General features: G+C 66.8%; 404 protein-coding genes and 15 pseudogenes (1 of these 419 only partly in view). 140 read left to right on the top strand and 279 right to left on the bottom strand.

Features of this window, described 5'->3' with window-relative positions; genetic code table 11:
* The 6 genes from KVT39_RS13010 to KVT39_RS12985 form a co-directional block, all read right to left on the bottom strand.
* Positions 1-716, bottom strand: the 5' portion of a protein-coding gene (locus KVT39_RS13010; protein ID WP_347814855.1) for a CoA transferase. Its footprint begins 523 nt before the window's first position; 716 of the gene's 1,239 nt are visible here — the first part of the coding sequence; it begins with the start codon at positions 714-716; the stop codon falls past the left edge of the window.
* Between the two features lie 102 nt (positions 717-818).
* Entirely contained in the window at positions 819-1,982 is a 1,164-nt protein-coding gene (locus KVT39_RS13005; RefSeq protein WP_217589243.1) for a zinc-binding alcohol dehydrogenase family protein, read from the bottom strand.
* Positions 1,983-2,039: 57 nt separating this feature from the next.
* Positions 2,040-2,627, bottom strand: a complete 588-nt coding sequence (locus KVT39_RS13000) for a hydrolase (protein ID WP_034184348.1) — start codon at positions 2,625-2,627, stop codon at positions 2,040-2,042.
* A 9-nt stretch (positions 2,628-2,636) separates the two neighbouring features.
* Positions 2,637-4,121: an MFS transporter gene (locus tag KVT39_RS12995; protein ID WP_217589241.1), complete on the bottom strand. Its 1,485-nt coding sequence runs from the start codon at positions 4,119-4,121 to the stop codon at positions 2,637-2,639.
* Between the two features lie 461 nt (positions 4,122-4,582).
* Positions 4,583-5,632: a lipase secretion chaperone gene (locus KVT39_RS12990; protein ID WP_217589240.1), complete on the bottom strand. Its 1,050-nt coding sequence runs from the start codon at positions 5,630-5,632 to the stop codon at positions 4,583-4,585.
* Between the two features lie 3 nt (positions 5,633-5,635).
* Positions 5,636-6,727, bottom strand: a complete 1,092-nt coding sequence (locus KVT39_RS12985; protein ID WP_217589239.1) for a triacylglycerol lipase — start codon at positions 6,725-6,727, stop codon at positions 5,636-5,638.
* Between the two features lie 504 nt (positions 6,728-7,231).
* On the opposite strand from KVT39_RS12985, the pseudogene KVT39_RS38660 reads away from it, so the two are divergent.
* Positions 7,232-7,348: pseudogene (locus KVT39_RS38660) on the top strand (integrase core domain-containing protein); the annotation flags it as partial.
* 10 nt (positions 7,349-7,358) lie between these two features.
* Here KVT39_RS38660 and hutC read toward each other — a convergent pair.
* From hutC to KVT39_RS12925, 11 genes and pseudogenes are all read right to left on the bottom strand, one after another.
* A complete protein-coding gene (hutC, locus tag KVT39_RS12975) occupies positions 7,359-8,123 on the bottom strand; it encodes a histidine utilization repressor (protein ID WP_217589238.1) in 765 nt (254 codons plus the stop codon).
* Positions 8,124-8,193: 70 nt separating this feature from the next.
* Positions 8,194-9,687, bottom strand: a complete 1,494-nt coding sequence (hutH, locus tag KVT39_RS12970; RefSeq protein ID WP_034184352.1) for a histidine ammonia-lyase — start codon at positions 9,685-9,687, stop codon at positions 8,194-8,196.
* A gap of 7 nt (positions 9,688-9,694) precedes the next feature.
* Positions 9,695-10,486 carry an ABC transporter ATP-binding protein gene (locus KVT39_RS12965; protein ID WP_034184353.1) on the bottom strand — a complete coding sequence of 264 codons (792 nt, stop codon included), beginning with the start codon at positions 10,484-10,486 and terminating at the stop codon, positions 9,695-9,697.
* Positions 10,487-10,513: 27 nt separating this feature from the next.
* Entirely contained in the window at positions 10,514-11,260 is a 747-nt protein-coding gene (locus tag KVT39_RS12960) for an ABC transporter permease (RefSeq protein ID WP_175747814.1), read from the bottom strand.
* A gap of 12 nt (positions 11,261-11,272) precedes the next feature.
* The gene (locus tag KVT39_RS12955) at positions 11,273-11,995 is read right to left on the bottom strand and encodes an ABC transporter permease (protein WP_105392458.1); all 723 of its coding nucleotides are present in this window, start codon (positions 11,993-11,995) and stop codon (positions 11,273-11,275) included.
* Between the two features lie 107 nt (positions 11,996-12,102).
* Complete coding sequence (locus KVT39_RS12950; protein ID WP_131945674.1) at positions 12,103-12,963, bottom strand: transporter substrate-binding domain-containing protein; 861 nt, start codon at positions 12,961-12,963, stop codon at positions 12,103-12,105.
* Between the two features lie 473 nt (positions 12,964-13,436).
* A pseudogene (locus tag KVT39_RS12945) lies at positions 13,437-13,732 on the bottom strand (glyoxalase); the annotation flags it as partial.
* Positions 13,733-13,804: 72 nt separating this feature from the next.
* Positions 13,805-14,251, bottom strand: a complete 447-nt coding sequence (locus KVT39_RS12940) for a DoxX family protein (protein WP_175747818.1) — start codon at positions 14,249-14,251, stop codon at positions 13,805-13,807.
* A 1-nt stretch (position 14,252) separates the two neighbouring features.
* A complete protein-coding gene (locus KVT39_RS12935; RefSeq protein WP_105392455.1) occupies positions 14,253-16,142 on the bottom strand; it encodes an amidohydrolase in 1,890 nt (629 codons plus the stop codon).
* 19 nt (positions 16,143-16,161) lie between these two features.
* Positions 16,162-16,329, bottom strand: coding sequence for a DUF1427 family protein (locus KVT39_RS12930; protein WP_175747820.1), 168 nt, complete (start codon positions 16,327-16,329; stop codon positions 16,162-16,164).
* Between the two features lie 169 nt (positions 16,330-16,498).
* Entirely contained in the window at positions 16,499-17,185 is a 687-nt protein-coding gene (locus KVT39_RS12925; RefSeq protein WP_034183344.1) for a hydrolase, read from the bottom strand.
* A 310-nt stretch (positions 17,186-17,495) separates the two neighbouring features.
* On the opposite strand from KVT39_RS12925, the gene KVT39_RS12920 reads away from it, so the two are divergent.
* Positions 17,496-17,762, top strand: a complete 267-nt coding sequence (locus KVT39_RS12920; protein WP_034184359.1) for a XapX domain-containing protein — start codon at positions 17,496-17,498, stop codon at positions 17,760-17,762.
* Between the two features lie 331 nt (positions 17,763-18,093).
* Complete coding sequence (locus tag KVT39_RS12915; RefSeq protein ID WP_105392453.1) at positions 18,094-19,002, top strand: LysR family transcriptional regulator; 909 nt, start codon at positions 18,094-18,096, stop codon at positions 19,000-19,002.
* A gap of 64 nt (positions 19,003-19,066) precedes the next feature.
* On the opposite strand, the gene KVT39_RS12910 is transcribed toward KVT39_RS12915, so the two are convergent.
* Together KVT39_RS12910 and KVT39_RS12905 are read right to left on the bottom strand one after the other, a co-directional pair.
* Positions 19,067-20,530 (bottom strand): mechanosensitive ion channel family protein, encoded by a 1,464-nt coding sequence (locus KVT39_RS12910; protein ID WP_034184361.1) that lies wholly within the window; start codon positions 20,528-20,530, stop codon positions 19,067-19,069.
* 359 nt (positions 20,531-20,889) lie between these two features.
* Positions 20,890-22,683, bottom strand: a complete 1,794-nt coding sequence (locus tag KVT39_RS12905; protein WP_217589237.1) for a winged helix-turn-helix domain-containing protein — start codon at positions 22,681-22,683, stop codon at positions 20,890-20,892.
* A 505-nt stretch (positions 22,684-23,188) separates the two neighbouring features.
* Between KVT39_RS12905 and KVT39_RS12900 the strand changes: the two genes are divergently transcribed.
* Complete coding sequence (locus KVT39_RS12900) at positions 23,189-23,830, top strand: HD domain-containing protein (protein WP_034184363.1); 642 nt, start codon at positions 23,189-23,191, stop codon at positions 23,828-23,830.
* Between the two features lie 49 nt (positions 23,831-23,879).
* Here the strand turns inward: KVT39_RS12900 and KVT39_RS12895 are convergent, their stop codons facing one another.
* On the bottom strand, positions 23,880-24,701 hold the full coding sequence (locus tag KVT39_RS12895) for an alpha/beta fold hydrolase (RefSeq protein ID WP_105392450.1): 822 nt from the start codon (positions 24,699-24,701) through the stop codon (positions 23,880-23,882).
* Positions 24,702-24,772: 71 nt separating this feature from the next.
* Positions 24,773-25,198, bottom strand: coding sequence for a DUF3331 domain-containing protein (locus tag KVT39_RS12890; protein WP_217589236.1), 426 nt, complete (start codon positions 25,196-25,198; stop codon positions 24,773-24,775).
* A gap of 555 nt (positions 25,199-25,753) precedes the next feature.
* On the opposite strand from KVT39_RS12890, the gene KVT39_RS12885 reads away from it, so the two are divergent.
* On the top strand, positions 25,754-26,575 hold the full coding sequence (locus tag KVT39_RS12885) for an alpha/beta fold hydrolase (RefSeq protein WP_034184366.1): 822 nt from the start codon (positions 25,754-25,756) through the stop codon (positions 26,573-26,575).
* Between the two features lie 153 nt (positions 26,576-26,728).
* On the opposite strand, the gene KVT39_RS12880 is transcribed toward KVT39_RS12885, so the two are convergent.
* Complete coding sequence (locus tag KVT39_RS12880; protein ID WP_217589235.1) at positions 26,729-28,309, bottom strand: MFS transporter; 1,581 nt, start codon at positions 28,307-28,309, stop codon at positions 26,729-26,731.
* Between the two features lie 44 nt (positions 28,310-28,353).
* On the opposite strand from KVT39_RS12880, the gene KVT39_RS12875 reads away from it, so the two are divergent.
* Positions 28,354-29,421 (top strand): HlyD family secretion protein, encoded by a 1,068-nt coding sequence (locus KVT39_RS12875; protein WP_051983843.1) that lies wholly within the window; start codon positions 28,354-28,356, stop codon positions 29,419-29,421.
* Entirely contained in the window at positions 29,418-30,842 is a 1,425-nt protein-coding gene (locus tag KVT39_RS12870; RefSeq protein ID WP_217589233.1) for an efflux transporter outer membrane subunit, read from the top strand. The genes KVT39_RS12875 and KVT39_RS12870 overlap by 4 nt, the downstream gene beginning before the upstream one ends.
* 258 nt (positions 30,843-31,100) lie before the next feature.
* Here the strand turns inward: KVT39_RS12870 and KVT39_RS12865 are convergent, their stop codons facing one another.
* From KVT39_RS12865 to KVT39_RS12855, 3 genes are all read right to left on the bottom strand, one after another.
* Positions 31,101-31,757 carry a response regulator transcription factor gene (locus tag KVT39_RS12865; RefSeq protein WP_235212562.1) on the bottom strand — a complete coding sequence of 219 codons (657 nt, stop codon included), beginning with the start codon at positions 31,755-31,757 and terminating at the stop codon, positions 31,101-31,103.
* A 124-nt stretch (positions 31,758-31,881) separates the two neighbouring features.
* Positions 31,882-32,337 carry a response regulator transcription factor gene (locus KVT39_RS12860; protein WP_235212563.1) on the bottom strand — a complete coding sequence of 152 codons (456 nt, stop codon included), beginning with the start codon at positions 32,335-32,337 and terminating at the stop codon, positions 31,882-31,884.
* Positions 32,338-32,356: 19 nt separating this feature from the next.
* Entirely contained in the window at positions 32,357-33,826 is a 1,470-nt protein-coding gene (locus KVT39_RS12855; RefSeq protein WP_175747828.1) for a winged helix-turn-helix domain-containing protein, read from the bottom strand.
* Positions 33,827-34,179: 353 nt separating this feature from the next.
* On the opposite strand from KVT39_RS12855, the gene KVT39_RS12850 reads away from it, so the two are divergent.
* The gene (locus KVT39_RS12850; protein ID WP_217589229.1) at positions 34,180-39,264 is read left to right on the top strand and encodes an AAA family ATPase; all 5,085 of its coding nucleotides are present in this window, start codon (positions 34,180-34,182) and stop codon (positions 39,262-39,264) included.
* A 43-nt stretch (positions 39,265-39,307) separates the two neighbouring features.
* On the opposite strand, the gene KVT39_RS12845 is transcribed toward KVT39_RS12850, so the two are convergent.
* Positions 39,308-40,579 carry an NAD(P)/FAD-dependent oxidoreductase gene (locus KVT39_RS12845; protein WP_217589228.1) on the bottom strand — a complete coding sequence of 424 codons (1,272 nt, stop codon included), beginning with the start codon at positions 40,577-40,579 and terminating at the stop codon, positions 39,308-39,310.
* A gap of 217 nt (positions 40,580-40,796) precedes the next feature.
* Between KVT39_RS12845 and KVT39_RS12840 the strand changes: the two genes are divergently transcribed.
* The 13 genes from KVT39_RS12840 (at position 40,797) to KVT39_RS12780 (ending at position 56,083) form a co-directional block, all read left to right on the top strand.
* Positions 40,797-41,069 carry a ubiquitin carboxyl-terminal hydrolase 14 gene (locus KVT39_RS12840; protein ID WP_034184373.1) on the top strand — a complete coding sequence of 91 codons (273 nt, stop codon included), beginning with the start codon at positions 40,797-40,799 and terminating at the stop codon, positions 41,067-41,069.
* 199 nt (positions 41,070-41,268) lie between these two features.
* Positions 41,269-41,748, top strand: coding sequence for a VOC family protein (locus KVT39_RS12835; RefSeq protein ID WP_034184374.1), 480 nt, complete (start codon positions 41,269-41,271; stop codon positions 41,746-41,748).
* Position 41,749: 1 nt separating this feature from the next.
* The gene (locus tag KVT39_RS12830) at positions 41,750-42,976 is read left to right on the top strand and encodes an FAD binding domain-containing protein (protein WP_217589227.1); all 1,227 of its coding nucleotides are present in this window, start codon (positions 41,750-41,752) and stop codon (positions 42,974-42,976) included.
* A gap of 70 nt (positions 42,977-43,046) precedes the next feature.
* Entirely contained in the window at positions 43,047-43,406 is a 360-nt protein-coding gene (locus tag KVT39_RS12825; protein WP_217589226.1) for a DUF485 domain-containing protein, read from the top strand.
* Complete coding sequence (locus KVT39_RS12820; protein WP_217589225.1) at positions 43,403-45,037, top strand: cation acetate symporter; 1,635 nt, start codon at positions 43,403-43,405, stop codon at positions 45,035-45,037. The genes KVT39_RS12825 and KVT39_RS12820 overlap by 4 nt, the downstream gene beginning before the upstream one ends.
* A gap of 40 nt (positions 45,038-45,077) precedes the next feature.
* Positions 45,078-46,211 (top strand): amidohydrolase family protein, encoded by a 1,134-nt coding sequence (locus tag KVT39_RS12815; RefSeq protein ID WP_217589224.1) that lies wholly within the window; start codon positions 45,078-45,080, stop codon positions 46,209-46,211.
* 166 nt (positions 46,212-46,377) lie between these two features.
* A complete protein-coding gene (locus KVT39_RS12810; protein ID WP_217589223.1) occupies positions 46,378-47,502 on the top strand; it encodes an FAD-dependent monooxygenase in 1,125 nt (374 codons plus the stop codon).
* Between the two features lie 412 nt (positions 47,503-47,914).
* Positions 47,915-49,195, top strand: a complete 1,281-nt coding sequence (locus tag KVT39_RS12805; protein WP_217589222.1) for a cytochrome c — start codon at positions 47,915-47,917, stop codon at positions 49,193-49,195.
* Complete coding sequence (locus KVT39_RS12800) at positions 49,192-49,692, top strand: (2Fe-2S)-binding protein (RefSeq protein ID WP_105392436.1); 501 nt, start codon at positions 49,192-49,194, stop codon at positions 49,690-49,692. Before KVT39_RS12805 ends, KVT39_RS12800 begins: the two co-directional genes overlap by 4 nt.
* Entirely contained in the window at positions 49,692-51,953 is a 2,262-nt protein-coding gene (locus tag KVT39_RS12795) for a molybdopterin cofactor-binding domain-containing protein (protein WP_217589220.1), read from the top strand. Before KVT39_RS12800 ends, KVT39_RS12795 begins: the two co-directional genes overlap by 1 nt.
* A 70-nt stretch (positions 51,954-52,023) precedes the next feature.
* Complete coding sequence (locus KVT39_RS12790) at positions 52,024-52,941, top strand: LysR family transcriptional regulator (RefSeq protein WP_034184382.1); 918 nt, start codon at positions 52,024-52,026, stop codon at positions 52,939-52,941.
* 630 nt (positions 52,942-53,571) lie between these two features.
* Positions 53,572-54,789 (top strand): MFS transporter, encoded by a 1,218-nt coding sequence (locus KVT39_RS12785; RefSeq protein WP_217589219.1) that lies wholly within the window; start codon positions 53,572-53,574, stop codon positions 54,787-54,789.
* Between the two features lie 181 nt (positions 54,790-54,970).
* Positions 54,971-56,083: an alkene reductase gene (locus KVT39_RS12780; RefSeq protein WP_131949554.1), complete on the top strand. Its 1,113-nt coding sequence runs from the start codon at positions 54,971-54,973 to the stop codon at positions 56,081-56,083.
* Between the two features lie 78 nt (positions 56,084-56,161).
* On the opposite strand, the gene KVT39_RS12775 is transcribed toward KVT39_RS12780, so the two are convergent.
* From KVT39_RS12775 to KVT39_RS12765, 3 genes are all read right to left on the bottom strand, one after another.
* Positions 56,162-56,833: a phosphohydrolase gene (locus tag KVT39_RS12775; protein ID WP_131949555.1), complete on the bottom strand. Its 672-nt coding sequence runs from the start codon at positions 56,831-56,833 to the stop codon at positions 56,162-56,164.
* Between the two features lie 97 nt (positions 56,834-56,930).
* A complete protein-coding gene (locus tag KVT39_RS12770; protein ID WP_243566936.1) occupies positions 56,931-58,820 on the bottom strand; it encodes an amidohydrolase in 1,890 nt (629 codons plus the stop codon).
* Between the two features lie 164 nt (positions 58,821-58,984).
* Positions 58,985-61,882, bottom strand: a complete 2,898-nt coding sequence (locus KVT39_RS12765; RefSeq protein WP_217589217.1) for a winged helix-turn-helix domain-containing protein — start codon at positions 61,880-61,882, stop codon at positions 58,985-58,987.
* Positions 61,883-62,279: 397 nt separating this feature from the next.
* Here KVT39_RS12765 and KVT39_RS12760 point away from each other — a divergent pair, with 397 nt between their 5' ends.
* Positions 62,280-63,188 carry an AraC family transcriptional regulator gene (locus KVT39_RS12760; RefSeq protein WP_105392464.1) on the top strand — a complete coding sequence of 303 codons (909 nt, stop codon included), beginning with the start codon at positions 62,280-62,282 and terminating at the stop codon, positions 63,186-63,188.
* Between the two features lie 28 nt (positions 63,189-63,216).
* Here the strand turns inward: KVT39_RS12760 and KVT39_RS12755 are convergent, their stop codons facing one another.
* A complete protein-coding gene (locus tag KVT39_RS12755; RefSeq protein ID WP_254640460.1) occupies positions 63,217-64,203 on the bottom strand; it encodes an MBL fold metallo-hydrolase in 987 nt (328 codons plus the stop codon).
* A gap of 156 nt (positions 64,204-64,359) precedes the next feature.
* Positions 64,360-65,010: a DsbA family oxidoreductase gene (locus tag KVT39_RS12750; protein WP_217589215.1), complete on the bottom strand. Its 651-nt coding sequence runs from the start codon at positions 65,008-65,010 to the stop codon at positions 64,360-64,362.
* Between the two features lie 132 nt (positions 65,011-65,142).
* Here KVT39_RS12750 and KVT39_RS12745 point away from each other — a divergent pair, with 132 nt between their 5' ends.
* Entirely contained in the window at positions 65,143-66,048 is a 906-nt protein-coding gene (locus KVT39_RS12745; protein WP_217589213.1) for a LysR family transcriptional regulator, read from the top strand.
* Positions 66,049-66,071: 23 nt separating this feature from the next.
* Here the strand turns inward: KVT39_RS12745 and KVT39_RS12740 are convergent, their stop codons facing one another.
* From KVT39_RS12740 to KVT39_RS12730, 3 genes are read right to left on the bottom strand one after another with little or no spacing between them, the layout of a single operon-like run.
* On the bottom strand, positions 66,072-67,529 hold the full coding sequence (locus KVT39_RS12740) for an alginate export family protein (protein WP_243566939.1): 1,458 nt from the start codon (positions 67,527-67,529) through the stop codon (positions 66,072-66,074).
* A 14-nt stretch (positions 67,530-67,543) separates the two neighbouring features.
* Complete coding sequence (locus tag KVT39_RS12735; RefSeq protein ID WP_034184659.1) at positions 67,544-68,485, bottom strand: hypothetical protein; 942 nt, start codon at positions 68,483-68,485, stop codon at positions 67,544-67,546.
* Between the two features lie 48 nt (positions 68,486-68,533).
* Positions 68,534-69,274, bottom strand: a complete 741-nt coding sequence (locus KVT39_RS12730) for a YoaK family protein (RefSeq protein WP_105392429.1) — start codon at positions 69,272-69,274, stop codon at positions 68,534-68,536.
* 351 nt (positions 69,275-69,625) lie between these two features.
* Between KVT39_RS12730 and KVT39_RS12725 the strand changes: the two genes are divergently transcribed.
* The 3 genes from KVT39_RS12725 to KVT39_RS12715 all read left to right on the top strand — a co-directional run bounded on the left by KVT39_RS12725 (position 69,626) and on the right by KVT39_RS12715 (position 72,747).
* Positions 69,626-70,345: a TetR/AcrR family transcriptional regulator gene (locus KVT39_RS12725; protein ID WP_034184391.1), complete on the top strand. Its 720-nt coding sequence runs from the start codon at positions 69,626-69,628 to the stop codon at positions 70,343-70,345.
* 344 nt (positions 70,346-70,689) lie between these two features.
* Positions 70,690-71,565, top strand: coding sequence for an alpha/beta fold hydrolase (locus KVT39_RS12720; RefSeq protein WP_217589211.1), 876 nt, complete (start codon positions 70,690-70,692; stop codon positions 71,563-71,565).
* A gap of 39 nt (positions 71,566-71,604) precedes the next feature.
* Positions 71,605-72,747: an FAD binding domain-containing protein gene (locus KVT39_RS12715; protein WP_217589209.1), complete on the top strand. Its 1,143-nt coding sequence runs from the start codon at positions 71,605-71,607 to the stop codon at positions 72,745-72,747.
* A 230-nt stretch (positions 72,748-72,977) separates the two neighbouring features.
* Here KVT39_RS12715 and KVT39_RS12710 read toward each other — a convergent pair whose 3' ends face one another.
* Positions 72,978-73,985, bottom strand: a complete 1,008-nt coding sequence (locus KVT39_RS12710) for an ABC transporter substrate-binding protein (RefSeq protein WP_034184394.1) — start codon at positions 73,983-73,985, stop codon at positions 72,978-72,980.
* Between the two features lie 53 nt (positions 73,986-74,038).
* Entirely contained in the window at positions 74,039-74,383 is a 345-nt protein-coding gene (locus KVT39_RS12705; RefSeq protein ID WP_105392424.1) for a DUF3088 domain-containing protein, read from the bottom strand.
* Between the two features lie 487 nt (positions 74,384-74,870).
* Here KVT39_RS12705 and KVT39_RS12700 point away from each other — a divergent pair, with 487 nt between their 5' ends.
* The 4 genes from KVT39_RS12700 (at position 74,871) to KVT39_RS12685 (ending at position 79,282) form a co-directional block, all read left to right on the top strand.
* Positions 74,871-76,055 (top strand): porin, encoded by a 1,185-nt coding sequence (locus KVT39_RS12700; RefSeq protein ID WP_034184660.1) that lies wholly within the window; start codon positions 74,871-74,873, stop codon positions 76,053-76,055.
* Positions 76,056-76,187: 132 nt separating this feature from the next.
* A complete protein-coding gene (gene soxC, locus KVT39_RS12695) occupies positions 76,188-77,462 on the top strand; it encodes a sulfite dehydrogenase (protein WP_034184397.1) in 1,275 nt (424 codons plus the stop codon).
* Complete coding sequence (locus KVT39_RS12690) at positions 77,455-77,979, top strand: c-type cytochrome (RefSeq protein ID WP_034184398.1); 525 nt, start codon at positions 77,455-77,457, stop codon at positions 77,977-77,979. Before soxC ends, KVT39_RS12690 begins: the two co-directional genes overlap by 8 nt.
* A gap of 115 nt (positions 77,980-78,094) precedes the next feature.
* The gene (locus KVT39_RS12685) at positions 78,095-79,282 is read left to right on the top strand and encodes an LLM class flavin-dependent oxidoreductase (protein WP_217589208.1); all 1,188 of its coding nucleotides are present in this window, start codon (positions 78,095-78,097) and stop codon (positions 79,280-79,282) included.
* A gap of 33 nt (positions 79,283-79,315) precedes the next feature.
* On the opposite strand, the pseudogene KVT39_RS37990 reads toward KVT39_RS12685, so the two are convergent.
* From KVT39_RS37990 to KVT39_RS12655, 7 genes and pseudogenes are all read right to left on the bottom strand, one after another.
* A pseudogene (locus KVT39_RS37990) lies at positions 79,316-79,547 on the bottom strand (nitrilotriacetate monooxygenase); the annotation flags it as partial.
* Positions 79,548-79,554: 7 nt separating this feature from the next.
* Positions 79,555-80,772 (bottom strand): acyl-CoA dehydrogenase family protein, encoded by a 1,218-nt coding sequence (locus tag KVT39_RS12680; protein WP_034184400.1) that lies wholly within the window; start codon positions 80,770-80,772, stop codon positions 79,555-79,557.
* A gap of 172 nt (positions 80,773-80,944) precedes the next feature.
* Positions 80,945-81,832 carry an ABC transporter permease gene (locus tag KVT39_RS12675; protein ID WP_217589207.1) on the bottom strand — a complete coding sequence of 296 codons (888 nt, stop codon included), beginning with the start codon at positions 81,830-81,832 and terminating at the stop codon, positions 80,945-80,947.
* The gene (locus tag KVT39_RS12670; protein ID WP_217589206.1) at positions 81,829-82,806 is read right to left on the bottom strand and encodes an ABC transporter ATP-binding protein; all 978 of its coding nucleotides are present in this window, start codon (positions 82,804-82,806) and stop codon (positions 81,829-81,831) included. Before KVT39_RS12670 ends, KVT39_RS12675 begins: the two co-directional genes overlap by 4 nt.
* A 67-nt stretch (positions 82,807-82,873) precedes the next feature.
* Positions 82,874-83,905: an ABC transporter substrate-binding protein gene (locus KVT39_RS12665; RefSeq protein WP_131949569.1), complete on the bottom strand. Its 1,032-nt coding sequence runs from the start codon at positions 83,903-83,905 to the stop codon at positions 82,874-82,876.
* A gap of 46 nt (positions 83,906-83,951) precedes the next feature.
* Entirely contained in the window at positions 83,952-84,881 is a 930-nt protein-coding gene (locus tag KVT39_RS12660; RefSeq protein ID WP_175747863.1) for a TauD/TfdA family dioxygenase, read from the bottom strand.
* Positions 84,882-85,048: 167 nt separating this feature from the next.
* Positions 85,049-86,284, bottom strand: a complete 1,236-nt coding sequence (locus KVT39_RS12655; RefSeq protein ID WP_217589205.1) for a DKNYY domain-containing protein — start codon at positions 86,282-86,284, stop codon at positions 85,049-85,051.
* Between the two features lie 422 nt (positions 86,285-86,706).
* Between KVT39_RS12655 and KVT39_RS12650 the strand changes: the two genes are divergently transcribed.
* Together KVT39_RS12650 and KVT39_RS12645 are read left to right on the top strand one after the other, a co-directional pair.
* The gene (locus tag KVT39_RS12650; protein WP_217589204.1) at positions 86,707-86,991 is read left to right on the top strand and encodes a helix-turn-helix domain-containing protein; all 285 of its coding nucleotides are present in this window, start codon (positions 86,707-86,709) and stop codon (positions 86,989-86,991) included.
* Positions 86,981-88,285: a HipA domain-containing protein gene (locus KVT39_RS12645; RefSeq protein ID WP_217589203.1), complete on the top strand. Its 1,305-nt coding sequence runs from the start codon at positions 86,981-86,983 to the stop codon at positions 88,283-88,285. The genes KVT39_RS12650 and KVT39_RS12645 overlap by 11 nt, the downstream gene beginning before the upstream one ends.
* 119 nt (positions 88,286-88,404) lie before the next feature.
* Here the strand turns inward: KVT39_RS12645 and KVT39_RS12640 are convergent, their stop codons facing one another.
* The 3 genes from KVT39_RS12640 to KVT39_RS12630 form a co-directional block, all read right to left on the bottom strand.
* Complete coding sequence (locus KVT39_RS12640) at positions 88,405-90,336, bottom strand: serine hydrolase (RefSeq protein WP_254640483.1); 1,932 nt, start codon at positions 90,334-90,336, stop codon at positions 88,405-88,407.
* 118 nt (positions 90,337-90,454) lie between these two features.
* Positions 90,455-91,336 (bottom strand): sterol desaturase family protein, encoded by an 882-nt coding sequence (locus KVT39_RS12635; protein ID WP_034184407.1) that lies wholly within the window; start codon positions 91,334-91,336, stop codon positions 90,455-90,457.
* A 480-nt stretch (positions 91,337-91,816) separates the two neighbouring features.
* Positions 91,817-93,757, bottom strand: a complete 1,941-nt coding sequence (locus KVT39_RS12630) for a hybrid sensor histidine kinase/response regulator (protein ID WP_368858921.1) — start codon at positions 93,755-93,757, stop codon at positions 91,817-91,819.
* Here KVT39_RS12630 and KVT39_RS12625 point away from each other — a divergent pair.
* Positions 93,728-94,390 carry a response regulator transcription factor gene (locus tag KVT39_RS12625; protein ID WP_175747871.1) on the top strand — a complete coding sequence of 221 codons (663 nt, stop codon included), beginning with the start codon at positions 93,728-93,730 and terminating at the stop codon, positions 94,388-94,390. The two genes, KVT39_RS12630 and KVT39_RS12625, sit on opposite strands and share 30 nt — an antisense overlap.
* A gap of 247 nt (positions 94,391-94,637) precedes the next feature.
* Here the strand turns inward: KVT39_RS12625 and KVT39_RS12620 are convergent, their stop codons facing one another.
* The 8 genes from KVT39_RS12620 to hyfB all read right to left on the bottom strand — a co-directional run bounded on the left by KVT39_RS12620 (position 94,638) and on the right by hyfB (position 102,523).
* Entirely contained in the window at positions 94,638-94,850 is a 213-nt protein-coding gene (locus tag KVT39_RS12620) for a twin transmembrane helix small protein (RefSeq protein WP_006489184.1), read from the bottom strand.
* The gene (locus KVT39_RS12615; RefSeq protein WP_034184410.1) at positions 94,847-95,197 is read right to left on the bottom strand and encodes a hypothetical protein; all 351 of its coding nucleotides are present in this window, start codon (positions 95,195-95,197) and stop codon (positions 94,847-94,849) included. The genes KVT39_RS12620 and KVT39_RS12615 overlap by 4 nt, the downstream gene beginning before the upstream one ends.
* Before the next feature lie 181 nt (positions 95,198-95,378).
* Positions 95,379-95,894 (bottom strand): NADH-quinone oxidoreductase subunit B family protein, encoded by a 516-nt coding sequence (locus tag KVT39_RS12610; protein ID WP_217589202.1) that lies wholly within the window; start codon positions 95,892-95,894, stop codon positions 95,379-95,381.
* Positions 95,894-97,456, bottom strand: coding sequence for an NADH-quinone oxidoreductase subunit C (locus tag KVT39_RS12605; RefSeq protein ID WP_217589200.1), 1,563 nt, complete (start codon positions 97,454-97,456; stop codon positions 95,894-95,896). Before KVT39_RS12605 ends, KVT39_RS12610 begins: the two co-directional genes overlap by 1 nt.
* Before the next feature lie 3 nt (positions 97,457-97,459).
* Complete coding sequence (locus KVT39_RS12600) at positions 97,460-98,923, bottom strand: hydrogenase 4 subunit F (protein WP_175747875.1); 1,464 nt, start codon at positions 98,921-98,923, stop codon at positions 97,460-97,462.
* Positions 98,916-99,575: a formate hydrogenlyase gene (locus tag KVT39_RS12595; protein ID WP_034184414.1), complete on the bottom strand. Its 660-nt coding sequence runs from the start codon at positions 99,573-99,575 to the stop codon at positions 98,916-98,918. The genes KVT39_RS12600 and KVT39_RS12595 overlap by 8 nt, the downstream gene beginning before the upstream one ends.
* Entirely contained in the window at positions 99,576-100,526 is a 951-nt protein-coding gene (locus KVT39_RS12590; protein ID WP_034184415.1) for a respiratory chain complex I subunit 1 family protein, read from the bottom strand.
* Positions 100,520-102,523 (bottom strand): hydrogenase 4 subunit B, encoded by a 2,004-nt coding sequence (hyfB, locus tag KVT39_RS12585; protein ID WP_217589199.1) that lies wholly within the window; start codon positions 102,521-102,523, stop codon positions 100,520-100,522. The genes KVT39_RS12590 and hyfB overlap by 7 nt, the downstream gene beginning before the upstream one ends.
* 240 nt (positions 102,524-102,763) lie before the next feature.
* On the opposite strand from hyfB, the gene KVT39_RS12580 reads away from it, so the two are divergent.
* A complete protein-coding gene (locus KVT39_RS12580; protein ID WP_034184417.1) occupies positions 102,764-103,531 on the top strand; it encodes a YoaK family protein in 768 nt (255 codons plus the stop codon).
* Between the two features lie 163 nt (positions 103,532-103,694).
* Positions 103,695-103,880 carry a ribbon-helix-helix protein, CopG family gene (locus tag KVT39_RS12575; RefSeq protein ID WP_034184418.1) on the top strand — a complete coding sequence of 62 codons (186 nt, stop codon included), beginning with the start codon at positions 103,695-103,697 and terminating at the stop codon, positions 103,878-103,880.
* Between the two features lie 7 nt (positions 103,881-103,887).
* Here the strand turns inward: KVT39_RS12575 and KVT39_RS12570 are convergent, their stop codons facing one another.
* On the bottom strand, positions 103,888-104,721 hold the full coding sequence (locus KVT39_RS12570; RefSeq protein ID WP_217589198.1) for a fused MFS/spermidine synthase: 834 nt from the start codon (positions 104,719-104,721) through the stop codon (positions 103,888-103,890).
* 97 nt (positions 104,722-104,818) lie between these two features.
* Entirely contained in the window at positions 104,819-105,163 is a 345-nt protein-coding gene (locus KVT39_RS12565; protein ID WP_034184663.1) for a zinc ribbon domain-containing protein YjdM, read from the bottom strand.
* A gap of 162 nt (positions 105,164-105,325) precedes the next feature.
* Between KVT39_RS12565 and KVT39_RS12560 the strand changes: the two genes are divergently transcribed.
* From KVT39_RS12560 to KVT39_RS12545, 4 genes are all read left to right on the top strand, one after another.
* The gene (locus tag KVT39_RS12560) at positions 105,326-105,802 is read left to right on the top strand and encodes a hypothetical protein (protein WP_034184420.1); all 477 of its coding nucleotides are present in this window, start codon (positions 105,326-105,328) and stop codon (positions 105,800-105,802) included.
* Positions 105,803-105,807: 5 nt separating this feature from the next.
* Positions 105,808-106,071, top strand: coding sequence for an HPr family phosphocarrier protein (locus tag KVT39_RS12555; RefSeq protein ID WP_034184421.1), 264 nt, complete (start codon positions 105,808-105,810; stop codon positions 106,069-106,071).
* Positions 106,072-106,224: 153 nt separating this feature from the next.
* The gene (locus tag KVT39_RS12550; protein ID WP_034184422.1) at positions 106,225-106,446 is read left to right on the top strand and encodes a hypothetical protein; all 222 of its coding nucleotides are present in this window, start codon (positions 106,225-106,227) and stop codon (positions 106,444-106,446) included.
* 90 nt (positions 106,447-106,536) lie between these two features.
* Positions 106,537-107,091: a GNAT family N-acetyltransferase gene (locus tag KVT39_RS12545; RefSeq protein ID WP_235212566.1), complete on the top strand. Its 555-nt coding sequence runs from the start codon at positions 106,537-106,539 to the stop codon at positions 107,089-107,091.
* Positions 107,092-107,145: 54 nt separating this feature from the next.
* Here the strand turns inward: KVT39_RS12545 and KVT39_RS12540 are convergent, their stop codons facing one another.
* From KVT39_RS12540 to KVT39_RS12500, 9 genes are all read right to left on the bottom strand, one after another.
* Complete coding sequence (locus KVT39_RS12540; RefSeq protein WP_217589194.1) at positions 107,146-107,628, bottom strand: DUF1641 domain-containing protein; 483 nt, start codon at positions 107,626-107,628, stop codon at positions 107,146-107,148.
* A gap of 232 nt (positions 107,629-107,860) precedes the next feature.
* On the bottom strand, positions 107,861-108,385 hold the full coding sequence (locus KVT39_RS12535) for a low affinity iron permease family protein (RefSeq protein ID WP_131949581.1): 525 nt from the start codon (positions 108,383-108,385) through the stop codon (positions 107,861-107,863).
* Positions 108,386-108,813: 428 nt separating this feature from the next.
* Positions 108,814-109,212 carry a RidA family protein gene (locus tag KVT39_RS12530; protein ID WP_034184426.1) on the bottom strand — a complete coding sequence of 133 codons (399 nt, stop codon included), beginning with the start codon at positions 109,210-109,212 and terminating at the stop codon, positions 108,814-108,816.
* 84 nt (positions 109,213-109,296) lie between these two features.
* Positions 109,297-110,073: a benzoate diol dehydrogenase BenD gene (benD, locus tag KVT39_RS12525; protein ID WP_034184427.1), complete on the bottom strand. Its 777-nt coding sequence runs from the start codon at positions 110,071-110,073 to the stop codon at positions 109,297-109,299.
* The gene (gene benC, locus KVT39_RS12520; RefSeq protein WP_034184428.1) at positions 110,070-111,092 is read right to left on the bottom strand and encodes a benzoate 1,2-dioxygenase electron transfer component BenC; all 1,023 of its coding nucleotides are present in this window, start codon (positions 111,090-111,092) and stop codon (positions 110,070-110,072) included. The genes benD and benC overlap by 4 nt, the downstream gene beginning before the upstream one ends.
* A gap of 39 nt (positions 111,093-111,131) precedes the next feature.
* Entirely contained in the window at positions 111,132-111,620 is a 489-nt protein-coding gene (benB, locus tag KVT39_RS12515; protein WP_034184429.1) for a benzoate 1,2-dioxygenase small subunit, read from the bottom strand.
* The gene (locus KVT39_RS12510) at positions 111,617-112,975 is read right to left on the bottom strand and encodes a Rieske 2Fe-2S domain-containing protein (protein ID WP_034184430.1); all 1,359 of its coding nucleotides are present in this window, start codon (positions 112,973-112,975) and stop codon (positions 111,617-111,619) included. Before KVT39_RS12510 ends, benB begins: the two co-directional genes overlap by 4 nt.
* A gap of 114 nt (positions 112,976-113,089) precedes the next feature.
* Entirely contained in the window at positions 113,090-114,025 is a 936-nt protein-coding gene (catA, locus tag KVT39_RS12505; protein ID WP_034184431.1) for a catechol 1,2-dioxygenase, read from the bottom strand.
* A gap of 51 nt (positions 114,026-114,076) precedes the next feature.
* A complete protein-coding gene (locus KVT39_RS12500; protein ID WP_034184432.1) occupies positions 114,077-115,213 on the bottom strand; it encodes a muconate/chloromuconate family cycloisomerase in 1,137 nt (378 codons plus the stop codon).
* Between the two features lie 659 nt (positions 115,214-115,872).
* Between KVT39_RS12500 and KVT39_RS12495 the strand changes: the two genes are divergently transcribed.
* The 3 genes from KVT39_RS12495 (at position 115,873) to KVT39_RS12485 (ending at position 119,816) form a co-directional block, all read left to right on the top strand.
* Complete coding sequence (locus tag KVT39_RS12495; protein WP_034184433.1) at positions 115,873-117,345, top strand: benzaldehyde dehydrogenase; 1,473 nt, start codon at positions 115,873-115,875, stop codon at positions 117,343-117,345.
* A gap of 14 nt (positions 117,346-117,359) precedes the next feature.
* Positions 117,360-118,487 carry an NAD(P)-dependent alcohol dehydrogenase gene (locus KVT39_RS12490; RefSeq protein ID WP_105391535.1) on the top strand — a complete coding sequence of 376 codons (1,128 nt, stop codon included), beginning with the start codon at positions 117,360-117,362 and terminating at the stop codon, positions 118,485-118,487.
* Between the two features lie 159 nt (positions 118,488-118,646).
* Entirely contained in the window at positions 118,647-119,816 is a 1,170-nt protein-coding gene (locus KVT39_RS12485; protein WP_235212567.1) for a helix-turn-helix domain-containing protein, read from the top strand.
* Positions 119,817-119,921: 105 nt separating this feature from the next.
* On the opposite strand, the gene KVT39_RS12480 is transcribed toward KVT39_RS12485, so the two are convergent.
* A complete protein-coding gene (locus tag KVT39_RS12480; RefSeq protein ID WP_034184436.1) occupies positions 119,922-120,326 on the bottom strand; it encodes a hypothetical protein in 405 nt (134 codons plus the stop codon).
* 221 nt (positions 120,327-120,547) lie between these two features.
* Positions 120,548-121,450 carry a LysR family transcriptional regulator gene (locus KVT39_RS12475; RefSeq protein WP_034184437.1) on the bottom strand — a complete coding sequence of 301 codons (903 nt, stop codon included), beginning with the start codon at positions 121,448-121,450 and terminating at the stop codon, positions 120,548-120,550.
* Between the two features lie 158 nt (positions 121,451-121,608).
* Here KVT39_RS12475 and KVT39_RS12470 point away from each other — a divergent pair, with 158 nt between their 5' ends.
* Complete coding sequence (locus KVT39_RS12470) at positions 121,609-122,385, top strand: SDR family NAD(P)-dependent oxidoreductase (protein ID WP_175747895.1); 777 nt, start codon at positions 121,609-121,611, stop codon at positions 122,383-122,385.
* Between the two features lie 140 nt (positions 122,386-122,525).
* Here the strand turns inward: KVT39_RS12470 and KVT39_RS12465 are convergent, their stop codons facing one another.
* Positions 122,526-123,737 carry a sugar transporter gene (locus tag KVT39_RS12465; RefSeq protein ID WP_217589193.1) on the bottom strand — a complete coding sequence of 404 codons (1,212 nt, stop codon included), beginning with the start codon at positions 123,735-123,737 and terminating at the stop codon, positions 122,526-122,528.
* A gap of 219 nt (positions 123,738-123,956) precedes the next feature.
* Between KVT39_RS12465 and KVT39_RS12460 the strand changes: the two genes are divergently transcribed.
* Positions 123,957-124,631 carry an HAD family hydrolase gene (locus tag KVT39_RS12460; RefSeq protein ID WP_047904178.1) on the top strand — a complete coding sequence of 225 codons (675 nt, stop codon included), beginning with the start codon at positions 123,957-123,959 and terminating at the stop codon, positions 124,629-124,631.
* A gap of 53 nt (positions 124,632-124,684) precedes the next feature.
* On the opposite strand, the gene KVT39_RS12455 is transcribed toward KVT39_RS12460, so the two are convergent.
* Together KVT39_RS12455 and KVT39_RS12450 are read right to left on the bottom strand one after the other, a co-directional pair.
* On the bottom strand, positions 124,685-124,831 hold the full coding sequence (locus KVT39_RS12455) for a hypothetical protein (protein WP_165948176.1): 147 nt from the start codon (positions 124,829-124,831) through the stop codon (positions 124,685-124,687).
* Positions 124,828-125,070: a DUF6566 family protein gene (locus KVT39_RS12450; RefSeq protein WP_034184441.1), complete on the bottom strand. Its 243-nt coding sequence runs from the start codon at positions 125,068-125,070 to the stop codon at positions 124,828-124,830. Before KVT39_RS12450 ends, KVT39_RS12455 begins: the two co-directional genes overlap by 4 nt.
* Positions 125,071-125,338: 268 nt before the next feature.
* Here KVT39_RS12450 and KVT39_RS12445 point away from each other — a divergent pair.
* The 10 genes and pseudogenes from KVT39_RS12445 to treY all read left to right on the top strand — a co-directional run.
* A pseudogene (locus tag KVT39_RS12445) lies at positions 125,339-125,622 on the top strand (MgtC/SapB family protein); the annotation flags it as partial.
* Positions 125,619-125,954: a hypothetical protein gene (locus KVT39_RS12440; protein ID WP_034184442.1), complete on the top strand. Its 336-nt coding sequence runs from the start codon at positions 125,619-125,621 to the stop codon at positions 125,952-125,954. The pseudogene KVT39_RS12445 and the gene KVT39_RS12440, both read left to right, overlap by 4 nt.
* The gene (locus KVT39_RS12435) at positions 125,951-126,094 is read left to right on the top strand and encodes a hypothetical protein (protein ID WP_175747899.1); all 144 of its coding nucleotides are present in this window, start codon (positions 125,951-125,953) and stop codon (positions 126,092-126,094) included. Before KVT39_RS12440 ends, KVT39_RS12435 begins: the two co-directional genes overlap by 4 nt.
* 151 nt (positions 126,095-126,245) lie before the next feature.
* Positions 126,246-129,638 (top strand): maltotransferase domain-containing protein, encoded by a 3,393-nt coding sequence (locus tag KVT39_RS12430; RefSeq protein ID WP_217589192.1) that lies wholly within the window; start codon positions 126,246-126,248, stop codon positions 129,636-129,638.
* Positions 129,638-133,057, top strand: a complete 3,420-nt coding sequence (gene treS / locus KVT39_RS12425; protein WP_217589306.1) for a maltose alpha-D-glucosyltransferase — start codon at positions 129,638-129,640, stop codon at positions 133,055-133,057. The genes KVT39_RS12430 and treS overlap by 1 nt, the downstream gene beginning before the upstream one ends.
* The gene (glgB, locus tag KVT39_RS12420; RefSeq protein ID WP_217589191.1) at positions 133,054-135,261 is read left to right on the top strand and encodes a 1,4-alpha-glucan branching protein GlgB; all 2,208 of its coding nucleotides are present in this window, start codon (positions 133,054-133,056) and stop codon (positions 135,259-135,261) included. Before treS ends, glgB begins: the two co-directional genes overlap by 4 nt.
* 34 nt (positions 135,262-135,295) lie before the next feature.
* On the top strand, positions 135,296-137,410 hold the full coding sequence (gene glgX, locus KVT39_RS12415) for a glycogen debranching protein GlgX (protein ID WP_131949596.1): 2,115 nt from the start codon (positions 135,296-135,298) through the stop codon (positions 137,408-137,410).
* Positions 137,411-137,418: 8 nt separating this feature from the next.
* Entirely contained in the window at positions 137,419-139,290 is a 1,872-nt protein-coding gene (gene treZ / locus KVT39_RS12410) for a malto-oligosyltrehalose trehalohydrolase (RefSeq protein WP_217589190.1), read from the top strand.
* The gene (gene malQ, locus KVT39_RS12405) at positions 139,287-141,494 is read left to right on the top strand and encodes a 4-alpha-glucanotransferase (RefSeq protein WP_217589189.1); all 2,208 of its coding nucleotides are present in this window, start codon (positions 139,287-139,289) and stop codon (positions 141,492-141,494) included. Before treZ ends, malQ begins: the two co-directional genes overlap by 4 nt.
* Positions 141,491-144,271, top strand: a complete 2,781-nt coding sequence (treY, locus tag KVT39_RS12400; protein WP_217589187.1) for a malto-oligosyltrehalose synthase — start codon at positions 141,491-141,493, stop codon at positions 144,269-144,271. The genes malQ and treY overlap by 4 nt, the downstream gene beginning before the upstream one ends.
* A gap of 300 nt (positions 144,272-144,571) precedes the next feature.
* Here the strand turns inward: treY and KVT39_RS12395 are convergent, their stop codons facing one another.
* Entirely contained in the window at positions 144,572-144,814 is a 243-nt protein-coding gene (locus KVT39_RS12395) for a hypothetical protein (protein ID WP_105391546.1), read from the bottom strand.
* 119 nt (positions 144,815-144,933) lie between these two features.
* Here KVT39_RS12395 and KVT39_RS12390 point away from each other — a divergent pair, with 119 nt between their 5' ends.
* Entirely contained in the window at positions 144,934-146,184 is a 1,251-nt protein-coding gene (locus KVT39_RS12390; protein ID WP_217589184.1) for a phosphatidylserine decarboxylase family protein, read from the top strand.
* 29 nt (positions 146,185-146,213) lie between these two features.
* On the opposite strand, the gene KVT39_RS12385 is transcribed toward KVT39_RS12390, so the two are convergent.
* The 4 genes from KVT39_RS12385 to KVT39_RS12370 form a co-directional block, all read right to left on the bottom strand.
* Positions 146,214-146,441: a hypothetical protein gene (locus tag KVT39_RS12385; protein ID WP_217589183.1), complete on the bottom strand. Its 228-nt coding sequence runs from the start codon at positions 146,439-146,441 to the stop codon at positions 146,214-146,216.
* Between the two features lie 265 nt (positions 146,442-146,706).
* Entirely contained in the window at positions 146,707-147,048 is a 342-nt protein-coding gene (locus KVT39_RS12380) for a DUF1488 domain-containing protein (protein WP_105391547.1), read from the bottom strand.
* 4 nt (positions 147,049-147,052) lie between these two features.
* The gene (locus KVT39_RS12375) at positions 147,053-147,601 is read right to left on the bottom strand and encodes a type 1 glutamine amidotransferase domain-containing protein (protein ID WP_034184452.1); all 549 of its coding nucleotides are present in this window, start codon (positions 147,599-147,601) and stop codon (positions 147,053-147,055) included.
* Positions 147,602-147,777: 176 nt separating this feature from the next.
* Positions 147,778-148,146: a hypothetical protein gene (locus KVT39_RS12370; protein ID WP_034184453.1), complete on the bottom strand. Its 369-nt coding sequence runs from the start codon at positions 148,144-148,146 to the stop codon at positions 147,778-147,780.
* A gap of 236 nt (positions 148,147-148,382) precedes the next feature.
* Here KVT39_RS12370 and KVT39_RS12365 point away from each other — a divergent pair, with 236 nt between their 5' ends.
* Both KVT39_RS12365 and KVT39_RS12360 read left to right on the top strand, forming a co-directional pair.
* Entirely contained in the window at positions 148,383-148,739 is a 357-nt protein-coding gene (locus tag KVT39_RS12365) for a DUF3175 domain-containing protein (RefSeq protein WP_131949602.1), read from the top strand.
* Between the two features lie 43 nt (positions 148,740-148,782).
* Positions 148,783-149,106, top strand: a pseudogene (locus KVT39_RS12360) (cation transporter); the annotation flags it as partial.
* Positions 149,107-149,110: 4 nt separating this feature from the next.
* Here KVT39_RS12360 and ligD read toward each other — a convergent pair.
* The 13 genes from ligD to KVT39_RS12295 all read right to left on the bottom strand — a co-directional run bounded on the left by ligD (position 149,111) and on the right by KVT39_RS12295 (position 157,979).
* The gene (gene ligD, locus KVT39_RS12355; RefSeq protein WP_217589182.1) at positions 149,111-151,942 is read right to left on the bottom strand and encodes a DNA ligase D; all 2,832 of its coding nucleotides are present in this window, start codon (positions 151,940-151,942) and stop codon (positions 149,111-149,113) included.
* A 24-nt stretch (positions 151,943-151,966) separates the two neighbouring features.
* On the bottom strand, positions 151,967-152,956 hold the full coding sequence (locus tag KVT39_RS12350) for a Ku protein (RefSeq protein WP_217589181.1): 990 nt from the start codon (positions 152,954-152,956) through the stop codon (positions 151,967-151,969).
* A 53-nt stretch (positions 152,957-153,009) separates the two neighbouring features.
* Positions 153,010-153,513, bottom strand: coding sequence for a DUF421 domain-containing protein (locus KVT39_RS12345; RefSeq protein ID WP_034184458.1), 504 nt, complete (start codon positions 153,511-153,513; stop codon positions 153,010-153,012).
* 13 nt (positions 153,514-153,526) lie between these two features.
* Positions 153,527-153,775: a hypothetical protein gene (locus KVT39_RS12340; RefSeq protein ID WP_034184459.1), complete on the bottom strand. Its 249-nt coding sequence runs from the start codon at positions 153,773-153,775 to the stop codon at positions 153,527-153,529.
* Positions 153,776-153,847: 72 nt separating this feature from the next.
* Positions 153,848-154,234, bottom strand: a complete 387-nt coding sequence (locus KVT39_RS12335; protein ID WP_175747923.1) for a DUF3022 domain-containing protein — start codon at positions 154,232-154,234, stop codon at positions 153,848-153,850.
* Complete coding sequence (locus KVT39_RS12330) at positions 154,231-154,392, bottom strand: DUF1328 domain-containing protein (protein ID WP_034184461.1); 162 nt, start codon at positions 154,390-154,392, stop codon at positions 154,231-154,233. The genes KVT39_RS12335 and KVT39_RS12330 overlap by 4 nt, the downstream gene beginning before the upstream one ends.
* A 46-nt stretch (positions 154,393-154,438) precedes the next feature.
* On the bottom strand, positions 154,439-154,627 hold the full coding sequence (locus tag KVT39_RS12325; RefSeq protein ID WP_217589180.1) for a DUF3008 family protein: 189 nt from the start codon (positions 154,625-154,627) through the stop codon (positions 154,439-154,441).
* Positions 154,628-154,712: 85 nt separating this feature from the next.
* Positions 154,713-156,152 carry an RNA polymerase factor sigma-54 gene (locus KVT39_RS12320; RefSeq protein WP_034184463.1) on the bottom strand — a complete coding sequence of 480 codons (1,440 nt, stop codon included), beginning with the start codon at positions 156,150-156,152 and terminating at the stop codon, positions 154,713-154,715.
* Positions 156,153-156,264: 112 nt separating this feature from the next.
* A complete protein-coding gene (locus KVT39_RS12315; RefSeq protein ID WP_217589312.1) occupies positions 156,265-156,459 on the bottom strand; it encodes a hypothetical protein in 195 nt (64 codons plus the stop codon).
* A 158-nt stretch (positions 156,460-156,617) separates the two neighbouring features.
* Positions 156,618-156,926: a hypothetical protein gene (locus KVT39_RS12310; RefSeq protein WP_034184465.1), complete on the bottom strand. Its 309-nt coding sequence runs from the start codon at positions 156,924-156,926 to the stop codon at positions 156,618-156,620.
* Positions 156,927-156,951: 25 nt separating this feature from the next.
* Complete coding sequence (locus KVT39_RS12305) at positions 156,952-157,263, bottom strand: hypothetical protein (protein ID WP_034184466.1); 312 nt, start codon at positions 157,261-157,263, stop codon at positions 156,952-156,954.
* The gene (locus KVT39_RS12300) at positions 157,260-157,502 is read right to left on the bottom strand and encodes a hypothetical protein (RefSeq protein WP_131949607.1); all 243 of its coding nucleotides are present in this window, start codon (positions 157,500-157,502) and stop codon (positions 157,260-157,262) included. The genes KVT39_RS12305 and KVT39_RS12300 overlap by 4 nt, the downstream gene beginning before the upstream one ends.
* Before the next feature lie 174 nt (positions 157,503-157,676).
* Positions 157,677-157,979 (bottom strand): hypothetical protein, encoded by a 303-nt coding sequence (locus tag KVT39_RS12295; protein ID WP_217589305.1) that lies wholly within the window; start codon positions 157,977-157,979, stop codon positions 157,677-157,679.
* 182 nt (positions 157,980-158,161) lie between these two features.
* On the opposite strand from KVT39_RS12295, the gene KVT39_RS12290 reads away from it, so the two are divergent.
* From KVT39_RS12290 to KVT39_RS12270, 5 genes are all read left to right on the top strand, one after another.
* Positions 158,162-158,413 (top strand): hypothetical protein, encoded by a 252-nt coding sequence (locus KVT39_RS12290; RefSeq protein WP_217589179.1) that lies wholly within the window; start codon positions 158,162-158,164, stop codon positions 158,411-158,413.
* A gap of 99 nt (positions 158,414-158,512) precedes the next feature.
* On the top strand, positions 158,513-158,944 hold the full coding sequence (locus KVT39_RS12285) for a CBS domain-containing protein (protein ID WP_034184469.1): 432 nt from the start codon (positions 158,513-158,515) through the stop codon (positions 158,942-158,944).
* A gap of 95 nt (positions 158,945-159,039) precedes the next feature.
* Positions 159,040-159,522, top strand: a complete 483-nt coding sequence (locus tag KVT39_RS12280; protein WP_034184470.1) for a PRC-barrel domain-containing protein — start codon at positions 159,040-159,042, stop codon at positions 159,520-159,522.
* Between the two features lie 194 nt (positions 159,523-159,716).
* On the top strand, positions 159,717-161,012 hold the full coding sequence (locus tag KVT39_RS12275) for an MFS transporter (protein ID WP_034184471.1): 1,296 nt from the start codon (positions 159,717-159,719) through the stop codon (positions 161,010-161,012).
* A gap of 45 nt (positions 161,013-161,057) precedes the next feature.
* The gene (locus KVT39_RS12270; protein WP_034184472.1) at positions 161,058-161,840 is read left to right on the top strand and encodes a substrate-binding domain-containing protein; all 783 of its coding nucleotides are present in this window, start codon (positions 161,058-161,060) and stop codon (positions 161,838-161,840) included.
* A 24-nt stretch (positions 161,841-161,864) separates the two neighbouring features.
* On the opposite strand, the gene dctA is transcribed toward KVT39_RS12270, so the two are convergent.
* From dctA to KVT39_RS12255, 3 genes are all read right to left on the bottom strand, one after another.
* Positions 161,865-163,187, bottom strand: coding sequence for a C4-dicarboxylate transporter DctA (gene dctA, locus KVT39_RS12265; RefSeq protein ID WP_034184668.1), 1,323 nt, complete (start codon positions 163,185-163,187; stop codon positions 161,865-161,867).
* Positions 163,188-163,230: 43 nt separating this feature from the next.
* A complete protein-coding gene (locus KVT39_RS12260; protein WP_034184669.1) occupies positions 163,231-164,154 on the bottom strand; it encodes a LysR family transcriptional regulator in 924 nt (307 codons plus the stop codon).
* An 88-nt stretch (positions 164,155-164,242) separates the two neighbouring features.
* Complete coding sequence (locus KVT39_RS12255) at positions 164,243-165,136, bottom strand: LysR family transcriptional regulator (protein ID WP_217589178.1); 894 nt, start codon at positions 165,134-165,136, stop codon at positions 164,243-164,245.
* 221 nt (positions 165,137-165,357) lie between these two features.
* Here KVT39_RS12255 and KVT39_RS12250 point away from each other — a divergent pair, with 221 nt between their 5' ends.
* Entirely contained in the window at positions 165,358-165,618 is a 261-nt protein-coding gene (locus KVT39_RS12250; protein WP_105391560.1) for a DUF4148 domain-containing protein, read from the top strand.
* Positions 165,619-165,664: 46 nt separating this feature from the next.
* Positions 165,665-166,873, top strand: coding sequence for an MFS transporter (locus KVT39_RS12245; protein ID WP_217589177.1), 1,209 nt, complete (start codon positions 165,665-165,667; stop codon positions 166,871-166,873).
* Positions 166,874-167,111: 238 nt separating this feature from the next.
* Here KVT39_RS12245 and KVT39_RS12240 read toward each other — a convergent pair whose 3' ends face one another.
* The 8 genes from KVT39_RS12240 to KVT39_RS12205 all read right to left on the bottom strand — a co-directional run bounded on the left by KVT39_RS12240 (position 167,112) and on the right by KVT39_RS12205 (position 174,984).
* Positions 167,112-167,720 carry a DUF892 family protein gene (locus KVT39_RS12240; protein ID WP_105391561.1) on the bottom strand — a complete coding sequence of 203 codons (609 nt, stop codon included), beginning with the start codon at positions 167,718-167,720 and terminating at the stop codon, positions 167,112-167,114.
* Positions 167,721-167,773: 53 nt separating this feature from the next.
* Positions 167,774-168,346, bottom strand: a complete 573-nt coding sequence (locus KVT39_RS12235; RefSeq protein WP_217589174.1) for a DUF4142 domain-containing protein — start codon at positions 168,344-168,346, stop codon at positions 167,774-167,776.
* Positions 168,347-168,479: 133 nt separating this feature from the next.
* Positions 168,480-169,049 carry a hypothetical protein gene (locus tag KVT39_RS12230; RefSeq protein ID WP_217589173.1) on the bottom strand — a complete coding sequence of 190 codons (570 nt, stop codon included), beginning with the start codon at positions 169,047-169,049 and terminating at the stop codon, positions 168,480-168,482.
* A gap of 51 nt (positions 169,050-169,100) precedes the next feature.
* Positions 169,101-169,400 (bottom strand): DUF2795 domain-containing protein, encoded by a 300-nt coding sequence (locus tag KVT39_RS12225; protein ID WP_034184478.1) that lies wholly within the window; start codon positions 169,398-169,400, stop codon positions 169,101-169,103.
* 34 nt (positions 169,401-169,434) lie between these two features.
* Entirely contained in the window at positions 169,435-170,460 is a 1,026-nt protein-coding gene (locus tag KVT39_RS12220; RefSeq protein WP_034184479.1) for an SDR family oxidoreductase, read from the bottom strand.
* A gap of 27 nt (positions 170,461-170,487) precedes the next feature.
* A complete protein-coding gene (locus tag KVT39_RS12215) occupies positions 170,488-170,880 on the bottom strand; it encodes a BON domain-containing protein (RefSeq protein WP_217589171.1) in 393 nt (130 codons plus the stop codon).
* A 353-nt stretch (positions 170,881-171,233) separates the two neighbouring features.
* A complete protein-coding gene (locus KVT39_RS12210) occupies positions 171,234-173,540 on the bottom strand; it encodes an ATP-binding protein (RefSeq protein WP_217589169.1) in 2,307 nt (768 codons plus the stop codon).
* Positions 173,541-173,616: 76 nt separating this feature from the next.
* A complete protein-coding gene (locus KVT39_RS12205) occupies positions 173,617-174,984 on the bottom strand; it encodes a sigma-54 dependent transcriptional regulator (RefSeq protein WP_034184482.1) in 1,368 nt (455 codons plus the stop codon).
* Between the two features lie 350 nt (positions 174,985-175,334).
* On the opposite strand from KVT39_RS12205, the gene KVT39_RS12200 reads away from it, so the two are divergent.
* Entirely contained in the window at positions 175,335-176,381 is a 1,047-nt protein-coding gene (locus KVT39_RS12200) for a sigma-54-dependent Fis family transcriptional regulator (protein ID WP_217589168.1), read from the top strand.
* 52 nt (positions 176,382-176,433) lie between these two features.
* Here KVT39_RS12200 and KVT39_RS12195 read toward each other — a convergent pair whose 3' ends face one another.
* The 3 genes from KVT39_RS12195 to KVT39_RS12180 all read right to left on the bottom strand — a co-directional run bounded on the left by KVT39_RS12195 (position 176,434) and on the right by KVT39_RS12180 (position 178,747).
* Complete coding sequence (locus KVT39_RS12195; protein WP_105391569.1) at positions 176,434-176,757, bottom strand: four-helix bundle copper-binding protein; 324 nt, start codon at positions 176,755-176,757, stop codon at positions 176,434-176,436.
* Positions 176,758-176,787: 30 nt separating this feature from the next.
* The gene (locus tag KVT39_RS37985; protein ID WP_254640459.1) at positions 176,788-176,925 is read right to left on the bottom strand and encodes a hypothetical protein; all 138 of its coding nucleotides are present in this window, start codon (positions 176,923-176,925) and stop codon (positions 176,788-176,790) included.
* Positions 176,926-177,214: 289 nt separating this feature from the next.
* The gene (locus tag KVT39_RS12180) at positions 177,215-178,747 is read right to left on the bottom strand and encodes an FAD-dependent oxidoreductase (RefSeq protein WP_217589167.1); all 1,533 of its coding nucleotides are present in this window, start codon (positions 178,745-178,747) and stop codon (positions 177,215-177,217) included.
* A gap of 252 nt (positions 178,748-178,999) precedes the next feature.
* Between KVT39_RS12180 and KVT39_RS12175 the strand changes: the two genes are divergently transcribed.
* Positions 179,000-180,160, top strand: coding sequence for an NAD-dependent formate dehydrogenase (locus tag KVT39_RS12175; protein WP_217589166.1), 1,161 nt, complete (start codon positions 179,000-179,002; stop codon positions 180,158-180,160).
* Positions 180,161-180,206: 46 nt separating this feature from the next.
* Here the strand turns inward: KVT39_RS12175 and KVT39_RS12170 are convergent.
* From KVT39_RS12170 to KVT39_RS12145, 6 genes and pseudogenes are all read right to left on the bottom strand, one after another.
* A pseudogene (locus KVT39_RS12170) lies at positions 180,207-181,631 on the bottom strand (PLP-dependent aminotransferase family protein).
* Positions 181,632-181,990: 359 nt separating this feature from the next.
* The gene (locus tag KVT39_RS12165) at positions 181,991-182,239 is read right to left on the bottom strand and encodes a hypothetical protein (RefSeq protein ID WP_105391572.1); all 249 of its coding nucleotides are present in this window, start codon (positions 182,237-182,239) and stop codon (positions 181,991-181,993) included.
* A 32-nt stretch (positions 182,240-182,271) separates the two neighbouring features.
* Entirely contained in the window at positions 182,272-182,727 is a 456-nt protein-coding gene (locus KVT39_RS12160; RefSeq protein ID WP_034184486.1) for a DUF1269 domain-containing protein, read from the bottom strand.
* Between the two features lie 104 nt (positions 182,728-182,831).
* Positions 182,832-183,029, bottom strand: a complete 198-nt coding sequence (locus KVT39_RS12155) for a hypothetical protein (RefSeq protein ID WP_034184487.1) — start codon at positions 183,027-183,029, stop codon at positions 182,832-182,834.
* Between the two features lie 42 nt (positions 183,030-183,071).
* Entirely contained in the window at positions 183,072-183,521 is a 450-nt protein-coding gene (locus tag KVT39_RS12150) for a phosphate-starvation-inducible protein PsiE (RefSeq protein WP_034184488.1), read from the bottom strand.
* Complete coding sequence (locus KVT39_RS12145; RefSeq protein WP_217589165.1) at positions 183,518-183,886, bottom strand: LysR family transcriptional regulator; 369 nt, start codon at positions 183,884-183,886, stop codon at positions 183,518-183,520. The genes KVT39_RS12150 and KVT39_RS12145 overlap by 4 nt, the downstream gene beginning before the upstream one ends.
* A 384-nt stretch (positions 183,887-184,270) precedes the next feature.
* Between KVT39_RS12145 and KVT39_RS12140 the strand changes: the two genes are divergently transcribed.
* From KVT39_RS12140 to KVT39_RS12120, 5 genes are all read left to right on the top strand, one after another.
* Positions 184,271-185,338, top strand: coding sequence for a Dyp-type peroxidase (locus KVT39_RS12140; protein WP_217589164.1), 1,068 nt, complete (start codon positions 184,271-184,273; stop codon positions 185,336-185,338).
* Complete coding sequence (locus KVT39_RS12135; protein WP_217589163.1) at positions 185,331-186,146, top strand: family 1 encapsulin nanocompartment shell protein; 816 nt, start codon at positions 185,331-185,333, stop codon at positions 186,144-186,146. The genes KVT39_RS12140 and KVT39_RS12135 overlap by 8 nt, the downstream gene beginning before the upstream one ends.
* A gap of 106 nt (positions 186,147-186,252) precedes the next feature.
* Positions 186,253-186,522 carry a hypothetical protein gene (locus tag KVT39_RS12130; RefSeq protein ID WP_034184672.1) on the top strand — a complete coding sequence of 90 codons (270 nt, stop codon included), beginning with the start codon at positions 186,253-186,255 and terminating at the stop codon, positions 186,520-186,522.
* Positions 186,523-187,158: 636 nt separating this feature from the next.
* Complete coding sequence (locus tag KVT39_RS12125; protein WP_217589161.1) at positions 187,159-190,005, top strand: ATP-dependent Clp protease ATP-binding subunit; 2,847 nt, start codon at positions 187,159-187,161, stop codon at positions 190,003-190,005.
* Positions 190,006-190,130: 125 nt separating this feature from the next.
* Entirely contained in the window at positions 190,131-192,410 is a 2,280-nt protein-coding gene (locus KVT39_RS12120; protein ID WP_217589159.1) for an FdhF/YdeP family oxidoreductase, read from the top strand.
* 132 nt (positions 192,411-192,542) lie between these two features.
* Here the strand turns inward: KVT39_RS12120 and KVT39_RS12115 are convergent, their stop codons facing one another.
* Positions 192,543-193,964 (bottom strand): cytosine permease, encoded by a 1,422-nt coding sequence (locus tag KVT39_RS12115; RefSeq protein WP_217589157.1) that lies wholly within the window; start codon positions 193,962-193,964, stop codon positions 192,543-192,545.
* 388 nt (positions 193,965-194,352) lie between these two features.
* Between KVT39_RS12115 and KVT39_RS12110 the strand changes: the two genes are divergently transcribed.
* Positions 194,353-195,276, top strand: coding sequence for a LysR substrate-binding domain-containing protein (locus KVT39_RS12110; protein ID WP_034184673.1), 924 nt, complete (start codon positions 194,353-194,355; stop codon positions 195,274-195,276).
* 61 nt (positions 195,277-195,337) lie between these two features.
* Here KVT39_RS12110 and argE read toward each other — a convergent pair whose 3' ends face one another.
* The 8 genes from argE to KVT39_RS12070 all read right to left on the bottom strand — a co-directional run bounded on the left by argE (position 195,338) and on the right by KVT39_RS12070 (position 201,516).
* Complete coding sequence (argE, locus tag KVT39_RS12105) at positions 195,338-196,501, bottom strand: acetylornithine deacetylase (RefSeq protein ID WP_217589156.1); 1,164 nt, start codon at positions 196,499-196,501, stop codon at positions 195,338-195,340.
* On the bottom strand, positions 196,494-197,171 hold the full coding sequence (locus tag KVT39_RS12100; RefSeq protein WP_217589155.1) for a DUF1028 domain-containing protein: 678 nt from the start codon (positions 197,169-197,171) through the stop codon (positions 196,494-196,496). The genes argE and KVT39_RS12100 overlap by 8 nt, the downstream gene beginning before the upstream one ends.
* Positions 197,168-197,617 (bottom strand): RidA family protein, encoded by a 450-nt coding sequence (locus KVT39_RS12095; protein ID WP_105391581.1) that lies wholly within the window; start codon positions 197,615-197,617, stop codon positions 197,168-197,170. The genes KVT39_RS12100 and KVT39_RS12095 overlap by 4 nt, the downstream gene beginning before the upstream one ends.
* A 76-nt stretch (positions 197,618-197,693) precedes the next feature.
* The gene (locus KVT39_RS12090; RefSeq protein ID WP_217589154.1) at positions 197,694-199,016 is read right to left on the bottom strand and encodes an NAD(P)/FAD-dependent oxidoreductase; all 1,323 of its coding nucleotides are present in this window, start codon (positions 199,014-199,016) and stop codon (positions 197,694-197,696) included.
* A 227-nt stretch (positions 199,017-199,243) separates the two neighbouring features.
* Entirely contained in the window at positions 199,244-199,690 is a 447-nt protein-coding gene (locus KVT39_RS12085; RefSeq protein ID WP_034184499.1) for a hypothetical protein, read from the bottom strand.
* Between the two features lie 157 nt (positions 199,691-199,847).
* Entirely contained in the window at positions 199,848-200,516 is a 669-nt protein-coding gene (locus tag KVT39_RS12080; protein ID WP_254640458.1) for a hypothetical protein, read from the bottom strand.
* Between the two features lie 35 nt (positions 200,517-200,551).
* The gene (locus tag KVT39_RS12075; RefSeq protein WP_105391584.1) at positions 200,552-200,845 is read right to left on the bottom strand and encodes a RebB family R body protein; all 294 of its coding nucleotides are present in this window, start codon (positions 200,843-200,845) and stop codon (positions 200,552-200,554) included.
* 113 nt (positions 200,846-200,958) lie between these two features.
* A complete protein-coding gene (locus KVT39_RS12070) occupies positions 200,959-201,516 on the bottom strand; it encodes an RNA polymerase sigma factor (RefSeq protein ID WP_217589152.1) in 558 nt (185 codons plus the stop codon).
* A gap of 273 nt (positions 201,517-201,789) precedes the next feature.
* On the opposite strand from KVT39_RS12070, the gene KVT39_RS12065 reads away from it, so the two are divergent.
* Positions 201,790-202,599 carry a Crp/Fnr family transcriptional regulator gene (locus tag KVT39_RS12065; RefSeq protein ID WP_243712491.1) on the top strand — a complete coding sequence of 270 codons (810 nt, stop codon included), beginning with the start codon at positions 201,790-201,792 and terminating at the stop codon, positions 202,597-202,599.
* Positions 202,600-202,680: 81 nt separating this feature from the next.
* On the opposite strand, the gene KVT39_RS12060 is transcribed toward KVT39_RS12065, so the two are convergent.
* From KVT39_RS12060 to KVT39_RS12045, 4 genes are all read right to left on the bottom strand, one after another.
* Positions 202,681-203,004: a RebB family R body protein gene (locus KVT39_RS12060; protein WP_034184504.1), complete on the bottom strand. Its 324-nt coding sequence runs from the start codon at positions 203,002-203,004 to the stop codon at positions 202,681-202,683.
* 196 nt (positions 203,005-203,200) lie between these two features.
* The gene (locus KVT39_RS12055) at positions 203,201-203,596 is read right to left on the bottom strand and encodes a RebB family R body protein (protein ID WP_217589151.1); all 396 of its coding nucleotides are present in this window, start codon (positions 203,594-203,596) and stop codon (positions 203,201-203,203) included.
* Between the two features lie 190 nt (positions 203,597-203,786).
* On the bottom strand, positions 203,787-204,122 hold the full coding sequence (locus KVT39_RS12050; protein WP_034184505.1) for a RebB family R body protein: 336 nt from the start codon (positions 204,120-204,122) through the stop codon (positions 203,787-203,789).
* 94 nt (positions 204,123-204,216) lie between these two features.
* The gene (locus KVT39_RS12045) at positions 204,217-204,867 is read right to left on the bottom strand and encodes a hypothetical protein (RefSeq protein WP_217589150.1); all 651 of its coding nucleotides are present in this window, start codon (positions 204,865-204,867) and stop codon (positions 204,217-204,219) included.
* 233 nt (positions 204,868-205,100) lie between these two features.
* On the opposite strand from KVT39_RS12045, the pseudogene KVT39_RS37980 reads away from it, so the two are divergent.
* Positions 205,101-205,331: pseudogene (locus tag KVT39_RS37980) on the top strand (HipA N-terminal domain-containing protein); the annotation flags it as partial.
* A gap of 48 nt (positions 205,332-205,379) precedes the next feature.
* On the opposite strand, the gene KVT39_RS37975 reads toward KVT39_RS37980, so the two are convergent.
* From KVT39_RS37975 to KVT39_RS12030, 3 genes are all read right to left on the bottom strand, one after another.
* Positions 205,380-205,757 (bottom strand): hypothetical protein, encoded by a 378-nt coding sequence (locus tag KVT39_RS37975; protein ID WP_254640489.1) that lies wholly within the window; start codon positions 205,755-205,757, stop codon positions 205,380-205,382.
* A gap of 43 nt (positions 205,758-205,800) precedes the next feature.
* Positions 205,801-206,901: a DUF6396 domain-containing protein gene (locus KVT39_RS12035; RefSeq protein ID WP_254640457.1), complete on the bottom strand. Its 1,101-nt coding sequence runs from the start codon at positions 206,899-206,901 to the stop codon at positions 205,801-205,803.
* 107 nt (positions 206,902-207,008) lie between these two features.
* Entirely contained in the window at positions 207,009-207,398 is a 390-nt protein-coding gene (locus KVT39_RS12030) for a hypothetical protein (RefSeq protein WP_217589148.1), read from the bottom strand.
* Between the two features lie 330 nt (positions 207,399-207,728).
* Here KVT39_RS12030 and KVT39_RS12025 point away from each other — a divergent pair, with 330 nt between their 5' ends.
* Together KVT39_RS12025 and trpS are read left to right on the top strand one after the other, a co-directional pair.
* On the top strand, positions 207,729-207,884 hold the full coding sequence (locus KVT39_RS12025) for a hypothetical protein (protein ID WP_165948094.1): 156 nt from the start codon (positions 207,729-207,731) through the stop codon (positions 207,882-207,884).
* A 208-nt stretch (positions 207,885-208,092) separates the two neighbouring features.
* The gene (gene trpS, locus KVT39_RS12020; protein ID WP_034184508.1) at positions 208,093-209,106 is read left to right on the top strand and encodes a tryptophan--tRNA ligase; all 1,014 of its coding nucleotides are present in this window, start codon (positions 208,093-208,095) and stop codon (positions 209,104-209,106) included.
* Between the two features lie 117 nt (positions 209,107-209,223).
* Here trpS and KVT39_RS12015 read toward each other — a convergent pair whose 3' ends face one another.
* Positions 209,224-209,637: a VOC family protein gene (locus KVT39_RS12015; RefSeq protein WP_217589147.1), complete on the bottom strand. Its 414-nt coding sequence runs from the start codon at positions 209,635-209,637 to the stop codon at positions 209,224-209,226.
* A 214-nt stretch (positions 209,638-209,851) separates the two neighbouring features.
* On the opposite strand from KVT39_RS12015, the gene KVT39_RS12010 reads away from it, so the two are divergent.
* The gene (locus KVT39_RS12010; protein WP_217589145.1) at positions 209,852-210,190 is read left to right on the top strand and encodes a nuclear transport factor 2 family protein; all 339 of its coding nucleotides are present in this window, start codon (positions 209,852-209,854) and stop codon (positions 210,188-210,190) included.
* A gap of 120 nt (positions 210,191-210,310) precedes the next feature.
* Here KVT39_RS12010 and KVT39_RS12005 read toward each other — a convergent pair whose 3' ends face one another.
* From KVT39_RS12005 to KVT39_RS11985, 5 genes are all read right to left on the bottom strand, one after another.
* The gene (locus KVT39_RS12005; protein ID WP_034184511.1) at positions 210,311-210,697 is read right to left on the bottom strand and encodes a VOC family protein; all 387 of its coding nucleotides are present in this window, start codon (positions 210,695-210,697) and stop codon (positions 210,311-210,313) included.
* Between the two features lie 83 nt (positions 210,698-210,780).
* Positions 210,781-211,374: an SMI1/KNR4 family protein gene (locus KVT39_RS12000; RefSeq protein ID WP_034184512.1), complete on the bottom strand. Its 594-nt coding sequence runs from the start codon at positions 211,372-211,374 to the stop codon at positions 210,781-210,783.
* Positions 211,375-211,468: 94 nt separating this feature from the next.
* On the bottom strand, positions 211,469-212,389 hold the full coding sequence (locus tag KVT39_RS11995; RefSeq protein ID WP_131947248.1) for a bestrophin family protein: 921 nt from the start codon (positions 212,387-212,389) through the stop codon (positions 211,469-211,471).
* 163 nt (positions 212,390-212,552) lie between these two features.
* A complete protein-coding gene (gene cydB, locus KVT39_RS11990; RefSeq protein ID WP_034184514.1) occupies positions 212,553-213,560 on the bottom strand; it encodes a cytochrome d ubiquinol oxidase subunit II in 1,008 nt (335 codons plus the stop codon).
* A 3-nt stretch (positions 213,561-213,563) separates the two neighbouring features.
* Complete coding sequence (locus KVT39_RS11985; RefSeq protein WP_217589143.1) at positions 213,564-214,964, bottom strand: cytochrome ubiquinol oxidase subunit I; 1,401 nt, start codon at positions 214,962-214,964, stop codon at positions 213,564-213,566.
* Between the two features lie 422 nt (positions 214,965-215,386).
* Between KVT39_RS11985 and fdhD the strand changes: the two genes are divergently transcribed.
* The 5 genes from fdhD (at position 215,387) to moaD (ending at position 219,738) form a co-directional block, all read left to right on the top strand.
* Positions 215,387-216,259 carry a formate dehydrogenase accessory sulfurtransferase FdhD gene (gene fdhD / locus KVT39_RS11980; protein WP_175747990.1) on the top strand — a complete coding sequence of 291 codons (873 nt, stop codon included), beginning with the start codon at positions 215,387-215,389 and terminating at the stop codon, positions 216,257-216,259.
* On the top strand, positions 216,256-217,470 hold the full coding sequence (gene glp / locus KVT39_RS11975; protein WP_217589142.1) for a gephyrin-like molybdotransferase Glp: 1,215 nt from the start codon (positions 216,256-216,258) through the stop codon (positions 217,468-217,470). The genes fdhD and glp overlap by 4 nt, the downstream gene beginning before the upstream one ends.
* Before the next feature lie 199 nt (positions 217,471-217,669).
* Entirely contained in the window at positions 217,670-218,794 is a 1,125-nt protein-coding gene (gene moaA, locus KVT39_RS11970; protein WP_217589141.1) for a GTP 3',8-cyclase MoaA, read from the top strand.
* Positions 218,795-218,840: 46 nt separating this feature from the next.
* A complete protein-coding gene (locus tag KVT39_RS11965; RefSeq protein ID WP_217589140.1) occupies positions 218,841-219,413 on the top strand; it encodes a molybdenum cofactor biosynthesis protein MoaE in 573 nt (190 codons plus the stop codon).
* A 67-nt stretch (positions 219,414-219,480) separates the two neighbouring features.
* Positions 219,481-219,738, top strand: a complete 258-nt coding sequence (gene moaD / locus KVT39_RS11960; protein ID WP_217589139.1) for a molybdopterin converting factor subunit 1 — start codon at positions 219,481-219,483, stop codon at positions 219,736-219,738.
* 70 nt (positions 219,739-219,808) lie between these two features.
* Here the strand turns inward: moaD and KVT39_RS11955 are convergent, their stop codons facing one another.
* Positions 219,809-220,726 (bottom strand): LysR family transcriptional regulator, encoded by a 918-nt coding sequence (locus KVT39_RS11955; protein WP_217589138.1) that lies wholly within the window; start codon positions 220,724-220,726, stop codon positions 219,809-219,811.
* A 138-nt stretch (positions 220,727-220,864) separates the two neighbouring features.
* On the opposite strand from KVT39_RS11955, the gene KVT39_RS11950 reads away from it, so the two are divergent.
* The 3 genes from KVT39_RS11950 to KVT39_RS11940 all read left to right on the top strand — a co-directional run bounded on the left by KVT39_RS11950 (position 220,865) and on the right by KVT39_RS11940 (position 224,551).
* A complete protein-coding gene (locus KVT39_RS11950; RefSeq protein ID WP_217589136.1) occupies positions 220,865-221,806 on the top strand; it encodes a hydroxymethylglutaryl-CoA lyase in 942 nt (313 codons plus the stop codon).
* A gap of 7 nt (positions 221,807-221,813) precedes the next feature.
* Positions 221,814-222,965, top strand: coding sequence for a CaiB/BaiF CoA-transferase family protein (locus KVT39_RS11945; RefSeq protein WP_217589135.1), 1,152 nt, complete (start codon positions 221,814-221,816; stop codon positions 222,963-222,965).
* Between the two features lie 146 nt (positions 222,966-223,111).
* Positions 223,112-224,551: an MFS transporter gene (locus tag KVT39_RS11940; protein ID WP_217589134.1), complete on the top strand. Its 1,440-nt coding sequence runs from the start codon at positions 223,112-223,114 to the stop codon at positions 224,549-224,551.
* A 250-nt stretch (positions 224,552-224,801) separates the two neighbouring features.
* Here the strand turns inward: KVT39_RS11940 and KVT39_RS11935 are convergent, their stop codons facing one another.
* Genes KVT39_RS11935 through KVT39_RS11925 form a run of 3 tightly spaced genes read right to left on the bottom strand, consistent with a single transcriptional unit; the run spans position 224,802 to position 226,940 of the window.
* Positions 224,802-225,398 (bottom strand): NADPH-dependent F420 reductase, encoded by a 597-nt coding sequence (locus KVT39_RS11935; RefSeq protein WP_217589133.1) that lies wholly within the window; start codon positions 225,396-225,398, stop codon positions 224,802-224,804.
* Between the two features lie 27 nt (positions 225,399-225,425).
* Entirely contained in the window at positions 225,426-226,193 is a 768-nt protein-coding gene (locus tag KVT39_RS11930; protein ID WP_034184523.1) for an SDR family NAD(P)-dependent oxidoreductase, read from the bottom strand.
* Between the two features lie 12 nt (positions 226,194-226,205).
* Positions 226,206-226,940: an SDR family NAD(P)-dependent oxidoreductase gene (locus KVT39_RS11925; protein WP_217589132.1), complete on the bottom strand. Its 735-nt coding sequence runs from the start codon at positions 226,938-226,940 to the stop codon at positions 226,206-226,208.
* Between the two features lie 109 nt (positions 226,941-227,049).
* Here KVT39_RS11925 and KVT39_RS11920 point away from each other — a divergent pair, with 109 nt between their 5' ends.
* The 4 genes from KVT39_RS11920 (at position 227,050) to KVT39_RS37970 (ending at position 230,132) form a co-directional block, all read left to right on the top strand.
* Positions 227,050-228,063 carry a LysR family transcriptional regulator gene (locus KVT39_RS11920; RefSeq protein ID WP_217589131.1) on the top strand — a complete coding sequence of 338 codons (1,014 nt, stop codon included), beginning with the start codon at positions 227,050-227,052 and terminating at the stop codon, positions 228,061-228,063.
* A gap of 364 nt (positions 228,064-228,427) precedes the next feature.
* Positions 228,428-228,937, top strand: a complete 510-nt coding sequence (locus KVT39_RS11915; protein ID WP_217589130.1) for a hypothetical protein — start codon at positions 228,428-228,430, stop codon at positions 228,935-228,937.
* Entirely contained in the window at positions 228,934-229,503 is a 570-nt protein-coding gene (locus tag KVT39_RS11910) for a hypothetical protein (RefSeq protein WP_217589129.1), read from the top strand. Before KVT39_RS11915 ends, KVT39_RS11910 begins: the two co-directional genes overlap by 4 nt.
* 254 nt (positions 229,504-229,757) lie before the next feature.
* On the top strand, positions 229,758-230,132 hold the full coding sequence (locus KVT39_RS37970) for a hypothetical protein (RefSeq protein ID WP_243567003.1): 375 nt from the start codon (positions 229,758-229,760) through the stop codon (positions 230,130-230,132).
* A 198-nt stretch (positions 230,133-230,330) separates the two neighbouring features.
* On the opposite strand, the gene KVT39_RS11900 is transcribed toward KVT39_RS37970, so the two are convergent.
* On the bottom strand, positions 230,331-231,755 hold the full coding sequence (locus KVT39_RS11900; protein ID WP_034184677.1) for a PLP-dependent aminotransferase family protein: 1,425 nt from the start codon (positions 231,753-231,755) through the stop codon (positions 230,331-230,333).
* A gap of 538 nt (positions 231,756-232,293) precedes the next feature.
* Between KVT39_RS11900 and KVT39_RS11895 the strand changes: the two genes are divergently transcribed.
* Positions 232,294-232,743: a hypothetical protein gene (locus KVT39_RS11895; protein WP_254640456.1), complete on the top strand. Its 450-nt coding sequence runs from the start codon at positions 232,294-232,296 to the stop codon at positions 232,741-232,743.
* Between the two features lie 10 nt (positions 232,744-232,753).
* Here the strand turns inward: KVT39_RS11895 and KVT39_RS11890 are convergent, their stop codons facing one another.
* Positions 232,754-234,166, bottom strand: coding sequence for a PLP-dependent aminotransferase family protein (locus KVT39_RS11890; RefSeq protein ID WP_034184528.1), 1,413 nt, complete (start codon positions 234,164-234,166; stop codon positions 232,754-232,756).
* Positions 234,167-234,397: 231 nt separating this feature from the next.
* Here KVT39_RS11890 and KVT39_RS11885 point away from each other — a divergent pair, with 231 nt between their 5' ends.
* Positions 234,398-235,627 (top strand): FAD-binding oxidoreductase, encoded by a 1,230-nt coding sequence (locus KVT39_RS11885; protein ID WP_034184529.1) that lies wholly within the window; start codon positions 234,398-234,400, stop codon positions 235,625-235,627.
* Here the strand turns inward: KVT39_RS11885 and KVT39_RS38655 are convergent.
* Positions 235,599-235,859, bottom strand: a complete 261-nt coding sequence (locus KVT39_RS38655; RefSeq protein WP_368858917.1) for a hypothetical protein — start codon at positions 235,857-235,859, stop codon at positions 235,599-235,601. The two genes, KVT39_RS11885 and KVT39_RS38655, sit on opposite strands and share 29 nt — an antisense overlap.
* Here KVT39_RS38655 and KVT39_RS11880 point away from each other — a divergent pair.
* Positions 235,755-236,819, top strand: a complete 1,065-nt coding sequence (locus KVT39_RS11880) for a branched-chain amino acid ABC transporter substrate-binding protein (protein ID WP_368858922.1) — start codon at positions 235,755-235,757, stop codon at positions 236,817-236,819. The genes KVT39_RS38655 and KVT39_RS11880 overlap by 105 nt on opposite strands.
* A 25-nt stretch (positions 236,820-236,844) precedes the next feature.
* Here the strand turns inward: KVT39_RS11880 and KVT39_RS11875 are convergent, their stop codons facing one another.
* The 9 genes from KVT39_RS11875 to KVT39_RS11835 all read right to left on the bottom strand — a co-directional run bounded on the left by KVT39_RS11875 (position 236,845) and on the right by KVT39_RS11835 (position 248,956).
* Positions 236,845-237,765, bottom strand: a complete 921-nt coding sequence (locus KVT39_RS11875) for a hypothetical protein (RefSeq protein WP_034184531.1) — start codon at positions 237,763-237,765, stop codon at positions 236,845-236,847.
* Positions 237,766-237,856: 91 nt separating this feature from the next.
* Positions 237,857-238,180, bottom strand: coding sequence for a TfoX/Sxy family protein (locus KVT39_RS11870; RefSeq protein ID WP_034184532.1), 324 nt, complete (start codon positions 238,178-238,180; stop codon positions 237,857-237,859).
* 164 nt (positions 238,181-238,344) lie between these two features.
* Complete coding sequence (locus KVT39_RS11865; RefSeq protein WP_034184533.1) at positions 238,345-240,066, bottom strand: site-specific integrase; 1,722 nt, start codon at positions 240,064-240,066, stop codon at positions 238,345-238,347.
* A 122-nt stretch (positions 240,067-240,188) separates the two neighbouring features.
* A complete protein-coding gene (locus KVT39_RS11860) occupies positions 240,189-241,454 on the bottom strand; it encodes a nitrate/nitrite transporter (RefSeq protein WP_034184534.1) in 1,266 nt (421 codons plus the stop codon).
* 13 nt (positions 241,455-241,467) lie between these two features.
* The gene (locus KVT39_RS11855; protein WP_034184535.1) at positions 241,468-242,253 is read right to left on the bottom strand and encodes a peptidylprolyl isomerase; all 786 of its coding nucleotides are present in this window, start codon (positions 242,251-242,253) and stop codon (positions 241,468-241,470) included.
* Between the two features lie 9 nt (positions 242,254-242,262).
* Positions 242,263-242,946, bottom strand: coding sequence for a respiratory nitrate reductase subunit gamma (gene narI / locus KVT39_RS11850; RefSeq protein WP_034184536.1), 684 nt, complete (start codon positions 242,944-242,946; stop codon positions 242,263-242,265).
* Positions 242,947-242,970: 24 nt separating this feature from the next.
* Positions 242,971-243,666: a nitrate reductase molybdenum cofactor assembly chaperone gene (narJ, locus tag KVT39_RS11845; protein WP_034184537.1), complete on the bottom strand. Its 696-nt coding sequence runs from the start codon at positions 243,664-243,666 to the stop codon at positions 242,971-242,973.
* The gene (narH, locus tag KVT39_RS11840; protein WP_034184538.1) at positions 243,663-245,192 is read right to left on the bottom strand and encodes a nitrate reductase subunit beta; all 1,530 of its coding nucleotides are present in this window, start codon (positions 245,190-245,192) and stop codon (positions 243,663-243,665) included. Before narH ends, narJ begins: the two co-directional genes overlap by 4 nt.
* Positions 245,189-248,956: a nitrate reductase subunit alpha gene (locus KVT39_RS11835; protein ID WP_034184539.1), complete on the bottom strand. Its 3,768-nt coding sequence runs from the start codon at positions 248,954-248,956 to the stop codon at positions 245,189-245,191. The genes narH and KVT39_RS11835 overlap by 4 nt, the downstream gene beginning before the upstream one ends.
* A gap of 420 nt (positions 248,957-249,376) precedes the next feature.
* Here KVT39_RS11835 and KVT39_RS11830 point away from each other — a divergent pair, with 420 nt between their 5' ends.
* Complete coding sequence (locus KVT39_RS11830; RefSeq protein WP_034184540.1) at positions 249,377-250,567, top strand: tetratricopeptide repeat protein; 1,191 nt, start codon at positions 249,377-249,379, stop codon at positions 250,565-250,567.
* A gap of 127 nt (positions 250,568-250,694) precedes the next feature.
* On the opposite strand, the gene KVT39_RS11825 is transcribed toward KVT39_RS11830, so the two are convergent.
* Together KVT39_RS11825 and KVT39_RS11820 are read right to left on the bottom strand one after the other, a co-directional pair.
* A complete protein-coding gene (locus KVT39_RS11825) occupies positions 250,695-250,886 on the bottom strand; it encodes a DUF2964 family protein (protein WP_034184541.1) in 192 nt (63 codons plus the stop codon).
* Between the two features lie 15 nt (positions 250,887-250,901).
* On the bottom strand, positions 250,902-251,378 hold the full coding sequence (locus KVT39_RS11820) for a universal stress protein (protein WP_034184678.1): 477 nt from the start codon (positions 251,376-251,378) through the stop codon (positions 250,902-250,904).
* A gap of 426 nt (positions 251,379-251,804) precedes the next feature.
* On the opposite strand from KVT39_RS11820, the gene KVT39_RS11815 reads away from it, so the two are divergent.
* The 4 genes from KVT39_RS11815 (at position 251,805) to KVT39_RS11800 (ending at position 257,330) form a co-directional block, all read left to right on the top strand.
* Complete coding sequence (locus tag KVT39_RS11815; RefSeq protein ID WP_034184542.1) at positions 251,805-252,566, top strand: 2-keto-4-pentenoate hydratase; 762 nt, start codon at positions 251,805-251,807, stop codon at positions 252,564-252,566.
* Between the two features lie 99 nt (positions 252,567-252,665).
* Positions 252,666-254,078, top strand: a complete 1,413-nt coding sequence (locus tag KVT39_RS11810) for a hypothetical protein (protein WP_034184543.1) — start codon at positions 252,666-252,668, stop codon at positions 254,076-254,078.
* Between the two features lie 365 nt (positions 254,079-254,443).
* A complete protein-coding gene (locus tag KVT39_RS11805) occupies positions 254,444-256,615 on the top strand; it encodes a hypothetical protein (protein WP_034184544.1) in 2,172 nt (723 codons plus the stop codon).
* Between the two features lie 7 nt (positions 256,616-256,622).
* A complete protein-coding gene (locus KVT39_RS11800; RefSeq protein WP_034184545.1) occupies positions 256,623-257,330 on the top strand; it encodes a DUF3142 domain-containing protein in 708 nt (235 codons plus the stop codon).
* A 35-nt stretch (positions 257,331-257,365) separates the two neighbouring features.
* On the opposite strand, the gene KVT39_RS11795 is transcribed toward KVT39_RS11800, so the two are convergent.
* From KVT39_RS11795 to KVT39_RS11750, 10 genes are all read right to left on the bottom strand, one after another.
* The gene (locus tag KVT39_RS11795) at positions 257,366-258,259 is read right to left on the bottom strand and encodes an amidohydrolase (RefSeq protein ID WP_034184546.1); all 894 of its coding nucleotides are present in this window, start codon (positions 258,257-258,259) and stop codon (positions 257,366-257,368) included.
* Between the two features lie 15 nt (positions 258,260-258,274).
* A complete protein-coding gene (gene rhaM / locus KVT39_RS11790) occupies positions 258,275-258,589 on the bottom strand; it encodes an L-rhamnose mutarotase (RefSeq protein WP_034184679.1) in 315 nt (104 codons plus the stop codon).
* A gap of 11 nt (positions 258,590-258,600) precedes the next feature.
* Positions 258,601-259,386 (bottom strand): SDR family NAD(P)-dependent oxidoreductase, encoded by a 786-nt coding sequence (locus KVT39_RS11785; protein WP_034184547.1) that lies wholly within the window; start codon positions 259,384-259,386, stop codon positions 258,601-258,603.
* Between the two features lie 9 nt (positions 259,387-259,395).
* Complete coding sequence (rhmD, locus tag KVT39_RS11780) at positions 259,396-260,574, bottom strand: L-rhamnonate dehydratase (RefSeq protein WP_006756437.1); 1,179 nt, start codon at positions 260,572-260,574, stop codon at positions 259,396-259,398.
* A gap of 41 nt (positions 260,575-260,615) precedes the next feature.
* Positions 260,616-261,539, bottom strand: a complete 924-nt coding sequence (locus tag KVT39_RS11775) for a dihydrodipicolinate synthase family protein (protein ID WP_254640455.1) — start codon at positions 261,537-261,539, stop codon at positions 260,616-260,618.
* Between the two features lie 82 nt (positions 261,540-261,621).
* Entirely contained in the window at positions 261,622-262,506 is an 885-nt protein-coding gene (locus KVT39_RS11770) for a glycosyltransferase family 2 protein (RefSeq protein ID WP_034184549.1), read from the bottom strand.
* 122 nt (positions 262,507-262,628) lie between these two features.
* Positions 262,629-263,333: a GntR family transcriptional regulator gene (locus KVT39_RS11765; RefSeq protein ID WP_034184550.1), complete on the bottom strand. Its 705-nt coding sequence runs from the start codon at positions 263,331-263,333 to the stop codon at positions 262,629-262,631.
* 77 nt (positions 263,334-263,410) lie between these two features.
* Positions 263,411-264,202 carry an aspartate/glutamate racemase family protein gene (locus KVT39_RS11760; RefSeq protein ID WP_105392799.1) on the bottom strand — a complete coding sequence of 264 codons (792 nt, stop codon included), beginning with the start codon at positions 264,200-264,202 and terminating at the stop codon, positions 263,411-263,413.
* On the bottom strand, positions 264,199-265,443 hold the full coding sequence (locus KVT39_RS11755) for a D-amino acid dehydrogenase (RefSeq protein ID WP_034184552.1): 1,245 nt from the start codon (positions 265,441-265,443) through the stop codon (positions 264,199-264,201). Before KVT39_RS11755 ends, KVT39_RS11760 begins: the two co-directional genes overlap by 4 nt.
* A gap of 12 nt (positions 265,444-265,455) precedes the next feature.
* On the bottom strand, positions 265,456-265,803 hold the full coding sequence (locus KVT39_RS11750; RefSeq protein ID WP_217589125.1) for a RidA family protein: 348 nt from the start codon (positions 265,801-265,803) through the stop codon (positions 265,456-265,458).
* Between the two features lie 306 nt (positions 265,804-266,109).
* On the opposite strand from KVT39_RS11750, the gene KVT39_RS11745 reads away from it, so the two are divergent.
* From KVT39_RS11745 to rfbB, 10 genes are read left to right on the top strand one after another with little or no spacing between them, the layout of a single operon-like run.
* Positions 266,110-267,204 carry an ABC transporter substrate-binding protein gene (locus KVT39_RS11745; protein ID WP_131947217.1) on the top strand — a complete coding sequence of 365 codons (1,095 nt, stop codon included), beginning with the start codon at positions 266,110-266,112 and terminating at the stop codon, positions 267,202-267,204.
* Positions 267,205-267,221: 17 nt separating this feature from the next.
* Positions 267,222-268,115 carry a branched-chain amino acid ABC transporter permease gene (locus KVT39_RS11740; protein ID WP_034184555.1) on the top strand — a complete coding sequence of 298 codons (894 nt, stop codon included), beginning with the start codon at positions 267,222-267,224 and terminating at the stop codon, positions 268,113-268,115.
* Positions 268,108-268,995: a branched-chain amino acid ABC transporter permease gene (locus KVT39_RS11735; protein WP_034184556.1), complete on the top strand. Its 888-nt coding sequence runs from the start codon at positions 268,108-268,110 to the stop codon at positions 268,993-268,995. The genes KVT39_RS11740 and KVT39_RS11735 overlap by 8 nt, the downstream gene beginning before the upstream one ends.
* Positions 268,992-269,774 (top strand): ABC transporter ATP-binding protein, encoded by a 783-nt coding sequence (locus tag KVT39_RS11730; protein WP_175748025.1) that lies wholly within the window; start codon positions 268,992-268,994, stop codon positions 269,772-269,774. Before KVT39_RS11735 ends, KVT39_RS11730 begins: the two co-directional genes overlap by 4 nt.
* Positions 269,771-270,490 carry an ABC transporter ATP-binding protein gene (locus KVT39_RS11725; protein ID WP_131947214.1) on the top strand — a complete coding sequence of 240 codons (720 nt, stop codon included), beginning with the start codon at positions 269,771-269,773 and terminating at the stop codon, positions 270,488-270,490. The genes KVT39_RS11730 and KVT39_RS11725 overlap by 4 nt, the downstream gene beginning before the upstream one ends.
* Positions 270,487-271,866, top strand: a complete 1,380-nt coding sequence (locus KVT39_RS11720) for an MFS transporter (protein WP_254640454.1) — start codon at positions 270,487-270,489, stop codon at positions 271,864-271,866. Before KVT39_RS11725 ends, KVT39_RS11720 begins: the two co-directional genes overlap by 4 nt.
* Positions 271,867-271,907: 41 nt before the next feature.
* Positions 271,908-272,804, top strand: a complete 897-nt coding sequence (gene rfbA, locus KVT39_RS11715; RefSeq protein WP_034184560.1) for a glucose-1-phosphate thymidylyltransferase RfbA — start codon at positions 271,908-271,910, stop codon at positions 272,802-272,804.
* Positions 272,801-273,373: a dTDP-4-dehydrorhamnose 3,5-epimerase gene (rfbC, locus tag KVT39_RS11710; RefSeq protein ID WP_105392793.1), complete on the top strand. Its 573-nt coding sequence runs from the start codon at positions 272,801-272,803 to the stop codon at positions 273,371-273,373. Before rfbA ends, rfbC begins: the two co-directional genes overlap by 4 nt.
* The gene (gene rfbD / locus KVT39_RS11705) at positions 273,370-274,254 is read left to right on the top strand and encodes a dTDP-4-dehydrorhamnose reductase (protein WP_105392792.1); all 885 of its coding nucleotides are present in this window, start codon (positions 273,370-273,372) and stop codon (positions 274,252-274,254) included. Before rfbC ends, rfbD begins: the two co-directional genes overlap by 4 nt.
* On the top strand, positions 274,251-275,255 hold the full coding sequence (gene rfbB, locus KVT39_RS11700; RefSeq protein ID WP_034184563.1) for a dTDP-glucose 4,6-dehydratase: 1,005 nt from the start codon (positions 274,251-274,253) through the stop codon (positions 275,253-275,255). The genes rfbD and rfbB overlap by 4 nt, the downstream gene beginning before the upstream one ends.
* Before the next feature lie 91 nt (positions 275,256-275,346).
* Here the strand turns inward: rfbB and KVT39_RS11695 are convergent, their stop codons facing one another.
* Entirely contained in the window at positions 275,347-276,495 is a 1,149-nt protein-coding gene (locus tag KVT39_RS11695) for a porin (RefSeq protein WP_217589124.1), read from the bottom strand.
* Positions 276,496-276,689: 194 nt separating this feature from the next.
* On the opposite strand from KVT39_RS11695, the pseudogene KVT39_RS11690 reads away from it, so the two are divergent.
* The 3 genes and pseudogenes from KVT39_RS11690 to KVT39_RS11680 all read left to right on the top strand — a co-directional run.
* A pseudogene (locus KVT39_RS11690) lies at positions 276,690-276,875 on the top strand (aminotransferase class IV); the annotation flags it as partial.
* A 138-nt stretch (positions 276,876-277,013) separates the two neighbouring features.
* Complete coding sequence (locus KVT39_RS11685) at positions 277,014-277,667, top strand: YitT family protein (RefSeq protein WP_105392788.1); 654 nt, start codon at positions 277,014-277,016, stop codon at positions 277,665-277,667.
* A gap of 587 nt (positions 277,668-278,254) precedes the next feature.
* A complete protein-coding gene (locus KVT39_RS11680; protein ID WP_105391501.1) occupies positions 278,255-278,527 on the top strand; it encodes a hypothetical protein in 273 nt (90 codons plus the stop codon).
* 300 nt (positions 278,528-278,827) lie between these two features.
* On the opposite strand, the gene KVT39_RS11675 is transcribed toward KVT39_RS11680, so the two are convergent.
* Together KVT39_RS11675 and KVT39_RS11670 are read right to left on the bottom strand one after the other, a co-directional pair.
* Positions 278,828-279,664 (bottom strand): alpha/beta fold hydrolase, encoded by an 837-nt coding sequence (locus KVT39_RS11675; RefSeq protein WP_217589122.1) that lies wholly within the window; start codon positions 279,662-279,664, stop codon positions 278,828-278,830.
* Positions 279,665-279,824: 160 nt separating this feature from the next.
* Positions 279,825-280,658, bottom strand: a complete 834-nt coding sequence (locus tag KVT39_RS11670; protein WP_034184567.1) for an oxidoreductase — start codon at positions 280,656-280,658, stop codon at positions 279,825-279,827.
* A 94-nt stretch (positions 280,659-280,752) separates the two neighbouring features.
* Between KVT39_RS11670 and KVT39_RS11665 the strand changes: the two genes are divergently transcribed.
* A complete protein-coding gene (locus KVT39_RS11665) occupies positions 280,753-281,730 on the top strand; it encodes an AraC family transcriptional regulator (protein WP_175748034.1) in 978 nt (325 codons plus the stop codon).
* Between the two features lie 301 nt (positions 281,731-282,031).
* On the opposite strand, the gene KVT39_RS11660 is transcribed toward KVT39_RS11665, so the two are convergent.
* The 5 genes from KVT39_RS11660 to KVT39_RS11640 all read right to left on the bottom strand — a co-directional run bounded on the left by KVT39_RS11660 (position 282,032) and on the right by KVT39_RS11640 (position 285,110).
* Positions 282,032-282,781 carry an amino acid ABC transporter ATP-binding protein gene (locus KVT39_RS11660; protein WP_034184578.1) on the bottom strand — a complete coding sequence of 250 codons (750 nt, stop codon included), beginning with the start codon at positions 282,779-282,781 and terminating at the stop codon, positions 282,032-282,034.
* On the bottom strand, positions 282,768-283,418 hold the full coding sequence (locus KVT39_RS11655; protein ID WP_034184579.1) for an amino acid ABC transporter permease: 651 nt from the start codon (positions 283,416-283,418) through the stop codon (positions 282,768-282,770). Before KVT39_RS11655 ends, KVT39_RS11660 begins: the two co-directional genes overlap by 14 nt.
* A complete protein-coding gene (locus tag KVT39_RS11650; RefSeq protein ID WP_034184580.1) occupies positions 283,415-284,101 on the bottom strand; it encodes an amino acid ABC transporter permease in 687 nt (228 codons plus the stop codon). Before KVT39_RS11650 ends, KVT39_RS11655 begins: the two co-directional genes overlap by 4 nt.
* Before the next feature lie 65 nt (positions 284,102-284,166).
* Positions 284,167-284,973, bottom strand: coding sequence for a transporter substrate-binding domain-containing protein (locus tag KVT39_RS11645; protein ID WP_105391434.1), 807 nt, complete (start codon positions 284,971-284,973; stop codon positions 284,167-284,169).
* A complete protein-coding gene (locus tag KVT39_RS11640) occupies positions 284,970-285,110 on the bottom strand; it encodes a hypothetical protein (RefSeq protein WP_165948022.1) in 141 nt (46 codons plus the stop codon). The genes KVT39_RS11645 and KVT39_RS11640 overlap by 4 nt, the downstream gene beginning before the upstream one ends.
* 286 nt (positions 285,111-285,396) lie before the next feature.
* Between KVT39_RS11640 and rbsK the strand changes: the two genes are divergently transcribed.
* The 3 genes from rbsK to KVT39_RS11625 are packed head-to-tail and all read left to right on the top strand — an operon-like array spanning position 285,397 to position 288,793.
* Positions 285,397-286,323: a ribokinase gene (rbsK, locus tag KVT39_RS11635; protein WP_217589120.1), complete on the top strand. Its 927-nt coding sequence runs from the start codon at positions 285,397-285,399 to the stop codon at positions 286,321-286,323.
* Positions 286,324-286,364: 41 nt separating this feature from the next.
* Positions 286,365-287,738, top strand: a complete 1,374-nt coding sequence (gene fucP, locus KVT39_RS11630; RefSeq protein WP_217589118.1) for an L-fucose:H+ symporter permease — start codon at positions 286,365-286,367, stop codon at positions 287,736-287,738.
* A gap of 2 nt (positions 287,739-287,740) precedes the next feature.
* Positions 287,741-288,793, top strand: coding sequence for an aldose 1-epimerase family protein (locus KVT39_RS11625; protein WP_217589116.1), 1,053 nt, complete (start codon positions 287,741-287,743; stop codon positions 288,791-288,793).
* Between the two features lie 22 nt (positions 288,794-288,815).
* On the opposite strand, the gene deoR is transcribed toward KVT39_RS11625, so the two are convergent.
* Positions 288,816-289,586 (bottom strand): DNA-binding transcriptional repressor DeoR, encoded by a 771-nt coding sequence (deoR, locus tag KVT39_RS11620; RefSeq protein WP_034184585.1) that lies wholly within the window; start codon positions 289,584-289,586, stop codon positions 288,816-288,818.
* A gap of 146 nt (positions 289,587-289,732) precedes the next feature.
* Between deoR and deoC the strand changes: the two genes are divergently transcribed.
* Positions 289,733-290,413: a deoxyribose-phosphate aldolase gene (gene deoC / locus KVT39_RS11615; RefSeq protein ID WP_217589114.1), complete on the top strand. Its 681-nt coding sequence runs from the start codon at positions 289,733-289,735 to the stop codon at positions 290,411-290,413.
* Between the two features lie 248 nt (positions 290,414-290,661).
* On the opposite strand, the gene KVT39_RS11610 is transcribed toward deoC, so the two are convergent.
* Positions 290,662-291,900 carry an SfnB family sulfur acquisition oxidoreductase gene (locus tag KVT39_RS11610; RefSeq protein WP_217589112.1) on the bottom strand — a complete coding sequence of 413 codons (1,239 nt, stop codon included), beginning with the start codon at positions 291,898-291,900 and terminating at the stop codon, positions 290,662-290,664.
* Between the two features lie 291 nt (positions 291,901-292,191).
* On the opposite strand from KVT39_RS11610, the gene KVT39_RS11605 reads away from it, so the two are divergent.
* Positions 292,192-293,451, top strand: coding sequence for a monooxygenase (locus tag KVT39_RS11605; RefSeq protein ID WP_217589111.1), 1,260 nt, complete (start codon positions 292,192-292,194; stop codon positions 293,449-293,451).
* Positions 293,448-294,848: an LLM class flavin-dependent oxidoreductase gene (locus tag KVT39_RS11600; protein WP_105391440.1), complete on the top strand. Its 1,401-nt coding sequence runs from the start codon at positions 293,448-293,450 to the stop codon at positions 294,846-294,848. Before KVT39_RS11605 ends, KVT39_RS11600 begins: the two co-directional genes overlap by 4 nt.
* A gap of 121 nt (positions 294,849-294,969) precedes the next feature.
* Here the strand turns inward: KVT39_RS11600 and KVT39_RS11595 are convergent, their stop codons facing one another.
* Complete coding sequence (locus tag KVT39_RS11595; RefSeq protein ID WP_217589110.1) at positions 294,970-296,397, bottom strand: MFS transporter; 1,428 nt, start codon at positions 296,395-296,397, stop codon at positions 294,970-294,972.
* A 344-nt stretch (positions 296,398-296,741) separates the two neighbouring features.
* On the opposite strand from KVT39_RS11595, the gene KVT39_RS11590 reads away from it, so the two are divergent.
* From KVT39_RS11590 to KVT39_RS37965, 4 genes and pseudogenes are all read left to right on the top strand, one after another.
* Positions 296,742-297,734, top strand: coding sequence for an aliphatic sulfonate ABC transporter substrate-binding protein (locus KVT39_RS11590; RefSeq protein ID WP_217589109.1), 993 nt, complete (start codon positions 296,742-296,744; stop codon positions 297,732-297,734).
* A gap of 10 nt (positions 297,735-297,744) precedes the next feature.
* A complete protein-coding gene (locus KVT39_RS11585) occupies positions 297,745-298,599 on the top strand; it encodes an ABC transporter permease (RefSeq protein ID WP_217589108.1) in 855 nt (284 codons plus the stop codon).
* The gene (locus KVT39_RS11580; protein WP_217589107.1) at positions 298,596-299,432 is read left to right on the top strand and encodes an ABC transporter ATP-binding protein; all 837 of its coding nucleotides are present in this window, start codon (positions 298,596-298,598) and stop codon (positions 299,430-299,432) included. The genes KVT39_RS11585 and KVT39_RS11580 overlap by 4 nt, the downstream gene beginning before the upstream one ends.
* A gap of 193 nt (positions 299,433-299,625) precedes the next feature.
* Positions 299,626-299,868 (top strand): annotated as a pseudogene (locus tag KVT39_RS37965) (methyl-accepting chemotaxis protein); the annotation flags it as partial.
* Between the two features lie 43 nt (positions 299,869-299,911).
* On the opposite strand, the gene KVT39_RS11575 reads toward KVT39_RS37965, so the two are convergent.
* The 10 genes from KVT39_RS11575 to KVT39_RS11530 all read right to left on the bottom strand — a co-directional run bounded on the left by KVT39_RS11575 (position 299,912) and on the right by KVT39_RS11530 (position 315,137).
* A complete protein-coding gene (locus KVT39_RS11575) occupies positions 299,912-300,868 on the bottom strand; it encodes an endo alpha-1,4 polygalactosaminidase (RefSeq protein ID WP_175748057.1) in 957 nt (318 codons plus the stop codon).
* 45 nt (positions 300,869-300,913) lie between these two features.
* Positions 300,914-302,287 carry an exopolysaccharide Pel transporter PelG gene (gene pelG / locus KVT39_RS11570; RefSeq protein ID WP_217589105.1) on the bottom strand — a complete coding sequence of 458 codons (1,374 nt, stop codon included), beginning with the start codon at positions 302,285-302,287 and terminating at the stop codon, positions 300,914-300,916.
* Positions 302,287-303,933 carry a GT4 family glycosyltransferase PelF gene (gene pelF, locus KVT39_RS11565; protein WP_105391447.1) on the bottom strand — a complete coding sequence of 549 codons (1,647 nt, stop codon included), beginning with the start codon at positions 303,931-303,933 and terminating at the stop codon, positions 302,287-302,289. The genes pelG and pelF overlap by 1 nt, the downstream gene beginning before the upstream one ends.
* Complete coding sequence (locus KVT39_RS11560; RefSeq protein WP_244099549.1) at positions 303,930-305,030, bottom strand: hypothetical protein; 1,101 nt, start codon at positions 305,028-305,030, stop codon at positions 303,930-303,932. The genes pelF and KVT39_RS11560 overlap by 4 nt, the downstream gene beginning before the upstream one ends.
* Complete coding sequence (locus tag KVT39_RS11555) at positions 305,023-306,477, bottom strand: PelD GGDEF domain-containing protein (protein WP_105391449.1); 1,455 nt, start codon at positions 306,475-306,477, stop codon at positions 305,023-305,025. The genes KVT39_RS11560 and KVT39_RS11555 overlap by 8 nt, the downstream gene beginning before the upstream one ends.
* Before the next feature lie 32 nt (positions 306,478-306,509).
* Positions 306,510-307,088: a penicillin-binding protein activator LpoB gene (locus KVT39_RS11550; RefSeq protein WP_105391502.1), complete on the bottom strand. Its 579-nt coding sequence runs from the start codon at positions 307,086-307,088 to the stop codon at positions 306,510-306,512.
* A gap of 94 nt (positions 307,089-307,182) precedes the next feature.
* Positions 307,183-311,316, bottom strand: coding sequence for a tetratricopeptide repeat protein (locus KVT39_RS11545; protein WP_217589103.1), 4,134 nt, complete (start codon positions 311,314-311,316; stop codon positions 307,183-307,185).
* Entirely contained in the window at positions 311,306-314,005 is a 2,700-nt protein-coding gene (locus KVT39_RS11540) for a sugar ABC transporter (RefSeq protein WP_254640470.1), read from the bottom strand. The genes KVT39_RS11545 and KVT39_RS11540 overlap by 11 nt, the downstream gene beginning before the upstream one ends.
* Positions 314,006-314,167: 162 nt before the next feature.
* Positions 314,168-314,458, bottom strand: coding sequence for a hypothetical protein (locus KVT39_RS11535; protein ID WP_146120847.1), 291 nt, complete (start codon positions 314,456-314,458; stop codon positions 314,168-314,170).
* A 499-nt stretch (positions 314,459-314,957) separates the two neighbouring features.
* The gene (locus tag KVT39_RS11530; protein WP_105391452.1) at positions 314,958-315,137 is read right to left on the bottom strand and encodes a hypothetical protein; all 180 of its coding nucleotides are present in this window, start codon (positions 315,135-315,137) and stop codon (positions 314,958-314,960) included.
* A 235-nt stretch (positions 315,138-315,372) separates the two neighbouring features.
* Here KVT39_RS11530 and KVT39_RS11525 point away from each other — a divergent pair, with 235 nt between their 5' ends.
* A complete protein-coding gene (locus tag KVT39_RS11525) occupies positions 315,373-315,828 on the top strand; it encodes a hypothetical protein (protein WP_217589102.1) in 456 nt (151 codons plus the stop codon).
* A gap of 37 nt (positions 315,829-315,865) precedes the next feature.
* On the opposite strand, the gene KVT39_RS11520 is transcribed toward KVT39_RS11525, so the two are convergent.
* The 13 genes from KVT39_RS11520 to KVT39_RS11460 all read right to left on the bottom strand — a co-directional run bounded on the left by KVT39_RS11520 (position 315,866) and on the right by KVT39_RS11460 (position 329,597).
* The gene (locus KVT39_RS11520; RefSeq protein WP_217589101.1) at positions 315,866-316,450 is read right to left on the bottom strand and encodes a DUF1016 N-terminal domain-containing protein; all 585 of its coding nucleotides are present in this window, start codon (positions 316,448-316,450) and stop codon (positions 315,866-315,868) included.
* Between the two features lie 203 nt (positions 316,451-316,653).
* The gene (locus KVT39_RS11515) at positions 316,654-317,184 is read right to left on the bottom strand and encodes an OsmC family protein (RefSeq protein WP_034184613.1); all 531 of its coding nucleotides are present in this window, start codon (positions 317,182-317,184) and stop codon (positions 316,654-316,656) included.
* Positions 317,185-317,256: 72 nt separating this feature from the next.
* On the bottom strand, positions 317,257-318,333 hold the full coding sequence (locus tag KVT39_RS11510) for a substrate-binding domain-containing protein (protein WP_034184614.1): 1,077 nt from the start codon (positions 318,331-318,333) through the stop codon (positions 317,257-317,259).
* Between the two features lie 264 nt (positions 318,334-318,597).
* The gene (locus tag KVT39_RS11505) at positions 318,598-319,656 is read right to left on the bottom strand and encodes an ABC transporter permease (protein ID WP_175748066.1); all 1,059 of its coding nucleotides are present in this window, start codon (positions 319,654-319,656) and stop codon (positions 318,598-318,600) included.
* 15 nt (positions 319,657-319,671) lie between these two features.
* The gene (locus KVT39_RS11500) at positions 319,672-321,180 is read right to left on the bottom strand and encodes a sugar ABC transporter ATP-binding protein (protein ID WP_217589100.1); all 1,509 of its coding nucleotides are present in this window, start codon (positions 321,178-321,180) and stop codon (positions 319,672-319,674) included.
* Between the two features lie 351 nt (positions 321,181-321,531).
* Positions 321,532-322,914, bottom strand: a complete 1,383-nt coding sequence (locus KVT39_RS11495; RefSeq protein ID WP_217589099.1) for an LLM class flavin-dependent oxidoreductase — start codon at positions 322,912-322,914, stop codon at positions 321,532-321,534.
* A 27-nt stretch (positions 322,915-322,941) separates the two neighbouring features.
* The gene (locus tag KVT39_RS11490) at positions 322,942-323,709 is read right to left on the bottom strand and encodes an ABC transporter permease subunit (RefSeq protein WP_217589098.1); all 768 of its coding nucleotides are present in this window, start codon (positions 323,707-323,709) and stop codon (positions 322,942-322,944) included.
* On the bottom strand, positions 323,706-324,440 hold the full coding sequence (locus tag KVT39_RS11485; protein ID WP_034184621.1) for an ABC transporter permease: 735 nt from the start codon (positions 324,438-324,440) through the stop codon (positions 323,706-323,708). The genes KVT39_RS11490 and KVT39_RS11485 overlap by 4 nt, the downstream gene beginning before the upstream one ends.
* A gap of 4 nt (positions 324,441-324,444) precedes the next feature.
* The gene (locus KVT39_RS11480) at positions 324,445-325,248 is read right to left on the bottom strand and encodes a transporter substrate-binding domain-containing protein (RefSeq protein ID WP_105391458.1); all 804 of its coding nucleotides are present in this window, start codon (positions 325,246-325,248) and stop codon (positions 324,445-324,447) included.
* A 323-nt stretch (positions 325,249-325,571) separates the two neighbouring features.
* On the bottom strand, positions 325,572-326,489 hold the full coding sequence (locus tag KVT39_RS11475) for an AEC family transporter (protein ID WP_034184623.1): 918 nt from the start codon (positions 326,487-326,489) through the stop codon (positions 325,572-325,574).
* Positions 326,490-326,503: 14 nt separating this feature from the next.
* Complete coding sequence (locus tag KVT39_RS11470; RefSeq protein ID WP_217589097.1) at positions 326,504-327,244, bottom strand: TSUP family transporter; 741 nt, start codon at positions 327,242-327,244, stop codon at positions 326,504-326,506.
* A 1-nt stretch (position 327,245) separates the two neighbouring features.
* Positions 327,246-328,679, bottom strand: coding sequence for a pyruvate kinase (gene pyk, locus KVT39_RS11465; RefSeq protein ID WP_217589095.1), 1,434 nt, complete (start codon positions 328,677-328,679; stop codon positions 327,246-327,248).
* Positions 328,680-328,856: 177 nt separating this feature from the next.
* Complete coding sequence (locus KVT39_RS11460) at positions 328,857-329,597, bottom strand: GntR family transcriptional regulator (RefSeq protein WP_217589093.1); 741 nt, start codon at positions 329,595-329,597, stop codon at positions 328,857-328,859.
* A 156-nt stretch (positions 329,598-329,753) separates the two neighbouring features.
* On the opposite strand from KVT39_RS11460, the gene KVT39_RS11455 reads away from it, so the two are divergent.
* Together KVT39_RS11455 and KVT39_RS11450 are read left to right on the top strand one after the other, a co-directional pair.
* Positions 329,754-331,316, top strand: coding sequence for a DASS family sodium-coupled anion symporter (locus tag KVT39_RS11455; protein ID WP_368858916.1), 1,563 nt, complete (start codon positions 329,754-329,756; stop codon positions 331,314-331,316).
* Positions 331,317-331,354: 38 nt separating this feature from the next.
* The gene (locus KVT39_RS11450; RefSeq protein ID WP_217589091.1) at positions 331,355-333,781 is read left to right on the top strand and encodes a hypothetical protein; all 2,427 of its coding nucleotides are present in this window, start codon (positions 331,355-331,357) and stop codon (positions 333,779-333,781) included.
* A 70-nt stretch (positions 333,782-333,851) separates the two neighbouring features.
* Here KVT39_RS11450 and KVT39_RS11445 read toward each other — a convergent pair whose 3' ends face one another.
* The 3 genes from KVT39_RS11445 to KVT39_RS11435 form a co-directional block, all read right to left on the bottom strand.
* The gene (locus tag KVT39_RS11445) at positions 333,852-334,466 is read right to left on the bottom strand and encodes a hypothetical protein (protein ID WP_368858915.1); all 615 of its coding nucleotides are present in this window, start codon (positions 334,464-334,466) and stop codon (positions 333,852-333,854) included.
* Between the two features lie 63 nt (positions 334,467-334,529).
* The gene (locus tag KVT39_RS11440; protein WP_034184635.1) at positions 334,530-335,579 is read right to left on the bottom strand and encodes a patatin-like phospholipase family protein; all 1,050 of its coding nucleotides are present in this window, start codon (positions 335,577-335,579) and stop codon (positions 334,530-334,532) included.
* A gap of 92 nt (positions 335,580-335,671) precedes the next feature.
* Positions 335,672-339,127, bottom strand: a complete 3,456-nt coding sequence (locus KVT39_RS11435; protein WP_217589089.1) for an adenylate/guanylate cyclase domain-containing protein — start codon at positions 339,125-339,127, stop codon at positions 335,672-335,674.
* A gap of 557 nt (positions 339,128-339,684) precedes the next feature.
* On the opposite strand from KVT39_RS11435, the gene KVT39_RS11430 reads away from it, so the two are divergent.
* Both KVT39_RS11430 and KVT39_RS11425 read left to right on the top strand, forming a co-directional pair.
* On the top strand, positions 339,685-340,275 hold the full coding sequence (locus KVT39_RS11430; protein WP_217589296.1) for a dimethylsulfoniopropionate lyase: 591 nt from the start codon (positions 339,685-339,687) through the stop codon (positions 340,273-340,275).
* 280 nt (positions 340,276-340,555) lie between these two features.
* Positions 340,556-340,888 carry a hypothetical protein gene (locus tag KVT39_RS11425; RefSeq protein WP_254640453.1) on the top strand — a complete coding sequence of 111 codons (333 nt, stop codon included), beginning with the start codon at positions 340,556-340,558 and terminating at the stop codon, positions 340,886-340,888.
* Positions 340,889-341,172: 284 nt separating this feature from the next.
* Here the strand turns inward: KVT39_RS11425 and KVT39_RS11420 are convergent, their stop codons facing one another.
* Together KVT39_RS11420 and KVT39_RS11415 are read right to left on the bottom strand one after the other, a co-directional pair.
* Positions 341,173-341,658, bottom strand: coding sequence for an anthrone oxygenase family protein (locus KVT39_RS11420; RefSeq protein ID WP_217589088.1), 486 nt, complete (start codon positions 341,656-341,658; stop codon positions 341,173-341,175).
* Positions 341,659-341,660: 2 nt separating this feature from the next.
* Positions 341,661-342,485, bottom strand: a complete 825-nt coding sequence (locus tag KVT39_RS11415) for an NmrA family transcriptional regulator (protein ID WP_217589087.1) — start codon at positions 342,483-342,485, stop codon at positions 341,661-341,663.
* Between the two features lie 97 nt (positions 342,486-342,582).
* Between KVT39_RS11415 and KVT39_RS11410 the strand changes: the two genes are divergently transcribed.
* Entirely contained in the window at positions 342,583-343,248 is a 666-nt protein-coding gene (locus KVT39_RS11410; protein WP_217589086.1) for a TetR/AcrR family transcriptional regulator, read from the top strand.
* A gap of 115 nt (positions 343,249-343,363) precedes the next feature.
* Here KVT39_RS11410 and KVT39_RS11405 read toward each other — a convergent pair whose 3' ends face one another.
* From KVT39_RS11405 to KVT39_RS11330, 16 genes are all read right to left on the bottom strand, one after another.
* Positions 343,364-343,666, bottom strand: a complete 303-nt coding sequence (locus tag KVT39_RS11405) for a hypothetical protein (protein WP_217589085.1) — start codon at positions 343,664-343,666, stop codon at positions 343,364-343,366.
* A 61-nt stretch (positions 343,667-343,727) separates the two neighbouring features.
* On the bottom strand, positions 343,728-343,985 hold the full coding sequence (locus tag KVT39_RS11400; protein ID WP_217589084.1) for a hypothetical protein: 258 nt from the start codon (positions 343,983-343,985) through the stop codon (positions 343,728-343,730).
* Between the two features lie 27 nt (positions 343,986-344,012).
* Positions 344,013-345,143: a hypothetical protein gene (locus tag KVT39_RS11395; protein ID WP_217589082.1), complete on the bottom strand. Its 1,131-nt coding sequence runs from the start codon at positions 345,141-345,143 to the stop codon at positions 344,013-344,015.
* 53 nt (positions 345,144-345,196) lie between these two features.
* Positions 345,197-346,039: a peptidyl-prolyl cis-trans isomerase gene (locus KVT39_RS11390; RefSeq protein ID WP_217589080.1), complete on the bottom strand. Its 843-nt coding sequence runs from the start codon at positions 346,037-346,039 to the stop codon at positions 345,197-345,199.
* An 84-nt stretch (positions 346,040-346,123) separates the two neighbouring features.
* Entirely contained in the window at positions 346,124-347,923 is a 1,800-nt protein-coding gene (locus KVT39_RS11385; RefSeq protein WP_254640452.1) for a ShlB/FhaC/HecB family hemolysin secretion/activation protein, read from the bottom strand.
* Positions 347,924-348,063: 140 nt separating this feature from the next.
* Positions 348,064-350,100 carry a filamentous hemagglutinin N-terminal domain-containing protein gene (locus KVT39_RS11380; RefSeq protein WP_217589079.1) on the bottom strand — a complete coding sequence of 679 codons (2,037 nt, stop codon included), beginning with the start codon at positions 350,098-350,100 and terminating at the stop codon, positions 348,064-348,066.
* 51 nt (positions 350,101-350,151) lie between these two features.
* On the bottom strand, positions 350,152-350,670 hold the full coding sequence (locus KVT39_RS11375) for a hypothetical protein (RefSeq protein ID WP_217589078.1): 519 nt from the start codon (positions 350,668-350,670) through the stop codon (positions 350,152-350,154).
* A 71-nt stretch (positions 350,671-350,741) separates the two neighbouring features.
* On the bottom strand, positions 350,742-350,972 hold the full coding sequence (locus KVT39_RS11370; protein ID WP_217589077.1) for a hypothetical protein: 231 nt from the start codon (positions 350,970-350,972) through the stop codon (positions 350,742-350,744).
* Between the two features lie 5 nt (positions 350,973-350,977).
* Positions 350,978-359,317, bottom strand: a complete 8,340-nt coding sequence (locus tag KVT39_RS11365) for a filamentous hemagglutinin N-terminal domain-containing protein (protein ID WP_254640451.1) — start codon at positions 359,315-359,317, stop codon at positions 350,978-350,980.
* 142 nt (positions 359,318-359,459) lie between these two features.
* Complete coding sequence (locus KVT39_RS11360) at positions 359,460-360,299, bottom strand: filamentous hemagglutinin N-terminal domain-containing protein (protein WP_217589076.1); 840 nt, start codon at positions 360,297-360,299, stop codon at positions 359,460-359,462.
* A 471-nt stretch (positions 360,300-360,770) separates the two neighbouring features.
* The gene (locus tag KVT39_RS11355) at positions 360,771-361,622 is read right to left on the bottom strand and encodes a 3-hydroxybutyryl-CoA dehydrogenase (RefSeq protein WP_217589075.1); all 852 of its coding nucleotides are present in this window, start codon (positions 361,620-361,622) and stop codon (positions 360,771-360,773) included.
* 38 nt (positions 361,623-361,660) lie between these two features.
* Positions 361,661-362,854, bottom strand: coding sequence for a beta-ketothiolase BktB (gene bktB / locus KVT39_RS11350; protein ID WP_131946853.1), 1,194 nt, complete (start codon positions 362,852-362,854; stop codon positions 361,661-361,663).
* A gap of 42 nt (positions 362,855-362,896) precedes the next feature.
* Positions 362,897-364,570: an electron transfer flavoprotein-ubiquinone oxidoreductase gene (locus tag KVT39_RS11345; protein WP_217589074.1), complete on the bottom strand. Its 1,674-nt coding sequence runs from the start codon at positions 364,568-364,570 to the stop codon at positions 362,897-362,899.
* A 36-nt stretch (positions 364,571-364,606) separates the two neighbouring features.
* A complete protein-coding gene (locus KVT39_RS11340; protein WP_217589073.1) occupies positions 364,607-366,397 on the bottom strand; it encodes an acyl-CoA dehydrogenase in 1,791 nt (596 codons plus the stop codon).
* A 371-nt stretch (positions 366,398-366,768) separates the two neighbouring features.
* Positions 366,769-367,929, bottom strand: a complete 1,161-nt coding sequence (locus KVT39_RS11335; protein ID WP_034185041.1) for an AraC family transcriptional regulator — start codon at positions 367,927-367,929, stop codon at positions 366,769-366,771.
* Complete coding sequence (locus KVT39_RS11330; RefSeq protein ID WP_217589072.1) at positions 367,929-369,563, bottom strand: AMP-binding protein; 1,635 nt, start codon at positions 369,561-369,563, stop codon at positions 367,929-367,931. The genes KVT39_RS11335 and KVT39_RS11330 overlap by 1 nt, the downstream gene beginning before the upstream one ends.
* Positions 369,564-369,907: 344 nt before the next feature.
* Here KVT39_RS11330 and KVT39_RS11325 point away from each other — a divergent pair, with 344 nt between their 5' ends.
* Entirely contained in the window at positions 369,908-371,008 is a 1,101-nt protein-coding gene (locus tag KVT39_RS11325; protein WP_105391470.1) for an AraC family transcriptional regulator, read from the top strand.
* Positions 371,009-371,033: 25 nt separating this feature from the next.
* On the opposite strand, the gene KVT39_RS11320 is transcribed toward KVT39_RS11325, so the two are convergent.
* Positions 371,034-372,527 (bottom strand): HAMP domain-containing sensor histidine kinase, encoded by a 1,494-nt coding sequence (locus tag KVT39_RS11320; protein WP_217589071.1) that lies wholly within the window; start codon positions 372,525-372,527, stop codon positions 371,034-371,036.
* Positions 372,524-373,246, bottom strand: coding sequence for a response regulator transcription factor (locus KVT39_RS11315; protein WP_034185037.1), 723 nt, complete (start codon positions 373,244-373,246; stop codon positions 372,524-372,526). The genes KVT39_RS11320 and KVT39_RS11315 overlap by 4 nt, the downstream gene beginning before the upstream one ends.
* A 216-nt stretch (positions 373,247-373,462) precedes the next feature.
* Between KVT39_RS11315 and KVT39_RS11310 the strand changes: the two are divergent.
* Both KVT39_RS11310 and KVT39_RS11305 read left to right on the top strand, forming a co-directional pair.
* Positions 373,463-373,714 (top strand): annotated as a pseudogene (locus KVT39_RS11310) (integrase core domain-containing protein); the annotation flags it as partial.
* Positions 373,715-374,003: 289 nt separating this feature from the next.
* Complete coding sequence (locus KVT39_RS11305) at positions 374,004-374,900, top strand: oxidoreductase (RefSeq protein ID WP_105391472.1); 897 nt, start codon at positions 374,004-374,006, stop codon at positions 374,898-374,900.
* Positions 374,901-375,627: 727 nt separating this feature from the next.
* Here KVT39_RS11305 and KVT39_RS11300 read toward each other — a convergent pair.
* The 29 genes from KVT39_RS11300 to KVT39_RS11165 form a co-directional block, all read right to left on the bottom strand.
* The gene (locus tag KVT39_RS11300) at positions 375,628-376,629 is read right to left on the bottom strand and encodes a hypothetical protein (RefSeq protein ID WP_217589294.1); all 1,002 of its coding nucleotides are present in this window, start codon (positions 376,627-376,629) and stop codon (positions 375,628-375,630) included.
* A gap of 422 nt (positions 376,630-377,051) precedes the next feature.
* Positions 377,052-377,330: a hypothetical protein gene (locus KVT39_RS11295; RefSeq protein WP_034185034.1), complete on the bottom strand. Its 279-nt coding sequence runs from the start codon at positions 377,328-377,330 to the stop codon at positions 377,052-377,054.
* A gap of 422 nt (positions 377,331-377,752) precedes the next feature.
* On the bottom strand, positions 377,753-379,213 hold the full coding sequence (locus KVT39_RS11290) for a hypothetical protein (RefSeq protein WP_217589070.1): 1,461 nt from the start codon (positions 379,211-379,213) through the stop codon (positions 377,753-377,755).
* 134 nt (positions 379,214-379,347) lie between these two features.
* Positions 379,348-380,343: a hypothetical protein gene (locus tag KVT39_RS11285; protein WP_217589069.1), complete on the bottom strand. Its 996-nt coding sequence runs from the start codon at positions 380,341-380,343 to the stop codon at positions 379,348-379,350.
* A 3-nt stretch (positions 380,344-380,346) separates the two neighbouring features.
* Positions 380,347-381,648 carry a hypothetical protein gene (locus tag KVT39_RS11280; RefSeq protein ID WP_217589068.1) on the bottom strand — a complete coding sequence of 434 codons (1,302 nt, stop codon included), beginning with the start codon at positions 381,646-381,648 and terminating at the stop codon, positions 380,347-380,349.
* 3 nt (positions 381,649-381,651) lie between these two features.
* Positions 381,652-383,037: a hypothetical protein gene (locus tag KVT39_RS11275; protein WP_254640450.1), complete on the bottom strand. Its 1,386-nt coding sequence runs from the start codon at positions 383,035-383,037 to the stop codon at positions 381,652-381,654.
* A 39-nt stretch (positions 383,038-383,076) separates the two neighbouring features.
* A complete protein-coding gene (locus tag KVT39_RS11270) occupies positions 383,077-384,129 on the bottom strand; it encodes a hypothetical protein (RefSeq protein WP_217589066.1) in 1,053 nt (350 codons plus the stop codon).
* 50 nt (positions 384,130-384,179) lie between these two features.
* Entirely contained in the window at positions 384,180-385,979 is a 1,800-nt protein-coding gene (locus KVT39_RS11265; RefSeq protein ID WP_175748111.1) for a hypothetical protein, read from the bottom strand.
* A 58-nt stretch (positions 385,980-386,037) separates the two neighbouring features.
* Entirely contained in the window at positions 386,038-387,510 is a 1,473-nt protein-coding gene (locus tag KVT39_RS11260; protein WP_217589064.1) for a S8 family serine peptidase, read from the bottom strand.
* Positions 387,507-388,328 carry a hypothetical protein gene (locus KVT39_RS11255; RefSeq protein WP_105391479.1) on the bottom strand — a complete coding sequence of 274 codons (822 nt, stop codon included), beginning with the start codon at positions 388,326-388,328 and terminating at the stop codon, positions 387,507-387,509. The genes KVT39_RS11260 and KVT39_RS11255 overlap by 4 nt, the downstream gene beginning before the upstream one ends.
* On the bottom strand, positions 388,325-388,588 hold the full coding sequence (locus KVT39_RS11250; RefSeq protein ID WP_105391480.1) for a hypothetical protein: 264 nt from the start codon (positions 388,586-388,588) through the stop codon (positions 388,325-388,327). Before KVT39_RS11250 ends, KVT39_RS11255 begins: the two co-directional genes overlap by 4 nt.
* The gene (locus KVT39_RS11245; protein ID WP_217589062.1) at positions 388,585-389,670 is read right to left on the bottom strand and encodes a hypothetical protein; all 1,086 of its coding nucleotides are present in this window, start codon (positions 389,668-389,670) and stop codon (positions 388,585-388,587) included. Before KVT39_RS11245 ends, KVT39_RS11250 begins: the two co-directional genes overlap by 4 nt.
* Positions 389,671-389,740: 70 nt before the next feature.
* Positions 389,741-393,505, bottom strand: coding sequence for an N-acetylmuramoyl-L-alanine amidase (locus KVT39_RS11240; protein WP_254640449.1), 3,765 nt, complete (start codon positions 393,503-393,505; stop codon positions 389,741-389,743).
* A 9-nt stretch (positions 393,506-393,514) separates the two neighbouring features.
* On the bottom strand, positions 393,515-393,922 hold the full coding sequence (locus KVT39_RS11235; protein ID WP_034185053.1) for a DUF3467 domain-containing protein: 408 nt from the start codon (positions 393,920-393,922) through the stop codon (positions 393,515-393,517).
* A 160-nt stretch (positions 393,923-394,082) separates the two neighbouring features.
* Positions 394,083-395,045 (bottom strand): sigma-54-dependent Fis family transcriptional regulator, encoded by a 963-nt coding sequence (locus tag KVT39_RS11230; RefSeq protein ID WP_034185026.1) that lies wholly within the window; start codon positions 395,043-395,045, stop codon positions 394,083-394,085.
* 432 nt (positions 395,046-395,477) lie between these two features.
* Complete coding sequence (locus KVT39_RS11225) at positions 395,478-396,350, bottom strand: IclR family transcriptional regulator (RefSeq protein WP_217589060.1); 873 nt, start codon at positions 396,348-396,350, stop codon at positions 395,478-395,480.
* Between the two features lie 104 nt (positions 396,351-396,454).
* Positions 396,455-397,750 carry a polysaccharide pyruvyl transferase family protein gene (locus KVT39_RS37960; protein WP_254640448.1) on the bottom strand — a complete coding sequence of 432 codons (1,296 nt, stop codon included), beginning with the start codon at positions 397,748-397,750 and terminating at the stop codon, positions 396,455-396,457.
* A 45-nt stretch (positions 397,751-397,795) separates the two neighbouring features.
* Positions 397,796-399,016 carry a glycosyltransferase family 4 protein gene (locus tag KVT39_RS37955; RefSeq protein ID WP_034185024.1) on the bottom strand — a complete coding sequence of 407 codons (1,221 nt, stop codon included), beginning with the start codon at positions 399,014-399,016 and terminating at the stop codon, positions 397,796-397,798.
* Entirely contained in the window at positions 399,013-401,343 is a 2,331-nt protein-coding gene (locus KVT39_RS11215) for a DUF4838 domain-containing protein (protein ID WP_217589058.1), read from the bottom strand. The genes KVT39_RS37955 and KVT39_RS11215 overlap by 4 nt, the downstream gene beginning before the upstream one ends.
* A gap of 59 nt (positions 401,344-401,402) precedes the next feature.
* Complete coding sequence (locus tag KVT39_RS11210; protein WP_034185023.1) at positions 401,403-402,230, bottom strand: glycosyltransferase family 2 protein; 828 nt, start codon at positions 402,228-402,230, stop codon at positions 401,403-401,405.
* Between the two features lie 67 nt (positions 402,231-402,297).
* The gene (locus KVT39_RS11205; protein ID WP_105391485.1) at positions 402,298-403,368 is read right to left on the bottom strand and encodes a glycosyltransferase family 1 protein; all 1,071 of its coding nucleotides are present in this window, start codon (positions 403,366-403,368) and stop codon (positions 402,298-402,300) included.
* Between the two features lie 3 nt (positions 403,369-403,371).
* Entirely contained in the window at positions 403,372-404,208 is an 837-nt protein-coding gene (locus tag KVT39_RS11200; protein ID WP_217589056.1) for a glycosyltransferase family 2 protein, read from the bottom strand.
* Positions 404,205-405,431: a hypothetical protein gene (locus tag KVT39_RS11195; RefSeq protein ID WP_254640447.1), complete on the bottom strand. Its 1,227-nt coding sequence runs from the start codon at positions 405,429-405,431 to the stop codon at positions 404,205-404,207. Before KVT39_RS11195 ends, KVT39_RS11200 begins: the two co-directional genes overlap by 4 nt.
* Positions 405,428-406,957, bottom strand: a complete 1,530-nt coding sequence (locus tag KVT39_RS11190) for an oligosaccharide flippase family protein (protein WP_217589055.1) — start codon at positions 406,955-406,957, stop codon at positions 405,428-405,430. The genes KVT39_RS11195 and KVT39_RS11190 overlap by 4 nt, the downstream gene beginning before the upstream one ends.
* Entirely contained in the window at positions 406,941-409,172 is a 2,232-nt protein-coding gene (locus KVT39_RS11185; RefSeq protein WP_217589053.1) for a polysaccharide biosynthesis tyrosine autokinase, read from the bottom strand. The genes KVT39_RS11190 and KVT39_RS11185 overlap by 17 nt, the downstream gene beginning before the upstream one ends.
* A gap of 32 nt (positions 409,173-409,204) precedes the next feature.
* A complete protein-coding gene (locus tag KVT39_RS11180) occupies positions 409,205-410,365 on the bottom strand; it encodes a polysaccharide biosynthesis/export family protein (protein WP_217589051.1) in 1,161 nt (386 codons plus the stop codon).
* Between the two features lie 119 nt (positions 410,366-410,484).
* Entirely contained in the window at positions 410,485-410,850 is a 366-nt protein-coding gene (locus tag KVT39_RS11175; protein ID WP_254640446.1) for a hypothetical protein, read from the bottom strand.
* A 26-nt stretch (positions 410,851-410,876) separates the two neighbouring features.
* Positions 410,877-411,329, bottom strand: a complete 453-nt coding sequence (locus tag KVT39_RS11170; protein WP_105391490.1) for a protein tyrosine phosphatase — start codon at positions 411,327-411,329, stop codon at positions 410,877-410,879.
* An 8-nt stretch (positions 411,330-411,337) separates the two neighbouring features.
* A complete protein-coding gene (locus tag KVT39_RS11165; RefSeq protein ID WP_175748129.1) occupies positions 411,338-412,708 on the bottom strand; it encodes an undecaprenyl-phosphate glucose phosphotransferase in 1,371 nt (456 codons plus the stop codon).
* Between KVT39_RS11165 and KVT39_RS11160 the strand changes: the two genes are divergently transcribed.
* Positions 412,707-413,108: a hypothetical protein gene (locus tag KVT39_RS11160; RefSeq protein ID WP_217589048.1), complete on the top strand. Its 402-nt coding sequence runs from the start codon at positions 412,707-412,709 to the stop codon at positions 413,106-413,108. The two genes, KVT39_RS11165 and KVT39_RS11160, sit on opposite strands and share 2 nt — an antisense overlap.
* Positions 413,109-413,927: 819 nt before the next feature.
* Here KVT39_RS11160 and KVT39_RS11155 read toward each other — a convergent pair.
* The 7 genes from KVT39_RS11155 to argH all read right to left on the bottom strand — a co-directional run bounded on the left by KVT39_RS11155 (position 413,928) and on the right by argH (position 421,141).
* Complete coding sequence (locus tag KVT39_RS11155; protein WP_217589047.1) at positions 413,928-415,322, bottom strand: MmgE/PrpD family protein; 1,395 nt, start codon at positions 415,320-415,322, stop codon at positions 413,928-413,930.
* Complete coding sequence (locus tag KVT39_RS11150; RefSeq protein ID WP_217589046.1) at positions 415,319-416,227, bottom strand: polysaccharide deacetylase; 909 nt, start codon at positions 416,225-416,227, stop codon at positions 415,319-415,321. Before KVT39_RS11150 ends, KVT39_RS11155 begins: the two co-directional genes overlap by 4 nt.
* A complete protein-coding gene (locus KVT39_RS11145) occupies positions 416,224-417,096 on the bottom strand; it encodes a polysaccharide deacetylase (protein WP_217589045.1) in 873 nt (290 codons plus the stop codon). Before KVT39_RS11145 ends, KVT39_RS11150 begins: the two co-directional genes overlap by 4 nt.
* A 7-nt stretch (positions 417,097-417,103) precedes the next feature.
* Complete coding sequence (locus tag KVT39_RS11140; RefSeq protein WP_105391494.1) at positions 417,104-417,937, bottom strand: ABC transporter substrate-binding protein; 834 nt, start codon at positions 417,935-417,937, stop codon at positions 417,104-417,106.
* A gap of 83 nt (positions 417,938-418,020) precedes the next feature.
* The gene (locus tag KVT39_RS11135; RefSeq protein ID WP_105391495.1) at positions 418,021-418,824 is read right to left on the bottom strand and encodes an amino acid ABC transporter ATP-binding protein; all 804 of its coding nucleotides are present in this window, start codon (positions 418,822-418,824) and stop codon (positions 418,021-418,023) included.
* Positions 418,821-419,714: an amino acid ABC transporter permease gene (locus KVT39_RS11130; RefSeq protein WP_217589044.1), complete on the bottom strand. Its 894-nt coding sequence runs from the start codon at positions 419,712-419,714 to the stop codon at positions 418,821-418,823. The genes KVT39_RS11135 and KVT39_RS11130 overlap by 4 nt, the downstream gene beginning before the upstream one ends.
* Complete coding sequence (gene argH, locus KVT39_RS11125) at positions 419,708-421,141, bottom strand: argininosuccinate lyase (RefSeq protein WP_217589042.1); 1,434 nt, start codon at positions 421,139-421,141, stop codon at positions 419,708-419,710. The genes KVT39_RS11130 and argH overlap by 7 nt, the downstream gene beginning before the upstream one ends.
* Positions 421,142-421,267: 126 nt before the next feature.
* Here argH and KVT39_RS11120 point away from each other — a divergent pair, with 126 nt between their 5' ends.
* Positions 421,268-422,146 carry a LysR substrate-binding domain-containing protein gene (locus KVT39_RS11120; RefSeq protein WP_105391498.1) on the top strand — a complete coding sequence of 293 codons (879 nt, stop codon included), beginning with the start codon at positions 421,268-421,270 and terminating at the stop codon, positions 422,144-422,146.
* A 30-nt stretch (positions 422,147-422,176) separates the two neighbouring features.
* On the opposite strand, the gene KVT39_RS11115 is transcribed toward KVT39_RS11120, so the two are convergent.
* The 3 genes from KVT39_RS11115 to KVT39_RS11105 form a co-directional block, all read right to left on the bottom strand.
* Positions 422,177-422,824: an N-acetyltransferase family protein gene (locus tag KVT39_RS11115; RefSeq protein ID WP_368858914.1), complete on the bottom strand. Its 648-nt coding sequence runs from the start codon at positions 422,822-422,824 to the stop codon at positions 422,177-422,179.
* Between the two features lie 70 nt (positions 422,825-422,894).
* Positions 422,895-424,004: a DNA alkylation repair protein gene (locus tag KVT39_RS11110; RefSeq protein WP_254640445.1), complete on the bottom strand. Its 1,110-nt coding sequence runs from the start codon at positions 424,002-424,004 to the stop codon at positions 422,895-422,897.
* Positions 424,005-424,166: 162 nt separating this feature from the next.
* Entirely contained in the window at positions 424,167-425,177 is a 1,011-nt protein-coding gene (locus KVT39_RS11105; RefSeq protein WP_306795579.1) for a hypothetical protein, read from the bottom strand.
* Between the two features lie 177 nt (positions 425,178-425,354).
* On the opposite strand from KVT39_RS11105, the gene KVT39_RS38465 reads away from it, so the two are divergent.
* The gene (locus tag KVT39_RS38465; protein ID WP_258170546.1) at positions 425,355-425,483 is read left to right on the top strand and encodes a hypothetical protein; all 129 of its coding nucleotides are present in this window, start codon (positions 425,355-425,357) and stop codon (positions 425,481-425,483) included.
* Between the two features lie 174 nt (positions 425,484-425,657).
* Here the strand turns inward: KVT39_RS38465 and KVT39_RS11100 are convergent.
* The 8 genes and pseudogenes from KVT39_RS11100 to KVT39_RS11065 form a co-directional block, all read right to left on the bottom strand.
* Positions 425,658-425,897, bottom strand: a pseudogene (locus KVT39_RS11100) (integrase core domain-containing protein); the annotation flags it as partial.
* Between the two features lie 3 nt (positions 425,898-425,900).
* Positions 425,901-426,899 (bottom strand): transketolase family protein, encoded by a 999-nt coding sequence (locus KVT39_RS11095; RefSeq protein WP_217589040.1) that lies wholly within the window; start codon positions 426,897-426,899, stop codon positions 425,901-425,903.
* Positions 426,896-427,741, bottom strand: coding sequence for a transketolase (locus KVT39_RS11090; RefSeq protein ID WP_217589038.1), 846 nt, complete (start codon positions 427,739-427,741; stop codon positions 426,896-426,898). The genes KVT39_RS11095 and KVT39_RS11090 overlap by 4 nt, the downstream gene beginning before the upstream one ends.
* A gap of 40 nt (positions 427,742-427,781) precedes the next feature.
* Positions 427,782-429,107 (bottom strand): MFS transporter, encoded by a 1,326-nt coding sequence (locus tag KVT39_RS11085; protein WP_217589037.1) that lies wholly within the window; start codon positions 429,105-429,107, stop codon positions 427,782-427,784.
* A gap of 73 nt (positions 429,108-429,180) precedes the next feature.
* A complete protein-coding gene (locus KVT39_RS11080; protein ID WP_217589036.1) occupies positions 429,181-429,930 on the bottom strand; it encodes an SDR family NAD(P)-dependent oxidoreductase in 750 nt (249 codons plus the stop codon).
* A gap of 163 nt (positions 429,931-430,093) precedes the next feature.
* Positions 430,094-430,993 carry a LysR substrate-binding domain-containing protein gene (locus KVT39_RS11075; RefSeq protein ID WP_217589035.1) on the bottom strand — a complete coding sequence of 300 codons (900 nt, stop codon included), beginning with the start codon at positions 430,991-430,993 and terminating at the stop codon, positions 430,094-430,096.
* Between the two features lie 771 nt (positions 430,994-431,764).
* Positions 431,765-431,962: a hypothetical protein gene (locus KVT39_RS11070; protein ID WP_034185045.1), complete on the bottom strand. Its 198-nt coding sequence runs from the start codon at positions 431,960-431,962 to the stop codon at positions 431,765-431,767.
* A 355-nt stretch (positions 431,963-432,317) separates the two neighbouring features.
* On the bottom strand, positions 432,318-432,878 hold the full coding sequence (locus tag KVT39_RS11065) for a hypothetical protein (protein ID WP_131947611.1): 561 nt from the start codon (positions 432,876-432,878) through the stop codon (positions 432,318-432,320).
* A 404-nt stretch (positions 432,879-433,282) separates the two neighbouring features.
* Here KVT39_RS11065 and KVT39_RS11060 point away from each other — a divergent pair, with 404 nt between their 5' ends.
* Both KVT39_RS11060 and KVT39_RS11055 read left to right on the top strand, forming a co-directional pair.
* Positions 433,283-435,727, top strand: a complete 2,445-nt coding sequence (locus tag KVT39_RS11060; RefSeq protein WP_217589034.1) for an AsmA family protein — start codon at positions 433,283-433,285, stop codon at positions 435,725-435,727.
* Positions 435,728-435,875: 148 nt separating this feature from the next.
* On the top strand, positions 435,876-436,079 hold the full coding sequence (locus tag KVT39_RS11055; protein WP_034185001.1) for a hypothetical protein: 204 nt from the start codon (positions 435,876-435,878) through the stop codon (positions 436,077-436,079).
* 420 nt (positions 436,080-436,499) lie between these two features.
* On the opposite strand, the gene KVT39_RS11050 is transcribed toward KVT39_RS11055, so the two are convergent.
* The 4 genes and pseudogenes from KVT39_RS11050 to KVT39_RS11035 all read right to left on the bottom strand — a co-directional run.
* Positions 436,500-436,751, bottom strand: coding sequence for a PAAR domain-containing protein (locus KVT39_RS11050; RefSeq protein ID WP_217589033.1), 252 nt, complete (start codon positions 436,749-436,751; stop codon positions 436,500-436,502).
* A 33-nt stretch (positions 436,752-436,784) separates the two neighbouring features.
* A complete protein-coding gene (locus tag KVT39_RS11045; protein ID WP_217589032.1) occupies positions 436,785-437,360 on the bottom strand; it encodes a lysozyme inhibitor LprI family protein in 576 nt (191 codons plus the stop codon).
* 72 nt (positions 437,361-437,432) lie between these two features.
* A complete protein-coding gene (locus KVT39_RS11040) occupies positions 437,433-438,155 on the bottom strand; it encodes an IS6 family transposase (protein WP_181152319.1) in 723 nt (240 codons plus the stop codon).
* A 58-nt stretch (positions 438,156-438,213) separates the two neighbouring features.
* Positions 438,214-439,107, bottom strand: a pseudogene (locus KVT39_RS11035) (IS3 family transposase); the annotation flags it as partial.
* Positions 439,108-439,210: 103 nt separating this feature from the next.
* Here KVT39_RS11035 and KVT39_RS11030 point away from each other — a divergent pair.
* Positions 439,211-439,513, top strand: coding sequence for an H-NS family nucleoid-associated regulatory protein (locus KVT39_RS11030; RefSeq protein ID WP_217589031.1), 303 nt, complete (start codon positions 439,211-439,213; stop codon positions 439,511-439,513).
* A 108-nt stretch (positions 439,514-439,621) separates the two neighbouring features.
* On the opposite strand, the gene KVT39_RS11025 is transcribed toward KVT39_RS11030, so the two are convergent.
* Genes KVT39_RS11025 through KVT39_RS10995 form a run of 7 tightly spaced genes read right to left on the bottom strand, consistent with a single transcriptional unit; the run spans position 439,622 to position 447,627 of the window.
* Positions 439,622-440,608 (bottom strand): type VI immunity family protein, encoded by a 987-nt coding sequence (locus KVT39_RS11025; protein ID WP_217589029.1) that lies wholly within the window; start codon positions 440,606-440,608, stop codon positions 439,622-439,624.
* Between the two features lie 44 nt (positions 440,609-440,652).
* Positions 440,653-441,702: a DUF4150 domain-containing protein gene (locus tag KVT39_RS11020; RefSeq protein WP_217589028.1), complete on the bottom strand. Its 1,050-nt coding sequence runs from the start codon at positions 441,700-441,702 to the stop codon at positions 440,653-440,655.
* Positions 441,672-442,796 carry a beta-ketoacyl synthase gene (locus tag KVT39_RS11015; RefSeq protein WP_217589027.1) on the bottom strand — a complete coding sequence of 375 codons (1,125 nt, stop codon included), beginning with the start codon at positions 442,794-442,796 and terminating at the stop codon, positions 441,672-441,674. Before KVT39_RS11015 ends, KVT39_RS11020 begins: the two co-directional genes overlap by 31 nt.
* Positions 442,793-443,881 (bottom strand): DUF2169 domain-containing protein, encoded by a 1,089-nt coding sequence (locus KVT39_RS11010; RefSeq protein WP_217589026.1) that lies wholly within the window; start codon positions 443,879-443,881, stop codon positions 442,793-442,795. The genes KVT39_RS11015 and KVT39_RS11010 overlap by 4 nt, the downstream gene beginning before the upstream one ends.
* Before the next feature lie 4 nt (positions 443,882-443,885).
* Positions 443,886-444,137 carry a hypothetical protein gene (locus KVT39_RS11005; protein WP_217589025.1) on the bottom strand — a complete coding sequence of 84 codons (252 nt, stop codon included), beginning with the start codon at positions 444,135-444,137 and terminating at the stop codon, positions 443,886-443,888.
* Positions 444,134-445,504 carry a hypothetical protein gene (locus KVT39_RS11000; protein ID WP_254640465.1) on the bottom strand — a complete coding sequence of 457 codons (1,371 nt, stop codon included), beginning with the start codon at positions 445,502-445,504 and terminating at the stop codon, positions 444,134-444,136. The genes KVT39_RS11005 and KVT39_RS11000 overlap by 4 nt, the downstream gene beginning before the upstream one ends.
* A gap of 11 nt (positions 445,505-445,515) precedes the next feature.
* The gene (locus KVT39_RS10995) at positions 445,516-447,627 is read right to left on the bottom strand and encodes a type VI secretion system Vgr family protein (protein ID WP_217589024.1); all 2,112 of its coding nucleotides are present in this window, start codon (positions 447,625-447,627) and stop codon (positions 445,516-445,518) included.
* 133 nt (positions 447,628-447,760) lie between these two features.
* On the opposite strand from KVT39_RS10995, the gene tssF reads away from it, so the two are divergent.
* A complete protein-coding gene (gene tssF, locus KVT39_RS10990) occupies positions 447,761-449,638 on the top strand; it encodes a type VI secretion system baseplate subunit TssF (RefSeq protein ID WP_217589022.1) in 1,878 nt (625 codons plus the stop codon).
* Here the strand turns inward: tssF and KVT39_RS10985 are convergent, their stop codons facing one another.
* The 4 genes from KVT39_RS10985 to KVT39_RS10970 all read right to left on the bottom strand — a co-directional run bounded on the left by KVT39_RS10985 (position 449,639) and on the right by KVT39_RS10970 (position 451,790).
* Positions 449,639-450,211, bottom strand: a complete 573-nt coding sequence (locus tag KVT39_RS10985) for a hypothetical protein (RefSeq protein WP_217589019.1) — start codon at positions 450,209-450,211, stop codon at positions 449,639-449,641.
* A gap of 21 nt (positions 450,212-450,232) precedes the next feature.
* Positions 450,233-450,610, bottom strand: a complete 378-nt coding sequence (locus KVT39_RS10980; RefSeq protein ID WP_217589017.1) for a DUF3592 domain-containing protein — start codon at positions 450,608-450,610, stop codon at positions 450,233-450,235.
* Positions 450,611-450,754: 144 nt separating this feature from the next.
* The gene (locus tag KVT39_RS10975; protein ID WP_254640443.1) at positions 450,755-451,567 is read right to left on the bottom strand and encodes a hypothetical protein; all 813 of its coding nucleotides are present in this window, start codon (positions 451,565-451,567) and stop codon (positions 450,755-450,757) included.
* A 55-nt stretch (positions 451,568-451,622) separates the two neighbouring features.
* Positions 451,623-451,790, bottom strand: a complete 168-nt coding sequence (locus tag KVT39_RS10970) for a hypothetical protein (RefSeq protein ID WP_217589015.1) — start codon at positions 451,788-451,790, stop codon at positions 451,623-451,625.
* An 854-nt stretch (positions 451,791-452,644) separates the two neighbouring features.
* On the opposite strand from KVT39_RS10970, the gene KVT39_RS10965 reads away from it, so the two are divergent.
* Together KVT39_RS10965 and KVT39_RS10960 are read left to right on the top strand one after the other, a co-directional pair.
* The gene (locus tag KVT39_RS10965; protein ID WP_217589013.1) at positions 452,645-453,967 is read left to right on the top strand and encodes a hypothetical protein; all 1,323 of its coding nucleotides are present in this window, start codon (positions 452,645-452,647) and stop codon (positions 453,965-453,967) included.
* A 182-nt stretch (positions 453,968-454,149) separates the two neighbouring features.
* Entirely contained in the window at positions 454,150-460,152 is a 6,003-nt protein-coding gene (locus tag KVT39_RS10960) for an RHS repeat-associated core domain-containing protein (RefSeq protein WP_217589011.1), read from the top strand.
* Between the two features lie 15 nt (positions 460,153-460,167).
* Here KVT39_RS10960 and KVT39_RS10955 read toward each other — a convergent pair.
* Together KVT39_RS10955 and KVT39_RS10950 are read right to left on the bottom strand one after the other, a co-directional pair.
* Positions 460,168-460,272, bottom strand: a pseudogene (locus KVT39_RS10955) (IS5/IS1182 family transposase); the annotation flags it as partial.
* Between the two features lie 154 nt (positions 460,273-460,426).
* Positions 460,427-460,600, bottom strand: a pseudogene (locus KVT39_RS10950) (transposase); the annotation flags it as partial.
* 25 nt (positions 460,601-460,625) lie between these two features.
* On the opposite strand from KVT39_RS10950, the pseudogene KVT39_RS10945 reads away from it, so the two are divergent.
* Positions 460,626-461,198, top strand: a pseudogene (locus KVT39_RS10945) (transposase); the annotation flags it as partial.
* Between the last annotated feature and the right edge of the window lie 175 nt (positions 461,199-461,373).

Here is a 461,373-nt window from a genome sequence, read left to right as displayed (position 1 = left end):
TCGGGCACCCGGCCCGTCTGGTCGTAGCTTGCGACCTGCGCGCCCATCGCCGCGAGCATCGTCTCGATGATCGCGAGATCGACGACCTGGCCGCGCCCGGTGCGCTCGCGCGCCTTCAGCGCGGTCATGATCGCAAACGCGGCGGTCAGCCCCGCGACAGTGTCGGCGAGCGGGAACGACGGCAGCAGCGGCGGCCCGTCCGCGTCGCCGGTGATCGACGCGAGCCCGCTCATCGCCTCGGCCAGCGTGCCGAAGCCCGGGCGGCTCGCATACGGGCCGAACTGGCCGAAGCCCGTCACCCGCACGAGCACGAGCCGCGGGTTGAGCGCGGACAGCACGTCGTAGCCGAGCCCCCAGCGTTCGAGCGTGCCGGGCCGGAAATTCTCGACGACCACGTCCGCCTGCGCCGCCAGCTCGCGGAAGATCCGCTGGCCGTCGGCCGTGCCGAGATTCAGCGTGACCGCCCGCTTGTTGCGCGCGAGCACCTTCCACCACAACGGCACATCGTCGCGGCGCGCGCCGTACTTGCGCGCCGGATCGCCGTCCGGATGCTCGACCTTGATCACGTCGGCGCCGTAGTCCGCGAGCATCGTCGCCGCGAGCGGGCCCGCGAACAGCGTCGCGGCGTCGATCACGCGAATGCCGTCGAGCGGCGCCGGTTTGGACGCGTCCGGCGCCGCGCCGGCGTCGACGTCTCCGATTTCCACAGTGGCCATGCCGTTCTCCAGTCAGATGGATTGCACGGCGCGCCGCGCACCGACATCGTCTGCATGACTAAGCGTCGTGCAGCGATGCGGGCGCGGCGCGCGACCTGCCGCTCAGACGGCGTTGATCCGGTAGATCGGGAAATACGTCTGGATCTTCCCGTTCAGGTAGTCGGACGCGAGCTTCGGCACCTCGTCGAAATCGAAGATCTCGGTCGGCTCCTGGCCGATCCAGCCGCTCGTTTCCTGGAAGTCGCGGATCGTGATGCTGTCGTCATAGCGCCACGCATGCGTGTGGATGTGCAGGCGGCGGTTGATGCATTCCGTCGCGCGCAGGTTCCACAGGCGCATCCCCGTCTTCCAGCCGACCGTCGTGACGATGCCGGTGCGGCCGACCACGCGCATCGTCGCGCGATACAGTGCGCCGCCGAGGTTGTCGAGGAAGATCGCGACGCCGCGGCCGCCGCTCAGTTCCGCGATCGTCTCCGCGAACACGCGCTCCGACTCGCGATAGCTCGCCTGGTACTCGGGATCGGTCTTGTAGCGCTCGTCGTCATACGCGAGATTCGGGAACTTGCGGCGATCGACCGGCGTGATGCCGAGCTTCGCGAGTTCCTCGAGGCGCCGGTCGTTGCTCGCCGTCATCGCGACGCGAAAACCCTCGCGCTTCGCGAGTTGCAGTTCGGCGAGCGTCGTGCCGCCGCCCCAGCCGAACACCAGGTAGTCGGCCGGATCGACGTCCGGCAGCTGCGAGCGCCAGCACGCCGACGCCACCTTCCAGTTGTCCCACGCGGTGAAGTAGCGGCCGTACGTCGCCCATTGCAGCAGCGAATGCCGGCTGTCCGTCGGCACCGCCACGAGGTTGTCGGCGCGCATCTTGGTCCGCTGCGCCATCACGCCGATCGTGCCCGGCGCGTCGTACGCATAGACGAGCTCGGCGAATCCGTATTCGTCGCGCTTGCCGAACGGCATCACCATGCAGATCTCGCCTTCCTTCAGCGTCTTCACGCCGCTGCCGCGCTCGACTATGCGCACCAGCGCACCGTTGCCGAGCACGATCTTGTCCTCGCGGCGCTGCCGGCAGATGTCGACCGGATTGCGCGACAGCGCGTGGTCGAGGTTCGCTTCCCACGATCCGTACAGCGGCTCGACCAGCACCTCGTCGGCCTCCAGATCGGAGAATTCGAAGGTTTCGCGACGCAGCTCGCCCGCCACGGGCGCCTGCTTCCTGTTCGGTTCCGGTCCTGCGTAGAGAACCCATGCATCGGTCTTGATCATCGTCATGCCTCGTTAAATGACTCTGTATGAATGTGCACGCCGAACCCGCCGCCTCGTTCAGCGCGAATACGCCTGCTCCAGTGCCGCCTCCACGTCGGCCGTCGCGGCGACCTGCCCGAGCTTCGGGAAGATCTGCGTCAGCGCGAAGTGCTGCGCGTCGGCGGACGATGTGCTGACCGCGTCGCTGACGACGACGACGTTGTAGTTGTTCTCGTATGCCTGGCGCGCCGTCGATTCGACGCCGATGTTGGTCGCGATTCCGGTCAGCACGATGTCCGTGATGCCGCGCCGGCGCAGCTGCACGTCGAGATCGGTGCCGGTGAACGCGCCCCACTGGTGCTTCGTCACGACGAGGTCCGACGGCCCCACGCCGAGCGCCGGCGCGAACGCGCTCCATTCCGGATCGAGATTCGGCGGCGCCGACGGCGCATCCGTCCTGACCTTCAGCGCCACGCCGCCGTCCGGCTGGTAGCTCGTGTGCACGTAGATGACGGGCAGCTGCAGCGCGCGGAACGCGGTCGCGAGCTCGGCCGTCTTCGCCACGACCTGCGCGCCGGTGTAGGGCACGACCGGCAGCGACACGATGCCGTTCTGCAGATCGATCGCGACCAGCGCGACCGTGCGATTGAGCGTCGGAATGGACATGTAGAAACCTCACTTCTGTTGGGAGATGGAAGAAGCGGCGGCATCCAGGTGCCGGCTCGATGCCGCGTTGAGCAGCAGCAGCACGCTGACGACCGCCAGGACGATGGCCAGCTCGCGCAGGCCGCGATCGCTCGCCGGATGACCGAGCGCCAGCCCAACGAGCGCAAACGACAGGCTGCCGCCGACGTACTGCGCGGTGCGGTACAGCCCCGAGGCCGTGCCGATCCGGTCGTGCGGCGCGCTCTGGTAGAGCGCCGCCTGGTTGCCGAGATTGTTGAAGCCGTTCGGCACGCCGAACACGATCGACAGCAGCACGATCGACCAGACCGGCATCGCGCTGGTGAGCATGCTCATCACGACGCTGCCGATGCACAGCATCGCGGAGCCGATGATCAGCACCGGCCGCGAGCCGTGACGGTGCGCGACGCGGGTCGCAAGCATCGTCGCCACCGTGCCGACCGCGGCGATCGGCAGCATCACGAGGCCGGCGTCGGCGGCGGACAGGCGCTTGGCCTCCTGCAGCCATATCGGCAGCGCATAGAAGATCGCGTAGAACACCGCGTAGGTGCCGACGCAGCGCAGGTACGTGCTCGTGAGCGCACGGTTGTCGCTCAGCATGCGGATGTCGATCAGCGGCGTTGCGGCCAGCCGCTCGCGCCGGACCAGCAACGGGCACAGCACCAGCGTCGCGACGAGCAGCAGCCAGTCGGGCTCGCGCGACACCGATTGCAGGAACAGCAGCAGGCTCGTGAGCGTCAGGATGAACAGCGCGACGCCCGGCAGGTCCAGCTCCATCAGCGTGCCCCGCAGCGTGCGGCGTTGCTGCGCGCCGCGCGGAACGACGTCGGCCGGAATCCACAGCCACGCGAGCACGAAGGCCAGCAGCACGATCGGCACGTTGATCCAGAAGATCGCACGCCAGCCGGCGAACTGCACGAGCGCGCCGCCGAGCGGCGGCCCGAACGCGACGGCCACCTGCGCCGCGACCGAGATCGCGCCGAGGCCGCCCGTCGGCGTCGCGCCGTTCGCATGCCGCTGCGACCACGTGCGGATCATCGCCATGCCGGCAGGATACGCGGCGGACGTGCCGATGCCGAGCGCGATGCGTGACGCGATCAACCACCCGAGCGACGGCGCGAACGGCGCGAGCGCGGACGCGATCAAGACGATCGTGAGGCCGATGCAGAAGATCCGCTTCGCGCCGAACCGGTCGGCGAGCCGCCCCATCGTCGGCTGGCCGACGGCTGTCGCGAGATAAAGGCCCGACACGAGCCACATCGTGTCGATGCGTTCATGCGCGGCGCCCTGCGGGTTGAACGCCTGCTGGATGCTGACGAGCGCGACCGCGATCATCGACGAGTTCAGCGCGTTGAGTAGCGTGCCGAGCACGATCGGGCCCACCAGCCTGCCCGGCAGGCGCAGGCCCGTCGCGCGCGCATTGCCGCCGGGGGACGAAGGTGTTGCTTGCGCAGGTCGATCGTGGTTCGTCTTCATGGCATCGTCACGTGGTGAATTCGCATCGCCCGATCAAATTCGAACGTGCGTTCACCTTACCGTTACGATTGCCGTGAATGAAATGGATTGTTGCGATGCACACATTCGTCGCTTGAATGCAGATCGCGAGCCGGATGCGCGAAAGCGGCCCCGGCAAACCTGGAATGACATCGGCAAACAAACCGCGTCCCTTGCCGGACGGGCGCATCCCGGGAGCGCGGCGGATCTTGCGGAGTGCCTACGAAATTATTTGCGCCGTATGCCTCAACCGGCCGACGGCTGTTTTATGCGGCGGTGCAATGGGGATTCAGAGCGAGGGCTCTAGACCGGCATGACGGTTCTGCATTGCAGCTCGTCCTGACCGCGCTGAAGCACCGATCAACCACGCGCTGTCGACCGTTATCGGCGACGCGTTGCGGAAATCGCGCGATACACGACGATCCGCTCGATCGCGCCTGGATCTATTGCGTGCGCGTCGACGCGCTGCCGCGATCGAGCGACGCCGCACGCAGCGCCTCCCCCGGCTCCGTAAAGTAGCGCTGCCGCAGCTGCTCGATCTGCGCATCGCGATCCTGTGTCGACAGGTTCTGCGCATCGATCTGCGCGCGCTGTGCCGCATATTCGCTGTACTTCGCATGCCACGCGTTGTCCGCCTGCTGCATCTTCGCGGCTCGCTCGGCAGCCTCCGGCCCGAGCGTTTGCGCGAGCTGCGCGCGCATTTCATCGGGCGTCGCGTTTGATTTCTGCACTTTGTCGATCTGCGCGATCGCGTTGTTCTGCTCCTTTTGTTGCTCCAGCTCGGCGCGCCGATCGGGCGGCAGTTGCTGATCGAGCGCGGCAAGACCCGCCGCCTTCTGGTCTTCGGTCAGCGACGGATCGCGGATGATCTTCAATCGCGCGAGATCGTCACGCTGCAACTGCTGCTCCGCGCCGAAGAACGGCTCGCTCCAGTCGCCAAGCGTGCGGCTCGCGATCGTCGCGCGCCGGTCGAGTGCGAGCTGCAATGCCGGGAGGTCGAGCTTGTCGTCCACCGCGCCGCCGCCCGGCAGCTTCGCGAGTTCGGCGAAATACGCGCGGTAGCGCTGCCAGACCTCGAGCGCCTCGCGTTGCGCAACCGTACCGTCGAGCTGCGCGGCAATCACGCGCGCGACGAGCGCATCGAGTTCCGCGGCGCGCACCTGGTTTTGCGCGGTCAGGAAATAGTCGAAGAAGCCGCGCACGGCCACGACCTTTGCGAGATGGCCGTGCGCATCGAGCGGCAGGCGCGGCGCAGTCGATCCGGCGAGTGCCGGGGGCAGCCCGCTTGCGCCGAAACCGGGCACGGGGCTCGCCGCCGTGCCGCCTGCCGCCGCGGACGCGGACAACATGGCCCCGGCAGGCGCGACACCGGACACGCCGGCGTCGCGCGTCTTCCGAGCGTCGATCCCGTACCAGGCTGCGCCGGCCGCAACGACGCCCGCTACCCCGTAAAGCACGATGCGTCGCGCAATGCCGCTCTTGCTACCTGTCATCGATTACACGCCTTGCGTTTTCAGCCGGTTCGCGTGCGTGCGGATCGCCGCCACCGGATCCTCCACATTCGCGCCGTGCACGCCGAGAATCTGGTTGATCGCATCGGTGTGATTCCAGTGATACGTACCAAGCACCTGGCCAAACAGCGCGCTGCATTGCGACACGACGCCGTCGTTCGGACCGGAGCCGCGATTGATCATCACCGTGCCGCTGCCGAGCAGCGCCAGCGTTGCCGGATTGAGCACGTTCGCCGGATCGGTGGCCCCGCTCACGCTCGTATCGACGGCACCCGTCACGCCGGCCACCGTCGTCGTCGGCTGGATCGCCGTGCCGCCCCACGAATAAAGCAGGTGCGTATTGCCGCTGACCGTCTCGGTCGACGCGCCCGCACGACACGAGCCCGGCGCACCGAGACCCGCGCTCGGAAATTTCTGGTTGTATTCGGCGGCCTTCGCCGTCGTCAGCACCGACAGCGCCTGGATCGCATTCTGGTTCGTATTGAAGTTGCTGCTCGTCAACGTGCCGAGCGCATTCGCGAACGCGCTGAGCACGGCGGACGACAAGCCGGTCGGGTCCGCCTGCAACAGCTGCTGGACGAAGTCCGCGAATTGCGAACCCCAGTGCGGCGTGCTGATCGTCGTCACCGATGCGACCAGCTCCGGCGCGACGGATGCAACGTAGCGCGACGACAAGCCGCCCTGGCTATGGCCGATCAGATTCACTTTCTGCGCGCCCGTCGCCGCCAGCACCTGCTTCACGTATGCAAGCAATTGCTCGCCGCGCCCGTTCGGACCATCGTCGCTCTGATAGCCGGACAGATTCGCAACGTACACCTTCGCGCCATGCGCCTGCAGGTCCGCCGGAACGTGATACCAGTACTCGACGAGGCCGCCGTACTTGTCGGTGCCGGTCAGCCCGTGCACGAGAATGATCGGGTACCTGGTCGCCGCATAATCGTCGACGGCGGTCGTCGCGGCGGAAGCGGCCTGCGCGCCGGCCAGCGACAGAAAGGTTCCAACACTAGCGGCGGGTGCCGCGCTCATTGCGAATGCGACCACGGCCGCCGCTGTCTTCGCTCGTATCGATCTGCTCATCTTGCTCTCCATTTTTACGTGCATGTCAGTTGCTTGAGGATGAGGACGCGAGAATCGCTGATGCAGCGACGCTTCCGGCACTGCAGCGTCGCCCGCGCGCGGGATGTCGGCCGTACCGGCCTCGACGGCTTGGCACGACACACACCGATGCCCGAAAACGAATAAAAACGAACACAAACGAACGTTTTCGCACCAGCAGGCGAAGTGAATCACGTTCGACAAGACTGCGCAGACGGTTAGACAGGGCCCTCCAGTCAGTTGACAACGGGTGCGTCAACCGCTAAATCCGGCGTTCTTCCTCGATGTCTTGCGATCCCGGCCGTTGCGGCTTTGCGCGGACGCGCACGAAATCAATCGCGCCCGGGTGACTTGCGCTGGAATGTTCGGAACTGGCGGCAGCATGTCGGCGGCCTGGCGGCGGCCGGCGTCAAGCGGCTCGAGCAACTCGGGCAACTCGGGCAACTCGAGCAGAAGAACGCGCGGCGGAAGAGGATGCTGGCGGAGCGTGCGCTGAAGCGGGCCGCGCACAACGGCGTGGAGATGGCGCTCGACGAGCCCGGCAAGCCCTGGCAGAACGGCGCCGACGCAGAAGAAAGCTTCAACGGCAAGTTCCGGGATGAATCAAGCCCCCCTACACCCGCCCCGCCAGATGAAACCGCGACGCCGGATGCCACAACCGCACCGACGTCGCGATGTGCTCGCCGACCCACGTGCGGCGGCTCAACAACAGACACGGCTCGCCGATTTCCATCACGAGATGCCGGCGCACCTGCGCATTGGGTTTTTCCGCGTAGATCCGGAACTCCGCGCGCTGGATCGGCGCGAGCCGCACCATGTAGTGATTCGGCGTCTCGACCGTGAAGTCCTGTTCCAGATACGCGGGAAACAGCGCCGGATTGACGTAGCGATCCTCGAACTGAATCGGCTCGCCTTCCTCGTAATGCACGATGTGCGAATGGAACACGGGCCCCGAACGCAGCCCGAGCGCTTCGACCGCCTCCTGATCGTCGCTGCTTTCGAGCAGCAATACGCGCGCGCTGTGCCGATGGCCGCGCTCCGCGATCTCGTCCGCGATGTTGCGGATTTCCAGCACCGTCGATTCGTAATGCCGCCGTTCGACGAACGTGCCGGCGCCCTGGATGCGCGTCAGCACCCGCTCGGCGGTCAGCTCGCGCAGTGCGCGCGACACCGTCATCCGCGCGACGCCGAATTCCTTGACCAGTTCGGCCTCGGTCGGAATCGCGCCGCCGGGCTTCCAGTCGCCGTTCGCGATCCGCTCGACGACGTAGCGCTTGATCTGCTGGTAGGCCGGCAATGCGCGCGCCGGCACGTCGCCACCCGGTGCGCCCGGTGCGCCCCCCATCCGGCCGGCAAGTTGTCGTTGCGTTTCGTTCATGCGCCCTCGATCGAATGAATGATGGATCGTCCGCCGTCCGTCGCGTCGCTCGGCGGCCGGCCTCCGGCCGTTACATCACGGGCGGCGGCACGCTCGCGACGATGCCGGCGGCGATCGCGATGTCGTCCGCGAGCGGCCGGTCGTCCCGGTACACCGGCACGCGTTCGCGCACATGCCGCCACAGCGCGTCGGTGGGTGCGGCCCGCGATGCGCCGTCCGCCTGCAGATCGTAGGCCTGTGCGGCGGCCAGCAGTTCGATCGCCAGCACGCGCGTCGTGTTCTCGATGATGTCGAGCGCTTTCAGCGCCGCCGGCGTCGCATGGCACAGATGATCTTCCTGCAGGCCCGACGTGATGCCGCCGTCGAGGCTCGCCGGCGCCGCGAGCCGCTGGTTCTGCGCGACGAGCGCGACCGCCGTGTACTGCGCGATCATGAAGCCCGAACAGGTGCCGCCCGGCGTGGCGAGAAACGCCGGCAGCCCGCTCACGAGCGGATTGACGAGCCGGTCGAGACGCCGTTCGGCGATTGCCGCGACCTGGGCCATCGCCGCCGCGAGGCTGTCCATCGCCAGCGCGATGCCCGCGCCGACCGCATGCGCCTGCGAATGGACGGTCGGCGCGTCGCGCGTGCCGGCCACGATCGGATTGTCGGTCACCGACGCCAGTTCGCGATCGACCACCTCCGCCGTCACGTCGAACACGTCGCGCGCCGCGCCGTGCACGTGCGGAATCGTGCGCAGGCTGAGCGGATCCTGCGTATGCCGGCCGCTTGCCGCGGCGAGCATCCCGCTGTCGGCGAGCAGCGCACGCAACCGCGCGCCGACGTGCCCGATGCCGGGCGAAATCCGCAACGCAAGCGACGCCGGATCGAAGGCGGCGAGCTGCCCGCCGAGGTTCTCGAAGCTCGTCGCCGCCACCCAGTCGGCCCAGTCGAGCAGCCGCTCCGCGCGCGCGAGCGCGAGCGCGGCCAGCCCCGTCACGCACGGCGTGCCGTTGACGAGACTCAGCCCTTCCTTCGCGCCGAGCACGAGCGGCTCGCGGCCGATGCGGCGCAACGCCTCGTCGCCGCGAATCCGCTCGCCGCGGTGGCGCGCATGGCCATGACCGATGCAGACGAGCGCGACGTGCGCCATATGGGTCAGATAACCGACCGAGCCGTGCGCCGGCACCTCAGGCAGGCAATCGTGTTCCAGCAACGCGACGAGCTGGTCGACGACGTCGGCACGCACGCCCGAATGCCCGTGCGCGTAGTTGTTGATCGCCGCCGCGACGATCGCGCGCGTTTCCGCCGCACCGAGCGGTGCGCCCACGCCGACGGCGTGGCTCATCAGGATGTTGCGCGACAGCGTGCTCTGCTGCGCCGGCGACACGATCACGTCGCACAGCGCGCCGACGCCCGTATTGACGCCATACGCGCGGATGCCGCGCGCGACGATTTCGTCGACGAGCTCACGGGCCGCGACGACGCGTACGCGCGCGTCGTCGGCCAGCGCGAGCGGCTCGCCGGCTGCCACTGCCGCGACCTGCCGCCAGTCGAGCGGTTTTGCCGAACGGAATACGGTCATGGCAGCCTCAGTTCGCGGAACGGTCGTGATGGCTCGACACGAACTGCCGGAAGCGCTCCGAGCACTGGCCGCCGAACAGATCGCCGGGCGTGCCGTCCGAATCGACTTCGCCCTGATGCAGGAACATCACGCGGTTCGACACGTGCCGTGCAAAACCCATCTCGTGCGTGACGACCAGCATCGTGCGCCCTTCCTCCGCGAGCGAGCGCATCACGCGCAGCACCTCGCCGACCAGTTCCGGATCGAGCGCCGACGTCGGTTCGTCGAACAGCATCACCTTCGGATGCATCGCGAGCGCACGGGCGATCGCGACGCGCTGCTGCTGGCCGCCCGACAGGTGCGCCGGATAATAGCCGCGCTTGTCCGCGAGGCCGACGCGCGCGAGCAGCGCCTCGGCTTCCTCGACCGCTTCCGCGCGGCTGCGCTTCTGCACGCGCAACGGGCCTTCGACGAGGTTGTCGAGCACCGTCATGTGCGACCACAGGTTGAAGTTCTGGAACACCATGCCGAGCTGCGAACGGATCCGGTCGACCTGACGCCGGTCGCCCGGATGCAGCTTGCCGTCGCGCGTGCGCTTCATCTTCAGTTCCTCGCCGGCGAGCGCGACGGTGCCGTCGTCGGGCGTCTCGAGCAGGTTCAGGCAGCGCAGGAACGTGCTCTTGCCCGAGCCGCTGGCGCCGAGGATCGAGATGACGTCGCCCTCGTGCGCATCGAGCGAAATGCCCTTCAGCACATGGTGATCGCCGAACGACTTGTGGATGTTCCTGACCGACAGGGCAACGGGAGCAGCGGTGTTCATCGGATTCTCCGGGAAGGATGGATACGCTCAGGGCGCGACGCGCCGGGCATTGCGTGCCGCCGCGGCGGGCACGCCGGCCGGCTTCGGCGCGCGCAGGTGGGCCGACAGCCGCCATTCGAGCGCGCCTAGCACGCGTACGACGATGAAGTTCAGGCCGAGGTAGATGAGGGCCGCGCACACGAACACCTCGGTCGTGCGGTAGGTCTGCTGGATGATCTGCTGCGCGACGCCCGTCACTTCCCACACCGTGACGAGGCTGGCCAGCGCGGTCGACTTGACGAGCAGCACGGCTTCGGTCGAATACGCGGGCAGGCACTGGCGCAGCGCAATCGGGCCGATCACGCGCCGCAGCAGCGCGAAGCCCGACAGGCCGATCGAATAACCGGCCTCGATCTGCCCGACCGGCACGGCCATCAGCCCGCCGCGCACGATCTCGGCCGTATAGCCGGCCGTGCACAACGCCAGCGACAGCACCGCGCACACATACGGTTCGCGCAGCAGCGGCCACACGAAGCTCTCGCGAATCACGCCGAACTGGCCGAGCCCGTAGTACACGAGGAACATCTGGATCAGCAGCGGCGAACCGCGAAACACCAGGATGTACGCGCGCGCGAAGCGGTTCGGCAGCCAGCGCGGCGACACGCGCATCGTGACGATCACGAGCGACAGCAGGCCGCCGAGCACGAGCGACGCGAAGAACAGGCCGAGCGTGGTCGGCACGGCCGCGAGCAGCTGGCGCAGCGTGTCGATGAGGAAGTCGAAATCGATGGACATGCGTGCCCTCCGTCAGTTGCGCGCGAAATTGCGGCGGAACGAGCGGCCGACGATCGCTTCCGCCCGGTTGAACACGCGGTTCGACAGGCCCGTCATCACGAGGTACAGCGCGCCGCCCGCGACGAAGAACACGAAGTACTGGTGCGTCGAGTTCGCGGCGATCTGGCTCGTGCGCAGCAGCTCGGCGAGCCCGGTGACCGAGATCAATGCGGAGTCCTTCAGGCTCAGTTGCCACACGTTGCCGATGCCGGGCAGCGCGAAGCGCAGCACCTGCGGAATCAGGATGCGGCGCAGCACCATGCCGCTCGACATGCCGACCGAGCGCGCCGCTTCGAGCTCGCCCTTCGACACGGCCAGCACGGCCGCGCGGTAGACCTCCGCCTGATACGCGCCCGAGATCATCCCGACCGCCAGCGCGCCGATCACGAACGGCGGCACGCCGATGAAGCCTTCCGCGCCGAACCACTGGCCGATGGTCGTGACGAGCGTCGAGCCGCCGAAATAGAACAGGTAGATGACGAGCAGTTCGGGCACGCCGCGAAACACCGTCGTGTAGAGATCGCCGAGCAGGCGTGCGCTGCGGTGGCGCGACAGTTTCGCGGCCGCGATCGCGGCGCCGATCACCGCGCCGACCGCGAGCGCGGCGAGCGTCAGCGCGACCGTCATCAGTGCGGCAAGCAGCAGCACGCCGCCCCAGCCTTCGGTTCCGAAGCCGAGCATTTCAAGAATCGCCATGCGTGTCTCCCGGCATGCGTTGAGTGAATCTGCAGGATGCGCGCCGCCGCGCGTCGCCGTGTCGTTGCGTCGTGACGTCAACTACGCGGCGGCGGCCGAACGCGCGCTTACGGCGTGACGTCGGTCTTGAACCACTTGTCGGCAAGCTTCTTCACGGTGCCGTCCGCGAGCGCAGCACCGATCGCCGCATCGAACTTGGTCTTCAGGTCGGCATCCTGCTTGCGGAACGCGAGACCTTCGCCCGGCCCCCAGATCGGCCCGCCGAGCTTCGGGCCCGCGAGCACGATCGACGCGTTTTCCTTCTTCTCGATGTTCGCCGCGTAGTACGTGACGTCGTCGAACGACGCATCGATGCGCCCGGCGACGAGGTCGAGATCGCGCTCGGGCGAGGTCTTGTACACGCGGATCGACGCGATGTCCTTGAAGCTGTCGTTGATGAATTTCGTATAGACGGTGCCCGACTGGATGCCGATCGTCTTGCCCTTCAACTGCTTGCGCAGCGCGTCGACGGTCGGCTTGTCGGCGTTCGCGTCGCCGGTCAGCTTGACGGCCGGCGCGCCGGCCGCGGCCTTCGGCAGGATCTTCGTGTCGGTGACGGCGAACGTCGCCGGCGTGGCCGCATAGGGGCGCGAGAACAGCAGGATCTTCTCGCGCTCCGGCGTGATCGAGATCGCATCCATCAGGACATCGAACTTGCCGGCCTGCAGGCCGGGAATCATCCCGTCCCAGTCCTGCGCGACCATGTTGCACTGGACCTTGATCCGGCCGCACACGTTGGCGAGCAGTTCCGGTTCGAAGCCGCCGAGCTTGCCGCCCGGCAGCGTGAGGTTCCACGGTGCGTAGCCGCCTTCGAGCGCCACCGTCACCGTCTTCCATTCCTTTGCCTGAACCGGCGCGGCAAGCGTTGCCGCTGCAGCCGCGATGACGCCGATCGTCCTGATTGCCCACTTGATGCGCTTGCCGTTCACGAGATTTCTCCTTGCGTTGAAGTTCGACATCCCCTCGGTCATGCAAGTCGCCTCAGGAATTTGTCTATACAAGCATGCAAGAATAAAAACCACGGGACAAGCGCTGATCAAAAAAAACCGCGTAAACGCGGGAAATCCCCTAAATACAGGGCTCCAGCGCGCCTCATTGCGGGGAATCCGGGCACGGATTTGGTGCAACGGACTTGGACAAATCCCAAGGATGACTAGACAAATTTTGAATTCGATCGCCTGGATGCCGACCATTCGACACGCGGAGACAGGCAGGTCGGACTGACCGGCATAAGGTCTGCGGATTGGATTTACCGGCGAGGCTCGATCGAGTATTCCGGGTCATGCTTCGACATCGCGCGCGCCTGGCATGGCCGCGCGTTCGCGTTCTCAGGAAGTCGACGCGAGCGCGACCGATCGGATCGGGGAACATGTCGACGATCGTCCGTGCGTGCCGCTGCGGGCGGCCAGCGGATCGGTGTCTTGAAGCAGAACGAGGAAATCGCGCCGGACGGCGTAAGGACGAGCTGAGACAGGGGCCGACCGGGTGTCGGCGTCACCTGGAAGACACCTGCTTCGACTTGCTGCCGCCAGACCTCGCGACAAAGCTGTCGGTGAAACGGTTGAAATCGCCGGGGGCGACGGACACGAGCGTCGTGTCGTATTGCAGACCTGCCGCGAGCGCACGTGCAAGCGTAGCGGCGGGTCCGGGAGGCGTTGCGAACGGATCTGGAGCGGCAATGAAGCCGTCCGCCAGCATCAGCCAAGCAATGCTGCGCGAACGGGCCCCAAGATTGAATTTTCTTCCTGCTTCAATACGCCGAAAAAAAGATCAGGCGCGACCGTCCCCTTCCCCGCGTTGAACATCGCCAAGCATGGTGACGAGGACGAGCGCGGCGATCAGCCCCAGGTGCTCGAAGAAGCTGTTGAGCGCCATGAAGCGCGCCACGCCCGCCTTGTTCCAGAAGTCGTTCGCCACCAGCATCGCGACGACGGTCAGCACGCCGAGTCCACCCGCGCCAATCCAGGTGAACCGGCGAAATACCACGCACAGCGAACCGCCGATCTCGACCACAACCGCCAGTGCAGCCCAGAACGCGGGCGGGTGCAGGCCGAAATGCGCCTGCTCCGCGATCGCATCGTCGAAGTGCAGCGCCTTGTCGACGCCTCCGATCAGAAAGGCGGAAACCAGCGCAAGTCGCACCAGCGCGCCGACCCACGGCTGCGCCAGCAGGACGCGAATCCACCCGGGGCTGTACCGGCCGGTTGTCGTCGACATGTCAGATCGCCCAGCAGGAACAACCGAACGCGCCCCAGAAGCCCTTCGCGTCCGACGTCGGCAATGCACTGCCCCACGCGCTCGCGTGCGCATGCGCGTGCACGTTGCATGCACTCGCGCAGCCGCACATCGCAGCGGCCGCCGCACGCTGCAGCGGTGCGCCGTTGCGCTGCGTCGCGCCCCAGCCGCCGTAGCCGCCGTACTCGCGCACCGGCGACCAGTCCGGCATCGCGGGCGGAATCGGCGCATCGTGCGACGCGAACGGCCCCGCGCCCCATACGATCTTGCCGCCGACCACCGTCAGCAACGCAGTCGTGCCCGCGATATCGTCCTCCGCGCATGCGAAGAAATCGCGATCCGGGACCACCAGGTCGGCGAGCTGCCCGACCGCTACACGCCCTTTCTTCCCTTCCTCGTTCGAGAACCAGGTCACGTACTCGGTCCACATGCGAAGCGCGGTTTCGCGATCGAGCAGGTTGCGCTGCGGATACATCCGCAAGCCGCCGACCGTCTTGCCCGTCACGAGCCATGCAAGCGACACCCACGGGTTATACGAGGCAACACGCGTCGCGTCGGTGCCGGCCGACACCTTGATGCCCTTCGAGAGCATCTTCGCGACGGGCGGCGTCGCCTCGGCTGCTTGTGCGCCATAACGCTCGACGAAGTATTCGCCCTGGTACGCCATCCGGTGCTGCACCGCGATGCCGCCGCCCAGCGCCGCGATTCGATCCATCGATTTTTCGGTAATGGTTTCCGCGTGATCGAAGAACCAGTTCAGGCCGTCGAGCGGAATGTCCTTGTTGACCTTCTCGAACACGTCGAGCGCGCGGCTGATCGTTTCGTCGTAGGTCGCATGCATGCGCCACGGCCAGCGATTCTGTGCGAGCACGCGCACGACGCCTTCGAGATCGTCTTCCATCTGCGCCGGCAGGTCCGGGCGTGCAACGCGGAAGTCCTCGAAATCCGCTGCCGAAAACACCAGCATCTCGCCCGCGCCGTTGTTGCGGAAATAGTCGGTGCCGTCGTGATACTTGACGCTCTTGGTCCAGTTCACGAAGTCTTCCTTCTCGGCGTTCGGCTTCTGCGTGAACAGGTTGTACGCGATCCGGATCGTCATCTCGCCCGCGTCGTGCAGCTTGCGGATCACTTCGTAATCGTCGGGATAATTCTGCGAACCGCCGCCCGCATCGATCACGCCTGTCACGCCGAGACGGTTCAGTTCGCGCATGAAGTGGCGCGTCGAGTTGTACTGGTATTCGAACGGCAGCTTCGGCCCCTTCGCGAGCGTCGCGTAGAGAATCGTCGCGTTCGGGTTCGCGAGCAGCAGCCCGGTCGGGTTGCCCGCGGCGTCGCGCAGGATCGTGCCGCCCGGCGGCTCCGGCGTGTCCTTCGTGTAGCCGACCACGCGCAGCGCGGCCGCGTTCAGCAGCGCACGGTCGTACAGGTGCAGGATGAACACCGGCGTGTCGGGCGCGGCGGCGTTGAGCTCGTCGATCGTCGGCAGGCGCTTCTCGGCAAACTGGTGCTCGGTGAAGCCGCCGACCACGCGCACCCATTGCGGCGCGGGCGTGATCGCGACCTGCCGCTTGAGCATGTCCATCGCGACTGCGAGCGACGGCACACCGTCCCAGCGCAGTTCCATGTTGTAGTTCAGGCCACCGCGAATCACGTGGCAGTGGTTGTCGATCAGGCCCGGCAGCACGGCGCGGCCTTCGAGGTCGACGACCTTCGTCGCGCGCCCGGCGAGCCGCATGACATCCGCTTCATTGCCGACCGCAACGAAGCGGCCGGCGGCTATCGCCACCGCCGTCGCGGTGGGGTTTGCGCGGTCGAGGGTCGTGAACCTTCCGTTGTGAAGGATCAGATCCGGTTGGGACTCGGTTGCGGTCATATACGTCACCTCGTTTCGATCAGAAGCCAAAAAGCTGTTTGACGGTGGGGATGGCCTGCACGCCGATCAACATGCCGAGCAACCCGACAAGCGCAATCAGCGGCGGTGCCGGCGAGCGCACCTTGATTGCGCTGTAAATGACACCGATCAGCAAGCCCGCACCAAGGGAAACCAGATAAGGTTCCATACGATCAATTTCTCGGACAGGTTGGAATGCAGGTCGTACGTCCTGGCAAACACGCTGCGGGCGGCATCCGTGAATCGACCACGTACGCCGCCCGCGATTTCATATTGCCGATGCCGCGTGTTCGCACGAAACACGCCGCATCAGCATCGACAGTCGCGACTGCCTGCGGTTACTTCGCCGGCACGGGCGGGATCGACTCGTGCGGCGTCAGCGTACGCTCTGCCGCCTTGTGGACCATCGTGTACGCGTAATCGACGCCCATCCCGTACGCGCCCGAGTGCTCCTTCGCGATCGCCATCACCGCGTCGTAGCTCTCGCGGCGCGCCCAGTCGCGCTGCCACTCGAGCAGCACCTGCTGCCACGTGACCGGCACCACGCCCGCCTGCACCATCCGCTGCATCGCGAAGTCGTGCGCAGCCTGCGACGTGCCGCCCGATGCGTCGGCGACCATGTAGATTTCGTAGTCGCCTTCGAGCATCGCGCACAGCGCGAACGTCGTATTGCAGACCTCCGTCCACAGGCCCGACACGACCACCTTCTTGCGGCCGTTCGCGGCCAGCGCGTCGCGCACCTTCTGGTCGTCCCACGAGTTCATCGACGTGCGTTCGAGCGTCTTCTGGTTCGGGAACACGTCGAGCAGCTCGGGATAGGTGTGGCCCGAGAAGCTGTCGGATTCCACCGTCGTGATCGTGGTCGGGATGTTGAACACCTTCGCGGCCTTCGCGAGCCCGACGACGTTGTTCTTCAGCGCCTGACGATCGATCGACTGCACGCCGAACGCCATCTGCGGCTGCTGGTCGATGAAGATCAGCTGGCTGTTCTGCGGAGTCAGTACTTCAAGTTTCGGATTGCTCATGGCGGTCATGTCCTTTGACGCGGAGAAAAAAGAGGGTCTGCCTCGCCGGCAAGCCGGGGGCGCCCAATACGCTGTGCCGGCAGGTTCACCTGCCAGCCGGTGTCATTCAACACGCGATTTCATGGTAACGCCACTTAATCAAATTGATTAATAAAATCCCTAAAACCAGGCCTTAAAAGATCTTAAAACCACCGAATTGAATGATCACATCAAAAAAGACCTGCTACGCTATCGAATAAATACAGGATCGTCCGCGGATCAGTAGTTATCCGTATTTTTCACACGGTTGTCATTCACTTATAGCCGAATCATGAAGCCGTATATTTCATCGCTGCTTGCCGGGATTCTCGCCGGCGTTGTCTACTTCCTGATCGGCGTGCAATCGCCCGCTCCGCCGACGATCGCACTGGCCGGCCTGCTGGGCATCCTTGCCGGCGAACAGATCCTGCCGATCGCACGGCGGATGCTGGCCGGGATTCATCTGAGAACCGCGTGGAGCGAGGCGAAGTGCAGCCAGCACATGTTCGGCTCCCTGCCCGGCGCCCAGGCATCCGATGCTGCCGCGAAGAAACGTTAATCGACGCCGTCGTGATACGCGTTGATTGACCAGGTTCGGGGATGCCGATCGGCGGGTCAGCCAATCTCCCGACGCCCGCGGCACGCGAGCAAGCCGGAACGCGAAACGCCCGCGAAACCCGGGCCCAGCCGGCACGACTTCCCCGTGCGCTGACGCTCCGGAAACGGCGCACATCGCCAATACCGATCGGACGCTGCAATCGCGCGACGCAATCTTGCCCGGAACAGGATGGCGCTCCGGCTCCGGCCTCCGGATAATTTGTTCCGGTTCGTATTGGACTCTGCAGCGCTTGGCGATAACATGACAGCCCGACGCACGCGTGGAATTCACTATGAAGCTGTCATTCGAAGCGCTCGAAGCACTGGACGCGATCGATCGCACCGGCACGTTCGCCGAAGCCGCGGAGCTCCTGCACCGCGTACCGTCTGCGCTGACCTATCTCGTACAAAAGCTCGAAAGCGACCTCGACGTCGCACTGTTCGACCGCAGCGGGCGCCGTGCGAAGCTCACGCACGCGGGCCGCGTGGTCGTCGAAGAGGGCCGCCGGCTGCTGCATGCCGCCCAACAGCTCGAACTCAAGGCACTGCGTGCACAGCAAGGCTGGGAAACCGAGGTTCGCATCTGTATCGACGAGATCCTGCCGTTCGACGCGTTGTGGCCGTACGTGCATACGTTCTACGGACTCGAGATGAACACGCGGCTGCGCCTGTCCACTGAAGTGCTCGGCGGCACCTGGGATGCGCTGATTTCGCGCCGCGCGGATCTCGTCGTCGGCGCGGTGGGCGAGCCGCCGGAGCTGCCGAACATCGTCGCGCGGCCGATCGGCACGCTCAGGCACGTGTTCGCCGTTGCCCCCACCCATCCGCTCGCGGCGCTGCCCGAACCGCTGTCGATGGCGTCGGTCGTCGAGTATCGCGGCGCCGTCATCAGCGATACCTCGCGCGAACTGCAGCCGCGCTCGGTCAACGTCGATGCCGGGCAGCCGTATCTCGCGGTCCCCACGCTCGCCGCAAAACTGGCCGCGCAGTGCGAAGGACTCGCGGTGGGCACGCTGCCGGATTGCGTCGCGGCACGCGCGATCGCGCAGGGCAAGCTCGTCGCACGCCAGGTGACCGGCATGCGCGACACGACACAGTGCTATATCGCGTGGCGCGGCGACGAAGCCGGACGCGCGCTGCACTGGTGGGTCGAGCAGCTCGACCACCCCGATCTCGTCGACCGGTTCACCGCGCTCGCCTGATTCCGCCGCACGCCGGCCGCACCGCTCGATCGGCCTGTTCCCGCGATCTCCCGCCACCGGCGCGTCAGCCGAACGAATCGTGAAGGCGCTTCATCTCCTTCTCGAGCCATTCGATCAGGTTGAACGACGCATGCGCGGTTGCGGCCGGCGGGATCATCATCCTCTCCTCGGTCGCGATGTGTTCGTTGAGGGATTCGCACATCAACCGTCCGAGTTCGGGTTTCCTCGCGAGCAGCGGCGACAGGTCGCGGCTGCTCAACTGATAGGCCGTCACGGCCGTCACTGCGTAGACACTGGCATGAAGTTGCGTGCCGGCGAGCACGACGGACTGGCCGATCGCATCGCCGGGCACCATCCGCCTGACCTCGATGTCGCCGGTCGCGCCCGGCACGAACACCGACGCGACACCGGACCCGACGATCGTCAGCAGGCGCGTATCGGAATTCGACGCGTAGATCACGTCCCCTTTGTGGAACACGCGCGATGCCAGCGCATCGGCCAGCACCGCCAGATCCTCGTCGTCGAGTTGCCTGAAGAGTTCGACCGCGCGCAGCAGCCGTTGACCGCTCGAAGCCGGCCGGTGCGCCGCGGCCGTCCCGCCGAGCGGGCGCAGCGCGATGTCCGCGGCGGCGAGATGCCGGTGCGCCAGATCGTAGAGCCGGTTACGCACCGCCACCTTTTTTTGCAGCGCGTCGACGTAGCAGACGAGTTCGTATTCGACGGAATTGGTCCTGAAGGCCTTGACGACCGAGATCGGCGCGGGACTGGCCAGCACATCCAGCGAACTGGCCGCAGCGCGGTCGAGCGCATCGACGACGACGGCCGGCCGCACTGCCGGATCGATCTCGATCGTCAATGTCACGCCGTGCACGCTCGCGGGTTCGCTCAGGTTGACGATCGTCGCCTTCGCCGCCGTGCTGTTCGGCACGACGACCAGGTTGCCGAGGCTGTTGATCATCTTTGTCGCGCGCCAGTTGCTTTCGACTATCCGCCCTTCCAGTTCGCCGATGGCCACCGTATCGCCCAGGCGAAACGGCTGGGTGGTATTCAGCACGAGGCCCGAGAACACGTCGTTCAGCGTGTTCTGGACGGCCAGGCCGAGGATCACGGCCACGGCGCCCGAGGTCGCGACCAGGCCGCTCAGCGGCAGGCCCAGTACGTAGCCCAGCGCAGCTACCGCGGCCGCACCGAACACGGCGCCCGCGGCGATGTCGTGAAACAGCCGCTGGTTGCGCCACGCGCGCGGCAGCAGCAAATGGTCGAGCATCAGGCTGAACACCAGCGCGCACTGCAGCCACCATGCGACGCCGATCGCCTGGATCGCAAGCCGGTCGAACCGGTCGGGCGACGGTGGCACCGCGAGCGGGCTCACGCCGGTGGCGAACAACACATAGGTCAGCGCGGCGAACGACGCGCAGCGCCAGACCGCTTTCGCCGTCGAACGGCCAGGCCCGAGCAACCGCCACGCAACGAGGTCGGCAACGACGATCGGCGCGCCGTAGGCGACCGTGACGGACAGGTTCAGCATGCTGGAATGGGCCGCGTGCGCGCGTTGCGATTGGCGGGGAACCCGTGCGATCGCATGGCTCGCGCTACCCGATCCGGCGAGCGGCCGCCGGCAGCGAATCGTGGCGTGAAAGGTCGGACGGGACAGGTTTCATGCGGTAGTCGTTCGATGACGCGCGAAGTCGCCGCGGCACGACACGTGCCGACGCCGCCCCACGCTGGCATTCAGTGGCGTCGGGATATCGACGAGCGGCGGTGCGAGCCGGTCTGCTGCCCGCCCGCGAATCGCCGACGGTCTCCATGCATGCAATGTAGACGCACCGGCCGGCCAAGTCCTGAGTTCAGGCTGAAACGTTCTGAATTCGGCAGCGGCGCGCGCCGTTACGGTTCGCGCGCCGGCAACCCGGCCTCGTCCGCGTCGACCCCGAGCGCGTGCAGTTCGGACCAGGCGTCGTGCACGACCTGCGTCGCCCCCGACGTATGGGCGAGCGCGGCGGCATAGGCGGCCAGCAGGCGCACGCGCGCATCCTCGCGCGCCCGGGTCTCGTCCATATTCCGCATGGCATCGAGCGCCGCGCGCGCCCGTTCGCGACATTCGTCCACCAGCGACAGGTCGAACAGGCACGGGACCGCGACAGCCGCCAGCGCGATGCCGACCTCCGCATCGCCGTTCGGCGAAAACGCCCAGTCGAGCGCCGCGCGCAGATTGCCGAGTTCGCGCCGGATCACGTCGAGCCGCGATTCGGCCCGCGGCCCGTCGTCGCCACCGGGCGCAAGCCTGAACAACCGATGGAAGTAGTTCGCATGCGCGAGTGCCGCGGCCGCGCATTCGCCGTTGTTCGCGAGCTGCTGCAGCGCATACGCGCGCGTCGTGGTCAGCAGCCGGTAGCGCGGCGCGCCGTGCGCGCTCTCGAGGCTCAGCAGCGACTTCGACACGAGGCCGGCGATCGTGTCGAGCAGGTCCGCATCGGCCAGCCCCTTCGGGCCGACGATCTCCCGCACCGCGTCGATCGAGAAGCTGTCGCGGAACACGCCGAGCCACCGCAACAACAGGCGCTCCGCGTCCCCGAGCAGGCGGTAGCTCCAGTCGTACATCGCCTGCAGCGTCTGATGACGCGGCAAGGCCGTCCGAAAACCGCCGGTCAGCAACCTGAAATGATCGTCGAGATGCGCGGCCAGCATATCGATGCCGAGCACGGCCGCTCGCGCCGCTGCCAGTTCGATCGCGAGCGGGAGACCGTCGAGGCGCCGGCACACCGACGCCATCAGCGACACACTGCGTCCGTCGAGCGGAAAGCGGGGATCGGAGGCGCACACGCGCGCCGAGAACAGTTGCACCGCGCTTGCGCGCAGGATCTCGGCATCGTCGGCGCCTTCGCCGGGCACATCGAGCGGCGGAACCGGACACAGCCGCTCGCCCTGGATACGCAGCGCCTCGCGGCTGGTCGCGAGGACGCACAATCCGGTGTCCGACTCGGTCAATGCAGTCGCGATCTGCGCGGCGGCGTCGAGCAGATGTTCGCAATTGTCGAGCACCAGCAGCATCCGGCGGTTCGCCACGCTGGCCAGCACCGCTTCGAGCGTCAGCGACCCGGCCGGCTGCACAATGCCGAACGCACCGGCCAGCGCGGCGGGCACGAATTGCGGACACGCAACCGTGGCCAGCGACACGAACGCGGCACCATCCGGAAAGCTCGCCTCGGCCCGCATGGCCGCTTCGAGCGCGACCCGCGTCTTGCCGATGCCGCCTGCCCCGACCAGCGTCACGACGCGCGCGGTGTCGAGCGCCGCGAGGACGTCGGCGACGGTCTGCTCGCGGCCGATGAGCGCGGTCGGCGCGGCGGTCAGCCGCGACGCCGCGGGACGCACGGACGCCACGCCTTCGGCCTGGGCGCCGACCAGCCGATAGCCGCGCCCCGGCACCGTGACGATCAGGTTCCGGTCGCCGGCCAGCGCCTTGCGCAGCGCGGCAATATGCACCTGCAGGTTGTTTTCCTCCACGATCGTGTGCGGCCACACGCGCTGCATGATCTCGTCTTTCGACACCAATGCGCCGTTCGCCCGAATCAGGAGTTCGAGAATTTCGAATGCGCGGCTGCCGATGCGCAGCAGTTTGCCGTTCGAGCGAATTTCACGCTTGTCGAGAAAAACGTGAAGCGTTCCAATCCTGATCATGGGAATTCTTAATCGATTTCTTTCATTGATGCCCTGTCAGAAATGACACCGGTTCGACGCCATGCTACGGCATTTGCGTCGCGAAATGATTCAAATTATCAGAACAGGAAGAGCAAAATTTTTGAATCGACGAGAACCACGATCGCCGCGACGCCCCGGCATGCGCCGTGTCCCGCCCGGCGCGACGCACCACGGCATCCTGCATTTTCAATGTGTGAAACATTCGTTCACCCGTGAACCAGTTTCGCAGGATAAAACGGCCGATATGCCGAAATCAATTTCGTGATCCCGTTAATTGAAATCGCAGTTCGCATGACTTGCGAAAAAAACCAGGTAAAAGCGACGTGCGAAGCGCAGCAAAATCGATTCCGGGCGTGAGAACCGGTCGGATTTTCCGTTCAGAACGATTCAGGCGCCGCTCAGGACATTCAGCGGCGCGGCGCGCGACGATGGTTCGATGGCGCCAGCGTCGAGCGACCGCCGTCACGCCGCGAGGAACACGACCATGGGCAACCGTATCGCCGGCATCCGGATTCCCGACGGCCCGATCGCACGGGAGGCCGCCGCGACCGTGCGCGCCGGCGCACCGGAACTCCTGTTCCGGCACGCGATGCGCGTGTTCGCGTTTGCGTCGATCATCGGCCTGCGTCGCGGCATCGCGTTCGACGCCGAGCTGCTGTACGTCGCCGCGCTGTTCCATCACTTCGGGCTGACGGAGCGCTACCGGCATTCGCGCCGGCGCTTCGAAATCGACGGCGCGAATGCCGCACACGCGTTCCTCGGCGGATACGGCGTCGCCGCCGACGATGCGGAGGAGGTCTGGCGTGCGATCGCGCTGCACACGGCCTTCGGCATTCAACCGTACATGACGCCGTTGACGGCGTTGCTCGGCGCGGGTATCGAGACGGATCTCTTTGCGCGTCATTTCGACGACGTGTGCCGATCCGAACGCGACGAGATCCTGAACGCGTGGCCGCGCGGCCCGGGTTTCAAGGAGCTGTTCCTCGAGGCACTCGCCGCGGGCACCGCGCATCGCCCTGCCACTGCGTTCGGCAACGTCGGCGCCGACGTGCTCGAGCGTTGCGACCCGGACTATCGTCGTACGAATTTCTGCGGCCTGGTGCTCGGGTCGAAATGGACGGAGTGAGCCGTCCGGTCGGCCAGGCCCGCTCCGCCACGTCATGGCCGCGGCCGTGTCATGCGCGGGCGAACGCCAGCAGTTCGTCGTTCAATCGTTGCGCATGCGTCAGATACAGCGCGTGCGGCCCGCCCTCGTAGACGCTCAGCGTCGCGTGCGGCATGCGCTTTGCCGTGGCCGCGCCCGTGAGCGCGAGCGGCACCGTCTGGTCGTCGTCGCCGTGAATCACGAGCGTCGGCACGTCGAACTTGTCGAGATCCGCCCTGAAATCGGTTTCGGAGAACGCGCCGACGCAATCGAGCGTGCCCTTCAATCCGGCCTGCAGCGCCATGAACGAGGTCCAGTCGAGCGCGGCGCGCGAGATCGTCGAAGCGGCCCGGTTCGAACCGGTGAACAGCGGCCAGAATTGCTCGAAGAATGCCGCGCGGTCGGCCACGATGCCCGCGCGAATACCGTCGAACACGGCCACGTCGACGCCGTCCGGATGGTCGTCGCGTCGCGCGACCAGCGGCGTCACCGACCCCATCAGCACGGCCTTCGCGATGTGTCGCGTGCCGTGCCGGCCGATGTAGCGCGCCACTTCGCCGCCGCCCATCGAAAAACCGACGAGCGTCACGTCGCGCAGCGCGAGCGTCTCGATCAGCGTCGCGAGATCGTCCGCCAGCGTGTCGTAGTCGTACCCCGTCCACGGCTGGCCGGATCGGCCGAAGCCGCGCCGGTCGTAGGCGATGCAGCGAAAACCGTGCGATGCGAGATGATGCATCTGGACGTCCCACATGTCCGCATTCAACGGCCAGCCGTGAATGAACACGACCGGGCGCCCTGCGCCCCAGTCCTTGTAGTGGATCGAAACGCCGTCGCGTGTCGTGAACGTGCTCATGAAGTTTTCCTTAGCGGTGAAAATGCAGCGGCCGCCAGCGATGGCCGACGGACTGCGCGCACCGTCCCGTGTCATGAACGGGACAGCCTGACGATGAACCGCTCCAGTTCGGACGCGAGGATCACCTCGCGGTAGTTTGCGGGTCGCTTCGCTCCGCGCCATTGCGGCTTGTAGATCGCATCGCCGGTATGAATCGTGATGCCGGTCAGCGCGCAGCGGCCGAGGGCGCGGGACTTCGCGCTGATCCAGCGCTGCTCGTCGTAGCGGCAGCGCGTCGGATCGCTCCACGATATCAGCACCGACGAATCGGTCTGCCGCTCGGCGGCGACGATCGCGCAACGGCGGCGCACGCCGCCGCTCGACGCGGGCCACGCATCGTCGCGATGGCGGCAGCGCGCGGCGTCCGGGTCGCGAAGATGCGACGGCGCACAGCGGCTCGCGGCCGGCGACGGGTCGAGCAGCGTCATCACGTGCTCCCAGCGATTGAATTCGTCCATGGCGGCGTACCCAGGCAAGTGGCAACGGGGCGCGGATGGTTCGCACCCGCCCGCATTGCGGTCGTCATCCGCCGGCACGAACTGGCAAGATCCGCGACGGGATGACCTGATGCTGACGATAACGAGCCGCCGCTGAAGAGTCTTGATTCCGCGCTTAATTTTTCTGGCCGGTCGCGGCGCGCGGCGTGCGCCGCGACCGCCTTCATGAAAATTCAGCGCGATTTCAGTACAGGTTGCATGACCCCGCGATAGGCTCCTGTCGGCGTTGGTTCGCAGCCTTCGCGCGCCTGCCGGCCCGCGACCGCGAACGCACGCCGGCTGCCGGCGCGATTGCCGCATGCGGGCAGGTCCGAACCATCCATCCAACGCGGCATCGTTCCACCGCACGTTCAAGGAGTCCCAATGCGTTCAGCAGACATCGACGCCGTTCCCTCGGCGCGTCGCCGAGACATGCTGCTTGCCGGCGCGACCGCCGTTGCAGCCGCCGCGCTGCCGGCGGCCGCCGCAGCTGCCGCCCCCAAACACGCCGCTTCCGCCCATCAAGGAGCTCATCCGATGAACACGATCACCACCAAAGACGGTACGCAGATTTACTTCAAGGACTGGGGCAGCGGCCGCCCGGTCGTCTTCTCGCACGGCTGGCCGCTGTGCGCCGACGCGTGGGACCCGCAGATGCTGTTCCTGGTGCAGCACGGCTATCGCGTGATTGCGCACGATCGCCGCGGTCACGGCCGCTCGAGCCAGCCGTCGCACGGCAACGACATGGACACGTATGCCGACGATCTGGCGGCGCTGATGGATGCGCTCGACCTGCGCGAAGCCACGCTCGTCGGCCATTCCACCGGCGGCGGCGAAGTCGCGCACTACATCGGGCGCCACGGCACGAAGCGCGTGTCGAAGGCCGTGCTGATCGGCGCCGTGCCGCCGCAGATGGTGAAATCGGCGTCCAATCCCGGCGGCCTGCCGATGGACGTATTCGACGGGATCCGCAAGAACGTCGCCGAGAACCGTTCGCAGTTCTACAAGGATCTCGCCGTGCCGTTCTTCGGCTTCAACCGTCCGGATGCCAAGGTGTCGCAGGGCACGATCGACGCGTTCTGGGCGCAGGGCATGATGGGCGGCGTCTATGGCCAGTATCTGTGCGTCAAGGAATTCTCCGAGGTCGACTACACCGAGGACCTGAAGAAGATCGACGTCCCGACGCTGATCCTGCACGGCGACGACGACCAGATCGTGCCGATCGACGATTCGGCCCGCCTGTCCGCGAAGATCGTGAAGCACGCGCAACTCAAGGTGATCCCCGGCGGCGCGCACGGGATGTGCGTCGTCAACGCCGACCGGATCAATGCCGAACTGCTCGCGTTCCTGAAGGCGTAAGCATTGCGGCACGGCGCGCCCGGCCTGAAGGCCTTCAGGCCGGCGCGCCCTTCAGCACGTTTCAGGATTTTTCAGGTCGCCGCCATTGCGTTGCGGCGGGCGCGATCGCCAGCATCGTCGATGCGGCATATCCGCCGATCCGGCGTCGGGCACTCACGGCGCACGCGCCGGCCTGAGCAGCAAGCCGATCAACACCCCCGCGACCGCGAAAGCCGTCGCGACACGAAAATTGTCGGCCAGCGCGAGCGTGGTCGCCTGGATGCGGACCGCCCGGTCGAGCAGCGCATAAGCCGCCTGGTCGCCGGTCGCAAAGGTCGCGCCGTGCGATACGAGCGACGCCGCGCCGGCCCGCAGGCGCTCCAGCGTTTGCGGATCCGACAGCGTGACATGCAGACCGACGAGATTCGAATGGGTAGCCTCCATGATGCGCTGGACCACCGCAATCGACGTCGTGCCGAGCTGCCCGCTCAGCAGGCGCGTCGTCTGCACGACGGCGCCGAACGTCAGTACATGCTCGGCCGTCGCGTGCTTGCCGAAAAAGAACACGACCGACGTGAGCGCCATCGTCTGACCCAACGCCTGCAGCAGCTGCGACGGGATGAAGTCGGGTTCGGCCCAGACGGGCGTGAGGCGCGCGCCGAGCGCGAACGCGACCGCCACCATCGCGAAGCCGGCCACGATCAGCCGGCGTGGATCGACGCGTTGCAGCAGCCACGCCACGCACGGCGCGAACAGCAGCTGCGGCATCGCGATCCAGCGCAGCGTATCGCCGATCTGCAGCGGGCGAAGCCCGTAGGTGCTCGCGAGAAACGCCGACGGAATGAAGCTCGTGTTGAGCACGGTAAAGCGCACGAGGCCGACGAGCAGGATCAGCAGCGCGACGTTGGGCAGCGCGAGGTAGCCGAGATCGAGCCCGGCCCGTCGCGACGTCAGTTCGTGGATCAGGAACGCGGCCACCATCACGATGCCGATGCACAGCAGCGCGACGATCAGCGGCGACTGGAACCAGAACAGCCGCTCGCCCTGATCGAGCGCGATGCACAGGCACGCGAACCCGCCGGCGCCGAGCAGCATGCCGCGCGTATCGATACCGGACGCGATGCGCTTGATCGGCTCGGTGGACAGCGACAGCATCAGGCAGACGATGAACGGCACGGTCAGCAATGCGTTCTGCCAGAACAGCCAGCGCCAGCTCAGGTGTTCGCTGTACCACCCTTCGAGCGTCGCCGACAGGTTGAGCGACATCTCGAGGTTCATCGCATATGCGGCGATGCCGAACGGAATCAGCCGCGGCGGCAGCGTGCGGACGACGAACCCGACGGTCAGCGGCACGAACACGCCGGACGCGAAACCGGCCAGGCTCTGGAACACGATGAACGTGCCGAAGTTCGTGCACAGCGGCAGCACGCTTTCGACGACCAGAAATACCGCGGCGCCCGCCAGCAGCACGCGACGCGTGCCGAACACGAAGGCCGCCGCGATCGCGAGCGGCCCGACGAACATCTGCGACGCGATGAACGCGGTGTTGATCCATGCGCCCTCGTCGAACCCGACGCCGAGCGCACCGCGTATGTCGGCGAGCCCGAGCGACGTGATGCGCGACGTCAAGGTCGCGATGATCGCGCCGAGCAGCACGGCCGCGATCGCGGCGATCGAACGAAACGTCGGTATGTCGGAGGCCGGCGCTGCGGCCGGCCCCGGTGTCGCGCCACCGGGGGCGAACGTGGTGTTCATCGTCGAGCGGCTCCCGCACAAAAAGCTCGCGCAAGCATAGCGCGATGCGACAAACCCTGTTTTTTCGATGGAGTATCCCGATCGTGAGCACGAACTCGCCGGACACGCCGCCCACTTCCGCCGCGCGCTCGCGCAAATGGCCGATCGTATCGATCGCCGGATGCGCGCTGTTGCTCGTCGCGCTGCTGGTCTATGAATTCGACGCGCATGATCGCGGCACCGACGACGCGTACGTGACGGGCCACCTGCACGTGATCTCGCCACGCGTGGCCGGCACGGTCGAGCGCGTGCTGGTGAACGACAACCAGTTCGTGCACGCGGGCGCCCCGCTCGTGCGGCTCGACCCGCGCGATTTCGACGTGCGCGTCGCGCTGCAGCGGGCCCGCGTCGCGCAGGCGCGCTCCGATGCGAGCCGCGCGAAGGCGCTGGTCGAGCAAGCGGAAGCGACGCTCGTGTCGGCGCATGCCGACGCCGAGAAGGCCGAGCTCGACTACGCACGGGCACGCGAACTGACCCGCGAAACCCCGCGCGGGCTGTCGCAGCAGGAATTCGATGCCGCCAACGCGGCGCGCAAGTCCGCCCGCGCACGCATCGAGGCGGCCGAAGCGCAGCGGCGCAGCGCGCAGGCCGCGCAGCAGGCCGCCGATGCCGTGTCGAACCAGAACGACGCCGAGCTGCGCGATGCGGAGCTTCAGCGCCAGTACACGACCGTCGTGGCGCCGTCGGACGGCTACGTCGGCAAGAAGACCGTCGAGACCGGCGAGCATGTCGCGCCCGGCCAGGCCCTGCTCACGCTCGTCGAACCGCACCCGTGGGTGGTCGCGAACTTCCGCGAAACCCAGCTCCGGCACGTTCGCGCCGGCGACGTCGTGCAGTTGCGCTTCGACGCGCTGCCGGACCGGACCTTCAGCGGGCACGTCGACAGCCTGTCGCCCGCGACGGGCGGGCAATTCTCGCTGTTGCCGCCCGACAACGCGACCGGCAATTTCACGAAAGTGACGCAGCGGGTGCCGGTCAAGATCCTGCTGGACGGCCCGGCCTCGGCCGAACCGCGCATTCGGCCCGGCCTGTCGGTCGTCGTCTCGCTGCAACGCGGCCGCACGCAGCCATGACCCGCATCGCCGCCCTGCTCGCCGCCGGCCTGCTGAGCGCGTGCACGATCGCGCCGCAGCCGCTCGCCCCCGTCGCGGTCGGAGCCGACCGGTTCCGTCATGCTGATGCGCCCGACGAACCCGCACCGTCGCTCGTCGAATGGCCCGCATCGTTCGGCGACCCGCCGCTCGTCGCGCTCGTCGATGCCGCGCTCGCCGGCAACCACGACATCCGCGCCGCCGCGGCGCGCGTCGACCAGGCGCAGGCGCTGCTCGGCGTGCGCGAAGCCGCGCTGGCGCCGACCGTCGGCGTCGATCCGTCGTTCAGCCGCTCGCGCGTATCCGGCACGGTCGACAACGCGTTGCCGAAACGCACGATGCACAACTGGTCGGTGCCGTTCAACGCCGGCTATGAAGTCGATCTGTGGGGGCGCCTGCGCGGCAATGCGGAGATCGGCCGGCAGAACGTGCTGCAGGCAGACGCGGATCGCGCGGCCGTTCGCCTGCGCGTCGCGACCGACGTTGCAAGCGACTATCTAACGCTCCATTTCGTCGAGCAGGATCTCGCGACGCTCGCCCGCGCGATCGAACTGCGACGCACCGCACTCGACGTGATCGCCGCACGCGTGCGGGCCGGCGCGGCAAGCGATCTCGATGCGCTGCGCGCGGCGGCCGATCTCGATACGGCTCGCGCCGATCTCGCGGACAGCCGGCGGCTGCGCGAAAACCTCGCCGACGCGCTCGCCGTGCTGACCGGCGTCTCGCCGACCGCGTTCTCGGTCGCGCCGACCGCGTCCGCCATCCGCGTGCCGGCGGTGCCGCCCGGCCTGCCGTCCGCGCTGCTCGCGCAACGGCCGGACGTCTATGCGGCGGCGCGCCGCGTCGACGCGGCATCGCTCGAAATCGGCGTCGCCCGCACCGCGTGGCTTCCGACCTTGACGCTGACCGCCCAGGGCGGGTTCGCCAGCCGCGACCTCGGCACGTTTCTCGATCGCAACAGTTCGTTGTGGGGCCTCGGCGCGAGCGTGGCCGAAACGGTATTCGACGGCGGCAAGCGCGAGGCCGCGGTGGCCGCCGCGAAGGCAGGCGCGGAACTCGCCGACGCGAACTATCGCGCGACCGCGCTGGGCGCGCTGCGCGAGGTTCAGGACGCACTCAACGACATCGCCGCGCAGAAAGAGCGGATCGTGCGCTACGACAGCGCGGCGCGCGCCACCGAAGCGGCGGCGCGGTTGTCGCTGAGCCGTTACGGGCACGGCTACGTCAGTTATCTCGAGGTCATCGACGCGGACCGGGACGCGCTGAATGCGCGACGCCAGCTGATTCATAGCCGCCAGGCACTCGCGATCGCGACGGTCAATCTCGTGCGTGCGCTGGGCGGCGGGTGGGCGCCGCCTGCGTCGACACCGGCGAGCGACGCGAAACACGCTGATCGATTCTGAAAAAACGCGCCGTCCGTTTCCGCTCGAACGGCCTCGCGTATCTTCATATCTATCGTGAGCTTACCTAACGTTTTTTGCGTTGCCCGGTGCCGGAGTGTCGTATGGACTGGTCGTGCCAGAATCCACCGAAGCGAGACCTGTCATGGATCGCCTGAAAACGGCGCGTCGGGCGCATCCCGCTGGGCGTTTACGCGAGCCCGCGATATCGCGCCGAAGCCGCAGCCGGCGCCGTTACGTCGAACAACCCGGCACGCTCGCTCAGTCGCGTGCGCCGGCCGGGCGCACGCCCAGCGCTTCGGCTTGCCGCACGAGATCCGGCAGCGTGCGGACCTGCATCTTCTTCATCACCTGGGCCCGGTGCACCTTCACCGTGATTTCCTGCAGGCCTAGATTCGCCGCGATCTGCTTGTTCATCAGGCCCGCGACCACCTGGCTCATCACTTCGCGTTCGCGCGGCGTCAACGACGCGTAGGCCTGGCGCACCGCGTCCAGCACGCGCTCGCGCGCGCGGCGCTCGCCGTCGCGGGCCAGTGCGCGGCCGACGGCATCGAGCATCGCTTCGTCGTCGAACGGCTTCGTCAGGAAGTCGAGCGCGCCGCCCTTCATCGCCTTGACCGTCGTGGCCACGTCGCCGTAACCGGTCATGAACAGGATCGGCACGTTCAGGCCCGCACGCACCGCTTCCTCCTGAAGGGCCAGCCCGCTCTCGTCGACAAGACGCACGTCGAGGATCAGGCAGCACGGCACGTCGGGCCGCTCGAACGCGAGAAACGCCCGCGACGACGCGAACGTCTCGACGCGAAACCCCGCCGAGCGCAACAGTGCGCTCAACGCGCGCCGCAGCGTTTCGTCGTCGTCGACCACATAGACGATCGGCGCGGGATCGCCCGCGCCCCGGTTACCGGTCGACGTCATTTCCGGCGTGCTCGCCATTGCATTCCCTGTGTACGCATCCGCTTCATTATCGAATGATAAACTAAGAAAAAGCCGAGCGGAACCGCCACGCCTCACACGGCGCGGCCGATCGACGGGCCGCCGCTCACGCGGGCGGCGCGCCGGATGCGATCTGATCGATCAGATCGAGCATATCGTCGGATGGAAACGGCTTGCGCAGGAACGCGACCGCGCCTTGCTCGAGCGCGCGGCGCACCGACTCGCCGTCGCCGTGCGCCGACATGACGATGACCGGAATCGTCGCGTTGCGCTGAGCCAGCAGGCGCTGAACGTCGAGACCGCTCATACCCTTCATCTTCAGATCGACCAGCACGCAAGCCGCGCCGTCCAGCGGGCCGGCCGCGAGGAATTCCTCGCCCGACGCGAACGGCAATGCGGTATGCCCGGCCGATTTCAGCAAGCTGGCAAGACTCTTACGGACCGACGCATCGTCATCGATGATGCACACAATGGCCATGAAATGAGAACCCGAGAATTTTGTCAATCCAGAACATCGCGACCCGGCTTGCGCTGCGCCGACGGGCATCGCCGCTTCGCGCAACGCCCGCGCAACCGGTGTTTCAGGCCCACGGCCCCGCGGCCAGCACCGGTTGGGCGGGCGCGGCCGGTGCCGGCTGCGCTTCGGTAGCAAAGGACGCACACCGGGCATGGAGGCGCCCGGCTTCGCCCGACTCCGCCAGTTTCTCGAGCGCATACGCGCGCACGACCTCGAGGAACGAGTAACGCTTCGAGAGTCCGACCGAATGAACGACCAGCAGCGATTTCGACGCAAGGCCGACCAGGCAGTCGAGCACCTCTTCGGCACCCAGTTCGTCGCACGCGGCAAGCGCGCAGGCCGCGTCGAGCCGGAATGCATCCGGAAACACCGCGAGGCGGCACAGCACGGTGCGCTCCGTGTCGTCGAGCAGCCGGTAGCTCCAGTCGATGGTGGCCCTGAGGGTCTGCTGGCGGGGATGCGCGGTGCGCAGGCCGCCGGACAGCGACAGGACGGACTTGTCGAGATCGGCCGCCAGCCCCTGGATGCCGAGCGACGCGACCCGGGCCGCGCCGAGTTCGAGCGCGAGCGGCAGGCCGCTCAGGCGGCGGCAGATGGTCGCGATCGCGTTCAGCGTGTTCGTGTCCGCCGGAATGTCGGTGCCCATCGCGCGAGCCCGCGCCAGAAACATGCGGACGGCACCGCTCGCGACGATCTCGCCGTCGTTCGCGCCGGCCGGCGGCACCGGCAGCGGGCCGACGCGATAAACGCGTTCGCCGGCGACACGCAAAGGTTCGCGGCTCGTCACGACGAGTGTCGCGCCGGCATTCGCGTCCGCGATCGCTTCGCAGAGGTCCGCCAGATCGTCGACGTGCTGCTCGGCATTGTCGAGCACCAGCATCACGCGCTGCTCGCCGATCGCGCGCACGACATCGGCAGGTTCGGCGGCAGGGCTGCCCGGCAGGTCGAGCGCGTCCAGCACCGCCGATTCCAGCGTCGCGTCGCGCTGCCAGCCGGCCAGATCGATCCGGACCATCTCGATGCCGCGCACCGCCGCCCAGGTCGTGGCGACCTCCAGCGCGAGATGCGTCTTGCCGACGCCGCCGGGGCCGACCAGCGTGACGAGCGCCTCGCGCTCGAGCAGCGCGTGCAGTTCGGCCGCCTCCTGCTCCCGGCCGATCAGCGGACATTTGCGCGGCACCGCGCCCGCGCGGACGCCGCCAGCCGGCTCGAACCCGGCCGGCAGGCGGTCGGCGTGGTCCGGGTCGACCGGCGGAGCGAGACGATAACCGCGGCCCGATTCGGTCCGTATCCAGCCGTGCTTGCCGCCGAACAGCTTGCGCAGCGTCGAGATGTGCACCTGGATGTTGTTCTCGACCACGATCGTGTCAGGCCACACGGCCTGCATGATCTCGTCCTTCGACACGAGCCTGCCGGCCGCCTTCACCAGCAGCTCGAGAATCTCGAATGCCCGGGCGCCGATATACCGGGGCTGCCCGTCGACGCAGACTTCGCGGCATTCAAGGGAAACCGTCACCCGCCCGAACGTGTACATGATCCGCACTCGCTTATGCTGCTCCTCACCTTGCGCCGCCTCGCGAGGCGACGCCCTCTGTTCCGCCCGTCCGGCCGCATCGATGCATGCTGGGAGGCTTGAACGCATCGTAGGGCGCGACAGGCGCGCCGACCACTATCCATAGGTTTAGTCCGGCGCCGGCCGGCCCGGTCGCCGGGGGCTGAAGGGGGTACTGCAAATTCCCGCAGGCTGGCGGACAATGCACGAGCCGCCGCCCGAGCCTGCGCAACCCAGCCCGGCCGGCCCCGTTTTACGAACCGTTTTCGCCCTGCTCCACCCAGCCTGCCCCGACCGTGAACCAACCCTTGCACGCCCCCGACGACACGAAGCGAATGAATGCCGACTGGCTGGCGCGCGCCCGCGTATCGAATGCGGTCCGCTCGGGCGACGTGCTGTGGTTCGACCTGACCGACACCATGACGGGGCGCGTGTGGTCCGCATGCCAGACCGGGTGGGAATCCGACCAGCGCTGCCGGCACTTCGAGCACGAATACGCATTGAACGAAGCGCTGGAACCGGCGTGGGCGCTCATGCCGGTTGCGCTGATCCGCGCCGCGGACGGCCCGGTGCTCGTCTATCCTCGCCCGGACGTGCGAGGGTTCGACACGCTGGCGGACGGACGGCTGCCGCTCGGCGCCTTTCTCGACGCCGCGATCCAGGCCACGCGCACGCTCGGGGAGCTTCATCGGCGCGGCTGGCTGCATGGCGATCTGCAACCGGCCAGTTTCGCCATCGCGCCGGACGGTACGGTCATGCTCCGCTCGTTCGCCCATGCGTGGAACCGTCGGACGGAACGCGCCGCGGCGGGCACGATGCGCACGGAATTCGCCGCGTACGCGGCGCCCGAAGTATCGGAAGGCGCATGCGTCGACGAGCGCGCCGACCTGTACGCGTTCGGCATCACGCTGTTCCGCCTGCTGACGGGCGCGATGCCCTACAAGGCCACGTCGACGCCCGAATGGGTCCACGCGCACGTGGCAATGCAGCCGGCGCCGGCCACGGCCTTTCGCGACGACCTGCCTGCCATCCTGAACGACCTGATCCTGAAACTGATCGCCAAGGAGCCCGCCGATCGCTACCCGTCCTGCGAAGCGGTGCAGCACGATCTCGAACGGATCCGGCGCGACTGGCTGGCGGCAGGCCGCGTCGAGCCATTCGCGCTCGGCGGCCGCGATCCGCTCGCCGGGTTGCACGCGCCCGACCTGCTGGTGGGCCGCGAAGCCGAATCCCGCGGGCTCGAGGAGGTGCTGGCGGCCGTATCGCAAACCGGCGAGACGGCCATCGTGCTGATCGACGGGCCGGCCGGCGTCGGCAAGACCGCGCTGGCCGAGCACTTCATGCGCGATGCGCGAGCGGCGTCGCGCACGGCCTGGTGCACGTCGGCCAAGATCGATCAGTTCCAGCCCGCACGGCCCTACGCGCCCGTGCTGCAGGCGTTGCGCACGCTGTTCGGCAGCGCGCTGGCCAGGCGCGACGACGAAATCGCGGCGATCGCCGCGCGGCTGCGCGACTGCGTGGGCCGTCAGGCCAACCTGCTGTCCGGCATCTTCCCGGAGATCGCGTGGCTGCTCGATGTCGAGCCCGTCGCGTTCGACCATACCGATGCGATTCCGGAATTTCATCTATGCCAGATCGTCGTGAATGCGTTCCGTGCGTTCGCGACGCCGGCCGAACCGCTCGTCATCGCGCTGGACGACATCCAGTGGGCCGACGACGCGACACTCGCGTTGCTCGCGTCGATCGCGGCCGATCCACCGGCCAATATCTGCGTCGTTGCCGGTTATCGAAGCGGGCCGCAGCACGACCACCCGCCGGCATTCCGCCGCTTCCTGCGGCAGCTCGACCCCACCCGTCTGTCGACCCTGACGCTGGCGCCGCTCGCCGCACCCGACGTGACGCGCATGCTGGCCGGCATGCTCGGGGAGCCGCCGGACCGGCTGTCCGGGCTCGGCGACATCGTGCACCGCAGGACCGGCGGCAACCCGTTCCATATCCAGCAGTTGCTGCGCACGCTGATCGACGAGCGGCTCCTCGGCTATGACCCGGCGCGACAAACGTGGCAATGGGATGCGGCCGGCATCGACGCGCGCCGCCCGACCGAGAATGTCGTGAGCCTGCTCGAGATCCGGATGCAGCGGCTGCCGCATGAATCGAGAACGCTGCTGTCGCTGCTGGCCTGTGTCGGCAGCGATGCCGACGATGCGCTGTTGTGCGCCGCCGCCGGCAAGACCTGGGCCGAACTCCGCTTCTGGCTTGACCCCGCGCGCCAGGCGGGCCTCGTATCGCTCTCCGGAAACCGCTGGCGCTTCGTTCACGACCGCATCCTCGAGGCCGTCTACGCGGTCACCGGGCCGGCGGAGCGCGCGCTGCGCCACGCGCGGATCGCCGCCGCGATGCTCACGCGCGCGGACGCGCGATCGACCGAATCCCTGCTGGAACTCGCCGCCCAGATCGAGCAGGCGAAAACCGCGCCGCTCGACGACGCGCTCGCACTCGAATTCGCGGATGCGCTGGCCGCGGCGGCCGAGGCCGCGGCGATCGTCGCCGCGCGCGATCGCGCGTTGTCGTTTCTCGCGACCGCGCAAGCGCTGCTCGGCCCCCACGCATGGTCGCAACACTACGATCTCGCGAGCCGGATCGGCATCCTGCGCAGCGGCCTGCTGCTCGCGACCGGCGAAACCGCGCAAGCATCCGACGCGATCGACGAGCTCATGGCGCGGACGCGCACGCCGGCCGATCGCGCCGAGGCCCACCGGCTGAAGGCCGCACAGCTCACGGTGGAGTCGCACTACCGGCAGGCCGTCGACGTCGCGCTGGCCGGGCTGGCGCTGCTCGGCGTGGAACTGCCGGCCGAGCCGGCCGAGGCCGATCTCGCGGCGGCCTGCGACGCCGTGCGCGATGCGCTCGATGGCCGCGCCATCCGCGACCTCGTCGACCTGCCCGTGATGACCGACACGCGCGTCGAAGCCGCGATGGCGCTGCTGACCGCGCTCGAGGCCGCGATGTTCTATCCGAGCGGCGGGCTGATGTTGCTGCACCTCGCGACGATGGTCCGGCTGACACTGCGCCACGGCGTCACCGCCGCGTCGGTGCAGGGGCTCGCGTGGTACGGCGTCAGCATTGCCGAGCATCACGACGCGTATGAGGACGGCCTCGAATTCGCGAAGGTCGCGCTCGCGCTGGTCGATCGCCACGGCTTCGAGCGCTACCGCTCCGCGGCGCTGATCGCGCTCGACCAGGTGAGCGTCTGGACCCAGCCGCTGTCGTACGCGCTCGAGCGCGCGCGCGATGCGAAAGCGGCGGGCAATGCGAGCGCCGAGCTGCGCTGGATGTGCTACAGCTGCAACCACATCGTCAGCGATCTGCTCGCGATGGGCGAAGCGCTGCCGACGATCCGCGACGAAATCGATCCGCTGCTGCAGATCGCACGCGGTGCACGCTACGACGACATCGTCGACCTCGTTTCCACCCAGTCGGAATTCGTCGACGCGCTGCAGTTCGGCTGCCACCGGCCGGTCGGCACCTGGCGTGCCCGTGCGTCGACGAAAACGCCGATGTCGGTGCTGCAGTTCTGGACCGACGTGCTCGCCGGCCAGGCGGCCTTCATTTTCGGCGACGCGGACGCGGCGCGTGCGTCGCTCGATGCAGCCGCATCGAGCGCGTGGTCCACTCCCGCGCACATCATGCTGTCCGACTTCCACCTGTTCGGCGTGCTGGCCGGCATCGCGAGCGACCGCGGTGCCACGCCGCCCGAGCGGCTGCTCGAACGCCATGCGCCGCAACGCGCCCGCTTCGCCGCGTGGAGCAAACGCAATCCGGGCACGTTCCGCAACAAGCTCGCGCTGATCGATGCCGAATTCGCGCGCGTACGCGGCGAACATATCGTCGCGATGCAGCAGTACGAGGCCTCGGCCAGCCTCGCGGCGGAACACGGTTTCGTGCACGAACAGGCGCTCGCGCACGAACTGGCCGCGCATCACGCCACGTCGCTCGGGCTCGCCGGCTCCGCCCGCCATCAGCTGCGGCTCGCCCATGCGTGCTACCGACGCTGGGGCGCGGCCGGCAAGACCCAGGCGCTGGAAGCGCAGCATCCGTTCCTCGTGATGGACCCGTCGCCGGGCGGCCCGCCCATGCCCGCGCGCGAAGATCTCGATTTCTCGCTGGCGATGCGCGCGGCCCATTCGCTGTCCGAGGAAATCGTGCTGGAGCGCCTGATCCAGACGCTGATGCGCAACATGATCGTGTATGCCGGCGCGCGTTATGGCCTGCTGCTGCTCGCCCGGCACGACCGGCTGACGATCGAGGCAGCCGCGCGGACCGTCGGCAGCGACGTGATCGTCGATATTGCCCGCAGCGAACCGACCGAGCAGGATGTCCCGCTGTCGATCCTGAACACCGTCGCCCGGACCCGCAAGCCGGTCGTGCTCGCGAACGCGCAGCGCGAAGGCGTGCCCGACCACGCCGACAGCCTGCGCGCGCACCCGACGCGCTCGCTGTTCTGCCTGCCGCTGTTGAAGCAGGGTGTGCTGATCGGCGTGCTGTATCTCGAGAATGCCTTGTCCAACGGCGTGTTTTCGCCGCGGCGCATCGCGATGCTGGAAGTGCTCGCGCCGCAGGCGGCCAATGCGCTCGAATCCGCGCGGCTCTACGCGGAACTGATCGACGAGAACACGCGCCGGCTCGAGACCGAGGCCGCGCTGCGGCACGCACGGACCGAGCTCGCGCGCACCGCGCACATGACGGTGATGGGAGAGCTGGCCGCGTCGATCGCGCATGAGATCAATCAGCCGCTGACGAGCATCGTATCGAGCGTCGGTGCGTGCATGCGCTGGCTGCGCGGCGCGCAACCCGATCTCGGCGAAGCGCTCGCGAGCCTCGAAGACATCCGTGCGTCCGGCGTGCGTGCCGCCGACATCGTCCGCGCGCTGCGATCGCTCGCGCGCCAGGCCCCGCCCGCGCTGGCGCCGCTCGCGATCGACGACCTGATTCGCGACATGCTGCATCTCACCGCGACCGAAATCGACGCGAAGCAGGTCGCGCTGCGCGTCGACCTCCATTGCGGCAACATCCGCGTGATGGCGGATCGCACGCAGATCCAGCAGGTGATCCTGAACCTGGTCACCAACGCGCTCGACGCGATGGACGGACTGGCCACGTCGCGCGAACTCGAGATCGCGTCGCAGGTCGGCGACGCTTACGCGGTCGTCTCCGTTGCCGACCGCGGCGCCGGCATCGATGCCGACATCGCGAACCGGATCTTCGATCCGTTCTTCACGACGAAATCGCACGGCATGGGGATGGGCCTGGCGATCTGCCGCTCGATCGTCGAAGCGCATGGCGGCACGCTCGACGCCGCGCCGCGCGACGACAGCGGCACCGTGCTGACGTTCCGGCTGCCGATTTCGACGACAAGTTGACCCGTGGGGCAAGCACGGCGCGCAACCCGCTTCTCGCTGCGGCTCAGGTGCCGCCCGACCGATGCGCGTCTTCGCCGAGGAACCGGTGCACGAACGTCACGGCCATCGCCCCTTCGCCGACCGCCGACGCCACCCGCTTGACCGAACCCGACCGGACATCGCCCGCCGCGAACGAGCCGGGCACGCTCGTTTCCAGATAGTACGGCCGGCGCTCGAGCGGCCACACGCGCTCGAATGCCGGGCAGTCGTACAGGTCGCTGCCGGTCACCAGATAGCCGCCCGGATTGCGGATGATGTTCGTATCCCGGGCCCATTCGGTGTTCGGCGCACCGCCGATGCAGACGAACAGGTGCGTGGCCGGCAGCACGTCGCGCGCGCCGTCTTCCGAACGCAGCACGATCGCTTCGAGCCGGCCGTCGCCGTGCAGCGCGTCGACGGTCGAGCCGTACCGCACCGTCACGTTCGGCGTGCGCTCGATCCGGTCGATCAGGTAGCGCGACAGCGTCGCCGCCAGCGACGCGCCCCTGACGATCATCGTGACTTCGCGCGCGTGCCGCGCGAAGTTCATCGCGGCCTGGCCCGCCGAATTGCCGCCGCCGACGATGAACACGTGCTTGCCTTCGCACATCGGCGCTTCGCTCGACCCCGCGCCGTAGAACAGGCCGGCGTTGAGGAACTTCCGTTCGTCGGGCAGGCCGAGACTGCGGTATTCGATCCCGGTCGCGCAGATGTTCGAGTGCGCGGTCAGGATCGAGCCGTCGGCCAGGTCGACGCGAATCTTGCCGTCGACGAACGTCGCGTGCACGCCCTCGCGCATCATCAGCAGCTCGACGCCGAACTTCACCGCCTGCTGGCGCGCGCGCTCGGCCAGCTCGGCGCCCGGAATGCCGTCCGGAAACCCCATGTAATTCTCGATCAGCGAACTCGTTCCCGCCTGCCCGCCGATCGCATCGCGTTCGATCACGACGGCGCGCAGCCCTTCCGACGCGGCGTAGACGGCCGCCGACAGGCCGGCGGGACCGGCGCCGTAAATCGATACGTCGTATTCGATGAAGCGCGGCCGAGCGACCCAGCCGAGCTTCGCGGCGATCTCCGGCAGCGTCGGCTGGTAGATGCGCGAGCCGTCCGGGAAGATGACGACCGGCAGCCGGATATCGCGCAGCGGCGCGATGCCCAGCTCGCGCGCGCAATCGGTGTCGGACGTCAGCTCGCACCATTCGTACTCGATCACGCCGCGCTTCAGGAAGTCGCGGATTGCATAGGCCTCCTTGCTGTTCGGCAAACCGATTACCTTGACATGCTGCGGCTGAGTCATGAGCGCCTCCCGGTGACCGTCGTGTCGGATCTCGCCCGGACCTCGCGCCGGGCGCACTTGCGACTGTACGTCCCCCTGCCGCCCGGGGTGACATGCTTAATAAGAATTAAGGTCCGCGCGCGACACGACCGTCCACAATGCAGCGTATCCAACCCCGCTTGCAGCTTCGCGCCGGCCGCGCTGCGAGCGATCTCCGGCGCCGGCATCGGAGCGGAAGATGACCACGACCTGCACCCATCTCGGCGAAGCACGCATCCTGACCACCGACAAGGACTACTGCGAGGAATGCGTGAAGTCCGGCAGCCAGTGGGTGCATTTGCGCCTGTGCCTGACATGCGGGCACGTCGGCTGTTGCGACTCGTCGCCGAATCGTCACGCAAGCCGGCATTTTCACGAAACCGGCCACCCGCTCGCGCGTTCGATCGAACCCGGCGAGCGCTGGGTCTGGTGCTATGCGGACGACGTGATGGCCGGCGAGATCGCGTCGTAACGCGCCGCGCGCCGGGATCCGGCGCTCGCGCGTGCCCGTGTCCCACGCCGGGACGCCCGTCGCCCCCACTTGTCGACATCGATCCGGCACCTTTCCGGACCGCGGGTTAACACCGTTCGATCGCGGCTTTGTCATGCCGATCTTTTCGGCTATAGTTTATCGAACGATAACTTATCTATCGATAAACAAGGAGTCTCCCATGCCCGTATCCAGACTCGCGCACTACTCGATCCGCACACTCGATCTCGAGAAATCGTGCCGCTTCTACGAACGTGTGCTCGGCTTCAAGCGCGGCTATCGCCCGCCGTTCGACTTTCCCGGCGCGTGGCTCTACAAGGGCGGCGACGAAGCCGATTACGGCACGGTCCACATCATCGGCGTCGATCCGGCCAACCCCGACGGGCTCGCGGCCTATCTCGGCGACAAGGACCTGCCCGCAACGGGCACCGGCACCGTCGACCACATCGCGTTCCTCGCGACCGGCGTCGAAGCGATGTGGAACACGCTGCGCGCGGAAGGCATCGCGTGGCGCGACCGCACGGTGCCGAGCCTCGGGCTGCACCAGGTCTTCATCGAGGATCCGTCCGGCGTGACGATCGAGCTCAACTACCCTGCCGCCGAGGTCGCCGGCCTGGAACTACCCGCCGCGGCCTCGGCCGGCGACACCCACGGAGACTGACATGAACGACAGCACTTCGACGAACCGCAAGGCCGCCATCATCGGCGGCTCGCTGGGCGGCCTGTTCGCCGCGAATCTCCTGCTGCGCAACGGCTGGGACGTGGACGTGTTCGAACGCGTGCCCGAGGCGCTCTCGGGCCGCGGCGCCGGCATCGTCACGCACCCGGAACTGTTCGACGTGATGCTCGCCGCGGGCGTGCGCATCGACGAATCGATCGGCGTGAAGGTCGAATCGCGCATCACGCTGGCCAGGGACGGCAGCGTGGCGTCGGAACGCGGGCTGCCGCAGACGCTGACCGCGTGGAGCAAGATGTACCACGTGCTGCGCGCGGCACTGCCCGACCAGCATTACCACTCGGGCGCCGTCGTCGCCGATGTCGCGGACGGGCCGGATCGCGCATCGGTCACGTTGTCCGACGGCTCGGTCGTGCACGCGGATCTCGTGATCGCGGCCGACGGATTCCGCTCCGCGATCCGCGAAAAATTCCTGCCGGATGCGCGGTTGCAGTACGCGGGCTACGTCGCGTGGCGCGGGCTGGTCGACGAAGCCGGCCTGTCGGACGCGACCCACGCGACGCTGTTCGATAAATTCGCGTTCGGCCTGCCGCCGCACGAGCAGATCCTCGGCTATCCGGTCGCCGGCCAGGGCAACAGTACGAAACCCGGCGAGCGCCGCTACAACTTCGTCTGGTATCGCGCGACCCGCGAAGACACCGACCTGCCGAACCTGCTGACCGACGAGACCGGCAAGCTGTGGGCGGGCGGCATTCCGCCGACGCTGATCCGCCGCGACGTCCTCGACGACATGGAAGACGCGGCTCATGCATTGCTTGCGCCACAGTTCGCCGAGGTGGTGGCGCGTGCGACGCAGCCGCTGTTCCAGCCGATCTACGACCTCGAAGTGCCGAACATGGCGTTCGGCCGGATCGCGCTGCTCGGCGACGCCGCGTTCGTCGCGCGGCCGCATTGCGGGATGGGCGTCACGAAAGCTGCCGGCGATGCGCTCGCGCTCGTCACCGCACTCGCCACGCGCACCGACACGCTCGACGCATTGTGCGAATACAGCGAAACGCGTACGGCCTTCGGTGCCGCGATCGTGCAGCATGCGCGCCACCTCGGCGCCTACATGCAGGCGCAACTGAAAAACGACACCGAGCGCGCAATGGCCGAGCGCTATCGCACGCCGGAAGTCGTGATGCGGGAAACCGCCGTTCCGCCGCATTTCTGAGCGCGGGCGGGCGCCGCGTGCGAGACGCGCCGCGCCCGCTGCCCGGATACCCAAACCAGAAGGAGACACCGTGAACCACCCGATTCCGGCTGCCGCCGGCACCGCGCCCGACCTGGACGCGCCGGCACAGGCCACGCACCCGCTGCTGCGCGATGCCCGCTTTCGCGATCTCGTCAGGCGCAGAAGGCTGTTCGCCTGGTCGCTGACGCTCGTCATGCTCACCCTCTATTTCGCGTTCATCCTGATGCTCGCGTTTTCGCCGACGCTGCTCGGACAGCCGATCGTGCCGGGCCGGCCGACCCCGTGGGGCATCCCGGTCGGGTTCGGCATGTTCGTCGTCACGTTCGCGCTGGTCGCGCTTTACGTGTATCGGGCCAATTCGGTGTACGACACGATCGTCGCATCCATTCGTCACGGAGGCGATCAATGAAACGCCTGCTCATCGCATCGATCGCCACCATCGGCTCGGCACCTGCGTTCGCGGCCGGCCCCACAACGCTCGCGCACGGGCACAATCCGGTCGCGATCGGCATGTTCCTGCTGTTCGTCGCTTCGACGCTTTTCATCACGCGCTGGGCCGCGCGCAAGAACCACAGCGTGGCCGACCACTACGCCGCGGGCGGCAAGATCACCGCGTTCCAGAACGGCTGGGCGATCGCCGGCGACTACATGTCGGCGGCGTCGCTGCTCGGCATCTCCGCGCTGGTTTTCACGAGCGGCTACGACGGCCTGATCTATTCGGTCGGCTTCCTCGCGAGCTGGCCGATCATCCTGTTCCTGATCGCCGAGCCGCTGCGCAATCTCGGCAAGTACACGCTCGCCGACGTCGTGTCCTATCGCCTCCGGCAACGGCCGATCCGCGCATTCGCGGCGTCGAGCTCGATCGTCATCGTGCTGCTGTACCTCGTGTCGCAGATGGTCGGCGCGGGCAAGCTGGTCGAGCTGCTGTTCGGCCTGAACTACACGGTCGCGGTGCTGATCGTCGGCGTGCTGATGGTCGTCTACGTGTTCTTCGGCGGCATGCTGGCGACGACCTGGATCCAGATCATCAAGGCCGTGCTGCTGCTCGCCGGTGCGGCCTTCATGGCGATCATGGTGCTGAGCCGTTTCGGCTTCAGCCTCGATGCGCTGTTCGCGCAGGCGATTCTCGTGCATCCGAAACATGCGGCGATCATGCGCCCCGGCGGCCTGGTATCCGATCCGGTCTCGGCCGTGTCGCTCGGCCTCGCGCTGATCTTCGGCACGGCCGGCCTGCCGCACATCCTGATGCGCTTCTTCACGGTCGGCGACGTCAACGCGGCCCGCAAGAGCATCCTCTATGCGACCGGCATCGTCGGCGCCGGCTATGTGCTGATCGTCATCATCGGCTTCGGCACCATCGCGCTCGTCGCGTCGGACCCGCAGTACCGCGACGCATCCGGCGCGATCGCGGGCGGCGCGAACATGGTGGCGATCCACCTCGCGCATGCGGTCGGCGGCGACGTGTTCCTCGGCTTCATCTGCGCGGTCGCATTCTCGACCATCCTGGCCGTGGTCGCCGGACTGACGCTCGCGGGTTCGTCGGCGATCTCGCACGACCTGTATGCGAACGTGCTGCGTCGCGGCCGCGCTTCGGATCAAGAGGAAATGCGCGTGGCGCGCGGGACGACCCTGGTGCTCGGCGTGCTCGCGATCCTGCTCGGCATCGCATTCGAAAAGCAGAACATCGCGTTCATCGTCAGCCTCACGTTCTCGATCGCGGCAAGCTCGAACTTTCCCGTGCTGCTGCTCTCGATCTACTGGCGCGGCCTGACGACGCGCGGCGCGGTACTGGGCGGCCTGACCGGGCTCGCCACCGCCGTGACGCTCACCGTGCTGAGCCCGACCGTCTGGGTGCAGGTGCTCGGTCATGCGCATGCGGTCTATCCGTACGAATATCCGGCGCTGTTCTCGATGGCGGCGGCATTCGCCGGCGTCGTCCTGTTCTCCGTCACCGACCGCTCAGCCCGTGCGCAACGAGAACGCGAGCAGTTCGACACGCAGCTCGTCGCCTGCGAAATGGGCATGACGCAACGCGGCTGAGCCGCACGCCCCGAAAAAACGATATCCCGTGGGAGACACCATGTTGAATTGCACCTGCTGCATGTCGCCGGCACGGCGCCGCCTGCTCGGCGCGCTGGCCGCGCTCGCCGGCACGGCCGTCGCCGGACGCACCGCATCCGCAGCCGACACCGCGAGCGCACCGGTCGCCTCGACCGCCGTGCCGCGGCATCGGCCGCGCTCGATCGACATCCACGCGCACTACTACCCTGAAAGCTTTTGCGATCTGGTCGGCGGCGAAGGCAAGCGCTTTGGCGGCTCGTTCGCGTGCGACGATGCGTCGTTCACGTTCCGGACGCCCGCCGGCGGCCTCGGGCCGCTGCCGATGAAGTTCATCGACGTCGACGCGCGGCTCAAGGACATGGATGCGTCCGGCGTCGACGTCCAGGCGCTGTCGCTCAGCGTGCCGATGGCGTACTGGGGCGACCGGCCGTTCAACGCGAAGCTCGCGCGCGACTGGAATTCGGCCGCATCGCGCGTCTACCGGCGGCACCCGACGCGGTTCGTCGTACTCGCGACGCTGCCGATGCTGAACGCGACCGATGCGATCGACGAACTCGAGCGCGCGGCGCAGTTGCCCGGCGTGCGCGGCGTGTACATGGGCACCAACATCGACAACCGCGATCTCGACGATCCGCTGTTCGCGCCGGTGTTCGCGCGCATCGAGCAACTGGGCCTGCCCGTGTTCCTGCATCCGCAGCAAACGGTCGGCGGCGCCAGGCTCGGCGATTTCTACCTGAGCAACCTGCTCGGCAATCCGTTCGATACGGCGATCGCGGGCTCGCACCTGATCCTGGGCGGCGTGCTCGACCGCCACCCGAACCTGCACGTCACGTTGCCGCATGCGGGCGGCGCGCTGCCGATCCTCGTCGGGCGCCTCGACGCGGGCTGGACCGCCCGCCCCGAAACGCGCCGGCTCGCGCAAAAGCCCAGCAGCTATCTGCGGCGCTTCAGCTACGACACGGTGTCCCATTCGGGGCCCGTGCTGAACTTCCTGATCGAGAACGTCGGGGCGGACCGGCTCGTACTCGGCAGCGACTACTGCTTCGACATGGGCTACGAGCAGCCGGTCCGCTTTCTCGACCGCCTCGACCTGACGGCGGAACAGCGTTCGATGATCCTCGGCGGCAATGCGGGCAAGCTGCTCGGGATCTAGCGGGCAAGCAGGCATATGAAAATTTTCGACCCATTGCACCGTCGGCGCAGGCCGTTGCCGCACATGGCATCATCCGGCCAGCCGGTGAGGGCCGGCATGCAACGCCACGCATCACGACGGCCGGCCGGCAACGCACGCCGCCGGCCGAACACGGGAATCACGCACGATGAAGATAGTCATTGCAGGCGGATCGATCGCGGGTCTCGCGGCCGCGCTGACGCTCGATTGCATCGGACACGACGTCATGGTCTGCGAGCGCTCGCCGACGCCGCTGCGCGGCCGGGGCGGCGGCGTGGCCGTGCTGCGGCGCATGATGGCGTTTCTCGAACGGCATGGCCGGCATTGCCGCCAGACGATCAGCGTGCCGACGCACCGGCGGCGCTGGATCGATCGCGACGGCGTCGTCACGCGCGACGAACCCGAAATGCTGCCGTTTTCGTCATGGGATGCCGTCTACCGCTCGCTGTGCGAGACGCTGCCGCGCGGGCGCATCCATTACGGCCGCACGGTCACCGGCTTCGCCCAGGACGTGGACGGCGTCGACGTATACCTCGCAGACGAACGCATCCGCGCGGATGTGCTGATTGCCGCCGACGGCTCCGGCTCGAACCTGCGCGCGCACCTCTTCCCCGGCTATGCGCCGTCGTTTGCCGGTTATCTCGCATGGCGCGGCATCGTCGACGAAGCCGAATTCGACGCCGCATCGATCGCATCGCTGGTCGAGAACATGACGCTTCACAAGGCGCCCGGCGAACTGTTCATGGCGTTCCTGATTCCCGCGCTCGACGGCTCGCTCGCGCCGGGCACGCGCCGCTTCAACTGGCTGTGGTATCGCAACGAAGCCGATCCGGATGCGCTGCGCCGGCACCTGACGGATCGGGACGGCCACGTTCACCATGCGTCCGTGCATCCGGGGCAGCTTGCCGACGACACCGTCGCGACGCTGCGGCAACTCGCCGGCGAACGCTTGCCTGCTTCCCTGTCGCAACTGGTGCTCGCGACGCGCGCGCCGTTCAACCAGGCGATTTTCGATGCGTTGAGCCCCGCTTTCGTCGACGGCCGTGTCGCGCTGATCGGCGACGCGGCCTGCACCGTGCGCCCTCATACGGCATCCGGCACGTCGAAGGCGGCGAGCGATGCCGTATCGCTCGCCGAAGCGCTGCCGGCGGACGCGACCGATGTCGTCGAGCGCCTGGCGTCATGGTCGGCCCGGCGGCGGGAGGAAGTGACCTCGTTGCTCGACAAGGGTCCGCAACTTGCCGCGTCGTTCGGCCTCGGCACGCCGCGCTGACGCATGTGCGCGGGCGCCGGAATGCAGCATGCGGGTGTTCAGAACGTTTCAGCGCAGCTTCAGGAAATAGCGTCGGCGCCCGCGTAGACTGCCCCCCATCATCCGCCGCGCAGGCAAATCGTCCGCGCGCAGTCATCCCCTGGAGTAACGACATGATCTCCACCGCGAATCGCTGCCGCCGGACAGGCTTGTCATCGCCGAATCGATCGGCGGTGCCGTGCCGCCATCCGGCGCCGACCGGAACGTCCGTCGCGAGCACGCGCAAGCCGGGCCGCACCGGCCGGTCCGCCTGTCGCGCCAACCTGATCCGCGGTGCCGCGCGCGATCGTCATGCGAACGCGCGCGTCCGACACGCCGTCTACTGCCCCGCCAATCGAATGACGCCGGGCGAACCGGTTCACGTGGAGCGCGCATGAAGCACAAACGACTCTGGTTCGGTGCGGCAGGCATCGCGATCGCCGGCCTGGCGGTCGCGATCGGCATCATGGTTCGGCCGTCGATCGCGCCGATCGATCCGCCTGCCCGCGCATCGTTCGATCCGCAACTGATCAAGGCCGGCGCGCGCGTGGTCGCGCTCGGCGATTGCGTCGTCTGCCACACCGCGAAGGACGGCAAGCCGTTCGCGGGCGGGCTGCCGCTCGCGACGCCGTTCGGCACGATCTACGCGACCAACATCACGCCGGATGCCGACACCGGCATCGGCCGCTGGTCGCGTGACGCGTTCGCGCGTGCGCTGCGCAGCGGCATCGCCCGCGATGGCCATCCGCTCTACCCGGCCTTTCCGTACATTCACTTCACGCGGATGTCCGACGACGACATCGCAGCTGCGTACGCGTACCTGATGACCCGCGAGCCGGTTCGAACGAAGACGCCGGCGAACGACCTGATCTTCCCGCTCAACTTCCGGCCGCTGGTCGCGTTCTGGAACGTGCTGTTCCTGCGCGAAGGCGCGTACCGGCCGGACCCGTCGCAATCCGCGCAATGGAATCGCGGCAAGCTGCTCGTCGACGGCCTCGGCCACTGCGCGTCCTGCCATTCGCCGTTGAATGCGATCGGCGGCGAACAGTCGGGCAAGGCATTCGACGGCGGCATCGTCGACGGCTGGGAAGCGCCGCCGCTCAATACGCTCGGCAACGCGGTGCGGCCGTGGACGCAGGCGCAACTCGTCACGTACCTGCGCACCGGCCGCGCGAGCGAGCACGGCGCGGCCGCCGGACCGATGCTCCCCGTCACACGCGATCTCGCGACGGTGCCGGTCGAGGATGTCGAAGCCATCGCGGCCTACATACTGTCGATCCAGAAGCCGGCCGCCGCACGGCCTGCGACGACCGCCGCCGAACGCCATGCGACGACGCCGGCCGGCCAACGCGGCGCGGTGCTGTTCCAGGCGTCGTGCGCGCAGTGCCACGGGCCTGCATCGCCGATGCAGTCGATCGGCGAACGGCCGACGCTCGCATTCAGCACGGCGGTCGCCGCCGACACGCCGCGCAACGCGATCCAGATGATGCTCAACGGGATCGGCTGGCACGGCGAGGACACGCTGAACTACATGCCGTCTTACCTCGACCAGTACGACGACGCGCAGATCGCGGACCTCGCCGCCTACCTCCGCGAAACGTACACCGATCGCCCCGCATGGAGCGGCATCGACACCCTGGCCGCGAAACTCAGAAAGGAGGACAGCGCGCGATGATCACCCTCACCGTGAATGGCGTGCGGCACACGCTCGACATCGATCCGTCCACGCCGCTCCTTTACGCGCTGCGCAACGACCTGCACCTGCACGGCGCGAAGTTCGGCTGCGGCCTCGGGCAATGCGGCGCGTGCACCGTGATCGTCGACGACAAGCCGATGTTCTCGTGCCTGATCCCGGTCGCCGCGGTCGGCGAGCGCCGCGTCAGGACCCTCGAGAGCCTCGGCACCGCCGAGCATCCGGGCAAGCTTCAGCAAGCGTTCATCGAGCATCAGGCGGCGCAGTGCGGTTATTGCATCGCGGGCATGATCATGCGCGCGCAAGCGCTGCTGGAACGCAAGCCGAAACCCACCGAACACGAGCTGCGCACGCACATGGAACCGAATCTGTGCCGTTGCGGCACCCACATGCGGATCCTGGCGGCCGTGCGCCAGGTCGCGGGCCTGCCGGACCCGGAACCGGCCGCCGCTCCCGTCACGATCAGCAAGGGACTCTGATGAACCCACCCGACGATATCGACGAAGGCCGCCGGCACTTCATGGTTTCCGGCGCGCTGTTCGTCGCGTTCAGCCTCGCACCGGCCGCGCGCGCCGCCGCCGAGGTCGTGATCGCGGACGAAGGCGCCGCCGTCCACGTGGCCAAGGCTACCGAAACGCTGGCCGGCAGCCTGAAGACCAATCCGCTGCTGGACGCGTGGATCAAGATCGCGCCCGACGGCAAGGTCACCGTGTTCACGGGCAAGGTCGAGCTCGGCACCGGCGTGCGCACCGCGTTGCTGCAGGTGGCCGCCGAGGAGCTGAACATGAAGCCCTCGCTGATCACGTTCCTGACCGCCGACACCGGCGCGTCGCCGGACGAGGGATTGACGGCCGGCAGCCACACGATGGCGGACAGCGGCTCCGCGCTGCTGAACGCCGCCGCGCAGGTGCGCGGGCTGCTGGTCGACGGCGCCGCGAAGCAGTTCGGCGTCGAGGCGCGCCTGCTCACCGTCGCCGACGCGGTCATCAAGGCGCCGGACGGCCGCACGATGCGCTACGGCGATGCGGTCCGCACCGTCGACCTGCATCGCAACGCGACGCCGACGTCGCCGCTGAAGAGTCCCGCGACGTTCGCCGTGATCGGCACGTCGCTGCCGCGCGTCGACATTCCGAACAAGGTCACGGGCGGCGTCAGCTACGTGCAGGACATGACGCTGCCCGGCATGCTGCATGCGCGCGTCGTGATGCCGCCGGTGTACGATGCGAAGCTGCTGTCGTTCGACGAAGCCGCGATCCTGAAGATGCCGGGTGTCGTGCGGATCGTGCGCAACGGCAGCATGCTTGCGGTGGTCGCGCAGGGCGAATGGCAGGCGGTCGTCGCGCAGCGCGCGCTGGCCGCCGGCTGCCGCTGGTCGCCCGGCCGGGCGCTGCCCGATCGCAACACGGTTCACGAGGACCTGAAACGAATCTCGACGCAGCGCATCGAGATCGCCAATACGCATGCGCAAACCGCGCCGGCGACGAAAACGCTGTCCGCCACGTTCCTGAAGAACTACCTGCTGCACGGCTCGATCGGGCCGTCCTGCTCGGTCGCGCATCTCGAGAACGGCACGCTGACCGTGTGGACCCACTCGCAAGGCGTCTACCCGCTGCGCGACGCGCTCGCCGAGATGCTGTCGATGCCGAAGGCGAGCGTGCGCTGCATCCATACCGAGGGCTCCGGCTGCTACGGGCACAACGGCGCGGACGACGTGGCCGCGCATGCGGCGCTGATCGCGGCCGCGATGCCCGGCAAGCCGATCCGCGTCCAGTGGATGCGCGAACAGGAGCATACGTGGGACCACTTCACGCCGGCGATGGTCACCGAGCTCAACGCGTCGCTCGACGCGAGCGGCCGCATCGTCGACTGGAACTACGCGCTGTGGAGCAGTTCGCACAACGAGCGGATCGTCAACGCCGGCCGGCTGCTGCCCGCGCGCATGCTCGAACCGCCGTTCGTGCCCGCGCCGTCGACGCCGATGCTGCAGCCCGAGGGCGGCGGCGACCGCAACGCGATCCCGCTGTATGCGCTGCCGAACATGCACATCGTCAACAACTTCTCGCCGACGATGCCGCTGCAGACGTCGGCGATGCGCTCGCTCGGCGCGCACACGAACGTCTGGGCGATCGAAAGCTTCATGGACGAGCTCGCGCACGCGGCCGGCGTCGATCCTGTCGAATTCCGGCTGCGTCACATGCAGGATCACCGCGCGAGCCAGGTGATCAAGCTCGCCGCGACGAAATTCGGCTGGCCGCGGCCGCCGCGCGAACGCAACCGCGGCGTCGGCTTCGCCTTCGGCAAATACAAGAACCTGATGGCCTACGTCGCGATTGCGGTCGAGGTGTCGGTCGTGCCGGAAACCGGCCAGGTGACGCTCGAACGTGCGGAAGCGGCCGTCGACGCTGGCCAGATCGTGTCGCCGGACGGCATTCGCAACCAGATCGAGGGCGGTATCATCCAGTCCGCGAGCTGGACGCTGTACGAGGCGCTGAAATACGATACGCAGCGCGTGCGCAGCTTCGACTGGAGCAGCTATCCGATCCTGCGCTTCTCGGCCGCGCCGCAAAGCGTGCGGGTCAATCTGATCAATCGTCCCGGCGCGCCGTTCCTCGGCGCGGCCGAGGCGTCGATGGGACCGACCGCCGGCGCGCTCGCCAACGCGATCTTCGACGCGACCGGCCAGCGCCTGCGCGAGATGCCGTTTGCGGGCGACGCGCTCAGGAAACGCATCGACGCATAGCGGCATCACACGACACATCGCGCCGGCATGAACCGGCGCGGGCAATAAACAGGCTGGAGATTTCGGAACGATGGATACCTTGCTTTCAATGCGCGTGTTTACGCGCATCGTCGAGACAGGCAGCTTCACGCGCGCGTCCGACACGACTGGCCTGACGACGCCGCGCGTGTCCGCTCTGCTGAGCGCGCTCGAACAGCATCTCGGCTGCCGGCTGCTGAACCGCACCACGCGCCGGATCTCGCTCACCGAGGACGGGCAGGCGTACTACGAACGCTCGGTCGCGGTGCTGCGCGAGATCGACGACATGGAGGCATCGGTATCGCAAGCGCGCAACGTGCCGCGCGGCCGCCTGAAGGTGAACCTGCCGCCGGCCATGGCAAAGCAGATCATGGTGCCCGCGCTGCCCGAATTTCTCGCCGCCCATCCGGGCATCATGGTCGAGCTCGGCGTGACCGATCGCCAGATCGACCTCGTCGGCGAAGGCGTCGACTGCGTGGTGCGGATCGGCGCGCTCGACGATTCGGGGCTGGTCGCGAAGCGGATCGGCAGCCTGACCACCTGCACCTGCGCGTCCCCCACGTATCTCGAACGATGCGGCGCACCCGAAACGGTGGACGATCTCGCGCAGCACATCGCGGTCAGCCACATCTCGGCCGATACGGGCCGCCCGCGGCCGTGGGACTATGTCGTCGACGGCGAAGCGCGCATCGTGCAGATGTGCGGCACGGTCGCGGTCAACGACGCCGACACCTACATCGAGTGCGGCGTCGCGGGGATCGGCCTGATCAAGACCTCGCTGTACCTGGTCGAGCCGTATCTGAAATCGGGGCGCCTGCGCGAGGTGCTGACCGATTTCAACCCGCCGCCCCGGCCGATCTCGATCCTGTATCCGCCCAATCGGCATACGCCCGTCAAGCTCAAGGTCTTCGTCGACTGGCTCGCGGGGCTGTTCGCGGAGATTCCGACGCTGCAGGGCAAGCGCTGTTGATACTCGTCGTTGAAGCCCGCCGTTGAATCCCGCTTTTGAATCCGATCCTCCTCGCCACCGCGCGCGCCGCATGAATCACGTGATTTAAGACGGCGTTCAGGACTATTCAGCGCTGTCGATCCAGACTGGTCTCATCGGGCTTCGCGATCCGCGATATCCGCGCCGGGAGCCCGTTTCGAGAGGCGCATCATGAAGATCGCGACCGCCGCAGCGTCCGTCCAGGCCGTCTTCGAAGTCCTCGGCCCGGCGTTGCCGGCGGCCGCATCGCGCTCCCCGGCAACGCGGCCTGCACGCCGTGGGCCCCTATCGCATCCGACATACCGAAGCCCCTCGCCGACACGGTCACCCTCGCGCAGGCGCGGCCGCCCCGTGCGCACGATGTCACGTCACGAACCGCGTTGCGAACCCCGTCACGGGCGGCCGCATGCCGCGTCGCGTCGGCCGGCCTCCGCGCCCGGTCCGACCCCTTTGCGTGGCGCGCAATGCTCGATTGCGCCCCGGACGTATTCCCTTGTTATCGATCGATCAATAATCTTGACGGCAATGCGGCGGCTTCCGTTTCGCCGCGACGGCAATCGCAACGCCCGCCCGACGCACGGGCACCCGATATCTCTTTCCAAGGAGTCGACCATGTCAGCAGAATCCACCCCGCTCGCGCCCCACGGGCACGCGGCCAAGCTCACGCAGGGCCTCATCCTGCTGTTCGCGTTCAGTTGCGGCGCGATCGTCGCGAACCTGTACTACGCGCAACCGATCACCGAACTCATCGCGCCGAGCCTGCACATGTCCGGCGAAACCGCGAGCCTCATCGTGTCGCTGACGCAGATCGGCTATGCGCTCGGCCTGTTCTTCATCGTGCCGCTCGGCGACCTGCTCGAGAACCGCAAGCTGATGATCGTCACGGCCGTCGTGTCGATCGCGAGCCTCGCGGCGGCCGCGGTCGTCCAGACGCCCGGGCTGTTCCTCGCGATTTCGCTGCTGGTCGGCTTCAGTTCCGTCGCCGTGCAGATCCTGGTGCCGCTCGCCGCGCACCTCGCGCCGGATCATTCGCGCGGCCGCGTGGTCGGCACGATCATGAGCGGGCTGCTGCTCGGCATCCTGCTCGCGCGCCCGCTGTCGAGCGTCGTGGCCGACGCATTCGGCTGGCGCTTCGTGTTCGCGGCCGCCGCCGTGCTGATGACGCTCGTGACGGCCGTGCTCGCGCTGACGATCCCGTCGCGCCAGCCCGATCATCGCGCGACCTATTTCGAGCTGATCGGCTCGCTGCTGCATCTGGTCCGCACGATGCCGGTGCTGCGCCATCGCGCGTTCTACCAGGGCCTGATGTTCGCGTCGTTCAGCCTGTTCTGGACCGCCGTGCCGGTCGAGCTGACGCGTCACTACGGGCTGTCGCAATCGGCCATCGGCCTGTTCGCGCTCGTCGGCGCGATCGGCGCGACGTCGGCGCCGGTCGCGGGCCGCCTCGCGGATGCCGGCCATACCGTGCGGGCGACGCTGATCGCGCTGGTCGCCGGCGCACTGTCGTACGCGGTCGCGCTGATCCATGGCGCCGGCCTGTATGGCCTGGTCGTCACGGGCATCGTGCTCGATTTCGCGGTGCAGATGAACATGGTGCTCGGCCAGCGCGAGATCTACGCGCTGCACGCGGCGAGCCGCAACCGCCTGAACGCGCTGTACATGACGAGCATCTTCGTCGGCGGCGCCATCGGCTCCGCACTCGCGAGCCCGCTGTACGAGCATGGCGGCTGGCCGCTCGTCGCCGCGGTCGCCGGCGCGTTCCCGATCGTTGCGCTCGCACACTACCTCGTGATCGGCCGTCCGCACGCGGAACGCCACGCTCAGTCCTGAACCGGCGCCGGCACCGGTTCACGCGCGAATCCCGACCTGGCTATTTGCGCGCCGGAACGCTGCCGGCACGTCACCCGCGTCACTCCCGAACTTTCCGCAGGGCCCGCCGTTGCGCCGGTTACAACCGGACGCTATCGCACGATAAGCGGCGCCGCCGTGCTCCACGCAAAAGGAATCCATCATGTCTTCCCTGCTCAGCCACTACGATCTGCGCGGCCTGCCGCTTCCCAACCGTGTCGTGATGGGGCCGATGACGCGTTCGCGCGCGCCGTCGCGCGGCCAGCCGACCGAACTCATGGCCGAGTACTACGCGCAGCGCGCATCCGCCGGCCTGATCGTGACCGAAGCGACCAACGTCAGCCCGGCCTCCGCATCGTTCGAACTGACGCCGGGGCTCGTCACCGACGAACAGGCGGCCGGCTGGAAGCAGATCACGGACGCGGTCCACGCGAACGGCGGCCGCATCTTCGCGCAGCTGTGGCACGGCGGCCGGGTCAGCTCGCTGACGCTGCTCGGCGGCGATGCGCCGCTGTCGCCGTCGGGCGTCAACGACGATCTCGAGCAGCTGCAGGTGTGGGCGCAGTTGCAGAACGGCTATTACACGAAGATTCACGCGACGCCGTCGCGTGCGATGACGACGGACGAAGTCGCCGGGACGGTCGACGAATTCCGCCAGGCGGCCATCCGCGCGATGGCGGCCGGCTTCGACGGCGTCGAGATCCACGCGGCCAACGGCTACCTGCCGCACCAGTTCCTGTCGTCGACGCTGAACCGCCGCGACGACCGTTACGGCGGCTCGATCGCGAACCGCGCGCGCTTCCTCGAGGAAATCGTCGACGCGGTCGGCGGCGTGATGCCGCTCGACCGCGTGGGCGTGCGCATCTCGCCGTACGCGAAGTACAACAACGTGCGCGACGCGGATCCGGACGCGACGTACGCGTACGTCGGCCGCATGCTCGACGAAGCCGGCGTCGCCTATCTGCACGCGGCCGACACCAACGGCTGGAGCGGCGAGCCCGACCTGCCGCGCATCATCGAGAACACGCGCAAGACCTTCGGCGGCACGCTGATCGTCAACGGCGGCATTGCGCCGGAGGCCGCGAACGCTCTGATCGATGCCGGCGACGCCGATCTCGTCGCGTTTGCGCGCGCGTACATCGCGAACCCCGACCTCGTCGAGCGCATTGCGGCGAATGCGCCGCTCGCCGCGCCGAAGCCGGTCGGCTGGTATGGCGGCGACCGCGCGGGATACGTCGACTATGCGCGTCACGACGCGGCCAGCCGGGCGGCCTGAGCCCCGCTCCGGCGGCGGCCCGATGCGGTCTCGCTCAGGCCGTCGCCGACCTCGGTCGAACCCGTCGTGCCGACCCGCTCACGCGTCGTTCCAGCGCGCGCCCAGCACGCGTCCGCAGAAGTTCGGCCGGTGAAAATCCGGATCGGCGCGCTCGAGCACGTCGGCGCTCCACGTGCCGAACGTCGACGCCGGCCGGTGCGCGACCCCGCGTGCGATCGCGTCGAGGAACGCGCCGCCGAACCCGTCGCCGCGCGGGTACGCGGCGAGCAGCGCCCGCCGCTCGTCGGCCGAATACGCGTCGACGCCGGTTGCCATCAGGTCGGTCGATACGGCGGACGCCAGCACGCGCGCGAGCGGCGACACGCGTGCGGCCACACCGGGCGACGTATGCAGCGCGATCGCGTGCCACACGTCGTCGCGCATGCGCTGCGACGTCTGATGGCGCAGCAGGAACGCCTGCGCGGCATCGGCGCTGTCGAGCTCGTAGCGCTCGGTCGAACGGCCATACGCGGTGCTCAAGCCCATGTTCGCGTACATCGCGGCCACGTACAGCGTATCGGCATCGCAGGTCTCGCTGGCACGTCGCGCGGCAAGCGACGCGAGAACGAACACCCGGCACGCGTGGTCGGTGATCACCTGCGGCAGCGACGCGCATGCCGCTTCGGCGGCTTCGATCGCCATCGGCGTCCGGGGAATGCGGACGCCGGCGACTTCGTCATGGGCCGATGCGCACGTGTGCGCAGAATTCATCTCGTCTCCTTCTGCCCCGCGCCGGGGGCGGGAAATTATCCATTCATCGCGCGGCACGCGCCGGGGTCGCCCGGCCTGCCCGCTGAGCGACGCCATCCTAAAAGACGACACCGGGTTGACCGAATGCTTCGCACTGCTTGACGGACTCTGTCGCGGCCGCATGCAGGCACTGCGCGAAACGACGCCCGTAACCGCGCACGGAACCGGCATCCGGGCCGGCGTCGGCCGCCGCACGCGGCTGTGCCGGCGCGGCCGGACGACGCTGGCCGAATCCGCCGACACCGCCGAATTCGGCCACCGGCGACCACGCGGGGCGGACCGCCAGCGGCGGCGGCGCAAGCGGCGCGAACTCGTCGTCCGCATGCACGACCTTGCCGCCGACGACCGTCAGCACCGACGACAAGGATTTGATCTGCGCGTCGTCGATCGTGAAGTAGTCGTCCGTCAGCACCGCAAAATCCGCATACTGGCCGGGCACCAGCGCGCCCTTGCGGTCGTCCTCGTTCGAGAACCATGCGCTGCCGACCGTATAGCGACGCAGCGCTTCCATCCGGCTGAGCCGGTTGCGTTCGGGGTAGAGCGCCGTGCCGCCGACGGTGCGCCCGGACACCATCCAGTACAGCGACACGAACGGGTTGTAGCTCGCGATGCGCGTCGCATCGGTGCCCGCGCCGACCGGCAGCCCGGCCGCCAGCATCGCGCGGATCGGCGGCGTGCGCGCGGCCGCTTCGGCGCCGTAGCGCGCAATGAAGTACTCGCCCTGGAACGCCATCCGGTGCTGGACCGTCACGCCGCCGCCGAGCGCGGCGATGCGCGCGATGTTCGCATCCGAAATCGTCTCGCAGTGATCGAAGAACCAGCGCAGCCCGTCGAACGGGATGTCGCGGTTCACGGCTTCGAGCACATTGAGGAAGCGGCCGATCGATTCGTCGTAGGTCGCGTGCAGCCGGAACGGCCAGCGGTGCCGCACCAGCAGCCGCACCACCGCGGCCAGCTCAGCCTCGAGCGCGGCGGGCAGATCGGGGCGCGGTTCGAGGAAATTCCCGAAATCGGCTGCCGAATACACCAGCAGTTCGCCGGCGCCGTTCATCCGCAGGAACCCGTCGCCGTCGCCGGGCTGCGCCAGCGTCACCCATCGCGCGTAATCGTCGAGTTCCTGTCCGGCATGCTGCACGAACAGGCTGTAGGCGATGCGCACCGTCAGTTCGCCGCGCTTCGCGAGCGCCATGATCGCGCCATAGTCGTCCGGATAGGCCTGGAAATCGCCGCCCGCGTCGATCGCGCTCGTCACGCCGAGGCGGTTCAGTTCACGCAGGAAGTGCCGCATCGAATTCATCTGCTCGTCGTAGCCGAGCTTCGGGCCCTTCTCGAGCGCCGCATGCAGGATGCCCAGGTCCGGGCGCGCGATCAGCATGCCGGTCGGCCTGCCGAGGCGATCGCGCTGGATTTCGCCGCCGGGCGGATCGGACGTATCGCGGCCATAGCCGATCGCGCGCAGCGCGGCTGCGTTCAGCAGCGCGCTGTCGCCCAGGTGCATGATGAAGACCGGCGTGTCGGGCGCGATCGCGTTGAGCTCGGCCGCCGTCGGCCCGCGCTTTTCCGCGAACTGGAATTCGGTCCAGCCGCCGACGACGCGCACCCACTGCGGCGCAGGCGTGCGCAGCACCTGGCGACGCAGCATGCAGAGCGCATCGGCGAGCGTCGGCACGCCGTCCCAGCGCAGTTCCAGGTTGAAGTTCAGGCCGCCGCGGATCACGTGCAGGTGCGAATCGTTCAGCCCCGGGATCACGGTGCGGCCGTTCAGGTCGATGCGCAGCGTGTCGGCGCGCGCATGGCGCATCACCTCGTGCCCGCTGCCGGTCGCGAGGATCCGGCCGTCCTTCACCGCGAGCGCGGTCACGAACGACTGCCGGTCGTCCTGCGTCGCGATCTTGCCGTTGCATACGATGAGGTCCGCCGTTGCGGCGGATTCCGTCGCCTTAAGCACCGTCCGGCCTCCTGTTTGCGCCGAAAGCCGGCATACGGCCGCACGCGGCATGCACCCGGATTGACGATACACGGACCATCCACTTCCCCTTGAACGTTGATCGATCGGACCGACAGGCTGCGGCGCGATGGCGCGGCTGCGTCCTGCGCGGGCCGGGCGCGCCGTCACGCCACCTGCTGCATCGCATCCGCCGCCTCATGCCGCATCCGCGTACGGCCCGTCGACGGCGTCGTGTCCGGCCGGACGAAGTTCTGCACGCGCGCCAGCCGGCGCACGTCGAACGCACGCGATTGCGGATCGAAATACCCTGACAGACTGGCCAGCAGCGACGAAGCCTGCCCGGTCCGCCCGCGCTCGATCAGGTGATCGGCGAGATCGAGCGTGCCGCGCAGCGCCCACATCGCGGCCCCTTGCCCGTTCGCGGTATGGATCCCCATCAGCAGATGACGATGCCCGTCGGCTTCGCAGGCGATCGCGAGGTCCGCATCGGCGCTGCGTGCCTGTTCGAGCATCGCGAGCCCCCTGGCGCGCAGCAGCTCGGGCACGAACAGGTGCTCGCCGTGCGTGCGGCAGCGCGCGAGCGTCGCGTCGAGCTTCGTGCATGCCTCGGCCGCGCGGCCCGTGCGCGTCAGCCCTTCCGCGTACGCGACGATCAGCGGCGCGAGCGTGCGCTGAAAGCCGCTCGCCTCGATGCGCCGCAGCGCGGGCTCGAGCCGCGCGAGACCGGCACCGGGGTGCCCGGTCTGCATGTCGAACTGCCCGGCAAGACATTCCGCGTGGCCGAGCCAGACGTCGAACCCGTTCGCCTCTGCGGTCGATCGCAGCGTCCCGAGATAATCGGAGATCACGTCGTGATCGCCATAGCGCAATGCAATCGGCACGGCCGCGGCGCCGAGCACCACGCACAACGCCGGCGCCGAATCGCTGCGGCGCGCGCATTCGACCGCCTGCGCCGCCAGTCGCATCGCATATTCCGGGTCGCCCTGCATCCACACGAGCCGCGTCAGCATCGTCCGGCCGAGCGTCGCGACGTCGATCCCGAGCGCCGCCTCTGCACAGGACGGTTCGCCGACCTCGGCCAGTTCGGCCATCGCCGCCTCCAGCCGCTCGCGCGCCTGCGCATGCTCGCCGAAGTAATGCAGCGAGGTCGCAACCATCGCGGTCGCCAGCAGCCGCTGCGACCGGTCGCCCCGCCGCTCCGCGGCGCGCTCGAAGCGCGTCGCGTAGCGCAGCGATTCGTGGATGTCGGAGCGCGTCAGCATCGTGTTCCACAGCCCGACCAGCGCACGCGCGTCGAACGCCTCGTCGCCGATCCGGCCCGCGAGACCGAGCGTCCGGTCCCACATCGCCGCGGCCGTGTGCGTATCGCCGTCGGTATGTAGCAGCGCCGCCGCATAGGCCGCGCGCAGGCGCATTTCGCGCGCCGCATCGATGCCCCCGGCCGCCCCGGCCTCGATTGCGTCGAGCGCTCGCCTCGCCGATATCGAACATTCGCGCATCCGCGCCGGCTCCCGCAACGCGAGCGCCAGCGCGTCCGCTTCCAGCGCGTACGGCTCGGCCGCCGCGGGCTCGCCCGGTGCCGGCGCCGGCTCGCCCGCGGCGAGACGCAGGCTCGCGAGGTCCGCGGCTTGCGCCTGCGTCAGCATCCGCGCTTCCCCCTGCTCGCGTTCGTAGCGCGCATGACGCTCGGCGACGGCTTCGAATTCGCCCTCGTTGTGCAGCTTCTCGAGCGCATACGCGCGCGTCGATTCCGTCAACCGGTAGCGCGCCTGCGCGCCGTCGAACTCGACGGTCACCAGCGACTTCGCGACCAGCTCGCCGAGCACCGCGATCATCCCGGCGGCCGACATGCCGGGGTCCATCGCCACCTCGCGGGCCGCATCGAACGTAAACGGGCCGATGAAGCACGCCATGCGACGAAACAGCGACCGCGCGGCCGCATCCAGCAGCACATAGCTCCAGTCGAACGTCGCCCGCAGCGTCTGGTGGCGCGGCAGCGCCGAGCGCAGCCCGCCCGTCAGCAGGTTCAGCCGGTCGTCGAGACGCGACGCGACCACCTCGAGCCCGAGCGTCGCGACGCGCGCGGCGGCCAGTTCGATCGCCAGCGGCAGCCCGTCGAGGCGCCGGCAGATGTCGCCGATCAGCCTGACGCCGGCCGCGTCGACCTCGCAATCGGGCGTGGCGGCACGAATCCGCGCCAGAAACAGTTCGACGGCCGAATGGCGCACGATCTCGTCGACGGACGCGCTGCCGTCCGGCACCGCCAGCGGGGCCACGCGAAACACGGCTTCGACCGAGATATGAAGCGGCTCGCGGCTCGTCACGAGCACGCGCAGCGGCGCGGCGCGCGACGTCAGCGTTTCGACGAGGTCGGCCACCAGGTCGACGACGTGCTCCGCGTTGTCGAGCACGAGCAGGCCGCGCGAAGCGGCGAATGCGTCGCCGATGCGGTCGGCGGCAGGCACGCCGTCCGTCTCGAGCCCCAGTTCCGCGGCAATCGCGAGCAGCACGTCGTCGCGCGTCGCGGCACTGGCCAGCTCCACGAACAGGCCACGCTCGCCGGATCGGCTGCGCAGCTCGTGCACGACGCGGTTGGCCAGGCTCGTCTTGCCGATGCCGCCCGCACCGACCAGCGTGACGACCGGCGCACGTCCGATCATGTCGACGATCTGCTCGATCTCGGCCTGACGTCCGACCAGCGGAACCGGATGAAAGGCAGCGGCAACCTCGGGCGGACAGTCGGCCGCGCGCGGCGCCGCCGAGTGCGCGACCGGCGGCTGCGCGATCAGCAGGTAGCCGCGGCCCGGCACCGTCTTGATCAGGTCGCGGTTCGCGCCCAGTGCCTTGCGCAACGTCGCGACATGGACCTGCAGCCGGTTTTCCTCGACGATCAGGCCCGGCCAGACGGCATCCATGATGTCGTCCTTCGACACGACGGAACCGTTCGCGCGATGCAGTACTTCAAGGATGTCGAGCGCGCGTGCGCCGATCCGCAGCGACGCGCCGTGATGGCGAATGTCGCGCTGCTCGAAATCCACCGACAAATGCCCGATCTGGATCATGGCCGCCTCCAGGTTCCCCACGATGACCGCCATGTGAACGCACGGTTCACCGGGGCGGGAGTCCGCACCCGGCCAGCCCTGCAGGCCGGGCGCAAAGTCTCAAAAAGTGGGCCGAGTGTAAACGCGGGTTAAACAAAAATCTTGAAGGAAAATGCGCTGGCGCCGTGCAGAAAGGTATGCCGCCAAACCCGCGGCGCGCGATTGCAAATGGGGCAGCATCGATCGGAATCGCGCCTTCGCTGGCCGGCCGGGCCTGGCGCGGCATGGATCGACCGCCTCAAGCATTCCGTCAGCCAGCGGACATTTATTCAAGTTATCTTGGGCCTGTCGGCCGTGCTATACACTGCACGCAACCAGGATGCTCGCGCACCGCACCCCATCGAAGGATCGTTCCACCATGCCAGCCCCCCTCGCCGCGCCACCGGCGCCCACGCCGAAAGACACGCTCGGATGCATCTCGACCCTGTTGTCCAAGGATATTGAAAGGTCGGTCGGCGGCCTGACGCTGCACCGCAAATGCATGCGCGACGAGCAATTCGAGCGCATCGAGATGGCGGCCAGCGACCGCGGCTTCCTGATCGGCGTGTCGCTGAATGGCGGGCACCGGCGCACGATCTACGGCGGGGCCGGCAAATCCGAGCGGCGGTTTCAAAACAACTCGATCTACATTCGCGACTTTTCCCGGAATTTCCGCGCCGACCTGTACGGCAAGTTCGACTTCCTGCTCGTCGAGCTGTCGCGCAGCTACCTCGACCGTCTCGGCCGCGAGCACGACGGAACGGAAATCGGCGGCCTGACTTGCGCGCCCGACACGCAGGACGCGGTGCTGGGCCATCTCGCGCACGCCGTCGCCCACAGCCTCGACGCGCCGGGCGCGCTGAACACGCTGTTCGTCGAGCAGATGGGGCTCGCGATCGGCACGCATCTCGCATGCCGCTACGGCAATGCGCACGCGCGCGACCTGCAGCGCAAGGGCCTGCTGTCGCCGGCCAAGGCCGCGCTCGCGAAGGAACTGCTGATGGAAAAGGCCAACCTCGGCGTATCGATCGAGGAAGTGGCCAACGAATGCGATCTGTCGCGCGGCTATTTCATCCGGGCGTTCTCGCGCACGACGGGCCGCACGCCGCATCAATGGCTGCTCGAACAGCGCGTGATCCGCGCCCGGCAACTGATCGAGACGACCGACATGACGCTCGCGGAAATCGCGGCCGCCTGCGGCTTCGCGGACCAGAGCCACCTGAACCGCGTGTTCGCGCGCATCGTCGGCCATCCGCCCGGCGCATGGCGGCGCGAACTGTCGCGCTGAAGCAGCCGCCACGCGCGCGCCATGCGCGTCATTGAAGCGGCGTCGCGTCGTAATTGACCGGCACCCAGTCGTACTGCTCCCCGTCCCTGCGCAGATGCCCGAGCCCGGGAAACGCGATGTGCGCGGCACCGACCAGATAACGCTTGTCCGCGACGCGCTTCAGCGTAGCGCGCCGGGTGCGGCGCGCCGCATCGGCATCGCTGTCGTACTGGACGGTCGCGTCCGGATCCTGCAACTGGATCGCCGCGACGTGCACGATGTCGCCCCACGCGAGCAGCCCCGCGTTGCCGCTCTCGATCAGATAGGCCGTATGGCCCGGCGTATGGCCGGGCATCGGCACCGCGCGAATGCCGGGGGCGAGCGTCGCTTCGCCGCGAAAGGTCTTGAAGCGTCCGGCCGCGACGTACGGCGCGACCGACGCGGCCGCCGCATCGAAAAACGACGCGAGGAACGCCGGCGCCTGTGCCTTGTTGTCCGGATCGAGCCAGTAATTCGCTTCGATCTCGTTCACGCGAACGACCGCATTCGGAAAGGTCATCCTGCCGTTCGACGCAATGCCGCCGACATGATCCTTGTGCAGGTGCGTGAGCAACACTTCGTCGATCTGCTCCGGCGCATAGCCGGCCGCGCGCAGGTTCGCGAGCAGCTTGCCGCAGCAGTCGCCATACAGCACGCCGGCGCCCGCATCGACGAGAATCCGCTTCGATCCCGTATCGACCAGGAACGCGTTGATCGACCCCTGTACCGGCGGCTCGAGAAACTCCCGATCGAGATCGCGCCGGATGTCGTCTTTCGACACATCGCGGAAGACCGTATCGACCGGAAACGGATGCGTGCCGTCGGACAGCGCGACGATCCGGAGGTCGCCGAGCTTCTGCCGATAGAAACCGGGGGCCTGGTTGCCGCCGCCCGGCTCGCCCGCGAACGCGACCGATGCGAGGATGCCGGTGCACCACGCGATGAGCAGCATGCGGCCCGAGCGCGCCGCGCGCATGCGCCAGTTCAGGTTCTTCATGTCCGTTTCCCGGGTTGCGTATCGACGTTGCGCGCCGCCCGGCCGGCCCGGCCGGCGAGATGCACGCGACACCGAGCTTACCGGCCGGATTCTCAATAATCCTGAGCGGGACATGAATCGTTCTGAAGGCCGGGCCCCGGCGGCGCCGGCCCGGATTCAGGCGGCCCGGTCACGCGCGTGCTGCGCGGCAATCAATGCATCGCGAAAGACGGCAGCCGGCTGCGCGCCGCTGACGACCGACAGCCCGATGCGCGTCGACGGCACCGACGCGACGCCTTCGCGCACCGCCTGCGCTTCGAGCGCGACCACCGCGTCGAGCCCTTCGCCGGACGCCAGGAACGCACGCACCGCGTCGCCCGGCAAACCGGCGCCGGCCGCAATCTCGACCAGCACGTCCGCGTCGCCGATATCGCGGCCGTCGCGAAAATACGCGGCAAACAACGCGTCGACGAGCGCGACCGCGCTGCCGCGTTGCTGGGCGAACAAGACGAGCCGGTGTGCAAGCCGCGTGTTCGGCGTGCGTGCGATCCGCGCATGATCGAACACGAGGCCGGCCGCCCGGCCGGCCTCGGCCACATGCGCGTCGAGTGCCTGCGAACGCGCCCAGCTGCCGAACTTCGCGCTCCGGTACGCCTTGCGGTCCATGCCGCCGGCCGGCATCGACGGGTTCAGTTCGAACGGCACGAACCGGACGCTCACGTGGCCGGCCAGGCCGGCTTCGTCGATCGCCTCCGCGAGCCGGTGCTCCGCGATCCAGCACCACGGGCAGATGAGGTCGTAGATCACCGTTACTTCGAGGGGTTTCATCGCAGGCTCCTTCCTGTACATTGCAGTCCGGAAGATAGCGCGTGCGGGCCGACGATAGAATGCGAACGGCACGCAATGCATCGTTGCGGCGCGCACAAAGGCACAAAGACACGAAGTCACAAAGGCGACGACATGGACAAATTCTCCGCGCTGCGCGCGTTCGTGGAAGTAGCGGAAGCCGGCGGCTTCTCGAGCGCGGGACGGCGCCTCGAGCTCGCGGCGTCGTCGGTGGTGCGCGCGGTGGATGCGCTCGAGGCGTCGCTCGGCACCGTGCTGCTGAACCGCACGACGCGACAGGTCACGCTGTCCGATGCCGGCTCCGTGTACTACGCCCGCGCGAAGCGGCTGCTCGAGGAACTCGCGGAAGCCGACGCACTGGTTTCCGATCGCGGCGACGAGCCGTCCGGACCGCTGCGCGTGTCGGTGCCGGTCGCGTACGGCGTGCGCCGCATCGCGCCGCACGTCGCGGCCTTCCTCGCACGCTATCCGAAGCTCGACCTCGACCTGCAGCTCACCGACGAACGCGTCGATCTCGTCGCCGGTCGGATCGACGTCGCGATCCGGCTCGGCGAAGCGGCGCCGTCCGCGGAAGTCGTCGCGCGGCCGCTCGGCACGTTCCAGCGCTATGTGGTCGCGAGCCACGACTACCTCGATGCGCACGGCACGCCATCGGCGCCGGGCGAGCTGGTCGATCACGGGTGTCTGCGCTTTCACTTCGGCGGCGACCAGCAGGCGTGGACGTTTGCCGATGCGCACGGCACGACGAAAGTGCTCGTCGCCGGGCGCCTGAAGTCGAATCACAGCGAGGTGTTGCGCGATGCCGTGCTCGACGGCGCCGGCATCGCGCTGCTGCCTGACTGGCTGGTCGATGCCGACGTGCAATCGGGCCGCCTGCGCAGGCTCTTCGAACAGTACGACGTCACGCCCGATGCGGCGCGCTCGGTCGTCACCGCGCTCTACCTGCCGAATCAGCGCGGCTCGAAGCGCGTGACGGCGTTCATCGATTTTGTCGAAGCGCTGGCGCGCGCGCAGCACTGAGCCGCGCGGCGCGGCGCGCCGCATTACCAGCCGAACTTCGCTTCCATGCCGACATAGTCGGCATTGCGCGCACCGAGCGCGCGAATCGAGTTGGCGATCTGGAAGTGCACCGCCTCGACGGCTAGCGCCACGTTCGCATTGACGAGCCAGTCCACGCGGGCCTGCGCATACATGCCCGTCCACGAACCGCCCTTGCCGGCCGTGCCCGGCACCGCCGACATCCCTTGCCCGTAGATCGCGTCGGCTGTCGACTCGCGCCACTGGAAACCGACCGCGGTCAGCACCGTCACGTTGCTGGCCGGCTTGAACGTCAGCGAAGGCTTCACGTGAATCAGGTTGCTGTAGCCGGTGTAGCCGGCCAGCGTGAAGTAATAGCCGTTCGGGAACAGCGGGTTGAAGGTGCCCATGCGCCCGTCGCCGGGATGCTTGTCGCCCGACGCGCCGTCGACCTGGATGCCGATGCGCGGCGTGCCCGCCGTCTTCGTGAACGTATAGCCCCCCAGCGCGCCGAACGCCCACGCACCGATCGTGTCCTGCCCGATGTGCCCCGTCTGGAGCATCGCCTCGACGTCCCAGTCGAGCCGGCCGGATTTGCCCGCGTAGCGCATGTCGAACACGTCGCGCCGCTCGGTGCCGGCCCCCGCGAGATAACGCGCGTTGTCGCGCGTATAGCGCGACCAGTAGGCCGACAGGTCGCCGGGGCCCGTGCCGCTGCGCTCGACGCGCACGCCGTCGAATCGCAGGTGCCGGTTCGACACGTCGTCGAACACCGCGTCGTTGCGATATTGCACCGGGCGCGTCACATAGCCGATCAGCCGCCATTTGCCGATTTCGTAGTTCGCCCACAGCGCGTCGAACGCCTGGCGCACGTTCGGCCCGTCGCGCACCGACACGAACCGCTGCAAGTCGAACGCCATCTCCTGCCGGCCGATGCGGGCCTTGAGCGTGCCGCCGCCAATTTGATCGACATACGCGACGAACGCCTGCTCGATATCGAGCTGATCCTTGTCGACGGGCCCGACCGTATCCTTGCCGAACGGCCGCGCATCGACGAACTGGACGAACGCCTGGAAATGCCCGGCATAACGCAGATCCGCATGCACCGTCGCACGCTGGATCACGTAATTGTCGTCATGCGCGGCGCCGAGCCCGAACAGCGGCGCGTTGTTCAGCTCGAAGCGCTCGCGCAGGTTCGCGCCGAGCGACAGGTAGGTCGACGGGTCGGCGCCCAGCGGGATGTACTTCAGCGCATCGAGCGGCTTGCGCGGCACGCACGGATCCGCGAGTGCCGACCAGTCTTCCTGCCAACGGTTGAACAGCACGGTCGGCCGCTTGGCCGTACACGTCGCGCCGGCGGTCGAGGCCGGCGCCGCGGCATCGGCCGCCGCGGCTTCCTCGGCGCCGGCCGCCGTCCCGGCGCACGTCGCGACGCCGCCCGCCAGCACGGCGGCCGGCAGCACGCGCCGCCACGCCCGTCTCATCGGCCGGCGGCCCATCATTTCGACCGCGCGTGGATCTCGGCGACGTAGCCGCCCGGGAACTGCACGAGCGCCGCATCGCGCCCGTCCGACGTGAACGTCGGCACCAGCACGGTCACGCCCGCGGCCTGCGCCTGCTTCAGCGTCGCGGCCAGATCCTGCACTTCATAGCCGGTCATCTCGCGGCCGAACGGGTAAGGCAGATGGCCGTCAGTAGCCAGCACGGTCATCTTGCCGAAGCCCGACTCGATGCGGATGCGGCGATACGTGTCGTTCGGCCGGCCGATCTCGATGCCCGGCGCCTTGCGCACGTCGGACACGACCTTGCCGCGCGAGAACGCGACGAAGTCGTGCACCAGCTTGCTCGCGCTTTCCGGCGACACGTACACGCGGTTTTCCGGCACCGTCTGCAGCGGGTCATACTTCGGCGCCTGGGTGTGCCAGTAGAGTTGCATGTTCACGCCGCCCGGCCAGCGGACGATCGCGTCGCGGCCGATCGGATCGGGGAACGTGTCGACGATCACGTCCGCGCCGTGCGCGCGCGCCGACTTCACCGCGACGTCCATGTCGGTGACGAGATAGCCGGTGCGCTCCTCGCAGAACGGATACGGAATCGGCGTCTTGAAGCCGAACACCGAGACCGTGCCGACCGGCGTCAGCACCAGCTGCGACATCGTCTGGCTCGGCGTCGGCGTGACCTGGAACACGCCCTGCTTCGACTTCTTGCCGCCGAACGTCGCGACGAAGCTGTCGGTGAAGCGGTCGAAATCCTCCGGTGCGACGCACACGTGCGTCGTGTCGTATTGCGGGCCGACCGCGACGGCCGGCACCTTCGCGGACGAGGTCTCCAGCAGGCGCGTCTCGTCGGCATGAGCCGGTGCGGTCGCCAGCAAAGCGCCGAGCACGGCCGTCGACGCGGCCGTCATCCGCAATACTTGTCGCAACTTCAGTGCAAACATCGAATTCTCCTTGAAAGTGGCAAGCGCAGCCGTATGCTGCGCGCGCATTCAGCGTGACGTCGGCCGCGTGTCGGGCCGACCGGATTGATAGGCGAGGAAGCACAGCGCGGCGAGCGGCAGCGCCAGTGCCCAGAAGGCGGCGAACACATAGGCCGCCGCCCCCGCGCCCGCCCCGAGCGCAAAGCCCGCGACCGGCGGCAGCGTGCGCCGCAGCCGCACCCGCGCGGCGTCCCGTTCGGCTGGCGCTGCGAGCGGCACGAGCCAGTCGAACGCATCGATCACTGCCTGCGTGACATTGCCCGTCATCACCGTGTTGGCGACGACCGAGCGGGCCGTCAGCCGGCCGTGCGCGTTCTGGACACCCATCGCCGCGGCGCCGAGCAGGCCGCACAGGATCGTCCTCGGCGCGTCGGCGTCGGCGATCGGCGATGCCATCACGCCGGCCAGCATGAACCCGGCCAGCAGCACGGCCTGCAGCGCATACAGCGAACGTGCGCGCACGCCATGGCCCAGCACGCGCATCCGATGGTCCAGCACGCGCGCGCCGACGATGCCGGCGATGAAGGCCGGAAACGCGAGCCACTTGATCACGAGCCCTTGCCCGACGCCCGCCAGCCCCGAACCGATCAGGATGAAGTTGCCGGTGACGTGCGCGGTGAACAGGCCGAACAGCGCGACGAAGCCGAGCGTGTCGACATAACCGGCGATCGACGCGAGAAACACGTCCTCGCCGCGCACGTGATCGGGCGCGGCGGCGGCGGCGCCCGCGGTTACTTGCTGCGAAGGCATGAGCCGGTTTCCTGGAATGTGTCGACTGCGTCGGCGCCCGACGAGATCAGATAAAGCATGTTCCGCTCCGGTTTCACCGACCGGTCCGGCTTGCCGACTGGCATCCGGCCCATGCGGCGGTTCGGAAGCTAGAGTAGTGAAGGCCGGCCTGAATGTCTTGGCGGCGGCCTGAAATTTTCTGAATCCGCCTGCTCGCGCGCAGGACGGAGGCGCCGGTCCGGTTCGACGCAGGGCGATCCCGCAAGGAATTCAGCGCCGCAACAAAAGCCGCGCTGCAAACCGTATTCGCGGCCCCGATCGTGTTATTTTTCGATCGATAGTTTAGGCATGCGCGCCATCAGGAGCCGACGAATGACCGAAAGAAAACGCAGCACGCCGGCCCGCGAGCCCGGGACCGACACCGACGGCAACGCCGTCACGCCGGGCCGCCGGCTCGCGCCGGAAGCGCGCGAGCGTCAGATCGTCGAGAAGGCGATCGAGCACTTCGCGACGCACGGCTTTTCCGGCAGCACGCGCGAGCTCGCGCGGCAGATCGGCGTCACCCAGCCGCTGCTGTACCGGTACTTTCCGAGCAAGGAAGCGCTGATCGATCGTGTCTACGACGAGATCTATACGTGGGATCCCGACTGGGAAAAGCTGATCGCCGATCGCGCGGTCCCGCTGCAGGAGCGGCTCGTCGCGTTCTACCGCGCGTACGCGCAAACCATCCTGCGGCGTGAATGGATCCGCACCTTCATCTTCGCAGGGCTCAGCCGCGAGGGGTTCAACACGCGCTACCTGTCGCGGCTGCGCGAACGCGTATTCCTGCCGGTGCTGCGCGAGCTACGGTACGAATACGACATCGCCACGCCGGCGACGGAGGCCCAGCGCAATGCGGAAATCGAACTGGTCTGGAGCCTGCACGCGAGCATCTTCTATTTCGGCGTCCGCAAATGGGTCTACGGCCTGCCGGTGCCCGACGATCTCGATACCGAAATCGAACGGCTGATCGACGCATTCCTGCACGGCACGCCCGCTACGCTGAAGCAGCTCGCGTCGGGCGCGACCGGCCGGCGCCGCCGGCGCGCGTGACGCGGCGGCGGCCGGCGATCGCGCGCGGATCGCGTGCAACTGCGGCGCGACGCTCGATGACGGTCGAATCGGCATCCGGCATTTTCGCACTCGGGCTCCTTGGTCGGTCGCGCCGACCGTCGGACCGCCGCTTGCGGCGCGATTCACGCGATTCACGCGACGATCAAGGGGCACCGGCCACCAGGCAACAACGTGATCGTGATGCAGCGGTCGACGCCCGGCCGCGCGCGCTACCAGACGAATTCAGAACAATTTATCCGGCACGCCGCGCGCTTCGCCTATCCTCGACAAGTATTCGCGCCCGCGCCTGCCGTGCGCGGGACGAACCGGACAGGGACCGTCACATGACCATCGCCACGCCTTCGATCACCCATCACACCGTCACCGCGAACGGCATCCGCCAGCATTACATCGATGCCGGCAGCGGGCCCGTCGTCGTGCTGCTGCACGGTTTCCCGGAAACCAGCTTCGCATGGCGCTTCCAGATCCCCGCGCTGGCGCAGCGCTACCGCGTGATCGCGCCCGACCTGCGCGGCTACGGCGAAACCGACAAGCCGGCCGCCGGCTACGACAAACGCAACATGGCGCGCGACCTCGCCGAACTGCTCGACACGCTCGGCATCGGCCGCATCGCGCTCGTCGGGCACGACCGCGGCGCACGCGTCGCAACGCGTTTCTCGAAAGACTTCCCCGAACGCGTCGACCGGCTCGTCGTGATGGACAACGTGCCGACGCGCATCGTCGCGCAGAACATGACCGCGCAAACGGCGCGCGCGTACTGGTTCTTCCTGTTCCACCAGGTGCCGGACCTTCCCGAGGCGTTGATCGCCGGCAAGGAAGCCGAATGGCTGAGTTATTTCTTTTCCGACTGGTGCTACAACCCGCACGCGATCTCCGGCGACGCGTTCGACACGTACGTGCGCGCGTATCGACGCCCGGGCGCCGTGCGCGGCGCACTGGCCGACTATCGCGCGAACGCGGAAGACGTGAAGCAGGATCTCGTCGATGCGGACGTCCGGATCGCATGCCCGACCATGGCCATCTGGGGCGAGGATTTTTATGCGGTCGGCAAGATGTTCGACATGAAATCCGTGTGGGAAAGCATGGCGACGAACCTGCGTGCCGAGCCGATCGCGCAGTGCGGCCACCTGCCGCAAGAGGAGCAGCCGGAGCGCGTGAACGCGCTGCTGCTCGACTTCCTGCAGCACTGGGAAGGCTGAACCGCCGCGCGCGCGAAGGATCATCGGGAGAAAGCAATCATGAGCGACGTTTCGGGCCCGCTGGCGGTCGTCATCGGCGGATCGGTGGGCGGGCTTTTCACGGCCACCGCGCTGCGGGCGGCCGGATGGCGCGTCAAGGTCTTCGAGCAATCGCCGAACGACCTCGACAGCCGCGGCGGCGGCATCGTGCTGCAAGCGCCGATCGAACGCGCATTCACGTTCGGCGGCGTGCCCGTGCCGCGCGATGCGGGCGTCGATTCGGTCGACCGGATCTATCTCGACGAACACGACCGGATCGTGCAACGCCTGTACATGCCGCAAACGCAGACCGCGTGGAACGTGATCTACACGGCCCTGAAGCGCGCGCTGCCCGCCGGCGTCGTGCACGCCGGCGTATCGTTCGAGCGGTTCGCGCAGGAAGGCGACCGCGTGATCGCGCATTTCGCGGACGGCCGCGTCGAGCAGGCCGACCTGCTGGTCGGCGCCGACGGCGGCCGCTCGAACGTCCGCGCGCAACTGCTTCCCGACACGCGGCCCGCGTACGCGGGTTATGTCGCGTGGCGCGGGCTCGTCGACGAGCATCTGCTTCCCGAAACGGCACTGCGGGTGCTGCGCGACCGCTTCACGTTTCAGCAAGGCGACGCGCATCTGTTCCTGACCTATCTGGTGCCCGGCCGCGACGGCGCGATCGAACCGGGCAAACGACGCGTGAACTGGGTCTGGTACCGGCGGCTCGCAGCGGATCGCCTGCCGTCGCTGTTCCTCGCGCAGGACGGCACGCAGCGCGACGGGTCGCTGCCGCCCGGCGCGATGCGGGACGACAACCGGCTCGAACTCGTGGATGCCGGCCGCCGGATGCTTGCGCCGACGCTCGCCGCGCTCGTCGATGCAACGCAGGCACCGTTCGCGCAGGCGATCCTGGATCTCGCGGTCGAGCGCATGGCGTTCGGCCGCGCGGTGTTGCTCGGCGACGCGGCCTGCCTCGTCCGGCCGCACACGGCCGCCGGCGTCGCGAAAGCGGCGGAGAATGCGGTCGGTCTCGCCGACGCGCTGCGCGGCGTCGTGCGCGGCCCTGCGTTCGATGCGGCGCTGTCGGGCTGGGAGGCCCGTCAGCTTGCCGCCAATGCGTCGCTGTCCGAACTCGGCATCTCGCTCGGCAACCGGATCATGGGGCGCGCGTGACCGGCGATCGGACGCGCGGTGCATCGTTCGATCATGCGATGGTCTTCGACATACCGCCGTCGACCTGCAACGCGGTGACGAACCTCTTATTTTTCAGATGCTCGAACCGGGCGCCGATTTCATTCGAACGCGACGACGTTCTCCTGATCCGGTCGCGCCGGGTCGCCCGACGAGGCCCACGTCGGGCTTGAAACCGTGAAGCCACACGGGCGTCTTACCGCTGCACCGCCTCAACCCGCCGCAACCAACGAATTAAACGACGTATCCCAGAACGGCGCGACATTCGCCGGTCCGTCCAGCACGCCGATACGAGCGAACACATCCGCGACCTGCTGATGCTGCGCCACCACGTCGGGCGTCACCGGCAGCAGCGCATAGTCGTCGCTGCGCTGCTCGAACATCGCGACGAGATCGGCAACCGGCACGCGCGTCTCGCGGTTCTGCACGAGCGCATAGTCGCGGAAATGCCCGTTCGCCCACGCATACGCACGTCGGAACCGCAGCAGCAGATCGCCCGTCGCTGCTCGACGGCGCGCATCGTCGAGCGTGCGCGGGTTCGCGTAGACCGGAAAATTGCCCGACAGATAACCCTTCCCCGTCTTCAGCACGCGCGCGCCGTAGCGATTGCGCGCGAGCTGGCCGTTGTAGCCGTAGATCGCCCACGCGTCGATGTCGCCGCGATCGTAAGCGGACAACCCATCCGTCGGCGACAGGTTGATCGGCTGGATGTCGTCGAAGCTCAAGCCGGCCTCCGCCAGCTGGCGATACAGGAAATAGTGCGACGTCGTCGCGCGCACGTAGCCGACGCGCTTGCCCTTCAGTTCCGCGATGCCGCGGATCGGCGTGTCCTTGCGCGCGAGCGTGACCTGGTTGTTCAGGTCTTCGCGTGCGCGGGAGATGAACCGCACATTGGCCTTCTGGCGCGCCGCGAACACCGCCGGAATTTCGCTACCCGAACCGATATCGAGCGCATCCGCATTGAGCGCCTCGATATGCAGCACGCCGTTGTTCAGCTCGCGCCATTCGATCCGGTACGGTGTGTCGCCGAGGCCGGCCGCCTGCAGCAGCGCGCGCCAGCCGCCCTTGTAGGTCGCGACGCGCAAGGTCGTGCCGGCGAGATCGGCATTGACGGCCGGCGCAGCGAACGCGGCCCTTGCGGAAAACGGGGCCAACGGGGCCGACACGACCGCGGCACCGGCGAGCAGCAGGCGGCGGCGCGCCGCCGAAATTGACGACATCGGATGCTCCTGTCAGTCGGATAGGAATCGGATAAGAAGTGAAAACCGTCGTATCAATGAAGCACCGGAAATCCGTGGCGTTCGGCCAGCAGTTCGAGGATGCGCCGCGCGTCGGTGACGAAGCGCACGTCGCCGAGCGTCTGCGCGTCGTCCGGCGCCGGCTGGTCGCGGCCGAGCACGAGCACCGGCAGGCCCTGGTGCGCGTCGTCGAGCGCGTCGATCACCGCATGCCGCGGCCGCTCGAAACCGATGCGCTTCACGTCGATGCGGCCGGCATGGTCGGGCGCGCTCGCCAGCAGCCCTTCGATCGACAGTCCATGCGGACAGACGAAGCGTCGGCCCGGATGCTTCGGATCGCTAAAGCCCGGTTCCAGCAAAAACAGTACATCGCGACTCATGTCAAACGGCTCCCGTGTTCGTTGTACGACCGGGACGAACGCGCACGTCGGCGCCCTCGTGTTCCCGGAGCATGCCGGCCCGCGACCGGATGCCCGACTCTACCGTCACGCATCGCACTGCCCTACCAACGTTTTGCGAAATCGATATGCGGCCTCGCATAGCGCATCGGCCGTTCGCCGCACAAGAGTCCGTTGCATAAAAGCATCGCGAGCCGAACCGCATGCATTGCGGATATCGAACGATTTCATCGATCGATATGACCGCAGCCGCGTGTTTCCGGCGCTCGACGTTCGCCGTCGGGGCGATGCGTTCGCCGCAGCATGCGCGCCGGACGCGATCGCGACGCACATGTCGAGCGTGCGGCAACGCACATTGCAAATCCGCCGCGCCGCGATTTACAAACCACGGATCGACCGTTCAGCGCAGCGCCCGTCGTCAATAGCATCGTGATCCTCGCAGACGTAGTCATAAAAACAGAGGATGGTCATGATCAAAAAATCGGTAGTCCTGGGTTTGGTTTCGATCGGTTCGGCCGGCGCGCATGCGCAGAGTTCGGTCACGTTGTACGGCGTCGTCGATGCCGGTATCGCCTATACGAACAACCAGGGCGGCGCGAGCAACATCCAGCAGACGAGCGGCAAGCTGAGCGGCAGCCGCTGGGGCCTGAAAGGCGCGGAGGATCTCGGCAGCGGCCTGCAGGCGGTCTTCACGCTCGAAAGCGGATTCCGGCCGAGCGACGGCGGGCTCGGCCAGGGCGGCCGCCTGTTCGGCCGCTCCGCGTACGTGGGCCTCGCGAAGAAGGGGCTCGGCACGCTGACGTTCGGCCGCCAGTACGAGCCGATCACCGATCTCGTCGCGCAGTACTCGGGGTCCGGCTTCTGGTCGCCGGCCACGCACGTCGGCGACAACGACAACCTGAACCAGAGCTTCCGGCTGAACAACGCGGTGAAGTTCCGCAGCGACACGATCGCCGGCTTCACGGCCGACCTGCTTTATGCGTTCAGCAACCAGGCGAACGGCGGCGCGGGCACCGGTTTCTCGAACAACAACGCGTGGGGCGTGTCGGCGAACTACGTGAACGGCCCGCTGTCGGTCGGCGGCGGCTACGTGCGGCTCAATCATCCGAACGCGACGTCGAATACCAGCGGCGCGGTGGGCGGCGCGACCTCGACCACCGGCAACGACTACAGCGGCGCGTTCTTCTACGGGCTGAACGGCGGCGTGCTCAAGCAGCAGATCGGCGCCGTGGGCGCGAACTACGCGCTCGGCCGCGCGACGCTCGGCTTCGCATGGAGCCACACGCAGCTCGACTATGTCGACGGCTCGTCGCGCAAGTTCAACAACTACGACGTGAACGCGCGTTACCAGATCACGCCGGCGGCCACGCTGATCGGCGTCTATACGTTCACCGACGGACGCGCGAGCAGCCTGCCGGGCACCGGCGGCCAGACGTTGAAGCCGCGCTGGCACCAGTTCACGCTCGGGTTCGACTACGCGTTGTCGAAGCGCACCGATCTCTACCTGTCCGGTATCTACCAGCTCGCGGCCGGCGATCCGAGCACGGCAACGTCGGGCGGCTATCGCAAGGTCGCGGCGATCTCGAACATCGGCAGCGCGTCGTCGACGAACCGCCAGGTCGCGATCGTCAGCGGGCTGCGCGTGAAGTTCTGACGGCACGCGCAGCGGGCGCCGCGCGATAAGCACGATAAGCAAAGCGGGAATCGTTGTTTGCCGCGTCGCGCCCGGTTGCCGAAAATGTCCGTTTCCCCGCGTGCGGCCGCCGCACGCGATACGCGTTCGACCATGACCGATTCCCGTTTTCCTTCCCGCCCGCCGCGCACCGGCCGGCGCGCGGCGCTGCGCCAGCTCGCGGGCGGATGGGCCGCCGCGCTGCTGCCTGCCGGCGGCGCGCTCGCGAGCCAGCCGCTCGCTCCGCTCTCCCCGCTGGACGTGCCGGCGTGGACGCATTCGCCGGGCGCGCCGCTGCTGTCGCCGCCGTACGGCGTGCCGGGCCCGCACGAACGCGACGTGATCCGCCGCAGCGCCCGCACGCCTGCGCTGCCCGGCTCCGGCTCGTCGATGACGCCGCTCGCGGACCTGTTCGGCGACCTCACGCCGAACGGCCTCGTGTACGAGCGTCATCACGCCGGGGTGCCCGAGATCGATGCGCAGCGCCATCGCGTCGTCGTGCACGGCCTCGTGCGCGAGCCGCGCGTGTTCACGATCGACGACCTGCTGCGCTTCCCGTCCGAATCGCGGATCCACTTCCTCGAATGCTCGGGCAACACCGGCAGCGAATGGAACGGCCCGAGCGGGCTGCCCGTCCAGTTCACGCACGGGCTGCTGTCATGCTGCGAATGGACCGGCGTCCGGCTGTCGACGCTGCTCGACGAAACCGGCGTCGATCCGTCCGCGCGCTGGCTGCTCGCCGAAGGCGCCGATGGCGCCGCGATGACGCGCAGCCTGCCGCTCGACCGGATCCTCGAGCGCGCGCTCGTCGTCTATGCGCAGAACGGCGAACGGCTGCGCCCCGAGAACGGCTACCCGGTGCGGCTGATCGTGCCGGGCTTCGAAGGCAACACGAACATCAAGTGGCTGCGGCGGCTGAAGCTGGTTCGCGCACCGGAGATGACGCGCGAGGAAACGTCGAAATACACGAACCTGCTGCCCGATGGCTGCGCGCGCCAGTTCGTGTTCGAGATGGACGCGAAGTCGGTGATCACGCGGCCGTCGGCCGGCCATCGTCTCGCTGCGCACGGCTATCACCCGATCGGCGGCTATGCGTGGTCGGGCCGCGGCCGGATTCGCGCGGTCGACGTATCGACCGACGGCGGCCGCACGTGGCGACCCGCACGGCTCGCGGGCGACGTGCGCGATCGCGCATTGACGCGCTTCGAGGCCGACTGGGTCTGGAACGGCGAGCCGGCCGACCTGCAAAGCCGCGCAACCGACGACACGGGCTACGTGCAGCCGACCCGCGACGCGCTCGTCGCCGCGCGCGGGCTCAATTCGCAGTACCACTACAACGGCATCCAGAACTGGCGCGTCGGCACGGACGGCGAGGTGCGCAATGCGTAAGCTGCTCGCCTTTCTCGTCGCCACATCCACGGTCGTATCAAGCGCGTTCGGCGCAGGCTTCGGCCTCGGGCAGCCTGTTGATCGCGCTGCGCTCGCCGCGTGGGACATCGACGTCGCACCCGACGGCAGCGGCCTGCCGCCCGGCGCGGGCACGGTCGCGCGCGGCGGCCATGTGTTCGCGGACAAATGTGCGATGTGCCACGGCGCCGGCGGCGAAGGTGGCGTCGGCGATCCGCTCGTCGGCGGCATCGGCTCGCTCGCGGGTGCAAAACCAAAAAAGACCGTCGGCAGCTATTGGCCCTACGCGACGACGCTGTTCGACTACATCCGCCGTGCGATGCCGTACAACGCGCCGCAATCGCTGAGCGCGGACGACGTCTACGCGGTCACCGCATACGTACTGCACCTGAACGGCATCGTGCCCGATGACGCGCGGCTCGACGCACGCACGCTGCCGCGCGTGAAGATGCCGAACCGCGACGGTTTCGTGCCCGATCCGAGGCCGGGCCGGTTATGACGCGACGCGATCCGCTCGCCATGCAATCCGCAATCGTTCCCGCGCGAACCGCCGCAGCGCGTGCGCCTCGTCTTCGTTCGGCTTCAGCGTGCACACTCCTCGCAAGGAACCCGTCATGAGCGAAACCACCCTCGCCGCCCCCGTCGCATCGTCGCCGTTCGTCGACGTTCGCTCGCCGGCGGATTTCCCCGACAGCCCGGTGTCGCGCGTGCTCGCGCAACCGCTGATGCTCGGGCTGTTCCTGCCGATCCAGGCCGGCGGATGGAGCGCATCGACGCTGCCGCGCTCGACCGACTGGACCTTCGACTACAACGCCGACCTGGTCGCGCGCGCCGAAGCGCTCGGCTTCGATCTCGTGTTCGCACTGTCGCAGTGGCTGCCGAAAGGCGGCTACGGCGGCGTGTTCGACGGCCAGGCACTCGACTCGTTCATGACGCTGGCCGCGCTGACCGCGCGCACCGAGCGGATCATCCTCGTCGCGACGAGCCATGTGCTCTACGGGCCGTGGCATCCGCTGCATTTCGCGAAATTCACCGCGACGCTCGATCACATCTCGCGCGGGCGCTGGGGCATCAACGTCGTGACCGGCCATCGCGCGATCGAGCACGAGATGTTCGGCTGGAACCGGATCGAGCACGACCGGCGCTACGAGATGGCCGCCGAATTCCTCGACGCGGTCCAGCAGCTGTGGGCGCAACCGGACAATTTCAGCTACGCGCCCGCACTGTCGAGCTGGCGCCTGGGCGGCGCATTCGTGACACCGAAGCCGCGCTACGGCCGCCCGCTGCTGATCAACGCGACCGGCTCCGACGCGGGCATCGATTTCGCGGCGCGCTATTCGGACATCGTATTCGTCACGAGCCCGGCCGGCCCCGACGTCGACCTCGCGCTCGACGCGCTGCCCGCGCATACCGCACGCGTGAAGGCGGCCGCCGCGGCACGCGGCCGGACGATCCGCACGCTGCTCAATCCGCTCGTGATCTGCCGCGAGACGGCGGCCGAAGCGCGCGCGTACCGCGACGCGATCGTCGCGCATGCGGACGAAGGCAGCTTCCATCGCTTCGACAGCGACGCGCATGCGTGGCGCGGCGGCTTCGAACAGCGCTCGCAGGCTGCCGCACGCGCAATCGGCGGCAATATCTCGATCACGGGCTCGCCCGACCAAGTCGCCGACACCATCGTGCGACTGCACCGCGCGGGCATCGACGGGATCCAGTTGAGCTTCTACGACTTCAAGCCCGATCTCGACTTCTTCGGCGAGCGCGTGCTGCCGCTGCTGCGCGACGCCGGGTTGCGGCGCTGAAGTCAGGCGGCCGATGCGTCGCGCGCCGCGGCGCACGGGCCGCTGCAACCCGAGGTGGTCGCGCAGCGTGCGGCCCGCATAGTCGCTGCGAAACAACCCGCGGCGGCGCAGGCTCGGGCAGCACCAGCGCGATGAAATCGTCGAGCCCGCCGGGCAGCGTCGGCGCCATCACGCTGTAGCCGTCGGCGCCGTAGCGCACGAACCGCTCCTCGAGCGGGTCGACGATCTGCTCCGCCGTACCGACGAGTTGCGCATGGCCGCGCGCGGCCGGATCAGAACACGCGCCCTTCGGTCAGGTGCGTCGTCACGCCGTTCAACTCGTAGTCGCCGATCACGCGCGCCTTGTGCAGCAACGGGTTGTGGCTGAAGATCGTGCGCAGGTTGCGCCAGTGCCGGTCGAGGTTGTGTTCGCGCGCCGTCGCCGACGCGCCGCCGACTTCGAACAACCGCTCGGCCGCATGCAACGCGAGCTTGCTGACGATCAACTGCGTGCGCGCGGTCGCGAGCGCGCTGTCGAGCACGAGCGCATGCGCATCGGCGTCGCCGGCCTCGATCGCGTCGGCGGAGCGGTCGAGCGCCCGCGCGTTTTCGCGCACGAGCCCGTCGATCGCGTGACTGTGCGCGGACAGTTCGCCGACGATCTGCTGGATGAAATGATCGTCGCGCGCGGTCGGCGCCGGGCTGTGCAGCGCCGGGCGGCCGTGCGCGAGCACATAGCGGCGCGCATCGGCGACCACGTTGCGCACGATTCCCGCGCCCGTCGCGACCAGATGAAGCTGCCGCAGCGCACCGCAATGGCGGCCGACGAGCGACGAACCGTCGCGCGCGGCCACTTCGTCCGCGAACACCTGCACGTCGTCGAGCAGCAGGCTGCCGCTCGCGGTCATGCGCTGCCCCATCCCGTCCCAGTCGTCGAGCACCTGCACGCCGTCGCGCGCGACCGGAATGATCACGGCAAGCGCGTCGCCCTGCTCGTTCTCCACGTTGATGCGCGCAAAATCGGCAAACGCGGTGCCCGTCGAATAGTATTTGCGGCCCGTCACGCGATGATGAGCGCCGTCCCGGCGCAGCACGGTCGTGTTCTCGCCGGGCCGCGACGTGCCGCGCTCGGTCGACGCACCGCCGAAGATCGCGCCGGCCAGCGCACGTTCGAGCTGCACGTCGTTGAACGGCGTGCGCGGCGACAGCCTCAGCGTCTCGGTCATGTCGTAGTGGATGCGCAGCGCGTGCGCGAGATTCGAATCGGCCGCGGCCAGCGTCGCGATCGTGTCGAACAGATCGACCAGCGTGCCGCCGAGGCCGCCGCGCGCCACCGGAATCCGCAGCACGCCCAGCGCCGAGCGCCGGAAGATCGCGAAGCCTTCGAACGGCAGCTCGCGACGCGCTTCGCGTTGCGCGGCATCCTGCCCGATCGCGTTCGCGAGATCGGGCAGCGCGGCGAGCGCGTCGCGCAACGCGTCGCGCGGGTCGACGGCATCACGGGCAGTCATTCGGCGGTTCCTTATGCGAGAAGATCGGGAGCGTCGCTGCGTGGCGTGGTCGAGGCATTCGCGACACGGCGCACGCGCGGCACCGCAAAGTATAGGGATGCACCCGCCGCGCGCGAAAAACCGATTTCAGCTTTTGTTATGCGTGCGCCGGGAATGGCGGCGCACCATCGCATCAGTGCTGAATGCCCCAGCGCCGCACGGTCGCGCGTTCGAGCGTGTCGAACACGAGGTTCTCGACGAGCAGGCCGATCACGATGACGGCCGCGAGACCCGCGAACACGCGGTCGGTATACAGCTCGTTGCGGTTCTGGAAGATGTACCAGCCGAGCCCGCCCTGCCCCGCGCTCGCGCCGAACACGAGCTCGGCCGCGATCAGCGTGCGCCACGCGAACGCCCAGCCGACGCGCAGGCCCGACAGGATCGACGGCAGCGCGGCCGGCACGAGGATCAGCGCGATCTGGCGCAGGCCCGTGAGGCCGTAGTTGCGCCCGGCCATCCTCAGCGTGGCCGGCACACCGGCGAAGCCCGTGTACATGCTGAGCGCGAGCGGCCACAGCACCGCGTGCACGAGCACGAACAGCAGGCTGCCGGTGCCGAGCCCGAACCACAAGAGCGCGATCGGCAGCAACGCGATCGACGGCAGCGGATTGAACATCGACGTGAGCATCGTCAGCAGGTCGCGGCCGATGCGCGTCGAAACCGCGAGCGACGTCAGCGCGAACGCGAAGAACACGCCCAGCGCGTAGCCGCGCAGCAGCACCGACATCGAGATGCCCGTCTTCACGAGCAGTTCGCCCGACTCGATGCCCTGCACGAACGCGGCCAGCGTCGCGCAGAAGGTCGGCACGAGCAGATCGTTCGCGACGATCCGCGCGACGATCTCCCATACGGCGATCAGCACGAGCGCGATGACGCTGCGGCGGAACCAGCCCGCGCCGGCGATGCGGCGCAACAGCGGGGCCGGCGCCGCGCGTTCGGCGTCGGGCAGCGTGTCGAGCGTGCGTTCGTATTCGGCGCGCACGGGCGGCAGCGGCGGCAGGACCGGATCGATCGTGCTCATGATGCGGCTTCCTCCGTCGTCGGCGCGCCCGTTGCATCGGTATCGAACAGCAGGCGATGGATCCGCGCGACGTTGTCGCGGAAGTCGCCGGTGTCGACGCTGTCGAGCGAGTGCTCGTGACTGTTGAGTTCCGCGCGCACGCGCCCCGGATGCGGCGACAGCAGCAGGATCCGGTTGCCGACGACGAGCGCTTCCTCGATCGAATGCGTGACGAACAGCAGCGTGAAGCGAAACTCGTCCCACAGCCGCAGCAGTTCCTGCTGCATCTTGCGGCGCGTGAGCGCGTCGAGCGCGGCGAACGGTTCGTCCATCAGCAGCACGCGCGGCTGCATCGCCAGTGCGCGCGCGATCGCGACGCGCTGCTTCATGCCGCCCGACAGCGTGTGCGGATACGCATCGGCGAATGCGCTCAGCCCGACCTTGTCGAGATAGTGCAGCGCGCGTTCGCGTGCTTCGGCACGCGACAGCTTCGCGGCGGCGCGCAACGGAAACGCGACGTTCTCGACGACCGTCTTCCACGGCGGCAACTGGTCGAACTCCTGGAACACCACGATGCGGTCGGGCCCCGGCCCGCGCACCGGCAGGCCATCGAGCGCGATCGAACCCGACACGGGCTCGATGAAGCCGGCAATCGCCTTCAGCAGCGTCGACTTCCCGCAACCCGACGGGCCGAGCAGCACGAAGCGATCGCTGCCGTACACGTCGAAGCTCACGTCGTGCGTCGCGCGAACGATCCGCGCGCCGCTGCGGTATTCGAGATTCACGCGGTCGATGGCGAGCAGGCGTTCGCTGTGCGCGCCGGCCTGCGCGGGCCGGATCGCCGCGCGCGCATCGGGCGCGGCCTGGGCGGCGGCCGACGCGCCGCCGCGCGCCGCATACGGCGGCAGCCAGGTTCGGGGAGAAGTGGCGTTCACGATCGGATCTCTTGCGGGTAAAGCGTCAACATACGGCCGGGCATCGCGCGGACCAACCAACGATTGCGCATATCGAAACCGTGCCGACGCATAAGCGTCGATCGCGGCGTCGAAGCGGCGGCACCGCTCAACTGCCGCCGGCGGTCGCCGGATCGTCGAAGAAGTAGTCGCGCCACGACTTCGGCTCGTTGCGGATCGCGCCGGTGCGATGCATGAATTGCGCGAGCGGCAGCGTATTCTGCGGCGCGGTCTTGAACTGCACCTGCGGATTGCGCAGGATCTTCAACAGCAGCGCACGATCGATCTTCGATGCGTTCACGCGGATATAGGTATCGGCCGCGCGCTCGGGGTCGGCCGCGATCTGCCGCGCGGCGTCCGCCAGCGCGGCGACGAACGCGCGGTAGGTCTTCGGGTTGTCGTCGCGGAATTTCTCGGTGGCGTACAGCACGGTCGCCGAGCTCGGGCCGCCGAGCACGTCGTACGAATTCAGCACGATATGCGCATTCGGGTTGCCGGCAAGCTCCTGCTCCTGGAACGGCGGATTGCCGAAGTGGCCGGTGATCACGCTGCTGTTCGCGAGGATCGCGGCCGTCGCATCGGGATGCGGAATCGCCTGCGTGAGCGCGTCGAGCTTGTCGAACTGCTTGTCGCCCCACTGCTTCGCGGCCGCGTACTGCAGCACGCGCGACTGTACCGACACGCCGACCGCCGGCACCGCGATGCGGTCCTTCGCGCCGAGGTCGGCGATCGTCTTCACGTTCGGGTTGCTGCTGACGAGGTAGTACGGGAAATTGCCGAGCGACGCGACACCCTTCACGTTCTGCCGGCCGCGTGTGCGGTCCCACACGGTCAGCAGCGGCCCGACGCCCGCGCCCGCGATATCGACCGCGCCGGACAGCAGCGCGTCGTTCACGGCCGCGCCGCCCGACAGCCGCACCCAGTCGACCTTGATGTCGAGGCCGGCCTTGCGCCCTTCCTTTTCGATCAGTTGCTGGTCGCGCGCGACGTTCAGCATCAGGTAGACGACGCCGAACTGCTCGGCGATGCGGATGCGGCCTTCCGCATGCGCGGCGTGCGGTGCGAGCGTGCCCGCAAACGCGAGCGCGGCGGTGAGCGTGGCCGCCAGCGCGCGGCGCGCCGGCAAAAACGAAAACGACATCGGAACTCCGGTCAGGATGGGGCGGAAGAATGACGCGGCACGCGGCTCAGAACGGCGCGTCGCCTTCGATCGTCGTGCGGTACAGCTTGCGGCGCAGATGGTCGGGCGTGCCGGCGGCGAGATGCATCAGCGAACGGTTGTCCCAGAACACGAGATCGTGCTCGCGCCACCGGTGCCGGTACAGGTGTTCGGCGCGCACGCTGTGCGCGAACAGTTCGTCGAGCAGCGCGCGGCTTTCGTCGTCGGGCAGGCCGACGATGCGCGTCGTGAAATGCTCGCTGACGAACAGCGCTTTGCGGCCCGTTTCCGGATGCGTGCGCACGACCGGATGGACGACCGCATCGACCTGCGCGATCTGCTCGGGCGACAGGTTCGGCCGCCACGGGCTGCGCGCCTGCAGTTCCGCATAACGCGCGAGATACGTATGCTCGGCGCGCCGCCCGTCGACCGCGCGGCGCAGGTGGGCCGGCAGCGTGTCCCACGCGAGATGCATGTTCGCGAACAGCGTATCGCCGCCCTCCGCCGGCAATTCCTGCGCGTGCAGCAGCGAACCGAGGCTCGGCTTCTCCTTGTACGACAGGTCGGAATGCCAGAAATGGCCTGCGTCGCCGAGCCCGATCGGCTTGCCGTGCTCGACGATGTTCGACACGATCAGCACCTCCGGGTGGCCGGCAAGCGCGAACTGGTGCAACACGTGGATCTGCAGCGGGCCGAAGCGGCGACTGAATGCGATGTGCTCGTCCGGCGTGATGCGCTGGTCGCGAAACACCAGCACGTGATGGTCGAGATGCGCGCGATGGATGCGCGCGAAACCTTCGGCGTCGAGCGGCCGCGACAGGTCGAGGCCGACCACTTCGGCGCCGAGCGGCGCGTCGAACGGAACGATGTCGAAGCGTTGCGCCGCACCGCCCGGCCAAGATGCGGGCGGATGCCCGGCGGAAAGCGTTGCAGCGTCGCGGATGGCGGTAGTCGTCACGGCACGGCCCCTGATTCGGTCAAAACGCGAATCTACGAGTGCGTGCCGGACTGCGTCAACGAAGCGATTCGGATACGTTTATCTGCTGCGGTCATAAAGATCGCTGCTCGGGCATACGGGCGGCAACGGGCGGTTGCGCCGCGCACGAAACCGTCCGATCGGGACCTTCAGGATTGCGTCGATGAATCCGGCACGCGCACGACGCCATCCGGATACCCAAGGCCGATCAACCCGTGTTTGTCGCGGATGCTCATCGACGACACGACCTCCACGCTCGCGCGATCGACGCCGTCGCAAACGGCCAGGTTCGTGTTGGTCCGGTAGTAGACGCGATGGTCGTCGACCGCATAGAACCGCGTCAGAAAGCGCAGGCTTTTCGCGTCGATCCCCGGCAACGGCTTGCGATAGCTCTGCCCCCACAGCACGTGGCCGTCATCGTCGACCAGCACGTCGTGAAAGACGGCGCGCGCCGTCTCGACGTCGATGCCCCCCGGCTTGGTCACGATCTTGCCGTCGTAAAGAATCTGCGCGCCGAGCCGTGCATACCGGTAACCGAGGCTGACCACGCGGGCCGGATCGGCGATGCCGCGCTTGCGCACGCCGGCACAGAACAGGTGCTTCGCATCCCGCGCGTACGCGCCGCCGATATGGGTCAGGCTGGCGACGTCCGCGTTGACCGCGGTCAGATGCCATTCGCCGCGATCGTAGATATCGGGGCCGAAATAGTAGGCCTGCCGTGCATCGCGGTACCAGTCGCCGCCCAGCGATTGCAGCGTCGCGGCATCGCCGTCGGCGATCAGCCCTTCGCCTTCGTCGTCGTAGCCGAACGCGGCGCCGCTCGCGTAGTAGCGCAGCCCCGACGCATCGACGGCAAAGTTGTCGACCAGATGCCGAAAGCTGCCGAGATCGAAATTGTTGAGCGCACGATACCGATGCTCGCTGCCGATGCGGGCCCATACGCGTTCGCCATCGGTATGGAACGGCCCGCCGAGCGGCGCAAGCGGCTCGGTCCGCGTGTCGCGCCGGCGCCGGGCTTCGGCCTCCTGCTGTCGCTGCGCCTCCTCGGCGTCGTAGCTCGCCTGCTGCTCCGGCGTGACCGCCGATGCGTCCAGATGCCGCTGCATGTGGAGCGCATGCAGCGACTGCACGGTCGCGATGCAGGACACCGCATGCGGGATCGAGCGCAGATACAGTGCCCAGTCCTCGTCGTCGCATCGGTAGAACCAGTGCACCGCCTCGCCGTCCCATCCGGCCGGGTCCGTGCGCGCGAGCAGCGCCGCCTTGACGTCCTTGACCTTGCCGGGCACGACGAAAGAGAGGCTGTAGCCGGTCTCGCCGAAGACTTCGAGACTGTCGTCGTCGAACAGGCTTCGCATCAGTTTTTCGAGTTCTTGTACGGTCATGGGTTCATGTCGATCGGGTGACGGGTCACGGAATGGGCCGCTGTGCCGCGGTCATTCTAACGATGTCGACGCGCGCTGCCGGCCGCTGCACAGCGGCGTTGACGCGCGCCGTACGATCGTCGGACGGACGTGCACGCTCATGTCGGTCCGGACGAGCACAACGTAGCGTCAGCGTCGATGCGCGCCGTCCCGTGCCCGGGTTGCACGCGCGGCCGGCTCCGTCCTGCGCGCCAATCACGTATCCGCCCGGATACGGAAATGCCGTTGCCTGCGATTCGATGCCATCCGGTTCCCGCTCGGGAACGAAACGATCATCCAGTCACCTGTGGAGCACTTTCGCTTCCGAACGGATACGAATCAATGCCCGAACCCGCAAGTTGTGCAATACTGTTCCCGCTCAGATACGAAGCACGGAGAACGTCATGCCGGAGACTCGGTCCGTCAACACGATCGGCGCCCTCGCCAACCTCATTCGCTCCGTGCGGCTCCAGCAGGGGTTCACGCGGGACGAACTCGCGAACGCCACGGGGCTCTCGCCGAAATTCATCAGCCAGGTGGAGGCCGGGAAGCCGACCGCGCAAATCGGCAAGGTGCTGCTGCTGCTCGGCGAACTGGGCGTAAGCCTGTTCGCGCAGTCGTCGATCGAGATTTCGGCGGAAAACGCGCTCAAGGCGGCTCGACGCCGCAGGAGCAGCCATGGCGGCTAGAACGTTGATCGCGTCCGCGAACGGGCTGCGCATGGGCACGCTGACCGACGACAAAGGCATCTGGTCGTTCACGTACGACGCGCAGTGGCTCGCGTCGCCGCACGCGTACCCGCTGTCGCCCGCGTTCGCGCTGCGCGCCGGCACCTTCACCGACAGCTCGACCGATCGCCCGGTCCAGTGGTTCTTCGACAACCTGCTGCCCGAAGAAGGCATGCGGACGTCGCTCGCGCGCGAGGCGAAGGTCGATGCCGCCGACGCGTGGGGCCTGCTCGCCTACTTCGGGCGCGAATCGGCCGGCGCGCTCACGCTGCTGGCCGAAGGCGAGCAGGAAGCGGCCGGCAGCATGCAGCCGCTTGCGCTCGACGAGCTCGAGCGCCGCATCCAGGCGATGCCCGAGCACGCGCTGACGGCCACCGCGCCCAAGCGCATGTCCGCGGCCGGCGCGCAGCAGAAGCTGCTGCTGATCCTGCGCGGCGACGCGCCGGACTATGCGCTGTTCGAACCGGTCGGCAGCGAGCCGTCGATGCATCTGCTGAAGCCGGACATGCGCGCCGCCGGCTATCCGCATTCGGCGATCAACGAGTTCTTCTGCATGAAGCTTGCGAAGCGGATGGGCCTCGACGTTCCTGACGTGCATTTTCTTCGCGCACCGTCCGCGTGCTACGTGATCGACCGCTTCGACCGCGACACCGCATCGCAGCCGGCCGGACGCCTGCACACGATCGATGCGATGCAGCTGCTGAACTACGATCGCGGCTTCAAGTACCAGCGCGCGAACGCGGAGGAGCTCGCCCGCGCGATCGGGCAGACCAGCACGCGCGCCCTCGCGCGCCTGTCGGTGTTCCGCTGGACGATCTTCAACGTGGTGGTCGGCAACGGCGACGCGCACCTGAAAAACCTGTCGTTCTTCGTCGACGCGCGCGGCTACCGGCTTGCGCCGTTCTACGACATCGTCAGCACGGTCGTCTATCACACGCCCACGCACCGGCCCGACCATCGCGGCGACCACTGGCCGCACTGCGAACTGACGATGCCGCTCGGCACGGCGACGCGGTTCTCCGACATCGACATGGGCGCGCTGATCGCATTCGGCAACGCGCTCGGGCTCAAGGAGAAGGCGGCCGAAAGCGAGCTCCGGCGCTTTCTCGAACCGCTCGATCGCAGCGTCGCGCAGACGCTCGACGAAGTGCGCGAGATCGCCCGCCCCGATGCCGGGGAAATCCGCCTGCTGAATTCGATTGCGTCGATGCCGATCGCGGAGATGGGTCGCGCGCTTCGTCAGGCGCGCGGATGAGCGGATGAGCGCGGATATCGATTTCGCAGCGGCACAAACGCCGTTCGCCGGCCAGGTATCGCCGACGCCATGATTCCGATCGGGACGAACGTCGATCATCGAACCCTTCACCTTGGTTCTCAAGCCCGCTGGCACAGCCATCCGGAAGCGGCCATCGTCTCGACGTCGTTCACGTTCGTCAGGCTGATTTCGAACAGGTCGCGGCCAAGCATGACCGGCACCGTGACGGACATGCCGCAGCGATCGTCGGCCAGCGGCTTCAATAGCTGGTAGCTCGTGTGGGCCCCGCCGTCGGCGCTGTAACCGAACACCACATAGCCCCGCAACGCGTCCAGGCTGCCGAGCGACACGCGCAGCTTGCCGGGCGGGGACACCGACTGCGCCGACTCGTTGATCACGTTCCATGACGAATTCACGCGCGCCTGCCACGCGGGGTCGAGCGCCGCCAGTGCCTGCAGTTGCTGCGCATACGGCGCGACGCGAAACACATAACCCGAGTGGTCGATGACACGCTTGGTCAGGTACCGGTTGCTCACCGCATTGCCCGCGTCGTCCGTGCCCGGCAGGATATCGAACCGGTACGACGTGGTATCGCCGTCGCTCCACCACCAGCCGTCGCTGCGATACCGGTAGGGTGTGGCGTCGGGGCCGAGCTGCGCCCACCCGGTGCCGCTCCATTTCGTCAACGCCAGACTGCCGTCCGCGTTCACGGCGACTTGCACCGGCGTCGATTCGTTACCGTAAACGCCATTGACCGCGGAAACGTCCGGCGACGGCGCCGCCGACGGCGCACTCGTATTCACGCGTGCGGGCGCGGCGGCGATGCTGCCGTCTTCCTGCAACGCCTGCAGCAGGATCGCAGGCGCGATGCTGCCCGCGTCGTAGCCCATGCTGCCCGTGATCATCAGCGCCATCCGCGCGGCCGGCAGCACGTAGAAATGGCTGGAAAAGAACTGCGTGCCGCCGCTCTTGTACGCCGCCGCGGCACCGGCGGCGCGCAGCACCGGATCGTCGACGTCGTCCCAGCCGAGACCGAACGCGTACGCATAGCCGAGCCGGGTCGACTTGATCTGCCACCGGTCGGTCTGGTCCGTCAGCATGTCGGCAATCCCCGCCGCCGACGCGATCCGCTGCCCCTGGAACAGGCCGTTGCCGATGAACATCTGCGCGAGGTTCATCATGTCGAGCGGCGTCGTCGCCAGGCCGCCCGTTGCATACGCGTTCGTGATTTCCTGCCCGTACTGGGTTCCGTTCGCGTACCCGAGCGCGAATTCGCCGCGGGTCGGCACGCTGGTCAGAAAGCCGGAATTCGTCATGTTCAGCGGCGAGAGGATATTGCGCTGAACGAAATCCGTGAAGCTTTGCCCGGTGACGGCCGCGACCACCAGTTCGAATATCGTGAAGCCGTCGTTGCAGTACACCGCGAACTGGCCCGGCAGGTGATTCAGGTGCTCGTTGGCGAGCACCTTCTGCGCCGCCGCCGCGTAGCCGGGGATCGGCACATACGAAAACATGTCGTTCACATTCTGGCCGGGCAGGCCCGACGAATGCGACAGCAGATGACGCGACGTGATCTGCGCGTACTGCGGCGACAACATCGAGAACGACGGCACGTAGCGCACGATCGGCGCGTCCAGGTCGATCAGCCCGCGATCCTGCAGGATCACGCCGGCCAGCGCCGCGATGACCTTGGTGACCGAGCCGATGTTGTAGCGCGTCGTCGGCGTGGCGGCGGCGGCCGGGCTGACCACGGCATTGCCGAAAGCCTCGGCCCACACCACCTGGTTGTCCTTCAGCAAGGCAACCGAGATGCTCGCGACGTTCTGCCGGTCGGCGTCGAGCGCGGCCTGAATGGTTTGCCGCCCCACGGCAATGGTTGCGCCATACGTCGGCTGCTTCTGAATGCTGTCCGACCCGCCGCAACCTGGCAGCACCGCGGACAGCAATCCCGCGCCGGCATACTCGAGAAACTGCCGGCGACCGGTGCTGGCCGGGACGGCGCCTGAATGCGGATCATGCGAATCGCGTGTATTCGGCATAGGTGTTTTCATTGTTCTCACTCCGATGTCATTCGGTATCCCGGACCTCGATTCCCGGTCACTCCCGGCCCCCGCGCGGACACGACATGGCGCCCGGCATCGCAGCGCGGTGGGTCGGCGTATCCGTTGCTCAAGAAACCTGCTGTGTCGCGCGCCGCGCGTCACGCGTCGTCAGGGAACTGCCGTCAGGGCTCCAGCCCGGCGGCCGGATCAGGTAATTGATCGCAGTGCGCAGGTCCCCGGCCTTCGCGAGATCGCGCGCGATGTTGCCCCACTCGTAGAACGCGATCCTGAACGGATTGTCGGTGCCGATGCTCGACGTCAAACCGTAGTGCGGCGTGAATCGCTCCGGCGTGTACGACCCGAACAGCCGGTCCCAGATCATCGTGGTGCCGGCGTAGTTCGTATCCAGATAGTCGAAATCGCTGCCGTGATGGACGCGATGCTGCGACGGCGTGTTCAGCAGCGCCTCGAACCAGCGCGGCATCTTGTCGATCGCTTCCGTGTGAATCCAGAACTGGTAAATCAGGCTCACCGACTGCATGAACAGGATCATCTTCGGATGGAACCCGAGCAACGGCATCCACGCCCAGAACAGGAACGATCCGCTGATCGTGCCCGTCCAGGTCTGGCGCAGCGACACCGACAGGTTGTATTGCTCCGACGAATGGTGCACCGAATGCGAGGCCCAGAACCAGCGCACCTCGTGACTCAGGCGATGGAACCAGTAATAGCTGAAATCGTCCGCGAAGAAACACAGCACCCACGCCCACCAGACGTTCATCGGGATCGTGAAAAGCCGGTGCGCGTACACCCAGCTCAGCACCGTCAGCACCAGCCCGCCGGTCAGGACGCTGGCGACGAACGCGCCTGCTGCAAGCGCGAGATTCGCCAGCGTATCGCGGGTCCGGTACAGCCGCCTCCCGAGCATCGCGGCGAGCACGACCTCGACCGCGATCAGCACCGCGAAAGCCGGCAACGCGGCCACCATGATATCGGGCAGGTTTTGCATGACCGTTGCGCTCCAGGCCGGTGGGCGATGGCACCAAGGCCATTGCCGTTCAAGAATTCGACCGCGATCCGCCGGTCGGCTCATGCGCAAGGTGAACGCGATTCAGGGTGCAGGCACGGCCCCCTGTCGCGATGCTTTCAGAAAGTACTGCGCCCGGACAAATCGGCCGCGGCCGGTCCGACCGGCTCTTCCGCCACATCGGGCCGTGCCGGCGACGTGCCGATCCGATCGGACGTGCGGCCCGGCCGCCGTCGCGATCGGGCCGGCCAACTGCCCGCCGGCCCGAACGACAGGTTGGTCTCCCCGGCTATCCAGGCTTTCTTCGATACCCCGCGCTGCTGTTTTTTTACGATTGCCAGCAGGTGCGAAGGTACTGCACGCGATTCGCTTGGGTAAATACCGCATATGCAGTATTCGCCGCACCGGCCGACGCGTCGAATGCCTCACGCCCGTGCGCCGGCACGGGCGTGAACGAGGCCGTCAGGCCGATCCGTCGATCAGCGCCTGCATTTCCTGCGGATCGAGCGGCTTGTGCATCACGCTGAAGCCGCTCGCCGAAGCGGCATGGATGCCCTCGGGCGACGTATCGCCGGTAATGATGATTGCCGGGATCTCGCGTTCGATGACCCGAAACACCGCGTGGACGACATCCGCGCCGGTCACGTGCCCGGCCAGCCTGAAATCGGTCACGATCATGTCCAGCTCGGCACGACGGGACGCGGCCAGCTCGATTGCGCGCTCCAGCGATTGCGCGGCGACCACGGTGTGGCCCCAGGTTTGAAGCAGGGTTTGCATGCCGGCCAGCACGTCGCGATCGTCGTCGACGACAAGAAAGGTTTTCCGCGTTCGCCCGCGTGCGGATTCCGGGCCCCTGCTCCGCAGATCCATCGCGGCCTCGCGCAACTGCGCTTGCCGGATCGCGGCAAGCCGCACGGAGAACAGCGAGCCGCGGCCCGCTGCCGAGCGCACCTGGACGCCGGCCCCGATCAGCACGGCCGTGCGCTGCACGATGGCCAGCCCGAGGCCCAGCCCCTGTTCCCGGTCGCGCGCCACATTGCCGATCTGGTAAAACTCCCGAAAAATGTTCGGCAACTGATCGGCTTCGATGCCGATGCCGGTATCGAAGACCTGGATTTCGACGTCCGTGCCGCGCGGGCGGCAGCCCACCAGAATGCCGCCGCTGCGCGTATAGCGCACCGCGTTCGACAACACGTTCGACAGGATGGTATGCAGCAGCACCGCATCGGTTTCCAGCCAGATCGACGTCGGCCGGATCCTGAGCGTCAATCCTTTCGCCAACGCGGCCTGACGAAACTGATTGTCCAGTGCATCGAGTTCCTGCTGCAGCGGAAAGCGGCGCGGCTCGGCATCGATCACGCCCGCATCGAGCCGGGAAATGTCCAGCAACACGTTCAGCAATTGCGACATGCCTTTCAACGCGGCCCGAAGCCGTTCGGCAATATCGTCGAGCGCGGTTCCGTCGACGGTCGGCGCCCGGGCCATTGCACGCAGCGTCGCGATGTAGAGGCCCAGCGCATGCGTCGGCTGACGCAGGTCGTGGCTGGCGGCAGCCAGGAATTGCGACTTGCTTCGATTCGCGAGTTCGGCGCGCTCCTTCTCCGCAGTCAGCTGCCGGATCAGGTCGACGTTCTCGAAGCGCAGCGATACCGCGTCCCGCACGGTACGCTGCAGCGTGCGGCTGAACGCGAGATTGACCGCGAGCAGGAACAGCGACAGCAATCCGAGCACCGAAAACAGCGCATTGCCATACTCGAACGACCGAATCGCGAACGGCAGCACGGTCGGCAATGCGTAAGCGACATAGGTCGGCCACCACGATGAAAGCGACGCCACCGAGCCGCCGGTCATGCCGGCCAGCACGATGCAGATCAAGGCTGTCACGATCGTGTTGTGCGGCGAGAAAAACAGGACGCCCATGGCGCCCCACAGGCAGCCGGACAATCCCGCTAACAACACGTATCGCCGCGCGCGGCCGCTGGCCGTCTCGACGGGATGCTCGCCCGCGCGGCGATCGCGCCAGACCATCACGGCGCGGATCGCGGTCAGCACGCAGATCGCCGCGGCCCATCCGAGCAGCGTGCGTCGCGACACCTCGTTCCACAGCAGGAAGGTCGTCAGGCTGACCACGGCGATGTTGCCGAACAGGATGGGCGGCGACTGGCGGTACAGCGTATTGACCAGTTCCAGCCGCACGTTGGCACGATATTCTTGCGCTATGCTTTTTGCCATTTCAAAGTCGCGTAGCAAATCCGGCGTTAAACTGGCCTGGTGTCGATCGGGTCCGCCGCGTGACGCACCGGCAACGGGGATCGCGTCGTATTGTCGCAAAGGAATGCACTTCCGGGTGATCCGGGAGAAGGCGAAAGAAAAATGAAAAGCATCGTGCTTGCCGAAGACCACGCCATTATTCGCGACGGGTTGAAGTTGTTGCTGCAAACGCGCGCCAACTGGCAGGTCGTGGGGGAAACCGGAGACGGACAGATCGCCGCTCGATTGGTGCGCGACACGCAGGCGGATTTACTGCTGCTGGATCTGGATCTACCGGGCTACCCCGGCATCGAACTGGCGAAGCAAATCAAGACGCAATCGCCGCAGACCCGGATCCTGGTGGTCACGGGCAATCAGAACCCCGTCACGGTGCGCGCGGCTGTGGCGATCGGCGTCGACGGGTACATGCTCAAGCACGAAGACGGCGACGAACTGCTGCATGCCATTTCCCTGGTGCTGTCGGGTATCCGCTATATCAGCGACGCGCTCGCCCATGTGCTGGAGAACGCCGGCGGCGGTGCCGCACCACCACCGGTCACCGCGCGGGAGAAGGAAATCCTCGTGCTGATCGCCAACGGACACTCCAGCAAAGAGATTGCCACCCGGCTGAACCTGAGCGTGTTGACGGTACGCAAGCATCGTCAGAATCTGATGACGAAACTGTCGTTGCATAACGTGGCCGAAGTGACCGCGTATGCGATACGCGACGGCCTCGCCGAATTACCGCTTCCCGGCAACCTTCGCGCCGAGGAATTGCTGCGCTGAAGGTCCGTCGGCCGAAGGCGACACGCTTCGCGCCGACCACGAATACCGCCATGCAAGCCCCCGTGCCCTCGAGCGCGATCAGACGGCACGCGATCGTCCGATAAACGGGGGGATCTACCCGACTCGCCGCACGTTCATCGGCATCCGACCAGTACCATCGGGATAAGTATTCTTATCACAACACCTCGATTACCGAATCAAACTTGCATTCACGAAAACGCCCCGCATGCCGCGGGGCGTGCCCCGCTCAACGCCCGATCGGCAATCCGGTCGGTTCGATCCAGCCGAGCTTGTACGCGATCAGCAGCGACAGAAACAGCGTGACCGACAGCCCGACGCGTGCCGCGAGCGACCACGCCATCCGCTTGGACTTGCCGCGATCGTGATTCATGAAATACAGCGCGAAAATCAGGCTCGCGATGATCATCGCGAATGCCACGGAGACCAGCAGGGTTTTCATGGGTGTTGCCTTTGAAGATCCGAATCGGCCTGAATCAGTTCGGCCAGTTTTTGTCGTTCGTCCGCGATGTCGCCGACGCCTGATGCCGGCCAGTCCAGCGCGACGCCGTTGCCCAGCGAATCGCGCACGAGTGCCTGGTAGTGCCGGTCGTTGATCCGGCCGTGGTCCATCGCTTCCGAGATCTCGTGCCGGAACGGCAGCGGGAAACTTGCATACGAACGCGACAGCGCCGCATATTGTCTCGCATCGATCTCTTTCGACGATGGTATGACGGTCCAGATCACCACGGCCACGATGGCCGTGAAAGGGATCGCCGTGTAGCGAAGAATGAATTTGACAGGTGTCATGAAGCAGGAGTCGAAGTCATGGCGAACGAGCCGGATATCCGGCTCGCCAGCCGATAAAAGCGGGGATGAAAACAGGATTCTGCCGCGTTCCCCGCGCCCGTCGCGTCGCACGCCCTGTCGCGGCACGATGATCGCAGGATCCTCGAACGAACGCGCTGAAAATCGCCACGTCCCCGCCTCGTCAAGCGCCGCGCGCCCGGCAGGCCGCCAGGATCCCGCGCAGCAAATCGCGAGGCGGCGGCGGGCAGCCGGGAATCGTCACGTCGACCGGCAGGATCGACGCAACCGGGCCGCACACCGCATAGCTGTCGGCAAAGATGCCGCCCGTGCACGCGCACTCGCCGGCCGCGACGACGAGCTTCGGCGCCGGCGTCGCGTCGTATGCGGCGAGCACGGCCGCCCGCATGTTCAGCGTCACGGGCCCGGTCACGAGCAGCAGGTCCGCGTGGCGGGGACTCGCGACGAACTTGATGCCAAGCCCCTCGATGTTGTAGTACGCGTTGTCCAGCGCATGGATCTCCAGCTCGCAGCCGTTGCAGGATCCCGCGTCGATCTGCCGGATGCAGAGCGCCCGCCCGAGCAGATCGAGAATGTCCTGCCGGATGCGCCCCTCCTCGCGACGCCACGCGTCCTCCGCGGCCGGCACGGGCTCGTCGGGAAAATCGGTGCGCGCGAATTGCCGGATAAGCTGCCACATCAGAGGTCGTGCCCCGCGTAATTCAGGTTGAACGATTTGTTGATCAACGGAAAATCGGCAACGATATTGCCGATGATCGCATGTTCGAGCGCCGGCCAGTTCTGCCACGACGGGTCATGGCAATGGCACCGCGCGATCGCGTCGCCCGCTTCCGTCTCGAGCGCGACGAATATATCGCCGCGCCATCCCTCGACCCAGCCGATCCCGCGGGCAGGCGCCGCGGCGGGCGCCACGTCGACGGCGACCGGGCCCGCCGGCAGATTCTCCAGCAGCACGCGCATCACGCGCATCGATTCGTCGATCTCGGCGAACCGCACGGCCACGCGCGCGGCAACATCGCCGCGCGGATCGCTCGCCGCGTTGACGGCGACCTCGTCGTACGGCACGGACCGCATCGCCGCGCGCACGTCGAACGCATGAGCGCTGGCGCGGGCGGCCAGGCCGCGCACGCCGAAGTGCGCGACGACCTCGGCGGTCAATCGGCCGGTGCCCACGAACCGGTCCTGCAGCCCCGAATGGTCGTCGTAGATTTTCCGCATGACACGCACTTCATGTTCGATGCGTTCGCACGCGTCCGACAGGCTCGCGACGCTGTCGGGCCCGACGTCGACCGCCACACCGCCGGGCACGATCCGGTCCATCAGGTATCGATGCCCGAACGCGCGATCGTTCATCCGGACCCAGTCCTCCTTGAGCCGGGAAAACTGCGCGAGACCGAACCCGAACCCGGCGTCGTTGCCGAGCGCGCCGAGGTCGCCCAGGTGGTTCGCCACGCGTTCGCGTTCGAGCAGGAGCGCGCGCAGATACAGCGCGCGCTTCGGCACTGCGGTGCGGCGCGCGTGCTCGAGCGCCATGCAATAGGCCCACGAGAACGCGACGGTCGAATCGCCGGCGATCCGGCCCGCGACCCGATGGCCGTTCGACGCGGCCGTCCGCTCGAACAGTCGCTCGACGCCGCGATGCACGTAGCCGAGACGCTCTTCGAGGCGCAGCACCTTCTCCCCGACGACCGAGAACCGGAAATGTCCCGGCTCGATGACGCCGGCGTGGATGGGCCCGACCGCGATCTCGTGCACGCCGTCGCCGGCCACCGGCACGAACCGGTAGTTCGCCTCGTTCGATTCGAACGTTTCGACGCCGGTCGCCGATCGTTGCAGCGGGAAATAGTCGTCGGGCCAGTTGCCGTGATTGAGCCACGGCCGCGTGTCCTGCGCGCCGCGCGCGCTCAGGCCGGTCAGGTCGAAGATCGCACGCTGCATCCGGGCGGCGGACGGAAACAGCGGCGCCAGATCGGGAAAATCCCCGCCGGCGTCGGGCTGCCGCCCGGTCGCGAGACGCACCCACAGGATGCCGTCGTCGCATTCGTACGCGGCGTTCACCGCGAAACCCGCGTCGCGCGCGTCGCCGCCCCACATCGCGACGAGCCGGCTCCGCTCCGATCGCGCGACGCGCGCCGTCTCGAGCCACCCCGCCGGGTCGACTTCCATCAGCGCCGCGCGAACCTGGCCCGCCCGGCATTCGAGCGGGACCGCGGCCTCCCTGGGTATCGATTCGAGTCGCATGCGTCACCCCGCCAGCATCGTCGCGGCCTGGCGATACCAGGTCGCCAGATAAGGCGGCACGTACAGGCCGAGCATCAGGCCGAGCGCCAGATGGACGAACACCGGCAACAGCGCCGGCCGGTGTCCGAGCGGTTTCGCCGTCGTCGTGCCGCCGAACACCATCCGCTGCACGCGCGCGAAGATCGCCGCGAAGGCGACGGCGAGCCCGAGCAGCAGCAGCGGCGCGGTCCACGGCAGCGTGTTCATCGCGGTCGTCAGGATCAGGAATTCGCTCGCGAACACGCCGAACGGCGGCAGGCCGAGAATCGCGAGCGTGCCGAGCATCATCCCCCAGCCGACGGTCGGACTGACCTGCAGCAGCCCGCGGATGCCGTCGATCGCCTGCGTGCCGGCCTTCTGCGCCGCATGGCCGACCGCGAAGAAGATCGCCGACTTGACGAGCGAGTGCACCGTCATGTGCAGCAATCCGGCGAAGGTCGCGACCGGGCCGCCGAGGCCGAAGGCGAACGTCACCAGCCCCATGTGCTCGATCGACGAATACGAGAACAGCCGCTTCACGTCCTTCTGCCGGAACAGCGAGAACGACGCGACCAGCACCGACACGAGCCCGAACCCGACCAGCAGCCGCCCCGGCAGCCCGTTGCCGAGCGCGCCGTCGGCCAGCACCTTGCAGCGCAGTACCGCATACAGCGCGACGTTCAGCAGCAGGCCGGACAGCACCGCCGAAATCGGCGTCGGACCTTCGGCATGCGCGTCCGGCAGCCAGCTGTGCATCGGCACGAGGCCGACCTTCGTGCCATAGCCGACCAGCAGGAACACGAAGGCGATCGACACGATGGTCGGGTCGAGGTGCGCCTTGACCGCGACGAGGCTCGTCCACAGCAGCGCATCCCCGCCGGCCAGCTGCCGGCTTGCGGCGAGGTACAGCAGGATCGTGCCGAACAGCGCCTGCGCGATGCCGACGCCGCACAGAATGAAATACTTCCACGCGGCCTCGAGGCTCGCGGCGGTCCGGTAGACGCTGACGAGCAGCACGGTCGCCAGCGTCGCCGCCTCCATCGCGACCCACAGCACGCCGAGGTTGTTGGTCAGCAGCGCGAGCAGCATCGCGAACATGAAGAGCTGATACATCGTGTGATAGAGCCGCATCCGCGCGGCCGTCATCCGGCCGCGATCCTCCTCGACCTGCATGTACGGACGCGAGAACAACGACGTCGTCCAGCCGACGAACGCGGTCAGCGCGACCAGGTAGACGTTGAGCGGATCGACGAAGAACGCGCCGTCGAACACGCTCGACGGGCCGTTTTCGACGGTGTGCGCGGCGAGCGCGAGCGTCGCCGCGAACGTCGCGAAACTGAAGCCGGCGTTCAGGTTGCGCGCGACGCGGCTGGACCGCACGCACGCGAGCGTCGCGGCGGCCGCGAGCGGCAGGCCGAGCACGGCGAGCACGACATGGGCCTCATTCATCTTTGAGCGTCTCGAGGTGATGGATGTCCAGGCTGTCGAACTGCTCGCGGATCTGGAACATGAACACGCCCAGGATCAGGATGCCGACCAGCACGTCGAGCCCGATGCCGAGTTCGACGATCATCGGCATCCCGTTGGTCGCGGCCGTCGCCGCGAAAAACAGCCCGTTCTCCATCGACAGGAAGCCGATCACCTGCGGAATCGCCTTGGCGCGCGTGATCATCGCCATGAACGACAGCAGCACGCAGGCGAGCGCGATGCCGAGCGCGCCGCGCGCGACCGAGGTCGCGAGCTGGCTGATCGGCGATGCGACGTTGAACGCGACGATCACGAGCACGATGCCGATCAGTTGCGTGGTCGGGATGTTGATCAGCGGTTCGACGTCGGCGCGCACGTCGAGCCGGCGCACGAGCCGATACAGGAGCCACGGGATCACGCCGACCTTCAGCACGAGCGTCAGCCCGGCGGACACGAACAGGTTCGCATCGCCCGTCAGCACGCCGAGAATCAGGTTGGCCGACACGAGCGCGACGCCCTGCAGCGTATAGAGATGGATCAGCGACAGCGTGCGTCGCTGGCTCAGCATCGCGAACGACAGGATCAGCAGCAGCGCTGCCAGGAAGTTGATCAGTTGCGTCGCGTAGCCGTGCATTCACGCCCCCAGCAGGATGTGCACGAGCATGCCGATCACCGCGAGCAGGAACGCGGTGGCGAGAAACTCGGGCACCCTGAACAGCCGCATCTTCGCATTGACGGTCTCGACCGCGGCGAGCGCCGCGCCGCCCGCCATCAGCTTGACGAACAGCACCGGCACCGCCAGCAGCAGCGCGAGCGGGTTACCGGCCTCGGCGATGCCCCACGGGACGAACAGCGCGAGGCCGATGCACGAATAGGCGAACAGCTTGAGACTCGCCGCCCATTCCATCAGCGCGAGATGCCGCCCCGAGTATTCGAGCATCAGCGCCTCGTGGATCATCGTCAGTTCGAGGTGGGTGGCCGGATTGTCGACGGGCAGCCGTGCGTTTTCGGCGAGCGACACCAGCGTGAACGCGATGCCGGCAAACGCCAGGCTCGGATAGAGCGTGAGCTCGCCGCGCCCGAGCGTGCCGACGATACTCGTCAGCAGCGTCGACTGCGTGATCAGCGACGCGGACAGCAGGACCATCAGCAGCGCCGGCTCCGCGAGGAAGCCGATCAGCATCTCGCGCCGGGCGCCGAGCGTGCCGAATGCCGTGCCGATGTCCATCGCGGCGAGCGACAGCGCGACGCGCGCGAGCGCGAACAGGCCGACGAGCGCGATCGCGTCCGCGGCGGGCGACAGCGGCAGCTCCGTCGACAGCGTCGGCACGATCGCGCACGCGAGCGTCATCGCTGCCCAGACGACGTAGGGCGCGCCGCGGAACACCGCGCTCGCACCGTGCGCGACGACCGATTCCTTGTTGAACAGCTTGTGGAGCATCCGGTACGGCTGCCAGACCGACGGCGCGCGCCGGTTCTGCAGCCACGCGCGGCACTGGTTGATCCAGCCGGACAGCAGCGGCGCGGCGGCGAGCGCCACCACGATCTCGAGAATCTGCGATACCACGCCGGAGACGGTCACCATCTTCTCACCAGCATCAGGAGCAGGATCAGCACCGCGAAGCTGTAGGTCAGGTAGACGGCGATCCTGCCCGTCTGCAGCCGGCCCGCCCATTCGGCCGCGCGCAGCGTGATCGCGGCGATGCGCTCGTAGAGCAGCCACGTGCGATCGGCAACCGACACCCGGTACGCGGGCTGCGCGTCGAACGGCGACGGCACCTGCCGCTCGATGCGCAGCAGCGGCGCGAAGATCTCGCGGATCGGCTGCCCGAACCCCTCGGCCGTGTCCTGCATCCGCGTGGTCGGAAACGGGAAGCCGCAACCCCACGGCGCGGCGCGGCGCAGCCGGCCGTGGTAGAAGCGCCGCACCAGCAGCCACGCGAGCCCGCAGCACGCGACGAAAAACAGCATGAACACGGCCGGCATGTAGCTCGCGCGCGCGGTCGACACCGGCACGAACAGCAGCCAGCCGTGATTGTCCGCGCCGACACCGGCGCCGACGAGCCCGCGCGTGACCGGATCCAGCAGCTTGACGAACTGCGCGGGCATCAGCCCGAGCAGCACGCTGACCGCCGCGAACCAGCAGAACGCGAGCCGCTCCCACGCATTCGCGTCGCGGGCGCGGCTCAGCTTGGCTTCCCTCGGCTGCCCGAGAAACACGATGCCGAAGAACTTGACCATCGTGTAGCCGGCGAGCGCGGCCGACATCGCGACCAGCGCGGCCGCGATCGGCACCGTCATCGCCAGCACCGAATCCGGCAGGCCGGGCGTGAACAGGAACGCCTGCAGCAACAGCCACTCCGCGACGAAACCGCTCAGCGGCGGCAGGCCCGCGCTCGCCGCGACGCCCACGAGCACGGCCCAGGCCGTCCACGGCATGAAACGGATCAACCCGCCGAGCTTGCCGAGATTGCGTTCTCCGGTGGCGTGCAGCACGGCGCCGGTCCCCAGGAACAGCAGGCTCTTGTATGCCGCATGCGCGACGACCTGATAGAGCATCGCGGTCAGCGCGAGCGCCGCCAGGGTCGTCATGCCGAACGCGCGAAACAGCACCGCGAGCCCGAGCGACACGAACATCAGGCCGATGTTGTCGATCGACGAATAGGCGAGCAGGCGCTTCATGTCGACCTGGATCGTGCTGAAGACCACGCCAAGCAGCGCGGTGCCGCCGCCGAGCACGAGCAGCAGCACGCCCCACCACGCGATCTGCACGTGCAGCAGGTCGAACACGGTGCGCAGCAGCCCGTAGAGCCCCACCTTCAGCACGAACCCGCTCAGGAGCGCCGACACGGGGGACGGTGCGGCCGGATGCGCATCGGGCAGCCACACATGCAGCGGAAATACGCCCGCCTTCGCGCCGAAGCCGACGAGCGCGAACAGGAACGCGAGCGACGCCCAGGTTGCATCGAGCGACTGGGTGCGCATGTTCGCGAACGTGTAATCGCCGGTGCGCGCCTGCAGGATGCCGAAGCACAGCAGCAGCGCGAGCGCGCCGACATGCGAAATCAGGAAATACAGGTAGCCCGCACGGCGGATTTCGCCGATCCGGTGATTGGACATCACGAGGAAGGTCGCGGACAGCGTCAGCGTTTCCCACGCGACCATGAACACGTACGCGTCGTCGGCAACGAGCACGAGCGCGATGCTCGCGACGCACACGTGATATTCGCAGCAGATGAGCCCCGGCGCGGCGCCCTCGCCCTTGCGGAAGTAGCCGGCGGAAAACGCGCCGATCCCGGCACTGACGAGGCCGAGCACGAACAGGAAATAGCCGGACAGGCGGTCGAGCCGCAGATGGAACGGCAGGTCAGGAAGCCCGATCGGCAGCACCGCGACGGACGGCTCGGCAAACACGCCCGCGAACCCCGCGGCCGCCAGCAGCAGCCCGCCCAGCGCACCGAGCGGAAACAATCCGTGCGCGACGACCCGCGTGCGATGCAGCGCCCCGAGCCCCAGCGCGCCGATCGCGAGCCAGGCGGCCACGACCAGCAGCACGAAATGGACGACCGGCACGGATGCCATCCGGATTGTCTCCAGTACGCTCGGGTTGAACGGGGGCATGGAACGGCGACGGCAGGCGCGCCGGCTCCACATGCATTATTGCATCGAAAGCCAAATCTGGCTAACAGGATATGATAATGGCATTATCATACAAGCCACATGATTCGAGGAAGCCGGCGCCTTCGCGGGCCACCCGTTCGGCCCGCAGAGCGCCGTCCGGCACGTCCGCGCCCGCGAACCCGGCGATTGAGCGAAACCCTTATGCCAGCGCAGTACTTTCGAAGCCTGACGGGTAAACACCGCAGCGCAACCGCGAACCGCCAGCTCGGCTTTTCGCTCGCGTTCGTCGCCGGCGCGACCAACGCGGGCGGCTTCCTTGCGGTCAGGCAATACACGTCGCACATGAGCGGCATCGTGTCGGCGATCGCCGACCAGGCGGCGCTCGGCGACATTCCGCTCGCGCTGGCCGGCATCAGTTCGCTGGCGTCGTTTCTCGTCGGTGCCGGCTGCTCGGCGGTGCTCGTCAACTGGGGGCGCCGCCGCGGCCTGCAGAGCCAGTACGTGCTGCCGCTGCTGGTCGAGGCCGTGCTGCTCCTGCTGTTCGGGCTGCTCGGCAGCCACCTCGCGCTGTGGGAGGCGTTCTTCGTGCCCGTGACCGTGATCCTGCTGTGCTTCATCATGGGGCTGCAAAACGCGATGATCACGAAGCTGTCGGGCGCGGAGATCCGCACGACGCACATGACCGGCATCGTGACCGACCTCGGCATCGAGCTGGGCAAGCTGTTTTACTGGAACCGCTCGGCCGTCGACGTGGACATGCATGCGGTCGTCGCCAACCGCGCGAAGCTGAGGATTCACGCCACGATGCTGGCGTCGTTCTTCGTCGGCGGCCTGGCCGGTGCGATCGGCTTCAAGTACGTCGGCTACGTGTCGACGGTACCGCTCGCCGGCATGCTCGTCATGCTCGCGATCGTGCCCGTGGCCGACGACGTGCTGACCTGGTTCTGCCGGCTCGATCGTCGGCCCTGAGCCGGCGCGCAACCCGACCCGTGCGCGAGCATTCCGGCGGGCCGTCCGGATGGATGGCCGGACCGCACGGTGGATTCAACCGGCCGGACAACCCGTTTCGGCCGTGATGCCGAAAGCAGATGTATTATAATTTGATTAACATATCCGCCGACCTGTCCGCGCAATGGAAACGAAGACCGCCCGCCTGACCGTCCTGATCGATCCCGCCAAGAAGGAAGCATTCGAGATGCTCTGCGCGGCGCAGGATCTCACGCCGTCGCAAGTCGTCCGTCAGTTGATCCGCGAGTATCTCGAGCATCACGGCGTGACCTACAAGACCAAGAGCCCGCTCGGCAAGCGCATGAAGTAACCGCGGGTCAAGCCCCGATTTCCCAGCGCCCGGCTTGCTCGCGCCAGGCCAGCCGCGCCGGATCGATGCCCGCGCCGCCCTTCAGCCGCCGGGCCGTGGAGGCCAGCTTCAGCTCGCCGGCAACGGCGAACTGAAGCGCGCGCTCGAGCAGGATGCGCAACGACGGCAATCGTTCGCCGCCCTTCCATGCGAACGCGATGAAGTTGTTGTCGTCACCGCACGGGACCAGCGCATACGACGTACCGAACACGTCGCGCAGCCGCTCGAGGTACAGCGGCAGCGCCGGATCGTCGTCGGTGAAGTTGATCGCGAGCACGCCGGCCTCGTTCAGCCGCTCGCGGCACGCCGCGAAGAAGCCGGCACTCGCGCACCGGCCCGGCATGCCTTCGGCGACGAACGCGTCGTGCAGGATCACGTCCGTGCGCACGTCCGTCTCCATCATGTAGTCCGCGCCGTCGGCACACACTACCCTGAAGCGCGCATCATCCGCAGGAATCCTGAACACGTCGCGCAGCGCGATCACCTCGGGATTGATCTCGACCGCATCGATCGCCGTATCGGGCAGATGCCGGCGACAGTATTTCGCCAGCGAGCCGCCACCGAGCCCGAGCATGCAGATGCGCACGGGCGCGGGCTGCAGCAGCAGGAAGCCCATCATCACGCGCGTGTAGCCGAGCACGAGCGCGGCCGGATTCTTCAGCGACATGAAGCTCTGCGTGGCGAGATGATCGAAGTGCAGCGACACCGCATCGCGCGTCTCCAGCACGAACGGCCGGCCATCGTGCAACGGCGTCGACAGGAATCTGACGAACGCATCGTAGGAGGTTCGATCCTCTGCCATGCTGGTTATGCCCGGGTAGTCAAACAGTCGAAGCCGCTCGAAGCACGGGCGGCCGGCCACGCGAACGAAGCGCCGCCGCGGCGGCGCACGCGCGCAATCACACCTTCTTCAAGAAACAGGCCTTCAGCATGAAGCCGCCGGCGTCCGTCTTGCAGTCGACTTCGTGATCGCCGCCGACGATCCGGATGCTCTTGACCTTGGTGCCCATCTTCAGCGTGATCGACGAGCCCTTCACGCGCAGGTCCTTGATCAGCACGACCGAATCGCCGTCCGACAGCACGTTGCCGTTCGCGTCCCTGACGACGTCGCCGGCCGCTTCATCGCCGGCTTCGGCGCCGGCCGTCGCCGACCATTCGTGACCGCAGTCCGGGCACACGTAGAGCGTGCCGTCCGGGTAGGTGTTTTCCATCGCGCATTGCGGGCAGGCAGGGGCGGCGTTCATTGCAGCATCCATCGGGTAAGGTTCGAGTCGAAAAAACGGGGGCGTGCAGCATCTGGTGCACACGGCATTATAATACAATACACATGTTTTCCAGCGCTGTACTATAATCCTCGCTTTCCGCCGTTCATCGGACTTGCAGGCGGTTTCGCTGAGGATGTCGACATGTTCGAGCTGGATGGTGCACTGCTGCGGCCCGATCGGCGCCCCGTTACCCTTCGGGAACTCACGGAAAACCGGCCGCTCGTCGTCGTGGGCGTCGGGCGCGGCGTCGAACGCGGCTTCCAGCTGATTCATCGCTTCCACGACGTCGGCGCACAGCTGGCGGCGGCCGAGATCCACCTGGCTTTCGTGTATCCGGCGGAATCGGCCCGGCATGTGACGGATCCGATCTCGGTCGCCTGCGTGCGGTTCCGGCGCCATCCTCACCTGCTGCTCGATGCCGACGACCATTGCTTCGCGCGCGGCGTGCCGCCTCGATCGCTGCGCGCCGTGTTCGTCAGCCCGGAAATGGAACGACTCGCCGGCATCGACATCGACTTGCGCGACGCCGCGTGGGAAACCGCGTTTCGCGCGTTTCTCGCGCACTGCGGGCTCGGCGCCGCGCACGGCCCCCGACGACTCAACCAGAGGCTTTCGTAGAAAACGTGGCAACCGTCGTCTACCTACAAATCGGCGCCGCGTGGAACCGGACCCGCGCAGGCGCGGCCAGGGACGCCGTCGTCGCAGTTGCACGTCGCTTCGAAAGCGACATCGTGCTGATCGTGAACGGGTGCCGCGGCAACGCGAAAAACGGCGACGCGATCGCGTCGCTGGAGTTGCGCGGCGGCACGTCCGCCCAGGTGCTGGCCGCCGGGCCCGATGAGGAGGCGGCGCTTCAGGCGCTGCTGCCGTTGCTGCAGGAGGGTTGACCCGCGTGCCGCCCTCCGCCCCGTCGCGCGTCGACCCGCTGCTGTCGATGCGCGCACGCCGCGAGACACGCGCCCGATGACGGAATGCCTGCCGCCGCAGTCCGCACCCGCGCTGCCGCGATCCACACCGTATACCCATTCCCGGAGGAAGTCATGAGCGACCAAGACACGTCAAACGCCCCCAACCTGTCGGCGTCCGCCGTCTGGGCACTCGAACGCCTCGCCGACGTTCGCTACGGCCGGGATGCGCCGGCGCTCGGCTGGTCGATCGCGCGGGAACTCGTCGGCGCAGGTTTCGCCAGCCATCCGCCGCACGGCCGTTCCGGCATTTCGATCACGTCCGCAGGACGGTCCTTCCTGAAAAGCCTGAAGTAGCGGCCGCGCGGGCGGATTCCGCGGTATCGTACCGGCACGTTCCGCGCGGCCGGTCCGCGTGCCTCCCCCTTCCTGCCCATGGAATGCCCGATGACGTCGAATGTCCCGCCGCCCGTCGCCTCCCCGCCCGTTCTCGACACGCCGCGCCTCGTCCTCGAAGGCCATCCGCTCGGCGACTTCGACGCGCTCGCCGCGATGTGGACCGAGCCGGACGTCGTCGCGCACATCTTCAACGGCGAGCCGTCCGCGCCGCGCGATTCGTGGATGCGCCTGCTCGCGTATCGCGGGCTGTGGCCGCTGCTCGGCTACGGCTACTGGGCGATTCGCGAGAAGGCGTCGGGCCGTTATGTCGGCGATCTCGGCTTCGCCGATTTCCACCGGCTCGTCGAGCCGTCGATTCGCGGCGTGCCGGAAGCCGGCTGGGCGCTGGCGACGTGGGCGCACGGCAAGGGCTATGCGACCGAGGCGCTCGCGGCCGCGCTCGCATGGCTCGATGCGCAGCAGCGGTTCGAACGCAGCGTGTGTTTGATCGCGCCGACCAACGTCGCGTCGATCCGCGTCGCGGAGAAAGCCGGTTATGGCGATCCGGTGCGCATCCGCTTCAACGACACCGATTCGTTGCTGTTTTCACGCGCGAGCCGGTAAGCGGAAGGCCGCGCACTCGCGCGCGGCCGATACCCGATATGCAACGCGGCGCCGTCACTTGCCCGCTGTCTTCTCGCCGAACGCGGTAACGGCCTGTTCCGGATCGCGCGCAAGCCCTTGCGCGAACACCTTCAGGCCTTCGAGCAGCGGCGTCAACGCATCCCACAGCGCGTCGTCGTGCAGCAGCCGGTACGCGCCGCGCACGCCGGGCGCGACGTGCTCGTGCTGCGCCGGCTGCCACGCGCTCACGTGATGCAGCGCGTCGGCCGCCGCGAACACGGCCTTGGCGAACCGTTCGGGCGGAATGCGCGACAGCGCCATCAGCAGCGCCGCGAGATTCTGCATGCCGCTCTGCATGCCGGGCTTGTCGAACGCATCGACGAACGTGTCGGCCAGCCGCGCGTTCGCGCTGACGACCTCGTTCGCGAAATGCAGGAAACCATGCCGGTGCAGGCTGCCAAGCAGGTGTTCGAGCGCATCGTGCGCACTGGGCTCCGCGTGCGGAGGCGTGATGTCGGGGGGCTGGCGTTCGGTCATCGGCTCGTCTCCGGATGGGGCGCCGCGTTGCCGCCGGGGCGGCGGTCATGCGCGCGCCGACTTCGTCTCGTTCATCCTCCACTGCGAGGCGGCACCGCTCGCGACGGCCCGGTACCCGGCTTCTTCGACCTGCGTTGTCGGACACATATGTCCGTACCCGACGGTCACGAAATGACAAGCATTTGAAAAATCCGGATGCTCGGCCCGATAGCGAAGCATGCGTGCGCACCCGTCACGATTCCCGCCGGGTTCCTGGCTGATCGTCGGCCGTTCCGCGATCGTCGCCGGTGCCCGGCGTGCCCTCGCTCGCGGCGGCCCGCTTCGCCAGTTCGAGATAGTTCCGGGCAAGCTCGCGCAACTTGTCTTCCGACGCATCCTCGATCCCGATCAGTTGATCGTTCGCCGCGCGCGTCACGGCGACGAGCTCGTCGAGCTTCAGGTGCAGCGCAACGCTGTCGCGGTTCTGGTTGTGCTGCAGCAGGAACACCATCAGGAACGTGACGATCGTCGTCCCGGTATTGATCACGAGCTGCCACGCATCCGAATAATGGAACAGCGGCCCGCTGACGAGCCACACGACGATAACGGCGACCGCGCTGCCGAACGCGACCGGCGAACCGGCCCAGACGGTCACGTGCGACGCCAGGCGTTCGAATGCACGCGTAACGGGATGCCTGGCCGGCACAAACCGTGGATCGGCCGCCGCTCCGCCGCCCGCGCGTGGACGGCCGCGGGATGAATCGTTCGATTCGCGCATGGTGCCTCCCGGATGAGACTGTCGGTCGCGGCGCGTGCGGCACGGGGTTCGGCCCGTATGCGGGCGCCGTCGACGAACGAGTATTTCGACGAGCATTTCGCGTGCCCGGCGGGCTCGAACCGCGGCCTCCGGTCATAAAGCGCAAATCAACGCGCGCCAAACCATCTTCTGCAATTCACCCGCCGTGCTTGCATAGCCTGCCCGGTCCCGGCTGTTCGGGAATGCGTCGAATGCGGTTCGCCGAGGGTTCCACGCGTCCGGGCTGCCCACGCTCCGTTACTTCGTACACGAAACCGACTTCGACCGTCCCGCCCCGTCAACCGAATGAAAGCAACCGACCGGCGGACTGATTGAACATGGCCTCGTACGCAACCTGCGAACTGGAGCCTCCGCGGGATCGACAGGTTGAAGCCCGCTCCTGCAACGCGTCACTCCGGCAGCACCGCCACCGCCTTGATCTCGACGATGTAACCGGGCGACCCGCCCAGCATGTGCGCGCCGACCGCCGTCCACGCCGGCTTCGGATGCGCATCGACGTAACGGTCGCGAACCTGCATGAACAGCGGCAGGTCGCGCATGTCGGTATGGAACGTCGTCAGGTCGACCACGTCGTCGAACGATGCGCCGGCCGCCTCCAGCACGCGTTTCAGGTTCTCGAACGCCTGCACGATCTGCGCTTCGCGGCCTTCGACCAGTTGCATCGCCGCATCGCGGCCGATCTGGCCGGACACGTAAAGCGTGTCGCCGACCTGCAGGCCCGGCGCGTAGCCGATTTTTTCGTACACCGCTTCCATTCCCGCCGGAACGATGGCTTTGCGATCACCCATGAATGTCTCCGTGGCCGGCGTCTCGGCGCCGGCCGGCTAGTTGGTTATCGATGAACACCTGCAAGCAGCTTCACCGCGCACCGCTCAGCCCGTATCGCCGCCCGCGACCGGCAGCACCGTGCCGGTGATGTAGCTCGCTTCGTCGGATGCCAGGAACAGGATCGGTGCGATCTGCTCGTCGAGGCTGCCGTAACGCTTGAAAAACGTCGAATCGGTCACCTGCCGCACGGCTTCGCTCATCCACGCCCGTTCCTGCTCGCTGTCGCCGGCCGCATTGCGCGGCACGCGGCGCGGCGGCGCGCTGGTGCCGCCCGGCGCGGTCGCGACGACGCGGATGTTGTGCTCCGCGTATTCCATCGCGAGCGCGTGCGTCAGCGCATTGACGCCGCCTTTCGCCGCCGAATACGGCACGCGGCGGATGCCCCGCGTCGCGTTCGACGAGATGTTGACGATCGTGCCGCCGCCGCGCGCGAGCAGGTGCGGCAGCGCCGCGTGGCACGTATAGAGCGTCGGCATCAGCGAGCGGCGGATTTCCGCGTCGATCTGCGCCGGCTCGAATTCGGCGAACGGGCGCATCCGAATCGCGCCGCCGACGCCGTTGATCAGGATGTCGATGCCGCCGAACGTCTGCACCGCACACGCGATCGCCGCGTGCGCGCCTTCGTAGGTTTCGAGATCCGCGACGAATCCGGCCGTCTCGCCGCCCATCGCTTCGGCCGCCACCTCGGCGACGAAATCCGCGCGATCGACGAACAGCACCTTGCCGCCTTCGGCCGCCGCGCGCAGCGCGACGCCGCGGCCGATGCCCTGCGCCGCGCCGGTAACGACGACGACCTTGCCCGAGAATCGTTGCATGATCATGCCGCCTTTGCCGTGACGTTGGGGGTGAACTTCTCGTAGTGGAAGCTGTTCGGCTTCACGCCTTCGTCGTCGAAGTATGTGCGCACCGCGTCGACCATCGGCGGCGGCCCGCACAGGTACACGTCGACGTCGCCGTCGTTCAGCGCATCGGCCGGAATGTGCTGCGTGACCCAACCCTTGCGCGGATGGCTCGACCCGGCGTCCGCGACGACGGTCGCAAAGCTGAAGTTCGGCAATTTCGCCGCATACGCTTCGATCGCGTCGACCAGCACGAGATCGAGATCGCGCGTCACGCCGTAGATCAGGTGCACCTTCTGCTGCGAACCGGTACGCGCCAGCACCTCGAGCATCGACAGGAACGGCGCGAGGCCCGTGCCGCCCGCGAGGAACAGCAGCGGCCGCTGCACGTCGCGCAGGTAGAAGCTGCCGAGCGGCCCGTGCAGGTCCAGCTTGTCGCCCGGCCGCGCCGATTCGAGCCACGTGCTCATCACGCCGCCGGGAATCTTCTTGATCAGGAAGCTGACCTTCGCGTCGGCCGGCGCCGACGAGAAGGAATACGAACGGTGCTGGCCGCTCGCGGGCACGTCGATGTTCACGTACTGGCCCGGCAGGAACACGGGCGCGGCCGCGCCGACGTCGAGTTCGAGCACGACGGCCGCATCGTTGTGCTGCTCGACCTTGGTCACCGTCGCGGCGAACCCGCTGTGGCCGGTCTTGCATGCGACCGACGACGTCGGCACCGCGATCACGCAATCGCCTTGCGGCACCATCTGGCAGGTCAGCACGAGGCCGCTGTCCTTTTCGTCTTCGGTGAGCGCGTCGTCGATGTAGTCGTCGCCGAGGTCGTAGCTGCCGCTTTCGGCGCGGCACTTGCAGGTGCCGCACACGCCGTCGGAACAGTCCATCGGCAGGTTGATCTTCGCGCGGAAGGCCGCGTCGAGGACTTTCTCGCCGGCCTTGCAGTCGATGAAGCGGGTCACCCCGTCCTCGAAATTCAGTGCAATCTTGTAGCTGGACATGGAATCACCTCCACTTCCCTTCATGACAAAACAACGGCGTCAGACGTGATAGACGTCGAGCACCTGCCGGATGTAGTCGTTCTTCAGCACGATCTTCTTGTACGAGATCAGCCATGCGTCGCCCACCTTGCGCAACGTGACGAACATCGTGCCGAAGAAGTGATCGGTCACGCGGTAACGATGGTTCAGCGTATGAAAGTTGTAGCGCAAGTCGACCTCGTCGCCGCGTTCGGCCAGCACCTCGACGTTCGTCACGTTGTGGCTGGTACGCGGCTCGGGCGTCGACGCGCCGCTGCGCTCGGTCTTGATCCGGAACACGCGATCCTCGAGGCCGCCGCGATCCGGGTAGTACATCAGCGAGATCTGGCTCTGGTGGTCGTCGGTCGGCCGATCGTCGTCGTCCCACGCGGGCATCCAGTACGTGACGTCTTCCGCGTAACAGGTCAGCCACTCGTCCCACTGGCGATCGTCGAGCAGGCGCGCTTCGCGATACAGCGCGGCGCAGATGGTTCGGTAATCGAAGTTCATGCCGCCACCTCCCCGCGTTCCTTCTTCAGCGCATCGCGCATCACCTGCACCCAGTGTTCGTGCTGGCACACGAACAGCCCTTCGTCCTCGCTGCGCTCGCCCGAGATGCGCGGGTTCATTCCCATCTTCCTCGCGTTCTCGTCCGGGCCGTCGACCCACAGCGGCGCACCGCGCGACAGGTCGTTCCACATCGCCGTAATGCCCGCATAGCCGGCCTGGCATGCACGGAACTCCTCGAGATCGTCGGCGGTGCCCATGCCGGTCACGTTGAAGAAATCCTCGTACTGGCGAATGCGGAGCGTGCGGTCGGCTTCGCTCTCGCCCTTCGGCGCGAAACAGAAGATCGTGACTTCGGTCTTGTCGACGCCGAGCGGCCGCACGACGCGGATCTGCGTGCTGAACTGGTCCATCAGGAACACGTTCGGGTACACGCACAGGTTGCGCGTCTGGTTGACGATGAAATCGGCCTGCACGTCGCCGACGCGCGCCTTGATCTCTTCACGGTGCTGGTACACGGGCCGCACTTCCGGGTTCATCGTTTTCGTCCACAGCAGGATGTGGCCGTTGTCGAAGCCGTACACACCCGCGACCGACTTGCTCCAGCTGTTCGCGTCGACGGCCTTGGTGCCGTCTTCCTTGCGGCGGCCCATCGTCGCCGCGTAGTTCCAGTGCACGGTGCTGACGTGGTAGCCGTCGCAACCATTCTCCATCTGCATCTTCCAGTTGCCTTCGTAGATGTAGGACGAGTTGCCGCGCAGCACTTCGAGCCCGTTCGGCGCCTGGTCGACGATCTGGTCGATGATCACGCGCGTTTCGCCGAGGTAGTCCTCGAGCGGCAGCACGTCGGCGCTGAGGCTGCCGAACAGGAAGCCGCGATAGTTCGCGAAGCGCGCGACCTTCTTCAGGTCGTGCGACCCGTTCGTGTTGAACTGCACCGGATACTCGGTCGTCTTCTCGTCCTTCACCTTCAGCAGCTTGCCGGTGTTCGAGAACGTCCAGCCGTGGAACGGGCACGTGAAGCTGCCCTTGTTGCCGTGCTTGCGGCGGCACAGCATCGCGCCCTTGTGGGCGCACGCATTGATCACCGCATGCAGCTCGCCGGTCTTGTCGCGCGTGACGACCACCGGCTGGCGGCCGATCCACGTCGTGTAGTAGTCGTTGTTGTCCGGGATCTGGCTTTCGTGCGCCAGATACACCCAGTTGCTCTCGAAGATGTGCTTCATCTCGAGTTCGTACAGCTCGGCATTGGTGAAGATGTCGCGGCGGCAGCGGAATACGCCGGCCTCCTTGTCATCCTGCACGGCGGTGGCGAGCAGGTGATCCAGTTCGTTGGCTTGGTCGAGGGTGGCGGACATGTTGGCTCCTCCCATGCGCGTGCCGCGTCCTGCAACGCACGCTCGCATCGGTATCGGTTGAATCTCGAGGGGACCTGGCCGGCGTCGGCGCATCCGCGCCGCGCCGGCGGGCGGTCAGGCCGTCGCGGCTGCGCGCAGGCGGTGGACGATCTGGTTGTCCTTGCCCTGTACCAGCGGCGTCAGCACGAAGTTGAACTCGATGTCCTGGTACGCATCGGCCTTCATGCCGAGCGCCGTGCCGCCGGTCTTGTCGACCACCGGCGGGATCAGTTCCTCGCGCGTCGCGTACGCGAAGTCGTCCCAGATCAGCGGATCGCCGGCGATGTTGAACTGCGTCGTCAGCTTGCGGTGGTCGTTGCTGTCGACGAAGAAGTGCACGTGCGCCGGGCGGTTGCCGTGGCGGCCGAGGCCGTTCAGCAGCTGCTGGGTCGCGCCCTGCGGCGGGCAACCGTAGCCGACCGGCATCAGCGTGCGGAATTCGTACTTGCCGTCGGCGCCCGTCCTCACCGCGCCGCGCAGGTTGAATTCGGTCTGCGCGCCGGTCGGGTCGAAGTGCGAGTAGAAGCCCTTCGAGTTCGCGTGCCAGCATTCGACCACCGCGCCCGCTACCGGCTTGCCGTCGAGGCCGGTCACCGTGCCGTGGATCACGAGCGGGCCCGCGCCTTCGTCCGCGTCGAGGTCGATCTTCGATACGCCGTCGCGCACCGGCGCGCCCGCCACATACAGCGGCCCTTCGATCGTGCGCGGCGTGCCGCCGTCGAGGCCGACCGCCTTGTCCTCGGCGTCCATCCGGATGTCGAGATACTTCTCGAGGCCGAGGCCGGCCGCGAGCAGCGCTGCTTCGCCATCCTGACCAAGCTTGTTCAGGTAGTTGACGCCGGCCCACACTTCGTCGGGCGTGATGTCGAGATCGTCGATCGCCTTGAACAGGTCGCCGAGCAGGCGCAGCACGATCTGCTGGGTACGTGCGTTGCCGCCGTTGCCGCCGGCGTTCGACGCGGCCTTCAGCAGATCCTGCACTTCCCGGCTATCGAAAACTTTGACGCTCATGATGATGTCTCCATGTGTATTTGGGGGAATGACGGCTTTGCGTAACTCGGGTTACCGCGCGGCTTTCGTCAGCCCGTCGCGGGTGAAACGCCTGACCTTGTCCTCGTCGAGTTCGATGCCGAGACCGGGGCCGTCCGGCACGGTCAGTTCGAAATCGCTGTAATCCAGCGGCTGCGTCAGGATCTCTTCGGTGATCAGCAGCGGCCCGAACAGTTCGGTGCCCCACTGCAGGTTCGCGAAACTCGCGAACAGGTGCGCGGAAGCGACCGTGCCGAACGCGCCTTCGAGCATCGTGCCGCCGTACAGCTCGATGCCGGCCGCGTCCGCGATCGCGGCCACACGTTGTGCTGCGAAGAGCCCGCCGCTCTGCTCGATCTTGATCGCGAACACGTCCGCGCCGTGATGCTTCGCGATGTCGAATGCGCTGTCGGGGCCCTGCAGGATTTCATCGGCCATCAGCGCGACCGGGAAGCGGCGCATCAGGCGTGCGAGCGCCGCGGCCGACGCGACCGGCTGCTCGACCAGTTCGCAGCCGGCGTCTGCCAGCGCCGGAATCGCGCGCGCGGCCTGCGTTTCGCTCCACGCCATATTCACGTCGACGCGCACCGACGCGCGATCGCCGACGGCCTTCTTGATCTCGGCCACGTGCCGGATATCCGCGTCCGGCGACTTCGCGCCGATCTTCAGCTTGAACACGTTGTGGCGGCGCAGGTCGAGCATCCGTTCGGCTTCGGCGATGTCGGTGGCCGTGTCGCCGGAAGCGAGCGTCCATGCGACCGGCAGGCGGTCGCGCCGGCGCCCGCCGAGCAGCTCGCCGACCGACACGCCGAGCCGCTTGCCGTGCGCGTCGAGCAGCGCGGTCTCGAGCGCGCTCTTCGCGAAGTGGTTGACCTTCGCGAGCTTGCCGACGAATGCCATCAGCGTCTGGATGCGGGTCGCGTCCTTGCCGACGATCGCCGGTGCAAGGTACGTGTCGATCGCGAGCTTCATCGCCTCGGGGCTTTCCGGGCCGTAGGCCATCCCGGCGATCGTCGTGCCTTCGCCGATGCCCGTCGCGCCGTCGCTGCAGAACACCTTCACGAGCATCAGCGTCTGGCCGTGCATCGTCGCGACCGACAGCTTGTGCGGGCGGATCGTCGGCAGGTCGACGAGACGGGTTTCGATGCGTTCGATGGTGACGGTGGACATGGGGCGCGCTGCGTGTGGGGAGTTCATGGAACGGATTTATACGCGCCGGGCAAATTCACCGTCCAATACTTTTAGGCGTGTTTTTCGATACCTTACAGGTATTGAAACAGGACTGGATACGCGAAATATTGCGATGTGCCATACCTTGTGTGGATAGGTATATGGGCCGGAAGGCTTGATGGCGCGGGTTGCGCGCGCTCGAGCCACTGCTTGCGCGAGGACGTGACGCGGCGGCGCTCCGAGCCGGGGAATCCTGCCGAAATCCGCGTCCCGCCGGGACGGGATCAGGGTTTTCCTGAGCGAACAACGGCGTGGTTGGCCTTCCGGATTGCGACTTCGACTTCGGTGAACGATCGGCAGGAAATCGGTACGCGGATACCGACGTGCTCGCCGATTCGTGCGGCGACACCCGCTGTTTCGCTCGACGGCGCGCGTCCCTGCCGCCGTGACGGCGGAAACGACACGCCGTTCGCACGGCGGTATCGGAGTGTTCAGTTTCCGCACACGTCGACGCGTGCCCCCACCGGCCGGCGCGGGCGCGGCGGGTGGGAACAAACCCGGATGGCTCCGCTTCCTCTCGGCCGCCTACCCTCGCGCGCATGCCGGTCGGCGCAATGCAAGGCCCGATCCGGCGGGTCGGAATTTCCTCAGGAGCGTACATGGATAGCAGCAGCAACACGGCACTGTTCGACGCCGGCGTCTGGCACGGCAAGACTTTCAACGGGCGCTGGCACGCCAGCCCGCACGCGGTCGACGTAATCGAACCCGCGACCGGCAACACGCTCGGCCGCGTCGGCCTCGCGGACGGCGCGGCGGTGGCCGATGCGGCAGCCGCCGCGCATCGCGCGCAGCCCGCGTGGTTCGGCCTGCCGTACGACGAACGCGCGGCCGTCCTGCGCCGCGCGGCGGCCGTCGCGGAAACGCACTTCGATTCGATCGTCGACTGGCTCGTGCGCGAAAGCGGATCGACGCGCGCGAAGGCGTCGTTCGAAACGTCCGTCACGATCAAGGCGCTGCACGAGGCGGCGGGGTTGCCGTCGCGCGCGGCCGGCGAAGTCCTGCCGTCGGCGGCTGGCCGGCTGTCGCTCGCGCGGCGCCGCCCGCGCGGCGTCGTCGGCGTGATCTCGCCGTTCAATTTCCCGCTGTACCTGGCGATACGCGCGGTCGCGCCGGCGCTTGCGCTGGGCAACGCGGTCGTGCTGAAGCCCGATCCGCGTACCGCCGTGTGCGGCGGCGTCGCGATTGCCCGCGTGTTCGAGCTCGCCGGCCTGCCGGAAGGCGTACTGCACGTCCTTCCCGGCGACGGCGCGGCCGGCGCCGCGCTGGTCGCCGATCCGAACATCGCGATGATCCAGTTCACCGGCTCCACCGCGGCGGGGCGCAAGGTCGGCGAGGCGGCCGGCCGCCACCTGAAGAAGGTCTCGCTCGAGCTCGGCGGCAAGAACTCGCTGATCGTGCTCGACGACGCCGACCTCGACCGCGCCGTCGCCAATACCGCATGGGGCGCGTATCTGCATCAAGGCCAGATCTGCATGGCGACCGGCCGCGTGCTCGTGCAGCGCGGCATTCACGACCGCTTCGTCGCGAAGCTCGTCGAGAAGGCCCGAAGCCTGCGCGTCGGCAATCCCGCGACCGCGGACGTCGGCCTCGGGCCGCTGATCAATGCCGCGCAGCTCGATCATGCGGCGAGCCTGGTGGACGCGGCCCGTCGCGCGGGCGCGCATGTCGAGACGGGGGGCGGCCATCGCGACCTGTTCTTCGAGCCGACCGTGCTGAGCGGCGTCGCGCCGGGCAACCCGGCGTTCGACGAGGAGATTTTCGGGCCGGTCGCGGTCGTCGTGCCGTTCGATACGGACGAGGACGCCATCGCGCTCGCGAACCGCAGCGAATACGGGCTGTCGATGGCGATCCTGTCCGCCGACGTGGGCCGGGCGCTGAGGATCGGCGAGCGCCTGAACACCGGGCTGCTGCACATCAACGACCAGACGGTCAATGACGAAGTGATCAACCCGTTCGGCGGCGTCGGCGCATCGGGCAACGGCTCGAGCATCGGCGGTGCCGCGAACTGGGAGGAGTTCACGCAGTGGCAGTGGCTGACGATCAAGGGTGAAGCGCCGCCGTATCCGATTTGACAAGGAGACCGAACATGTACACGGAAAACGATTCACGCGTCGTCACCGCAGCCGTCGCGCGCGCGGCCGGCGCGCCCTTCTCGATCGAAACCGCCCGCCTGCGCGCGCCGCGCGACGACGAGGTGCGGGTGCGCGTCGTCGCGACGGGCCTGTGCCACACCGACCTGATCGTGCGCGACCAGTACTACCCGGTGCCGCTGCCGGCCGTGCTCGGTCACGAGGGCGCCGGCGTGGTCGAAGCGGTCGGCCCGAACGTGACGACGCTCGCCGCGGGCGATCACGTCGTGCTCACCTACGGCGCGTGCGGTCACTGCCCGTCCTGTGTCGGCGGTCACGGCGCGTACTGCCGGCACTTCTTCGGGCTGAATTTCGGCGGCGCCGACGCCGACGGGCAGACCGCGATCCGCGACGAACACGGGCAGCCGCTGCACGATCATTTCTTCGCGCAGTCGTCGTTCGCCAGCTACGCGCTCGCGCGCGAGAACAACGCGATCAAGGTGCCGCCGGAAGCGCCGCTCGAACTGCTCGGGCCGCTCGGCTGCGGGATCCAGACCGGCGCCGGCGCGGTGATCCACTCGCTCGCGGTGCGCCCGGGCAGCAGCTTCGCGAGTTTCGGCGCGGGTGCGGTCGGCATGAGCGCCGTGATGGCCGCACGCGTCGCCGGCGCAACCACCATCATCGCCGTCGACATCGTGCCGTCGCGGCTCGCGCTGGCGCTGGAGCTCGGCGCGACGCACACGATCAACAGCAAGGAAGTCGACGTCGTCGACGCGATCCGCACGATCACCGGCGGCGGCGTCGACTTCGCGCTCGAATCGACCGGGCTGCCCGCCGTGCTGTCGCAAGGGATCGAAGCGCTCGGCTCGCGCGGCACGATGGGCGTGGTCGGCGCGCCGAAGCTCGGCACGAAAGCGGAATTCGACGTCAACAACCTGCTGCTCGGCGGCCGCTCGATCCGCGGCATCGTCGAAGGTGACAGCGTGCCGCAGACGTTCATCCCGCAGCTCGTCCAGCTCCATCTGCAAGGGCGGTTTCCGTTCGACCGGCTGGTGAAGTTCTATCCGCTCGACCAGATCAACCAGGCCGCGGAGGACAGCAGCAACGGCATCACGCTCAAGCCGATCCTCCGTTTGCCGCATTGAGCGCGGGGCGCCGCCCGCTGCCGGGGCCACTCGGCGGCACGCGGCGGCGGCCCCTTTCGGGAAAATACGCCGCTTCGGGCGCCGGGCTATATTACGCATTCGCGCGACACGCCGCGCCGGCACGCCCGGCCCGGACCTTCGACCCTCATGGAGCGCAGCGTGAAGACGGCACCCGAATCCCCCTCGCGGCCGGTCGACCTCGACCGGCTCCGCGCCCGCTTCGCGGCGGGCGAACCGCTGCCGGAAACGGCGTTGCCGGCCAGCGTCGCGCGCTCGTGGCTGCGCTCGCGCGACGCCGGGCTCCGGCCGTGGCAAACCGCCCGCTATGAAATGCAGCGCGAGCTCGACGAATCGCGCGCGGACCGGCGGCTGTACCGCTGCGTCGCGCAGGAAATCGAGCCGCTGTGGGCCGCGTTCGGCGGCAGCGACTGGACGATCTTCTGCGTCAATCCGCGCGGCACGATCATCCATGCGCGGCGCAGCCCGCATTGCGACGACGCGCTGCTCACGCCGATCATCGCCGGACGCCGGATCGTCGAGCCGAACATCGGCACGACCGCGCCGAGCTGTGTGATTCACGACGGCACCGAGGCGGTCGTCGCGGGCGCCCAGCACTATCTCGACGAATTGTCGCGCGTGTTCTGTCTCGCGGTGCCGCTGGTCGGTTTCGACGGGGAAGTGATCGGCGCGCTGGACATCACCGGCGTCGGCCGGCGCAATGTCGTGCAGTTGCGCGAGCAGTTCCGGCATGCGGCGCTGTCCGCCGAGCAGCGGCTGTATGCGATGCTGCGCGACTGCCATCTGCTGCAGGTACAGCACGATCCGCGCTGGCTCGGCACACCGCTCGCGGGCGTCGTCGCACTCGACGAGGCGGGCCGCGTGCGCGCGGCGAGCCGGCTCGCTCGGCAGATGCTCGACCTTGCGCCTGCCGGGCCGATCGAACCGCGCGATCTCCGGCAACTCTTCCCCGGCGCGACGCCCGCGCAGCAGCGTCGTTTGCTGACACCCGCGCGTACGCCGCAGCGAATCGCGCGCGACGACGGCAGTCACGTCTGGGTTCGGGCCGTGCGCGCGCCGCTCGATCGTGCGACGATGCGGCGTCAATCCGATGCGCTCGAAGACGCCGTCGACGTGTGCGGCACCGCGCCGGCCGCCAGCCCGCAGGCAAGCCTGCACGAGCAGTCGCTCGACGCGATCCGCCGTGCGCTCGACGAGCACGACGGCAATGTGTCGGCCGCTGCGCGACAACTCGGCATCTCGCGCACCACGCTGTACGCGAAGCTCAGGCAGCTCGATGCAACGGGAATCACGAACGACGGGCCGCATTGACACTGCGTGCGGCGATGGTGCCTACGCCGCCGCCCGCCTCTCATGCAGCCGCCACGCGAGCCAGGCGATCTCGACCACGAACGCGCCGACCACGCCACCGAAGGGTCAGCGGCCAGCCGCTGCGACCGACGCCTGCCATTGCGCGGCCACGCCGGCGTAATCCCTGATCTTGAAAGCCGAGCCGTCCTGGACATGGACCCAGCCCAGCGTCCGGTCTGCCAGCGGCTTGTCGTGCTCGTCCGTCGCGATCTTGACGATCGCATGCGCACGGATATGCACGAGACCGTCCGGATAGTCTGACGACGGGTTCGCCAGCGTCACCGTCACGAACGGGCCGAGGTCCTGCAGAAGTCGAGCGGCCGGCGGATGGTCGGCCATCAGCAAACTGCCGCCCTTGACGCGATCGTCCACGCGGATGGCCATGCTGTCCGGCCGCCGGTGCGCGGCAGTCGGCAGCGACATCCAGAGCACGTGATCCGGGTTCACATGGACGACATCGGGATCGCCCATGGCGTCGCGCGTTTCAATCCGGGGTATCGGCATGCAGGTCTCCAGTCGATCGTTGGGCACCCGGGCGCGGGTGCGTCGGCCCCATGATGATGCCGCAATATGTCGGCTTTCCACGTGCCCTCCGACGCGGGGCGGCGAACCTCGTCAGGTCCCCATCCGGAGCATGGCGCGGCAACCTTTACCGGCCGGTCGGTGGCGCCGACTCAACCCGGCGCCACCGACTACCCTCGCCACGTTGCCTGCGCCAGCTTCGCCACCAGTTCGTCGTACACCACCCGGATACGACGGGGTATCGGGCCGCGCCGCGGCCGATAGACGTGCAACTTCCACGGTTCGGGTTCGAGGCTGGACAACAGCCGCACCAGGCGCCCCTTCTTGATGTACGGCCGCACGAGATACTCCGAGCACTGGCCGAATCCCAGCCCTGCGCACACGGCGTCGATCTCAGCCTCGGCGTCGTCCGTCAGATAGGCCGGCGACGCGGGCTTGAATTGCTGCTCCGCGCGAAAAATCCACGGCCACGCCCGACCGCTCGCGCGGTCGATCAGGCACGTCACCGGCATCGATTCGAGTGCCTTGAGGTTTTTCGGCTCGCCCAGCCGTTTGATCAGCGACGGAGCGCCAACGACCCACATCGGCAACGGCCCGACCATTCGCGCGACGAAGCGGTTGTCTCCGATCGCCCCGACCCGCACGCCGATGTCGATCTGTTCGTCGACCACCGGCGAGGGCACATCCGACAGCCGCAGGTCGGGCACGAGACCCGGATACCGCTGCATGAGATCGGTCAGGACCGGCTGGACGTAATGACGCCCCATGCCTGACGGGGCCGTGATCCTGACGACGCCGACCGGCTCGTCGACCTGACCGTTCGCGGCGCCGAACAGCCCGTCGACGGCAGAAAGCGCCGCCTGCGCTTCAAGCGCAAACGACTGCCCGAAGGCGGTAATCCGGATACTGCGGGTCGTCCGGTGGAACAGGGTTTCGCCCAGCATCTCTTCCAGTTCGCGCACCGCGCGCGTCACGACCTGCGGCGACACACCGAGCCGCGCGGCCGCCTCGCGGAACGTGGGCGCCGTGGCCGCCGCGGAAAAGATCTTCAGGATGTCGAGCCGGTTGAGCATGAGGAACCCTTTTGACGCTCGCGAAGAAGCGGTTTCAATTCCCGAAACGGGAATTCTGAATGCGCCATTGTTCCATTTTTTTGCGACCGACGAACGACCACAATGAGCATCAGACGTCGCTTCGACGTGAATGGTCAACCACTTTGGGGAATCTCATCATGAACGCAAGCACACATCCGGCTCAACTCGCGGGCCGCATCGCACTGGTGACGGGTGCCAGTTCCGGCATTGGCCGCGCATCCGCGATCGAACTCGCGCGGCGCGGCGCGAAGGTCGTCGTTTCCGCACGGCGCAAGACCGAACTGGATCGACTGGTCGACGAAATCACGGCCGCCGGCGGCGAAGCGAAGGCTTTCGCCGCGGACGTCGCGAACGAAGACGAGCTCCGCAAGCTGTTCGATTTCACGGTATCGACCTACGGACGCCTCGACATCGCATTCAACAATGCCGGCACGGAAGGCGTGTTCGCGCCGCTGCTCGAGCAGGATGCCGAACGATTCGACATGGTGTTCGAACCGAACGTGCGCGGCGTGTTCAATTCGATGAAGTACGCGGCCGAAATCATGCTGCGTCAGGGCTCGGGCAGCATCATCAACAACGCGTCGATGGGCGGGCTCATCGGCTTCGAGAATGCGTCGGTCTATATCGCGAGCAAGCACGCGGTGATCGGGATGACGAAGACGGCTTCGATCGAGTGGTTCAAGCGCGGCGTCCGCGTCAACGCACTGTGCCCCGGGCTGATCGAAACGCCGTTCCATCATCGCGGCATCTGGCCGTCGGACGATGCGCGGCAGGGCTTTGCCGCAGCGACACCGGCAGGACGGTGGGGGTCCGCCGAGGAGATGGCGACGATCGTCGCGTTCCTCGCATCGGACGATTCCAGCTATGTGTCCGGGCATGCGCTCGTGGCCGACGGCGGCTATTCGATTGCATGACGCCTGAAGCGCGAACCTAGATGCCGTGGCGGCTCATCGTCGCGTAACCGGACCGACAGCGCGAAATGGCAGCGCGCGGTCGGTTCGCGCATCCCGGTTCGCACGGGAAGCGAATGCATCGGGCCGCTGCCGCCTTCATTTCACTGCACGCCGGAGGCCGGTGTCGGCTCCGCCACCGCCCGTTTCGCGTGCAGGCGCAACGCGAGCCACGCGATCCCGACCGCGAACGCGCCGACCACGCCGCCGAAGGTGCCGACCCACGGCAACCCGAAGTCGCCCGCGATATGGTTGCCGAGCAGCGCACCGGCGCCGATGCCGACGTTGTACAGGCCCGAGAAGATCGACACGGCCAGGTCGGTCCCCTCCGGCGCCAGCTTCAGCACCCACGCCTGCATCGCGAGGCCGAAACAGACGATCGCCCCGCCCCAGACCAGCGTATGCACGGACAGCGTGACGATGTTCAGCGCGCACGGGAACAGGATCAACAGGCAGCCCGACAACGCGACGATCGACGCCAGCAGGAACTTGTCCGGCTGGTGCGGATAGACGCGGTTGAAGCAGACCGCGGCCGGCATGCCGGCGATGCCGAACAGGATCAGCACATACGTGATCCGGCTGTTGCTCGCGTGGTTGACGCTCTGGACGAAGGGCTCGATGTACGTGTACGACGTGAAATGCGCGGACACGACGAGCACGGTGATCGCGTACAGCGCCACCAGCGCCGGCTTGCGCAGAAATACGCCGATGCTGCCGACTGATCCGGCGCCCTGGCTCGGGAGTTCCGGCAGCGTCGCGCGCAGCAGCAGCAACGCGATGCCCGCCGCGCCCGCGATGATCAGGAACGTGACGCGCCAGCCGAACGCCTCGCCGATCACGCGCCCGAGCGGAATGCCGGCGACCATCGCGATCGACGTGCCCATCGCCAGCATGCTGAGCGCGCGGCTTTTCCGGTCGCTCGGCGCGAGCCGCACGGCCAGCGGGACGGAAATCGACCAGAACACCGCATGCGCGCACGCGATGCCCAGCCGGCCGACCATCAGCACCGCGAAATTCCACGCGACACCGGTGACGATATGGCTGACGATGAACGCCGCCAGTGCCCAGACCAGCAGCCTGCGGCGCTCGACATGGCGCGTGACCAGCGTCAGCGGCAGCGACACGACGGCGACGGCCCACGCATAGATCGTCAGCATCAGGCCGACGTCGGTCGGCTGCATGTGCAGGCTGTCGCCGATCGCGCTGAGCAGCGCGACGGGGACGAACTCGGTGGTATTGAAGATGAAGGCGGTGAGTGCCAGGGCCCATACGCCCCACCACGATTGACTGGAACTGACGGCGTCCGGTGTTGCCATACCTGGAATCGACGAGGGTTGGGGGCGCGTACGGCGCGGAAAAGTCCGGCCCGGGCCCGGCCCGGCGCATCGCCGCGATTGTACCAGCGGCGCCTGACTCGTCGCGGCACGGCACGTTGGGGCCACGGGACATCGCCATGACATGGCCGCGCGCCGATAATGTGTCGGCAGGATTTTCATCGACGATTCGCTCGAACCCTATCGAGCCAGGAGATTCACATGCGCATTGAAACGTCTTTTCTGTTCGATCTCGACGGCACGCTCGTCGACAGCGTCTATCAGCACGTGCTCGCGTGGAAGGAAGCGCTCGATGCCGAGGGCATCGAACTGTCGGTGTGGCGCATCCACCGCAAGATCGGGATGAGCGGCGGCCTGTTCCTGAACCAGCTGCTGCGCGAGACGGCGGGCGACATCGACGCCGAGCGCGTCGAACGGCTCGCCCGGCTGCATGCGGCCGCGTACCAGCGGCTGCGCGCGCAGGTTCGGCCGCTGCCGGGCGCGCGCGAGCTGCTTGCCGCACTGTCGAGCGCGGGCATCCGCTGGGCGATCGCCACCAGCGGGCGGATGGAAACGGCCGCCATCAATCTCGAGGCGCTCGGCGTCGATCCGGCAAAGAACGTCGTGGTCACGCGCGACCAGGTGAAATATGCGAAACCGGACCCCGACCTGTTCCTGACCGCGGCCGCGCAGCTGAACGTGCCGATCGAACACACGGTGGTCGTCGGCGACAGCATCTGGGACATGCTCGCCGCCAGCCGCTGCCGCGCGCTCGGCGTCGGGCTGCTGTCGGGCGGCTACGGCAGCGACGAACTGGAACGCGCGGGCGCGCTGCGCGTGTACGACGATCCGGCGGATCTGCTGTGGCATCTGGATGAAATCGCCGCGCGGCCGTAGACCGTCCGCCGCACCGGGGTCGCCTGCGCCGGATTGAGCCCCCTGCGCGCACTTCACGCGGCCGGCACGGCGAACAGCATGCGGCCGGCCGGGTTCACGTCGATTTCGTAGCGGCTGCAGCCAAGGCCGCGCGTCGCGGCCGGGGTCGTACCGGCAGGCGGCGCGGGTGCGCGGATCGTGCGTCGATGCGTCCCGGTCAATCGTCGTCGACGCGCTTGTCGATCAGGTAGCGACCGCGCTCGACACCCGCGCGCAATGCTTCGTTCTCGGTCAGCCATTCGGGGCCGGCGGCCGCCGGCTCGACCAGCTCGATGCGCTCGCCGCCGACATACACCTGCACCTCGTCGCGCCATGCGCCGCTATCGTTGCGCCGCGCCCATACGAGGATCTCGTGGCCGCGATACGGGTCTCGAACCTGTGCATCCTGTTGATGTTGCACGATGGCCTCCTGTGCTTATCTGCGATAACGATGCAAAAAATGCGCGCCGCCCGAGCGCCGCGCGCGCCGGCCGCCCTGCTCGCACGCAGCGTGCCCGGCCGGCACGCGCCTTGCGCCTCCTTACGTCCCCTTACAGCCCCATTGCGCGTCGAACCGCTACCGGTAAGCGTTTGGGCGAAACGGAAGGAATGCACATCATGATCGGGCACCTCGAACGCGTCGGCCCCCTGCTGCCGGCCGCGCTGCCCGGCACTCGTGATGCTCGCGGCTCGAATGCCGCGTCATCGCGCAGCGTCAACCGCGCACGCTGCGCTCGTCGTCGAGCATAGCGATCTCACGCTCGGCACGCTGCACGATACACCCGGCGCGCGACGCGTGCGCGTGAAGCGGTTCATCGTCCGGCAGTCGGACGACGATCCGGACACCGACGACATCCCGGCCCCGTTCTCGCGCACGAGCGGACCGGAATTTGCAACGCTAGGCAAGACGCTGCAAAACATCGCCGGCGTGCGGACCTGCCGCCCCGACACTTCGTCAAGGAGCTTCGTGTGACCCAGACCGACCTGCTCTCCTATCTCGTGACGAGCGAACTGGCCGCCCGCATGCGGTTCGGCGGATGGCTCACCATCAGCCAGCGCGTCGGTGCGCTGCGCGCGTGGCTCGCGTGCCATCACGCCGAATGCAGCTGGCTCGACCGGATCAGGATCGCGAGCGCAGCCGCGACGATCGCGCAGGAGATCTACGAGATCGCGGTCACGCACGGCCTCGAAAACGGCGAACGCGTACGGCTCGACGCCCGTTCGCCGGAGCTGCAGGCGCTGCGCGCCCGCTGCGACGTGCTGCTGCAGCGCATCGACGGCGACCGGGACGTCGACGCACGATGATCGCGCCGGACCGCAGGAGCGTGCGGCTCGCCGCCATCGCAACGGCAGGCCCGGACGATGCAGCGGCCGCCGCGCTGCCGCCGGACGACGATTGCGCCGCGGGCGACAGCACGGACATCCGCTCCATCCCGTGCATGTAAGTGCAAGCGGCAGTACAGCGGTCATGTAAAAACGACAGCCCGCCGGCGCCGGCATCCCGCCTGACCATTGCCGCACCGGACTCCACGCGGCAGGCACACGCGTTGCGGCAACCCGGCGTTATCGACCGCCGCCGCCCGCACGCCCCGCGCCATGGACTCCACGCCGACCTTCGCTCCGCATATCTACTTCTGCGACGCCCGCCTCGTCGGGCCGCTCGACGCGTGGGGGCAGACCTTCGCGCATATCGCCGGAATGGGTTTCGATCACGTGCTGGTCGGGTCGTTCTGGGCCGCGAGCGTCGCCGGCTTCCCGCGCCACGTGGCCGATTTCCATCGCCCGGCCCACACGTTCACGACGCGCGCGAGCGCGCTCGAAACGTTCTCGCGGCTCGCGCAGCTCGCGCACGGCCACGGGCTGCGCGTGCTGCTCGAAGTCGTGCCGGACCGCATCGCGCGCGAGAACCCGCTGCGCGCCGCGCATCCGGACTGGTACGTCGAACGCACGCACGACGATGCGCTGATCGACCCGCGCGGTACCGCGCACGCGCTGGATGTCGTGCACGCGAACCTCGGCGACGACGCGGCACGCGACGCGCTGTCGGCGTGGTGGTGCGCGCATCTGGCCGCCTTTGCGGACGCGGGCGCGGCCGGCTTCCTGGTCGACGCGCCGCATCATCTGCCGGCCGACTGGTGGCCCGGCTGGCGCGCGGCGCTGCGCCGCGCGCGCCCGGACGCAGCGGTGCTCGCCGGCGTGCCCGGCCATGCGCGCGACGCGCTCGCGCAGCTCGAAGCGGCCGGGTTCGATGCGGTGTTCTCGTCGGTGCGCTGGTGGGATCTGCACGCACCGTGGTTCGCCGACGAACACCGGCTGCTGCGGCGCATCGGCTCGCCGATCGCGTTTCCCGATGCGTTCGACGGCCCGCGCCTCGCCGACGACTGGCCCGACGCACCGGACGACACCGTCGCACGCGCATATCGCCGCGCACTGTGGACGGCCGCGGCCGTCGGCACCGGCTGGCTCGCGCCGATGGGCTTCGAGCGCGGCGTCACGCTGCCGCTGATGTCGCGCGACGCGGATGCCGATCGCTACCGCGCCGCGTTCGAGCGTGCGCGCTTCGACCTGTCGGGTGCGATCGCCGAAGCGAACGCGTGGAGGCGCGCGACGCCCGTGGCGGCCGCGCGCGGCGAGATCGCGCAGTTGAGCGCGCCCGGCGCAACCGCGACGGTGCTGCTGCGCGGCACGGGGCCGTCGCTCGAACACGACGAAGCGGCACTGCTGATCGCGTTGAATCCCGATCTCGACACGGCGGCAACCGTCGATCCCGCCGCGATCCTGCCCGGCGTGCCGGGCAGCTTCACGCGCGTCGTGACGCAGGACGGCGCGCCAACCCACCCGCCTGCCGCGCTCGAAGCCTTCACGCTCGGGCCCGGTGCGCACGCGCTGCTGGATGCCCGGCGCGCGCCGCCCGTCACGACGCGCGCCGACGCCGCGCGCGAACGCACGATGCTGTCGGCCGCGCTCGCGGCCGACCGGATCGCGATCGAGCGCGTCGAGCCGTCGGTCGACGGCGGCCGCTTCGCGGTCAAGCGCGTGATCGGCGAACCGCTCGTCGTGCATGCATCGATCTTCTCCGACGGGCACGCGCATCTCGCGGCCGTGCTCCAGTGGCGCGCGGAAGGCGACGACGACTGGCGCGAAGTGCCGTTCGAAGCCGAGCCGAACGACCGCTGGCACGCACGCATCATGCTCGACCGGGTCGGCCGCCACGTATTTCGCGTGATCGCGTGGCGCGACGACTGGGCGTCGCTCGCCGACGACGTCGCGAAGAAACACGCGGCCGGCCAGGACGTGACGCTCGAACTGCGCGAAGCCCAGCTGCTGCTCGCGACCGCGCTCAAGCTCGCCGATCCGGCCGATGCGCGCGCGGTCCCGCACATGGAGCGCCTCGTCGCCGAGTTCAGGGACGCGCCGCCCGCCGAACGGCTCGCGCTGCTCGGCGCGCCGCCGCTGGCCGACGCGTTCGCCGCGCTGCGCTACCGGCCGTTCGTCACGCACGACGAAACCACCTATCGGGTCGACGTCGAGCGTCGCGCGGCGCGCTTCTCGAGCTGGTACGAGATGTTCCCGCGCTCGGCGAGCGACGATCCGCATCGGCACGGCACGTTCGACGACGTGATCGCGCACCTGCCGCGCATTCGCGACCTGGGTTTCGACGTGCTGTATTTCCCGCCGATCCACCCGATCGGCACCACCGCGCGCAAGGGCCGCAACAACAGCCTGAAAGCCGGCCCCGACGACGTCGGCAGCCCGTATGCGATCGGCTCGCCCGACGGCGGCCACACGGCCGTGCACCCGCAGCTCGGCACGCTCGAATCGTTCCGCGCGCTGGTCGAGGCCGCGCGCGTTCACGGGCTCGAGATCGCGCTGGATTTCGCGATCCAGTGCTCGCCCGACCATCCGTGGCTCGCCGCGCATCCGGGCTGGTTCGCGTGGCGGCCCGACGGCTCGCTGCGCTTCGCGGAAAACCCGCCGAAGCGCTACCAGGACATCGTGAACCCCGATTTCTACGCGCCGGACGCGCTGCCCGGCCTGTGGCTCGCGCTGCGCGACGCCGTGCTGTTCTGGGTCGACGCGGGCGTGCGGATCTTCCGCGTCGACAATCCGCACACGAAGCCGCTGCCGTTCTGGGCGTGGATGATCGACGACGTGCGCGGCCGCCATCCGGACGTCGTGTTCCTGTCCGAAGCGTTCACGCGGCCGGCGATGATGTACCGGCTCGCGAAGGTCGGCTTCTCGCAGTCGTACACGTACTTCACGTGGCGCGAGACGAAGCGCGAGTTCATCGACTACCTGACCGAGCTGACGGCCGGGCCCGCACGCGACTTCTTCCGGCCGAACTTCTTCGTCAACACGCCCGACATCAACCCGCGCCATCTGCAGAACGCGCCGCGCACGCAGTTCGTGATCCGCGCGGCGCTCGCGGCGACGCTGGCCGGTTCATGGGGCATGTACTCGGGTTTCGAGCTCGGCGAATCGGCGCCGCTGCCGGACAGCGAGGAATACGCGAACGCGGAGAAGTACGAGCTGCGCGCGCGCGACTGGAGCCGCGCCGCGCACATCGGCGCCGAAGTCGCGCGGCTGAACCGCGCACGGCGCGATCACCCGGCGCTGCAGACGCATCTCGGCCTGACCTTCGCCGACGCGGACAACGACGCCGTGCTCGTGTTCGTCAAGGCGACGCCGGCGTTCGACAGCGTCGTCGTCGTCGCGATCAGCCTCGACCCATGGCATCCGCAGGCCGCGAACTTCACGCTCGACGCCGCGCTGTGGTGCGGTTTCGGGCTCGCCGACGGCGAACCGCTCGACGCGCTCGAACTGGATGCCGCGCACGCGCAGACGTGGCGCGGCCATCGCCAGTACGTGTCGCTCGATCCGCACGTGCGGCCGTATGCGATCTGGCGGCTCGCGCCGTCTCCGGGCGCCGCGCGGGCGGCCGCGCCCGGACCGGACGACGCCCGACGACCTTCGGGAGCCCACGGATGATGAAACGCGAAGATTCCCTCGACGACGTGCGCCGCGCGCAGTTCCCGTCGCTCGCGCCGGCCGGCACGCCGCGCCGGCGCCGTGCGCGCCGCCGCGCGCCCGCGCTCTGTGCGGACGATCCGCTGTGGTACAAGGACGCGATCATCTACCAGGTGCACGTGAAGTCGTTCTACGACTCGAACAACGACGGCATCGGCGATTTCCCCGGCCTGATCGCGAAGCTCGACTACATCGCCGAACTCGGCGTCGACACGATCTGGCTGCTGCCGTTCTACCCGTCGCCGCGCCGCGACGACGGCTACGACATCGCCGACTACCGCGACGTGCATCCCGACTACGGCACGCTCGCCGACGTGCGGCGCTTCATCCGCGAAGCGCATGCGCGCGGCATCCGCGTGATCACCGAGCTGGTGATCAACCACACGTCGGACCAGCATCCGTGGTTCCAGCGCGCGCGGCGCGCGAAGCCGGGCTCGATGCATCGCGACTACTACGTGTGGTCCGACACCGACACGAAATACGCGGGCACGCGGATCATCTTTCTCGATACCGAAACATCGAACTGGACGCACGACCCGGTCGCCGGCCAGTACTACTGGCACCGCTTCTATTCGCACCAGCCGGACCTGAACTTCGACAACCCGGCCGTCGTGCGCGAGGTGATCCAGGTGATGCGCTTCTGGCTCGATCTCGGCATCGACGGGCTGCGGCTCGACGCGGTGCCCTATCTCGTCGAGCGCGAAGGCACGAACAACGAGAACCTGCCGGAAACGCACGCGATCCTGAAACGGATCCGCGCGACGATCGACGCCGAGTACCCGAACCGGATGCTGCTCGCGGAAGCGAACCAGTGGCCGGAAGACGTGCAGGAATATTTCGGCGACGAGAACGAATGCCACATGGCGTTCCACTTCCCGCTGATGCCGCGCATCTACATGTCGATCGCGAGCGAGGACCGCTTCCCGATCGTCGACATCATGCGGCAGACGCCCGCGCTCGCGCCGAGCAACCAGTGGGCCGTGTTCCTGCGCAACCACGACGAACTGACGCTCGAGATGGTGACCGATTCGGAGCGCGACCTGCTGTGGCAGACCTATGCGAGCGACCGGCGCGCGCGGCTGAACCTCGGCATCCGGCGCCGGCTCGCGCCGCTGATGGAGCGCGACCGGCGCCGCATCGAGCTGATCAATTCGCTGCTGCTGTCGATGCCCGGCACGCCCGTGATCTACTACGGCGACGAGATCGGGATGGGCGACAACATCCACCTCGGCGACCGCGACGGCGTGCGCACGCCGATGCAGTGGTCGTCGGACCGCAACGGCGGCTTCTCGCGCGCCGACCCCGAACTGCTGGTGCTGCCGCCGGTGATGGGCTCGCTGTACGGCTATGACGCGATCAACGTCGAGGCGCAGACGCGCGACCCGCATTCGCTGCTGAACTGGACGCGCCGCATCCTGTCGACGCGCCGTGCGTCGCAGGCGTTCGGGCGCGGCACGATCCGTTTCCTGCGCCCGGAGAACCGCAAGGTGCTCGCGTACCTGCGCGAGCTGGACGGCCACGATCCGGTGCTGTGCGTCGCGAACCTGTCGCGCGCGTCGCAGGCGGTCGAGCTCGACCTGTCGGAATTCGCGGGCCGCGTGCCGATCGAGATGACGTCGGATTCGCCGTTTCCGCCGATCGGCCAGCTCCCGTATCTCCTCACCTTTCCGCCGTACGGGTTCCTGTGGTTCGAGCTGTCCGGGCACGGCCGCGAGCCGTCGTGGCGGCAGCCGCATGCGGAGCCGCTGCCCGAATACGTGACGCTCGTGATGCGGCGCGGCGATACGCGGCCGGACGTCGGGCAGCTGCACGCGCTCGCGCACGACGCGCTCGCGTCGTGGCTCGCGCGGCGGCGCTGGTTCGCGTCGAAGGATCGCGCGATCGGCGATGCATGGCTGAACGTCGTCACGCCGGTGCCGGGCGAAACGTTCCAGTATGCGGAGGCGTGGGTCTGCGCCAGCGACGGCGGCGTCGAGCGCTATATCGTGCCGCTCGCGGCGGCCTGGGGCGGCGAGACGTCCCAGCCGCTGTTCGCGCAGCTCGCGCTCGCGCGCGTGCGGCGCGGCCATACGGTCGGCTACCTGACCGACGCGTTCGCGCTGCCGTCGTTCGCGCGCGGGATGCTGCGCAAGCTGCGCGACGGCGCAACGGTGCCGACCTCCGACGGCGGCCGGCTCGCGTTCCTGCCGGAGAGCGCGCTCGCAGCGCTCGACCCCGGCGACGACGCCGAAGTGCGCTGGCTCGCGGCCGAGCAAAGCAACAGCTCGCTCGTGATCGGCGACGCGATCGTGCTGAAGCTGGTGCGCAAGGTCGCGCACGGCGTGCATCCGGAAGCGGAAATGAGCCGGCACCTGACGCGCATCGGCTATGCGAACACCGCGACGCTCGCGGGCGAGGTCGTGCACGTCGATCCGGACGGCACGCCGCACACGGTCGCGATCCTGCAGCGCTACGTCGACAACCAGGGTGACGCATGGACGCGTTCGTTCGACTTCCTGCGGCGCGCGGTCGACGAGCTCGCGCTGCCGGCCGCCGACGAAGACGAAGCGGCCGAGGAAGACGAGGAACCCGAGGCGCTGCTCGGTTATGCGGCGTTCGCGGGCATCGTCGGCACGCGGCTCGGCCAGTTGCACGTCGCACTCGCGCAGCCGTCCGACGATCCCGCGTTCGCGCCGGAACGCGCGACACCCGATCACGTCGACGGCTGGTGCGTGGACGCGATCGCGTCGTTCGAGCGCGCGCTCGACGTGCTGCGCACGCGGCTCGATGCGCTCGATACGCTCGATCCCGCGATGCGCGCATCGGCCGACGCGCTGCTCGCATCGCGCGACGCCGCCGTGCGCGCGCTCGGGGAACTCGTGCCGCGCACGCTCGACGCGCAATGCACGCGGATTCACGGCGATTTCCACCTCGGCCAGGTGCTCGACGTGCAGGGCGACGCGCTGCTGATCGACTTCGAAGGCGAACCGGCGCGCCCGCTCGAACGGCGCCGCGCGAAATCGCATCCGCTGCGCGACGTGGCCGGCTTCCTGCGCTCGCTGTCGTATGTGAGCGCGACCGCGCAATTCGCGATCGAGAAAGCGCCGCCGCAGGCTGCCGGCCGCAAGCGCGCGCTGTTCGACCGCTTCGGGCAGGCCGCCGCCGACCGCTTCGTCGAATGCTATCGCGCGGCCACCGCGCTCGCGCCCGCACGCTTCGTCGACCCGCGTTATGCCGATCGCCTGCTCGCGCTGTTCCTGATCGACAAGGCGTCGTACGAGCTGTGCTACGAGGCCGCGAACCGGCCCGACTGGCTGAGCGTGCCGGTCGGCGGGCTCGCGGCGCTCGTCGAGCGCCTGCTCGACGACGGCAGCGCGCCCGAACCCGGAGGAACGCGATGACCGACACGCTGTTCGAACAGGCCGACATCGATGCGCTGCTCGCCGGCCGCCATCCCGATCCGTTCGCGTGTCTCGGCCCGCACGGGCAGGCCGACCGGATCGTCGTGCGCGCACTCTTGCCCGGCGCCGAGCGCGTGCGCGCGCTGTCGCCGGACGGCGACGAACTCGGCGCGCTCGCGTGCGTCGACCGCGCCGGCTGCTTCGCCGGCACGATCGCGCACGACGGCGAGGTTCCCCATTACCTGCTCGCGATCGACTGGCCTGACGCGCGGCAGGTGACCGACGACGCGTATGCGTTCGGCACGCTGCTCGACGACGCCGCGCTCGCGCGCTTCTCGTCCGGCGATCCGGCCGCCGTGCTCGACTGCCTGGGCGCGACGCCCGTGCGCATCGACGACACCGACGGCGTGCGCTTCGCGGTATGGGCGCCGAACGCGCAGCGCGTGTCGGTGGTCGGCGATTTCAACGGATGGGACGGCCGCCGCCATCCGATGCGGCTGCGGCGGCCGTCGGGTGTGTGGGAGCTGTTCGTGCCGGGCATCGGCGCGGGCGAGCGCTACAAGTACGAGCTGCGCGCGGCCGACGGGCGCGTGCTGCCGCACAAGGCCGATCCGTGCGCGCGCGCGACGGAAGCGCCGCCGCGCACGGCGTCCGTCGTCGCCGACGTCGCGGCGCTCGACGCGTTCGCGTGGCACGACGACGGCTGGATGCATGCGCGGCCGCACGCCGACCGCTACCGCGTGCCGTGGTCGATCTACGAAGTGCATGCGGAATCGTGGTTGCGCGTGCCCGAGGAGATGGACCGCAGCGCGACGTGGGACGAGCTGGCCGAGCGGCTGATTCCGTACGTGCACGGGATGGGCTTCACGCACGTCGAGTTCATGCCGATCGCCGAATACCCGTTCGGCGGCTCGTGGGGCTACCAGCCGCTCGCGCAGTTCGCGCCGTCCGCGCGCTTCGGGCCGGTCGACGGCTTCGCGCGGTTCGTCGACCGCGCGCATGCGGCCGGCATCGGCGTGATCGTCGACTGGGTGCCCGCGCATTTCCCCGACGATCCGCACGGCCTCGCGCAGTTCGACGGCACCGCGCTGTACGAGCATGCCGACCCGCGCGAGGGCCTGCATCCCGACTGGCACACGTGCGTGTTCAACGTCGGGCGCACCGAGGTCGGCGCGTTCCTCGTCGCATCGGCGCTCGCGTGGGCGCGCCGCTATCACGTCGACGGCATTCGCGTCGACGCGGTCGCGTCGATGCTGTACCGCGACTATTCGCGCAATGAAGGCGAATGGGTGCCGAACGTGTACGGCGGGCGCGAGAACCTCGAATCGGTCGCATTCCTGCGCATGCTGAACGACACGCTGCACGGTGCGGCCGCGCCGCCCGGCGTCGTCACCGTCGCAGAGGAATCGACCGCGTGGCCCGGCGTCACCGCGCCGACCGGCGACGGCGGGCTCGGCTTCGACTTCAAGTGGAACATGGGGTGGATGCACGACACGCTCGCGTATCTGCGCGAGGACCCGATCCACCGCCGCTATCACCACGACCGGATGACGTTCGGGCTCGTCTACGCGTTCTCCGAGCGCTTCGTGCTGCCGCTGTCGCACGACGAGGTCGTGCACGGCAAGGGCTCGCTCGTCGCGAAGATGCCGGGCGACGCGTGGCAGCGGCTCGCGACGCTGCGCGCGTACTTCGGCTTCATGTGGGCGCACCCCGGCAAGAAGCTGCTGTTCATGGGCAGCGAGTTCGCGCAATGGGCCGAGTTCGCGCACGACTCGACGCCGCACTGGGACCTGCTCGACGCGCCCGCGCATCGCGGCGTGCAGCGGCTCGTGCGCGACCTGAACCGCGCGTATGCGGCCGAACCCGCGCTGCATGCGCTCGACTGCCACGCGGCCGGCTTCGCCTGGCTGATCGGCGACGATCGCAACAACAGCGTGTTCGCGTTCGCGCGCCGCGACGATGCGGGGAACCTGGTGGTCGCGGTCTGCAACTTCACGCCGGTGCCGCGCAGCGGCTACCGCGTCGGGCTGCCGGCGCCCGGCCACTGGCGCGAACGGATGAACACCGATGCCGCATCGTACGGCGGCACCAACGCCGGCAACGACGGTGCCGTGTGGGCCGAGGCCGTGCCCGCGCACGGCGAGGCGTGGTCGGCAGCGCTGCGCCTGCCGCCGCTCGCGACGCTGTGGCTGAGCCCCGCCTGATTCCCCGCCCCTTCGACACGGAGATATCCGCCCCATGCCGAGTGCCCTGCCCGCTCGCCTCGAATCCGGCCGCCGCTATCCGCTCGGCGCGACCTGGGACGGCCTCGGGACCAACTTCGCGGTGTTTTCCGCGCACGCGCAGCGCATCCAGCTGTGCGTGTTCGATCCGACCGGCCGCAGGGAACTCGCGCGCCTCGATCTGCCCGAATGCACCGACGAGGTGTGGCACGGCTACTTGCCCAACGCGCATCCGGGCACCGTGTACGGGTTTCGCGCGGACGGCCCGTACCAGCCGCAGCACGGCCATCGCTTCAATCCGACCAAGCTGCTGCTCGACCCGTACGCGCGCAAGCTGGTCGGCCATTTCCGCTGGTCGGACGCGCTGTTCGGCTATCGCGTGCATTCGAACCGCGCGGACCTGTCGATGGACCGGCGCGACTCGGCGCCCGCGATGCCGAAATGCGTGGTGGTCGACGAGGCGTTCGACTGGAGCACCGACCGGCGCCCGCGCGTGCCGTGGCGCAGCACGGTGATCTACGAGGCGCACGTGCGCGGCGTGTCGATGCGCCGCGCCGGGCTGCGCGCGCCCGAACGCGGCACGTTCTCGGCGTTGGCGCATCCGGCTTTCATCGATCACCTGCTGTCGATCGGCGTGACGACGGTCGAGCTGCTGCCCGTCCACGCGTTCCTGCAACAGCGCGAACTCGTGAAACGCGGGCTGCGCAACTACTGGGGCTACGACACGGCCGCTTTCTTCGCGCCGGAACCCGCGTATCTCGCGACGCGGCGGCTCGACGAGATGCGCATCGCGATCCGCCAGCTGCATGCGGCCGGCATCGAGGTCGTGCTCGACGTCGTCTACAACCATACTTGCGAAGGCAACGAGCTCGGCCCGACGCTGTCGTGGCGCGGCCTCGACAACGCGAGCTACTACCGGCTCCTGCCGGGCGACCATCGTTTCCACGTCGACGAGACGGGCTGCGGCAACACGCTGAACCTGTCGCACCCGCGCGTCGTGCAGATGGTGATGGATTCGCTGCGCTACTGGGCCACCGCGTTCAACGTCGACGGCTTCCGCTTCGATCTCGGCGTGACGCTCGGCCGCGAGGATCACGGCTTCGATCCCGGCGCGGGATTTTTCGATGCGCTGCGGCAGGACCCGGTGCTCGCGCAGCGCAAGCTGATCACCGAGCCGTGGGATCTCGGCCCCGGCGGCTACCAGCTCGGCCGCCACCCGCCGGGCTTCGCCGAATGGAACGACCGCTTTCGCGACACCGTGCGGCGCTTCTGGCGCGGCGACGCGGGCCAGCGGCCGGAACTCGCCGCGCGGCTCGCGGGGTCGGCCGACCTGTTCAACCACCAGCGGCGCCATACGTGGGCGTCGGTCAATTTCGTCACCGCGCACGACGGTTTCACGCTCGCCGATCTCGTGTCGTATGCGGACAAGCACAACGACGCGAACGGCGAGGACAACCGCGACGGCCGCGACGACAACTGCAGCGCGAACTGGGGCGTCGAAGGGCCGAGCGCCGACGCGGCGATCCGCGACGTGCGCGCGCGCGTCGCGCGCTCGATGCTCGCGACGCTGTTCACCGCGCTCGGCACGCCGATGCTCGTCGCCGGCGACGAGTTCGGCCGCACCCAGCACGGCAACAACAACGCGTACTGCCAGGACAACGAGCTGTCCTGGCTCGACTGGGACCTGGCACGCAGCGACGAAGCCGTGAAGCTGATGCGCTTCGTATCGCGGCTCGCCGCGCTGCGGCGCATGTACCCGCTGATGTCGGCGCCGCGCTATCCGTCGGGCGATCACGACGGCGCGCCGGGCATGGCCGAGATCGACTGGTTCGACGAACGCGGCGACGCGCTGACCGTGCCCGCGTGGCACGACCGCGAGCGCCGCGCGCTGACGATGCGGCGCGTCGGCGCGGGCCGCACCGGGCGCACCGAGTCGCTGCTCGTGATGCTGAACGCGTCGTCCGAGACGATCACGTTCGCGCCGCCCGCGCCCGTGCTCAACTATCGCGTGCTGGTCGACACCGCCGCGCCGGACGCCGGCCCGCGCGCATGGCCGGCCGACGGCCTCGACGTCGCCGCGCATGCGGCCGCGGTCGCCGTCGCGGCCGTGCCGCCCGACCCGCCTTCGTGAGGACCGCCATGACGTCACGTTCCGCTCATCCGCCCGGCACGCATGCGTTCGCGTCGTCGTTCGGCGCGACCTGCATCGATGCGGGCCATACGCGCTTCCGGCTGTGGGCGCCCGCGAGCCGCACCGCGGCCGTCGAGCTGCACGACCCGAGCGACCGCACGATCGCGATGACGCCGGCCGGCGACGGCTGGTTCGAAGCGCTCGCGCCGTGCGGGCCCGGCACGCTGTATCGCTACCGGCTCGACGGCGCACTCACGGTGCCCGATCCCGCGTCGCGCTTCCAGCCGTACGACGTACACGGCCCGAGCCAGGTCGTCGATCCGGCCGCGTATCGCTGGCGTCACGACGCATGGCGCGGCCGCCCGTGGCACGAGACGGTGCTGTACGAACTGCACGTCGGCGCATGCGGCGGCTACGCGAGCGTCGAGCGGCGCCTGCCGGCCATCGCCGCGCTCGGCGTGACGGCGATCGAGCTGATGCCCGTCAATGCGTTCCCCGGCACGCGCAACTGGGGTTACGACGGCGTACTGCCGTTCGCGCCCGATGCATCGTACGGGCGGCCCGACGAGTTGAAGGCGCTCGTCGACGCCGCGCACGGGCTCGGGCTGCAGATGTTCCTGGACGTCGTCTACAACCACTTCGGCCCCGACGGCAACCTGCTGCCGCGCTACGCGCCCGCGTTCTTCCGCGCGGACCGGCAAACGGCGTGGGGCCCCGCGATCGACTTCGCGCGTGCGCAGACGAGCGCGTTCTTCATCGACAACGCGCTCTACTGGCTCGACGAATACCGCTTCGACGGGCTGCGCATCGACGCCGCGCATGCGATCGACGACGATGCGTGGCTGCGCGAGCTCGCGCGCCGCGTGCGCGCGCATGCGGGCGACGCACGCCACGTGCATCTCGTGCTCGAGAACGAACGCAATGCGGCGAGCCTGCTCGGGCCCGGCCGTTTCGATGCGCAATGGAACGACGATTTCCACAACAGCGCGCACGTGCTGCTGACCGGCGAGCGCGACGGCTATTACCGCGCGTACGCCGACGCGCCGCTGCGCCATTTCGCGCGCACGCTCGGCGAAGGCTTCGCGTACCAGGGCGAGCCGTCGCCGCTGCATGACGGCGCCGCGCGCGGCGAGCCGAGCGCGCACCTGCCGCCGACCGCGTTCGTCGCGTTCCTGCAGAACCACGACCAGATCGGCAACCGCGCGTTCGGCGAACGGCTGCGCACGCTCGCGAACGACGATGCGCTCCGCGCGGCCACCGCGCTGATGCTGCTCGCGCCGCAGATTCCGCTGCTGTTCATGGGCGAGGAGGAAGGCAGCACGCAGCCGTTCCAGTTCTTCACCGACTATCGCGGCGCGCTCGCCGACGCCGTGCGCGAAGGCCGGCGCCGCGAATTCGCGGCGTTTCCCGCGTTCGCCGATCCCGCGCATCGCGACGCGATTCCCGATCCGAACGACATCGCGACGTTCGTGCGCTCGTTGTCGAAACACCCGGCCGACGAAGCATGGCCCGACGCCGACGCATGGCGGCGCTTCTACCGCAGCGCGCTGGCCGTGCGCGCGGCGCTCGTGACGCCGCACCTGACGGGCGCGCGCGCGCTCGGCGTCGACCTGCTCGCGGGCGACGGCGAACCGCAGGCGCTCGCCGCACGCTGGCGGCTCGGCAACGGCAGCACGCTGACGATCGCGCTGAACCTCGGCTCGCACGACGCGGTGCTGCCCGCGCTGCCGGTCGGCAAGATCGTGTTCGAGACGCCGCCGCGCGCGCGCGACCGGCTGCGCGACCTGCGCCTGCCGCCACGTGCGTGCATCGCGTGGCGCGACGGCGCGGTCAACGACGATGCGCTGAGTCACCGCCCGAACGGGCGAGGCCCATCATGACGACCGACGTATCGATCGCGGCACTCGCCCGTTCGGCCGGACTGGAAATCGACTGGACCGACGCGGGCGGCGTCGCGCGGCGGGTGGGCGACGATGCGCTCGCCGCGCTCGTCGACGCGCTCGGCTGGCCGTGCGGCACGGCGCTCCAGCGCGTCGACAGCGCGGCGGCGCTCGCCGATGCGAACGCGGCGCCGCCGCGCATCGTCACCGGCGATGCCGGCCTGCCGCTGACGCTGCCGCATACGATCGCGCTGCCGGGCGCACACTTCCGAATCGCGCTCGAAACCGGCGGCTACGTCGACGGGCGCGTGGCCGGTGCGGGCGAGCACGGCACGCTGCCGCCGCTCGCGATGCCCGGTTATCACGCGCTCGACATCGGCGAGCAGCGCATCGGGCTCGCGATCGCGCCGCTGCGCGCGCGCCCGTTCGACGCGTTCGCGCGTGCGCCTGACGCAGGCCGCCGCTGGGGGGTCGCGGCCCAGCTGTACAGCCTGCGCCGTATCGGCGACGAAGGCGCGGGCGACTACACCGCGCTCGCGCGGCTCGCCGCGCACGCGGCGCGGCACGGCGCGCAGGCGGTGGCGATCAGCCCGACGCACGCCGGTTATCCCGCGCTGCCCGCGCACGACAGCCCGTATTCGCCGTCGTCGCGGCGCTGGCACAACGTCGCGTATCTCGACTGCGACGCGGTGCCGGGGGCCGAGGCTGCGCTTCACGCGCGCGACGATGCAGTCGATGCGCCGCTGATCGACTGGCCGCGCGTGCTGCCGCAGAAGCTGCGCCGCCTGCGCGCATGCTTCGATGCATGGCGTGCCAACGGCACGCCGTCGCGCGACGCGTACCAGCGCTTTCGCGCGGCCGGCGGCGCGGCGCTCGACGCGCATGCGCGCTTCGACGCGCTGCAGGCGTTCTGCATCGAACACGGGATCGGCGCGGACTGGCGGCAATGGCCGGCGCCGTGGCGCATGCCGTCATCGGCGGAAGTCGATGCGTTCGCGCACGCGCATGCCGACACGATCGCTTTCCACACGTTCCTGCAATGGTGCGCATCGCGCGCGCTCGGCGACGCGCAGCATGTGGCGCGCGGCGCGGGCATGGCGACCGGGCTGATCGCCGATCTCGCGGTCGGCTCCGACCGCGCGGGCAGCGACGCATGGGCGCACGGCACGACGCTGCTGCGCGGCGTGTCGCTCGGCGCGCCGCCCGACCTGTTCAATGCGGCCGGCCAGGCGTGGGGCGTGACGACGTGGACGCCCGCCGCGCTGCGCGCCGACCGTTTCGTCCCGTTCATCGAATTGTTGCGCGCGGCGTTCGCGCATGCGGGCGGCATCCGCATCGACCACGTGCTCGGCTTCGCGCGGATGTGGATCGTGCCGGACGGCGGCACGCCGCGCGACGGCGCCTACCTGCGCTATCCGGTCGACGATCTCGTGCGGCTCGTCGCGCTCGAGGCGGCACGCCATCGCGCGATCGCGATCGGCGAGGATCTCGGCACGGTGCCGGGCGGTTTGCGCGAGCGGCTCGGCGCACAGGGAATCGCGGGGATGCGCGTGCTGTGGTTCGAGCGCGATGCGACCGGCGCGTTCCGGCCGCCGTCCGCGTGGGATCGCGATGCGATCGCGATGACGTCGACGCACGACTTGCCGACCGTGGCCGGCTGGTGGCGCGGAGTCGATCTGGGGTGGCGGCGGGTGGCGGCCGACAGCGGGAAGCCGCAAAACGGCGCGGCCGACAGCACGCCGGGCGATGCGAGTGCGCAAGACCCGAACGAAATCGTGCAATGCGCCGACGTCGGGCATGACACCGTGCCCCGCCCCGAAGCAGGCCGCGCCACGCCTCCGCCTGCGTCCGATCCCGACCTGATCGCCGCCCAGGCGGAACGCGCAACCGAACGCGCGGCGCTGTGGCACGCGCTGCAGCAAGCAGGTTGCGCGCCCGCCAACAGCGCCGTCCCGCCGGCCGGCGCGCCGCCCGTGAGCGCGATACTCGCGTACGTCGCGCTCAGCCCGTCGCCGCTCGCGATCGTGCCGCTCGAGGATCTGCTCGGGCTGGACGAGCAGCCGAACTTGCCGGGGCCACCATGCGGCCATCCGAACTGGCTGCGGCGCCTGCCGCGCACCGTCGACACGCTGTTCGACGCCGACGCGCGCAAGCGCATCGCGGCCGTCGAGCACGCGCGCCGCTCGCGGGAGCGCGACCCATGACGCCGCGCGCGACGCTGCGGCTGCAGCTGCATGCGGGTTTCACGTTCGACGATGCGGCCACGCATGCCGACTACTTCGCGCGCGTCGGCGTGAGCCATCTGTACCTGTCGCCGGTCACGACGGCCGAGCCCGGTTCGCTGCATGGCTACGACACCGTCGACTACGGCTCGGTCAGCGCCGAACTCGGCGGCGAAGCCGGCCTGCTCCGGCTCGTCGGCGCGCTGCGCGCACGCGGCATCGGCGTGATCGTCGACATCGTGCCGAACCACATGGGCGTCGGCGGCGCGTCGAACGGCTGGTGGAACGACGTGCTCGAATGGGGGCCGGCGAGCCCGTACGCACACTGCTTCGACATCGACTGGCATCCGCCCGACGCGGCACTCGACGGCAAGGTGCTGCTGCCCTGCCTCGGCACGCCGTACGGCGACGCGCTCGCGGCCGGCGACATCGCGCTCGGCGCCGATCCGTCGACCGGCCGCTTCTTCGTTGCGTGCCCGGGGCGACAGCTGCCCGTGTCCGCCGCCACCTATGCGGACATCCTGCGCATCGCGAACCGCTCGGACCTGAACACGCTCGCCGAACGCTTCGGTGCCGTGCCGGCGCGCGACAGCGCCCGGTTAGCCGCCGCGCATGAGGCGTTGCGCGATTACGCGGCCGCGCACGGCCCGCATGCGTTCGACGCCGTGCTGCGCGGCGCCGATCCGCGCAACGCACGCTCGCGCGCGTGGCTGCACCGGCTGCTCGAACGCCAGCACTACCGGCTCGCGTGGTGGCGCACGGCCTCGGACGAACTGAACTGGCGGCGCTTCTTCGACATCGCGACGCTCGCGGGCATCCGCAGCGACGACGATGCGGTGTTCGACGCCGTCCATGCGCTGCCGTTGCGCCTCTACGCGGCCGGATATATCGATGGCGTGCGCGTCGATCACGTCGACGGGCTCGCCGATCCGCGCGCGTACCTCCGTCGGCTGCATGCGCAACTTGCGGCGCTGCGCGACGAGCAGCCGTACGTCGTCGTCGAAAAAATCCTGGCGCCTGGCGAGGCGCTGCGCGACGACTGGGCCGTCGACGGCACGACCGGCTACGACTTCATGAACGACGTCGGCGCGCTACTGCACGATCCGGCCGGCGCCGCGCCGCTGGCCGCCCACTGGGCGGCGGTGTCCGGTTCGTCGCGCACGTTCGCGCAGGAGGCGCTCGACGGCAAGCGGCGCGTGCTGATGCGCCATCTCGCCGCCGAGCATGCGCGCGTCGCGCGAGCGCTGCACGGCATTGCGCGCGCGTCGCCCGCGACGCGCGACGTCAGTCTGGTCGCGATCCAGCGCGTGCTGGGCGAACTCGCGGTGCGGCTGCCGGTGTACCGGATGTATCCGGCGCAGGAAGACCCGCCCGCCGACACCGACCGCCGGGTGCTCGCGCAGGCGTACGAAGGGGCATGCGCGGCGGTCGCCCCGGCTGACCGCTACGCGCTCGACCGCGTCGCCGCGTGGCTCGGGTTGCCGGTCGTGCGCGTGCCGCGCGCGGGCGCCGCCGCGCTGCACGCGGCCCGCGTCGCGTTCGCGCAGCTCACCGCGCCGCTGGCCGCGAAGGGGGTCGAGGATACGGCCTGCTATCGCTACGGCCGGCTGCTGTCGCGCAACGAGGTCGGCGCCGACGCGAGCGACTTCAGCCTGTCGCGCGGCGCGTTCCATGCGCGCAACCGGCGCCGTGCCCGAATCGTGCCGCATACGCTCGTCGCGACGGCCACGCACGATCACAAGCGCGGCGAGGACGCGCGCGCGCGGCTCGCGGTGCTCAGCGAGATGCCCGACGCCTGGCGCGCGGTATCGCTCGACTGGTCCGCGCTCAACCTGCCCCGGCGCGGCGGCGCGCATCGCGACCTGGCGTGGGCGCCGGGGCCGGCCGCCGAGGCGATGCTGTACCAGACGCTGGTCGGCTGCTGGCCGCCGTCGCTGATGCCCGACGACGACGCGGGGCTCGCGGCGCTCGCCGAACGCGTGGTGCGCTGGCAGACGAAGGCGCTGCGCGAAGCGAAGCGGCATACGGACTGGCTCGCGCCGGAGACGGACTACGAGCGCGCTTGCGAAGCGTTCGTCCGCGCGATCCTGACGCCGCGCGGCGCAGGCGATTTCGCGCACCGGCTGCATGCGTTCGTGGCGCGGATCGCGCCGGCCGGCATCGTCAATAGCCTGACGCAGACGGCACTGCGGATCGCGTCCCCCGGCGTGCCCGATCTGTATCAAGGTACCGAGCGATGGGATCACTCGCTCGTCGATCCGGACAACCGGCGCGACGTGCCGTTCGCGGCGCTGGCGGCCGAGCGCGTCGACGGGCCGGTCGCGTCGTACCTGCCGACCTGGCCGGATGCGCGCGTGAAACGGGCGCTGGTCGAACGGATGCTCGCGCTGCGCGCGCGGTGGCCGGCGACGTTCGCCGACGGTGCGTATGTGCCGCTGCGCGTGCGCGGCACGCTCGGGCGTCACACGGTTGCGTTCGCGCGGTGCGGCGATGCGGCGACCGTGGTGGTCGTAGCAACGCGGCTTGCGTCCCGGCTGTTCGGCGACAGGCCCGGCTTGCCGCGCGTGGAGCCCGCGTTATGGGGCGATACGGCGGTCGTGTTGCCGCGTGGTGTCAAAGGGCCCTGGACGGACTGGCTGAATGCGCGGGACGGAATCGACGCGCCGGATGGCTTGATCAGGCTCGATCGCTGTCTGGCTGCGCTGCCTGTTGCCGTGCTCGTCGCGGTTCACCCAACCCCAGCGGATCGGAATCCCTGAATCGCCCGGTCGTAATCGAATTTATGCAAAACGGTCCGCGTGTAATCGATTTTGTACGCCCAAAATCGATTTGTGCCCGGAACGGGCGTTCATAGTCGATTTTGCGCGGCGGCTGGCCCGACTGACAGCAGGAAGCATTCATATGATCGAACTACCCGACGATCCAATCGGGAGCCGCGTGACTAAGCGCGAACCGTGATGTCTCAGTATCCCTGGCCTTTCGCGACGGGGAATCGAGCGATCGCGCGATAGTCGGTCGTTACCGGCCAGAACGACCGGCGGGACAGTAAGCGCCCGACATCACGACCACTCGTCCGGCGGCATCGTCCCGCCGTCGTCCTCCCACAGCGGCGCGCCCGCGTTGTCGCCATGGCCAGCGGTCACGGTCCCTTTCGCATCGCGCTCCCTCGACCGTCGCGTCTCGCCGCGCTTCGCCGCACGAACCCGCGTGCGCGTCGGCGTCACGGTGCGCTGCCCGCCGCCCCGGCGCTCGTCGGCCGATGCCGTGCCTTTTGTCTGCCGCACATTCGAACCCGCATTCATCGTTTCTCTCCTGCGTCACTGAAAAACCGAAAAACCGGTGAAAACGCCGCAATTTCGATGCCGCCCCCGGGCAAGCGTCTTGCTACGTGTTCGTACCGAATCAGCCGCAGGAGCCGACGATGCCGACCGAACCCCGCACGCCGCCTGCCACGCGCCGCCGGCTCGGCGAATGGCTGACCCACGAGGAAGCGCACATGGCCGCGTTCCGCGAAAAGATCGCGGCCGACGCGCGCGCGCATGCCGGCGAACGACTGCGCACGCCGGCCGTGCAGGCACTCGCGCGGCTGTTCGACGACTGCCCCGTGCTGCGCATGGGCCTGACCCGCGGGATTGACGAGGCGGTCGAATCCGGCCGCCGGCTCGGCTACACGTCGATCGGCGAACTGATGACCGTGATCGATCACCTGATGACCTACACGCCGCCGTTCAGCGAATCGAGCCTGATCGTGTGCCCGCTGAACGCGTTCCTCGACTGGCCGATGTGCATGCCGTCGGGCCACGCGGTGTTTCGCGACCCATCCGTCAACGCGCACCTGAAACGGGTACTGAACGTATGGTGCGACTTCCTCGGCGGCCCGCATTCATGCGAGCATCTCGACGCGTCGGCGCCCGACGGCTGGTTCTGCGACGAAGCGAGCAAGCGCATCGGGCTGTCGCAATTTCGCTATCGCGACGATCAACCGCACCTCGGCTTCGATTCGTGGAACGACTTCTTCACGCGACGCTTTCGGGAAGGCGCGCGGCCCGTCGACGCGCCGGACGATCCGCACGTGATCGTCAGCGCGTGCGAGGCCGCGCCGTACCACACCGAAACGAACGTGAAGCTGCGCGACACGTTCTGGATCAAGGCACAGCCGTATTCGCTGCACGACATCTTCACGCGCGCGGGGCGACCGCTCGCCGAGCGCTTCGTCGGCGGCGATCTCTACCAGGCCTATCTCAGCGCGTACAACTACCATCGCTGGCATGCGCCGGTGCGCGGCACCGTCACGCATGCGTACCGGATCGACGGCACCTACTACTCCGTCGCCGAAGCCGAAGGCCCGGACCCGGCCGGGCTCAACGACTCGCAGGGCTACATGACGGCGGTCGCCGCGCGCGCGATCGTCGCGATCGAGAGCGACGACCCGGGTATCGGCACCGTGGCCACGGTATTCGTCGGGATGGGCGACGTGTCGTCGTGCGTGATCGAGGTCTTGCCGGGCCAGCGCGTCGACAAGGGCGACGAGATCGGCCGCTTCCAGTTCGGCGGCTCGACGTACTGCCTGCTGTTCGAGGCCGGCGTGATCGAGCGCTTCCTGTACGCGCCGCCGTTCGACGGCGACACGCCCGTCGTGCAGGTGAACGCGTCCGTCGCGATCGCGCGGTGAGCGGCGCGCCCGCGCGTCATCGTCACGCGTCACGCATCGGTGCCGTCCGGTTCGTACCCGTCGTGCCGCTGCACGCACCGCAGCACCGACATGCCGTCGGCCGTCAGCGCGGGCCGGCGCTCGCCCGACGCGTCGTCGCCCTGCATCACGATCAGGTTCCGTTCGACCAGCGCGGCGACGTCCTCGCGATCGATCTGGATCTGTTCCGGTGCGCGATACACCAGGAACAGCGCGGCAAATTCATGGGCGGTCAGCATGCTCGTTCCCCGTTGACGGCTTCACGCGATGCGACGACGGCGTCGCATCGGCATGCGGCGCGACACGCGCGCAGGCGACCGTCGATGCGTGCACGGACCATGCCAATCCGCGCGAAGCGGCGCTCGTCCGAGCCGTGGGCGCGCGGCCCGATATGGCACCGCGCGACGCCCGGCCGCCCGTGCAAAGTTTTCAACGACGTGTAATGCCGGATGCGAGCGGGCCGAACGCGAACGCGGGTCAAACGCGTCGGCCGCGGCGCCTCGATCAGGAGCGCCGCGAACGGGACATGCCGGCCTTCACGCTGCCTGCCGCCGCACGGCCGTGCGCGCGGAAATAGCCGCTGTGCAGTACCACGCCGCCCTTGCCGTCCGCCAGCACCTCCGCGCACGCAGCTTCGATCCGCGCGCGGCCGCGCTCGAACGCGTCGCGCAGGTCGGCTTCCAGCGCCGACGGCGCGCCGAAATGATCCTCGAGCGCCTCGACCGTGATCGCGCAGTGTTCCGGCTGACCGTCGACGTCGACGGTGAAGCACAGTTGCAGCGCCGCGCCGTCGAACTCGGGCGGCGCATCGGCCAGTGTCACGCGGCGGGGGGAATCGGTCGGCATCGGATCACGCGCTCCGCGACGCGAGGCTTTCGACCAGCGCGCCGCTGAATGCCGGCAGGTCGGCGGGCTTGCGGCTCGTGATCAGGTTGCCGTCGCGCACGACTTCCTCGTCGACCCACTTGCCGCCCGCATGGCGGATATCGTCCTGCAGGCTCGGCCAGCTCGTCATCGTGCGCCCTTCCACGAGCCCGGACGACACGAGCAGCCAGCCGCCGTGGCAGATCGCGGCGATCGGCTTGCCGGCGCCGACGGCCGCCGTCACGAACTCGCGCGCGGCCGGGATCATCCGGATCGCGTCGCCGTTGACGACGCCGCCGGGCAGCACGACCGCGTCGTAGTCGCCCTCGCGCGCGTCGTCGAACGTGCGGTCGACCTTTACGCGCGCGCCCTTGTCGACGTGCCTGAACCCCTGGATTTCGCCGCGTTTCTGCGAAATCACGTCGACCTGCGCACCTTCGGCCGCCAGCGCGCGTTGCGGTTCGACAAGCTCGGCCTCCTCGAAGCCGTCGACCGCGAGGATCGCTACCTTGCAATGGTCCAGTCTGCCGCTCATGGAAACCTCCGTGGATGCCGCGGCACCCTTTATGCCGTCCCGGTCACGGAGCAATTGCCGTGCCGCGTGCGACCGACCGGACGACGGCGACAAGAGACCGGCCGAAACCGGCCCATGCCGCGCCGCCGCGCAAGGGCTGAAAAGATTTCAACGGCGTGTAACCCGACCCGGCACGATTACTGCAGGCGGGTTGCCGCATCGAGCATCGCGTCGGTCAGTTCGACCGTCAGCGTCAGATCGTCGTCGTCGTTGTCGGGGAGCCGATCGAGCATGTCCCGCACGGCCTCGTGCAGCATCGTGTGCACGCGCATCCGGGCGCCGTCGTCGAGGCCCGCGTAGCGTTCCATCGTGTCGCAGTCGAGCACCAGCACGACCGAATGCCGCCCCGTATCGGGTGGCGCATCGGCCTCCATCGACCACGCCGCATGAAACGTGACCGTGCCTGTCTCGACGTCGAGACGGACCGTCGTATCGAGATCGCCGGCGTCGGCCGTGTCGGCGTCCGTTGCATCGTCTTCCAGACTGATCCGGGAGTTCGATCGCATGGTGTCCTCCTGCGTGGCGGCCGCGCGCGCTCGCTTCAAACGGCGCCGGCCATTCGGTTCGTATGCGGATGTAATGCGGATGTCACGAGGTTTTCGTGCTGAACGAAGAGCGCGGAATGGCACGCCTGCGCGGACTTTGCAGCAAGGGCCATACCTCCGGCGGCAGGGCGCCGCGCGGCACGCGAATTGCGGCGCCGTTGCCCGTACGTCCCTGCGACGCCATCCGGAGCCCTGCAATGCCTTCCGCTTCCGCTTCCCGCGCGCACGGCAAACGCCCGACGCGCCGCCCCGGCCGGGCCCGCAGCGCCGATCCGCAACATCGCAAGCGCTGGTCCGCCGAAGTCACGCAAAAAAGCGACGTGCTCGACATCGAGCCCGACATCTTCAAGTCCGACGATCCGGGCGCGATCGCCGCTTCGCTGAAGCGCTCGGCCGAACGGAGCCGCCGCCGCAAGTCTTCGCCGTTCCAGTCGGCGATGTCGATGCTGAACTTCTATGTGAACCGCGCGGGCCGCAACCTGCCGAAAACGCGCCGCGCGACGCTCGAACGCGCGAAGCGGAAACTGCGCGAAGCCTTCGGCCGCAAGCCGTGACGGCGGCCGGCCACCGCCGCATCGCCCCGCCCGAATCGCGCGCATGCACGAAACGCCGTGGTACCTGATCGTCGGCGCGGTGCTGATGGGCATGGGCATCGCGACATCCGCGCTGCGCCACCTGCCGTGCAGCACCACGATGATCTATCTCGTGCTCGGCATCGCGCTCGGCCCGGCCGGCACCGGGTTGCTGCGTCTCGACCTCGAACGGGACGCGCCGCTGCTGCGCTCGATCGTCGAGATTGCGCTGCTCGTGTCGCTGTTCGCGATCGGGCTGCGGCTGCGCGCGCCGCTGTCCGACCGGCTGTGGCGCGTCCCGTGCCGCGTCGGCCTGCTCGCGATGAGCGTCACCGTGCCGCTGCTCGCGATGCTCACGATGCGCCGAGCCGTGCGCGCATCTTCGCGGTGATCCGCTGGCGCGCCTCCGCATAACCTTCCCACGGATCGCGCTTCAGCCCGTCGAGACGCGCGTGCAGCGTGTCGATCGTCCACTGCGCGCCGCCCGTCGTATCGGGCACCTCGTCCCAGCCGAGCGGCACCGACACGCCCATGCCCGGCCGCGCGCGCGCCGAATACGCGGCGATCGTGCTCGCGCCGCGGCCGTTGCGCAGATAGTCGACGAAGATCTTGCCGCGCCGGTGGCGCGGCCCCATCGTCGCGGTGAAGCGCTCGGGCAGCGCACCCGCCACGTGCTGCGCGACCGCGCGCGCGAAGTCTTTCACTTCGTCCCATCCCGCGTGCCGCGCGATCGGCACGACGACATGCAGCCCCTTGCCGCCGCTCGTCTTGCAGAACGACGCGAGCCCCAGCTCGTCGAGCAGCCCGCGCACGAGTTGCGCGGCGTCGATCATCGCGCGCCACGGCAGCGCCGGATCGGGATCGAGGTCGAACACGATGCGGTCCGGCCGCTCGATACTGGATGCGTGCGCATTCCACGTATGCAGCTCGATCGTGCCCATCTGCGCGGCGCCGAGCAGCGCGTCGACGCTGTCGATCGACAGCAGCGGCCCGTGGCCGGGATCCAGCCCTTCGTGCTGCGTGACGAACGGAATCTCGAGGCGCTCCGCATGTTTCTGGAAGAACAGCTCGCCCGTGATGTCGCCCGGCGCGCGCACGAGCGACACGGGCCGGCCCTTCAGGTCGGGCAGCAGCCACGGCGCGACCCATTGCCAGTAATGCGCGAGGTCGATCTTGCGCGTGCCGTGCTGCGGATCGAGCACGCGATCGGGATGCGTGATGCGCACGCGGCCGACTTGGTCGGCGCCGGATTCGCCGCGCGCGTCGCCGGACGATGCGTGCGATGTCGCGCGACGCTGGCGGCCGCTCCCGGCATCCGTGTGCCGTGCGCGTTCGTGCTTGTCGTGCTTGTCGTGCGCTGCATCGCGTTCGTCCATCGTCGTCTCCGTTTCGGTGTGGCGCGGCATCTCGCGGACGATCTGCGCCGCCGGCTTGTCTTCCCGCAGCGCGACGAACGCCGCCTGCCGCACGATGCCGTCGCCCGTCCATTCCGCGAATTCGCATTCGGCAACGAGCGTCGGATCGATCCAGCGCACGCGCGTGCGCGACCGTTCGCGCGGCGGCGGGTCGAACGGCGTCGTATCGCGTTCGTGCCTGCGCAGCATCGCGGCGAGCCGGTCGAGCATGCGCGCATCGAACCCGGTGCCGACCCGGCCGACATAGCGCAACGGCGGCGTGCCGCGCCGCCGCTTGCCGCCCGATTCAGGCTCGTACACACCGAGCAGCAGCGCGCCGAAGCCGTGCCGGCTGCCCGACGGCTCCGTATAGCCGCCGATCACGAACTCCTGCCGCCGCCGGCATTTGAGCTTGATCCATGCGGCCGAGCGGCCGGCGCGATAGCGTGAATCCGCGCGCTTGCCGATCAAGCCTTCGAGGCCGGTGTCGCACGCGCTCGCGATCAGCGACGCGACGTCGCCGCCGAGATCCGGCGAATAGCGCAGCCGCGCGGCGTCGCTGCCCGCCAGCAGCGGTTCGAGCAACGCGCGGCGCGCGGCGAGCGGCACCTCGCGCAGATCCCGGCCATTCAGATAGGGCAGATCGAACACGAACAGCGTGACCGCGTCGGAACGGCCCGCGCCGAGCGCGTTCTGCAGCGCCTGGAAGTCGGGCAGGCCGCTGTCGCCGAGCACGACGGCCTCGCCGTCGAACCACGCGTTTTCGATCTCGAGCGCCGCGAGCGCATCGCGCTGCGCACGCAGCTTCGCGGTCCAGTCGCGGCCCTCGCGCGTCATCAGCGCGACGTGCCGCCGCGCACCGCGGCCCGACACGCGCGCGAGAATCCGGTAGCCGTCGAACTTCACTTCGTAGCGCCAGTCGCCTTGCGCGGGCGGAGCATCGACCAGCGTCGCGAGCTGCGGCGCGACGCGCTCGGGCAGCGGTGCGCGGACAGCGCCTTCGACGTGCGACAGGTCGGCGTCGACGTCGGCTGGCGGCTTGCGATCCTTGCGGTCGCGCGGCGTGCCGCGTGTACGGGGCGCATCGTCGCGGCTGCGTCGTGACGAGCGTGCGGACGTGCGTGCGGACGGTGATGCATCGGCGGGCGCCGCGCGCGCGGCCCGCGCACTGCGGTCATGCACGCTGCCCGGCTGCTGCGCGACGACATCGAATTCGTCCGCATCGCGTGCGTCGTCGTCGCGCTCCTTGATCAGCAGCCATTGCGGCTGGCGGCCCTGCTGCCGCCCGCTGCGCACGAGCGCCCAGCCGCCGTGCAGCTTTTCGCCATCGAGCCGGAACGTCAGCTTGCCCGCGCGATAGCCGTCGCGCGCCTGCGCGACGCCGCCGTCGGGCGTCCACGTCCCTTCGTCCCATACGACGACCGTGCCCGCGCCGTAATGTCCGGGCGGAATCTCGCCTTCGAACGATGCATATTCGAGCGGATGGTCCTCGACCTGCACGGCCAGACGCTTCACCGACGGATCAACGCTCGGCCCCTTCGGCACGGCCCACGATTTGAGCGTGCCGTCGAGTTCAAGACGGAAGTCGTAATGGAGCCGCGTCGCGTGATGTTCCTGGATCACGAAACGCAACGGATGGCGCGCCCGGGCAGCCGTGCGCGCCGGCTTCGTCTGCTTGGTCTGCTTCGACTCGGCGCCCGGCTTTGCGCGACGCTTCCCGTGCGCGCCTTCCGGCTCCGGCGTCGCGTCGAAGCGGCGTTTTCGACGATAGGGATCGAGCTTGCCGGCCATCGCGTCACCTCCTGTCGCGCGGTGTCATGCGGCGTGCTTCCGGCGCGCGGCGATCTTCTTCGCCGCATGCGCGCCCGTCGCGCCCTGCTTCGCGGCCGGCCGTTTCGCGGTTGCTTTCGCGGCGCCCCGGGCGGAAGCCTTCGCGGCCGGCTTGCGTCGCCCGCTCGCGGTGCGCGGCGCGGACGCGCCGGTGTCGTCGTCCTCGCGCGCGGTACGCGCGCCGCCGCCCTTCAGGCTGCGCTTCAACAGCTCGGTCAGGTCGACGACGTTGGTCGCCGTGCGCGCCGTTTGCGCCGGCCGATCCTCGATCTCCTCGACGCTGCCCGCGCGCACCTTGCGCTCGACCAGTTCGAGGATGTCGTCGCGGAACGTGTCGCGATACTCGTCGGGCGTCCACGTGCCCGACATGTCGTCGATCAGCTTCTTCGCCATCGCGAGCTCGCGCGCGCTGACGCCCGCGCGCTTCGCGTCGCCGGCCGGCACCGGCAGCTCGTCGAGCGGGCGCAGTTCCTCCTGCCAGCGCAGCGTATCGAGCGCGAGCAGCGGCCCGACCGGGATCAGCGCGCCGAGATGCTGGCGATCGTGCATCACGACGTGCGCGATGCCGATCTTGCCGCTGTCCTGCAGCGCGTCGCGCAGCAGCGCATAGACCTTCTCGCCCTTGCGGTCCGGCACCAGGTAGTACGGTGTGTCGAGATACAGGAACGACACGGCGTCCGCGTCGACGAACGTGACGATATCGACGGTCTGCGTCGATTCGGGGTTCGCCGCGCGAATCTCGTCGTCGGTCAGCACGACATAGCGCTCCTTCTCGTACTCGTAGCCGCGCACGATGTCCTCGCGTGCGACCTCCTTGCCGGTGCGCTTGTTGATCTGCCGATAGCCGACCGGGTCCATCGAACGCTTGTCGAGCAGCCGGAACGACGGCTTCACGGTGCGCGTCGCCGGGAACAGCTGCACGGGCACGTGAACGAGCCCGAAGCTGATCGCGCCTTTCCAGATCATCCGTGCCATGGGTGTCCTCCTTGCGGCATCGTTGCGCCGGACGCCTTCGTCCGCGGCCGATGCTACGGCCGGCGGCCGCGGCTGCGCCGCACGATGCTCACGTGTCCGTTGCGCTCCAGGATCGCCGCGTCGACGTCGGACAGGTCGGTCGCGCCGGTCGCCTGCCGCACGCTTTCGCGCACGTCGGTCGGCGTAAGCAGCGCGGCGCGCATCTGTGCGTCGTCGAAGCGGCCGTTGCGATACACCTCGCGCTCGGCGCCTACCAGCATCCGCTCGAGCCGGCGCGAGCGCACGCATGCCCAGCCGATCGCACGATGCAGCAGCACGATCGCGAGCGACGCCGCGACGGTCGCGACGAACGGAGACGCGCCGACCACCGCGCGGCTCAGGATCGCGCCGAGCAGAATGCCGACCACGTAGTCGAACGGCGAACGCTGCCCGAACGCGCGCCGCCCGGCGATGCGAATCAGCACCAGCGCGATCACGAACACGACGATCGCACGCAACGCCATCTGGCCGGGGCCGAGCATCCGGCCCTGCCCGAACAGCGCGACGACGACGTCCATGATCGCAGCGCTGCTACGCGGGCAGGTCGACCGCCTGCTGCTTGCGCGCCCGGATCCGGTGGCGGCCGAGGTCGTCCGGGAACGTGTGCGTTACCGCGTCGGGATCGACCGCCACGCGTTGTGCCGAGTCCGGCGGATACGCGGCGATCGTCAATAGCCGTCCTCCACCGACGGCCGCGACCGGCTTCAGGTGCCTGAACGCCTCGCGCACGTCTCGCTGCGCGGACGGCGGCGTCTTGCCGGCTGGTGGGGGATTCGTCATCGAGGTGTCCTCGTGGAATTCGATGGCCGTCCGCCGCGCTCGCGGCCGCGCGGGCGGCGGTCGGCGTCGGCGTCAGGGCGCGCGCAACGCCGCGTCGAGTTCGGCATCCGTAATATCGAGCGCCACGTTGCATTCGATCGCGTCGTCCTCGACGCGCGGCTTGCGTTCGTCCACCGCGCGTCGCGCGCCATCGCACAGATACGTGCGCACGCGCAGCCGGTCGTCCTCGCCGAGCCACGCATAACGCTCGACCACGTGCGGATCGAACCGCAGGTCGACCGTGCAACGCCATTCGCGCGCACTTTCGTCGACCGGCACGCGCACCCACGACACCTGGATCGTCAACCGCCCGGATGCGTCGTCCGCATGCACGACGACGGTCGACTCCGACGGGAAGCCGTTCGCGAGCGCGTGCTCGAGTTCCGCGACGCGCTGCGAGCGGTCGGGCGCGCCGGTCATCGTCGCACGACGCCCAGCAGCAGCGTGACCAGGAAGATCACCACGAAGATGTAGAACAGGATCTTCGCGATCTCGGCCGCGCCGGCCGCGATGCCGCCGAAGCCGAGCACGGCCGCGACGAGCGCGATGATGAAGAAAATGATGGCGTATCGAAGCATGGAGCCCTCCTGAATGACAGCGGTCGCGAACACACGTCGTCGTCGATCACGCATCGTGCTTGTGCCTGGGTTTGCCGCGGACCGGCGTGGAAGCCATTTTCTCGAGTTCCTTCTCGCTCATCGACCTGGCCATCGACTTCGCCGGCGGCTTGAGGTCCTTCATCTTCGTGTCGCCGCGCTTGGCCGACAGCGCGGCCCCGGCAGCACGCTGCTGGGCCTGGGATTTTGCTGGCATGGTTGCGCTCCTCTCGTTGGCGCGCGCGCTACGACGCAATGTTGGTGCACCAGGCGGCACGCGCGCGGTTGGGTCGCCCGGGTCGTCATGCGGCGTCGCGGCGCCGCAGGTCGGCCGGCGGGATCTTCATCGCCTGGCGATACTTCGTCACCGTGCGGCGCGCAAGAAGAATGCCGCGCCCCGCGAGGTTCTGCGCGAGCGTGACGTCGGACAGCGGATCGGTTTGACGCTCGGCCGCGATCATGTCGCGGATCAGCACCTTGGCGGCCGCTGCCGAGCACACGCCCTTGCCCGCCGCCTCGAGCTTGCGCGGGAAGAAGTGCTTGAATTCGAACGTACCGTGCGGCGTGGCCATGTACTTGTTGCCCGTCGCGCGCGACACGGTCGATTCGTGCAGCTCGAGCTCATCCGCGATGTCGCGCAGCACGAGCGGCTTCATCGCGATCTCGCCGTAGCGGAAGAAATCGCGCTGCCGCGCGACGATGCATTCGCCGACGCGCTGGATCGTCTCGAAGCGCTTCTGCACGTTGCGGATCAGCCAGCGCGCTTCCTGCAACTGCTGGCCGAGCGGCGAATCGCGCTCGCCGCTCGACTGCGCGAACAGCGTCGCATAGCGCTCGTGCAGGCGCGCGCGCGGCAGCACGGCCGGGTTGATCGTCACGATCCATTCGTCGCGCACCTGGCGCACGATCACGTCGGGCACCACGTAGTCGCCGCGCGTGCTGCCGTAGTGATTGCCGGGGCGCGGATCGAGCCCGCGCACGAGCGCGCATGCGGCGTGCAGCGTCTGCGGGTTGCAGCCGATGCGCCGCTGGATCTCGGCCGTCTCGCGGCGCGCGAGCCGTTCGAGATGCTCGCGCGCGATCGCCTTCGCTTCCGCGAGCGCCGGCGTGCCCGCCGGGATCGCGTCGAGCTGCAGTACCAGGCATTCGGACAGCGAGCGCGCGGCGATGCCCGGGCGGTCGAGCATCTGCACGAGCCGCAGCGCGACCGCGAGATCCTGTTGCGACAGCAGCAGCGCCGGATCGGCCGCGACCAGCAGGTCGGGCAGCTCCTGGCGCAGGTAGCCGTCGTCGTCGAGCGCATCGATCACGATGCGCGCAGCTTCGCGGTCGCGTTTGTTCAGCGGGTAGAGCCGCAGCATATCGTGCAGCTGCTGATGCAGCGACGGCTCGGCGGCCATCCATTCGCCGGGCGACAGACCGTCGGCGTCGTCGCCCTGGCGGCCCGTACCGCGCGGCGCGGGCGCGGCCGTATACGACACCTCGCCGTCCGGCGGACGCACGTCGTCGGGTTCGGGCGACGCTTCGGGCGCGGCGGCTTCGGCCGCCTGCTCGGGCGTTCCGGCGGCGGCTTCCTCTTCGCCGTCGCCCTGGCCGTCTTCGAGAAACGGGTTCATGTCGAGCGCCTGCCGCAATTCCTGTTGAAACTCGAGCGAGGACAACTGCAGCAGCCGCAGCGACTGCTGAAGCCTCGGCGTAAGTGCGAGATGCTGTCGCATCTGCAGCGCAAGCGAGACGGACATCGAAAGCCTCCTGACGGTTCGGTTCGCGGTATTTCGTCGACAGGGTTTACGCAGCTTTCGTGCCAATCCGTCCACGCGCGCCGTGCCGGGGCTTTCGCGGGTTCATGCCCCATCACGCAACCTGGCGGGGCCGCTTTTTTACAAGCCGGCGGCAAGTTTGGGGCACGCATTTCGCGCGGCAAGAAGTGCGCCCGGTCGCCCGCGTCGTTGTCGCTTCGTCGTGCCTCGCATCGATGCGATCGACGGCCGAGCGATCGGGAAATACCGTCGTCAGCTCCGGCAGGTGACGCAGCAGCCACGCGGCCATGTCGCGCTCCTGCTGCACGATCCGCTCGCAGCACGCCGCGGGTTTCATCTTCGCCATCACGTTCCTTCACCGCATCACGAATGCGGCATGCCGCGCGGCGCGATGCGCGGCGCGCATGCCGTTCCGCAACACGCATGCCGTGCGACACACGCAATGCGTCAGTACTGCATCGGCGGCGGCGTGCCCGGCAGCGTCTGGCCGCCCTGCACGCCGTTCGGGCCCGGCGGCGGGACGTCGGCCGGATCGCCGCCGGTCGCGCCCTGCGGCATCGTGTTGCCCGGCGACGGACGCGTCTCGTAGCGCGTATTGGCATCAGGCATCGTCGCGCTCGGCGGCGTCGCATGGCCGTCGGGCGGTGCGGGCGGCGCCGCGCGCGTGCCGTAGGTGGTGCCCTGCGTGCATGCGCCCAGCGCACATGCGGCGGCGAACGCGCATGCACCCGCGCGTATCGTCTGGATCGTGTTCATCGAAATCCTCCGTCGGATCGACGGCTCAGAGCCGGTTGAAACGAAAATCCCCCGCATACGCGGTGGGTGCGCGGCGCGCCATCATCACGTCGAATTCGGCCGCGACGCGCGTGAGCGTGCCGCGTTGCCGCGCGATATCCGCCTGCTCGAGCGCGGCGAACGCGTCGGCATCGAAAGTCACGGTCAGCGACGCCGGACGGCCGTCGACGCGAAAACCGATATGCAATGCGCCGGCCGGCTGCTCCTCGACATGGAACGGCATCGCGCGCGCCTCGAAATGGCGGCCGAGCGTCTCGGCGATGTCGCGCAGCATGCCGGGTTTGATACGGATGCTCATTGCATGCCCTCCATTCGCGTTCGCGGCAGCGCGCCCGCCGGCGGTGCGCGCACGGGCGGATCGCGCAAAGGGGGTTCGCGTTCCGGCGGCGCATGCCCGGGCGGGTCGCCTTCGGGATGGCGGTACGGTTCCGGCATGTCGGGCGGCACGTCGTCGGGATCGGGCGGCTCGGGGTCCGGCTCCACGTCGGGCATCGGCGGGTCAGGCCGGTGCAGCCACTGATCGCGGTCGTGATTCATCGGCACTCCATAGCGCGCATCGTTGCGTGGTCTGACGGATGTGGCCAGGGTCCGCAATCCGCGTGCCGTCCGTTCGCGGCGCCCGCACGCCGGCGCTGCCGCGCATACGCGCGCGCTCGCGGCGCGCGCCGTGCATTCGCTACACCGTTCGCTGCAATTCTTGCAAGCGCGCCGCTACGCGTCGTACGCAGCCATCACGAGCCATAGCTCGCGGCCGTCGTCTCGCACCCTCGCCGCCAGCGCATACGGATCGGCCGGCTCGCATGCGCGCTGCAGCGCGAAGCGCGCCGGCTCGGTCGAGCCGAACGTCTCGTCGCCGAGCGGCCGCACGTCGGCCTTGCCCTCGAACATCCGGCACTCGGGCCGGTAGATCAGCGGTTCGTGTTTCCACGTATCGAAATGGCTCTTCACCGAATCGAATCCGCCGCCGCATACGTTGATCTCGTAGCGTACGCCTGGTCGTCGTTTCGGAATCATCGTCGTGTCTCCGCTTGATGCGCGCACCGCAGGCACCGGGTGCGCGCGCGTTGCTGCAATGGACGTATTCATCGTCGTCGTCTTCGTCTTCGCCGCCGACGTGGCAAATCGCGTGCCGCGTGCGATCCGGGAACGGCCGTTGCGGGAAATCCGCGTCATCGTTACCGATACGGAGCTTCGCCATGAAGGATTCGACCCGGTCCGGCCACACGCCGGAGCGCAAGCAGCGACCCTCCCCATCGCAGCCGCTGAAGCCTGAGGACCGTACGCACACGCGCCATTCGGAACGCCATATCGACAAGCAGCTCGAGGACACGTTTCCGGCCAGCGACCCGCCCGCGACCGGCGGCATCACGCGCATCGAGCCCGACACGCCGCCCGGCACGCACGACGACGGGCCGTGGCAGGACAAGCGCGAACGCCGCGACAAATGACGGCGACGAACGACAGGCCGCGCGCGCCGCACGGCATGCGGTTTGCTGAATGGAATGTGCTGGAACATCGCCCCCCCCCAACCTGCAAGGAGGACTTTCATGCATCGCGTCAACGAAATCATGTCGCAGGACGTCGTGTGCATCGCGCCGACCGACTCGATCCGCCATGCCGCGCAACTGATGGAGCGCTACGACATCGGCGCGCTGCCCGTGTGCGACAACAACCGGCTGATCGGGATGGTGACGGACCGCGATCTCGCAGTGCGCGCGATCTCGGCCGGCAAGCCGCCGGAGACGCGAATTCACGAAGTCGCGTCGGGCCCGATCGAATGGTGCTTCGACGACGATTCGCTGGAAGAGATCCAGCACTACATGGCAGACGCGCAGTTGCGCCGCCTGCCCGTCGTCGATCACGACAAGCGGCTGGTCGGCATGCTGTCGCTCGCGGACATCGCGACGCGCTCGGCCGGCCCGACGCACGACGACGTCGCGAACACGCTCGAAGGCGTGTCGCAGCCGAGGCAGACGTGACGGGTCGAGCCTGCGCTTCGCCCCGTCCCGACCACCCGCGCGACCCGCGGCCCGCCCGGGCACGATCGCGCACCACGCAGCCTGGAGGAAACACCATGCAGACTTCCAATCAAGGTCAGACCCGCATCATCGGCAAGGGCGCCGCAACGGCGGCCGGTCCCGGCCCCGACGTCATGGCGGCCAATACGCTGGAAGGCGACAAGGTCTACACGACCGACGGCGACGACGTCGGCAAGATCAAGGACATCATGCTCGACGTGCGTTCGGGCCGCATCGCGTACGCGGTGCTGTCGAGTGGCGGCCTGCTCGGCATCGGCGACAAGTTGCTCGCGATCCCGTGGAGCGCGCTGACGCTCGACACCGAGCGCAAGTGCTTCCTGCTGTCGGTGTCGTCGGAGCGGATCAAGAACGCCCCCGGCTTCGACAAGGACCACTGGCCGGCGATGGCCGATCCGCAATGGGCCGAGCCGCTGCACGAGTACTACGGCAGTGCGCCGTACTGGAGCCCCGGCGACGAGCTCGGGCTGACCGATCCGACCGAGGAACTGAACAATCCGCGCACCCGCGACCCTCATTGATCGTTCGCGACCGGCCGACACGCCCCGCGCATGCGGGGCTTTTTTTCGTCTGCCGGCCGACCCCATTGATAACCATACGACATCAATCCATCCAAAAATCGCACTTATCGTTTCTCCGTCTCCGGGCGAACATTGCCAAAACGACAATCGATCGCCTTCCGCGCGTTGCCTGAATTTTTCTGGAGACACCCCCGATGCACCCCTCGCCCAGCCTTCCGACCGGACGTTCGAAGGCCGCCGCGGTATTCCGCGTCACGGCCGGCAACTTCCTCGAGCAGTTCGACTTCTTCCTGTTCGGCTTCTATGCGACGCAGATCGCCGCCGTGTTCTTTCCCGCCGCGAGCGAGTTCGCTTCGCTGATGATGACGTTCGCCGTGTTCGGCGCCGGCTTCCTGATGCGGCCGCTGGGCGCGATCGTGCTGGGCGCGTACATCGACGACGTCGGCCGCCGCAAGGGCCTCATCGTCACGCTGGCCATCATGGCAAGCGGCACCATCCTGATCGCGTTCGTACCGGGCTACGCGACGATCGGCCTGCTCGCACCCGCGCTCGTGCTGATCGGGCGACTGCTGCAGGGCTTTTCGGCAGGTGCCGAGCTGGGCGGCGTGTCGGTCTATCTTGCCGAGATGGCCACGCCCGGCCGCAAGGGCTTCTACACGAGCTGGCAGTCGGCCAGCCAGCAGGTCGCGATCGTCGTCGCGGCGGGCCTCGGCTTCGCGCTCAATCAATGGCTCAGCGCATCGGCCATCGCCGCATGGGGATGGCGCGTGCCGTTCTTCGTCGGCTGCACGATCGTGCCGTTCATTTTCATGCTGCGTCGCAACCTGGAGGAAACGCAGGAATTCAAGGCGCGCCGGCATCGTCCCGGCATGAAGGAAGTGTTCGGAACGCTGGTCCAGAACTGGGGCGTGGTTCTCGCAGGCATGATGCTGGTCGCGATGACGACCACGAGCTTCTACCTGATCACGGTCTACGCGCCGACCTTCGGCAAGACGGTTCTGCACCTGAGCACCGCGGACAGCCTGCTCGTGACGCTGTGCGTCGGCGTGTCGAACTTCGTGTGGCTTCCGATCGGCGGTGCGCTGTCGGACAGGATCGGCCGCCGGCCGCTGCTCGTCGGCATGACGGTGCTCGCGATCGCGACCGCCTATCCTGCACTGTCGCTGCTCGCTCATGCGCCGTCGTTCGTCAACATGCTGCTCGTCCTTCTGTGGCTGTCGTTCATGTACGGGATCTATAACGGCGCGATGATCGTCGCGCTGACGGAAGTGATGCCGGTGGAGGTGCGCGTGGCAGGCTTCTCGCTCGCCTACAGCCTCGCGACGGCCGTATTCGGCGGCTTCACGCCCGCCATCTCGACGGCGCTGATTCACATGACCGGCGACAAGGCTGCACCGGGCTACTGGATGAGCCTCGCCGCGGTGTGCGCGCTGCTGGCGACGTTCGCCCTCTATCGCCGCCGGACGCCGACGCTGACGCCCGCGCACTGAAGCCCCAAACCGAGCAACCTGCCCCGACTCCGCACGACGACAACCATGAAAAACCCGCTCCTGAAACTGTGCGCGACCGCGCTCGTCGCCACCGCCGCAGTCACCGCGAATGTACAGGCCGCCGAGCTGCACGTAATGAGCTCGGGCGGCTTCACCGCGGCCTACAAGCTCCTTGGCCCGCAGTTCGCGTCCCGCACGGGCAACACGCTCGACACCGCGCTCGGCCCGTCGATGGGCAAGGCGCCCGAAGCGATTCCGAACCGGCTCGCGCGCGGTGAGCCTGCCGACGCGGTGATCATGGTCGGCTACGCGCTCGACGACCTGATCAAGCAAGGCAAGGTAATCCCCGGATCGCGCGTCGAGCTGGCCGATTCCCGCATCGGCATGGTCGTGCGCGACGGCGCGGCGAAACCCGACATCAGCTCGGCCGAAGGCCTGAAGCAAGCGCTGCTGCATGCAAAGTCGGTCGCCTACTCGGATAGCGCGAGCGGCGTCTACATCGAGCGGGAGTTGTTCAGGAAGCTCGGCATCGACGACCAGATGAAATCGAAGGCGAAGATGATCCCGCGGATTCCGGTCGCGTCCGTGGTCGCGAACGGCGACTACGAAATCGGCTTCCAGCAGGTGAGCGAACTGCTGCCCGTTCAGGGCGCGACCTTCGTCGGCAAGATTCCCGAATCGCTGCAGTCCGTCACACGCTTCGCCGCCGGCATCCCCGTCGGCGCGCAACATCCAAAGGAAGCGAAGGCACTCCTCGACTATCTCGCATCGCCCGACGTGCAGGCGCAAGTAAAGTCGACCGGACTGGATTCCGTCTCCGCCCCTTGAGCACGAACCACGGGAAGGCGTGCGTCAGACAGCCTTCCCGTCGCGCCCGGCGTTGTCCGCGGCATCATCGGCGCAGTCGAGGTTCGCTGGCTCGGCCGCGCTCAGTACCCGCGCGAGCCGCGCACGATCGCACTCCCCTTCCCACGACGAAACGAAGATCACCGCGCACGCATTGCTGATCACGCTCGTCAGCGCGCGCGCCTCGGACATGAAGCGATCGATGCCGACCAGCAGCGCGACCCCGGCAACCGGCAGGTCGGGCATCACGGCGAGCGTCGCGACGAGCGCGACGAGCCCGCTGCCGGACACGCCGGCCGCCCCCTTCGACGTGAGCAGCATGACGGCGAGCATCGCCGCGATTTGCGGCGCGGAAAGCGGCACGTCGCACGCCTGCGCGATGAACAATGCCGCGAGCGTCAGGTAGATCGCGGTGCCGTCCAGGTTGAACGAATAGCCGGCCGGCAGCACGAGCCCCACGACGCCCTTGTCGCACCCCAGCGACTCCAGCTTGACGATCAGCCGCGGCAACACCGGCTCCGTGGACGAGGTCGCGAGGACGATGAGCAATTCCTCGCGCAGGTAGCGCAACAGCCGCCACAACGCGAAACCGTGCAGTCGTGCGAGCGGCGCAAGCACCAGCGCAACGAACAGCACGCAGGCAACGTAGAACGACGCCATCAGCCTCGCGAGCGAGCCGACCGAGCCGATGCCGAAGCGGCCCACCGTGAACGCCATCGCGCCGAATGCGCCGAGCGGAGCGAGCCGCATGATCATCGCGAGCACGCGAAAGACGATCTGCGCGACGCCGTCGATCAGCGCCAGCACGGGCCGACCGGCCTGCGGATACGCGTTCAGCGAAAAACCGAACAGCAGCGACAGCAGCAGCACCGGCAGCACCTCGCCCGTGCGGAACGCGCCGAGCATCGTGTCCGGGATCACGCTCAGCGCGAACTCGACGAGCCCGTGCGGTTGCGCATGCCGTACATATTGCGCGAGGATGCTCGAATCGAGATGGCGCACGTCGACGTGCATGCCGGCGCCGGGCCGCAGCACGAACGCGGTGACGAGCCCGAATGCGAGTGCGGCGGCGGTCAGCAGATAGAACAGCACCAGCGCGCGCACGATCGTGCGCCCGATGGCCTTGCCGTTCGCCAGCGACGTGATGCCGGAGACGATCGTGCAAAACACGATCGGCGCGATCATCATCCGCACGAGGCCGACGAATGCATCGCTGAGCGGCTTGAGCAGCGCGCCCGCCGACGGCCAGAAGTGGCCGACGCTCACGCCGAGCACCATCGCCAGCAGAACCTGCACGTAGAGCGAACGAAGCGGTCTTGCCAGCCTCACGATGCGGTGCTCCCCGATGTTCCGGCCGTAGGCCCGATCGTCGTCATCGGGATGCGTCGCCGCTTGCCGCACCGGCGCGTTTCGCGTCGACGATCGCCCGGTGAAACTCCTCCGCGGCCGGCGTCAGCGCGCGGCCGCGCCGTTTCACGATGCCCACCCGGCGCTTGACCACCGGTTCGACCAGGGGCACGCTCGTGAGCACGGGATGGTCGTGTCCGGGCATCGCCATCGACGGTACCGCGGCGACGCCGAGCCCGGCTTCGATCAATCCGAGCAGGGTCGTCACGTGGCGCGTCTCGCACACGCTCGGCGCCCGCGGCGCGACGGTCGTCAATGCCTGGTCGAGCAGCAGGCGGTTGCCGGAAGTCTTGTCCACCGACACATACTCGTACTCGTAAAGCTCGTTCCAGGTCACGCGCTTCTTGCGCGCGAGCGGATGATCGCGCCGGCACGCGGCAACAAACCGTTCCTGCAGCAGCAGTTTGAACTCGATCTCCGGCTCCTGGCTGCCCATGAAACTCACGCCGAAATCGGCCTCGCCGCTGATGACCGCGCCCAGCACGTCGTTCGCGCTCGCATCCAGCAGCTTGACCCTGATGCGCGGAAAGCGGCGATGATAGCTCGCGATCACGTTCGGCAGGAAGTAGTAGGCCACCGACGGCACGCATGCGATCGTCACATGACCGAGGCGGCTCGACGAAACGTCGCGGATGCCGAGCAGCGCGACGTCGAGATCGTCCAGCAGTTGCTCGGCGCTCGGCGCGAACACGCGCCCGACGGTGGTCAGCGTGACGCTGCGGGTGGTGCGCTCGAACAACCGCACGCCGAGCGCTTCCTCGAGTTTGTCGATCCGGCGACTCAGCGCGGGCTGCGAAATGCTGATCGCGTCGGCGGCCTTTCGGAAGCTTCCCAGCTCCACCACCGCGCGAAACGCCTGCAAATCGGTCAAATCGAAGTTGATTCCCACGGACCACGTCTCCACATTTCAGATGCCGGGTATTTTGCATGATTCGGGCAAGCTCACCCAGCCGGGAGATGCCCGGCTCCGACGCCTGCTACGCGCGGTGCCGCAGCGCATCGATCACGACGGAGAACGCGCGCGATGCCTGGCGGCGGCTCGGATAATACGCGTGATAGCCGGGAAAGACCGGGCACCAGTCCGGCATCACGATGCGCAGCGTGCCGCTGCGCACGTGTTCGAGCACGATGTCTTCGGTGACGAACGCGATCCCGAACCCGTCGAGCGCGGCCTGCACCATGTGCGGCTGCGTATTGCAGGTGATCCGTCCGTTCACGCGCGCCTGGATCTCGTTCCTGCCCTTCTTCAGCTCCCACGCATAGATGCCCTTCGCGGTCGCGAGCCGCAGCGTCACGCAGTCGTGGTCGAGCAGGTCCTGCGGCGATTTCGGCGGCTTGCGACCGTCGAGATAGGCGGGCGACGCGACCATCGCCATCCGGATGTCCGGGCTGATGCGCACCGCGATCATGTCCTTCGCGACCTGGTCGCCGTAACGCACGCCGATGTCGTAGCGTTCCTCGACGATGTTCGACAGCCCGTAGTCGACCGACAGCTCGACGCGGATGTCCGGGTAATCGGGCAGCACTTTCCTGAGCTTCGGCCACACGATCGTGTCGATCGGATGCTCGGTGGCAGTGATGCGCACGACACCGGCCGGCTTGTCGCGGAAATCGGACACGGCGGCGAGCTTCATTTCGATTTCGTCGATGCGCGGCGCGACGGCCTGAAACAGTTCTTCCCCTGCTTCGGTCGTCGACACGCTGCGTGTCGTGCGCGTCAGCAGCCGCACGCCGAGCCGCGTTTCGAGATCGCGCACCGTCTGGCTCAGCGCCGATTGCGACACGCCGAGCCGGGCCGCCGCGCGCGTGAAGCTCCGGTCGCGCGCCACCGCGAGAAACACGAGCAGATCGTTGAGGTTTTCGCGCGGCATGTCGGGCGGCTCCTGTCGAAACGGACGCCCATCCTAGCACCGACACCGCCCGGGACCGCCCGGCGCGACTTCCGCCGATTCATCGGCGCAGCTTATAAGTCCAAGCGCGCCGTGCTACTTAATCGATCGGATTCGAGCCGATAGACTGCGAAGCCTTCCGGTTCCCGCTCAGCCACCGCACGCGTCGGGACCGTCCACGCATTCTTTCCCGGAGCCCGCTCGTGAAACCTCTTCTTCGCTTTTTCGCAGTCGCGCTTGCCGCCTCCAGCCCGTTGCTCGCTCATGCGCTGGGGCTGACGCGCGAGCAGGTGCGCGAGGACATGATTCGCTACGAAGCCGCCGGTTTCAATCCGGCGCGCGCCAATCCGCGCACGTGGGTCGACGACGCACAGGCCGCGGCTGCAAGCGTAGCCGGCGCGCGCGATGCCGGCGGCCGCACCCGCGTGGCCGATCGCAGCACGGCCGGCGCCCGCTGCGACTGATGCGCGTTTGCGCCGCGATTCCACCCGACCCGAGCCGATGTCGACGATGCAAGCCGCTTCCACCTCCGATCGCGACGATGCGACCGTTCGCCCCGCCGCATGGGGCGCCGTCCTCGCGATGGCGCTTGGCGCGTTCGCGCTCGTCGCGTCCGAATTCATGCCGGTCAGCCTGCTGACGCCGATCGCGAGCGACCTGCATATCAGCGAAGGCCTGGCGGGCCAGGCGATTTCCGTGTCCGGCGCATTCGCGCTCGCGACGAGCCTGTTGATCGCGTCGCTGGCCGGAAGGCGCGACCGCAAGCGGCTGCTGCTCGTGCTGACGCTGCTGACGATCGTGTCCGGCACGGTCGTCGCACTCGCGCCGAACTACCCCGCCTTCATCGCGGGGCGCGCGCTGATCGGCATCGCGATCGGCGGCTTCTGGTCGATGTCGGCCGCGACCGCGATGCGCCTGGTGCCCGATGCGCAGGTGTCGCGCGCGCTCGCGATCGTCAACGGCGGCAATGCGCTCGCGACCGTCGTCGCCGCGCCGCTCGGCAGCTTTCTCGGCGGCATCGTCGGCTGGCGCTGGGCGTTCTTTTGCGTCGTGCCGATCGCGGCGATCGCGTTCGGCTGGAAGCTCGTCAGCCTGCCGCCGATGAAAACCGCGTCACGCGCGGCGCCGGCCAATGCGCTGAAGCTGCTCGCCCGTCGGCCGGTCGCGCTCGGCATGGCGGCCGTCAACCTGCTGTTCATGGGGCAGTTTGCGCTGTTCACGTACCTGCGCCCCTTCCTCGAAACGGAGACGCACGTCGGCCATACCGCGCTGTCGCTGATGCTCCTCGTCATCGGCGTGGCCGGTGTCGCGGGGACGATCCTGATCGGTGCGTTCCTGAAGAACGCGCTCTACCGGACGCTCGTCGTCACCCCGCTGCTGATGGCGGCGATCGCCGTCGCGCTCGCATGGTGCGGCGCGTCGACGGCGGCCACCGCGGGCCTGCTTGCCTTGTGGGGGCTGACCGGAACGGCCGCGCCCGTCGGCTGGTGGACGTGGCTCGCGCGCACGCTGCCGCACGATGCCGAAGCCGGCGGCGGGCTGATGGTCGCGGTCGTGCAGCTCGCGATCGCGCTCGGCGCAACGACGGGCGGCCTGCTGTACGACGCGCACGGCTATCGCGCGACGTTCGCGACGAGCGCGGCGCTGCTCGTCTTCGCCGGCGTGCTGGCGTGCGCCGCCGGACGCGCCGCCGTGCCGCACGCCGCCGCGAAGCCGTGATACCGGCGGCTCGGCCCGGGCCTGCTCGCGGGCGCATCCGACGCCGACCCGAGCAACGTCGCCGTCTACGCGCAGGTGGGCAGCCAGTTCGGCTTCAACACGCTGTGGATGGTCGTCGACATGCTGACGCGATCCGGCTCGGTCGAATCGTTGCGCCCACAACGTGATGGCACGTGATGGCAGCCGGGCCGCCGGCAATCCGCCGCTGCCCGGCTGGCGCGCCCGTCACATCAGCCCGTCACATCATCTTGCCGCGCGAACGTTCGGCGCGTGCCGCATCGGCCGCCGACTCGACCTTCTTCACTTCCTCCGGCGGCGGCAGCACGGCCTTGAAGCCCATCGACTCGATCCACATCTCGCGTGCCCAGCCGCGCGTGTGGTACAGGTGGTGATCCTCGTCTGCCTCGACCTCGTCGTGCGCGCCCTTCAGCACCTTCGCGGCATCGCCCGACAACTGGTCGGCCGCATAGCCGATCAGTTCCCAGTTCAGGTGGTCCTTGGTCTCGGCGAGCACCACGCATTCGGCCGCGACGACCTGCGCGACGGCCGGATCGGCCTGCTTGCGCGCCTGCTCGATCACGTGGACGAGCGACTTCCCGGTGGCCGCCACCGCACTGCGTCCGGGCGACTGCGCGTCGGGGTCCATGCCGAGCGCGTCGAACACCTTGCGCAGCACCTCCTGATGATGGAGCGTCTCGCGGTGGTACTTCTCCCATTCCTTGTGCAAATCCTCGTCGGTCGCGCACTGCAGCGCAGCCTCGTAGATCTTCGCGCCGCCAAGCTCGGTTTCATACGCCTGACAAAGCAGTTCGCGGATGCCTTCGTGCTTCTGTTGCCGGTGTGCCATGAATGTCTCCAGGATACGGCCGCGCATGCGGCCCGGGGTTGAACGGGCACGCGTTATTGCGTACCCACCTTGCGTTCGAGCGCCTGTGCCATGCTCAGGTGATGCCTGAGCGTCGGCAGCGCGGCGCTCGCGAACGCGCGCAGTTCGGCGTCCCTGCCGTCGCGCGCCTCGCCTTCGAACAGCGCGACGGCCTTGCGGTGCGCATCGGGGCCGGCCGCCGCGACGTATGCGACATCGAAATCGCGGCCGCTCTTGCCGCGCAGCGCCTCGACGTCCGGGTCCGCGATCTGATCGGCCTGCGGCTTCATGCCCTTGCGCGCGGCAATCTCGTTCAGCCGCGCGTTCGCCTTGCCGTGATCGGCCACCATGCGCTGCGCGAACGCGCGCACGTCCGGCGACTGCGCCTGCTTCAGCGCAAGCTGGCTCGCCTGCACCTCGGCCTTGCCGGCGATCGCGGCCTTGTCGATGAATTCCGCGTCGCCGCCTTGCGGCGCCTTCACGATGCGCGCGTCGCCAGCGCCCGACGACGGGTCGATCACGCCGCCCGGCATCTGCGCATGCGCGAGGCCCGGGACAGCGAGCGCGAGCGCGGCGAGTGCCGCGATCGTCCAGTTGAACGGCTTCATCCGTCTTCTCCTTGCTTGGGGGCGGCCGGGACGGACAACCGCCCGCCGCTGCCGATCGAACCGCCGTTCGGGCGCGATGTCCGGCCCGTCCCGCCGCTCGCGAAATCGGACACGAGCGGCACGTTGCAGCCGATCAGTTCGTCCTGCTCCCCGGCGCGGCGTCGTCCGGCCGGCGCACCGGATCGAAGTCGCGCCATTCGCCGTCCTGCCAGTCGCCTTCGACGCGCTCGATCGACATCGCGCCGCTCGCGCGCAGCACGCCCTCCGCCGTGTTCGCGGTATCGGACGTCACGCGCGCGGCCAGGATCACGCCGGTGTCGCTGTGCGCGAGCGCGCCCTTGCCTTCGGCGCGCTCGCCGCGCATCCGGCCGAGCGCGCCGCCGAACGCGCCGAGATACGCGCCGGCCAGCACGCCGGCGGCCGGTACGAACCACTCGCGCACGCCGAGTGCGTAAACGGCCAGCCCCGCGACGGCGCCGATCAGCAACCCGCGCATCGCGCCGATCATCGCGCCGCGGCCGCCCGGCTTAGCCGCCGAGTCGGCATATACGTCGCCGCCGATCGGAAAGCGCGCATGCTGGCCGCCCGGGTTCAGGAAGAAGATCGACACGTCGTCCGGGCCGAACGCGCGTTCGTACAGATAGCGCGCCCCGCCTTCCGCTTCATCGAACGTCGTGAAGCGGCCTGCGACGATCATCGCCATGTTCGTCTCCTCGTAACGGTGCGCCGGGCGTACGGCGCGGCACGGCGGCGCTCACATCAGCCGCCCGAGTTCCTTCGACACGGACGCCGGCGTGCCGTATTCGCGATCGGGAATGCGCGTGAGCAGGTCGATCACGCCGCGGTCCGCATGCGCGCGCTCCGCGCACTGGACGACGTCCGCCTTGCTCGCCGGATAGTCGAGCCCCTTCAGCGTCTTCCGGATGTCGACCGGGCCCGGCGCCTTGCCGTGCCCTGCCTGGTGGCCGCCCTTGTCGCGGTCCTGCACCGCGCGCTCGCCTTCGTGCGAACGCGAGCGACTGAGTTCGTGGCCCGTATGCAATCGGGATGTCATCGAAGCCTCCTTCGGAAAAAATGCCGGGCTCGGCTCACGTGGAAGCGCGTCGCGAACGCGCGAGCGCGGCGACCACGAGCGCCGCGCCCAGCGCGACCGCACCCGCGACCTTCGGCCGCTGCACCACCGTGTTGTACGCGCAACCGCGCAGCACCGGCCCGTCCATGCCTTCGCGCTCGTGCAGCGCGTGGCGCGACTCATACAGCGCGTTGTCGTCGCGCGGCCGCGCGGGCCGCACCGTGCGCTGGCCGCGCGAGAACAGCGTGGCCGCGACGCGATCGAACAGGTGCGGCGCGTGGTACGCGCTCGCCGACGCGAATTTCGCGGCGCCGCCGACGAACAGCGTGCGGCGCGCGTGCGCGGCCGCGAACAGGATCGCGTCGGCGACGAGGGTGGGGTCGTAGATCGGCGGCGGCAGCTTCGCCTCGACGTTCATGTAGTTCTTCGCGTGCATCACGAACATCGTGTCGATCGCTGCCGGCTTGATCAGCGTGACGGATACGGGCAGGTGGTCCGCTTCCATTTCGAGCCGCAGCGAATCGGTGAAGCCCTTCACCGCATGTTTCGACGCGACGTAGGCGCTTTGCAGCGGCACCGGCGCGTCGGACGCCTCGCTGCCCATGTTGATGATCGCGCCGCCGTGGAAATCGCTCTTGCGCCGGAAATGGTCGGACGCGACGAGCGACCCGTGCACGACGCCCCAGTAGTTGGTATCGAACAGCCGCCGCTGATCCTCGAGCGGCACGGCGGCCGCCGTGCCGAAGATCGACACGCCCGCGTTGTTGATCCACGTGTCGAAACCACCATATGTATCGACCGCGGTCGCGGCCGCGCGCTGCAGATCCTCGATGTTGCCGACGTCGCCGGCGACCGGCACCGCGAGACCGCCGTGCTGGCGGATTTCGTCGCACAGCGTGTTCAGCGCCTCCTGGTTGCGTGCGAACAGCACGAGCTTCGCGCCGCGCCGTGCCGCCTTGCGCGCGGTGACGAGGCCGATGCCGCTGGTCGCGCCGGTAATCACGATCGTCTGCTCGCCGACCGGTTTGAGCATGCAGTTCATGACTGGACTCCTGTTACGGCGCCGACGTCACTTGGGCCGGATGGTCAGCTGATCGCGCACGCTCCGTACGCCGTCGAGCTGCTTCACGACGCCGACGGCCTGCGTACGCTGCTGCTCGTCGGGCACGCTGCCGGTGAGCGTCACGATGCCGCGCCGCGTCTTCACATGGATGTCGCCGGCCGTCAGGCCGCTCGTGCCGATGAGTTCGGCCTTCGCCTTGGTCGTGATCGTCGCGTCGCGGATCTTCGTGCCGGTCGTCGAATGCGACGACGACGCGGCGCTGTCGTCGCCGGCGGCGAGTACGTTCGGCGCGACCATTGCGCATGCCGTGGCCGCGGCAATCGCGACGGCCATGCCGATGCGCTTCGCGGGGTGACTGCCCGATCGCGCGGAACGGGCTTGCAGCGGGAATATCCTCATCGTGACCTCCTTTCGTCGGGCCGGCATGGCCGGCGGGCACGTGTCACCCGCGCAAGGCGCGTGCCGCGGCGCCGGCGCCGCATGCACGCGCGTGGCGCCTTGTGGAGGTGCTTTCATCCAATGCGTTGTAATTTTTTCGGCGTGTATCTGCCGGGCATGACGATTGCCCGGCGATGGGTAACGGGCGGGTAACAGGCGTGTATTGGGTGGGCAACGGGCGCGCGTCGACGCGCCCGCCTGCATCGGCGGCGACATCATGCAGGGAATCGCATCGATCGGCGAACGCGCGCCGGCGCGGGAAAGATATGCCTGTGGAATCCTCGGCGCGACGGCGCGCTACCGCATGCGCGGCGTCAACCGTTGCGCTTCGTTATCTGCGCAATCTTGCGTGCCAGTTCGCGCACGTCGACGGGCTTGCACAGATAACCTTCGAACCCGGCTTCGAGCGCGCGGCGTTCGTCGGCGAGGCCCGCGTGCGCGGTCACGGCCAGCACGCGCAGGTCGGTCAGCGCACCGTCGCCGTTCATCGCGCTGCGCCGCAGCGCGTCGAGCAACCAGAAGCCGTCGCCGTCCGGCATCGCGAGATCGGACAGCACGACGGTCGGCCGCATGTCGGCGGCCACCGCGAGCGCTTCCCGGCCCGACGACGCGATCGCGACGGTCGCGCCGAACGTGGTCAGCGCGGCGGTCAGGCTCGCGCGCGTCGTTGCATCGTCGTCGACGATCAGGATGCGCTGCGTATCCAGCACGAGCGGCTCGTGACGGCCATCCGCCTGCGCGATCCCCCAGGCCATCGCGCCCATCGGCTGCCAGCCGGCCGGCAGCGTCACCGTAAACGTCGCGCCGCGATTGCGGCCCGCGCTCTGGACGGCCACGCTGCCGCCGTGCAGTTCCGCGATATGCCGCACGATCGACAGGCCGAGCCCGAGGCCGCGCCGCGACGACGCGGGCGAATCGTCCGCACGGCGGAACATGTCGAACACGAACGGCGCGAACTCCGCCGCGATACCCTGCCCGGTGTCGGACACGGTCAGCACCACGCGCGTATCGACACGCGCCAGCGCGACCGTCACGGCGCCGCCGCTCGGCGTGAACTTGAGCGCGTTCGACACGAGATTCGACAGCATCTGCCGCAGCCGCTCGGCATCGCCCGACACGATGCAGGTGGCCGCCGTGCATTCGAACTCGAGCACGATACCGGCCGACGACGCGGCCGTCTGGAACGCGCCGACCGAGTCGGAGAACAGCCGCACGACATCCACCGGCATCGCGTCGAGCTGCAGCTTGCCGGTCGCGAGCGACGATGCGTCGAGGATGTCGCCGACCATCCGCGTGAGCGAGCGCGCGCTGCGGTCGATCGCGTCGATCGCCTGCTGCTGCAGCGCGTCGTCGCCCGAGTTGCGCAACACCTCGACCCAGCCGTAGATCACGTTCAGCGGCGTGCGCAATTCATGCGACACCGTCGCAAGCAATTCGTCCTTCAGACGGTTCGACGTATCGGCCTGGTCTCGTGCATGGCGCGCGCGCTGCAGCGAGCGCAGCGTGCGCAGGTCGCGCAGGCGCTGCGCGCCGGTTTCGCGCAATGTCAGCGACAGCGCGACGCACGCACGCGCGTCGCCGCTCACCGGGCCCGCCGCCGCCGTCGCACGAAAGCGCCGGCCATCGCGTCGCACGCACAGCAGGTCGATCGGCCCGACCGGTTCGCGCATATCGTCGAACGATTCGGCGAACGGCCTGCGTTTCAGCCAGCGCATCGCGACCAGCGATTCGAACGCGCGACCGAGCGCATCGCCTTCGTCATAGCCGAACAGGCGCTGCGCGGCCGGGTTCCAGCTGACGATGCGGCCGTCGGCATCGACGCCGACGATCGCGTCCGGCGATGCGTCGACCACCGCGCGCTGCAGCCGCGACGCGTCGACGCGCGAACGGTCCGCGCCGGCATCGCGCAACAGCAGCACCGCGCCGTCGATGTTGCCGTCGGTATCGGCGATCGGCGACGCGACCTCGACGATCGGCACCGGCTCGCGGCCGTCCGCATGCAGCCAGTGCTGGTCGGACACGACGCCCGCGCCGCCGAGCGCGCGATCGAGCGGCGTCGCCGGCACGCGGCGGCCGGCGCGATCGAACACCCGCAGCACGTCGCGCGCGGCGCGGCCCGTCGCATCGCCCGGCGCGCAGCCGACGAGTGCGGCCGCGGCCGCGTTCATGTACGTGAGCCGTCCGTTCGTATCGGTTGCGATCACACCATGCGGTAGCGCCTGCAACATGGCTGCGAGCCGCCGATGCGCGGCCGCTTCGCGCCGGCGCGCGTGTTCGTTCGTGAGTCGCGCGTGCCGCAGCATCGACGCAATCGCGCAGACGAGCGCGCCGACCAGCACGAGCATCCCGAGCCGGACGAGCCGCTCGGGCAACGGCTCCGTATAGGCAGCCGGATCGGACAGGAACAGCGTCCACACGAGCATGCCGCTGATCACGGTCGCCACCATCCCGAACAGGAACGAAGTGGCCCACGCGGCGCCCGCGAGCAACGGATAGTAGAGGACGAACGGCAGGTTCACGCCGCCGAATCGGATCGCGAGCGCCTGCAGCACGGTCGCGATCGCGACCAGCATCACGGCCGTTGCGTAATTCCCGGCGCGCATTCGCGAGAAGTCGATCATCGGATACGCTCCTGCCGCGCGACGACGATGCGCGACGCCACGCGGGAACGGGTGCACGGGCGCGGGCGCGGCGGCATCAGGAATCCGGCTTGTCCGCTTCGTCTTCCAGTTGCGCGAGCCGGTTGTAGATCGTCTTCAGGCTGACGTCGAGCACTTCGGCCGCCTGCGCCTTCACGCCGCCGCATTGCGCGATCGTGCCGAGGATCAGCCGCCGGTCGACTTCCTCGAGCGGCGTGCCGAACGGCACCGTCACGCGATCCTCGTGCGAATCGACCATGTTCGACAGCTCTTCCATGATCGGCGGCGGCAGCGTCTCGATCACGTCCGCATCGCTGAAGATGCTCGCGCGCTGCACGAAGTTGCGCAGTTCCCGCACGTTGCCGGGCCATTCGTGGGTCTTCAGCGCTTCGCGCGCGGCCGGCGCGAAGCGCAGATGCCGGCCGCTCTCTTCGTTGAAATGCTGCAGGAACGCGTCGGCGAGCATCGGGATGTCGTCGCCGCGCTCGCGCAGCGGCGGCAACGGAATCGGAAACACGTTGATCCGGTGAAACAGGTCGGGCCGCAGCTTGCCGTCCGCCATCGCGGCTTCCGGATCACGGTTCGTCGCGGCGACGATGCGCACGTCGACGTCGATCTCGCGCGTCGAGCCGAGCCGCGTGAGCCGCCCCGTCTCCAGCACGCGCAGCAGCTTGACCTGCGATTCGACCGGCATCTCGGTGATCTCGTCGAGAAACAGCGTGCCGCCGTCCGCGCGTTCGAAGAAGCCCTTGTGCTGGCGCTCGGCGCCCGTGAAGCTGCCGCGGTCATGGCCGAACATCTCGCTCTCGACCAGGTTCGCGGCGATCGCGCCGCAGTTCACCGCGAGAAACGGGCCGCGGCGGCGCAGGCTCAGGTCGTGCACCGTCTGCGCGGCGAGTTCCTTGCCGGTGCCCGATTCGCCCGTCAGCAGCACCGACGCCTCGGTGCGCGCAACGCGGCCGATCGCATCGTAGACGGTCTGCATCGCGGGCGAGCTGCCGAGCATGCGGCCGAAGCGCCCGAGGCGCTTCAGCTCCGAGCGCAGCTCGGCAATCTCTTCGTGCAGCGCGGTCGTGCGCGGCACGCGCGCGAAGATGCTGTTCAGCCGCTGCATGTTCAGCGGCTTCACGAGATAGTCGGTCGCGCCGCGCCGCAGTGCGTCGATCGCGGTTTCGAGGCTCGCGTGGCCGGTGGTCAACACCATTTCGCAGTGCGATCGTTTCGGCAATGCATCGAACAGATCCATGCCGTTGCCGTCCGGCAACACGAGATCGCACAGCACGAGATCGGGGGTATGCGTCGTGACGAGCGTGCGCGCTTCTTCGAGCGTCGCGGCCGTATCGCATGCGAGCTGCTGCGTGCGAGCGAGCGTCGCGAGCATCGTGCGCGTATCGGCATCGTCTTCGACGATCAGGACATAGGGCATCGAGGCTTCCTGGTGAGAGGCGGCCCGGCGCGGGCGCTGGCCGGTACCGCGACGGATATGCGGCGCAGCACGCGCGGCCGGCACATAGCGACGCCTTCCGCTCTGCACACCAATGAGCGGATCGGCCGTCCTGCAATGAAAAATGCTGCTTGGAAGTATAGGAGACCGCGGTCGCGCATTCATCGCCCATCGAATAAATCTATCTGTCGCGGTGGCCCGCATTGCCAGATTCAATGTCGCGCCGTTGGTATAAAAGGTAAGCTCCCTACAGGAAATCGACGCATGCCACGTCGATTTTTCATCAGACCTCCACAATATTCGGTCAAATCTTCCTGATTCGATATCGCGCCATGGCGAAAACCGGCGATGACGGCGCGCGGCTCTTCGGTCGCTCGCGTACGATCCAGGCCCTTTTACTGAAGGTGTCGCGCGTCGCGACCACGCACGCCAGCGTGCTGATCGTCGGGGAAAGCGGTGCGGGCAAGGACATCGTCGCGCGCCTGCTGCACGACCTGAGCCCGCGGCGGCGCGGGCCGTTCGTCCCCGTCAACTGCGGCGCGATCGCGCCCGACATCGCGGAATCGCACCTGTTCGGTCACGAAAAAGGCAGCTTCACCGGCGCGGTCGCGCAGCATGTGGGCATGTTCGAAGCCGCGTGCGGCGGCACGCTGTTCCTCGACGAGATCGCGGAAATGCCGGGCGAGCTGCAGGTCAAGCTGCTGCGCACGCTCGAATCGAACACGATCGTGCGCGTCGGCGGCCACGAATCGATTCCGCTCGACGTGCGGATCGTCGCGGCCACGCATCACGATCCCGTCGAGGCCGTGCGCAGCGGCCGGCTGCGCGAAGACCTGTTCTACCGGATCGCGATGATCGCGCTGCATGTGCCCCCGCTCAGGCAGCGCGAGGACGACGTCGGCGATATCGCTCTCCAGATCGTCGAGCGGCTGAACGCGCGGCACCGCACGAGAAAGCGCCTGTCGATGCAGGCGATGAAGGCGCTGCGCGCGTATACGTGGCCCGGCAACGTGCGCGAACTGCGCAATGCGCTCGAGCGTGCGTTCATCCTCGCGGACGAGCAGATCGACCTGCAACTGCCGCGCCGCCAGCCGCCGCACGAGGAAGTGCGCCACAACGCGATGACGCTGCATATCGGCACGACGCTCGCGCACACGCAGCAGCGCTTCATCGCCGCATCGCTGCGGCATTTCAACGGCGACAAACCGCGCACCGCGAAGGCGCTCGGCATCAGCCTGAAGACGCTGTACAACCGTCTCGCGCTGCTGCCCGAGCACGAGCGCAGCGCGGCGAACGGCGCGGCGGCGCCGAACCCCGGTGACGCCATCGCCACCACCAGCGCGAGCGCAGCCCCGCCGCCGGGCGCACTGAATCAGTGAGCACGGCAGCGCATCGCGCACCGGGTTCAGCGCGCCCCGTGACCGCGCATGCTCACGCCATCGCGCGGCACATCGCCGCGCACGTTTCGCACGCGAGCGCGCAATTGCGGCAATGATCGTGTGCGTGCAGCAGGCATTCGGTCGCGCACAGGTCGCACGCCTGCGCACACAGCGCGCACACGCTCGGCACGAGCACACTGCGGCGCGCCATCGCGCCCGACGCGAAGCGGCACAGCTGCGCGCATTCGATATCGAGCGCGATGCAGGCCGCCAGCGCATGCCCGTCGGGTTCCGCGAGGCATGCGGCCATACACGTATCGCACGCGTGCGCACACGCGTCGCACGCAGCCATGCAGTTGTCGTATCGATCGTCCATCGCATCGCTCCTCGTTCCGGTTCGCATTCGTCAGGGTTCGAGCTGCACCTTCATCCGGCCCGGTTCGCGTGCGACCGCATCGGCCATATCGGCCATATCGGCGATATCCGGGTCGGGCACCGTATCGATGCGAATGTCGCCGATGCCGTGAAATATGACGGCTTTCATGTGCGGCCCTCGTTGTCGAAAGCGGGACGGCGAACGTGACCGTCGAACTGATCGAGCAAGGCGCGCGCCCGGGCAACGGCGCTGGCGTCGGGTCAAACTGCGGCGGGTTTGCGACGAGTCGGGCGGCGCCTTCAACGCGGCAGCGCGAACGCGGCCTTCAGGCTCGCGACGATCATCTGCATCGCGATCGCCGCGAGAATCATCCCCATCAGGCGCTGCGTGACGGCCGTCACGCGGACGCACGACTGCGTGTCATACGGCGCGCAGCACCGCCGGATTCGGGCCGCTGTCACGCGGCTGCGATCTGCCGCTCCAATGCCGCTTCCGCCTTCAGGCTGTCGAGATCGCGGCCGATCGTCACGACCGCGAGCCGCGTGTCGCCGCGCCAGTACGCGATCGTGCAGTCGTGCGCGCCGAGGTCGCCGTCGATCTCGACGCGATCCCATTGCTCCGCATGCCCGACGTAGTTGATCGTCATGTCGTAATGCTGACTCCAGAAAAATGGCACCGCGTCGAACGGCTGCTGCTGCCCGAGCATGTTGCGCGCCGCGACGATGCCCTGCCGCTCGGCGACGACCCAGTGCTCGACGCGAATGCGCTGGCCCGTCAGCGGATCGGGCCAGCGTGCGATGTCGCCGGCCGCGTAGATGCCGGGCGCGCTCGTCTGCAGGAAACGGTCGACCGTCACGCCGCGCTCGACCGCCAGCCCCGCGTCCTGTGCGAGCGCAACGTTCGGATGAACGCCGATGCCGACCACCACGACATCGGCCGGCAGCACGTCGCCGGTCGACAGCGTCACGCTGTCCGGTGAGATTTGCGCGGGCGTCGCGCCGAGATGGAACACGACACCATGCGATTCGTGCAGCGCCTTGATCGTGCCGCCGAGCGCTTCGCCGAGCACGTGTGCCATCGGTTGCGCATCGGGTGCGACGACATGCACGTCGAGCCCGCGCGTGCGCAACGCAGCGGCCGCTTCGAGCCCGATGAAGCTCGCGCCGACCACGACGCAACGGCACGCCGTTTTCAGCTTGCCGATCAGCGCGTCGCAGTCGGCGAGCGAGCGAAGCACGCACACGTGCGGCAGATCGGCACCGGGCACGGTCAGGCGGTTCGGTTCGGCGCCCGTTGCAAGCAGCAGCGCGCCGTATCCGACGCGGCTGCCGTCGGCCAGCTCGACCGCATGCTGCGCGGGATCGATTCGTTCAACACGCGTGCCGCACCGCACGTCGATTCGATGGTCGGCGTAGAACGACGGCGCGCGCAGCGGCAGCCAGTCGGCGTCGGCCGTGCCCGCGAGATAGTCCTTCGACAAATTGGGCCGATCGTACGGCGGATCGCGATCGGCACTCAGCAGCGTGACGGGATGCGGATAACCTTCCTGCCGCAGCGTCACGGCGGCTGCGATCGCAGCGGCGCCGCCGCCGACGATCACCACCGATGCGGGCAACCCGGCCGCGTTCAGCGCAGGCGGCGCGGCGGCCGGCCGCGCATCGAGCACGACGGCGCGGCCATCGCGGCGTTCGACGCGCCAGCACGGCAGCCCGTCGAGCGCCGGCGCGCGCAGCCGCGCGCCGGTGCGCAGGCAGAACGCCGCGTGGTGCCACGGGCAGCGGATCGTGTCGCCGACCAGCAGGCCATCGGCCAGCGGCGCGCCGTAGTGCGTGCATTGCGCGCCCACCGCAAACAGTTCGTCGGCGCGGCGCACGAGCAGCACCGCTGCGTCGCCGACGTGGCCCTCAATCATCGCGCCGTCGGCGATGTCGTCGAGCGCGATGCCCTGCGCGAGATCGGGGTGTGAAGACGAGGAATCGCTTCCGGACATGACATCGCTCCCGCAGAGCCAGGTAACGATCCCATTATCGGCGTCCTTCATGAAAAGAACAGGTACAGACGCCCCGCAGCGCACGCAAACACGGACTGTAGCTTGTACGCGATCCATGACCGGCGTAGAACGTCATCGACGTTGCGGCGCAACACGCGGCCGCCGTGTAATCGTAGTTCCGCGCGTACTCCCGCGCGGCCCGCGCAATCCGCGTGCCGCCCCGCCTTCATTCCGTTACCAGGAGCGCTTCCGATGGCCACCGTCCTGTGCGTGCTCTACCCCGATCCCGTCGAAGGCTATCCGCCGCGCTACGTGCGCGACGCGATTCCGGTCGTCGCGCAATACGCGGACGGACAAACCGCGCCGACGCCGGCCGCCCCCGTCGGCTTCCGGCCCGGCGAACTCGTCGGCTCGGTATCCGGCGCGCTCGGGTTGCGCGACTATCTGGAAGCGCACGGTCACACGCTGATCGTGACGAGCGACAAGGATGGCCCCGGCTCCGAATTCGAGCGCCGGCTGCCCGAAGCGGACGTGGTGATTTCGCAGCCGTTCTGGCCCGCGTACCTGACGGCCGAACGGATCGCCCGCGCGCCGAAGCTGAAGCTCGCGCTGACGGCCGGCATCGGCTCGGATCACGTCGATCTCGACGCCGCGGCGCGCGCGCACATCACCGTCGCCGAAGTCACCGGCTCGAACAGCATCAGCGTGGCCGAACACGTGGTGATGACGACGCTCGCGCTGGTGCGCAACTACCTGCCGTCGCATGCGATCGCGCAGCAAGGCGGCTGGAACATCGCCGATTGCGTGTCGCGCAGCTACGACGTCGAAGGCATGCATTTCGGCACGGTCGGCGCGGGGCGCATCGGTCTCGCGGTGCTGCGCCGGCTGAAGCCGTTCGGCCTGCATCTGCACTACACGCAGCGGCACCGGCTCGACACCGCGATCGAGCAGGAGCTCGCGCTCACGTATCACGCCGATGCAGCGTCGCTCGCCGGCGCCGTCGATATCGTCAACCTGCAGATCCCGCTGTACCCGTCGACCGAGCACCTGTTCGACGCGGCGATGATCGCGCGGATGAAGCGCGGCGCATACCTGATCAACACCGCACGCGCGAAGCTGGTCGACCGCGACGAGGTCGTGCGCGCCGTCACGTCCGGGCATCTCGCGGGCTATGGCGGCGACGTGTGGTTTCCGCAGCCTGCGCCGGCCGACCATCCGTGGCGCACGATGCCGTTCAACGGGATGACACCGCACATCTCGGGCACGTCGCTGTCCGCGCAGGCGCGCTATGCGGCCGGCACGCTGGAGATCCTGCAATGCTGGTTCGACGGCAAGCCGATCCGGAACGATTACCTGATCGTCGACGGCGGCACGCTGGCGGGAACGGGCGCGCAATCGTACCGGCTGACCTGACGTAACACAACGCGCGGGTTGCGTGTCGTGGCACGCGCCCGCGCGGTCAGCCGATGCAGGACGCGGCGAGCTTGCCGACCGCGATCACCGCCTGCTCGATCTCCGGCGACCACGGGCTGCTGTAGTTCAGCCGGATGAAGTTCCGATAGCTATCCGTAATCGAGAACATGTAGCCCGGCCCGATCGTGATCCCCTGTTCCAGCGCAAGCTGATACAGCCGCATCGCATCGACCTGCGCAGGCAGTTCGACCCACAGCACATACCCGCCGGCCGGGCTCGAGATGCGCGTGCCCTCCGGAAAGAACCGCGACACCATCGCGCGCATCAGGTTCGCCTGCTGCGCGTACGCCTTGCGGATCCGCCTCAGGTGATGCTCGTAGCCGTCACGTTCGAGAAACTCCGCGATCGCCAGTTGCGGCAGCGACGGCGTCGCGAGCGTGTTCAGGAATTTCAGCTTCTCGACCTGTTCGCGATAACGACCCGGCAGCGCCCAGCCGATCCGATATGCAGCCGTCAGGCTCTTCGAGAACGACGAGCAATGCAGCACGATGTCGTTGCGGTCGAACGACTTCAGCGTGCTCGGATGCATGTTGCCGAAGTACAGTTCGTTGTACACGCCGTTCTCGATGATCGGCAGGTCCGCTTTCGTTGCGAACTCAACCAGCTCGCGCTTGCGCTCGTCGGGCATCTGGAAGCCCAACGGGTTCTGAAAGTTCGGCATCACCATGCATGCGGCGATCGGCTGCGACTTCGCGATCGCGGCCAACGCGGCGATGTCGATCCCGTATTCCGGATGCGTCGCGACCTCGATCGCCTTCATCCCCATCCGCTCGATCGCGTGCAGCATCGCGTAGAACGTCGGCGACTCCACCGCGATCGTGTCGCCCGGCTTCGCGACCGCCTGCAGGCACAGGTTGATCGCCTCCGTCGCGCCGACCGTCACGATGATCTCGTTCGGGTCCACCGACATCCCGTTTTCCAGGTAGCGGCGCGCGATCTGCCGGATCAGCCGCGGATGGCCGGGCGGCAGCCCGTCCGTCACGCCCCACAGCGACTTGTCGCGGCCGGCCGCATACGCATAGCGGTTCAGCTTCTCGAACGGGAACAGGCTCGGGTCCGGATACGGCGAGCCGAGCGGCACCGCGTCGTCGGTGCCGATGGAGCGCAGCGTCGACAGCACGAGTCGGCTCACATCCACCGACGACGAGATCGCGATCGGCTTCGACGGCCGCAGTTCGCGCACCGGCGCATGACCGTCGTCGCGACGCAGGTTCACGAAATAGCCCGATTGCGGCCGGCTTTCCAGCAGCCCGCGGCTTTCGAGCAGCAGGTATGCATGCAGCACGGTCGTGATGCTGATCCGGTGCTGCTGGCTCGCCTGCCGCACCGACGGCACACGATCGCCGTGTCAATACACGCGTTGCCGGATGAGTCTCTCTATGTCGTTCGCAAATTTCTCGTAGAGCTTCATCCGCCTCGCCCCGCCAGCGGTGAACCGGCCCGGGACGCGTGCGCGACCCGGCCGCGCCGATGCACGAAGCCGGATAGCCGTGCCTGGCCGCGGGCGTCCCGGTTCGAGCCTCGTCCGTTACCGAAATTGAAGGCGGATAGCAATGCGGATCCCATCAAGACAAGGATCGGCATCCTACTGCGTCATTTCGACGAATGTAAGTGACAGTTTGGCGATCAAACGCCAAATCCGGTTGGCGTGGTGAACAGATTCAAACGCCCGGTGCGGCACCGCGCTGTGCCAGCACAAGTCGTCTTGCATTTCCGATTGCCGTCAGCCGGCGACGACTCGATGCGCGTATAGCGTGGCGACGCGCGAACTCACGCGTCGTCGACGTTGTCCGCGTAGTGGTCGATCGCGACCTTGCACTCGTCGAACACCACCGTCAGCTGCTCAACGTCGTTCGACTCGACCCACTTGCGGATCTGCAGGAAATAGCCGGTGCCGAGATCGGCGATGCGGGCCGGATCGTCGGTCGTCACGTCGACGGTCGCGATCGCGCGGTTGCCCGGCAGCGGCGACAGCGTCGCCGCGATGTCGAAGCGACGGTACGATTGATCGATGCGCATGCTGTTCTCCAGAAGCGGTTGGAACGCGGCGCTCAGCCGAGCGCCTGGCGGAAGACCTTGCCGCCGAATCCCGTCACGACGTTGTCGACCGAGAATGGCGTGGCCTCCTTCGCCTCGAGAATGATCGCGACGCTGCCGGGCACGAGCCGCGCGGCCACCGTCTCGACGAACGTGCCGTCGAGCAGCGCGTTGCCGGCTGCGTCCGCGAGGATGCCGGCGCCCGCGCCTGCCGCCATGCCGGTGACCACGCCGAGCGGCCCGGCGAGGATCCCGAGCAGGCCGCCCGCGATCGCACCGATCACGCCGCCCTTGAACGGCCGCGATTCGGCGGCGAGCACCGCGAGCTTGCCGGCCGCGTCCTTTTCGACGATGACGCCGTTTTCGATGTGGAATCCTTCATTCTTCTCCGACAGCGCCTCGAAATCGTTCGCGGCCTGACGGGCCGTGTCGACGCTGCCGAACACGGCGACGATCAATTGCTGGGTCATTCGACACCTCTCTCGTATAGATGGGCATGCGCGGCCGCTGCACATCGCGCAGCGCGACGATCCGGGGCCGCACACGCGCGGTGCGCCGGCAACCCGGCGTTCATTCAGATGCCTGTTGCTTCGACACGCGCGCGGACTGCCTCGACATACGCATGCGCGGCCGCCCGCTGCATCGCGACGACGAACGGCGCACGTGCGCGCGCCGGATCGGCGTCACGCGCGTCGCGTGCCTGCCGGTACGCGTCCGACGACGCGTGCTGCAATTCGTTCGCCTGCTTCGTTGCGACGGAATCCGTGCTCATCCGGCACCCTCCTGCAGAGACATCATGCATACCGTTCTCGCGTCACCGGCCCACATGCGCATCCTCCTCGACATCGTCGACGTCGGCCGGAAAGCGATGCTGACCGAAGCTCAGGATCAGCACGCCCACCGCGAGCAGCACGATCCCGAAGGTCGTCATCAGCATCCGCTCGGGGCTGTCGGTCGCGCCGCGCAGGATCAGGTCGCGCGCGAGCGACGTCATCGCGATGAACAGCGGAAACCGCACGGGCAGCCGGCCGAGCCGCAGGTAGCGCACGTTCATCGCGAGCACTTCCAGATACAGGAACATCAGCAGCAGGTCGGTCAGCGACACCTCGCCCGCGAGCACAACCTTCCATGCCTCCTGCGTCATCGCGAACGCGGTCGCGAGACCGATCACGATCAGCCCGGCCAGTTCGGCCGCGTGAAGGAAGTGGCCGAAGCGGCGACGGATGCGCTCGGACGGCGAACAGGAAACGGTAGACGTATTCAAGGTGACGGTCGGTATGAAGATGCGTGAGCGGTACCGGACGGCGGGAAATCCATGCAATGCGCAGTGCAATGCGCGGCATCGAACGCATCCGGCGCCGGCGCGCGGGCCGCACCGGCCGCGCCGGTCGCCTGCTCGACCGCGGACAGCGTCCGCCGGCAGCACGCGTAAAACGCGACACCGGCGTCGGTGCATGCCACGTCGCCATGCTCGCGGCACAGCAGCAGCCGGCAGCCGAGATACCGTTCGAGACGGTCGATCCGGTCGCTCACCTGCGCGTCGCCGAGCTTCAGTGCGGACGCGGCGCCGGACAGGTCGCCATGCTCGACCACCGCGACATAAACACGCATTGCTTCCAGCAGGTTCATGGTGACGCTCCTCGTCGGCGGCGCAGCGGGACCTAATCTACTGCACGCGGCACGCACGCTCAAGAGCACAGCGCCGTGCATGCCAGGAGTACAGCTGCGCGGCCAGCGCGCAAAATCCGGCCCCGTTTGACACATTCGAATGACAGATTACCGCTACCAGTGCAAAGCCCCGCCGAAGCTGCTAGATTGCATGCTCGACGACGTTACGCGGTGCGCGCAGGTCACGCGCCGGGCGGCCGGCCGCTACTGCGGCGGCGGCCCGTAGCGCGATGCGCGCGCAACGTCCTTCATCCGCATGTCACAAAGAGAACAGTCGCATGACACAGTCCAACCGAACGCCATCGCGCGCCGCGGCAGCGGCAGCCGCGGCCCGTCCGTCCCGACATGACTGACCGGCAAGCCGCGATGCAGACACCTCCCCCGCTCTCCCAGGCCGTTCACAGCCCGATCACGCGCAGCGCGATCTTCCTCGTGGCGACGATCAATCCCGGTGCCGATCACGCCGACACGATCCGTTCATGGTGCGGCGACATCGCCGCGCTCGTGCGCTCGGTCGCCAAGCGCGTGCCCGGCGGCAACCTGACCTGCGTGTGCGGCTTCGGCGCCGACGCGTGGGATACGCTGTTCGGCGCCCCGCGCCCCGCGTCGCTGCATTCGTTCCGCGAATTCGGCGCCGGGCAGCGCGTCGCGGTCGCGACGCCCGGCGACATCCTGCTGCACATCCGCGCCGAAGCGATGGACCTGTGCTTCGAACTCGCGACGCAACTGCTCGGCGCGCTCGGCAGCGCCGTCACGGTCGTCGACGAGGTGCACGGCTTCCGCAATTTCGACCAGCGCGCGATGATCGGCTTCGTCGACGGCACCGAGAACCCGGAAGGCCGCGAAGCGGTCGACTTCACGGTGATCGGCAATGAAGATGCGGAATTCGCGGGCGGCAGCTACGTGATCGTGCAGAAGTACCTGCACGACATGGCCGGCTGGAACGCGCTCGCGGTCGAGACGCAGGAGCGCATCATCGGCCGCACCAAGCTGTCCGACATCGAGCTCGCGCCGGACGTGAAGCCGTCGTGTTCGCACAGTTCGCTGACCACGCTCGACGAGAACGGCCAGGAAGTGAAGATCCTGCGCGACAACATGCCGTTCGGGCGTCCGGGCGCCGGCGAATTCGGCACCTATTTCATCGGCTATGCGCGCTCGCCGGCGCCGATCGAGCAGATGCTCGAGAACATGTTCGTCGGCCGCCCGCCCGGCAACTACGACCGCCTGCTCGACTACAGCCGCGCGGTCACCGGCTCGCTGTTCTTCGTGCCGTCGGCCGACCTGCTCGAAGCGCTCGCCGATCGCGCGGCGCCGGCCGCCGACGCCGCGCAACCTGAATCCTCGCCGTCCGCGCCGCAGCGCGACGGCTCGCTGAAAATCGGCTCGCTGAAAGGAACCCAAGCCTATGAATAACCTGCACCGCGAACTCGCCCCGATCTCGTCGTCCGCCTGGGAACAAATCGAGGAGGAAGTGGCGCGCACCTTCAAACGATCGGTGGCCGGCCGCCGCGTCGTCGACGTCGACGGCCCCGCGGGCCCCGAGCTGTCGGCCGTCGGCACCGGACACCTGGTGGAGGTCACCGCGCCGCGCGAGCAGGTGAACGCGCGGCTGCGCGAAGTCCGCACGATCGTCGAGCTGACGGTGCCGTTCGAGCTGAGCCGCGATGCGATCGACAGCGTCGAGCGCGGCGCGCGCGACGCCGACTGGCAACCGGCGAAGGACGCCGCGCAGCGGCTCGCGTTCGCCGAGGACAACGCGATTTTCGACGGCTACCCGGCCGCCGGCATCGTCGGCATCCGCGAAGGCACGTCGAACCGCAAGCTCACGCTGCCGGCGGACGTCAGCGCGTACCCGGACGCGATCAGCGACGCGCTCGAGGCGCTGCGGCTCGCGGGCGTCGACGGCCCGTACTCGGTGGTGCTCGGCTCGGACGCGTATACCGCGCTCAGCGAGGCGCGCGACCAGGGTTATCCGGTTCTCGGCCACATCAAGCGGATCGTCAGCGGCGAGATCATCTGGGCGCCGGCGCTCAGCGGCGGCTGCGTGCTGTCGATGCGCGGCGGCGATTACGAGTTGCACCTCGGGGAAGACGTATCGATCGGCTACACGAGCCATAACGACAAGGCCGTCCGCCTGTACCTGCGCGAGACGTTCACGTTCCTGATGCTGACGAGCGAGGCATCGGTGGCCGTGGCGCCGCAGGGCAATCCGGCGGCCTGACAGCGGTTGCCTGCGCCCGATGCCCGCCCGCCGGGCGTCGCGCGGCCGGCCGCGGCGCCGGCCGCATGTTCGTCGCCGATCGAGCCCATCTTGCATGGAGGATGTCATGAGCGATACGAATGATGCACTGCAGGCGCTGCAAGCGTCGGTCGACAGCCTGAAGAAGACGGTCGACGCGAACGCGGGCAGCGAGGCCGCCGACACCGCCGTATTGTTTACCGTCGTGTCGCTGATGCTGGCCGAGTTGCCGCCCGACACGCGCAACCTGATCGAGGATTCGTTCTCCGTCTGGGCCAATGGTCTGCCGAATGCGGCACTGTCGACGGACGTGAAGCAGATCGCCCGGCAGCGGCTCGCAATGAAACTGTCCGACTGATCGCGGTTCGCCACGGTTGGCGCCATGTCCGGCTCGCACCGTGCAACCCGACCTCTCCTTCGGCTGCCACGTACGCATCGGCTGCGGTGCGCGCGTGGCCGGACACGACCGGTTCGCGTACGCCACCGGCGTGCGCGCTCGCACTGCGGCGCTTCTGCCGCGCTTACCCACCCGCAACGCCGTCCGTTTGCCGGCAACCGGCGCCCTGCGCGCCGATGTCGCACCGCGCTCCGTTCGCGTTCCGCTCCTTCCTGCCTCCAGTCACCGCGCGCAGCGCATGCCGCGCACGCCCGTGCCGCCGCGTGCGCGCCCGTCTGTACTCCTTGCCCCCCGTGTGCGCGCGCATGTGAGGGTGCAATTCGCGGTTGGTCCGGTGTGGAACTGTGTCTTGGATGGCCCCCGCCGATTCGCTATTTTGAACGCAGTCGAAGCGATGCCGTGGGCTCCTCGCAGCACTCGCGCTTCCCGCCCCGACCGCGACCGTGTGACACGCCGGCACGCGCTGCGCGACAGCGTGGGCGCGGCACGCGCACCGCCGCGCCACGCGTCGTGTGTTCGCGGTCGGGACGCGCGCGCGCCGCACCGCATCGGGACTTCACTCTTCGACCCACCTTCACCGACAGGAGCCAGACCACCATGCCCGCACTTTGCGATATCTGCCACGCCCGGCCGGCCGTTGCGCGCGCAACCGTGATGCAGGACGGCGAGCGCAAGACGATCTCGATCTGCGACTACCATTTCCGTCAGCTGATGCGGCATCAGAGCATGTTGAACCCGTTCGATGCGCTGCTGGGCGGCGGTGGCTCGTCGTCGCTGTTCGGCGGGCTCGGCGACGAATCGCCGCTCGCCGCCGAGGTGCCGCGCGAATCGGTCGACCCGACCGACGCGTTCAGCGAACAGACGCTCGAACTGCTGCAGCGCGCGGCCGAGAAGGCGCACGAACTGCGCCGCAGCGAGCTCGACTCCGAACACCTGCTCTACGCGCTCGCGGACACCGACGTGTGCGCCGCGCTGCTGAAGGAACTGAAGCTGTCGCCGCAGGACATCAAGTCGTATATCGACGAGCATGCGCACACCGGCACGGCCGCCCCCGATGCACCGCTCGACAAGCTGTCGATCTCGCCGCGCGTGAAGAAGGCCGTGCAATATGCGTTCCAGGCGTCGCGCGATCTCGGCCACTCGTATATCGGCCCCGAGCACCTGCTGATCGGTCTCGCATCGGTGCCGGACAGCATCGCAGGCACGCTGCTGAAGAAATACGGCGTGACGCCCGAGGCGCTGCGCCAGAAAGTCGTGAAGGTGGTCGGCAAGGGCGCCGAGGACGGCCGCGTCGATGCGCCGACCGGCACGCCGAACCTCGACAAGTTCGGCCGCGACCTCACCGCGATCGCGCGCCAGGGCAAGCTCGACCCCGTGCTTGGCCGTGCGCAGGAAATCGAGAGCACGATCGAAGTGCTCGCGCGCCGCAAGAAGAACAACCCGGTGCTGATCGGCGAGCCGGGCGTCGGCAAGACGGCGATCGTCGAAGGGCTCGCGCAACGGATCGTCAACGGCGACGTGCCCGAGGTGCTGCGCAACAAGCGGCTCGTCGAGGTCAACATCAACTCGATGGTCGCCGGCGCCAAGTATCGCGGCGAGTTCGAGGAGCGCGCGAAGCAGCTGATCGACGAAGTGACTGCAAAGCAGGACGAACTGATCCTGTTCATCGACGAACTGCATACGATCGTCGGCGCGGGCCAGGGCGGCGGCGAAGGCGGCCTCGACATCGCGAACGTGCTGAAGCCCGCGCTCGCGCGCGGCGAGCTGAGCCTGATCGGCGCGACGACGCTCAACGAATACCAGAAGTACATCGAGAAGGACGCGGCGCTCGAACGGCGCTTCCAGCCGGTGTTCGTGCCGGAGCCGAGCGTCGAGCAGACGATCGTGATCCTGCGCGGGCTGCGCGACAGCCTCGAGGCGCACCACCAGGTGACGTTCGCGGACGACGCGTTCGTCGCGGCTGCCGAGTTCGCCGACCGCTACATCACGTCGCGCTTCCTGCCCGACAAGGCGATCGACCTGATCGACCAGGCCGCCGCGCGCGTGCGGATCGGCGCGACGTCGCGCCCCGTCGACATCCAGGAAGGCGAAGCGCAGATCGCGCAGCTGAAGCGCGAGCAGGACTACGCGACGTCGCGCAAACGCTTCGACGAAGCGAAGCAGTTCGAGGAGCAGATCAACGCGAAGCAGAAGACGCTCGATGAAAAAATGGAGGCGTGGCAGCGCAAGACCGGCTCCGAAACGCTCGAGGTGACGGTCGAGTCGGTTGCCGAAGTCGTGTCGCGGCTGACCGGCATCCCCGTGTCCGAACTCACGCAGGAAGAGCGCCAGAAGCTGCTGAAGATGGAGGAGCAGCTGCGCGAGCGCGTGGTCGGCCAGAGCGACGCGGTGGTGGCCGTCAGCGACGCCGTGCGGCTGTCGCGCGCGGGGCTCGGCCAGACGCACCGGCCGATCGCGACGTTCCTGTTCCTCGGGCCGACGGGCGTCGGCAAGACCGAGCTCGCGAAGGCGCTCGCCGAGACCGTGTTCGGCGACGAGCAGGCGATCATCCGCATCGACATGTCCGAGTACATGGAACGGCATGCGGTCGCGAGGCTGATCGGCGCGCCACCCGGCTACGTCGGCTACGACGAAGGCGGCCAGCTCACCGAGCGTGTGCGGCGCCGCCCGTACAGCGTGATCCTGCTCGACGAGATCGAGAAGGCGCACCCGGACGTCTACAACGTGCTGCTGCAGGTGTTCGACGACGGCCGCCTGACCGATGGCAAGGGCCGCGTGGTCGACTTCAGCAACACGATCATCATCGCGACGAGCAACCTCGGCGCCGCGATCATCATGGATAACCTGACGCAGCCGGAAGCCGCGCGCAAGACCGACAAGGCGATCCGCGGCGAACTGATGCAGGTGCTGAAGGGCCATTTCCGCCCCGAGTTCCTGAACCGGATCGACGAGGTGATCGTCTTCCACGCGCTGTCGAAGGAGAACATCCGCGCGATCGTGCAGATCCAGCTCGACCGCGTGGTGCGCACGGCCGCCGCGCAGGACATCACGCTCGCGATGGGCGATGCGCTCGTCGAGCACCTGACCGAAGCCGGCTACCAGCCGGAGTTCGGCGCGCGCGAGCTGAAGCGCCAGATCCGCCAGACCATCGAGACCAGGCTCGCGAAGGAGATCCTCGCCGACCGGCTGAAGTCGGGCGACCGCGTCGAGGTCGATTACGACGAGGACAGCGGCGAAGTGAAGTTCGACAAGCTCGCCGAGCCTGAAGCGAAGGACACGAAGGACGCGAAGAAAGACGCCGACGGCAAGACGAAACCGAACGGCAAGGCGGCCGCTAACGCATCCGGCGAAGCGAAGGACGGCGATGCGCCCGCCGACGTGCCGCCACCCACCGCGAAATCTTTGGCCAAGAAGTCGTCCGGCGCGAAGAAGGACGCGCACTGAAACCCCGCCTGCCCTGTACCCCGGGGCAAGCATGACCGGCTCCGTCCGACGGACGGAGCCGCACCACGCCGCGACACGGCGCAACCCGAGCCGCCCGCACCGGGCCCGGCTCATGGAGATTCACAATGACAAATCGACGCGAAGTGCCAGGCATCAGGAAGTACGATGGGCCCGCCGGCGGTTGGGGCGCGCTTCGCGCGACAGCCGATGCCGTGCGCACGCAGATGGAAACCATCGAGGCGCCGATCGTGCTGATGCGGACCAACCAGCCCGACGGTTTCGACTGCCCCGGCTGCGCATGGCCCGACAAGGAGCACAAGTCGACGTTCCAGTTCTGCGAGAACGGCGCGAAGGCCGTCACGTGGGAAGCGACGACCAAGCGCGTGACGCCCGAGTTCTTCGCGGCGAACACGGTGTCGTCGCTGCTGCGCATGTCGGACTACGAACTGGAGAACATGGGCCGGCTCACGCATCCGCTCGTCTACGATCGCGCGACCGACACGTTCCGCGCGATCGAATGGGACGACGCATTCGCGCGCATCGGTGAGGTGCTGCGCGCGCTGCCGCCCGAGCAGGTCGAGTTCTATACGTCGGGCCGCGCGTCGAACGAAGCCGCGTACCTGTATCAGCTGTTCGCGCGCGAACTCGGCACCAACAACTTCCCCGACTGCTCGAACATGTGCCACGAGCCGACCAGCGTCGGCCTGCCGCAGTCGATCGGCATCGGCAAGGGCACCGTGTCGCTGGAGGATTTCGACCACTGCGAGCTGATCATCTCGATCGGCCACAACCCCGGCACGAACCACCCGCGGATGATGGGCACGCTGCACGAATGCTCGCGGCGCAACGTGCCGATCATCGTGTTCAATCCGCTGCGCGAGCGCGCGCTCGAACGCTTCGCGGATCCGCAGGACATGATCGAGATGGCGTCGTTCGGCTCGACGCGGATCGCGTCGACGTACTACCAGCTCGACGCAGGCGGCGACGCAGCCGCGCTGAAGGGCATCATGAAGGCGCTGCTGCAGCTCGACGCCGAGCGCGGCGACGTGCTCGACCGCGACTTCATCGCGCAGCACACCAACGGCTTCGACGCGTTCTCGGCCGATCTGCAGGTCACGTCGTGGGACGACATCGAGCGCGCGAGCGGCCTCAGCCAGGCGCAGCTCGAACAGGTCGCGCTCGCGTACGCGAAGTCGAACGCGACGATCGTCACGTACGGGATGGGCGTCACGCAGCACAACAAGGGCACGGCAACCGTGCGCCTGATCGCCGACCTGCTGCTGATGCGCGGCAACATCGGCAAGCCCGGCGCCGGCATCTGCCCGCTGCGCGGCCATTCGAACGTGCAAGGCAACCGCACCGTCGGCATCACCGAGAAACCGTCGGCCGAGTTCCTGAAGAAGATCGAGGACGTGTGCGGCTTCACGCCGCCCGCGCATCACGGGCACGACGCCGTGCAGGCCATGCAGGCGATGGTCGACGGCAGCGCGAAGGCGCTGCTGTGCCTCGGCGGCAACTTCGCGGTCGCGCTGCCCGATCCCGAGCTGTCGTTCCCGGCGATGGCGAAGCTCGACCTGAGCGTGCACCTGGGCACGAAGCTGAACCGCACGCACCTGCTGGTCGGGAAGGAAACCTTCATCCTGCCCGTGCTCGGCCGCACCGAGCTCGACATGCAGGCGAGCGGCCGGCAATCGATCACGGTCGAGGATTCGATGTCGATGGTCCACGCATCGGCCGGCAAGCTCAAGCCGGCGTCGGACCAGTTGCGCTCGGAGCCCGCGATCGTCGCGGGCATCGCGCATGCGACGCTGCCGGACAGCAAGGTCGCGTGGCTCGACCTGATCGCCGACTACGATCGCATCCGCGACCTGATCGACCGCACGGTGTCCGGCTTCGAGGCGTTCAACGAGCGCATCCGCACGCCGGGCGGCTTCCGCCTGCCGCTGCCGCCTACCGAGCGCGTGTGGCCCACGGCGACCGGCAAGGCGATGTTCTCGGTGTACAAGGGCGTCGCGGAAGACGCGGAAGTGCTCGGCGGCGAGAATGTGCTGCGGCTGATCACGCTGCGCAGCCACGATCAGTACAACACGACGATCTACGGGCTCGACGACCGCTATCGCGGCGTGTTCGGGCGGCGCGACGTGCTGTTCATGAACCCGGCGGATCTCGCGAAGTACGGGCTCGAACACGGCGACCTCGTCGACATCGAGACGATCACCGCGTCGGGCCGCACGCTGCGTCTCGAGAAGATCACCGCGATCGAGTACGACATCGCGCCGGGTTCGGTCGGCGCGTACTACCCGGAAGCGAACGTGCTCGTGCCGCTCGACTACATCGACAAGGAAAGCGGCACGCCGTCGTACAAGTCGGTGCCGGTGCGCGTCGCGCGCTCGGCGGTCGTCTGATGCACGCGCAGGCTTGCGGCGCGTCACCCGCCGCGGGCCTGCCTTCGTCATGTCGAGACGCTGCCACGGGCCACCGCATCTCGACCGATGCGGTGGCCCCCTCTTCCTGCTCCGCGTCGAAAGGCGCCCCGCTTACTGCGCTGCAGTCGGCGGCAGATGCGCACCGCCCTGCCGGCGCCGGTACGCGCTGTCGCGCGTCGCGAGCCAGTAGTACAGCGGCGACGTCAGCACCAGCCCCACGAGCCACGACAGGTCCGCGCCGCCGAGATGCGCGGGAATCGGGCCCGCATACATCGGCGTGTTCATGAACGGAATCTGCACGAGAATGCCGATCGCATACGCGAGCAGCGCCTGCGGATTGAAGCGGCCGTAGTTCCCGCCATCCGCCATGAAGATCGACTGGATGTCGTACTTGCCCTTGTGGATCACGTAGAAGTCGATCAGGTTGATCGCCGTCCACGGCACGAGCACGACGAGCAGTGCGAGCACGAGATCGACGAGGTTGCCGACGAAGTTCGTCGATGCGCCGATCGCCGCGTAACAGCACGCAACGAAGATCACGACCGACACCGCCGCACGGGTCTTTGCGGTCGGAATCCATTTGTATGCGAACGTCTGCACCGACGTGATCACCGCGAGCACCGCGCCGTACAGGTTCAGCGCGTTGTGGCTGATCACGCTCAGCAGGAACAGCACCAGCATCAGCGGTCCGAGCGGGCCGGTCGCCTGCTTGACCGCATCCATCGTGTCCGCGCCGGCCGGCACCGCGAGCACCGCGACCGCGCCGAAGATGAACGCGAGCGTCGAGCCGATCGTGCAGCCGAGGTAGGTCGCCCAGAACGTCGACGCGACGCCGACGTCCTCCGGCAGATAACGCGAATAGTCCGATACGTACGGCGCGAACGCGATCTGCCACAACGCCGACAGCGATACCGTCGCGAGCCAGCCCGCGAAGTCGAAGCCGCCGCGCGTCAGGAAATCGTCGGTCGTCACGTGCGTGAGGATCATCCAGAAGCCGACCAGGATCCCGATGCCGAGCACCCACGTGCCGATGCGGTTCAGGATATGGATGAAGCGGTAGCCGACGATGCCGATCAGCCCCGATCCCACCGCGCCGATCACGATGCCGACGGGCACCGGCACCGACGCCGCGATGCCGTGCACCGACTTGCCGGCGAGCACGATGTTCGACGCGAAGAAGCCGACGTACATCACGGCCGCGATCACGGTAACGAGCAGCGCGCCCCACGAACCGAACTGCGCACGGCTCTGGATCATCTGCGGGATGCCCATCTGCGGCCCTTGCGCGGAATGCAGCGCCATCAACACGCCGCCGACCGCCTGGCCGACGACGATCGCGACGATGCCCCACATCAGGTTCAGGTGAAAGAGCTGCACGCCGAGTGCGCCGGTCACGATCGGCAGCGGCGCGATGTTGCCGCCGAACCAGAGCGTGAACAGGTCGCGCACCTTGCCGTGGCGCTCCGCGGGCGGCACGTAGCCGATCGTGTGTTTCTCTATCATCGGGGACGCGTTGCGGTCCACGTTCGTCATGGTGAAGTCTCCTGTCCTGCGCGGCGATGCGCGCGTGCCGTTTCAGCCGACGCGCGTTGGGGTGCGCGCCTGCAATCGGGTCCGGATACGCGAGCGACGACGCGCCGCGTGCACGCGCGGCGGTGTCGGCCGAAGCGGACCATGCGCGGCATGCGGGGACGGATGACATGTCCCGCCGGCACGTGTGCAGCCTCGTTGCGATCCGGATTGGAGACGATGGTGCGCCACCGATGCAGCGACGGAGAAATACTAAAAATATTTCCGGGACATACGAAAAAGCTCTGTAGCGGAAATTTCGGCTTCGGGCTTCTTCAGGTAAGGTGCTACGCGAAACCATGGACAGAATTCGCCCTCGGCGGCATGCCGGGGCCGGGCATCAGAGGTGCTTGTGGCTCACTACACTTTGCGGCAACTGAAATACTTCGTGACGACGGTCGAATCCGGCAGCGTCGCCGAGGCGTCGCGCCAGCTTTTCATCGCGCAGCCGTCGATCTCCAGCGCGATCAAGGGGCTCGAGGAAAGCTTCGGCGTGAAGCTGTTCATCCGCCATCACGCGCAGGGCGTGTCGCTGACGCCGAGCGGCACGCGCTTCTACCGGAAAGCGCAGGAGTTGCTGCGCATCGCGCACGAATTCGAACAGAACGCGCTCGCCGACAACGACGTGATTACCGGGCAGATCGACATCGGCTGCTTCGAAACGGTCGCACCGCTCTATCTTCCTCAGCTCATCGCCGGGTTTCGCGAGCGCTACCCGGGCGTCAACATCCGGCTGCGCGACGGCGACCAGCAGGAACTCGTGCAGGGCCTGACGTCCGGCACGTTCGATCTCGCGCTGATGTACGACCACGATCTCGACGGCACGATCGAAACCGAGCCGCTGATGCCGCCGCAGCAGCCGTACGTGCTGCTGCCGGAGAACCACCGGTTCGCGGGCCAGCCGCACGTGTCGCTGCGCGACCTCTGTGTCGAGCCGATGATCCTGCTCGACGTGCAGCCGAGCCGCACGTATTTCGTCAGCCTGTTTCATGAGCTCGGGCTGACGCCGAACATCGTGTTCGGCTCGCCGTCGATCGAGATGGTGCGCGGGATGGTCGGCCAAGGGTTCGGCTTCTCGCTGCTCGTCACGCGCCCGTATTCGGAATACACGTACGACGGCCGGCGCGTCGTGACGATCGGCCTCAGCGAAACGGTGAGCCCGTCCGGGCTCGTGAGCGCGCGGCTGAAACGCGGGCAGCTCACCAAGCAGGCACAGTCGTTCGTCGATTTCTGCCGCGAGCGGCTCGCGCAGATCGTCGCGGAATCGGCGCAATAACACTGAGCACTGAAGAAAACGCACGTGCCGCAGGACGGGCGCGTGCGTGTCGGCAACCCGTTCAGGCAGCCGCGGAAAGATGCGCGACCAGACGGCCCAGCATCGCGTCGCATCCGTGCAGCTGTTCGAGCGTGACGAACTCGTCGGGCTTGTGCCCCTGGTCCATGCTGCCGGGCCCGCATACCACGGTCGGAATGCCGGCCTGCCCGAACAGCCCGCCCTCGGTGCCGAACGCGACCGTACCGAACGCATCGGACCCGCTGAGCATCGCGAGCAGGCGCGCGGCCTCGCTGTCGGGCGCGGTCGCGAGCCCCGGGTACGCACCCAGCGGCTGCAACTGGATGTCGGTATCGGGCTGCACCGCACGCATCCTCGGCAACAGTTCGGATTCCGCATAGTCCTGCAGCTTCCGCGGCACGTCGTGCGCATCGAAATCCGGCAGCGCACGCACCTCGAAATCGAACTCGCATTCGGCCGGCACGATGTTCAGCGCGCGGCCGCCCTTGATCAACCCCGTCTGCACGGTCGAGAACGGCGGATCGAAGCGGCTGTCGTGCCGTTCGGGCCGCGCGAGCGCCGCGCCGATCTCGCCGAGCCGGCCGATCAGCTTCGCCGCATAGTCGATCGCGTTGACGCCCGACGGCGCATACGCCGAGTGGCACGCGGCGCCCTTCACGCGGCAGCGCATCGCGAGCTTGCCCTTGTGACCGAGCACCGGCTTCAGTTCGGTCGGCTCGCCGATCAGGCACAGGCGCGGCCGGTGCTCGCGCGCGGCGAGTTCCGCGAGCATCGGCCGCACGCCGAGACAGCCGACTTCCTCGTCGTACGAGAACGCGAGATGCACGGGCACGCCCAGCGGCCGCGCGACGAACTTCGGTACGGCCGCGAGCACCGACGCGATGAAGCCCTTCATGTCGGCCGTGCCGCGGCCGTACAGGCGGCCGTCGCGCTCGGTCAGCCGGAACGGCTCGACCGTCCACGCCTGCCCGTCTGCCGGCACCACGTCGGTGTGGCCCGACAGCGCGATGCCGCCGCGATCGCGCGGCCCGATCGTCGCGTACAGGCTCGCCTTCGTGCGTTCCGAGTTGTAGAACAGTTCGCTCGATACGCCGAAGCCCGCGAGATAGTCGCGGATGAACTCGATCATCTCGAGATTCGAATCGCGGCTGACCGTCGCGAACGCGATCAGCCGTTCGAGCAGCACGCGGCTCGATGCGTCACTCATCGCCCGGCACTCCGTAGCTCGGCGCGGCGGTCGGGTTCAGCGCGCGGGTCTGGTAATCCTGCATCTGCGGCCGATATGCGCGCCACAGCACATCGAGCTGCCCGATCGGGTCGGCATCGGCCCAGTCGACGCGCAGATCGACGATCGGCCAGGTCACGTCGCCGGCCACCTTCAGCGCGGCCGAATGCACCGGCCCCGCCTCGCCGCCGGCTGCGAGCGCCGCATGCATCGCGGCCAGCAGGCGATCGGCGAGCAGGCCGGGCGCCTGTTCGAATGCGCCGGCCATCGCGTCGATCACGCCCTGCGCGGCCAGCAGGTTGCCGGCCGCCACGCATTGCTCGCCCTTCACCGCGTGATGCGTGCCGAGCGCTTCCTTGCCGGTGAAGCACGCCGTCTGCCCCTGGCCGTCGATCACCGTGACCTGCCGGTACTGGCTCCAGCCGTTCGCGCTGAGCGCGCGGTCGAGCGCCGCGGCGGGCGCGAGCTGTTCGTGCTCGATCAGGTCGAGAATCTGCGGGCCGAGCGCCGGCAGCGTGATGTTCTGCGTCGCGACCGCGCCCACGCCCGCACGCACCCACGGGCAGCGCGCACCCACCGCGATGCTCGACGAGCTGATCGCGATGCCGAGCTGGCCCGTCTCCGGGCAGCGCCCGACGATGGAGAAAGTCATCTCGCCTCCGGTGCGCGGTTCGGCTGCCAGTTGTCCGGGATCACCGCGATCACGTCGATTTCCATCAGCCACTGCGGCTGGCCGAGCGCGGACACGACGAGCCCCGTCGAGATCGGATACACGCCCTTCAGCCACTTGCCGACTTCCTGGTACACCGGCTCGCGATAACGCGGGTCGATCAGGTAGGTCGTCGTCTTCACGATGTGCGTGAGGTCGCTGCCGGCTTCCTCCAGCAATTGCTTGACGTTCTTCATCGCCTGCCCGGCCTGCGCGCGCGCGTCGCCGAGGCCGATCAGGTTGCCGTCGAAATCGGTGCCGACCTGGCCGCGCACGTAGACGGTGTTGCCGGCCCGCACGGCCTGGCACAGGTCGTTGTCGAGCGTCTGGTTCGGGTAGGTATCCTTCGTGTTGAACATACGGATACGCGTATGGGTAGGTTGGCTCATCGAGGTCCTTCGATCGTCGGTGGAAACACCCACCGCGCCGGCAGCAGACGCGGCGCGGCGGGTTCGTGTCTGCTCGTCAGTTCGCCGCTTCGGCAAGCGGGCGCGCGTCGGCCTGCGCCGCTTGCGCGGCCGCGCGGTGTTGCGACGCGTCGTGGTAGTCGAGGTACTTGCGCTGCGTGACGATGTGATCGGCGATGTGCTTCGCGTCATGCCACACGCCCCAGATGAAGCTGGAACCGCGCCGCGACAGCCACGGCAGCCCGAGGAAATAGATGCCGGGCTCCTTCGACACGCCGCGCTGGTGCTGCGGCCTGCCGTTCGCCGCGAACGCGTCGACGTTCAGCCAGCCGTAGTCGACCGCATAGCCGGTCGCCCAGACGATCGACGTGACGCCGGCGCCGGCGAGGTCGAGCGCAAGGATCGGATGCGCGACGCATTCGGGGTCCGGCAGGATGCGGCGCGCGTCCGGCTCTTCCGGCAGGTCGAGGCCGTTGCGCACCGCATACGCGTCGGCCGCGTCGAGCAGCGACAGGTAGTTCTCGTCGCCGCGCGCGAGATTGAGCGCGAGGTCGCGTTCGAACACGGCCACGCCGCCGTCGAACGACTTCGTCAGCCCGACCAGCGTCACGCCCTGGTTCGCGAGCGCGCGGAAATCGACCGTATGGCCGCCGCGTGCGCCGCTCACCGCGATCGTCACGTGTTCGCGGCCGGGCGTGGCGACTTCCTTGTCCCATTCGCCGAGCACGCCGAGCCACCAGCAGAAATCGCGGCCGCGATACGCGCGCGGCGGACGATCGTGCGGCCCGACCGACAGGTACACCTGCCGGCCCGCGCGTTGCAGCTCGTCGGCGATCTGCACGCCCGACGAACCCGCGCCGACCACCAGCACCGCACCTTCCGGAAGCTGGCCCGGGTTGCGATAGTCGGCGGAATGGATCTGCACGAGACGTGCGTCGTCCGGCGCGATCGGCGGAATCACCGGGCGCTGGAACGGCCCCGTCGCGACCACCACGCGGTTCGCCTCGATCGTGCCGTCGGACGTCTCGACGACGAAGCCCGGCTTGCCTGCGTTGCGCACGACGTTCTTCACGTCGACGCCGGTGCGGATCGGCGCGTTGAATTTCCGCGCATACGCTTCGAAGTAGTCCGCGACCTGGTCTTTCGATGCGAACGCATCGGGTTCGAGGCCGTCGAATTCGAGCCCCGGGAAGCGGTCGTGCCACGCGGGGCCGTTCGCGACCAGCGAATCCCAGCGCCCGGTGCGCCAGCGTTCGGCGATGCGGCTGCGCTCCAGCACGAGATGGGGCACGCCCAGCTTGCCCAGGTGCTCGCTCATGGCCACGCCGGCCTGCCCGGCGCCGACGACGAGCGTATCGATTGAGGTTGTTTCGACTGCCACGGCTGTCTCCTTCTGAAGTGCGGCTCGATGCGACGTTCTTGCTGTCGCACGAGTTGGAATGGAGACATTCTGCTGACACACCGCCGGAGGCGAAATGATGATTTTTGTTGGTGTTGACGAGCAAAAAGCTGGGTGTGGCGCGGGCGGCGAGCTGCGCAGGACGACGCGCCCGTACTGCACCGGCGCCCACCCGGATGGCGGGCGCCGGTTTCAACGGGTCGCGCCGGCTACGCGTTGGTCCATGGACCGGTGCCCTTCTGATACTGGATCACGCCGCCGTTGATCCGCACCCGCAGGTTGCCGTCCGGCACCTGCACCCAGTTTTGCATGTCGAGGCTCAGCATCAGCGCGGCGAAGAAATCCTGCAGCTGTTGCTGCTGGCTGGCCTGCCAGAGATCGATGCGCCCGAGGCAGGTACGCAGGTCGCCGCTCTGCTGCATGATCGTCTCGACCTGCCCGGCCACGTTCGCCGACGGATCGTAAACCTTCGTGCCGTCGCCGCTGACGATCGACAGATGGATGGCGCGCACCGACGTCGGCTGGCCCGGCGTCTGCTCGACGAGCGCGATGCAGCTCGTCATCGCGCCGAAATCGATTTCCGCCGCATCTCCCCAGATGCGCTCGCCAACCGCCAGCGGCGCGGGACCTTGTACATTGTGAATGTCGTAGGGCATGGGTTCCTCATTTGACTCGATGGGACTGCCGGTGACGGGGCCGCGACGTGTCCGGGAACACGGGCGCGCATCGGTCCCGCCGCTCACATCCCGCATCCGGCCTGATGGCCCGGCGGGTCGTGTCGGTTGATTCCTTGCCACTGCGCGCGGTCGCGCTCTACGTACCCTTCTTGTCCAGCAGCGCCTGATACTTCTGCAGGCTCTCGTCGATCTTGTCGAGCGCGACGCTCGCGGCCTCCCCTTCGATCGCCTCCGCGGCACCCGCGACGATCGCCGCGGTCGCGACGAACAGGTCCGTCAACAGCAGGCCCACCGCATCCATCGCCATCCCGCGCACGTTCTCGTCGATGGTCTTCTGCGCCAGATCCTTCATCAGCACGCTCTTGCCCGCGATCGCCAGCGACGTCGACGCCTCGAAGTAGTTCGCCGCCGCCTGCGCGACCATGCCGCCCGCCTGCGTGATCATCATGTTCGGGCCGACGGCGATCTGCGTCGTCGCGTAGGACGCGGCTTCCGCGTTGATCGCCTGCACGGTCTGCAGCGCCGAACCGCCTGACCCGGCCGTATCGGCGATCTGGTTCGGCGCCTTCAGCGCATCGGTGAGCCTGCGCAGCCGGTTGACCGGCCACGTACGCGCGCCGGCCTTCGACGCCGCGGTGTGCGGCGCGACATCGGCCGGCGTCGGTGCTTCGGCTGCGGCGTCTGCGACATCGCGCGGTGTCTGCGGTGTCTGCGGTGTCTGCGGTGTCTGCGGTGTCTGCGGTGTCTGCGGTGTCTGCGACGTCGGCGGCGGGCCGTCGCCGCGCCCGCCCAAAATGCCTTTCATGTTCATGGTTCAGGTATCCCGAGAGTCAGCGCGTCCTAATGCGTGGAACCCGTCTGCGGCCCGGCCGTCGGCGCATGCGCCGCGCCGCCCGAGGCGGGCTTAGGCGACGCTTCGACGGACAGGATCATGGCCACCGCCTTCGACACGACGGCGTTCGAAATCTGGTTCAGCGCCGCCTGCTGCTGCGTCATGTTCTGCGCCGAGATGCCGACGGCCTGGCTGAACATCTGGTAAAGCGTGCCCAGCGCCTGGGCCGGCGATCCCGCGACGACGCTGACATTGGTCTGCGTCAGCGCGTCGGTAACCTGCTCATTGACTTTGTCTGCCACGAGGCCTCCTCGGATCTCGGCTCCGGCATGCGATTGAAGGAACGGCGGGCCGGCAGGCCATCGACGCCGCGCATGCCGTTAGGAACGCTGCGTGCCCGCGTTCGTGAACGTGCTCACGCGAGTTCCTCGCGCAACTTCTTGCGCAACAGCTCGACGCGCTTTCTGGCAAGCGGCTCGTTGATCCCGAGCGTCGCCGCGATGTTCAGATAGGGCCGGTCCTCCTCGAACTTCAGCGTGAACAGCATCTGCTGCTGCTGCGGGAGCGTGGACAGCGCCTGCTCGAGACGCAGCAGCAGCTGCCGCAGCAGCAGTTGCTGCTCCATCGACGGCGCGTGGCCGGCCAGCTCGACGGTGTGATCGTCGTCCCAGTCCGGGTCGAATTCGAGCCTGCCGCTTTCGCGGAGACGGCGGCGCGCGCCATCGAGGAACGCATGGTTCAGCGCCAGAAACAGAAAGCCGGCCAGGTTCTGAACGCGCTCGGGCGAACGCTGCAGGTAAATATGGACCTTGAGTGCGGTATCGGAGAGCAGTTCGTCGGCACGGTAGATATCGCCCTTGCACAACAGGCGCGCGCGGCGCCGCAATTTCCCCTGCATTTCCCGCCATGTGCGATCGAGCTGCTGCGCCGGTGACTCGGGCGGCGGGGCAGCGTGCTGGTTCGAGGTTGTCATCCCGTGCCTTCCTTTTTTATGGAAAACACAGAATCGATTCGATGCCGCGAATGGCGCTGTTACCCGCGTAACACCGTTATCAAGATAATCGGCTTCGGTAAATTTTCTTGATTATTATGAACGGAAATTTAAATCCCCCGGCATAGCTCCCATCCGTCGTTTCAGGCGCGCCGCCGGGCGTGAATAACGGCATTGCGATGAAAAAGAACGACTGCCGCCGCGACGCGTTCGCGAGCCGGCACGCTGCTATCCGCGTCGATCGACCAAGCGTCCTTGCCGCCGAAGTGCCGCCATATCCGGACTGCTTGCCGATTATCTGGCTATCTCCATTGTTCATTTTTCACGCAGTGCCAAAGGCAGCGTTTTTCGCTAGGTGGCCGCATCGTCAAACAACCTTGCACGGAAAACATGCCTGCCCTTGCTAACGTTCAAACGCTGCGCAATATACCGATACTCACCGATCTGCCGGAAAGCCTGCTGGCTCATATCGAGCGGCATGTCACGCCGTGGCCCGAACACGGCAATCGCCTGTTGTTCTTCAAGGGCGATCCGGGAGATTTCGTCGCCTTCGTGCACCGCGGCCGCGTCTACATGACGCTGCACGAACCCGGCGGACGCGAAATCATTCTCGGCCACTCGGTGCCGGGCGAACTCATCGGCGAAAGCACGCTGATTCGCGCACACCGGCGCAGCTTCACCGCCCAGTTGAGCCCCGACTGCCGCATTTCGCTGCTGCATCGCCAGTACTTCGCGCCGCTGCTGGCCAACGCGGATTTCATGGAGCGCATCCACGAGCAGCTGTGCCGGCACATCCATCAGTTGAGCGACTTCGTCGAGTCGGCGTGCCTGTACCGGCTCGAGGCAAGGCTCGCGCGCCATCTGCTGAACCGCATGCAAGGGAACGATCTCGAGGTGCCGCTGCCGGAGAACCAGAGCATCCTCGCAGCGATGCTCAACGTCAGCCGGCCGCGGCTGAACAGCAGCCTGCAGAGGATGCAGCGCGACGGCCTGATCCGGCTTCACGAGCACGGCGTGACGATCGAAAAACCGGAGCAGCTCCGGTACATCGCCGACGCCAATTGACGCCCCGGCAAGCACGTGCGTCGTGCCGCGACGCGGTGCGGGAAGGTTGCGCGCGCCGGGTTGCGCGGCGCGCGGTGAAGGTCAGCCGCGCCAGTGGCTGATGGCGTTCATCAACTGCGCGATGGCGGCCAGCTGCGACGCAAAGTTGTCGTTTGCCGAGCGCGCCGCGGCTGCGGCCGCCACCGGCGAGCCGGCATAGAGCTGCATGATGCCGACGGTCGTGGCGGCGAGGTTGGACGCCGCCTGGTTCGCCTGCATCTGCACCGCGTTGTGAAGCAGGATCGCGGACGCATGGCTGTTCGACTGCATGAGCGTGCCCAAGGCCACGGCCGGGGATTCGCCCACCACCTTGACGTTGGCTTGCGTGACTGCATCGGTAATCGCGGCGGAAACCTGTTCCGTCATGTCGTTACTCCTGGTTTGCTCGCCGCTGCGGCGCAGTCACGGCGAAAGCATGAGTGGGCCGGTCGGCGATGCTCACCGCACGGTGCCGTCGATGCGCCGCGCGCGCTCGCCGTCGCGGGCGTCGACACGGGGTCGGGTGCCGGGCGGCAGCCACGGGGATCGAGGCTGCCGCCCGGCGTCGACGCCCGGTTACGCGTCAGGCGAGCGCCTTGCCGAGCGCGAGCACGTCAGCCAGTACGGAAAGCACGCCGCTCGAGCCGATTTCCGTCGCGGCGGCGCCGGCGCTCGCCGGCCCGAGCGTATAGAGCTGCATCGTGCCCACGTTCGTCGAGGTCGGCAGCTGGACCGCGGCCTGCGACTGCTGCTGCACGGCGTTCTCGAACAGCACGCTGAGCGAATGGCTCTGGGCCTGGTACAGCGAGCCCGTCGCCATCGCGGGCGCTTCGCCCACCACCTTGACGTTGGTCTGCGTGACCGCGTCGGTGATCGCGGCGTTGACCGTGCATGTCTTGCAGTTGCAGGGGTCCTTCGGATCCTTCGGGTCATTCGGGACCCTCGGGTCTTCGGCGTTCGCGTTTGCGTCATTTGCCATCGTGTTTCTCCTGGTTTGCGAACGGGCGCCGCATCGAATCGGCTCGGCCCGTTCTGTCGGTTGCTCCGGAACACCGCGCGGCACCGCTGTTCAAGCGCCGGCGGCCGTGCCGCGGATCCGCGGCAGGGCGGCGGCATGGGCGGCTCGTGCCGCTTGCGCCGCCGCTCGACCACGGCGTTGCGACGGTGCCTTAGGTGTGGGCCACCGCCTTCCCGATCGCGATCACGTCGGCCAGCAGGGAGATGATCCCGTTCGAGCCGATTTCCGTGGCGGCCGCACCCGCGCTTTCCGGCCCGATCGTGTAGAGCTGCATCGTCCCCACGTTCGTCGACGTCTGCGACTGGATCGCGGCCTGCGACTGCTGCTGCACCGCGTTCTCGAACAGGATGCTGAGCGAATGGCTCTGGGCCTGGTACAGCGAGCCCATCGCCATTGCCGGCGCCTCGGCGACCACCTTGACGTTGACCTGCGTGACGGCATCGGTAATCGCAGGATTGACCTGGCACACTTGACACTTATCACCCATTTTTTGCTCCTTGATTCACGTAGTTGAGAGATCGCACATCGGGGCCGGCCAGTTTCGCGTTCCGCCGCTCGACTTCAGCCGCATGACCCGCGTGCTACTCCATGGACGCTGGGCCGGGCGTATCGTGAACGGCAGCGGTGGCGGCAGCACCCGGCGCGGTCGGTTCGGACAGTTCGGTCGGACCGGCGCCGACGCTTTGCAGCCGGCCGTCTATCGCGTCGAGCCGTACGGCGAGCCGGTCGGCGAGCGAATCGACGTATTGCCGGAAGCAGGCTTCGATTTCCTGCCGGATAAGGCCCGTCAGCTGTTCGCCGATCATCGCCAGCGCCTGGCGGGTGCTGTCCTGGATATCCGCCGTGCCGGAAGCCTGCGCGTCGCCCGGCGGCTCGTGCGCGTCGAGTACGCCGGACACTTTCTGCTGTTCCGACGCCAGCATGCCGAGGGTCGTCTCGTTCTGCGCGTCGATCGTCTGCAGGATGCCGCGCATCTTCTCGTACGCTTTCTGCTGGTTGAGCTGCAGAAAATGCTTGACCTGCTCGCGCGCCTCCTGCCGGGTTTTCAACCGCGGTAATGGCGGGTTCGCGGCGCTCGCCTGCGTGGCCGTGCCGGCGGCCGGCGCCGGCGGGTTCCCGTGCCTGCCCGGCAGCCGCTCCAGCAGCGCCTGTTCTTCGCCCGGCTCGAGCGGCCGTCCCAAGCGCTTCTCCGCAAACTGCCGCAGCAGGGGGTCGAGTGCTTCGCTGCTCATGGCTCACACCTCCTCGATGTCCGCCCGCGGCGCCGGTGCGTGCGGTTCGGGTTCGGATGGACGCGGCGCCGACGCGCGTTGGTCGGCGTGCTGCAATGGATATCGCATGGTGTTCTCCGGGAAATGGATGCGCGACGGCCTTGCCGGAAATTTCGGCAGGACTGCTGCAGGGACGAAGGGTGCGACGGGTCTGTGAAGTCGGTCGCCGGCGCGCGGCGGCTGCGTGTGTCGGGTACCGGATGTCGCCGACGTTCGGGCTGCGCGTGGAAGCGTGCATCGATACGTCGACCGATCGCCCGGTCCAGCGGTTCTTGGACAATCTGCTGCCGGAGGAAGGGACGCGCATGTCGCTCGCGCGCGACGCTAAAGGCGACACAGGCGACGCCTGGGGCCTGCTCGCATACTTCGGACGCGAATCGGCCGGCGCGCTCACGCTGCTCGCCGAAGGCGAGCGGGAAGCGGCGGCAGCACTCGGAGGTATCCGGAATTCCGTGTGCGAGGCGGGTTAGGACTCAGATTCCGATGTTGAATCGCTCTGGGTAAAGCAGCGCAAACTGCGTCATCGCGCTTTTCCGATCGCTGACCTGAGGCAGCTTCGCGAACCCGAAGCGATTGGCCTCGTTCCACCACGTCCACGTCACGTCCGCCGGCGATACGTCCAGATGCATGGCCCGCGGATCGGGGAACGTGTCCCCCCGCATGACGCAGGCCTGGCGATACCACTGATTGAACGTGGCCGCCCGACGATGATCGTCCGTCGCGCTGGCCTGCCAGACGCCCGTCACCGGACACGCGCGCGTGCCTCGACACTGAACGGCAGATCGGGAAATTCGGTGGCGCGCAATGCCTTGCGCTACGCGGGAATGCGATTCCGCCTGTTGCGCGGGCATGGGAATCGCGTCGCCGACGTAATGGAAGAAGATGCGACCGTCCTCAGAAATGACGTTCGGCGGTCGGATACGTCAGTTGTGCGAGCCAGTAGCCGCCGACAGGGGCGGCGGTCGTTTCTGCCTGCGGAGGCACGCCCGCGGGAGGCGTCGCGGGCAGCATGTAACCATCGGGCACGTGTGCTCGACCGGTACCTAGCGAGACCGGATGCACCGCGACCTTGGAAGGTGTTGCCGGCACCGACATCACCACCTTCGCCGCATTGATCAACGTCTCCTTGTTGCCGTCCCACTTGGGCAATTTGGCCGGCGGCAGCGGCACCACCTTGTCCAGATTCGGCAGACGCAGGTCGGGATCTCGCTCAAGGCGATCGGCAAGAACTCCGTAGCGTTCGGCGCGTGCTTCATCCTTGACATGACCGACCAGCGCATCTCCCTTACCGAACGACGCACTTAACCATCCGGCACTCTCTGCACTGCCGAATTTCACGCCCGCGTGCAAAGTCTTGAGTGCGCGTTCGTTGTTCTCGCTCAACTCGGCTCGATCGCCCGCAATTGTCGTCCCCAACTCATATGCCGCCCGCCCATTTCCTTGTGCGACGGCACATTCAAGCATTTGGAGTGCGATCTTGCGGTTGCCCCAGAAGCCTGCCTTCGGATCGTCATAGAGCGCGTCCATCTTGCCGCCCAAATAAGCCATCGCACTCGGGCTGCCCTTGTCCGCAGCAAGTTGCCAGAATGCATATGCCCGGCTGGCATCCTGCTTTACTCCAACTCCGTTCATATAGTACGTGCCCATCAGATCGTAGGCCGCAGGTATGCCCAGCTTCATTCCCTGCTCGGTGATCTGCACCGCACGCTCGGTATTGCGATCGACCCCCAGTCCTTGAGCGTACGCATTCGCAAGATTCAGCATTGCCTTCCAGTGCTTGCGCTCGGCAGCCTTGCTCCATAGCGCGACGGCACCAGCATAGTCGCGCTGGTTCGGCCACAATAGTGCGCTTGTCATCTTCATCGCCTGCTGATTCCAGCGATCCGCCTCTGGATCCACGGCTGGAACGACAGCGGCTTCGTGCACGCAATCAAACGTCTCGCGATGCGGGTTGAAAGCGTCGAGCGACATATTTCGCGGAAGGGAATCCTTCATCGAGCAAGCGGTACAAGCCAAGAACAGGGAGACGGAAAACACGCCCGCCAGGCGCAATCGTTTAGACGTTGTAGAACTCATCGGAACCCGCATGATCTGAAAGTGCGCTAGGCCAGCCGAACGCTGGACGTACGATCGTCTTGAAATGCCATCAGGAAGCCCGCCGGCTCTAGACCGCGCTTCCGTCGTCTGGCATTCGAATCCATGAGTTTTTGCCACTTCATGAACGTTTCCGTGATGACGACGGGACTGCCGTCGCTGCCATCATGTTTGCCACCGGTATGCAGATTCCAAACGCGCCTCCGCAGATCGGTACTCTTGGCACGATCATCGCTGCCCACGTTGATCTCGGCATCAACCGCCATGCTCCGCAAATTCAGGTTGGCACTGCCCAACGTGAAGAAGCCGTCGTCGATCGGCGGCAGTTTACTGTGGATGTAGATTTCCCTGTACCGAGCCGCGATCGACTCCGTCGGCAACGGTAGCATCGGCGCCATGTCCGGGTCGGGCAATTTTTATTGAAACTTTTAATATTTCAGATACCCGACGGAAAACGTCCCGCGTCCGACCGCGCTTTAACCCGGCCATTGCCCGACAATTCTTGACGGTTCATGAACCGCCAAACTGATAGCATGCGCGTCGCCTCGCAATATGTGACGCGCAGCATGCGTTCCGGAACCCGAGCGGACCATCTGATCATCCCCTTTTTTACGTCGCGCAGCCGCCCACGCCACTGTGCACCGCCCGTTTCCCCGCAACACCCCGGCGTCGCCCCCACCCGACCCGTTGCAGCAACCGTTGGAGTGGCGCATCGCGCGCCTGCAAGCATGAAGAAACCGAATCAACCCATCCGCCCCCCGCGCAACAAAGACCGCACGCCGCTGGTGCGCGCGGGCGCGCTGCTGCTGATGGCCGGCCTGCTGTACCTGCTGTGGCCGTCCGCCGAAACCGCGTACCTCGCGATGGAATCGGTGTTGCGCTGACGCGCATGGCCGTCCCCGCGCTGCGCTATACTTTCGCGATGGAAACCAAACCTGCCCTGCCGAACCTGCATTGCTGGTGGCGCGCCTGACCCAGGCGGCCCGTTTCCTTTTGCATGTCCCAAACGTGATGCCGCCAGCCATGGCGGCATTTGCGTTTCTGCGCCGACATCATGGCTGGCGGCTTCGACAACCCGGAGCCAACGACACCATGACCCACCCGAACCGCCCGACCATCCTTACCGGCGACCGCACGACCGGCCCGCTGCATCTCGGCCACTACATCGGCTCGCTGCGCGCACGCGTGCAGATGCAGCATGAAGCACGGCAATTCCTGCTGCTCGCCGATACGCAGGCGCTGACCGACAACATGGGCCGCCGCCAGCGCGTCACCGAGAACGTGATCGAGGTCGCGCTCGACTATCTCGCCGTCGGCATCGATCCGGCGATCTCGACGATCGTCGTGCAGTCCCAGGTGCCCGAGCTCGCCGAGCTGTCGCAATACCTGCTCAATCTCGTCACGGTCGCGCGCCTCGAACGCAATCCGACCATCAAGGAAGAGATCCGCCTGCGCGGCTTCGAGCGCGACATCCCGGCCGGCTTCCTGACCTACCCTGTGAGCCAGGCGGCCGACATCACTGCTTTCAAGGCGACGCACGTACCCGTCGGCGACGATCAGTTGCCGATGATCGAGCAGACCAACGAACTCGTGCGCCGCTTCAACGCGACCGTCGACCAGCCGGTGCTGGTCGAATGCGAGGCCGTGCTGTCGTCGGTCACGCGGCTGCCGGGCATCGACGGCAAGGCGAAAATGAGCAAGTCGCTCGGCAATGCAATCACGCTCGGCGCGACGCCGGACGAGATCGCGCAGGCCGTGAAGGACATGTATACGGATCCGAACCACCTGCGCGTGAGCGACCCCGGCCAGGTCGAGGGCAATGTCGTGTTCACGTTCCTCGATGCGTTCGAGCCGGATGTGCAGAAGGTCGATGAGCTGAAGGCGCACTATCGGCGCGGCGGGCTCGGCGACAGCGTCGTCAAGCGCGTGCTGAACGAACGGCTGCAGTCGTTGATCGAGCCGATCCGTGCGCGCCGCCGAGAGTTCGAGGCCGACAAGGGCGAGGTGATGGCGATCCTGAAGCGCGGCACGATGCACGCGCGGGAAGTCGCGGGTGCGACGCTCGCGGAGGTGAAGGGGGCGCTGGGGCTCACGTATTTCGATTGAGCGGCGTGGGCGGCAAACGCGACCCGGTGACGATGCGCGGCGGAATTTCGAAGCGGCTTGTCAGGCCCCGATCGGCACAAGGCCATTCCACAGGCGGTCAGTCACCGATCGGCGCCGTCACGCCCGCTCGGTCTCCGACGGAGCAGCGTGACACACTGCCTCGATCCGGTTGCCGGCAGGGTCGATCAGAAAGGCCGCGTAGTAGTCGGCATGGTAGTGCGGCCTCAATCCCGGGTCGCCGTCGGACTGGCCGCCGGCAGACAGGCCGGCCTCGAAAAATGCGTGCACCTGCTCGCGGGTAGCGGCCTTGAAGCACCAGTGTCGCTTGCTCGTCCCGACTTCAGCGGGATCCAGATAAACCGCCAGAAAGGTCGATGCGGTGTCGTTGGCATTGCAACGTTCGCCGTAACCGAGTGCGGCGCCCCGGTCATAGACCTTGCATGCACCGAGCGCGGCCATGACGGCATCGTAGAAGGGGCGTGCCTGCTCGATATCCGGAACGCCGATGGACACGTGATCGAGAAGTTGCATGGTGTTTGCTCCGTTGAACGAGCATGAGTCTACACAAGCGTGGCGTATCACACCAAAGTCCCCGCCCGCTAACGGACGAACGGCGATCGTGCTGACACAGACCGCCGCCAACCGCTCCCGCCAATTGCGGACAGGCCCTTAGTCCACTCCGCCGATGCCACACCCACGCGCACCCGCTATCGTTTCCCCGTCATCCACGCCCACCCACGACACCATGACGCCGCAGGAAGCGATCGACCGGCTGGAGATCCAGGATCTGCTGACGCACTATTGCCACGCGGTCGACCTCCAGGACTGGCGCGAATTCGAGCGGCTGTTCGCAGCCAACGCGATGCTCGACTACACAGCATTCGGCGGCCCGGTCGGCAACCGCGCGGAAATCGCGGCCTATCCGAAGCAGGCGACATCGACGATGCGCGCCACGCAGCACACGATCTCGACGGCGCTGCTGATCGTCGACGGCGACGCCGCGACCGCGCGCACCGCCGGCCAGGTGATGATGATCTCGGCCGACGAAGCGGACGACGATCGCGTGTGCTTCGTCGGCCTGTGACATCGCGATCCGCTGATGCGGACCGAATGCGGGTGGCGCATCCGGAGCCGCTTGCAGGAACGCAGCTGGACGCACGACGCGCCGCCGGTCGCAGCGCTCTGAGCGAGCCCGCGCGACGCGCTACTTCATCTGCATCAGTTGAATGAGGTTGCCGCACGTATCGTCGATCACGGCAACGCGCACGGGCCCCGCATCCATCGGCTCCAGCGTGAACCGCACGCCGTGCGCGGTAAGCCGCGCGAATTCGCCATCGAGATCGTCGACCTGGAACGAAGCCGCCGGGATACCGTCCTCGTAAAGCGCCTGTTTGTAAGGCCCCACCGCACGATGGCTGCTCGGCTCGAGCAGCAGCTCGGTGCCGTCCGGCTGGTCCTTCGACACGACGGTCAGCCAGCGATAGTCGCCCACCGGGATATTGTTCTTCAGCCTGAACCCGAGCTTGTCGGTATAGAACGTCAACGCCTTGTCCTGATCGTCGACAAAAATACTCGTCACGTAGATTCGCATGTCAGTCTCTCCTGAAGCGGCAACCGGCAATCGCCGTGCGCCCGGTCACGCCGCATCGTCGATAACAGGCAACGCCCCCGCCGCTATTCTTCGTCGAAATCGATGACAAACGCATAACCGCCGTCGATCAGCTGGCGCAGGTAGCCGTCGAAGTCGTCGGCGATCACCGCGTAGCTGTCGGGGTCGTGCAGGAAGCGCACGACCTGCCCCACCTTGCCGCCGGGCGCGGGATCGAAATCGATGTAGAGCTGCGACGTGCCGCCGTTGTTCATGCAATGCGAGAAACACAGACGTCGGCTCATCGGCAATGCGATGTCGATGCGCGGATCGACGAGTTCGCCGTCGTCGTTCGCGTCGTCGCCGTAGATGTCCGCGATGCTGTCGCGGTACTTCGCGGCTTCGTCGAGCATCTGCTCGGCCGACAGCAGGTAGTACGGATATTCGTAGACGTCGGAGCCCAGCACCAGCACGTTGATCGTCGTGCCGCCGTAGTCGCGCCAGTACGTGCCGTCGAGTTTGCCGAGCAGTTCGAGCAGGCTGGCCGGGCATTGCGGATACGCGGCGCGCAGCGCGTCGAGTTGCGCGGGCATCGCGCCGGTGGCGGCGGCGAGCGCCGCGTTGTCGGCGTCGGGCAGCGCGGCGCGCAGGCCGGCCAGATAGGTGTCGACGAGGGTCATCGCGTCAGGTCCGGGTTCGTGAAACGGGCAAGCGCCATTCTAGCGCCCGCCGCAGCCCGCTTTGCCGACCGGATAACCGATCCGTTGCGCCCGCCTACGTGATCTGGTACGTCGACGCCGGCTCGAATTCCTCCGGCATCGCGCGGTCGCCCAGTTCGAGCACCGACCGCTCGATCGTGCGCGTCATCGCATCGAGCGCGAGCGCATTCGGCGCGAGGCCGAACGGTTCGGCGACCTCGTTCGCGATCGCTTCGAGTGCGATCAGCGTGTACGAGATGAACACGCAGATCAGCGGCGTGAAGAACTCCGTCGAATCGACGAGGCCGAACGGCAGCAGCACGCAGTACGCATACACGGTGCGATGCAGCAGCACGCTGTACGAGAACGGGATCGGCGTCGACAGGATGCGTTCGCAACCACCCACCGACTTGCCCAGTTCGTCGAGCTGCGTGTCGAACATCCAGCACGTCGCATCGCTGCCGGGCACGCGGCCCAGCGCGCGGACGATGCCGCCGCGCAGCTCGTCGAGGATCGCGACCGGCTTGAAGCATTTGCGTGCGAGCGCGCCGGCGCGCTCCGCGCCGAGGATGCGCTGCAGGTCTTCGGTCGGATCGGTATGGCGCAGCTGATGCTTCAGCGCATACGTGAACGCGATCAGCAGATCGGCGAGCCGGTTGCGCTCGGCATCGCCGACGCTGTCGGGCAGGTAGCGATTCAGTTGCGACGTCACGTTGCGCGCCGCGATCAGCAGGTTGCCCCACAGATGCCGCGCCTCCTTGAAGCGCTCGAAGCTCGCGTTGTTGCGAAACGCGAGGAAGATCGCGAGCGCGAGCCCGAACAGCGTGAACGGCGCGGTGTTGAGCGGAATCTTCTCGCCGAAGATGCGCCCGTTCGTGAAGACCGCCAGCGTGCTGACGATCGCCATGAACACCAGTTGCGGAATGATCGATTGCAGCACGGAGCCGTTCCAGACGAACAGCATCCTGAGCCAGTTTTGTCTTGGTCTGACGATCATGATTGTTTCTCGACTGACAAAGGAATACGCAACACGGAACGCCCGCACCCGATGCGCAACGGCCCGCGCGTGGCGGGCCGCTTTCGGGCAGGGGCCGTGCCGGGGCCGCGTTGCGCGCGATGATACGCCCGCGCACACTGCGCCCCGTCACATCGCGCGCCGCTCAGTGATAGCCGATGTCGCCCTCGCGCACCTTGCCGCGGAACACGCGGTACTGCATCGCGTTGTACACGAGGATGATCGGCAGCACGATCACCGTGCCGACGAGCGCGAACAGCTGGCTCGAATGACTCGACGACGCATCCCAGATCGTCAGCGACGGCGGCACGATGTTCGGCCAGATGCTGATCACGAGCCCCGTGTAGCCGAGGAACACGAGCGCGAGCGTCAGCAGGAACGGCGTGGCCTCGTGCTGGCGCTTCACCGTGTGGAAGATGCCCCACACGCACGCGACGACGAGGACCGGCACCGGCAGGAACCAGCCGAGGTTGCCGCTGCCGAACCAGCGGTGCGCGACGGCCGGCAGCCCGATCACGGTCCACAGGCTGACGACGGCCATCACGCCGAGCAGCACGCCCGCGAGCGGCTTCATCAGCAGTCGCATCTTGCGCTGCAGTTCGCCGTCGACCTTCAGGATCAGCCAGCCGCAGCCGAGCGTCGCATACGTGACGAGCACGCCGATCCCGCACAGCAGGCTGAACGGCGACAGCCAGTCGAACGGACCGCCCGCGAACTGGTTGTTCTCGATCTTGATGCCCTGCAGCAGCGAACCGAGCACGATCCCCTGGCAGAACGCCGCGAGCGCGGAGCCGCCGATGAACGCAAGATCCCACATGTGTTGCGTGCGGGTCGCCTTCGCGCGCAGTTCGAACGCCGCGCCGCGGAAGATCAGCCCCACCAGCATCAGCACCAGCGGCAGGTAATTCGCGGGCAGCAGCGTCGAATACACGACCGGGAACGCGCCGTAGAGCCCCGCGCCGCCGAGCACCAGGAACGTCTCGTTGCCGTCCCACACCGGCGCGACGGTGTCGAGCATCACTTGCCGCTCGGCCTTCGCATCGAAGAACGGGAACAGCAGGCCGATGCCGAGATCGAAGCCGTCCAGCATCACGTAGATGAACACGCCGAGGCCGATGATCGCGGCCCACACGACAGGAAGATCGATTTGCATGGCTTACTCCGCTTCGGTGACGTTCAGCGGCGTGGACAGCGCGCTCTTGCGCAGCCCCGGATGCCGGTGCAGCTCGATGTACCCGGCTTGGGCAGCCGGCCCGCGCTTCATCAGTTTCATCATGTAGTAGATACCCGTTCCGAATACCAGGAAATACACGACCACGAAGATCAGCAGCGACACGCCGACCTGCTGCGCGCTGAGCGGCGCGACCGAATCGACGGTGCGCAGCACGCCGTACACGGTCCACGGCTGCCGCCCGACCTCGGTCGTGATCCAGCCGGCCAGCAGCGCGACGATGCCCGACGGCCCCATGCCCACCACGAACCACTGGAACCAGCGCGTTTCATACAGGCGCCCGCCCTTTCTCAGCAGCAGCCCGAGCAGCGCGGTCAGCAGCATCAGCATCCCGAGGCCGGCCATGATCCGGAACGTCCAGAACACGATCGGCGAATACGGACGGTCCTGCGGCGAGAATTCCTTCAGCCCGCGGATTTCGCCGCTCCAGCTGTGCGTGAGGATCAGGCTGCCGAGGTGCGGCACCTGGATCGCATAGCGCGTGGTTTCGGCCTGCATGTCGGGCAGCCCGACGAGGTTCAGCGCAGTGCCGCCCTTCTCGGTTTCCCACAGCCCCTCGATCGCCGCGATCTTCGCCGGCTGGTATTCGCGTGTATTCAGCCCGTGCGCGTCGCCAACGACGATCTGGATCGGCGCGAGCAGCAGCAGCATCCACAGCGCCATCGAGAAGCTGCGCTTCACCGGCTCGTCGCGGCGCCCCTTCAGCAGGTGCCACGCACCGCACGCGGCGACGATGAAGCCCGCGACGATGAACGCCGCGATCGTCATGTGCACGAGGCGATACGGGAACGACGGATTGAAGATGACCTTGAACCAGTCCACCGGCACGACGAGACCGTTCTCGATCTTGTAGCCCTGCGGCGTCTGCATGAAGCTGTTCGATGCAAGAATCCAGAACGTCGAGATCAGCGTGCCGACCGCGACCATCAGCGTCGCGAAGAAGTGCGCGCGTGGGCTCACGCGCTGCCAGCCGAACAGCATCACGCCGAGGAAGCCGGCTTCGAGGAAGAACGCCGTCAGCACTTCATACGTGAGCAGCGGCCCCGTGATGTTGCCGGCGACGCGCGAGAAGCCGGCCCAGTTCGTGCCGAACTCGTAGGCCATTACGACGCCGGACACCACCCCCATCCCGAAGCCGATCGCGAAGATCTTCGACCAGAACTGGAACATGGATTTGTAAGCGGCGTCGCCGGTGACGAGATAACGCCATTCCAGCACCGCCAGGAAGCTCGCCATGCCGATGCTGATCGCGGGAAACACGATGTGGAACGACACCGTGAACGCGAATTGCAATCGTGCGAGATGGAACGCATCGAAGATTTCCATGACCGTAATTTGCTCGTGATTGTGAGAACGTCCGCCCGAAGCAGGAAATCGCGCGACGGCTTGGCGACAACACATGCGAACACAAACGATCATTCGCATGGCATCGAAGCGTGAATGACGATATCGCGTTTGCCACGATACTCGCAATCACTCGAACGTGCGCTGAAACTGTGATGGTTCCGTCGGCGAGGATGTGTGCACGGAAAACACATTTCGCGCCTGCGGCGTGGTCAGCTGTACTGCTTTCCGCGTTGCGACGCTGTGCCTGCGGCGCGCTGTTCACCGCCCTTACCATGTGATGCAACGCCTGCCCGCGGCGACGGCGCGCCCCTCGGCGCCCGCCCGGCGGCATCGATTCCCGTCGCCCGGCGTACGCGCCGGGCCCGGCCGGCACACCGGCCGATCCGCCTGGAGAAAACCGCATGGAGCCCTGCACCCGCCGCGACGATCCGACCGGCAGCACCGCGTGTCTTGTGACGCGTCATCGTGCCGGCGAAACGCGCGACACCGTCGATCGCGTCGTCGACGAAACGCCGGTTGCACTCGTGTTCAACGGCATCTCGCACACGGTCATGATGGCGACGCCGATCGACCTCGACGCGTTCGGGCTCGGCTTCGCGCTGAGCGAAGGCATCGTCGAGCGCGCGTCCGACGTGTTCGACATCGAGAGCGAATGCCGGCCCGGCAGCGCCGAAGTGCGGCTCACCGTGTCGCAGCAGGCGTTCATGGCACTGAAGGCGCACCGCCGCGCGCTGGCCGGCCGCACGGGCTGCGGCGTATGCGGGATCGAAAGCATCGCGCAGCTCGACCTGCATCCGCCGCGCATCGATGCCGCCGGCGCGGCCGCCGGCATCGGCGCCGACGCGATCGCACGCGCCGCGCGCGCGTTGCCGGCCCGCCAGACGCTGATGCGCGAGACGGGCGGCATCCACGCGGCCGCATGGTGCGACCGCGATGGCGCCGTGCTCGACGTGTTCGAGGACGTCGGCCGCCACAACGCGCTCGACAAGCTGATCGGCCGCCTCGCGCGGCGCCGCGCCGACCTGCGCGCGGGTTTCGTGTTCCTGTCGAGCCGCGCGAGCTACGAACTGGTGCGCAAGGCCGCGCGGGTCGGGATCCCGATGATCGCGACGATCTCCGCGCCGACGTCGCTGGCGATCGACGTCGCTCGCGAAGCCGGCGTGCGGCTGCTCGGCTTCTGCCGCAACGACGGCTTCGTCGAATACGTGTCGCCCGACGCCGCCCATCCCGACCAACCGGCGCTTTCGCAAGCGCATCCGGCTCTCTCGTCATGAAACAACTGATCGATTTCGACACCGCGCAGCAGCATTTCGCCGGCGCGTTCGCACCGCTTGCTGCGGCCACCTCTGTTCCGGTGACAGACGCGGCCGGCCACGTGCTGGCCGCGCCGCTGACCGCCTTGCTCGACCAGCCGCCGGCCGACCAGAGCGCGATGGACGGCTACGCCGTGCGTCACGCGGATCTCGCGCACGGCGAGCCGCTGCGCGTCGCGCAGCGCTGCTATGCGGGCGACACGCCCGCGCCGCTGGCCGCGCGCACGGCCGCACGCATCTTCACCGGCAGCCTGATTCCGGCCGGCGCCGATACAGTCGTAATGCAGGAGCATGCGCACGAACAGGACGGCTGGGTCGCATTCGACGCGCCGCAGCGCAGCGGCTCGCACATCCGCCGCCGGGGCGAGGAAGTGCGTGCCGGCGACCTGCTCGTGCCGGCCGGCGTGCGGATGGGCGCGATGCACGTCGGCGTGGCCGCCGCGCAAGGTTTCGCGCGCATCGACGTGCGCCCGGCGCTGCGCGTCGGCATCCTGACGACCGGCGACGAACTCGTCGCGTGCGGGCAGCCGCGTGCGCCGCAGCAGATCTACAACAGCAATGCGCCGATGCTCGCCGCGCTGGTATCGGGAACCGGTGCCGGCGTTGCAATGAGCCTGCACGCGGCCGATACGGCGCCCGCCGTCGATCGCGCGCTGCGCGACCTGCACGCGTGTTGCGATCTGGTGATCTGCGTCGGCGGCGCGTCGGTCGGCGACAAGGACCTGCTGCGCCCCGCGCTGACCGCGCTCGGCGCATCGTTCGTCGTCGGCGGCGTGCGCATGAAACCCGGCAAGCCGGTCGCGCTCGCGCGGCTCGACGCGCGGCCCGTCGTGCTGCTGCCCGGCAATCCGGGCGCCGCGATGACCGCGTTCGCGCTGTTCGTCGCGCCGCTGATCCGCTGCCTGCAGAGGCGCGACGCGTGCATGCCGACCGTGCCGTCGCTGCCGATCGACATCGACTTCGAGCCGGATGCGCAGCGCGAGCGCTTCGTGCGCGTGCGTTGCACCATCGGCGCCGACGGCTCGGCCGTGCTCGACACGCTGCGGCAGCAAGGCGCCGGCACGCTGCAATCGCTCGTGCAGGCGAGCGGGCTCGCGCGGCTGCCGGCCGGGAAGCGCATCGCGCGCGGCGACGCGGTACCGTACTACGAATTCGCGCACTGGCTAGCATGATCGCGACGCCTGATAGCCGCCCGATACTGAGCATTCGCCGCGCACCCCGCACGGCGAACTGTATTCCTGCAATTCGGGCACGATTGTGTCCCTGCCGGAAAAGTCCGGCGGACTATGCTCACGATGAGGCTCGCCACGACCTGTGCGCCGATACGTCGGCACGCACGCGGCCGATCGGCGACGCCCCTCCGCTTACTTCATGCAGGCCGACGAACCGATCGTGAATGCCATCGTTTCCGCCGCGCCGGCCGCCGCCGCTTGCTCCGGCGGCGCATCGCCCGGCGCCTTCCCCCGCACGACCGACACGCTCGGCCGCCCGCTGCGCGACCTGCGCCTGTCCGTGATCGACCAGTGCAATTTCCGCTGCGGCTACTGCATGCCGCGCGAAAGCTTCGGCGCCGGCTACGCATTCATGCCGTCGTCCGAGCGGCTGTCGTTCGCGCAACTGGAAAAGATCGCACGCGCGTTCACGTCGCTCGGTGTCGAGAAAATCCGCATCACCGGCGGCGAGCCGCTGCTGCGCCGCAATCTCGAAGCGCTGATCGAACGGCTGGCCGCACTGACGACCGTCGACGGCAAGCCCATCGAAATCGCGCTGACGACCAACGGTTCGCTGCTCGCCGCGAAAGCACGCGCGCTGCGCGACGCGGGGCTGTCGCGCGTGACCGTCAGCCTCGATGCGCTCGACGACGCGGTATTCCGCCGGATGAGCGACGCCGACGTGCCCGTGTCGCGCGTGCTGGCCGGCATCGAAGCCGCGCATGCGGCCGGGCTCGCGCCGGTCAAGGTCAACGCGGTGATCGAACGCGGCGCGAACGACGACCAGATCCTGCCGCTCGTGCGTCACTTCCGGCATACCGGCGTGGCCGTGCGCTTCATCGAGTACATGGACGTCGGCGGCGCGAGCTTCTGGTCCGGCGACAAGGTCGTGCCGGCCGCGCGCATGCGCGAGCTGATCGACGAGCACTATCCGCTCGTGCTCGTCGGCGAACCGGGGCACGACGCGACCGCAATCCGTTGCGCGCACATCGATGGTGCCGGCGAGGTCGGCTTCATCGCGAGCGTGTCGCATCCGTTCTGCGGCACCTGCTCGCGCGCACGCGTGTCGGCCGACGGCAAGCTTTATACGTGCTTGTTCGCGACCCAGGGCACCGACCTGCGGCCGTGGCTCGACGATGCGGCGCCGGTCGACACCCTCGCCGCCGCCGTGCGCGATCGCTGGACGCGGCGCGACGACCGCTATTCCGAGCGCCGGGCCGCACGGCCGGCCCGCGCGCCGGGCAAGACCTATCCGACCGTGCGCATGTCGCTCGTCGGCGGCTGATGGGCCGCCGCGCGATACAGGACGCACCGCCTACAGGAGAACCGTGATGACGAGCTTCACCGAATCCCGCGCCGGGCTGCCGGACGATCCGCTGCGCGCCGGCAGTCATTCCCATTCCGCCGACACGACCGAACCGCACACCGAGCCGCCGCCGGCAATTTCTGCCGGCTTCGAAGTGCGCGTGCAGTACGCTGCGATCGACGCAGGTGCCGAGCTAGCACCGATCGTTCGCAATCCGAATGTCGGCGCGGTCGTGAATTTCCTCGGTGTCGTGCGCAACGAAGGCGACGTCGACGACGTCGTCGCGCTCGAGGTCGAGCACTACCCGACGATGACCGAACAGGCCCTGTGGAGCATCGTCGAGGAAGCCAGCGCGCGCTGGCGGCTCGAAGCGGTCAGGATCGTGCACCGCGTCGGGCGCATCCCGCTCGGCCAGGCGGTCGTGCTGGTCGCGGTGGCTGCCGCGCATCGCGGGTCCGCGTTCGATGCGTGCGAATTCCTGATGGACTTCCTGAAGACCCACGCGCCGTTCTGGAAGAAGGAGATCCGGCACGACGGCGAATCGGGCTGGGTCGAGGCGAAGGTGCACGACGATCAGGCGATGCGGCGCTGGGGATGACCGCGCGCGCCTCACGTTTTCCGATTCCGCCGATTCCGCCGATTCCGATTCCACTCAAGACATCGCGATGAAACTGACGATCAAATACTTTGCAAGCATTCGCGAGCAACTCGAAACCGACGAGGAAATCGTCGAGATCGATGCGCGCGAACTTACTGTCGACGCGCTGCGCAGTACGCTGGCCGCGCGCGACGTTCGTAGCGCGGAAGCGTTGCGGGTGGACCGGCCGGTGCGGGCAGCCGTGAATCTCGAGATGGTGACGGGCGGTTTCGTCGTGCGGGAAGATAGCGAAGTGGCGTTTTTTCCGCCGGTGACGGGCGGGTGACATGACGATGGGCCGCAATTCGTCATGACATCGGTCGCCCCGTGCAGCACACGCCCGCGGGAGTTGATAATCACGGCCGGGCGGTCGACGTCGCGGCCCGGCTCGCAAGATAGTCGACCATCCGTTGCGCAGCCGGCTGCAGCGCGTCGAAGCTCCTGAAACAGACGACGAACCGGCGCTTCGCCCACGCATCGACGAGCGGGATCACCTTGATGCCGAACACCGGCCGATAGGTCTCCGCAACTTCCACCGGCACGACACTGATCCCGAGCCCCGCGGCGACGACGCGAAACGCCGCATCGAAGCTCGACACGATCACGCGATACGACACGGGCGTGCCAGCATCGGCAGCCGCGCGCTGAAGCATCGTGTGGACGGCGGTCGACGGCAACAGCCCGACGTGTTCGTAGCCTAACGTCTGCTCGAAGCGCAGCGACGGTTCGTTCGCGAGCGGATGATCGCGATGCACGGCAAGCGCGAGCCGGTCCTGCCGATACGGCCGGTGCTGCAAGCCCTGCAGGTCGACGTTGTCCCAGCACACGCCCACGCTCGCCGCGCCCTCGCGCAACTGCCGAACAAGCTCGGACGACAGGCGCTCTTCCACGTCGACCCGGATGTTCTCGTTGGCCGGTTCGCGCATGAACGACGAAATGTCGTCGAGCAGCGCCTCCGCGATCGCCGACGCCGACGCACAGATGCTGACGCGCCCCTTCAGCCCGCCGCCGAATGCGGCGACATCGCTCGCGATGCGCTCCATCGTGAAGAGCACGCTGCGCGCGTGCTCGAGCAATGCACTGCCCGCGGCAGTCGGCTCGACGCCGCGCCGCGAGCGCGTGAGCAGCGGCACGCCCAGATCGCTTTCGAGTTGCGCGATGCGCTTGCTGATCGCCGACGGCTCGATATGGGCCGCCTCCGCCGCCCGCGCCATGTTGCGGTGATCGCACACGGCAACCAGCAGCCGCAGCGTTTTCAGATCGATGTCGCGCATCCGCCGTCTCCACGCATTCAGACATTCCGGTTCGGAAACATGACGGTTCCGAAATATCGCCTCAATGTCTATCAGGAATGTCTAAAGTTAGCACAACGCCGGCGATCGACACTGGCGAAGACAACGGAGACAAGCGACATGCGGTCGTTCCCCCAGCATGCGGTCATACGCGAAGTCGGCTTGCGCGACGGGCTGCAAAGCATCCAGCGGATTCTTCCGATGGAACGCAAGATCGAGTGGATCGGCGACGCGTACGCTGCCGGTCAGCGTGAAATCGAGGTCGGGTCGTTCGTACCGGCGCGGCTGCTGCCGCAACTGGCCGATACGGCCGAACTGGTGTCGTATGCGAAGACGCTGCCCGGCCTGCACGTATCGGTGCTGGTGCCGAATCTCAAGGGCGCGGAGCGCGCGATCGACACGGGCGCCGACCTGCTGCTGGTGCCGCTGTCGGCGAGCCGCGCGCATAGCGTCGCGAACCTCCGCAAGACACCCGACGAAGTCGTCGCCGAGGTGGCGCGCATCCGCGCCGCGCGCGACGCGGCCGGCGCGAAGACGCTGATCGAAGGCGGCATCGGCACTGCGTTCGGCTGCACGATCCAGGGCCGCGTCGAGCAGTCGGACGTGCTGCACTACCTGCACGCGCTGCTCGACGCGGGCGCCGATCGCGTGAGCATCGCCGATACGGTCGGCTATGCGGGGCCGGCCGCCGTACGCACGCTGTTCGAGAAGGCGCGCGCCATCGCCGGCGAGCGCTTCTGGTGCGGCCACTTTCACGACACCCGCGGCCTCGCGCTCGCGAACGTCTATGCGGCGCTCGAAACGGGCGTCGCCCGCTTCGATGCGACGCTTGCCGGCATCGGCGGCTGTCCGCATGCACCAGGCGCAAGCGGCAACGCATCGAGCGAAGACCTCGCGTTCATGCTCGCCGACATGGGCATCGATACCGGCATCGACATTGCCGCGCTGCTGATGCTGCGCGCGAAGGTCGCGCGCTGGCTGGACGGCGAAACGCTGCACGGTGCGCTATGGCGCGCCGGCCTGCCCGCCACCCACGCCGCCGCGCCCGCCACCACCGACTGAGATCGTCATGAACCACGACACCCGACTTCCGCTCGACGGCGTTCGCGTCATCGAATTCACGCACATGGTCATGGGGCCGACGTGCGGGATGATCCTCGCCGATCTCGGCGCCGAAGTGATCAAGATCGAGCCGCCCGGCGGCGACAAGACGCGCAACCTGCCCGGCCTCGGCATCGGCTTCTTCCGTTCGTTCAACCGCAACAAGAAGAGCGTCGTACTCGATCTCCATACACCCGAAGGCAAGGAAGCCGCGATCGAACTGATCGGCACCTGCGACGTGATGCTCGAAAATTTTCGCCCCGGCCTGATGACGACGCTCGGCCTCGACTACGACACGCTGTCGAAACGCTATCCGGCGCTCGTCTACGTATCGCACAAGGGTTTTTTGCCAGGCCCGTACGACCGGCGCCTCGCGCTCGACGAAGTCGTGCAGATGATGGGCGGGCTGTCGTACATGACGGGGCCGGTCGGCCGGCCGCTGCGCGCCGGCACGTCGGTCAACGACATCATGGGCGGCATGTTCGGCGCGATCGGCGTGCTCGCGGCGCTGCGCGAACGCGAGCGCACCGGTCGCGGGCAGGAAGTGCAAAGCGCGCTGTTCGAAAACTGCGTGTTTCTGTGCGCGCAGCACATGCAGCAATATGCGATGACGCACGAACCGCCGCCGCCGATGCCCGCGCGCGTGTCGGCGTGGAGCGTCTACGACGTGTTCACGCTCGCCGACGGCGAGCAACTGTTCATCGGTGCGGTAAGCGACCGGCAGTTCGTCACGCTGTGCGATGTGCTCGCATGCCCCGACCTCGCCGCCGAACCCGAGTTCGCCACCAACGCGTTGCGGGTAGCCGTGCGGCCGCGGCTGCTCGAACGGCTCGGCGCCATCCTGAAAGACCATCGCGCCGCCGACCTGGCGCCGAAGCTCGAAGCGGCCGGCATCCCCTATGCGCCGATCGTCCGTCCCGAGCAACTGCTCGACGATCCGCACCTGAAAGCGAGCGGCGGCCTGGTGCCGATGCAGACCGACGACGGCGGCACGACCGATGTCGTCCTGCTGCCGATCACGATGGGCGGACGGCGGCCCGGCGTGCGCCAGGCGCTCGCGTGCATCGGCGAGCATACGCAGGAAGTGCTCGCACGGCTGAAGCGCAGCGCGGCCGCATGAGCGGTTGTCTGCGCCCGCCGCGCACGGGCTTGGCGACAGTCGTCCGGAATCCGGTGCCTCATACGCGCCGCGCACGCCTATAACCCTTTATCAAGGCAGGCATCTCGGAGAAGCATGCCGCCGGTCGGAAAAGTCAGGAGACAGACATGCATCAGACCGTCACCGCGGGCAGTGCCCCGCTCGATACGCCGCAGGTACGTGCCGGCATCCACACCGGCGCGGACGTCTCCACGCGCATGGACCGGTTGCCGGTCACCCGGCATCTGTGGATGCTCGTGCTGCTGATTTCGCTTGGCGGCTTTTTCGAAATCTACGACCTGATCTTCACCGGTTATATCGCCCCGGGAATGGCGAAGAGCGGCCTGCTGCAGACCACCACGCAAGCGTTCTTCGGCTTCACCGGCATCGCCGCCTTCATCGCGGCAACCTTCGCGGGGCTGTTCGTCGGCACGTTCGGCTTAGGCTGGATGCCGGACCGCTACGGACGCCGCGCCGTGTTCACGTACTCGCTGCTGTGGTACTCGATCGGCTCGGCCATCATGGCGTTCCAGACGACGCCCGAGGGCGTGCTGCTGTGGCGCTTCATCACCGGCATCGGCGTCGGGCTGGAGATCGTCACGATCGACACCTACGTGACCGAACTGGTGCCGCAGCGGATGCGCGGCCGTGCGATCGCGTTCAACCAGGTGGTGATGTTCGCCGCCGCCCCTGTCGCGGCGATCCTGTCGTGGTGGCTCGTCCCCACGACGGTGTTCGGTCTCGACGGCTGGCGTGTCGTGGTGCTGGCCGGCTCGGCCGGCGCCGTGATCGTCTGGTTCATCCGCCGGGCCGTGCCCGAAAGCCCGCGGTGGCTGGCCGCACATGGCGATGCCGAACAGAGCGGGCTGATCGTGAGCCGGATGGAAGCGATCGCCGAGCGCGAGTCGGGCATGCCACTGCCGCCGCCCGGGCCGGCCAGCGAGCGGCCCACGGTTCCGCGCACGGCCTTCGCGGCGCTGTGGCGCGCGCCCTATCGTTCCCGTCTCCTGATACTGATTGCGTTCAACTTCTGCCAGGCAATCGGCTACTACGGATTCGCGAACTGGGTCCCTACGCTGTTGATCGGCCAGGGCATCACCGTGACGAAGAGCCTGCTGTACTCGTTCATCATCGCGTTCGCGATGCCGGCCGGGCCGCTGCTCGCGATGCTGTACGCGGACCGGATCCAGCGCAAGCACCTGATCGTCGGCGGTGCGCTGGTCGTGATCGTCTGCGGGCTGGCATTCGGGCAGATGAAATCCGTCGTGCCGCTCATCCTGCTCGGCGTGCTGATCAGCCTTGCCGGGCAGACGATTTCCGTGTCGTTTCACGCATACCAGTGCGAACTGTTCCCGACCGAGGTGCGCTCCCGCGCGAGCGGCATCGTGTATTCGGCCAGCCGCATCGGCGCGATGATGTCGGGCTTCGTCATCGCGGCACTGCTGAAGGATTTTGGCGTGCCCGGCGTGTTCACCGGGATCACGGTGTTCATGCTCCTGGTGGCCGTGATCATCGGCGCGTTCGGTCCGAGGACCAACGGCCTGCGGCTCGAAGAACTCAATCGCTGAGGCCGGGCGACACGCGGGGTTCGCCGGGTGGCGAACGCATGCTGCACTGTCCGGACGAACTCCAACGCCATCGGACGCTCACGCAACTGCAATCTTCAATGCCGCCGCTTCACCGCTTCCGTGGCGAACACGACCATCGCGGCGGCGCCGATGCGCGTCGAGATCCGCGGCGTGATTGATGCAGGTCGATGCAGAGCCCTCCACGCAATAGAACCCGTCGACTCAGCGAAATAGCCGGAAGCCGTTGTCATCAGTCGAACTTGATCAAGTCCTTGAAGATCAGCTGCCCCCAGCTTTTCCCGCGCGCATGCACAAGCAGTCCACCTTCCGAAAGCCCGCCAAGTTTGATTGGCGCGAAACCGAGATTTTCCGCAAGCTCGCCAATCGTCGCTGCGGCGCCGTCATCGTCGCTCGCGAGAAACACGACTCTCCTGCCACCGTGGACGGCCGGATCCTGATCAAGGACGGCCGCGACCAGATGGTTGAAGCCTTTCACCAGCCTGGCTCCGGTGAACACCTTCGCGACGAAGGCAGAGGACGGGAGACCGCTCAGTTCCTCGAGCGGTGCCTGCGTGTTCATCGCGTCGACGATGGTCTTCCCCGTCCAGTCGGGCAGTGCTTTTGCGACCTCCGGATGCGACTCGAAACGAACTGCCAAAAAGATGATGTCCGCCTTGACGGCTTCGGTCAGGGTTTTGGGAATAATCGTGGGTCCGATCGCGGCTGCCTCGGCTGCAAAGCTTTTCGGGTCGCGCGTGGTTGCAACGGCCACTTCGATACCGTTGCGGGCGAACGCCTTGGCAAGTGCGTGGCCAATCTTGCCGAAGCCAATGATTGCGTAACTCATATGTTTCTCCTTCGTTTCCCGGCGCGGTCAGAGCTTGTAACCGCCACTAGCTTCAATCGTTTGGCCGGTCACCCAATGGCCGTCATCGGAGGCCAGGAACGTTACGACGGCGGCGATTTCCGACGGCTCGCCAAAGCGGCCCAGCGCGATTTGGGCCTCGGCCGCCTTGACGAGCTCGGGATTCTCCCGAAGATCCGCGTTCGCATCCGTTCGCGTGAAGCCCGGCGCTACGGCGTTCGCGGTGATGCCACGCGGCCCCAGCTCGATTGCGAGCGTATGGGTCAGGGTGTTGATGGCCGCTTTCGCCATCGAGTAGACGGGCGCAGCCGTCACGGGCTTCGTTGCGGCAGCGGAAGAGATGTTGATGATGCGTCCACCATCGGCGAGACGATCGAGAGCGGCCTGAATGATGAAGAAGGGCGCGCGGGCGTAGACCGCCATCAGGGTGTCCCAACTCTCCGGCGTCGCGTCCTTGAAGCCAACCCAGCCGGAATTGCCAGCGTTGTTGACCAGAATGTCGAGGGCCTTGCTTCCGTTCCGCTTGGTGAACTCGTCGTCAAGTCTCTCGAACAACGCCGGGACGGTCGCCGGGTCGACGAGATCCGCATGGATCGCGAACGCGGTGCCTCCCGCTTTCTCGATGGCCGCGACCACCTCGTCCGCGCCGGATTTGCTGGCGTTGTAGGTCAGCGCAACCATCGCACCGTCCTTTGCAAGACGTTCGGCGATGGCGCGGCCAATGCCCCGCGATGCCCCGGTAACGAGAGCTGTTTTGCCCTTTAGAGATTGTGTCATTGCGTTTTTTCCTCAGAGTTGTGCGAGGCCACCGTCAACGGCGATCTCGCTGGCGGTCATGAAGCTGCTGTCCGACGACGCAAGAAAGGCGGCCACCGCCCCGATCTCCGCCGGATCGGCCATACGCTGGAGCGGATTGAGCGAAGCGAAGACCTTCATGCCTTCCTCGCCCAGCGCTTCCTTCGCGAGTTCGGTCGCGGTCGGCCCAGGGGACAGCACGTTCACCCGGATACCGGTGCCTTTCAGGTCCTCTGCCCAGGTCCGTGCGAGGTTGCGCACGGCCGCCTTGCTCGCGCTGTAGGCGCTGAATGCCGGGGCGCCCGTGGTGCCGGCGCTCGATCCGGTCAGGATGATCGAACCGCCCTCGCCCATCAGAGGTAGCGCCTTCTGGACCGTGAAGATCGAACCCTTCACGTTGGTGTCGAAGATTTCGTCGATGTGCCCGGCGGTAATCTTGCCGAGTGGCAGCTGGCTTCCCACCCCGGCATTGGCGAAGACGACGTCGAGGGTTCCGCGCTCGGCCTTCACCGCCGCGTAGAGCCGGTCGAGGTCGGCCAGGTCGGAGACCGAGCCCTTCACTGCGCGGGCATTGGGCCCGAGGTCGGCCACAGCGGCGTCGAGTGCTTCCTGCCGGCGGCCGAAGATGAAGACGAAGGCGCCCTCCTCTATGAAGCGCTTTGCCGCGGCGCGGCCGATGCCGGTAGCGCCCCCGGTGATCACCGCGGTCTTTCCATTCAGTCTGTTCATGCCCTGCATCCTTCGAAACAAAAGCGACAAATCGATTCTGAGGCCCTTGATTCATAAAGACAATTGACTGAATATGTATGAATACCATCTACTTTCTAGATAGATATATATGTTGGACAACGTCACCATCAATCAACTTCGGGCATTCGTCGCCGTGTGTGACCAGGGAAGCTTTTCCGGAGCGGCACGGCAGCTAAGGCGTGCACAGTCCGCGATCAGTCATGCGATCAGCTCGCTCGAGAGCGCCTTTGATGTGGTGCTGTTCGAGCGCAACACGCGCAAAGCGACGCTGACGGCCGCAGGCCGCAGCCTCCTGCCTGACGCGCGTGGGGTAATCTCGCGCACCGAGGAAATGAAGATGCGTGCGGTTGCGATTGCTGAAGCCGGAGTCCCACAGGTCTCGGTTGCCGTGGATACCTATTTCCCACGTGCGCACCTGATCGAATGCCTGCGCACCTTGCAGGCGGACTTTCCAACGGTTGCAATCAATCTGCGCATGACAACCATGCAGGGTGGCGAGCGTGTGGTTCTCGAAGGCACGTGCGCATTGGCGGTGACGATCACGGACGTGCCGGAGCTGAGCCCCGGCACCATAGAACGGCAGCATCTATGTGACTCGCAAATGGTGACCGTCTGTGCACCGTCGCATCCGCTGGCCTCGATCGCGGGGCCAATCCCGCGGGAGGAATTTGGCCGGCACATCCAGCTTGTTGTAACGGACAATCAGCCCGATGCGGAAAAGACACAACAGGGGGTCGCCAGCGAACGCCAGTGGTGGGTGAATGACCTCGGCGCGAAGCACGATCTGCTCAGGGGAGGCTTGTGCTGGGGCCACATGCCGCGCCATATCGTCGAAGAAGACCTCGCGAAGGGAACGCTCGTCGAACTCCAACGGCGCGCATGGCACATGCGTCCTCTCACCTTCATGATCTCGCTGCGGCGCGGGTACTCTATTTCCGAATGCGAGGCACGACTCGTTGAGCTTCTAGGCGATCGCCAGAACTGCCCAAAGGATGCTACCCAGAGCCCGGTCTTGCACAAAACCAAAAAAGCCAGAAAGCCCGCCAAGCGTGAGGAGCGGCCAATGCGGCCTGTCGCTCCTCGGCGGACGTCCGCCAAGTAGATGGCCGGAAGCCCGCTTTCTGGAGTCTTCGATGGCAGCAATGCTCGGAATCGAGCCAGTCGGATCCTCGAGAATCAACCGGCGGAAACGGGTTGTCCTGAGCCGGCCGCCGTCGGGCTCTGTGCGGCCATGGCGAGACGTACGCCAAGATAGGTGAGACCTCCGTTTTGCGTCAGTAATCGGACATCCAGTTCCGGCCTCTTTGCGGTGGACATCGCTCAGACAAGCGTTTGGTCTAAAGAATCGCCTCCCATTGTCGTAATCAAGGATGTTTAGGGAAATCGGGGGCGACGTGAAACGGCAATTCTGGATTGGAATCGGTTTAATTTGCGCGGCGCTTAGCGGATGTGCAACTCGACAACTCGTGGCCACGCCTTTGGCTGAATCACGGGTCGGCGTGAAGAGCTATGCAGAGATGTCTTATCAGCCACTTGCACTGAACGATGCAAAGACGATTGACTTCGACGCGAGCACTTCGCCCGTGGCTCGATTTCCAGACGGCCTTGGCGTCTATGCCGCCTTCTCCTTGGACCAACAGTCCACAGCGACAGTTTTGTGCGTCCGTACGTGGTTTTCGAGTACATGGTTGCCGCTGGCAACGGTGCTAAAGCCGTATGTCATGTTCCTCGATGCTGACAAGCGTGTTGTCAGCAATGTCGAGTCATTCGAGGGCACGAACGGAGCGACCTTCGTGAAGGGTAGCTACAGACAAGGCTACTTTATCGTCCCTCCGGCCGCGCGATTCTTTATCGTCTACTCGGCTTCGTCGGAATCCGATCGGATGGTTCTCACGGCGCAAACCGGCAAACGGTGGGGGATCCCCAATGCATATAGCGGCACGGTTGAGGTCAGGCAGGAGTTTCAGCACCAATGAAAGTAAAAACACTAGCGATGAGACTACTGACTAGATTGACGATGTTTGCGTTTTCCTTGTCGGTAACAGGATGTGTAACAACAAACTACATGCCACCGTCAGGCGTGCCGACGGCAAACGTTCGTTTTCGCGAAATCGGCGAAGGGGCATTCTTCCTTTATCAACCCCCTCCGTTGCCGGGTTGCTACTTGCCGAGCGATCCACTGGGCGGCGAGCCCATTGGCGTGGCGAGCGTTCCATTCAAAAACGACCACACAATCATTCTCTTTTCGACACATCGACAGCAGCCGCGGCTGGGGATGCCAATCGGTGACACTTATATCGACCGAAGTTACTTCGAACTCAGGATGCAAGCGGATCATTTGCTGACGCTGCGTGTTGCCCTGCCGGGACGAGCCCAATACGATAGCGCCTTTCGCTTCACCCCAAAATCTGGGGAAAATTATGAGGTAACAGTCCATCCGGGAACGCCGCTGAAGGTCGATGTGTATCACATTGACGGCCACGACGGACACTACTCCGTGGAGCGTGTTGAAGACCTCGAAATCATTCGGCAATGTTCTTGAGCGTCGCGATGCGGTCGGCCGTTGAGGAGTGAGCTTGGGTCATTCGGTCTGGCACGATGAATGCCCGCTTCGAGTCGATTTGCGCCGGTCCCAGCAGCCGGGACCGCAACTGGCCGAGTCGGCCACCAACGGTCGTTCGACATCGTTGGAGAGATCGCAGAAAATCCACCAAAAATGGGCGAAATCCAAACGAGGATCAGATGCGCTAGCGTTGAGTCCACACAAGGCTCGGCTGTGATACGACAGGAAGCTCTATGCCAAATTTCTCATGGGAACCGTTGGATTTTCTTGAAGCACTTGAAGTCGTTCCGGTAGTGGGCGAGTATGGAATTTACTATCAGTATCTCGTTTCGAGAGCGCCCCTTTCCTTGAGTTTAACGATATGGCCGATCGATTGCGACGTCGAGGTCTTGCTTAGGAATGAAGGGGTTGCAGAGCCGTTTGTTCGGCTCAACCTGCTCGATTGTCCGGGGGCACGTGTCATCCGAGACGATCAGCGCACATATATTGAATTTTCTGCTGCACGGCTGTTCGGAGGGCGTTTCGACCTTGCACATACGCCGCCCTACGGATTTCAATTGCAAATTCAACCGTTTATCCAGCTTTCGACGTTTTCATATCATGTCTGATGAAATTTGAACGTTGTGGATAAGGTTCGTCGTGGTCAATTACCTCGGGCAGGACCTAACCCGTTCCAGTAATTCTGGGCATTCAAACTGTCCGCTCCGGGTCGGCAAGCAACATCCACGAGAATCCACGAAGACCCAAGAAAAAGCCGGCACCAGGCCGGCTTCGTCGTTCAAGCACAAAAGACCACACACGCCCCTTCACCGCATGCACGCCGCAGCCAGCTTCCCGACCGCGATCACCGCCTGCTCGATCTCCGGCGACCACGGGCTGCTGTAGTTCAGCCGGATGAAATTCCGATAGCTGTCCGTGATCGAGAACATGTAGCCCGGCCCGATCGTGATCCCCTGCTCCAGCGCGAGCTGGTACAGCCGCATCGCATCGACCTGCGCAGGCAGTTCGACCCACAGCACATACCCGCCCGCCGGGCTCGAGATGCGCGTGCCCTCCGGAAAGAACCGCGACACCATCGCGCGCATCAGGTTCGCCTGCTGCGCGTACGCCTTGCGGATCCGCCTCAGGTGATGCTCGTACCCATCGCGCTCGAGAAACTCGGCGATCGCCAGTTGCGGCAACGACGGCGTCGCGAGCGTGTTCAGGAATTTCAGCTTCTCGACCTGATCGCGATAACGGCCCGGCAACGCCCAGCCGATCCGGTACGCAGCCGTCAGGCTCTTCGAGAACGACGAGCAATGCAGCACGATCCCGCTGCGGTCGTACGACTTCAGCGAACTCGGATGCGTATCGCCGAAATACAGTTCGTTATACACACCGTTCTCGATGATCGGCATGCCGGACTTCGTTGCGAACTCAACCAGCTCGCGCTTGCGCTCGTCGGGCATCTGAAAGCCGAGCGGGTTCTGGAAGTTCGGCATCACCATGCACGCCGCGATCGGCTGCGACTTCGCGATCGCGGCCAGCGCGGCGATGTCGATCCCGTATTCCGGATGCGTCGCGACCTCGATCGCCTTCATCCCCATCCGCTCGATCGCGTGCAGCATCGCGTAGAACGTCGGCGACTCCACCGCGATCGTGTCGCCCGGCTTCGCCACCGCCTGCAGGCACAGGTTGATCGCCTCCGTCGCGCCGACCGTCACGATGATCTCGTTCGGGTCCACCGACATCCCGTTTTCCAGGTAACGACGCGCGATCTGCCGGATCAGCCGCGGATGGCCGGGCGGCAGCCCGTCCGTCACGCCCCACAGCGACTTGTCGCGGCCGGCCGCATACGCATAGCGGTTCAGCTTCTCGAACGGGAACAGGCTCGGGTCCGGATACGGCGAGCCGAGCGGCACCGCGTCGTCGGTGCCGATCGAGCGCAGCGTCGACAGCACGAGCCGGCTCACGTCCACCGACGACGAGATCGCGATCGGCTTCGACGGCCGCAACTCGCGCACCGGCGCGTGGCTGTCGTCGCGGCGCAGGTTCACGAAATAACCCGACTGCGGGCGGCTTTCCAGCAGCCCGCGGCTTTCGAGCAGCAGGTATGCATGCAGCACGGTCGTGATGCTGATCCGGTGCTGCTGGCTCGCCTGCCGCACCGACGGAATCCGGTCGCCGTGCCGGTACACGCCCTGGCGGATCAGGCGCTCGATATCGTCCGCGAGTTTTTCATAGAGCTTCATCGCGCGCCTCCCGCCGGCATGCGCCGCCGCGCCGCCATGCTGTGCGCGTCCGAAACGCGCGTGTTCCACCCGCCGACCGGGCCGTCGTGATTCCTGATCCTTCCCTCCGGTTTTGCCTTTTCCATCACACTGGCTCTCTCTTGAAGATGCGCCGGCAGGGTTCCGGTACGACAGGATCTGCGGCACTGTGCACTTGATGATGGAATCTTAAAAGCAGAACAGTCAGCGACGAGTACACACATCGATCGCGCGAACAAGAGTACAGTTCGGCGCGAATCGCGCATGGCGGGAGAACTGTACGTCTTATGAAATCCCCGGGCGGCCTGAAGCCTTGCGCTGCGCCGCCGGCGCCAGAACGACGCGGCCGGCCACCTCGACGTCAGCGAGTCGTTCATGGTCAAGGCCGAACGCGGCGCCGACACCGTGCGGTGGGCAAGGTGTTCCAGGTCCTGCAGGGGCTCGGCGTACGGATCGTCGTCTACCTCCCCAATGCGAGCGACAAACTGCTCGAACGCGAATCGGCGAAATCGATCGCGTCGTGTTCTCGGAAGTGGCGCGCGCGGTCGACCTGCTCGTCAGTGTGTCCGCATTCGCGCTCGACGACGACGCGACACGCGCGGCAGCCGCCGCCGTGCTCTCCGTCGACCCGATCCGCCAGCGCGAAATCGAAGCGGAACGCTGGCAGCGCCTGAACCGGCTGTCGGATTTGCCGCTGGGTGTGATGGCGCGGCATCGCAAGCACGTGCTGTCGCTCGTGTTCGCCGACGCGATTGCGCAAGGAAGGATGACGATCGACGAACGCCACGTGCGCGTCGGCACGTGGTCGGTGCATTGCGCGACCGGCCGCGTGACGCGCGACGGCGAACCCGTCGAACCCGCGACCGAGCCGCCGCCGTCGCCGTCGCCGCTGCGCGCGGTGCCGTGGCTGCCTTACGACGAAGCGCTGCTGCAGCGGATCGTCGACGTTGTCGCGGGCCTGCTCGACTGAGCGCCCGCCGTCAGATCGAGCCGAACAGCGCGCGCGGCCGGTCCTTCAGCGTGCCGGACAAAATCCGCAGCCCGTTGACGAGCTCGTCGCGCGTGGCCGGGCACGCGAGGTTGATGCGCACGCCGTGCTCGATTTCCGCGCGGTCGACCGCGAACGTCGACGACGGCATCACGATCACGCCGCGCGCCTTCGCGTTCGCGGCGAAGTCGTCGGCGCGCCACGGCGGCGGCAGCCGCAGCCACACGAACATGCAAGCAGGGTCGGACTTCAACTGCCCGGCCGGCAGCAGTTCCCGCGCGAGATCGACGCGCGCGCGGATCTCCGCGAGTTGCGAGGCCATGATCCGCTCGGCGGTGCCGTCCTCGATCCATACCGTCGCGATCAGCATCGACGTGGGCGCGGGCATCCATGCGGTCGTGCGCACCGCTTCCGCGCACAGCGCGACGCTGTCGCGCGGGCAGCTCAGGTAGCCGAGGCGCAGCCCCGGCGCGAGGACCTTCGATGTCGCGCCGATATGGAACGTCAGCTCGGGGCACAGCCCCGCGATCGCCGGCAGCCGGTCGCGCACGAGCGGGCCGTACACATCGTCCTCGATGATCGTCACGTGATGGCGCCGCGCGACGTCGACGAGCGCCATCCGGCGCGCGAGGCTCATCGTCGTCACGGTCGGGTTCTGCAGGTTCGGCACGACGAAGATCGCCTTGACCGGCATGCGCTGGCAGATCCGTTCGATCTCGTCGGGCAGCAGGCCATCGTCGTCGGCCGGCGCGCTGACGATCTCGAACTGGAACACCGGCGCGAGCGCCTTGAGCCCGTAATACGTGAGACGATCGGCAACGATCACGCCGTCGGTGCCGATCAGGCTGTTCAGCACCGCGTACAGCCCGTGCTGCGCGCCGCTCGTGACGACCACCTGGTCGCGCGATGGCGCGAAGCCGGGCGCGGCAAGCCACTGCGCGCCGGCCGCGCGTGCCCAGTCGGGCCCCTGCGGCGGCTGGTATTCCTGCAGCGCGGCGAAACGCGGGTCGTTCGGCAGCGTGCCGAACGTCTGCGCGAGGCTCGCGAGAAACTCGCCGGTCGCCGGGCGGTTCACGGTCAGGTCGATCACGCCGTTGCCCGCCGCGAGCGCCGCACGGGCCGGCGCGATGCTCGGCATCGCGCCGCCGGTGACGAGCGAGCCGCGGCGCTTGCTGCCGATCACGAGGCCGCGCAGCTGCAGTTCCTTGTACGCGCGGGACACGGTCGACACGTTGATGCCGAGCTCGGTCGCGAGCTGGCGCTGCGGCGGCAGGCGGCTGCCCGGCGGATATGTGCCGTTGCGGATTTCCTCCTCGATCGAGCTCGATACCTCGACATAAGTCGGCCGCTTCGCCTGCACCGGCACACCGCCGTCGCGCTCGCCGGAAAGTTTGTCTGATGCCATTTATCGCCTGTGACCACACAAAAAGCGTTTGTCTGCCATTCTGGCCTGCCCAGCGATTGTATATGACATCCCCTCCCCGTCAAACGTCAGCGGAAAAGTCTGTTGAATCAGCCTGTTGAAATCGGGTAAACACTAACGCCACACAATCTCATTTTGATTGCACACAAAAAATTACTGTGTGATTCTTAATCTCAACTTTGTGTGAACCATGTGTGCCGGAGGGAATGCGTCATGGCGAACGTCGCCATCGTGGGTGCAGGCTTCATCGGGCTCGGCGCGGCGGCATGGCTGCAGCGCGACGGGCATCGCGTGACGCTGTTCGATCCGGCCGGCGTCGGCCACGGCGCGTCGTTCGGCAACGCCGCGACGTTCGCGCCGTACGGCTGCGTGCCGGTGAACGGCCCATCCGTGTTCCACGACATCCCGCACTTCCTGTTCGCCGCCGACAGCCCGCTGCGCATCCGCTGGCCGTACCTGCTGCGCGGTGCGCCGTGGCTCGCGCGGTTCCTGCTCGCATCGACGCCCGCGCGTCACGCACGCAGCGCGAGCGCGCTGGCCGCGCTGCTGTCGCGCGCCGCCGACGGTTATGCGCCGCTGCTCTCCACCGCGCGGCTCGCGGCGTTCGTGCGGCCGCGCGAATGCCTGTACCTGTATGCGCGGCAGGCGTCGTTCGATGCCGCGCAGCCGTCGCTCGCGCTGCGGCGCCGGCTCGGCGTGCCGTTCGAGTTGCTCGACGCGAACGCGATCCGCGGGCTCGAGCCCGCGCTCGCGCCGATCTTCGAGCGCGGCGTGCTGTTCGTCGGAAGCTGGTTTTTCTCCGATCCGCACGGGTTTCTCGGCGAACTGTTCGCGCATCTCGCAACCGGCGGCGCGACGCTCGAACGCGAGCGCGTCGAGCGGATCGAGCCCGTCGGCGACGGCGTGAACGTGCACGCGGGCGGCTCGGTGCGCACCTTCGATCACGTCGTCATTGCCGCGGGCGCCCGCTCGCGTGAATTCGCGGCTGCGTGCGGCGACGCCGTGCCGCTCGATACCGAGCGCGGTTATCACGTGCAGTTCGCCGCGCATGAGCAGATCGTCACGCGGCCGGTCGGCTGGGCCGAACGCGGTTTCTACATGACACCGCTCGACGAAGGGCTGCGCGCGGCCGGCACCGTCGAGCTCGGCGGCTTCGACGCGCCGATGAACCGCTCGCTCGTCGCACTGCTCACGCGTTCGGCACGCGAGGCGCTGCCGTCGCTCGGCGCGCCGGCGCGCAGCTGGCTCGGCTTCCGGCCCACGCTGCCGGACGGCGTGCCCGTGATCGGCTGCGCGCGGCGCAGCGCGCGCGTGATCCACGCATTCGGTCATCAGCATCTCGGCGTGACGCTCGCCGGCATCACCGGGTGGATCGTCGCCGACCTCGTCGCCCAGCGCGCACCGCCGCTGGACCTCACGCCATACCGGGCCGCGCGATTCTGACGCGCGCCGCGATTTCAACCACAGCAAGGAGGCATCCATCATGAATCGTCGTAACTGGCTGGTTTGGCTGGCCGTCTGCTCGATCGGCGCGGTCACGGTGTCCGCGCAGGCCGCGGACCCGGAAACCATCAAGATCGGCTTCGCCGGCCCGCTGACGGGGCCCGTCGCGCGCGTCGGCAAGGACCTGCAATACGGTGCGCAGCTCGCGCTCGACGAGGAAAACGCGAAGCATCCGACCATCGGCGGCAAGCCGGTGCGCTTCGTGCTCGACGTGCAGGACGACCAGGCCGATCCGCGCATCGCGATCCAGGTCGCGCAGAAACTCGTCGACGACGGCGTGGCCGGCGTGATCGGCCACTACAACTCGGGCTGCAGCATCCCCGCGTCAGCCGTCTACCGGCAGGCGAACGTCGCGATGATCACGCCCGGCTCGACCAATCCGCAACTGACGATGCAGGGTTTCAAGAACGTGTTCCGCACGATGGGGCACGACGGCATCGGCGGCGTGGTGGCCGGCCGCTTCGCGGTCGAGCAGCTGAAGGCGAAGCGGATCGGCATCATCGACGATCGCACCGCGTTCGGCCAGGGGCTTGCCGACGCGTTCGAGAAAGGCGTGAAGGACGCGCACGGCAGCGTCGTCGGCCGCGAATACACGAACGACAAGGCCGTCGATTTCCGCGGCATCCTGACGACGATGAAGAGCAACAACGTCGACCTGCTGTTCTTCGGCGGGCTCGACGAACAGGGCGCGATGCTCGTCAAGCAAATGCGCTCGCTCGGCATCCGCGCGCAACTGTTCGGCGCCGGCGCGCTGAAAAGCAATGCATTCCTGAAGATCGCCGGCAATTCGGGCGAAGGCACGCAGGATCTCGAACCGGGCCCCGCGCTCGACAAGCTGCCGTCCGCCGTCGCGTTCGCGCAGCGCTACAAGGCGCGCTTCAACCAGGACGTCGAGCTGTATGCGCCGTTCGCGTACGACGCGGCGCTCGCGATGATCGCGGCGATCCGCAAGGCCGATTCGGTCGATCGCGCCAAGATCGTCGCGAGCCTGTCGGGCGTGTCGGTCACCGGCGTGACCGGGAAGATCTCGTTCGACGAGCGCGGCGACCTGATCAAGCCGCCCTACACGCTGTTCCGCGTCGAACAGGGACAGTGGCGCAGTATCCGCACGGTCGGCGGCGCGTCGAACTGAGCGGCAGGACAGCGGACGGCGTCGCCTACCGCGCCGCCTGCTGCCGCTGTATCTCCTGCGCTTTCATCTGCAGATACGCGCCCTTTTCCACTTCGTGCAGTTGCTGCGGATACTGTTCGGTCGCGTCGAACCAGCGCGCGAGGCGCTGGTCGAGCGGCTTGTCGAGCGTCGCGAGATACGTGTCGATCGCGAGGTAGTAGCGCATCGTGTTGCGCTCCAGCAGCCCGCGCACGCCGCCGATGTACTGCGGCTGCGCGGCCGATGCGCCGCTGGCGGCCGTAAACCCGACCTTGTCGCTGCCGACCGTCGCGAGGTAGGTCTTCATCGCCATCCGGCCGACCGTGCCGAAGCCGTACGAATACGTGAGGTGCAGGAACGTGCGCGACGCGCCGACCGGCACGGCCTCCAGCGCGATCCGGTAATCCTTCGTGCCCATCGGTCCGCTGTCCGCGGTCAGGTCGACCTGGAAGTAGTCGGGCGTCGCGGCCGCCACGCGATAGCGGAACTGCAGGCGATAGGTATCCGGCAGCTTCTGCTGGATCTTGCGGCCGACGTTCATGTCGAGCACCGGGCCGTTGCCGTCGCTCGATGCGCGACAGTACTTCGTGTTCAGGTGCAGGATCAGCACCGCGCACCAGTTCGCCGGGCCTTGCGCGGAATCGTTGAACTGGCCGTTCACGACCGCGAACGGATAGTCGACCACCGCATAGATGTCGCCCTTCAGCGACGACGACGCCTCCGACGATTCGAGGGTCAGCGGCCGGTGAAACGCGTTGTCCTTCAGTTGCGCGCCGAGGCTGTGGTAGCGGTCGAGCAGCGCCGCCGCGCCGCCTGCGCCGTCCGCGCCGAACGCCAGCGCGCTCCAGCCGACACAAAGGGCCGCGACGAGCGCGTGCCAGGCGCGACGGGCAAGCTGCGCGCCGCGCGGATGTCCGGATGTCTCCATTCTTGTGCTCCCTCCGGGCGCGCGGTGGTCGCACGCATGTGTCACAGAATACGCCTGCGCGCTGCACGACGTGGCGCTTCGCGCATGCCCGCTATCGGCTTCGCTTCACCGGCACCGGCAACTGCGCCGCGGTGATCCGGATCAGCGCCGACAGCCATTCGCGGTCGTCCCAGCGATCGCCGGCAATGACGAGGTGCGGCTTCGCGCTCGGATACGGCGGGCCTTCTTCGCAGGTGCCGAGAAACGCGCGGCCTTCGGGTGTCGGCTTGACGAACAGCCGGTCGTCGCAGACAAGCGCGACCATCTTGCCGTCGCAATAGATGCCGTATTCGCCGAACATCTTGCGGGCCGATACCGTGCCGGCCGCCGCGATCTGCTCGACGATGAAATCGACCGTGCCCTGGCTCGATGCCATTCGCTGCTCCTGGTGAAAACGTGTATGACCGCAGTGTGCGCCGGACCGTTCCGTCTTGTCGGCGGATACGCTGCGGTGCGTCATTCATTCGCAGACGGGAAACGCGCCCAACCATCGACCGCCGTCGTCGCATGTGCGTTGCCTGCCAACACCTTCCGACTCGCCTACTTGTCGGCCGCAAACGCACTCGACATCTGCCGCGCCCGCTTCACATCGTCGCCATGCAGATAAATCGACGTCGTCGAAATCGACGCATGCCGCAAGTTGTCTCGCACGGTCGTCAACTCGGCCCCGCGCGCGAGCGCATGCGTCGCATGCGTATGACGCATCCAGTGCGGGCTCGCCTGCCGCAGCTTCTGCGCGAGCGCCGGGTTATCGACATCGACGACCTCGGCCGTCTGCGCGAAAAAGCGCTGCATCACCTTCCACAGCCGCACGCTCGTGATCGCGGCCGCGCCGTCTTCCGCGAGGCTCGGGATCAGCGGCGTATCGGGCCGCCAGCGCACCGGCGTGACCGGCAGCCGGCGCGCGACCAGGTGACGATCGAGCGCCGTGCGCGCCAGCGGCGGCAGTGCGACGCGCGCGGCCTTGCGTCCCTTGCCGATCACCTTCAGCCACGCGTCGCCGTGCGCGTCCGTCTCGATGTCGCCGAGCGTCGCGCCGACCAGCTCGCTCGCGCGCAGCCCGGTCGCATAGCCGAAATCGAGAATGAAGCGCAGCCGCTGCGCCGCGGCGAGCGTCCAGCCGGACGACGCGTCCTTGCGGAACTCGAGCCCGTCGGCGATCGTGCGGACCAGCAGCCACTCGCCTTCGGTGAACGCATGCGACGTGTCGAGTGCGTTCGGGCCGCGCGTGTCGCGCACCTTGACGCCCGCGAACGGATTCGCGAGCAGGTAGCGTTGCTCGATCAGCCAGCGGAACAGTGCACCGAGCACCGACAGCGTGTACGCCGCCGAACGCGCGGACAGCCCGCCCGAGAACGGCCGCCAGTCGGGCGCGCCGCGCGGCCGCACGGGCCCGACCCAGCGTTCGTGCGGCGTCGGGCGCCGCACGAACGCGCGATACGCGACCGCATCCTCGGTCGTCAGCGACGACAGCGCGCGGCCGCGCTCGACGATCGCCCACAGGATCAGCCGCTCGGCCTCCTTCCGGTATGCGCGCCGCGTCGCAGCCGATTCGTGCAGCGACAGCCATGCGTGCACGGCCGCGTAATCGTTGTCCGCGTCGAGCGTGCTGGTCGCGCGCGGTGCGCGGAACGTGCCGGCCGAACCGTCGACTTCGTGCGGCAGCTTCAACTGCTCCCACGGCACGATGCTGCCGCGCGGCGTCGCGGCGATCAGCGCACGCGCCCGTTCGGTCAGGTCCGGATGCGCGGCAAAAAACGCCTCGATGCGCCGCGCACTGGCCATGCCGAGGCCAGGAATCGCGCTCCACCACTGACGCCGGCGCGGAATCCGCACGGTCAGATCGGCCAGCGTCGCGATCCCGTGCGCACGCAGCGCGGCGACCGCGCGCGCGGGCAGCCACAGGCCGACGTCGTCGCTGATCTGCGGGACCGGCGCGCGCGCATGACGCAACATGCCGATCGCTTCGGTCGCGGCCTTCGCCTCCCGTACACGCTCACCGTCGGGATGAGCGAGCCGTTCCGCGAGATCGGGCCGGCCGGCCAGCCGCGCGACGCGCACGAGGCGACGGCGAATGCCGCCGATCACGCCGCGCGCCGAACGCCCTGCGCCGAGCCGATCGGGCAGGTAGCGTTCGACGGCCTGGCGCACGGTCATGCCCGCGTACCACGCGCGCAGCGCGGCCAGTTCGTCGGCGTCGGGAAAGCCTGCGGGCGCAGGCGCGGAATCGGAGGAAGGCGGTGAGGCGAGGCGCGGTTTCATGGGCGCCAGTTTGACAGAAGCGCGCGCGGCCGGAAACGTCGCGCACGGTGTTCCCGGCACGACGATGGCGATGCGCGATGCCGAACCGCTCCGCCATCGCGCCGGCGCATCGATCGAACCCGTCAGCCCGTGACCGGCGTGCGCCGCACTTCCGACAGGTAGATCAGGATCAGCGACACCCACACGATCCCGTACAGGAACATGAAGCAGGTCGTGCGCACGCGCAGCAGGTCGAGCAGCACGCCGAACAGGATCGGCAGCAGGAAGCCGCCGAGCCCGCCCGCGAGCCCGACGATGCCCGTGACGACGCCCATGTTGTCCGCGAAATCGTCGGCGACGTACTTGAAGGTCGACGCCATCCCGAACGCGAACACCGCGCCCAGCGCGAAGGTCAGCGCGACGAAGCCGGCCACCGGCATCGACACGTTCAGCGTCGCGGTGCCGTCGATCGTATGAATCACGAAGTCGGTCGCCGGATACGACAGCAGGAACAGCGCGATCCACGCGACCCACAGCCCCCACCACGTGACCGCATGCGCGCCGAAGCGGTCGGACAGCGCGCCGCCGAGCGCACGCAGCACGGAACCCGGCAGCGAGAAGCCGGCCGCGAACGCGGACGCCATCACGAGCGACATCCCGTATTCGCTTTTCAGGTACTGCGGAATCCACAGCGACAGCGCGGTGAAGCCGCCGAACGTGATCGAGTAGTACTGGCAGAGCCGCCACACGCGCGGGTCGCGCAGCACCTTGAACGAATCGAGCCACGAACCGCCGCGCTTGCCCGCGCCCGGATCGGGCGCCGACGCGAACCAGAAGATCAGGGCCGTGACGAGCAGCGCGACCGCATACACGCGCGGCACGAAGCGCCAGCCGTACGCATTGAGCAGCAGCGGCGTGACGAACAGGTTGACCGCCGCGCCGCTCGTGCCCGCGCCGAACACGCCCATCGCGAGCCCGCGCCGCTGCGGCGGGAAGAAGCGCGCGACATACGGCGTGCCGACCGCGAACGACGCGCCGACGCAGCCGAGGAACAGCCCGATCAGCAGGAACTGCCAGAGCTGCGTCGCATAGCTGACGATATAGACGGGCACCGCGCACACGACGAGCAGCACCGTCATCACGATGCGGCCGCCGAAGCGGTCGGTCCACGTGCCGAGCGGCAGACGCATCAGCGCGCCGGTCAGCACGGGTGTCGCCGTGAGCATCCCGAACTCCGTGCTGTTCAGCCCGAGATCGGTGCGCAGCTGCACGCCGAGCACGCCGAACATCATCCACACGACGAAACACACCATGAACGCGAGCGTGCTCGCGGCCAGCACCGACCACGCGCGCAGCGGGATGGCCGGCACGTTCGCGACCGACCCGGCGTTACCTTGTTGAGTTGCCATATGCAAAACCCCGTTATTGGACCAGCGGCCCGTTTGCGCCGTCGAATTCGACGCCTTCGACGCGCGCACTGCCCGCGAGAATCGCCACGTACTGCCGCATCGCCCGCTGCCGCACGCGTTCCGACAGGTACGCGGCGATCTGCGCGGCGGCTTCGTCGAACGGCACCGCGTCGCCCGGTACGCGGCGCTCGATCCGCACGATGTGGAAGCCGAAGCGCGTGTTGACCAGTTTCGGCAGCACGCCGAGCCCTTCCGTGTCGAACAGCGCGGCCTCGAATTCCGGCACCGTGTCGCCGCGCAGCAGTTGCCCGAGGCTGCCGCCGATTTCCGCCGACGGGCAGTTCGACGACGCGCGCGCGACCGCTTCGAACGTATCGGGCGCGGCGACCACGTCGGCCAACGCCCTTTCCGCACGCTGTCGCAGCGGCGCGAGCGGCACGCGGTCCGTCACCGCGAACAGCACATGGCTCGCATAGACGATGTCGTTGCGGCGAAAGCGCGCCGGATACTGCGCGTAGTAGCGCTCGCAATCCGCGCGGTCGGGTTCGGGCACGTGCGTCAGCTCGCGCTCTAGCAACGCGTCGACGGCCGCGTCGTCGAGCGGCGCGCGTTCGTCGAGCAGCGCGAGCGATACCGCGCGCTGCCGCAGCAGCTCGCGCACCGCGAGCGAACGCCGTGCCGCATCGATCGGATCGAGTGCGTCGCCGTGATGCGCGGACTCGGCCGCGATCGTGTCGTCGTCGATCGCGACGCCGTTGATGCGCAACGCGACAGGCGCGTCGGAGAGAACATTGTTCATGCGGCCCCCTCAGCGCTTGCGCACTAGCTGGTACGGGCGGATCAGGTACGCGACCGACGCGATGCCGCTCCAGATATGCACCATCCGCGTGAACGGCGACACGAGGAAGATCGTGAAGCCGAGCAGGATATGCAGCCGGTACGTGAGCGGCACGCCGACGAGCAGGCTCGCGATGTCCGGCCGGAACGTGACGACGCCCTTCACATAGTCGGTGAGCTGTTCGAACATCGCGCCGTCCATGTGCCGCGTCGACAGCACGACGGTGCCGAGCCCGAGCGCGAGCTGCACCCACAGCATCAGCACGATCAGGATGTCCGACTTGCGGCTGTTGCGGCGGATGCGCGGGTCGCCGAGACGCCGCCAGATCAGGAGCGTCAGCCCGATGATCGCCGCGACGCCGGCGGCACCCCCCGCGACCATCGCGACGAGCTGGTGCCCGGACGCCGACAGGAACGGCGACACGAGCCAGTGCGGCGCGAGGAAGCCGCCGAAGTGCCCGAGCACGACGACGAGCACGCCCCAGTGGAACAGGTTGCTGCCGAGCCGCAGCATGCCGTGGCGCAGCAGCTGCGACGAATCGCTCTTCCACGTGTACTGCTCGCGGTCGAAGCGGATCAGGCTGCCGACCAGCAGCACGGCGACGCAGATGTATGGGTAGATCCCGAACAGGAACTGATGCAGAGTGTCGTTCATGTGTTTCCCCAGTTGGGCCCGCGCTTAAGCGCCGCGGGCGGGCCGCTTGTCGTGGAATTGAACCGTCTGCTCGGCGGGTGTCGCGGCGCCGACGAAGCGCACGGCCTCGTCCGCATACGACGCATCGAGCGCGCGGTAATCGTCGGCACTCGGCCGCTCGGCGGCCACGTCGTCGGTGGCGGCATCCGGCGCGTCGACCGGCGCGAGGCCGGCCATCGGCAGCAGCGCGCCGACGACGAAGCTGTAATGGCTGCCGCGCTGCGCGAGCGCGCCGGCCAGCGCGCGCAGGATCTCGCCGGTTTCGGCGAGCAGCTTGCGTGCGTCGGGCGCTGGCAGCCGCGACAGGTATTCGAGGAACACGGGCAGGTAGTCGGGCAGCTCGCCCCGGTTCAGGAACAGCCCGTGCCGCTCGTACATCTGCAGCAGGTCGACCATCGCCTGCCCGCGGTCGCGCGATTCGCCGTGCACGTGCTCGAACAGGTACAGCGATGTCGCGCGGCCGCGGTCGAACAACCCGACATAGTTCTCCTGCAGCGTGAGCAAATCGCGCTCGCGCACGTAGCCAAAGAACCGGTCGAGGCCCGCGCGCACCGTTTTCGGCAAACGCACACCGTCGCGCAGATGCGCTTCGATCGAATCGAGCGCGGCGACGAGCGTATCGTCGGGATAGTCGAGCAGCGCCGCGAGCGCCGCGTAGGTCGGATCGGTTGTGGTGCTCATCGCGAGGCCTCGTGGATCGGAATCGTCTTCGTGCCCTTCTTCGTGCTGAACAGGCTCGCTTCGGAACGACCGTCCGAACAGCCGTTGCCGAACGAGAAGCCGCACGATGCGCGCAGGTCGTACGCGTTCTCCGCATACTCGCGGTGCGTCGTCGGGATCACGAAACGATCCTCGTAGTTCGCGATCGCGAGGTAGCGATACATTTCCTCGACCTGCGCGAGCGACAGCCCGACCTGGTCGAGCACGCCGCGCGCGTCGATGCCGTCCACGTGACGCGCACGCATGAACGCGCGCATCGCGAGCAGCCGTTCGAGCGCGAGCTTCACGGGCGCCTCGTCGCCGGCCGTCAGCAGGTTCGCGAGATAACGCAGCGGAATGCGCAGCGATTCGACGTCCGGCAGGTAGCCGTTCATCCCGAGCGCGCCGCTGTTCGCGGCCGCGTTGATCGGCGACAGCGGCGGCACGTACCACACCATCGGCAGCGTCCGGTATTCCGGATGCAGCGGGAACGCGATCTTCCAGTCGATCGCCATCTTGTAGGCCGGCGAACGCCGCGCGGCATCGAGCCACGCGGCCGGCACGCCATCGCGCTCGGCCTGCGCGATCACGGCAGGATCCTCCGGGTCGAGAAACAGCGACAGCTGCGCTTCGTACAGGTCCTTTTCGTTCTCCGCGCTGGCCGCTTCGCTGATCCGGTCGGCGTCGTACAGCAGCACGCCGAGATAACGAATGCGGCCCACGCAGGTTTCCGAGCACACGGTCGGCTGGCCGGCCTCGATGCGCGGATAGCAGAAGATGCACTTCTCGGCCTTGCCGCTTTGCCAGTTGTAGTAGATCTTCTTGTACGGGCATCCCGACACGCACATGCGCCAGCCGCGGCACTTGTCCTGGTCGATCAGCACGATGCCGTCTTCCTCGCGCTTGTAGATCGAGCCCGACGGGCACGCCGCGACGCACGCCGGGTTCAGGCAGTGCTCGCACAGGCGCGGCAGGTACATCATGAAGGTGTTCTCGAACTGCCCGTAGATGTCCTTCTGCACCGATTCGAAGTTGTAGTCCTTCGCGCGCTTCTCGAATTCGCCGCCGAGGATTTCCTCCCAGTTCGGCCCCCACTCGATCTTCTCGAGCCGCTGGCCGCTGATGAGCGAGCGCGGCCGCGCGACCGGCATCGCGCGCGTGTTGCCGGCTTCCTGCAGATGCGCATAGTCGAACGTGAACGGCTCGTAGTAGTCATCGATCTCGGGCAGGTGCGGGTTCGCGAAGATCTGCGCGAGCAGTCGCCACTTACCGCCGAGGCGCGGCTCGATCTTGCCGTCCGCGCGCCGCTGCCAGCCGCCGCGCCAGCGGTCCTGGTTCTCCCAGTCCTTCGGGTAGCCGATGCCCGGTTTCGTCTCGACGTTGTTGAACCACGCGTACTCCATCCCCTCGCGGCTCGTCCATACGTTCTTGCAGGTCACCGAGCAGGTATGGCACCCGATGCACTTGTCGAGGTTCAGCACCATCGCGATCTGTGCGCGTACCTTCATGACGTTTCTCCTACCCGTGCCTGCGTTGTCGGGTCGACCGCGGTTTCTTCACCATCGAGCCAGTCGATCTTGTTCATCCTGCGCACGATCAGGAACTCGTCGCGATTCGAGCCGACCGTGCCGTAGTAGTTGAAACCGTATGCGAACTGCGCGTAGCCGCCGATCATGTGCGTCGGCTTCAGCGCGATGCGCGTGACCGAGTTGTGGATGCCGCCGCGCGTGCCGGTGATCTCGGAGCCCGGCGTGTTCACGATCTTCTCCTGCGCGTGGTACATCATCACCATCCCGGACGGAATCCGCTGGCTGACGACGGCCCGTGCGCACAATGCGCCGTTCGAGTTGTAGCACTCGATCCAGTCGTTGTCGGCCACGCCGATCGCCTTCGCGTCGTCCTCCGACATCCACACGATCGGGCCGCCGCGCGACAGCGTCAGCATCAGCAGGTTGTCCGTGTACGTGCTGTGGATCCCCCACTTCTGGTGCGGTGTCAGGAAGTTCAGCACGCGCTCGGGATTGCCGTTCGAGCGCTTGCCGACCATATGCGCATAGCTGCCCGTATCCACCGGCGGCTTGTACGCGCACAGCGATTCGCCGAACGCGCGCATCCATGCGTGATCCTGGTAAAGCTGCTGGCGGCCGGTCATCGTGCGCCACGGCACCAGTTCGTGCACGTTCACGTAGCCGGCGTTGTACGACACGTGCTCGGATTCGATCCCGCTCCACGTCGGCGACGAGATGATCTTGCGCGGCTGCGCCTGGATGTCGCGAAAGCGAATCTTCTCGTCCGCGCGCGCGGCGGCCAGGTGCGTATGGTCGATGCCGGTGATGCCGGACAGCGCGCGCCACGCCTTCACCGCCACTTCGCCGTTGGTCTCGGGCGCGAGCGCGAGGATCACCTCGGCCGCGTCGAGCGCCGTATCGATGCGCGGACGCCCTTGCGCGGCGCCGTCGGCCACCTTGTAGTTGAGCTCGCCGAGCAGCTTCACTTCGTCCTTCGTGTCCCAGCCGATGCCCTTGCCGCCGTTGCCGAGCTTGTCCATCAGCGGCCCGAGCGACGTGAAGCGCGCATACGTGTTCGGATAGTCGCGCTCGACGACGGCCACGTTCGGCATCGTGCGGCCCGGCACCGGCTCGCATTCGCCGCGCTTCCAGTCCTGCACATCGAACGGCTGCGCGAGTTCGCCCGGCGTGTCGTGCGCGATCGGCGCGAGCACGACGTCGCGCTCGACGCCGAGGTGCCCGTCGCACAGTTCCGAGAAACGCTTCGCGATCCCCTTGAAGATCTCCCAGTCGCTCTTCGATTCCCACGCGGGATCGACCGCCGCCGACAACGGATGGATGAACGGGTGCATGTCGGACGTGTTCATGTCGTCCTTCTCGTACCACGTCGCGGTCGGCAGCACGACGTCCGAGTACATGCAGGTGGTCGACATCCGGAAGTCGAGCGTGACCAGCAGGTCGAGCTTGCCGCGCGGCGCTTCGTCGTGCCACGTCACTTCCTCCGGGCGCGTGCCGCCCGTCGCACCGAGATCCTCGCCCTGCACGCCGTTGGTCGTGCCGAGCAGGTGCTTCAGGAAATACTCGTGCCCCTTGCCGGACGAGCCGAGCAGGTTCGAGCGCCACACGAACAGGTTGCGCGGGAAGTTGCCGGGTGCATCGGGATCCTCGCTCGCCATCTTCAGTGCACCCGATTTCAATTGCTGCGCGATATCGGCGCCGGCATGCGCGGGATCGGCGAGACCCGCGCCGACCCTCAGCGGATTCACTGCGAGCTGCGGCGCGGACGGCAGCCAGCCCATCCGTTCCGCGCGCACGTTGTAGTCGATCGGCGCGCCGTGGAACTGCGACTTGTCCGCGAGCGGCGACAGCAGCGTGGCCGGGTCCATCGGGTCGTAACGCCACTGGTCGGTGTGCGCGTAGAAGAACGACGTCGCGTTCATCTGGCGCGGCGGGCGGTTCCAGTCGAGCGCGAACGCGAGCGCGGTCCAGCCCGTCTGCGGCCGCAGCTTCTCCTGGCCCACGTAGTGCGACCAGCCGCCGCCCGGCTTGCCGATGCAGCCGCACATGATCAGCATGTTGATGATCGCGCGGTACGACATGTCCATGTGGAACCAGTGGTTGATCCCCGCGCCGATGATCACCATCGACTTGCCCTGCGTCTTGTGCGCGTTCTCCGCGAACTGCCGCGCGACCGAGATCACGTCCGCGCGCTTCACGCCGGTGATCGCCTCCTGCCACGCCGGCGTGTAGGGCAGGTCGTCGTCATAGCTCGCGGCCACGTCGCGGCCGCCGAGGCCCTGGTCGAGCCCGTAGTTCGCGACGAACAGGTCGTAGACGGTCGCGACCAGCATGTCGCCGTTGCGCGTCGCGACGCGCCGCACGCCGATCCGGCGCGACAGCTCGGAAGCATGCTGCGTCGAGTTGAAGTGTGCATGCGGCTGGTTGCCGAAGTACGGGAACAGCACGTCGACCACGTCGTCGTGCGCGACCGTGCACGACAGCCGCGGCGACAGCGCCGCGCCCTTCGACGTCTCGCCGCGCAGGTTCCACTTGCCCTTGTCGGCGTCGTTCTGCTGCCCCCAGCGGAAGCCCACCGAGCCGACCGGCACGACGAACTCGCCGGTCGCGTCGTCGATCATCACGGTCTTCCAGTCCGGATGCGCGGCCTCGTCGAGCGCGTCGTCGAAGTCGGACGCGCGCACGAGGCGCTCGGGCACGTAGCCGTCGCCGTGCGGCACCAGGCGCACGAGGCACGGCATGTCGGTATAGCGCTTGCAGTAGTCGGCGAAGTAGTCGCTCTTCCCCGCCAGATGAAATTCCTTCAGGATCACATGACCCATCGCGAGCGCGAGCGCCGCGTCGGTGCCCTGCTTCGGGTGCAGCCACAGATCGCCGAACTTCGCGCCTTCCGCGTAGTCGGGGAACACCGACACGACCTTGGTGCCGCGATAGCGTGCCTCGACGAGGAAGTGCGCGTCCGGCGTGCGCGTCTGCGGGACATTGGAGCCCCACATCATGATGAATGTCGAGTTGTACCAGTCGGCCGATTCCTGCACGTCGGTCTGCTCCCCCCAAGTTTGCGGCGATGCCGGAGGCAGGTCGCAATACCAGTCGTAGAAGCTCAGGCACACGCCGCCGATCAGCGACAGGTAGCGCGAACCGGCCGCATACGACACCATCGACATCGCCGGAATCGGCGAGAAGCCGACCACGCGATCGGGGCCATGCCGCTCCACCGTGTGCACGTTGGCCGCCGCGACGATCTCGTTGACCTCGCTCCAGCTCGCGCGCACGAAGCCGCCGAGCCCGCGTCGGCTCTGGTACGCACGCCGCGCTTCGTCGTCGTCGACGATCGAGCGCCACGCGTCGACCGGCGCCAGCGTACGCCGGCGCTCGCGCCACAGCTTCACGAGCGCGCTGCGCACGAGCGGATGCTTGAGGCGGTTCGCGCTATATAGATACCAGGAGTACGAAGCACCGCGCGAGCAGCCGCGCGGTTCGTGGTTCGGCATGTCGGGACGCGTGCGCGGATAGTCGGTCTGCTGGGTTTCCCACGTGACGATCCCGCCTTTCACGTAGACCTTCCACGAGCACGAACCCGTGCAGTTCACGCCATGGGTCGAGCGGACGATCTTGTCGTGCTGCCAGCGCATCCGGTAGCCGTCTTCCCATTTTCGGTCTTCGTCCGTGACAGCGCCGTGTCCGTCGGAAAAGCGTGGCCGCGTGGTGGAGAAATAACGCAATCTGTCCAGGAAATGGCTCATGGGGATCTCGTTTTTCCGGTCTTTTGGTAGACCCTGATTATTTAAGGAGGTGAAATACCGGTTGTAAAGGACGACTTGATTTCGGCCGCCCCACCCTTTTTCACCGTGCTCGAAGCGATTGTCGTGTGGATCGACATATCATGACTTGATACAAATCACGATATCGTTGATCCGGCCGCAGCAACGAAACCCGATGGGGAGCGAGCGCGCGGCGCGCGCCTGTTATGCTGCGCACTGCATTCCAGCGTCATCCGTTTCGTTCGCCTCCGCGAATCACGTGGCAACGAGCGGACTCCGCATTGAATTGCAATGGACGATCCGGCATCCGCAGCCCGCTGTTTATCGAAGGTTGCGCAGGTTGTTCAGTGCATTCCCGGCCGTCGGTCTATAAAAACCCTTACATATAAGAACCGCAATTCCATGACATCACGCCTTCTCGCCGCGCTCGTTGCCGCGGCCTTGAGCTGCACCGCGCTGCCCGCCGCCCACGCGCGCACCTACGTCGCATCGACACAGTCGTTCGGAAAAGGCGCTCATGTTCACCAGTTCGTGCTGCGCGACCCCGTCACGCACCAGCCGCTGCCGAATGCGCGGTACCGGCTGTTCCTGCCCGGCCAGGTCATCGCGGGCCTGCCGGTCAAGCCGGACGAGCACGACAGCGTGATCTTCGGCACGACCGACGCCGCCGGGCGCACCGTCAAGATCCGGCTGCCGAAGGTTCATCCGCAGAAGCAGTGGGTGTTCAACCCGATCGTCGGCGAAGGCGACATGGGCGAATCGTTCCGGCTCGTCGAACCATTCGGCAACGAGCCGCTCGGCAAATTCCCGTATGTACTGGACGTGGAAAACGAATATCTGGCGTGCGGCTACTCGGATGCGAGCGGCTACACCTACTACGCGCAATCGCGCACGCCGCAGAACATCAGTCTTTATGCCGGGACGCTGGCCGGGTCCGCCGACGACGACTGGTGCGCGGGCCCGGGCGCGGCCATCGCGAACGGCGCGAGCGATCCCGGCGCGCCGGACCTGTACACGCAATACCTCGGCAGCCTGGTAGCCAACGGCAGCCGGATCAGCGTCGAATTGCGGCAACAGATCGTCACCAAGCTGCTGTCGCTCGCGATCGCCGCACACGACTCGAACCGGATCGCCGCCGTGCTCGATCTCGGCGAGATCCCCGACGACCGCCTGAACGACATCGGCTATCGGCTCGTCGACGCGGGTGTGGAAGTCGATCGCGGGCTCGCGATGATCGACGCGCATCTCGCGAAGTCACCGGACGATGCGTACGCGCTCGACAGCAAGGGCTGGGCGCTGTATCGCCTCGGCCGCAACGACGAAGCGCTCACGTGGTTCGACCGGTCGATTGCGATCTTCGCGAAGAACGGCGACGACAGCGACGCGCACGAAGCCTATGCCACCGGCCTGACGCACAAGGGCGAAGTGCTGTGGAAGCTGGGACGCCAGGATGAGGCGCGCGCTGCGTTCGCGCAGGCGCGGAAGATTCAGCCGAACAACGCGGAGCTGGAGGAAACGGCGAAGCGGCTGGAGATACAGATCGGGCAGGACGGCGCGAAGGCGCCGGGAACGGCGGGCGCGCAGGCGGAGTAACGGCGCCGGGCAGCGGCGCGAAGCGACGGGGCCGGTGCGGCCACGGCTACCGCCGGCTTTTCGGCAGACGGCCGCCGGACCTGTCGGGCCCGGTCGACCGGGAGACGCGGGCAGAGCATGCCCCGCGTCACTCCTCGCCTTTCACGCCCGGATTGAGCATCACGACGAAGCCGGCCACGCCGACGATCAACGCGATCGCGCCGCCACGCAGCGCCATCGCTTCATCGAACAGCAACCCCGTCACGACGGCCATCATCCCCGCAAGCGACACGAACACGGCGATCGCCGCGACGACGATCCGGTATTGGCGGCGTATCATCTCGCACCCGCCGCATTAGGCCGCGGCGGCGGCCGATACGTCGGCGTCGTCGCCGCGAATCAGCAGCACCGGGCATTTCGAGCCGCGCACGAAGCGCTCGGCGACGCTGCCGAGCAGCACGCGCCGGATGCCGCGCCGCCCGTGCGTGCCGACCACCGCGAGATCGATCCCGCGTTCCTTTACGTAGCGCTGCAGGCGTTCCGCAACGTCCTCGCCGATGCTCTCGGTCTCGACGAGTTCGGCCTCGCCCTTCGCGCCGGCGGCCGCGACGATCTGTTCGGCTTCGCGCAGCACCTTGAACCCGTCTTCACGGATTTCCTCGATGAGCGCATGCGGGTCGAACCGGCCCGCGTAAGTGAACAGCACCGACTTGTCGACCACATACACGACGCTGACGTGCGCGTCGCCCGCCCGTGCCATCTTCACTGCCTCGGCAAGCGCCTGTTTCGACGTAGCGCTGCCGTCGACGGCCACCATGATCTTCTCGTACATGCGAACCTCGCTGGGGTGAACTGCCGCGCACCGTATCGCGCGCGGCCATGTCGCCATCATCGGCGGCTGGCGGGTTCGGTTGTTGATGACGATCAAGCCGGGCCGGTATTCGATCCGCGAACCGGCTTCGCGGGCGCCCGCCACGCGCGCGGCGTTCGGCCGCCGCGCAGGAAGGAAACCCGCGTTTCCCGTCGCTCGATTTCACTCGGGAAGGCGCTTTCCCTGTTGCGTCGCACAACGTGCCGGGCTTGCTGGCGCCGGGGCGAGCCGATCGTCCAGCGGAGATTCCGAGGGTGGCGTGCGGCGGCTGCGGGCCGCCAATGCGCGACCGGATCGAGCGGCCATCGCGCCGAAAGCGCTATCATCGAATGTACGACTTTCGTCCGGCCCTTTTTTGCCGGCTCACTTTCGACTCGCTCAACCGACATGACAACGACTACCGAACGCGTGGACGGCGCCGCCCAGCATCTCGTCGCCGCCCGCCATGCCGGCTCGCCCGGCCCGCTGCTGCCCGATGCGCTGCGCCCCGAGGACGTCGACACCGCGCTGGCGATCCAGCAGCGCGTCGCCGACCTGCTCGGCGAACCCGTCGGCGGATGGAAATGCGCGCTGCCGCCGCCCGACCGCGTGATCCTCGCGCCGATCTTCGCGTCGACGATCCGCGAAGCCGATGCACCGTACCGCGTCGTCGGCGGGCCGATCGTGCGGATCGAACCGGAAATCGCGTTCGTGCTCGATCGCGACCTGCCCGCGCGCGAACGGCCGTACGACGAGAACGACGTGCGCGGCGCGATCCGCGAGGTGCGCATCGTGCTCGAAGTGCTCGGCTGTCGTTATGCGGAGCCGGCGCGCGCGTCGAAGTTCGAGCTGCTGGCCGACGGGCAGTTCAACCAGGGGCTGTGCGTCGGCCCGGTCGTGCACGACGGGCTGAACGTGCCGCTCGCGACGCTGGCACTGTCGTTCGAAGGTGCGCTGAACCGCACGATCGACGGCCGCCATCCGGACGGCGATCCGCTGAAGCCGCTCGTGTGGCTCGTCAATTTCCTCGCGTCGCGCGGCGATGCGGTGCGCGCCGGTCAGATCGTGACGACCGGTTCGTACGCGGGCGCGATCGACGTGCCGCTCGGCGATGCGCTGACGGTCCGCTTCGGCGAGCTCGGCAGTTTGTCGGTGACGTTGACGGCGTGATGTGTCACGCGCGCTGCCGTCCGACCTTCCGTGACGGCAGCGTCATCGCGGCTGGCCTCAACCCCGATCACGCGAACCGCTTCCACCCCGATACCTGACATGTCGCTGACACCGCTTCCCGCCCTGCTCGACGAAGTCCTGCGCACCGTCGCTCGCCGTTACCGGCTGCCGCCGCTCGACAGCGCGTCGTCGCCGGCCGAAGCCGCGAACCCGGCCGCCACCCTTGCGATCGCGATCGAGGAAGCGCGCCGGCTGCGGAGCGACGGACAAGCTCCCGGCGCGGAACTGCAGCAGCGCTTCATCGATGCGCTCGCACGGATGATCCGCGACGCGATGGACAGGCAATCCGGCGATCCCGCCTTCCAGGCCGCGGTGCTGCGGCACGACGCGCCGAGCGTGCGCGAATACGCGTCGCTGCACGCGCACGCCGAGCAGGACCGGCGTGCGCTGCACTCGGCCGTCAACGCGATCGCGCACCCGGCCAAACTCGAGCGCAGCGCCCAGGCGTGGCAACGCGACGGGCTCGCGCGGCTGCATGCGGCCGCAACGTCCGCGTCGTGGGCCGATCTCCATGCGACGCTGCAGCAACTGCTCGCGCTGCCCGACATGGCGACCGACGCCGCGTTCGAGCAGGACATCGTCAAGCTGAAGGATGGTGCGGCACTCGAACGCCTGCTGCGTCTCGATGCGCTCGCGTCGGACGAGCACGTCCGGCGATACCGCGCACTGTGGGTACGCCAGGGTCCGCTCGAGGGCAGCACGATCGCGGTCGCGCAGGGCGCCGCGTCGCAGCAGCGCGGCGCGGCCGTCGAAGCGCTGGCCGCACAGGCGCTCGACGCGTTGGCCGGCAGGCTGGAAGCCGTGGACGAACGGCGCACCTACCGTGTGGTCACATCGATGCGCGTGCCGTCGTCGATACCCGGCCGGCACGACCGCGCGAAAACCGAATGGGACGCGATCCTGCTCGAACGCACGCGCGGCGATGAAGCGGCGCCCGCATGGAACGTCCGCTTCCTCGTCGAAGCGAAGGCATCGGCCGATGCGGCGACAACCGATTTGCCGCGGCTGCTGCGCGGCCTGAACCTGCTCGCGCAGGCCGACCCCGACACGATCTATTCGTTCGAGACGCACCAGGGCACGGTGCGCGTGCACGGCGCGTCGCTCCGCGCGTTGACGACCGACGACGCGGCGCTGCAACGGGAAGTGCTCTATTGCTGCGATGCGTCCGCGGACGCGACGCCGCGCCTGCTGGGCGCGGCGAGCCGGATGCAGTTGCTGTCGGCGCAGGCGAGCCTCGAATACGCAAGCGCGCTCGCGCGACAGCCGGACGCCGATCCGGGCGGCCTCGGCGTCATCTGGCATGCGCTGCTGACGCTGCCGCAATGGCATGCCGTGCTGCATCAATACCCGTCGCTGCGGCAGGTCCGCGAACTGATGGTGGCGATCGACGACCTGCGGGCCGCGATCGACGATGTCGCCGACGATGGCGTCGCGAGCAGCGTGTACGCGTGATGCGCGAGCCGGGCCGTCGCGCAACGGCAGCGCGCCGCCCGCACAGTTGGTGAGCACGCCGAACGGCAGCGTCCATCCCGCCAGCCGGCCGCCGTCGGCCCATCGATCGTCGGTCGCAACTGCCGGCTGAATCTTGATTCGGGCGATCCGGATTCAAGGTGGCGTTACGTCTACACTGAGTGGACTTCCATTTCGCCGGGTCGGCAATCGCCGCGACTGGCCGACAGACTCGCGCCCGCCGCCCGATCACCGCGACCGCACTGGCCGCCGGCGCTATCCGTCCTGCCCGTTTGGTACGATACGCGCCGGGGCACGACGCCCCCTGAGAGACCCGGCCATCGCGGCCCCACCCCAGCACAAGAAAAATGCGAAGAAACCCATTGCTGCAACGAAACCTGCTCGCCGCGCTGGCGGCCAGCCTGCTCTGGATCCCCGGCGCCCACGCCAGCTCGGACGACACTTGCTACGCGCCGGCCACGCTCCGGCAGAATGCGTACTCGTGCGGCAACGTGCCGATGCTGAGCCCCGCCAACGACACGCGCATCAACGCGATGCTGCTGATGGTCGACAGCGGCAAGGTCGCGCAGGTGTTTCCGGACCCGAAGACAATCCCGGCGAAAGACCGGATCAACCAGATCATCGTGCCGTTCCCGCTGGACTTTTCCGGGTGGATCGAGATCGGTCAGAAGCGGCCCGACCAGGCCGGCGGCGCGGCGGATGCCGATGCGCCGTCGAATCGGTATGCCGACGGCGAAGGCAGCATCTGCCGCAGCATGAATGCCGGCGCCGATGCGTTCAACGACGCACTGAATGCCGCCGGCGGCATCCCCGCCGACGAAGCCGCGCGCCTGCGCACGGCGCGCACCGACATCGCACAGAAGACCTGTGCCGCGGGCGGCGCTAGCGCCGCCTGGACGAAGCCGCCGGTCAAATCGCCGCTCGGCCAGCAGTTCGCGGCCTACCTCGACGGCACGAACGCGTTCTACCGCGCCGACTTCCTCACCGCAACCAAAGCCTTCGCGAACGCATCGCACAGCGCGAACCCGTGGCTGAAGGAAACCGGGCTCTACATGGCCGGGCGCGCGCAGCTGAACGCCGCGCAGGCCAACGTGTTCGACAACGATAGCCCCACGCCGTCGCGCGCTCGTGTGACGAAGGTATCGCTCGACGCCGCGAACACGGTGTTTCGTACCTACCTGAACGTATATCCGCAGGGGCGCTATGCGGTGTCCGCGTCGGGGCTGTTGCGGCGCGTCGCGTGGCTCGGCGGGAACGTCACGCAGCAGGCCGACCTGTACGGCAACGCGCTCGCCCGCTGGTCGCCGAAGACCTCGAACGTGCCGCTGATGCAACTGGCGAACGAACTCGACAGCAAGCTGCTGTTCGGGTCGGAACTCGATGCGCGGCAGATTCAGTCGCCGACCGTGCTCGCGACCGTCGACCTGTTGCGCATGCGCACGTCGGACAGCAGCGACGCCAGCCGCAGCAAGCCGCTGACGCTGGACGACCTGCAGGCGCAGAAGCCGCGCTTCGCGAACGCGCCCGCTCTCTACGACTACCTGCTCGCGACCTGGTATGTCCAGATCGGGCACAAGCCGGATGCCGCGCTCGAACTGCTGCCGCAGACGCCGGCCGTGCCGCTCGACTACTTCGGCCTGAGCCAGCAGACGCTGCGCGCGTTCGCACTCGAGGACAGCGGCCAGCCCGACAAGGCGCGCCAGCTGTGGCGCGACCTGATCCCGCTCGCGAAATTCCGCTTCCAGCGCGAGGCGCTGGAACTCGCGCTCGCGATCAACCTGGAGCAGGCCGGGCTCGTCAACGACGTATTCGCCGACGATTCGCCCGTGCAGAACGCCGCGCTCCGGGCAATCCTGCTGCAGAGCACGGCCGGTGCCGACCTGCTGCGCGCGCAGGCGCAGAACCAGGCAACCGGCGGCGCGCTGCGCGACACCGCGCTGTACACGCTGCTGTACAAGGAGCTCACGCGCTCGCACTATGCCGACTTCATCGCCGACGCCGCGCTGGTGTCCGGCACGCCTGCCGATCCGTTGAAGCCGTTCGTCGCGCCCGGCGCCAGGAACGAAGACGGCTACACGTGCCCGTCCGCGCGCGACATCGCCGCGACGCTGCAACAGAACCCCGGCGACGCGAAGGGGCTGAACTGCCTCGCCGATTTCGCGCGCCTGCATCCGCCCGCAGCCGGTCTCGAAGGCGATCCGGTGCCGCTGTGGATACGCAACGCATCGTCGACGACCGCCACGCGCGTACCGCCGACGCTCGGCGCATCGCCGTCGCAGTTCGCGGGCAAGCCGTACGAGCGGATGTCGAGCTATGTGACGGTGATGGCCGATGCGCAGGCGAACCCGAACGACCGCGCGTACGCGTTCTACCGCGCAATCAAGTGCTATGCGCCGTCGGGCAGCAACGAATGCGGCGGCAAGGACGTGCCGAAGAACACGCGCAAGCGCTGGTTCGATACGCTGAAGGCCACCTATCCGGGCAGCCCGTGGGCGCAGAAGCTCCGCTACTACTGGTGAGCGCGGCGTGAAGCGCATTGCGTGCGTCGCGCTGCTGCTGGCCGGACGCATCGTGTTGGCCGGCACCGTCGACGCCGCGCAGTACGACGCGTTCTGGCTGTGGGCCGGCGTGAAGCCGCAGGCGGTCGTAAGCGGCGCGCGCGCCATCTACGTGCTGCAAGGGCAGATCGAAGCATCGCCGCGGGACGAATCGCAGGTACGCGTCATCGCGCAGGGCGTCGCGCTGCCGCCCGCGCCGAACGCGCGCGTCTGGCTCGTCTATCGTGCGCATACGCTGCGCTGGACGCCGCGCGTCACGCAGATCATGCTGGCGCAGCTCACGCGCTGGCGTGCGTCGGGCCGCACGATCGCGGGCATCCAGATCGACTTCGATGCGCGGACGCGCCATCTGCAGGACTACGTCGAATTCCTGCGCACGCTGCGCGAGACCTTGCCCGCCGATTGCCGGCTGAGCATCACGGGGCTGCTCGACTGGAGCAGCCGCATCGATGCCGACCAGGTCAACCAGCTCAGGGGCATCGTCGACGAGGTGGTCGTGCAGACCTATCAGGGGCGCAGCACGATCCCCGACTATGCGGCCTACCTGCCGCGCGTCGCGCGGCTGCAACTGCCGTTTCGCATCGGCGTGATCCAGGGCGGCGAGTGGGACGCGCCGCCGTACCTCGCGACGAACCCGTGGTTCCGCGGCTACGTCGTGTTCCTGCGCAACAGCTAGCGGGCGGAAACGCGGCGACGTTGGTCCCCGGCGTATCAGATGCGATAGATCCGCTCCGCATTCCCGACAAACAGCGCCCGCCTCTCCGCATCGCTCGCCCCTGCGACGATTTCCGAATACGCTCGCCAGAGCGCCGGATACCCGGCATGCAGCCGGTCGATCGGAAAATTCGACGCGAACATACATCGCGCGGCGCCGAACGCGTCGATTCCCTCGAGCACGTATGGCCGGAAGCTCTCGATCGTCCACCGGTGATCGAACATCGCAAGCCCGCTCAGCTTGAGCATGACGTTCTCGCGCCGGGCGAGCCCGTGCAGCCCGGCGCGCCACGCGCGATAGCCGTGCACGCTGTCGCGGTCGACGAACATGCCCGCGTGATTGACGATGAAGACCGTGTCCGGATGCGCGTCGACCAGCGTCAGCGCGGCCCCGACCTGGGACGGATAGAGCTGCAGGTCGAACGACAGCCCGAGCCGTGCGAGCCACCCGAAATGGTCGCGCCAGCCCGGATCGTCGAGATAGTCCCGATCGACGTAGTTGTACCAGGGGTTCGCGTGGCGGTTCAGTACCTGGCGAATGCCGCGCACGTTCGCGCAGGCGGCGGCCGCCTCGAGCCTCGCAGGCGCGTCGGCACGCGACAGGTCGACACCCGCGACAATGCCCTCGGGCATGCCGCCGCTCGCCGGCGTGTCGGCCAGCGCCTGCAGCCATTCGACCTCGCTCGGCGTTGTCCACGCGTCATGGATCGCTTCGACGTGCACGACTTTCAGGATATCGATCCCGCCCGCGTCCGCGCGCAGGTCGGCGGGACCGTATGCGCGCGGCAGCGCCGCCACCGGCCCGGAAAACGCCGGTTGCGCACGGTCGAGCCAGCCGTAGCTCAACGCATCGGCATCCCAGAAATGCACATGTGGATCGACGACCTGCATTGCGCCTCCCTGCGATCACGCCAGATGGAACATCGGTTCCAGATGTTTTTCGAGCGGGCGCCCGTCCCCGTCCGTCGCCATCAGGTCGGCCATGTACGCCCACCACCGGCGCATCACGTCGGCCTGCGCGAGTTCGGCCATCCGGTGCCCGGCCGGCCGTTTCAGGACGGCGAACAGGCAATCCGTTTCGTCGTCGAGAAAGATCCAGTAATCGGCCACGCCGGCCGCGCGCAGCGCGTCGGCCAGCTCCGGCCAGATCGCATCGTGGCGCCGCCGGTACTCGTCCTTCTGCCCGGGATGCAGCCGCATCCGGAACGCGATCGTCTCCATGTCCGCCGCCGTCATTGCAGGTTCACGTAAAGGCCGCCGTCGACGAGAAGTGCCGCGCCGTTGACGTAGCGCGCCAGGTCCGACGCGAGGAACACCACGCAGTCCGCGACGTCGTCAGGCTCGCCGAGGCGGCCGAGCGGAATGCGCTGCTCGAAGTACTCGGCCTTGCCGGGCGCCGCGAGATCCGCTTCGTTGATCTCGGTGCGGATCGTGCCCGGCAGCACGGAATTGCAGCGGATCCGGTGCGGGCCGAGCGCGACCGCACACGACTGCATCAGCGCGTGCACGCCGGCCTTCGTCGGCGTGTAGTGCGTCTGCATGCCGCCGCCGACGAGCGCGCTGATCGAACTCGTCGCGATGATCGCGCCGCCGTCGCCCTGCGCGGCCATTCGGCGCGCGACCGCCTGGGTCACGTGGAACGCGCCGTGCAGGTTGACCTCCATCGTGCGTCGCAGCAGGTCGGCGGGCAGATCGAGGAACGCGTGGAACGGACAGATCCCCGCATTGCTCGCCAGCACGTCGATCCGGCCGAACGCGTCGACGGCCCGCGCGACCAGTTCGTCCGCGGTGTCCGGCCGCGCGATGTCGCCCGGCACCGCGAGCGCACGCCGGCCGGTCGCGCCGATCTCGTCGACCAGCGCGTCGAGCGCGTGATCCGACTGCGCCGGCAGCAACGGGTTGGCCCAGTAATTGACGACGACGTCGGCGCCATGCCGCGCGCACGCGAGCGCGATCGCCCGGCCGATGCCGCGCGAGCCACCGGTGACGACGACGACCTTGTTCTCGAGCAGTTTCATCGCGGCAGCTCAGTGCGTGTAGGGCCGTTCGGTGCGCACGGCCGGATTGAGCCGCACGCCGAAACCGGGCGTATCCGGCACCTTCATCCGCCCGCCCGTCGGTACCGGTTCGTCGAGCAGCAGCGGATCGAACATCGGCACGACGCGATCCGCCTGCGGCGCCATCATCAGGAATTCCGCGAACGGGCTGTTGTGCCGCGTCGTCACGAAGTGATAGCTGTAGACCGACGAGCCGTGCGGCACCACCAGCACGCCGTGCGCGTCGGCGAGCGCTGAAATGCGGACGAGTTCGGTCAGGCCGCCGCACCAGCCGACATCAGGCTGGATGATGTCGCAGCAGCCCATCTCGAGCAGCATCCGGAAGCCCCAGCGGGTCGCCTCGTGCTCGCCCGTCGTCACGAGCAGATCGGGCGGCGCCGCGCGGCGCAACTGCGCGTAGCCCCAGTAGTCGTCGGGCGGCAGGCACTCCTCGATCCACTTGAGCCCGTAAGCGCGCGCCTCGTGCGCGAGCCGGGTTGCATAGCGCACGTCGAGGCTCATCCAGCAGTCGAGCATCAGCCAGAAATCCGCGCCGACGCGATCTCGCATCGTCGCCAGCGCGTCGAGGTTGCGGCGCAGGCCCTCGTCGCCCTCCGCCGGGCCATGATGCAGCGGCAGCTTGCCGCCGATGAACCCCATCTCCTTCGCGAGATCCGGCCGCGCCCCCGTCGCATAGAACTGCAGTTCGTCGCGCACCTTGCCGCCGAGCAACTGGTGCACCGGCTCGCCGCGCACCTTGCCGAGCAGGTCCCACAACGCGAGATCGACGCCGGAGATCGCGTTCAGCACCACGCCCTTGCGCCCGTAATAGAGCGTCGCGTAGAACATCTGATCCCACATCTTCTCGATGTCGGTCACGCGCTGCCCTTCGATGAAGCGCGCCAGATGGCGCTCGACGACGAACGCGCCGATCTCGCCGCCCGTCGTCACCGCGAAACCGACCGTGCCGTCGCTCGCCTCGATCTCGATCACGAGGGTGCCGAGCACGTTGATGCCGAACGACTGCCGGCTCTGCCGGTATTCCGGGTAACGCGCCATCGGCGTCGCGATGTGATCGTCGATCCAGTGGTCAGCGCCCTGGTCGTGGTAGTCGGCGCCGCCGCCGCGCACCGTCAGCGCGCGGATGTGTCGTATCGTGGGCATGCTCATCGGGACGTTCCTCGATCGGAAAGAAGAAAAATGCGCGCGTGTCAGCGCGCCCAGCGCAGCACGAGCGCGTCGAGCCGCCGCGCGATCTCGACGAGGCCCGCGCGCGTCTCCGGGTGCAGCGGCATCAGCGGGCGCCGCGGCGCGTCCGACGCGATCACGCCGCCCTCCTTCATCAGCGCCTTGCAGGCGAGCAGCCCGGCCTGCCGGTTTTCATAGTTGATGAGCGGCAGCCACTTCTCGTAGCCGGCCACCGCCTCGTCGCGCCGGCCCGCGCGATAGGCGGCCAGAATCGGCTGCAGCCCGTCCGGGTAGCCGCCGCCGAGGATGCTGCCCGTCGCGCCCGCGTCGAGATCGGCGAGCAGCGTGATCGCCTCCTCGCCGTCCCACGGCCCCTCGATCGCGTCGCCGCCGAGCGCGATCAGCTCGCGCAGCTTCGCCGCCGACTGCGGCACCTCGATCTTGAAATAGCGCAGGTTCGGAATCGTGCGCGCGAGCCGCGCGAGGAACGCCGCCGATACCTGCGTGCCGCTCATCGGCGCGTCCTGGTACATGATCGGGATGTCGATCGCATCGGAGACCTCCGAGAAGAACGCGCCGATCGCCGCCTCGCCGCAGCGAATCGTCGCGCCGTGATACGGCGGCATGATCATCACCATCGCCGCGCCGGCCGCCTGTGCGGCCCGGCTGCGTGCCGCGCAGATCACCGGATTGAAATGGGTCGTCGTCACGATCACGGGCACCCGGCCCGCGACGTGCTCGAGGATCATCCCGGTGAGCCGCTCGCGCTCGTCGTCGGACAGCGAGAACTGCTCCGAGTAGTTCGCGAGGATGCACAGCCCGTCTGCGCCCGCGTCGATGATGAAGTCGACGCAACGCATCTGCCCTTCCAGATCCAGTTCGCCCGATTCGGTGAAAATGGTCGGCGCAACGGAAAACGCGCCCGTATAGCGGCGAGCTGCCTGCATGTCATGAATCATCTTGTCAGCCTCACTTCATTCAGGATTGCAAAATTGATAAAGCGCGATTCCGCACGTCGTCACGAGTCGGTCAGACCCGGCCGTACCGGCCGCGCAGCCCGTCCGTCACGCCGCACAGAATCGCGTGCAGCTTGGTTCGCTTGTCGCGCGCATGCAGCAGGATGAACGCGACGTGCTTCAGCGTGATCAGGTTGATCAGCAGCATGGCCGGATAGCGGCGCCAGTAGTCGCGTGCGACCAGGATGCAGTTGCGGGCGGCGTAGTAATGACGCAGCGCGCTCTGATCGAAGATCTCGACGCGCGGCCAGTGCTGCCGGGCCGACGGACTGCCGAGCTCGTGCGGCAGCGACACGTCCGCATTCACGCACACCGGCACGCCGTTCGCCTGCGCGCGCATGCAGTACTCGGCGTCGACATGGTCGATGAAGAAATCCTCGCGAAACCGGCCGAGCGCGCGATACGCGTCGAGCGAGATCGCGGTGCCGGACGAGATGATCACCGAGCACGGCAGCAAGCCGTGTGCGCCGTCGCCGATCGGCGTGATCCGCGCAGACCAGCGGCGCACGGTGAAGAGCGGCAGGTTGCGCCGGAAGTTTCGGTTGAAGATGCGCGGCCCGACCAGGAAGCGCGTATCGCCGACCGTCGCGCACCCCGTGAGCATCCGCTCGAAATAATCGGCGGGCACGGTCGAATCCTGGTCGAAGATGAAGAATACGTCGCAGCCGCGGCGAATGAGAAACTCCACACCGGCGTTGAACGCGCCGGCGATCCCACCGCGGTTGTGGTTCGCGACCACGTCGACGCCGTGCGCGGCGAGCCGCGCGTGCAGCTCGCGATCGACGACGGGCGAGTTGTCGACCGCGACGACGGCCGGACTATGCGCGGGCAGGCCCAGCAGATGATCGATCTGCGCCGCGGACGGCTTGTACAGCGTGACCAGCGTGCCATGTTTCATGACGGCACCTCGTAACGAAAGCGTGGCGATGCGCCGCACCGGCAGGCGGGCGGCCCGTCCTCCTTGGCCTTGCGTCTCGTCGGTGCGGTCTCGCCGGGCGCGCGTGCGCCGCGGACCGCCCGTTATTTCGCGTACAGCTTCACGACACTCGCTTCCACCACGCGCGTGATTTCCTCCATCCGCCAGCGGATGTGCGTGTCGGTCAACGCGACACATCGTTCGGTGTCCCGCGCGGCGAGCGCGTCGAGAATCTCCAGATGCTCGGTGAAGGCCGCGTCGCGCCGCTGGTCGACGTCGACCCATCGCACGTAGTGAATCCGCGCGTTGATTCCCTGCAGCACGCGCCCGATCTCCGCATTGCCCGACAGCGCGGCAAGCTCCAGGTGAAACAGTTCGTCCTTCAGGACGAGCTCCGACGACGGCATCCGCGGCGCGCTCTTCATCACCTGCCGCCAGAAGCGGCGCAGTGTCTTGATGTCGTTGTCGGACGCCCGCTCGCACGCGAGCATCACCGCGGTCGACTCGATCGAACGCCTCAGCTCAAAGAGATCGAACACGTCTTTCCCTTCCAGTTGGCGGATGAAGAATCCGCGATTCGGCACGAAGACCAGCAGGTTCTCTGCGACGAGCCGGTTCAGCGCCTCCCGGATCGGCGTGCGGCTGACGTCGAACCGTTCCGCCAGTTCGAGCTCGTTGACCCGCTCGCCCGGCCGGATCGTATACACCACGGCCATCTGCTTCAGTTGCTCGTAAATCTCGTTGACCGTGAGGCCCGCGCGCCTGGGCGCCAGCGCCTCGCGGCCGCCAAGCACGGAATTCGCTGCCATCTCGCCTCCTCCTTCGTCTGTCGGCGACCGTCATTATCGGCCATGGCGGCCTGCGGACGCCTTTCTTGCTGCTACCGTCATTGCATCAGCAGGCGTCCGAAGCCCGGCACCGGATCGTCGACGCCGGCGAGCCGCAGCGCATGCCACGCGAGCGCGTGATTGCTCGACAACACCGGCTTGCCTGCGCGCGCCTCGATCTCCGCGAGCGCGTCGACGAGCCGAAGGCTCGTGCACGACACGAACACCGCGTCCACCGCCGGATCGGCGGCCAGCGCGAGCACCGCGCGCTCGATCGATGCGCGGTCGATCCGCGCCACCTCGTTGTCGTCGCGGTGCTCGAACGAGCCCGCGCGCACGACGTCGACACCGCGCGCGCGCAGGTAGGCCGCCATCGCTTCGTTGATCGAGCGCTCGTACGGCGTGAGGAGCGCGACGCCGCGCGCCCCCAGCGCGCCGAGCGCGACCCGCGCCGCAGTGATCGGCGTCGTGCACGCGACGCCCGGCCGCGCCTCGCGGATCCGCTCGAACACGCGCTCCTCGCCGAGCACCATCGACGCGGACGTGCAGCCGAACGCCACCACGTCGAGACGCTCGCCGGGGCGGATCAGCTCGACGGCCGCCGCGATCCCGCCGTCCATCCGCGCGAGCGTCTCCGCGGTGATGTCGGCGGAGTTCGCGATCCGGCTCTCGTAGAACGCGACGCCGTCGAGCGCGAGCACGCGCCGCCATTCGTATTCGATCGTATGGTCGGTCGCGAGCACGACGAGCCCGATCGCCGCGCGGCGCGCGATGCCCGCATCGAGCGAGAAGCCGAAGCGCGCGTACGAACCGGCGCCGTGCGGCACAGGGGTCGAAAGAAGTTCGCTCACTGGAGTGTCATCCCGGTAATGTCGATGTCGGGCTGCCGGCCGTGGATCAGGTCCGCGACGATCTTCGCGGTACCGCACGACATCGTCCAGCCCATGTGGCCGTGCCCGGTGTTGAGAAACAGGTTGCGATGCCGGGTCGCGCCGATGATCGGCGTGCCTTCCGGCGTCATCGGCCGCAACCCGGCCCAGTACGACGGTTTCGTATAGTCGGCGCCGTTCGGAAACAGCGCCTTCGCGGTCGCCAGCATGTGCGCGAAGTCCGCGGGCGTGTGGGTCGTGTCGTAGCCGCCGAATTCGGCCGTCGCGGTCAGGCGCAGCCGCTCGCCGAACCGCGCCCACGCGACGAGCTGGTTTTCCTCGACGCCGCCGAGCGTCGGCGGCTCGTGGCGCGCGTCGATCGGCAGTGTGACCGAGTAGCCTTTCACCGGGTAGATCGGCAACCGGTAGCCGAGCCGGCGCGCGACGAACGGCGAGTACGCGCCGAGCGCGAGCACGTAGCGGTCGCCGCTCACGCGGCCCTGCGACGTCTGCACGTAGTCCACCGCGTCCGCGTTCGCGCGCATGCCGTCGATCGTCGCGCCGAAGCGGAACTCGACGCCGAGCGCACGGCAGCGTTCGGCGAGCGCGCGGGTAAACAGATGCGCGTCGCCGCTCTCGTCGGACGGGCAGTAGATCGCGCCCGCGATCTCGCCCGCCGCGCCGGCGAGCGCGGGCTCGCGCTCGATCACCGCGCGCGGGTCGAGCGTCTCGAGCGGCAGGCCGTTGTCGGACAGGATCCGCATGTTCGCGATGCCGCGCTCGAACGACGCGGGATCCCGGTACAGGTACAGCAGCCCGCCGCTGATCCGGTCGTACGCGAGCCCCTCGTCGCGGGTCGCGGACTGGAGCTGCTGCTGCGCGTAGCGGCACAGCCGCACCTTGATCGACGTGTTCCGGCGCGACCGCTCCGCCGTGCAGTTCTGCAGGAACTGCCGGCACCACGCCCACATCCGCCAGTCCGGCGACCACTTGAGGCGCAGCGCCTGCCCGTCCGAGAACAGCGACTTGAGCAGGATCTTCGGCGCGCGCGGCGACGCCCACGTATAGGAATGCCCGGGCGCGATCAGCCCCGCGTTCGCGAAGCTCGTCTCGAGCGCGACGCCGTCGCGCCGGTCGACCACCACCACCTCGTCGCCCGCCTTCGCGAGAAAGTAGGCGGTCGTCACACCGACGATGCCGCCTCCAAGCACGACCGTCCTCATCGCTCGCCTCCGCTAGAACGCGGCGATCGCCGCGATTTCGACCGTGTACTGGGGAAACGCGAGCGCCGACTCCACGCAGGCGCGCGCCGGCGCGTCGCCCTGCGGCACCCACGCGTCCCAGACCCGGTTCATGTCGGCAAAGCTCCGGTGATCGGCAAGCCAGATGTTCGCGGACACGATCCGGCGCTTGTCGAGCCCCGCGCCGTCGAGCAGCCGGTCGATCTTGTCGAGGATCTGGCGGGTCTGGCCGGCGACGTCGAGTGCGGTGTCGTCGGCAACCTGTCCGGCAATGAACGCGAAGCCGCCCGCAACCACGAGCTGGCTCATCCGTTCGCCTGCGCCATATCGCTTGATCTCCATCGCACCGCCTCCGTTTCCGTGTCGAGTGGGTTGAATTCTAAGCATCCATATTCAGCACTGTATACACTTTTTTCAAAAATATTCGACGCCGCGCCAATCTGGCGCATATGCCCGACGCTGGTGTTTACCGTCGCTGAGTTTGTGCATTTAATGCTTTAAAACAAGGAATTTTCTTGTGAACCTCGATGTGTTTTACGAACTTCGCCACATCCGCTCAAAAAGTGTTTGCCAACGATTTTTGTTCTGTGATTCTGTCGACACTTTTGTATTTCAAACGCAATTCAACACGCATTCAGGAGAACAAAAATGAAGCTGGGTTGCTGGAGTCTCGGGATCTGCGTCGCGCTCGGCGCGTCGGCGACATTTCCTGCACACGCCGACGTCAGCGTCGGCGCCGTGTTGCCGCTGACAGGCGCAAGCGCGTCGATCGGCGAGGACCAGCGGCGCGGGATCGAACTCGCGGTCGCGAAAATCAACGCGCAAGGCGGCGTGCTCGGGCAGAAGCTGCAGGTGCGGATCGAGGATTCGGGCGGCACGGCGAACACGGCGCTCGACGCCGCGCGCAAGCTGGCGACGGTCGAGCGCGTGCCGCTCGTGCTCGGCGAATTCTCTTCGTCGGTAACGATTCCGGTCGGGCAGTTCCTCGTGCGCCAGGGCGACGTGCACATCAACATCGGTTCGTCGAGCCAGCAGGTCCGCAAGATCGGCGCGGGCTCGTTCAGCGCAATCGGGCTCGACGACCTGTCCGCGCGCTTCGCCGCGCAGGATGTGTACGACCGCAAGCTGCGGCGCGTCGCGCTGATCGCGCCGAACAACGGCTACGGCCAGGGCATCGCGGCCGAGTTCAGGAAGCGCTTCGAGGCGCTCGGCGGCACGATCGTGTCGACGGTGCTCTACACCGAGGGCCAGTCGACCTACCGGCGCGAGCTGGAGCAGGCATCGCGCGCACAGCCCGACGGCTACGTGTACAGCGCGTACGGACAGGAAGCCGCGACGCTGAACCGGCAGGCGTTCGAGATGCGCCTCAACCAGCAGCCGTGGTACGGGATCTACCTGACGATGTGCACGAGCGACACGCCCGCGCAGATCGCGCAGGGGCAGATCGGCCTGGAGGTCGCGGCGCTCGGCACAAGTGCCGCCGCGTACGCGGCCGACTATCGCGCCGCCTACCACGAGGCGCCGCGCTCGGCGTTCGGCAGCTACGCGTACGACGCGACGATGCTGTCCGCCGCCGCGATCAATCGCGCCCAATCGGCCGATCCGGCGAAGGTGCGCGCGGCGCTCGCGGCCAGCCAGCCGTACACGGGCGTGACCGGCACGATCGCCTTCGACGCCGACGGCCAGCGCACGGTGCAGCCGTACGAGAAGGTCCTGTACCGGCAATCCGTCGTCGCGCGCTAGCCACCGGGAGCAACGCGATGCTGCAATTCCTGATCGATGTCCTGATGCGCACGTCCGACCTGCTGCTCGTGTCGGTCGGCCTGTCGACGCTGTATTCGCTGATTCGCTTCCCGAACATCGCGCACGTCCAGTACGCGATGATCGGTGCGTTCGCGACCCTCGGGTTCGAACGCGCGGGCCTGCCGTTCGCGCTCGCGACCGCCGTGTCGTGCGTGCTGGTCGGCCTTGCCGCGACGCTGCTGAACCTGTTCGTGTTCACGCGGCTGCTGCGCTCGGGCAGCGCGGTCGCGATGATCGGTTCGCTCGCCGTATCGCTGCTCGCCGTCGCGCTGATGCTCGGCACCGCCGGCTCGCGGCCTTTGCAGTATGCGCAGGCGGTGCGTCCGCCGCTGATGGTCGGCGGCGTCGCGATGTCGTCCGCGCAGGCGGGCTCGATCGCGTGCGGCGCCGTCGCGCTCGCGGTGTTCGCGCTGCTGCTGTACCGCACCCGCCTCGGCCGGGCGATGCGCGCGCTCGCGTCGAATCGCGCGCTCGCGCTCGCAACGGGCATCGACGCGCAGCGCGTGACCAACGTGATCACATTCGCAAGCGGCGTGCTCGCGGCGCTCGGCGGCACGATGCTCGGCGCGACCGAAAGCGTGCACGTCAACCTCGGCTACGGGCTGCTGATCCCGGTGTTTTCCGCCGCCATCCTCGGCGGCCTCGGCAATCCGCTCGGCGCGGCGGCCGGCGCACTCCTGATCGCGTTCGCCGAAACGACCGCGCTCGACGTCGACTTCGGCGGGCTGGTCGGCCGGCCGCTCGCGTTCTTTCCGGTCGAATACGTCGGCGCCGTGTCGTTCGCGATCCTGCTCGTCGTACTCGTGTTCCGGCCATACGGAATCTTCGACAGGGAGGTGCGTCGTGTCTAGTTTCATCATCCATCTGCTGACCGTCGCGTGCCTGTACGCGACGATGGCGCTCGGCCTGAACCTGCAGGCCGGCTATGCGGGGCTCGTCAATTTCGGCTTCGTCGCGTTCGCGGGGCTCGGCGCCTACGCCGCCGGCATCGCGTCGCAGCTCGGCTGGCCGCTGCCGGCCGCACTCGCGCTCGCGGCCGGCGCGGCGAGCGTGCTGGCCGTCGCGATCGCGCGGCTCGGCCGCCATCTGTCGGCCGACTACTGGGGCATCGCGACGCTCGCGATCGCCGAGATCCTGCGCACGTTCGCGTTGAACGAAGGCTGGCTGACGGGCGGCGCGCAAGGCATCGGCGGCATCGCGCCGCTGTTTCCCGGGCTGCGCGCGCCGTGGGCCGACCTCGCGTTCCTCGCCGTCGCGGCCGGCGGCCTCGCCGTCGCATACGCCGCATGCCGGCTGCTGACCACCGGCCGCTTCGGCCGCGCGCTGAAGGTGATGCGCGAGGAGCCCGCGCTCGCCGTCTGCTTCGGCTACGACCCGGTCGCGCTGAAGACCCGGGCGAGCGTCGCGGGGGCGCTGCCCGCGGCGTTCGCGGGCGCGCTCCTCACCTGGTACATCAGCTACGTCGGCCCGGACACGATGGTGGCATCCGAAACCTTCGCACTGTGGACCATCGTCATGGTCGGCGGGCTCGGCAGCCATGCGGGCGTGCTGGCCGGCGCGCTCATCGTGCAGGCGGTCTACGCGGTCGCGCCGTTTCTGAAGGACTGGCTCGGCGTCGGCAGCGATCTCGCGGGCGCGGTGCGCCTCGGCCTCGTCGGCCTGATGCTGCTCGCATGCGTGCTGTGGCGCCCGCGCGGCCTTGTGCCGGAACGACTGGAGGTTCACCCATGAGCGCGCTGCTCGAGCTTGAAGGCGTCACGATACGCTACGGCGACAACACGGTGCTGTCGGGCCTCACGCTGTCCGTCGGCGACGGCGAGATCGTCGGGCTGCTCGGTCCGAACGGCTCGGGCAAGAGCACGGCGCTCAACGCGATCACGGGCTTCGCTCCGGTCGCGGCCGGCGCGATCCGCTTCGCCGGGCGCCGCATCGACGCGCTTGCGCCGCACCGGATCGCGCGGCTCGGCATCCGCCGGACGTTCCAGTTGCCGTCGATGCCCGCGCGCATGTCGGTGCTGGAGCTGGCAATGGCCGCGTCGTCGGCCCGTCACGGCCCGGTCGCCGCGTTGCTGCGCAGTCGCGCGACGCGCGCGCTGGAAGCCGAAACCCGCGCACGCGCTACCGCGCTGCTCGAAGAGCTGAAGCTCGCGCACGTCGCGCAGCTCGGCGCCGCGGCAATTTCGGGCGGCCAGAAGAAGCTGCTCGGCATCGCGTGCGCGATGATGACCGAGCCGAAGCTGCTGCTGCTCGACGAACCGACCGCGGGCGTTCACCCCAACCTGCGCGGCGAGCTGGTCGCCGAACTGCGCCGCATCTGCGGACAGGGCGTCACGCTCGTCGTGATCGAGCACGACATGCACTTCATCCGCGAGCTGTGCGACCGCTGCATCGTGCTCGATCGCGGCGCCGCGATCGCCGACTGCCGTCCCGCCGAACTCGAGAGCAACCGGCGCGTGCTCGATGCCTACCTGGGCCGCGCGCATGCGCGCCGTCCGCTGGGGGTGTCATGATCGACGTCCGCGATCTGATCGCCGGCTACACACCCGACATCGACATCCTGCACGGGGTATCGCTAGCCGTCGGGCCGGTCGACATCGTCACGATCCTCGGCCCGAACGGCTGCGGCAAGTCAACGCTCCTCAAGGCCATCGCCGGCTTCGTGCTGCCGCGCGCCGGCACGGTCACGATGCACGGCCGCGACATCGCGCGCGTGCCGGTACACCGCAAGATCCGCGAGTACGACATCGGTTTCGTTCCGCAGACCGACAATGTGTTCGGCGCGCTGACGGTTCGCGAGAACCTGATGCTCGGCGGCCACGCGATGTCCGCGTTCCCGCGCGAAGCGCGGATCGAGGAGCTGTGCGAGCAATACCCGGTGCTGCGGCGCCGCTACCGGTCGCCCGCGGGCGCACTGTCGGGCGGCGAGCGGCAGATCGTGTCGCTCGCACGCGCGCTGATGCCCCGCCCCGTGCTGCTGCTGCTCGACGAGCCGTCGGCCGGCCTGTCGCCGAAGATGGTCGACGAGGTGTTCGACGCGATCGTCAGGATGCGCGACACCGAGCACATCGCCGTGCTGATGGTCGAACAGAACGCGCTCGAGGCACTGCGCATCGCCGATCGCGGCGTGGTGCTGACGATGGGCCGCGTTGCGCTGACGGGCACGTCGGCCGAACTGCTCGACAGCGACGAGATGCGGCGCCTCTATCTCGGCGGGCGTGCCGCATGAGCACGAATGCCGCCCCCGCTGCCGGCGCGACCGGCGCGAACGCCACCCGGCCCGCGCGCGTGATGGTCGCGCTCGCCTGCGGCTTCGTGATGGCGATGCTCGACGTGACCATCGTGAACGTCGCGCTGAAGGCGATGCAGGCGAGTCTCGAGATGTCGCTGACGGCACTCGTCTGGGTGGTCGATGCCTATACGCTCAGCTTCGCCGCGCTGCTGCTGTTCGGCGGCGCGCTCGCGAACCGTTACGGGCCGCGTACGATCTATGTCGCCGGGCTCGCGCTGTTCGTCGCCGCGTCGGTGCTGTGCGCGGCCGCGCAGACGAGCGGCATGCTGGTCGCCGCGCGGCTGCTGCAGGGCGTCGGTGCCGCGCTCTTCATGCCGAGCTCGCTCAGCCTGCTCACGCTGGCGTTTCCGGCCGGGCCGCTGCGCACGCGGATGATCGGCATCTGGGGCGCACTGGTATCGGCGGCGATGGCGATCGGGCCGTGCGTCGGCGGCGTGCTCGTCGACGTAATCGGCTGGCGCGGGATCTTCTGGGTCAACCTGCCCGTCGGCCTGGCCGGACTGTGGCTCACGCGCCGCCATGTCGGGCACTCGCCGCGCCATCCCGGCCCGCTGAACACGTTCGGCCATCTGCTCGGCGTGCTCGCGCTCGCGGCGCTCAGCTATACGCTGATCGAGGGGCCGGGCGCCGGCTGGCGCTCGCCCGCCATCGTCGCCGGCGCGGCCGCGACGCTCGCTGCCGGCACCGCGTTCGTGTGGCGCGAACGTCGCGCCCGCCACCGGATCCTGTCGCCCGCACTGCTGCGCAACCCGCGCTTCGTCGCGGGCGGCCTGCTCGGGCTCGCGATCAATTTCGGCATCCTTGCGGAAATCTTCCTGCTGAGCCTTTACCTGCAGCAGACGCGCGGCGCGAGCGCGCTGCGCGCCGGCTTCGAACTGTTTCCGTTGATGGCGATGTTCGGCATCGGCAATCTCGCGTCCGCCCGCGTGAGCGCGCGGCTCGGCCCGCGCGGCACGCTGCTCGCAGGCCTCGCGCTCGCCACGCTCGGCAGCGCCGCGCTGATCGGCATCGAGGCGCTGCCCTACACGGCGCTCGCGATCGCGGTCGGCATCGCGAACTTCGGCGCGGGCCAGGCGATCCCCGCGATGAATCTCGTCGTCATGCAGTCGGCCGGCCCCGCGGACGCGAATCTCGCCGCCGCGTCGCTGAACGCGAGCCGGCAGATCGGCTCGCTGGTCGGCGTCGCGATCGCGTCGGTCGTGCTGCACGCGATCGCCGACCCGGACCGCGCAACCGCCGCCGGCTTCGCGGTGATCGCGGCCGTCTATCTGGCCGGCTTCGCGATCGTGTTCCGGCGCATCGACCCGGGCTGACGCGCACACGGCCCGCCCTTCTTCATCACAGCGAGGACATCATGCACACAGCGACTGGCCGTAAGGGACTGATTCTGGCGGGCGGATCCGGCACCCGGCTCCATCCGCTCACGCATTCGGTATCGAAGCAGCTGATGCCGGTGTACGACAAGCCGATGATCTACTACCCGCTCAGCACGATCATGCTGGCCGGCATCCGCGACGTCCTGATCATCTCGACGCCGCGCGATCTCGATGCGTTCCGGCAACTGCTCGGCGACGGCGAACAGTGGGGCATGAATTTCTCGTACGCGGTGCAGCCGAGCCCGGACGGGCTCGCGCAGGCGTTCGTGATCGGCGCGTCGTTCATCGGACACGACGCGGCGACGCTCGTGCTCGGCGACAACATCTATCACGGTCCGGCGCTGTCGTCGCTGCTGCAGCGCGTCGCCGCGCGCACGACGGGCGCAACGGTGTTCGGCTACTACGTGCGCGACCCGGAGCGCTACGGCGTCGTCTCGTTCGACGAGCACGGGCGGGCGATCGATCTCGAAGAGAAGCCTCGCGACCCGAAATCGCACTACGCGGTGACGGGTCTCTACTTCTACGACAACGACGTCGTCTCGCTCGCGAAGGAGGTGCGCCCGTCCGCGCGCGGCGAGCTGGAGATCACGGACCTGAACCGCGCCTATCTGGCGAACGGCAAGCTGAACGTCGAGATCCTCGGCCGCGGCTACGCGTGGCTCGACACCGGCACGCACGAGTCGCTGCTCGATGCGGCGAATTTCATCCAGGTGATGCAGGCACGTCAGGGACTGCAGATCGCGTGCCCCGAGGAGATCGCGTACCGGCTCGGCTGGATCGACTCGCAACGGCTCGAAGCGCTCGCGCATGCGCTGTCGAAAAGCGGGTATGGCCGTTACCTGCTCGACGTGCTGAACAAGGAGGTCGCCGCATGACGTCCGTCATCGAGACGACGCTGCCGGGTGTGCTGCTGATCGAACCGGCGAGCTTCGGCGACGCGCGCGGCTTCTTCGTCGAAAGCTATCGCGAGTCCTGGCTGCGCGACGCGGGCGTCGACGCGGGCTTCGTGCAGGACAACCACTCGCGCTCCCGGCGCGGCGTGCTGCGCGGCCTGCACTATCAGTTCCGGCATCCGCAGGGCAAGCTCGTGCGTGTGTCGCGCGGCGCCGTGTACGACGTCGCGGTCGACATCCGGCCCGGTTCGCCGCATCTCGGGCGCTGGTTCGGCACCGTGCTCGACGACGTGTCGCATCGCCAGCTGTGGATTCCGCCGGGCTTCGCGCACGGCTTCTGCGTGCTGTCCGACGAGGCCGACTTCGCGTACAAGTGCACCGCGTACTACGATCCGTCGTCGGATGCGGGCGTGCTGTGGGACGACCCCGACATCGGCATCGAATGGCCCGCGCTCGACGTGCCGTTCGAGCTGTCCGACAAGGATCGCCGACAGCCGCGCCTGCGCGACCGTGCACCGGCGTCGCCCGACCTTCAAGGAGCCCGGCGATGACGATCGTCGTGACCGGCGCGCTCGGCCAGGTCGGTCGTGAACTCCTGCTGCGCGCGGGTACGCGCCCGGCGATCGGGCTGTCCCGCGCGCAGCTCGACATCGCCGATCCGCAGGCTGTCCGCGATGCGCTCGCCACGCACCGCGCGACGCTCGTGATCAATGCGGCCGCGTGGACGGCCGTCGATCGCGCGGAAACCGAACCCGACGCCGCATGGCGCGCCAATTGCGCCGGCCCGGCGACGCTCGCCGATGCGTGCGCCGCGGCCGGCATCCCGTTGCTGCACCTGTCGACCGACTACGTGTTCGACGGCCGCGCGCAAGGCGCGTACGACGAAGCGGCGGGCGTCGCGCCGCTCGGTGTCTACGGGCACACCAAATGGGCTGGCGAGGAAGCGGTCCGCCAGCGGCTGCCGGATGCGCACCTGATCCTCCGGATCGCGTGGGTGTTCGGCGCGCACGGCGGCAATTTCGTGCGCACGATGCTGCGGGTCGGCCGCGAGCGCGACGAACTCGCGGTCGTCGCCGACCAGTATGGTGGCCCGACGCACGCCGGCGCGGTCGCCGACGCGCTGCTTGCGATCGCGGATCGCCACCGCACGGGCGCCACGACGCGCTGGGGCACCTACCACCTGTGCGGCACGCCCGTCACGACCTGGCACGGGTTCGCCGAGACGATCTTCGGGCAGGCACGGCGCGCCGGCCTCATCGATCGCATCCCGCTCGTGCGCCCGATCCGCACGGCCGCCTATCCGCTGCCGGCGCCGCGCCCGGTGAACTCCGCACTCGACTGCACCCGCATTCGCGAGCATTTCGGCATCGAGGCGCCCTGCTGGATCCCGGCGCTCGCCGACGTGCTCGATACCTGGAAACGACCCTCATGAGCCATCGACCGAAACATGTCCTCGTCACCGGCGGCGCCGGGTTTATCGGCGCCAACTTTGTCCACTACCTGCTCGCGACGGATCCGCAGGTCCGGATCATCAATCTCGACCTGCTCACCTACGCCGGCAGCCTCGATCATCTCGCCGGCTCGGAAGACACCGGCCGCCACCGCTTCGTGCTCGGCGACATCTGCGACCGGCCGCTCGTCGAGAGCCTGCTGCGCGACCACGCGATCGACACGATCGTCCACTTTGCCGCCGAGAGCCACGTCGACCGCTCGATCACCGGCCCGGGCGAATTCGTCCGTGCGAACGTCGTCGGCACCTGGACCCTCCTCGACGCGGCGCGCACGGTCTGGATGACGGGGCGGGACGCCGACGCGCACGCGCAGCGCCGCTTCCATCACATCGGCACCGACGAGGTGTACGGATCGCTCGCGCCGGACGATCCACCGTTCTCCGAAACCACGCCGTACGCGCCGAATTCGCCGTATTCCGCCAGCAAAGCCGGCTCCGACCATCTCGTGCGCGCGTACTTCCACACGTACGGGCTGCCGGTCACGACGACCAACTGCTCGAACAACTACGGCCCGCGCCAGCACGCCGAGAAGTTCATCCCGACGGTGATCCGCAGCTGCGTCGACGACGTACCCATTCCGCTGTACGGCGACGGCGCGAACGTCCGCGACTGGTTATACGTCGACGATCACTGCCGGGCGATCGATGCCGTGATCCGGCGCGGCACGGTCGGCGAGACGTACAACGTCGGAGGATGCAACGAGTGGCGCAACGCCGACATCGTCGACCTGATCTGCTCGCTGCTGGACGTGCGCCGGCCGCAGGGCGCGCCGCACGCGCGCCTCAAGCACTTCGTCGCCGACCGCCCCGGTCACGATCGCCGCTATGCGATCGACGCAGGCAAGCTCGAGCGCGAACTTCGATGGAAGCCGACGGAAACCTTCGAGACGGGCATCCTGAAGACGCTCGACTGGTATCTGTAGGCATCCTGACGTCACTCGACATTGCCCGTCGCGTCCGTCATGCGGATCGGGGCCGTCGCACGGTGTGCGGCAGCCGCGAACGGCGTCGGTCTCAGAAGTGATGCAGCAGCGCGACCCGCACGACGTACTGGTTCGGGCCCGACGAGATATCGGCGGCGCCCGGAACGTACGCGTAGTCGAAGTCGGTTCCGGTGTGCGCGTTCATCGCGTGCTGGTAGACGCCTTCCACGAACACCGACGTCCGCTTCGACATGTCGTAATTGAACTTCGTGCTCAGCTGATGCCACTTCGGATTGAACGCGCCGACCGTCGAAGCGACACGAGCCTGCGTGTACGTGTATGCCGCACCGATGTAGAACGCGGGCGTGAAGTGATAGAGCCCGTTCACCTCGAAGTTGTCGAATTTCCACGATTTCCACGCACCGCCCGCCGGTTGCGTCGTACCGGTGAAATACGCGTTCGACGTCGGATCGTAGACGTCGACGTGCGAATACGTGAACCCGACGAGGGCATTCGAAAACGCGTAATTCACGCCGATACCGATGTTCTGCTGTGACGACGCGTCGAACGTGTTGTCGCCGGTAATCGCGCCGGTCGAATCGGCATTGTGGGCGTTGTTGATCTTCAAATATGACGCGCCGACCGTTAGCCCGCCCTGCTGATATTGCAGCGCGGCGCCATACAGACGGTTGTTCGCGAAGCCGCCCGCCTGGTTGCTGAATCCATACATCGCCTCCGCGGTAATCCCGTGCCACACGGGCGACACGTACTTGACCGCGTTGTTCACGCGGAACGAGTAGTCCGTGTTGTCGTTGTCATACGGATGCGAGAACAGATAGCCCGTCCAGTTGCCGTTTGCGGTGAGCGGCGAGAAAACGTCGACGCTCGGATCGTACTGACGGCCGAACGTCACGGTGCCGTAGCGATCCGATGCGATACCGACGAAGGCCTGACGGCCGAATTCCCGGCCACCCTGGCTCATTTTTCCGTTGTTGACGTCGAAGCCGCTCTCGAGGGTGAAAATCGCCTGGTAGCCTCCGCCGAGGTCCTCGGTGCCCTTGATACCCCAGCGACTGCCGTAATCGTAGCCGCTCTGCAGTTGCACGGTTCCGTGGCCGCGTGCGTTGCTCGTGTAGTTGATGCCGTCCTCGATCTTGCCATACAGCGTCACGCTGCTTTGTGCATGCGCGGCGGCAGCAAGCAAGGCGGCGGGCGCGATGATCCCCCAACGCTTGTTCATGACGATTTCCCCCCAAAGTCTTTCGTTTGCCGGTCGCAACGCTTGTGCGCTGCGTATGCGTGCCGCGTCGAGATCTCTCGGCGATGCGACGGGCGCAGTGTAATGAGCCGTTTTTCCGCTGTTAGTCACCTGCGGTGGAAAGGTGCTCTTCGAAACGGGGGCTGTTTGGAGGGACGGAAAACGGATAGCAGTGTCTCGACGCCGCGCGACACAAGTGGATCGAGGAACCAGGCTGCATGAACGGGTTCTTCGTTTCGGACGACGGCTCGCTGCGCACGCCGCCGCTGTCGGGCCCGATCCTGCCGGGCATCGCGCGCGCGTCGATCATCGAACCGGCGACGCGTGAAGGTATCGCCGTCGACGAGTCGCCGTACGCATTCGAGCTATTTGCCCAAATAATTTTGCCTGGGTAAGCTGCCTGGCGCGCGCCGCCAGGAGACATCGGCACGTACCAGGAACCCGCGGCGCGATCGACCTGGGAGGATTCGATCCACCGTCCCGATGTGGCTGCAGACATCATGAAGCACGAATCAGGCGCCGTATCCGGCGCCATCCCGACACGCGACACAAGCGCAACGCCGCACTCCGTGCTCGAAGACATCTACGGGATGATGGTCGGCATGGCCTTTGTGGTTATCGGGCTCGTCCTGCTCAAGGCGGCCGGACTTGTCACCGGCGGGATCGCCGGCATTGCGCTGCTCGTTTCGTACCTCTGTCCGTTATCGGTGGGGACGATCTTCACGCTGGTCAACCTGCCATTCTTCATCTTCGCGCACTTCGTGATGGGGCCACGTTTCGCGATCAAATCGACGATCGCGAGCTGCGGCATCACGTTCGCCCTCGCGGCGATGCCCCGGACCCTGAAAATTGCCTTCGTGAACCCGCTGTTCGCGGCATTGGTGGGCGGCACGCTGTGCGGCATGGGCGTTCTTGCGCTCGCGCGGCACGGCGCGGGCGTCGGCGGCACCGGTGTCGTCACGTTGTGGCTGCAGCGCGTGCGAGGCATTAACGCCGGCATTACGCAAGTGTGTATCGACGCGATGATCCTGCTGACGTCCACGCTGGTCATTCAGGCCGATCGCGTCGGCTGGTCTGCGATCAGCGCCGTCGCCATGAGCGCGATGGTCGTCGCATGGCATCGCCCGGGCCGTTATACCGGTACCGCGCCCTGAGCGCCCGGTCGATATACCGGCACATCTCGTCCAGCCGGTATCGGCAGCCTCACGCCGACGGAAGCAACGGAAAGCCAACGGACATATCAAACGCAAGTCCCCGGTGCAGTTGATGCGCTCGCCGCGTTTCGCGACGCGCGGCCCGCCTTCGCGGCGCAGATCGCGAGCGTGCGGATGGATGTCGATACCGTCGATCTTTTCAGCGAATCAATATTCATCGCCGATTATTCAAATTCCCACAGCAATCAATAAACAAAAACAGCCTCATCGAAAATTTACGAAAACAGAGTTAATTCTAAAAATTATCGAACCAAGAAGTCGATAAATTAATTCGATTGGAATCCATCGAATCCAATCAATAGCCTGTGTTCCGCGCCGCAACATCGCAATTCCAAATCGACGAGATAACGGAGGTGCATGAATATTATTTTAGATGTTAATCCTCACGAGTTTTTTGCCTGACCAGGCCAGCGCAGACTTCTCGACACACGAGAATCGGCGATCTGGAAAATCAGGCATGTAGTTCCGGGCATGGCCATGCGACACCAAACCGCGTTACTCCACTCATTATTACCCTAGGAAAAAACATGAAAAAGATTGCGACCGTGCTTTTCTCGGCCCTGATGTTCGCCTCCTCGTACGCTTCCGCACAGGCACTTTGCAAGGCCGGCAAGATCGACAAGATCGAAACCGACGCCACCGGCAATCTGCTGGTGACCATTGGCGACGGCGCCTATTCATTCAGCGCCAAGGAAGTTTATCCGTTGATTTATTCGGCATACTCCGAAAACAGAAATATGTTTATCTACGGCAATAATTGCGCGAATGGTTCCCCGGCCACCCGCTTTGCCATTCGATAAACTTTAAATAACCCGGAAATTACCGACATTCGGCGCCAGGGGCTGGATTTCCATTTTTCAATCCAGCCCCGTTGTTTATTGCAGTTCCAAAAACGATGAGGCATGACACTCACGCCCGCAACGCGGCACTTCTTTCGATTGATAAGTTCGGCGGCAGGATGTGGCCGATGCCCGTCGGCTCGAGGAACTGGAATCGGAGAACGGACTCGGCAGGGACTATCGCAATGCAACGCATATTGGATGCGGCAGGCGATCCGGCAGCCGTTTCAAACGGCGCTGCCGGATCGCCCGCCGATACCGTTACGCCTGCACGAACGCCAGCAGGTCGGCGTTGAGCACGTCCGCATTGACCGTCAGCATGCCGTGCGAATAACCCGGATAGGTTTTGAGCGTGCCGTTCTGCAGCAGCTTGATCGACTTCAGCGCGGCATCCGCGATCGGCACGATCTGGTCGTCTTCGCCATGCAGCACGAGCGTCGGGACGGTGATCGACTTCAGGTCCTCGGTCTGATCCGTTTCCGAAAACGCCTTGATGCCTTCGTAGTGCGCCTTCGCGCTGCCTTCCATCCCCTGCCGCCACCAGTTCCGGATCACGCCCTGGTGCACCGTCGCGCCGGCCCGGTTGAAACCGTAGAACGGGCCGCTCGGCACGTCGAGGAAGAACTGCGCGCGATTGTCGGCGAGCGCCTTCCGGAAGCCGTCGAACACGTCGATCGGCAAGCCTTCGGGGTTCGATTCGGTTTTCAGCATCAGCGGCGGCACCGCGCTGACCAGCACCGCCTTCGCGACGCGACCGGCCGGCTGGCCGTGCTTCGCGACGTAGCGGGCCACTTCGCCGCCGCCGGTCGAATGACCGATATGCACCGCATTGCGCAGGTCGAGCGCCTCGGCAACCGCGAACGCGTCCGCTGCGTAGTGATCCATGTCATGACCGTCCGACACCTGCGCCGAGCGGCCGTGGCCGCGCCGGTCGTGCGCAATCACGCGATAGCCCTTCTGAACGAAGAAGAGCAACTGCGCATCCCAGTCGTCGGAAGACAGCGGCCAGCCATGATGGAAGACGATGGGCTGTGCATCCTTCGGGCCCCAGTCCTTGTAGAAAATCTCGACGTTATCCTTCGTAGTGACGTATGGCATCGCGATTGACTCCTGTGAGGTGGACGAACTCGGCGTAACGGCCGGCAGCCATTATCTGCCTTTATTGTGAAACCGTGACGCCACGGTGCGACGCGACTGCCGATCATCTACTGGCGGTAAATAAACGCCCGCGATGCGAGCGATGCCGGTGCGCCGATCGTCAACCGTCCGTCGACACCGTCACGGCCTCCCACGCATGGATTTCCGCTTCCAGCGCCGACAATTTGTTCCGCACCAGCCGCAGCGCATCGCTGCCGAGCAGCAGGTGCGCGGGCGGATGTTCCGCCGCGATGACTGCGAGCATCGCCCGCGCGGCCTTCGCGGGATCGCCCGGCTGCTTGCCGCTCTTCTCCTCGCGCGCGTTGCGGATCGGATCGAAGATCGCGTCGTAGTCGGCGATCGAGCGCGGCGTGCGCGCCATCGAGCGGCCGGCCCAGTCGGTGCGGAACGAACCGGGCGCCACGGCCGTCACCGCAATGCCGAAAGGCTCGAGCTCCTTGCCGACGGTTTCGGAAATGCCTTCCAGCGCGAATTTGCTGCCGCAGTAATACGCGATTCCCGGCATCGTGATGTGGCCGCCCATCGACGTGATGTTCAGGATGCGGCCGCGCCGGCGCGCGCGCATGAACGGCACGACGGCCTTCATCATCGCGACCGCGCCGAATACGTTCACGTCGAACTGCCGGCGCATCTCGGCGAGCGGCGCTTCTTCCATGATGCCTTCGTGCCCGTAGCCGGCGTTGTTCACCAGCACGTCGATGGGCCCGACATTCGCTTCGATTTCCGCGACGATGCCGTCGATGCGGTCGAAATCGGTCACGTCGAGCACGCGCGCGAAAGCCGCCTGCACGGACAGCGCTTCGAATTCCCGCGCCGCCTGCGCGCTTCTCACGGTACCGACCACCGTGTAGCCGGCCGCGAGCGCCTCCTGTGCAAGCGCGCGGCCGAAGCCGCTGCTGACGCCGGTGATGAGCATGAGGTTGCCGGATGCCATGTTCGCTTCTCCCGAATGTCGATTGAAGCATGCATACTAGTCTGACGATCAACGTCGAATAAGTCCGATTCCGCTGATTTTCTTGCACAAAACTATGAGCGCCGAGTCCTCTTCCACCCGACATTCGTCACTGTCGTCATCACCGCGAAACCGCAAACGCCTGGTCGCGCTGCTGCGCACGCTGGCGCCCGACGAAGGCTACAACCTGACGGCGCTGCCGAGCGTGCGCATCCTGCGCTCGAACCGCGCGCTGTCGCGCACGCCGGTGCTGTACGACCCGGGCATCGTGATCGTGTGCCAGGGCCGCAAGCGCGGCTACTTCGGCGGCGAATGCTATCTGTACGACGAACATCACTACCTCGCCGTGTCCGTACCCGTCCCGTTCAGCATGGAAACCGACGCGACGCCCGAGCGCCCGCTTCTCGCGCTGTACCTGCACCTCGATTTCACGATGGCCGCCGAACTCGCGGCGCAGATCGACCGCGAAGGCGTGGCGGAACACGTGCAGGCGCCCAGGAGCATGATGTCGACGCCGATGGATGCAGCGATGCACGCGTCGGTGCTGCGCTTCGTCGAGGCGATGCAGCAGCCGCTCGAAGCCGCGGTGCTCGGCCCGGCGCTGCTTCGCGAGCTGTATTTCCGCGTACTGACCGGCGCACAGGGAAGCGCGATGCGCAGCGCACTCGCGATGCGCGGACAGTTCGGCCGGATCGGCCGGTCGCTGCGCGTGATCCATGCCGATTACGCGCGGCCCCTCGACGTGTCGCAACTGGCCGACGAGGCCGGCATGAGCGTGCCGAGCTTTCACAGCCACTTCAAGGCGATCACGCAGGTGTCGCCGATGCAGTACCTGAAGTCGACACGCCTGCATCAGGCGCGGCTGCTGATGGTGCGCCAGGACCTGACGGCCGAGGCGGCCGGCTACGCGGTCGGTTATACGAGCCCGTCGCAGTTCAGCCGGGAATTCAAGCGCCTGTTCGGCCTGACGCCGGCGAAGGAAACGCAGCGCATGCGCGACAGCTTCGCGATTCCGGAGGCGTTCGAGGACGCGGTGTTTGTGTCGTCGCATTGAGAGGTGCGTGGCCGGATGGCGGTCCGGTGCATGAACCTGGTCGCGACGTGTGGCCCCGCCGCGCGCGGCACCGCACCCGCGAGCGCCGACGCGCCAGCCAGCACGAACGCGATCGATCGGCACGATCGCCCGCAGCAGCGACCACCACGCCTGCGGCGCCATGAACGCGAACAGGCTCGCGATCGCGCTCGGCGTGACGGCCGCGCCGAGCGAACTCACGTGCGACGCGAGCAACACGCCACCGCGGCCCGGAGCAGATCAAGCGCCATCACGAACATCCGCGGATCGGAGCGGACCGCCGTCAGCTCGCGAACTCTTCCGTCTTCTGAAGCCCTCCAAGGAACCTCTTCAACTCCACCGTCCCCGGTCGCGCGAAGATCTCCTCCGGCGTCCCGCTCTCCCAGACCCTGCCCTGATGCATGAACACCACCTTGTCGCTCACCGCGCGCGCGAAGTTCATCTCGTGCGTGACCATGATCAACGTCATGTCGTCGCGCGCGAGCTGCTCGACGACACCCAGCACCTCGCCGACCAGTTCCGGATCGAGCGCCGACGTGATTTCGTCGCACAGCAGCACGCTCGGCTTCATCGCGAGCGCGCGCGCAATCGCGACGCGCTGCTGCTGACCGCCCGACAGCTGTTCCGGAAACGCGTCGAATTTGTCGCCGAGGCCGACCCGCTCGAGCATCAGCTCCGCGATCGCGCGCGCTTGCTGGCGATGCGACTTCTTCACGACCGACTGCGCGAGCATCACGTTTTGCCCGGCGCTCAGATGCGGAAACAGGTTGTATTGCTGGAATACCATCCCGACCTTGAGCCGCAGTGCACGCAAGTCCGCGTGTCGCGCGTCGACGCGTTCGCCGTCGATCGCGATCGTGCCCGCGTCGATGCTCTCGAGCCCGTTGAGCGTGCGCAGCAGCGTACTCTTGCCCGAGCCGCTGCGGCCGATGATCGACACGACTTGCCCGCGTTCGACGGAGAAATCGATGCCCTTGAGCACATGATGGGTACCGAAATTCTTTTCGAGACCACGGGTTTCAACGAGCGGCATTCCATCTCCTTTGCAACGTGCGCGCGTAACGGGTAAGCGGATAACAGAGTGCGAAATAGATGAGTGCGACGAGCCCGTACACGACGAACGGGCGGAACGTCGCGTTCGAGATCGCGACGCCGACCTTGGTCAGCTCGGTGAAGCCGATGATCGACACCAGCGCCGTGTCCTTCACGGCCTGCACGCCGAACCCGACCGTCGGCGCGATCGCGATGCGCGCGGCCTGCGGCAGGATCACGTGACGCAACTGCTCGACGTAGCTCATCGCGAGGCTTGCCGATGCCTCCCACTGCCCTTTCGGCACCGCCTCGACGCAGCCGCGCCAGATTTCCGCGAGATACGCACTCGTGAAGAACGTGAGGCCGGCCGTGGCCGCAATCCACGGCGACACATCGAGACCGATGAGCGGCAGGCCGAAGAACACCACGAACAGCTGCATCAGCAACGGGGTTCCCTGGAACACCTCGATATACAGCTTCGCGCAACTGCGCAGCACGCGCGAGTTCGATACGCGCATCACGAGCAACCCGAGGCCGACGAGACCACCGGACAGAAACGACACGATCGACAGCACGACCGTCCAGCGTGCGGCGAGCAGCAGGTTTGCCAGAATCTGCCCGAACGTGAAATCGATCATCGCGCACCTCGCACACGGCGGGAGAACAGGCGGCGCCCCATCGAGCCAAGCGCGGCGCGCAGCAACAGCGCCATCGCCAGATACGCGAGCGCGATCACGAAATACGTTTCGAACGAGCGGAAATTGCGCGACTGGATGTAGCTCGCCGCATAGGTGAGATCGGCCACCGAGATCTGCGACACGACGGCCGAGCCGAGCATCGTGATGACGATCTGGCTCGCGAGCGCCGGAAACACCTTCGCGAGCGCCTGCGGCAACACGACGTGGCGCAGCATCTGCGCGCGCGACATCGCAAGCGCGGCGGCCGCCTCGAGATGCCCCTTCGGCACCGCGGCGACACCCGCGCGCACGATCTCGACCGAGTACGCGCCGAGATTCAGCGTCATTGCGAGAATCGCGGCCGTGTATTCGTCGATGTGCACGCCGAGCGCGGGCAATCCGAAGAAGATGAAGAATAGCTGCACGACGAACGGCGTATTGCGAATCGCCTCGACGTACGCGCCGACCAACGGGCGCAGCCGCACGGCCGCGCGCGCATCGGCGCTGTACGCGGCCGCGCCGAGCACGCCGATCGAAACACCGAGCACGGTCGCGACGGCGGTCAGCGCGAACGTCGTCGCCGCGCCGCTCGCGAACATGCCGGCGTATTCGGCGAGCTCGCCGAATCGAAGCTGATAGCTCATGACAGATGGGAAGAATCGGGTTCAGACGACGATCGCCGCGCCATCGCAGGCACGGCGGCGCTCGCTCACAGGCCGGCAGGCAACGGCTGGCCGAGCCACTTCTTCGACATCGCGCTCAGCGTGCCGTCCTGCTTCGCATGCGCGATCGCGTCGTCGATCTTCGCGAGCAGGCGTGCTTCGTTCTTGTTCACGCCGACGAAGCACGGCGAATTCTTGATCACGAACTTGACCTCGGGCCGGCGCGGCGGATTCTTCGCGAGAATCGCTGCCGCGACGATGTTGCCGGCCGCGATCAACTGCACCTGCCCGGACAGGAACGCCTGGATCGTCGCGTTGTTGTCCTCGAAGCGCTTGATCGTCGCGTTCGGTGCGAGCTGCGACAGTGCGATCTCCTCGAGTGCGCCGCGCGTGGCGCCGACCGTCTTGCCATTCAGGTCAGCGGGCGTGCTCACCTTCACGTCGGCCGGCCCGAACACGCCCTGGAAATACGGTGCGTACGCGGTCGAGAAGTCGACGACCTTCTCGCGCTCCGGCGTCTTGCCGAGCGACGAGATCACCATGTCGACCTTGTTGGTCGTCAGATACGGAATCCGGTTCGCGCTGTTCACGGGCACCAGCTTCAGCTTCACGCCGAGCGATTTCGCAAGCAGTTCGGCCATGTCGATGTCATAGCCCTGCGGCTGCATGTCCGTACCCACCGAGCCGAACGGCGGATAGTCCTCCGGCACCGCGACGCGCAGCGCGCCGCTTTTCGCAATGGTGTCGAGCGCGTCGGCGCGCGCGGGCGCGGCGACAAACAGCGCCATCACGGGCGCGGCGATCAGCGCAGCCAGCCATGCGCGTCGGGGGAACGGTCGGGTGATCGAATTCACGGTGAGTCTTCCTTGTCTCGTCTGTCGTCGGGCAGCGCGCAACCGTTGCGCGGCCATCCCCACTTCAGCAAAAACCGGGCCACCCCCGCTTCACCCTTCAATTGTCGGCAATAGCCGCCGAGCATGCCGAAATGCATTCCTCATTTCGGTGCATGAATCGATGCCGGACGCCGCGGTTGCCCGTTCGCGGCGCGCGTCCATGCACCAAACCATCCGACCAGTCTGACCAGACGAATCGGCCGGCGGTCGCGGAAGGACAGGCAGGCTCCCGTCAGCAAAACCACCGTACGCCCTCATCCCAAATAGTGACGCGGCTAACATCTGAAGATTGCATTTTCACATTTAATGTGATTTTATTATCACTCGTAGCAAGCCGCCGCCGCCCGCGCATGCGGCGCACCCCATACCAAGGAAGAGACGCAGATGGAGACAATCGCCGTCATCGGCAGCAACATGGTCGACCTCGTGACCTATGTCGCGCGCATGCCCGCCCGGGGCGAAACGCTCGAAGCACCGAACTTCGAGCTCGGCTGCGGCGGCAAGGGCGCGAATCAGGCGGTCGCGGCCGCACGCCTCGGCGCGCGCGTCGTGATGGTGACGAAGGTCGGCGACGACGTGTTCGCCGACAACACGATCCGCAACTTCGAGCGCGAAGGGATCGACACCACGCACGTGCGCAAGGTCGCCGGCGTGCCGAGCGGCGTCGCGCCGATCTTCGTCGAACCCGATTCGAGCAACAGCATCCTGATCGTCAAGGGCGCGAACCGCCACCTGAAGCCGGCCGACATCGACGCGGCCGCGCCGATGCTCGCCGAATGCGCGCTGATCGTGCTGCAGCTCGAGATCGAGCTCGACACCGTCTATCACGCGATCGCGTTCGGCGCACGGCACGGCATCCCCGTGCTGCTGAACCCCGCGCCCGCGGTAGCCGACCTCGATTTCGAGCGGATCCGCTCCGTCGAATTCTTCGTGCCGAACGAAACCGAACTCGCGATCGTGTCGGGCATGCCGGTCGATTCGCGCGACACCGCGGCGCGCGCCGCCGAAGCGCTGGTCGCGCGCGGCCTGAAGCACGTGCTCGTCACGCTCGGCGACAAGGGCTCGCTGCTCGTGTCGCGCGACGGTGTACAGCACGTGCCCGGCGTACCGGTCGACGCGCGCGATACGACGGGCGCCGGCGACGCGTATATCGGCTGCTTCGCGCGCTGCTATGCCGCGTCGCACGACGCGATCGACGCGATGCGCCGCGCATCCGCGTACGCCGCGCATTCGGTCACGGGCCTCGGCACGCAGAAGTCGTACGCCGACGCCGCGACGTTCGAACGCTTCCTCCGCGACGCCGGCCTCTGACCGGCGCCTTCATCGACGAGACAATTGGGAAGGAGACACCCGTGAGCCGAGCCAGAATCGAACACACACCCAACGGCTATTACCTGACCCGCACACCGCTGTTCGCATTCACGCTGCTGTGCTGCCTGTTCGCGCTGTGGGGTACCGCCGCGAACCTGAACGACGTGCTGATCGCGCAGTTCAAGAAATCGTTCTTCCTGTCCGACTTCGAATCGGCGTTCGTGCAGTCCGCGTTCTATCTCGGCTACTTCTTCCTCGCGATCCCCGCCGCGACCGTCGTGAAGAAGTTCAGCTACAAGACGACGATCCTCGTCGGCCTGCTGCTCTACACGACCGGCTGCCTGCTGTTCTTCCCGGCCGCGTCGATGGCGAAGTACGGGATGTTCCTCGTCGCGCTGTTCGTGATCGCCGCGGGCCTGTCGTTCCTCGAAACGGCGTCGAACTCGTATTCGACGCTGATGGGCCCGCGCGACACCAGCACGCGGCGGCTGAACATCTCGCAGACGTTCTACCCGTTCGGCGCGATGGCCGGCGTGTACATGGGCAGCTTCCTGATCTTCAAGGAAGGCGACGCGTCGCATGCGCAGCTCGCGGCGATGTCGGCGGCCGATGCGCACGTGCACCAGCTCGCGATGATCCAGGCCACGCTCGAGCCGTACAAATGGCTGATCGTCGTGCTCGTCGCGGTGTTCATCGTGTTTGCGCTCACGCCCTACCCGGCCTGCAAGGGCAACGGGCCGAGCGCGGCCACGCACCGGATCGACGCGCGCGGCACGCTCGCGCGCCTGTTCGGCAACCGGCGCTTCGTCGCGGGCATCGTCGCGCAGTTCCTGTACGTCGGCGCGCAGGTCGGCGTGTGGAGCTTCACGATCCGGCTCGCGATGCAGATCGGCGGCCTGACCGAGCGCGGCGCCTCGCGCTACCTGCTCGCGACGTTCTTCGCGTTCTTCGTCGGCAAGCTGGTCGCGACGCTCGTGATGAAGCGCGTCGGCCCGGCCAAGGTGCTGATCGTCTACGGCATCCTGTGCATCGCGCTGCTCGCGTACACGATCAGCGTGCATAACATCACGGCCGTCTACGCAGCAGTGTGCGTGAGCGTGTTCCTCGGCCCGTGCTGGCCGACGATCTACGGCCTCACGATCGACGGCCTCGGCAAGGACACCGAATACGGCGGCTCGATCCTCGTGATGAGCATCGTCGGCGGCGCGGTCGTGCCGCTGATCCAGGGGCTGATTTCCGACCATACCGGCGGCAACATGCAGCTCGCGTTCGCCGTGCCGCTCGCATGCTTCGTCGTGATCGTCTACTACGGCTTCTACTGCCTGCGCCACCTGCCGGCCGCGACGCCCGACGCGGCGGCCGACGGCAAAACGGCCGCGCGCTACGCGGCGACGCGCACCACGTCGGGAGCGTAACCATGCGAGGCGAGATCGAACTGCGGCGCGACGACTTCCGCGACATGCCGCGCACGCTGTACCGCACCGACGGCATCACCGTCACCGCGTTCGCGTATCCGTCCGGCGTCGAGGCGCTGAAGCTCGAGAACCGCCGCGGCCACGTCGTCGTGCTGCCGTATCTCGGCCAGATGATCTGGGCCGCCGCGTTCGATGGCCGCGACCTGACGATGAAGCACATGTTCCGGCAGCCGAAGCGCGCGACGTCGATCATCGATACCTACGGCTGCTTCATGTTCCACAGCGGGCTGCTGCGCAACGGCTGCCCGGGCCCGGACGACACGCACGCGCTGCACGGCGAGATGCCGTGCGCGCCGATGGATCGCGCAAGCCTGATCGTCGGCACGGATGCGCGCGGCGCAACGGTCGAAGTGACCGGCGAATACGAATACGTGCAGGGCTTCGGCAGCCACTACGTCGCGCGTCCGTCGGTGCGCCTCGCGGAGCACGACGCGCAGATGACGATCGCGATGGACGTGACGAATCTCGGCGGCGCGCCGATGGACCTGATGTACATGGCACACCTGAACTATGCGTACGTGCCGGGCGGCCGTTTCGTGCAATCGCTGCCGCGCGGCGGATTGCGATTGCGCGAAAGCGTGCCCGCACACGTGAAGCCGACCGCCGCGTGGCGCGACTATACGGCCACGCTCGCACGCGAACCTGAACGGCTCACGACACTCGATACGCCCGCGCTGTACGACCCCGAGATCGTGTTTTTCATGAACGGTGCGGAAACGGATGCAGACGGCGTCGCGCATTTCCTGCTCGCGCATCCGGACGGCGGCGCATTCCACACCGCGTACCGCCCCGAACAGTTCCCGCATGCGACGCGCTGGATCCTGCACAACGCGGACCAGCAGGTCGCCGCGTTCGCGCTGCCGTCGACCTGCGAGCCGGAAGGGTATGAAGCCGAACGCCGCAAGGGCCATGTCGCGGCACTCGCGCCGGGCGCGACGCGCCGCTTCGACGTGGTGACCGGCTACCTGAGCGCGGCGGAAGCACGCGATGCGTGAAGCGATGCGCCGCCGCGTTGCGTCAGGTCACGAGCGCGATCCCGTGCTCGCGGATCGCCGTTTCGTAGCGGCTGCCCAGTTGCCCGTCGGAGATCACGTAGTTGAAGTCGGTCAGTTCGGCGAAATAGGCCGCGCGCACTTCGTCGAACTTCGTGTGGTCGACGATCAGGAAGCGGTTCTGCGCGCGCGCCATCACCTTCTTCTTCGCGTCGACTTCGTGGAAGTTGAAGCACGTGACGCCGCAGCGGTCGCTCACGCCGGCCGCGGAGATGAACGCCTTCGACACGCGCACCGTGTCGAGGATGCCGGTTTCGGCGACCGACTCGAACACCATGTTCTTGCGGTGATACGCGCCGCCGCACAGGATCACGCTGCAGTGCGGCTTTTGCTGCAGCTTCGCGAACACGTTCAGCGAATTGCAGACGGCCGTGAATTCGAGGTCGTCCGGAATGAAGTCGACGATGAACGGCGTGGTCGAGCCGCAGTCGACGAAGATCGTGTCGCCGGTCGTCACGAACTGCGCGGCCAGCTTGCCGATGCGGCGCTTTTCCTCGGTCTGACGGTTGTTCTCGGCGCTGATCAGGTACTCGCCGATGTCGCTGCGCTGCGCGGCGAAATGGCGCGTCACGTAGCCGCCGATCAGGCTCAGGCCGTGCGGGTTGTCCGCGAGATCGCGGCGGATCGTCATCTCGGACACGCCGAACAGCTCGGCGACTTCCCTCAGATGAATCGCGTTCTGCCCTTGCAGCACGTTCATCAGCGTCTTGATCCGTTCGCCCTTCTTCGTTTCCATGCCTGTATCCTGCGTGCCTGTCTCACTCGTCGCTCGTCGTGCCGGGCGCGCGGGCCCGGCTGGAATGTCGTATTTGTAACAAACCGATGTGAAAACATCAACTTTCCGTGTGCCTTTCCGGCACACGATCCGTGGAGTCCTGAAACATGCCGCTTTCCAACGCCCAACTCGCCCAAACCATCGATCACACGCTGCTCGCGCCCGACGCGAACGACGCGCAGATCCGCGAACTCTGCCGCCAGGCGGCCGCGCATCGCTTTTACTCGGTCTGCGTGAATTCGGCGAACGTGCCGCTCGCCGCACGCGAGCTGGCCGATACCGGCGTGCTCGTCTGCGCGGTGGTCGGCTTTCCGCTCGGCGCGGGGCTGTCGGCCGCGAAGGCATGCGAGGCGTCGGCCGCGATCGCGGCGGGCGCCGGCGAGATCGACATGGTGATCAACCTCGGCGCGCTGAAGAGCGGCCGCGCCGACGACGTGAAGGCCGACATCGCGGCCGTGCAGCACGCATGCGGCGCGGTGCCGCTGAAGGTGATCCTCGAGACGGGGCTGCTGAGCGACGACGAGAAGGTGCGCGTGTGCGAGATGAGCCGCGACCTCGGCGTCGCGTTCGTGAAGACGTCGACGGGCTTCGGCCACGGCGGCGCGACGCTCGCGGATGTCGCGCTGATGCGCCGCACGGTCGGGCCGGACCTCGGCGTGAAGGCGTCCGGCGGCGTGCGCGACCGCGCCACCGCGCTCGCGATGCTCGAGGCCGGCGCGACGCGGCTCGGCACGAGCTCGGGGGTGGCGATCGTTAGCGATCAGGGCGGCAGCGATTCGGCGTATTGACGCGCGAAGGGCGGGTGCCCGAACCGGACTCCGTCAGCGGCGGTGTCGAACTCCATTCACCGCCACGAGCCGTTCGCTCGCCACCACGGCAAGCCGCGAAGCGTGGATCCGCATTCGGCTTGCCTGCTTCGGGGGACGAGTCAGAGCGCAGCTGCGGACCAAAAATGCAACCGATCATACGCAAATCACGGCCACCGTCGGCGACTTGCGGAACGTGCATATCCGCTATCAGCCCGATCGCGAGCGGCTCAATTCCACGCATGGCGCGCCGGACGCACGCCGTTCAGGTAGTAGTTGCCGACGAGGTGATATTTCCACCGCACCGGATCGTGCAGCGTATGCGTGCGCGCGTTGCGCCAATGCCGGTCGAGGTTGTGCTCGGCGAGCGTCGACTGCGTGCCGGCCAGCTCGAACAGCTTCTCGCCCGCGAGCAGTGCAATCTCGGTCGTCAGCACCTTTGCTTCGCCGACCGCGACCGACGCGCGCGCGACATCGTCGTCGGTCACCGTGCCGCGCGCGCCGATCTCGTCGAGCGCGCGCGCCGCGCGCTCGAGCAGCGCTTCCGCCGCATGAAGCTGGATGTGCAGACGGCCGATCTCGCGGAGGATCAGCGGATCGTCCGCCGCCCGTTCGACGCCGCTGTCGACCCACGGCCGCGTGCGGGTGCGCACGAACGCCAGCGTATCGTCGATCGCCGCTTTCGCGATGCCGGCATCGATTGCTGCCTGGATGATCTGCGACAGCGGGCCATTGAGCGTCGGCTCGTCCGACACGCGCTGCGCGGGCAGCACATGCGACGCGGGCACGCGCACGCCGTCGAGCACCACCGTGCCGCTCGCGGTCGTGCGCTGCCCGAACCCCGACCAGTCGTCGATCACGGTCAGCCCAGGCGTCGGCTGCGGCACGTACGCAAGCCACGCGTGCTGTGCGTCGTCGAGACCGAGCACCGGCACGTAATGCGCGAACAGCGCGCCCGTCGAGTAGAACTTCGTGCCGTCGACGACATAGTCGTCGCCGTCGCGGCGCACGCGCGTCTTCAGATCGAGCACGTGCTTCGTGCCCTTCTCCGAGAAGCCGTTGCCGAACCGCTTGCCGCTCAGCACTTCCGCGAAGAAATGGCGCTTCTGCGCGTCGGTGCCGACCAGTGCGATCACGTCGACCAGCCCGAAATGGTTCTGCGGCAACTGTCCGAGCGACGCATCGGCCGCCGCGACGATCTTGATCACCTCGGTGAGCGTCACATGCGATACGCCCGCGCCGCCGTATGCCTTCGGCACCGTGATCGCCCATAGCCCAGACTGCGAGAACCATTCGATCTCGTCGCGCGGCAACCGGCGCTCCCGATCGCGTTCGGCGGCGCCTTCCGCAAGCCGCTGCGCCAGCGCATGTGCGGCCGCGATCGCCTGTGCGTCGTCGGCGATCACTCGGGCCACTTGCGGTTTCTGATCGGCCGACCGCTCCTGAATCGTGGCGCTCGTCTCTGACATCGGGCTCTCCTGTCGAATCGCGAAAGCATTCAATCTAGCAGCGCGTTGCAGGTCGTCAAACCGAGCGATTCTCGTAACGATATTCCTTCGGATCACAAACGACACGGAGATTCACGCACGCGACATCATGCTTCCGCGTCGTAATCGATGCCCGAGCGTCGGCGCGTCCGCAGCCGGTCCGCGTAATGCTCATCGACGATAACGATCTGCGAATCCGTTATTGGAACGCCCGCCCCGCGCTTCCTATACTGGCCTCCCGGCGCAAACGGCCCGCCCTTCGAGGAAATCCGCATGACTTCGTCGCACGCAGACACCGACCTTTCCACCGGCACCGACTACGACGCACTCGCGAGCCGGTTCCGGCCGATATTCGACCGCATCGCCGCCGGCACCGCCGAACGCGAACGCCGCCGCGAACTGCCGCACGAAGCGATCGGCTGGCTGAAGGCGGCCGGCTTCGGCGCGGTACGGCTGCCGGTACGCGACGGCGGTGCCGGCGCATCGCTGCCGCAGTTGTTCCGGCTGCTGATCGAGCTCGCCGCCGCCGATTCCAATCTGCCGCAGGCGTTGCGCGGGCACTTCGCGTTCGTCGAGGACTGGCTGAACACTCCGCCCGGGCCGCAACGCACGACATGGTTCGACCGGTTCGCGAGCGGCCAGCTCGTCGGCAACGCATGGTCGGAGGCCGGCGACGTGCCGCTCGGCCAGACCATCACGAAGGTGTCGGAACAGAACGGCCGGCTCGTGCTGAACGGGCGGAAGTTCTACAGCACGGGCAGCCTGTTCGCCGACTGGATCGACGTGTTCGCGCAGCGCGCACACGACGGCAGCGACGTGATCGTCGCCGTCGCGACCGCGCAAACCGGCGTGATCCGCGAAGACGACTGGGACGGCTTCGGCCAAACGACCACCGGCAGCGGCACGACGCGCTTCGAGAATGCGACGGTCGACGCCGACAACGTGATCGACTTCGCACGCCGCTTCAAGTACCAGACCGCGTTCTACCAGTTGTTCCACGTCGCGACGCTGGCCGGCATCGGCCACGCGATCGTGCGCGACGCGGGTGAACTCGTGCGCAACCGCACCCGCGTGTACAGCCACGGCAACGCCGCACGTGCGGGCGACGATGCGCAGCTCCAGCAGGTGATCGGCGAAATCTCGTCATGGGCGTATGCGGCCGACGCGCTCGCGTTGCGCGCCGCGCAGCCGCTTCAGCTCGCCTACGAAACCCGCTTCGGCGGCGACGAACAGGCCGAGCACGACGCGAACGTCGCGGCCGAAATCGAATCCGCACAGAGCCAGCTCGTCGTGTCCGAACTCGTACTGCGCGCCGCGACGCGGCTGTTCGACGCACTTGGCGCGTCCGCCACGCGCAGCACGACCGCGCTCGACCGCCACTGGCGCAATGCGCGCACGGTGTCGTCGCACAATCCGCTCGTCTACAAGGCGCGGATCGTCGGCGACTGGGTCATCAACGGTCGCACGCCGCCGTTCGTCTGGCGCGTCGGCAACGGCACGAGCGCCGGCGCGGAACCGGGAGTCGCGCGATGAGCAAGACCATTCGCTTCAACGCGTTCGAGATGAACTGTGTCGGCCATCAGTCGCCGGGGCTGTGGGCGCATCCGCGCGACCGTTCGTGGCAGTACAAGGATCTCGACTACTGGACCGACCTCGCCCGCATCCTCGAACGCGGGATCTTCGACGCGATCTTCATCGCGGACGTGATCGGCTATTACGACGTCTACAAGGGCAGCAACTACCACGCGCTGCACCAGGCCGCGCAGATCCCGGTCAACGACCCGCTGCAGCTTGCCGCGCCGATCGCGATGGCGACCGAGCATCTCGGCATCGGCATCACCGCGTCGACGACGTTCGAGCACCCGTACACGTTCGCGCGCCGGCTGTCGACCGCCGACCATCACACCAAGGGCCGGCTCGCGTGGAACATCGTCACGTCCTACCTGGAAAGTGGCGCGAAGAACGTCGGCGATCACGGCTTGCGCACGCACGACGACCGTTATGCGGTCGCGGCCGAATACGTCGAGGTGCTGTACAAGCTGTTCGAGGGCAGCTGGGAAGACGGCGCGGTGGTGCGCGATCGCGACGGCCGCGTGTTCACGCATCCCGAGAAGGTGCACGAGATCGGCCACAAGGGCCGCTTCTTCGACGTGCCCGGCTATCACCTGTGCGAACCGTCGCCGCAGCGCACGCCGGTGCTGTTTCAGGCCGGCGCGTCCGGCCCCGGCAAGGCGTTCGCCGCGCAGCACGCCGAATGCGTGTTCGTCGCCGCGCCGACCCGCGAGCAGCTCGCGCGCTACGTGGCCGATGTGCGCGCGCAGGCCGCCGCCGCGGGCCGCGATCCGCGCAAGGTGCTGATCTACAACCTCGTCACGGTGATCGTCGACGAAACCGACGAAAAAGCACAGGCCAAGTTCGACGAATACCGCCGCTACGTGTCGTACGACGGCTCGCTGGTTTTCATGTCCGGCTGGACCGGCATCGACTTCGGTCAGTATGCGCCGGCCGATCCGGTCAGGCGCGTCGAAACGAATGCGATCGTGTCGGCGGTCGAGCACCTCGCGGGCGGCGACACCGCATGGACGATCGAGGCACTGGCGGCTTGGGGCGGCATCGGCGGAATGGGCCCGGTGTTCGTCGGGTCGGCGGCGACCGTCGCGGACATCCTGCAGGAATGGGTTGCCGCAACCGACGTGGATGGCTTCAATCTCGCGTATGCGGTCGCGCATGAAACCTTCGAAGACATCGTGCGCTACCTCGTTCCGGAGCTGCAGCGGCGCGGCGTCTATCCGACGCAATATGCGCCGGGCACGCTGCGCGAGAAACTGTTCGGCGGCACGGCGCGGCTGCCGGATGAGCATCCGGCCGCGCAGTTTCGCGATATCGAGCAGGTCAAGCGCGATGCCGAGCGGGAGATCGTCAGCGCCTGACGGAAATGTCGAAGCCGGCTTGCCCGCATTAGGCGGCGACCGGCTTCAACGCAAACGGCTTCGTGCGGTCCGACGAAGCCGTTGGTATTTTCCGGGGCGGCGAACGCGCCCCCGCCAGCGTTTACGCGGCGCTTTCGTCGTCGATGTCGCGTGCCGTCGGCTCGTAACGCACGATCAACAGAAACACGATCGGCGTGACCGCACTGATCGCGACGACCCAGAACATGTCCGTACCGAGACGGGCCTGCAGGATCGGCAGCACGAACAGCGCAAGCGCCTGACCGATGCCGCACAGCGAACGCCCGAAGCCGACACCGGTGCCGCGGATCGACGCCGGGTAAGACAAGGTCGGATAGATCATCATCTGCGCACCCGGCCCGAAACCTTCGGCGAACAGCCAGGTGCCGAGCATCAGCAGCACGGTGCCGACCGCGAGCGCACCGTGCGGATGTCCGGCCAGCGCAAGCGCGACAAGCGCGACGAACTGCAGCGCGAAGCCCGCGATCGCGACATGACGCGACGGATATCGATACGCGAGGCGCATGCCCAGCAAGCCGCCGGTAAACGCGAACAGGACGTTCAGCGCGAGCGATGCCGCGATCGTCTCGAACACGCCCGCGCCGAGAAACTGCGACAGGATCGACGGCAGGAAAAACGCAATCGCCGTGTATTCGAACGGGATGCACAGGTTCATCACGCTGGCGACGATCGTGCGTCCGAGATACGGGCGCTGGAACAGCACGCGAATCCGCACGGGCGGCTGGCTCGGCTCGCGTCGTGCGTCCTCCGCTTCGTGTGCGTGAATGCCGTACGACTCGCGAAGGATACGCGCGGCATTGGCCAGGTCGCCCTGGTTCGCGGCCCACAGCGGCGATTCGTTCATGAAACGATTCCTGACCAGAATGATGACGAGCGCAGGCACCGCGCCGAAGATCAGCGACGCGCGCCAAAGCCAACCCGCGTGCTCGGCCGGCAGCAGGAAATACAGGCCGAAGATCAGCAGGAAACAGACCGACGACGCCACGTACCACATCGGGCACCACGCGGCGAGCCGCGACGCCTTGTTGCCGCGGCCGTTGAACTTCGAGAATTCCGCGAGAAACGCCATCGCGACGGGCAGGTCGATACCGACACCGAGCCCCATCACGAAGCGTGCGCCGATCAGCACCCAGACGTTCGGCGCCAGCCCGGCCGCGATCGCGGCGATCACGAAAAACAGCATGTCGGCCATGAACACCTGATAACGGCCGATCCTGTCGGTCAGCCACCCGCCGATCAGGCTGCCGAAGATCGTGCCGATCATGATCGCCGAACCGACCAGCCCGGTCAGCGCGGGCGTCAGGCCGAACTCGCGCGCGACGTCGTCGATGCCGTAGGACAACGTCGTCAGGTCGTATGCATCGAGAAACACGCCGCCGAGCGCGAGCAGCACGATCATCCGCGCATGGCTGACGGAACTGTCCGTCGTATTGATCAGGCGCGCCACGTCGCTCGCGGAGCGGATAGGCGCGGAAACCGGCGTGACCGCGTTCAGATCGATCGAACTCATCGCATTCCTTTGTTGCGCCGAATGTTCGGCGATATCCACAGGGAGCCGGGAACGCGGCACGCGCATTCGCTATCGACAGTGAGCGGAACGAATGCTCGACCGTCGGCACGTACTGTCGTCGAGTTCCGGCAGCGGAGATTCTGTTCTCGCGATCCGGTTATCCCAAGCGATATAACGCGATAAATTATTCGGTGTGCGTCATAAAGTTGCTCGTCGCGTGCGCTTAGCAGCAGCGTGCATGTGCAATCGTCGATTTCTTCGTTATCGATTCGCCGGCGCTTCGGTACATTGGACGGTCACCCTGCCTGTTCGCGGCACGTTGCCGCTCTTCCGGAGATTCCCCGATGAAGCTGTCCTGGTCCCGCGCATGGCAATCCGCGACCATCGTCGTTGCCGCGTTCGCCGGTCTCGTATCGATGCACGCACGTGCGGCATCCCCCGCGGAAATCCGCGTCGACTACGCGTACTACTCGCCGGAGAGCCTGGTGATCCGCCACTTCGGCTGGCTCGACGACGAGTTCAAGGCCGACCGCACGTCGATTCGCTGGGTGCTGAGTCTCGGCAGCAATCGCGCGCTGGAATACCTGAACAGCGGCGCGGTCGACTTCGGCTCGGCTGCGGGGCTCGCGTCGGTGCTCGCGCGCGCGAACGGCAACCCGATCCACGCCGTATACGTGTTCTCGCGCCCGGAGTGGACCGCGCTCGTGGTCCGCAAGGATTCGCCGATCCGCTCGCTCGCGGACCTGAAGGGCAAGAAAATCGCCGCGACGCGCGGCACCGATCCGTTCCTGTTCACGCTGCGCGCGCTGCACACCGCCGGCCTGACGCGCGACGATGTGGAGATCGTGAACCTGCAGCATCCGGACGGGCGCACCGCACTCGCGAACGGTCAGGTCGACGCATGGGCCGGTCTCGATCCGCACATGGCAGCAGCACAGCTCGACGACGGCGCACGCCTGCTGTACCGCAACATCGCATTCAATACGTATGGTTTCCTGAACGTGCGCGACGCATTCGCCAGCCAGTACCCGCAGGCGGTCACGCGCGTGCTGAAGGTCTACGATCGCGCGCGCCAATGGATCATCGCGCATCCGGCTGACACCGCGCAGATCGTCGCCGACGAATCGAAGGTATCGCTGCCGGTTGCGAAACTGCAGCTTCAGCGCAACGACTTCAGCGATCCGGTGCCGGGCGATACCCAACGCGCAGCGCTGAAGGCAGCGGCGCCGGTACTGACGGCCGAACAGTTGACCAGGCCCGGCGTCGATGCCGCGAAGGTTGTCGATACGCTGATCGATCCGGCATTTGCGCGCCCGCTCGTCGCCGCGTCGCACTGAGTTCACGCCGATGACGGACACCGCCACTCGCGACGACGCGCTCGCGCCCCACCGCCTTGCATCGCCCCGCGCGAGCCGGCGCGACCCGCTTCGCGCGTGGCGCATCGCGGGCCTAGCATTGCCGTTCGCCGCGCTCGCGCTGCTGGAATACGGCGTGCGGCACGGCTGGCTGCCGGACCACCTCGTCCCGGCGCCGAGCGAGATTCTCGATACGCTCGCCCGGATGGGCATCACACGCATCGCGCACCATATCGGCGCGAGCACACTTCGGGTCGCGGCAGGTTTCGCGGCCGGTGCCGGGCTCGCACTCGCCGTCGGCGCGGCGATGGGCCTGAGCCGCCGGATCGACGCGCTGCTGGAGCCGACGTTCCAGGCGCTGCGCGCGATCCCGTCGCTCGCGTGGGTGCCCGTGCTACTGCTGTGGCTCGGCATCGACGAAGCGCCGAAGATCACGCTGATTGCGATCGGCGCATTCTTTCCGGTTCATCTGGCGGTGGTCGCCGGGATTCGCGACGTCGACCGCAAGCTCGTCGAGCTCGGCGCGGTATACCGGCTTGGCCCGGCTGCGCTGTTCCGTCGAATCCTGCTGCCGGCCGCGCTGCCGCAGATCGTCACCGGCCTGCGTACCGGCCTCAGCCTGGCGTGGATGTTCATGGTCGCCGCGGAGCTGATCGCGGCCACGCGCGGCCTCGGCTTCCTGTTGAGCGACGGCCGGGAAACCGGGCGCCCCGATCTCGTGTTCGGCGCGATCCTGCTGCTCGCATTGCTCGGCAAGCTGACCGACGGTGCGATGCGGCGCATCGAGTCGCACTGGCTCGGCTGGCGCGACGCATTCGACAACCCGACGCACGAGGCGTCGAAATGAGCACGCTCTCTTCTGCGCACACGACAGCGGGCACCGCTACGCCGCTGCTCGACCTGCGGATCGCCCGCAAGCTTTACGGAGACCAGACGATCCTCGTCGACGTCCCGCTGCAGGTCGCGCGCGGCGAGATCGTCTGCATCGTTGGCCCGAGCGGGTGCGGGAAAAGCACGCTGCTGCGGATCGTCGCCGGTCTCGACACGGACTTCCGCGGTAGCGTGAAGATCGACGGAATCGCGCTCGACGGGCCATCTCCGCGCGTCGGCGTCATTTTTCAGGAACCGCGACTGCTGCCGTGGCTGTCGATCGCGGACAACGTCGGCTTCGCGTCCGGCCCGCGAGGCGGCCGCGAACCGAGCGTCGCACGGCTGCTCGACGAAGTCGGCCTTGCCGGCGCCGCGCGGCAATTACCGGCCACGTTGTCGGGCGGGATGGCCCAGCGCGCCGCGATCGCGCGCGGGTTGTTCGGCGAACCTGACCTGCTGCTGCTCGACGAACCGTTCAGCGCGGTCGACGCGATCACCCGGATGCGGTTGCAAACGCTGCTGCTCGATGTGGTTCACCGGCACCGGATGGCCGCGATCGTCGTCACGCACGATCTCGACGAGGCGCTGTATCTCGGCGATCGCGTGCTGATGCTCGCGCCGAACCCGGGCCGTGTCGACGACGAGATCCACGTCGAGATCGCGCGGCCGCGCGATCGGCGCGACCCGTCGCTGGCCGCGCAGCGCGCGCGATTGCTCGACGCGTTCCAGCGCTTTCGCGATCGTGCCGACGGCACGGGGCACGAGCCGCATGACCGTCAGGTATCCGGATCCGGAATCCGAGCGTTTTGATGATCATCGGCATGGATCGTGTCGACGCATGCTCAAAGAAGCCCGTCCTACAAGGGTTCTCCGGGAAATTCTCGAATTTTCAGATTGATTGGCGTGGATCGATTTCCGTAGCATTTTCCTGCACGACGCTTACCAGGCCCGCCGAGCTGGTACGAAAAATCGACCAGATCGAGACCAGGCATGGTCCGGTAGCGCGGGCGAACAAGGCCGCGGCTTCGCGGTCGTGGCCAGCGAAGTGAGAAGTCTCGCGCAACATTCATCGGCCGCCGCGAAGGAAATTCGGCAACTGATCACGCAATCGGTCCAGAAGATTCAGGATGGCTCGCGTCTCGCGCACAATGCGGGCGACACCATGGACCAGGTGACGCAGGCGGTGGTGCGCGTGACGGACATCTTGGGCGAGATCGCGGCGGCATCGAGCGAGCAGAGCCGCGGGCGGCGCCGATGTCTGGTTTCGAAGGCGTTGTGGCCTCCTCGCCCTAGTCTGCACCGGATGCATCGCACGGCGCATCGGATGAAGCGGGAGCGACATCGGACGTTGCAGCCGCGTCCGGCCCCGCTCCGACGGTGCGCAATGCGCCGTCGGTCACATACGGAATGAGTCCCGCAGCGCGGATCTTCGCGACGATCGTGCCGCGGCATGCGGCATCGTCCGGCGCGCAATAGTCGATCGAGATCACCGGCAGTCCGTAGCGTTCGCGGATCGTCTTTGCTTGCGCGAGCAACCAGTCGCGATCCGCCGCAGGCACCGCGTCGTAATTCCGGTTGCGCTGGTCCCAGTTGCCGAACAGCGATTCGAACGCAACCGCGGCGACCGCATCGTGCACCTGCGGCAGGATTCCGAAGCCGCGGTTGAGGATGAGTTCCGCCTTCGGGTAGCGCGCCTTCACCGCGTGAATCACCGCAACAAGCCCCGCCTCCTGCTTCGCGCGCGCCGCGTCGGTCTTCGCGACGAGCTGGTACGAATCGAGCGTATCGAAAAAGAAGCCACGGTAGCCATGCGCCCACAACGGCGCGATCACATGCTCGACGAAGAACGCCGGCCAGCCCGGCGCGGACTGGTCAACCACCGTCGACGCCCATGTCGTATTGCGTCCGAGCAGCCAGCGCTTCGGCATCTTGCGCGCATAGTCCCGCTCGCGTGTCACCTCGCCGACGCTCACGTACGCGAACCACGCCGGGCGCGGCGCATGTTGCGCACGCGGATCGAAACCGCTGTCCGGCTCGACCACGACGACGCCGAACTTCGCAAGCCGGTCGACCGGCACGTCGTTGCCATAGAAGAACGCGACCGACTGCAGATGCGCCGCATCGGCCGGACCGCATGCGTTTGCGAATGGCGCGGACTGCGCGGATTGTGCATACACCGCCCGCGCCCACAGTGCGCCGATGACGACAAGCGCCACGGCAACGGTGAACAGTACGATCGGCGTCATCGACGGCCCACGCAACGGATGAAGACGAAAAGACAACGGATCACCTCAATGACGCAACATATAGGTCTCGTATTCGAGGCGGCCGAATTTTCGGTCGAGCAACAGCACCGCCGCGACGTCGAGAATCAGCAGAGCGAGCGCGAAGCCGTAGCCGTACGCGTCGGGCGTCATCCGCAGCGTGATGCCGGTCAGCACGCCGTTCAGCACGACGAAAGCCGCGGACAGCGCCACCACCACGCGCCGCGCGTCGAGATAAAAGAACACGTTCAGCAAACCCAGCAACAGCACCTGCAGACTCGCCGAGATTACGTCGACGATCAGAAGCGGCAGATACAGCGTCGAGATGTGCAGCGCCTCCAGCAGCCGGTGACCGAACGCGACGATCAGCAGCAGCACGACGGCCTGCACCTTGACGATCTCGTAGAGCCCCGCGCGCACGCTACCGACCATCATGTCGCGCATGTCGTTGATGTGTCGCAGCGTCGCGCCGTTGCGCACCGCTTCGTAGAACGCATCGTAATACTCGACGAAGTCCGCCTCGATCCGCACGAGGAACGTCGCCATCCCCGGCATCACGCAGACGTATGCGATGAACACCGGAATATCGTAGATCACTGACGCATGCAGCAGCCCGACCACCTGCGCGCCCGTGCCCGGCGCGTACCAGAACATGAACTTGTCGAGCCACACGCCGAGATTGAACAGCAGCCCGACGAGCGCGAGCGTCGGGTACGCGAAGCGCCGGTCGAGCGTCTCGAACGAGATGAAGCGATCGCTGCGGTAGTTACGGTAGATCAGCCCCGAGAGACCGATGAACAGCACGAAGTGCCCCGCGACGAAACCGCCGAGCAGCCCCGAGATGCCGTGCCGGTTCAGCATCAACGCGAACGCAACCGTGCAGCCGTAGCCGACGAGGAACACCGCGAGAATCTGCCGGTACTGCTTCACGCTCGACAGAAAGATCACCGCGATCCAGATGTTGCTGACGATGACGAAGCCCGCGACCATCAGCATGCGATACAGCAGCGGCTCGCCGCGAAACCCGACCGCAACCGCGACGAAACCGACGAACCCCGCTGCCGCGGTGGCGAGCAGCACGACGCCGTTGTAGTTCGACAGCACGAGGCCGTCGCGCTTTTCGAACAGACGGTCCGAGATGAAGCGCGTGAACGACAGCTGCAATGGTCCCGTGAGAATCAGGCTTCCCGCGATCAGATAAGTCACCGACACCTGGAACTGGACGATCGCATACTTCGGAATCACGAACGCGAGGCTCAGCAGACCGATGATCAGAATCCCGAAGATCGACAGGATCAACGGGCCGGAACTGATCAACCCCGCGTACGCATACGCGCGCGCGACGCCGAAGAGCGTCTGCTGCCGCAGGATCTTGCGCAGTTCGAAACCGATGCCGGCCATCAGCGAGTCTCCTTGCCGGGGTTGGACGCAGCCGCGCCGTCGCGCAGATGATGAACCGGGCAGCCTGCCGCGGCCGCTTGCGCGCCGCGTGGCCGGTCGGGGGTGGCCGCCAGCGTGTCGTACAGCGTCCGGTACCGGTCGATCATCTGCGCGCGCGTATAGAAACGCCGCACGCGCGCGAGGCCGGCCCGTTGCGCGGCCTGCCAGCGCGACGCGTCGCAGAGCAGGTCGAGCACCGCCTGCGCGAACGCAGCCGGGTTCGCGATCGGCACGACCGAGCCCGCCGCACCGAGCACGCGGTCTTCGTCGCCGAGCCCTTCGATCAGTTGCCGGCACGACCCGACGTCGGTCGTGATCGCCGGCACGCCGGCCGCGAAGCCTTCGAGCACGACGAGCGGCAGCGCCTCGCTGATCGACGTCAGCGCAATCACGTCGACCTTCGGCAGGATGTCGTGAATCCGCTGGAAGCCGAGAAAACGCACCGCCTTCGCGAGCCCCAGGCTCTGCGCGAGCGCTCGGCACTCCTGCGCATAGGCCGGATCCTCCTCTTCCGGCCCGACGATCCAGCCTTCGATGTCCGGCATCGTCCGCGACGCGATGAAGACGGCGCGGATGAACGTCTTGATGTCCTTGATCGGCACCACGCGACCGATCAGCGCAACGACGCGACGCGGACCGTCGACGCGCTTGTCGAGCAGCGGCGCGAGCCCGTCGACATCCACGCCGTTCGGGATGTTGCGCGTGCGCGCCGCGTCCGCGCCGTCGGCAATCTGGCGGCGGCGGTTGGTCTCGTAAAGCGCGACGATCTCGTCGGCCGCGTCGTACGCGCACTTGCCGAGCGCTTCGAAGAAACGCACCCACAGCTCGCGGAAATAGCTGATCCTCGAGATGTCGCGTTCGAACGCACCGCGATTGTCACGGATCCATTCGCTTTGCAGCAGGTCGATCTTGCGTTCCTTCGTATAGATGCCGTGCTCCGAGACGAGCAGCGGCCGGCCTGTTCGGTAATGCAGCAGCGCGCCGAGAAAACCCGCATAGCCCGTCGATACCGTGTGATAGACGCGCGCCGTCGGTAGCCCGCGCGCGATCCGCGCCAGCTGCCACAGCGGCTTGTGCATGATGCGCACGGTCCAGAAGTAGTCGGTAAACGACGGATCCGTGCAGTAGCGGTGATAACGCTCGACGATGAAGTCCCACGCCGCGCGGCTCGTGGTGAACTGCCGCTCGTTCAGCGATCCGTCGTCGCCGATCAGCCGGACCATGTCGGCCATCAGCGCAGCGGGGTCCGCGGCTGCACCGCCCGCACCCTGCCCGCGCCACGCATCGTGCAGCGCCGCCGAGCGTGCGAACGCTTCGGGATCTCCGGGAATTTCCCGCGCGGTGCCCGCATCGGCGGGCACGTCGCCGTACAGGTAATGTGCTTCGAAGTGAAGGACGTTGTCGGGCAACTCGTACGCGGCGCCGCGATAGTCCTCCTCGCGGCTGCCGATGAACGCGATCGCGAAGCGCGTCCGCGGGTACGCGCGGATCATCTCGTTGACCCAGCTCGACACGCCGCCGCGCACGTACGGGAACGTACCTTCGAGCAGCAGGCAGACGTCGATTTCGGTCGACGGACCAGCGCGACGGTGAATGGACGGTTTCATGACGACCAGTAACGCACGACGGGTTTGAGAACGGGCACCGCGGCCGCGTTGCCGAGCGATGCGAGAAGTTCGGCCACGCGCGAATAATCGCCGCGCAGGAACGCCGCTTCGGCGAGCCACGGCACGAGGCGATCGCGCGGAAAGCCTAACGCGAACGCGCGTGCCATGTATTGCGTGGCCGCTTCCGCGTCGCCGATCGCGAGCGCGAGCCGGCCGCGAATCAGCCACAGCGCCGCATCGCTTGCGTCGATCGCGAGCGCGGCCTGCGCATGACGGTCGGCCTGTTCCAGCGTGTGCCGGTAGACCGCGCCCTGCACGAGGTTCCGATAGACCAGCTCGAAGTACAGCTCGGCGAGCCGGCGGTGGATCGCCTGGCGCGTTTCCCCGTCTCGGGCGTCGTCGAGCGTCTGCTGCGTCTGGAAAATGTTCTGCATGATCTCGTTCTCGGCGCGGTCAAGCGTGCCGTACGCGATCAGCCGCACGTCTTCGATCGGATCGGCGAGCAAGTCGCGCAGCAGCGTGCCGGTCGTGCGCGTCGGCATGCTCTGGATCACGACGAGCGCGGCGAGCCGGTCCGACGCGGTCACCTGCGTATTCACGAGACGCGCCTTCAGACGCGCGCCGCCGCCGTGCGAGACGCGTGACACGAGGTACGAGACGAACTCGGGTACCGGCACGTCGGCATACGCGTCGTCGGCGCGCTTCGCGGGCCAGCACGCGGCCCAGACGCAGCCGGCAAGCACGACGAGCCCGCCGCCCACCGGCACGAACGTGCACGCGAGCCACAGCGCCGCGAGCGTCGCGTTGCGGGGCGTGCGATAACGTTGCGACAGCAACAGTCGATACAGCAGCGCCTGCGCGGCGCCCCCGATAACCGCCGCGCCGAACACCGGCCACAGCGGATCGAGCCACGACGCCGCGACAGGCATCGCCGACGCATGCACGAAATCGACGAACTGCGCGAGCACCGCATACTGCAGCGCCGCGACGAGCGCGATGCCGACGAGCGCCGCGAGCGCGATCGGCACCGATGCCGCCGGCACCGGCAACGCGTCGCGCGCGGAAAAACGCGCCGAAGGATCGAGGGGCCTAGACATGGACGCCGCTTCGCTCCAGCAAGCGCTGCAATGCGAGCCCCGGTTCGAGGCTGCCGAGATGCAGCGTATGCACGCCGATCCGCGCGCCTTCGAGATCGAGATTGAACTGCGCCGCGAGACTCGATTCGATCCGCGCGAGATAACCGTCGACGCCGATCGTGTCGGTCGCGGGCATCAGGTTCACGAGGACCGACTGCGTCGGCGTCTTCAGCGACCACATCAGGTCGAGCGAGCGGCGGCGGCGCATCACATGCTCGAAGAACGAATCGCCCGCGTCGTTGTGCTGGAACACCAGCGCGACCAGCGACGACGCGATCCCCGCCTCGCACTGCAGCCGCGTCAGACGCGCGACGTCGAGCGCGAATTCGTATGGGCATGCCGGTACCGCCGCAAGCACGTCGCGCACGAGATGCGAATGCACGACGCCGTCCGCGTAATAGCCGAGCAGCACGAGCAGCAATTGCAGATTGTCGAAATTCAGCGACAGAAACGGCATCCGTTTGATCGCGAGCAGCGCGATCAGGCGTCCGTCGGCAGAAACGAGCGGCGCGCAGACCAGCAGCGTCGTGCTTGGCGCGAGGCCCTCGCCGTTCTTCAGATGCGCGACGCTTTTCGTTTCGAGCGCGCGCACGACAAGGTCGTCGCGCGGGTCGAAATCGAACGCATCGCCGAGCCGCGCGACCGGTTCGCGCGCGACCTTCGGCACGTTCATCCCACCGTCGACCGGATACAGCGCGGCCACTTCGATCTGGCACGCCTGAGCGACGAATTCGAGCAGCTCGCGCACGCCGGGCAGTGGTACGTCGTTCGCCGCGGCCCGCGGCGGCGCTTCGAGTCCGTGCGCGATCGACAGACGGCGCAGTTCGGCGATCGAATCGCGCAGCGTCGTCGGCTTCGACAGCAGATCCATTTCGAGCCGCTCGTGCGACAGTCGCATCAGATAGTGGCTGTTCGTAATCGCGGAGAGGCGGTCGTTCAGGTAGTCGTTGATCGCGTTCGCGCGGTTCGCGCGGGCGCCCCACGTATCGCCGAAGTGGCCGGCGACGATCGTTTGCAGCAGACCGCCGGTGAAGAACAGCAGCGGCCACGCTTCACCGGCCGCGTGCGCATTTGCAAAAAGCTGCCATGCGCCGATCATCAGCGCGCTCGCGAGCAGCCCGAGCAGCGTCCCGTAACGCAGCGCGACGACGAGCGGTGCAAACCATAACCACGGAAAACCCGCGTGCAGCAGCAGCGGATCGCTCCTGTCGAAATGCCACGCAAGCGCGAGCACGACCAGCATGAAGACGATCGTTTCGACGACCGACATCGGTCGTGCAGCGGCCGGCGCGACGAAACGGCGCACCGCGCTTAGATGACCGAACGGATTCGCGTGGCGCGAACGCGTCGACGCCGCGGCCGGACCGGCCTGGCCCTGGGGGTCGTTGGGTGCGTTCGCGTGGCTCACGGCTGTCTTCCGGTCAGGCGTGTCGGCATGCGTCACGAGCGCGGCCGCAATGGCGCGAGCAGGCGGCCGACCAGCGCGTTCGCGACGCTCGACAGGCTCGAACGGCTCCAGCCGCTGCGCGTGCCCGCCGCGCTCCAGACAACCTGGCCCGACTCGACATCGACGAGTTCGAAGGTCAGCCCCGCGACCGGCTCGCCGTCGACGCCGACCTTGTAGCGCCACTCCTCGACCGCACCGGCCAGCACGTACTTCACGTGCTGCTCGCGCGCCCACGCGAGCCGGCGCTCGCCGGTGTCGCGCTGCGCAGTGTCGAACATCGCGTTGCCGCTGCCCTCGGCGGGCGCGATACGCACATCGGTCAGGCCGTTCGCGCGCAGCACGGTCGCCGCAAGCGCCGCGGCGCTACCGCCGGCCGCGGGCGTTTCGGTGAAGTTTGCGATCGGCGCGATCGCCACCGCATCGTTCGCCGCGAGTGCCGGCGCGCCGGTCTGCCGGATCGAGCCGCAACCGGCGAGCACCGCCGCCGACAACGCAATCGCCGCCGACCAGCGGGCAACGCGCGACACGTCAGCCCCATGCGACCATCCGGACCGGCTGGCCGTTTCGTTCATCGTGTTCATCGAACCACTCCTCTGTCACTTCATTGTTTGCCGCGTCGTACCGCGTTGATCCGTGCATCCAGGTACGCATCGATGGAAACAGGAATCAATAGAACCAACTGTAGCGCGCACAGAGCACCGTCACTGGGGTACCGATGCGCGACACGCGCTGGTGCTCGATGAACAGCGCCGCGTGATCGCCGCCGAACACCGAGCCCGCGACGCCGGCGTTGAGGTCCGGCCCCCAGCCCTGAATCGAATCGTGCACGATGCCGATGTCGACAAACGGCCGCCACCGGTGCGTGTACTGCTCGCGCAGATCGTTGCCGAAGCCCGCGAACAGACCGTATTGCGTGTAGGTCGCCGGCACGAAGTTGCCCGCGAAGGCCGGGTGGCTCGCGGCGGGCAGCAGCGACGAGATCGGCGAGTCCGCGCGATCGCTCGCACCGTAGCGGCCGTGCGTGCCGACAACGCGGATCGTGTAGTCCGGGTACGCCGTGCGGATACGGTAGCTCACCTGCGCGGTCGACAGCACGCCGCTGCCGAGATAGGTGCGCGCCTGGCTGTAGAAGCGGTCCGTCTCGACGCTGCCCGACACCGTCACGCGCGCGCTCGCCTGCCAGTTACCGTTGACGATCAGGTTGTCCTTCATCCCGCCGATGCGCAACGTCGGCAGTTCGTCGGCGACCTGGTTGCGGCCCGCGCGCGCGCCGAACTGCAGCGGCCCATTGCGGCCGAACTCCGCGCCGAGCCCGAACGTGTAGAAGCTGTCGAGCGCTTCGCGGCGGCCCGCGTTCACCGTGAACGCGGAATCGCGCGTCTGCCGCTTTGCAAACACGACCACCGAACGGTCCACCGACGGCACGTTGACCAGTTGCGACGCATCCGTCGACCGCTGGAAGTCCTGCGTGCCCGTGATGCCGACCATGTAATGCCCGGCGATCTTCCGGCTGCCCGCGATCGTCTGCTCGATGTAGTCGAGCGGATGTTCGACGTAGCTGGTCACGGTCGCGTCGAGCGACTGCGGCCACGCGAGCGCGGTTTCGACGAGACGCCGATGCATTTCCGTGTCGTCGGGCGCGCCGCCGAGACCCTCGAACGCGAGCGCCTCGGCCTGCGCGGGACGATCGACGGCTACGGTCGCATCGATGCGGTCGTAGCGCGGCAGATGCGAACCCTGCGCGAGCAGACGCTCCATCGTTCCGACGTCGTTGTCGGCGAGCGCGACGGTCAATTGTGCGGACGCCGGCTGCGCGAGACGGTTCGCTGCCTGCAGCGCGAGCCAGCGCTTCGCGAGCGGATTCGCCTCGTGCGACAGCGCCCACGCAATCGCGACTTCCTGCGCGACCGCGGCGCGCAAGCGGCGATCGTTGCCGAGGGCCTCCTCCGTCGCTTTCGCGCTGCCCGGCGCCGCCGATACGAGCGGCGAAAGACCGCGCGCCGCGCCGAGTAGCGTGCGGCGTTCGCTCGCGATGTCGGCGCGCGTCGAGTCGTCTTTCAGCAGTTCGTCGAGCAACGTGGCCGCAGTGTCAGGGTCCGAATAATCGACGGCCAGCGCGACGCGGCGGCTGCGCAGTTGCAGGCGCGTTTCGGCATCCCGCGACGCTCGTGTGCGGACGCCGCGTTGCAAGGCCTGCGCGGTTTGAGTCGCCTGCGTTGCCTGCGCGACCGATGCGCGCTGCCCCGCCGAGGTTCGCTGTTCGTGCAACGTACGGTCTTCGCGGATCTGCAGCCACACCTTGCGCCGGATCGACCACGCGAGATCGGGACGCCCCGCCATTTCCTGCGCATCGGCATACGTGAGCAGCCACAGCGGATCGCGCGACATCAGCGTGGCCTGGCGGCGTAGATATTCGAGCGCATCGACTGGACGGTTCAGGCGCAGTTCGGCCGCGGCATACGGCCCCCACAGCGGCGCGCTCAGCGACGCCGTATCGCGCCAGCGGACGAGTGCCGCGCGCAGCTCGGCGCCGGTGCCGTAATCGACGAGCGTCCACAGCAGCGCTGCATCGAGATCCGCCGACGCGCCCGGCAGATCGACCGCACGTTGCAGATCGCGCAGCGCGTCGAGCGGACGGCCCGTCTGCCGCTCGTATTCGGCGCGCACGCCGAGAAAACCCGGCAACGCTTCGGCGGCCGCACGCTCTTCCGGCGTCAGGCTCGCGAGCAGCGCGTCGATGCGCCCCATCGCACCGGCGCCAGTGTAGTAGTAGATCGCCTGCTGCAACGCGCGCACTGTGTGGTCGCGCCGGTAGCGCAGCTCCGAGATGCGGCCCGCGTCGATCGGGTAGGCGTCGTAGAAGTACGCCATGTCGCCGAGATCGTCGGGCGTGGCCTCTCCGCTCGCGAGCAGATGACGGTATGCGTCGTGCGCCGCATCGTCGCGTTGCAGCAGCCGCGCGAGCTCGCCGTAGTTGCGCCAGAACTCCACGTCGCCGTCCCGCGCGTAGCGGCTCGGCCCCGTCATCGCGTCGAGCGCGCCTGCGTAGGCGCCGTCGCGGTACAGCGCGTTCGCCGTGTGCAGCGCATAACGCGGATTGTGCGGGTCGCGCTGCTGCAGGCGACGATAGATCGCGAGCGCCTTGTCTTCGTGGCCCGCGCGTTCCGCGAGCGCACCGGTGCGCTCGTCGAGCGCGTTCGCCGCGCGGCCGGGCGGCAGGCTTTCGAGGAACGCGATCGCGTCGTCGGGCCGGCCGAGGCGCTCATACGTTGCGGTAACGGAATCGACGAGCTTGAGATCGCCCGGCGTCGCGCGCGCCGCATGCAGCAGCGCGACGAGGTACGCGTTGTCGTCGTCGAGCATCGGTGCGATGCGCAGCACGTTCCGCCAGCCGACGGGGTCGTTGGTTTGTCGCGCGTAGTCGAGCCACGATTTCAGTGCGAGCTGCGACGATCCGTTCCATTCGGCGACCTGCGCGAGACGCTTCTGCCACAGCGCCGAATGCGGGTCCTTCGCGAGCTGCGCGAGCGCGACCTTCTGCGCGCTGGCCGGGTCGGCGGACTCGAGGAACGACTGGTAGAGGAGATCGGCGACGTCGGGACTGCCGGCGGTCGGCGACGATGCGAGTTGCACCGGTTGCGCGGGCTTCGGCGCCTGCGTCGCGGCGGCGAGGCGCATCACGTGGCCGGTCTTTTGCAGCGAGACCTTCACGATGCGTGCTCGTCGCTGCAGCTTTGCCGTGGCGAACGCGGTGTGCGCTTCCGTTGCGTTGACGAGTGGTGTCGGGCCGTCGAGGTGTGCCCGGGATTGCGGCGCGACGCCGTCGCGATGTGTGCGGTTATGCGGCACCGGACCATCGCGATATGCATATGCCTGCGACGTCGAGCGCGGCGCGCGCACCACCGGCACGGCGACCACGCGCCCCGCGTCTTCCCTCCGATCAGCAATACCGCCGATCCCCGCCCGCCGCGCCAACGCCTTCGCATACCGCTCGACAAGGTCCGGCCGCTGCGCCGCGCGCGCGAGATCGAGCAGCGCGACGAGCGTCGGCTGATCGTCGATGAGGGCGTCGTTTTGCCGCCCCGCAACCGCGATCGCGTCGGCGGTCAGATTGCCGGCCTGCAATACGTGAATGCCTTCGATGAAGCAGCGTCGCTGCGCGTCGAGCGTCGTCGCGCTCGCCTGACGGCGAAACCAGCTGTCGGCCGCCCGTTTGTAGTCGCCGGCCTGCAGCGCGTAGCGCGACACATAGCTGTCCCATGCGTCGCGATGCGCGGCGTCCTGCTGCGCGAGGCGCGTATAGAAACGCAGCGCGAGCGCGGGTGCATCGACCGCTGCCGCGCATTGCGCGAGCCATTCGAGATCGTGAGCCGACCAATCGAGCGCGGCCGCTTCCGAGATCTGCTCGCGCAGCGCGTCGAACGCGGCGGCACGGCGCGGATCGTCGGGCCGCATCGCGAACGTGCTTTGCTGCGCGATCGCGAGCCGCAACTTCAGCGCGGTCTGCCGCGGTTGCGGGGAAGGCAGCGCGTCCATCCGCCGAACGATACGGCCCGCGTCCGCGAGCCGACCGAGCGAGACGTACTGCGCGCCGAGCATCGCCAGAAGCTCTTCGTCGTGCGGCCGCACCCTCAGCCACGCTTCGAGATACGCCGCGCTCAGATCGCTCGGCGCACCGACCGCGGCCATCCGCTCGCGCAGGCCGCCGCGCGGCGCGACCGCGTAACAGGTCAGCAGCACGACGCCCGCCAGCACCAGCACGAGCCATGGCGGAACGATACGCGGGCGGTTATCGGCCACAAGCGATCTCGACTGGCCGATAGCTCATCGGCCGGCTGACCTTCGCCGCGGTCTCGAAGCGCAGATACGCGCCGTCGGGCTGCGCGGCGACCGCCTGCCCCGCGACGCTCACGCGGCAGTGCTGCGCGTCGCCGAGCTTCACGAACGGCTGGTAGTAGCTGCCGAACTCGAACGACATCCCGTCGGCGGTACGGCGGAAATGCCGGACGAAGCCGTTCGCTTCCGCGATGTACGGCAGCCCGCCCGCGCCATGCACTTGCGATCCGCTCCCCAACACGACGCGCGCCGCGCCGTCGGCGACGTGAATGTAGGTGCCGTCGGGGCCCGGCGCATAGCCGGTCACGCCCGGCGATGCACGCAGGTTCGGTGCGTCGTTGCGCGGCCAGTGCAGCTCGCGCACGTCGCCGTTGCCGCGTACCACCCACGCGCCGGCTGCCCCGTTCGCAGTCACCTCGCGCGCAACCGCGAAGCTGCGCCAGTCGAGCACCTTGTGCGTGTAGTCGGTGATGTAGACCGGCAGCACCGGCTGCTTCAGCACCGTCGAGTAAATCCGGTCGAGCGCCTGCAGCGACGCGATCTTCGTGCCGCTGTACATGTGGTAATAGATGTCGATCGGCTTGAAGCGGAACGGATGCTCGGTCATGTCATAGGTTTCGAGCACCTGCGTGAAGCCGTAGAAGGGGCCGAGCCAGTTGTTCGTGTAGATGTTCTCGTCCTGGTTCGGCGCGTACACCTGGTAGGCGCCCGGTCCCTTGTCGACGCCGATCGGCGCGATGTGCGTCCAGCTGTTCACCGACTTGCGGATGATCGTGTCGCCGCCGTTGATGTTCTGCACGCCGGCCGCGTACGCCTTGCGCACGGCGATCGCGGGCGGCTCGCAGTCGCCCGGCCATTGCAGCACCTCGGTACGCTTGCCCGGCGGCGCGAGACGCGAGTCGATGTAGTCGATCGACCCGGCGATCTCGCGGCCGAGATTGAACGTGTAGCCCGGAATGTTCAGCGAGAACGCCGTGTCGCCGCCGTTGCCGCGCTCGGCGTTGTTCGCGTGATCGACGCGCGCGCCCGTCGTCATGTCGAGGTCGGCCATCTGGAACGGATGCGAGTACGTGTGCGACCCGATCTGCACCCACGGCAGCGCGAACATCTGCCGCGCGAGCGCTTCGAGGCGCGGCGACAGCTTCGGATAAAGCCCGCTCGGCCCCACTTCGCCTTCGATTACCGACAGCGTCATCGGCACCTTGTAACGCGTGAATATCCGTCGATAGAGCGCGTCGCCGGAATAATCGGCGCCGGGGAATTCCACGCGCGACGCATAACCGTCGCCGTCGACGTGCGTCATGACGAGGCGCCGGCCGTTCTCGGTCGTGACGCTCGGCGACGGCATCTGCACGAGACGCAGCGCCGCGTTCACGAACGAGATCGGCTGGATCGCCCAGCGCGTCTGTCCGATGCCGTTCAGCGAGACGACCGTGTACGGGCTCAGCGTATAACCGCCCCACGGCGTGATCGCGGCAGCGTCGATGTTCGCGCCCGCCGCGGAAAGCCGCAGCAGCGGGCGGCTGCGCGAGCCGACGCGCATGCCGACGAGATCGCGCGCGTCCGGTTTCGGATCAATCTCGAAGCCCATCATCGGATCGCGCGTCACGACACTCACCGGCGCGGCGAGCGGACCCGGCACCGGCTGCAGATCGAGCGCGGCGCCCTCTTCCTGCGCGGCGTCGAAACCGAACCGGCCCATGAACGCGATCGGCAGGTGGTCCGCGATGCGCGCATCGACCCAGCGCTGCCATTTTGCGGGATCGATCGGCTCCGCGCCTTCGATCCATGCGACGACGCCCGCGTAGCGGTCCGGCGTGATGTCGGCCGGCAGCGGCGCGTTGAGATCCGCGTATTCGACGTCGTAGCCGAGATAGTTGAGCGGCATCGCAAGATCGCGCACGCCGAGCGTTTCGTCGAGCGGCGTATCGGCGTCGCGGTTCTGCACGATCAGCACCTTGCGCGGCAGTACCTCGAGCGCGCCGATCCCGACGACGTCGCGGCCCGCCCCCGTCACGTACGGTGTGACGCCGGTCGCGACGACCTGCGCGGCCGTCGTGCGTGCACACGCGCGGTCGGTGCGCGGACAGATTTCGAGCGACAGCACCGGCACGTGCGTCTCACGCATGAACGCCTGCGCCGCGTCGACGCGTGCGGTTCGATCCGCGGCGGCGACGTCGCGGATCGAACGCGGATCGTCGCCGTTCGTGAAGCCGCGCACGAGCGACTGGCCGAGCACCGCGTACAGCACATTCGCATGCGGCTGCGCCGCGCGCAGCGCATCGTCGCCGCCGACGATCAGCCGCGCATCAGGATGCGTCGCGCGAATCGCATCGATCGACGCGATCGCATCCGGCGCGTCGAGCAGGAAACCGCGATAGCCGCGCCGCCACAGCGGTTCGATGTGCTGCGCGACGAACGCGGCCGGCGCAAGCGCGGCGCCCGGCGCCGCATGCGGCACGCGCGCGAACCAGACGCTATGCGCGAGCGGATGCGTCGACGGATCGAAGCCTCGGGCGGGATCGAGCACGACGGCGTCGAACGCTTGCAGCAAGCCGACGGGCGGCTGCGCGCCGTCGAAGAACGCGACGTTTGCGCGCGGGATGGCTGGTGCGGATCGAGGTTCCCGCGTGTCGGCGGCCTGTGCGTGCAGCGACGCAAGCGCGAGCACCGCGATGCATGCGGCTGCGGCGAGGCCGTTGCGGGCAGCGCGCACGATGGCGGTCGCGCCTCCTCTCGGATCGTGATTCAAGTCGTGTCGTTCCGGACGTGCAGCAATGCCGGCGAGGGTCGCCCGGCACGGCATGCGTGAGATCTAGCGAATGAAGCCGAAAGTCGGGGGGCATGCCCGCGCGCGCGCCGGACCGCCGCCGTCTGACGGGGAAAACGCATGGAGGCGCAGCGGGAAGGAAGAAGGAATCCGCACGTTCATCAATCGTCGATGGCAATGAATGTTCTGGTTCGCGTCAGTCGCACGACGTGCCTGCAAACGCATTGCGGCCCTGAAATCCGCCTCTTTTCCGCCCTCCATTACCAGAGCACCTTGAAGTGCCCCCATGCCGTGCTTTGCTACCAGATACTCAAGACCCTCTGACTTCTTGAGCATTGAATTTTGCGGCGGGACATCCTCTTGATACGGAATAGGCAAATGATATGCAAGCGCCGGTGAGGATAAAATTCCCAGCGGCCTTCCGATCCTGACAGAGCCGACATGACTGCCGACGAGCACGGCCCCGCATGCCTCTCGCCCTTCATTCTTAATTCTTATATTTACCCGAATCATTTATTTTAAATTCAACCAAAATCAATCAATTACTCAAAAATCTCGGCCGGAGCAAAAAATCACGTAACGTATCACACCCGCAAGCAGAGATCACCTCCTTACATAAATTTATATTTTGATATGGTATGGAAATATTTTCGAAAGCATTTTGATTGATTCGCGCTGCGTGGCATCGAAACTTTATCGGCCAACCGAGTCAGAACTTCATCCTCCATGCCATTCGTCAAGTCAGAAAAATCCAACGGGCTAGCCTCCATCATTCCAACCGAAGATGATCGGATCGTGGCGTTCGGCAGTCCTGGTCGAACCTAAGCGTTCTCGACTAGCCGATCAGCGCATTGACGCCGAGCGCGGTGATGAATATGAGAACCACGATCAGCGTGTGCCTCGTCCACTTCGACTGCCCGAGTCGGCCGCTTTCGGATAAACGCCGTACGCCCGACGTGATGAGATATGCCAGCACGCCGATGACGAGGGCGGAGAGAATTGCGTGTTTGTCCATGTTCAAAAAATTTTGTCGGTTGGGCTTCTCTCAGGTGGCGTCAATGACGAAACCTCCAGCCGCAAGGAGAGTCAGCAGGCCACTTGATCCATCGAAGTGGTTGAATCCGATCGCGACGGCAAATGGAGCCGCAGCAGGCGATTGCGGTTCAGCCAGAAACCTCGACATGGTGTGGTTCGACGAATGAGTACCGCGGGCTTCTGCCAACGCCAGCCCGCGCCACGACTGCTAGCGGTTGATCACCGCCGCCGTCTCCTTCGCCATCGCCGCCGTCCCCACCATCGCCAGAATCGCCGCTGACAGCATCACCAACTGCTTCACCGACGGCCTCCCCCGCAATGGCACCCACCGCGCTACCGACCGCCGCGCCAACCGCATTGCCTACCTCACCGGCAGACACGCCACATCTCGGAACGCAAGTTCGTTATCGATCAGGATTCTCATGATTGAAAATCTCCATTTCTTTAAGTTTTCAACCGAATGCCTGCGCAAACGATTTCGGAGAAAATGCAGCCCCGGGAAATTACACGCACGTCTGCGGTTGATCCACCCCATCCCCCTCACATTGAATCGTGATGCCTTCCTTGCAGGCCGGACGAGATTAGCAAAATTATTCCCGCAAATCCATTCGATATACCTTTCACAGGAATCCCGATTCTTTTCACTCAGAAAGGGGGACATTTTCAGATGAAAGAAACATTTGCTACGCAAGAAATTCCACTGGACTGTCACATTTGACATTTCTTATGAGGTAATGCGTGGAATAGCGAGCAAAATCCCACATATTGGTCAACCCAGATGGCGTTCGTAGTACCGCCGCGTGAAGGCAATGCGATATTTCGGCCTCGTCGGGGGGGCCTGGTCGAGCGACCAAGCTGACGCACGGACCAGCCCTCGCGCAGCGCCTCGGTTTCATAAAAGTCTCGTGCGGCTGATGTCTTCACCGAGAGGAGACGTACGTAGGCCGACCAGGTTAATGGAAACGCTCGAGCGACGGTGCTTGGTTCTAACGTTCTGTTCGCGGTCGCTTTCGATGGCTTGGCCGATTTTGCAGACGGTGTCGGGACAATTTGGGCGGTCGTCGATTTTGCAGGCAGCGTCTGCACAATCCGATCGACCGGCCAGGTCAAGTAAAACGCCCGCATCTGCGCGAGATTCCACCACCCGAAACCCCGCCCTAAGCACTCCGGCAAATCGGCGCCCAGATGCCGGATCACGGCCTTGCCATAAGCGGCCCTTCCCTCGCCACCCTGCTCGAACGCCACGATCCGTCGACCAATCTCCCAGTAGGTCGCCGTCGTCAGTGCATTCACGCTGCGCGCGTCGACGCGACTAGCTCGGCAATTTCACGGTGCAGGTCCGCATAGGCGGCCAGCCCCACATCGCGCTGCGTCACGGCGTGACCGCAACCGTCCCTTCATCAGGCAATCTGACGCCCTTATCCGGATTGCCGGTTGCAACAACAAAACCATCGAACCATGAGCCGGCAGGTCCGCCTGGCGTGCGCCCCGGTGCGTCATGCACGAGTGTGCCGCAATTCGCCGTCGATGGTCTGCGGCAACCTCAGCAGGTTGAAGATCGGGCAGACCGCTTCGACCGCCTGATGCAGCGCGCGAATCGCGTCGGGCGGCTCGGGCGACACGATGTCGAGCGTATAGCGAAGGTTGTGCGGGAACACGGGCACATGCTCGAAACCCGGCTGCTGCGCAAGCGGATGCTGGTCGCCGGTCACCTCCACCTCGATCGCATCGATCTTCAGGCCGCGCTCGGCGGCCTGGATCAGCGTGATGTGCGTGAGGCAACTGCCCAGCACGCCGAGCTGCAGCTCCGGCGACGCGGGCCCGAGGTTGTAGCCCGCGAAGTCGGGCGGACTGTCGCTGATCACCTGGAAGTCGCGAATGCGGATCTCGCGCACGCCGCTGCGGCCGAGCGCGCGCACGGTCGCCTTCAGCGGCGTCGCCTTGAAATCGGGATCGTTGCGTGCCGCTTCCTGCTTCGCGCGCCAGGCGTCGCGTTTTTGGGCGAGATAGTCGTTCAGGGTCGTCATGGCCGGGTCGTCGGTGCGTCAGTCGGTTGTACTTCGCGCAGGGCGGCGTCCGCCGCCCGCTGTCGGCGGCGCTCAGTCCGCCTTCGGAATCCAAGCGGCGGTCGCCGCGTCGCTCGCGCGGAACGCGGGGAACTTCGCGCCGAGTTCGGCCACGGTCCGGATGTCGTTTTTCACGAGATCGTCGCGCGTGATCAGCGTCGGCTTGACGACGATGCGCGCTCCCGGGTCCTGGCCGGCGACGAGCAGCGCGGCGGCCCGCACCGACACGGCGCCGACGATCGCCGGATTGGTCGCGGCCGTCGCGACCCACGCGCTGTTCGGCGCGCGGATGGCCTCGATGTCGGCGGTCGAGATATCCGCGCTGTAGATGCGGATCTTCGACGACAGCTTCGCTTCGTCCGCGGCGAGCTTCGCGCCGCGCGCGAACTCGTCGTAAGGCGCGAACACGACGCGAATGTCGGGATTCGCGCGATAGGCCGCTGCCGCCTGATTCGCGACCGATTGCGCGATCGGATTGTCGACGGTGCCCCAGCGCGCCTTTTCCTGCACCTTCGGATGCGCGCGCTTGAAGTCGCGCCATGCGGCATCGCGCCGGTCGAGCGGCGCAAAGCCGGCGACATACACATAACCGGCCGCGAATGCGTCGCCGTTGTCCTTGACCGCCTGCCCGAGCAGCAGGTTGGCCAGGTCGCGATCGCTTTGCTCGATCTGCGGCACCTTCGGATTGCCGAGATCGACGTCGAATGCGACGACCTTGATCCCCTTGTCCAGCGCGCGCTGGACGACGTCCTTCAACGATTCGGGCAAGCCGTGGTTGACGATGATCGCGGACACGCCGATGCCGATCGCCTGCTGGATCTGCTCGCGCTGTTCGGCCGCGTCCTGCCGGCCCTCGTAGATGCGCAAATCGACGCCGAGCGCCTTCGCCTGCTTCTGCGCGCCGGCCTCGTAGGCCTGGAAGAAGTCGCCGGTCGACAGATAGTTGACGAGCGCGATCTTCACGCCGCCCTTGTCGAACGGTGCGGGCGCGCCCTTGAGCGGGCCGGCGTGCGCCGCGGGTGCGAACGCAGCCAATGCAGCTGCGAAAAACAGCGTGAGCACACCGACCTTCCGGTCGATGCGCGGCTTGCGGCGAAGCGACGATCGCATGGTCTGCCTGTCTCCGTGGGAACGATATCCGCACAATCTATCAGCGCGACATGCGCGCTCAAACCGAGCGATTCGGCAATGGATATTCCTTCGGATGTCAAATCGGTTGCGGCGGCAACGCTTCGATCCGGGAATAAGCAATCGAGCGCGCGCGTGATAACCGTCGCAGGAATCGATGGTTGGGAACCGCGCCCGCGGTTGACTACGGTCGCCGCGACACGGCGCAGCCGCGCCGCTTGACGAGGCGCCGCGCGCCCCAACCAGTCACGCACGCGCGTCCGCACGGCGACCGATGCCGAACGTGAACGCCAGCGCGAGCACCAGCAACACGCCCTTGATGAAGTCCTGCATGTAGTAAGGCGCGTTCAGCATCGTCAGCCCGTTGAGCAGCACGCCGACGAACACCGCGCCCACGACCGTGCCGAACACGTTCGGCCGCTTGGCCCCCCACACGGCGTAACCCACCAGCGCGGCGGCCACCGCGTCGAGCAGCAGCGAATGCCCGGCGCTCGCGTCGCCGCGTCCGACCCGCGCGGCGATCAGCACGCCGCCCAGCGACGCGATCGCGCCCGACACGACATACGCGGCGACCCGGTAGCGTGCGGCCGGCGCGCCGGCGAGCCGCGCGGCCGTTTCGTTGCCGCCGATCGCGTAAATCACGCGGCCCCAGCGCGTCGCCTCCATCGCGACGCAGGCCAGCACCGTCACCGCCGCGAGCAGCAGCACCGGCAACGGCACGACGTCGAACAGGCGCAGGCGCCCGAGCGCGAGAAACGCGGCGGGAAACACGCCCGTCGCGTCCGTGCCGTCGGGCAGCACCGAACCGGTCGCGAGCGACCGGCCGCCGGTCGGGATCAACTGCAGGCCCGCCAGCAGGAACAGCGTGCCGAGCGTCGCGAGCTGGTCGGGCACGCGCAGCCGCGTAATCAGCAGGCCGTTGAACAACCCGGCGGCCACGCCGAGCGCGACGCAGGCGGCCACCGCCGCGAGCGTGCCGCCGTGCCAGACGACCAGCACGTAGCTGGCGGCCATCTGCGCGGACGCGGCCACGCTGCCCACCGACAGGTCGAAGCCGCCGGCCGCGAGCGTGATCGTCACGCCGATGCCGAGCAGCGCGACGATCGACACCGCCTGAAGGATGCTGAACAGGTTGTCGAGGTTCAGGAACGCGGGCTCCCTGAACGCGAACACGACGACGAGAACGGCCAGCACGAGCAGGATGCCCGTGCGTTCGAGCGCAGTGCGAATGCGGGCCGGCGCGGGACGGCCGGCCCGTTCGCCAGGCAATGCATCGGGCAAGACGGAAGTGGAAACGGGTTTCATGGGAGGCGCAGTCATTCAGGAGAAAGACGAAAGCGGATGGTCGAGCGTGGCGCGATCGAACCGCACGATGCGATCGGCGATTTCGGCTGCTTCTTCGAAATCGCTGACGAACACGAGCGTCGCGCGCTCGTGCGCGTGGCGCCGCAGCGTATCGACGATATCGGCGCGCGCGCCGGCATCGATGCCCTGGAACGGTTCGTCGAGCAGCAACAGCCGCGCGCGTTCCGCGTGCCAGCGCGCGAGCACGACTTTCTGCTGGTTGCCGCCGGACAGGCGCACGAGCCGGTCGTCCGGGCCCGTGCAGCGGATGCCGAAGGCGGCAATCGCGGCCGCGGCGGCGGCGCGTTCGCGGGCCGGCCGCAGCGCGCCGCCCGCAAACCAGCGCGACAGGAACGGAAAGCTGATCGTGCCGGCGATCGACGCGAACGGCACGCTGTCGGGAAACAGCGACGTGCGCCAGCGGTCCTCGCCGGCCAGGAACACGCCGGCGCGAATGGCATCGGCCGGCGAGCGCGGCCGCCATGGCCGGCCGTCGAGCGTCATCTCGCCGGCGGCCGCACGCACTGCGCCGAAGATCGCATTGGCAAGGCGCGACTTGCCGCCGCCGACCGGGCCTGCGATCGCGACGATCTCGCCGCGCCGGACGTCGAGATCGAACGGCGCGCTGGTCGGTAACAGCCGGAGGTTTCGCAGGCTGAGGCCCGCTTCGGGCGACGGCGCGGCGCGGCCCGCGTCAGCCGCGCGCGCTTTCGGCAACGGCCGCCCGATCATCGTTTCCACCGCGGCATCGAGGTCGACCGGCGCGGCCAGATCGGCGACGATCCGGCCGTCGCGGACGATCGCCACACGATCGGCGATGCGGCGCAAGTCGCCGAGCCGGTGCGATACCAGCAGGATCGCGACGCCGTCGTCGCGCAACGCGTCCAGCAGCCCGAACAGCCGCTCCGCTTCCGGCGCGGACAGGCTCGCGGTCGGCTCGTCGAGAATCAGCAGGCCGGGCTGCCCGGCGAGCGCGCGCGCCAGCGTCACGCGCTGCTGATCGGCCAGCGACAGCGACGCGAGCGGCGCCGACAGATCGGCGTCGAGCCCGACGCGCTCGGCGAGCGGCCGCGCCGCGGCGCGCCGCGCGGCCGGCGGCACACGCCACGGCGAGGCCGGATCGCACAGCCGGTCGAGCAGCAGGTTGTCGGCGATCGACAGCGTCGGCACGACGGCGTCGGCGACCGACTGGTGCACGGTGGCGACCCCGAGCCGCTTCGCCGCGTGCGGCGAAGCCGGCCGATAGGGTGCGCCGCGCAGCGTCAGCGTGCCGCCGTCGGGCCGGATCACACCGCTCAGGATCTTCACGAAAGTCGATTTGCCGGCGCCGTTCGCGCCCATCAGCGCGACGACTTCACCGGCGCCGATCGACAGGTCGAGCGCCGCCAGCGCGACGGTCGCGTCGAACCGTTTCGCGATGCCGGCGGCGCTCAGGACGGGCGGCGCCGGTGATCGGCGCGGTCGATTTGCGGCGCCTGCGCTCATGGTCGTGCCCGCCGACGCCCGTGCCGCTTCGGAAAGCCGTGCCGCCGTCCGGCCGGCCGTTCGCATTCGAAGCCGCGTTCAGCATCGCTCGCAAACGGCGCTTCGATCGTGTTCCCGCAGGCGAATACGAAACGTTCGCCGTCATGCTTCGAGTCGGCGCAACCTGCTTCCGGATGAAACGGCACCTCGCGGTTCATGTCAGGCAACTCCCAGGTTCGTCGTTCCGCCGGGACGGCCGCATCCTGCTCTCGCTGCTCCCGATGCGGCCGGTCCGCGACCGGATAGTCGACTCTACCGCCCGGCATCGCGCGGCCCTACCAATGTTTTGCGGAATCGATATCCGTCCGACCGTCAGCGCCCGGACGCTGCAGACTGCCGGAACGACGCGCCATACGCACTGTCCGCCAGGCGATCGCCGCCGCCCAGGCGCGAGCGGAACGTCCCGCTCGGCGGCTGCGTCCGGTACAGGCCGCGCTTCTTCAATTCCGGCACGATCAGTTCGGCGAAATCGTCGAGCGTGCCGGGGCTGATCAGCGGATTGAGCATGTAGCCGCTCGTCGTCGACTGCTGCGCGTGCTCGGCAAGCCGGTCCGCAACTTCGTCCGGCGAACCGACGAGAATCAGGTCGGTGCCGCGTGTAACGCTCGCGAACTTGCGCCGCACGTCGCCGGCCGTCAGCGGCTTGCCGCTGCCGTCCGGTCGCATCACGTAGGACGTCAGCCCTTCCGTCTGCGTCGTCAGCGGCTCGTCGTCCGCATAACGATCGATGTCGATGCCGGTGTCGCCCGCATAGCTGACGAGCTGCGCCTGCAGGTGATAGTGCTGCTGCAGCGCATGGTATTTCTCCTTCGCGTCGCTCGACGAGCGCGCCGTCACGATCCGCAGCACCGTCAGCGCCTTCACGTCGTCCGCCGCGCGGCCGTTTTCGACTGCGAGCCGGCGAATCTCGTCGAGGCCTGCGCGGATCTCGTGCGGATTCGACTTCGCGACGAACACCACTTCGGCGTGCTTCGCCGCGAATTCCCGTCCACGCCCGGACCAGCCGGCCTGAATCAGCACCGGCGAGCGCTGCGGCGACGGCGCGCACACGTGCGGGCCATGCACGCGATAGTGCGCGCCTTCGTGCGCGATCGGCCGCACGCGGTCGCCGCGCGCATAGCGCAGCGCGTGCTTGTCCGCGACGACCGCGTCGTCCGCCCAGCTGCCTTCCCACAGCTTGTACACGACATCGAGAAACTCCTCCGCGCGTGCGTAGCGTTCGTCGTGGCCGATCATCCGGTCTAGCCCGAAATTGCGCGCCGCGCTCGTCAGGTAGGACGTCACGATGTTCCAGCCGATCCGGCCGTTGCTCAGGTGATCGAGCGTGCTGAAGCGGCGCGCGAGCGCGAACGGATGCTCGTAGGTCGTGCTCGCGGTCACGCCGAACGCCAGCCGCTCGGTCTGCGCGACGAGTGCCGGGATCAGCATCATCGGATCGTTCGCGGGCGACTCCACCGCCCACTGCAGTGCGGCGTCGGCCGACCCGCCGTACACGTCGTACAGGCCGAGCACGTCCGCGAAGAACAGCATGTCGAGATCGGCCTGCTCGGCCTTGCGCGCGAGGTCCGACCAGTACGCGAGCGTATTGGCGCGCAGCCGTTCGTCGGCGGGATGGGTCCAGAGGCTCGGCGCACCGCCGCAGCCGACGCTGGCTTGTTCATAGAGGGAAAACAGCAGGGGGCGAGGATCGGACATCGTCATGCTCAATGCGGAACAAGGAAATCAGTTGGGTGCCGCCCACACGCCCGACGACGCGTTACGTGCGCGCGCGGGTGCGCGGTCGTCCGACTCGCGCGTCAGGTAGCGGTTGAGGCGTCTCTCGAGACGGGCGGCAGGAATCGTCAGCAGCGCGACCAGCACGACATAGACGAGCGCCGCGCCGGCCAGCGGCTCGTACACGCGCAACGTCTCGAAGCGCAGCGTGTTGGCCGTGCCCATCACGTCGAACACCGTGATGGTCGACGCGAGGACGGTCGATTTCAGCAGCAGGATCGCTTCGCCGGTGAGCGCGGGCAGCGCGAGCCGCCACGCGCGCGGGCCGACGATGCGGCGCAGCACGCCGGCGCGCGTCATTCCGTACGCGTAGCCGGCCTCGATCTCGCCGGCCGGCACGCCGGCGATCGCGCCGCGCAGGATCGTCGCGACATACGCGCTTTCATTTACGCTCAACGCGACGACGGCATACCAGAACGCATCGCGCAACAATGGCGACGCCCAGCTGTCGCGCATCCATTCGCGCGGCACGATCTGGCCGAATCCGTAGTACAGCAGATAAAGCTGCACCAGCAGCGGTGTGCCGCGAATCAGCATGATCCAGCCGCGCGCGGACCAGCGAAGCGGCGCGTGGCGAGCGCCGGCGGCGAGCGCGAGCGGAATGCCGAGCAGCGCGCTGGCCACGCCGGACGACAGCATCAGCGCGAGCGTCGTCGGTACTGCGGCAAGCAGCTTCGGCATCACCGTATCGAGCAGGAACGGCAGCGAGAAGATCATGCGGTTGCGCTCGTTGCGCCACGGTTCGCGTACCGTTCGAGCGCGGCGAACAGCCCCGTCGACGTGACGCTCAGCAGCAGGAACAGCGCCGCCGTGACCAGATAGAAGAACACGTAGTGCCGGGTCGCGCCGGCGGCGAGCTGGCTCGCCTTCAGCAGATCCGTAAACGATCCGAGCACGCTGATGAACGACGCATCCTTGGTCGCGTTCAGCCATACGTTGCCGACACCGGGCAGCGCGAGCCGCGCCGCGGCCGGCAGCCGGATGCGTCGCAACGTCTGCCACGGCGTCATCCCGTACGCGTGCGCGGCCTCGATCTGGCCGACCGGCACGTTGACGAGCGCCGCGCGGAAGATGTCGGTCAGATAGGCGCCCTGGATGAAACCGAGCGACAGAGCGGCGACGAGGAACGGCGGAAACGCGAAGCCGTCAGGCACCAGGCCGCCGCGGCGCAGCACGGCTTCGACGGCGGGCGCGATCGCATAGAACGCGAGCAGCAGGCACAACAGCTCGGGCAGCGCGCGCACGAGTGTCGTGTAGAGCCGGATGAACCACGCGAGCGGCGCGTGCCGCGACAGCTTGCCGAGCGCGCCGGCGATGCCGAGCAGCGTGCCGACGCCGAACGACGCGGCCGCGACGCCGAGCGTCAGCGCGAACGCGCTCGCGAAGATGCGGCCGTAACCGCCGTCGTCGAATGCGAGCAGCGCCAGCAGCGAATCGTCCGCGGCCATCGCTTCAACGGCCCTTCTCGATCGTGCCTTTCAGGTTCGGATAGCGCGCGGTGATCGCATCCCACGTGCCGTCCTGCTGCAGTTGCGCGATCGCGCCCGACAGCCGGTCGCGCAGCGCATCGCCGCGCCGCACGCCCGCGCCGATGCCGAGACCCAGCACCGGGTTGTCCGCGCAGGTGGCCTTGACCTCGAAATCCTTGCCGTCGCGAGACGACAGGAACGCCGTGAACAGGCCCTTCGCTTCCTGCACGTAATCGACCCGGCCGGAGACCAGATCGGCGAGCGCATTGTCGAACTTGTCGAAGGCCTTGATCTGCGCGTCCTGCTTGAAGCGCGCATCGAGGAAGGCCGAGAAATTGGTGCCGGCCTCGACGCCGATCACGCGGCCCTTGAAGCTCGCGGGCACCGCGCAATCGACGCGGCGCCGATCGCTTTTTGCGCCGACGAACACCGTCGGCGATTCGTAGTACGCACGACTGAAGTCGATCGCCTTCTGCCGTTCGCCGGTAATCGTCATCGACGACCAGATCACGTCGATCTTGCGGTTCTGCAGCGCCGGAATCAGGCCGTCCCACGCGATGTCGGCGAGTTCGCAGCGCACGTTCAGCTTGCCGCATGCGGCCTCGAGCACGTCGATTTCCCACCCTTTCCACTTGCCCGTGGCGTCCTTCGAGAAGAACGGCGGATACGACTCGGCGTCGATGCCGACGCGCAGCGTCGGTTGAGCCGCGTGGGCGGCGCACGCCGCGCCGAGCATGAACAGCGCGGCCGCGGCGCCGCGGACCCTGGAACGCATCAAACGATTCATTTGGCTGACTTCTGAAATAACGTCGGAATCACCGGCGTCGCGGCCGGCAGCAGGAGGCGAGACTGTAATGCGTGCCGACGCGTGTACCAAATGGTTATTTTTGCGATCGATATCCGATCCGGCGATATGCGGCACTTGATGCACCTGTCGCCGCCGGCCCGGATCCGGAGGCGCTCCAGCAATCCAGTATCGACGTGCCGTTCGCTCGACCAACTCCCCCTCCTGGCCTCCGCAAATACGCCCATCGGAAATGCAAAAGACCGGCCAGTGCAACCTGGCCGGCCTTTTGCTTTTCGCCACGCCGACGCGTGCGCGAACCCGGTTCAGCCGTGGAACACGAGCAGCACCAACGGCATCGTGACCGCAGCAAGCGCCGTCTGTACCGTAATGATGCCGGCGGACAATCGGTGATCACCGCCGAGCAGCTTCGCCATGATGTACGCGGACGGTGTGCACGGCAGTGAATTGAACAGCACGATCGTCGTGAGTGCCGGGCCCCGGATGCCGAGGCTGAAACCGATCCAGAAGGTCAGCAGCGGCACGAGCAGCAACTTGATCACCGACGACTGGAACACGGGGCCGCGCGCCGCCTTCGCGGCCTTCACGTCGAGGCCTGCTCCCACCGCGAGCAGTCCGAGCGGGAGCGACGCGGCGCCGAGAATCGACAGCACGCTCGCCACCACGCCCGGCAAACCCAGCCCGCCGAGATTGAACGCGGCGCCGAGCACGACCGACATGATGACCGGGTTCCTCAGCAGCGCGCCGCCGATCTGCGATGCCGATGGTGCGCCGCCACGGCCGTGCTGCATCAGGATAATGATCGACGCGACGTTCAGCAGCGGAATCGCGACCGCGATGCTGATCGACGTGAGCGTGAGACCGACGCTCCCGTACAACGCCGCGGCTGCGGCAACACCCACATACGTATTGGGCCGTAACGCCCCCTGGATCACCGACGAAAACACCGCCCCCGGCTGCCGGCTCCACGCGCGCCACGCATACAGCAGCGCCGCGCTCGCGGCCACCGCGCCGAGGATCGCGATCGCGATCGGCCGCACCGGAAACTGCGTCAGATTGGCTTTCGCGACCTGGCTGAACATCAGCGCGGGAAACATGTAGTAGTAGTTCAGCGTTTCGCATGGCAACCAGAATTCGTCCGGCAGCAGGCGGCGCTGCCGCAGCACGAATCCCGCCAGGATCAGCACGAAGATCGGAACCAGCGCGGTCAGGACATTCTGCATCGGTTGCGCTCCCGTCACGCGAAGACCAGCGTCTTCGCGAGCACGACCGCGCCATAGACGCCGATGAATGCGGTCATGGCGCGTTCGTACAGCGGCGCACGGGCCCGCGTGAACAGCACGTTGCCGACCGCGAAGTAGATCGCGACCGCGACCGGTGCCATCACGGCGCCCCGGACGCCGAGCGCCTCCGGACGCAGCAGCGCCAGCGTCCCGAGCTGGATCGCACCGAACAGCAGGTAGTAGCGCGAGATCGCGGCGCGCATCGCATGCTTGTCGTCGTATCGGCTGGCCGCGTAGACGGCGAGCAACGCGCCGCCCATGTTGGTGAGCCCGTGCACGACGCCCATCGAACCGACATACAGCCGGCTGCGCGCGTGAACGAATTTGCGCAGCCCGGTCTGCAGCCGCGACGAATACCGTACCGCGGCAGCGCTCAGCATTGCGACTCCGATCAGCAGGTCGACCCGGGCCTTCAGGTTCAACCGCACCAGCGCGGCAAGCGATACGAGCACCGCGATCGCGCAGATGGTCATCGTGAGCCGTTCGGAAGCCGGCACCGGACGCTGTCGCGCGGACCACGCCTGAACCGCCGAGATCGATACGGAAGCGGGCAGCAGCAGGCCGAGCACCGACGTGAAGTCGTATCCCATCAGCAGCAGCGTCGGCGTGCCGAACACGAGGATGCCCATGCCGAACACGGACTGCACGATCGCAAGCAGCACGACGATGCCGGCCAACAGGTGCGGATCGTGCATGTCAGGCCTCCACGCCGCTGTCTACGGACCACGCGAGTTGCGCGGCAAGCTGGCCGACGCGGACGGTTTGCAGCGAACTCAACGACGCTTGTGCGTCGTCGCTGGCGGCCAGCACCACGAGCACCACGTCGTCGGCCTGAAGCCGGCCGCGCTCCCACAGTGCCTTCAGCGCGGCGGTGCCGGCGCCTTCCGCATCCGGATCGAGATCCGGCAGGAACACCGCGGTCGTGCCCGGCAGCAGGTTCCAGCTGCGCGCGAGCGCCGCATCCCTGCCGACCGCGATGACAGGCTGCCGCACCTGGGCCATCGACACGAGCCGAGCCGCGTAGCCGGTGCGCGACAACACGACGACCTTCGAAATCGGCAGCGTGCGCGTCAGCGCGAGCGTCGCGGCGCGCAGATCGTTCGGCGCTTCGGCAAACCCGCCCGCCGCCGGGAGCGTCGCATGCCGATGGGCTTCGGCGAGCGTGACGATGCTGCGCAGCCGAGCCACCGCTTCCACCGGAAACTTGCCGACGGCGGTCTCGCCGGACAGCATGACGGCCGATGCGCCGTCAATCACCGCATTCGTGACGTCGCCGATCTCGGCCTTGGTCGGCAACGGGCTCTCTATCATGCTGTGCAACAGCTCGGTCGCAACGATGACCGGCCTGCCCCGCTGCCGCGCGGCCGCGATGATCCGCTTCTGGTACAGCGATACATGATCGATGCTGGTCTCCACCGACAGATCGCCGCGATCGATCATGATGACGTCCGTCGCCGCGGCGATTTCGTCGAGATGATCGAGACCGCCCTGATTCTCGACCTTCGCGACGATGCGTGGCGACGGCGCGCCGATCAATTCCCGAATCGCCGCCACGTGTGCCGCCGATTCGACGAAGCTGATCCCGACGAAGTCGACGCCCGCGTGCTTCGCGAACGCGACCATTTCCCGATCGCGGGACGTGACGAGTTCCTGCCCGAGATCGACCTCGGGCACGTTGATGCCCTTGCGGCTCTTCAACGTGCCGGCTGTCTCCGCGACGACGTGGACGTCCTGCCCGCGCACCGCCTCGACCACGAACGACAGCGTGCCGTCGTCCGCATAGATGCGCACCCCCGCGCGCAACTGCAGATGAAACCGGTCGTAGTTGACCGGCACCTTGCTGCTGCCGTCGTGCGACAGATCGGTGGTCAGCACGAGCCGGCCGCCGGTCGGGAACGACGGCTCCGTGCGCAGTTGCACGGTGCGGATCTTTCGCCCGGGAATATCCAGCAGGATCGGCAGATCCGGCAAGGTCCGCCGGATCAGATCGATGGTGGTCCGATGCCAGTCGAGCGAACCGTGCGAGCCGTTGAGGCGCGCGACGGTCATGCCCGAACGGTGCAGCGCAAGAAGCGTTTCAGCGGTATTCGACGCCGGCCCGATCGTCGCGATGATGGTGGTCTTTGACATTTTTCTGGTCCGATGAATTCGGTTCGCAGAAATATGACAGGATCGTGAAATTACGAGAAAGAATAAAAAATTGGAAATCTAGATCGAAAGGTGATTTGGAAATCCCGCGGGCGCGCCTTGCCCGATCGATTGACTGCGCGCAGGGCCATCGTCGCCATCCGTGACTGAAAGCACGCTTCAACCGACAAACCGTGCTTCGACACCGCTTCGGACCACCAGATCAAAGCGCTCGGGCCGAATATGAAACACCGTGGATTCACACGTACGGCCGTCGGCCAGACGCGACGTCCGCCGCAACACGAGCAGCGGCGCTTGTTTTCCGGTCTTTAGCCGGGCGGCGATATCGTCCGGCGCGGCCACGGCCGTCACCGACATATCGGCATCCGCGATGCGCCAGCCGAGCAAGCTCTCCAGCACCTCGTAGGTCGACATGCGCTCGGCCTGCTCGAAGGTGAAGGTACGTGCATCGGGCAGCAGGCAGGTCTGCGCGAGCGCGACAGGTTCGTCGTCGACCCAGTGCCGGCGCTCGAGATAGATACAGCGCGTGACGTCGGCGGCGAATGCCTGCCGCAAGCCCGGCGGCACGTCGCACGCTTCCATACGCAGCAATTCCATCCTCGCCTGCGCGCCCTGCCCCGCGATCGAGTCATGGAAACCCCGCAGCACGTCGAGCCGATGCCGCAGCCGCTGCTTCGCGGCGAAGGTCCCTTTGCCCTGCTTGCGTTCGACGATGCGAGCGTCGGTCAGGCGATCGAGCGCGAGCCTGACGGTCACGCGGCTCACCGAGAAGCGCTCGCTCAGTTGCGCCTCGGACGGCAGTTTGCCGGTCGGCTCGTAGATGCCCTGCTCGATCTCATCGCGCAGCGTCGCCGCGATCTGCTCGTAGAGCGACGTCGCATCGTCACGTACCAACGTCATCGGTTTTTCCCTTCCATGCCCGGCCCGCGCTATGCGCGATTCCCGATATCGATATGAAAAGCAATTGGATCGCCCAACTTGTATTAATACGTATTATGACATCTCGACAGACATCCGGTCCGCCACTGCAGGGCCTGACGCACGGGGAGCATACCAGTGACCGACAACGCAATCGGCACGCCGCCGCTCGATGGCACGCGTGCAGGCTGGCCGCCACCGGCCGAACCAGCGGCACACGCGCCGGCCGATCCGCACGCAGCTGCGCACGGACGCGCTACGCAATGGCGGGCACGGATCGGCTTCGTCGCCGCATGGCTGGCATTCTTCGCGATCGCGTGGTGGCTGCCCGCGCCCGCGCATCTGTCCGCGGAAGGCACCGCGACGCTCGCCGTCGTCGCGTGGGTCGCGATCGTATGGATTACCGATGCGATTCCCGTCGGCGTGAGCGGCATCCTGCTGCCGATGCTGCTCGTGCTGTCGCACGCGAGCCCGTCGTTTCCGAAGGCGGCCAGCGGCTTCGCCGCGCCCGTCGTGTTCCTGTGCCTCGCCGCGTTCCTGTTCTCCGCGATCATGCAGGCGTGCGGGCTCGACCGGCGCATCGCGCTGCTGCTGCTCGACCGCCTGAAGGTGCGCACCGCCAACGGCGTGATCTGGGCGATGTTCGCGGTGAACTGCGTGATGGCGCTCGTCGTGCCCGCCGCGAACGCGCGCGCGGCCACGCTGCTGCCGGTCACGAACGGCATCGTCCGGCTGTTCGGCGAATCGCCGCGCGAGCGCGCCGCCAGAAAGGCGATCGTGATCCAGACGCTCGTGTACGGCGCGATGATTAGCGGCATGTGCATCCTGACGGCTCACCTGCCGAACATGGTCGTGTCCGGGCTGCTCGAGAAACAGCTCGGCATCCGGATCTCGTATCTCACGTGGCTGAAGCTGCAGTGGCCGTACCTCGGGATGTTCGCGATCACGCAGGGCTGGGTGCAGTTCTATTTCCGCTCGCGCGCCATCGCGATTCCCAGTGGCCGCGGCGCGATCGCGGCGATGCGCCGCGCGCAAGCGCCCGCGACACGCAACGACTGGACCGTGCTCGCGTTGTTTTCGGCCGTCGCCGTGTTGTGGGCGACCGAGCCGCTCCATCACCTTCCGTCGGAGATCGTCGCGCTGATCGCGCTCGCGCTGCTGTTCGCACCCGGCGTGCTGCGCTTCGGCTGGGCCGAAGTCGAGCAGCGCACGATCTGGGGCACGCTGTTCCTGCTGGCCGGTGCGCTGTCGATGTCGGCGGCGATCAGCGCGTCGGGCCTCGCAAGCTGGGCCGCCGATCACATCTATGTCGCCGCGCGCGGGCACGGCTGGTGGCTCACGATCGCGATCGTGATGCTCGGCACGCACGTGATCCGCATCGGCATGTTGTCCAACGTCGCGGCCGTCACGATGATCGCGCCGATCGCACTCGCGCTGGCACCGCGCCTCGGGCTGCATCCGGTCGCGTTCACGATGCTCGTCAGCGACACCGACAGCTTCGCGTACCTGCTGCCGACGCAGATCACCGCCGGCGTCATCGCATACAGCAGCGGCGCATTCTCGACGGCCGACTACGCGAAGGTCGGCGTGGTATCGGTGCTGATCGCGATCGTCTATGGCCTCTGCGTGATCGCGCCGTGGTACGCGTACATGGGTGTCCCGGTCTGGGACGCGAGCGCGCCCTGGCCGTTCGCGCATTGAAGCACGCCGCTTTCCATCGACATCATTTTGCATTCCAGATGAACGAATCCAAAGACGTCCTCGATACCGTTGATGCCCGCGCCGCCGCGCTGCGCGACCGCCTCGGCCCGCACGTAGCACCCGCAGGCCTGTACGAACGCCACAAGCGCCTGCCGTTCGCCGGGCGCGTGCAATGCAATGTCGCGCGCGTCGAAGCCGGCGAATGGAGCGAGATCGTGCTCGATTACGAGGTCGGCTCGTCCGGCATCGCCGACGGCGGCTGGCTGAAGGCCACCTTCAAGTTCTATTCGGACTGGGCGCTGTTCCAGACGAGCGATCCGAGCGCGGCCAACTACATCAGCGCCGAATACCACGCCGCGCCGCTCGTGCCCGGCCAGAGCCCGGCCACGGTGCAGGCGCTGAACGTGCGCTTCGACCAGAAGGGGCACGAGCGGCCGTTCCAGAAAGCCGTGATCGTCGATGTCGTCGACGGCTACGTCAATGCGGGCGACCGGATCGTGATCCGCCTCGGCGACCGCCGCCGCGGCCCCGGCACGCGCGTGCAGACCTTCGCAGAGGACAACTTCCGCTTCCGGCTCTACGTCGATCCGCTCGGCACGTCGCGCTTCGTCGCGGTGCCCGGCGACGTATCGATCGACATCCGCGCCGGCGCGCCGGCCGATGTCCTGCTGAACGGCCCGCGCTTCGTGCAGCCGGGCACGCGCGCGCCATTCCGGCTGTCGCTGCAGGACCGCTGGGGCAATGCGTGCCGCGACGTCGGCGGCGCGGTACGCGTGACCGCGTACGACGCGCGCGGCGAAGCCGTCTACCGGCGCGAGCACGCGCTGCCCGACGCGGGGTTCGCGAGCGGCGCGCTCGACGACCTGCCGACCGACGCGGGCACGCTGCGCATCGTGGCCGACATGCCCGCGCGGCCCGACGTGCGCGCGGCCGAAGCGTGGCTCACGGTCGACGCGTCGCTGCCTGCGCCGCGCGCGCTGTATGCGGACCTGCACGTCCATGCGCACGACACGGTCGGCACCAACAGCCCCGAATACAACGCGCGCTATGCGCGCGACATCGGCGGCATCGACGTGCTCGGCTATACGGCGAACGATTTCCAGATCACCGACGAGAACTGGCAGCTCGGCGTCGATGCGGTCGAGCGCTTCAACGAGCCCGGCCGCTTCGTCGTCTATCCGGTGCAGGAATGGTGCGGCAGCTCGACCGCGGGCGGCGACCACAACGTCGTGTTCCTCGGCGACGCGCGGCCGGATTTCCCGTACAACGCGCGCGGCGAGCACAACCGCACGCTCATCTGGAACGAGGACATGAAGGGCCATGCGGTCGAACTCGGCCGCTGGCCTGTCGAGGAACTGTGGGACGCTTATGCGGACGATGCCGCGCAGCATCTGGTGATGCCGCATGTCGGCGGCCGCCGCTACATCCCCGACTGGCACCATCCGGAGCTCGAGCGGCTCGTCGAGATCGCGTCGTCATGGGGGCATTTCGGCTGGCTGTACCAGGACGTGATCGCGCGCGGCTACCGGCTTGGCGTAGCGGCCAGCGGCGACGAGCATCGCGGCCGGCCGGGCGGCGGCGCGCCCGGCGTGCAGGTGTTCGGCGTGCACGGCGGGTTGACCGGCGTGCTCGCGCCCGCGCTCGACCGGAAAAGCGTCGGCGCAGCGCTGCGCGCGCGCCGCACGTGGGCGACCACCGGCGAGCACAGCGCGCTGCTCGTGCGCTGCGGCGAGCATTGGCAAGGCGACGCGTTTACGCACCGCGGGCCCGCGCGGCTCGACTACCGGCTGCTCGGCCAGTCGGGCTGGGAATACGTGGCCGCCTACGATCACGACGGCCTGCTGTGGGAGCGCGACCTGCATGCCGAACTCGGTTACGCCGAGCGCCTGATTCGTGTCCGCTGGGGCGGCGCGCGCATTCGCGATCGCTACCGCTGGGCCGCATGGCGCGGCCGGATCCGCATCGTCAACGGCACGATCCATCGGTTCGGATCGAACGGGTTCGAGCATGTCGAGGAGTCGGCATGGCGCACCGGCGCGACCGACGTCGAGTTCCGCAGCGACACCTACGGCGATGCCGACAGTATCGAACTCGACGTCGGCAATCTCGCCGCCGCGACGATCGTGGTCGAAGGCACGATCGACGGCTTCGCCAAGGTCGGCGATCCGCTGCAGCGCAATCCGTTCGTGCATGCGCCCGCGTTCCGTTTCGAAATCAGCGGCGCGGAACTGCTCGCGCGCGGCGCGGCAACGCATGCGCTCGGCGGCACCGAGCTGTTCGTCGCGGTCGAGCGGCTGACCGACCGGCCGCTGCCCGTCGATCTCGCGGGCAGCATCGACGTGGCGCCCGGCAATGCGCCGTTCGGATGCCGTCCCGTGTATTTCTTCGGACGGCAGCGCAACGACAGCAAGGCGTGGTCGTCGGCGCAGTTCATCACGTTCGACCAGGAAGCTCCAGCAAAATGATTTGAGGGGGCGGTTAACCAGCCGCATGCGCTGCTAGCCCCCTTCGTTGGTTCGCCGCAGCTTGTCCTGGCTATTCCGGACTCGGCAAGCCCAGCCGCCAGCTCAAATTTCTGCGCGCTCGCGTCTCGCAGCGTGTGTAGAAGAAATCCGTCAGATAGATGCGCGGGCGTGCGAGCAGCCCGCGAAGAATCGTCCGTTCATGAAGGTCGTAAGCCCGGTCGTCAAGATCGGGGCGCTCTGCCCGCAGGCGCCGACCGTCTTCACGAAACCGGCTGCGAGAAGCGCCGAGCACTGCCAGGTCGATATCGCACACGAAACGGGTATCCAGTTCTGCGGCAAGCCCCAAGTGGGTCGTCGCGAGAATCATCGCGCAGATACGATCGCACGCGCGGATTCGCTCCCCTGCCTGGCGTCTGAACCAGTCCGCGCTACGCTGCTCGTTATCTCGTGCGCCCGGAACGAAAATCACGTCATGGAACCAGAGCGCGAGCTCGACGGCGTCCGGTTCGGGAATCGAGTCGCGCGCCAGGTCGAGATGACGCAAACATCGCCGTACATGCGTGAGCGTATGGTAATGGCGCGCCGGCTCCATATAGCATCGCGCCAGCATGCGATAGACATCCTCGGCATGTGTCCCGCCGCTGCACGACCACAACGCGACGAACCGCGCCCGCGTCCGGTTCACGTTCGCTCCTTGGCCCGGGACGGCTGCGCATGATCGCCCGGTACCGACATTAGCGCGATGCGCTCAGAGAAATTCACTGCGGATGTCGATACTCGACCGCTGTCCGATGTTTCCGTAGTGATGCGCGAGCCACGTATCCGCTTCGCGTCGCCCGTAGTCATGCAGTTCGCTGAGAAACCCCCAATCCGCGTTGTACTTGCTCGATACGCTCAACGCGCACAGAGCGTCGTCGGCACGAATGGAATGGATCAGCATTTCCTTCATCTCGCCGCGTTTTATCGTGCCTTGCCGGATCAGGTCGGTGACGAACGAGATGGCCCGCATCTCGCGCATCAGCGACGAGTTGAAACTGATCTCGCTGATACGGTTGAGAATTTCCGCAGCCGTGATCGGCACGCCGCGGCGCACGAGCGGATTGATGTGCACGATCACGACGTCGCGCGTCGCGCAATTGTAGATGAGAGGATAGATGGCCGGATTACCCATGTAACCGCCATCCCAGTAGTACTCGCCATCGATCGTGACCGCCTGGAACAATGTCGGCACGCATGCCGACGCAAGTACCGCGTCTGCACTGACATCCTGTCCCGTGAAGATGCGTATTTTCCCCGTCTCGACATTGGTTGCGCACAGGTACAGCCGGATCGGACAGTGCTTGCGCAGTGCGTCGAAATCGACCTGGCTTTCGAGCACTTCGCGCAGCGGGTTCAGGTTGTTCGGATTGAACTGATAGGGCGAAAAAACGCGCAGCATCATGTCGGCGAATGCATACAGCGGCGAATGATCGAGCCCGAAGCTGTGCGTGCCCTTCAGCCAGGGCACCCAACGCAGCGGGTTGTAGCGTTCCGCCGATTGCGCGACTGCCCGCCAGAAGTCGTGCAGTGCCTGGCGCGCACCGTCTTCGCCGCCTTTTTGCAGCCCGTATGCGAGTACAGCCGCGTTCATCGCGCCGGCGCTGGTTGCACTGACGCCCTCTATTTCGAGCCTGCTGTCTTCGAGCAGACTGTCAAGCACACCCCAGGTAAAGGCGCCGTGCATTCCGCCACCCTGCAAGGCCAGCGCGATCTGTTTGCGCGGTCCATCATTGCGGCGTCTTGCGTGCGTGGTTGTCATGCCCGTCTCCCCAGCTCTCCGTCATGCGGAGCAGCGGCAAGTAATGGACGATACTTCGTCATGCGACACGTCGTCGTGCGCCGCAGGCCCATTCATCCTGCGCGCGCGTCCAAAGCATCCAGCAGCGCTTTCGCCTCTCGCAGGTCGCTCGTGTCGAATCCTTCCGTGAAGCAGCTGTACGCCTCGGACAGCGCCCGCTTTGCCTCCACGGTCTTCCCCTGCCGTTGCAACAGCCTCGCAAGGTCCGACGCCGCGCGCAATTCCAGCGCCCTGGCACCCTGCCGGCGCGCTCGCGCGATCGCTCGGTGAAAACAGTCCAGGGCTTCGTTATCGCGTGCAGGTGCCGTGCCGTCCTTGATCGCCTCTCCAGCCAGATAGATTCCCGTGAGCCGGCAGAGCTCGGCTTCGTAGCAATGCTCGCCGGATTTCTCGACGATCGCCATTGCCTCTTCCAGCGTGTCTCGTGCTGCCCTCTTGTCACCCGCACGCCAGTAACTGTCGGCGAGCAACGCGAGAGAATATGGCCGCAGGTCTGCGCCGCCGGCTGCCCGCTGCGCGTCGAGGCCCAGCCGCATCTGCGCGATTCCGTCGTGGATATTTCCTTGCTCGCTCGTCACCCAGCCGCGCAGAAGCGTCCCCCACGCGAGCCAGTAAGGCAATCCATGCTCGGTCGATACCGCAATGACCGCATCGGCACGCTCGCCGGCAAGCACCGGCTCCCTCCGCAGTTGATGCAAGTGGGCTGCGTAGGTAAGGCTGAACGCCAGAGACGGCCCATAAGCAAGGCCCTGCGCGAGCGTGAGTGCTTCAGCGCTGCGTTTGAGCGCTTGTTCCGGATAGCCCTGAAACCACAAAGTCAATACGAGGTAATTGAGCGCCCGAATACCAGGATCCACCCCGTGCGCGAAGACGTGTGCCTGATGCTGCTTCGGATCGTAGATCGCACAGGCCTGTTCCAGGTTTGCGCGAGCAGCGCCGAGATCGCCCTGCAGAAAAAAGCACACGCCCAGCGCACCATATGCCTCCACGAGCAAGTCCGGATCATTCGCATCCCTGGCAATACCGAGCATCTGGTTGCTCAGATCGGTCGCGACTGCATACTCGCCGCGCACCACATGGTGTATCCGCAAGCCCAACTGCGTCGCAAAGCGTTGCGATGCGTCGCCGGTCCACTCGCATAACTCGAGCGCGCGCCTGTATGTCACGCCCACCTCCGTCGCGCCATACCCACGGACGTCCATCAAGACCGGCCCGAGGGAAAGCAGCAGCGTCAGTTCCCATTGCGCATGCATCGGTGTATCCGGCAAACGCTCGAGCAGCGCAAGCGCCGCTCCGAGGTGATTCATTGCATCGAGGTGGGCGGCATGACGAAGCGCCTGCTGCGCTGCACGATGCAGATATTCGACGGCCTTGGGAATGTTTCCGCTCTGACTGTAGTGGTGCGCAAGTTCACTGCAGTAATCGGCGATGCGCGTCGAGAACAGCACCTCGATCGCCTGCGCAGTGCGCTCGTGCAATGTGGTACGCCGCTCCGTGAGCAACGAGCGCCCGGCCACTTCCTGAGTCAGCGCGTGTTTGAATGAATAATTGACCTCAGGAAAGGCGGGACGCTCGTAGATGAACTCCGCGGCTTCCAGATGAGCGAGCAGACGACGCAGTTCATCGTCCCGCGCCGGCGCTTCGCTGCAAATTCGCCGGATCAGGCTGAACGGAAACTCGTGGCCGATCACGGCGAGCGCCTGTAGCAGTTCCTTTTCCTCGATGGGCAGCCGATCGATCCGGGCAGCCAGCACGCCCTGCACGGTGGTGGGAATGTGCAGCATCGCCGGAGTCTCCACGATGCGGTAATGCCCGGCATCGCCGAGCAGCGATTTCTCTTCGAAAAGCGTCTGGACCACTTCCTCCATGAAAAACGGGTTGCCCTCCGTCTTCTCCAGAATCAGCTGCTTGAGAGGCACGAGTGTGCGATCTTCGCCGAGCAGCGCCGTAAGCAGTCCTTGAGCATCGGACGGACCAAGCGGTTCGAGACGGATTTTGCTGCAATGACCCGCGCGGTCCCACGCGGGCCGATACTCGGGCCTGTAGTTCACCAACAGGAGTATTCGCTCGTCCGGCACGTGGTCGACCAGGTAGGTGAGGAAGGCTTCCGTCTCACGGTCCAGCCATTGCAGATCCTCGAACAGCAAATGGACCGGCTGATTCCGGCTCTCTCGCGCGAGAAGATTCCTGATCGCGTCGAACGTACGGTCGCGCCGGATCTGCGGATCCATCTCGACCAGTATCGTCCCGCCCTCGCCGATTCCAAGCAGATAGAGGATGTAGGGCACGAGGTCCTCGAAACTGCGCTCGAGCGTGAGCGCCTTGCCGATGACCTTTTCCCGGCAGCGCCGCTCGTCGTCCTGCGTCGTGATCTGGAAATAGTTCTTCAGGAGTTCGATGAGCGGCAAATTGGGAAACGCCTTGCCGTGCGAGACCGAAAACGTTTCCAGCACCAGCGCGCCGCGCCGTGAACGCTCCTTGAACTCGTGAAAAAGGCGAGACTTTCCGACGCCCGCTTCCCCCACCACGCCGACCACGCGCCCATGCCCGCCCCTCATTGCCTCCAGCGCCCGGTTCAGATGGTCCATTTCCGTTTCACGGCCGACGAAACGCGCTAGACCGCGATGCGCCGACAGCTGCAGGCGCGTGCGCAACGCTCCCAGGCCAAGCACTTCGTATACGCACAGCGGCGCGGGAATTCCCTTGAGTTGCGTTGCCCCCAGCGCGTTGAACTCGAAATAGCCTTCGGCCAGCTTATGGGTGGACTCGCTGACGAGAATCGACGTGGGCGTGGCGATTCCCTCGATCCGCGACGCGATGTGGATCGTATGCCCGAGCGGATCGTATTCGGTATGCAAGTCGTCGGTGCGGATGGAACGGACGACGACCTCGCCCGTATGAACGCCAACGCGAATTTGCAGAGGAATGCCTTCCTGCAGACGAATGCGGTCGCCGTGCTGCCGCATCGCCTGCTGCATGCGCAATGCCGCGAAAAGCGCTCGCTGCGCATGATCTTCGTGGGCGATCGGTGCGCCGAACAGCGCGAGGATGCCATCGCCGAGCGATTTCGCTACGTACCCTTCGTAGTAGTGGACCGCTTCCATCATCAGCTTGACCACGGGCACGATCAAGCGATGCGCCACTTCGGGATCGAGATCGTGGATCAACGCGGTCGACCCGGCCATGTCGGCAAACAGCGCGGTAACGGTCTTGCGCTCGCCGGCGGGCTCGCCGCGCGCTTCCATGGCCGCGTGTTCGGCACGGATCCGCTCGGCAAGATGATCGGGCGTGTAATGAATGGGGGTTGGCGGCGGCTCCCGATCCGATGGTCGAGAAAATGACGGCGCGGCGGCGGGTGTAGCCAGCGACGCCCCGCAATTGCTGCAGAAGCGGGCTGCCGGCTCGGCCTCATGTCCGCATTGCGGACAAGTGCGGGGCAGCACGGCCTGACACTCCTGGCAGACCCTCGCACCGGGAGGATTCTCGGATCCGCATGTTGTGCAGCGCATAAAACCCTCTTCCTGCCAAGGGTCGATATCGAAACATTATGCGCCACTATCTGCGCGTATTCAGGCCGGCGGGCGTGATCATGCATGCCGACAAGAGAAGAAACCAACGGCTCGACGGTAGTCGATGCGGTGGTCGAGAAACGTCAGCGCCAGTTCGAAAGGCGCGGCATGCGACACTCGACGATCGGCGCATGGCCGAACGCCCGCATTCGGCGCCGCTGTCGATCAACGGGTTGAGATGGCGCCCGGACGGCGTGCCGACCGGCGCGCAACGCCAATAGCGGCGGAGCTTCGCGGCGAGAGAGGTGCTGCTGCACGAGCGCTTTCCGCCCGAGCGCGACACAGCGCGGGATCAAGGGAAAATCCTGAAAAGCCGCCCGTTTCCGCATCGACTTTCCGAACGCGATACGGCAGCCGTGCCGGACATGACGCGCCTGGCCTATGATTCGGGCCGAGGGCAACGCCCGAGAGCGTGCAATGGCATTCACGGGAAATCGCCACGCACTCAACGCGTCGCAACGCATGCGACACGGCCGTCACCGCATTCATGGAGCACCATGTACACGCGCAACGAAGACCTCGAACATTTCATCGCCATCGCCCGGGCCCTGTTTCAGTCGCCCAGGTTGCCGGATGCGGCCCGCCACGCAGCGGCACAAGTTTTCGCTCGCCTCGAGCGTCCGTCTCACGACGGCATGCGTGCCGCGAAACGATATCCGGCCTGCGACCTCCTCGATTCCGCGCTCGCGCCCCTTCTCGACGATTCGTCCGACCTGCGCGCCGCGGCACGCGCGCTCAAGACGCTCGAACCCTCGCTGGGCTGGCAACGACGAACGTCGGGGTTGAACGGGAGCGAAGATTACGTTGAGAAGCATGTGAACGGGATGATCTGCGGGCCGGGCGGGATGGAGAGCCGTTACGACGTTCAACTGGGGTTTTCGTTGATCGCGCCCTTTACTCGCTACCCCGATCACCAGCATCTGCCGGAAGAGGCGTACGTGCTGCTGTCCGCAGGCGAATTTCGCCAGCGGGATGGCGCCTGGTTCGATCCGGGCATCGGCGGCGGGCTGCACAACACGCCCAATATCGTGCATGCGATGCGCTCGGGCAGCGCGCCGTTTCTCGCGATGTGGTGCCTCTTGCCTTGAGCCGGGCGTCGGGTTCGCAGCCGCTCGCGGATTGCCCGCCGCGATCGGCATACCACGGCCCGCGCCCGATAAATGCGGGCTTTTATCGGTTGCCGACGCCACGCGCCGATATTTCGCAACAATTCGCACCACTCATTACAAATTCGATTTATTTAAAATATAAACCCGAATAAATTATTTACCGTCGATCCTGACTTTAAAAATCCATCACATACAATACAGCTGTCGATCCGGGGAATCCCGACCACACACGATCGACATTCCGTTTCAATTCCCGATATTGTTTCAGAAAAATAGCGAAGGAGAAACGATCATGGCTCAAGTTACACTGTGGGGCAGCGTGCAGGGCAACGGCACGGTCGTGGATGGCTCGGGCGGATTCGCCGTGAAACGCGAAAGCACCGGCACGTACCAGCTCTCGTTCAATACCGCATTCATCAAAACGCCCGCGATCGTCGGCTCGCAATGGGGATACGGCGGCGGGCAAAACACGCTGGACAACGTGATCTTTCCGGCGCTTTCCGGCAGCGGAGCCACGATACAAACCGGCGACTCATACGGAAAATATTCCGACCGGAATTTCAGCTTCGTCGTTATCGGCTCGATCAGCTAAAAGTCGACCAAGCTGCATTCCTTCCGGCAACCCGGGGTCTTATTAAAATAAATTTCCGGAAAACCCGAAATCAATGCAGCTTCCATGGCACTTGTCACATAGGCGAGTCCAGGACGCCGGGATGAAGAAAACGAAATCGCTGTATCGCGGGCCCCGATTCCCGGCGTCCTTCATCGGCCATGCAGGCCGCCGGTGTTTTCGCTTCCGGCACGGCTTGCGCGACATCAGGCAGCGGTCGTTCGAACCGCGGCGCGAATCGGAACGTCATCGTGCCCAGCGCGACACTACCGCGCCGCAATCCCCGCGATAAAAAACACGCACGCGGCCGCCGACGCCACCGTGCGCACGTGATTCCACATCGTCCAGTCGTGCACGTAGCGCGTCCACAGCGCCGCGCCGTGCGCGGTCGCCGGATCGGCCGCGGCGAGCGCATCGTTGAGCGGCACGTTGACGGCCATCGTCACCGCGAACATGCCGAACACGTAGAGCACGCCGCCCGCGAGCGCCGCCATCGCGCCCGGCCGATCGCGATCGAACAGCGCGAGCACGGCCAGCGCGAGCGCCATCAGCGTCGTGCCGAGGAACAGCGGCATGAACGGCGAACGCACGATGTCGACGTTGATCGCATTCATCGCGGCCGCGCCGGCCTGCGGCGCGATCCGTCCGAGCGACGTCATCACGAACGTCGAGAACGCGAAGTACACGCCGGCCATCAGCCCGCAGCCGATGGCCGAACCCCACAGCAATGCGGAAGTCGCGAAAGCGATCATGGTCACGCGCTCCACACGCCGGTTGCGGCCGTCGCACGCGCATAGTCGGCGAAATCGCGCGCCGGCCGCCCGAGCGTGTCGTCGATGCCGTGCGCCACCGCGCTGTTACGCCCGTCGAGCACCGTGCCGAACAATTCGTCGAGCAACTCGACGACCGGCTCCGGCACGCCGACCGCGCGCAGCCCCGCGACGAACGCATCGGGCGGAATCTCGCGATACACGATCGGCCGGCCGGCGGCCCGCGCGATTTCGCCGACGGCTTCGGCGAACGTCAGCGCGCGCGGGCCCGTGACCTCGATCACGCGATCCGCGAACCGGGCATCGGTAAGCGCGGCCACGGCCACGTCCGCGATGTCGTCCGCATCGACGAACGGCTCGAGCACCGCACCGGCCGGCAGCGCGACCTCGCCGGCCAGCACGCCGTCGAGCAGGTAGCCCTCGGAGAAGTTCTGGTTGAACCAGCTCGCGCGCACCACACCCCAGCCCACGCCCGACGCCTGCAGCGCGGCCTCGGCGGCCTGCGCGCGGGGCTCGCCGCGCCCGGACAGCAGCACCACGCGCTCGACGCCGCTTTCACGCGCGAGCCGTGCGAATGCAGCGATCGCTTCCACCGCGCCTTCGACGGCCAGGTCCGGCTGGTAGGTCACGTACGCGGCCGACACGCCGTCGAGCACGGCGGGCCAGGTCGCGGGCTCGGTCCAGTCGAAGCGGACGGCCGACGTGCGCGACACGGGCCGGGTAGCGATGCCGCGTGCGCGCAGCCGTGCATCGACGCGGACGCCCGTCTTGCCCGAGCCGCCGACGATGAGGATGGGAAGTGCCGACATGTGCGTCTCCTTTTCTCTCTTGAATGCGAGAATGTCTCGCGTTTTAAAAACACGATAGACTCTCGCATTTGCAACGTCAAGTTTTTCCGGAGGCGGCATGGGCCGACAAAAATCGGGGCAGAACGACGAGCCCGAAGCGGCGGCAGCGGACGCGCCGGCGCGCGCGCGGCTCGTGCCGACGCAGCAGCGCAGCCGCGAGCGGTTCGAGCGCATCCTCGCGTGCGCGTCGGACGTGATGATCGAGAAAGGCTGCGACGCGTTCCGGATGAGCGACATCGTCGAACGCACGGGCATCTCGTTCGGTTCGCTGTACCAGTACTTTCCGGACAAGTCTGCCGTGATCGGCACGCTCGCGGAGCGCTACAACGCCGTCGGGCACGACTGCGTGCGGCGCGATCTCGCCGCGATGAAGACGCTCGACGACCTGCACGGCACGCTCGCGCGCATCACGGACAGCTACTACCGGATGTTCGTCGACGAGCCGCTGATGCGCGACATCTGGCGCGCGACGCAGGCCGACCGCGCGCTGCAGGAACTCGACCGGGCGGACGGCGAGTTCCTGGCCGCGCTGTTCGCGGATGCGTTGGGAGACGTGGCGCCCGACACGACACGCGCGCAGCGGCGCGCGTTCGCCGAGCTGATGATGATCCAGATCGCAGCGGCCGTGCGCCACGCGATCACGCTGCCGCCGAAGGCGTCGCGGCAGATCCTCGCGATGTTCAAGCGCATGTTGCCGCGGGATCTGGCGGTGCTGGACGCGTAACGGCAGGCACGCTGCACGCAGTTGTCCATCGTGCGATGGATCGCGCTTTCAAGCGAAATCATGTTCATGCGCCGCCTCCAGATGCGGAATGCGGCAGCACGGGGATGTCATGCGATCAATTCAAATTGAATAGGACATATCCGAGCGAACCGATGCGATAGACGATGACGGCGCGTGCGAGGATCGTCCAGATGCGATTCTCGACATTCGGCGCGCACATCCATGCGGAACGAATCCATGCACAAAACGGCACGATGTAAATGACGAATGCCGCGAGACGCAGCGGTGCCGGAAAATTCGATCCCAGAATCAGCGCCAGCAAGGGGATAAACAGCAGATTAAGCGGTGCGCCAATCAGCCACCAGACTTTCCACAAACGTTCTTCCCCGTTCCAGGCGTTCTTGAAGGTATTTTTCATTGTCCTGATCGTCCAACCATTATCCCCGACGCATCATCCAGTTCTCTGTATCCGGCGATGTTCACGGTAATGTCGAGATCAAATTCTCGGCAATATCAGCGGTACGCTGTTTTTCCCCGTCATCCAGCCGTTGAGCCATTCTCGCCTCGACGAGCGCCGCAGCAGCGCCATACCGCCCCAGACCTGATATGGCATCGAAGCTCGCGCGCGAACGCGCGATCCACGCTGCGCCGATGGCTCTGTCTCTCGGCAGACCGTTACCGGTCAGGAACCGCATGCCGACGGCATACTGCATGAAAAGACCCGTTGTAATTTTCATAGGGTCGAAATTCGAACGCGTTATCTCTTACTTTCCAGTTGCAACTTCGAGCTTCACGATGACGTCGTCAACATAACCGACCCTGACCGGCAAGCCGGCGCGGATCGGTCCGCCATGCGATGCGGTGTTGTTGAAGCCTCCCGTAATCACATAGTCGGAGTACGAGAAGCATGCCTGTTTGACACAGAATCGCTCCATCGCGTGCCCGCCATAAGGCATGGGTTCAAAGGCGCTTACCTCGCCCTCCACCACGCGAACCTCGCCGGCGGCGATCGCGCTCTGAAGACGATGTGCCGTGGCATACGTGCTTCCGAAGGCAATGGCTGTCCAGAGTATCGCAAAACCCAGCCAGACGAACGGGAAGACCTTGCGCATGAAGGCAGGCCCCTGTACCGGCAGATCGTTGCGAAAGCAGACAAACACGGCACCAACGGCCACGAAGCACAAGCCGTATGCGGGGAACGCCCAGTTCGAAAACCCACTGTTGGCGTAGTCGAATACGATCCGATAGCCGTCGCTGGATACTGCCAACGATACATCGGAAGTCAAAGCCATCAGGGGATTGCGTTGACCCGTGCCGCTTATCGCAATGCAGCCTATCGAAAATGCCACCACCCCAATGCTCATGGCGATCGCCATGATCTTGACCATACGCTCCGTGACATTCTCGTATCGATAGCCGAACTGATCCATCAACTGCAACTCGACGACTTTCTTTGCGCCGCCGGTGAAAATCCAACACGCGAGCCCCCATGCCGTGGCCACCATGACGCCAAAAAACACCATCACCGGCGCGTTGCCGTTCGACGGTCTCAGAAAATCCCAGACATCATGAGCCCGCCCGGACAATATGCCGCCGCCCATCACGATCCACGGCAAGATCTGCAAACCGAAAAGAGCGCGGCCGTAGGCGCGCGCCTGATCGCGAAGCGCATCGCTCCGAAGCGTCGACACGCGGCGGCGTGAACAACGCACGTACTGTACCGTGCTGAACACGATGGCAATCAGCCAGAAGTACCGGCTGAGGATCTGGACGAGTTCGATGATTCGCCTCTTCTCATTGAATTCCCCGGGCTGGCTCGGCGTACTCGGTCTGCCGTTTTCCCGCTTCGACGCGCGGACGGCTTGCAGTGTGGTTCGGAAGCAGGCCGCCGGCAATCGCGGCAGCGCCGCATCACCGACCGACTCTTGCGCTATAGCAACGGTTTCGCCTACTGCTGGATCGTCGCGTTCTTCAACAGTCCACCAACGAACTGCGCACTCGCCTTTTCCAGTGCAAGCGCCTCCAGTTGCTGGCGGATCGTTGCCTGTGCTTGCGGGAACGACGGCACCTGCGTCGGCCGCTTTGCATCGAGCTTCACGATGGCTCGTGCACCATCGATCGGGATCGATGAGGGCGTGACTGCGCCCACGGGCAGCTTTTCGAGCGTCTGCGCGATCGCGACCGGCAAACCGGACGTCTTGCCCTCCGTCGCCGGCGCCTTGAAGCTCGTCCACGGCAACTCGCCGCCGGTCCCGCGGCTCGGCGCGATGCTGTACTGGCGGGCAAGACCTTCAAACGATTTTCCCGCCTTCAACTCGCTCAGCACGGTCGCGGCCGTCGCCGCATCCTGAACGACGATCAGCCGCGGCTTGTATTCGTCCTTCCCGAGCGACGCGACGATCTCGTCGTAGCGCGACTTCACCTGCGCGTCCGTCACCGGGTCGGGTTTCACGTTGTCTTTCAGATAGAGCTGAGTCTCGGCGTTCGCCTTCGCCACCTGCATCGCCGCCTGGACTTCCGGCTTGCTGCCGTAGTTCGCCTTCTCGGCTGCCTGCTGGATCAACACGCGCGCAATCAATTGATTCTTGATCGCCTGACGCACCTGCGGCGTGTCCGGCTGCCTCGAGACCCGCAACACGGCGTCGAGTTCCGCCTGCGTGATCGCCGTCCCGTTCACCGTCGCAACAGTGGTCGGCTGCTGCGATGCAGCCGTCGTTTGCGCGGATGCGGTACCGGTCAGTGCACCGGCAAGCGACATTGCGATCAGCGCAGGCATCAGTTTCGTTTTCATCTTCGTTCCGTCTTCGAATGGAAAGGCGCGAAGACATGTCTTCGCCCATATGCGACCGCTCCGTGAGCGATCGGTACGCGTCAATCAATAATTCCAGTTCATCGTGGCCAGCACGAGCGTCGCCTTCGAACCGAGCGAGGCCGGTTGCGTCAACGCCCGTCCGACCAACACCTCGCCGGACAGGAATTGCTTGTGCCACTGCCATTGCGCGCGCACACCCGCGCCCACGCCGGCCAGCGTCGGGAAACCCGAAGTGGCGACGAGGCTCGCCTTGCCCGCATCGAAGAACACGTACGGCTCGATGCGGCCGTCCTTCCACGCCGGCGCGTTCACCCAGGCAAGCTCGTTGCGCGAATAGAAACCACGATCTCCGGCGATCTCGCCCGAACGGAAACCTCGGACGGTATCCATGCCCCCAAGGTACAGTTGCTCTGAACCGAACAGCGCCATGTTCGTGTACTGCCCGCTCAATGCGCCCCGATATGCGAGCAGCGCGCGTCCGATCTTCGGCAACGGCAGCGTGAATGCAGCAGTGGCATCCACCTTCGTGAACTGGCTGTGCGCTTCGTCGCGCGTGATGCCGTGCGGATCATGGTTCGCGCCGAACCACGGTAGGCCCTGCGACAACCCGCCATTAAGCGTGAAGTTGCCTTGCGCGTCGTTCATCACGAACTTATGCAGCCAGCTTCCGCCGAGACGGAACACGGCGACGCGCTGCGGATCCAGATCGATGCCGTTGACTTCGCGATCGGTGCGGCGCCAGGACACCGTGGCGTCGACGCTGGTGATGTCGCTCACGCTGCGGCTGACCAGGTAGTTCCAGCCAAAGATATGCGACAGCGTGCGGCCGTACTCAAGCGCGGTCGTGCCGATCACTTGCTGGTATTCCGAATCGGAAATCGTGTAGCTGAACGTGTGGCGGCCGAACGGCACCGCGAACGAGCCGACGATCGCATTACTGTCGAGGCTGTCGAGGAAGTTCACGCTCAGCGATTCCTGCAGGCCAAGCAGGTTGTCGGCTTCGACGCCGGCCCGGTAACGCGTGACGCCCGTGGCCGAGCTGCCGTAGTTATCGACGCCGAGCGTGTAGTAGAGGCGATCACCTGGTTTGTTGCCGATGTCGACGATCGATTCGCCTGGATTCTGGCCGGGCAGGATCTGAACCGTCGCCTGGTTGCGGCGCAGGCGGTTGATCTGTGCGACGCCCTGATCGATATCGGACAGGCGCAACGGATCGCCAGACGCCGTCGGGAAGGCGTTTTCGTAGCCGGCGTCCGTGAACCAGCCGCCGCCCGCCGACGACTCGCCGGGCTTGAGCCGGTGGATCGGCTTGCCGTTGATCGTGAATGCTTCAATTGAACCGACCTGAATCGTGATCTTCAGCGTGCCGGTGGCGAGATTTTGCGGACCGAGCAGCGCGCGGGTCGTGACGAAGCCGCGTTCGACGAATACATCGGTGATCCGCTTCAGCAACACGTTGATGCGATGCGAACCGAGGTCCTGACCGACGAACGGTGCGACGACTGCGTCGAGCCTTTTACCGGACACGCCGCTCGGCGGCTCGAACGAACTGCCGTCGGGCGCCTGCAGCGTGATCTGCTTCACGGCGAAGATCGGACCAGGCTCGGCGATCGCGTTGACTGGTGTGTCCGGCGGAATGTCTAGCGTCGTCTCCGACGTCGGTGCGACAGTAATCGAGGCCGGCGGCTGTTCGAGTTGCCGCTGGCGCGCCTGCTCGCGCTGTTGCTCGATGATCAGCTGCGCCGGATCCTGCACGGGGCGGCCGGCCGGGGGCGGAGTCTGCGCGTGCGCCGGCACATGGAATGCAGCGAGGCTCGCGACCAGCAGCGGCAGCTTCAGTCGGGGGAATGCGCGTGGTTTCATCGTTATTGTGCGTGCAGGTGCTCGAGCGTCGATGTGGCCGTTCCGATTGCGTCACTCTTCGCAGCGGCCAAGACGATCACGAGAGCGACGAAGGCGATGACGGCCAGCCCGAGTCGATTTTTTGTTCGATAGTTCATGCGTTAGCGCCACCACCACGTCGTCAGGCCCAGGTGCTGGTCGATCTGGACAGGCGTGCGCGAGGGAGCGCGTACAGTCGTGATGCCGCCGGCCGCCGTGACGCCCTTCCCGCCGCTGAACGAGCCGCCATCGATCACGCCGTCGCCGGTCAGCGTCACGCTCCCGTTCGCGCTGAAACCGCCGCCGACGTCCATCGCGATGATCTGCGCCCACGTGCTGCCGAAGAACGCTTTGAAGCCACGGTGCTGGTTGATTGCCGAGTAACCGGTCACGCCCTGTGCGTACGTGATGGGTGCGTCGACCTTGATATCGCCGGTCGCGAAGACGTTGCCGCCGACGTTGCGCGCGACCGTGCCGGCCTTGATGCCGATGTTGCCGCCCGCCTGGATCGTGCCACCGTACGGCATGACGTTGCTCGACGCATCGGCGTGGCAGAAGATCCAGCAACTGCGCGTATAGCTTGCCTGCCCCGTGAAGACTGCGGCGTTGGTGAAGGCGTTCTGGGCGGTGATATTGATGTCGCCGTCGTTCGATTGAACGATCCCGCCCGAATTCGTGAAGTTGCGGCTCGAGATCGTCACTGGGCCATGCACGGCGGCGATATAGGCGAGCTGGTCCGGGTTGCCGACCGTGCCGTAGTCGACGTTGAAACTGCTCGTCGTATGCGTGAAGAACAGGAAGCTGCCGCCGCGGTCTGAATACGCAGTGGGCTGGCCGCCGTTGGTGCCGCCCGTATGGTCGATGATGTTCCGCACGTCGCCGGCCGCGGTGAGGTTCACTGCGTTGTTCGACAGGATGCGGGCGTTGTCGTTGATGATGTTGCCGCCGGCCGTCAGCTTCGTCTGCCCGTTGGCGGCAAACATGATCCCGAGATTGTTCGCGCTCGAGCGGTTCGTGATGTCGCCTGCGGCGTTGAGGATCACGTCGCCGCCGGTCGTGGTGCCGTCGCTCGCAGTGGCGCCCGCCTGAATCAGGCTGCCGGTGTTGGTGATCGCGCCGCTACTTGTCAGGTTGACCGTGTTACCCGCGCTCAGCGTCGTTGGGCCGGTGGTGTCGTCGGACAGCGCGATACTGCCGGCCTGAACGTTCACATTGTTCGCCGCGGTCACCAGTGCCCCCTGCAGCGACACGGCGCCGGGCGTCGTGAGCGCGACGTCGCGCTCTGCCTTTACGGAGCCGTCCGCGATCGCGATATCACCGTTTGCCGTGACGACGACGTCGCCGGCGTTCGCGTAGATTTTGCCGAGGCTATGCACCCCCGCCCCCTGGTCGGTGACGATCAACTGGACGCGGCCGGCCGTCAGCCCGCCAGCCGCCGTGATATCGACCGCGACAGCGTTGCTTTTTGTACCCGGCGATGAGGTGCCGATCAGCCAGTCGTGGCCGTTGTCGGACGGAGAGAAGCTGGTGTCGTAAGTCGTCGTGCTGTCGCCAGCGATCGCGCGGATGCCGCTCGTCGAGCTGGTGAAGTCGTTGGTGACCGGGCCGTTGATGCTCAGCTGCTTGGCAATCAGGTCGAGGTTGACCAGCGTGCCGGACAGGCCGCCGGGACCAATCGTGATTGCACCGCGGTTCGTCGTGAGCACGACATTGCGCTGCACGACGCCGGGGGCGAGCGTGAGGTCGTTGAAGCTCACCTGCCCGGTCGACAGCACGACGTGCCCAGTGTTCGTGAAGCTGCCGCCATCGACCGTGACGCCGTTCGGATTCGCCAGGATCACGTTCGCGCGCGGACCGAGGACGTTGATATTGCCCTGGATCAGCGACGGGTTCGTGCTCGTGACCTGGTTGACAATCGTGCGCGCATTGATGCCGACGTTGTTCAAATCGGCGCCGGCTTTCGAGACGTTAAACGACGAGTAGGTGTTGTTCGACACGCCACCGGTGGCCGGCGCGATATTGATGGTTTGGCGCCCGCTCATGCCGGTTGAGACGGTCGTCGCAGTTCCGCCGTCGGCGATAACTCCTGCTGCTATCGCCGAACCGGACATGCCCGCAAATGCCACCATCAAGCATCGTCGCAACAATTTAACTCGCATCTCCACCCCGGCCCAAATTATTCGACTACTAAACTCGTCGCCACAAACACGCTACTTCTCCAGCGAAATTTCAGGGAAGGAAAAATCGCCGGCCACGCGACGGGAAATAAACTCATCACCCGTCAAAACGTGGCGTATGGAATTTTCCCTTTCATTCGCATAATCGATGAAATACGCATCGTAATAGTATGCATCACTCTGATCCACTTCAGACATTGCCTTGTTGCCTTCGGCTCTTCCGGTGGTAATGGTGAAGAAGATGTTGCCAGAAACACCCCACCTTCCTTTTTCTTCGGCCACCCTTGTCTCACCGCCCTTTTCATAAACCTTCCACAACTCCGAATATGTCCCGTCGCGTCTAATGTCCATCAATGTCATCGTTTTACTGCCATCACGCGCGTTTTGGCGGTCGTACCATCGCCCAACGAACAGATCCCTTCGATTTTGCGCAGTCATATCGACTGAAAGTCCATATTTCTGCCATTGTTTAGGCGAAGTTAGAACATCCGAATTTTGTGAGGCACAAGCGCACAAAATCAGTGAAAAAGCCCCTACGAAAACTGCTCTCATAGCCTACGACCTCATGCCACATCAAAATCGAAATTCCCGACAAACAAAATCACTATTGCGTGAATGCGAATTCAATCTACTGAATTGACATCCCCCCCTCGATTGATCGCTCGCCGCTCTTTTAAAAATTGATAAGTGATTCCAATAAATAGCAAAATAAACAATGGCAGCGGAATCAAAAGCGGCCTCCAGCCAGCCCCTTTGGCCAGCGAAATCGCGACAAAGAATGAAATCACGGCAGCCAGCGAAATGTAAGCCTTAATATAGCGGATCGTGATTTTATTTATTCGAGCATCATTCATAGCTTTCACTTTCCAGGGGCAGATGCATTTTGGACCGCACTTTGGAACGGTCCCGAGAGACCTTGAATAGCCTGGTTGACCATATTGCCGAGTGGCGCGGGCAATACCGCCTTTGCCCAAGACCCTAGTGCAGTCGCGCCTCCCGCAACTCCTGCGGATAGGTTTGGACTATCTTGATGAGTCACCCCTGCCGTCCCAAAAGCGGCTGTACCTGCAACAGTTGCATTGTAGCCGTTGGCAGCAATTTTTCCGAAGGTGTTCATGCCCTCAATTGCCGAATCGGCAATAGCGAATGGATATGCAAACCCACCGATCACCCCGGCGATATATGATTTTGTAAAATTTGGTTGATCTGTCGATAGTCCCATTTTGTAACTAACATAATCGCCCTCGTAATCAAAGGCACCGGCCACCACAGCAGCAGCAATCGCCTCTGGTCCGAGTAATGTCACGCCAAGCGCACCCGCTGCATACGGGGCTGCTGTATTCATGTTGCTGACGGCGGCTTGGCTGTTTCGCAACTGCGCATTATTCAATGTTTGAATCGTCTGGTCGCTACATGCGGGGTTTGTCGCGGCGCAGACCTTCGAAAGCATGTCATTTTTTTGCCCAGCATGCTGCCCGGCATTGTTCAGGGCTTCATTCTGCGCAGCCGCCGCTCCCGCCATTGCATTTTGCCCCGCAAGGCCTGCGAGACCGCCACCCGTCCACGCCGAAATCGCCGCCAGTGCTGCCATCTGACCTTGGTCCAATGGTGCTCCGCTCGGATCAAGCATTCCCACGATCTGCTGCGACAATACGGCACTCGCGGCCGCCCCGATCGCTCCACCGCCACATCCTTGACCGGTTGCTGCGCCCGCAGCACAACCGAGTGCTGCATGGGCAGCCACGTACGCGGCCCCCGTCAACTTGCCGTCTTGGTTCAGGTTGCCGATTGTGTAGGCAATCGAAGCCGCCGCATTCGTCGCCGCACTATCGCGCAAGTTCGTCAGGAAACTGCCTCCTTGGAGAGTCGTCTGAACCGTCGCCTGAAGCACAGACTCGGCCGCAATCGCACCAATCGTAGTCGGCAACGAGCCGGTTGCAGCGCCAGCCTGCGGCACCAGCGTATTGCCAAGCGACTGCACACCTGCCAACGCGGCAAGGCTATTCCTTGACGCCGCCCACGACCAACCGGGTGTACTATCGCCAAACGTGATGCCATTCGTCAAACCCGCAGTAAGCGCGGCCGTACCAGCCGTCGTGAGCATGGTTCCCACGCTAAACGAACCGCCACTATTCAACTGGCTCATCGTGCTATTCATCATGCCGGCAACGCCCGCAGCCAGTGCGGCATTCGCCGTACCAGCGCCCAAGGCACCCGCACCCGTTCCAGCCGCAGCGAATGCCGAGCCTGAGCCTGCCGTCGCCCCTGCCGCTACGCCGATGGCTGCCGATGCCGCCATCCCGGACATGATCGACAAGCCGACGATCACGCCCGTCATGAAGAGCTGGTCGTACCACGCGTCGCCGCCGAGCATTTCCGTATGCAGGTTGTCAGTGACGGTCCGCTGCGTAAAATTCCCGCCCAGCTTCGTCTTCAGGTCCGACAGCATTTGCTGCGTCGCGGCCTGATTCACGCTGCCATCGGCATTGACCTGCTGCAACGCCCCACCGATCTGCGCGATCGACTGCGCGTTGAGCTGATAGTTGGCGGCCGACATGAAGCCGCCTTGCTGCGCCAGGGTGCCCGTGGTTTCCAGCAACATCCCTTCCTGCCCGACCTGATAGATCGTGCCGACGTTCGTCGAACGTTGTTCGTTGGTCAGCGAGTTCGTGTTGACCGTCAGGTTCTGCGCCGTGACGGTCCCCGTGTTCAGGATGCTGTTCGCGTAGTTGAGCGTGACGTTGGTGCCCGTGATCTCACCGTCGGCGTTCACCACCGCGAAGTTCTTCGGCAACAGTACTTCCGGCATCAATGCTTGCACCGTCGGGCACGTAGCGCCGCCGGTGGTGCTGCAACCCGGCTCCGGCACCGACTGCTCGACGTACCAGAGCATTGGATGATCGATCATCGCCAACTGCGCGTCGGACAACTGCGTGCCGAGCGCGATGTTGTGGTCCTTCGCATACTCCAGTGCCGCACCGTAAAGTGCCGCCTTGTCCTGATTGGCGATCGACGCCTGACTCGTGCTGTCCGTGGCGCTCGTCGTGCTATAGAAACTGCTCCTGCCGGTCGCCTGCAGCGCCGCTTGCTCAATCTGCTGATTCTCCGTGTACGGGTCGTAGTAGAACGGCACATTGCCCGGCTGCAGATTCGACGGAAGGTTGGCGATCAACGACGCCGACGAAACCGTATCCACGACCTGCGCGGCCGGGTTGTTCGTCAGATAAGTGACCGTCGCGGTTTGCCCCGAAATCGTCTTGACGGTTGCGCTCAATGGCGTGTTCGCCTGCGTGACAATCGGTGCGACCGGCATGCCGACGGTCCGCACACCAATCGGCGTATTCGGCGGCAAACCGGCCGAACCCGTCACCGACGTCAGCTGACCATTCGCGTCGACGACCCGACCCGCCACGTTGACGGTCGTTGCCACGCCAGACGGCGTCGACACCGGCCCAAGCGAAATCACCTGACCTGACACGACCGGCGGCGGCGTGAAGACGTTCGGATTCGTGATGCCGTTGACAAGCTGCGAGCCCGTCAGCGCGATGGTTTGACCGATCACGTTGCCGGTGTTGGTGAGCGTCGGCGAATTCACCGACAGCGAGTTGCCCGCTTGAATCGTGGCCGGCACGAAATCCGACATACCGACGTTCGACGGCAAGCCTGGCGCGGCTTGCGCATCGCCGAGACTGAACGCCCCGCCATACAGGTTCTGACAGGTCGCCGCCGAGCCTTGGCAACCCCACGTGCGAATGCCAGCCGGATTGCCCGTCCAGTACGCGTGCAGGTACTGGTTATCGCTCGACGCGCTCGAGCTGGCGTTGATCGTCGCGTTGTTCAGCGCCGTGACAAGACTGCCCGTGTTGCTGAACACACCCGCGGTGATCGACAGATTGTTGTTCGCCGTGATCGTCGCCGGCCTGGCCGACTGCACTTCGATATACGCTTCACAGTTCTGCCCGCATCCCGTGTACGGCGATGCGGTGCCGTAGTTCTGATGAACCGTGACGGGCGCGGCGACCGTGTTCGTTACTGTCGCAGCGTTGAGGTTGACGTTGTTGCCCGCCTCGATCGCGCCCGACGTGTTCGTGACGCTCGATGCCTGCGTCGGATTGCCCGCAGTCGTGCCTGCGCCGCCGATCACGACATCGTGCGCCGCGACCAGATTGCCATAGGTATTGGAGACCTGATTCGCCGCGATAACGATGTCATGGCCGGCGGTAACGTTGCTATTGGCCTGCTGATAGCTGTACGTCTCCGAGTTCGGATTCGTCGTATGCAGCGACGCACAGCCCGAATTCGAGATACCCGATGCGCAACCCGCCGTCACCGTCTTCGACCCGACATTCGAACCTTGATTCGTAAAGCTCGCTGCCTGAATCGTGACATCGTTGCCCGCCGTCAGCGTGCCTGCGTTGGTCAAATTACCGCCAGACACATTGAGGTTGCGGCCGGCGAGGATCTGGCCCGCTACCCCTTGTACCGTGACGCTGTTCGATACCGCCGGGATCGCCACCGTACCCGGCGAATTGATCGTGAAGGTCGTCGGCAGACCGATGGTGTATGAACAGTGGCTGTTCAGATCACAAGCATGGATCCCCGTGCCGACGATACCGCCGCCGGACGCTCCCGGAGACGTGCCGACGCTCTGGTAGACAGCGATCGGCGTGCCACCCTGCCCGAGGAATCCCCCCGAGGTCGAACCGCTCAATGCCCGCAAACCCGACAACAGCGAATTCAACGCCGCCGCATCGACCGTGTCCGTCACGGTCGACGTGTACGAGCGCGCCTCGTTGTTCAGCGTCTGAACGTTCAACGAAACGTCGTTCGCCGCACTGACGGTCCCGCCTTGATTGTTCAAGGTCTGGGCCGTCATCGAAAGATTATGACCTGCCGCGATTACGGACGGCGGGCCGGACACCACACCGACCGTCGTTGTCGTTTCCGTCACCGTCGGCAACGTGAAGGTCTTGCTGATGCCATTATTCGCCAGCGTGCCGTCCTGCACGTACCAGTACGCCGCACCGAGGCTACCGAGCTGCGGTTGTGCCTGCGACGCGTCGCCGGGCAGTTGAACCAGCGTGAACGTTCCGGTCGATGCGACGGGAGCCTGAGTGATCGCGACGCCAACAGGCGACAACAAGTCGCCCAGCGTCGCCTGCTGGGTCAGCGGAATGTTTTCAGAAAGGACGTGATCGCCCGCGCCGGGGAAATAGAACTGGTAATTGATGGTGCCGATCGGGGTCGACCACAACAGCCCGGGATTATCCACCGTCTTGGTCGTCGTCGATGTCGACGAGCCGGATGAAGCGGTCGCATTGTTGACAGTGGCCGCCGTGATCGACAGATCGTTCGTCGCCGTCAGCGTACCGCCTGCATTTCCGAGATCACCACTCAGGTTGATCGTCGCGTTGCCCCTGCCGGCCGGGCTGTTGCTGTTGCCCGCCTTCGTGGTGCCGCCCGAGTTGTCATAGCTCGATCCGGTAATCGTCAGCGTATTGGCGGCCTGCACCGTGCCGGCGTTCGTACCCGAACCATTCAACGTGAACGCATCATTGGCCGTGACCGTGCCGCTCGCCGCATTCGCCAGCGCCCCGTTGATCGTCAGGTCGTTGCCGTTTATTGCACCCGTGTTGCCCACCGCGCCGTTCAGCGTCAGTGAACCCGTACCCTGGTTGATCGTGCCGGCGTTGTTGATGCCGTTGGCCGACGAAACCGTAACGGCCGTTCCCGGCAGCGTCCACGTCCCAGAATTGCTCACCGATTGCGCCGACAGGTTCAGACCGTTACCGCCATTGACCGTCCCATAACTGGCTACCGATGGGTCGAGCGTCTGGTTCGGCAGGTTCAGCGTCGCAACGTTTTGCGCGAGGATCCTGCCGTTCGTATTGCCAAACGAGCCATTGCCGCCCGTCACCGTCACTGTCGTGTTGCCGACTGCGGCGGTCGGGTGGTTGACGTCGCCCGAGTATATGAGACCGTTCGCGTTACTCAGGTTGCTCGTCGTCAGGTTCAGCGCGTTGGTCGCGAGCAAACCGCCCGAGTTCGTCGTCGCACCCGAGACATTGAAATTCGCCGTCGGTCCGTAGATCGTCCCCGAGTTCTTGAGGTTCGTCGCAGTGACGTTCGCAGTCTGCAGCGACGAGAGGCTGCCCGTGTTCGTGACCGCAAAGCCCGACACGTTCAGATTACCGGCCGCCATCTGCGTACCGATGTTATTGATCGTGCCGCCGGCGAGCGTTGCGTCGCCCTTGAAGGCCGCCGTGCCACCCGTCGTCAGGCTTTGCGTGCCGGTGATCTGCGTCGTGCCGCCGACCACCGCGTTCGCCGTCGTCACGCTTGCGCCAGACAGGGTCGCGTTGCCGCCGATCGACAAAGCGGGGGCGGTGGCGTTGAAGGGCTGGTTGAGCTGGCCTGCCGACGTGTCGAGGTTATCCGTCGCAGTGGCGGTCAGATTGCCGCCGACGGCCACGCCCTGCGTTGTGATGTTGCTTGCCGTGAGGCTCGCATTTTTCGACACGGTCGTCTGGCCGTTGAGCGTCAGATTCTGGCCGGCGTTCACGGTCGAATTGCCCGCCGTCGACACCGGACCGACTGCCGTCAGATTCCCTGTCTTCGCATTGGCGTTCAGATCACCGATGCTCTTCAGGCTGCCTTGTGTATTCACGTCGGTGCCGGCAGTGATCGTCGTCGCCCCGCCTGACAGCGCATCGCCTGCGAGCGTCGCACTGCCGCTGGTCGCCGTCAGCGTGCTGTTGCCAACTGCCGTTGTTGCGCCCACCGACAGGTTCTGGCCGGCGGTCGCGTTCAAGTTGTTTCCGGTCTGGATCGCGCCAGAAACCGCGACGTTGTTGCCTGCATTGAGCGTCGTGTCGTTCGCGACGCTGATCGCACCCGTGCCGTTAATGTCGCGGCCCGCCGTCACGCTCGCGTTGCCCGTGTTGCTGACTGCGAGCCCCCCATTCAGATTCGCATCGCGCGCGGCTGCAATCGTCGTGGCCTGGCCGCTCTGGATCGTCCCGGCGACCGTCGCGTCCTGCCCGGCGTTGATATTGACCGCGCCCGGCGTCGACACAGCACCCGCGATCGACACGCTTCCCGCGTTCGATCCGATCGATGCATTGCCGCCGCTATAGACGAGACCGCCCAGGCTCACGCCCTGCGATCCGCTCGCGTTCAATTTGCCGAGCGACACCACGTTGCCAGTTGTCGTCAGCGAGCCGCCGTTGGCCGCGAGCGTCATGTCGTCAACCGACTCGGCCGTTCCCTGCAAGCTGGTGTTGCCGCCCGACGTGACATTCAGGGCTTTGCCGCTCGTGACGTTCCCGCCGAGTGTCGTGTCCTGCCCCGCCTGAATCGTCACTGCGCCCGGAGCGGAAACCGTGCCGCCAAAGCTGGCGTTGGTGCCGGCCGTCGCATTGATCGCACTGCCGCTCTGCACCGCGCCATTCAGCGCAATCGCCTGACCGGCATTCAGATTCACCGCGCCTTGCGATGACGCGACGTTACCTTGCCCCGTGATCGAGCCGCCTTGCGCAGCGATCGTTACCGGCCCCTGTGCCTGTACCGTGCCACCGACCACAGCGTTCTGGCCAGCCGTGACGGACAATGCACCGTTCGATTGCGCATTGCCGTTCACCGTGGTCGAGCCGGTTTGCGCGGCGATCGTCGTATCGCCGACGCCCGACACCTGCCCGTTGACAGTCGCGTTGCGTGCGCCCGCGAGCGCGACCGTGCTACCTCCCTGCACCGCGCCGTTGACGGTCAGATCCCGTCCGGCTTTCGCCAACACCGTGCCAGGTGCGCTCAAGCCCCCGACAGTGAGATCGCCATTCGTCGTCTGCAGCGCGATATCATGCGCCGACAGCGAACCGATTGTCATCGACTGAGCAGCCGTGAGGCTGGCCGTGCCATTCGCGGCGACCGACGCAGCATTCAGATTGCCACCCGCCATCATCGTGACGTTCTGGCCGGCCGACACGGAGCCCGGTGCGTTAATATCGCCGTTCGCGTTGACCGTGTAGTTCTGGTTAGCGAGCCCCGTACCGCTGATGGTTGTGTTGCCCGCGCTAGTCAGATTGACATTCTGATTGGCAAACGTTTGACCGACCGACACGTCGCCGTTCGAATTGACCACCACGTTGCCCGCCGTTGCCGACAACGGGCCTTGGGTGTTCACGCCCATCCCGGCCGCGGTCGACACGATATAGACTGTGCCGCTCGTTACCGAGCCATACTGGTTCGCATCGACGGCCACACTCTTGCCGATCGCGGCGGCGGTGTTGGTCGCGCCGTTCGCGACCGTGCCGTATGTAATACCAGTCGCGTCCGACGATGTTGGCGTCACGAGCTGGTTGCCAGTTACTACGTTGACGCGCTGATCGGCTCTCAACGGGGCGTTGATGGTGACACTTTGACCGACCAGGTCCAGGTTGCCTACAGTTCCCTCCACCCCCGCGCCGGGTGTACCGTTATTGCCTGCCGGCCCGTTGATCGAAATGTTGCCCGACGTAACGTTGTACGCGACTGCGCCTGCGTGCGTGAAATCGGTTGCCGCTCCTCCGACGCCAGTGAGAAACTGCGGCGTGCCGGTTGTGAGCGTCAGATTCGTGATGTTCGTCACGCTCAAACCATTGACGCTAACGCCATTGGGAGAAGCCACGACCACGGCCGCTGGAGAGCCGAAGACCTCGAGCGGGCCATACAATGAGGCTGCCGGCCCCGTCGATGTGACCTGATTGATGATCGTCGTGGCCGGCCGGCCGTTCAGATTCGGGTTCGCTCCCAGCGTGCCGCCAAGCAGCGACGTTCCTGCCACCGTGCTGTTGTTCAGCACGAGACCTTCCGCTCCTACGTTAAACGACTGGTACTGTCCAACGCTGATTCCATTGGAATTAGGGGTTGGGATATTGATCGCCGGTATGCCCGTGCTGGTCTGTGTGACCGTCGGCTGAAAGGGAATCGGCGCGCGCGGATCGACGATCGGCGCGGCATGTGCGGTTTGATCAGCGAGGAGCACCGCCGGCGCGAAATACATCACGACGGCCATCACAGCTGCGACGCCACGCATCCATAGCGGACGCGAAAGCTCGCCACATGCCGGTCCTGCAAACTGATAGTTCGTGCACGCCGACTCGCGCGCCAACTTGTGCTGCGCGACGCGCACGACCCCGGCACGCTGCGCTTTCTTGATACGCATATCTCCGCCCCTGCGAAGGCTTTTTTGTTAGGTCACGTCGGAAAATATCCGACACGACATTTCGCTATCTGCTAATTTTTACCGGACGAATCGTATCACGTGCAATTTTTTCTGGCGGCCAAGAATTGTCAAGCATACTTTTCTAATTTATTTCAGCGCTGTCCAGCGGGGAATGAGTCTCGAACGGCCCGACCGTGGCCTGTTCCGCGCGCGTTTCTAACGGATTGAGGTTGATGCAATTGCCGGAAATGGTCCGACACAGGTCACCGGGGCCATTCCCCCCCGCCGGACCATTGATCGAAATGTTTCCCGACCGGACATCGTAAGAGACCGCACCAGCGTGGGCGAAATCGGTCGCAGTGCCTCCGACGCCAGTGAGAAACTGCGGCGTGCCCGTCGTCAGCGTTAGTCCCGGTACGTTCGTCAGCGCCATGCCGTTTACGGCAATACCGCCCGGCGCCGCCACGATGACGGCCGCCGGCGATCCGAAAACCTCGAGCGGCCCGTTCAGCGTCGCGATGTTGTTGGACGTGACCTGATTGATGATGGTCGTCGCTGGCCGACCGTTCAGGTTCGGGTTGGCGCCAAGCGTACCGCCGAGCAGCGGCGTGCCTGCCACCGTGCTGTTATTGAGCACGAGGCCGCGCGACTCGACGTCGAAAGACTGGTACTGCCCAACGCTGATTCCGTTTGAGTTGGCACCCGGAATGTTGATCGCAGGCACGCCCGTGCTGGTCTGCGTGACGGACGGCTGGAACGGAATCGGCGCACGCGGATCGACGATCGGCGCCGCGTGCGCGGTTTGGTCGGCGAGCAAGACAGCCGGACTGAAATACATCACGACCGTCATCACCCACGCGGTCGCCTTGACCCAAAGCCCGTGCTCTTTGCTTTTCAACGAAGCATGGTCGAAGACAATCGTCTGCTTGGCCGTTCCCCGTTGAACGTGCCGTTTCTCGATATCGCGCATGACGCGGCGCATGGTTGGTCTCGCTTGGTATTTTCGGCAGATGATTGCACATGAAAATCCGCAAGACAGTCAATAATTGTCATGCCCTGAAATGACAGCGCACGCATATATTACGCAACGTTTTCAAATATTTTTCTGATTGCTATATTTAGTGCAGCGACCGCCTCGTGGCTTTTTTTGCGAATCATTTCATCGCGAGTTTTATGCAGATAGGCGATTGACTTCTCGATCAGGCAAAACCGCATGAATTGGACTCGGTTGCTTGTTCGCGCAAATCGCGGACAAGACATCGAGCGCAATTTGTCATGGTGTTGCCCGGCTTGAAGGCACCTTGATGGCAATGCGGGCTTCGATCGATGCCCCGCGAACGGCGCTCGCTCACGCGATGGACAACCCGGACGGAAAACGCGGACGCGAGCCGACGCCGGGTGAACCATACTGCCCGGCCCGACTCGCCATCCGCATCGACAACCTCGCTACGCGTTACGCGTATTCGTACACCCCGCGCCCCGCCTTCCGCCCGAGCCGCCCTGCCGACACCATCTCGCGCAGCAGCGGGCACGCACGATACTTGGGATCGCCGAAGTCCTTCACGAACACGTCCATCACCGCGAGGCACACGTCGAGGCCGACGAGGTCGGCCAGCGCGAGCGGCCCGATCGGGTGGTTCGCGCCGAGCTTCATCCCCGCGTCGATCTCCTCGGCCGACGCGATGCCTTCGGCCAGCACGAAGAACGCCTCGTTGATCATCGGCACGAGGATCCGGTTCACGACGAAGCCCGGCGAGTTGCGCACGCCGATCGGCGACTTGTCGAAACGCTCGGTCAGTTCGCGCACGGCCGACGCGGTCGCGTCGCTCGTCTGCAGCCCGCGGATGATCTCGACCAGCGGCATCAGCGGCACCGGGTTGAAGAAGTGCATGCCGACGAAGCGCGCCGGATCGGCGAGCGGCGCCGCGAGCGCGGTGATCGAGATCGACGACGTGTTGGTCGCGACGATCGCGTCGGGCCGCGCGACGGCCTCGATCTGCTTCAGGATGCGGCCCTTCAGCTCGACGTTCTCGGTCGCGGCTTCGATCACGATGTCGGCCGACGCGAGCTTCGCGTAGTCGGTCGACGTCGTGATGCGCGCCAGCGCCGCGTCGCGTGCGGCCGCGTCGAGCTTGTCCTTCGACACGAGCCGCTCGAGGCTGCCCTTCAGCGTCGCGATGCCCTTGTCGAGCGCGGCGTCGCTGACGTCGATCATCACGACGTTGAATCCCGCAACGGCGGCGGTCTGCGCAATGCCGTTGCCCATGGTTCCGGCGCCCACGACGCCGACGATTTCGATGGCCATGAAATTTCCTGTGTGTTCGGGTGCTGAGTGTCCGATTATCAGATGTTCTCGAAGATCGCAGCAATCCCCTGGCCGCCGCCGATACACATCGTCACGAGCGCGTAACGCCCGCCGATGCGCTTCAGCTCGTACAGCGCCTTGACCGTGATCAACGCACCGGTCGCGCCAATCGGGTGACCGAGCGAGATGCCCGACCCGTTCGGGTTGACCTTCGCGGGATCGAGGCCGAGTTCCTGCGTGACCGCGCAGGCCTGCGCGGCGAACGCCTCGTTCGCCTCGATCACGTCGAGATCGGTAATCTTCAGGCCCGCGCGTTCGAGCGCCTTCTGCGTGGCCGGCACGGGGCCGATGCCCATGTAGGCCGGATCGACGCCCGCGTGCGCATACGCGACGAGGCGTGCGAGCGGCTTCACGCCCTGCGCGCGGGCGGCGTCGGCGCTCATCATCAGCACGGCCGCGGCCGCATCGTTGATGCCCGATGCGTTGCCGGCCGTCACGGTGCCGTTCTCCTTCGCGAACACCGGGCGCAGCTTCGTGAAATCGTCCGCGCTCGCGTCGTGACGCACGTGCTCGTCGGTGTCGAACGCGACCTCGCCCTTCTTCGTGCGAATCGCGATCGGCAGGATCTGATCCTTGAAACGCCCTTCCGCGATCGCGCGCGCCGCGCGACGATGCGATTCGAGTGCGAGCGCATCCTGCGCGTCGCGCGAGATGTCGTACTTGCGTGCGACATTCTCGGCCGTCACGCCCATGTGGATCGTCTGGAACGGGTCGTGCAGCGCGCCGAGCATCATGTCGACGAGCTTGCCGTCGCCCATGCGCTGGCCGAAGCGCGCGGCCGGCACGGTGTACGGCGCGCGGCTCATGCTCTCCGCCCCGCCGCCGATCGCGACGTCGGCATCGCCGAGCATGATCGTCTGCGCGGCCGACACGATCGCCTGCAGGCCCGAACCACACAGCCGGTTCACGTTCATCGCGGGCGTGTGCTGTGCGACGCCGCCGTCGATCGCCGCGACGCGCGACAGATACATGTCCTTCGGCTCCGTGTTCACGACGTGACCGAACACGACATGCCCGACCGCATCGCCCGGCACGTTCGCGCGCGACAGCACTTCGCGCACGACCTTCGCACCGAGCTCGGTCGGCGAGAAATCCTTCAGGCTGCCGCCGAAATCACCGATCGCGGTACGGACACCGCTCACCACCACGACTTCTTTCGCTGCATTGCTCATCGTCTGCTCCGGTTCGTTCGCGCACGCATGCGCGCTGATGCGTTACATGTTCGGATAATTCGGCCCGCCGCCGCCTTCGGGCGTGACCCACACGATGTTTTGCGTCGGGTCCTTGATGTCGCAGGTCTTGCAGTGCACGCAGTTCTGCGCGTTGATCACCAGCCGATCGCTGCCGTCGTCGTTCTTCACGAACTCATAGACCGCCGCCGGGCAGAAGCGCCCCTCCGGCCCCGCGTACGTGCGCAGGTTCACGTTCACCGGCACGCTCGCATCCTTCAGCGTCAGGTGCGCCGGCTGGTTCTCCTCGTGGTTCGTGTTCGAGATGAACACCGACGACAGCCGGTCGAACGTCAGCTTGCCGTCCGGCTTCGGATACTCGATCGGCTCGCACTGCGACGCCGGCTTCAGCGTCTCGTGGTCTGCGTGCTGGTGATGCAGCGTCCACGGCACGTTGCCGCCCATCACCTTCTGCTCGAGCCCGACCATCAGCGTGCCGAGATACAGCCCCTTGGCCATCCACTGCTTGAAGTTGCGCGCGCGGTACAGCTCCGTGTACAGCCACGACTGCTTGAACGCGTCCGGGTACGCGTTGAGTTCATCGCTCTGGCGGCCGGCCTGCACCGCGTCGAACGCGGCGTCCGCCGCCAGCATGCCGGTCTTGATCGCCGCGTGGCTGCCCTTGATCCGCGATGCGTTCAGGAAACCCGCGTCGTCGCCGATCAGCGCGCCGCCCGGGAACACCGTCTTCGGCAGCGACAGCAGCCCGCCCGCGGTGATCGCGCGCGCACCGTACGACACGCGCTTGCCGCCTTCGAGGAACGCGCGGATCGACGGATGCGTCTTGTAGCGCTGGAATTCCTCGAACGGCGACAGGTACGGGTTCGTGTAGCCGAGGCCGACCACGAAGCCGACCACGACCTGGTTGTTGTCCATGTGATACAGGAACGAGCCGCCGTAGGTATCCGACTTCAGCGGCCAGCCGGCCGTGTGGATCACGAGGCCCGGCTTGTGCTTCGCCGGATCGATTTCCCACAGCTCCTTGATGCCGATCCCGTACGCCTGCGGATCGGCGTTCGCATCGAGCTTGAACTTCGAGATCAGCTGGCGGCCGAGGTGGCCGCGGCAGCCTTCGGCGAACAGCGTGTACTTCGCGTGCAGCTCCATGCCGAGCTGGAAGTTCTCGGTCGGCTCGCCGTTCTTGCCCACGCCCATGTTGCCGGTCGCGACGCCCTTCACCGAGCCGTCGTCGTTGTAGAGAATCTCCGCGGCCGGGAAGCCCGGGAAGATCTCGACACCGAGCGCTTCGGCCTGCTGGCCGAGCCAGCGCGTGACGTTGCCGAGCGAAATCACGTAGTTGCCGTGGTTCTTGAAGTTCTCGGGCAGTGCCCAGTTCGGCGTCGTCACCGCGCTCTTCTCGGACAGGAACAGGAAGCGGTCTTCCGTCACCTCGACGGTGAGCGGCGCGCCCTGTTCCTTCCAGTCGGGGAACAGTTCGGTGATCGCGCGCGGGTCCATCACCGCGCCCGACAGGATGTGCGCGCCGATCTCGGAACCCTTCTCGAGCACGCACACGCCGATCTCGGTGCCTTTCTCGGCGGCCAGCTGCTTGAGCCGGATCGCCGCCGACAGCCCGGCGGGGCCGCCGCCGACGATCACGACGTCGTATTCCATCGATTCGCGCGGGCCGTATTGCGCGAGCAAGTCCTGTGTGGTCAAAATCCTGTCTCCTCCTGCGTCCCGACCGTCAGCCGGTCAGAACTGGTCTTCCGTCAACGCGAGCACGCTCTCGTTGCCCTTCGCGCCGACGATCGACGCTTCGAGCGCGCCGGCCTGCACGAGAACGTGCTCCGCATAGCATTGCGCGATCGCGATCTTCGCGTCGAAGAACGCCGGGTCGCTCGCGCGGTTCGCCTGCGCGGCCACCAGCGCGCGCGCCATCTGCCATCCGCACAGCACCACGCCCGCCAGCTTCAGGTACGGCACGCTGCCCGCGAACACCGCGTTCGGGTCCTGCTTCGCGTTCGCCACCACGTAGTCCACCACCGACGACAGCGCGCGCGCACCCTTTTCCAGCTGCACCTTCATCGACGCGGCCGCCGCGCCGTCCAGCCTGCCCAGCGCCGCCACCGTGTCGCCGATCTCCGCGATCAGCGCCTTCGCCACCGCGCCGCCGTCGCGCATCGTCTTGCGGCCGACCAGGTCGTTCGCCTGGATCGCCGTCGTCCCTTCGTAGATCGCCAGGATCCGCGCATCGCGGTAGTACTGCGCCGCGCCCGTCTCCTCGATGAAGCCCATCCCGCCGTGCACCTGCACGCCCAGGCTCGCCACGTCGTTCACCATCTCCGTGCTCCAGCCCTTCACGACCGGCACCAGATACTCGTAGATTGCCTGATGACGGCCACGCGTCGCCTCGTCCGAATGGCGGTGGGCAATGTCGCTGTGCGCGGCCGCCACGTACGCCAGCGCCCGCGCGCCTTCGGTCAGTGCACGCATCGTGCCGAGCATGCGGCGCACGTCCGGGTGATGGATGATCGTCACCGACTGCTTCGCCGAGCCATCCACCGGACGGCTCTGCACGCGTTCCTTCGCGAACGCCGCCGCCTTCTGGTACGCGCGATCGGCCACGCCGATCCCCTGCATCCCGACCCCGAAGCGCGCCGCGTTCATCATGATGAACATGTATTCGAGGCCGCGGTTCTCTTCGCCGATCAGGTAGCCGATCGCGCCGCCGTGGTCGCCGTATTGCAGCACCGCCGTCGGGCTCGCCTTGATCCCGAGCTTGTGCTCGATCGACACGCAGTGCACGTCGTTGCGCGCGCCCAGCGAGCCGTCCTCGTTGACCAGGAACTTCGGCACGATGAACAGCGAGATGCCCTTCACGCCTTCCGGCGCGTTCGGCGTGCGCGCCAGCACCAGGTGGACGATGTTGTCCGCCATGTCGTGCTCGCCCCACGTGATGAAGATCTTCGTGCCGAACACCTTGTACGTGCCGTCGCCCTGCGGCTCGGCGCGCGAGCGCACCAGCGCCAGATCGGAGCCCGCCTGCGGCTCGGTCAGGTTCATCGTCCCCGTCCATTCGCCGGAGATCAGCTTCGGCACGTAGCGCTGCTTCTGCTCGTCGGTGCCGGCCGTCAGCAGTGCCTCGATCGCGCCGTCGGTCAGCAGCGGGCACAGCGCGAACGACAGGTTCGACGCGTTCAGCATCTCGATGCACGGCGTCGCGATCAGCTTCGGCAGCCCCTGGCCGTCGTACTCGGCCGGATGCTGCAGCCCCTGCCAGCCGCCTTCGACGAACTGGCGGAACGCGTCGCCGAAGCCCGGCGTCGCGGTCACGACACCGTCCTTCCAGCTGCTCGGGTTGCGGTCGCCTTCGACGTTCAGCGGCGCCAGCACCTCGCCGCAGAACTTCGCGGACTCGTCGAGCACGGCCTGCGCCGTGTCGTAACCGGCATCCTCGAAACCCGGCAACTGCGCGACGGCGTCGATACCCGCGAGTTCCTTCAGCACGAACAGCATGTCCTTGACGGGGGCGTTATAGCTCATGGTCGATGTTCCAAATCAGGCGGTGAATGAGGCGCGCTACCGGGCCGGTACGGCAAGACCGGCCGGCCCCGGGCGACGACGTGACCCATCGTAATGCCGCAATGGCCGGTTCCCGTTGTCATATCCGGCCCACATGGTGACAAAATCGGCCACGGGTTGCGTGGGCGCGGCCGGAAACGGCCGGCTGGATAAGGGTTTGGCCGGAGCCGGTTTCGATGAAAACGGTGAGCAATCGACGTGCCGGCCGATGGGGTCGAAGCGGCGCAGCATGCCGGCGGCAACGGGAGCCGGTTATGGGAATCGCCTATGGGAGCCGGCCATGGGAGCGAACGAAGGAAGCCGGTTATGGGAACCGGCTTGAAAAAAACGCACTACGCGCGCCGCCGATACGTCCCCGGCGTACTCCCCGTCCAGTGCCGGAACGCGCGATGAAACGCGCTCGGATCGTCGAAGCCGATATCGGCGCCGATCGCCGCGATCGTGTCGGGCGTGCCGATCAGCCGCTGGATCGCGATGTCGCGCCGCAGTTCGTCCTTGAGCGCCTGGAACGTCGTCCCTTCGGCGGCAAGATGGCGGCTCAGCGTGCGCACCGAGCAATGCAGGTGCTCGGCCGCCTGGTCGATCACGGGCAGGTCGGGCAGCGCCGCCGACAGGTATTGCCGCACGCGATGGCACACGAGCTGTTCACTGAACGATTCGAAGATCCAGTCGCCGGGCGCGCGCGCGAGAAACTTGCGCAGGTTGCGCTTGCTCTGCCGGATCGGCGCATCGAGGTAGTCCGCGCTGAAGCGCATCAGCGTGCGCTCGCAGTCGAACTGCACGGAGCCGGTGAAGAAGTACAGGTGGTCGACCGCATGGCGCGGCCGCGGGCACGCGAACTCGATCCGCAGCAGCGGGATCTTCTGCCCGATCAGCCAGGAACATACGCCGTGCACGAGCTTGAGCATCAGCTCCTGGCCGAGCGCGCCGATCGGGCCGATGGCGTCGTTCGGGCGCAGCAGCACCTGCGCGACGAGACCGTCGCGCTTCGATTCGACGAAGAAGTCGTCGAGCAGGATATGGAAGAACTGGCCGAAGCGATGCAGCGCCGTTTCGAGGTTGCGCGCATCGAGCAGGCTCAGGCACAGATACTTCAGCGTGCCGCCGCGCAGCGGGCGCGAGAAGATGCCGGGCATCTCGTCGTCGAGGTCGATCGCGAGCGTGCGGTACAGCGTCGAGAACTGCTCCTCCGTCACGCGTGCATGCGGCTCGCCGAGCAGCTCGATCGGAATGCCGGCCCCGCGCAGGTAGCGTTCGACCACGTCGCGCTGCGCCCCCGCGCTCGCGAGGAAACCGTTGACGAGCGAGATCGGCACCGTCGCGCTCGGCGACGGCAGCGCACGCCCGGGCTGGGCGGAAAGTGAATCTGAGCCGGTCATCGCGTCCCCGTCGATCGAACCGCTCGCATTGTACTTGAGCGGCCCGCGCGCCTGCTTCGGGGCCTTCGGCGCGCCGGGCCGCGCCGCCGCGGCCGCGCGGCGCTTCGGCGCCATCAGTCGGTGCGGCTGAGTTCCCGGCGCAGGATCTTGCCGACCGTCGACTTCGGCAGCCGGTCGACGAAGCGGACGAGCTTCGGCACCTTGTAGGCCGCGAGGCTCTCGCGGCAATGCGCGACGAGCTGCGCCTCCGTCACGTCGGCATCCGGCGCCGGCACCACGAACAGCTTGACGGCCTCGCCGGTGCGCGCGTCCGGCACGCCGATGCATGCGCATTCGGCGACGCCCGGCAGCGCGGTCGCGACGGCTTCCACCTCGTTCGGGTACACGTTGAAGCCCGACACGATGATCATGTCCTTCTTGCGGTCGACGATCCGCAGGAAGCCGGCTGCGTCGAACACGCCGACGTCGCCGGTGCGGAAATAGCCGTCCGCCGTGAACGCGGCCGTATTCGCTTCCGGCTTCTGCCAGTAGCCGGTCATCACCTGCGGCCCCTTCACGCAGATCTCGCCCGCTTCGCCGATCGCGACCTCGCTATCCTGGTCGTCGAGCAGCTTCACGTCGGTCGACGGCAGCGGCAGGCCGGTGCTGCCCGTGAATGCGTCGATCGACTGCGGGTTGAACGACACGACCGGCGACGTTTCCGACAGTCCGTAGCCCTCGCGGATGAAATTGCCCGTCACCGCCTTCCAGCGCGACGAGATCACGTCGATCACCGCCGCGCCGCCGCCGGCCGACAGCTTCAGCCGCGACCAGTCGACTTCCTTCAGGCGCGGATGGCCGGCGAGCCCCGCGTACAGCGTGTTCACGCCGACGAACACGGTCGGCCGCGCGGCCTTCAGCACGTCGATGAACGCGTCCATGTCGCGCGGATTCGCGACGAGCCAGTTCTGCGCGCCGATCGCGAAGTAGGACAGGAAGTTCACCGTCAGCGCGAAGATGTGGTACAGCGGGATCGCGGTGACGACGACTTCCTCGCCCGGCACCCGCGCGTCCGCGACGATCGCCGCGAACTGTTCGATGTTCGCGACGAGGTTGCGGTGCGACAGCGCGGCGCCCTTCGACAATCCGGTCGTGCCGCCCGTGTATTGCAGCAGCAGCAGGTCCGCGCCGCCCAGCGCGGCCGGCTCGCACGCGAGCGATTCGCCTGCGGCGATCGCGTCCGCGAGCGCGATCGAACCGGGCGGCAGCGCGTCGCACGCACCGGCCGGCGCATCGACCACGCCCAGATCGCCGCGCCCCACGCTCAGCACGGTGCGCACGCGCGTGCCGCCGACCACGTCGGCGAACGTGCCCATCGACCCGCCGCACACCACGGCGACCTCGACGCCAGCGTCGTTGAGCTGATGCTCGAGCTCGCGCGCGGTGTAGTGCGGGTTCACGTTGACCTGGATCGCGCCGATCCTTGCGACGGCGACGAACACGACAGGAAACGCGAGCACGTTGGGCAGCATCACGGCCACGCGATCGCCCTTGCGCACGCCGACGACCTGCTGCAGATACGCGGCCAGCGCGCTCGACAGGCGGTCGACATCGGCATAGGTCAGCGTGCGGCCGAACGCATGGAACGCGGGACGATCGGCGAAGCGGCGCATCGCGTCGTCCAGCAGCGCGCTGACGGAAGGATGGCGATCGGCGTCGATCTCGGCGGGGATCGAGCCATACGACCCGGTCCAGTGTCTGTTCGTCATGTCTCGCTCCTGGGGGACGGCGCACCGCCCGGCCGGGAACCGCCCCGGGCCGGCCTCGCGCCGTTCGCACGGCGGCCTGCACGCCTGGGTGGCGCGGGCCGTCGCCTGATCGGCGACTATCGCCCGCGCGACGCGCTTTGAAAATGATCCGGCCGGCCGAAAAGATGATCGAAACGGACACGATAGGCGGTGGCCGGCCGGTCTCCAGCCCCATCCGTCAAGCCGCCCGCCCCAGGCAGGCCACGTGCGCCGGCCGGCATCAGGGTGAACCCTGTGGCGCCCGGAACCGTTCCCGCTCAGAATTACGTTCCGTCAACGATATCGATTCGGACGCAGGACCCGTCATGCCGCGCAGTGCGCTCTTGAACCCGACGGCTGCCCGCGCAGACCGCCTGCCGGACGCCCCGCCCGCCCACGCATTGCGCGAGAAGCGCTTCTCGCCGGCCAAGCTGGCCGCGCTCGTCGCGGTCGCGGCGGAGGCCGGCCTCGACCCGGCCACGGTGCTCGACGGCACGGGCCTCGATCCGGCCGCCGTCGCCGATCCGTTCACGCTCACGTCGCCCGAGCAGTTCCTGCGCGCCGCGCGCAATGCGATCGGCCGCTACGACGGCACGGATCTCGGCGTGCGCGTCGGCCGCCTGCTGCACGTGTCGAGCTACGGGATGTACGGCTACGCGATGCTGTGTTCGGAATCGCTCGCGCACGCGTTCGACTCGGCGGTCAAGTATCACCGGCTCGCGAACGGCATGCTCGCGATCCGCTGGGTCGAACAGGGTGACACCGCGTCGTGGCTGTTTCCGGACCGGCACGAAGTCGCGCTGCCCGATCTCGACGAAGCGCTGTACCGCTTCCTGATCGACATGCAGTTCGCGCTGCACGTGACGATCATCAAGGACGTGATGGGCGCGTGGTGCGTGCCGGCGCGCGCGCAATTCGCACAGCCGCAGCCGCCGCACGCGGCGCTGCTGTCCGACGCGCTCGAATGCCCGCTCGCGTTCGACCAGCCGCACCACACGCTCAGTTATCCGGCCGCGTGGCTGACACGCGCGCCGCAGCTCGCGAATCCGATCACGGCCGCGCAGGTATCGTCGCACTGCGCGCAGTTGCTCGACGAATTGCGCAGCCAGTCGGGCATCACGCGACGCGTCTACCAGGAGCTCACCCGCACGCCCGGACACTTCCCGGACATCGACGCGATCGCGGACCTCCTCTGCATCACGTCACGCACGCTGCGCCGCAAGCTCGAAGCCGAAGGCACGTCGTACAGCGAACTGCTGACGAGCGTGCGCAAGGCGCTCGCGATCGACTATCTCAGCACCACCACGCTCAGCATCGAGGACATCGCGCTGACGCTCGGCTTCAGCGATGCGGTCGGATTCCGTCACGCGTTCAAGCGCTGGACCGGCACCACGCCGAGCGACGTGCGGCGCAAGCGCGGCGGCTGAACGCGGACGACGACGCTGACGAATTTCAGCGCGCGTCGCCGGCCGCCGGCGACGCGACCGCCAGCGCAAACTCGAACACCGCGCCGCGCCCGGCCCGGTCGACGAGCCGGATGCTGCTGCCGTTGAGCGCCAGCATCCGGTGCACGATCAGCAGGCCGAGCCCGCCGCTCGTCACCGAGCCGCCGCTCATCGGCCGCTGCGGCCGCTGGAACAGCCCTTCGCGGCGCGCCGCCGGAATCCCTTCGCCGGTATCCGACACGGTCACGACCACGCGGTCGCCCCGCGGCTCCAGCGCGACCTCGACCTCGCCGTGCGAAGGCGTGTGCCGCAGCGCGTTGTCGAGCAGGTTGGTCAGCACGCGCTCGATCATCCCGAGATCGGCCGACACGACCGGCACGCGCGGCGGGATCCGCGCATGCAGCACGATGCCGCGCGCCTGCGCGGCCAGCTCGAATTTCTGGAACACGTCCTGCACGAGATCGACCAGCGAGAACGGCTCGCGCTCGGCCTGCACGCCGCCCGATTCGAGCCGCGCGAGCTCGAACAGCGCCTGCGCGAGCCGGCCGACCTTCGCGCTCTGCGCGAGCGCGATCGACAGGTAGCGCCGCCGTTCGGGTTCGGCGAGCGCGTCGGACTTCAGCGACAGCGTCTCCAGATAGCCGTGCAGCGACGTGAGCGGCGTGCGCAGGTCGTGCGAGATGTTCGTGATCAGTTCGCGCCGCTGCTGGTCCTGGTGCGTCAGCGCGCGCCACTGGTCGCCGATCCGGTCGGCCATCTGCGCGAACGCGGATTCGAGCACCGCGATTTCGTCGCCATGCCGGCCCGGCGGCGAGCGCGGCACCGGCGGCTGCGTGTCGGGCACGCCGTTCGCGTCGAAACGTCGCATCGCGTCCGTCAGCCGGCGCAGCGGGCGCGTGATGAAGCTGAACGCGGTGAGGCCCGCGAGCAGGCCGAGCAGCGCGACAACCGCCATCGACCACAGCGTCGTGCGCAGCACGTTGCCGGCGTCGACGCGCGCGGCCAGCCGGTCGTGCGCCTCGCCGAGCAGCACCACGTAGATATAGCCCGACGGCGGCTGCCCGGCGCGCTGCAGCGGCGCGGCGCTGAACACCTTGCGCGCGTCGGGGCTGCGCGGATCGTCGCCGAGGATCGGCAGCGGCTGGCCCGCGATGAAACGCTGCACGGGAGCAAGATCGACGCGGTCGCGCTTCACGTGGCCAGGCGGCGCATCGTCGCCCTTGATCCGCCCCGCGTTGTCGAGCAGGTACACCTCGACGCTCGGGTTCACGCCCATCAGCTGGCCGAACAGCGTGCGCACGGCGTCGGGGCGCAGCCCGTTCGCGTCCATCAGCGGCGCGCTGTTGGCGATGTTGGCGGCCAGGTCGCGCGACAGCCCCTGCACGACTTCCTTCTCGCGCATGTCGTTCGCGCGGATCTGCAGCCACGCGGATGCGCCGGAGCATGCGAGCAGCAGGATCGAGAACACGAGCGACAGCCGCTGGGTGAGCGTGAGTTTCATGACGCGTCCCGCTGGCCCGGCGCGGCGAGCTTGTAGCCGCGTCCCCACACGGTGAGGATTCGCACGGGCTCGGCCGGATCGGCCTCGATCTTCGCGCGCAGCCGGTTGATGTGGGTGTTGACCGTGTGTTCGTAGCCTTCGTGCCGGTAGCCCCACACGGCATTGAGCAGGTCCATCCGCGAAAACACCTTGCCCGGGTGCCGCGCGAAGAAATACAGCAGGTCGAATTCGCGCGGCGTGAGGTCGATGCGCGCGCCGTCGACGCTCGCCTCGCGCGCGATCGGGTCGATCGACAGCCCGGCGATGTCGAGCGTGCCCGCGTCGATCCGCGAATCGCGCGCGAGCGCATCGACGCGCCGCAGCAGCGCCTTCACGCGCGCGACGAGTTCGAGCACCGAGAACGGCTTCGCCAGATAGTCGTCGGCGCCGAGTTCGAGGCCGAGGATCCGGTGCACCTCGCTCGACCGCGCGCTCGTGATGATGATCGGCGTATAGCGCGTCATCGCACGCGCGCGCCGGCAGATTTCGAGGCCATCGACGCCCGGCAGCATCAGGTCGAGGATCAGCGCGTCCCAGTTGCCCTGTTCGAGCAGGCGCAGCCCTTCGGCGCCGTCCGCGCTGTGCACGACTTCGTAGCGCTCGTCGCGCAGGTGCAGGCTCAGCACGTCGGCGATGTCGGCGTCGTCCTCGACGATCAGGATGCGTTTCGGATGGTCCATGGCGGTGGGCGGCGGCAGGTCGGGCTCGGGTTCGGGTTCGGGTTCGGGTTCGGTAACGGTTGCGACAACGGTTGTCGGGATTGTCGGTTGCCGGGGGCAAATCGCGGCGCAACGCCGCGCTGCCGCCATTGTGCAAAATTTTGCGGCGGCGAGTGATCACAAATCATTTAACTTTGGATCGTGTCTGTGCTGTGAGCCAATGCCTGTAAGGCTTTCCGTTCCAGCCCCCAATACAGCTACGACAATGCGCTGGCCGAAACGATCAACGGCCTGTACAAGACGGAACTGATTCATCGGCGCGCCCCTTGGAAAACGAGGGAATCCGTCGAACTGGCAACGCTGGAATGGGTCGCCTGGTACAACCTTCATCGCCTGATGGAACCGCTCGGCTATATCCCGCCTGCTGAAGCTGAGGCAAACTACTACAGGCATCTCGGAAACGTTGATGAAGTGCCTGCATTAACTTAAACCAACTGGCCTCCACGATTCCCGGTGCGGTTCATCTGGGGATTCTCAAGCCTGGAAGAGCGCATGAACCTGCGGGCACAGCACTATGCCGCAGGACTATGGCCGCCTGACGGCGGCCCCCAGCAGATCGAGAAGGCGACCTCGACGATTTGCCTGCCTGAAGCGCGGCCGCCGATGTGCCGAGGTCAGTGAGAGCGATGTGCAGATCCTGAGCACGTCGCTCAGCGACTATGGATAGGTGGGAGCCACATGCTGCGGAACCAGCACAGACTATTGGGACGGAACGATAGTGATGATGTCAGAAAATCCAGCGATCGCCCTCGTCGGGCCGGGGGCCATCGGCACGACTGTGGCGGCGGCCCTTCATGAGGTCGGACGCACACCGACCATTTTCGGCCGCTCAGCGCACGAACACCTGGAACTGCGCTTCGACGGCGGTCATATCGTGGTACCTGGACCTGTGCGAACCAATCCGGCCGAGGTCGAAAATACATTCGACCTGGTTTTTGTCGCGGTGAAATCAACACAGGTGGACGCGGCAGCGTCGTGGCTTTCTGCCCTGTGCGGGAAGAGGACTGTTGTCTGCGTGTTGCAAAACGGCGTTGAACAGAAAACGCTCTTCGCGCCTTACGTGCCCGACAGTCTAGTCTTACCTTCGGTGGTATGGTTCCCTGCCCAACGCGAACCTGACGCCTCGGTCTGGCTACGGGGCAAAGCGCGCCTTACATTGCCAGACACGCCGGAGAGCAGCATCGTCCTTGCGGCGTTGAGAGGCACGCGATGTTCGGTCGACGTCGTGGCCGACTTCACGTCCGTCGCGTGGCGCAAGCTTTTACAGAACGCGGTCGCCGGCTTAATGGTTCTCGCGGGTCGTCGCGCTGGCATGTATTCCCGCACCGACGTTGCCGGGCTGGCTCTAGCCTATTTGCAGGAGTGTCTTGAGGTTGCTCGGGCAGAGGGTGCGACGCTGGGCGACGAGGTCCCGCAGGCGATCGTGGATGCATTCCGTAGTTACCCGGCCGACCTGGGCACTTCGATCCTCGCCGACCGACAAGCTGGCCGTCCCCTTGAATGGGACAGCCGAAACGGAGTCGTGCAGCGTTGTGCTCGATCACACGGAATTCCTACGCCGATTAGCGATCTGGTCGTGCCACTTCTGGCAGCCGCGAGCGACGGCCCGGGCTAAGATTTCCCGTCGATCTGATTTCGATCTATCGTGCCGTGACTCGCCGCTCTGTCGGCCGCTGCGTCCATGTTGTATAAGGCAGTTCGGCGCGATTCTTTGCAGCGTCGCCCGTAAAAGTCACGCGTGGCTCGTTCGCCCCGAGACCGAACAGCAGGCTACGAGGAGTATGTCCTCGCGCGGCAATCGCTCCGATGCCGCCGATGAACATTTCTTTAGCCGCCACGCGGCGAACGCGAGACGAACTTGCGCGCACACCGGGAACCCAGCGGACGACGGCTCAGCCGTAGCACGCGACCGCTTCCCACATATCGGGTAGTGCGTTCGCTTGAGGAATCATACCGCCCGGCCAGGAGAAGCCAATTTCTCTATTTTTTTCGATTCCGGTGATTTGGAGATTTTTTCTACTTGTTCGGTGCTCTGATCAACACATACATATCCGAAGCGCAGGGGCAGGCCGGCGCGCTCGCCTGGCACCGCGCACGGACACGAACACCGACACGAGCATCGTGAATAGTAACGACCCGCCGCTCGAGCAAAGCCCGGGGGAGCCCTCGTCGTACTTTCGCACCGCTTTCGTTGAACGCCCCAAATACTCCGATGCGTCCTTTCCGGAAGCAACGATCCTCGCGAACGCCCGTTCGCTCGTCGGTTGCCTTGGGCCGGCGGCCAGCGCGTCGCTAGCGCGAAGTCAGCAGAATCTTCAGGATTCCTGCACGGCAATCCCACCTCAGAAATTGTGGGCCAATCCGATCATGAACATGTCCTGGTCCGTGTTGTTGCCGGTCGCGACACGGTTGAAGCGGAGATTCGCAGTCCAGTCCTTGGTAAATTCATAGCCGATCTGCGCGCTGAGAAGCGCAGCAAGCTTCATCCGGCTGGACGGCGCACTCTTGTCGTATGCAAGATAGGGGCCGACTCCGGCACTGAGACTCCATCTGCTCAAGATTGGCGCAACGTACCAGAGTTGGGCCGCGGCGCCCCTTCTGGCAGCGACGTCGTTGACGCCCTCGTAAACGAAGCTTGCCGAATATGCCCAGGCATTGCCGATCGGTCGTTTGAGCTCGACCATGTACCCCTTCTGGATGGGAACCCGCGGCCGGTTCGTTTGCGAGGTTCCGGCCCAGACGCTCAGCTGAGTCCTGCCGTCGGACAGCGACGGATGAGGGTCGCCGCCGAATCCCGAGCCGATGCCGAACAGCACCATATCGGATGAGTGGCCGCCCGCGATCTGAACACGGTTGTACTGCGCCTTGAGATAGATGCCATTGGGCGTAAGCTCGTAGCGTAACGCAGCCGACGCGCGGATTCCGAGACGCTTCTCGTTGCGCGCCCCATCACCGACGTGTGTCGTGTTCATGCTGAAGTACGGACCTGCCGCAAACTCGAGCGCCGTCCTTCCGCCAAGCGGCAAGCGCGCCGCGCCGAGCAGCGCGAAACCGTCGCGATGGTTGTCCGTCGGATGGCCTTCGTTCAGGTAGGCGACGAACACCGACGCGTAATCGTTCAGTGCCTGGCCAAAGCCGACTTCGTAAGCGCGCCAGTGCATGTTGCCGCCCTCGCTCGCACGGCCATTCCCATAAATGGCGTATGCGTCGAGTGTGCGTTGCCCCGGGGCGGGCCCGCTCGACGGGCCCGGCGCGCCTTCATCGGCATTCGCAAAGCCCGCGACAGCCAGGCCAACGGCGGCAACGAACGCATAACGGAAGCGAACATCAGAGTGTTTTCCCATTCCGGCACGCTCCAGCAATAACAATGGCAACAAACCAGAGGATCGAATCGCGCCGCGATCTGCAGGCGCCGGTATCCCTGGCGCCTTATAGCGCTCGCCGCGAGCGCTCACGCCTGGCCACCTCTCCGACGACAGTCGGCCATCACCGCGTGGCGGCCGGTGCCGCCGGCTCGACAGCGCGCCTGATGGATGCCGAGGTGTCCATCACGTCCATGTCGAGGTTGCTTTGGGCGACCTGGACCGCCTGTTGGCCGGTTCGTTGCAGTGTTTCGCAAAACGCGCTTGGCGGCAATCGCGGAATTCAGCGACGCGCCGGCGGGCGCACTTTTCGCGACGTCCGCCACCGGCGTCCTGACTGATTGATCCTCATTTACCGGATCGTCATTTCCAGAAACCGCGAGCGATCGCGCAGCGGATGGCCGTCAAGTGCCGGCGGCGAGACGCGGGCCCGCGCCAAGCGTAGTGAACTCGGCTTCAGGCCGTAGCGACGGCAGCGCGTGTACCCAAGGATCGATGCCCTGCTGCTGCACTTCTTCGAGAAACGCAACGCGCGTGCTCCAGTAGCTTGCTCGCAATTTCGCATCGATGACACGCTGCTCGGCAGCGAACAATTCCATGCGTGCAGTCACCAGCATCGACGCGGCGGTTTTTTCCGGCGTCGGGGCGTGACGCATCGCCCAACGGCTGATCCAGTTCACCATGCTGCCCCCCGTAAGAATGGACCCGAATTGGGCAATCGCGATCGGCCGCGCGCTTGTCACGCTGCGTTGCGGCGGCCACCGAACGTCGCCACTCGGGTTCCAGGCGCCATCGACACCTCGCATCGATGGCGATCGCCGCGACATACGCGCGCGGCTTATCCATCCTATGAACACTTTCCGGTTTGCGCGATACGGGTTTGCATCCTTCGACACGTTTCATTCTTGAATCCGTGCATCGCACATGCGACTGTCCATTTCCATAGAAGCAGTGAATACGCTGGCCACGGACGGCACCGTGAGCCTGGTGCTGATGGAAGCAGCCGGCTTGAACGTAGCGAACGTGGTGTACGAGATGTTGTTCGACGATCACGACGTGAAGATCAACTGCGCGGTGGCCGATTTCGTGGTCACCAATGGCGCGCTCAGGACGCTGCGCGGTGTCCCGCCGCCGTTGCGCCGGCAGGCGATCGCGGTGCCGCCGCCGCGGGGTGCGCGGGCGACGGGGACGCTGCGGCACCAGGCCCGGAAGGCGGCTGCGGCGCGGACGTGTGCGCCGCGGCCGGTGGCGAAGAAGAAGGCGGCGACGAGGACGGTTGGCCGGCGCCGGCCCCCCCTGCCGAGCCTGAAGCGGCGGAACCGGAAGCCGCAGGCGCGGCGCCGGGCGGCGGGCGCAGCCCGCCGTCGAGCGAGGTCCGGCGGGCGGCCAGGTCGGCCTGTTCGGCGCTGCGCTGGGCGGCGCGATCGGAGGACAGGCGCGCCGCTTCGGCATCCGGATTGATCGTGTTGACGCGGATGCGCTCGACGTCGCCCACGCCCGCCAGCCGGTTCAACGGCACGTAGTCCGTACGAAACACCAGTTCGACGCCGCTCGTCAGGTTGACGTCGGCGTGCGAACTCTCGGTCGTCTGGGTCCGGTCGGTCGACACGTAGCCGATCGTGCTCTGCACATTGGCCTCCGCGCCCCAGGGCCCGAAGCGTGCGCCCCCGCTCACGCCCACCGTGTTGCGCGTGTCGAATTGCGAGCCGCGGTCGTTGGCGGCGGCGCTGCTCGCGTCGATATGGAAATTCATCGCGGCGTTGAGCCGCCCGCTTTCGATGACGATGCGCTGCAGGCCCATCTGCACCATCGTCGCGAGCAACTGCTGGCGGTTGCGGGCCAGCACCTGCTGCGCGAGCGGCACCAGGCGCTCGGGATCGGAAGCCGGGACCGCGTCGCCCGGCCCCATTCCCAGTGCGCTGCGCAGCGCCGCTTCGGCCGGCGGGGACGCGCCCGGGCGCAACGTCAGCCGGGTCGCGGCATCGCGCTCGGCCTGCAGCTCCTGCTGGCGCTGGCGGCGCTCGTCCGGCGGCAGGCCCGCCAATTCGTCGGCATCGTCTGCGGCCTCGTCGTCGCCGGTGATCTGGTAGGCGGCGGGGAAATGCTCGGCCAGCCACTGCCGCGCGCCGGCGATGCCGACATTGCTGTCCGCGAAGCCTTCGGTGGTCTGCGCGACGTTGCGGATCAGGTCGACGAACGCGGTCAGCTGCTGCTGGTTCGAATCGTTCATCGCCTTGAAGACACCCGTGATCAGCTCGGTCACGAAGCGCGGGAACGACACCGCGTTGAGCACCGCCCGGGTGGTGCCGGCCATCCGGTCGATGGCGGTGCCCGAATAGTCCGAGCCGGCGTTCTGCGCGACGGCCAGCGCCGCACCGGGACGCGCCGCGAGTGCGTCGTGGTCGAGCGCGATCGAGCCGATCCGCACCAGCCCGGACGCGAGATCGCGGCGCGTGGCCGGATCGAGGGCGCCGAAGCCCTGCTGCGCGGACAGCAGTTCGCGGACACGGTGGCGAACGTCGGGCCGCAGCACCGGCGAACGCGCAGGGCGCGCGGCCGCCGCCATCTCAACGGCTCCGCCGCGCGTCGCGCGTCGCGCGACGCATGGCGCGCAGCCGGGGTGGCGACGGCGCGTCCGCCGCCCTCGGCATCCCGGTTGTACCGTCCGCATCGCGACGGCCTGAGCGACGAGGTTTCATGTCACCGTCCGAGTGCCGCCCACGGGTTCTCCGGCGCGGCCGGCCCCAAAGCCGGCGGCACGCCGCGGCCGGCGTCCGGCGCGGCAGGCGCCTGGCCGTCGGGTTTCTCGCCGAGGCCGAGCGTTGCCTCGATCCATTCGGCGGCGGCGGCGATCACCGGGTTGTCGGCGGTCACCAGCGGCGCCGCGCCGCCCAGCGCATCCGCGACGTCCGCCAGCCACGCGATCACGGTCATCCCGGCCCTGCCGCGCCGAACATGGGCGGCGGGCTGGCGCGGCGGCTGGCGCGAGAGCCGGCCGATGCCGGCGACCACGCCCCAGATGTCGTGCGCACCGAAGCCTTGACGCATGTCGGCATGGCCGAGGATCGCGAACGCGTCCCTGAGCATGCCGACGATCTCGCCGGCCATGAACGCGGTCACGCCGGTACACGCGGCGCCGAGGTTCTGCGCGAGCGAGCGGGCGGCGTTGCGGACCCGCGCCTGGTGCCCGAGATCTCCGCGCGGGTCGGCGCCGGGCGTCTCGTCGAGTTTGTAGAGCGCCTCGCAAAGCGCGAGCATGCACTCCTCGAACTGGACGTTGCGCTCGGCATCCGCCGCCGCCGGGCCGTACGCGGTGCCGAACAACCGCGAATAGAACGCCGCGCGTTCGCCGGCCGCCAGCTTCTCGGCGCGGTGGCGCCACCAGTTGGCGACCAGCGGCCCCGCGCCGCCGAGATCGACGCCGACGGCGCCGCTCGCGGACAAGCCGGCGAGCGCCTCGACCGCGGGGATCACGCCCGCGGGCTCGAGATCGGCCGCCAGATAGAGCGACGCGAGCGCCCGCAGCTGCGCCTTGTCGACGCGCGCGGCAACGGGATCGGGGATCGCGATGTCGCCGAGCTCGTCGAGCGCGAAGGCCAGGCCGTGCGCGGTCGCGCGCTCGACGAGCCGCTCCCCCGACCGGATCGCGACCGCGAGCCCGGCATCCGCCAGCGGGGCGATGAGCATGCGCGCCATGATTCAGTGCTGCCCGGCCGGCAAGCCGGCGGCGGGAGCCGGCTTGTTGGGGTTGTACGGCGTCGAGTTGCCCTGGATCACCGACATCATCTCGGGCGTCGCCATCTTGTCGAGCGGCAGGTAGTCGCTCTTGAAGTTGACGCGGACCTCGCCCGAGAGCTTCGCTTTCACCTCGGCCTTGGATTCGCTGGTGTCGTCGAGCGCCGACCCGACGGTGGCCACGTGTTCCTGCTGCCCCTCGAACGCTGCGTCGGCCGAATAAGGCGTGTACCAGCTGCCGTAGTGGGCGCTGAGCGATTCCTTGTATTTCTGGCTCTCGCGGTCGTGCATCGACGCGGTATAGGTGCGCTTCGCGGTGTCGCTGGCGCGCATGTCGAACACCACCTTGGCGTTGATCGACCCGTCGGTGACCACGATGCGATTGATGCCGAGCATGACCATCGACGACAGCAGCTGCTGGCGCTGCTTCGCCATCTGCAGGCGCGCCGCGGTGACGAGGCGCAGCTCGGACTTGTCGTCGGACAGGTCGGTCACGGGCGGATCGAGGTTGTAGTTGCGGCTGATCTCGGCGAGCCGCTGCTGCGCGTTGTCGCCCTGCGCCACCAGCCGCGACGGAGCCGCGGCGGCCGCCGCGCCGGCGCTGTCGGCGTCGAACGCGTCGGCGCCGTCCTGCGCCTGCACCGACAGCACGTCCGGGAACGAATCGGCGAGATAGTCGCGGCCGGCCCCCTCGCTGATGTTGTCGCTCATGAACTGGGCGGTGGTCTTGGCGACATTGGCGATCAGCTCGCCATACGCGCGCATCTGCTCGATCGAGCTTTCGACGATCGCCTGGAACACGTTCTTGATGAGGCCGCCGACGAATTTCGGGAAATCGACCTTCTGCACCATCTGGCCGAACTGCTCGACGCCCTGCTTGACCGCGCCGGCCTGGAAGTCCTTGCCGGCGAAGCCGGGATCCTGCGACAACTGGCGCTTGGTCGCGGAGACGGGATCGTCGGCCAGCGCGGCGGCGGCCGGCACCGGACGCGGTGCGGCGACGGGGCGCGCGAGGCCGGTAGGCGGCAGTTCGCCGTTCGCCTCGCGCTCGGCGATCTCGGCATGCACGCCGTTGGGATCGGCCAGGTACGCGAGCACCCGCACCGTATCGGCGGCGATGCGGCGGCGCTCGTCGTCGGGCAGGTCGAGGAACGACGGAATCGCGGTCAGCAGGCGGCGCACCTCGGGCCGCGTCGCGTCGAACGCGGCGGCGCTCGTGGGCGGCCGCACCGGGTGAAGCGCGTCGGGGGGAGCGGACAGGCGCATGGCTCAGTTTCCCCTGGCCGGAGCCGGCGCGGCAGCCGGTGCAGCGGCCGGAGCCGCTGCGGGTGCGGCGGCGCCCGCCGGCGTTTTCGGGCTGGGCAGCACGTTGGGATCGGCCGGCGTCGCGTTGCCGGTGATGGTGGCGATCATCTGCGGCGTCGCCATCTTGTCGAGCGGCAGGTAGTCGCTCTTGAAATTGACGTCGACCGCGCCGGACAGCTGAATCTTGGTCTGCATCGCCGCGTTGCTGGTTTCGGACGCGGCGGTCGACGCGGTGATGATCGGCTTGTTCTCGTATTCGTAGTCGCCCTTCGCGTAGTAGTCGGCGCTGTACTGGCGGCCGTTGTCCTTGTCGTTGCTGGAGTCGTACTTGCCGCCGCGATCGTAGGTGCCCTTGCCGGCATAGGTCGTCTGGACGTTGCCGTCCTTGTCGCGGGCCAGGTCGACCGCGGTGGCGCTACGCTGCTTGGAGAGCGTGTCCTGCGCGCGCACGTCGTAGATGATCTTCGCGGAGATCTTGCCGTCGGTGACGACGATGCGGTTGATGCCCATCAGCACGATCGAGGCCAGCATCTGCTGGCGCTGCTTGGCGAGCTGCATCTTGAAGCGGTTGACGATGGCCAGCTCCGAGGCCTCGTCCGACAGGTCGAAGGTGTCGCCGTCGCCCATCTGCAGGCGGGCGCGCACGGTCTTCGACGCCTCGTCGGGGTCGACCCCGTCGCGCACCTGCACGCGCGGGCTCGGCGTATCGCCGCTGTCGTCCATGCCGATCTGGAACAGGTCGGGAAACTGGTCGACCATGTGATCGCGCGCCTGGTTCTCGGTCACGTGCTCGTCGGCGAACTGGCCGAGCGATTTCGCCACCTGCGCGATCATTTCCTGATACGCCTTCATCTGCTCGATCGAGCTGTGGGTGATCGACTGGAACACGCCGCTGATCAGGCTGGCGACGAAGGTCGGGAACTTGACCTGGTTCAGCAGCTCGCCCGCCACCGCGGCACCTTCGTGCGCGGCCGCCGCGGTGAACTTCGACTTGCCGATGGCCTCCACCGCCTGGTTATGGGTCTGGAAATCCGCCTCGTGCGCCGAATGATCCGTGTTGTCGTCGAGCGCGCGCGCCGTGGCGGTGCCCAGACCGCCCGGAATCTCGTGGCCGGCAAACCCTTCGGGCCGGGCCAGATAATCGGCGATCAACGCGGTGTTGCGGGCGATGTCGCGGCGATCGGCGTCGGGCATCGCGTTGAAGGCCTGCGATCGGGTCAGCATCTGTGCGACGCCGTGGCGCACTGCGTCGGCCGGCACCGGCACCGGCACCGGCGTGTGGCGCGGGGCGGCCGCGGCGGCGCGCGGGGGCGGCGCGATCGGCGTGGGACGGGCAGCTTGCGGGAACATGGCGACCTCGCGGAAAACGCGTGACGAAGCGATTCGGATTCAGCTGGCCTGGGCGAACGCGTCCACAGGCAACTCGAACTCGATGGGGCGCAGGTAGAGGCTCACCCGCGCAGGGCAAGCCGCGTCCGTGCGCAGGCTGATGATCGAGAAGCGGCCCGGCCAGTGCGCGTCCTCCGGCGTAAACGCGCCCATCCATTGCTCCAGCGCCTGCAGCCCGCGCGGACGCTCGGCGAGCCCCATCGTCAGCAGGCTGAGGAACGCGGGCGGCACGTCGGGGATCGCCGAGAGCAGCACGTAGAGCTCGAAATCCGGCCCGTCCGGTCCCAGCCCGAACGCGAGCAGCGCGCCGTGCGGCGGCAGGTCGAACCGCCCGCCGAGCACCAGCCCCAGGAGCTGCATGATGCCGGGCAGGCGATGGCCGAGGCCGAGCGCGTCCATGACCGGCTGCAGATCGGCGAGCCGCAGCGCCCGGGTGCACGCGAACGTGAGCCGCTGGCCGCCGAGGTCGCGCTGGGCCGCCATCGTGGTGAACAGCGGCTTGAGCCCGGGCACCATCTGCAGCGCGGCCTGGACGATGCCGGCCAGGTCGCGCGGCAGGTTCTCGATCGTGCCGGCGTCGCCGGGCAGCTCGTAGTACACCTTGGACGCGTAGAGCCCGTCGCGGTCGTAGCTGGAGCCGAAGAACGCGCCGTAGTCGAGGTTGCCGCCCGGTCGCGCGAAGCCCCGGAACGGCTCGCTCGCCTGGTCGAACCAGTGCAGCGCTTCGCGGCCGATGAAGTCGCGGATCAGCTTGCGCATTTCGCGCGTCGACGCGTCGCGCCGGTCGATCGCGGACGCCTCCGGCGGCAGCGGCTCGATCGTGAAGCGCAGCTTGCCCGGCTGGCTTTCCGAGAAGCTGGGTTCGAATGGCACCGCCATCGGCATCAGCGCGTTGTCGCGGAACCGCAGATCGTCGGCGCCGTCGCCGAACGTGCGCAGGAACAGGTCGCGCGACGGCGCGAAAGGATCGGCGGTGCCGAGGCTTCGCGCGGCGCTCTTCAGGCGGCGTTCGACGCGGGCGACGACCGGCTCGCGGATTGAGGTCAGGGGCATGGCTCGGCTCCGGCAGGGTTCGGGGATGGCGCAGCGCACGCAACGCCGGTTCAGTGCGGGCGGTTCGAGTAGTAGCTCGCGCCGTTGTGCGTGCCGACGCCGTAGCCCGCCTTCACCGGCACGCCCGTGCCGAGGCCGATGCCGGCGCCGATATCGCCGACGCCGTCCAGCATCTCGCGCGCCATCGCCGGGATCGGCACCGGCTTCGACGTCATCTGCGGCGCCTCGCGCGGCTGCGAGAACTGCTCGATCTGCGTATCGGTGGTCGCGGTATCGGCCAGCCACAGCTCGCACGCGTTGACCAGGTCGTAGTCGGTGGGATCGACGGTCGACTTGTGGTTCGACGAGACGTCGGGATTGGCGATCTGGTCGATGCTGAGCAGCGGGCCGGTCGCCTTGTTGACGCGATCGACGTTGTTGGCCAGCCACGCGGTGATGATCGTGCCGCAGGTCGCCAGCGTGCGATAGCGCGAGCTGGTGCGCGCGCCGCCCAGATCGTAGGTCGCGACCTGGTCGATCACCTGCCACATGTCCTTCGCGCCGTAGCAGCCGCGGATCTCGGGATCCTGCAGCAGGTCGATCATGAACTTGACCTGCGACTGGATCTCGCGCGCGGCGTAATGCGCCATGCCGTAGCCGTGCAGCGAAAGGTTGCCGGCGAGATCCCGGGCGGCCTTGCGCACCTGCTGGTGGTTGATCGGGTTCGGCACGCTCGCGCGCAGCAACGAGTCGACCTCGGTCTGGCGCACGAACGACGACACCGACGACACGAAGCGGATCCACAGATCGTTGAATTCGCGGTTGCCCGCGGTATTCGGATCGCCGCCCGGGACGCCGAGCGTGATCGCCGCGAAGTTCTTGCGCTCCTGCTCGGAGATGCGGTTCGGCGTTTCGCGCCAGTAGCGATAGAGCAGCTTGCCGGCATTGCCCGGGCCGATCGGCAGCGTGCCGTGCTGAAACTGCTCGACGATGCGGTCGACCACCTGGAACACCTTGAGCTCGTCGAACATCGCCGCGACGATCATCGGGCCCATCACGCGCACGTTGTCGGCGACGATGTTCGCGTCCTCCAGATCCTCGAGGTTCGGCAGGTCGATGCCGAGATCGGCGATCGCGTCCTGGCTGCCGATGTTCTGGACGGTGTTCAGTTCCTCGTTGATGCGGCGGCGCAACTGCGGCTCGTCGGCCTGGATCTTGCGAGCCTGCAGGCCGCGCATCACCCGCGCGAATTCGGTGGCGACCACGCCCGGCTGCTGCTCGCCGCCGCGGCCGTCGGGATCGCCCTCGATGCACAGCAGCGCCAGCACCCGCTGCGCGAGCGCCCCGTACGAATTGGCTTCGCCCACCGCCGCGAAGAACTGGCGGGTAAACGCGTTCATCAGCCCGTTGTCGTCGTCCGGCACGATCTTGCCGTCCGCGACCTTCACGGGCGGCGGCGTGGCCCCGTCCACCGCGAGGATGCCCAGCACCAGCGCGACCAGCGTGATCGACGCTGGCTCGGGATCCGCGCCGTTCGCGCCATTTGAGCCGCCCACGCCGCCCTCGCCGAATTTCAGCTGGCCGGTTTCCTCGGAAAGCAGCGGCGGGTTGATCAGCGACTTGCTGGCGAGCAGCTCGCGGGTGGCGACGAACAGCGGGTCGCAGACCTCCGTCTCCTCGCCGGACGACGTCTTGCTGCCGTAGACGACGTCGAGAATGGCCTTGCACAGGGCGAGCTGCTGCCGCTCGGCAGCGACCAGGGGCCGCTTCAGCGACTCGAGCCGGTTGACGATATCGACCAGCCCGTCGCGTGCCCGGGTCTCGAGGTCGACGAGGTCGAGGAAGCGGACTTGATGATTGACATGAAACATTTAACTTCTCCTTGAAATCCGGTCGGTTCGAGGGAATGAACGGGATCCGGTGCGCAAGTCAGCCGTCGTCGGCGCTTCCTTCCTTGTCCGTGCAACCGTCGTCGCCCGCCGCTTCGTACGCGTCGATGCGGCCGGACAGCGCCTGCAGCGCCGCCGCCGCGTCGAGAATGCCGGCGCCGCAGCCGTCGGCCGCGCCGGGCGCGAACGGGCGGGCGGTGGCGACGAGCAGATCGCGCACCGTCGCGCCGTCGAGCGGATAGGCTCGGCGCTGCGCATACGCGACGAGCAGCGCCGCGGCGCCCGCGACGAACGGCGCGGCGAAGCTGGTGCCGGTTGCAAGCTGATAGGCCTCGATCGCGCTCGTCAGCACCCGTTCGCCCGGTGCGCACAGCGCGACGTGCGGGCCTCGCGTCGAGAACGGGGTGGGCCGTCCGTCGTCGCCCACGGCACCGACCGCGATCACCTGCGGGTAGGCGGCGGGCCAGTAGCGGGTGACGCTGCCGTTGTTGCCGCTCGCGGCCACGAGGATGCAGCCGCGCGCGGCGGCATACGCGATCGTGTCCGCGTGCGGCTTCGGGCGGTTGGCGGCGATCGTCGCATCGTCGGTGCCGAAACTCATGTTGATGACCTTGGCGCCGAGGTCGACCGCCAGCTTGAGCGCACGGTCGAGGTCGGCGATCGCGCCGAGCCCGACCGCGTGCGCGTTGCCCGGCAGGCGGGCGGCCGCCAGCGCGCGCATCGGCAGGATGCGGCAATCGCCGCCGAGTCCGCGCGGCATCGCCACGCCCTCGGCGGCGATGATGCCCGCGCAGCCCATGCCGTGGCCGACGAAGCGGTCCTCGGGAAAATCGCCGCGATGGCCGTGGCCGCTCAGCAGCTGCACGCCCGGCGACAGATCGCCGGGCTCCAGCCGCACCGTGTCGGCGCCCGCGCGGAACGCGTGGGCGAATTCGGGATGCTGGCGGGCGATGCCGCTGTCGATGAGGCCGACCGTGACGCCGCTGTCGCCCCGCTCGATCGCATGCGCGTCGGCCATGCGCACCAGCGCGCGGGCATCCTGCGCGAACCGCGCGGCCGGCGGCACGGGCGCCAGCCGGCCGGGCGCGTCCATCGGCACCATCGCCACGTAGTTGGGCGTCACGCTCTCCACGCTCGCGAGCTGCGCGAGCGAGTCGCACAGCGCACCGATCGGCGTGCCGGCCGGCACGCGCAGCAGCAGCGTACGGGCCATGCCCGTCGTCTGTTCGACCGCGTCGTAACCGTGGTGCGCCTGCCCGGGCACCCAGCGCCCGGCCACCGCGCTGAACGGGCGCACCGCGAGGAAGCGGCCGGCGAACGCGACCACGATGCGGTCGACCGGGCCGCCGTCGATGCATTGCGCGGCGGCCAGCGCGCCGCGCGTCACGTCGCGGATCGACGGCACATGCTCGGGCGCTTCGCCGAGCGCCAGCTTCAGGAGCAGGCTGGTCGGCAGGCTGAACTGCCGCTCGCCGGGCGACGCCCACGGCGCGCCGAGTGCATGGATCGTCATGGCCGCGTCTCCTCCTGACCGGGAACGGCGGCCAGGGTCATCGGCCTGGCGGCAGGCGCCGGCGGCGGCGCGAACGCGCTCAGGTCGAACGCCATGGCGGCGGCATGCCGGCTCGTCGGCGACACGGCGAGTTCGCCGGCCCACTGGTCGTGACCGGGCGCGAGCAGCAGCTCGTCGTCCGCCGATTGCAGCACGGCGACCGGACGATTGCCGATCCGCACCAGCGGCGCGTGCCCGCCGTTGACGAGATTGCGCCCGACCACGCGCAGCAGCGGCGACGCATCGGGCAGCGCGTCGGTGGCGGGCGCCACGGGCTCGACCCGCTCGACGCTCGGCGCGGACGCCCGGTCGAGCGCCCGGCGCAGCCGGTCCACGGACAGGTTGGTGACGCGGCCGATCGCATGCACCATGTCGCGCTGCTCGGCCTGCCGAAATTGCCTGACCGTACGCACGCCGGCCCATTCCAGCCGCTTGCGGTCCTCGGCCGAGAGTTCGTCGCCCAGCGCGTCCAGCGGCTGGTCCTTGCTGTCCTCGGACAGCGCGATCGCGTTCTCCTCGATCGCCGGCCGCGTGATGGTCGTGAAGACGAGATGGAAGGTGCTGCTGTCGGTGTCGCCCGGGCCGGCGGGGCGAATCCAGACCTCGCTTTCGACGAATTCGACATGGGCGCGCAAATCGAGGTTGACGTCCTTGATCGCGAAGGTCAGCGGCAGGTTCAGGTTGCGTGCCTTGATCGCCATCGCCGCCTGCGCGTTGTCGAGCTGGCTCTGCACGGCCTGGATGAAATCCTCGAGGCGCAGGCTGGCGTTGCTGTTCATTGCCCCGCTCCATCGATCGGCACGGCTTCGAGGACGATCACGAGCCGCGCCGGCTCCGGATCGAAGGCCGTGCGGGTCAGGAACTGCGGCAGGTCGCCGACCAGCTCGATGCCGCCGGCGCCGCGCGCGACGCGCAGGTCGAGCGGCAGCTCCATGGCCAGCGAGCGCACCTGCAGCCCCTGCGCCGCACCCGCGGTCAGCAGTTCGGCAACGTCGGCAAACGCGCCCAGCGTCTCGCCCAGCGGCCGCTGCGAAATCATGCCGGTTCTCCTCGAGTGGATGCGGGCACAGCCGGAGCGGCCGGAACAGCGGACGGGGCGGGTGCGACGGGCGCGGCCGGCAACGCAGGCGTCGCCGCGGGAGCGGGCGCCGCAACCGGCGCGGCAGGCTGGGCGACCGTCGCGGCCGTCGGCGCCGGCGGCGCGATCCGCGCGGCGGGCCGGCTGTGCCGCTCCAGCAGATTGCGCGACGCCTCGTCGACGAAACGGTCGAGCGGCAGTGTCTCCGACGCGAAATTGATGCTCACCTTCCCGGTCAGCGTCGCCTTGAGATCGGTGTCGGTTTGCGCATTGACCGCAACGGTCGAGACCGTGGTGACGACGTCGCCCGACGTCCCCCGTCCGCCCCAGGTCGTCTGTCCCGACGACGGGTCGTTCGACGTCGCATACTGCACGGCGGCCCGATCGCGCGCCTTGGCCTGGAAATTGAGGCTGGCGGCGATCGTCCCGTCCTTGACCACGACGCGCTGCATGCCCAGCAGCACCATCGTCGACAGCGTCGACAGCCGATGTTGCGCAACGCGCTCGCGGGCGCGGGGCAGCACCACCGATTCGAGCGTCTGGGCATCGAACGCGCCGTCTGCGGCGCCGAAATCGGCGAGCCACGCGGGCGCGGGCGCCGCGTCGTCGTCGCCGGGCCGGACCACCGGCGCGAGACGGTATTCGCCGCCGTCCTGCGCCAGCGTCACGTCGTGCGGATACTGCTCGACCAGCCACGCGCGCGCCTGTCCGTCGGTCACGTTCTCCTGCGCGAACTGGTCCAGCGGCTTGGCCACCGCGCCGACCAGGTCGGCGAAACTCTCCACCTGCTTGATCGAGCTGTCGACGATCGCGTCGTACGTGCCATGCACGAGGCTCGCGACGAAGGTCGGAAAGTCGATCGCGTCGGCCAGTGCCGCCGCACGCCGGCCGATGGCGTCGGTCGCCTTCTCCTTGGGGGGCGCCGACGCGCCCGGGCCGCCAGCCGGCGTCGCTTGCGGCAACGCGCCGTCCTGCCTGCCCGGGTCGCTCGATCCGGAGCCGTCGACGATCTCGCGGCCGAACGCGTCGCGAGCGAGCGCCATCACAGGCGTTGCCGCACCGCGTGGCGGCGGAGGGGGAATGTGGCGGGCCATCGCGCGTGTCCCTCAGGGGTCAGGCGGGCTGCAATTCGCGCGCCGCGGGTTGCGTGCCGCTTGCCGGGAGCGGCGCCGCGCCATCGGCGCCGTGCACGGTCTGGAAGCGGCCGTCGCCGTTCAGCGCCACCTCGGTCACGCCGATCTGATCCTCCTCGCCGGCATGCCGGAACGTGGTGGTGATGCGCAGCCTGACGCTCGCCCGCTCGGGGGTGCCGGAACCGCGGCCGATATCGGCGCGCACCAGCGCGCTCCAGCCGTCGAGCATCTGCCCGTCGCCCGGCGAAATCGCCACGTCGCCGACCGCGCCGCCCTGCCACGCCCAGTCGATCGTCACCGGCGCCGACGTGCGGCCGCTCGGCCCGTCGATGTACGGCCAGTCGTCGAGGGCGATGCGCTGACCGGTCATGCGCGGCTGGCCGGCACCGCCCGCCAGTGCATTGGCGGGCTGGACCAGCCCGGCCAGTTGCGCAAGATCGTAGCTGCGCCCGTCGCGGCTCTCGGTGCGCCGGGTCAGGCTCACGCCGAAGCCGAATTCGCCGCCCGCGGCCGGCGGCTCGACGCCGAGCGCGTAGCCCGCGCCCGCCGCGCTGCCGCGATTGATCAGGTGACCGAACGTGCCGCCCGCATGCATGAGCTGGATCACGCCGATGCCGGCCGCGGCCTCGTATTCCGACACGAAATCCTCGTAAGTCATGATGTAGCGGCTGCCGGTCGCGTGAGTCGGCGGCAGGGTCCGCGCGCCGGGATGGCCCGGCGTGCCGACCACGCGGTCCAGCGGATCGGTGATCCGCACGAAATACGCGTCGCCGCTGCGATACATGCCCGTCACCACCACCGCATGGAAGAAGTTGACCGGCGCGCGCACGACTTCGGCGACCCAGATCGGCCCGTTGGCCTCGAGCAACCGCCGAAAGCCTTCGGGCGCGAAGCACGCATTGGGTTCGACCGTAAGGCTCGACGCCCCGGCGAAGACCGCCACCTCGGCCGGCTTCAGGCCATCCTGCATCTGGCGCTCGAGGCTGATGCAGCGCGCGAGCAGCGCCGGGTCGACGCTCTGGTTGTCGCGCCAGCCGATCACCATCGACGCGGCCGTTGCCCAGCACCCCATGTCGGTAGGCTGCGGGGTCAGCTGCACCTCGTCCCAGTTCACCGTCCAGTCGTCGGCGCCCAGCGCGCGCGCGGTGCCCGGCGCGACCGACAGCGCCTGGCCGATGCCGAAGAAGCTGCGGCTCGGGATCGGCGCCTTCAGGTGGCCGACATACGCGAGCGTTCCCGGGGTCATCGTGCCGGTCGACAGGCTGGCGAGATCGCCCGGCGGCACCCAGTGCGGCGGCACGCTGACGATCGGCTTGCCCGCGTCCTGGAAGGACTGGGCGACCAGTTGCGAGCAGAAGAAGTTGTCGGTGTCGGCGCCTTCGCCGAGCTCGATGCGGCCGACGAAACGGCGGCAGCGCTCCGCCGCGTCGCCCGACAGCAGTTCGCACGCGTGGCGATCGATCAGGTAGCCGCCGCAGCGGACCAGCCCGACATAGTTGAAGCCGCGATCGAGGTAGCGCGCGGCGGCATCGGCGACCTGCCGCTTCTGCGTATCGGTCAGGCCCGGCACCCGGAACGCGACCGCGAGGCGCGCGTCGGCCAGCGCATCCGCGAGCGGGCGCAGCTGGACCCCGCCGGGAATCGCCTCGATCACCTGCCCGCCTTGCCCGACATAGAGCATCGCATGGCTGACTTCGGCGCCCGAGCCGGCACGAATGACGCCGGAGCCGGGATTGCCGGTGGTGCTGAGAATGATGTCGCCGATCTCCAGCGCATCGGTGCCGATCGACAGGCCGCCGACGCCCGGATCGAGCGGAATGTCGTCGCCGAGGCCGCGGGCGGCGAGCCCCAGCGCCTGGCCGGCCGACTGCGGCTGGCAGGTGCGGCTGTTGACCAGCCGCATGAAGTAGTCCCAGTCCCAGTTGCCGTCGGGGCACGCGGTATGGCCGGTCGAGGTGTCGGCCTCGCGATGGCCCATGATCGTGGTGCGATTGATCGGCAGCTGATACTTGTCGCACAGCGACGCGACCAGCGCCGCCGAGGTTTCGTACTGGAGCGGGGTCGGCGCCAGCGCGTCGAAATGCTGGACGGTGCCGTTGCGGCGCGGGTAGTCGGCGCCGCCGCGCTTCACCGCGATATGCTCGATGCCGATGCTGCGCTGGTTCGAGCCCTTGCAGTGCCACGCCGTGTCGGCCTCGGAAACGAACTGGACGACTTCGCCCGCCTGCCCGACCAGGTAATGCGAACTCACCTTGGACGCGGCATTGGTGAAGGTATTCACCACGTGCTGCACGGTGGGCACGTCGGCGATGTGGATGATGATGCGGTCGATCGTCCTGCCGCCGCGCCCCTCGTCGAAATTCGGGCTGGCCGCGGTGCGCGTGACGAGACTGTTCTCGCGCGCCCCCAGCGCCAGCGCACTGGCCGTTGCGGACGGCTCGGCGGCCGCGTCGTCGTCGCTGTACGGCGGCGTATCGATGCCGTACGCCTCCGGGTCGTCGCTCAGGCCGCGCGACCACGCGAGCGACGACGCGGTGGCGATCGTGCCCGACGCGGCGCGCGAGACGCCGACGAAGATGCTCACCGGGCTGCCGACGCTGACGCCGGCCGACAGCGTGACGCCGACGAATTCGTTGCGGGCGTTGAACAGCGCCGAGATGCCGCCCGCCGTGGCCTCGCCGATCATCACGCCCACGGACGTGCCGGCGCCCGCGAAATCGTCGATATGCCCGCGCAGCAGGCTGATCTGGCCGGTGACGCTCGCCGACACGATGAAGCCGAAGTCGAGCTCGCCCGCCGCGAAGGCGCCGATGTCGTCGCCATTGGCGTCGAAGATGAGGCCGACCGAGCCCGAGCCCCCGGCTTCCAGCCCGGCGCCCGCGCCCGCGCCGATCGAGACCGACAGGCCGTTGCGCATCGCGACCGGCAGCAGCAGCAGCAGCGACGCGGTGGCCGGATTCGCGCTCAGCATCGCGCGCAGCGCGGCCCGCTCGACGGTCGAGAGCTTGCGCGGCCGCGGCCAGGTAAAGCTGCGGCGCTCGCCGGCAAGGCGGAACTCGGCATCGTCGCCCATCCCCTGCGAGACGGGCGCCGGCGCGGCGGCGGGCGCCGGTGCCGGCGCAGGAGGGATCGCTGCGACCGGCGCGGCGGCGTGCAGCGGCGGCAGCGGGCCGAACCCGTCGTCGTAGTGGACGTCGTGATGCGGCACAGCGGCCTCGACGCCCGGCTGCGGCGCGGCGGGAACGGCTGCCGGTGCGGCGGGCGCCGGCACGGCGGTGGTGCCCGGCCGGGTGCCGTCGCCGGCCCAGTTCAACAGCGGGCTCCTGACGCCGGTCCCCCCGCGCGTCGGGAACATGAGCACCCTGCGCAACCCCCGGTCGCTGAGCCCCGACAGCGACACGTAGGGGCTGTCGGCATTCGGCAGGACGTCCACCGTCCACGCATCGGCATCGGGCGATGCGGCGGTGGCGAGACCGAACCACAGCCGGCCCGCGCCCGCGAAGCGCGCCAGCACCGCGGGCGGCACCATGAACACCGCTTCGCCGCGCGGGATCGCCAGCAGGCCGTCCTCGCGGCTGGTGTAGAACGTCGACGACGTGCGGCCTTCCTTGCGCACGAACAGCGCGGGATCGGTGGCGATCACCAGTTCGGCGACGCACGGCGCGTGGCCGACGCGAATCGTGAAGCCCAGCATCGGGAAGCGGTCGGTCACGACCATGCGGTTGGGATGGAGTTGCGCTGCCATGTCGTGTCCTCAGCTCTGGTTTTGATCGGGCTCGTCGCGACGGCCGCCGAGCATCGGCTTGCTGCGCGCATCGATCGCGCGCTGTTCGAATTCCTGCGGTGGAAGAATCGCCAGATCCGGTTCCGGTTCGGCGATGTCGGCAATGTCGGGGATGTCGTGGTGCGTCGCTTCGAACTGGGCGATCGAACGCGCGAGCAACTGCGCCAGCAGCTTGGCGTGAACCGGGCTGACCGCGATGCGGCTCATCAACTGGACGTTGCCGGACTGCGGCTCGACCTGTCCGGCATCGATCAGGAACTCGAACGCGTTATGCCCGACCTCGAAATAATTCGCATAACTGGCCAGCAGCGGCCGTGGCTGGCCGGCCGGCTGCGCCGGATCCGGCGGGGCGTCCTGGAGTGGCTCGATGACGTGCACACGGCCTCCTTGCATGGCGACGGGCGGTCTGTCCGTCGATCTTCGCAAGGAGCGGGCCAACCCGCGCGCGCTGACGCAAGCGCATGATTTGCCGTGGAATTTCCCGGTCGGACCGGAATGCGTGAAGGCTGCCGGGCTGTACCATGTGACAGCCGCGCTGTCACACTGATGCAGTGTTGCCGGCGTCCAGGTTGTACTTGGCCAGCTTGCGGTACAGCGTCATGCGCGACCAGTTCATCTGGCGCGCCGCTTCCATCTTGTTCCAGTTGGTCTGGCGCAGCACCGAGACCAGCCGCTCGCGCTCATGTTCGCCGGCGGAAAAGTCCTGCACGAACAGGCGGCGAAACGCCGGCGGCAGATCGCCCAGCCCGAACGGGCGCCCTTCCGGCGCATCGATGAACAACGCCTCGACCAGGTTGCGCAGCTCGCGCACATTGCCCGGCCACGGGTAGTGCCGCATGCATTCGAGCAACGCCGGATCGGGCCGCCCCACCCGCATCGCACGCCGCTGGTTGTGTTCGGCGACGAAGTGATCGACGATCGACGCGATGTCTTCCGGCCGTTCCCGCAGCGGCGGTATCTCGATGCGCGCGACGTTCAGTCGATAGAACAGATCGGGGCGGAAACGGCGTTCGGCGACCAGATCCTCCAGTCTTTCGTTGCTGGCGGCCACGATCCGGACGTCGACCGCGCGTCGGCGCAGCGAGCCGACCGGCATCACCGTGCGGTCTTCGAGCAGGCGCAGCAGCTTGGCCTGGACGGCGGGCGGCATCTCGCTGACTTCGTCGAGGAACAGCGTGCCGCCGTCGGCCTCGACGAAGCGGCCGGGAAACGCGTTTTGCGCGCTGGTGAAAGCGCCACGCTCGTGGCCGAACATCTCGGATTCGAACAGGCTGTCGGGCACGGCGGCGCAGTTGACCGCGATGAACGGCTTGCCGGTGCGGGCGCTGAGGCGATGGACGGCGGCGGCGACGCGCTCCTTGCCGGTGCCGGTTTCGCCGGTCACGAGCACCGTCGTATCGGTCTGCGCGACCTTCGCCAGATAGCGGCGCAGGTCGGTCATCGCCGGGCTCGTGCCATGCAGCCCGAGTGACGTCGCCTGAATGCTTCCGGTCGTGCTCATGCGCGCGCCGCTCGGCTAGCAAACCGCTGACGGGTTATGCGCAGCCCCGATTTTCATCGCCACTTTCCCCCCGCTGGATATTGAGGAACAAGGCAACCATCCTCGATGGCGATTGTCGGCACGCGTTTAATTAGTACTTGGCGATGCGTATTGAATGGATAACCGCGTGTCCCGGCGCCGGCTGATAATCAGTGTAGTGTCATTATCGATATTCGTACAACCTGCCGACTACCGGCGCTTGCGCACGAAATGCCGGCCGCCGATGCGCCGGCGCAAAAAGCGAACAGGCCATTTCACGAATTTTTCATAATGGCATCGACTGGCCAACGAGTTTGGTCCGGGCATGCCGACTATCCACGGCCGGGTTGCCCATCCCGCATCGTGCGTTATCGCATGCGCGGGCGCCGTGCCATACGAATCTCCGGGATACCCTCAGCCCGTCCGACGCGCACTCCGCACCGGCTCACGCGCCGGCATCTCGACCGCAGATTGCATGAACCGCTGATCGACCGTCGCGGAGATGCGTCGTGCGGTTTCGCACAGCGCGACGCCGATCTGCCTGATCGACATCGCCCCGGCTTCTCCCGAGAGCGCCAGGTATGGGCAAGCGAGGATGGCGATTGCCGAGCCCGACTTGTCGACGATCGGCGTTGCGATATCCGTGATGCCGGGAATGCGCTCATTCGGGCGGCAGATATAGCCGTCTGCCTGATGGGTCGGCAATGCTTCGTCACTGCGCGGCTGGTTCCACGACTCGACATCGCGCCCGACGGTCCGCAGCAATCGGGTTCGCACGTCTTCGTCCTGCAAAGCCAGATACATCTCGCCCGCGGCGCTGCCGTGCAGCGGAACGCGCGTGCCGGCCCGGACCGCCAGGTTCCATTCCGTTTCAGCGCCGGCCGTTGCGATGACAACCATCGTGTCGCCATCGAATACCGACAGGTAGCATGACTGAACAGTCTGCAACGCGAACTGCTGCAGGAGCGGCGTGACAAGCGCGCCGAGCGATCGTGTCGGCGCATGATGCTGTCCGAGAAAATAAAGCTTCATGGTCAGCGCGTAACGGTCGTAACGATCCACCCTGTAGATGTACCCCCGCTCCTCGAGCACCTGCATCATCCGATACAGTTCGCTCCGGCTGCGCTTCAACGCGCGGCAGATGTCCGCCTGCGCCATTCCGTACTCGCGACCGATGAGCAACTCGAGAATATCGAGGCCCTTCTCGAGCGCCGGCGCACGATAATGCGCTTTTTTCCTGAGCCCCGAACCGTCGGGATCAACCGGATCTTCGTTTGGATTCCGCATGTGAAACGATGCCTCTGGAATTCAGCTCACTTGAGTCACGCCGGCGTGACCGCGCGCGTCATGCGGCGCTGCTGCGAATGCGGGAAAAATATCGTGGACACCGCTCACGAAGGCCGGATCGCATGGATCACGCCGCGCAGGTTTCTGGATGACGCCTCCTTTACGCGCGGCAGCGCGGCATGCACCTGGTTGCGCAATTGCGGAAGCGCCGACACGAACCGGTCCAGTACCGCCGCCAGATGCGTGGAGCGCATCGCTTCCTCGGGCTTCAGCAAGAAGCTGTCCGACAGACCGAAATGACTGAAGAGCCCCTGGAACTTGTCCTGATAGGTCAACGCGGCAACAGGCACCCCCATGCCAAGACTCGCGATCGCCAGATGCATGCGCCCGGTGACCACGCCGTCCACCTGCCCTGAAATGGCCTTCAGTTCCGCCGCCGACATCCTGGTGCGCGGGTAGCAAAGCCGCTCGCCCATCGTCGCGGCCAATGCGCGATGCAGCGGCTCGAGACAGGTATCGTCGCCGTCCCGGCCGCGATAGTCGTGGGACAGCAGCACGATGCTGATCCGATGAAGCGCCGCGAGTTCGCGAATGGCTGCCTGTGCCGACGCGACCAGCGCCGCGATATCGGCGTCGCTGGCCCGGCGGATCAGCATCGGGTGAAGGTTGAATGCGATCACGATGTCGCCGGCCGCGCGGCGCGCTTCGACCCACGCGGCCGTGCCCCTGACGCAATCGGACGAATCGTCCGGCTGAAGCATGAAGGCGGAATCCGCGACGAGCTCCGCGCTCGCCGAACTGAAACGCCTGAATCGATCGAGCGACACGCCGTCGCGAACGTTGACCAGCAGCCGCGCGTCGATCCGATCGAATGCATGCCGCAAAGGCATGTACGGCAAGCGGTTGAAGCTGAAGCCGAGAATCGTGCCGTGCACGCCGCGTCGGACCAGCAGATCCGCCGTTGCCAGCAACCTCAGCGACGTAATGGGCGAATAGTAGCCGTCCATCACGTCGGCGCCGATGACGACCACCGCGCTGGGTCGCAGTGCGGCGAGCCGTTCGACCGTGTCCGTCAGGCGCCATGGCTCGTTCCATGCGTCGACCGCATGCAAACCGAGCCGGGTCGCCGCGTCTGCTGCCGCGGGCGTGGCCGTGACGACCGACACCTTCAATGCGCCGTTCGCCTGCCGCAACCGCTCGACGACCGCGCGCAGCATCGCTTCATCGCCTTTCGAGCCGACCAGCGTCCACGGATCGCACGGCAGGATCAGCAGATGGGCGGCGGACGCGCCGTCGTCGCCCGTGACGCGTCGCGCGGCCTCGCGACGCCACTGCATGGTCAATCGCTTCACATACAACCACACGCGAAGCCGCTGTTTCAAACCGGCCAGTTTCGACATGTTCTGTTCCCCTGAATGATTCGGTGGTTTCGACGGATGCAACCGTCAGGCCGGTGCGGCGACCGGCGGCCGCCGCCGGAGCGTGTCGCGAAGCACGCGAAGCTGCGTGTCGTGCCAGGCCCGCGCGCAATCGCGCGCCGCCGCGCCCTGGGCAATCCGATGCGCGCGGTCCGTCGCGAGCCGGACGACCGCATCCGAAAAGCCCTGCGGATCGCCGTCGCGCACGACGGTGACCCCGCTCAGGTCATGCTCGCCGAGGCCGCGCGCGCCGGTCCGGGTGCTGACGATCGGTACGCCGAGCGCCATGCTTTCGAGCAGCTTGATGTTGATGCCGGTGCCGAGCAGCATCGGATTGATCGAGATCGGTGCGATCGCGAATGCGTCGCCCAGCTCGGCGACGGGGCCGTGCTTGACGATATGCGGCCCGTCGGGGACGGCCGCGGCAATCGTGCCGGCGAGATGCAGGCGGAACGCCGGCAGCCGGGCCACGATACGCGGCAGGATCTCGTCGACGAAGTATTTGACGGCGTCGCGATTCGGCTGGTTGTCGCTGCCGAGGAAGGTCGCGTCGGCATGCGCGGCACAGTCCACCTGTGGCGGAAACGCCAGCAGATGACTCAGCACCGCGACCGCCGGGGTAGCGCCGCTGCCGAGACGCGCCGCCAGCAGGTCGCCTTCCTCGGCCTGGATGGCCAGCGCGACATGCGCGCGGCGCAATCCGTCGCACTCCCGTTCCGGCGGAATCGAAAACATGTAGCGCTTCGCGCCGGGGCGGCCGATGAACGGCACATGCCGGTCCGCAAAGATGTCGTGCGTATCGATGACCTTGACCACCGTATCGGGAAACGCATCGAGCGCGCGCGAATAAAACACGTATTCGACGAACACGGCATCGAATGCGTGGTGCTGCTGCAGCGCGCGCAATTGTGCGGTAAAGCGTTCGCTGAACAATTCGTCGAGCCCCGTGTAGTACGCATGTCGGCTGCCGGCCGCTTTCGCGGCGAGACGACGCGCCAGCCAGGCCACCCGCTTGACGCGATACAGCGCCAGCGCCAGGCCCGCGCGGCGCAATATCGACACGCAGTCGGCACCGAACTCCCGGCGATGCGCGTCAAGGTCCATGCCGCCCGTCTGGCGCGATTCCAGATAGACGAAATGCACGTCGCAGCCGAGCGATTTGACCGCCCGCGCGAGATTCAGCACGCGACTGCGATTGCCGGCATTGACGGGAAACAGCGGAATGGGCGAGACGATGGCAACTTTCATGAGGCGTTTCCTTTGGGCGGAACCGGCGGCGGCGTGCCGCCCGGCACACCGTGACGAATGGCGATGAAGGTGCCGACGCGCACGGACTGTCCTCGCGCGAATCCGACGCCGTGGACATAAATGCCCTTCTCGTGATCGGCGCCGTACGCGAACGGGCCGCCCGGGACAGGCAGCCATTCGAATCGCGCGTCGTCGAGCGTGTGCGCAGGCGTGTCGGTGCGCAGCGTCATCGGCGGGTAGGCGCCCAACCGCACGGCCGCAGCGCCAGCACCACCCGCACCGCCGCCTTCCGGCACACGCACCGACGCGTAGAGATCCCAGCGCCCGTCGCGCGGCAGCTTGTCGAGCTTGAGCTGGATTGCCCAGACGCCCGAATCGCCGCGTATCGCTATCGCGGCGCCGTCGAGCGCCGTGGGGTCGGCCACCACGCGCGCGCTGTCGTAAAGATTCACACGCGAAACATCGATCGCGCGCCAGTCGCTGTCGGCGAGGCCCGCCACGAGCGGCGGCGCAACGACGGGATGCCGGTCGAGATCGAGCAATGCGCCGAGCGCCGCGAGATTGCCGCTTTGCCGGTACTGACGAACGCCCGCTGCCGAGATTGCCGCGTCGAAACGCGCGCGCCGCGCGCGGATATCGAGGTCCCAGCCTTCCTGCGCGGCGCGCGCCGCGTAGCGGTCGCGCAGCGCCAGGATCACGAAATCGAGCGGCATGCGCGCCTGGCGAACGCGCGCGCTACGCACGGCATCGCCGTCGACCGCCCGGGCGGCGGCGTCGAAATCCCGCTCCGACTCGCGGACGAAGTCGTACGTGTACATCGACATGCCGACCGGCGTCTGTTCGGCCAGCACGTCGCCGCTCGCGCGCAGCGCGGCGTGCATGCGATCGATGTAGCGGACGACGGCCGGCGCCGCCGCGCCGTAATAGGCGTCGCAATATTCGCGGACGAGCGTGCGCGGGTCCGCAGTCGGCGTCCAGAGCAGCCGGGCGATCAACCACACGCGCAGGCTCGCGAATTCGCCGCCGCGCGACTGCCAGTCGCCTTCCGCGAAGTAGCCGTCGACGCTCGGCAGCGTGGCGAGCCACGCGATGCTGCGGCCGATCGGATAGAGGTTCGGTGTCGGCTGGATGTAGCCGCCGAAGTTCACGACGTGATCCCACACGGTGACGTGCCGCGCGATGTCGCTCCATTTGCGCAGACCGTCGCGCAGCGACGCGTTGCGGTCCTCGTTCAGCGCGACGCTGTAGTCGACCTGGATCGTCATCGGATACACGCGAACGTAATCCGGGACCTGCATGCCGTCCGGCGGCGTGAAGCCCCAGTGATAGGCCGGCATCGCGAAACGCGCGCCGGGAACCTCCTGCCGGACCCGCGCCGCCACGTCCCGCACCATATCGAGAAACGCTGCCGACGGCGCACCGCCATGCGCGTCGGCAAACGCGCGGCTGGCTGCGTCCGGATCCCAGCCCCAGTCCATGTCGCGGATGCCGAACCAGATGCGGCTCGGGTCGGGTTGCCGCTTCAGGCGCGTCACGATCCCGGCCGCCATCGTGGCGCGGACGTCGGCCGACATCATCGCGAGTTGCCCGCCGGCATACCAGGCGGGATGCGCGGCCGCATACCGGTCACGCGGCACGAGCGTCCAGAAATCCGCATCGCCGTCCCGCGCGAGCCAGCTGCGATCCCACATGTCGATACCGGGCGGGGAAGCGCGATACGACGTGCCGTGCGACTCGCCGTTCAGCAGGTTGTGCGCGCGGAACGGCTTGTCCTCCCCTTCCGCGCTCAACACCTCCCGATACGCGAAGCGCGGAACCTGCCGGACGGGCGCCGTGTCGACGCGCAGCTCGGCCTGTTGCGGCACCTCGGTCGCATCGGGCGCGAGCCACTTCACGCCGAGCTTGCGGTCGAGCCACCAGTACGCGCCGAACAGCGTGCCGCGCGGGGTGTCGCCGGCCACGACGAGGTCGTCGCCGCTGCGGCAGACGACGAAGCCGTCGCTGCCGAGCGGCGCCGCGTGTGCCGACCGGCATCGTTCCGCCGCATGCTCGCCGCCGACGACAATGGCCGGCGTCCGGTCTTGCGCGTCGTCCGACACGGCGAACGATGCACCGCTGATTCGCGACAGGTAGTCGGCAATCTCGTCCGCCGCATGTCGCGTCACGGCATCCGTCGCACCGGCGCGAACGAGGTAGCGCGCGACGCCATCCCGCGCGAGCAGCACGCGCGGCGCCGACACCGGCGGCTTTCCGGCGACGACATTCACGACATTCGCGTCGTGCGGCGGCCGCACCGGCTGCGCGCAATCGCCGCCGCGTGCGGCCATCGCGCACAATGCGACAGCCGCGGCACGCACGGCGACACGAACCGGCGCAGCAGGCCTCATTACCGTGCGATCCGCGAGATGCCGGGCGGCAACGACAGCGGCACGTGGAACTTGCGGTAGAACCGCCACAGGCTGCGCAGATGATGCCGCCCCGCTCGCGACACGGGGCTCGCCGCCGACTGTCGTTGATGATCGTGCACGAGCGTGACGCCCGGCATGCCGAGCACCCGATAGCCGGCCAGCCAGGTCCGCGCGCACAGATCGACATCCTCCATGTACAGGAAATACGATTCGTCCATGCCGCCGAGCGACTCGAACAGGTCGCGCCGCACGACGAATCCCGTTCCCATCACCCATTCGGCATCGAACGGGTTGCCGCACGACCATGCATCGATCATCAGGTGCTGGTTCATCCGCGCGCGAAAGCGGCCCGAGCGGCCGAGCGCGGTGCGTCGCGCGACGATGTCGAGCCAGCTGTAGAACCGTCGCGCCGAGTACTGGCGCCGGCCGTCGGGATACTGCAGGTCGAGCCCGACGAGCCCGGCCTCCGGTCGCGTCTCGAACAGCTCCAGTACTTTCGCCAGCCCGTTCTCGCTGAAGCGCGTATCGGGATTGACCACCAGCACGTAGTCGCGTCGACAGGCGGCCATGCCGAAGTTCACGCCGGAGCCGAAGCCGCGATTGCATGCCGCGCGCAGCAGCCTGACGCCGCGCGGCAACGCGTGCCGCAACCGCGTGTACGAGTCGTCCGGCGACGCATTCTCGACGACGACGATGTCGTCGGCGAGTGCGACGCGCAATGACGTCAACGACGCCACGCATCGTATCGTCAGGTCGGGCGTGCCGTAATTGACGACGATGACGCTGATTCTTCCTTCGGTTTCCATCGTGATACCCCGCGCCGTGGTTGATTGTGTCGGCCGGTTTGCCCGGCTCTGTTCGTTGACATGCGCGTCATGCCGACGCGCCGACCTGCTCGACGAGTTGCCAGAACCTGCGCGCCGACGTATCCCAGTCGAACCGGCGGATCTGCTCCCGGCCCCGCGCGACGAGCGCGTCGCGCCACACGGCCTCGGTGCCGAGCCGGCGCATCGCGACCGCGATGTCGGCGACCGACAACGGGTCGACGAGCATCGCGGCGTCACCCGCCACTTCCGGCATCGCCGACACGCTCGAGGTCAGCACCGGCACGTCGGACGCCATCGCCTCGAGAATCGGCAGGCCGAAACCTTCGTACTGCGACACGAACGCGACAAACAGCGCGCCTCGATACAGTTTCGGCATCGCATCGTTCGGCAATACCCCCGCGAATACGAGGCCGTCCGCGCATCGGTGCCGCGCGGCGTGCGCAAGCAGCGCCGGGTCGGGATCGCCGGTCAGCATCAGGCGCACGCCGAGCGGCAACAGCCCGCTTGCGCCGAATGCCGCGATCAACCGGTGCAGGTTCTTGTAGTTGCGCCGGTTACCCGGATAAAGCACGTACGGAAACGGATAGCCGAGCGTGTCGCGGTTGCGCCGGTATGCAGCGTCGGTCCCGTTGTGGATCACGTGAACGCGATCCGGCGGCATGTCCGACCAGCGGAGGAATTCGTCGCGCGTGAACTCGGACACGCAGACGATCGCGGTGCAACGCCGGTACAGCGGACGGAGCACCGTGTCGTAGTAGAAGCGGTGCGCGCGCGTATAGAAGTGGCGATGCGTAAGGTCGTGCACCACGACCACCGACGGGAAATCGGGCAACGCGGCCGGGACGAACCCGGGATTCCAGAACACGGCGTTGCGGGCCGGCAGCCGCCTCAGCGCGCGGCTCAACGCGAGCGGCGACAGCGGGTGCGCGACACCGCCGCCGACCGGCAGCGGCTCGATGCGGACGGTCGACGGCGCGCGCTCGGCATAGGCCGCCATCACGTTGTGGATGCCGGTTCCAACCGGCCAGCGCGTGTCTGTATAGACCGTGAGGGGCGCGCGCTCGGTGCGCTCGGCACGGTCGGTGCATTCGGTCGAAGCGGTGAGGATCGTGCTCATCGTTCAATCCATCCAGCCAAGCAGGCGATGCGACGCGGCGATCCAGTAGTACTTCGCACGCCGCGGATTGCGGCGCACGCATGACAGCAGGCAGCCGGCGACCGGCCGCGCGATCATGTAAAGGACGTAGGCGAGCGGATAACGATTGATGCGCAGCACATGCCCGAACCCGCGGTTGTAGCGCCGGCCGCGCGCATACGCATGCTCGTCGAGCACGGCGAGCGGTTCGGGATGATGGACGCGCAGATGCGGGTCGTAGTCGATCCGGCACCCCGCCTGCAACGCGCGCACCAGAAAGTCGACTTCTTCCCCCGCTCCCCAGCGCGTGGCCGCGCCCACGCCGAGGTCCACGTCGAACTGCCCCGCCGCATGCACCGCGGACCGGCGCAGGAAGATCGTGTACGACGTCGCACACACCCATACGTTGAAGCGGTTGACGGTCTGCGCCGAGGTCGCCCACCGTCCTTGCGACGGCCGCCCCGCGGCGTCGACGCTCATGCCCGTCACGCCGTCCAGCATCCTGTCCGCGGACAAGCGCGCCGCGACCGCATGGAGCGTCCCGGGCCGATACCAGCAATCGTCGTCGGGGAACCCGACCACGTCGCCCGTCACGGCCTTCAGGCCGACGTTCGTCGCCCGCGACTTGCCCTTGTCGGATCGCAGATGGACGATCGTCAGCCGGTCGCGATACCGGTCGACGATCCGCTCGACCCGGTCGTCCGGGTTCTGGTCGACGACGATCACTTCGAGGTCGGCGTAGGCCTGCCGCAGCAGCGAATCGAACATGCGCTCGATCTCGTCGCTACGGCCGAGCGTCGCCATGATGAGAGAGAATTTCATCGCGTAGGTCCGGACGGGAAAATGGATCGGGGCCGCAACACGCGCGGCGCGGCGCGCGCTTTCCGGCGTGCCGCCCGCGGAACGAACGCGAACGACGCGAGGTAGCCGACGAACAGGTACGACGTTTCGCTCTGGTGCATCGGGTTGATCAGCGACCATGCCGCGATCGGCGCGAGCAACACCATCGCGCGCCGGCCCTGGCCGAGGCCCGCAAAGAACACCGCCCATGCGAGCAGCCCGATCGGGCCGGCCACCAGCATCAGATCCAGCGGCGCGCAAAACACGGCGCTCGTGCCCTCGCCGAGCCCGCGGACGGCGACGGCCGAGTGCGAGAAGTAATGCTCGACGAAGCCGAAGCCGTGACCGATCCAGTCGCGGCCGACCAGCTTGATCGATTCCGTGAAGGCAAGCCCGCGCTCCTGTTGCAGCCGGACCTGAAGCTGGTCGCCGGTCAGTTCGCGCGTGAACATGTACAGATAGAACCCGGCCCCGGCGGCCATCGTCAGCACTTTCGCGAAAAAATGGCCGCGCACCTGCAGCAGGATCACGATCGCGCATGCGATCAACACCGTCTTCGATTCGCTCAGCAGCGTCACGACGAGTGCGAGCGCAACGAACCTCACGACGTCGGGAATGCGGCGCGGCGACTGCAGGAAACAGGCGTAGGCGGTCAGGAAGAAAAACGCCGCGAACCAGTTGCGCTCCTTGAACGAACCGTGAATCGCGTTCTGCATGAAGTCGACTTTTTCGTACAGCACCGGGACGTCGAAATACTGCAGCGCGTACTGAAACGCCAGGAACCCCGCGATCGCGACATAGCCGAACGGCAACGGCCGCGTGCGTGCCCGCGCGCCGTAATAGCGGCCGATCAAATAGAACGCCGGCATCACGAACCCGAATTTCACGATCTGCTCGGTCGCCTTGAAACGCGGATAGCCGGACAGGAACGTCGTCGACAACGCGACGCCGACGAACAACGCGAAGGCCCAGATTTCCCACGCGCCGACGGGAATCCGGCGCCGCACCAGCAGCACCGGCAGCACGAGCACCGCGAACAGCTGACCGAGTTGCGCGCCGCCGATCTTCAGGAACTGGATCGAACTCAGCAGCAGCAGCACGAGCAGGACCGCGTCCGCGAGGTCGAAGCGCACCTGCGGCCCGCTCGTCGCCCCACCGAGTGACGACGCGCGTTGCCGCGGCACCTGCAGCGCGAGGCGGCTCATGTCCGTTGCCTCGCATCGCGTAATGCGATCAGCATCGCCACGGTTTGCCGGGCGGCCTGACGACGCAACGTCCAGGTTGCGCCGACATAAGCGGCGCCGAAGGCGACGATCAGCAGCGGCAACCTGACCAGGGCCGGCACACCGCCGAGGTGCGCGCCAAGCCGCGATACGATCAGCGCGCAGCCGAACGCAATCAGATACGGCGGCACCAGCCGACCCAGCAAGCGGCCGGGATCGATCGACAGCTCGACCACGACGGCACCGAAGCTGAGCGGCGTGATGAACAGCACCGCGCCGACATACAGCCACGCCAGCCCGGCGACGTCGTGCGACGGCAGGCAGACCATCGCGCCCAGCACCAGGACGAGCTTCACGACCGTCAGCCACATCGTGACGTTCGGCCGCCCGCGTGCCGACAGGAATGCACCGTTGACGAACTGGACCGTCTGAATCGCGCCGAGCCCCATCAGCGGCGTCATGATCGCGGCACTGTCGGCCCAGCGCGCGCCGAACAATACGACCGTGATGTCGTGGCTCGACACGGCCATCAGCACGAACAGCGGCGCCGCGACCATCGCGGCAAGCCCCGTGACGTCGAGGTAGGTGGCCGCCATTTTCCCGGCGTCGTGCGCGACACGCGACAGCACCGCGAGCGCGACGTCGGTCGCGGCGCGGCACAGCAGTTCCAGCGCCGTCTGGTACAGCCGCGCCCCGATCGCATAGATGCCCAGCCCGGCCGCGCCGTACAGCGCGACGACGATCAGGTCCACGGTGCGTGTCGCGCACCAGTCGATCAGCCTCGACGCAACGACGTGACCGCCGAAGCGCGCAATGGGCCAGAACGTCGACGCGTTCCGGCGGCCGCGCGGACGCCAGACCGGTCTGCGCCAGAGCCAGAGCGCGGACATCGTCATGAAGGTCGCCGCCTGCGCAATCAGGCTCCACGCACCGGCGCCCGCGATCGCCAGCGCGACCGCCACGGCGCCTGCGACGCTCACCGAGCCGAGTTGACGCATCGCAAGCGTACGGAAATCCAGCCGCCGCTTGTACAGCCCCTCCTGGAACGAACTCGCCGAGCCGATCGGCACGAACGCGCACGCCACCCGCAGATACGGCGCCAGGCCCGGTACGCCCAGCCACGTTTCGACGCGCCCGGCGAGGACGAACAGCGCGACCGCGAGCACGATCGCCATGCCGATCGAGCACACGAACGGCCATTCGAGATCGTCGTCGTCGAGCGACGCGCGCTGAACCAGCGCGTCGCCCAGGCCGCCCTCGGCGATCATCAGGACCAGCGACAGCGACAGCGTGACCGCGGCCGCAAGCCCGACGTCCGCCGGGCCGAGCCAGCGCGCGACCAGCAGATAGGTGACGAGCGTGACGAGCTTGCCGCCCCATGCCTGCACCAGCGCCCACGCGAGGCTTCGCACCGTGCGCGCACCGAGCCGCTCGCCGGCGGGCGACGCGCGGTCGCTCGCGGCGCGCAGCGCGATGTCGCGAATCGCGGGCTCAGTGCTCGGTTTCATACGCGTATTTCCCTTCGCCATACGCGCCGTAGACGGCCTGACGCCGCGGCACGTCGTTCAGCACGACGCCGCTGATCGCGATGCCGGCGTTGCGCAGGCGACGCTCTGCCTCGCGAATTTCCGGCATCGAACTGCGCCCATGCCGGACGCACAGCAGCGTCGTCGCGCCGTGGCGGCCGATGGTCGCCGCATCGTGCAGCGCGAGGATCGGCGCCGTGTCGACGATGACGATGTCGTAGAGACGCGCTGCCGTGTCGAGCAGCAACTTGAAGCGGCCGTCGTTGAACAGCTCCGACGTGCGGGCGACGGCACCGCGCGCGAGCACGTCGACGCCGGCGACCGCCGATTTCTGGACGCCGCGCTCGAGCGTGCCGCTCGCGATCGCGTCGGGCAGGCCGGGCGCCGCCGGCAGCCCGAAGTGGCGATGCGACTGACCGCGGCGAATATCGGCATCGATCAGCAGCACGCGCTTGCCGCCCGACGCGAACAGCGAAGCCAGGTTCGCGCAGAGGAACGATTTGCCCGCACTGGGCTGCGGGCTCGTGACCATGATCACGTTGTGCCCCGACTCGGACATCGTGAACTGCAGCGTCGTGCGCAGGCTGCGGATCGCGTCGACGGTCACGTCCTCCGGAATTTCCGATGCGAGAACATGCGCGCCCTGTCCCGCATGCTGCTGGTTTCGCACGAGACGCCGCTGCTCCCGGCTATGCGGCACCACCGCATAGACCGGTACGCCCAGCGCCTGCTCGAGGTGCTCGGAATGTTCGACGCGGCCCCATACCGCCCGCTGGGCGAACGGGGCGGCGATGCCGAGGGCGATCCCGACACACAACGACAGCGCGACCAGCAACAGGCGCCTGGGCTTGACTGGTTTCACCGGCAGGACCGGCAAGTCGACGGCGCGGACATTGCCGATCTCGCTGCGCCTGGCGATCTCGAGCTGTTGTCCGGTGTTCAGCAGGTTCGTATACAGCTCGGTGTTGACGCGCACGTCACGCAGCACGCCGAGGCCCTCGCGCTCCGTATCGGGCAACCTGGCTTCGAGCGCCTTCAGTTCCTTCGCCTTGCCCGCCAGTTCCGCCAGGTTGGCGTCGAGCGCCTGCACGGCCGGATGGCCGTCGGCGAACCGCGCGATCAGGTCGACGCGCTTTTGCTTGAGTTCGAGCGTGCGCGTCTCGATGTCCACTTCCTGGCCGAGCAGCAGCTTGCCCTGTTCGTCGAGATCGACCGTCCCCGTGCGCGCGCGAAACGCCGCGTATTTGTCCTCGGCATCCTTCAGCGCCTTCATGACGGTCGGCATGCTGCTCTTCAGCGATGCCAGCGTCGCGGCGGCCTCCTCGCTCCGGTACTCCTTGTTCTGCTGGACGTAGCCGTCGACCACGGCCCGCAGGATGTCCCGGATGCGGGTCCGGTCGTCGCCCTCGAGCGTGACGGTCAGGATGCCGGATTGCTTGGCCTTTTCCTCGACGGTCAGATCGTCCTGGAGCTGGGAGACCACTTCGAGCTGCGGGATGCGCCTGAGCCGAAACGCCGTGCCCGGCCGGGCGTCGAGGGCCGCGACCAGCAGCGTCAGCGGCTGCGCCTTGTACTGCCCGTGCGCCGGCACGCCGACCTCGCCTTTCAGCACGACGTCGCCGTCCTCGTCCCTGACCACGTAGCGTCCGCCGCCTTCGGCGGTCACGTCGAACCAGAGCCCGTCCAGCGCGTCGATGCCGTCGTGGCTCTTCTTGCCGGCCGTCTCGAACGTGACGACGTCGAATCGCTCGCCGCCCCAGGCAAACCGCGACAATCCCCAAAGCGGCCGCGCGACGCCGTCGTCCCGATAACGACGCGCGACCCAGCGGCCGATCAACGGGACATAGCGCGGTTCGGCGATGAGGTTCAGATGCTGCTTCGTGACGACCGAGTCGATCACCATGCGCGCGCGCACGAGTTCGAGTTCGGCCGCGGTCGTGCTCCCGTTGTCGAGCAACGCCGCGATGTCGTGCAACGGCGAATTGCCCGCCGTGGTCGATTCGTTGACCTGGATCGTCGCGTCGACCCGATAGACCGGCGTCGCGAATACGACATACAGCAGCCCGAGCAGGAACACGCCGGCCGCGATGCCCAGCACCATGCGCCACCGGGCCAGCACGATGTCGACGTAGGACGAAAGGGGCGCATCGTCGTACAACGCCGCGTCGTACAGCCGTGCATCGGAAAGGTCTGTCATGGCAAATCCAGTGTCGATCGGGTTCCGGCGGTTCATTTCGCGACCAGCGCGCCGGTCATGCCGGCATTGATGGCGGGCAACAGCAGCGACAGCACGCGGCTGAGTCGGACGAGGCCGTTGCCGTCGACATAGACGACGTCCTTCGGCGCCAGCCTGAAGTCGTTCGCTAGCACCATGGCGACCGGCGACTTCGCATCGAGATGAAACACGTCGGGGGTACTCGAGCCGCGCCCGCGAATCACGTAGACCTGCGCCGTGTCGGCGGTGCCGCTGTTGAAACTGCCGGCTTGCTGCAACGCATCGCCGAGCGTCAACGAGCCGTCGCGCAGCGGTAGCGCGAGCGTCGGCTTTGCGACCTCGCCCATCACGAACGCGCCGTTGTCCTCGCGCGACTGCACGCGCAGCACGTCCCGGTTGCGCAACAGGATGCTGGCCGGGTCGATGCGTCGTGCGACGAGCCGGGACAGGTTCAGCACGTAATGCTCGTCGCCGCGCATCAGCTCGATGCGGCTCCGATCGGCCGTCGGCTGAAGCCCGCCCGCGCGATCGATGGCCTCGATCAGCGTCATCGGCACGTCGTTGATCGGCTGGACGCCCGGATTGCGCACCTCGCCTTCGACGTAGACCTGCTGGCTGCGGTACGACGTGACGCGCACGGTGACTTGCGGGTCGCGGAAGGTTTTCGTCAACGCGACGCGGAACGCATCACGAACCTCGGTCGTCGTCCTGCCCGAGACCGCGAGCGTGCCGACATAGGGAAACTGCACGCTGCCGGTTTCATCTACGACGAAGCCGCCGACGGGGTCGCTCTGCCGTTGGGGCGACGACGTCTGATTCGTCGGCGCCGCCGCGGAAAGTTCGGGGTGGTCCCACACCGTGATCTGCAACACGTCGCCGGCACCGATCCGATAGCCGCCCTTCGCGCGCTCGTGCAACAGCGCGTCGACATTCCCGGCCGCGTCGCTGTCGTCGCGCATCGATTGCAGCAGGTTGACGTCGATTTCCCGGATCGGCACATCGAGCGACTGCGCCGGTTCGCCGTTGCGCGCGCTGGCCACCGGCAATTCCTGCGAGCCGGTCATCCGCATGCCGGGCGCGACGGCACATGCCGTCAGGAACACGGACAGCACGAGCGAGGCCAGCGCGCGGCCCCGTCTGCTGCCTGTCGAAATACCGTCGAATGATTTGCCCATTGCTGCCTCGTATGTCGCGCTGTCGTCAATTCCGTCCGTGGCGCCGTGCTCACGGTTGTGTTCATTTCGTCGTGTGAGGGTTCGGCTTGCTTCGCCCTCATGCCGCGCCGCGCGCTCGATCACCATGACGAACGGGACCAGGGCGACGCCATGCCCGGCCAGTCGTCTGTCGCGTTGTCGTTCCCGCCGCGCGGCCGAATCGGGACGCGTGCCGCGCCGCGCGTGCGATGTGCCGCCGGCATGCCCAGCGCGTCGATCGACAACACCCGCATCTGTCGCTCGATCGGCAGCAGCGCGTAGTTGCCGACCGCCGGCGCCGCGACGCCCGACGCGACCGCCGGCTTTGCGATCGATCCGCGCCACGGATTCGAGGTCTGGGAAGCGCTATCCGCGAGGCCCGCGATCCACCGCGGCGCGTTCGTCGAAGGGCGCGCTACCGGCGCATTGCCGTGCGCAGCCGATGCACACGACAGGCCGATGAGCATCGCGAGTCGACCGACATGGCGTCGCATCAGCCGTGCCCCCGTGCGGCAGCTGCGGGAATCCGCACAATCCAGTGCGCCACCGCGCGCTCGATGTGGCGCGCCACGGCATCGAACACTTGCGCCGACTTGCCGACCGGATCCGCGATATCGCATTTCGCGGCATGGTCGAGCTGGAAGACGCGACCGCGCGCGAACGGGTAACGGCGCTCGATCTCGCGACACTGCACGAGCGTCATCGCGAGGATCAGCTGCGATGCGCGCACGTGGCCGAGATGCACCGGTTGCGCGATATGGGACGTGATGTCGAAGCCGCGTTCGCGCATCACGTCGATCGCGGCCTGTGCGGCCGGCCGGCCCGCCAGCGCGATCAGTCCTGCGCAACGCACCTGCACGGACGGCAGCGCGCGTGCCAGCATCGCGCTCGCCATCGGGCTGCGGCATGCGTTGCCGTCGCAGACGACCAGAATGCGTTCGATCATGGCCGGGCTCAGTACGCGTTCGGATGGACGAAGCCCTTCAGCACCGTGGCGGCGACAATCTTCATGTCGAGCCCGAAGGACCAGTTGCGCAGGTAATAGAGGTCGTGCTGGACACGGCCGACCATCTTGTCGAGGTGATCCGTCTCGCCGCGATAACCGTTGACCTGCGCCCATCCGGTGATGCCCGGCTTGATCCGGTAGCGATGGATGTATCCCTCGACGAGCGGCCGGTACAGATCGTCGTGCTCGATCGCGTGCGGTCTCGGCCCGACGACCGACATGTCGCCGCGCAGCACGTTGAAGAACTGCGGCAGCTCGTCGAGGCTGGTGCGACGCAGGAACGCGCCGACGCGCGTGATGCGCGCATCGCCCCGGGTCGCCTGGCGTACGATGCCGGCCGGTTCGGCGTGCACGCGCATCGTGCGGAACTTGTAGATCCTGAACACCCGGCCATCGGCGCCTTTCCGGTACTGCGTAAACAGCACCGGGCCCGGGGACGACAGCTTGACCGCCAGCGCGATCAGGCCGAGCAGCGGCGCCAGCGCGACGAGCGCTGCCGCCGCGAATACCCGGTCGAACAGCGCCTTCTGCATCAACGCGTGATGCGACATCGGCGATGCGACGAGGTTGATTGCCGGCATGCCGACGAGATCCATCATCGTTCCGCCGAGCAACGCGATGCTGCACATGTCCGGCATGAAGCGGATATTGATCAGATCGTCGCCGAACGTCTTCAGCACGCGCCGGATCGTCCGTTCCTCGGAGATCGGCAACGCGAGCCAGATTTCCGTCGCGGCTTCGGCACGCACTGCCGCGGCGAATTCGGTGAAATCCGCGATCGCCGGGATGATGCCGTTGGACGATCCCGCGGGATCGTGGAGCACGACGGGGCGAAACCCGCTTGCCGGCGACAGCGCAAGCGTTTCGATCACACGCACGGCATGCGCGCCGTTACCGACGATCGCCACCTTGCGAAGATTCAGGCCCGCATGCCTGACGCGCGCGAGCATCGTATAGGCAGCCAGGCGAATGACGATGAATCCGCATCCCGCGATCGCCGTCCAGTAGACGAACCACAGCCGCGACACCTGATCGGCGCGATGCATCGCGAACAGCAGCACGAGGTTGCATGCCTGCACGGCGACCCATGCGGCACTGATGCGGCTGATCATCGCGATCCACGACCGCCCGCGCCACGACTGGTACACCTGACATGCCGGAAAGACGGCGAGCGTCAGCATCGCGACAAACGGGACGACCATCGCGTCCGGCCGGCCGAGCGTATCGTCATCGAACCGCACGTGCGACGCGGCCGCCGCTCCGAGCACCACCACGAGCGCATCGAGCAGGCGCGCGATAATCGACTGAAATCCGAACATGGATATTCTCCAGGCGGCGCATGGTGGCGCCTTATTTGCGGTCAAACGCGTCCGTGCCGCTCACCACGCCGACGGACATTTCCCGAGCGACGCCGGACATGCTCCGCCCTCGGTATCCCGATGCATCGACAACACTCATCCCGGGCGTCATTGGCTCGTCGATGAATTAATCAAGAAATTCGCATTCCTATATGAAATTGAAAGCGCCTTTATCGAACGGACGGTTCAATTCACGCCGGGAATCCAGACCGCGGACGAACTACCGGTTACTTGGGCTCACGCCCCCGCGCCGATGCATGGCCGCCGCAAGGACGTGTCAACACGATTCGGTATGGCAATGGAAATGCCGCGCCCGAACCATCCTGAATGGATTGGCGAATGGACGCGATTTATCGATTGAATGTCCGGAATCGACCGCTTCGCCCCCGCGTCGCGTCCGGATATAGGAGTGTTGATCTGATTCATGATTGGTCTAGCGTTATGGTATTAACTACTTCTGCACATGGCATTTGATGCACGATCCGTGCCACCGAGACGTTCTCTCGTGCTGCAGCGCGGAAAATCCTCGATAAACCAATGACCTATGTCCCAAATTTGAAAGGTATGAATAAATCAAAATAATCCTGTGTAACGTTTGCGCGACTGCGGCGTTCGCATACGTTACGTAACGACACGCCGTAACGCGGCCGACATGAACGGCATTCGGGAGGCTCAGGTCGCTGTCATGTGCATGCCATCGACAGGCGCACGTCTCTTCCGCGCGCGCGTGGCCGTGCGAGTCCGGGGCTGGGGCCGGGCCCGGTCAGGGCCGCAACGACCACGGACCGATTTCGTTGCCGACATGCGGGAGAGGGATGCGGATGCTCGCGAATAAGGGCTGAATCGAGGCGAGTCAGTTCTCGAAGCATGATCGGGCTTCGAGCGATCAGCTATCGAAAATAGGGGTAGACATTCGAGTTCTGACACGGCATGAGCGTTTTTCCCGATTTCCCCCGGGAAATGGCCGATGCGGCAAGAGAGACGTATGGCGCGCTTCTTTCATCGCCTCCGGGCGATTTTTTTAATGCGTGTGCCCTTTATATCGACAGGGGCATAATTTCCGGCTCACCGGCAGCCAACTTTGCGGAAGGCCCGTCCCGCGCTCACGGCTTCGAATGCCGCACGTTCATTCCGCTCTCCGAACGGGTACGCTCGTACCGATTCGACACGACGTCGACATTCAGACGAACGCCCCCGCCGCTTCGGCATCGCCTGCGAGCCAGTCGTTCATCACGCGCGCATCCGCCTGCCGGTCCAGCGACAGACACACGTCGCCCAGTGCATCGACCTGCGCGCGGTCGAGCGCCATGCCCGCCAGCGCCCGATATTTCGCCAACAGCGCCGCGTCCGACAGCGGATTGCGCGGGTCGCCGAGCGCGATCGGCACGTGGCGCGATTCCCGCCGTCCGTCGGTGCGATGCAGGATCACCGTCGGCTCGTCGAGATCGCCGAGCGCAGGATCGACGTCGACCGCGATGCGCGCGAGCAGCGCGGTCACGCGCGGATCGGTGCGTCGGTCCGCTCGATACACGCCGATCCCCGTGTCGCCGAATGCCAGCGCTGCCGCCACCGCGTACGGCAGGCTCATCTGCGCGGACGACAGCGTCGACAGGTCGCGACCGCCGCACATGCGGGCCACGAACGCGCTCGTGCGCACGACCACCCGCTCGATCTCGCCGGCCTCGACGAGGCGGCTGTCCGCGAGCTGCAGCGCCGCGTCGACGGCCGCATGCGCGCTGCGGCACGATGCGTGCGGCTTGATCGAGCAGCGCATCAGCTTCCAGTGCGCGCCGAGGCCGTCGGTCAATGAGTCGGGCACATGCGACTGTGCGGCGAACGTGTTGAAAAAGCCGCCCCACACGTCGTCGAACACGTGCGCGGGGCCGCTCACGCCTTCGCGCGCGAGCAGCGCCGCGAGCACGCCGCCCTCCGCCGCACGCCCGGCGTGCAGCCGCTTCGTCTGCGCTCCGTCGTGGATGAAGCCCCACAGGCCGCCCGCGAAACTCGCCGCATGGCCGAGCGCGTCGCGCGTGCGCGCGGCGTCGAGCCCGAGCACGCGCGCGCTCGCGGCCGCCGCACCGAACACGCCGCAACTGAGCGTCGAGTGCCAGCCCGCCCCGTTGTGAACCGAGTAGCCGCCTGCTGCCTCGAGCACGCGCCGGCCGACGTCGTAGCCGAGCACGATCGCCGCCACGCATTCGCGGCCCGTCACCGGGCGCCCCACGCACGACAGCGCGGCGAGCACGGCCGGCAGCACGACCGCGCCCGAATGATCGCAGCCGCCGGAATCGTCGAGTTCGAGCGCGTGCGCGGCAATCCCGTTGACGAACGCCGCATCGCGCGCGCCAGCGGTCCGCCGCGTGCCCCACAGCGACGCGCCGCCCTGCGCGACGGCGCCGGTCAGCGCACGGGCGCTGCGCGTCTCGACGGCGGACGTGCCCGCCAGCGCGGCACCGAACGTGTCGAGCACATGACGCTTGGCCTTCGCGACGACGTCGTCCGGCAACGCGTCGGCGGGCGTCTGCGCGACGAACGCCGCGAGCCGCGTGGCGCGCGTATCGGTTGTCATCGTCATCGCGCCGACTCCTCCGCCACGCAGTGCGCGAAAACGTCGACCGGATGTCCCGGGGCATTGACGGGCGCTTGGGCACGCCACCAGCGCGCGATGTCTCGCCCCGTCGCGAACCAGACCTCGCCCGCGTCACGCAGATGCGCGAGCAATGCGCGCAGCAGGTCGATCCGCCCGGCCGTGCCGATGATCTCGGGATGCAGGCGCAGCACGCAGCACAGCCCGAAGCGCCGAAACCCGTCGACGTCGCGCCGCCAGTTGTCGAGCACGTCGCGGTACGCCGCGATGCGCGGCTGACCGGCCGGCACGGGCGGCGACAGGTTGAACTCGAAGTACGGCTCGTCCTCGAGTTCGTAGTGCAGCGGCAGCTCGACGAGCCGCGCACCGTCCGCGCCGCCGTCGCCGCGCGGATGCACGTACGGCAGATCGTCGCCGCGCCACGACGACGACCACGTGAAGCCTTCCGCGACGAGGAAATCCGCAAAACCATCGGCCCAGTTGCCGGTGAACGAGCGAAAGCCTTCCACGTCGCGGCCGATCGTGTCGGCGAGTGCCGCTCGCCCGGCTCGGCACGCGTCGATCTGCGCGGCGAGCGGCAGCGCATCGAAATCCTCGCAGCGATAGCCGCTGACGCCGAGCTCGTGGCCGGCTGCGGCGATCGCGCGCACCGCTTCCGCATGCGTTTCGGCGACGATGCCCGGGACGAACCAGCTCGCGGGCACGTGAAACGCATCGAACGCATCGAGCAGCCGGTCGACGCCGCACGTCGCGCCGTAACGCCAGACCGACAGCGATTTCTCGCGGCCGACGATGCGCGGCTCGCGTGTCTGGATGCCGTGAATGTCGTTGAAGTCGACCGTGATCGCGACCGCGCATCGCGCGCCGCCCGGCCATGAAGGGAGTGTCGTCACAGGCCGCTCCGTTGCGTGGGTTGCGCGTCTCGCGCGTGCTGCGCAAGCCACCAGTCGGCCACTTCGCGGCAGCGCGCGAACCATACGCCATCCTGCGCGCGCATGTGGCCGAGCCACGCCTCGAGCAGCGCGATGCGGCCGGGCTTGCCGCACACCTTCGGATGCAGCAGCGTCGTCAGGCACAGTCCTTCGCGGTATACGCCGTCGAATTCGCGCGTCCAGTTGTCGAGCGTCGCGCCGTAGCCGGCGATCCGGTCGAGCCCGGCCGGATAATCGGGGTTGCGGTGATACGCAAGCGACGCGTAGTCGTCGGTCTCCCAGCGGCCGGGTATCTCGACGAGCGGCGGCTCGCCGTCGTCACCGTGCAGCAGGTATGGCCGGTCGTCGCCGCGCATCGAGCTCGAATAACGCACGCCGGCTTCGCGCAGCACGGCGACCGTCGCCGCGCTCCAGTCGCCGGACGGCGTGCGGAACCCGACCGGCCGCACGCCGAGCGTACGCGCGAACACGTCGGCCGACTGCGCCATGATCTCGCGCTGCCGCTCGGGCTCGAGCGTCCAGAACGCTTCGTGCCGGTAGCCGTGGTAGCCGATCTCGTGGCCGCGCTCGACGATCGCCGCGCATTGCGCGGGCCAGGTCCGCGCGACCCACGCGGGCACGAAGAACGTCGCGGGCAGGTCGAACGCCGCGAGCATGTCGAGCAAGCGGCCGAGCGCACGCCACGGCCCGTAGCTGCCGAGCGTGAAATACGCGGGGTTGCGCCAGATCGACCCGTTCAGCATCGCGTCGCCGGTCGGGCCGTCGAGATCGAACGCGAGCGCGACGCACGCGCGCTTCGCGTCCGGCCAGCGGGGAGCCAGGGCCGTCATCGCACGCTCAGTGAGTGCCGTTGATCATCGCCTTCGTCACCGCGTGCTCCTGCAGCCCCCACTTCGCCAGGATCTTCTGGTAGGAACCGTCAGCGATCAGCTGGTTCAGCGCCGTCGTCAGCGCGCTGCTCAGCGCGGTGTTGCTCTTCGCGACGCCGATGCCCGTGTATTGCGACAGGAACGGCTTGCCGACCGGCGCGTATGCATTCTGCTCGAGGCCGTTCTGGTACGGCAGCGTCTCGCCGCCCTGCACGGCCGCGTCGATACGGTTCTGGCGCAACTGCATGCGCGCGTCCGACGAGCCGTCGGTGCCGACCACGACGATCGCCGGCTTGCCGGCCTTCACGCAGTTCTCCGCGCTCCACGCGGTCGTGTTGTCCGGGAACGACGTGCGCCGGCTCGAGCCGACGCGCTTGCCGCACAGCGCGCTCATCTGCGCGAACTCGCTGGCGCGTGCCTTCAGCGTATAGAACTGCGGGCCCGTTTCGATGTAGTCGACGAACGTCACCGCGTCGCGGCGCGTCGGCAGGTCGGTCATGCCGGACAGGATCATGTCGACGCGCTGCGTCGCGACCGCGCTCATCATCTGGTCGAAGCTCGTCTCGACCCAGTTCAGCTTCGCGCCCATCTTCGCGGCGAGCGCTTCGCCGAGATCGACGTCGAAGCCCGCGAGCTTGTCGGTCGCCGGGTCCTTGTATTCGAACGGCGGATAGTTCGGCACGATCGCGACGTTCAGCGTGCGCTTCGCGCTCGCGGCCTGCGCGACTGCGAAGGAGGCATGCAGCGCGAGCGCGCCGAATGCGACGGCGGCCAGCGTGCGGGTCAGGACGGATGCTTTCATGGGGAGTATCGCCTTGTCGTGGTGGGCTTGTATCGTTGACGGTGGAATCGTTCGGGCGCTTCGGTACGGGGCGCCCGGCCCGGTCATGCAATCACGGCCGAGATGAAATCGCGCGTACGCGCGTGCGTCGGCGCGGACAGCACCTGGTCGGGCGGCCCGCTCTCGACGATCCGTCCGCCGTCCATGAACACGACGCGGTCGGCCACCTCGCGCGCGAAGCCGAGCTCGTGCGTGACGACGATCATCGTCATCCCGCTCTTCGCGAGATCGCGCATCACGGCCAGCACTTCGCCGACGAGCTCGGGATCGAGCGCCGACGTCGGCTCGTCGAACAGGATCAGTTGCGGATGCATCGCGAGCGCCCGTGCGATCGCGACACGCTGCTGCTGGCCGCCCGACAGCTCGACCGGAAACGCGTCGCATTTGTGCGCGAGCCCGACGCGCGCGAGCAGCGCGCGCGCTTCCTCCTCCGCTTGCCCGCGGCGGCGCTTGAGCACCTGCACGGGGCCCTCGGTCACGTTCTCGAGCGCGGTCTTGTGCGGGAACAGGTTGAAGCGCTGGAACACCATGCTCGTCGCCAGCCGCTGGCGCGCGACCTGGCGCTCCGACAGCTCGTGGAGCCGGTTGCCGGCGCGCCGGTAGCCGGCCAGTTCGCCGTTGACCCACAGCGCGCCCGCGCTGATCGTCTCGAGCTGGTTGATGCAGCGCAGGAACGTGCTCTTGCCCGAGCCCGACGGCCCGATGATGCACAGCACTTCGCCCTGCGCGACGTCGAGCGTGATGCCGTGCAGCGCCTGGAAATCGCCGTACGACTTGCGCACGTCGACCGCGCGAACGACCGCGTTCGTCATGACGTTCTCCCGATGGTTGAGGGTCGTGTCGTTCATGTGCGGCCCGCCGCGCGACCCGCGCCGCGCGCGAAGCGCCGTTCGACGCGCGCCTGCGCGAGCGACAGCACGGTGACGACCGCGAGATACCAGATGCCCGCGACGATCAGCAACTCGATCACGCGGGCGTTCGCGTAGTAGATGTTCTGCGCGTTGTGCAGCATCTCCGCGTATTGCACGACGCTCGCGAGCGACGTCAGCTTGACCATGCCGATCAGCTCGTTTCCGATCGGCGGCACGATTACGCGCATCGCCTGCGGCAGGATGATCCGGCGCAGCGCCTGCAGGCGCGGCATGCCGATCGATTTCGCGGCCTCGTACTGGCCGGTGTCGACCGACAGCAGCCCCGCACGCACGACTTCCGACGTATACGCGCCCTGGTTGATGCCGAGCCCGAGCACCGCCGCGAGGAACGGCGTCATCACGTCGACGGTCCGGAATTCGGCGATACCCGGAATGCCGAGCGTCGGGAACACCAGCGCGAGGTTGAACCACAGCAGCAGTTGCAGGATGATCGGCGTGCCGCGGAACAGCCAGATGTAGCCCTGCGCGATCGCGCCGAGCACCGGGTTCGACGACAGCCGCATCACCGCGGTGACCACGCCCAGCACGACGCCGAGCGTCATCGCGAGAACGGTCATCACGATCGTGTTGCCGAGCCCCGTCAGGATCGAGCGTGCGGTCAGGAACTGGCCGACGACGCGCCACTCGATCTGTCCGCGCGCGAACGCGGCGGCCACGTAGGCGATCGCGGCAACGATCGCGATCGACGCGACATAACGGCCCCAGTAGCGCCGGCGCACGCGCACGAGGCCTGCGGTATCGTCTGCCGCGGCGCCGGCCGGCCCGGGTGCGCCGTCGAGACGGCTCGAATCGGATGCGCTCAGCATGACGGCCCCCGGTAGTCGGCCGCCCAGGCGGCCTGGCGTTCGATCGCACCGCTCAGGCGGCCGATCTGCTCGCGCACGCGCGCGGGCGACGTGCCGCCCGCGCCGCCGCGCGCGGCGACGGCCGCGTCGAGCGTCAGATGCGCGCGCACCGCCGGCGCGAGGCGCGGGTCGACGGCCTGCAGCTGTTCCGCGCTTGCGTCCGCGAGCTCGATGCCGTCGCGTTCGCACGCCCGCACGAGCGCGCCGGTGATCTCGTGCGCTTCGCTGAACGGCACGCCCGTCAGCGCGAGCCAGTCCGCGACCTCGGTCGCGAGCGTGAAGCCGAGCGGCGCCTGGCGGCGCATCTCGTCGACGTTCACGCGCATCGTGCGGATCATCCCCGCCATCGCCGGCAGCACGAGTTCGAGCGTGTCGATCGAATCGAACGCGGCGATCTTGTCTTCCGCGAGATCGCGGTTGTACGCGAGCGGCAGCGACTTCAGCGTCGCGAGCAGGCCCGTCAGGTTGCCGATCAGGCGCCCCGCCTTGCCGCGCGTCAGTTCCGCGATGTCCGGGTTCTTCTTCTGCGGCATGATCGAGCTGCCCGTCGCATAACCGTCGTCGAGTTCCACCCAGCGGAACTGTCGCGACGTCCACAGGATCACTTCTTCCGACAGGCGGGACAGGTTCACGGCCAGCATGCTCGTGACGAACGCGAATTCGGCGACGTGATCGCGTGCGGCCACCGCGTCGATCGAGTTCTCGCACGGCGCGTCGTAGCCGAGCTCCTGCGCGGACAGCTCGGGCCGCACGCAAATCGCCGAGCCTGCCAGCGCGGCCGCGCCGAGCGGCGAACGCGCGGTGCGGCGGTCCCAGTCGACCAGGCGGTCGGCGTCGCGATACAGCGACTGCGCATGCGCCAGCAACTGATGGCCGAACACGATCGGCTGCGCGGGCTGCAGGTGGGTGAAGCCGGCGGTCACCGTGTCGACGTGCCGGCTCGCCTGGCCGACCAGCGCCTGCTGCAGGTCGAGCACGCCGCGCACGAGCTGGCGCGCCTTGTCGCGCAGGTACAGGCGCAGATCGTTCGCCGCCTGGTCGTTGCGCGAACGCCCGGCGCGCAGCTTGCCGCCGAGCGCCGGCAGCCGCTGCGTGAGCACGCGCTCGAGGAACGTGTGCACGTCTTCGTCGGCAAGCGACGGCGCGATCACACCGGCCGCGTAGTCGCGCGCGATGCCGTCCATCGCGGCCAGCAACTGCGCGAGGTCGTCGTCGTTCACGATGCCGGCGCGGTTCAATTCGCGCGCATGCGCACGGGAGCCGGCCAGATCGTACGGCACGAGACGGTAGAAACTCGGATCGGAGCGGGACAGGTTCTGCAGCGCGTCGGACGGCTCCGACTGGAAGCGGCCGCCCCACAGGCGTTCGATCGGTTCGGTAAGGCTCATTGCGGTCGACCTCGACTCGGTTGGATTGCCCCCACTGTAGGCATTCAATTTTTTTTGTTGTAGCGAGAAATTGGCTCCGCTTAAATGAAGTTTTTCTCAGCACCGTCGCCTTCGACGCGCCCGCCGATGCGCAACCGCCTGCCCCCGCTGAACCCGCTTCGCGCATTCGAGGCCGCCGCCCGGCGCGGCAGCGTGTCGGCCGCCGCCGACGAACTGCACGTGACCGCGAGCGCGGTCAGCCACCAGATCCGTATTCTCGAAAGCACGCTCGGCGTCGCGCTATTCGTCCGATCAAAGGCGCGCGTGAAGCTCACGCCCGAAGGCGAGGCGCTGCTGGAACCGGTCGGCGCCGCGTTCGACCTGATCGCGAACGCCACCGTCAGGCTCGATTCGCCGGCCGCCGTCGGCGATCTCGTCGTGTCGACGCCGCTGTCGCTGACGTCGCGCTGGCTCGCCCGGCACATCGGCGATTTTCTCGAGCGCTATCCGGGCATCCATCTGAAGGTGATTCCGTCGAACGACGAACGCGAGATCTATTCGACGGACGTCGACGTCTGCATCCGTTACGGGGAAGGCACCTGGCGCAATCGGCACGTCGAGCTGCTCGATCATCCGGCGCTGTTCCCGGTCGTGAGCCCGGCGTTGATGAACGGGCCCGATGCGATCCGCAAGGTGCAGGATCTCGCCGGGCGCACGCTGTTCTGCGAGCATGCGGGCTCGTGGATGCGCTGGCTGGCGGAAGCGAACGCCGACAAGCTGCCGGGCATCCGCATCCTCGAAATCGGCAACGCGCACATCGGCGTCGAAGCCGCGGTGCACGGGCAAGGCGTCGCACTCGGCGACAGCCTGTCCGTGCGCGACGACCTGATCGACGGCACGCTCGTGCGGCCGTTCAGCGCAACGGTGCCGTCACGTCATGCGTACTATCTCGTCACGCGTCACGAGCTGACCGGGACGCCGCTCGTGACCGCGTTCACGTCGTGGCTGCGAGCATGCCTCGCGTGATGCGCGTCGTTGCTTGCGGCAGGGTTTCGGTCAGGAAATGAGATTCGCCAGGTCGTCCCACACCATGACGATGTTGTGCGACCGCCAGATCGGCCCCGCATCGACGTACTCGCCGGCAAACCGCGCATTCAGCGCCTCGTAAAAGGCAATCGCGGATGCGTTTCCGTTGACGACACTCAACGCGGCACCCCGATACCGCAGCCTTCTCAAATGCGTTGCGAGTTGGGCAAGCAGCTTGCGGCCGATGCCGCGACGCTTGAATTCGGGATCGACATACAGGAATTTGATCTCGCCACGGCCGTCGAATATCGGTTCCGACGGCGCGCCAGCCGCGCCGATTCCGACGATCCTGCCGTCGGTCTCCGCAATCAGCACGAGCTGGTCGGCGTCGTTCGACGCCAGCTTTTCCTGCCATTTCTTGCCGCGATAGCGCTCGTCGAGCACGGCATGCGCTTGTGCCGGTGCGAGATCCCGATAGGTGTGCCGCCAGACCTTGACGTGGAAATCGGCGATCGCCTGTGCGTCGTCGATGTTTGCGGACCTGATGGATATTCCAGTCATTGAGGACTCCCTGTCGGGTGGCTTTGCGCCAGTGGGTGCGGTGTATGCAGCGGATTGTAACGATCCTGGCAGCGATGTCGAATGACCGCTGGTGGCCCGCGGCTGGCCACCGGTCACGATCTCCGAAGGCCGGCGGCCGACACGTCCGTCGTTTCGTACTCCCTCCTTCGCACCAGCCAACGACCGCTCACACGGCGAGTTCGAAGAACGATTGCGCCACGACCCGGCCGTTGACGATCAGCTCGACCTCATGCCGGCCCGCATAGTGCCGGCGTGTAGTGAAATCGCGGATCGGCCGACTGTGCCTCAGCGTGATGCGCTGGCCGGGTTCGAGCGTCAGTACCTTCAGCTTGAACACCTTCGGCGACGCATCGCCATTTTGCTTCACGTAGGCGATACGATAATCGACGACGAGCCGCTGCGCCGTGCCGGCCGTCGAATGCAGCTCGCAGGCGAGCGTGATCGACTCGCCGAGCACCACCTGCGCAGGCGTCACGCCAAACGGACCGGCTTCCACGAGAGGCGCGCTTTCGGCACCCAGTATCGCGAGCGCTCGCGCATCGCACTGCTTCACGAGGGTGCGAAGCGCACGACGAACGATCCAGCACGTATACGGATGGTCGCCGCCCCATCTTTCGGCTCGATCGAGCACCCATGCAGGATGCGTCTTCGCCACATCGTTCAGGTGATTCGCGACCGAGCGGCGTACATAAGCGCTCGAGTCAGCGCGAAGATTGTCGAGTATCCGCGCGGCCAGCGCCGGGTCGGCCTCGATCTCGCGCAGCCGGAACGACCATGGCAGGCGCGGGCGGCTTCCCTCGCTTGCCAGGCGGCGCACTGCGTCGTCCGCGTCGTACGACCAGGTTTCCATCACTGCGAGCGCGCGAGCGCTGTCGATGCGCAGGAATTCGCGCACCGCGAATTCCGACGAGCCGAACGGCGTGAAATATTTCAGCGCGTCCATCGAGCGGTCGAATGCGTGCCGACCGTACTGCCCGACGTAGTCGGGGGCGATCAGCGAGACGAAACCCCGGCCCAATCGAGGTGCCGCCTCCTGCAACAACGCCAGCACGCCATCGTATCCGCCGGGTAGCGACCGCGCCCCCGTGTCGATCGCCACGCTGGCGCGCCTGACGCGCTCCATCAGCGTCAAGCCGTCGAGGCCGTCGAGCGCCGTCGCAAGAAATGCCGCCCGGTCGAAGGCGGGCTCGATCGAATGCAGCACGTCGGACAGCGCGTGGAACTGCCGCGCTGCCAGCGATTCCTTCAGCGGGACGGGAGCTTGAGTGGTGGTCATTGCGAGTGGATCCGACGTGCGCCGCAGATCGATGATTGCGAAAGCACACAGTATCGCCGAAGCCCCTGCCAGTTCCTGTCAGCAGTCTTTGCCCGGCCGGCGCCCCCGTACGGGACGCAATCGACACGCGCGGAACGCGAACCGCGAGCGGGCGGGCAGTGTTCATGCGTCCGTTCGCCGCTGCTCGCGGGATGGATCGTGCGAATCGCCGCTGGAGAACCTGTTTCGCAGCTGACCGCCGGCGAACGCGGCCGCAATCAATGACAGATACCCGGCGACGAGGAGATGTCGCCAGCCGTCGAGCGCGGCGCGGTGCGCGACCAGCGCCGCGTCGGGTGCCGGTACGGCGAGACTTCCCGGCACGATCGCACGCGTCATCTGCACGAATCCCGCCGCCGACAGCACAGGCAGCAGGACGAGCATCGCCAGCAGCACGAACTTCGCACGCCAAAAAAACGCATGGCGGCGCAAATGAAACCACAGCCCGAGACTGCCGTGTACCCATCCCGGTGCGAGCAGCGCGATCTGCAAACCCTGCGTGCCGCTCGTGAGGAGCGACACGATGACCCGTTCGTAGTTCGGCTCGAAGCCGTAGAACGATGTCGCAACCCGTGTCCCGACGACGTGACGTATCAACAGCAAGGGCAGGCTGAGGCCCGCCCACAGACGAAGCCATTCGGCGGGCGGCAGCGCCCAGTGTCGGCGGCCGTAGATGGTGCGGATCGCCAGCGCGAAATGCAGGCCGGCCGCGCCATACAGCAGGATCGTGCCGGGCGCGCTTTGCCAGAGCCCGATTGCCAGATGCAGCGCGCGCTCAGCGATATCGATCGACCAGATGCCGAGCGCGTGATTGACCATATGGACGGAAATATAGAGCCACAGCAGGATGCCGGAACCGAGTTGCAGCCTTCGCGCGGCCGTATGCATCCCGTCTTGCGCCGACGCCGTTTTACCGGCATCGGAGTCGATCGCGTTCTGCGCGGGACGCGGCGCGCGGTTGCGCCGCGGCGGGCGCATGCCGATGCGATCCTGGAACAACGATGGCCGCCATGCCTCGTTCACCTGCGGGGCACCGTCGCGATCGCGCTGCGATCGGCCCGGAATGTTCCGGGTTTGCCTCTCCTTGCCGTTCATTGGCGCCTCCCCTCGATGCGTCCGCCGCTTGATCGGCATACCGCGGAGCGGGCCCGTTTATTCCAGCGACGCGCGACATCCCGCGCAAGAAGTGCATCGCGCGGTTTCGGGAATAGACGCCGTACTCGCCAGGTATACGGTGTGTGGGCCGACGGATGACGACCGCGACGCGTCGGCGCCCTTCACATCGAAGCGAACGGAGTCAAGGAGACCATCATGTCCAACGTTCTGTCCCACTGGATTCTGATCGGTTGCGACGCATACGACGAGTATGTGTTCGTGCCATGGCTCGATAAATCCGTCTATCGGAGAACGGTCACGCTGCGTCGGGTCTGCCTGTTGTGACGGAAGCGGTTCCGGCGCACCTCACCGCCCCCGCCGGACAATCCGGACCAGAATCCACGCTGCTTGCCGCCTCAGCGCCCCCCCGGCACAACAGCACCTGTCACGTGCCGCGGAGCCGATGGCCACCGCGGCCACGACACAAAGCGGAGTTACCCCGCAGTCCCGGACCCAGCCTCACACTACGGTCGATGAATCCACCGCGCGTCGAAACTCGCGTGGTGAGCGATATTTCAGCGCGCATCCGGGGATGCTTCTCGTTGCAATACTCGAACGCAACGGCGAGATTCCGCGCGGCCGTCGCTGCATCCGGTTTCAGCACGAGAAGGCCCCATAGTCGCGCTTCATCGTCTTCACGAAGCTCTCAGCCATGCCGTTGCTCGGCGGGCTGCACACCGGCGGCGTCAGTGGCTTCAGTTGCTACGCGAGCCACGACTTGATGTTCGCCTGCATCGCGCCGGTCGAGATCCCGTAGCGCTCGTGCAACGTCGGCAACGCGCCCGCGGCGAGGTACGCATCCGGCAGCGCGATCTGGCGAAACGGTACGGCAACGCCGGCCCCGATCAACGCAGTCGCCACCGCTTCGCCGAGCCCGCCGATCACCGTATGGTTCTCGGCGACGATCACCATGCGTCCCTTGCGCGCCGCCTCGCGAACGATGGTTGCCGTATCGAGCGGCTTGATCGTCGGCACATGCAGCACGGCCACATCGACGCGATCGGCTTCAAGTGCCTTCGCAACCTCGAGCGCGCGCATCGTCATGATCCCGGACGAGATCAGCAGCACGTCGTTGCCGTCGCGCAGCAGCTTGGCCTTGCCGAGTTCGAAACGGTAATCGTATTCATCGAGCACGGCCGGCACGTTTCCACGCAGCAGGCGTGCGTATACCGGCCCCTTGTGCGCAGCAATGGCCGGCACCATCTGCTCGATATCCAGCGCGTCGCACGGGTCGATCACCGTCATGTTCGGCATCGCACGCATCAGCGCCAGATCTTCGGCGGCCTGGTGGCTCGGCCCGTAGCCGGTCGTCAGTCCCGGCAACGCGCACACCAGCTTCACATCGAGATTGTCCTCGGCAATCGCCTGATGAATGAAGTCGTATGCACGGCGCGTGGCGAATACCGCATAGGTCGTGACGAACGGCTGCGCCCCTTCGTGCGCGAACCCGGCGGCCGCGCCCATCAGCAACTGCTCGGCCATGCCCATCTGGTAGTAACGCTCCGGAAATTCCTTCGCGAAGATGTGCAGGTCGGTGTACTTTCCGAGATCGGCGGTCATTCCGATCACATGGCTGCTCGTTCGCGCGAGCTTCGCGAGCGCATGGCCGAACGGCGCGGGACGCGTAGTCTGCCCTTCTGCCGCGATGGACGCGATCATCGCGGAAGTCTTCAGGCGCGGCTTGTTGTCGACGGTGCTCATGCGTGTCTCCCTGCTTCGAGTGCGTCGAGCGCGAGCTTCCACTCGTGCGCATCGACGCGGATGAAATGGCTCTTCTCGCGTGCTTCGAGGAACGGCACACCGCGCCCCATCTTCGTGTCGCAGACGATGATCCGCGGCTGCGGCTTGTCATGTCGGCGCGCGTTGTCGAACGCGCGCTTTACCGCGTCGATATCGTTGCCGTCGACTCGCTGCGTATACCAGCCGAATGCTTCGAGCTTGTCGACCAGCGGCTCGAACGCCATGACTTGCGTCGACGGGCCATCGGCCTGCTGGTTGTTCACGTCGACGATCGCGATCAGGTTGTCGAGCTTCCAGTGCGCGGCCGACATGAGCCCTTCCCAGATCGCACCTTCGTCGAGCTCGCCATCCGAAAAGAGCGTATAGACGGAGGCATCCGAGCCCTTGCGCTTGAGGCCCAGACAACGACCGACCGCGATCGTCAGGCCCTGCCCGAGCGAACCGCCGGACATTTCCATGCCGGGCGTATAGCTCGCCATCCCCGACATCGGCAGGCGACTGTCGTCGCTGCCGTAGGTTTCGAGTTCCTCGGCCGGCAGGATGCCGGCTTCGAACAGCGCCGCGTACAGCGCGATCGCGTAGTGGCCGTTCGACAGCAGGAACCGGTCGCGCCCTTCCCACTCGGGATCGTCGGGGCGATAGCGCATCGCGCCGAAATACGCGACGGCCAGCACGTCGGCGATGTCGAGCGCCTGGCCGACATAGCCCTGCCCCTGGACTTCGCCCATCAGCACGGCGTTTCTTCGGATGCGGTACGCGCGCTCGGCGAGCGTGACCGCTTCATGGATGGTTTCGGTATCCATCGATAGCTCCAGTATTGAGTCGGAAGGAATGCAAATCGAATCAGCGGTTAACGGATCGGGGCACCAGGAACACCAGCAGAGCGCCGACCGTGATCGCGACGGAGATGAAGAGCAGTCCCGCAGTGGACTTGCCGGTCAGGTCGTTCAGCCAGCCGACGATCGCAGGCGAGAAGAAGCCCGCGAGATTGGCAAAGCAGTTGACCGCGGCGATGCCCGCCGCCGCCGACATCCCGCCCAGCAGGGCCGTCGGCAGCGACCAGAACTGTGACGACGACGCGAGGATGCCGGCGGACGCAATGCTCAGGCACACGATCGACGCGCTGACGCTGCCGAGCGTCGGCAAAGTCGCGAAGCCCGCCGCCGCGATCAGCATCGGCACCGCGAGATGGAAGCGGCGCTCGCGGCGGCGATCCGCGCTCATGCCGATCAGCGGCAGCGCGACGATTGCGCACGCATACGGGATCGCGGTGAACAGGCCGACCCACAGCGGATCGGCGACCCCGGCCTTGCGAATGATCGTGGGCAGCCAGAACGTGAGGCCGTACTGACCGAGCACGACGCAGAAGTAGATCGCGGCCATCAGCCACAGGCGGCGGTCGGCGACGAACGCGCGAATCGACAGGTGGGCGGTAGTGTGCTCGGCGTCGGCCGACACGTTGCGCGCCAGCAAGGCTTTTTCGGCATCGGTCAGCCATTTTGCGCCGGCAATGCCGTCATCGAGATACAGCAGGATCGCAAAGCCCAGCACGAACGAAGGCAGCGCCTCGAGCAGGAACAACCACTTCCAGCCCGCCATCGACATCGCGCCGTGCAGCGAATGCATGATCGCGCCCGACAGCGGCCCGCCGATGATCCCCGCCAGCGGAATCGCCATGAAGAACAGCGACAGTGCCTTCGCGCGGCGTGCCGACGGGAACCAGTACGTGAGGTACAGGATCACACCCGGTGCGAAGCCCGCTTCGGCGACGCCGAGCAGAAACCGCAGCACATAGAACGCGGTGGGTGACTTGACGAACACGAAGCTCGCCGAAATGACTGCCCACGTCAGCATGATGCGGGCGAGCCAGCGGCGCGCACCGACGCGATGCAGGATCAGGTTGCTCGGCACTTCGAACAGAAAGTAGCCGAGAAAGAAAATGCCTGCACCCATGCCGTATACCGTCTCGCTGAAACGCAGGTCGTTGAGCATCTGCAGTTTCGCGAACCCGACGTTGACGCGGTCGAGATAGGCGCCCAGGTAGCACAGCATCAGGAACGGGATCAGCCGTCGCGCCACCTTCGCGTAGGTGGCCGCTTCGAACGTCCGCGCATCGTCCCGTTGCAGCATCTCGCCCGGAACCGGCGGTGCGGGGTATTTTGCTCTCATGTTTGTCTCCTGCCATGGCCCCGGGTTGTCCCGGGTGCATGATGGGCGGCGCCGCGCGTTTCGCGGCACCGTTTCAGTGGATCAGCATCCCGCCGTTGACGTCGAGCGTGATGCCCGTCAGGTAGCTCGACAGGTCGCTCAGCAGGAACAGGCATGCGTTGGCGACATCGGCGGCATCGCCGAGGCGGCCGAGCGGAATGCCCTTGATGATCTCCTCGCGCATGTCGGGCGTCAGCTTGTCGCCGGTGATGTCGGTCTGGATCAGGCCCGGCGTGATCGAATTGATGCGGATATGGTCGGCGCCGAATTCGCGCGCCATCGCCTTCGCGAGGCCGAGCACGCCGGCCTTCGCGGCGCTGTAGTGGGGGCCGCCGAAGATGCCGCCGCCGCGTTGCGCGGACACCGACGACATGCACACGATGCTGCCGCCGCGCTGCTCCTTCATCGCCGGCAGCACCGCTTGCGACATGTACAGCGTGCCGCGCAGGTTCACGTCGACGATCGCGTCGAAGTCGCGCCCGGAAATGTCCATCGTGCGCACGGGCTGCGTGACGCCGGCGTTGTTCACGAGGCCGTCGATGCGACCATAGCGCTCCAGCGTCGCGCGGGCCGCGGCCACGCACGCGTCGCGGTCGGTCACGTCGCATGCCAGGCCGAGATGGTCCGTCCCGAGTTCGGCGGCGGCCGCCTCGGCGTCTTCGCGGCGAAGGTCGAGAATCGCAACCCGTGCGCCGTGCGCAGCCAGCGTGCGGGCCGTGGCCTTGCCGATACCGCGCGGCGATGCGGCGCCTGTCACGATGATGGTCTTGTTGTCGAGCAACATCGGTCGTCTCCAGTTGTTGATGTGTGTCCAGAGTGTCGGCTCACCGGACACCCGCATCAACGCGGAAACGCTCAGCCATAGTTGAGAAAATTTCAGATGACGCCGCACGGCGCGCCGCGGGTGCTGCAACGCAATATCGCGTGCGGACCGGAGGGCGTGGCGCTCAGCCCGGCCGCCCGTCAGCCGCGACCTCCCGCTCGATCCATGCAAGGAAACGCTTCACGCGGGGCAGTTCCGCGTTCTGCCGCGGGTAAACGAGGTGATGCGCGCCGACTTCGACCGCATGAGTGTCGTCGAACACCGGAACCAGCAGCCCTTCGCGGATTTTCACCGACGCGAGCATCAGGCTTTCGAGCGCGATGCCCAGGCCCAGCGCAGCGGTTTCGAGCGACATGTATGACCGGTCGAATGAAAAATCGAAGGTCTTCTGAGCCGCGAGCGATACGCCGGCTCGACCGAACCACTGCTTCCACTGGACCAACGGCGTTTCGGAATAGATCAGCCGATGCGCGAGCAGTTCTTCCGGCGCCTTCACCGGATGCCGTTCGAGATATTGCGGCGAAGCGAGCGGCGCAATGAACTCGCCGCGCACCGTCCTGACCTCGAGGTTGTCCCAGTTGCCGTAGCCGTGCCGGACATCGATATCGTAGAAGCCGTTCGAGAACGACACGTTTTCGTAAGAGCACGCGAGGTTCAGCTGGATATCGCCGTTCGCCTCCTGAAACGACGACAGCCGCGGCAGCAGCCACATCAACCCGAAGCTCGGGCTCGAATGCACGCGCAGGATATCGACTTCGGTGCGGCTCGACGCGCGCTCGGTTGCGCGGCTCAGGTCGGCCAGCGAGCCGGTGACGTCCGCCAGGTAGCGCTCGCCGGTCGGCGTGAGGACGAGTCCGCGCCCCGATCGCTGGAACAGCGGCTGACCGATCAGCGATTCGAGGTTGCTGAGCTGGTGGCTCACGGCGGATGCGGTCAGGCCGAGCTCGTCCGCAGCGCGATTCACGCTCTTGGTCCGGGCCACGCTTTCGAACGCGATGATTGCCTTTAGTGGTGGGATGCGCATGTTGGAATCCGTTGAGGAGGTCTACTCGCCCGACCGGCCGGCGTCGACATGAACGGCGAACGGTTTGTCCGGGCAAGGGCGCTTCGGCACAGGCATCAATTCTAGAGCGCCGGTCGATCCGGGCTCCTGCCGCCCACTTCCTTGCCGACGAAACGCGCTTCCACGCCGCTTCGCATGACTAGATCAAAACGCTCAGGCAAATATGGCACACGGTGGACTCGCAGGCCCTGACGTCGTGGCCGCGAAGAGGCCGACCGTTTGGTGGAACGTCGCTTTCGGAAGGGAATCTCAGGAAGTCAGGGGCACCGCCAAGCTGGGGTAGATCTATCCGGAAAATTGCACCGGAATCAAAGCGACCCCTGCTGCATACCATAGCGATACACCTTCGCCCTCTCCGGAGTAACGAACCTCAGGCGCGCCCGCCAGCATGCACCCCGTAGAGGCAGTTGTGGTGACCGAAGAAGTACCTGGTAGAGACGGCCACGCGCGACGCGTCATTGCAACGTGTCGCGCGCGACCTGCTGCCGGATGCCTGGCCTGCGATGTGCGTGGTTCATCTTTTCGCGGTTCGCGAACCCGCAGTGGAGGTATGAGTCCAGTGCCACCACTCATGGTGGTCCAGATTTCTAAGCAGTTCCGCGCGACGATGTTCGCGGCGATAGCGGTTCATTGCGGCAATTGCCGCAAACGCCAGCACGAACGCGCCGACCACGAACCCGACCCATGCTCCGCTCATAGCAGCCTCCCTCATTTTCGGCCAACTCGGATCACTTAGCGCATTCGCGACACCGCTCTCAGGACAGCGCGGCCCTCTGCGGTAACCTGGACACGCCGACAACCCGATGCCGGCTGATCAAGGGCGATCAGGCGATGCTCGATGAGCGTGACGAGTTCGTCGCGATCCAGTTCGATCTGATCTGGCGCATCCCGAACGATCATTAAAGTAGTAATTTCGTGCGGACTTAGCATGGTCTGCATGGAATGTTCGTATCGGACAATTGGATTGTGTATACATGCGCGAACGCATGCCTCCCGCTTTCAACGTAACGAGGTGCTCGAGAGTTTGTAACGACCCCCACCATTTCCTGCGACGATTCAATGCGAAATTTAGTGGGCACATTCTAACGCGCTCGCATCCATTTCGGTCCGCTACCTCATAGGTGGATGCCCTGATTCGGAAACGTTATCATTGATCTAAATTAAGAAAACATGCGAAATGGTATGAATTATAAATACCACCGCATTTCATATAATCATCAAATCATTCATTTTTGAAGCTGTCAGATAATGCAGGTCGATGTCTTCAAGAAACATTCTCCCGCATTCATTCGAAATCCTCACATTCGCTGTATCGCCGGAGAGAAACGGCCAGTGCATCGACATCGCTTTGATAGCTTGAAATCACATCCGCCCGCTCCGGAAATCGTTCGCGTTGCAACGACAGTGTCTCCACGGCTGCGGCATGACGCCTGACAAGCTGCCCGCGCGTCACCCATTCGTCATTTCCGCCGGTGCAGGACTTGATGTGCTTCAGCACGCCGTCGCCGAGCACCTTGAGCGGCGCGTGCCCATTGATGAATTCCGCGTAGTGTCCCGAGAAAAACCGCTCCCACTCGTTCCCCTCCGAGTCGTGCCGAAACGCGACGATATGCCCGCCGAGATCGACCAGGTAGCGATAGGACAAATTCTCGTGCGCGTCGGGTGAAGTCAGCTCGGCAAACCTGTTCGCTCGATGAAATCTGTCGGCGAGCGATCCGGCGCCATCGGACAGATGCGCGGCAAGGAAAAACTGGGCCGCGCCGGATGGGCAGCCGTTCTGAGGAATAAGGAACGTCACATGGCTGCCGTGCTGCAATGCGAACGTGTAAGTCGCAAGTATGCTCATTACGATTTCCTCTTGATCCTCATGAAGACGATCGCACCTGGACGCTATTTCCCGGATCACTCGTCTGCGGGTCAATCTCAGTAGCAAGCGATATGCCATCGCAATGCACTCGATTCGCACGGCGATACGAACCGCCGGAATACACGGAAAGTCGCCGTGAACGGATGAAAATGTTTCAGCGTTGATACGTTTCGCACGGCTCAAGCGCCTGCACACGTCGCTCGCCCTTGTCGAAACCTTCGGGGTCGATGCGGAAGGTTCCCCTTCCCGATCCCATTGGGCTCGCCATTTCCCGACTCGCCTGCCCGGTTGCAACGCTGAAACAGACCGGTTGGCCGGTCGAAGCGCATTCGGGAACACGAATTGCGCCATCGTTTCGGTGCAGCCCAACCCGGGAGTGAAAGATGCGCAACGGCCATACCGTCGGCAAGGTGGCTGCGTGGCTCGCCGTTGTCGTTGCCCTGACGATTGCCGCGCTGTTCGTCTTCATCGTGACGTTCGACTGGAACCGCGCGCGCCCTTGGGTCGACGACAAGGTATCGGACGCGATCGGACGGCAGTTCGCCATCAACGGCGACCTGCGTGTCGGGTGGCACCGGCCCGTGAGCGAGCACGGCTGGCGCGCCTGGGTGCCGTGGCCGCGATTCAGCGCCGGCAATGTCACGATCGCCAACCCGGACTGGGCGCGCACGAAGCATTTCGCCACGCTCGACGCGATCAGCTTCGAAGTCGAGGCGCTGCCGCTGCTCGCGCGCCGCATCGTGATTCCGGCCATCGACCTCGTCAATCCGTCCGTCGACCTCGAACGCCTCGCGGACGGGCGCGTCAACTGGACGTTCCAGCTCAAGAATGCCGATCATCCGGGCAAGTGGACGCTCGACCTGCACGATATCGCGTTCGCCACCGGCAAGCTCCGCTACTACGACCAACAGAAGCAATTCGACCTGAGCGGTGTGATCGACACGCTCGGCAGGCCGATTGCGTTCGGTGATGCGTTGAAGCAGCAGGCGGCGCTGGCGCGCAGCGAATCGGCGCAGGCCGTCGGCCCGGAGGGCCAAAAGAAACTCGCGGCACAGGTACACCAAGGTGCGGCACGATCGCCGGCGCCCGGGTCGGGTATCGAAGCGGCATCCCGCGCATCGGCAGCGGCGTCGCAAGCGGTGGCCGCGGCGTCGCAAGCGTCGGCCGCGATATCCACTACCGCGATCGCCCCGGCGGCATCGGCTGCGTCGAGCACGTCCGCGACGGCAGCGTCGGGCGCGTCGGCAGGCGCCGCGCCCGCGGCGTCCGCAAGCACGGGCGATTACACGATCGGGTGGACCGTCGACGGAACCTACAAGAAAGGGCACGTCGCCGGCACTGGCAAGATCGGAAACGTGCTGGGGCTGCAAAGCGTTCAGCGCCCGTTTCCGGTCCAGGCCAATTTGCGCTTCGGCGATACGAAGCTGGCGCTGGTCGGCACGCTGACCGATCCGGCGCACCTGGCGGCGGTCGACCTGCGACTGTGGCTCGCGGGCACCAGCATGGCGCACCTGTACGACGTCACCGGCATCACGCTGCCCGAGACCCCGCCCTATGCGACCGACGGACGGCTGATCGGGCAATTCCGCGCGTCCGGCAATGTCTTCAAGTACGAGGACTTCACGGGGCGTGTCGGCGGCAGCGATCTCACCGGCACGCTGGTGTACGTTTCGCGCGAACCGAGGCCGCTCCTGTCGGGCACGCTGGTGTCGAAGGTGCTGCGGTTCGCCGACCTTGCGCCGCTCATCGGCGCCGACACGAATGCCAGCAAGGCGCGCCGCGGTGCCGCGGTCGCGCAGCCCGCGAACAAGGCACTGCCGGTCGAGGCGTTCCGCACCGAGCGCTGGAAGAAGATCGACGCCGACGTCCGGTTCACCGGGCAGCGCATCATCAAGTCCCCGAGCTTGCCGATCACCGATCTGAAGACCCACGTCGTCATGCAGGACGGCGTGCTGACGCTCAACCCGCTGAACTTCGGCGTCGCGGGCGGCACGCTGGCGTCGAACATCCATCTGGACGGCAGCGGCACGCCGCTCAAGGGGCGGTTCACGCTGCAGGCGCGGCACCTGAAGCTGAAGCGGCTATTCCCGACGTTCGAGGTCATGCAGACGGCGCTCGGCGAAGTCAACGGCGATGCCGCGCTGTCGGCCACCGGCAACTCGCCGGCGGCGCTCGCCGCCACGTCCAACGGAGAAGTGAAGACGCTGGTCACGGACGGCACCGTAAGCCTGTTGCTGATGGAAGCGGCCGGGTTGAACGTAGCGAACGTGGTGTACGAGAAGCTGTTCGGCGATCGCGACGTGAAGATCAACTGCGCGGTGGCCGATTTCGTGGTCACCAATGGCGTGCTCGACTCGCGCGTATTCGCGCTCGACACCGCAGATGCGGTGATCGGCATGAACGGGAACGTGAACCTGCGGGACGAGACCATGAACCTGACGATCCATCCGCATACCAAGGGGTTCCGGGTGGTATCGCTGCGCTCGCCGCTGTACGTCACCGGTACCTTCAAGCAGCCTCACGTGGGCGTGAAGCCGGGCGCGCTCATCGCGCGCGGCGGGGCGGCGGTGGCGCTGGGCCTGCTGAATCCGCTCGCGAGTTTGCTCGCATTGCTCCAGCCGGGCCGCAATCAGCCGCTGCCGTGCAAGCAGATGCTGACCGACATGGAGCAGCGCCCGACCGCGCCGCCACCGGGAGTACGAAAGGAGAAAAAGGCTGCACCGGCGTATATGAATGCGGCGCCGCCGGCTTCAAAGGCTCACGCGCCGGCGGCTGTCGAACCCGAGCAAGCGACGCGTGCGGGCCGAACCGCCGCTCCTGGCCGGTAAGGCCGCGGTATTCGAGTTCGGACGGAGACGTCGGCCTGCTGTGTCGAGCAACGGCGGCACGGGAGCGTAAGGGCCCGAAGTGTGGAACTGCAGCGCCCGCTACGCTGCTGCGCACTTCGACGTTCAATCCGCTTAGGAGGATCTGCCGATGAGCCAGCTTGTTCAGATTGCGCCAGGCGTCGTGTTCTCCGCCGATGTGCTTGGTACCGAATGGGTACGCAAGTTTCGACAGGACGACGCGGGTGACGCGCTACGCGAGAATGCACAATCCGCAGTCCAGCGTGGCCGACCGGCAAAGGAAAGCGGTCAAGCTATCCACGAGAGCATTTCGAGCCAGCTGTCGTTGTTGTAGGGGTGCCCTTGATTTCCACGCATTTTTCCGGTCAGCCGCCTTTAGGCCCAGTAAGGCTTTGCCTTGCGGCCCCAAATAAATGCATATATAAATCAAAGGGATACTGTCTATCCCTTGCTTGAAGGTCGCTGGACATTGTCAGCAGGTCCCATGGCGCTCTACGCAAAGCCATTCCGCCGCGAATCACGGCCGACAACCCCGCACACCCGACGATCTCGACGGAGAGTGCGAGATGTCGACCTGATGAGGCAAAGCGATCGGGACGCTGGCCTCGGCCGGCGCCCCAATCACCGTCATAGTGGGATCGTGCCAGCGTTGCGACGTCTCGCCATCTGGCCCGAGCTGGCCGCGTGGCAGTCGCAGGATGGCGATTTCGTGTGCATTCGTCACGCACGAAATCGCCCTAACTACCCGGCTCTTTCAGATAAGGCTAGAAATGAGGTGACAACCGCATGTCGCCCGATGCCCGTGCCGGGCAATCGGGATGCCGTCATCCGTCATCGTCGAGTCGCCTTCCTCGATGAGGTTGGGCGACACATCGGGATGCTGCGGGCATGACACGCGATCGCCCTTGCGCGCAACATATCGCCCGTCGAAGCGCATGGTTGTTGAGCCTGTTTCGACCTTACCGCCGTGGTCAGTGCCGTCACCAATGCGAATCAAATCGATCATCTGCTCTCCGTTAGCGGGAAATGAAGATCAACGTCACCAATTTTTGAAGAAATTAAGCCGGGCCGTGCAGGCGTCGCGCTCTTCGTGTAGCTTCCCGGCCGTCATCTTGCAGTTCAGGGCCACATATTTAACCCAATTAGGATTATCTCCATCGGGGGTATTTTTTATCAGCTTCGCTATCACCTTGCCGGTGTCCCCATTTTCATACAAATTCGCCATTACTGTCAGCGACCGCCTGAATATATCCATTCCGATCGCTGCCCCCAAGTAGCGAATTTCTTCCGTTCTCGCCTCCGTCACCGACGTCAAACAAGCCAATTTATCAATAGCCGCCTCCGCCCCCGGAGCGGTAGCGTCAAAAGCCGCACCGCAATACTTCTCCTTATATACTACCCACGCCCTCTGAGTTGCAATGAGATTTTGCTTATCTGATGGGGACACCTCACCCAGAAAATCATTGTAGCTTTTATTTAAAATTTTATCCGCAGCCTCGTAATTTGCTTGCGCGCAATTGGTCAATTCTGCATTGGTTTGGCCATTGCAAGCAACCTTCGAAAAGGCGGCACCGGAAACAAGCATAAGGACACAAAAGACAATATTCTTCGTCACAGTCTATCTCCAACAGGGTTGTGTCGCGATAAGGATGGCAGGGCGAGGCATCTAATCTATGATAAGAACTGCTTAGATAACTAGCGAATAGAATTGATCGGCGACGGTCCGACGGATAGCAACGTCTTTCATCTGCCCTTTCCGGATCATATGCATCACTTCGATACCCGACAGAATGATGCGTGCGCAGCGAAAATCCTTGAAGCCCATCATTGGCCTGATGATGCGTTTGATGGCGCGGTGGTCCTGTTCGACAATGTTGTTCAGGTATTTGATTTGCCGAACCTTGATCGGCGTTGGCCGGTCAGCGTTGAGCGCTGCGAGCGCAGCCAGATTGGCGCCGCTCTTATCCACGGTAATCGTCTCCGGCGCACCGTTCTGGCCAATCGCTTTCTCGAAGTAGCGCCGGGCGGCAGCCTTGTCACGCCGGGCACGCAGCAGAAAATCCACCGTGTTGCCAGCCTTGTCGACGGCACGGTACAAGTATTTCCATTGGCCTTTGACCTTGATGTAGGTCTCGTCCATCCTCCAGCTTTTCCCTACCGGGCGCTTGTGTCGGCGAAACGCCTTTTCAAAAAGCGGCACGAGCTTGATCACCCAGCGGTGCACCGTCGAATGGTCCACCTCGACACCGCGTTCGGCCATCATTTCCTCGAGGTTGCGCAGGCTCAGCGAATACGCTACGTACCATCGCACACACAGCAGGATCACATCCAACGGATAGTGCAGACGCTTCAATACCTTGCCAGTGCCTGCGGGCATTGTCTTTCGCAGGGCTTTCTTCGTCTTGGCCATGGTATTCGCCATTGGTGTCAGACCGCGGATCTTACCGCAGGCCTTATTGCGACACAGCCAGTCGACGGGCATTGTAGAAGCCGAGCCAATCGATGACTTCGTCCATCGCCGCTCGTCGCGTCGCAAAGTGCCGGCCGTGCAGCCGCGCCACCTTCAGCGAACCCCACAGGCTTTCGGTCGGCGCATTATCCCAACAATCGCCGCGCCGGCTCATTGACGAACGCATGCCGTACGCCTTGAGCGTGTCCTGGAAGAGCCCGCTGCAATACTGGCTGCCACGGTCGCTATGCACAATCACGCCGGCCTCGGGACGGCGTCGGAACCATGCCATGCGCAGTGCATCCGTGACCAGTTCGGCCTTCATGTGCGGCTGCATCGACCAGCCCACCACCTGCCGGCTAAACAGGTCGATGATGACGGCTAGGTACAACCAACCTTCAGCCGTCGCCAAGTAGGTGATGTCGCTCGTCCAGACCTGATTCGGCGCCAGCGTCGTGAAGTTGCGCTCGAGCAGATTCGGCGCGACCGGCAGGCCATGATTCGAGTTCGTCGTCGCGATGTACTTGCGCTTGTGCCGGGCACGCACGCCGTGCTGCACCATCAGCTTGCGAACGCGCTCCTTGCCCACACGTACGCCGCGTGCAACCAGTTCTTTCCACATGCGCGGCCAGCCGTATTCGCCTTTCACTTCCGCGTGAATCGCCTTGATGTGCGCCAGCAGTGCATCGTCGCTCACGCGGCTGCGCTGCGGCTTGTCCTGAGCGGCGCGTTGCCGCCGCTGGTGAAAGCCGCTGGGGCTGACTTCCAACACCTCGCATAACACCGAAATCGGCCAGTAACGGCGATTGCGTTCGATGAAGGCGTACTTCACGTCGAGTCCTTCGCGAAGTACGCACTTAACGACTCACCGTCTTTCCATCTTTGCCACAACAACGCTTTTTAGTCGGCGGATAGCCCACACCGCTTCTTCTTGCTCACCTACCTTACCTCCTAGGGCGACATTAGACCAGAAGGTGTTGCGATGACCAGTTGAACGCGCCGGTCCTTTCACACTCATGGCTACCTATCGCGAACTTAAAGCGCAGGCAGACGCGCTGGCACAGCAAGCAGAAGAAGCGCGGCTCACCGAGCTGGACAGCATCATCACGACGATCCGTGAACAGATTGCCGAATACGGCATTACGGCCGAGCAACTTTTCGGTCGACGTCGCGCCATTGCATCGAGCCCCCGTGCTCCGATTGCGCCGAAGTATCGCGACCCGAAGACCGGCGCGACGTGGAGCGGCCGCGGGAAAGCACCGCAGTGGATCGCGAATGCCAAGAATCGCGCCCGCTTTTTGATCCCGGACGCGGAGTAAAGATCCGAACAAGCCGACCAAGGTAAAAGGCACCGGGGTTGAATCGAGCGTGGGCCCGAGAGCGAATACTGTCAGGCCCCCGCGCTGCGCGCGACCTCAAAGCAGTCGCTAGTCAAATCGTCGGATCCAGCGCAGAGTCTCTTCTTTCTTGTCGAGATTGTCCGGCACGCGGAACAGTCGGCTTGAATATGCCTCGAAGCGGACGGGCTTCGTGTACCTCGCAACCATCCGATACGCCTCCGGAATGTCGCCTCGTGTCGCGTCGCCGAGCTGCGGATTCACTCCTGCCTGAATCACAACGCCGCCGGGATATTCGTGGATCTTGCACGTCGGTTCGAGCGCAGCACGCATCGGACCGGCGCCCCCCAGCTCCGTGACAATTTCGTCGCCAAGCACCGTTAGCCAGTTCACGCACTTGATGCGGTTATGAGTCGCTTCCGCCTCCATCGTGAAGTCAACGCCGTCGATGAAATCAAACCCTGGAAAGCGTTTCATCAACGGCAAGGCGTACTTGGTGTTCTGCGACATTCCTGACGCGTAAATTAGCGTAAGCCCCGCAGTTCCATGTACGGGTCGGCACATGGCACTCCACCTCAACACCGCGTCAAGCAGCACTGCGTCGTTTGGTTTATCACCGCCACAGACGGGCATAAACGCAGCGACAAACGAGAGATCCGTCTGGTTGCTGCGGCTGATCAGGACATGTGCTTGATAGGGAGCAACGTCGTCTTTCTGCAAACCGATGTCGACAGCGCCAAATAGTGCGGTACTGTAACCCGCATCTGCAGGTTCCTTGCGCGCGTCGTTGCGAATGAGTGCCTCTAGATCATTCGAGAACTTGACGGAGCGACGAGCATCTTGCCGAAGGAACTCGTTGACTCGCTCTGGGAACATTCCCTGATAGTTCAGTAGAAACTGAACCGCCTGCTCACGAAGTGCGGCTCGATCGATACTAGGCAAATAAAGCTCGCACCCCAAACCAAATTTAGCGGCAGGCCCTGAGTCGGCGCTCGCATAGGGAAGATGTAGTCTATCCAACGCACATAAACCTCCATGCGCTTCAAGCAATTCTGCTATCACCTGATTTGGGTCCATCGTTTCATCTCTTCAAGAAATTTGCCTAGGCGCAATGTCAATATTCACGGCAGCGGCACCGCATTACGTGGTAAGTAGACCCGGCTGACCTCGGAGACTACCACGTAAGCAATCAAGAGACCGCCAGCTAACCGCACCCCTGTCTGCGAATAAAGCGCGTCGCTCACCTTGTCCAGGAAGCCTTTTTCCTGCGTAGCAGGTGCCGTCACGGGGACGGTCTTCGGCGGCGGCCAATCGTCATCACAATTGCAGCGCTCGTCGACTCGAAACTCTTCGAAATTGTCAGCGTCTCCAGTGTGCTTCCGAGCAATCTCTCGGTAATCTCTTCGCGCCCCACTCGTTAACTCATCCTTTTCAAACTTAAAATCGTACAGCTTGGTTACTTTGCCATCTTTGACGGGAGCGATATCAAGGCGCCGCGAATTCGGACGAATGTAGTTCGACGTCGGGATGTCAGGATTTCCCTTGCTACCGATAAGGTCCCAATTTGAGCCCCGATCGTACGGAATCTCGCGCCAGGCTTTCGCGTCTGGCTTCGGATGCCCGTTCCCATCGTAGTACTTGTCGTCGATCTTCTTGCGAACGCAATCCTGGTATGTCTTGCCCTGCGGCAATTTCCCTTTCCACTCCTTCAAGCACTCGCACGCCATCTTGCAAAGCTCGTCGAGCAGTTCCTGTTCATCTTCAGGCAGATCGCGTTGCTTCAGCCCCGCCATGTTGACCGTGTTTCGATGGTTCATGAACAGCTTGTCGGTCAACCTGCAGGCCGCCTTGCCTTCGAACTTCACGTCGAACGAATGTGTGATCCAGTCGGTTTCAGCGAGGTGCGTGCCCGAGACGACACCCCCCATCGACCCGGCCTCATCGAATATGCTCTTCGAGAACTGGCTGCCATAGTTCGCAACCATGTTCCCGCCATCGGCGAACACCGACGTCGTCCCCTTCACCAGGTCGCGCGAGTGCGCCTCGTTCTGATAAGGCACCGGCACGCCGTTGCCCGGCGTCTTACAGACGTCCGGCAAGGTGTTGTCGCTGACGCCGCCGCTACCGCGATGGCAAAGCGTCAGGCCGTTGACGTTGATGGTGATCGCCATGAGCGGCTCTCCTGCCACGCGGGCGAGGGATCGGTGGGACCGATGAGCACTGCACCGCGTAGCGGGTCATCGGAACTGGATAGAATGAGGTGATTCGCCTGACGTGGACGTCTCGAAATTCCGTAGGCGGCCAACGCGACGTGTGCGACCGCGCTGGCAGACGCGAGATCGCCGCTAGCCAGCGCGGGTACGACGCGCTGCCATCCCCCGGCGAGCGCGTCCGCCAGCCGAAGCGCCGTGAAGCCGAACTGGTCGGCCCGGTAAGGCTCGCCGTTCAGATCGACTGATATCCAGCCGATCCGGTCGGCACTGAATTCCCGCCCCTGCTCGAGCGCGGAGCGGACGGCTTGGGATAGGGCCGCCCCGATGCACACCTTCCCCGAGTCATGAGTGTGCGGCTCGTGCGCGTGTCCGACGCCGAGTAACCGCGCCCAACTTTTTCCGCCCGACGCCAATCGCCCGGATAGCGCAATCGCGGCCGCACCTTCACCTGGCACTCGACCGTAGGGCTCTACTCGGAAGCGACCGCGATACGCGCGATGCGCGCCATGCAGAAGCGACCGCGCGTCGAGCCACATCAACGCGTCGTGATTTAGGCCGGACTCGACGCCGAGCACGACGGCCAGCGCATTCGGGTCCGCCACGAGCCTCTCGACTGCCTCTTCGATCGCTGTGACACCCGCAGCGTGACCGCCCTTTCGGATCGCAATCTCTGTCCACGTTCCCGCTACTTCCTGGACCGATGCCCCCACCATCTCGACGAGGTCCGTAGGCAGGCCAGGACGACGCTCGTTCTCAGGAAGCACGATCCAGAGCGAACGTGCGCGGCCGCCCAAACCTTCGTGGCCTCGCCGAACCAGATCGGCCATCACTTGCTCAAGCGCCTCGCGCGCGAGAGCGCCCCACCGCGCCGAATCGAAAGGACGTTCGATGGGGAAGAAACTACCGCGGACCGGCTCGCCGGCGCCGTCAATGTAGTCGGGATGACGCTGGAGCTGGGCGAGCTGCGCGCGCACTGCCGTGTCGGCGAGCTCGATACGGGGCCCGGATGGAAATATGCACGACGCGGACACGATCACCGGCGTACTGTTCATGCGGGTTGCTCCGAGTCGGATTCAGGACTCGCCTCGGCTGCCGACCGTGCATCGCCGAAGATCGCCTGCCACTCCTTATCGAGGGGCCGACGCTTCATGGTCACGCGGGTCTGATCCAGCAAGTTGACCTTCTCGTGACATGGCAATGCCATGTGGTACACCACGCATACCCGAAGCTCGTCGGGCTCAAGAATGACCGTGTGTATCACCGGACGAGAATGCTCGCGTGTGCCGTCGTAGAAGCGCGTCTCGCACGCCAGTGAGACCTTGGGCAACCGGAAGGTCAAGCTGCCGCTAGGCGCGAAATCCGGCCGCATCACATTGAGGAGCGTCACCGCTTCGCCCCCTGACAAGTGACCGTTCGTCTGCTGTTCGGGCGGAGCGATTTGCCAGAATCGGGGATCAAGATCCTCCGGCGGTAGCGGATGTCGTGTATTGCGCCAGGCGTCGTCGTACGTGCCCCCATGCTGCAGCCTCGCCGGCCAATGAGCGGGAAGTACCCCGAAGCCCGTGGTTGGCGGCACGTCGCTCCGATTGCGAATCGGCTGCTTCGCGGATTCGAGATTCGGCAACCAGACGCGACCTTCGCTGTCGGGCACATAACCCCGCCCAACGGGATTTCGGCTCGCCGGCGGCAGTTCCGGCGTGTCAGCGCCGAATGCGCGCTCATAGGAGAGCGGCAAGCTCACGAACGGCGCCGCCTCGCTGGGGCGCCACGACCAGAGCTTGCGCTCCCAATAGCGATCTCCGTGTACCGTCGCGAAGTGGCTGGTCGTGCCGATCTGAAAGCCCGCGCGCAGCGTCCGTACGGGCTCGCCATTGGGCGCCCACGCGTAACCGTTCAGCAGGACGTCGGTTGCCAGCTTGGGCGGCCCAAGATCGGTGTCGTAGAGCAAGCCTGCGCGGCCGTCGGCCGGCACTGGCCCATGGTTCAGGGGCAACTGTTCGTCGGCGAGCCGGACGTTTCCATCGGGCAGAATGGTGTAGGTCGCCTTCATGGCGACCACCCACACCTCCGCACCTTCCGGATCTCGCACCCAAGTCCGATCAGCAACGAATGGGGTCCAGTTATCGACGCGCCACATACCGTCAGTTCAGTTCGATCTGGCCGCCGGCAATCCGGTTCACACCGGCCGCGTCGCTCACGATGTACTCGCCGCGCAACGCAATCTTGCCGTTCGGATAGAGCGTAATGCTCGCCTTCCCGCATCGAAGCGTGATTTTTTGCTTCGCCTCAAACACAAGCTCGTCCTCGGTAACCGCCGGCATCTCCGGTGCCCCGCTCTCTGGGGTCGTCGCTGACGTGCCCGGCTGCAGAAGACATTCGATTTCGTGTTTCATGCGATCCCCTTCTGGGTCAGCGTCTGGAAAAGCGCGCGCTGTGCGGGCGCCGAAAGGCGGGTCGGAAAGCGCGGCCCGCGCGTCAGTCGTTGGAGATGTTCTGCGGCTAGCGGCCGCCACGCAAGCGGACCGCTAATCAACACCTCGCCAAGCCATTCAGGTGTGATCGGCTGACCGGCGAAGGAGCGGTAGGCGCTGTCGAATCGCGAACCGTGCACGTGCCACCATGCTGCGAATGCGGTGGCATCTGGCCACGGCAAATGCGCATCGGGGTCGACATCGGGTATCTCGCTATCGGCGAGCTCATCAGGGGCATTCAGAAGCATCTTTTGGCCCTGCCAGTCGTCCCGGACCGGATCGGCCCCGGTGATCAATGACAGCGAAGCCGCGGCAACCCGCGCGGTCCGAGGATCCGCGAGATGCTCCATCAAGACCCGAACGGCACCAATACGACCGAGCCACCCCAGTGCTATCAGGTACAGGCGAATCTCGCCAGACTGGCGCAATCGCTCGATGTGATGTGGTGCGTGTTCGGGTGCGTTCAGCGCGAGACTGCGCAGCGCACCACCGAATGCGCCAGCATCGACCGCGGCGTCGGTGAACAACTGGTCGAGCGCATCGCATGCGGCCGGCGTGTGCTCCGCCGGCGCAAGGGCGAGCAATGTCTGCGCAGCGGCCAACCGCACGTCGGGCACCTCATGATCGAGATACCGTCGGGCTGCGCTGGCAAGGTCGTGCCGGCCGACACCCTGCACGAGCTGCAGCGCATCGACAATCTCGGCGGCGGTCGGCTCCTGGATCATCTTCAGCTGCTCGAGCGCCTGTTCCGCGACGCCGGCAAAATCACGATGGCGTACGCCGACAAGCGACAAACGGACTGAACTGGGCAACGCCTCGATGCGCGCGCGAACTCGGGGCGTCGCCGGCACCCATTCAAACGCGTCGATCATTCCGACTCGAAGATCGGGAATTGCCGTGGCGAGCGCTTGGCATGCGTCCAGCATTTCGTGGTTGTCGCTCGCCAGCGCATACAGCGTCATCGCAAACATCTCGCCGGCACGCACCGGCTCCTGGGTCGACACCTGCATGCGCAGTGCCGCTGGCTCGCCAAGCAAGAGGAGTGATTCCAACGCGGCCAGCAACCGATCGTCGAACTCGGCGAGATCAGAAAAGTCGACTGCCGAACTGGCCAGCATGTTCGTCCGTCGACGCCATCCCATTGCGAGCAGATCGGCATATCGGTCGGCAAGCGGCTCGGCCGTGCTGGCAATCAACAGCGATCCGACGTTGCGCTCGACGAGCTGCGGGGGAACCTCTGGCGTTGTGATCGACGGTTGTCCTTCCGACGTATCTTCGACTGTAGGCATGCTTTGCAAGATCAATTTTCGTTGATCGTATTGCCGTCGACCTTCACCGCACCGGACCCGACGATCTGTATGTTCCCGCCACGGATGGAAATGTTTCCGTTGCTCTCGAGCACGATCGAAGCCTTTCCAGTGCGCAACTCAATCCGATCGCCCGCGGTAATCGTGAACGTCTTGCCGACCTTCGTCGTCTTCGACAACCCGACCTCCTCTGCCTGCGCGAGCCCCACGGCCGTGTTCATCGCCCCGACCACCGTAATCGTGTAGGCGCCGCCGACGACCAGCGCCTTCGCGAGGCCGACCTCTTCAGCCGATGCGAGCGCGATGAGCAGGTTCTGCATCCCTTCGATCGTCTCGACACGATTGCCGCCGACCGTCAGCGTCTCGTTGTTCCCGACGCGTTCGGTGCGATCAACGCCGATCGTGATCGTCTCGTTGTTGTCGACGGTTTCAGTCCGGTCGTGCTTCACGTGCACCGTTTCATCGTGGTCGATGTTCTTCGTGCGATCGTTGCCGACCCAATGCGACTCGTCGTGCTCGACTTCAATGCGTTGGTCCTTCTCAGCGTGCAGCCAGACCTCCTCCGCCCCCTTCTTGTCCTCGAAGCGAATGGCATTGGCCGTGTTCACGTTGCCGGTCTTGGTCGAGCGCGTCAGAATCCCGCTCTGCGTCGCGTTCGCGGGCAACCCCCATGGCGGCATGTTCGCCGAGTTATAGACGCTCGAGATGATCAGGGGCCTGTCCGGATTGCCGTCGAGAAAAATTACGACCACCTCGTTACCTATCCGCGGGATCTGGATCATCCCGAATCCACTAGCGGCCCACGGTTGCCCCACACGCACCCAGCACGAACTCCCCTGATCGCGCTTACCCTGCCGATCCCAATGGAACTGCACCTTCACGCGCCCCAGATTGTCCGTGTAGATTTCCTCGCCGTCGGGCCCCACGACAACCGCGGTTTGCGGCCCGATGATCGACGGCCGATCGATCGTGAACGCCGGACGATACGGAATCTTCTTGCGGATGCAGGTGAAACTGCACTGGTATGCCGCTGCACCCTCTCCGGCCTGGTAGTTGTTCGTGCCGTTGTGCGTGACAGTCGTCAACAGAAACTGCCGGTCTTCCGGTCTGGCAGCGTCGTGATCATAGTGATCGTCGAGCTCGAAATACAGACACGGCGACAACCGCCTGCTCGTGCTGGTTCCGATGAAGATCTTGCTGTGGGCGGCAAGCGCCTGCGTGCGAAAGCGCGTCAAGGCCTCCCCACGGTCGCTGTCCGCAAAGCCGTGTTCCCCGAGGTAGTCGTAGACTTCGTACGACGGCACTTCCCCTTGATTGACTTCCGTACCCCCGGACACAAACCGGCGTGCATGCGGCACCTTGTAGTCGAAGGTCTTCAAGCCGACGTTGGTGGACTCAAGCTGGCGGCTCGCCTGGAATGACGTGATCACCGCGAGATTGTCGAGCGCCTCTCCCTTCGTGTACTGCAGCACGGGGCTGCGGCCGCTGATCGGTTTCGCGCCAATCGAGTTGTCCGTGATGATGAGCTTGTGGTTGTCCTTCGCGTGCTCGAAGAAGAAAAAGAGCCCGTCTTCCTGCATAAGACGCTCGACGAATTCGAGATCCGTCTCCCGATACTGCGTACAGTAGCTGCGATTCTTCGTCGCCTTCGACAATCGGAATTCGAACGACGCGATCTTTCCGTACTCGCGAAAGACCTTCGAAAGAATGGCTTCGGTGTTCTCTTCCTGAAAGATCCGGATATCGCGACTGCGAGAAAGCATCCAGAGCCACGGCACGACGGTCGCGCTGTAGACCGTGAAGCTGCCGTCGTGGTCGAGGTGGCTGAAGTTCGCCACGTAGCCGTGGAAGTACCGTTCGTCCGAGCTCGCCAATGCATCGGTTAGCTGTAACGTAATCGTCACAGGTTGACCGATCAGCTTTTTCAGTTCGATATTCGGATCTTGAGAGGCAAGCCGAATGTGGAACTCGAAATTTTGAGATAAACCTTCAGTACCGTGAAAATCGACCAGCACCAAATCAGACCGCCCTTTCATTGGCGTCTGAATGGTGAACAACCGATTGCTCTGTAGCCCAAAAAATCCTGGAATATCTGACAGTTGCATGGCGCCCTCGGAACCCCGCATAGGAACGGCAGGATATTATTCGTCATGGGATTTTAAACTGCCTGCCCCGGGAAGGATCAAGTTTTCCGTTTCTTGTACCTTGGATATGGGGACGGAGCTGTACGGAAGGTGAATGGATAACCTGCTGCCCCATTACGAGTACGAGGTCGGTCTGCTGCTGCGCGGCGTCGCCGAATTTGCCCGACGCTATCCGAAGATTGGCGCGCGACTCGGTATCGCCAATGGTCAAGGCGATCTGCATGTCGACCGGATGATCCAGACGTTCGCCCTGCTGGCCGCCCGCGTCGACACGAGGCTCGAGGACACCTACCCCGAGTTCACCGAATCGATGCTCGAAATGCTGTACCCGCAGTACCTGCGGACCGTGCCTGCCTGCGCAATCGCACAATTCGATCCGACCAACCTGTTCGGTCAGCTGACGGCGCCCTTGACGATGCCGCGTGGCACGTCGCTCGATGCCAATGCGGCCCCGTGCCGATTTAGAACGGTCTACGATGTGACGCTCGCGCCGCTGCGTGTTCACTCAGCCCGTTTTGCTACGGCCACGATGGTCCCCGCGGCCGTCCGACTGCCGGCCAACGTCACCGCGGTTCTCTCGATTGCGTTCGCCAGCGCAACGCCGACCGAGGCGTTCGACGACGCAATCCCGTCGGGCACAGTTCGAATTCACCTGGCGGGCGATCGAGCGCGCGTCGCTGCGCTCGCCGACGCGCTGCAGCTCCGGGCCGGCGCTGCGTTCGTCGAGGTCGATCAAAGCGGCCGGTGGACGGTATTATCAAAAATTCCGATCGAATCGGTCGGATTCGGCGAACATGAACGATTGTTTCCAAAGGAATCGGCGACCACCTCGGACGCCTTCCAGCCCCTGATCGAGTCGTTCGCGTTCCCCGAGAAATTCGATTTCGTCGACGTCGACCTAGGTCGAATCCGTCGCGCCGCGCGCGCACCACACGCGCGGCTGCTGACGTTGCACCTTGCGATTCGCGACACCCCGGTAGCATCGGTCGCCGGCCAGGCGCTGAACGACCTGGACGCCTCGTCCTTCAAACTGTTTTGCACGCCGGTCGTCAACCTGTTCAAGCGAGACGCGACGCCCATCCAACTGACGACCACCGACCGAGCGTACCCCGTGACACCGGAGCCGCTCGAGACCGGCACGCCGCTCGATGTGTATTCGATTGATGCCGTTCATCTGGGCGATCGGGCGCAGTCCGAACACGAAATGGGAACACCGTCGGCCACCGCGCTTTCGCGGACGACCGTATTGCCGTACCGCGCGTTCAGCCACGGCCGGCAACCGGACCCGGCCGTCGCTTACTGGAGCGCGTTTCGCGATCCACACACGGCGGCCGGACAAGCACGTTCGCCCCTTCTGATCTCGCTCGTCGGGCTGGAGGGCAACGCTGCCCAGGTGAAGCACCCGCAAGTCGACGTCGATGTGACGGCCACCAACGGCGAGCTACCTTCGCGGCTACCGATTGGTGCGCCGGACAGCGACCTGGTTCACGAGGGTGCGGCACTGGCTTGTCCGATACGGCTGCTCACACGCCCGACCGTCCCAAGCGGACTTCCCCGTGGACACGATGCGTTGTGGCGTGTCTTGGCGGGCATGGCGCTGCACCCGTTCGATCTGACGCAGATTGGCCTAAAGGCATTCAAGGATTTCTTGCGACTGCACGCGCCGCGCGCGAGGATTGTTGCTCAACGCAGCATTGATGCGATCACAGGGCTCGACTACCAACCCGCTATGAAGTGGATGTCGCTCGACAACCAGTTCCCCTCGTTCGTGCGTGGCGTCGAGATCGTGGTATCGCTCGAGGAAAGTATGTTGCGCGATGTCACGTTGCACCTGTTCGCGCAAGTGCTCAACCTGTTGTTCGCTCCGTACGCACCAACGAACAGCTATGTACAGCTCATCATCCGGTCGTCCCAAACGGGGCAAGAACTGCATCGCTGCCCGGCTCAATGCGGAACGCGACCGGTGATCTAGTCAATGTAAATAGCCGACCAGGATCCCGGCGCCAGCGCCCGCTTGCAAACCAACTGTCGTGCCCCCCATCAGCAAGATCGCTGGGGCATGCGCAATCGCTATCTCAGCAAGCCACGTCATCGCCGGACTCGAGAGCCCGAGGGCGAGCTGCGCTGAATTGATCCCCAGGATCATTGCTGAGCCGGCCTTGCCATAGCCGATGCCTACACCACCATCGAGGTAAACCGTAGCCCCTTGAAAATCGCTCTTGGTCAGCTCGGCGCCACTAAACGCCGGCGCCATGTAAATGAGCCCCGCGCTGTCGAACGATTTGAGAGAGCCGGCTCCTCCGACCTCGTGCCCGGCGATCTTGGGTATCTTGATTTCCGGCAAGGAAAATCGCGGGAGTTTGATCTTCGGAACACGAAGGCCGAAACCGATGCCGACACCTACGCCGCCGTAGTAAAAATCGGTTTCCGTTCCAGCGGGGTCGGCCAGAACGATTGTGCCGCCCGACGCAACGACGAACTCGATACTGACGCCGCCCGTCGCACCTGTCTTGTAGCTCCAGTTGCTTGGTCTCAGAATTGACACGGCCGATCCTCTCAGATGCTGTTATTTTTTTGATGGCAGGTTCATCGCCGCGAAGAAGATGAATCCCAGACCGAATATCGCCGCCATCAACGTCCAGTTCCACACAGCGCCAAACCGGTCGATCGTGGCGGTGCGGGCCGGTGCCTCGGGCTGATACAGGACGGTGACCTTGTCGCCGACCTTGGTACCGTAGATCATCCCGCCTTGCGGATAGGAAACGCGCTCGCCTGTTTTCGTCACGAACTCGATCTGTGGGTGGCTCCCGCCGGCATTGAGGCTGACCACCTCGCCAGGGACGGCGATCGCAGTCTGTAGGAACCCTCGCGTAGACCACCCGATGAAAGCCGCGATCACGAGAAAAACGACCCCGATCGCAATGCCTGCAATAGCCTTAGACATGAGCCCTCTCGATTTTTGTCGTTCGACACGCCGCACCCTGTCACTACGTGTCCGAGCGCGATTTTAGCGCATTGCGGGACGCCGGCCGGCCACCCCGCGAATCCGATCGCATTTCGCCGGATGACTCTGTCTGCTCGTCAAGTTTCATTTTCGGGTGCTGTCGTGCCGCCGCTTTTGACGCGTCTCCTCGGTCGTCGTGATGCTGATGAAATAGCAGCGCGCGCACCAATGGCCGCGGCGGATCGTGTTCGGCGTGGCGAACCATCGGTGGCCACGCGCACATTCCCATTCCAACCGTGTCGAGCTGTTCACGTAGGATTTCGAGACGCAGGCTCCACCTCGCTCCATCGCGATCGCGCGCATCAGGTCGATGCCGAGCTTGCTGGCGTCGTGCCCGCACGCAGCGCACCAATGCCCGCGGACGATTGCTCCGGGACAGGCCCACCAACGATGACCTCGTGCGCATTCCCATTCGAGTCGAGTAGTCGCATTGCGGTAGGAATCGGACAAACAGCGGCCACCGTGAGCGGCTGCCAACTGATGCATGAGACTCATGCCATATCGCTTTGCCTCGTGCTGGCACTCGAGACACCACGATCCGCGAAATATCCGGGCACCCAACATGTCGAACTCGTGGCCTACTTCGCATCGGAATCGATAGCGGGCCTTGCTGCCTTCGTAGGCCGCGGCAAGGCAAACTCCATCACGTTCTTTAGCGCACCGCTGTAACCGAGCCAACCCATCCTTGAGCCAATACCCTTGTACCTTCTTCTGGTTCGCACAGGTCCGGCACCAGGCGCCGCGGATGACCTCAAGACCGACCGTCTCCCACTCGTGCCCCACCGCACAACGGAAACGGTAGCGGCCCCCAAGCTTCGTGTATGTCGTCGTCAGGCACTTGCCGCCTTGCGCGCGGGCGGCAGCGCGAATTCGCTTCATTCCGCCGGGATCTGCCATGCGCTTCGAATGCTCGTTGCGCGAGCATATGACGCACCACGAGCCCTTTTCGAGGCTAACTACTGACTTCTCGAAGACATGGCCGACGCGGCAAACGAACTGATAGCGCATCGCCGAGGTCTGGAATCCCCTGAGTCCAGCGGTCGACCAGATCGAGAAACGTCGCGAGGTCGCGGGCCTCGCCCATGCCCTTGTTCGGTTTTTTGGTGATGATGACGGTCATGCGTGACTCCCGTGATGGATCGGTTGGCGCAGGCAACCAGTGCGCGCTGGCCGCGGCTGGCGCCTGTTAGGACGTAGCGTTCGTCAAGGTCGCGCCTCAAGACGCTGGCGCCGAGTTCGGGGCGGTCGGTGTTGAAGTTCGTAGATACTGCTAATGGTGTCCGTTCGTGCGCTAATCGTGTCCAGTGATTCCGCTAATGCGGGGCGGCGAACGTCAAGCTGAGGAAGTGCGCAGCGGCCGGTCGCTGGCGACGTATTTCATCGACGGGCGCTGAATTCCAAACGATGGTGTTGAAGCGCGACATAGGCGTGCACCACGGCTCAATGTCGACAGCCTCCCCCATCCTGGAAAACAGGCATTAAAGTCGCGCCCCCTTCTTTTAGAGGAGAGGTATATTGTTGCGCACGCACCCAAGTTTTTGATCATCGGATACGTGCACGCCCTGCTCTCGTCACGAGCGACTTTCCTCATTACGCCGCTCGTGAGCCACATCTGGCATCGCAAGCTCTCGAAGGCGCATTAGCAAAATCTTCGCACATACACCCCCTCATTGTTGCATCAGCGCAACGCGTGCGGACACGAACAGAACGTGGCTCTCGGCCTTTGCAGCCGGCGCTTTCACGAGTTTTCACATTAGCAGTATCTGGGGTCACTGTTAGCAGAAACTTCGAACACCAACAATAGCCGGCGAGGAGCACCTGTTACCACGTGTAATTGAAGATTCGCCGTTTCACGCCTAGAGTGACCTGCAACCCTCACCTGCAGCACATTTCGAGTGGAAAATCAGCTGTTGTTTTTTTGCATCTTCAGCCATCGCGAAGATAAATTGATATTCCTAAATAATGAGAGGAAAAATGAACCAATTACGCAACGAGGCGGGCCGCACCTCAGTCGAATTCATGGACGGCGTTTCTGGGGGCCTCCGGGTCGCGATCTATCACACCCTTTCGAGCATCGGCGCAGTCGAGCAGGTGGTCGTGGCCGACGGTCACGCCGGCTTCGACGAGCAACGGGCCCGCGACGCACTTTCCGCAGGCCACAGCTTCGTCATTCTTGACGCAAAGGCAGGTCAACTGAGCACGGTTTTTCGGGGGACGGGCATCACTGTGCCTCAGGATGTCGCGCTCTTTGCAGTCCAACGGCGCGAGATCCCGGGTCACAAGGACCGCTACCATACGGCCGTGACCATCGTGCCACACGAAGACTCGATCATGTTTCGTGAGAGCGGCTCACGGCCCCTGCTTCCCGTCGAACAGGTCGCGCACGCCATTGCGCAACACGTCGCAGAGCCAGCGCAGCTCGATACCAACTTGATTCCCCCGACTGGAGCCTACTTTCACATATTGACTTACACGTTCCAGAAAGGCCCAGCTCCAATATCCACTTCAAACACTGGATCTGGCCCCTTTTCTCAACCATATAGCATCCGCAACACACACAATTACTATATTTATTATGCAAATGGCGATGGCCAGGACCCGTACTACTTGATCTTTCTGGATCTGAACAGCAACTGTGTACCTGGCGTGGGGGGTATCTATAACAGGGATTGGGGTAGGGGCGCTGGACTCACGACAAACACGGTATCGAGCACCGTTCTGGACGGATCGCTATCGCTAGTCGATCTCTCACCGGATGGCACCACCGGTTCGCCGGTGACGACCGCAGTCGACTATCAGATCACTGTCATGGCCGATGATGGCGGCGGATCAACCTCGACACCGTTCACGATATCTAAGAGCGTTCAAACCTCGAATGACAATTGGGGGGTAGGGCAAACGGGCGTACAGTCAAACAATGAAGCTGCGTGGACGTATTACGAGAATGGCCTCTGGAGTGCCTTGTCTCAGACGCCCGACAATTTTGATTCTTGGAAATGGAATCTTTATGCTCCAGATGGTAGCAGTGGAGATATTCAATATTATAAGGTGCGCCCCCTTGATGCACAGTTTAACAATGGCGTTAGCGGGGAAACAATGGCGCTGTGGACGATTCCCCAAAACTCAGGCAATCAATCTCCACTCAACTGTCAATTGCATTTCAAACATGAATTCCTGGTCGAATTGATTAATAGTACCAATTGGACCACGCCCACCTTGTATTCGTGGACAGTATCGAATGAATGGGATGTGCCTGCCTGGGATCTGGTCGCCCTCACCGGTTCTCCACAAAGCTGACGAATTCCGTTCGGGCCCCCCTGCCCGTTTAGGCGCGCCGTAGCCCGCTTCGCGCTGCCGCGTTCGCGTTCGCGTTCCGCGTGCCCTCGCCTTCTCGCATGCCCAGCTCGGCCCAGGTTCCGGGCTGGGCGCTCACACCCCAAATCCGTGCATTCGACCGGTCAATGGCACGAGGTGATCTCATGAACTCCTATTGCGGCACGCTCCCCGGCTCCTTCTCCGTCGACAACAACGGCGGCGCCACCTACAAGATCGACGTCGCCGTTCCGCCCGGCATCGCTGGCATAGCGCCCGAGCTTGCGTTCGTCTACAGCAGCCTTGCTACGAATGGTCCGATCGGGGTGGGCTGGGCGCTCGACGGCCTTTCCGTCATCGAGCGCTGTGCGCCAACGCTCGCACAAGACGGGCTGCTCGCCGGCGTCACCTTCTCCGATACCGACCGGCTAGCGCTCGACGGTGCGCGTCTGGTGCCACGGAGCGGTGCCAGCTACTTTGGGCAAAACACTGTCTATGAAACCGAGATCCAGTCGTGGGATCAGGTCATTCCGATCTACCAAGGCACGCCTGGCCGCCAAGGCCCCGACGCGTTCGAGGTGCATCAACGCAACGGGCGCATTCTCCGCTACGGCGCGACGCCCGATGCGCAGGCGGTGATGTCCTCCGCGGGCGACTCGTCGATCCGCGCCTGGTATCTGAGCAGTATTGCCGATCGAAGCGGGAACACGATTGCCTTCTCCTATATAGATGCCGGCTCGAGCGGATTCAAGCTGCCCAGCGCGATTCGCTACACATCGAATGCGCGAGCTGGCGCCGAGGCCCGACGGTCGATCGTGTTTGATTACGAGGACCGGACCGATGTCGAGTCCGGCTACATCGCCGGTCGACCTTACGCGAAGCGACGGCGCCTGAGTACCGTCGCCACCCGGGTTGACGACGCCGTAGTCTCTCGTTATGCACTCACCTATGAGTATGGTTTCGCCACCGGACGCAGCCGCCTCGTGTCGATCACGCGCGCCGACGGCCAGGGCGTCGCGCTGCCGCCCACAAAGTTCGACTGGCTGGAGGCCACCGCCAACTTCGGACCGGCTACGCAACTCGACATCGACTCCCTGCAATGGGGTGGCTCGTTCCTGCCAATGGATATCGACGGCGACGGACATGTCGACTTCGTCAACGCCTATTCGGACGGTGGCAAGTTGGCGATGCAGATATTCCTCGCGAACCGTACAGGTGGCTTCGACGGACCGTTCGACGTACCGCCAACCGGTCTTCGCTACGGTGGCCAACTGGTGGCGCTCGATGCGAACGGTGACGGCAGGATGGAACTTGTCTACGCGGCCAACAACAACGGCTCGCTCGGGCTCACATTATTCGTGTCCGCGCTGCAGGATGGCAACTGGACCCTCGTGCCGGGACCCATGAACAGCGCTGGTCCGTCGGACCTCAAGGCGGGCGGAATCCTCGTCGCCGCAGATGTCGACGGCGACGGCCTCGCCGACCTCGTACTGACCTTCCAAAACAGCGGAAAGCTTGGTGTCAAGACCCTGTTCTCGGACGGTACCCGCTTCGCCCCCTCGCCCGACGACCAGACTACACTCACCGCCCCCTATGGCGGCACGCTGTACGCGTGCGATGCAAACGCCGACGGTCGGGACGATTTGATCTACGCAACAAAGACGGACAACGGCCGGCATCTGGCGCTGACGCTGCTGCGCAGTCACGGACGCGCCGGCTTCGTGCAGATCGACGACGTGCTCGACGGGACGGTCCCGGCCGGCGGGCAGATTGTGCCAATCGACGTGAACGCCGACGGCAACACTGACCTTGTGGTGTTTGCCTCGGACACAGGCAAGCTGACCACGCGCGTGCTCCTTAACGACGGGGGCGTTTTCCACGCGGGCGATCCAACATCGACCGGTCTGCCGTACGGCGGAGTCATCGCACCGGCGACCCTTACCGGATCATCGTCACCGGAAGTGCTTGTTCTTACCCACGACACCGACAACAAACTCATCGTCTCGGCGTTCCGCACCGGTCCATCGGGACTGACACCGCTGCCGGTGCTTAGGCAGCCGCCGGCTGGCACGCTCGCCGGCGGGCTTGCGATGCCGCTTGATCTGCGGGGCCGTGGCTTGAGCGACCTAGTGTATGCGATCAACGCGAAGGGAAAACAGAACGCGATCGTAATGGCCGTCGCCGGTCCGTATCCTGACCTGCTCACCACCGTCACGAACGGCGTTGGCGGACAATATGCATTGAGCTACGCGCCGATGTCAGATCCCGCAGTCTATTCATCGACTGGCGCGGCCAAGGGAGCCATGGAGCCGCGCGCCTTGTTGCATGCGCTCGTCAATGGGAGCGGCGCCAGTGTCGGCACCGCGCAGTGGCCGAATTCGACCGGAGGCCGTCCGGTGCTGGCGCGCACACCGTTGCCGAAGTACCTCGTGCGTTCCTTCACGAAAGCGGACGGCATCGGCGGCCAGTGGCAGACCGTGTGCCGCTATGAGAATGCGCTGATCGACCGATCGGGACGCGGCTGGCTCGGCTTCGCGGCGGTGGAAACGGACGACCAGGATGCTGATACGACGCTGCGTGACGAGCTCCATCAGGTGTTCCCGCTCGTGCAACATGTCAGCAGATCGCGGCTCACGCGGACCTCAGACGGGGCGCTGATGATGACCACCATGCACAGCTATGAAACGCCGCAAGCGGGACAGTCCTACCAGGTGCTAGAGACCTCGACCGCGACAGCGCACTACAGCTTCGCCGCGTCCGAGGCGGCGCCCGATACTATACTGACCGTCGACACGGTATACGGGCCGTACGGCAACGTCACGCAGCGGACCACTGCGGGCACCGCGCTGGCGGCCGGCCCGACCGTGCTGGCCCAGGAGTTCGACACCGACGAGGCGAGCTGGCAGATCGGTTTGCTATCGAAGAAGACCGTCTATGCCGGTACGGTGCTCGACGACACCAAGGTGTTGCATCGGGAGCGCTTCACCTACGACCTGGACTCGTGGCTGCCCATCACGCACGACCGATGGAACAACGCCAACGAAGGACAGTGGCTCACCGAGATCACAAAGCGCGACCGGTTCGGTCGGATCCACCAGCAGACCGATCCGGCCGGTACAGTGAAGACGACTGAGTACGAAACCGAATTTCAGACGTTCGTCCAGTCGGAAAGCACCACCGTCGATGCTGCCAAAACGCTGACGTGGCAGTTCACACATGAGTCGGCCTTCGGCGCCTGTACGTTGCGCGTCGACCCGGCGTCCGCCGTAGAGCAGCATGTCGTTGACGGCCTTGGGCGGACAGTCTCCATCTTACGCACGGCGCCCGACGGCACGCTGGTCGAGGTCTTGCGCACCCGTTGGTCGATGGAGGGCGGTCTGCTGTGCGCCGCCACGTCCCAACGCCTGGACTGGACGACGGACAATTGGACCACGCACTGCGTGTTCGCCGATGGACTGGGTCGACACGTGCGTGTCGAGCGGGATCCGCCCGAAGGCACGAGGCCGATCGTCGTCGAAACGACCTACAATGGGCATGGCGCTAAACAGACGCAAACGCTGCCGCGCTTCAAAGGCGAGCCGTCTGTCGGCGCCACATGGATTTACGATGCGTTCGGCCGTGTGATCAAATTCGAGGCGCCCGCAGCCAACGGATCGACTACAACGACCATATCCGCCTATCCACGCGTCGACATCACCGAGACGACCGTCGCGTCCGGCACGTCATCAGCTCGGACAACAACCGTGCACCATGCGTTGTGTGGCAAACAGCACGTGCCGATCAATCGCACCGACAATGCGGGCGCCGTCACGCAATATGCATACGATGGGCTCGGGCGACTGTTGTTGCTGACAGACCCGACCGGCATCGTGACGTCCGCGACCTACGACAGCCTCGGTCGACAAATCGCGATCGCGATCAGCCAGGACCACACGACCTTGTCCTCGAGCACGGTCACTTACCAGGATCCCACTCGAACGACCATCGAGACGACCCCGATCGACGTGCAAACGGATGGCTCAGTCACGATCGTGAAGGACGGCCTGCAACGGATCATCTCGAAGCGCACGAGCGATGGCCAGCAGACTGCATTCATCTATGACGAAACGGACGTGCCGTACGGTATCGGGCGGCTAACGACCGTGAAGCTGCCGAACGGAGACGTGCTGCGCTACGGCTACGATGCTCAAGGTAACGTGGCTCGACGCGACGTGACGCTGTCGGACGTAACGTCACAGGTGACGCGGATCTTCGACCCGCGAGGCAAAACGACCACCACAACCTTCCCGGACGGGTCTCAGCAAAGAAACGTGTATGCGCCGAACGGCGCGCTACTCGGTGTCGACTTCACCCCGTCAGGCTTGCCGCTCCGTCGCGTACTCGGCTATTCGGGCTTTGACGCCCATGACAATCCCGCGACCCTGGCACTCGCCAACGGCCTGACCTGTGACATCGACTATGACCTGTACGGTCGACTCGCGGGCCAACTAGTGACGGATACCCACAATCATTCGATGTTCGCTTATCAGGTATCGCGCGAATTGAACGACTCTATTGGATCGCTGGGCGATCCCGTGTCGCTCCAGATGCTGGCCTACGACCCGGCCGGACGACTGGCCAGTACCACCGGGGGGGCGATTCCGCCCCAATCCTTCCAGTACGACGCGTCGGGCAATTGCCTGTCGGCCGGTGGCACCACGTTCGCGTGCAACGGCTACCGCGTCGTGTCAGGCACCGGCGAAGGCGCTTTCATCGCGGACTACAACATGGCGGGCGGGATCGTGTCGCTAACGCGGGATGGTGCCACGCTCGCCTATACGTACGACGCTGAGCAGCGTCTGGTGCACGTGGCTGATTCGGCGAGCGGCCGGCAGGCCACCTACACCTACGATGCGCTGGGGAACCGGCTCACGAAAGACGAGGCCGGTGTCCGGACGCTCTACGTCGACCCACAGTACGAGATCGTGTACTTTGCCGACGGTAGCCGTCAGCATTCATGCCTGATCAGCCTCCGCGGCAGCAAGGCCTATATCTACACGATCGCCGACAGCGGCTCGCCCCCTGCGCTCGAAGGCATTCCGGTACCGGGCGAGGCCTTCTTCATCTGCGATCAGGTCCACAGCCCTCGCGCTGCATTCGACGGCACCGGCGAACTGATCGCCCGGATAGACTATGATCCGTTCGGCGCCATTGCAGCGCTCCAAGGCACCCGCAGCTTCCGCTACAGCTTCAGCGGGCGCGAATTCGATAGTGTCGCCAGCGCGTATTACTTCGGTGCGCGGTACTGCGACCCACGCCTGCGTCGCTTCATCACGTCAGACGATCAACTCGGCGGGAGCTTGCTCGACCGAGACACAGCCAATGTCTATGCTTACGTCGAGAACGACCCGGTGGGGTTGATCGACCTCGACGGTCACTCGATCTGGGATTTTGTCGCTCAGGTGGCAGTGGGGGTGCTCGCCGTCGGCGTGGGCATCGCGGTGTCGGTCGCCAGCTTAGGACTCGCGGCCCCCCTCGGGGCATCGATCGGCGTGCTTGGCGCAACCCTCGTCACGGCGGCGGTAGGGGCCGCAGCCGGCGCCGCGATCGGGGCCGGTACAGGCGGACTGATTTACGACGCAACAAAGGCGATCCAACACAAAGCCAATCAGGTCTCGTGGAGCCAATGGGGCGTCAAGGTGGGTATTGGGGCCGCCACCGGTGCCGTTGCCGGTGGCGTGGGCGGTGCGATGGCCCCTTTTGCCAGCGTCGCTGCCGACACCGCCGTGGCGGCATTGGGGGCGGGCGAAGCTTTGTCCGGTGTCATGCAGGCCACAGTCAAAGCGATTACTACGGCGCTGGTGATGGTAGAACCCGACACCGTGACGAGCGTCGGAAACCAGCTTCTCAGCAACGCAATTCAGGGGAAGTCCGTGACCGACGGACTAGCGACAGCGTGGGCCTTCGGTGTTGCGGCCGGAGTGTTGGGCAGCGCAGCGTCCGGTATCCTGACGAAGGTAGCCGGCCCGATCGATAAGCAAGTGCTTGGGATGGTAGCGTACGCTAACGGGGAGGCATTCGACACCGTGGTGAAGGCGAGTATTTCCAGCTGGTTGACACAAAGCATGCCAAAAGTCCTCTTCGGCAAGCTTCAGAGTTTCGGGCGCGGCCTGATGGATCGTCCCGTCTGACATGTCTAAGAAACGCTAACAGAATGATTTTTGATGGTGTCGCCAGCAGATGATGCAGGCGGCGATTTTCATGAACGCTTCGTGTATGGAGGCGAGCCGCTCGAACCGAACGCGCAGGCGTAGACCAAAATAAAGTCGTCACCGTTTGCGAAGTAAAGATGTCACTTCGCCGGTCGTCGTCGACCGGTGGATGCGAAACCCTCATGAATTCATGAGGTTGCACGCGGCGCAATAAAGTTGACACTGTGCGGGCGTCGCGAAGACCTTGTCAACTGTCGTCGAGCAGCGGCACCGCCCGCGCTTGGCGCACACTGCGCCGTTCGTCGGGCGGCTTGCCGCGGATCTGCTCTTCGATCTTGTAGAGCGCACCGATCCGCCGCAGCGCCTCCTCCGTCACGGCGTTGGGGCGCACCGCATGCAGGTCGTGGATCTTCCGGCGCGCGTGTGCCTTATGCCGAGCTCGGCATAAGGCACACGTGCGCCGCGGCTTCATCAAGGCCGAGGAGTCTGTGCCGAAAGCGGCACGCTCGCCGGATCTGCTGGCGACGCGCTTCGTTATGCTGGTCGGTCGGTTGTTCGCCGCCGAGGCACGCAGCGCAAAGTGGAAGGCAGAACGTCGACAACGGCTGCGTGTGCGATACAGCGCCCGAGTGCTCTCCATCATCGAACGCATGATGATTGAGCATCTGCCCACCGTGGTACCGTCGAGTCTGCTCGGAAAGGCGCTGCAGTACATGAGCGGGCAATGGCCCAAGCTGGTCCGCTACGTCGAGAACGGCACCTGGCCGATCTCGAACAACCTGTGCGAGAACGCGATCCGGCCGTTCGTCGTCGGTCGCAAGGGCTGGCTGTTCTCCGATACGGTCGCCGGCGCGCAGGCGAGTGCAAACCTGTACTCCCTCGTCGAGACGTACAAGGCGAACGGCATCGATCCGTACCGCTATCTCGTCTGGCTTTTCGCGAAATTGCCGCGCGCCTCCACCGTTGACGACTACACAGCGTTCATGCCATGGAATTTGCCTACTGGCGTAGGCGTTCACAATTAGCGCTAGCAGTGTTCACAGGCGCGCAAATATGTCCAGTAACCCTGCTAGCGTACGGTTCTGAGCCGTGAGAAGCGGCTTGTTCAATTGCGCGTTATTGTCGTAAGCGTGGCACCGACACCGTATTGCTTTAGCATGGCGGCTTTCCAATCGAGATCGCCGAGATGCCAGTGGAGCC

Source organism: Burkholderia sp. GbtcB21 (assembly GCF_019091065.1).
Classification (GTDB): domain Bacteria; phylum Pseudomonadota; class Gammaproteobacteria; order Burkholderiales; family Burkholderiaceae; genus Burkholderia; species Burkholderia pyrrocinia_C.
The sequence above is the reverse complement of the archived record's forward strand: the minus strand, read 5'-3'. Positions and strand labels throughout refer to the sequence as shown.

What these genes read in the sequence shown, in the direction of transcription:
- soxC (WP_034184397.1), top strand. Translation starts at nt 76,188, where the DNA reads ATGACCGATTCCCGTTTTCCTTCCCGCCCGCCGCGCACCGGCCGGCGC.
- KVT39_RS12530 (WP_034184426.1), bottom strand. Translation starts at nt 109,212, where the DNA reads ATGGGTGATCGCAAAGCCATCGTTCCGGCGGGAATGGAAGCGGTGTAC.
- KVT39_RS12835 (WP_034184374.1), top strand. Translation starts at nt 41,269, where the DNA reads ATGCCCGTATCCAGACTCGCGCACTACTCGATCCGCACACTCGATCTC.
- KVT39_RS12025 (WP_165948094.1), top strand. Translation starts at nt 207,729, where the DNA reads ATGAAGAAACCGAATCAACCCATCCGCCCCCCGCGCAACAAAGACCGC.
- KVT39_RS11855 (WP_034184535.1), bottom strand. Translation starts at nt 242,253, where the DNA reads ATGAACAATGTTCTCTCCGACGCGCCTGTCGCGTTGCGCATCAACGGC.
- rhmD (WP_006756437.1), bottom strand. Translation starts at nt 260,574, where the DNA reads ATGAGCATGCCCACGATACGACACATCCGCGCGCTGACGGTGCGCGGC.
- KVT39_RS11140 (WP_105391494.1), bottom strand. Translation starts at nt 417,937, where the DNA reads ATGAAAGCATCCGTCCTGACCCGCACGCTGGCCGCCGTCGCATTCGGC.
- KVT39_RS12575 (WP_034184418.1), top strand. Translation starts at nt 103,695, where the DNA reads ATGGAAACGAAGACCGCCCGCCTGACCGTCCTGATCGATCCCGCCAAG.
- KVT39_RS12740 (WP_243566939.1), bottom strand. Translation starts at nt 67,529, where the DNA reads ATGAGACGGGCGTGGCGGCGCGTGCTGCCGGCCGCCGTGCTGGCGGGC.
- KVT39_RS12215 (WP_217589171.1), bottom strand. Translation starts at nt 170,880, where the DNA reads ATGAGGATATTCCCGCTGCAAGCCCGTTCCGCGCGATCGGGCAGTCAC.
- KVT39_RS11290 (WP_217589070.1), bottom strand. Translation starts at nt 379,213, where the DNA reads ATGGCGGCGGCCGCGCGCCCTGCGCGTTCGCCGGTGCTGCGGCCCGAC.
- KVT39_RS12460 (WP_047904178.1), top strand. Translation starts at nt 123,957, where the DNA reads ATGCGCATTGAAACGTCTTTTCTGTTCGATCTCGACGGCACGCTCGTC.
- KVT39_RS11330 (WP_217589072.1), bottom strand. Translation starts at nt 369,563, where the DNA reads ATGACGAACAGACACTGGACCGGGTCGTATGGCTCGATCCCCGCCGAG.
- KVT39_RS11080 (WP_217589036.1), bottom strand. Translation starts at nt 429,930, where the DNA reads ATGTTGCTCGACAACAAGACCATCATCGTGACAGGCGCCGCATCGCCG.
- KVT39_RS11300 (WP_217589294.1), bottom strand. Translation starts at nt 376,629, where the DNA reads ATGGGAAAACACTCTGATGTTCGCTTCCGTTATGCGTTCGTTGCCGCC.
- KVT39_RS11180 (WP_217589051.1), bottom strand. Translation starts at nt 410,365, where the DNA reads ATGGGCAAATCATTCGACGGTATTTCGACAGGCAGCAGACGGGGCCGC.
- KVT39_RS12015 (WP_217589147.1), bottom strand. Translation starts at nt 209,637, where the DNA reads ATGCAACTTCTCGATCACGTGTCCATCGGCGTTCCGGATATCGAGCAG.
- KVT39_RS11475 (WP_034184623.1), bottom strand. Translation starts at nt 326,489, where the DNA reads ATGCAGAATGTCCTGACCGCGCTGGTTCCGATCTTCGTGCTGATCCTG.
- KVT39_RS12080 (WP_254640458.1), bottom strand. Translation starts at nt 200,516, where the DNA reads ATGAAAGGCATTTTGGGCGGGCGCGGCGACGGCCCGCCGCCGACGTCG.
- rbsK (WP_217589120.1), top strand. Translation starts at nt 285,397, where the DNA reads ATGGAGACAATCGCCGTCATCGGCAGCAACATGGTCGACCTCGTGACC.
- treZ (WP_217589190.1), top strand. Translation starts at nt 137,419, where the DNA reads ATGACGTCACGTTCCGCTCATCCGCCCGGCACGCATGCGTTCGCGTCG.
- KVT39_RS11015 (WP_217589027.1), bottom strand. Translation starts at nt 442,796, where the DNA reads ATGAACAGTACGCCGGTGATCGTGTCCGCGTCGTGCATATTTCCATCC.
- tssF (WP_217589022.1), top strand. Translation starts at nt 447,761, where the DNA reads ATGGATAACCTGCTGCCCCATTACGAGTACGAGGTCGGTCTGCTGCTG.
- KVT39_RS11200 (WP_217589056.1), bottom strand. Translation starts at nt 404,208, where the DNA reads ATGAAATTCTCTCTCATCATGGCGACGCTCGGCCGTAGCGACGAGATC.
- KVT39_RS12475 (WP_034184437.1), bottom strand. Translation starts at nt 121,450, where the DNA reads ATGCTCAACCGGCTCGACATCCTGAAGATCTTTTCCGCGGCGGCCACG.
- KVT39_RS12755 (WP_254640460.1), bottom strand. Translation starts at nt 64,203, where the DNA reads ATGAAGAACCTGAACTGGCGCATGCGCGCGGCGCGCTCGGGCCGCATG.
- KVT39_RS11950 (WP_217589136.1), top strand. Translation starts at nt 220,865, where the DNA reads ATGCGGTCGTTCCCCCAGCATGCGGTCATACGCGAAGTCGGCTTGCGC.
- benC (WP_034184428.1), bottom strand. Translation starts at nt 111,092, where the DNA reads ATGTCCAGCTACAAGATTGCACTGAATTTCGAGGACGGGGTGACCCGC.
- KVT39_RS11205 (WP_105391485.1), bottom strand. Translation starts at nt 403,368, where the DNA reads ATGAGCACGATCCTCACCGCTTCGACCGAATGCACCGACCGTGCCGAG.
- KVT39_RS12735 (WP_034184659.1), bottom strand. Translation starts at nt 68,485, where the DNA reads ATGTTTGCACTGAAGTTGCGACAAGTATTGCGGATGACGGCCGCGTCG.
- KVT39_RS11695 (WP_217589124.1), bottom strand. Translation starts at nt 276,495, where the DNA reads ATGAACAAGCGTTGGGGGATCATCGCGCCCGCCGCCTTGCTTGCTGCC.
- KVT39_RS12700 (WP_034184660.1), top strand. Translation starts at nt 74,871, where the DNA reads ATGATCAAAAAATCGGTAGTCCTGGGTTTGGTTTCGATCGGTTCGGCC.
- KVT39_RS12280 (WP_034184470.1), top strand. Translation starts at nt 159,040, where the DNA reads ATGCAGACTTCCAATCAAGGTCAGACCCGCATCATCGGCAAGGGCGCC.
- KVT39_RS11650 (WP_034184580.1), bottom strand. Translation starts at nt 284,101, where the DNA reads ATGAGCTATCAGCTTCGATTCGGCGAGCTCGCCGAATACGCCGGCATG.
- KVT39_RS12005 (WP_034184511.1), bottom strand. Translation starts at nt 210,697, where the DNA reads ATGCGAATCTACGTGACGAGTATTTTTGTCGACGATCAGGACAAGGCG.
- rfbB (WP_034184563.1), top strand. Translation starts at nt 274,251, where the DNA reads ATGAGCCATCGACCGAAACATGTCCTCGTCACCGGCGGCGCCGGGTTT.
- KVT39_RS12875 (WP_051983843.1), top strand. Translation starts at nt 28,354, where the DNA reads ATGCGACAAACCCTGTTTTTTCGATGGAGTATCCCGATCGTGAGCACG.
- KVT39_RS12205 (WP_034184482.1), bottom strand. Translation starts at nt 174,984, where the DNA reads ATGCCCTATGTCCTGATCGTCGAAGACGATGCCGATACGCGCACGATG.
- KVT39_RS12295 (WP_217589305.1), bottom strand. Translation starts at nt 157,979, where the DNA reads ATGATTCCGAAACGACGACCAGGCGTACGCTACGAGATCAACGTATGC.
- KVT39_RS11095 (WP_217589040.1), bottom strand. Translation starts at nt 426,899, where the DNA reads ATGAGCACCGTCGACAACAAGCCGCGCCTGAAGACTTCCGCGATGATC.
- hutC (WP_217589238.1), bottom strand. Translation starts at nt 8,123, where the DNA reads ATGAACGAAACGCAACGACAACTTGCCGGCCGGATGGGGGGCGCACCG.
- KVT39_RS12870 (WP_217589233.1), top strand. Translation starts at nt 29,418, where the DNA reads ATGACCCGCATCGCCGCCCTGCTCGCCGCCGGCCTGCTGAGCGCGTGC.
- KVT39_RS12100 (WP_217589155.1), bottom strand. Translation starts at nt 197,171, where the DNA reads ATGACTTTCTCCATCGTCGGGCGCTGCCCGGAGACGGGCCAGCTCGGC.
- KVT39_RS12915 (WP_105392453.1), top strand. Translation starts at nt 18,094, where the DNA reads ATGAAGCTGTCATTCGAAGCGCTCGAAGCACTGGACGCGATCGATCGC.
- KVT39_RS12665 (WP_131949569.1), bottom strand. Translation starts at nt 83,905, where the DNA reads ATGTCGTTTTCGTTTTTGCCGGCGCGCCGCGCGCTGGCGGCCACGCTC.
- KVT39_RS11485 (WP_034184621.1), bottom strand. Translation starts at nt 324,440, where the DNA reads ATGGCCGCGGACGATTCGCTGCTGGCGCTGCTCGCATTCGACGACGGC.
- KVT39_RS12550 (WP_034184422.1), top strand. Translation starts at nt 106,225, where the DNA reads ATGAGCGACCAAGACACGTCAAACGCCCCCAACCTGTCGGCGTCCGCC.
- KVT39_RS11585 (WP_217589108.1), top strand. Translation starts at nt 297,745, where the DNA reads ATGACGGACACCGCCACTCGCGACGACGCGCTCGCGCCCCACCGCCTT.
- KVT39_RS11625 (WP_217589116.1), top strand. Translation starts at nt 287,741, where the DNA reads ATGCGAGGCGAGATCGAACTGCGGCGCGACGACTTCCGCGACATGCCG.
- KVT39_RS12045 (WP_217589150.1), bottom strand. Translation starts at nt 204,867, where the DNA reads ATGAGCAGCGAAGCACTCGACCCCCTGCTGCGGCAGTTTGCGGAGAAG.
- fdhD (WP_175747990.1), top strand. Translation starts at nt 215,387, where the DNA reads ATGGAGCCCTGCACCCGCCGCGACGATCCGACCGGCAGCACCGCGTGT.
- KVT39_RS12785 (WP_217589219.1), top strand. Translation starts at nt 53,572, where the DNA reads ATGTCAGCAGAATCCACCCCGCTCGCGCCCCACGGGCACGCGGCCAAG.
- hutH (WP_034184352.1), bottom strand. Translation starts at nt 9,687, where the DNA reads ATGACCGTATTCCGTTCGGCAAAACCGCTCGACTGGCGGCAGGTCGCG.
- KVT39_RS10995 (WP_217589024.1), bottom strand. Translation starts at nt 447,627, where the DNA reads ATGCAACTGTCAGATATTCCAGGATTTTTTGGGCTACAGAGCAATCGG.
- KVT39_RS11920 (WP_217589131.1), top strand. Translation starts at nt 227,050, where the DNA reads ATGTTGGACAACGTCACCATCAATCAACTTCGGGCATTCGTCGCCGTG.
- KVT39_RS12680 (WP_034184400.1), bottom strand. Translation starts at nt 80,772, where the DNA reads ATGACTGCCCGTGATGCCGTCGACCCGCGCGACGCGTTGCGCGACGCG.
- KVT39_RS11440 (WP_034184635.1), bottom strand. Translation starts at nt 335,579, where the DNA reads ATGACAACCACGCACGCAAGACGCCGCAATGATGGACCGCGCAAACAG.
- KVT39_RS11400 (WP_217589084.1), bottom strand. Translation starts at nt 343,985, where the DNA reads ATGAAAATTACAACGGGTCTTTTCATGCAGTATGCCGTCGGCATGCGG.
- KVT39_RS37960 (WP_254640448.1), bottom strand. Translation starts at nt 397,750, where the DNA reads ATGTCGAAACTGGCCGGTTTGAAACAGCGGCTTCGCGTGTGGTTGTAT.
- KVT39_RS12330 (WP_034184461.1), bottom strand. Translation starts at nt 154,392, where the DNA reads ATGCTTCGATACGCCATCATTTTCTTCATCATCGCGCTCGTCGCGGCC.
- KVT39_RS12775 (WP_131949555.1), bottom strand. Translation starts at nt 56,833, where the DNA reads ATGAATTCTGCGCACACGTGCGCATCGGCCCATGACGAAGTCGCCGGC.
- KVT39_RS12160 (WP_034184486.1), bottom strand. Translation starts at nt 182,727, where the DNA reads ATGACCCAGCAATTGATCGTCGCCGTGTTCGGCAGCGTCGACACGGCC.
- KVT39_RS12225 (WP_034184478.1), bottom strand. Translation starts at nt 169,400, where the DNA reads ATGACATCCCGATTGCATACGGGCCACGAACTCAGTCGCTCGCGTTCG.
- KVT39_RS11600 (WP_105391440.1), top strand. Translation starts at nt 293,448, where the DNA reads ATGAGCAAGACCATTCGCTTCAACGCGTTCGAGATGAACTGTGTCGGC.
- KVT39_RS12340 (WP_034184459.1), bottom strand. Translation starts at nt 153,775, where the DNA reads ATGACGAATCCCCCACCAGCCGGCAAGACGCCGCCGTCCGCGCAGCGA.
- KVT39_RS12200 (WP_217589168.1), top strand. Translation starts at nt 175,335, where the DNA reads ATGGCGAAAACCGGCGATGACGGCGCGCGGCTCTTCGGTCGCTCGCGT.
- KVT39_RS11415 (WP_217589087.1), bottom strand. Translation starts at nt 342,485, where the DNA reads ATGTCGGCACTTCCCATCCTCATCGTCGGCGGCTCGGGCAAGACGGGC.
- KVT39_RS11250 (WP_105391480.1), bottom strand. Translation starts at nt 388,588, where the DNA reads ATGATTTCGCAGCGGCCGCTGGGCGAGACGCTGGGCGCGTTTGCCGAC.
- KVT39_RS11530 (WP_105391452.1), bottom strand. Translation starts at nt 315,137, where the DNA reads ATGGACAAACACGCAATTCTCTCCGCCCTCGTCATCGGCGTGCTGGCA.
- KVT39_RS11725 (WP_131947214.1), top strand. Translation starts at nt 269,771, where the DNA reads ATGATCGACGTCCGCGATCTGATCGCCGGCTACACACCCGACATCGAC.
- KVT39_RS12210 (WP_217589169.1), bottom strand. Translation starts at nt 173,540, where the DNA reads ATGATCGACTTCTCGCGAATGCGCGCCGGGAATTACGCAACGGCCGTG.
- KVT39_RS11450 (WP_217589091.1), top strand. Translation starts at nt 331,355, where the DNA reads ATGAACGAATCCAAAGACGTCCTCGATACCGTTGATGCCCGCGCCGCC.
- KVT39_RS11935 (WP_217589133.1), bottom strand. Translation starts at nt 225,398, where the DNA reads ATGAGTTACGCAATCATTGGCTTCGGCAAGATTGGCCACGCACTTGCC.
- KVT39_RS12540 (WP_217589194.1), bottom strand. Translation starts at nt 107,628, where the DNA reads ATGACCGAACGCCAGCCCCCCGACATCACGCCTCCGCACGCGGAGCCC.
- KVT39_RS11985 (WP_217589143.1), bottom strand. Translation starts at nt 214,964, where the DNA reads ATGGAAATCTTCGATGCGTTCCATCTCGCACGATTGCAATTCGCGTTC.
- KVT39_RS11325 (WP_105391470.1), top strand. Translation starts at nt 369,908, where the DNA reads ATGCCGCGCAGTGCGCTCTTGAACCCGACGGCTGCCCGCGCAGACCGC.
- KVT39_RS11750 (WP_217589125.1), bottom strand. Translation starts at nt 265,803, where the DNA reads ATGGAGATCAAGCGATATGGCGCAGGCGAACGGATGAGCCAGCTCGTG.
- KVT39_RS12995 (WP_217589241.1), bottom strand. Translation starts at nt 4,121, where the DNA reads ATGAAGACGAACCACGATCGACCTGCGCAAGCAACACCTTCGTCCCCC.
- KVT39_RS11885 (WP_034184529.1), top strand. Translation starts at nt 234,398, where the DNA reads ATGGCGAACGTCGCCATCGTGGGTGCAGGCTTCATCGGGCTCGGCGCG.
- KVT39_RS11685 (WP_105392788.1), top strand. Translation starts at nt 277,014, where the DNA reads ATGAAGCACGAATCAGGCGCCGTATCCGGCGCCATCCCGACACGCGAC.
- KVT39_RS12750 (WP_217589215.1), bottom strand. Translation starts at nt 65,010, where the DNA reads ATGAAACCCCTCGAAGTAACGGTGATCTACGACCTCATCTGCCCGTGG.
- KVT39_RS10965 (WP_217589013.1), top strand. Translation starts at nt 452,645, where the DNA reads ATGAACCAATTACGCAACGAGGCGGGCCGCACCTCAGTCGAATTCATG.
- KVT39_RS12270 (WP_034184472.1), top strand. Translation starts at nt 161,058, where the DNA reads ATGAAAAACCCGCTCCTGAAACTGTGCGCGACCGCGCTCGTCGCCACC.
- KVT39_RS11410 (WP_217589086.1), top strand. Translation starts at nt 342,583, where the DNA reads ATGGGCCGACAAAAATCGGGGCAGAACGACGAGCCCGAAGCGGCGGCA.
- KVT39_RS11405 (WP_217589085.1), bottom strand. Translation starts at nt 343,666, where the DNA reads ATGAAAAATACCTTCAAGAACGCCTGGAACGGGGAAGAACGTTTGTGG.
- treY (WP_217589187.1), top strand. Translation starts at nt 141,491, where the DNA reads ATGACGCCGCGCGCGACGCTGCGGCTGCAGCTGCATGCGGGTTTCACG.
- deoC (WP_217589114.1), top strand. Translation starts at nt 289,733, where the DNA reads ATGCCGCTTTCCAACGCCCAACTCGCCCAAACCATCGATCACACGCTG.
- KVT39_RS37955 (WP_034185024.1), bottom strand. Translation starts at nt 399,016, where the DNA reads ATGAAAGTTGCCATCGTCTCGCCCATTCCGCTGTTTCCCGTCAATGCC.
- KVT39_RS12310 (WP_034184465.1), bottom strand. Translation starts at nt 156,926, where the DNA reads ATGAACACGATCCAGACGATACGCGCGGGTGCATGCGCGTTCGCCGCC.
- KVT39_RS12500 (WP_034184432.1), bottom strand. Translation starts at nt 115,213, where the DNA reads ATGTCCACCGTCACCATCGAACGCATCGAAACCCGTCTCGTCGACCTG.
- KVT39_RS11090 (WP_217589038.1), bottom strand. Translation starts at nt 427,741, where the DNA reads ATGGATACCGAAACCATCCATGAAGCGGTCACGCTCGCCGAGCGCGCG.
- KVT39_RS12350 (WP_217589181.1), bottom strand. Translation starts at nt 152,956, where the DNA reads ATGGCACGGATGATCTGGAAAGGCGCGATCAGCTTCGGGCTCGTTCAC.
- KVT39_RS11295 (WP_034185034.1), bottom strand. Translation starts at nt 377,330, where the DNA reads ATGGTGAACTGGATCAGCCGTTGGGCGATGCGTCACGCCCCGACGCCG.
- KVT39_RS11745 (WP_131947217.1), top strand. Translation starts at nt 266,110, where the DNA reads ATGAAGCTGGGTTGCTGGAGTCTCGGGATCTGCGTCGCGCTCGGCGCG.
- KVT39_RS12430 (WP_217589192.1), top strand. Translation starts at nt 126,246, where the DNA reads ATGGACTCCACGCCGACCTTCGCTCCGCATATCTACTTCTGCGACGCC.
- KVT39_RS11955 (WP_217589138.1), bottom strand. Translation starts at nt 220,726, where the DNA reads ATGCGCGACATCGATCTGAAAACGCTGCGGCTGCTGGTTGCCGTGTGC.
- KVT39_RS12610 (WP_217589202.1), bottom strand. Translation starts at nt 95,894, where the DNA reads ATGTGGCAGCTTATCCGGCAATTCGCGCGCACCGATTTTCCCGACGAG.
- KVT39_RS11335 (WP_034185041.1), bottom strand. Translation starts at nt 367,929, where the DNA reads ATGGCGCCGAAGCGCCGCGCGGCCGCGGCGGCGCGGCCCGGCGCGCCG.
- KVT39_RS12725 (WP_034184391.1), top strand. Translation starts at nt 69,626, where the DNA reads ATGACCGAAAGAAAACGCAGCACGCCGGCCCGCGAGCCCGGGACCGAC.
- KVT39_RS11025 (WP_217589029.1), bottom strand. Translation starts at nt 440,608, where the DNA reads ATGGACCCAAATCAGGTGATAGCAGAATTGCTTGAAGCGCATGGAGGT.
- KVT39_RS12675 (WP_217589207.1), bottom strand. Translation starts at nt 81,832, where the DNA reads ATGAGCACGATCGATCCGGTCCTGCCGCCGCTGCCGCCCGTGCGCGCC.
- KVT39_RS12635 (WP_034184407.1), bottom strand. Translation starts at nt 91,336, where the DNA reads ATGCAAAACCTGCCCGATATCATGGTGGCCGCGTTGCCGGCTTTCGCG.
- KVT39_RS12115 (WP_217589157.1), bottom strand. Translation starts at nt 193,964, where the DNA reads ATGACGAACGTGGACCGCAACGCGTCCCCGATGATAGAGAAACACACG.
- KVT39_RS12085 (WP_034184499.1), bottom strand. Translation starts at nt 199,690, where the DNA reads ATGCCCTACGACATTCACAATGTACAAGGTCCCGCGCCGCTGGCGGTT.
- KVT39_RS37970 (WP_243567003.1), top strand. Translation starts at nt 229,758, where the DNA reads ATGCCAAATTTCTCATGGGAACCGTTGGATTTTCTTGAAGCACTTGAA.
- argE (WP_217589156.1), bottom strand. Translation starts at nt 196,501, where the DNA reads ATGAGTGACGCATCGAGCCGCGTGCTGCTCGAACGGCTGATCGCGTTC.
- KVT39_RS12715 (WP_217589209.1), top strand. Translation starts at nt 71,605, where the DNA reads ATGAGCGACGTTTCGGGCCCGCTGGCGGTCGTCATCGGCGGATCGGTG.
- KVT39_RS12690 (WP_034184398.1), top strand. Translation starts at nt 77,455, where the DNA reads ATGCGTAAGCTGCTCGCCTTTCTCGTCGCCACATCCACGGTCGTATCA.
- rfbA (WP_034184560.1), top strand. Translation starts at nt 271,908, where the DNA reads ATGCACACAGCGACTGGCCGTAAGGGACTGATTCTGGCGGGCGGATCC.
- KVT39_RS12930 (WP_175747820.1), bottom strand. Translation starts at nt 16,329, where the DNA reads ATGGAACCTTATCTGGTTTCCCTTGGTGCGGGCTTGCTGATCGGTGTC.
- KVT39_RS12070 (WP_217589152.1), bottom strand. Translation starts at nt 201,516, where the DNA reads ATGACAACCTCGAACCAGCACGCTGCCCCGCCGCCCGAGTCACCGGCG.
- treS (WP_217589306.1), top strand. Translation starts at nt 129,638, where the DNA reads ATGAAACGCGAAGATTCCCTCGACGACGTGCGCCGCGCGCAGTTCCCG.
- narH (WP_034184538.1), bottom strand. Translation starts at nt 245,192, where the DNA reads ATGAAGGTACGCGCACAGATCGCGATGGTGCTGAACCTCGACAAGTGC.
- KVT39_RS11595 (WP_217589110.1), bottom strand. Translation starts at nt 296,397, where the DNA reads ATGAGTTCGATCGATCTGAACGCGGTCACGCCGGTTTCCGCGCCTATC.
- KVT39_RS12710 (WP_034184394.1), bottom strand. Translation starts at nt 73,985, where the DNA reads ATGTCGTCAATTTCGGCGGCGCGCCGCCGCCTGCTGCTCGCCGGTGCC.
- KVT39_RS11075 (WP_217589035.1), bottom strand. Translation starts at nt 430,993, where the DNA reads ATGCGCATCCCACCACTAAAGGCAATCATCGCGTTCGAAAGCGTGGCC.
- KVT39_RS11420 (WP_217589088.1), bottom strand. Translation starts at nt 341,658, where the DNA reads ATGATCGCTTTCGCGACTTCCGCATTGCTGTGGGGTTCGGCCATCGGC.
- KVT39_RS12810 (WP_217589223.1), top strand. Translation starts at nt 46,378, where the DNA reads ATGAAGATAGTCATTGCAGGCGGATCGATCGCGGGTCTCGCGGCCGCG.
- KVT39_RS12960 (WP_175747814.1), bottom strand. Translation starts at nt 11,260, where the DNA reads ATGTCCATCGATTTCGACTTCCTCATCGACACGCTGCGCCAGCTGCTC.
- hyfB (WP_217589199.1), bottom strand. Translation starts at nt 102,523, where the DNA reads ATGGCATCCGTGCCGGTCGTCCATTTCGTGCTGCTGGTCGTGGCCGCC.
- moaA (WP_217589141.1), top strand. Translation starts at nt 217,670, where the DNA reads ATGCAGGCCGACGAACCGATCGTGAATGCCATCGTTTCCGCCGCGCCG.
- KVT39_RS11825 (WP_034184541.1), bottom strand. Translation starts at nt 250,886, where the DNA reads ATGATACGCCGCCAATACCGGATCGTCGTCGCGGCGATCGCCGTGTTC.
- KVT39_RS12180 (WP_217589167.1), bottom strand. Translation starts at nt 178,747, where the DNA reads ATGTCCGGAAGCGATTCCTCGTCTTCACACCCCGATCTCGCGCAGGGC.
- KVT39_RS12845 (WP_217589228.1), bottom strand. Translation starts at nt 40,579, where the DNA reads ATGACTCAGCCGCAGCATGTCAAGGTAATCGGTTTGCCGAACAGCAAG.
- KVT39_RS12035 (WP_254640457.1), bottom strand. Translation starts at nt 206,901, where the DNA reads ATGAAGGATTCCCTTCCGCGAAATATGTCGCTCGACGCTTTCAACCCG.
- KVT39_RS11105 (WP_306795579.1), bottom strand. Translation starts at nt 425,177, where the DNA reads ATGCCGATCAAGCGGCGGACGCATCGAGGGGAGGCGCCAATGAACGGC.
- KVT39_RS12640 (WP_254640483.1), bottom strand. Translation starts at nt 90,336, where the DNA reads ATGAAAACACCTATGCCGAATACACGCGATTCGCATGATCCGCATTCA.
- KVT39_RS12230 (WP_217589173.1), bottom strand. Translation starts at nt 169,049, where the DNA reads ATGGCGATGATCGTCGCAGGCCGCTTCACGACGTTCGATGAAGCGGAA.
- KVT39_RS12565 (WP_034184663.1), bottom strand. Translation starts at nt 105,163, where the DNA reads ATGAACGCCGCCCCTGCCTGCCCGCAATGCGCGATGGAAAACACCTAC.
- KVT39_RS11610 (WP_217589112.1), bottom strand. Translation starts at nt 291,900, where the DNA reads ATGTCAGAGACGAGCGCCACGATTCAGGAGCGGTCGGCCGATCAGAAA.
- KVT39_RS11765 (WP_034184550.1), bottom strand. Translation starts at nt 263,333, where the DNA reads ATGGCAGCGAATTCCGTGCTTGGCGGCCGCGAGGCGCTGGCGCCCAGG.
- KVT39_RS11030 (WP_217589031.1), top strand. Translation starts at nt 439,211, where the DNA reads ATGGCTACCTATCGCGAACTTAAAGCGCAGGCAGACGCGCTGGCACAG.
- benB (WP_034184429.1), bottom strand. Translation starts at nt 111,620, where the DNA reads ATGAACTTCGATTACCGAACCATCTGCGCCGCGCTGTATCGCGAAGCG.
- pelG (WP_217589105.1), bottom strand. Translation starts at nt 302,287, where the DNA reads ATGGCCGGCATCGGTTTCGAACTGCGCAAGATCCTGCGGCAGCAGACG.
- KVT39_RS11490 (WP_217589098.1), bottom strand. Translation starts at nt 323,709, where the DNA reads ATGATCTTCTCGCTGCCGTTCCTGCTCGATACGGTGATGCCGAAGCTG.
- KVT39_RS11675 (WP_217589122.1), bottom strand. Translation starts at nt 279,664, where the DNA reads ATGCCATACGTCACTACGAAGGATAACGTCGAGATTTTCTACAAGGAC.
- KVT39_RS10960 (WP_217589011.1), top strand. Translation starts at nt 454,150, where the DNA reads ATGAACTCCTATTGCGGCACGCTCCCCGGCTCCTTCTCCGTCGACAAC.
- KVT39_RS11925 (WP_217589132.1), bottom strand. Translation starts at nt 226,940, where the DNA reads ATGAACAGACTGAATGGAAAGACCGCGGTGATCACCGGGGGCGCTACC.
- KVT39_RS11775 (WP_254640455.1), bottom strand. Translation starts at nt 261,539, where the DNA reads ATGCAGGCAGCTCGCCGCTATACGGGCGCGTTTTCCGTTGCGCCGACC.
- KVT39_RS37985 (WP_254640459.1), bottom strand. Translation starts at nt 176,925, where the DNA reads ATGAAAGCCGTCATATTTCACGGCATCGGCGACATTCGCATCGATACG.
- KVT39_RS11435 (WP_217589089.1), bottom strand. Translation starts at nt 339,127, where the DNA reads ATGCGCTGCACAACATGCGGATCCGAGAATCCTCCCGGTGCGAGGGTC.
- KVT39_RS12325 (WP_217589180.1), bottom strand. Translation starts at nt 154,627, where the DNA reads ATGCCAGCAAAATCCCAGGCCCAGCAGCGTGCTGCCGGGGCCGCGCTG.
- KVT39_RS11135 (WP_105391495.1), bottom strand. Translation starts at nt 418,824, where the DNA reads ATGAACGACACGACCCTCAACCATCGGGAGAACGTCATGACGAACGCG.
- KVT39_RS12000 (WP_034184512.1), bottom strand. Translation starts at nt 211,374, where the DNA reads ATGACCCTCGTCGACACCTATCTGGCCGGCCTGCGCGCCGCGCTGCCC.
- KVT39_RS11560 (WP_244099549.1), bottom strand. Translation starts at nt 305,030, where the DNA reads ATGTCTAGGCCCCTCGATCCTTCGGCGCGTTTTTCCGCGCGCGACGCG.
- glgX (WP_131949596.1), top strand. Translation starts at nt 135,296, where the DNA reads ATGCCGAGTGCCCTGCCCGCTCGCCTCGAATCCGGCCGCCGCTATCCG.
- KVT39_RS13000 (WP_034184348.1), bottom strand. Translation starts at nt 2,627, where the DNA reads ATGTCCATTCCGACGCTCAATCGCACGGTCGCGCTGGTCGCGATCGAT.
- KVT39_RS12255 (WP_217589178.1), bottom strand. Translation starts at nt 165,136, where the DNA reads ATGCCGCGCGAAAACCTCAACGATCTGCTCGTGTTTCTCGCGGTGGCG.
- pyk (WP_217589095.1), bottom strand. Translation starts at nt 328,679, where the DNA reads ATGTCAAAGACCACCATCATCGCGACGATCGGGCCGGCGTCGAATACC.
- narI (WP_034184536.1), bottom strand. Translation starts at nt 242,946, where the DNA reads ATGAACGACACTCTGCATCAGTTCCTGTTCGGGATCTACCCATACATC.
- KVT39_RS11995 (WP_131947248.1), bottom strand. Translation starts at nt 212,389, where the DNA reads ATGATCGTCAGACCAAGACAAAACTGGCTCAGGATGCTGTTCGTCTGG.
- KVT39_RS37975 (WP_254640489.1), bottom strand. Translation starts at nt 205,757, where the DNA reads ATGCCCGCGCAACAGGCGGAATCGCATTCCCGCGTAGCGCAAGGCATT.
- KVT39_RS11720 (WP_254640454.1), top strand. Translation starts at nt 270,487, where the DNA reads ATGAGCACGAATGCCGCCCCCGCTGCCGGCGCGACCGGCGCGAACGCC.
- narJ (WP_034184537.1), bottom strand. Translation starts at nt 243,666, where the DNA reads ATGAGCACCACAACCGATCCGACCTACGCGGCGCTCGCGGCGCTGCTC.
- KVT39_RS11480 (WP_105391458.1), bottom strand. Translation starts at nt 325,248, where the DNA reads ATGAATCGTTTGATGCGTTCCAGGGTCCGCGGCGCCGCGGCCGCGCTG.
- KVT39_RS11580 (WP_217589107.1), top strand. Translation starts at nt 298,596, where the DNA reads ATGAGCACGCTCTCTTCTGCGCACACGACAGCGGGCACCGCTACGCCG.
- KVT39_RS11145 (WP_217589045.1), bottom strand. Translation starts at nt 417,096, where the DNA reads ATGACGGCCCTGGCTCCCCGCTGGCCGGACGCGAAGCGCGCGTGCGTC.
- KVT39_RS12855 (WP_175747828.1), bottom strand. Translation starts at nt 33,826, where the DNA reads ATGTACACGTTCGGGCGGGTGACGGTTTCCCTTGAATGCCGCGAAGTC.
- KVT39_RS12535 (WP_131949581.1), bottom strand. Translation starts at nt 108,385, where the DNA reads ATGCGCGAATCGAACGATTCATCCCGCGGCCGTCCACGCGCGGGCGGC.
- KVT39_RS12465 (WP_217589193.1), bottom strand. Translation starts at nt 123,737, where the DNA reads ATGGCAACACCGGACGCCGTCAGTTCCAGTCAATCGTGGTGGGGCGTA.
- KVT39_RS11785 (WP_034184547.1), bottom strand. Translation starts at nt 259,386, where the DNA reads ATGAAACTGCTCGAGAACAAGGTCGTCGTCGTCACCGGTGGCTCGCGC.
- KVT39_RS12120 (WP_217589159.1), top strand. Translation starts at nt 190,131, where the DNA reads ATGACAAATCGACGCGAAGTGCCAGGCATCAGGAAGTACGATGGGCCC.
- KVT39_RS12685 (WP_217589208.1), top strand. Translation starts at nt 78,095, where the DNA reads ATGAGCGAAACCACCCTCGCCGCCCCCGTCGCATCGTCGCCGTTCGTC.
- KVT39_RS11660 (WP_034184578.1), bottom strand. Translation starts at nt 282,781, where the DNA reads ATGCCGCTCGTTGAAACCCGTGGTCTCGAAAAGAATTTCGGTACCCAT.
- KVT39_RS11890 (WP_034184528.1), bottom strand. Translation starts at nt 234,166, where the DNA reads ATGGCATCAGACAAACTTTCCGGCGAGCGCGACGGCGGTGTGCCGGTG.
- KVT39_RS11055 (WP_034185001.1), top strand. Translation starts at nt 435,876, where the DNA reads ATGAGCCAGCTTGTTCAGATTGCGCCAGGCGTCGTGTTCTCCGCCGAT.
- KVT39_RS12730 (WP_105392429.1), bottom strand. Translation starts at nt 69,274, where the DNA reads ATGCCTTCGCAGCAAGTAACCGCGGGCGCCGCCGCCGCCGCGCCCGAT.
- KVT39_RS11835 (WP_034184539.1), bottom strand. Translation starts at nt 248,956, where the DNA reads ATGAGCCATTTCCTGGACAGATTGCGTTATTTCTCCACCACGCGGCCA.
- KVT39_RS11065 (WP_131947611.1), bottom strand. Translation starts at nt 432,878, where the DNA reads ATGAGCATACTTGCGACTTACACGTTCGCATTGCAGCACGGCAGCCAT.
- KVT39_RS12290 (WP_217589179.1), top strand. Translation starts at nt 158,162, where the DNA reads ATGAAGGATTCGACCCGGTCCGGCCACACGCCGGAGCGCAAGCAGCGA.
- KVT39_RS11505 (WP_175748066.1), bottom strand. Translation starts at nt 319,656, where the DNA reads ATGAAACCCGTTTCCACTTCCGTCTTGCCCGATGCATTGCCTGGCGAA.
- KVT39_RS11365 (WP_254640451.1), bottom strand. Translation starts at nt 359,317, where the DNA reads ATGCGTATCAAGAAAGCGCAGCGTGCCGGGGTCGTGCGCGTCGCGCAG.
- KVT39_RS11320 (WP_217589071.1), bottom strand. Translation starts at nt 372,527, where the DNA reads ATGAAACTCACGCTCACCCAGCGGCTGTCGCTCGTGTTCTCGATCCTG.
- KVT39_RS11510 (WP_034184614.1), bottom strand. Translation starts at nt 318,333, where the DNA reads ATGCGATCGTCGCTTCGCCGCAAGCCGCGCATCGACCGGAAGGTCGGT.
- KVT39_RS12495 (WP_034184433.1), top strand. Translation starts at nt 115,873, where the DNA reads ATGGATAGCAGCAGCAACACGGCACTGTTCGACGCCGGCGTCTGGCAC.
- KVT39_RS12865 (WP_235212562.1), bottom strand. Translation starts at nt 31,757, where the DNA reads ATGACGTCGACCGGTAACCGGGGCGCGGGCGATCCCGCGCCGATCGTC.
- KVT39_RS12560 (WP_034184420.1), top strand. Translation starts at nt 105,326, where the DNA reads ATGTTCGAGCTGGATGGTGCACTGCTGCGGCCCGATCGGCGCCCCGTT.
- KVT39_RS11050 (WP_217589033.1), bottom strand. Translation starts at nt 436,751, where the DNA reads ATGATCGATTTGATTCGCATTGGTGACGGCACTGACCACGGCGGTAAG.
- KVT39_RS11245 (WP_217589062.1), bottom strand. Translation starts at nt 389,670, where the DNA reads ATGGCGCTCGCTCGCGACGCGTTCGGCCGCGAGATCGTCGACGGCTCC.
- KVT39_RS12030 (WP_217589148.1), bottom strand. Translation starts at nt 207,398, where the DNA reads ATGGCGCCGATGCTACCGTTGCCGACGGAGTCGATCGCGGCTCGGTAC.
- rhaM (WP_034184679.1), bottom strand. Translation starts at nt 258,589, where the DNA reads ATGGAGACGATCGCGTTCCGGATGCGGCTGCATCCCGGGCAGAAGGAC.
- KVT39_RS11470 (WP_217589097.1), bottom strand. Translation starts at nt 327,244, where the DNA reads ATGCACGATCCGCACCTGTTGGCCGGCATCGTCGTGCTGCTTGCGATC.
- KVT39_RS11605 (WP_217589111.1), top strand. Translation starts at nt 292,192, where the DNA reads ATGACTTCGTCGCACGCAGACACCGACCTTTCCACCGGCACCGACTAC.
- KVT39_RS11360 (WP_217589076.1), bottom strand. Translation starts at nt 360,299, where the DNA reads ATGCGCCGCGTCATGCGCGATATCGAGAAACGGCACGTTCAACGGGGA.
- KVT39_RS11860 (WP_034184534.1), bottom strand. Translation starts at nt 241,454, where the DNA reads ATGGCAACTCAACAAGGTAACGCCGGGTCGGTCGCGAACGTGCCGGCC.
- KVT39_RS11460 (WP_217589093.1), bottom strand. Translation starts at nt 329,597, where the DNA reads ATGACGTTGGTACGTGACGATGCGACGTCGCTCTACGAGCAGATCGCG.
- KVT39_RS11590 (WP_217589109.1), top strand. Translation starts at nt 296,742, where the DNA reads ATGAAGCTGTCCTGGTCCCGCGCATGGCAATCCGCGACCATCGTCGTT.
- KVT39_RS12480 (WP_034184436.1), bottom strand. Translation starts at nt 120,326, where the DNA reads ATGGGCGATCCCGATGTCGTCCATGTGAACCCGGATCACGTGCTCTGG.
- KVT39_RS12275 (WP_034184471.1), top strand. Translation starts at nt 159,717, where the DNA reads ATGCACCCCTCGCCCAGCCTTCCGACCGGACGTTCGAAGGCCGCCGCG.
- KVT39_RS12320 (WP_034184463.1), bottom strand. Translation starts at nt 156,152, where the DNA reads ATGTCCGTCTCGCTTGCGCTGCAGATGCGACAGCATCTCGCACTTACG.
- KVT39_RS12645 (WP_217589203.1), top strand. Translation starts at nt 86,981, where the DNA reads ATGGCGGCTAGAACGTTGATCGCGTCCGCGAACGGGCTGCGCATGGGC.
- KVT39_RS11275 (WP_254640450.1), bottom strand. Translation starts at nt 383,037, where the DNA reads ATGTTCCCGCAAGCTGCCCGTCCCACGCCGATCGCGCCGCCCCCGCGC.
- KVT39_RS12820 (WP_217589225.1), top strand. Translation starts at nt 43,403, where the DNA reads ATGAAACGCCTGCTCATCGCATCGATCGCCACCATCGGCTCGGCACCT.
- KVT39_RS12315 (WP_217589312.1), bottom strand. Translation starts at nt 156,459, where the DNA reads ATGGCCGCGTGGCTGCTGCGTCACCTGCCGGAGCTGACGACGGTATTT.
- KVT39_RS11005 (WP_217589025.1), bottom strand. Translation starts at nt 444,137, where the DNA reads ATGAAACACGAAATCGAATGTCTTCTGCAGCCGGGCACGTCAGCGACG.
- KVT39_RS12390 (WP_217589184.1), top strand. Translation starts at nt 144,934, where the DNA reads ATGCCGACCGAACCCCGCACGCCGCCTGCCACGCGCCGCCGGCTCGGC.
- KVT39_RS12375 (WP_034184452.1), bottom strand. Translation starts at nt 147,601, where the DNA reads ATGAGCGGCAGACTGGACCATTGCAAGGTAGCGATCCTCGCGGTCGAC.
- KVT39_RS11655 (WP_034184579.1), bottom strand. Translation starts at nt 283,418, where the DNA reads ATGATCGATTTCACGTTCGGGCAGATTCTGGCAAACCTGCTGCTCGCC.
- KVT39_RS11085 (WP_217589037.1), bottom strand. Translation starts at nt 429,107, where the DNA reads ATGAGAGCAAAATACCCCGCACCGCCGGTTCCGGGCGAGATGCTGCAA.
- KVT39_RS11240 (WP_254640449.1), bottom strand. Translation starts at nt 393,505, where the DNA reads ATGGCAGCGCAACTCCATCCCAACCGCATGGTCGTGACCGACCGCTTC.
- KVT39_RS12900 (WP_034184363.1), top strand. Translation starts at nt 23,189, where the DNA reads ATGGGCAACCGTATCGCCGGCATCCGGATTCCCGACGGCCCGATCGCA.
- KVT39_RS12145 (WP_217589165.1), bottom strand. Translation starts at nt 183,886, where the DNA reads ATGAACCTGCTGGAAGCAATGCGTGTTTATGTCGCGGTGGTCGAGCAT.
- KVT39_RS12285 (WP_034184469.1), top strand. Translation starts at nt 158,513, where the DNA reads ATGCATCGCGTCAACGAAATCATGTCGCAGGACGTCGTGTGCATCGCG.
- KVT39_RS12955 (WP_105392458.1), bottom strand. Translation starts at nt 11,995, where the DNA reads ATGGCGATTCTTGAAATGCTCGGCTTCGGAACCGAAGGCTGGGGCGGC.
- KVT39_RS11020 (WP_217589028.1), bottom strand. Translation starts at nt 441,702, where the DNA reads ATGGCGATCACCATCAACGTCAACGGCCTGACGCTTTGCCATCGCGGT.
- KVT39_RS11910 (WP_217589129.1), top strand. Translation starts at nt 228,934, where the DNA reads ATGAAAGTAAAAACACTAGCGATGAGACTACTGACTAGATTGACGATG.
- KVT39_RS11665 (WP_175748034.1), top strand. Translation starts at nt 280,753, where the DNA reads ATGAGCGCCGAGTCCTCTTCCACCCGACATTCGTCACTGTCGTCATCA.
- bktB (WP_131946853.1), bottom strand. Translation starts at nt 362,854, where the DNA reads ATGAGCAATGCAGCGAAAGAAGTCGTGGTGGTGAGCGGTGTCCGTACC.
- KVT39_RS12790 (WP_034184382.1), top strand. Translation starts at nt 52,024, where the DNA reads ATGGATACCTTGCTTTCAATGCGCGTGTTTACGCGCATCGTCGAGACA.
- KVT39_RS11740 (WP_034184555.1), top strand. Translation starts at nt 267,222, where the DNA reads ATGCTGCAATTCCTGATCGATGTCCTGATGCGCACGTCCGACCTGCTG.
- KVT39_RS11500 (WP_217589100.1), bottom strand. Translation starts at nt 321,180, where the DNA reads ATGAGCGCAGGCGCCGCAAATCGACCGCGCCGATCACCGGCGCCGCCC.
- KVT39_RS12580 (WP_034184417.1), top strand. Translation starts at nt 102,764, where the DNA reads ATGCCAGCGCAGTACTTTCGAAGCCTGACGGGTAAACACCGCAGCGCA.
- KVT39_RS12140 (WP_217589164.1), top strand. Translation starts at nt 184,271, where the DNA reads ATGACTGACCGGCAAGCCGCGATGCAGACACCTCCCCCGCTCTCCCAG.
- KVT39_RS12885 (WP_034184366.1), top strand. Translation starts at nt 25,754, where the DNA reads ATGAACACGATCACCACCAAAGACGGTACGCAGATTTACTTCAAGGAC.
- KVT39_RS11175 (WP_254640446.1), bottom strand. Translation starts at nt 410,850, where the DNA reads ATGCTCATCGGCCTGTCGTGTGCATCGGCTGCGCACGGCAATGCGCCG.
- KVT39_RS12220 (WP_034184479.1), bottom strand. Translation starts at nt 170,460, where the DNA reads ATGAACTGCATGCTCAAACCGGTCGGCGAGCAGACGATCGTGATTACC.
- KVT39_RS12510 (WP_034184430.1), bottom strand. Translation starts at nt 112,975, where the DNA reads ATGTCCGCCACCCTCGACCAAGCCAACGAACTGGATCACCTGCTCGCC.
- KVT39_RS12010 (WP_217589145.1), top strand. Translation starts at nt 209,852, where the DNA reads ATGACGCCGCAGGAAGCGATCGACCGGCTGGAGATCCAGGATCTGCTG.
- KVT39_RS12815 (WP_217589224.1), top strand. Translation starts at nt 45,078, where the DNA reads ATGTTGAATTGCACCTGCTGCATGTCGCCGGCACGGCGCCGCCTGCTC.
- KVT39_RS12940 (WP_175747818.1), bottom strand. Translation starts at nt 14,251, where the DNA reads ATGTCGACGACAACCGGCCGGTACAGCCCCGGGTGGATTCGCGTCCTG.
- glgB (WP_217589191.1), top strand. Translation starts at nt 133,054, where the DNA reads ATGACCGACACGCTGTTCGAACAGGCCGACATCGATGCGCTGCTCGCC.
- KVT39_RS11830 (WP_034184540.1), top strand. Translation starts at nt 249,377, where the DNA reads ATGACATCACGCCTTCTCGCCGCGCTCGTTGCCGCGGCCTTGAGCTGC.
- KVT39_RS11285 (WP_217589069.1), bottom strand. Translation starts at nt 380,343, where the DNA reads ATGGCGCGCATGCTCATCGCCCCGCTGGCGGATGCCGGGCTCGCGGTC.
- KVT39_RS11550 (WP_105391502.1), bottom strand. Translation starts at nt 307,088, where the DNA reads ATGAACGAAACGGCCAGCCGGTCCGGATGGTCGCATGGGGCTGACGTG.
- KVT39_RS12890 (WP_217589236.1), bottom strand. Translation starts at nt 25,198, where the DNA reads ATGGACGAATTCAATCGCTGGGAGCACGTGATGACGCTGCTCGACCCG.
- KVT39_RS11315 (WP_034185037.1), bottom strand. Translation starts at nt 373,246, where the DNA reads ATGGACCATCCGAAACGCATCCTGATCGTCGAGGACGACGCCGACATC.
- KVT39_RS11575 (WP_175748057.1), bottom strand. Translation starts at nt 300,868, where the DNA reads ATGACGCCGATCGTACTGTTCACCGTTGCCGTGGCGCTTGTCGTCATC.
- KVT39_RS11270 (WP_217589066.1), bottom strand. Translation starts at nt 384,129, where the DNA reads ATGCCCCTGACCTCAATCCGCGAGCCGGTCGTCGCCCGCGTCGAACGC.
- KVT39_RS11060 (WP_217589034.1), top strand. Translation starts at nt 433,283, where the DNA reads ATGCGCAACGGCCATACCGTCGGCAAGGTGGCTGCGTGGCTCGCCGTT.
- KVT39_RS12800 (WP_105392436.1), top strand. Translation starts at nt 49,192, where the DNA reads ATGATCACCCTCACCGTGAATGGCGTGCGGCACACGCTCGACATCGAT.
- KVT39_RS12470 (WP_175747895.1), top strand. Translation starts at nt 121,609, where the DNA reads ATGAACGCAAGCACACATCCGGCTCAACTCGCGGGCCGCATCGCACTG.
- rfbC (WP_105392793.1), top strand. Translation starts at nt 272,801, where the DNA reads ATGACGTCCGTCATCGAGACGACGCTGCCGGGTGTGCTGCTGATCGAA.
- KVT39_RS12165 (WP_105391572.1), bottom strand. Translation starts at nt 182,239, where the DNA reads ATGCGCATCGATCAATCGTACCGTCGCTTCGACATCGCGGCGACGCTG.
- cydB (WP_034184514.1), bottom strand. Translation starts at nt 213,560, where the DNA reads ATGCAAATCGATCTTCCTGTCGTGTGGGCCGCGATCATCGGCCTCGGC.
- KVT39_RS11280 (WP_217589068.1), bottom strand. Translation starts at nt 381,648, where the DNA reads ATGCGCCTGTCCGCTCCCCCCGACGCGCTTCACCCGGTGCGGCCGCCC.
- KVT39_RS12795 (WP_217589220.1), top strand. Translation starts at nt 49,692, where the DNA reads ATGAACCCACCCGACGATATCGACGAAGGCCGCCGGCACTTCATGGTT.
- ligD (WP_217589182.1), bottom strand. Translation starts at nt 151,942, where the DNA reads ATGGCCGGCAAGCTCGATCCCTATCGTCGAAAACGCCGCTTCGACGCG.
- KVT39_RS11255 (WP_105391479.1), bottom strand. Translation starts at nt 388,328, where the DNA reads ATGAACAGCAACGCCAGCCTGCGCCTCGAGGATTTCATCCAGGCCGTG.
- KVT39_RS12490 (WP_105391535.1), top strand. Translation starts at nt 117,360, where the DNA reads ATGTACACGGAAAACGATTCACGCGTCGTCACCGCAGCCGTCGCGCGC.
- trpS (WP_034184508.1), top strand. Translation starts at nt 208,093, where the DNA reads ATGACCCACCCGAACCGCCCGACCATCCTTACCGGCGACCGCACGACC.
- KVT39_RS12385 (WP_217589183.1), bottom strand. Translation starts at nt 146,441, where the DNA reads ATGCTGACCGCCCATGAATTTGCCGCGCTGTTCCTGGTGTATCGCGCA.
- KVT39_RS38465 (WP_258170546.1), top strand. Translation starts at nt 425,355, where the DNA reads ATGTCCAACGTTCTGTCCCACTGGATTCTGATCGGTTGCGACGCATAC.
- KVT39_RS12935 (WP_105392455.1), bottom strand. Translation starts at nt 16,142, where the DNA reads ATGACCGCAACCGAGTCCCAACCGGATCTGATCCTTCACAACGGAAGG.
- KVT39_RS12745 (WP_217589213.1), top strand. Translation starts at nt 65,143, where the DNA reads ATGGACAAATTCTCCGCGCTGCGCGCGTTCGTGGAAGTAGCGGAAGCC.
- KVT39_RS12990 (WP_217589240.1), bottom strand. Translation starts at nt 5,632, where the DNA reads ATGACAGGTAGCAAGAGCGGCATTGCGCGACGCATCGTGCTTTACGGG.
- KVT39_RS11040 (WP_181152319.1), bottom strand. Translation starts at nt 438,155, where the DNA reads ATGGCCAAGACGAAGAAAGCCCTGCGAAAGACAATGCCCGCAGGCACT.
- KVT39_RS11385 (WP_254640452.1), bottom strand. Translation starts at nt 347,923, where the DNA reads ATGAAACCACGCGCATTCCCCCGACTGAAGCTGCCGCTGCTGGTCGCG.
- KVT39_RS11215 (WP_217589058.1), bottom strand. Translation starts at nt 401,343, where the DNA reads ATGGCCGCACGCGGCGGCGATTGCGCGCAGCCGGTGCGGCCGCCGCAC.
- KVT39_RS12175 (WP_217589166.1), top strand. Translation starts at nt 179,000, where the DNA reads ATGGCCACCGTCCTGTGCGTGCTCTACCCCGATCCCGTCGAAGGCTAT.
- KVT39_RS12880 (WP_217589235.1), bottom strand. Translation starts at nt 28,309, where the DNA reads ATGAACACCACGTTCGCCCCCGGTGGCGCGACACCGGGGCCGGCCGCA.
- KVT39_RS11755 (WP_034184552.1), bottom strand. Translation starts at nt 265,443, where the DNA reads ATGAGGACGGTCGTGCTTGGAGGCGGCATCGTCGGTGTGACGACCGCC.
- KVT39_RS12605 (WP_217589200.1), bottom strand. Translation starts at nt 97,456, where the DNA reads ATGCGACTCGAATCGATACCCAGGGAGGCCGCGGTCCCGCTCGAATGC.
- KVT39_RS11170 (WP_105391490.1), bottom strand. Translation starts at nt 411,329, where the DNA reads ATGATCGAACGCATTCTGGTCGTCTGCGACGGCAACGCATGCCGCAGC.
- KVT39_RS11355 (WP_217589075.1), bottom strand. Translation starts at nt 361,622, where the DNA reads ATGGCCATCGAAATCGTCGGCGTCGTGGGCGCCGGAACCATGGGCAAC.
- catA (WP_034184431.1), bottom strand. Translation starts at nt 114,025, where the DNA reads ATGAGCGTCAAAGTTTTCGATAGCCGGGAAGTGCAGGATCTGCTGAAG.
- moaD (WP_217589139.1), top strand. Translation starts at nt 219,481, where the DNA reads ATGAAACTGACGATCAAATACTTTGCAAGCATTCGCGAGCAACTCGAA.
- KVT39_RS38655 (WP_368858917.1), bottom strand. Translation starts at nt 235,859, where the DNA reads ATGCTTCGCGTTTTCCTCGTCGAGCGCGAGCTGCGCACCGTATTGCAG.
- KVT39_RS12130 (WP_034184672.1), top strand. Translation starts at nt 186,253, where the DNA reads ATGAGCGATACGAATGATGCACTGCAGGCGCTGCAAGCGTCGGTCGAC.
- KVT39_RS12125 (WP_217589161.1), top strand. Translation starts at nt 187,159, where the DNA reads ATGCCCGCACTTTGCGATATCTGCCACGCCCGGCCGGCCGTTGCGCGC.
- KVT39_RS11110 (WP_254640445.1), bottom strand. Translation starts at nt 424,004, where the DNA reads ATGACCACCACTCAAGCTCCCGTCCCGCTGAAGGAATCGCTGGCAGCG.
- KVT39_RS12780 (WP_131949554.1), top strand. Translation starts at nt 54,971, where the DNA reads ATGTCTTCCCTGCTCAGCCACTACGATCTGCGCGGCCTGCCGCTTCCC.
- KVT39_RS11940 (WP_217589134.1), top strand. Translation starts at nt 223,112, where the DNA reads ATGCATCAGACCGTCACCGCGGGCAGTGCCCCGCTCGATACGCCGCAG.
- KVT39_RS12570 (WP_217589198.1), bottom strand. Translation starts at nt 104,721, where the DNA reads ATGGCAGAGGATCGAACCTCCTACGATGCGTTCGTCAGATTCCTGTCG.
- KVT39_RS11375 (WP_217589078.1), bottom strand. Translation starts at nt 350,670, where the DNA reads ATGAGAGCAGTTTTCGTAGGGGCTTTTTCACTGATTTTGTGCGCTTGT.
- KVT39_RS11865 (WP_034184533.1), bottom strand. Translation starts at nt 240,066, where the DNA reads ATGAAACCGCGCCTCGCCTCACCGCCTTCCTCCGATTCCGCGCCTGCG.
- KVT39_RS11515 (WP_034184613.1), bottom strand. Translation starts at nt 317,184, where the DNA reads ATGACGACCCTGAACGACTATCTCGCCCAAAAACGCGACGCCTGGCGC.
- KVT39_RS11260 (WP_217589064.1), bottom strand. Translation starts at nt 387,510, where the DNA reads ATGACGATCCATGCACTCGGCGCGCCGTGGGCGTCGCCCGGCGAGCGG.
- KVT39_RS11160 (WP_217589048.1), top strand. Translation starts at nt 412,707, where the DNA reads ATGGATATTCTCCAGGCGGCGCATGGTGGCGCCTTATTTGCGGTCAAA.
- deoR (WP_034184585.1), bottom strand. Translation starts at nt 289,586, where the DNA reads ATGGAAACGAAGAAGGGCGAACGGATCAAGACGCTGATGAACGTGCTG.
- KVT39_RS11390 (WP_217589080.1), bottom strand. Translation starts at nt 346,039, where the DNA reads ATGAAAACGAAACTGATGCCTGCGCTGATCGCAATGTCGCTTGCCGGT.
- KVT39_RS12765 (WP_217589217.1), bottom strand. Translation starts at nt 61,882, where the DNA reads ATGATCCAGATCGGGCATTTGTCGGTGGATTTCGAGCAGCGCGACATT.
- KVT39_RS12155 (WP_034184487.1), bottom strand. Translation starts at nt 183,029, where the DNA reads ATGAGCACGGATTCCGTCGCAACGAAGCAGGCGAACGAATTGCAGCAC.
- KVT39_RS12300 (WP_131949607.1), bottom strand. Translation starts at nt 157,502, where the DNA reads ATGAATCACGACCGCGATCAGTGGCTGCACCGGCCTGACCCGCCGATG.
- KVT39_RS12850 (WP_217589229.1), top strand. Translation starts at nt 34,180, where the DNA reads ATGAATGCCGACTGGCTGGCGCGCGCCCGCGTATCGAATGCGGTCCGC.
- KVT39_RS12245 (WP_217589177.1), top strand. Translation starts at nt 165,665, where the DNA reads ATGCAAGCCGCTTCCACCTCCGATCGCGACGATGCGACCGTTCGCCCC.
- KVT39_RS11875 (WP_034184531.1), bottom strand. Translation starts at nt 237,765, where the DNA reads ATGGAGACATCCGGACATCCGCGCGGCGCGCAGCTTGCCCGTCGCGCC.
- KVT39_RS12905 (WP_217589237.1), bottom strand. Translation starts at nt 22,683, where the DNA reads ATGATCAGGATTGGAACGCTTCACGTTTTTCTCGACAAGCGTGAAATT.
- KVT39_RS12050 (WP_034184505.1), bottom strand. Translation starts at nt 204,122, where the DNA reads ATGGGTGATAAGTGTCAAGTGTGCCAGGTCAATCCTGCGATTACCGAT.
- KVT39_RS11070 (WP_034185045.1), bottom strand. Translation starts at nt 431,962, where the DNA reads ATGCTAAGTCCGCACGAAATTACTACTTTAATGATCGTTCGGGATGCG.
- KVT39_RS12240 (WP_105391561.1), bottom strand. Translation starts at nt 167,720, where the DNA reads ATGGCACACCGGCAACAGAAGCACGAAGGCATCCGCGAACTGCTTTGT.
- KVT39_RS12760 (WP_105392464.1), top strand. Translation starts at nt 62,280, where the DNA reads ATGCCAGCCCCCCTCGCCGCGCCACCGGCGCCCACGCCGAAAGACACG.
- KVT39_RS11190 (WP_217589055.1), bottom strand. Translation starts at nt 406,957, where the DNA reads ATGAAACCGAGCACTGAGCCCGCGATTCGCGACATCGCGCTGCGCGCC.
- KVT39_RS11495 (WP_217589099.1), bottom strand. Translation starts at nt 322,914, where the DNA reads ATGTCCGATCCTCGCCCCCTGCTGTTTTCCCTCTATGAACAAGCCAGC.
- KVT39_RS12805 (WP_217589222.1), top strand. Translation starts at nt 47,915, where the DNA reads ATGAAGCACAAACGACTCTGGTTCGGTGCGGCAGGCATCGCGATCGCC.
- KVT39_RS11230 (WP_034185026.1), bottom strand. Translation starts at nt 395,045, where the DNA reads ATGAGCACGACCGGAAGCATTCAGGCGACGTCACTCGGGCTGCATGGC.
- KVT39_RS11805 (WP_034184544.1), top strand. Translation starts at nt 254,444, where the DNA reads ATGCGAAGAAACCCATTGCTGCAACGAAACCTGCTCGCCGCGCTGGCG.
- KVT39_RS10975 (WP_254640443.1), bottom strand. Translation starts at nt 451,567, where the DNA reads ATGGCAGATCCCGGCGGAATGAAGCGAATTCGCGCTGCCGCCCGCGCG.
- KVT39_RS11195 (WP_254640447.1), bottom strand. Translation starts at nt 405,431, where the DNA reads ATGAGCCGCCTCGCGCTGCAGGTGCCGCGGCAACGCGCGTCGTCACTC.
- KVT39_RS12545 (WP_235212566.1), top strand. Translation starts at nt 106,537, where the DNA reads ATGACGTCGAATGTCCCGCCGCCCGTCGCCTCCCCGCCCGTTCTCGAC.
- KVT39_RS11430 (WP_217589296.1), top strand. Translation starts at nt 339,685, where the DNA reads ATGTACACGCGCAACGAAGACCTCGAACATTTCATCGCCATCGCCCGG.
- KVT39_RS12650 (WP_217589204.1), top strand. Translation starts at nt 86,707, where the DNA reads ATGCCGGAGACTCGGTCCGTCAACACGATCGGCGCCCTCGCCAACCTC.
- malQ (WP_217589189.1), top strand. Translation starts at nt 139,287, where the DNA reads ATGACGACCGACGTATCGATCGCGGCACTCGCCCGTTCGGCCGGACTG.
- KVT39_RS10980 (WP_217589017.1), bottom strand. Translation starts at nt 450,610, where the DNA reads ATGTCTAAGGCTATTGCAGGCATTGCGATCGGGGTCGTTTTTCTCGTG.
- KVT39_RS12335 (WP_175747923.1), bottom strand. Translation starts at nt 154,234, where the DNA reads ATGACCGGCGCGCCCGACCGCTCGCAGCGCGTCGCGGAACTCGAGCAC.
- pelF (WP_105391447.1), bottom strand. Translation starts at nt 303,933, where the DNA reads ATGAAACCGTCCATTCACCGTCGCGCTGGTCCGTCGACCGAAATCGAC.
- KVT39_RS11155 (WP_217589047.1), bottom strand. Translation starts at nt 415,322, where the DNA reads ATGACGATGACAACCGATACGCGCGCCACGCGGCTCGCGGCGTTCGTC.
- KVT39_RS12985 (WP_217589239.1), bottom strand. Translation starts at nt 6,727, where the DNA reads ATGAGCAGATCGATACGAGCGAAGACAGCGGCGGCCGTGGTCGCATTC.
- KVT39_RS12895 (WP_105392450.1), bottom strand. Translation starts at nt 24,701, where the DNA reads ATGAGCACGTTCACGACACGCGACGGCGTTTCGATCCACTACAAGGAC.
- KVT39_RS11165 (WP_175748129.1), bottom strand. Translation starts at nt 412,708, where the DNA reads ATGTTCGGATTTCAGTCGATTATCGCGCGCCTGCTCGATGCGCTCGTG.
- KVT39_RS12840 (WP_034184373.1), top strand. Translation starts at nt 40,797, where the DNA reads ATGACCACGACCTGCACCCATCTCGGCGAAGCACGCATCCTGACCACC.
- KVT39_RS12830 (WP_217589227.1), top strand. Translation starts at nt 41,750, where the DNA reads ATGAACGACAGCACTTCGACGAACCGCAAGGCCGCCATCATCGGCGGC.
- KVT39_RS11225 (WP_217589060.1), bottom strand. Translation starts at nt 396,350, where the DNA reads ATGCGGAATCCAAACGAAGATCCGGTTGATCCCGACGGTTCGGGGCTC.
- KVT39_RS11730 (WP_175748025.1), top strand. Translation starts at nt 268,992, where the DNA reads ATGAGCGCGCTGCTCGAGCTTGAAGGCGTCACGATACGCTACGGCGAC.
- KVT39_RS12705 (WP_105392424.1), bottom strand. Translation starts at nt 74,383, where the DNA reads ATGAGTCGCGATGTACTGTTTTTGCTGGAACCGGGCTTTAGCGATCCG.
- KVT39_RS12055 (WP_217589151.1), bottom strand. Translation starts at nt 203,596, where the DNA reads ATGGCAAATGACGCAAACGCGAACGCCGAAGACCCGAGGGTCCCGAAT.
- KVT39_RS11670 (WP_034184567.1), bottom strand. Translation starts at nt 280,658, where the DNA reads ATGGCATCCGGCAACCTCATGCTCATCACCGGCGTCAGCAGCGGCTTC.
- KVT39_RS11340 (WP_217589073.1), bottom strand. Translation starts at nt 366,397, where the DNA reads ATGAGCTATAACGCCCCCGTCAAGGACATGCTGTTCGTGCTGAAGGAA.
- KVT39_RS11535 (WP_146120847.1), bottom strand. Translation starts at nt 314,458, where the DNA reads ATGCTCAAGAAGTCAGAGGGTCTTGAGTATCTGGTAGCAAAGCACGGC.
- KVT39_RS12235 (WP_217589174.1), bottom strand. Translation starts at nt 168,346, where the DNA reads ATGAAGCCGTTCAACTGGACGATCGCGGCACTCGCCGCGCTCGCGCTC.
- KVT39_RS12910 (WP_034184361.1), bottom strand. Translation starts at nt 20,530, where the DNA reads ATGCTGAACCTGTCCGTCACGGTCGCCTACGGCGCGCCGATCGTCGTT.
- KVT39_RS12195 (WP_105391569.1), bottom strand. Translation starts at nt 176,757, where the DNA reads ATGGACGATCGATACGACAACTGCATGGCTGCGTGCGACGCGTGTGCG.
- KVT39_RS11900 (WP_034184677.1), bottom strand. Translation starts at nt 231,755, where the DNA reads ATGAAGCTCTATGAAAAACTCGCGGACGATATCGAGCGCCTGATCCGC.
- KVT39_RS11820 (WP_034184678.1), bottom strand. Translation starts at nt 251,378, where the DNA reads ATGTACGAGAAGATCATGGTGGCCGTCGACGGCAGCGCTACGTCGAAA.
- KVT39_RS12925 (WP_034183344.1), bottom strand. Translation starts at nt 17,185, where the DNA reads ATGAGCAATCCGAAACTTGAAGTACTGACTCCGCAGAACAGCCAGCTG.
- KVT39_RS12590 (WP_034184415.1), bottom strand. Translation starts at nt 100,526, where the DNA reads ATGGTGACCGTCTCCGGCGTGGTATCGCAGATTCTCGAGATCGTGGTG.
- KVT39_RS11120 (WP_105391498.1), top strand. Translation starts at nt 421,268, where the DNA reads ATGCGCAACCGCCTGCCCCCGCTGAACCCGCTTCGCGCATTCGAGGCC.
- benD (WP_034184427.1), bottom strand. Translation starts at nt 110,073, where the DNA reads ATGATCATGCAACGATTCTCGGGCAAGGTCGTCGTCGTTACCGGCGCG.
- KVT39_RS11265 (WP_175748111.1), bottom strand. Translation starts at nt 385,979, where the DNA reads ATGTTTCATGTCAATCATCAAGTCCGCTTCCTCGACCTCGTCGACCTC.
- KVT39_RS12625 (WP_175747871.1), top strand. Translation starts at nt 93,728, where the DNA reads ATGAAAAGCATCGTGCTTGCCGAAGACCACGCCATTATTCGCGACGGG.
- KVT39_RS11870 (WP_034184532.1), bottom strand. Translation starts at nt 238,180, where the DNA reads ATGGCATCGAGCCAGGGCACGGTCGATTTCATCGTCGAGCAGATCGCG.
- KVT39_RS12655 (WP_217589205.1), bottom strand. Translation starts at nt 86,284, where the DNA reads ATGACCGTACAAGAACTCGAAAAACTGATGCGAAGCCTGTTCGACGAC.
- KVT39_RS11370 (WP_217589077.1), bottom strand. Translation starts at nt 350,972, where the DNA reads ATGAATGATGCTCGAATAAATAAAATCACGATCCGCTATATTAAGGCT.
- KVT39_RS11770 (WP_034184549.1), bottom strand. Translation starts at nt 262,506, where the DNA reads ATGAAACATGGCACGCTGGTCACGCTGTACAAGCCGTCCGCGGCGCAG.
- argH (WP_217589042.1), bottom strand. Translation starts at nt 421,141, where the DNA reads ATGAGCCTTACCGAACCGATCGAACGCCTGTGGGGCGGCCGCTTCCAG.
- KVT39_RS11000 (WP_254640465.1), bottom strand. Translation starts at nt 445,504, where the DNA reads ATGCCTACAGTCGAAGATACGTCGGAAGGACAACCGTCGATCACAACG.
- KVT39_RS12135 (WP_217589163.1), top strand. Translation starts at nt 185,331, where the DNA reads ATGAATAACCTGCACCGCGAACTCGCCCCGATCTCGTCGTCCGCCTGG.
- KVT39_RS12435 (WP_175747899.1), top strand. Translation starts at nt 125,951, where the DNA reads ATGATCGCGCCGGACCGCAGGAGCGTGCGGCTCGCCGCCATCGCAACG.
- KVT39_RS11680 (WP_105391501.1), top strand. Translation starts at nt 278,255, where the DNA reads ATGAAAAAGATTGCGACCGTGCTTTTCTCGGCCCTGATGTTCGCCTCC.
- KVT39_RS11810 (WP_034184543.1), top strand. Translation starts at nt 252,666, where the DNA reads ATGTCGCTGACACCGCTTCCCGCCCTGCTCGACGAAGTCCTGCGCACC.
- KVT39_RS11185 (WP_217589053.1), bottom strand. Translation starts at nt 409,172, where the DNA reads ATGACAGACCTTTCCGATGCACGGCTGTACGACGCGGCGTTGTACGAC.
- KVT39_RS12920 (WP_034184359.1), top strand. Translation starts at nt 17,496, where the DNA reads ATGAAGCCGTATATTTCATCGCTGCTTGCCGGGATTCTCGCCGGCGTT.
- rfbD (WP_105392792.1), top strand. Translation starts at nt 273,370, where the DNA reads ATGACGATCGTCGTGACCGGCGCGCTCGGCCAGGTCGGTCGTGAACTC.
- KVT39_RS11640 (WP_165948022.1), bottom strand. Translation starts at nt 285,110, where the DNA reads ATGCATTTCGGCATGCTCGGCGGCTATTGCCGACAATTGAAGGGTGAA.
- KVT39_RS11210 (WP_034185023.1), bottom strand. Translation starts at nt 402,230, where the DNA reads ATGGAAACCGAAGGAAGAATCAGCGTCATCGTCGTCAATTACGGCACG.
- KVT39_RS12595 (WP_034184414.1), bottom strand. Translation starts at nt 99,575, where the DNA reads ATGCACGGCTACGCGACGCAACTGATCAACTTCCTGGCAGCGCTGCTG.
- KVT39_RS11930 (WP_034184523.1), bottom strand. Translation starts at nt 226,193, where the DNA reads ATGACACAATCTCTAAAGGGCAAAACAGCTCTCGTTACCGGGGCATCG.
- KVT39_RS12060 (WP_034184504.1), bottom strand. Translation starts at nt 203,004, where the DNA reads ATGACGGAACAGGTTTCCGCCGCGATTACCGATGCAGTCACGCAAGCC.
- KVT39_RS12615 (WP_034184410.1), bottom strand. Translation starts at nt 95,197, where the DNA reads ATGACACCTGTCAAATTCATTCTTCGCTACACGGCGATCCCTTTCACG.
- KVT39_RS12395 (WP_105391546.1), bottom strand. Translation starts at nt 144,814, where the DNA reads ATGAATGCGGGTTCGAATGTGCGGCAGACAAAAGGCACGGCATCGGCC.
- KVT39_RS11130 (WP_217589044.1), bottom strand. Translation starts at nt 419,714, where the DNA reads ATGCTGAGCGCATCCGATTCGAGCCGTCTCGACGGCGCACCCGGGCCG.
- KVT39_RS11945 (WP_217589135.1), top strand. Translation starts at nt 221,814, where the DNA reads ATGAACCACGACACCCGACTTCCGCTCGACGGCGTTCGCGTCATCGAA.
- KVT39_RS10970 (WP_217589015.1), bottom strand. Translation starts at nt 451,790, where the DNA reads ATGACCGTCATCATCACCAAAAAACCGAACAAGGGCATGGGCGAGGCC.
- KVT39_RS12380 (WP_105391547.1), bottom strand. Translation starts at nt 147,048, where the DNA reads ATGCCGACCGATTCCCCCCGCCGCGTGACACTGGCCGATGCGCCGCCC.
- KVT39_RS12720 (WP_217589211.1), top strand. Translation starts at nt 70,690, where the DNA reads ATGACCATCGCCACGCCTTCGATCACCCATCACACCGTCACCGCGAAC.
- KVT39_RS11815 (WP_034184542.1), top strand. Translation starts at nt 251,805, where the DNA reads ATGACAACGACTACCGAACGCGTGGACGGCGCCGCCCAGCATCTCGTC.
- KVT39_RS12365 (WP_131949602.1), top strand. Translation starts at nt 148,383, where the DNA reads ATGCCTTCCGCTTCCGCTTCCCGCGCGCACGGCAAACGCCCGACGCGC.
- KVT39_RS12305 (WP_034184466.1), bottom strand. Translation starts at nt 157,263, where the DNA reads ATGAGCATCCGTATCAAACCCGGCATGCTGCGCGACATCGCCGAGACG.
- KVT39_RS12095 (WP_105391581.1), bottom strand. Translation starts at nt 197,617, where the DNA reads ATGAGCCAACCTACCCATACGCGTATCCGTATGTTCAACACGAAGGAT.
- KVT39_RS11380 (WP_217589079.1), bottom strand. Translation starts at nt 350,100, where the DNA reads ATGCGAGTTAAATTGTTGCGACGATGCTTGATGGTGGCATTTGCGGGC.
- KVT39_RS13005 (WP_217589243.1), bottom strand. Translation starts at nt 1,982, where the DNA reads ATGATCAAGACCGATGCATGGGTTCTCTACGCAGGACCGGAACCGAAC.
- KVT39_RS11965 (WP_217589140.1), top strand. Translation starts at nt 218,841, where the DNA reads ATGACGAGCTTCACCGAATCCCGCGCCGGGCTGCCGGACGATCCGCTG.
- KVT39_RS12620 (WP_006489184.1), bottom strand. Translation starts at nt 94,850, where the DNA reads ATGAAAACCCTGCTGGTCTCCGTGGCATTCGCGATGATCATCGCGAGC.
- KVT39_RS11010 (WP_217589026.1), bottom strand. Translation starts at nt 443,881, where the DNA reads ATGTGGCGCGTCGATAACTGGACCCCATTCGTTGCTGATCGGACTTGG.
- KVT39_RS11795 (WP_034184546.1), bottom strand. Translation starts at nt 258,259, where the DNA reads ATGCAGGTCGTCGATCCACATGTGCATTTCTGGGATGCCGATGCGTTG.
- KVT39_RS12600 (WP_175747875.1), bottom strand. Translation starts at nt 98,923, where the DNA reads ATGAATGAGGCCCATGTCGTGCTCGCCGTGCTCGGCCTGCCGCTCGCG.
- glp (WP_217589142.1), top strand. Translation starts at nt 216,256, where the DNA reads ATGAAACAACTGATCGATTTCGACACCGCGCAGCAGCATTTCGCCGGC.
- KVT39_RS12965 (WP_034184353.1), bottom strand. Translation starts at nt 10,486, where the DNA reads ATGAACACCGCTGCTCCCGTTGCCCTGTCGGTCAGGAACATCCACAAG.
- KVT39_RS12370 (WP_034184453.1), bottom strand. Translation starts at nt 148,146, where the DNA reads ATGCGATCGAACTCCCGGATCAGTCTGGAAGACGATGCAACGGACGCC.
- KVT39_RS12345 (WP_034184458.1), bottom strand. Translation starts at nt 153,513, where the DNA reads ATGGACGTCGTCGTCGCGCTGTTCGGGCAGGGCCGGATGCTCGGCCCC.